General features: G+C 44.5%; 402 protein-coding genes, 7 tRNA genes and 4 pseudogenes (2 of these 413 running past the window's edge). 185 read left to right on the top strand and 228 right to left on the bottom strand.

What is annotated here, in order from left to right:
* On the top strand, positions 1–844 hold the 3' end of the coding sequence (locus tag RXX31_RS02330) for an FAD-dependent oxidoreductase (RefSeq protein WP_317587478.1). 860 nt of this gene lie to the left of the window's left edge; the window shows 844 of its 1,704 coding nt (coding positions 861–1,704); the start codon falls outside the window, past its left edge; it ends in the stop codon at positions 842–844.
* A gap of 112 nt (positions 845–956) precedes the next feature.
* Here RXX31_RS02330 and RXX31_RS02325 read toward each other — a convergent pair whose 3' ends face one another.
* Positions 957–3,281 (bottom strand): FdhF/YdeP family oxidoreductase, encoded by a 2,325-nt coding sequence (locus RXX31_RS02325; RefSeq protein WP_317587477.1) that lies wholly within the window; start codon positions 3,279–3,281, stop codon positions 957–959.
* A 630-nt stretch (positions 3,282–3,911) separates the two neighbouring features.
* Here RXX31_RS02325 and RXX31_RS02320 point away from each other — a divergent pair.
* The 5 genes from RXX31_RS02320 (at position 3,912) to RXX31_RS02300 (ending at position 10,237) form a co-directional block, all read left to right on the top strand.
* Positions 3,912–4,796 carry a LysR family transcriptional regulator gene (locus RXX31_RS02320; RefSeq protein ID WP_317587476.1) on the top strand — a complete coding sequence of 295 codons (885 nt, stop codon included), beginning with the start codon at positions 3,912–3,914 and terminating at the stop codon, positions 4,794–4,796.
* Between the two features lie 44 nt (positions 4,797–4,840).
* The gene (gene fdhD, locus RXX31_RS02315) at positions 4,841–5,671 is read left to right on the top strand and encodes a formate dehydrogenase accessory sulfurtransferase FdhD (RefSeq protein ID WP_317587475.1); all 831 of its coding nucleotides are present in this window, start codon (positions 4,841–4,843) and stop codon (positions 5,669–5,671) included.
* 166 nt (positions 5,672–5,837) lie between these two features.
* Entirely contained in the window at positions 5,838–7,100 is a 1,263-nt protein-coding gene (locus RXX31_RS02310) for a hydroxymethylglutaryl-CoA reductase (protein ID WP_317587474.1), read from the top strand.
* Positions 7,101–7,342: 242 nt separating this feature from the next.
* On the top strand, positions 7,343–8,902 hold the full coding sequence (locus RXX31_RS02305) for a DUF1800 domain-containing protein (protein WP_317587473.1): 1,560 nt from the start codon (positions 7,343–7,345) through the stop codon (positions 8,900–8,902).
* 9 nt (positions 8,903–8,911) lie between these two features.
* Positions 8,912–10,237 (top strand): DUF1501 domain-containing protein, encoded by a 1,326-nt coding sequence (locus RXX31_RS02300; RefSeq protein WP_317587472.1) that lies wholly within the window; start codon positions 8,912–8,914, stop codon positions 10,235–10,237.
* An 85-nt stretch (positions 10,238–10,322) separates the two neighbouring features.
* Here RXX31_RS02300 and RXX31_RS02295 read toward each other — a convergent pair whose 3' ends face one another.
* The gene (locus tag RXX31_RS02295) at positions 10,323–11,417 is read right to left on the bottom strand and encodes a ketoacyl-ACP synthase III (RefSeq protein WP_317587471.1); all 1,095 of its coding nucleotides are present in this window, start codon (positions 11,415–11,417) and stop codon (positions 10,323–10,325) included.
* A gap of 167 nt (positions 11,418–11,584) precedes the next feature.
* On the opposite strand from RXX31_RS02295, the gene trxC reads away from it, so the two are divergent.
* Together trxC and RXX31_RS02285 are read left to right on the top strand one after the other, a co-directional pair.
* A complete protein-coding gene (gene trxC / locus RXX31_RS02290; protein WP_317587470.1) occupies positions 11,585–12,019 on the top strand; it encodes a thioredoxin TrxC in 435 nt (144 codons plus the stop codon).
* A gap of 175 nt (positions 12,020–12,194) precedes the next feature.
* A complete protein-coding gene (locus RXX31_RS02285; RefSeq protein ID WP_317587469.1) occupies positions 12,195–13,355 on the top strand; it encodes an MFS transporter in 1,161 nt (386 codons plus the stop codon).
* Positions 13,356–13,407: 52 nt separating this feature from the next.
* Here the strand turns inward: RXX31_RS02285 and RXX31_RS02280 are convergent, their stop codons facing one another.
* Positions 13,408–13,779 (bottom strand): nitrous oxide-stimulated promoter family protein, encoded by a 372-nt coding sequence (locus RXX31_RS02280; protein WP_317587467.1) that lies wholly within the window; start codon positions 13,777–13,779, stop codon positions 13,408–13,410.
* A gap of 146 nt (positions 13,780–13,925) precedes the next feature.
* On the opposite strand from RXX31_RS02280, the gene RXX31_RS02275 reads away from it, so the two are divergent.
* Positions 13,926–14,117: a DUF2986 domain-containing protein gene (locus RXX31_RS02275; RefSeq protein ID WP_317587466.1), complete on the top strand. Its 192-nt coding sequence runs from the start codon at positions 13,926–13,928 to the stop codon at positions 14,115–14,117.
* Between the two features lie 56 nt (positions 14,118–14,173).
* Here the strand turns inward: RXX31_RS02275 and RXX31_RS02270 are convergent, their stop codons facing one another.
* Positions 14,174–14,923: a siderophore ferric iron reductase gene (locus tag RXX31_RS02270; protein WP_317587465.1), complete on the bottom strand. Its 750-nt coding sequence runs from the start codon at positions 14,921–14,923 to the stop codon at positions 14,174–14,176.
* Between the two features lie 397 nt (positions 14,924–15,320).
* Here RXX31_RS02270 and RXX31_RS02265 point away from each other — a divergent pair, with 397 nt between their 5' ends.
* Positions 15,321–16,652: an anaerobic C4-dicarboxylate transporter gene (locus tag RXX31_RS02265; RefSeq protein WP_317587464.1), complete on the top strand. Its 1,332-nt coding sequence runs from the start codon at positions 15,321–15,323 to the stop codon at positions 16,650–16,652.
* A gap of 116 nt (positions 16,653–16,768) precedes the next feature.
* Here RXX31_RS02265 and RXX31_RS02260 read toward each other — a convergent pair whose 3' ends face one another.
* Positions 16,769–17,257: an NYN domain-containing protein gene (locus RXX31_RS02260; protein ID WP_317587462.1), complete on the bottom strand. Its 489-nt coding sequence runs from the start codon at positions 17,255–17,257 to the stop codon at positions 16,769–16,771.
* Between the two features lie 120 nt (positions 17,258–17,377).
* Between RXX31_RS02260 and RXX31_RS02255 the strand changes: the two genes are divergently transcribed.
* Positions 17,378–17,818, top strand: coding sequence for a DUF4174 domain-containing protein (locus RXX31_RS02255; protein ID WP_317587461.1), 441 nt, complete (start codon positions 17,378–17,380; stop codon positions 17,816–17,818).
* Here RXX31_RS02255 and cobA (RXX31_RS02250) read toward each other — a convergent pair.
* The 4 genes from cobA (RXX31_RS02250) to nirB (RXX31_RS02235) form a co-directional block, all read right to left on the bottom strand.
* Positions 17,815–18,585, bottom strand: a complete 771-nt coding sequence (gene cobA / locus RXX31_RS02250) for a uroporphyrinogen-III C-methyltransferase (protein ID WP_317587460.1) — start codon at positions 18,583–18,585, stop codon at positions 17,815–17,817. The two genes, RXX31_RS02255 and cobA (RXX31_RS02250), sit on opposite strands and share 4 nt — an antisense overlap.
* 174 nt (positions 18,586–18,759) lie before the next feature.
* The gene (locus RXX31_RS02245; RefSeq protein WP_317587459.1) at positions 18,760–19,608 is read right to left on the bottom strand and encodes a formate/nitrite transporter family protein; all 849 of its coding nucleotides are present in this window, start codon (positions 19,606–19,608) and stop codon (positions 18,760–18,762) included.
* 187 nt (positions 19,609–19,795) lie between these two features.
* Entirely contained in the window at positions 19,796–20,119 is a 324-nt protein-coding gene (nirD, locus tag RXX31_RS02240; protein WP_243978143.1) for a nitrite reductase small subunit NirD, read from the bottom strand.
* A 13-nt stretch (positions 20,120–20,132) separates the two neighbouring features.
* Positions 20,133–22,697, bottom strand: coding sequence for a nitrite reductase large subunit NirB (gene nirB, locus RXX31_RS02235; protein ID WP_317587458.1), 2,565 nt, complete (start codon positions 22,695–22,697; stop codon positions 20,133–20,135).
* Positions 22,698–23,109: 412 nt separating this feature from the next.
* On the opposite strand from nirB (RXX31_RS02235), the gene rnk reads away from it, so the two are divergent.
* On the top strand, positions 23,110–23,517 hold the full coding sequence (rnk, locus tag RXX31_RS02230; RefSeq protein WP_317587457.1) for a nucleoside diphosphate kinase regulator: 408 nt from the start codon (positions 23,110–23,112) through the stop codon (positions 23,515–23,517).
* A gap of 185 nt (positions 23,518–23,702) precedes the next feature.
* Positions 23,703–24,674 carry a diguanylate cyclase domain-containing protein gene (locus RXX31_RS02225; protein WP_317587456.1) on the top strand — a complete coding sequence of 324 codons (972 nt, stop codon included), beginning with the start codon at positions 23,703–23,705 and terminating at the stop codon, positions 24,672–24,674.
* 60 nt (positions 24,675–24,734) lie between these two features.
* Here RXX31_RS02225 and RXX31_RS02220 read toward each other — a convergent pair.
* The 3 genes from RXX31_RS02220 to RXX31_RS02210 form a co-directional block, all read right to left on the bottom strand.
* Positions 24,735–24,808, bottom strand: a tRNA-Cys gene (locus RXX31_RS02220).
* A 28-nt stretch (positions 24,809–24,836) separates the two neighbouring features.
* Positions 24,837–24,912, bottom strand: a tRNA-Gly gene (locus RXX31_RS02215).
* Between the two features lie 11 nt (positions 24,913–24,923).
* Positions 24,924–25,010, bottom strand: a tRNA-Leu gene (locus RXX31_RS02210).
* Positions 25,011–25,985: 975 nt separating this feature from the next.
* Between RXX31_RS02210 and RXX31_RS02205 the strand changes: the two genes are divergently transcribed.
* Positions 25,986–27,806 carry a hypothetical protein gene (locus tag RXX31_RS02205; RefSeq protein WP_317587455.1) on the top strand — a complete coding sequence of 607 codons (1,821 nt, stop codon included), beginning with the start codon at positions 25,986–25,988 and terminating at the stop codon, positions 27,804–27,806.
* A gap of 539 nt (positions 27,807–28,345) precedes the next feature.
* Here RXX31_RS02205 and RXX31_RS02200 read toward each other — a convergent pair.
* Positions 28,346–29,134, bottom strand: coding sequence for a DsbA family protein (locus RXX31_RS02200; protein ID WP_317587454.1), 789 nt, complete (start codon positions 29,132–29,134; stop codon positions 28,346–28,348).
* Between the two features lie 951 nt (positions 29,135–30,085).
* Between RXX31_RS02200 and RXX31_RS02195 the strand changes: the two genes are divergently transcribed.
* The 3 genes from RXX31_RS02195 (at position 30,086) to RXX31_RS02185 (ending at position 33,436) form a co-directional block, all read left to right on the top strand.
* Positions 30,086–31,495, top strand: coding sequence for a diguanylate cyclase (locus tag RXX31_RS02195; protein WP_317587453.1), 1,410 nt, complete (start codon positions 30,086–30,088; stop codon positions 31,493–31,495).
* A gap of 121 nt (positions 31,496–31,616) precedes the next feature.
* Positions 31,617–32,546 carry a CHAD domain-containing protein gene (locus RXX31_RS02190; protein WP_317587452.1) on the top strand — a complete coding sequence of 310 codons (930 nt, stop codon included), beginning with the start codon at positions 31,617–31,619 and terminating at the stop codon, positions 32,544–32,546.
* 101 nt (positions 32,547–32,647) lie between these two features.
* Positions 32,648–33,436: a lipase family protein gene (locus RXX31_RS02185; RefSeq protein ID WP_317587451.1), complete on the top strand. Its 789-nt coding sequence runs from the start codon at positions 32,648–32,650 to the stop codon at positions 33,434–33,436.
* A 47-nt stretch (positions 33,437–33,483) separates the two neighbouring features.
* Here the strand turns inward: RXX31_RS02185 and RXX31_RS02180 are convergent, their stop codons facing one another.
* The 3 genes from RXX31_RS02180 to RXX31_RS02170 form a co-directional block, all read right to left on the bottom strand.
* The gene (locus tag RXX31_RS02180) at positions 33,484–33,738 is read right to left on the bottom strand and encodes a nitrite reductase (protein ID WP_317587450.1); all 255 of its coding nucleotides are present in this window, start codon (positions 33,736–33,738) and stop codon (positions 33,484–33,486) included.
* A gap of 270 nt (positions 33,739–34,008) precedes the next feature.
* Positions 34,009–34,082, bottom strand: a tRNA-Cys gene (locus RXX31_RS02175).
* A gap of 122 nt (positions 34,083–34,204) precedes the next feature.
* Positions 34,205–34,291 (bottom strand) — tRNA-Leu (locus RXX31_RS02170).
* 390 nt (positions 34,292–34,681) lie between these two features.
* On the opposite strand from RXX31_RS02170, the gene RXX31_RS02165 reads away from it, so the two are divergent.
* The gene (locus tag RXX31_RS02165) at positions 34,682–35,410 is read left to right on the top strand and encodes an AzlC family ABC transporter permease (RefSeq protein ID WP_317587449.1); all 729 of its coding nucleotides are present in this window, start codon (positions 34,682–34,684) and stop codon (positions 35,408–35,410) included.
* Complete coding sequence (locus RXX31_RS02160) at positions 35,407–35,715, top strand: AzlD domain-containing protein (protein WP_317587448.1); 309 nt, start codon at positions 35,407–35,409, stop codon at positions 35,713–35,715. Before RXX31_RS02165 ends, RXX31_RS02160 begins: the two co-directional genes overlap by 4 nt.
* Before the next feature lie 104 nt (positions 35,716–35,819).
* Here the strand turns inward: RXX31_RS02160 and dld are convergent, their stop codons facing one another.
* The 5 genes from dld to RXX31_RS02135 form a co-directional block, all read right to left on the bottom strand.
* Entirely contained in the window at positions 35,820–37,526 is a 1,707-nt protein-coding gene (gene dld / locus RXX31_RS02155) for a D-lactate dehydrogenase (RefSeq protein WP_317587447.1), read from the bottom strand.
* Positions 37,527–37,915: 389 nt separating this feature from the next.
* On the bottom strand, positions 37,916–38,818 hold the full coding sequence (locus tag RXX31_RS02150; protein ID WP_317587446.1) for a LysR family transcriptional regulator: 903 nt from the start codon (positions 38,816–38,818) through the stop codon (positions 37,916–37,918).
* 195 nt (positions 38,819–39,013) lie between these two features.
* A tRNA-Cys gene (locus RXX31_RS02145) sits at positions 39,014–39,087 on the bottom strand.
* Between the two features lie 140 nt (positions 39,088–39,227).
* Positions 39,228–40,682 (bottom strand): ATPase RavA stimulator ViaA, encoded by a 1,455-nt coding sequence (gene viaA / locus RXX31_RS02140; protein ID WP_317587445.1) that lies wholly within the window; start codon positions 40,680–40,682, stop codon positions 39,228–39,230.
* A gap of 9 nt (positions 40,683–40,691) precedes the next feature.
* Positions 40,692–42,353, bottom strand: coding sequence for an ATPase RavA domain-containing protein (locus RXX31_RS02135; protein ID WP_317587444.1), 1,662 nt, complete (start codon positions 42,351–42,353; stop codon positions 40,692–40,694).
* A 361-nt stretch (positions 42,354–42,714) separates the two neighbouring features.
* Here RXX31_RS02135 and RXX31_RS02130 point away from each other — a divergent pair, with 361 nt between their 5' ends.
* The 4 genes from RXX31_RS02130 (at position 42,715) to RXX31_RS02115 (ending at position 45,803) form a co-directional block, all read left to right on the top strand.
* Positions 42,715–43,230: an NUDIX hydrolase gene (locus RXX31_RS02130; RefSeq protein WP_317587443.1), complete on the top strand. Its 516-nt coding sequence runs from the start codon at positions 42,715–42,717 to the stop codon at positions 43,228–43,230.
* Between the two features lie 15 nt (positions 43,231–43,245).
* Positions 43,246–44,250: a low-specificity L-threonine aldolase gene (gene ltaE, locus RXX31_RS02125; RefSeq protein WP_317587442.1), complete on the top strand. Its 1,005-nt coding sequence runs from the start codon at positions 43,246–43,248 to the stop codon at positions 44,248–44,250.
* 78 nt (positions 44,251–44,328) lie between these two features.
* Positions 44,329–44,649 (top strand): cytochrome c, encoded by a 321-nt coding sequence (locus tag RXX31_RS02120; RefSeq protein ID WP_317587440.1) that lies wholly within the window; start codon positions 44,329–44,331, stop codon positions 44,647–44,649.
* Between the two features lie 149 nt (positions 44,650–44,798).
* Positions 44,799–45,803 (top strand): succinylglutamate desuccinylase/aspartoacylase family protein, encoded by a 1,005-nt coding sequence (locus tag RXX31_RS02115; protein WP_317587439.1) that lies wholly within the window; start codon positions 44,799–44,801, stop codon positions 45,801–45,803.
* 45 nt (positions 45,804–45,848) lie between these two features.
* Here the strand turns inward: RXX31_RS02115 and RXX31_RS02110 are convergent, their stop codons facing one another.
* Positions 45,849–46,370: a lipocalin family protein gene (locus RXX31_RS02110; protein ID WP_317587438.1), complete on the bottom strand. Its 522-nt coding sequence runs from the start codon at positions 46,368–46,370 to the stop codon at positions 45,849–45,851.
* 268 nt (positions 46,371–46,638) lie between these two features.
* Here RXX31_RS02110 and RXX31_RS02105 point away from each other — a divergent pair, with 268 nt between their 5' ends.
* A complete protein-coding gene (locus RXX31_RS02105) occupies positions 46,639–47,019 on the top strand; it encodes a cystatin domain-containing protein (RefSeq protein WP_317587437.1) in 381 nt (126 codons plus the stop codon).
* 65 nt (positions 47,020–47,084) lie between these two features.
* On the opposite strand, the gene RXX31_RS02100 is transcribed toward RXX31_RS02105, so the two are convergent.
* Positions 47,085–47,936, bottom strand: a complete 852-nt coding sequence (locus tag RXX31_RS02100) for an SDR family oxidoreductase (RefSeq protein WP_317587436.1) — start codon at positions 47,934–47,936, stop codon at positions 47,085–47,087.
* Positions 47,937–48,067: 131 nt separating this feature from the next.
* Here RXX31_RS02100 and RXX31_RS02095 point away from each other — a divergent pair, with 131 nt between their 5' ends.
* Positions 48,068–48,472, top strand: coding sequence for a helix-turn-helix domain-containing protein (locus tag RXX31_RS02095; protein WP_317587435.1), 405 nt, complete (start codon positions 48,068–48,070; stop codon positions 48,470–48,472).
* Positions 48,473–48,669: 197 nt separating this feature from the next.
* Here RXX31_RS02095 and RXX31_RS02090 read toward each other — a convergent pair whose 3' ends face one another.
* From RXX31_RS02090 to RXX31_RS02080, 3 genes are all read right to left on the bottom strand, one after another.
* Positions 48,670–51,726 (bottom strand): SMC family ATPase, encoded by a 3,057-nt coding sequence (locus RXX31_RS02090; protein WP_317587433.1) that lies wholly within the window; start codon positions 51,724–51,726, stop codon positions 48,670–48,672.
* A gap of 9 nt (positions 51,727–51,735) precedes the next feature.
* On the bottom strand, positions 51,736–52,869 hold the full coding sequence (locus tag RXX31_RS02085) for an exonuclease SbcCD subunit D (protein ID WP_317587432.1): 1,134 nt from the start codon (positions 52,867–52,869) through the stop codon (positions 51,736–51,738).
* 239 nt (positions 52,870–53,108) lie between these two features.
* Positions 53,109–54,104: an NADP-dependent oxidoreductase gene (locus RXX31_RS02080; RefSeq protein WP_317587431.1), complete on the bottom strand. Its 996-nt coding sequence runs from the start codon at positions 54,102–54,104 to the stop codon at positions 53,109–53,111.
* 241 nt (positions 54,105–54,345) lie between these two features.
* Between RXX31_RS02080 and RXX31_RS02075 the strand changes: the two genes are divergently transcribed.
* The gene (locus tag RXX31_RS02075) at positions 54,346–54,780 is read left to right on the top strand and encodes a MarR family transcriptional regulator (RefSeq protein ID WP_317587430.1); all 435 of its coding nucleotides are present in this window, start codon (positions 54,346–54,348) and stop codon (positions 54,778–54,780) included.
* A gap of 65 nt (positions 54,781–54,845) precedes the next feature.
* Here RXX31_RS02075 and RXX31_RS02070 read toward each other — a convergent pair whose 3' ends face one another.
* From RXX31_RS02070 to RXX31_RS02060, 3 genes are all read right to left on the bottom strand, one after another.
* On the bottom strand, positions 54,846–55,406 hold the full coding sequence (locus RXX31_RS02070; protein ID WP_317587429.1) for a DUF1439 domain-containing protein: 561 nt from the start codon (positions 55,404–55,406) through the stop codon (positions 54,846–54,848).
* A 232-nt stretch (positions 55,407–55,638) separates the two neighbouring features.
* Positions 55,639–56,094: a hypothetical protein gene (locus RXX31_RS02065; protein ID WP_317587428.1), complete on the bottom strand. Its 456-nt coding sequence runs from the start codon at positions 56,092–56,094 to the stop codon at positions 55,639–55,641.
* A gap of 89 nt (positions 56,095–56,183) precedes the next feature.
* The gene (locus RXX31_RS02060) at positions 56,184–56,774 is read right to left on the bottom strand and encodes a hypothetical protein (protein ID WP_317587427.1); all 591 of its coding nucleotides are present in this window, start codon (positions 56,772–56,774) and stop codon (positions 56,184–56,186) included.
* A gap of 474 nt (positions 56,775–57,248) precedes the next feature.
* Here RXX31_RS02060 and RXX31_RS02055 point away from each other — a divergent pair, with 474 nt between their 5' ends.
* Positions 57,249–58,103 carry a transcriptional regulator gene (locus tag RXX31_RS02055; protein ID WP_317587426.1) on the top strand — a complete coding sequence of 285 codons (855 nt, stop codon included), beginning with the start codon at positions 57,249–57,251 and terminating at the stop codon, positions 58,101–58,103.
* Entirely contained in the window at positions 58,100–58,588 is a 489-nt protein-coding gene (locus RXX31_RS02050; protein WP_317587425.1) for a hypothetical protein, read from the top strand. The genes RXX31_RS02055 and RXX31_RS02050 overlap by 4 nt, the downstream gene beginning before the upstream one ends.
* A gap of 79 nt (positions 58,589–58,667) precedes the next feature.
* On the opposite strand, the gene RXX31_RS02045 is transcribed toward RXX31_RS02050, so the two are convergent.
* From RXX31_RS02045 to RXX31_RS02030, 4 genes are read right to left on the bottom strand one after another with little or no spacing between them, the layout of a single operon-like run.
* Positions 58,668–60,053, bottom strand: a complete 1,386-nt coding sequence (locus RXX31_RS02045) for an ABC transporter ATP-binding protein (protein WP_317587424.1) — start codon at positions 60,051–60,053, stop codon at positions 58,668–58,670.
* Positions 60,028–60,837, bottom strand: a complete 810-nt coding sequence (locus RXX31_RS02040; protein ID WP_317587423.1) for an ABC transporter permease — start codon at positions 60,835–60,837, stop codon at positions 60,028–60,030. The genes RXX31_RS02045 and RXX31_RS02040 overlap by 26 nt, the downstream gene beginning before the upstream one ends.
* Positions 60,834–61,772 (bottom strand): ABC transporter permease, encoded by a 939-nt coding sequence (locus tag RXX31_RS02035; protein ID WP_317587422.1) that lies wholly within the window; start codon positions 61,770–61,772, stop codon positions 60,834–60,836. Before RXX31_RS02035 ends, RXX31_RS02040 begins: the two co-directional genes overlap by 4 nt.
* The gene (locus tag RXX31_RS02030) at positions 61,772–63,367 is read right to left on the bottom strand and encodes an ABC transporter substrate-binding protein (protein WP_317587421.1); all 1,596 of its coding nucleotides are present in this window, start codon (positions 63,365–63,367) and stop codon (positions 61,772–61,774) included. The genes RXX31_RS02035 and RXX31_RS02030 overlap by 1 nt, the downstream gene beginning before the upstream one ends.
* Before the next feature lie 898 nt (positions 63,368–64,265).
* On the opposite strand from RXX31_RS02030, the gene RXX31_RS02025 reads away from it, so the two are divergent.
* From RXX31_RS02025 to RXX31_RS02010, 4 genes are all read left to right on the top strand, one after another.
* Positions 64,266–64,637 (top strand): hypothetical protein, encoded by a 372-nt coding sequence (locus tag RXX31_RS02025; RefSeq protein ID WP_317587419.1) that lies wholly within the window; start codon positions 64,266–64,268, stop codon positions 64,635–64,637.
* Positions 64,638–65,675: 1,038 nt separating this feature from the next.
* Positions 65,676–67,805, top strand: a complete 2,130-nt coding sequence (locus tag RXX31_RS02020) for a hypothetical protein (protein ID WP_317587418.1) — start codon at positions 65,676–65,678, stop codon at positions 67,803–67,805.
* A gap of 208 nt (positions 67,806–68,013) precedes the next feature.
* A complete protein-coding gene (locus RXX31_RS02015; RefSeq protein WP_317587417.1) occupies positions 68,014–68,223 on the top strand; it encodes a hypothetical protein in 210 nt (69 codons plus the stop codon).
* A gap of 43 nt (positions 68,224–68,266) precedes the next feature.
* Positions 68,267–68,701 carry a hypothetical protein gene (locus RXX31_RS02010; protein ID WP_317587416.1) on the top strand — a complete coding sequence of 145 codons (435 nt, stop codon included), beginning with the start codon at positions 68,267–68,269 and terminating at the stop codon, positions 68,699–68,701.
* A gap of 32 nt (positions 68,702–68,733) precedes the next feature.
* Here RXX31_RS02010 and RXX31_RS02005 read toward each other — a convergent pair whose 3' ends face one another.
* From RXX31_RS02005 to RXX31_RS01970, 8 genes are all read right to left on the bottom strand, one after another.
* Positions 68,734–68,838: a hypothetical protein gene (locus tag RXX31_RS02005; RefSeq protein ID WP_317587414.1), complete on the bottom strand. Its 105-nt coding sequence runs from the start codon at positions 68,836–68,838 to the stop codon at positions 68,734–68,736.
* 190 nt (positions 68,839–69,028) lie between these two features.
* A complete protein-coding gene (locus tag RXX31_RS02000) occupies positions 69,029–70,453 on the bottom strand; it encodes an MATE family efflux transporter (RefSeq protein ID WP_317587413.1) in 1,425 nt (474 codons plus the stop codon).
* 303 nt (positions 70,454–70,756) lie between these two features.
* Complete coding sequence (locus tag RXX31_RS01995) at positions 70,757–70,894, bottom strand: hypothetical protein (RefSeq protein WP_317587412.1); 138 nt, start codon at positions 70,892–70,894, stop codon at positions 70,757–70,759.
* Between the two features lie 4 nt (positions 70,895–70,898).
* Positions 70,899–71,633, bottom strand: coding sequence for a beta-ketoacyl-ACP reductase (locus tag RXX31_RS01990; RefSeq protein ID WP_317587411.1), 735 nt, complete (start codon positions 71,631–71,633; stop codon positions 70,899–70,901).
* A gap of 40 nt (positions 71,634–71,673) precedes the next feature.
* Positions 71,674–73,239 (bottom strand): acyl CoA:acetate/3-ketoacid CoA transferase, encoded by a 1,566-nt coding sequence (locus RXX31_RS01985; RefSeq protein ID WP_317587410.1) that lies wholly within the window; start codon positions 73,237–73,239, stop codon positions 71,674–71,676.
* 95 nt (positions 73,240–73,334) lie between these two features.
* Positions 73,335–74,273: a LysR family transcriptional regulator gene (locus RXX31_RS01980; RefSeq protein ID WP_317587409.1), complete on the bottom strand. Its 939-nt coding sequence runs from the start codon at positions 74,271–74,273 to the stop codon at positions 73,335–73,337.
* Positions 74,273–74,902, bottom strand: coding sequence for a response regulator transcription factor (locus RXX31_RS01975; RefSeq protein WP_317587408.1), 630 nt, complete (start codon positions 74,900–74,902; stop codon positions 74,273–74,275). The genes RXX31_RS01980 and RXX31_RS01975 overlap by 1 nt, the downstream gene beginning before the upstream one ends.
* The gene (locus RXX31_RS01970; protein ID WP_317587407.1) at positions 74,899–76,284 is read right to left on the bottom strand and encodes a cache domain-containing protein; all 1,386 of its coding nucleotides are present in this window, start codon (positions 76,282–76,284) and stop codon (positions 74,899–74,901) included. Before RXX31_RS01970 ends, RXX31_RS01975 begins: the two co-directional genes overlap by 4 nt.
* Positions 76,285–76,494: 210 nt before the next feature.
* On the opposite strand from RXX31_RS01970, the gene RXX31_RS01965 reads away from it, so the two are divergent.
* From RXX31_RS01965 to RXX31_RS01955, 3 genes are read left to right on the top strand one after another with little or no spacing between them, the layout of a single operon-like run.
* On the top strand, positions 76,495–77,568 hold the full coding sequence (locus tag RXX31_RS01965; RefSeq protein ID WP_317587406.1) for a TRAP transporter substrate-binding protein: 1,074 nt from the start codon (positions 76,495–76,497) through the stop codon (positions 77,566–77,568).
* Between the two features lie 50 nt (positions 77,569–77,618).
* On the top strand, positions 77,619–78,161 hold the full coding sequence (locus tag RXX31_RS01960) for a TRAP transporter small permease subunit (protein ID WP_317587405.1): 543 nt from the start codon (positions 77,619–77,621) through the stop codon (positions 78,159–78,161).
* Entirely contained in the window at positions 78,148–79,533 is a 1,386-nt protein-coding gene (locus RXX31_RS01955; protein WP_317587404.1) for a TRAP transporter large permease subunit, read from the top strand. Before RXX31_RS01960 ends, RXX31_RS01955 begins: the two co-directional genes overlap by 14 nt.
* Positions 79,534–79,631: 98 nt before the next feature.
* On the opposite strand, the gene RXX31_RS01950 is transcribed toward RXX31_RS01955, so the two are convergent.
* The 6 genes from RXX31_RS01950 to RXX31_RS01925 all read right to left on the bottom strand — a co-directional run bounded on the left by RXX31_RS01950 (position 79,632) and on the right by RXX31_RS01925 (position 85,347).
* Positions 79,632–79,883 carry a DUF2999 family protein gene (locus tag RXX31_RS01950; protein WP_014234113.1) on the bottom strand — a complete coding sequence of 84 codons (252 nt, stop codon included), beginning with the start codon at positions 79,881–79,883 and terminating at the stop codon, positions 79,632–79,634.
* A gap of 112 nt (positions 79,884–79,995) precedes the next feature.
* Entirely contained in the window at positions 79,996–80,385 is a 390-nt protein-coding gene (locus RXX31_RS01945) for a MazG nucleotide pyrophosphohydrolase domain-containing protein (protein ID WP_243978080.1), read from the bottom strand.
* A gap of 43 nt (positions 80,386–80,428) precedes the next feature.
* A complete protein-coding gene (locus RXX31_RS01940; RefSeq protein WP_317587403.1) occupies positions 80,429–80,854 on the bottom strand; it encodes a PaaI family thioesterase in 426 nt (141 codons plus the stop codon).
* Between the two features lie 113 nt (positions 80,855–80,967).
* Positions 80,968–81,243: a nitrogenase-stabilizing/protective protein NifW gene (locus RXX31_RS01935; RefSeq protein WP_317587402.1), complete on the bottom strand. Its 276-nt coding sequence runs from the start codon at positions 81,241–81,243 to the stop codon at positions 80,968–80,970.
* 198 nt (positions 81,244–81,441) lie between these two features.
* Entirely contained in the window at positions 81,442–83,613 is a 2,172-nt protein-coding gene (gene katG, locus RXX31_RS01930; protein ID WP_317587401.1) for a catalase/peroxidase HPI, read from the bottom strand.
* A 186-nt stretch (positions 83,614–83,799) separates the two neighbouring features.
* Positions 83,800–85,347 (bottom strand): glutamate synthase-related protein, encoded by a 1,548-nt coding sequence (locus RXX31_RS01925; RefSeq protein ID WP_317587400.1) that lies wholly within the window; start codon positions 85,345–85,347, stop codon positions 83,800–83,802.
* Positions 85,348–85,499: 152 nt separating this feature from the next.
* On the opposite strand from RXX31_RS01925, the gene RXX31_RS01920 reads away from it, so the two are divergent.
* Positions 85,500–85,979 carry a YbaK/EbsC family protein gene (locus tag RXX31_RS01920; RefSeq protein WP_317587399.1) on the top strand — a complete coding sequence of 160 codons (480 nt, stop codon included), beginning with the start codon at positions 85,500–85,502 and terminating at the stop codon, positions 85,977–85,979.
* Between the two features lie 142 nt (positions 85,980–86,121).
* On the opposite strand, the gene RXX31_RS01915 is transcribed toward RXX31_RS01920, so the two are convergent.
* Together RXX31_RS01915 and RXX31_RS01910 are read right to left on the bottom strand one after the other, a co-directional pair.
* Entirely contained in the window at positions 86,122–86,670 is a 549-nt protein-coding gene (locus tag RXX31_RS01915) for a GNAT family N-acetyltransferase (RefSeq protein WP_317587398.1), read from the bottom strand.
* Between the two features lie 9 nt (positions 86,671–86,679).
* Positions 86,680–87,135 carry an NUDIX hydrolase gene (locus RXX31_RS01910; protein ID WP_317587397.1) on the bottom strand — a complete coding sequence of 152 codons (456 nt, stop codon included), beginning with the start codon at positions 87,133–87,135 and terminating at the stop codon, positions 86,680–86,682.
* Between the two features lie 194 nt (positions 87,136–87,329).
* On the opposite strand from RXX31_RS01910, the gene RXX31_RS01905 reads away from it, so the two are divergent.
* Positions 87,330–88,235: a DMT family transporter gene (locus RXX31_RS01905; RefSeq protein WP_317587396.1), complete on the top strand. Its 906-nt coding sequence runs from the start codon at positions 87,330–87,332 to the stop codon at positions 88,233–88,235.
* Between the two features lie 360 nt (positions 88,236–88,595).
* Here RXX31_RS01905 and RXX31_RS01900 read toward each other — a convergent pair whose 3' ends face one another.
* Positions 88,596–88,982, bottom strand: a complete 387-nt coding sequence (locus RXX31_RS01900) for an MAPEG family protein (protein ID WP_317587395.1) — start codon at positions 88,980–88,982, stop codon at positions 88,596–88,598.
* Positions 88,983–89,060: 78 nt separating this feature from the next.
* Positions 89,061–89,783 (bottom strand): sulfite exporter TauE/SafE family protein, encoded by a 723-nt coding sequence (locus RXX31_RS01895; protein ID WP_317587394.1) that lies wholly within the window; start codon positions 89,781–89,783, stop codon positions 89,061–89,063.
* A 469-nt stretch (positions 89,784–90,252) separates the two neighbouring features.
* Between RXX31_RS01895 and RXX31_RS01890 the strand changes: the two genes are divergently transcribed.
* From RXX31_RS01890 to RXX31_RS01880, 3 genes are all read left to right on the top strand, one after another.
* Complete coding sequence (locus RXX31_RS01890; RefSeq protein ID WP_317587393.1) at positions 90,253–90,567, top strand: Hpt domain-containing protein; 315 nt, start codon at positions 90,253–90,255, stop codon at positions 90,565–90,567.
* A gap of 64 nt (positions 90,568–90,631) precedes the next feature.
* Entirely contained in the window at positions 90,632–92,251 is a 1,620-nt protein-coding gene (locus tag RXX31_RS01885) for a response regulator (RefSeq protein WP_317587392.1), read from the top strand.
* A gap of 300 nt (positions 92,252–92,551) precedes the next feature.
* Positions 92,552–93,160, top strand: coding sequence for a response regulator transcription factor (locus RXX31_RS01880; protein ID WP_317587391.1), 609 nt, complete (start codon positions 92,552–92,554; stop codon positions 93,158–93,160).
* On the opposite strand, the gene RXX31_RS01875 is transcribed toward RXX31_RS01880, so the two are convergent.
* From RXX31_RS01875 to RXX31_RS01855, 5 genes are all read right to left on the bottom strand, one after another.
* Positions 93,157–94,044 carry a LysR family transcriptional regulator gene (locus RXX31_RS01875; RefSeq protein ID WP_317587390.1) on the bottom strand — a complete coding sequence of 296 codons (888 nt, stop codon included), beginning with the start codon at positions 94,042–94,044 and terminating at the stop codon, positions 93,157–93,159. The genes RXX31_RS01880 and RXX31_RS01875 overlap by 4 nt on opposite strands.
* Positions 94,045–94,212: 168 nt before the next feature.
* Positions 94,213–95,580: a GGDEF domain-containing protein gene (locus tag RXX31_RS01870; protein WP_411197961.1), complete on the bottom strand. Its 1,368-nt coding sequence runs from the start codon at positions 95,578–95,580 to the stop codon at positions 94,213–94,215.
* Positions 95,577–96,188 carry a response regulator transcription factor gene (locus RXX31_RS01865; protein WP_317587389.1) on the bottom strand — a complete coding sequence of 204 codons (612 nt, stop codon included), beginning with the start codon at positions 96,186–96,188 and terminating at the stop codon, positions 95,577–95,579. Before RXX31_RS01865 ends, RXX31_RS01870 begins: the two co-directional genes overlap by 4 nt.
* 4 nt (positions 96,189–96,192) lie before the next feature.
* On the bottom strand, positions 96,193–97,347 hold the full coding sequence (locus RXX31_RS01860; protein ID WP_317587388.1) for an EAL domain-containing response regulator: 1,155 nt from the start codon (positions 97,345–97,347) through the stop codon (positions 96,193–96,195).
* Positions 97,331–101,011 (bottom strand): ATP-binding protein, encoded by a 3,681-nt coding sequence (locus RXX31_RS01855; protein ID WP_317587387.1) that lies wholly within the window; start codon positions 101,009–101,011, stop codon positions 97,331–97,333. The genes RXX31_RS01860 and RXX31_RS01855 overlap by 17 nt, the downstream gene beginning before the upstream one ends.
* Positions 101,012–101,482: 471 nt before the next feature.
* On the opposite strand from RXX31_RS01855, the gene ylqF reads away from it, so the two are divergent.
* Entirely contained in the window at positions 101,483–102,427 is a 945-nt protein-coding gene (ylqF, locus tag RXX31_RS01850; RefSeq protein ID WP_317587386.1) for a ribosome biogenesis GTPase YlqF, read from the top strand.
* A gap of 305 nt (positions 102,428–102,732) precedes the next feature.
* Here ylqF and RXX31_RS01845 read toward each other — a convergent pair whose 3' ends face one another.
* Together RXX31_RS01845 and RXX31_RS01840 are read right to left on the bottom strand one after the other, a co-directional pair.
* Complete coding sequence (locus tag RXX31_RS01845; RefSeq protein ID WP_317587385.1) at positions 102,733–104,823, bottom strand: hybrid sensor histidine kinase/response regulator; 2,091 nt, start codon at positions 104,821–104,823, stop codon at positions 102,733–102,735.
* A 174-nt stretch (positions 104,824–104,997) separates the two neighbouring features.
* Complete coding sequence (locus RXX31_RS01840) at positions 104,998–105,546, bottom strand: GNAT family N-acetyltransferase (protein WP_317587384.1); 549 nt, start codon at positions 105,544–105,546, stop codon at positions 104,998–105,000.
* 271 nt (positions 105,547–105,817) lie between these two features.
* On the opposite strand from RXX31_RS01840, the gene RXX31_RS01835 reads away from it, so the two are divergent.
* Together RXX31_RS01835 and dcuC are read left to right on the top strand one after the other, a co-directional pair.
* On the top strand, positions 105,818–106,942 hold the full coding sequence (locus RXX31_RS01835) for an acyl-CoA desaturase (protein WP_317587383.1): 1,125 nt from the start codon (positions 105,818–105,820) through the stop codon (positions 106,940–106,942).
* A 357-nt stretch (positions 106,943–107,299) separates the two neighbouring features.
* Positions 107,300–108,667: an anaerobic C4-dicarboxylate transporter DcuC gene (dcuC, locus tag RXX31_RS01830; protein WP_317587382.1), complete on the top strand. Its 1,368-nt coding sequence runs from the start codon at positions 107,300–107,302 to the stop codon at positions 108,665–108,667.
* A 75-nt stretch (positions 108,668–108,742) separates the two neighbouring features.
* Here dcuC and RXX31_RS01825 read toward each other — a convergent pair whose 3' ends face one another.
* A complete protein-coding gene (locus tag RXX31_RS01825) occupies positions 108,743–109,102 on the bottom strand; it encodes an NADH:ubiquinone oxidoreductase (RefSeq protein WP_317587381.1) in 360 nt (119 codons plus the stop codon).
* A gap of 627 nt (positions 109,103–109,729) precedes the next feature.
* Between RXX31_RS01825 and RXX31_RS01820 the strand changes: the two genes are divergently transcribed.
* Together RXX31_RS01820 and RXX31_RS01815 are read left to right on the top strand one after the other, a co-directional pair.
* Positions 109,730–110,962, top strand: a complete 1,233-nt coding sequence (locus RXX31_RS01820) for an OFA family MFS transporter (protein WP_317587380.1) — start codon at positions 109,730–109,732, stop codon at positions 110,960–110,962.
* A gap of 67 nt (positions 110,963–111,029) precedes the next feature.
* The gene (locus RXX31_RS01815; RefSeq protein ID WP_317587379.1) at positions 111,030–112,652 is read left to right on the top strand and encodes a VRR-NUC domain-containing protein; all 1,623 of its coding nucleotides are present in this window, start codon (positions 111,030–111,032) and stop codon (positions 112,650–112,652) included.
* Between the two features lie 27 nt (positions 112,653–112,679).
* Here RXX31_RS01815 and yegS read toward each other — a convergent pair whose 3' ends face one another.
* The 10 genes from yegS to RXX31_RS01765 form a co-directional block, all read right to left on the bottom strand.
* A complete protein-coding gene (yegS, locus tag RXX31_RS01810; RefSeq protein ID WP_317587378.1) occupies positions 112,680–113,585 on the bottom strand; it encodes a lipid kinase YegS in 906 nt (301 codons plus the stop codon).
* A 111-nt stretch (positions 113,586–113,696) separates the two neighbouring features.
* On the bottom strand, positions 113,697–114,122 hold the full coding sequence (locus RXX31_RS01805) for a bifunctional diaminohydroxyphosphoribosylaminopyrimidine deaminase/5-amino-6-(5-phosphoribosylamino)uracil reductase RibD (RefSeq protein ID WP_317587377.1): 426 nt from the start codon (positions 114,120–114,122) through the stop codon (positions 113,697–113,699).
* Between the two features lie 48 nt (positions 114,123–114,170).
* A complete protein-coding gene (locus RXX31_RS01800) occupies positions 114,171–115,475 on the bottom strand; it encodes a BatD family protein (RefSeq protein ID WP_317587376.1) in 1,305 nt (434 codons plus the stop codon).
* Positions 115,472–117,202 carry a vWA domain-containing protein gene (locus RXX31_RS01795; RefSeq protein ID WP_317587375.1) on the bottom strand — a complete coding sequence of 577 codons (1,731 nt, stop codon included), beginning with the start codon at positions 117,200–117,202 and terminating at the stop codon, positions 115,472–115,474. The genes RXX31_RS01800 and RXX31_RS01795 overlap by 4 nt, the downstream gene beginning before the upstream one ends.
* The gene (locus RXX31_RS01790; RefSeq protein WP_317587374.1) at positions 117,195–118,277 is read right to left on the bottom strand and encodes a VWA domain-containing protein; all 1,083 of its coding nucleotides are present in this window, start codon (positions 118,275–118,277) and stop codon (positions 117,195–117,197) included. The genes RXX31_RS01795 and RXX31_RS01790 overlap by 8 nt, the downstream gene beginning before the upstream one ends.
* The gene (locus RXX31_RS01785; RefSeq protein WP_317587373.1) at positions 118,270–118,812 is read right to left on the bottom strand and encodes a DUF4381 domain-containing protein; all 543 of its coding nucleotides are present in this window, start codon (positions 118,810–118,812) and stop codon (positions 118,270–118,272) included. The genes RXX31_RS01790 and RXX31_RS01785 overlap by 8 nt, the downstream gene beginning before the upstream one ends.
* On the bottom strand, positions 118,813–119,775 hold the full coding sequence (locus RXX31_RS01780) for a DUF58 domain-containing protein (RefSeq protein WP_317587372.1): 963 nt from the start codon (positions 119,773–119,775) through the stop codon (positions 118,813–118,815).
* A gap of 11 nt (positions 119,776–119,786) precedes the next feature.
* A complete protein-coding gene (locus RXX31_RS01775) occupies positions 119,787–120,770 on the bottom strand; it encodes a MoxR family ATPase (protein ID WP_317587371.1) in 984 nt (327 codons plus the stop codon).
* Between the two features lie 9 nt (positions 120,771–120,779).
* Entirely contained in the window at positions 120,780–122,072 is a 1,293-nt protein-coding gene (locus RXX31_RS01770) for an anaerobic sulfatase maturase (RefSeq protein WP_317587370.1), read from the bottom strand.
* A 102-nt stretch (positions 122,073–122,174) separates the two neighbouring features.
* Positions 122,175–123,692, bottom strand: a complete 1,518-nt coding sequence (locus RXX31_RS01765; RefSeq protein ID WP_317587369.1) for an arylsulfatase — start codon at positions 123,690–123,692, stop codon at positions 122,175–122,177.
* 140 nt (positions 123,693–123,832) lie between these two features.
* Here RXX31_RS01765 and RXX31_RS01760 point away from each other — a divergent pair, with 140 nt between their 5' ends.
* The 3 genes from RXX31_RS01760 to RXX31_RS01750 all read left to right on the top strand — a co-directional run bounded on the left by RXX31_RS01760 (position 123,833) and on the right by RXX31_RS01750 (position 127,570).
* A complete protein-coding gene (locus tag RXX31_RS01760) occupies positions 123,833–124,690 on the top strand; it encodes a LysR family transcriptional regulator (protein ID WP_317587368.1) in 858 nt (285 codons plus the stop codon).
* Between the two features lie 309 nt (positions 124,691–124,999).
* Entirely contained in the window at positions 125,000–127,360 is a 2,361-nt protein-coding gene (locus tag RXX31_RS01755; protein WP_317587367.1) for a fatty acid cis/trans isomerase, read from the top strand.
* An 18-nt stretch (positions 127,361–127,378) separates the two neighbouring features.
* Entirely contained in the window at positions 127,379–127,570 is a 192-nt protein-coding gene (locus tag RXX31_RS01750) for a hypothetical protein (RefSeq protein ID WP_237318218.1), read from the top strand.
* A gap of 47 nt (positions 127,571–127,617) precedes the next feature.
* Here the strand turns inward: RXX31_RS01750 and torS are convergent, their stop codons facing one another.
* Positions 127,618–130,575 (bottom strand): TMAO reductase system sensor histidine kinase/response regulator TorS, encoded by a 2,958-nt coding sequence (gene torS / locus RXX31_RS01745; protein ID WP_317587366.1) that lies wholly within the window; start codon positions 130,573–130,575, stop codon positions 127,618–127,620.
* Positions 130,576–130,736: 161 nt separating this feature from the next.
* On the opposite strand from torS, the gene torT reads away from it, so the two are divergent.
* Positions 130,737–131,741 (top strand): TMAO reductase system periplasmic protein TorT, encoded by a 1,005-nt coding sequence (gene torT / locus RXX31_RS01740; RefSeq protein ID WP_317587365.1) that lies wholly within the window; start codon positions 130,737–130,739, stop codon positions 131,739–131,741.
* Between the two features lie 71 nt (positions 131,742–131,812).
* The gene (locus RXX31_RS01735; RefSeq protein ID WP_317587364.1) at positions 131,813–132,268 is read left to right on the top strand and encodes a methylglyoxal synthase; all 456 of its coding nucleotides are present in this window, start codon (positions 131,813–131,815) and stop codon (positions 132,266–132,268) included.
* Positions 132,269–132,345: 77 nt separating this feature from the next.
* Here the strand turns inward: RXX31_RS01735 and helD are convergent, their stop codons facing one another.
* Complete coding sequence (helD, locus tag RXX31_RS01730; protein WP_317587363.1) at positions 132,346–134,415, bottom strand: DNA helicase IV; 2,070 nt, start codon at positions 134,413–134,415, stop codon at positions 132,346–132,348.
* Between the two features lie 367 nt (positions 134,416–134,782).
* On the opposite strand from helD, the gene yccS reads away from it, so the two are divergent.
* The 4 genes from yccS (at position 134,783) to cueR (ending at position 139,188) form a co-directional block, all read left to right on the top strand.
* Entirely contained in the window at positions 134,783–136,936 is a 2,154-nt protein-coding gene (gene yccS, locus RXX31_RS01725) for a YccS family putative transporter (protein ID WP_317587362.1), read from the top strand.
* A 344-nt stretch (positions 136,937–137,280) separates the two neighbouring features.
* Complete coding sequence (locus tag RXX31_RS01720; RefSeq protein ID WP_317587361.1) at positions 137,281–137,442, top strand: hypothetical protein; 162 nt, start codon at positions 137,281–137,283, stop codon at positions 137,440–137,442.
* Between the two features lie 795 nt (positions 137,443–138,237).
* Entirely contained in the window at positions 138,238–138,486 is a 249-nt protein-coding gene (locus tag RXX31_RS01715; protein WP_317587360.1) for a YgjV family protein, read from the top strand.
* 315 nt (positions 138,487–138,801) lie between these two features.
* Positions 138,802–139,188 carry a Cu(I)-responsive transcriptional regulator gene (gene cueR / locus RXX31_RS01710; protein ID WP_317587359.1) on the top strand — a complete coding sequence of 129 codons (387 nt, stop codon included), beginning with the start codon at positions 138,802–138,804 and terminating at the stop codon, positions 139,186–139,188.
* A gap of 511 nt (positions 139,189–139,699) precedes the next feature.
* Here cueR and RXX31_RS01705 read toward each other — a convergent pair.
* The 6 genes from RXX31_RS01705 to rbsD form a co-directional block, all read right to left on the bottom strand.
* On the bottom strand, positions 139,700–140,707 hold the full coding sequence (locus RXX31_RS01705) for a substrate-binding domain-containing protein (protein WP_317587358.1): 1,008 nt from the start codon (positions 140,705–140,707) through the stop codon (positions 139,700–139,702).
* Between the two features lie 16 nt (positions 140,708–140,723).
* Complete coding sequence (rbsK, locus tag RXX31_RS01700; protein WP_317587357.1) at positions 140,724–141,644, bottom strand: ribokinase; 921 nt, start codon at positions 141,642–141,644, stop codon at positions 140,724–140,726.
* A gap of 189 nt (positions 141,645–141,833) precedes the next feature.
* Positions 141,834–142,712 carry a ribose ABC transporter substrate-binding protein RbsB gene (gene rbsB / locus RXX31_RS01695; RefSeq protein WP_317587356.1) on the bottom strand — a complete coding sequence of 293 codons (879 nt, stop codon included), beginning with the start codon at positions 142,710–142,712 and terminating at the stop codon, positions 141,834–141,836.
* Between the two features lie 80 nt (positions 142,713–142,792).
* The gene (gene rbsC / locus RXX31_RS01690) at positions 142,793–143,776 is read right to left on the bottom strand and encodes a ribose ABC transporter permease (protein ID WP_237318239.1); all 984 of its coding nucleotides are present in this window, start codon (positions 143,774–143,776) and stop codon (positions 142,793–142,795) included.
* Entirely contained in the window at positions 143,773–145,278 is a 1,506-nt protein-coding gene (rbsA, locus tag RXX31_RS01685) for a ribose ABC transporter ATP-binding protein RbsA (protein WP_317587355.1), read from the bottom strand. Before rbsA ends, rbsC begins: the two co-directional genes overlap by 4 nt.
* A gap of 23 nt (positions 145,279–145,301) precedes the next feature.
* Positions 145,302–145,721: a D-ribose pyranase gene (rbsD, locus tag RXX31_RS01680; protein WP_317587354.1), complete on the bottom strand. Its 420-nt coding sequence runs from the start codon at positions 145,719–145,721 to the stop codon at positions 145,302–145,304.
* A gap of 472 nt (positions 145,722–146,193) precedes the next feature.
* Between rbsD and RXX31_RS01675 the strand changes: the two genes are divergently transcribed.
* Positions 146,194–148,566 carry an EAL domain-containing protein gene (locus tag RXX31_RS01675; protein ID WP_317587353.1) on the top strand — a complete coding sequence of 791 codons (2,373 nt, stop codon included), beginning with the start codon at positions 146,194–146,196 and terminating at the stop codon, positions 148,564–148,566.
* Between the two features lie 449 nt (positions 148,567–149,015).
* Here RXX31_RS01675 and RXX31_RS01670 read toward each other — a convergent pair whose 3' ends face one another.
* Positions 149,016–149,417: an NUDIX hydrolase gene (locus RXX31_RS01670; protein WP_317587352.1), complete on the bottom strand. Its 402-nt coding sequence runs from the start codon at positions 149,415–149,417 to the stop codon at positions 149,016–149,018.
* 462 nt (positions 149,418–149,879) lie between these two features.
* Here RXX31_RS01670 and RXX31_RS01665 point away from each other — a divergent pair, with 462 nt between their 5' ends.
* The 3 genes from RXX31_RS01665 (at position 149,880) to RXX31_RS01655 (ending at position 151,715) form a co-directional block, all read left to right on the top strand.
* On the top strand, positions 149,880–150,527 hold the full coding sequence (locus RXX31_RS01665) for a murein L,D-transpeptidase catalytic domain family protein (protein ID WP_317587876.1): 648 nt from the start codon (positions 149,880–149,882) through the stop codon (positions 150,525–150,527).
* 301 nt (positions 150,528–150,828) lie between these two features.
* A complete protein-coding gene (locus RXX31_RS01660) occupies positions 150,829–151,371 on the top strand; it encodes a hypothetical protein (protein ID WP_317587351.1) in 543 nt (180 codons plus the stop codon).
* Positions 151,372–151,391: 20 nt separating this feature from the next.
* Positions 151,392–151,715 carry a hypothetical protein gene (locus tag RXX31_RS01655; RefSeq protein WP_317587350.1) on the top strand — a complete coding sequence of 108 codons (324 nt, stop codon included), beginning with the start codon at positions 151,392–151,394 and terminating at the stop codon, positions 151,713–151,715.
* Positions 151,716–151,780: 65 nt separating this feature from the next.
* On the opposite strand, the gene RXX31_RS01650 is transcribed toward RXX31_RS01655, so the two are convergent.
* Positions 151,781–152,299, bottom strand: coding sequence for a DUF4136 domain-containing protein (locus RXX31_RS01650; RefSeq protein ID WP_317587349.1), 519 nt, complete (start codon positions 152,297–152,299; stop codon positions 151,781–151,783).
* Between the two features lie 402 nt (positions 152,300–152,701).
* Here RXX31_RS01650 and RXX31_RS01645 point away from each other — a divergent pair.
* A tRNA-Gly gene (locus RXX31_RS01645) sits at positions 152,702–152,776 on the top strand.
* Between the two features lie 261 nt (positions 152,777–153,037).
* Here RXX31_RS01645 and RXX31_RS01640 read toward each other — a convergent pair.
* Both RXX31_RS01640 and RXX31_RS01635 read right to left on the bottom strand, forming a co-directional pair.
* Positions 153,038–154,051, bottom strand: a complete 1,014-nt coding sequence (locus RXX31_RS01640; protein ID WP_317587348.1) for an NAD(P)-dependent alcohol dehydrogenase — start codon at positions 154,049–154,051, stop codon at positions 153,038–153,040.
* Between the two features lie 333 nt (positions 154,052–154,384).
* Positions 154,385–155,287, bottom strand: coding sequence for a LysR substrate-binding domain-containing protein (locus tag RXX31_RS01635; RefSeq protein ID WP_317587347.1), 903 nt, complete (start codon positions 155,285–155,287; stop codon positions 154,385–154,387).
* A 95-nt stretch (positions 155,288–155,382) separates the two neighbouring features.
* Here RXX31_RS01635 and betC point away from each other — a divergent pair, with 95 nt between their 5' ends.
* Positions 155,383–156,900 (top strand): choline-sulfatase, encoded by a 1,518-nt coding sequence (betC, locus tag RXX31_RS01630; RefSeq protein WP_317587346.1) that lies wholly within the window; start codon positions 155,383–155,385, stop codon positions 156,898–156,900.
* A gap of 35 nt (positions 156,901–156,935) precedes the next feature.
* Entirely contained in the window at positions 156,936–158,765 is a 1,830-nt protein-coding gene (locus RXX31_RS01625; RefSeq protein WP_317587345.1) for a SulP family inorganic anion transporter, read from the top strand.
* Between the two features lie 87 nt (positions 158,766–158,852).
* Here RXX31_RS01625 and RXX31_RS01620 read toward each other — a convergent pair whose 3' ends face one another.
* From RXX31_RS01620 to rsxA, 8 genes are all read right to left on the bottom strand, one after another.
* On the bottom strand, positions 158,853–159,389 hold the full coding sequence (locus tag RXX31_RS01620) for a flavodoxin (RefSeq protein WP_317587344.1): 537 nt from the start codon (positions 159,387–159,389) through the stop codon (positions 158,853–158,855).
* A 136-nt stretch (positions 159,390–159,525) separates the two neighbouring features.
* Positions 159,526–159,789: an RnfH family protein gene (locus RXX31_RS01615; protein ID WP_317587343.1), complete on the bottom strand. Its 264-nt coding sequence runs from the start codon at positions 159,787–159,789 to the stop codon at positions 159,526–159,528.
* Entirely contained in the window at positions 159,786–160,472 is a 687-nt protein-coding gene (locus tag RXX31_RS01610; protein ID WP_317587342.1) for an electron transport complex subunit E, read from the bottom strand. The genes RXX31_RS01615 and RXX31_RS01610 overlap by 4 nt, the downstream gene beginning before the upstream one ends.
* Positions 160,465–161,073: an RnfABCDGE type electron transport complex subunit G gene (locus RXX31_RS01605; RefSeq protein WP_317587341.1), complete on the bottom strand. Its 609-nt coding sequence runs from the start codon at positions 161,071–161,073 to the stop codon at positions 160,465–160,467. The genes RXX31_RS01610 and RXX31_RS01605 overlap by 8 nt, the downstream gene beginning before the upstream one ends.
* A gap of 2 nt (positions 161,074–161,075) precedes the next feature.
* The gene (locus RXX31_RS01600) at positions 161,076–162,071 is read right to left on the bottom strand and encodes an RnfABCDGE type electron transport complex subunit D (protein WP_317587340.1); all 996 of its coding nucleotides are present in this window, start codon (positions 162,069–162,071) and stop codon (positions 161,076–161,078) included.
* Entirely contained in the window at positions 162,068–163,675 is a 1,608-nt protein-coding gene (rsxC, locus tag RXX31_RS01595) for an electron transport complex subunit RsxC (RefSeq protein WP_317587339.1), read from the bottom strand. The genes RXX31_RS01600 and rsxC overlap by 4 nt, the downstream gene beginning before the upstream one ends.
* Before the next feature lie 9 nt (positions 163,676–163,684).
* Positions 163,685–164,212: an RnfABCDGE type electron transport complex subunit B gene (locus tag RXX31_RS01590; protein WP_317587338.1), complete on the bottom strand. Its 528-nt coding sequence runs from the start codon at positions 164,210–164,212 to the stop codon at positions 163,685–163,687.
* 13 nt (positions 164,213–164,225) lie between these two features.
* Positions 164,226–164,801, bottom strand: coding sequence for an electron transport complex subunit RsxA (gene rsxA / locus RXX31_RS01585; RefSeq protein WP_317587337.1), 576 nt, complete (start codon positions 164,799–164,801; stop codon positions 164,226–164,228).
* Between the two features lie 294 nt (positions 164,802–165,095).
* Here rsxA and nifL point away from each other — a divergent pair, with 294 nt between their 5' ends.
* The 7 genes from nifL (at position 165,096) to RXX31_RS01550 (ending at position 171,719) form a co-directional block, all read left to right on the top strand.
* Complete coding sequence (nifL, locus tag RXX31_RS01580) at positions 165,096–166,631, top strand: nitrogen fixation negative regulator NifL (protein ID WP_317587336.1); 1,536 nt, start codon at positions 165,096–165,098, stop codon at positions 166,629–166,631.
* Between the two features lie 2 nt (positions 166,632–166,633).
* Positions 166,634–168,232 (top strand): nif-specific transcriptional activator NifA, encoded by a 1,599-nt coding sequence (gene nifA / locus RXX31_RS01575; protein WP_317587335.1) that lies wholly within the window; start codon positions 166,634–166,636, stop codon positions 168,230–168,232.
* 142 nt (positions 168,233–168,374) lie between these two features.
* Positions 168,375–169,700, top strand: coding sequence for a nitrogenase cofactor biosynthesis protein NifB (gene nifB, locus RXX31_RS01570; RefSeq protein ID WP_317587334.1), 1,326 nt, complete (start codon positions 168,375–168,377; stop codon positions 169,698–169,700).
* Positions 169,678–169,938 (top strand): 4Fe-4S dicluster domain-containing protein, encoded by a 261-nt coding sequence (locus RXX31_RS01565; protein ID WP_317587333.1) that lies wholly within the window; start codon positions 169,678–169,680, stop codon positions 169,936–169,938. Before nifB ends, RXX31_RS01565 begins: the two co-directional genes overlap by 23 nt.
* Positions 169,938–170,462 (top strand): nitrogen fixation protein NifQ, encoded by a 525-nt coding sequence (locus RXX31_RS01560; protein ID WP_317587332.1) that lies wholly within the window; start codon positions 169,938–169,940, stop codon positions 170,460–170,462. The genes RXX31_RS01565 and RXX31_RS01560 overlap by 1 nt, the downstream gene beginning before the upstream one ends.
* A 316-nt stretch (positions 170,463–170,778) precedes the next feature.
* Complete coding sequence (locus tag RXX31_RS01555; protein ID WP_317587331.1) at positions 170,779–170,991, top strand: cold-shock protein; 213 nt, start codon at positions 170,779–170,781, stop codon at positions 170,989–170,991.
* Between the two features lie 320 nt (positions 170,992–171,311).
* Positions 171,312–171,719, top strand: coding sequence for a VF530 family DNA-binding protein (locus tag RXX31_RS01550; RefSeq protein WP_317587330.1), 408 nt, complete (start codon positions 171,312–171,314; stop codon positions 171,717–171,719).
* Positions 171,720–171,856: 137 nt separating this feature from the next.
* Here the strand turns inward: RXX31_RS01550 and RXX31_RS01545 are convergent, their stop codons facing one another.
* Together RXX31_RS01545 and leuE are read right to left on the bottom strand one after the other, a co-directional pair.
* Positions 171,857–173,122 carry a hypothetical protein gene (locus RXX31_RS01545; RefSeq protein ID WP_317587329.1) on the bottom strand — a complete coding sequence of 422 codons (1,266 nt, stop codon included), beginning with the start codon at positions 173,120–173,122 and terminating at the stop codon, positions 171,857–171,859.
* 279 nt (positions 173,123–173,401) lie between these two features.
* A complete protein-coding gene (gene leuE, locus RXX31_RS01540) occupies positions 173,402–174,043 on the bottom strand; it encodes a leucine efflux protein LeuE (protein WP_317587328.1) in 642 nt (213 codons plus the stop codon).
* 278 nt (positions 174,044–174,321) lie between these two features.
* Here leuE and RXX31_RS01535 point away from each other — a divergent pair, with 278 nt between their 5' ends.
* From RXX31_RS01535 to RXX31_RS01520, 4 genes are all read left to right on the top strand, one after another.
* Positions 174,322–175,338, top strand: a complete 1,017-nt coding sequence (locus RXX31_RS01535) for a TRAP transporter substrate-binding protein (protein WP_317587327.1) — start codon at positions 174,322–174,324, stop codon at positions 175,336–175,338.
* A gap of 53 nt (positions 175,339–175,391) precedes the next feature.
* Complete coding sequence (locus RXX31_RS01530) at positions 175,392–175,940, top strand: TRAP transporter small permease subunit (RefSeq protein WP_317587326.1); 549 nt, start codon at positions 175,392–175,394, stop codon at positions 175,938–175,940.
* Between the two features lie 151 nt (positions 175,941–176,091).
* A complete protein-coding gene (locus tag RXX31_RS01525; protein ID WP_317587875.1) occupies positions 176,092–177,369 on the top strand; it encodes a TRAP transporter large permease subunit in 1,278 nt (425 codons plus the stop codon).
* A gap of 34 nt (positions 177,370–177,403) precedes the next feature.
* Positions 177,404–177,886, top strand: a complete 483-nt coding sequence (locus RXX31_RS01520) for a gluconokinase (RefSeq protein ID WP_317587325.1) — start codon at positions 177,404–177,406, stop codon at positions 177,884–177,886.
* A 91-nt stretch (positions 177,887–177,977) separates the two neighbouring features.
* Here RXX31_RS01520 and RXX31_RS01515 read toward each other — a convergent pair whose 3' ends face one another.
* The gene (locus RXX31_RS01515; RefSeq protein ID WP_317587324.1) at positions 177,978–178,898 is read right to left on the bottom strand and encodes a DMT family transporter; all 921 of its coding nucleotides are present in this window, start codon (positions 178,896–178,898) and stop codon (positions 177,978–177,980) included.
* A gap of 95 nt (positions 178,899–178,993) precedes the next feature.
* On the opposite strand from RXX31_RS01515, the gene RXX31_RS01510 reads away from it, so the two are divergent.
* Positions 178,994–179,908, top strand: coding sequence for a LysR substrate-binding domain-containing protein (locus tag RXX31_RS01510; RefSeq protein ID WP_317587323.1), 915 nt, complete (start codon positions 178,994–178,996; stop codon positions 179,906–179,908).
* A 232-nt stretch (positions 179,909–180,140) separates the two neighbouring features.
* Here RXX31_RS01510 and RXX31_RS01505 read toward each other — a convergent pair whose 3' ends face one another.
* Positions 180,141–182,711 carry an ExeM/NucH family extracellular endonuclease gene (locus RXX31_RS01505; RefSeq protein ID WP_317587322.1) on the bottom strand — a complete coding sequence of 857 codons (2,571 nt, stop codon included), beginning with the start codon at positions 182,709–182,711 and terminating at the stop codon, positions 180,141–180,143.
* A gap of 451 nt (positions 182,712–183,162) precedes the next feature.
* Positions 183,163–183,897, bottom strand: a complete 735-nt coding sequence (locus RXX31_RS01500; RefSeq protein WP_317587321.1) for a DUF2238 domain-containing protein — start codon at positions 183,895–183,897, stop codon at positions 183,163–183,165.
* 438 nt (positions 183,898–184,335) lie between these two features.
* Here RXX31_RS01500 and rarD point away from each other — a divergent pair, with 438 nt between their 5' ends.
* Complete coding sequence (rarD, locus tag RXX31_RS01495) at positions 184,336–185,235, top strand: EamA family transporter RarD (RefSeq protein ID WP_317587320.1); 900 nt, start codon at positions 184,336–184,338, stop codon at positions 185,233–185,235.
* 351 nt (positions 185,236–185,586) lie between these two features.
* Here rarD and RXX31_RS01490 read toward each other — a convergent pair whose 3' ends face one another.
* Entirely contained in the window at positions 185,587–185,763 is a 177-nt protein-coding gene (locus RXX31_RS01490) for a hypothetical protein (protein ID WP_317587319.1), read from the bottom strand.
* 283 nt (positions 185,764–186,046) lie between these two features.
* On the opposite strand from RXX31_RS01490, the gene RXX31_RS01485 reads away from it, so the two are divergent.
* Positions 186,047–186,655, top strand: a complete 609-nt coding sequence (locus RXX31_RS01485) for an outer membrane beta-barrel protein (protein WP_317587318.1) — start codon at positions 186,047–186,049, stop codon at positions 186,653–186,655.
* A 106-nt stretch (positions 186,656–186,761) separates the two neighbouring features.
* Positions 186,762–187,457, top strand: coding sequence for a hypothetical protein (locus RXX31_RS01480; protein WP_317587317.1), 696 nt, complete (start codon positions 186,762–186,764; stop codon positions 187,455–187,457).
* 65 nt (positions 187,458–187,522) lie between these two features.
* Here RXX31_RS01480 and modC read toward each other — a convergent pair whose 3' ends face one another.
* From modC to RXX31_RS01380, 20 genes are all read right to left on the bottom strand, one after another.
* Positions 187,523–188,656, bottom strand: coding sequence for a molybdenum ABC transporter ATP-binding protein (gene modC / locus RXX31_RS01475; protein ID WP_317587316.1), 1,134 nt, complete (start codon positions 188,654–188,656; stop codon positions 187,523–187,525).
* A gap of 11 nt (positions 188,657–188,667) precedes the next feature.
* Entirely contained in the window at positions 188,668–189,336 is a 669-nt protein-coding gene (gene modB, locus RXX31_RS01470) for a molybdate ABC transporter permease subunit (RefSeq protein WP_317587315.1), read from the bottom strand.
* A gap of 22 nt (positions 189,337–189,358) precedes the next feature.
* Positions 189,359–190,105 carry a molybdate ABC transporter substrate-binding protein gene (gene modA, locus RXX31_RS01465; protein WP_317587314.1) on the bottom strand — a complete coding sequence of 249 codons (747 nt, stop codon included), beginning with the start codon at positions 190,103–190,105 and terminating at the stop codon, positions 189,359–189,361.
* 4 nt (positions 190,106–190,109) lie between these two features.
* Positions 190,110–190,946 carry a peptidylprolyl isomerase gene (locus tag RXX31_RS01460; RefSeq protein ID WP_317587313.1) on the bottom strand — a complete coding sequence of 279 codons (837 nt, stop codon included), beginning with the start codon at positions 190,944–190,946 and terminating at the stop codon, positions 190,110–190,112.
* A gap of 10 nt (positions 190,947–190,956) precedes the next feature.
* Positions 190,957–191,409, bottom strand: a complete 453-nt coding sequence (locus RXX31_RS01455; protein WP_317587312.1) for a nitrogen fixation protein NifZ — start codon at positions 191,407–191,409, stop codon at positions 190,957–190,959.
* Between the two features lie 4 nt (positions 191,410–191,413).
* Positions 191,414–191,707 carry a nitrogenase-stabilizing/protective protein NifW gene (locus RXX31_RS01450; protein WP_317587311.1) on the bottom strand — a complete coding sequence of 98 codons (294 nt, stop codon included), beginning with the start codon at positions 191,705–191,707 and terminating at the stop codon, positions 191,414–191,416.
* Positions 191,708–191,732: 25 nt separating this feature from the next.
* The gene (gene nifV, locus RXX31_RS01445; protein ID WP_317587310.1) at positions 191,733–192,875 is read right to left on the bottom strand and encodes a homocitrate synthase; all 1,143 of its coding nucleotides are present in this window, start codon (positions 192,873–192,875) and stop codon (positions 191,733–191,735) included.
* Between the two features lie 10 nt (positions 192,876–192,885).
* On the bottom strand, positions 192,886–194,118 hold the full coding sequence (nifS, locus tag RXX31_RS01440; RefSeq protein ID WP_317587309.1) for a cysteine desulfurase NifS: 1,233 nt from the start codon (positions 194,116–194,118) through the stop codon (positions 192,886–192,888).
* On the bottom strand, positions 194,108–194,998 hold the full coding sequence (gene nifU, locus RXX31_RS01435; protein WP_317587308.1) for a Fe-S cluster assembly protein NifU: 891 nt from the start codon (positions 194,996–194,998) through the stop codon (positions 194,108–194,110). The genes nifS and nifU overlap by 11 nt, the downstream gene beginning before the upstream one ends.
* 253 nt (positions 194,999–195,251) lie before the next feature.
* Positions 195,252–195,539 (bottom strand): ferredoxin III, nif-specific, encoded by a 288-nt coding sequence (fdxB, locus tag RXX31_RS01430; protein ID WP_317587307.1) that lies wholly within the window; start codon positions 195,537–195,539, stop codon positions 195,252–195,254.
* Positions 195,540–195,562: 23 nt separating this feature from the next.
* A complete protein-coding gene (locus RXX31_RS01425; protein WP_317587306.1) occupies positions 195,563–196,042 on the bottom strand; it encodes a NifB/NifX family molybdenum-iron cluster-binding protein in 480 nt (159 codons plus the stop codon).
* Positions 196,039–197,409, bottom strand: coding sequence for a nitrogenase iron-molybdenum cofactor biosynthesis protein NifN (gene nifN, locus RXX31_RS01420; protein WP_317587305.1), 1,371 nt, complete (start codon positions 197,407–197,409; stop codon positions 196,039–196,041). Before nifN ends, RXX31_RS01425 begins: the two co-directional genes overlap by 4 nt.
* A 1-nt stretch (position 197,410) precedes the next feature.
* The gene (gene nifE / locus RXX31_RS01415; RefSeq protein ID WP_317587304.1) at positions 197,411–198,829 is read right to left on the bottom strand and encodes a nitrogenase iron-molybdenum cofactor biosynthesis protein NifE; all 1,419 of its coding nucleotides are present in this window, start codon (positions 198,827–198,829) and stop codon (positions 197,411–197,413) included.
* Positions 198,830–198,978: 149 nt separating this feature from the next.
* Positions 198,979–199,230, bottom strand: coding sequence for a hypothetical protein (locus RXX31_RS01410; protein WP_317587303.1), 252 nt, complete (start codon positions 199,228–199,230; stop codon positions 198,979–198,981).
* 55 nt (positions 199,231–199,285) lie between these two features.
* A complete protein-coding gene (locus tag RXX31_RS01405; RefSeq protein WP_317587302.1) occupies positions 199,286–199,981 on the bottom strand; it encodes a NifB/NifX family molybdenum-iron cluster-binding protein in 696 nt (231 codons plus the stop codon).
* A 16-nt stretch (positions 199,982–199,997) separates the two neighbouring features.
* Positions 199,998–200,219, bottom strand: coding sequence for a putative nitrogen fixation protein NifT (nifT, locus tag RXX31_RS01400; RefSeq protein WP_176292819.1), 222 nt, complete (start codon positions 200,217–200,219; stop codon positions 199,998–200,000).
* Positions 200,220–200,279: 60 nt separating this feature from the next.
* Positions 200,280–201,845, bottom strand: coding sequence for a nitrogenase molybdenum-iron protein subunit beta (nifK, locus tag RXX31_RS01395; protein ID WP_317587301.1), 1,566 nt, complete (start codon positions 201,843–201,845; stop codon positions 200,280–200,282).
* A 77-nt stretch (positions 201,846–201,922) separates the two neighbouring features.
* The gene (gene nifD, locus RXX31_RS01390) at positions 201,923–203,392 is read right to left on the bottom strand and encodes a nitrogenase molybdenum-iron protein alpha chain (protein WP_317587300.1); all 1,470 of its coding nucleotides are present in this window, start codon (positions 203,390–203,392) and stop codon (positions 201,923–201,925) included.
* A 65-nt stretch (positions 203,393–203,457) separates the two neighbouring features.
* Positions 203,458–204,333, bottom strand: coding sequence for a nitrogenase iron protein (nifH, locus tag RXX31_RS01385; RefSeq protein ID WP_176292821.1), 876 nt, complete (start codon positions 204,331–204,333; stop codon positions 203,458–203,460).
* A 255-nt stretch (positions 204,334–204,588) separates the two neighbouring features.
* Complete coding sequence (locus RXX31_RS01380) at positions 204,589–207,081, bottom strand: nitrate reductase (RefSeq protein ID WP_317587299.1); 2,493 nt, start codon at positions 207,079–207,081, stop codon at positions 204,589–204,591.
* 388 nt (positions 207,082–207,469) lie between these two features.
* On the opposite strand from RXX31_RS01380, the gene cobA (RXX31_RS01375) reads away from it, so the two are divergent.
* The 6 genes from cobA (RXX31_RS01375) to narL all read left to right on the top strand — a co-directional run bounded on the left by cobA (RXX31_RS01375) (position 207,470) and on the right by narL (position 215,476).
* Complete coding sequence (gene cobA, locus RXX31_RS01375; protein ID WP_317587298.1) at positions 207,470–208,279, top strand: uroporphyrinogen-III C-methyltransferase; 810 nt, start codon at positions 207,470–207,472, stop codon at positions 208,277–208,279.
* Between the two features lie 51 nt (positions 208,280–208,330).
* Complete coding sequence (nirB, locus tag RXX31_RS01370; protein WP_317587297.1) at positions 208,331–210,871, top strand: nitrite reductase large subunit NirB; 2,541 nt, start codon at positions 208,331–208,333, stop codon at positions 210,869–210,871.
* A 36-nt stretch (positions 210,872–210,907) separates the two neighbouring features.
* Positions 210,908–211,234: a nitrite reductase small subunit NirD gene (gene nirD / locus RXX31_RS01365; RefSeq protein ID WP_317587296.1), complete on the top strand. Its 327-nt coding sequence runs from the start codon at positions 210,908–210,910 to the stop codon at positions 211,232–211,234.
* Between the two features lie 81 nt (positions 211,235–211,315).
* Entirely contained in the window at positions 211,316–212,785 is a 1,470-nt protein-coding gene (locus RXX31_RS01360; RefSeq protein ID WP_317587295.1) for a NarK family nitrate/nitrite MFS transporter, read from the top strand.
* A gap of 189 nt (positions 212,786–212,974) precedes the next feature.
* Entirely contained in the window at positions 212,975–214,729 is a 1,755-nt protein-coding gene (locus RXX31_RS01355; RefSeq protein WP_317587294.1) for a bifunctional protein-serine/threonine kinase/phosphatase, read from the top strand.
* 102 nt (positions 214,730–214,831) lie between these two features.
* The gene (narL, locus tag RXX31_RS01350) at positions 214,832–215,476 is read left to right on the top strand and encodes a two-component system response regulator NarL (protein WP_317587293.1); all 645 of its coding nucleotides are present in this window, start codon (positions 214,832–214,834) and stop codon (positions 215,474–215,476) included.
* A 30-nt stretch (positions 215,477–215,506) separates the two neighbouring features.
* On the opposite strand, the gene RXX31_RS01345 is transcribed toward narL, so the two are convergent.
* The 4 genes from RXX31_RS01345 to RXX31_RS01330 all read right to left on the bottom strand — a co-directional run bounded on the left by RXX31_RS01345 (position 215,507) and on the right by RXX31_RS01330 (position 220,215).
* Entirely contained in the window at positions 215,507–216,514 is a 1,008-nt protein-coding gene (locus tag RXX31_RS01345; RefSeq protein ID WP_317587292.1) for an AraC family transcriptional regulator, read from the bottom strand.
* 245 nt (positions 216,515–216,759) lie between these two features.
* Positions 216,760–219,318, bottom strand: coding sequence for a glycoside hydrolase family 3 C-terminal domain-containing protein (locus RXX31_RS01340; protein WP_317587291.1), 2,559 nt, complete (start codon positions 219,316–219,318; stop codon positions 216,760–216,762).
* Positions 219,319–219,574: 256 nt separating this feature from the next.
* On the bottom strand, positions 219,575–220,054 hold the full coding sequence (locus tag RXX31_RS01335; RefSeq protein WP_317587290.1) for an OsmC family protein: 480 nt from the start codon (positions 220,052–220,054) through the stop codon (positions 219,575–219,577).
* Between the two features lie 38 nt (positions 220,055–220,092).
* Positions 220,093–220,215 (bottom strand): hypothetical protein, encoded by a 123-nt coding sequence (locus RXX31_RS01330; RefSeq protein ID WP_267135883.1) that lies wholly within the window; start codon positions 220,213–220,215, stop codon positions 220,093–220,095.
* 360 nt (positions 220,216–220,575) lie between these two features.
* Between RXX31_RS01330 and RXX31_RS01325 the strand changes: the two genes are divergently transcribed.
* The 3 genes from RXX31_RS01325 to RXX31_RS01315 all read left to right on the top strand — a co-directional run bounded on the left by RXX31_RS01325 (position 220,576) and on the right by RXX31_RS01315 (position 225,578).
* A complete protein-coding gene (locus RXX31_RS01325) occupies positions 220,576–223,227 on the top strand; it encodes an EAL domain-containing protein (RefSeq protein WP_317587289.1) in 2,652 nt (883 codons plus the stop codon).
* 179 nt (positions 223,228–223,406) lie between these two features.
* The gene (locus RXX31_RS01320; RefSeq protein ID WP_317587288.1) at positions 223,407–224,786 is read left to right on the top strand and encodes a nodulation protein NfeD; all 1,380 of its coding nucleotides are present in this window, start codon (positions 223,407–223,409) and stop codon (positions 224,784–224,786) included.
* A gap of 9 nt (positions 224,787–224,795) precedes the next feature.
* On the top strand, positions 224,796–225,578 hold the full coding sequence (locus tag RXX31_RS01315; RefSeq protein WP_264906446.1) for a slipin family protein: 783 nt from the start codon (positions 224,796–224,798) through the stop codon (positions 225,576–225,578).
* Between the two features lie 278 nt (positions 225,579–225,856).
* Here RXX31_RS01315 and choV read toward each other — a convergent pair whose 3' ends face one another.
* The 13 genes from choV to RXX31_RS01250 form a co-directional block, all read right to left on the bottom strand.
* On the bottom strand, positions 225,857–227,041 hold the full coding sequence (gene choV, locus RXX31_RS01310; RefSeq protein ID WP_317587287.1) for a choline ABC transporter ATP-binding protein: 1,185 nt from the start codon (positions 227,039–227,041) through the stop codon (positions 225,857–225,859).
* 2 nt (positions 227,042–227,043) lie between these two features.
* Entirely contained in the window at positions 227,044–227,886 is an 843-nt protein-coding gene (gene choW, locus RXX31_RS01305; protein WP_118120313.1) for a choline ABC transporter permease subunit, read from the bottom strand.
* A gap of 92 nt (positions 227,887–227,978) precedes the next feature.
* Entirely contained in the window at positions 227,979–228,917 is a 939-nt protein-coding gene (locus tag RXX31_RS01300; RefSeq protein WP_317587286.1) for a choline ABC transporter substrate-binding protein, read from the bottom strand.
* A 55-nt stretch (positions 228,918–228,972) separates the two neighbouring features.
* Entirely contained in the window at positions 228,973–230,676 is a 1,704-nt protein-coding gene (betA, locus tag RXX31_RS01295; RefSeq protein ID WP_317587285.1) for a choline dehydrogenase, read from the bottom strand.
* A gap of 19 nt (positions 230,677–230,695) precedes the next feature.
* The gene (gene betB / locus RXX31_RS01290; protein ID WP_317587284.1) at positions 230,696–232,156 is read right to left on the bottom strand and encodes a betaine-aldehyde dehydrogenase; all 1,461 of its coding nucleotides are present in this window, start codon (positions 232,154–232,156) and stop codon (positions 230,696–230,698) included.
* An 18-nt stretch (positions 232,157–232,174) separates the two neighbouring features.
* Positions 232,175–232,774, bottom strand: coding sequence for a transcriptional regulator BetI (betI, locus tag RXX31_RS01285; RefSeq protein WP_317587283.1), 600 nt, complete (start codon positions 232,772–232,774; stop codon positions 232,175–232,177).
* 616 nt (positions 232,775–233,390) lie between these two features.
* Positions 233,391–234,149: an SDR family oxidoreductase gene (locus RXX31_RS01280; protein WP_317587282.1), complete on the bottom strand. Its 759-nt coding sequence runs from the start codon at positions 234,147–234,149 to the stop codon at positions 233,391–233,393.
* Between the two features lie 9 nt (positions 234,150–234,158).
* Positions 234,159–235,055, bottom strand: coding sequence for a 3-hydroxyisobutyrate dehydrogenase (gene mmsB, locus RXX31_RS01275; protein WP_317587281.1), 897 nt, complete (start codon positions 235,053–235,055; stop codon positions 234,159–234,161).
* A 72-nt stretch (positions 235,056–235,127) separates the two neighbouring features.
* Complete coding sequence (locus RXX31_RS01270; protein ID WP_317587874.1) at positions 235,128–236,258, bottom strand: enoyl-CoA hydratase/isomerase family protein; 1,131 nt, start codon at positions 236,256–236,258, stop codon at positions 235,128–235,130.
* A 27-nt stretch (positions 236,259–236,285) separates the two neighbouring features.
* Positions 236,286–237,062, bottom strand: coding sequence for an enoyl-CoA hydratase (locus tag RXX31_RS01265; RefSeq protein ID WP_317587280.1), 777 nt, complete (start codon positions 237,060–237,062; stop codon positions 236,286–236,288).
* A gap of 50 nt (positions 237,063–237,112) precedes the next feature.
* Positions 237,113–238,267: an acyl-CoA dehydrogenase family protein gene (locus tag RXX31_RS01260; protein WP_317587279.1), complete on the bottom strand. Its 1,155-nt coding sequence runs from the start codon at positions 238,265–238,267 to the stop codon at positions 237,113–237,115.
* Positions 238,268–238,351: 84 nt separating this feature from the next.
* Positions 238,352–239,845: a CoA-acylating methylmalonate-semialdehyde dehydrogenase gene (locus RXX31_RS01255; protein ID WP_317587278.1), complete on the bottom strand. Its 1,494-nt coding sequence runs from the start codon at positions 239,843–239,845 to the stop codon at positions 238,352–238,354.
* Between the two features lie 70 nt (positions 239,846–239,915).
* A complete protein-coding gene (locus RXX31_RS01250; RefSeq protein WP_317587277.1) occupies positions 239,916–241,094 on the bottom strand; it encodes a thiolase family protein in 1,179 nt (392 codons plus the stop codon).
* A gap of 209 nt (positions 241,095–241,303) precedes the next feature.
* Here RXX31_RS01250 and RXX31_RS01245 point away from each other — a divergent pair, with 209 nt between their 5' ends.
* From RXX31_RS01245 to RXX31_RS01220, 6 genes are all read left to right on the top strand, one after another.
* Positions 241,304–241,690: a MerR family transcriptional regulator gene (locus RXX31_RS01245; protein ID WP_005373242.1), complete on the top strand. Its 387-nt coding sequence runs from the start codon at positions 241,304–241,306 to the stop codon at positions 241,688–241,690.
* A 45-nt stretch (positions 241,691–241,735) separates the two neighbouring features.
* Positions 241,736–242,905, top strand: a complete 1,170-nt coding sequence (locus RXX31_RS01240) for an isovaleryl-CoA dehydrogenase (protein WP_065298804.1) — start codon at positions 241,736–241,738, stop codon at positions 242,903–242,905.
* A gap of 104 nt (positions 242,906–243,009) precedes the next feature.
* Complete coding sequence (locus RXX31_RS01235) at positions 243,010–244,617, top strand: carboxyl transferase domain-containing protein (protein ID WP_065298805.1); 1,608 nt, start codon at positions 243,010–243,012, stop codon at positions 244,615–244,617.
* A gap of 107 nt (positions 244,618–244,724) precedes the next feature.
* Entirely contained in the window at positions 244,725–245,507 is a 783-nt protein-coding gene (locus tag RXX31_RS01230; protein WP_065301021.1) for an enoyl-CoA hydratase-related protein, read from the top strand.
* The gene (locus RXX31_RS01225) at positions 245,500–247,560 is read left to right on the top strand and encodes an acetyl/propionyl/methylcrotonyl-CoA carboxylase subunit alpha (protein ID WP_317587276.1); all 2,061 of its coding nucleotides are present in this window, start codon (positions 245,500–245,502) and stop codon (positions 247,558–247,560) included. The genes RXX31_RS01230 and RXX31_RS01225 overlap by 8 nt, the downstream gene beginning before the upstream one ends.
* Positions 247,541–248,443, top strand: coding sequence for a hydroxymethylglutaryl-CoA lyase (locus RXX31_RS01220; protein ID WP_317587275.1), 903 nt, complete (start codon positions 247,541–247,543; stop codon positions 248,441–248,443). Before RXX31_RS01225 ends, RXX31_RS01220 begins: the two co-directional genes overlap by 20 nt.
* A 106-nt stretch (positions 248,444–248,549) precedes the next feature.
* Here RXX31_RS01220 and RXX31_RS01215 read toward each other — a convergent pair whose 3' ends face one another.
* Both RXX31_RS01215 and RXX31_RS01210 read right to left on the bottom strand, forming a co-directional pair.
* A complete protein-coding gene (locus tag RXX31_RS01215; RefSeq protein WP_317587274.1) occupies positions 248,550–250,451 on the bottom strand; it encodes an FUSC family protein in 1,902 nt (633 codons plus the stop codon).
* Positions 250,452–250,466: 15 nt separating this feature from the next.
* The gene (locus RXX31_RS01210; RefSeq protein ID WP_317587273.1) at positions 250,467–250,889 is read right to left on the bottom strand and encodes a MarR family winged helix-turn-helix transcriptional regulator; all 423 of its coding nucleotides are present in this window, start codon (positions 250,887–250,889) and stop codon (positions 250,467–250,469) included.
* A gap of 396 nt (positions 250,890–251,285) precedes the next feature.
* On the opposite strand from RXX31_RS01210, the gene RXX31_RS01205 reads away from it, so the two are divergent.
* Together RXX31_RS01205 and RXX31_RS01200 are read left to right on the top strand one after the other, a co-directional pair.
* Positions 251,286–252,263, top strand: a complete 978-nt coding sequence (locus RXX31_RS01205) for a DUF1852 domain-containing protein (RefSeq protein WP_317587272.1) — start codon at positions 251,286–251,288, stop codon at positions 252,261–252,263.
* A gap of 28 nt (positions 252,264–252,291) precedes the next feature.
* Complete coding sequence (locus RXX31_RS01200) at positions 252,292–253,320, top strand: methionine synthase (RefSeq protein ID WP_317587271.1); 1,029 nt, start codon at positions 252,292–252,294, stop codon at positions 253,318–253,320.
* Positions 253,321–253,469: 149 nt separating this feature from the next.
* On the opposite strand, the gene RXX31_RS01195 is transcribed toward RXX31_RS01200, so the two are convergent.
* The 6 genes from RXX31_RS01195 to RXX31_RS01170 all read right to left on the bottom strand — a co-directional run bounded on the left by RXX31_RS01195 (position 253,470) and on the right by RXX31_RS01170 (position 259,043).
* A complete protein-coding gene (locus RXX31_RS01195) occupies positions 253,470–254,147 on the bottom strand; it encodes a hypothetical protein (protein WP_317587270.1) in 678 nt (225 codons plus the stop codon).
* A gap of 528 nt (positions 254,148–254,675) precedes the next feature.
* On the bottom strand, positions 254,676–255,662 hold the full coding sequence (gene dgcA, locus RXX31_RS01190) for an N-acetyl-D-Glu racemase DgcA (RefSeq protein WP_317587269.1): 987 nt from the start codon (positions 255,660–255,662) through the stop codon (positions 254,676–254,678).
* On the bottom strand, positions 255,655–256,677 hold the full coding sequence (dgcN, locus tag RXX31_RS01185) for an N-acetyltransferase DgcN (protein ID WP_317587268.1): 1,023 nt from the start codon (positions 256,675–256,677) through the stop codon (positions 255,655–255,657). Before dgcN (RXX31_RS01185) ends, dgcA (RXX31_RS01190) begins: the two co-directional genes overlap by 8 nt.
* Before the next feature lie 80 nt (positions 256,678–256,757).
* Positions 256,758–257,477, bottom strand: coding sequence for an ABC transporter permease (locus RXX31_RS01180; RefSeq protein ID WP_317587267.1), 720 nt, complete (start codon positions 257,475–257,477; stop codon positions 256,758–256,760).
* Between the two features lie 10 nt (positions 257,478–257,487).
* Entirely contained in the window at positions 257,488–258,204 is a 717-nt protein-coding gene (locus RXX31_RS01175) for an ABC transporter permease subunit (protein ID WP_317587266.1), read from the bottom strand.
* A 59-nt stretch (positions 258,205–258,263) separates the two neighbouring features.
* Complete coding sequence (locus tag RXX31_RS01170) at positions 258,264–259,043, bottom strand: ABC transporter substrate-binding protein (RefSeq protein ID WP_020333773.1); 780 nt, start codon at positions 259,041–259,043, stop codon at positions 258,264–258,266.
* A 145-nt stretch (positions 259,044–259,188) separates the two neighbouring features.
* Here RXX31_RS01170 and RXX31_RS01165 point away from each other — a divergent pair, with 145 nt between their 5' ends.
* From RXX31_RS01165 to RXX31_RS01155, 3 genes are all read left to right on the top strand, one after another.
* Positions 259,189–260,235: a LysR family transcriptional regulator gene (locus tag RXX31_RS01165; RefSeq protein WP_317587265.1), complete on the top strand. Its 1,047-nt coding sequence runs from the start codon at positions 259,189–259,191 to the stop codon at positions 260,233–260,235.
* 274 nt (positions 260,236–260,509) lie between these two features.
* On the top strand, positions 260,510–261,823 hold the full coding sequence (locus tag RXX31_RS01160) for a molybdopterin-dependent oxidoreductase (RefSeq protein ID WP_317587264.1): 1,314 nt from the start codon (positions 260,510–260,512) through the stop codon (positions 261,821–261,823).
* 5 nt (positions 261,824–261,828) lie between these two features.
* Positions 261,829–262,488, top strand: a complete 660-nt coding sequence (locus RXX31_RS01155) for a c-type cytochrome (protein WP_317587263.1) — start codon at positions 261,829–261,831, stop codon at positions 262,486–262,488.
* Between the two features lie 32 nt (positions 262,489–262,520).
* On the opposite strand, the gene RXX31_RS01150 is transcribed toward RXX31_RS01155, so the two are convergent.
* The 9 genes from RXX31_RS01150 to RXX31_RS01110 form a co-directional block, all read right to left on the bottom strand.
* Entirely contained in the window at positions 262,521–263,123 is a 603-nt protein-coding gene (locus RXX31_RS01150; protein WP_317587262.1) for a methyltransferase domain-containing protein, read from the bottom strand.
* A 100-nt stretch (positions 263,124–263,223) separates the two neighbouring features.
* Positions 263,224–264,426 carry a phenylacetate--CoA ligase family protein gene (locus RXX31_RS01145; protein ID WP_317587261.1) on the bottom strand — a complete coding sequence of 401 codons (1,203 nt, stop codon included), beginning with the start codon at positions 264,424–264,426 and terminating at the stop codon, positions 263,224–263,226.
* Positions 264,427–264,435: 9 nt separating this feature from the next.
* A complete protein-coding gene (locus RXX31_RS01140; protein ID WP_317587260.1) occupies positions 264,436–265,257 on the bottom strand; it encodes an ABC transporter ATP-binding protein in 822 nt (273 codons plus the stop codon).
* 79 nt (positions 265,258–265,336) lie between these two features.
* Complete coding sequence (locus RXX31_RS01135) at positions 265,337–266,581, bottom strand: ABC transporter substrate-binding protein (protein WP_317587259.1); 1,245 nt, start codon at positions 266,579–266,581, stop codon at positions 265,337–265,339.
* A 45-nt stretch (positions 266,582–266,626) separates the two neighbouring features.
* Complete coding sequence (locus RXX31_RS01130; protein ID WP_014233946.1) at positions 266,627–267,694, bottom strand: branched-chain amino acid ABC transporter permease; 1,068 nt, start codon at positions 267,692–267,694, stop codon at positions 266,627–266,629.
* An 11-nt stretch (positions 267,695–267,705) separates the two neighbouring features.
* Complete coding sequence (locus RXX31_RS01125; protein ID WP_317587258.1) at positions 267,706–268,599, bottom strand: branched-chain amino acid ABC transporter permease; 894 nt, start codon at positions 268,597–268,599, stop codon at positions 267,706–267,708.
* The gene (locus RXX31_RS01120; protein ID WP_317587257.1) at positions 268,599–270,551 is read right to left on the bottom strand and encodes a long-chain fatty acid--CoA ligase; all 1,953 of its coding nucleotides are present in this window, start codon (positions 270,549–270,551) and stop codon (positions 268,599–268,601) included. Before RXX31_RS01120 ends, RXX31_RS01125 begins: the two co-directional genes overlap by 1 nt.
* Positions 270,551–271,351 (bottom strand): ABC transporter ATP-binding protein, encoded by an 801-nt coding sequence (locus RXX31_RS01115; protein ID WP_317587256.1) that lies wholly within the window; start codon positions 271,349–271,351, stop codon positions 270,551–270,553. The genes RXX31_RS01120 and RXX31_RS01115 overlap by 1 nt, the downstream gene beginning before the upstream one ends.
* A 241-nt stretch (positions 271,352–271,592) precedes the next feature.
* Positions 271,593–273,230, bottom strand: a complete 1,638-nt coding sequence (locus tag RXX31_RS01110) for an electron transfer flavoprotein-ubiquinone oxidoreductase (RefSeq protein ID WP_317587873.1) — start codon at positions 273,228–273,230, stop codon at positions 271,593–271,595.
* A 139-nt stretch (positions 273,231–273,369) separates the two neighbouring features.
* On the opposite strand from RXX31_RS01110, the gene RXX31_RS01105 reads away from it, so the two are divergent.
* Together RXX31_RS01105 and RXX31_RS01100 are read left to right on the top strand one after the other, a co-directional pair.
* Positions 273,370–274,122: an electron transfer flavoprotein subunit beta/FixA family protein gene (locus RXX31_RS01105; protein WP_317587255.1), complete on the top strand. Its 753-nt coding sequence runs from the start codon at positions 273,370–273,372 to the stop codon at positions 274,120–274,122.
* Entirely contained in the window at positions 274,119–275,045 is a 927-nt protein-coding gene (locus tag RXX31_RS01100) for an electron transfer flavoprotein subunit alpha/FixB family protein (RefSeq protein WP_317587254.1), read from the top strand. Before RXX31_RS01105 ends, RXX31_RS01100 begins: the two co-directional genes overlap by 4 nt.
* 245 nt (positions 275,046–275,290) lie before the next feature.
* On the opposite strand, the gene RXX31_RS01095 is transcribed toward RXX31_RS01100, so the two are convergent.
* The 3 genes from RXX31_RS01095 to RXX31_RS01085 form a co-directional block, all read right to left on the bottom strand.
* On the bottom strand, positions 275,291–278,473 hold the full coding sequence (locus RXX31_RS01095) for an HD domain-containing phosphohydrolase (RefSeq protein WP_317587253.1): 3,183 nt from the start codon (positions 278,471–278,473) through the stop codon (positions 275,291–275,293).
* A gap of 208 nt (positions 278,474–278,681) precedes the next feature.
* A complete protein-coding gene (locus RXX31_RS01090; RefSeq protein ID WP_317587252.1) occupies positions 278,682–279,053 on the bottom strand; it encodes a DOPA 4,5-dioxygenase family protein in 372 nt (123 codons plus the stop codon).
* A 122-nt stretch (positions 279,054–279,175) separates the two neighbouring features.
* Positions 279,176–279,901, bottom strand: coding sequence for a substrate binding domain-containing protein (locus RXX31_RS01085; protein WP_317587251.1), 726 nt, complete (start codon positions 279,899–279,901; stop codon positions 279,176–279,178).
* A gap of 41 nt (positions 279,902–279,942) precedes the next feature.
* Between RXX31_RS01085 and RXX31_RS01080 the strand changes: the two genes are divergently transcribed.
* The 3 genes from RXX31_RS01080 to RXX31_RS01070 all read left to right on the top strand — a co-directional run bounded on the left by RXX31_RS01080 (position 279,943) and on the right by RXX31_RS01070 (position 283,173).
* Positions 279,943–280,110, top strand: a complete 168-nt coding sequence (locus tag RXX31_RS01080) for a hypothetical protein (protein WP_317587250.1) — start codon at positions 279,943–279,945, stop codon at positions 280,108–280,110.
* Positions 280,111–280,336: 226 nt separating this feature from the next.
* The gene (locus tag RXX31_RS01075) at positions 280,337–280,912 is read left to right on the top strand and encodes a DapH/DapD/GlmU-related protein (protein WP_317587249.1); all 576 of its coding nucleotides are present in this window, start codon (positions 280,337–280,339) and stop codon (positions 280,910–280,912) included.
* A gap of 383 nt (positions 280,913–281,295) precedes the next feature.
* A complete protein-coding gene (locus RXX31_RS01070) occupies positions 281,296–283,173 on the top strand; it encodes a methyl-accepting chemotaxis protein (protein ID WP_317587248.1) in 1,878 nt (625 codons plus the stop codon).
* 166 nt (positions 283,174–283,339) lie between these two features.
* Here the strand turns inward: RXX31_RS01070 and RXX31_RS01065 are convergent, their stop codons facing one another.
* Positions 283,340–284,251 (bottom strand): EamA family transporter, encoded by a 912-nt coding sequence (locus tag RXX31_RS01065; RefSeq protein WP_317587247.1) that lies wholly within the window; start codon positions 284,249–284,251, stop codon positions 283,340–283,342.
* Positions 284,252–284,476: 225 nt separating this feature from the next.
* On the bottom strand, positions 284,477–285,679 hold the full coding sequence (locus RXX31_RS01060) for an MFS transporter (RefSeq protein ID WP_317587246.1): 1,203 nt from the start codon (positions 285,677–285,679) through the stop codon (positions 284,477–284,479).
* Positions 285,680–285,844: 165 nt separating this feature from the next.
* On the opposite strand from RXX31_RS01060, the gene RXX31_RS01055 reads away from it, so the two are divergent.
* The 3 genes from RXX31_RS01055 (at position 285,845) to RXX31_RS01045 (ending at position 288,354) form a co-directional block, all read left to right on the top strand.
* Positions 285,845–286,723, top strand: coding sequence for a LysR family transcriptional regulator (locus RXX31_RS01055; RefSeq protein ID WP_317587245.1), 879 nt, complete (start codon positions 285,845–285,847; stop codon positions 286,721–286,723).
* A gap of 97 nt (positions 286,724–286,820) precedes the next feature.
* The gene (locus tag RXX31_RS01050) at positions 286,821–287,579 is read left to right on the top strand and encodes a metallophosphoesterase (protein WP_317587244.1); all 759 of its coding nucleotides are present in this window, start codon (positions 286,821–286,823) and stop codon (positions 287,577–287,579) included.
* 166 nt (positions 287,580–287,745) lie between these two features.
* Positions 287,746–288,354 (top strand): AAA family ATPase, encoded by a 609-nt coding sequence (locus RXX31_RS01045; RefSeq protein ID WP_317587243.1) that lies wholly within the window; start codon positions 287,746–287,748, stop codon positions 288,352–288,354.
* Positions 288,355–288,369: 15 nt separating this feature from the next.
* Here the strand turns inward: RXX31_RS01045 and amrA are convergent, their stop codons facing one another.
* Both amrA and amrB read right to left on the bottom strand, forming a co-directional pair.
* The gene (amrA, locus tag RXX31_RS01040) at positions 288,370–288,948 is read right to left on the bottom strand and encodes an AmmeMemoRadiSam system protein A (RefSeq protein WP_317587242.1); all 579 of its coding nucleotides are present in this window, start codon (positions 288,946–288,948) and stop codon (positions 288,370–288,372) included.
* Complete coding sequence (gene amrB / locus RXX31_RS01035) at positions 288,926–289,729, bottom strand: AmmeMemoRadiSam system protein B (RefSeq protein ID WP_317587241.1); 804 nt, start codon at positions 289,727–289,729, stop codon at positions 288,926–288,928. Before amrB ends, amrA begins: the two co-directional genes overlap by 23 nt.
* Before the next feature lie 64 nt (positions 289,730–289,793).
* On the opposite strand from amrB, the gene amrS reads away from it, so the two are divergent.
* A complete protein-coding gene (gene amrS / locus RXX31_RS01030; RefSeq protein WP_317587240.1) occupies positions 289,794–290,882 on the top strand; it encodes an AmmeMemoRadiSam system radical SAM enzyme in 1,089 nt (362 codons plus the stop codon).
* Positions 290,883–291,037: 155 nt separating this feature from the next.
* On the opposite strand, the gene betA (RXX31_RS01025) is transcribed toward amrS, so the two are convergent.
* Complete coding sequence (gene betA / locus RXX31_RS01025; RefSeq protein WP_317587239.1) at positions 291,038–292,702, bottom strand: choline dehydrogenase; 1,665 nt, start codon at positions 292,700–292,702, stop codon at positions 291,038–291,040.
* 63 nt (positions 292,703–292,765) lie between these two features.
* Entirely contained in the window at positions 292,766–293,503 is a 738-nt protein-coding gene (locus RXX31_RS01020; protein ID WP_317587238.1) for a FadR/GntR family transcriptional regulator, read from the bottom strand.
* Positions 293,504–294,056: 553 nt separating this feature from the next.
* On the opposite strand from RXX31_RS01020, the gene choW (RXX31_RS01015) reads away from it, so the two are divergent.
* Positions 294,057–294,896, top strand: coding sequence for a choline ABC transporter permease subunit (gene choW / locus RXX31_RS01015; protein WP_317587237.1), 840 nt, complete (start codon positions 294,057–294,059; stop codon positions 294,894–294,896).
* Between the two features lie 290 nt (positions 294,897–295,186).
* Complete coding sequence (locus tag RXX31_RS01010) at positions 295,187–295,369, top strand: hypothetical protein (protein WP_317587236.1); 183 nt, start codon at positions 295,187–295,189, stop codon at positions 295,367–295,369.
* An 89-nt stretch (positions 295,370–295,458) separates the two neighbouring features.
* Here RXX31_RS01010 and nadE read toward each other — a convergent pair whose 3' ends face one another.
* Positions 295,459–297,549, bottom strand: a complete 2,091-nt coding sequence (gene nadE / locus RXX31_RS01005) for an NAD(+) synthase (protein ID WP_317587235.1) — start codon at positions 297,547–297,549, stop codon at positions 295,459–295,461.
* Positions 297,550–297,632: 83 nt separating this feature from the next.
* A complete protein-coding gene (locus RXX31_RS01000) occupies positions 297,633–298,472 on the bottom strand; it encodes an aldo/keto reductase (RefSeq protein ID WP_317587234.1) in 840 nt (279 codons plus the stop codon).
* A gap of 464 nt (positions 298,473–298,936) precedes the next feature.
* Here RXX31_RS01000 and guaD point away from each other — a divergent pair, with 464 nt between their 5' ends.
* Entirely contained in the window at positions 298,937–300,262 is a 1,326-nt protein-coding gene (guaD, locus tag RXX31_RS00995) for a guanine deaminase (protein ID WP_317587872.1), read from the top strand.
* Between the two features lie 35 nt (positions 300,263–300,297).
* Here the strand turns inward: guaD and RXX31_RS00990 are convergent, their stop codons facing one another.
* Positions 300,298–301,242, bottom strand: coding sequence for a carbon-nitrogen hydrolase family protein (locus RXX31_RS00990; protein WP_317587233.1), 945 nt, complete (start codon positions 301,240–301,242; stop codon positions 300,298–300,300).
* Positions 301,243–301,390: 148 nt separating this feature from the next.
* Here RXX31_RS00990 and RXX31_RS00985 point away from each other — a divergent pair, with 148 nt between their 5' ends.
* Positions 301,391–302,266: a LysR family transcriptional regulator gene (locus tag RXX31_RS00985; RefSeq protein WP_317587232.1), complete on the top strand. Its 876-nt coding sequence runs from the start codon at positions 301,391–301,393 to the stop codon at positions 302,264–302,266.
* Between the two features lie 2 nt (positions 302,267–302,268).
* On the opposite strand, the gene RXX31_RS00980 is transcribed toward RXX31_RS00985, so the two are convergent.
* The 10 genes from RXX31_RS00980 to RXX31_RS00935 form a co-directional block, all read right to left on the bottom strand.
* The gene (locus RXX31_RS00980) at positions 302,269–302,547 is read right to left on the bottom strand and encodes a putative quinol monooxygenase (protein WP_317587231.1); all 279 of its coding nucleotides are present in this window, start codon (positions 302,545–302,547) and stop codon (positions 302,269–302,271) included.
* Positions 302,548–302,559: 12 nt separating this feature from the next.
* Positions 302,560–303,066 carry a GNAT family N-acetyltransferase gene (locus RXX31_RS00975; RefSeq protein ID WP_317587230.1) on the bottom strand — a complete coding sequence of 169 codons (507 nt, stop codon included), beginning with the start codon at positions 303,064–303,066 and terminating at the stop codon, positions 302,560–302,562.
* A gap of 63 nt (positions 303,067–303,129) precedes the next feature.
* The gene (locus tag RXX31_RS00970; RefSeq protein WP_081280835.1) at positions 303,130–303,360 is read right to left on the bottom strand and encodes a cysteine-rich CWC family protein; all 231 of its coding nucleotides are present in this window, start codon (positions 303,358–303,360) and stop codon (positions 303,130–303,132) included.
* A gap of 84 nt (positions 303,361–303,444) precedes the next feature.
* Positions 303,445–304,197 (bottom strand): SDR family oxidoreductase, encoded by a 753-nt coding sequence (locus RXX31_RS00965; RefSeq protein ID WP_317587229.1) that lies wholly within the window; start codon positions 304,195–304,197, stop codon positions 303,445–303,447.
* A gap of 52 nt (positions 304,198–304,249) precedes the next feature.
* Positions 304,250–304,735 carry a PaaI family thioesterase gene (locus tag RXX31_RS00960; protein WP_317587228.1) on the bottom strand — a complete coding sequence of 162 codons (486 nt, stop codon included), beginning with the start codon at positions 304,733–304,735 and terminating at the stop codon, positions 304,250–304,252.
* Between the two features lie 259 nt (positions 304,736–304,994).
* Positions 304,995–305,510, bottom strand: coding sequence for a cytochrome b/b6 domain-containing protein (locus RXX31_RS00955; RefSeq protein ID WP_317587227.1), 516 nt, complete (start codon positions 305,508–305,510; stop codon positions 304,995–304,997).
* Complete coding sequence (locus RXX31_RS00950; RefSeq protein WP_014233905.1) at positions 305,503–305,787, bottom strand: PepSY domain-containing protein; 285 nt, start codon at positions 305,785–305,787, stop codon at positions 305,503–305,505. Before RXX31_RS00950 ends, RXX31_RS00955 begins: the two co-directional genes overlap by 8 nt.
* Positions 305,788–306,089: 302 nt before the next feature.
* Positions 306,090–306,854 carry a malonate transporter subunit MadM gene (gene madM / locus RXX31_RS00945; RefSeq protein ID WP_317587226.1) on the bottom strand — a complete coding sequence of 255 codons (765 nt, stop codon included), beginning with the start codon at positions 306,852–306,854 and terminating at the stop codon, positions 306,090–306,092.
* An 11-nt stretch (positions 306,855–306,865) separates the two neighbouring features.
* Positions 306,866–307,306, bottom strand: coding sequence for a malonate transporter subunit MadL (gene madL / locus RXX31_RS00940; RefSeq protein ID WP_317587225.1), 441 nt, complete (start codon positions 307,304–307,306; stop codon positions 306,866–306,868).
* 334 nt (positions 307,307–307,640) lie between these two features.
* Positions 307,641–308,210 (bottom strand): SOS response-associated peptidase, encoded by a 570-nt coding sequence (locus RXX31_RS00935; RefSeq protein ID WP_317587224.1) that lies wholly within the window; start codon positions 308,208–308,210, stop codon positions 307,641–307,643.
* Between the two features lie 397 nt (positions 308,211–308,607).
* On the opposite strand from RXX31_RS00935, the gene RXX31_RS00930 reads away from it, so the two are divergent.
* From RXX31_RS00930 to RXX31_RS00915, 4 genes are all read left to right on the top strand, one after another.
* Positions 308,608–309,630: a TRAP transporter substrate-binding protein gene (locus RXX31_RS00930; RefSeq protein ID WP_317587223.1), complete on the top strand. Its 1,023-nt coding sequence runs from the start codon at positions 308,608–308,610 to the stop codon at positions 309,628–309,630.
* Positions 309,631–309,653: 23 nt separating this feature from the next.
* Positions 309,654–310,244: a TRAP transporter small permease gene (locus tag RXX31_RS00925; protein ID WP_317587222.1), complete on the top strand. Its 591-nt coding sequence runs from the start codon at positions 309,654–309,656 to the stop codon at positions 310,242–310,244.
* Entirely contained in the window at positions 310,244–311,530 is a 1,287-nt protein-coding gene (locus RXX31_RS00920) for a TRAP transporter large permease (protein ID WP_317587221.1), read from the top strand. Before RXX31_RS00925 ends, RXX31_RS00920 begins: the two co-directional genes overlap by 1 nt.
* Positions 311,531–311,601: 71 nt before the next feature.
* Positions 311,602–312,519 carry an MBL fold metallo-hydrolase gene (locus RXX31_RS00915; RefSeq protein WP_317587220.1) on the top strand — a complete coding sequence of 306 codons (918 nt, stop codon included), beginning with the start codon at positions 311,602–311,604 and terminating at the stop codon, positions 312,517–312,519.
* Between the two features lie 12 nt (positions 312,520–312,531).
* On the opposite strand, the gene RXX31_RS00910 is transcribed toward RXX31_RS00915, so the two are convergent.
* Entirely contained in the window at positions 312,532–313,431 is a 900-nt protein-coding gene (locus RXX31_RS00910; RefSeq protein WP_317587219.1) for a helix-turn-helix domain-containing protein, read from the bottom strand.
* Between the two features lie 136 nt (positions 313,432–313,567).
* Here RXX31_RS00910 and pobA point away from each other — a divergent pair, with 136 nt between their 5' ends.
* Positions 313,568–314,788: a 4-hydroxybenzoate 3-monooxygenase gene (gene pobA, locus RXX31_RS00905; RefSeq protein WP_317587218.1), complete on the top strand. Its 1,221-nt coding sequence runs from the start codon at positions 313,568–313,570 to the stop codon at positions 314,786–314,788.
* A 343-nt stretch (positions 314,789–315,131) separates the two neighbouring features.
* Here pobA and RXX31_RS00900 read toward each other — a convergent pair whose 3' ends face one another.
* From RXX31_RS00900 to RXX31_RS00870, 7 genes are all read right to left on the bottom strand, one after another.
* On the bottom strand, positions 315,132–315,977 hold the full coding sequence (locus RXX31_RS00900) for a hypothetical protein (RefSeq protein ID WP_317587217.1): 846 nt from the start codon (positions 315,975–315,977) through the stop codon (positions 315,132–315,134).
* A 371-nt stretch (positions 315,978–316,348) separates the two neighbouring features.
* Complete coding sequence (locus RXX31_RS00895; protein WP_065297715.1) at positions 316,349–317,188, bottom strand: class III extradiol dioxygenase family protein; 840 nt, start codon at positions 317,186–317,188, stop codon at positions 316,349–316,351.
* A gap of 2 nt (positions 317,189–317,190) precedes the next feature.
* On the bottom strand, positions 317,191–317,544 hold the full coding sequence (locus RXX31_RS00890; RefSeq protein WP_014233887.1) for a protocatechuate 4,5-dioxygenase subunit alpha: 354 nt from the start codon (positions 317,542–317,544) through the stop codon (positions 317,191–317,193).
* Positions 317,545–318,423, bottom strand: a complete 879-nt coding sequence (locus RXX31_RS00885; protein ID WP_317587216.1) for an amidohydrolase family protein — start codon at positions 318,421–318,423, stop codon at positions 317,545–317,547.
* A 16-nt stretch (positions 318,424–318,439) separates the two neighbouring features.
* On the bottom strand, positions 318,440–319,498 hold the full coding sequence (locus RXX31_RS00880; RefSeq protein ID WP_065300964.1) for a 4-oxalomesaconate tautomerase: 1,059 nt from the start codon (positions 319,496–319,498) through the stop codon (positions 318,440–318,442).
* Entirely contained in the window at positions 319,491–320,168 is a 678-nt protein-coding gene (locus RXX31_RS00875; protein WP_411197960.1) for a 4-carboxy-4-hydroxy-2-oxoadipate aldolase/oxaloacetate decarboxylase, read from the bottom strand. The genes RXX31_RS00880 and RXX31_RS00875 overlap by 8 nt, the downstream gene beginning before the upstream one ends.
* Before the next feature lie 11 nt (positions 320,169–320,179).
* The gene (locus RXX31_RS00870) at positions 320,180–321,190 is read right to left on the bottom strand and encodes an amidohydrolase family protein (RefSeq protein WP_317587215.1); all 1,011 of its coding nucleotides are present in this window, start codon (positions 321,188–321,190) and stop codon (positions 320,180–320,182) included.
* Positions 321,191–321,512: 322 nt separating this feature from the next.
* Here RXX31_RS00870 and RXX31_RS00865 point away from each other — a divergent pair, with 322 nt between their 5' ends.
* Both RXX31_RS00865 and aroQ read left to right on the top strand, forming a co-directional pair.
* Positions 321,513–322,376, top strand: a complete 864-nt coding sequence (locus RXX31_RS00865) for a shikimate dehydrogenase (RefSeq protein WP_317587214.1) — start codon at positions 321,513–321,515, stop codon at positions 322,374–322,376.
* Positions 322,377–322,391: 15 nt separating this feature from the next.
* On the top strand, positions 322,392–322,835 hold the full coding sequence (aroQ, locus tag RXX31_RS00860; protein WP_317587213.1) for a type II 3-dehydroquinate dehydratase: 444 nt from the start codon (positions 322,392–322,394) through the stop codon (positions 322,833–322,835).
* A gap of 90 nt (positions 322,836–322,925) precedes the next feature.
* Here aroQ and RXX31_RS00855 read toward each other — a convergent pair whose 3' ends face one another.
* From RXX31_RS00855 to RXX31_RS00835, 5 genes are all read right to left on the bottom strand, one after another.
* Complete coding sequence (locus tag RXX31_RS00855; RefSeq protein WP_317587212.1) at positions 322,926–324,749, bottom strand: bifunctional sugar phosphate isomerase/epimerase/4-hydroxyphenylpyruvate dioxygenase family protein; 1,824 nt, start codon at positions 324,747–324,749, stop codon at positions 322,926–322,928.
* 86 nt (positions 324,750–324,835) lie between these two features.
* Positions 324,836–325,762, bottom strand: a complete 927-nt coding sequence (locus RXX31_RS00850; RefSeq protein WP_317587211.1) for an AEC family transporter — start codon at positions 325,760–325,762, stop codon at positions 324,836–324,838.
* Positions 325,763–325,774: 12 nt separating this feature from the next.
* Positions 325,775–327,040 (bottom strand): TRAP transporter large permease, encoded by a 1,266-nt coding sequence (locus tag RXX31_RS00845; RefSeq protein WP_317587210.1) that lies wholly within the window; start codon positions 327,038–327,040, stop codon positions 325,775–325,777.
* Between the two features lie 9 nt (positions 327,041–327,049).
* Positions 327,050–327,541 carry a TRAP transporter small permease gene (locus tag RXX31_RS00840; RefSeq protein WP_065303400.1) on the bottom strand — a complete coding sequence of 164 codons (492 nt, stop codon included), beginning with the start codon at positions 327,539–327,541 and terminating at the stop codon, positions 327,050–327,052.
* Positions 327,542–327,598: 57 nt separating this feature from the next.
* Complete coding sequence (locus RXX31_RS00835) at positions 327,599–328,600, bottom strand: DctP family TRAP transporter solute-binding subunit (RefSeq protein ID WP_317587209.1); 1,002 nt, start codon at positions 328,598–328,600, stop codon at positions 327,599–327,601.
* 408 nt (positions 328,601–329,008) lie between these two features.
* On the opposite strand from RXX31_RS00835, the gene RXX31_RS00830 reads away from it, so the two are divergent.
* From RXX31_RS00830 to lhgO, 9 genes are all read left to right on the top strand, one after another.
* Positions 329,009–330,226 carry a LysR family transcriptional regulator gene (locus tag RXX31_RS00830; protein ID WP_317587208.1) on the top strand — a complete coding sequence of 406 codons (1,218 nt, stop codon included), beginning with the start codon at positions 329,009–329,011 and terminating at the stop codon, positions 330,224–330,226.
* A gap of 112 nt (positions 330,227–330,338) precedes the next feature.
* On the top strand, positions 330,339–331,256 hold the full coding sequence (locus tag RXX31_RS00825) for a DUF1932 domain-containing protein (RefSeq protein WP_317587207.1): 918 nt from the start codon (positions 330,339–330,341) through the stop codon (positions 331,254–331,256).
* Between the two features lie 23 nt (positions 331,257–331,279).
* Positions 331,280–332,227, top strand: coding sequence for a Gfo/Idh/MocA family oxidoreductase (locus tag RXX31_RS00820; protein WP_317587206.1), 948 nt, complete (start codon positions 331,280–331,282; stop codon positions 332,225–332,227).
* Positions 332,228–332,259: 32 nt separating this feature from the next.
* Positions 332,260–333,291 carry an aldo/keto reductase gene (locus RXX31_RS00815; protein WP_317587205.1) on the top strand — a complete coding sequence of 344 codons (1,032 nt, stop codon included), beginning with the start codon at positions 332,260–332,262 and terminating at the stop codon, positions 333,289–333,291.
* Positions 333,292–333,527: 236 nt separating this feature from the next.
* Entirely contained in the window at positions 333,528–335,819 is a 2,292-nt protein-coding gene (gene mrcB, locus RXX31_RS00810) for a penicillin-binding protein 1B (RefSeq protein ID WP_317587204.1), read from the top strand.
* Between the two features lie 268 nt (positions 335,820–336,087).
* Positions 336,088–336,408: a DUF1840 domain-containing protein gene (locus RXX31_RS00805; RefSeq protein ID WP_317587203.1), complete on the top strand. Its 321-nt coding sequence runs from the start codon at positions 336,088–336,090 to the stop codon at positions 336,406–336,408.
* A gap of 175 nt (positions 336,409–336,583) precedes the next feature.
* Entirely contained in the window at positions 336,584–337,471 is an 888-nt protein-coding gene (locus tag RXX31_RS00800) for a LysR family transcriptional regulator (RefSeq protein ID WP_317587202.1), read from the top strand.
* Positions 337,472–337,902: 431 nt separating this feature from the next.
* Positions 337,903–338,859: a glutarate dioxygenase GlaH gene (gene glaH / locus RXX31_RS00795; protein ID WP_014233866.1), complete on the top strand. Its 957-nt coding sequence runs from the start codon at positions 337,903–337,905 to the stop codon at positions 338,857–338,859.
* Between the two features lie 97 nt (positions 338,860–338,956).
* On the top strand, positions 338,957–340,192 hold the full coding sequence (gene lhgO, locus RXX31_RS00790; RefSeq protein WP_317587201.1) for an L-2-hydroxyglutarate oxidase: 1,236 nt from the start codon (positions 338,957–338,959) through the stop codon (positions 340,190–340,192).
* A 38-nt stretch (positions 340,193–340,230) separates the two neighbouring features.
* Here lhgO and RXX31_RS00785 read toward each other — a convergent pair whose 3' ends face one another.
* The 6 genes from RXX31_RS00785 to RXX31_RS00760 all read right to left on the bottom strand — a co-directional run bounded on the left by RXX31_RS00785 (position 340,231) and on the right by RXX31_RS00760 (position 348,207).
* Positions 340,231–342,153, bottom strand: coding sequence for an iron ABC transporter permease (locus tag RXX31_RS00785; RefSeq protein WP_317587200.1), 1,923 nt, complete (start codon positions 342,151–342,153; stop codon positions 340,231–340,233).
* Complete coding sequence (locus RXX31_RS00780; RefSeq protein WP_317587199.1) at positions 342,146–343,093, bottom strand: iron-siderophore ABC transporter substrate-binding protein; 948 nt, start codon at positions 343,091–343,093, stop codon at positions 342,146–342,148. Before RXX31_RS00780 ends, RXX31_RS00785 begins: the two co-directional genes overlap by 8 nt.
* Entirely contained in the window at positions 343,090–343,860 is a 771-nt protein-coding gene (locus RXX31_RS00775) for an ABC transporter ATP-binding protein (protein ID WP_317587198.1), read from the bottom strand. Before RXX31_RS00775 ends, RXX31_RS00780 begins: the two co-directional genes overlap by 4 nt.
* Before the next feature lie 10 nt (positions 343,861–343,870).
* Positions 343,871–346,069 (bottom strand): TonB-dependent receptor, encoded by a 2,199-nt coding sequence (locus RXX31_RS00770; RefSeq protein WP_317587197.1) that lies wholly within the window; start codon positions 346,067–346,069, stop codon positions 343,871–343,873.
* Positions 346,070–346,594: 525 nt separating this feature from the next.
* Positions 346,595–347,260 (bottom strand): gamma-glutamyl-gamma-aminobutyrate hydrolase family protein, encoded by a 666-nt coding sequence (locus RXX31_RS00765; RefSeq protein ID WP_317587196.1) that lies wholly within the window; start codon positions 347,258–347,260, stop codon positions 346,595–346,597.
* Positions 347,233–348,207 carry an amidoligase family protein gene (locus tag RXX31_RS00760; protein ID WP_317587195.1) on the bottom strand — a complete coding sequence of 325 codons (975 nt, stop codon included), beginning with the start codon at positions 348,205–348,207 and terminating at the stop codon, positions 347,233–347,235. The genes RXX31_RS00765 and RXX31_RS00760 overlap by 28 nt, the downstream gene beginning before the upstream one ends.
* Positions 348,208–348,723: 516 nt before the next feature.
* Here RXX31_RS00760 and RXX31_RS00755 point away from each other — a divergent pair.
* Positions 348,724–349,491 carry a glucose 1-dehydrogenase gene (locus tag RXX31_RS00755; RefSeq protein ID WP_317587194.1) on the top strand — a complete coding sequence of 256 codons (768 nt, stop codon included), beginning with the start codon at positions 348,724–348,726 and terminating at the stop codon, positions 349,489–349,491.
* Between the two features lie 149 nt (positions 349,492–349,640).
* On the opposite strand, the gene RXX31_RS00750 is transcribed toward RXX31_RS00755, so the two are convergent.
* The 4 genes from RXX31_RS00750 to RXX31_RS24790 form a co-directional block, all read right to left on the bottom strand.
* Positions 349,641–350,501, bottom strand: coding sequence for an aldo/keto reductase (locus RXX31_RS00750; protein ID WP_317587193.1), 861 nt, complete (start codon positions 350,499–350,501; stop codon positions 349,641–349,643).
* 210 nt (positions 350,502–350,711) lie between these two features.
* On the bottom strand, positions 350,712–351,584 hold the full coding sequence (locus RXX31_RS00745) for an MFS transporter (RefSeq protein ID WP_317587192.1): 873 nt from the start codon (positions 351,582–351,584) through the stop codon (positions 350,712–350,714).
* Positions 351,585–352,328: 744 nt separating this feature from the next.
* Positions 352,329–353,744, bottom strand: coding sequence for a Na+/H+ antiporter NhaC (gene nhaC, locus RXX31_RS00740; protein ID WP_317587870.1), 1,416 nt, complete (start codon positions 353,742–353,744; stop codon positions 352,329–352,331).
* Between the two features lie 370 nt (positions 353,745–354,114).
* Positions 354,115–354,360, bottom strand: a complete 246-nt coding sequence (locus tag RXX31_RS24790) for a hypothetical protein (RefSeq protein WP_411197959.1) — start codon at positions 354,358–354,360, stop codon at positions 354,115–354,117.
* A 151-nt stretch (positions 354,361–354,511) separates the two neighbouring features.
* Here RXX31_RS24790 and RXX31_RS00730 point away from each other — a divergent pair, with 151 nt between their 5' ends.
* Positions 354,512–354,964, top strand: a complete 453-nt coding sequence (locus tag RXX31_RS00730; RefSeq protein ID WP_317587191.1) for an Lrp/AsnC family transcriptional regulator — start codon at positions 354,512–354,514, stop codon at positions 354,962–354,964.
* 302 nt (positions 354,965–355,266) lie between these two features.
* On the opposite strand, the gene RXX31_RS00725 is transcribed toward RXX31_RS00730, so the two are convergent.
* Positions 355,267–356,619: an alpha-glucosidase/alpha-galactosidase gene (locus tag RXX31_RS00725; RefSeq protein WP_317587190.1), complete on the bottom strand. Its 1,353-nt coding sequence runs from the start codon at positions 356,617–356,619 to the stop codon at positions 355,267–355,269.
* Positions 356,620–356,907: 288 nt separating this feature from the next.
* Between RXX31_RS00725 and melR the strand changes: the two genes are divergently transcribed.
* Positions 356,908–357,825, top strand: coding sequence for a transcriptional regulator MelR (gene melR, locus RXX31_RS00720; RefSeq protein WP_317587189.1), 918 nt, complete (start codon positions 356,908–356,910; stop codon positions 357,823–357,825).
* A gap of 191 nt (positions 357,826–358,016) precedes the next feature.
* On the opposite strand, the gene RXX31_RS00715 is transcribed toward melR, so the two are convergent.
* A complete protein-coding gene (locus tag RXX31_RS00715; protein ID WP_317587188.1) occupies positions 358,017–358,319 on the bottom strand; it encodes a Fis family transcriptional regulator in 303 nt (100 codons plus the stop codon).
* Between the two features lie 202 nt (positions 358,320–358,521).
* A complete protein-coding gene (locus RXX31_RS00710; RefSeq protein WP_317587187.1) occupies positions 358,522–358,767 on the bottom strand; it encodes a hypothetical protein in 246 nt (81 codons plus the stop codon).
* Between the two features lie 550 nt (positions 358,768–359,317).
* On the opposite strand from RXX31_RS00710, the gene RXX31_RS00705 reads away from it, so the two are divergent.
* From RXX31_RS00705 to RXX31_RS00690, 4 genes are all read left to right on the top strand, one after another.
* Positions 359,318–360,322: a TRAP transporter substrate-binding protein gene (locus RXX31_RS00705; RefSeq protein WP_317587186.1), complete on the top strand. Its 1,005-nt coding sequence runs from the start codon at positions 359,318–359,320 to the stop codon at positions 360,320–360,322.
* A 71-nt stretch (positions 360,323–360,393) separates the two neighbouring features.
* Positions 360,394–360,900, top strand: a complete 507-nt coding sequence (locus tag RXX31_RS00700) for a TRAP transporter small permease (RefSeq protein WP_317587185.1) — start codon at positions 360,394–360,396, stop codon at positions 360,898–360,900.
* A 2-nt stretch (positions 360,901–360,902) separates the two neighbouring features.
* Positions 360,903–362,192 (top strand): TRAP transporter large permease subunit, encoded by a 1,290-nt coding sequence (locus RXX31_RS00695; protein WP_317587184.1) that lies wholly within the window; start codon positions 360,903–360,905, stop codon positions 362,190–362,192.
* A gap of 29 nt (positions 362,193–362,221) precedes the next feature.
* Positions 362,222–362,899 (top strand): GntR family transcriptional regulator, encoded by a 678-nt coding sequence (locus RXX31_RS00690; RefSeq protein ID WP_317587183.1) that lies wholly within the window; start codon positions 362,222–362,224, stop codon positions 362,897–362,899.
* A 380-nt stretch (positions 362,900–363,279) separates the two neighbouring features.
* Here the strand turns inward: RXX31_RS00690 and RXX31_RS00685 are convergent, their stop codons facing one another.
* Complete coding sequence (locus tag RXX31_RS00685) at positions 363,280–364,179, bottom strand: LysR family transcriptional regulator (protein WP_317587182.1); 900 nt, start codon at positions 364,177–364,179, stop codon at positions 363,280–363,282.
* A 104-nt stretch (positions 364,180–364,283) separates the two neighbouring features.
* Here RXX31_RS00685 and RXX31_RS00680 point away from each other — a divergent pair, with 104 nt between their 5' ends.
* From RXX31_RS00680 to RXX31_RS00670, 3 genes are all read left to right on the top strand, one after another.
* Positions 364,284–366,179 carry an alkyl sulfatase dimerization domain-containing protein gene (locus RXX31_RS00680; RefSeq protein WP_317587181.1) on the top strand — a complete coding sequence of 632 codons (1,896 nt, stop codon included), beginning with the start codon at positions 364,284–364,286 and terminating at the stop codon, positions 366,177–366,179.
* 90 nt (positions 366,180–366,269) lie between these two features.
* Positions 366,270–368,051 (top strand): alkyl sulfatase dimerization domain-containing protein, encoded by a 1,782-nt coding sequence (locus RXX31_RS00675; protein WP_317587180.1) that lies wholly within the window; start codon positions 366,270–366,272, stop codon positions 368,049–368,051.
* Between the two features lie 68 nt (positions 368,052–368,119).
* On the top strand, positions 368,120–368,977 hold the full coding sequence (locus RXX31_RS00670) for an alpha/beta hydrolase (RefSeq protein WP_317587179.1): 858 nt from the start codon (positions 368,120–368,122) through the stop codon (positions 368,975–368,977).
* 417 nt (positions 368,978–369,394) lie between these two features.
* On the opposite strand, the gene RXX31_RS00665 is transcribed toward RXX31_RS00670, so the two are convergent.
* The gene (locus tag RXX31_RS00665) at positions 369,395–370,552 is read right to left on the bottom strand and encodes an HlyD family efflux transporter periplasmic adaptor subunit (RefSeq protein WP_317587178.1); all 1,158 of its coding nucleotides are present in this window, start codon (positions 370,550–370,552) and stop codon (positions 369,395–369,397) included.
* Positions 370,531–371,748, bottom strand: coding sequence for an ATP-binding cassette domain-containing protein (locus tag RXX31_RS00660; RefSeq protein ID WP_317587177.1), 1,218 nt, complete (start codon positions 371,746–371,748; stop codon positions 370,531–370,533). Before RXX31_RS00660 ends, RXX31_RS00665 begins: the two co-directional genes overlap by 22 nt.
* 911 nt (positions 371,749–372,659) lie before the next feature.
* Between RXX31_RS00660 and RXX31_RS00655 the strand changes: the two genes are divergently transcribed.
* The 8 genes and pseudogenes from RXX31_RS00655 to RXX31_RS00620 form a co-directional block, all read left to right on the top strand.
* A complete protein-coding gene (locus tag RXX31_RS00655) occupies positions 372,660–374,630 on the top strand; it encodes a DUF3604 domain-containing protein (protein ID WP_317587176.1) in 1,971 nt (656 codons plus the stop codon).
* A gap of 61 nt (positions 374,631–374,691) precedes the next feature.
* On the top strand, positions 374,692–375,552 hold the full coding sequence (locus RXX31_RS00650) for a peptidylprolyl isomerase (protein WP_317587175.1): 861 nt from the start codon (positions 374,692–374,694) through the stop codon (positions 375,550–375,552).
* Entirely contained in the window at positions 375,549–376,568 is a 1,020-nt protein-coding gene (locus RXX31_RS00645) for a HupE/UreJ family protein (protein ID WP_317587174.1), read from the top strand. The genes RXX31_RS00650 and RXX31_RS00645 overlap by 4 nt, the downstream gene beginning before the upstream one ends.
* 2 nt (positions 376,569–376,570) lie before the next feature.
* Positions 376,571–377,173 carry a HupE/UreJ family protein gene (locus RXX31_RS00640; RefSeq protein ID WP_317587173.1) on the top strand — a complete coding sequence of 201 codons (603 nt, stop codon included), beginning with the start codon at positions 376,571–376,573 and terminating at the stop codon, positions 377,171–377,173.
* Positions 377,155–377,790: a HupE/UreJ family protein gene (locus RXX31_RS00635; protein WP_317587172.1), complete on the top strand. Its 636-nt coding sequence runs from the start codon at positions 377,155–377,157 to the stop codon at positions 377,788–377,790. The genes RXX31_RS00640 and RXX31_RS00635 overlap by 19 nt, the downstream gene beginning before the upstream one ends.
* 347 nt (positions 377,791–378,137) lie before the next feature.
* Positions 378,138–378,476, top strand: coding sequence for a cytosolic protein (locus tag RXX31_RS00630; RefSeq protein ID WP_317587171.1), 339 nt, complete (start codon positions 378,138–378,140; stop codon positions 378,474–378,476).
* Positions 378,477–378,563: 87 nt separating this feature from the next.
* Positions 378,564–378,899, top strand: a pseudogene (locus tag RXX31_RS00625) (transposase); the annotation flags it as partial.
* Between the two features lie 98 nt (positions 378,900–378,997).
* Positions 378,998–379,465, top strand: a pseudogene (locus RXX31_RS00620) (IS5 family transposase); the annotation flags it as partial.
* A gap of 88 nt (positions 379,466–379,553) precedes the next feature.
* Here the strand turns inward: RXX31_RS00620 and RXX31_RS00615 are convergent.
* Positions 379,554–380,186 (bottom strand): LysE family translocator, encoded by a 633-nt coding sequence (locus tag RXX31_RS00615; RefSeq protein WP_317587170.1) that lies wholly within the window; start codon positions 380,184–380,186, stop codon positions 379,554–379,556.
* Positions 380,187–380,432: 246 nt separating this feature from the next.
* Here RXX31_RS00615 and RXX31_RS00610 point away from each other — a divergent pair, with 246 nt between their 5' ends.
* Both RXX31_RS00610 and RXX31_RS00605 read left to right on the top strand, forming a co-directional pair.
* A complete protein-coding gene (locus tag RXX31_RS00610) occupies positions 380,433–381,143 on the top strand; it encodes an AzlC family ABC transporter permease (RefSeq protein WP_317587169.1) in 711 nt (236 codons plus the stop codon).
* Complete coding sequence (locus RXX31_RS00605) at positions 381,140–381,451, top strand: AzlD domain-containing protein (protein ID WP_317587168.1); 312 nt, start codon at positions 381,140–381,142, stop codon at positions 381,449–381,451. The genes RXX31_RS00610 and RXX31_RS00605 overlap by 4 nt, the downstream gene beginning before the upstream one ends.
* Here the strand turns inward: RXX31_RS00605 and RXX31_RS00600 are convergent.
* Complete coding sequence (locus RXX31_RS00600; RefSeq protein ID WP_317587167.1) at positions 381,448–382,062, bottom strand: fumarylacetoacetate hydrolase family protein; 615 nt, start codon at positions 382,060–382,062, stop codon at positions 381,448–381,450. The genes RXX31_RS00605 and RXX31_RS00600 overlap by 4 nt on opposite strands.
* Positions 382,063–382,386: 324 nt before the next feature.
* Here RXX31_RS00600 and RXX31_RS00595 point away from each other — a divergent pair, with 324 nt between their 5' ends.
* Positions 382,387–383,355 carry a porin gene (locus tag RXX31_RS00595; protein WP_317587166.1) on the top strand — a complete coding sequence of 323 codons (969 nt, stop codon included), beginning with the start codon at positions 382,387–382,389 and terminating at the stop codon, positions 383,353–383,355.
* Positions 383,356–383,931: 576 nt separating this feature from the next.
* Positions 383,932–384,546 carry a glutaredoxin gene (locus tag RXX31_RS00590; protein WP_317587165.1) on the top strand — a complete coding sequence of 205 codons (615 nt, stop codon included), beginning with the start codon at positions 383,932–383,934 and terminating at the stop codon, positions 384,544–384,546.
* Positions 384,547–384,613: 67 nt separating this feature from the next.
* Here the strand turns inward: RXX31_RS00590 and RXX31_RS00585 are convergent, their stop codons facing one another.
* Together RXX31_RS00585 and RXX31_RS00580 are read right to left on the bottom strand one after the other, a co-directional pair.
* Complete coding sequence (locus tag RXX31_RS00585) at positions 384,614–384,748, bottom strand: hypothetical protein (protein ID WP_014234655.1); 135 nt, start codon at positions 384,746–384,748, stop codon at positions 384,614–384,616.
* Between the two features lie 131 nt (positions 384,749–384,879).
* On the bottom strand, positions 384,880–385,227 hold the full coding sequence (locus RXX31_RS00580) for a hypothetical protein (RefSeq protein WP_317587164.1): 348 nt from the start codon (positions 385,225–385,227) through the stop codon (positions 384,880–384,882).
* Positions 385,228–385,491: 264 nt separating this feature from the next.
* Between RXX31_RS00580 and RXX31_RS00575 the strand changes: the two genes are divergently transcribed.
* A complete protein-coding gene (locus tag RXX31_RS00575; protein ID WP_317587163.1) occupies positions 385,492–386,379 on the top strand; it encodes a LysR family transcriptional regulator in 888 nt (295 codons plus the stop codon).
* 242 nt (positions 386,380–386,621) lie between these two features.
* Positions 386,622–388,442: a putative bifunctional diguanylate cyclase/phosphodiesterase gene (locus RXX31_RS00570; RefSeq protein ID WP_317587162.1), complete on the top strand. Its 1,821-nt coding sequence runs from the start codon at positions 386,622–386,624 to the stop codon at positions 388,440–388,442.
* Between the two features lie 80 nt (positions 388,443–388,522).
* Here the strand turns inward: RXX31_RS00570 and RXX31_RS00565 are convergent, their stop codons facing one another.
* Both RXX31_RS00565 and RXX31_RS00560 read right to left on the bottom strand, forming a co-directional pair.
* Positions 388,523–389,806, bottom strand: a complete 1,284-nt coding sequence (locus tag RXX31_RS00565) for a peptidoglycan DD-metalloendopeptidase family protein (protein ID WP_317587161.1) — start codon at positions 389,804–389,806, stop codon at positions 388,523–388,525.
* Between the two features lie 120 nt (positions 389,807–389,926).
* Positions 389,927–390,559, bottom strand: a complete 633-nt coding sequence (locus tag RXX31_RS00560; protein ID WP_317587160.1) for a hypothetical protein — start codon at positions 390,557–390,559, stop codon at positions 389,927–389,929.
* 315 nt (positions 390,560–390,874) lie between these two features.
* On the opposite strand from RXX31_RS00560, the gene RXX31_RS00555 reads away from it, so the two are divergent.
* From RXX31_RS00555 to RXX31_RS00540, 4 genes are all read left to right on the top strand, one after another.
* Entirely contained in the window at positions 390,875–391,282 is a 408-nt protein-coding gene (locus RXX31_RS00555; RefSeq protein WP_317587159.1) for a GFA family protein, read from the top strand.
* A gap of 220 nt (positions 391,283–391,502) precedes the next feature.
* On the top strand, positions 391,503–392,174 hold the full coding sequence (locus tag RXX31_RS00550) for a YoaK family protein (RefSeq protein WP_317587158.1): 672 nt from the start codon (positions 391,503–391,505) through the stop codon (positions 392,172–392,174).
* A gap of 549 nt (positions 392,175–392,723) precedes the next feature.
* On the top strand, positions 392,724–394,088 hold the full coding sequence (locus tag RXX31_RS00545; RefSeq protein ID WP_317587157.1) for a YjiH family protein: 1,365 nt from the start codon (positions 392,724–392,726) through the stop codon (positions 394,086–394,088).
* 427 nt (positions 394,089–394,515) lie between these two features.
* Positions 394,516–396,387 carry a methyl-accepting chemotaxis protein gene (locus tag RXX31_RS00540; protein ID WP_317587156.1) on the top strand — a complete coding sequence of 624 codons (1,872 nt, stop codon included), beginning with the start codon at positions 394,516–394,518 and terminating at the stop codon, positions 396,385–396,387.
* Between the two features lie 70 nt (positions 396,388–396,457).
* Here the strand turns inward: RXX31_RS00540 and RXX31_RS00535 are convergent, their stop codons facing one another.
* From RXX31_RS00535 to RXX31_RS00525, 3 genes are all read right to left on the bottom strand, one after another.
* Positions 396,458–396,826: a hypothetical protein gene (locus RXX31_RS00535; protein ID WP_317587155.1), complete on the bottom strand. Its 369-nt coding sequence runs from the start codon at positions 396,824–396,826 to the stop codon at positions 396,458–396,460.
* Positions 396,827–397,066: 240 nt separating this feature from the next.
* Positions 397,067–398,224 carry an amino acid permease gene (locus tag RXX31_RS00530; protein ID WP_317587154.1) on the bottom strand — a complete coding sequence of 386 codons (1,158 nt, stop codon included), beginning with the start codon at positions 398,222–398,224 and terminating at the stop codon, positions 397,067–397,069.
* 691 nt (positions 398,225–398,915) lie between these two features.
* Positions 398,916–399,227, bottom strand: a complete 312-nt coding sequence (locus tag RXX31_RS00525) for a hypothetical protein (protein ID WP_317587153.1) — start codon at positions 399,225–399,227, stop codon at positions 398,916–398,918.
* Positions 399,228–399,365: 138 nt separating this feature from the next.
* Between RXX31_RS00525 and RXX31_RS00520 the strand changes: the two genes are divergently transcribed.
* The 8 genes from RXX31_RS00520 to RXX31_RS00485 all read left to right on the top strand — a co-directional run bounded on the left by RXX31_RS00520 (position 399,366) and on the right by RXX31_RS00485 (position 406,341).
* A complete protein-coding gene (locus RXX31_RS00520) occupies positions 399,366–399,695 on the top strand; it encodes a helix-turn-helix domain-containing protein (protein WP_317587152.1) in 330 nt (109 codons plus the stop codon).
* A gap of 65 nt (positions 399,696–399,760) precedes the next feature.
* Complete coding sequence (locus tag RXX31_RS00515; protein ID WP_317587151.1) at positions 399,761–400,504, top strand: hypothetical protein; 744 nt, start codon at positions 399,761–399,763, stop codon at positions 400,502–400,504.
* A gap of 156 nt (positions 400,505–400,660) precedes the next feature.
* Positions 400,661–401,002 (top strand): winged helix-turn-helix domain-containing protein, encoded by a 342-nt coding sequence (locus RXX31_RS00510; protein ID WP_317587150.1) that lies wholly within the window; start codon positions 400,661–400,663, stop codon positions 401,000–401,002.
* A gap of 75 nt (positions 401,003–401,077) precedes the next feature.
* Positions 401,078–402,133: an ACR3 family arsenite efflux transporter gene (gene arsB / locus RXX31_RS00505; RefSeq protein WP_317587149.1), complete on the top strand. Its 1,056-nt coding sequence runs from the start codon at positions 401,078–401,080 to the stop codon at positions 402,131–402,133.
* A gap of 104 nt (positions 402,134–402,237) precedes the next feature.
* Positions 402,238–403,029, top strand: coding sequence for a PhzF family phenazine biosynthesis protein (locus tag RXX31_RS00500; protein ID WP_317587148.1), 792 nt, complete (start codon positions 402,238–402,240; stop codon positions 403,027–403,029).
* A gap of 336 nt (positions 403,030–403,365) precedes the next feature.
* Complete coding sequence (locus RXX31_RS00495; RefSeq protein WP_317587147.1) at positions 403,366–404,313, top strand: HlyD family secretion protein; 948 nt, start codon at positions 403,366–403,368, stop codon at positions 404,311–404,313.
* A 4-nt stretch (positions 404,314–404,317) separates the two neighbouring features.
* Positions 404,318–405,244 carry an ABC transporter ATP-binding protein gene (locus tag RXX31_RS00490; protein ID WP_317587146.1) on the top strand — a complete coding sequence of 309 codons (927 nt, stop codon included), beginning with the start codon at positions 404,318–404,320 and terminating at the stop codon, positions 405,242–405,244.
* On the top strand, positions 405,241–406,341 hold the full coding sequence (locus RXX31_RS00485) for an ABC transporter permease (RefSeq protein WP_317587145.1): 1,101 nt from the start codon (positions 405,241–405,243) through the stop codon (positions 406,339–406,341). Before RXX31_RS00490 ends, RXX31_RS00485 begins: the two co-directional genes overlap by 4 nt.
* Before the next feature lie 17 nt (positions 406,342–406,358).
* Here RXX31_RS00485 and RXX31_RS00480 read toward each other — a convergent pair whose 3' ends face one another.
* Positions 406,359–406,730 carry a hypothetical protein gene (locus tag RXX31_RS00480; protein WP_317587144.1) on the bottom strand — a complete coding sequence of 124 codons (372 nt, stop codon included), beginning with the start codon at positions 406,728–406,730 and terminating at the stop codon, positions 406,359–406,361.
* Between the two features lie 222 nt (positions 406,731–406,952).
* Positions 406,953–411,221 (bottom strand): formate dehydrogenase subunit alpha, encoded by a 4,269-nt coding sequence (fdhF, locus tag RXX31_RS00475; RefSeq protein WP_317587143.1) that lies wholly within the window; start codon positions 411,219–411,221, stop codon positions 406,953–406,955.
* A 365-nt stretch (positions 411,222–411,586) separates the two neighbouring features.
* Between fdhF and RXX31_RS24785 the strand changes: the two genes are divergently transcribed.
* From RXX31_RS24785 to copI, 5 genes and pseudogenes are all read left to right on the top strand, one after another.
* Positions 411,587–411,808, top strand: coding sequence for a hypothetical protein (locus RXX31_RS24785; protein WP_411197957.1), 222 nt, complete (start codon positions 411,587–411,589; stop codon positions 411,806–411,808).
* A gap of 335 nt (positions 411,809–412,143) precedes the next feature.
* A pseudogene (locus RXX31_RS00465) lies at positions 412,144–413,418 on the top strand (TolC family protein); the annotation flags it as partial.
* 2 nt (positions 413,419–413,420) lie between these two features.
* Entirely contained in the window at positions 413,421–415,136 is a 1,716-nt protein-coding gene (locus RXX31_RS00460) for an efflux RND transporter periplasmic adaptor subunit (protein ID WP_317587140.1), read from the top strand.
* A gap of 2 nt (positions 415,137–415,138) precedes the next feature.
* Positions 415,139–418,279: an efflux RND transporter permease subunit gene (locus tag RXX31_RS00455; protein WP_020335332.1), complete on the top strand. Its 3,141-nt coding sequence runs from the start codon at positions 415,139–415,141 to the stop codon at positions 418,277–418,279.
* A gap of 64 nt (positions 418,280–418,343) precedes the next feature.
* Entirely contained in the window at positions 418,344–418,910 is a 567-nt protein-coding gene (copI, locus tag RXX31_RS00450; protein WP_317587139.1) for a copper-resistant cuproprotein CopI, read from the top strand.
* A gap of 60 nt (positions 418,911–418,970) precedes the next feature.
* On the opposite strand, the gene RXX31_RS00445 is transcribed toward copI, so the two are convergent.
* On the bottom strand, positions 418,971–420,305 hold the full coding sequence (locus RXX31_RS00445) for a ferric reductase-like transmembrane domain-containing protein (RefSeq protein WP_317587138.1): 1,335 nt from the start codon (positions 420,303–420,305) through the stop codon (positions 418,971–418,973).
* A 211-nt stretch (positions 420,306–420,516) separates the two neighbouring features.
* On the opposite strand from RXX31_RS00445, the gene blaCARB reads away from it, so the two are divergent.
* Together blaCARB and RXX31_RS00435 are read left to right on the top strand one after the other, a co-directional pair.
* Positions 420,517–421,368 carry a CARB/PSE/RTG family carbenicillin-hydrolyzing class A beta-lactamase gene (gene blaCARB / locus RXX31_RS00440; RefSeq protein ID WP_317587137.1) on the top strand — a complete coding sequence of 284 codons (852 nt, stop codon included), beginning with the start codon at positions 420,517–420,519 and terminating at the stop codon, positions 421,366–421,368.
* Positions 421,369–421,665: 297 nt separating this feature from the next.
* Complete coding sequence (locus tag RXX31_RS00435) at positions 421,666–422,724, top strand: sensor domain-containing diguanylate cyclase (protein ID WP_317587136.1); 1,059 nt, start codon at positions 421,666–421,668, stop codon at positions 422,722–422,724.
* A 78-nt stretch (positions 422,725–422,802) separates the two neighbouring features.
* On the opposite strand, the gene RXX31_RS00430 is transcribed toward RXX31_RS00435, so the two are convergent.
* Positions 422,803–422,955 (bottom strand): hypothetical protein, encoded by a 153-nt coding sequence (locus tag RXX31_RS00430; protein ID WP_317587135.1) that lies wholly within the window; start codon positions 422,953–422,955, stop codon positions 422,803–422,805.
* 255 nt (positions 422,956–423,210) lie between these two features.
* On the opposite strand from RXX31_RS00430, the gene speG reads away from it, so the two are divergent.
* Positions 423,211–423,750: a spermidine N1-acetyltransferase gene (gene speG, locus RXX31_RS00425; RefSeq protein ID WP_317587134.1), complete on the top strand. Its 540-nt coding sequence runs from the start codon at positions 423,211–423,213 to the stop codon at positions 423,748–423,750.
* Positions 423,751–423,875: 125 nt separating this feature from the next.
* Here speG and RXX31_RS00420 read toward each other — a convergent pair whose 3' ends face one another.
* The 3 genes from RXX31_RS00420 to RXX31_RS00410 all read right to left on the bottom strand — a co-directional run bounded on the left by RXX31_RS00420 (position 423,876) and on the right by RXX31_RS00410 (position 426,908).
* On the bottom strand, positions 423,876–424,676 hold the full coding sequence (locus tag RXX31_RS00420) for a hypothetical protein (protein ID WP_317587133.1): 801 nt from the start codon (positions 424,674–424,676) through the stop codon (positions 423,876–423,878).
* A gap of 47 nt (positions 424,677–424,723) precedes the next feature.
* Complete coding sequence (locus RXX31_RS00415; protein ID WP_317587132.1) at positions 424,724–425,848, bottom strand: OmpP1/FadL family transporter; 1,125 nt, start codon at positions 425,846–425,848, stop codon at positions 424,724–424,726.
* Positions 425,849–426,110: 262 nt separating this feature from the next.
* Complete coding sequence (locus RXX31_RS00410) at positions 426,111–426,908, bottom strand: hypothetical protein (RefSeq protein ID WP_317587131.1); 798 nt, start codon at positions 426,906–426,908, stop codon at positions 426,111–426,113.
* Between the two features lie 809 nt (positions 426,909–427,717).
* On the opposite strand from RXX31_RS00410, the gene RXX31_RS00405 reads away from it, so the two are divergent.
* Entirely contained in the window at positions 427,718–428,143 is a 426-nt protein-coding gene (locus RXX31_RS00405; RefSeq protein ID WP_317587130.1) for a universal stress protein, read from the top strand.
* Between the two features lie 97 nt (positions 428,144–428,240).
* Here the strand turns inward: RXX31_RS00405 and RXX31_RS00400 are convergent, their stop codons facing one another.
* Positions 428,241–430,367: a bifunctional 2',3'-cyclic-nucleotide 2'-phosphodiesterase/3'-nucleotidase gene (locus RXX31_RS00400; RefSeq protein WP_317587129.1), complete on the bottom strand. Its 2,127-nt coding sequence runs from the start codon at positions 430,365–430,367 to the stop codon at positions 428,241–428,243.
* A 381-nt stretch (positions 430,368–430,748) separates the two neighbouring features.
* Between RXX31_RS00400 and RXX31_RS00395 the strand changes: the two are divergent.
* A pseudogene (locus RXX31_RS00395) lies at positions 430,749–431,012 on the top strand (potassium transporter); the annotation flags it as partial.
* Positions 431,013–431,098: 86 nt separating this feature from the next.
* Here RXX31_RS00395 and RXX31_RS00390 read toward each other — a convergent pair.
* Positions 431,099–431,392: a hypothetical protein gene (locus tag RXX31_RS00390; RefSeq protein WP_317587128.1), complete on the bottom strand. Its 294-nt coding sequence runs from the start codon at positions 431,390–431,392 to the stop codon at positions 431,099–431,101.
* Positions 431,393–431,822: 430 nt separating this feature from the next.
* On the opposite strand from RXX31_RS00390, the gene RXX31_RS00385 reads away from it, so the two are divergent.
* Together RXX31_RS00385 and RXX31_RS00380 are read left to right on the top strand one after the other, a co-directional pair.
* Entirely contained in the window at positions 431,823–434,288 is a 2,466-nt protein-coding gene (locus RXX31_RS00385) for a glycoside hydrolase family 3 C-terminal domain-containing protein (protein WP_317587127.1), read from the top strand.
* Positions 434,289–434,542: 254 nt separating this feature from the next.
* Entirely contained in the window at positions 434,543–435,547 is a 1,005-nt protein-coding gene (locus RXX31_RS00380; RefSeq protein WP_317587126.1) for a helix-turn-helix transcriptional regulator, read from the top strand.
* Between the two features lie 109 nt (positions 435,548–435,656).
* Here RXX31_RS00380 and RXX31_RS00375 read toward each other — a convergent pair whose 3' ends face one another.
* Positions 435,657–437,009: an alpha-amylase family protein gene (locus tag RXX31_RS00375; protein ID WP_317587125.1), complete on the bottom strand. Its 1,353-nt coding sequence runs from the start codon at positions 437,007–437,009 to the stop codon at positions 435,657–435,659.
* A 632-nt stretch (positions 437,010–437,641) separates the two neighbouring features.
* Positions 437,642–438,799 carry an iron-containing alcohol dehydrogenase gene (locus RXX31_RS00370; protein ID WP_317587124.1) on the bottom strand — a complete coding sequence of 386 codons (1,158 nt, stop codon included), beginning with the start codon at positions 438,797–438,799 and terminating at the stop codon, positions 437,642–437,644.
* Between the two features lie 169 nt (positions 438,800–438,968).
* On the opposite strand from RXX31_RS00370, the gene solA reads away from it, so the two are divergent.
* Together solA and RXX31_RS00360 are read left to right on the top strand one after the other, a co-directional pair.
* Positions 438,969–440,093: an N-methyl-L-tryptophan oxidase gene (solA, locus tag RXX31_RS00365; protein ID WP_317587123.1), complete on the top strand. Its 1,125-nt coding sequence runs from the start codon at positions 438,969–438,971 to the stop codon at positions 440,091–440,093.
* 268 nt (positions 440,094–440,361) lie between these two features.
* The gene (locus tag RXX31_RS00360) at positions 440,362–441,492 is read left to right on the top strand and encodes a 5-methyltetrahydropteroyltriglutamate--homocysteine S-methyltransferase (RefSeq protein ID WP_317587122.1); all 1,131 of its coding nucleotides are present in this window, start codon (positions 440,362–440,364) and stop codon (positions 441,490–441,492) included.
* 72 nt (positions 441,493–441,564) lie between these two features.
* On the opposite strand, the gene RXX31_RS00355 is transcribed toward RXX31_RS00360, so the two are convergent.
* Both RXX31_RS00355 and RXX31_RS00350 read right to left on the bottom strand, forming a co-directional pair.
* On the bottom strand, positions 441,565–441,801 hold the full coding sequence (locus RXX31_RS00355) for a thioredoxin family protein (RefSeq protein WP_317587121.1): 237 nt from the start codon (positions 441,799–441,801) through the stop codon (positions 441,565–441,567).
* Positions 441,802–441,810: 9 nt separating this feature from the next.
* Positions 441,811–442,812 carry a permease gene (locus RXX31_RS00350; protein ID WP_317587120.1) on the bottom strand — a complete coding sequence of 334 codons (1,002 nt, stop codon included), beginning with the start codon at positions 442,810–442,812 and terminating at the stop codon, positions 441,811–441,813.
* 298 nt (positions 442,813–443,110) lie between these two features.
* Between RXX31_RS00350 and RXX31_RS00345 the strand changes: the two genes are divergently transcribed.
* Together RXX31_RS00345 and RXX31_RS00340 are read left to right on the top strand one after the other, a co-directional pair.
* On the top strand, positions 443,111–443,290 hold the full coding sequence (locus RXX31_RS00345; protein WP_317587119.1) for a hypothetical protein: 180 nt from the start codon (positions 443,111–443,113) through the stop codon (positions 443,288–443,290).
* 145 nt (positions 443,291–443,435) lie between these two features.
* Positions 443,436–445,526: a sodium:proton antiporter gene (locus RXX31_RS00340; protein ID WP_317587118.1), complete on the top strand. Its 2,091-nt coding sequence runs from the start codon at positions 443,436–443,438 to the stop codon at positions 445,524–445,526.
* Positions 445,527–445,586: 60 nt separating this feature from the next.
* Here the strand turns inward: RXX31_RS00340 and alr are convergent, their stop codons facing one another.
* The gene (gene alr / locus RXX31_RS00335) at positions 445,587–446,666 is read right to left on the bottom strand and encodes an alanine racemase (protein WP_317587117.1); all 1,080 of its coding nucleotides are present in this window, start codon (positions 446,664–446,666) and stop codon (positions 445,587–445,589) included.
* A gap of 1,080 nt (positions 446,667–447,746) precedes the next feature.
* Here alr and dgcN (RXX31_RS00330) point away from each other — a divergent pair.
* Genes dgcN (RXX31_RS00330) through RXX31_RS00320 form a run of 3 tightly spaced genes read left to right on the top strand, consistent with a single transcriptional unit; the run spans position 447,747 to position 450,593 of the window.
* Complete coding sequence (dgcN, locus tag RXX31_RS00330) at positions 447,747–448,751, top strand: N-acetyltransferase DgcN (protein ID WP_317587116.1); 1,005 nt, start codon at positions 447,747–447,749, stop codon at positions 448,749–448,751.
* A complete protein-coding gene (gene dgcA, locus RXX31_RS00325; protein ID WP_317587115.1) occupies positions 448,751–449,725 on the top strand; it encodes an N-acetyl-D-Glu racemase DgcA in 975 nt (324 codons plus the stop codon). The genes dgcN (RXX31_RS00330) and dgcA (RXX31_RS00325) overlap by 1 nt, the downstream gene beginning before the upstream one ends.
* A gap of 10 nt (positions 449,726–449,735) precedes the next feature.
* The gene (locus tag RXX31_RS00320) at positions 449,736–450,593 is read left to right on the top strand and encodes a D-amino-acid transaminase (RefSeq protein WP_317587114.1); all 858 of its coding nucleotides are present in this window, start codon (positions 449,736–449,738) and stop codon (positions 450,591–450,593) included.
* Between the two features lie 155 nt (positions 450,594–450,748).
* On the opposite strand, the gene RXX31_RS00315 is transcribed toward RXX31_RS00320, so the two are convergent.
* On the bottom strand, positions 450,749–451,489 hold the full coding sequence (locus RXX31_RS00315; RefSeq protein WP_317587113.1) for a dienelactone hydrolase family protein: 741 nt from the start codon (positions 451,487–451,489) through the stop codon (positions 450,749–450,751).
* A gap of 255 nt (positions 451,490–451,744) precedes the next feature.
* Here RXX31_RS00315 and RXX31_RS00310 point away from each other — a divergent pair, with 255 nt between their 5' ends.
* The 3 genes from RXX31_RS00310 (at position 451,745) to RXX31_RS00300 (ending at position 455,608) form a co-directional block, all read left to right on the top strand.
* Positions 451,745–452,524 (top strand): TIGR01458 family HAD-type hydrolase, encoded by a 780-nt coding sequence (locus RXX31_RS00310; RefSeq protein WP_317587112.1) that lies wholly within the window; start codon positions 451,745–451,747, stop codon positions 452,522–452,524.
* A gap of 538 nt (positions 452,525–453,062) precedes the next feature.
* Entirely contained in the window at positions 453,063–454,265 is a 1,203-nt protein-coding gene (gene fdhA, locus RXX31_RS00305; RefSeq protein WP_317587111.1) for a formaldehyde dehydrogenase, glutathione-independent, read from the top strand.
* Between the two features lie 416 nt (positions 454,266–454,681).
* Positions 454,682–455,608 (top strand): LysR family transcriptional regulator, encoded by a 927-nt coding sequence (locus RXX31_RS00300; RefSeq protein ID WP_317587110.1) that lies wholly within the window; start codon positions 454,682–454,684, stop codon positions 455,606–455,608.
* Positions 455,609–455,751: 143 nt separating this feature from the next.
* On the opposite strand, the gene RXX31_RS00295 is transcribed toward RXX31_RS00300, so the two are convergent.
* From RXX31_RS00295 to RXX31_RS00280, 4 genes are all read right to left on the bottom strand, one after another.
* A complete protein-coding gene (locus RXX31_RS00295) occupies positions 455,752–456,093 on the bottom strand; it encodes a DUF3316 domain-containing protein (protein WP_317587109.1) in 342 nt (113 codons plus the stop codon).
* A 534-nt stretch (positions 456,094–456,627) separates the two neighbouring features.
* A complete protein-coding gene (locus RXX31_RS00290; RefSeq protein ID WP_317587108.1) occupies positions 456,628–457,143 on the bottom strand; it encodes a GNAT family N-acetyltransferase in 516 nt (171 codons plus the stop codon).
* A gap of 40 nt (positions 457,144–457,183) precedes the next feature.
* A complete protein-coding gene (locus RXX31_RS00285; protein ID WP_317587107.1) occupies positions 457,184–457,408 on the bottom strand; it encodes a hypothetical protein in 225 nt (74 codons plus the stop codon).
* 74 nt (positions 457,409–457,482) lie between these two features.
* Positions 457,483–458,379 (bottom strand): LysR family transcriptional regulator, encoded by an 897-nt coding sequence (locus tag RXX31_RS00280; RefSeq protein WP_317587106.1) that lies wholly within the window; start codon positions 458,377–458,379, stop codon positions 457,483–457,485.
* A gap of 161 nt (positions 458,380–458,540) precedes the next feature.
* On the opposite strand from RXX31_RS00280, the gene RXX31_RS00275 reads away from it, so the two are divergent.
* Together RXX31_RS00275 and RXX31_RS00270 are read left to right on the top strand one after the other, a co-directional pair.
* Entirely contained in the window at positions 458,541–460,634 is a 2,094-nt protein-coding gene (locus RXX31_RS00275) for a TonB-dependent receptor domain-containing protein (protein WP_317587105.1), read from the top strand.
* Between the two features lie 103 nt (positions 460,635–460,737).
* On the top strand, positions 460,738–461,373 hold the 5' portion of the coding sequence (locus RXX31_RS00270) for a siderophore ABC transporter substrate-binding protein (RefSeq protein ID WP_317587104.1). The gene runs 321 nt beyond the window's last position; the window shows 636 of its 957 coding nt (coding positions 1–636); it begins with the start codon at positions 460,738–460,740; its stop codon lies beyond the right edge, outside the window.

Here is a 461,373-nt window from a genome sequence, read left to right as displayed (position 1 = left end):
CAATGAATACATGCAAACCAGCGATCCTTCGATTTATGCTGTGGGTGATGCAGTTGAAGAAAAAGACTTTGTCACTGGCGAACCAACATTAGTACCATTAGCAGGTCCGGCAAACCGTCAAGGCCGCATGGCTGCAGATAACATGCTAGGACGTAGCGAAACGTATCAAGGTACACAAGGTACGGCGATTTGTAAGATTTTCGATTTAGCGGTTGCTTCAACTGGTAAAAATGAGAAACAACTAAAACGTGCGGGCATGGACTACGAAAAAGTGTACGTTCATACCGCGAGTCATGCGAGCTACTACCCTGGCGCAGAAGTGGTGTCATTCAAAATGTTGTTTGATCCTAAATCAGGCAAGATTTTAGGCGCTCAAGCCGTAGGTAAAGATGGTATCGATAAGCGTATTGATGTCATGGCAGTGGCACAGCGTGCAGGTATGACGGTAGAACAGTTACAGCATCTGGAACTGACTTACGCGCCACCTTACGGCAGTGCGAAAGATGTGATTAACCAAGCAGCCTTTGTTGCGAATAACATCATCAAAGGCGACGCAAAAGCAATTCATTACGATGAAATGGATTCTCTGACTGATGACCAAGTGTTACTTGATGTACGTAACCCTGGCGAGCTTGAGAGTGTCGGCTTTATTAAAGATGCAATCAACATTCCTGTCGATCAATTACGTCATCGTATGGACGAACTGCCAAAAGACAAAGAGATAGTGATTTACTGTCAAGTGGGTCTGCGTGGCAACGTCGCGTACCGTCAGCTCGCCAACAATGGCTTTAAAGCACGTAACCTGATTGGTGGTTACCGCACTTACAAGTTTGCTAAAGCATGATCGCAAGTGCTGTAAACTAGCCGACAAACGCTAGTACGATACATAAACAAACGGCTGATAAAATTATCAGCCGTTTTTCTTATCCCGAATGTTGTAGTGCTATGTTTGTCAGCTATTCTGTTTCAATAAGCGCAATCTCATCTGATGTGGATTTTTCCAACTTAATCGCAATGAACTTCGAAGTTGGCGTAAAGGTTCTGTCCCCATAGCTATCCAGTGGTACCAATGGGTTTGTTTCTGGATAGTAAGCGGCAGCCTGACCGGCAGGAACATCATACGCAACCAACGTAAATCCGCTCACTCGGCGCTCCACACCATCTTCCCATAGCGAAACCATGTCCACTTTATCGCCGGATTCAAAGCCAAGCTTTTTGATGTCCGCTTCATTGATAAACAAAACTTCTCGCATACCAAATACACCACGATAGCGGTCATTTAAACCATAAAGTGTTGTGTTATATTGGTCATGTGAACGCATGGTTTGCAAGATAAGATCAGGCTTCTGCCCTTTTTCTAATAGTGCATCACTGATCAACTGTTTAGGCAGTTCACTGTTGCTAAATTGTGCCTTTCCGCTTTGCGTGTTCCATCTACGTTCAGCAGCCGGGTTCACCAAATGGAAACCACCCGGATTTTTAAGCTTGTTATTAAAGTCAGTGAAGCCCGGGATCGTGTCCGCGATCAGATCTCTAATTCGACCATAATCTTCTATCGCCCAATTCCAATCTATAGGGTTTGTACCTAGCGTCGCATTTGCGATACCTGCGATAATTGCAGGCTCTGAACGTAGAGCTTTAGAGCGAGGCTTCAGCTGACCATAAGAAATGTGCACCATGCTAAACGTATCTTCGACCGTTACACCTTGTGGCCCACTTTCTTGAGTATCAATTTCAGTGCGGCCCAAGCAAGGCAGAATCAATGCATCTTTACCCGTCACCAAATGCGAACGATTGAGTTTCGTCGAAATGTGAACGGTTAGATTACAGTTTCGCATTGCATCATGAGTACGCTCGGTATCCGGAGTCGCTTGGGCAAAGTTTCCGCCTAAGCCGATAAATACTTTCGCTTGCCCTTCTTCCATCGCTTTAATAGCTTGAACTGTATTGTGACCAACACCACGAGGCACTTCGAAGTTAAATCGACGCTCAATGCTATCAAGCAATTGGTCAGATGGTTTTTCATCAATACCCATCGTGCGGTCACCCTGAACATTACTATGCCCACGTACGGGTGACAGACCCGCTCCGGCCTTACCGACGTTACCTCGTAACATTTGCACGTTAGCCACTTCTTTAATCGTTGGCACAGAGTGTCGATGCTGGGTCAAACCCATCGCCCAACACATGATCACACGTTCAGCGCGTAAGTACATGCGAGCGACCGTTTCGATTTCACTCAGATCTAAGCCAGATTGCTCAGCAATGTGCTCCCATGATGTAGCATCGACTTCTGCTAAGTAGTCATTGATACCAATGGTGTGCTCTTTAATGAAGTCACGATCGAACACGGCTTTACCACTGGTTTCTAATGCTTCACGCTCCCATTGTAATAGGAACTTGGCAATACCACGGAACACCGCCATGTCCCCACCAAGAGCAGGACGCAAATACGCCGTATTCGTTGGCTCTGATCCGTTGCTGAGCATTTCGATTGGCATCTGTGGGTTTTGGAAACGCTCCAACCCACGCTCTTTTAATGGGTTAAAACAGATAACTTGCGCACCACGTTTCACCGCTTCGCGCAGTGGCTCCAGCATACGTGGGTGGTTGGTCCCCGGGTTTTGACCAATAACGAAAATAGCGTCCGCTTCTTCGAAGTCATCAAAAATAACCGTACCTTTGCCTACGCCAATCGTGTCTTTCATTCCTAACGCACTGGCTTCGTGACACATGTTTGAGCAGTCAGGAAAGTTATTGGTGCCGAATGCGCGTACAAATAGTTGGTACAAAAACGCCGCTTCATTACTGGCACGGCCTGATGTGTAAAATTCGGCTTGGTGTGGCGACTCCAGATCATTAAGGTGTTTTGCCACCAACTCAAATGCCTCGTCCCAAGAAACCGGGACATAGTGGTCAGACTCGGCATCGTATTTCATTGGGTGCGTGATACGCCCTTGATATTCGAGCCAGTAATCAGTTTGAGTAGAAAGAGAAGAAACACTGTGGTTAGCAAAAAATTCCGGATCAACGAGGCGATTGGTGGCTTCCCAGTTAACGGCCTTTGCGCCATTTTCGCAAAAGTTCACTTTGCCGCTTTCAGGAGATTCACCCCAAGCACAGCCAGGACAATCAAAACCGCCATTTTGGTTGGTTTTCATCATGGTGCGGATGTTTTTTACCGCGTTTTCGCTTCCCCACCAGCTTCTGGTTACCGCTTTAAGCGCCCCCCAGCCACCAGCTGGACCTTTGTATTGTTTTATTTTTTCTTTTTGGCTCACGACTTTACTCCTCGTATACAGGAACAACAGCAAACAGGCTGCCCTAGAAAACAAGCGCGTTATGTCGCGGGAGTGATGAAGGGACGTTTTTCAATCTGGACAAGTAAAAGCTCGTATCGATGAAGCCTTTACTTGTCCAGATTGTATGATTTCTGATACCCGTCTACTGTCTCAGAATGTTCAGACACAATCTTTAATGCTGTGTTTTGATCTGAATCAAAGGTTAAGTCGTTATTTAATATGCGTCCAATTGATATCCCTGACCGAGTGATAAACAAAATCTATCAGGACATCAAGATAAGACATTCATCACATTTTCAATCAATTCAATTTATCAGGGGAAGCGTTTTTTAACGTATTTAAAATGAGATCTAGCGCTCGACTTAGTCATTTCATGGTAATTCTTAATAGACACCATCTATTACTCTATAGATACTTTAAATTTGACCCTAGTCCGTTTCGGGAATAGCCTTGATTTAGATCAATTTTGAATATGCTTTTTCTATTGACTTTACCCTATTGAGAGCAGCCAGTAAAAAGCAAGATGTTTTCGAAAGACCGTCTAGACAGCCCTATTCAAAACGTGTTGCCCGTTACCGTGACTCATAAAGCAAGGTTAGATTAGCCAGTATGGATATCAAACAGCTTAAATACCTGATTGCTCTTGAACAAACCAAGCACTTTGGTCAGGCAGCGGCATTGTGTCACATCACTCAGCCAACACTCTCGATGCGATTGAGAAGCTTAGAAGAAGAGCTGGATTTAGAACTAATCCAAAGAAGTCAACGCTTTGAAGGCTTTACGGAGGCTGGAGAGCGTATTTTAGCCTGGGCAAAAACGGTATTGGCCGCACATGATGGTTTACAGGCAGAAGCAGCTAATTGCAGAGGACAACTGGTCGGCTCGCTTAGGCTGGGGATGGTTCCTTTAGCCAGTCAGAACCCAATGCAGCTGATCAAACCGCTTGCGGAAGCGTTCCCTGAATTGCAATTTCAGATCCTCTCCATGACGACAGAGCAGATCATAGACCAGCTCAATCGCAACCAACTTGACTTAGGCATGTGCTACGTCGATCAGGTGAACACGGCCTATTTTGACGTTATTGAATTGGACTCAACAAAATTAGGTGTGCTATTTGACGAGCGTTATTTCGATTTTGCTGAATCTGAAGTGATGTGGGAGTCACTGAACACTATCCCGCTTGGTTTGCTATCGAAAGGGATGCACTACCGTCACTCGATTGATATCAGCTTTATTAGCAAAGGGCTGGTACCTCAAACGGTCATTGAAAGTAATTCGACGTTTCACCTTGTCCAAGCGGTAACGAGTGGCCTTTGTTGCGCCATCATGCCCAGAAATTGTGGCCTTGAAGAGTTAAACGATACGCTCAAAATCGTTCCGATTGAAGAAGCGGCCGTTCACGCACCTTTAGGCTTGTTAAAACGCAAACAAGAGCCTTTTTCTGCATTGACAGATCAGTGCTTTTCCATCGCAAAAACCATATTTAATCAATAGATAGCACGCACGAATTAAACGAGCGTGGTGTATGAGGTGATTTCATGAGATGTACCACTCAATCTTACTTTGAACTGTCGGATTTTAATCAGGCACCGCCTCAGCCAAACGCGTTTAACTATCGTGAAATGAAAGATGGTCGTCCTTTGCAGCAAACTTCGCTTGCCAGTGAATCGGCCCTAGCGATTAGTTATAACGGCATTAGCCAAGCCGTAATGATGGTGACACCGGGGCATTTAGAAGATTTTGTTAAAGGGTTCAGCCTTAGCGCAGGAATCATCAACGACTTTAAAGAGATTAAAGATATTGAAATAGGCGGTGACCATGAATCGCATTACGCGGAAGTAGAAATCAGCAACCGAGCGTTCTGGTCCTTAAAAACTCAGCGAAGAAACCTTGCAGGAACAACCGGGTGCGGAATATGTGGCGTTGAAGCGCTAGAGCAAGCTTTGCCTGATTTAGAGCCACTGACTCCTTCACTTCCCCCTCGTCCCGATGCCTTCGAAGGGTTACGCGAGAAAGTTGCTTTACACCAAGATGCCGCGCGTGAATCCGGTGCGCTACATGCTGCACTGTTTGCAGACTTACAGGGAAATATCTTGGCCTGCCGAGAGGATATTGGTCGTCACAACGCGTTAGATAAACTTATCGGCGCACTGGCTAATAATCACATCGAACCACAAAGTGGCTTCGCGATCATGACTAGCCGTTGTAGTTTAGAGTTGATCCATAAAGCGGTACGTGCTCGAATCCCTACATTAGTTTGTTTGTCAGCGCCAACCGCATTAACCGTGGAATGGGCACGTAGAAATCACCTCAACCTGATTCACTTACCAAAACAGGGAGCACCAAGACTTTATAGCCCAGCACCATAATCATGGCTTGGTATGTTGGAGACGGTTATTCTATACAGCAACATAGCAAACCTATCGCTTATTAACACGGATTATCCGTGGTATTTGTTGCAAAACGTATAATCAACGTTGTAATCAAGGCAGCAATCACTACAATCTCTGGTTCGATTTTTCAGTGAACGTTTGTATGCCGAAGTTAAACCTAGATAGTACCGCCCAAAACTCCGCTCTTTCTGATATTGAGACCAGTAGTAAAATCCAATCCGCTCTCGAACCAAAATTTCACCGGTCAGAAAAACGTCTTTGCTTAAGCCCTAGGTTGTCACAACAGCACTTGTCACGTCGCTGGGCTGCACTGGAGAACATCACTGACAAAGATCTTCTTCTCGATGGTTTTACTCAAGAACACTGCGAATCGTATTCAAGTAATATCGAGCACTTTATCGGAACGGTAAATGTGCCTGTTGGTATAGCCGGCCCCCTGCGGGTAAATGGATTATATGCCAATGATGATTACTTAGTACCACTCGCGACAACCGAAGCGGCTCTGGTGGCCTCTTACAACCGTGGTGCCAACTTAATTACGGCTGCTGGCGGTGCCAGTGCATTGTTACTTAGTGAGGCCGTGAGCCGTACGCCAGTGTTTGGCTTTAATAATTTGGCTGAAGCGGGACAGTTTGTGGGCTGGGTGACGACTCAGTTCGATACCTTTTGTCAGATTGCAGAGTCGACAACGTCGCACGGAAAGCTCAAAGACATTAACGTTAATATCGAAGGCAATCATGTCTATTTAGTTTTTGAGTATGTCACTGGTGATGCCTCTGGTCAGAATATGGTGACCATAGCGACTAACCAAGTGTTCCATCATATTTTAGCGGTCAGCCCGGTTAAGCCAGTTCAAGCTTTTCTCGATGGTAACCTCTCGGGTGACAAAAAGCCAAACGCGCATACTCTGCGGTCTGTACGTGGTAAAAAAGTCTCTGCAGAAGTCACGATTTCTGCAGAATTAGTCAAGAAGTACCTGCATACAACGCCAGAATCAATGGCTAAGTTTACCCACATGAGCACCGTGGGTGGTTTATTGAGTGGCACGATAGGCGTCAATGCTCACTACGCGAACGCACTCGCAGCCTTATATATTGCATGTGGTCAGGATGCCGCTTGCGTCGCTGAATCTGCAGTTGGGATTACTCGAATGGAAGTCGATGCAAAAGGCAATCTATACGCTAGTGTTACTCTGCCGAATATTATGGTAGGCACCGTTGGTGGCGGCACAGGGCTGCCAACACAAAAAGCCTGCCTGGATATTCTCGGTTTGCATGGAAACGGAAAAGCCAAAGCCCTTGCCGAAGTCACTGCTGCGTTATGCCTCGCAGGTGAACTCTCTATTATTGGCGCATTTTGTGCGGATCATTTTTCCCGAGCTCATCATAAGCTGGCAAGAAAATAACACCATGTAGCCAGAGAAACTTCTCTGATACGTACTCTCCCACAGCAGAAAATCATCCCGCCCTATTTTACTCGGTACTCGTTGGTCTTTCTCAAGCAACGAGTACCTGGAACTGACTCATCCTCAATTACCTAAAATAGTACTAATTTCATCCAGAACGCTTTTTACAGGTGAATTGCGCCCTCTATACTCGCTCACTAAGTTAATTGATTTACACTCTTTCTTAGGTAAGCGAGTCATTGATGGTACATCAGAAAAAGAATCGAATTTCTTATTGGTTATTAGGGGTGTTCATATCACTCATTGTTTCGATACAACCTGTTTATTCAGGCAGTGAAACATCCGACGATATTGCCCGTATTCTCTATCAAACCACTTTTGGCCCAACCCCGGCACTCATTGAGACAGTCGAAAAACAGGGTATCGAAAGCTGGGTCAAACAACAGATGCTTCTCCCTCCAACTTATCACCAGTCCCTTTATAACACGCCGTTTTCTAAAGGCGATCAAGCTAATCGTGAAAACGCCTGGTACCAGATCGTCATCACTTCTGATGACCAGCTCAGGCAAAGAATGGCCTTTGCACTCAGTCAGATATTGGTGGTTTCTCGTTATGGTGGCGTTCTTTCAGGCAAACCCGCCGGTTTAGTCAACTATTACGATGTGCTGATAAAGCATGCATTTGGTAATTATCGGGATCTGCTATACGAAATCGCGACGCACCCTGTGATGGGTAACTACTTATCAATGATGGGAAGTGCTAAAGAGAACCCGTCTACAGGCGCATTACCAGATGAAAACTTTGCCAGAGAGCTCATGCAACTATTCACGCTCGGTCTTTATCAACTTAACCCCGATGGCAGCGCGGTTGTGAACAAGATTACAGGTAAACCTGTCCCGACTTACACACAAGACGACGTTCAGGAACTGGCTCGTGCGTTAACTGGGTGGAAGAACAGCGATACTGAGTTTGTGAAAACCATGCAAGTCGTCAGTAGCCTGCATGACTCCGGCGAAAAATCGATCCTGGGTACAACCATTCCAGCGGGGCTTACTGGTCAGGAGGAACTGTCCCGAGTCATCGATATTTTAATGTCTCACCCGAATATCGCCCCATTTATATCGAAACGGCTGATACAACGCTTCGTCACTTCCAATCCAAGCCCTGAGTACGTAACCCGTGTTTCTGCGGTGTTTAATGATAATGGCAAAGGGGTTAAAGGCGATCTGAGTGCGGTGATTAACGCGATATTATTTGATAAAGAAGCGAGGCTGAAGCCTGAACGTCAACCCGAAAAAGTGAAAGAACCTATTTTGGTTTTAGCCAATTTTCATCGGGCAGCGGGCTTTACCTTGAAAGGCGCAAGATATGATGACGCGACGACGGTTATGAATATCGCAAACCAAGGACCACTGCGCGCGCCTTCTGTATTTAACTTCTACTCTCCTGGTTATCAACCATCGAGTGAATTTATGCAGTCTTCAATGGTGTCACCAGAATACCAGTTGCTCAACTGGTCAGCCTATACCGACATCGCGAACTTTATGCTCAACGATATCCGTAACGGAGGGGATACTACTTACTCCCTTAACCTTGATGAGCTCTATTCCCTGCTTGACGACCATGCAGCACTCGTTGAACGAATCAATGAGCGTTTCTTTGCAGGCACTGCATCTGCCGAATTGAAAGCACTCATGCTTAACGTGCTCGACGATTATCAATCTGAGTATGTCCCAAAAGCCAAACTCTCAATCGTTATCTTCACCGCCCTTTCAGGTGAAGAATTTTATCTTCAGTACTAGGAGTGAACGATGGACCATTCACGACGTGATTTTATAAAAGGGTCAGTCTCACTAGGCGCTTTTGCATCAATGGGATTGCCAGCCTATTCACTCGCTTCGCCAGGCAACGACTTCCGCGCCCTTATTTGTGTTTATCTAATGGGTGGAAACGACGCTATTAATACGATCCTGCCACTGTCAGACTTTCACTATAAACAATATGCTGATGTGAGAGGTGCTCTTTCCGTCGCCAAGGAAACAATCGTCCCAACCGGACTGAATGTATTGGACGCAAACCGGAGAAAGGTGCCGCTAGGTTTACACCCACAGCTTGGCACGCTTTCATCAGTTTTTGAACGTGGCGACGCCAATATTGCCGTCAATAGCGGCATTCTCGATCAGCCGCTCACCAAACAATCCATTGACTCTGGGGAGTTACCTCTGCCCGATCAGTTGTTCTCTCACAACTCTCAAACCGATTCTTGGCTACTCGGTGGAATGGAAGCATCACGTAATTTGGGCTGGGCCGGGCGTATCCTGGATGTATTAAATTCAAATGCTCAAGTTTCCCCTCTCTACAGTGTGTATGGAGAATCGCTTTGGTTGAGAGCGATGGAGCATCGACAGACGGTATTGAAAAAGGACCGTGCCGTAAAACTGTCCGCGTTAGACAATCTTGTCTATAAAGGGATTTATGAACGCTTATTGTCTGACAGTGCGAATAACCCCTTTAGTGAGCATTTTCATTTAATGATTAATGAATCAATGACGATGAGCCAGATCCTCGCGGATCAATTGAACCAAATAGAAGACTCGCCACTGTTCACCTCTTCAGATCTTGGCAAACAGATGCAAACCGTATTTAAGCTTATTGCCAGTCAGAATGATTTGAACCAAAAACGTCAAATATTTTTTGTCAAACACAACGGTTATGATCTTCACGACTCACAACTCGCAAGACATCCCGTATTGTTGGAGGATTTGGCCACCAATTTGCTCGCCATGTACCAGTCAGTCGATAAGCTAGGGCTGAGCAAAAGTGTCACCTCTTTTACGATGTCGGATTTTGGGCGTCGAATGACAAGCAATGGCAACGGCACCGACCATGGTTGGGGTGGACATCAATTGGTGTTAGGTGGTGCGGTCAACAGCAACCAGCCTATCGGTACGTGGCCCGAGTTAGTTCTGGGTGGTCAAGACGACTACTCGAGAGGCAGGCTCATTCCAACAATAGCCGCCGATCAAGTCAGCGCAACTCTAGCGCAATGGATGGGGGTCAGCGATAATTCGGCGTTGGAATATGTCTTCCCAAATATCCGCAACTTTGCCGACGCTAATCTTGGTTTTATGTCCTAAGTAAGGGACATAAAAAATGGACAACAAAAAGGGAGCGGATTTGCTCCCTTGTTCAATCATTCCCTTGGTATTTGATAACAATCGGTTACGCTTCGTTACGGCGACGCTCGTTGCAAAGTCGGATTGCACGTTCTAGTAGTTCCAGTGCTGACTTATCGCACTCAGGTAATGCTGCGTCACTTTCAGCAATTGGCGTTACGCGGTCACCCCATTTAAGAACAGCAGCACCCCATGTTAGACCAGCACCGAAAGCAGCCAGAAGTAAGTTATCACCTGGCTTGACTCGGCCTTGCTCTAACGCCTCACACAATGCAATTGGCACTGTCGCCGCTGAGGTGTTGCCATAGTTATGAATATTTACAAACGCTTTATCTTGTGGAATTCCCGAAAGGTCACACAAGGTCTGGATAATTCGAATATTAGCTTGATGCGGAATCACAACATCGATTTGTTCGGTAGTGAGGTTAGACTCTTTAAGCACGTTTTTCGCTGCTAAACCCATGCCCTTCACTGCGCGTTTAAAGATCTCCTGTCCAACAAAATTGAAATCCCAGAAACCGTTATCTTCGGCAAAGCGATCCATACAAGAGCCAAATTTAGGCACAGCAAGTATGTCACGCCCTTTTGCATCACAGCCAATTTTAGATTGCAGCAGACCAGTTTCTTTCTCAGTTCGAGATAATACAACCGCACCTGCGCCGTCACCAAACAAGACTGCGGTATCACGCATTGCCCAGTCGATGAAAAAAGACAGCCTTTCAGCACCAATAATAATGGCGTGACGGTAATTTCCGGACTGAATCAAACGGGTGCCCGTTTCCAGACCATAAACAAAGCCGGTACAGGCCGCATTTAGATCAAAAGCAGCCGCAGCACGAATGTCCAGGTTTTGCTGAATCTTAGATGCGATATTAGGGATTAGGGAATCAGGCGAACATGTCGCGACAATAATCAGATCAACTTCGCTTGCATCGACACCAGCACGAGCTAACGCGTGCTTTGCAGCTACGGTAGCCATGTCAGAGGTGTTTACGTGACTAATGCGGCGGTTTTCGATGCCAGTGCGCGAGCGAATCCACTCATCAGAGGTATCAAGGAAAGTACTAAGATCATCGTTAGAAAGTACAGTTGGTGGTACACATTTTCCCCAACCTGTAATTTCAGCGTAGTAATTTGACATCACAGACCTATTTATTGTTGTAATTTAATTAAGTTTCTTAGAACCTAGATAGGTTCAAATAAAAACTTGCCAGTTAGCAGCAAGTCCAAAGTAAAGAAAAAATTATACGCTTTATGGAGCTGACTGATAAGTCAAGTTTTCACAAAGTTGTCATAAAGGAAGAAGTCATGTCATCGTTTAAAACTCGCTGCCCATCTTGTGGCGGTTTAAATCGTGTACCTAACGAACGTGTTGCAGACAATGCAACCTGTGGTAAATGTAAAAGCCCCCTATTAGATGGTGCACCTATAGAAGGCACCGTGGAAAACTTTTCCGCACTATTACAAAGCCCTACGCCAGTCGTCGTGGATTTTTGGGCACCGTGGTGTAATCCATGTGTCGGTTTTGCACCTGTTTTCTCTGATGTTGCAGAGGAAAAAGCAGGAACGGCTCGTTTTGTAAAAATTGACACAGAAGCCCAACAACAACTTGCGGCGCAATTTGGCATTCGCAGTATTCCAACCATCATGGTTTTCAAAAATGGACAGCGTGTTGACATGATCAATGGAGCGCTGCCTAAATCACAGTTCGAACAGTGGTTAAATCAAGCGGTTACTAAGTGACCTATCAAGCCAGCTGCCTCTTTTAGCTGGCTTTTTATTCCGCAAAATCCCACCTATTTTTGATAAAGAACATTTGTCGATACGACTCAAATTTATCGTTTTACTTGTAAAATAATTAGCTTCATATTCGCGCCCATAAACTACCTGAAAAATATAAACTAATAGGCGCAAAGCAGTGGAAAACCAAGCTTTACTTCCAACATCACCACGTATCACTGTTCCTGTCATCGCATTATCTCTATATGCGGTGGCTTCTGGCTATTTAATGAGCTTGATACCTTTAATGCTTGCTGAGTACAACATTTCTGCCGACTACGCGAGTTGGCTGGCAAGCGTGTTTTATGTTGGTCTATTAATTGGGGCACTGTTTTTTGAGCGCATCGTACGCACAACAGGTCACCGTAAAGCGTTTATCGGTTGTTTGGTGGTATTCTCGTTCACGATCGTCGCCCTACCTGCATTTGCAAACGGTTTAGTATGGTTATTGGCGCGTTTTATTGCGGGCATGACCGTAGCGGGTGTTTTTGTGATCGTGGAATCATGGCTAATGTCTGGCGATGAAACGTCAAGAGCAAAACGCCTGAGCTTGTACATGCTCTCTCTGTACGGTGGATCAGCGTTAGGCCAATTCGGTATTGGTATACTTGGCGTGAGCGGCGGTGTTCCGTTTATCGCGATCACGACGTTAATTTTAATGGCGATACTGGTACTTAAATTCATTGATTGCGAGCAACCAAATAGCCACGAATCAACAGCGTTATCATTCAAGCAGATTACAAAACTCAACCATGCAGCTATCATCGGATGCATTGTTTCTGGGTTAACGCTTGGTGCGATATACGGCCTGATGCCTCTTGAGCTTGTTAATCGCGATATCAGCCATCAGCAAGTAGGCACATTGATGGCATTAGTGATTTTAGGCGGTATGGCAATACAACCACTAGTAACGATGTTGAACAAGTACATGAGCCGCATCATATTAATGGCGCTTTTCTGTCTGGTTGGGATGTTTTCGATTGGTCTGACATTTATTTCTTCATCAACCGAAGTGTTAGCAGCAGCGCTTTTCTTGCTAGGAGCGGCAACGTTCGCCCTCTACCCAATTGCAATTAACCTTGGTTGTGAAGGACTCGAAGACCGTTTTATTGTTTCCGCAACTCAAGTGATGCTGTTTAGCTACAGTGTTGGTTCAGTTGCCGGCCCAGTTGTAGCGGACAGCTTCATGGGTCAGCTACATGGATTGTTAGGTTACCTATTTGCCGCTTTGGTCGCGACATGCCTATACATGTTACTGGCTGCGAGTAAAACAAAACGCCAAATGGCAACAGGGCTCTAATCGATACTAGCCAAAACCAAAATGTAAAAACGAGAGCAACATGCTCTCGTTTTTATTTACTCCGGCGCTTATAGCGATTCGATACGTTCGTCGTTGGTTTTTCTGGCACCTCTCGCTTTTCATGCAGCAAATGCCTAATCGCTAATATGGGATGTTTCAACAGCATTCTTGGCCCAGAATAACGCATGACCAAACGCATTTGCTCTTTTGGCTCAGGCTTATAACAGTGGATTGGGCATTTGTTACAGGTTGGTTTATCCTCACCGTAAGGACAGCGATCAAGACGCATCTCAGCGTATTCAAGCAAATCACGGCATTCAGAACAAAGCTCATTGCTACCATGATGAGCCCGACAATACACCTCTACCATCGCTTTGACGGTTTTAAATTCAGTGGCAAGTTTACCGAGTAAAATATCGCTCATTGTATCAGCCAAATTAAAAGTTTGTTTACACTCAATAGATACGTAGACAGCCGCATAGTGGTCAGGGCTTTAACAAGGAATCCATTAAAGTTGTAACTTGGTGGAAAAATCACTATCCTGCCTCGCTAAATTAAAGGACCAGCACCATGAACCGCAAGAAAAAAATCAATCAGATCTTAAAATCAAAACAGAAGAAACAAAACGCTAAGCTGCATAAGAGTAACAAGCCACGTTACATCTCAAAAGCAGAGCGTGCCAAAATGGAAGCTGAAGAACAAGACCAATTGGCTGAGTCGCCTGTACAAAGTGCAAAAACGGAACCTAGTGACGAAGCATAAAAGAAGCCGCATAACAGCGGCTTTTATGTAGCAAGAGAAAATATAATAATTATCAATTAGCTAAGTTGATCCTTATCACTTTTTACCGCTATTAGCTGTTTATTTTCCGCCAATCTAGGGCAGTTATCGCAAAGTTTTCTACCTTCACATTTGTAGACCAAACAACAACTTTTTCTCACCAGTTTCAATGGTTGGGAGGCAGATTGCTCATAGAGTGAATGAACGTTATCGGTATCTAAACCAAGCGCTTCAAGCCATAGAATCGCATGCTCTCTGATCATGTCGTTGGTCAATTGTGGAAATTGCTGCTGCAGTCTAATTAAACCAGCCAAAATACCGTCTGAAATTAATTGATGCGTAAATCCGGGACGAATCCGGGTCCATTCACTCATTTGAACTTGGTAGTAGTCAAAGAGTTCTTTAATCTGGGTTCCTGCCGAACTTATCAGTGTTTTGTAATCCCCTTGGACAAGGGATTCATCTTCAAATCGATATCCAGTGACAAAACACGGCTTCACAGATTGAGCCATTGCATAAAGGTTCGGTAGCGAGTGAAGGTGATAAATGGATATCAACGCCACATACACCGGCTGCCAACATAATAAATCCCAGGTTCTCGTCAACCAATAAGCTCTGCCCGCTTCTGGAGACGCTTCAGAAAGCTGCTGGTATAAATCCTGGATAATGGGGTTAATGTCATTGTCAGTATGAATCTCGCCTTGGTTTATGCTGCCTAATTCACCATGCAGATATGGAGTTATAGCATTTGTAGTTTGGAAAAGTTGCGGAAAGAATGACTCGGACATGGCTATTCAGTTTGTTTGTATACAGGCAAACTCTTTATACTCAAACATTAATATAAATGCAAACCATTATCCTTTACATCAAGATGTAAGCTCATGAGAGTTCAGTCAGAGTTCGTTTCTACATTCCTCATTGGGACATACTTAGTTACGAAAAATCAGGTGAAATCACAACAATTATTTAAAGCGCGTCGCATTTTTACGCACTCGACAACCAAATTGTAAACACAATGAACACACATCGATAAACGCCCATTAACAGATGAAGCTTGTAGCGTGAGTTAATACTCGTTCTTAAACATTGCTGAGTGTCATATGCAGTAATGTGAACAACATAAAGTACTTTTTCCGCAAATATAGAAACAATGGAAGCAATTGTTTTTCATAAGGAAATCCACTCATGTTGTATCTAGAGTTTCTATTTTTGCTCGTGATGCTATATATCGGCTCACGCTACGGCGGTATCGGACTCGGGGTCGTTTCTGGCATCGGTCTGGTGATCGAAGTATTCATCTTTAATATGCCGCCAACCTCTCCTCCCGTCACGGTGATGTTAATCATTTTAGCGGTGGTAACCTGTGCATCGATCCTTGAAGCTGCAGGCGGTTTGAAGTACATGCTGCAAGTCGCCGAGCGCTTGCTGCGTAAAAATCCAAAACGCGTGACCTTGATTGCGCCATTTGTGACTTACTCTATGACCTTTTTGCTAGGTACTGGTCATGCGGTATACTCCATCATGCCGATCATTGGTGACGTCGCTCTGAAAAATGGTATTCGCCCTGAGAGACCAATGGCAGCCGCCTCTGTTGCTTCTCAAATCGCGATTACAGCCTCTCCTATTTCAGCCGCAGTGGTTTACTATCTGGCGCAACTGTCTGACATTCAACACGAGATCACCTTGCTTTCTATTCTGCTTGTGACTGTACCAGCGACACTGTTCGGTACGCTCCTAATGTCACTTTACAGCTTGAAACGTGGTAAAGAGTTGGAAGACGATGAAGAATACCAAAATCGCCTGACAGATCCGGTGTGGCGCGAAAAGATCTTAACCACAACCGCAACCTCTTTAGATGAAGTGCTTCCAACCAGCGCGCGTAATTCCGTACTCATGTTCATTTCAGCAATCTTGGTTATTGTTGTTATCGCGATGTGGCCTGAAGTTCGTACGATTGTCGATGGCGAAAAACCAATTAGCATGGCTGTCGTCATCCAAATGATGATGCTCTGCTTTGGCGGTATTATTCTTCTGGCAACAAAAACCGATCCGCGTAAAGTACCTGATGGTGTTGTTTTCAAATCGGGTATGGTGGCTGCCATTGCAATCTTTGGTATCGCCTGGATGTCTGATACCTATTTCCAATACGCGATGCCTCAGTTCAAATCGGGTATTGTTGAAATGGTAACTGATTATCCTTGGACGTTCGCACTCGCGCTATTCATCGTGTCCGTAGTGGTGAACTCTCAAGCCGCAACGGCACGTATGATGCTACCAGTTGGCTTGGGGTTGGGTCTGGACCCGGCTTTACTAATCGGTTTGATGCCTGCGGTTTACGGTTATTTCTTTATCCCTAACTACCCTTCGGATATCGCAACTGTAAACTTCGATACGTCTGGTACGACGAAGATTGGTAAATGGTATTTCAACCACTCATTTATGGCGGTAGGTTTGATTGGTGTGATTGGTGCTTGTTGTTTGGGCTACCTACTAGGTCAAATCATCATTCCATCATAGTATCCGCGTTTGAATAAAAGGCGAGTCATTGTACGCAAACGTACGCCTGAAATGATTCGCCTTTTTCATTGCTGGAACTTAATAGCCGACCCTGCCAACATCCTCTCTGTTGCTATTTAAAGCAGAAAATCGTCGTCGATTTCAACAAAAGTGTCTGCACAGTCAATAAGTGTTTGCGATGTCAGTCTTGGTACGCCATAAACTGTCACTTTCTTGTTGTAACGTTGCTGGATACGCTCCACCAGCAAACTAAAGTCACCATCGCCGGAAACAAGAATAACTTCATCAACATCAGGGGCGACCTCTATTGCATCTAACGTAATACCAACATCCCAATCCCCTTTAGCACTGCCGTCGCGTCTCTGGATATAAGGTTTTAACATGACCTCAAAACCGACGCCTCGAAGGATGTGGTGAAACTGTCGTTGCTTAGGATCATTACTTGCAATCGCATAAGCCTTGGCGCTGACAACCTCTTTGCCTTGTGTGGCGACATACCAAAACTGGTTGTAATCGAAATTACTGCGGTAGGCTTCACGACAGGTGTAATAGACGTTCTGTACATCAACCAGAATCGCGATCTTTTGTTTACTTTCCAAAGTCATTTCTTTCTATACCATAGTTAGTTTGCTGCCTACCCTAAGCCAGTTTGTATAAAAGCACAATGAGCCATTTCCACTAAACTTAACGTATAAACGAGAGTGTTAGTATGTAAAGGATCAGTCATGAGTAAAACAATCATCTTGATATTACTTTTAGGGCTAGTATCACCGACCACCTTTAGCTACCCTTCTTACGCTCAGTACTGGCCACATCGCAGCGTACTCTTCTTTGCTCCTGAGAACGATGCACGCGTTAAACAATTCCTGTTAGAAACACTCATGAACGAGTGTGAACTGGAGGAACGTGACGTCGTCACTTTAGTCATTGCCGAAGATGGTTTTACGTTTCCGGAAGGAATAAAAGAGGAACTGGATTTATCTGGATTGTCGAAGAAATACAATGCAAAAAAAGGCGAATACACCGCAATTTTACTCGGTAAAGATGGTCTCGAAAAGTATCGCTGGGGCGCAGAGACCGATTGGCAAGTCATCAACGAATTAATTGATGAAATGCCAATGCGTAAACAAGAAATGCAAACACAGCATAGCCCATGTAAAATTTAAGCGTTTATCGCTTCACGGAACCACGCTAACTTGCGATGAAGCTGCGTTACACTACCAACGACAATTAAAGCCGGACTTTCAGCCTGCTCGGCCATACTGGATAGCTCTTTCAATTTACCGAGAAGCACACGTTGCTCTGGGCGGGTACCGTTTTCTATAATTGCACACGACATTTCTGGATTGATACCATGTGTAATCAGTTTATCCATGATATACCCACTCTGTTTTAACCCCATGTAGAACACCAGAGTGTTGTTGGACTGCGCTAATGAATGCCATTCAATCTCACGGCCATCTTTCTGGACGTGACCGGTAATAAACTGAACACTTTGAGCGTGATCTCGATGCGTCAGTGGGATACCAGCGTAGGCGGTTGCTCCTGCCGCCGCGGTAATGCCAGGAACCACTTGGTATTTTATTCCGTGTTCGGCAAGCTCTTCTAGCTCTTCACCGCCACGGCCAAAGATGAATGAGTCACCGCCCTTTAAGCGGACAACACGCTTACCTTCTTGCGCTTTCTGTACCAACAACTGGTTGATTTGCTCTTGCGGTACACAGTGAAAATCTAACTTCTTGCCTACGTAGATCATTTCTGCACCTGGATCCGCTAACGCCAATATGTCTTTAGAGACCAGTCGGTCATAAACCACCACCTCAGCAGATTGAATCGCTTTCCAACCCTTTACGGTGAGTAAATCCGGGTCACCCGGCCCTGCACCAACAAGTGATACAAAACCGCTGTTTAACGAGGTGTTAGTGGTCGTCATAAAATGGCCTATTGAAAAATTTAGATATAAAGAGTAACACTCGAACGTCTCAGTTGGGGCTAAAACCACTCTAAGGAGTTATTACTTTTTATCGCTAAACCTATAAAATATATTGCGAAAGTTAAGAGTAAAGCATGGTCCCACCCATTTATAATCGGGACCATAACAAGCGAATTATTTTACCATTACAGGTTGTGCTTTTACTTCTTCTTCCGCAGTAAGAGAAGGCGCAGTTTTTGCGTGAGTTACGTACAGTGGAAGACAAGTCATTACCAGACCACCAACGATGTTACCCAGAATGGTTGGAATTAGGTTAAAGTTCAACCAAGTCGCGATACCAAAGTCAGCACCCAGAATCATACCTAGCGGGAACAGGAACATGTTTACCACGGTATGCTCGAATACCAGTGCGAAGAAGATGAAAATTGGCAGCCACATCATCGCAACACGTCCAGACACAGAACGCGCAGTCATGTTTCCGATTACCCCCAGACATACCATCAGGTTACAGAAGATACCGCGCACGAAACAGGTGATCCATCCATCCATGCCCATGTTTTCAAAACCAAGGCTACGTGCTGTCGATGCCGCCACAAACTTCTGCGCGACAGCGTTCAGTTCTAAAGAAAAGTTACCAGTAAGAGAAATCGCAACCAGGTAAGCCACAATTAAAGAACCAATCAGGTTACCTAAACCAACAAGACCCCAACAACGGAAAACTCGACCCCAAGTAATACCCGGGCGGTTAGCAAACTTAGCTAACGGAGCGAGGCCAAATACACCAGTGACCAGGTCGTACCCCATTACGCTTAAGATGACAAAGCCGACCGGGAAGACCAAAGCACCGACGACTCCGATACCAGTTTGTACAATGGCCGTAATGGCAACGACAACCGCTAAAGAAAGTATGATGCCCGCCATCGTACCACGTAACAGTAGATCTCGTGTGCTGGTATTGGTTTTCGCTTCACCAACGTTGATCATGGTTTGCACGAATTCAGCCGGTTTAAAGTCTGTAGACATGAACGTGTCCTTATTCAAAAATGAAAGTTAAAAGTTAGAGATTGAATAGAGAAAGGCTTCCCAATTACGACTCGCGGTTGTCGTGGTCATTTGTCGGTGTCCTCCCAGAAACGACCTCAGGGAAGCCCTTACCTATTAAATCTAAGTATTCAATCAATGCCCTCCTCGTTTGAGGAGGGCATATTCGCTAAGCTTGTATCTCGACGTCACCATTGGTAACACGTGTTTTGTACGCTTTCACACTAAAACCTTCGTCTTCCATGCAAACACCGGTGGTTAGGTTAAAACGTTGCTTCTTAAGCGGGCTCGCTACCCAAAGCTCGCCTTGGTGCTGACAAATCAAACCACGCGATAACACGTTTGATTGGAAAAACGGATCGGTATTACTAATTGCCAACACGTCTTCCGCTTCAGTCGGGCGAAATACCGCAACTTGCTGACCATTAATCAGTGCACAAACACCAGTACCCGGTACGATATCGTTAATGTGACAGATTTTTTCAAATGACATAATCCACCTTCCCTTAAGCTTCAGTCATGGCTACGTGTAGGATGTCGCCTTTCGCTTCAGGGTGTTTCTCCGTGAAGGTCGCCGGGCGGTGCTGTTCGCGCTCAGGTACAAACACAACGTTTTCATCGCGTTTATCTGAGTTAATAAAGTGTGCAAAGCGAGTCAGTTGTGATTCGTCGTTGATGGTTGCTGTCCATTCACACTCGTACTCGTCAACAAGTTTCGCAACGTCTGCTTCTAATTGATCATTAATGCCAAGTTTGTCGTTTACGATCACTTCGCGTAGGTAGTCGACACCACCTTCCATGTTTTCCATCCAAACTGAGGTACGCTGTAGTGGCGCAGCCGTACGGATGTAGAACATCATGAAACGGTCGATGTACTTAATTAACGTTTCTTTATCCAGATCGCTTGCTAACAGATCTGCGTGACGAGGCTTCATACCGCCGTTACCACACACGTACATGTTCCAACCAGCATCTGTTGCGATGATGCCAAGATCTTTACCTTGGGCTTCGGCACATTCACGAGTACAACCAGACACACCGAACTTCATCTTGTGTGGAGTACGGATACCTTTGTAGCGGTTTTCGATGAATGAGCCCAGACCAACCGAATCTTGAATACCATAACGACACCAGGTAGAACCCACACACGTCTTAGCCATACGAAGGGCTTTAGCGTACGCTTGACCGGTTTCAAAACCAGCGTCGATTAGCTTGCGCCAGATCTCCGGAAGATCGTCTTTTTGAGCACCAAAGAGACCGATACGTTGGGCGCCTGTCACTTTGGTGTATAAGTTGTACTCTTCTGCGACTGCTGCTAGCGAGCCTAAGGCTTGAGGGGTTACTTCACCGCCAGCCATACGCGGAATCACAGAGTAAGTACCGTCTTTTTGAATGTTACCCAGGAAGTTGTCGTTGGTGTCGTGTAACTTAACCAGTTGTGGCTTAAGAATGTGCTCACCCCAGCAAGACGCTAAAATCGAACCAGCTAGCGGCTTACATACTTCACAGCCGTAGCCTTTACCGTACTTCTCTAGTAGCTCGTCGAACGTTTTAATGTCTTCAATGCGAATAAGATGGAACAGCTCCTGGCGAGAGTAAGCAAAGTGTTCACATACGTCGTTCTTCACTTCAATACCAGACTTCGCAAGCTCTGCGTTGAGTACTGAAGTCACAAGAGGAATACAACCACCACAACCAGTACCTGCACCAGTGACGGCTTTAATGTCGCCTAATGTATGGTGACCATCCGCTACCGCCTGTGCTATTTTGCCTTTTGTCACATCAAAACATGAACAGATCACTGCACTTTCAGGTAGGGCGTCAGCACCTAGTGCTGGTTTCTCAGCACCTGCGTGTGCAGGCAAGATAAGCGCATCCGGGTGTTCTGGTAGGTCGATTTGGTTTAGCATGAGCTGCAGGAGATCGCCGTAGTCAGACGTATCACCAACTAGCACCGCACCAAGTAGCTTTTTGTTATCTGCAGAGACAATCAGGCGTTTGTAAACTTCTTGCTCTTCGTTTTGGTAAACAAAGCTTTTGCAGCCTTCGGTACGACCGTTCGCGTCACCAATAGAGCCGACTTTTACGCCAAGCAATTTCAGTTTCGCCGACATATCAGCGCCTTCGAATTTGCTTTCTGTGTTACCCAGTAAGTGATCAACAGCAACCGTCGCCATCTTATAACCAGGAGCGACAAGACCGTAAAACATTTCGTTCCAAGACGCACACTCACCGATGGCGTAAATGTTCTCATCAGAAGTCTGACAGTGGTCGTTAATTGCCACACCTCCACGAGGTGCTACTTCTAGCTCCATTTGACGAGCAAGTTTGTCTTGAGGACGGATACCCGCAGAGAAAACAATGAAGTCAGTCTCTAACTCTGTGCCGTCAGCAAAACGCATCACATTGCGTGCGTTTTCCCCTTCAGGAGCAATCTCAAGCGTGTTCTTGCTAGTGTGAACGTTCACGCCCATACGCTCGATCTTTTGACGCAGTTGATTACCACCCGCAAGGTCAAGTTGTTCTGCCATCAGTTTTGGGGCGAACTCAACAACATGCGTTTGCACACCTAATGCTTTTAGTGCGCCCGCCGCTTCAAGACCAAGCAGACCGCCACCAATGACCACACCTGATTTGCTGTTCTTAGCACACGCTTCGATCGCTTTTAGATCTTCGATAGTTCGGTAAACAAAGCAGTCTTTACTTTCATGCCCTTTAATAGGCGGAACAAAAGGAAATGAGCCAGTCGCTAGAATCAATTTGTCGTATTGAACTTCACGCCCTGTACTTGAATAAACGATGCGATTTTCACGGTTAACGTTGATGGCACGTTCGCCGATCAACATGTTGATACCATGTTTCTGGTAAAAACCTTCTTTTACCAGCGAAAGTTCATCGGCTGTATGATGTGAAAAGTAAGAGGAAAGGTGCACACGATCGTAGGCAACTCGCGGTTCTTCGCAGAAAACGGTGATATCCAGCTCGGTGACATCCGCTTTCTCGACCAAGTCTTCAATGTAACGATGCCCTACCATACCGTTACCGATGACTACTAGCTTCAACTTGCTCATTATAATTCCTAAGGGTTAGGTTTTTATCACTGAGCTCATTTTCATTTGTGTAAGAAAATTAATACATGATGTAAATCAATTACAATTTTAAACTACCCTAAAGGGGTAGAACCGATTACTTACGTGTAATTTCAATAATATATGGTAAGTTAGCAACACATAATTGACCACTAACAAACAACAATACGTTCAGTTCTTATCATTAACCTTCACACCCACTCACACTTATAAAGCCTTTGATTTATAAATAAAAATCAATCCTATCAATAAAAATCTTTTACTGGCTAATGGGGTATATAAGGACTAGAATCACAACCTATTCATGTGGTTAATTCACGTGAAATACACCCTATTAGACATATTAAAGCCGTCCCATATTTATGAGGCGGCCTTTTGTTTTTGGAGTTAGAAAATGTCAGAAATCAACCCTATCTATATTTCAAACATCGATATCAATAGAATCACAGCGATGCTGGATAAGATGCCAAGTGTCGCTGCAGAGTTAATCAAGCTGGAAGAAGAACTTGATAGAGCTATCGTTCTGGAGCCAGAAGCAATGCCAGACAACGTCGTTCGTATGAACTCTACTGTGGAATTTAAGTTCTCTGGCGACGACAAAGTACTTACCAGAACACTTGTCTACCCACAAGATCTGAAAAACAGTGGCGATATCTCAATTTTTGCTCCGGTAGGCAGTGCGTTAATCGGCCTTTCAATTGGGCAAAAACTCGACTGGCCAATGCCAAATAATCAAACGAAAACCATTGAGATCGTCAATGTCACCTTCGAATCTGAGCAAAGTGGCGCCCTAACCCGCTAGCCTCAGTAGTCCCGGTGCAAAGGAACATTAATCACTTTGCACCAGGAGCGGCTTTCTCGTCTGCTCCAATATTCTGCGTATTCAAAACCATCCTCTGATATTTTCTACTGACTCCATCAAAGTTAATAGAAAGCTATCGATATGTTTCGTATATTAAATGCATCGATAACCGTCATAGCTGGAACATGGAAGCGTATTTAAAGCGAATAGAGCAACTAGAAAAAGAGAATGAACAACTCAAACGTGATAATGCTCGCCTGCAAGAAAAACTGAATGCGGCACTCGACAGCAATGGGCTTTGTCTATGGGAACAACATATCCCATCAGGTACATTGACGATTTTCAATATGCAGTGGGGAAAGATGTTGGGTTATCAGCCTAACGAACTAACCGCAACGGTCGAAACCTGGAAAAACAACCTCCATCCAGAAGATTATGATCTCGCTGTCGGTGCATTTGAGGATCATCTGGCAGGAAAGACCGACCTTTACCAAGTTGTACACCGCATGGTTCATAAAGATGGCAGCGACAGCTGGGTTTCGGACAGAGGTCGGATTGTAGAGTACGCAGATGATGGCTCTCCGCTCCGTATGATGGGAACGCACATCGACATTACTCAAGAAAAACGCTATGAGCAGCAACTGGCTAAACTCGCCAATAGTGACCCGCTAACCGGTTTGCTTAACCGCTCTGCCATGGAAAAATGTTTTAGTGCCAATCCAGACCTTCAGCAATCAGACAAGCAAGCACTGATTTTCTTCGACGTGGATAATTTTAAAACCGTCAACGATGAACTGGGGCACCACGCTGGTGATAACTTATTAATTAGCATTGCCAACCGTCTCAAAGAACTGGCCCCTTCTGATGCCCAAATTGCACGGATAGGTGGTGACGAGTTCGTTATCTTATGTAAAGAGTCCACGAGAGATGAGCTGACTAAAATCTGTGATCGGCTTTTAACCTGTGTACCTGCCGTTATGCAGACTGTCATGAATGTACGCAGTGAATCGCTAATGAAAGTGGGATTAAGTATTGGCGTATGTATTTTTCAGACCAATAGCGGAAGCTTCGAAGCGATCTATCAAAAAGCAGATGCCGCCATGTATGAGATAAAGAAGAATGGCAAGAATGGCGTCGCGTTTATCGAACTCACTTAACTTCAGTTAGTCACCATCAGATACGAAAAAACCAGTCATAAAGACTGGTTCTAAGAATTTTGGAGGCGCCTCCCGGAGTCGAACCGAGGTCCACGGATTTGCAATCCGCTGCATAGCCACTCTGCCAAGGCGCCTTTCTGAATTGTTTCCACCTAATTAAAGTGGAGCGACACACGAGGTTCGAACTCGTGACCTCAACCTTGGCAAGGTTGCGCTCTACCGACTGAGCTAGTGTCGCAAAATGTAAGATGGTGCCCCGGGCCGGACTTGAACCGGCACAGCGCGAACGCCGAGGGATTTTAAATCCCTTGTGTCTACCAATTCCACCACCAGGGCAACGCAATCATGCGATGGTAACACCATCTTCTCAACGACCTTCGCCGTGAGAACGAGGCGTACTTTAACCTATTGAGATTAACCGTCAACAAAAAAGTTATCTTTTTGATTTAGGTGATTAAAATGCGATCTTTGCGGTTTAATAGTCAAACAATCAGAACAACAATTAAACACCTGGAATACAAACATCTCTATGCATGTTGTGAATTAAAGTTTCAGGGTTGATCTGCCAAGGTATCTAAGCTTGACAAAACAACTCCGATCTCTTGTTTTAAAAGTGCGTACGCAAAACTGTAAACCAAGTGTACACCTGTTAACCCAGTACACCTACTTTCAGTAATGTTTTAACTCTACCCTAACTGGTTGAAGTTAAAATATATATTCTAAACACTGCCATATATCGCACAACACAAGGTTAACAAACTGTTCACCAGATCGACACAAAACACCCTCCATTAAAAATAATTCTACTATTTATCAATCAGATAGATTTTGGTTTGTTTATTGCTTTCTCTCTGAGCGTTCGACTTAACAACAGCATATTTTTAGATTTCTGCCGTTTAATAATCGATTGCTGTTGATTCGTACAGTGAAAACCATTACGTAATTAAAGTCGCTCACAATTTTCTAAGGAAATAGTTATGACGAATATCATCGTTGGGGTTGTTTAATCTACCAATTACTAATCTAGTCTTAGCCACCGCCAAAGGGGGAAGAACATAAATGAGTCATAAACGTTCAGTACAAAGCTATCAACGTTTTTAGGCCATTAAGTAAAGTTGGGAGTTCATACAACAGATAGAAAACGGAAGTATTTGTCGAACTTAGTAATATTGCAATCTACTTAGAGTTATCTTTCAAAAATTGTTGTTATCGCAGATAGATGGTTCGCGGTTAACAAAATGAAAGCTTTTTAATCACCAAAAATATCTTTCTTTTGGAAATTTAACTCGTAAGTATTAAAGGAGAAGAAAGATGAACATAATACAGGTACGGAAACTAATTCTGTCCGGTTTTGTTGCTTTGTTCACTGCGATGTGTAGCTATACTGTTTTAGCTTCTCATGGACTAGAAAACGACAAACTAGAGTTAGATGCAGATGTACTAAACGCTAACACTGCTGGATTGCCTGATTGGGAAGCAGTCAACGATCCTAATTCGTTAATTGGCATAGCTGAGTTTTTTGCGAAAGATAAAAATGGTTCAGATACCATTTTTTCTGGCGGACAATCTAAAGATGAAAAAGATGTATCAGAATGGAAATTCCGTTCTGGCTCACCTCAACCGAAAGACGATATTACCAATGCATATGCTATGGCAGCATATAATGATTTAGGTGAATTACTTTTATACTTCGGAGGTGATCGCTATGCGAACAACGGGGATACCCATGTCGGTGTATGGTTCTTGCAAGATAGTGTGGGTATACCAGAAGGGCAAACTCGGGGCAGCTTTGAAGGGGTTCATAAAGACGGAGATATACTTGTACTAATATCATTCCCTCAATCAGCTAACGGACGTCCTTATGTCCAAATATTGGAATGGACAACGAACCCTGATGCTACAACTGTGGCAGACAACTTAGTCGAGCGTTACGTCACATTTGGAGATCCTAAAGATGACTCATTCGTAGGTGCTAAATGTGGAGAGGAATACGAAGGAAATGATTTAATATGTGCGATAACTAATGCCACATCGACACCTTTACCTAACGTATTGGGTTGGACGTATGAAGCAAAAACGGGTGAAACTGACGAATTTCCTCACGAGTCATTTGTAGAAGGTCGTTTAAATTTGACAAAACTGTTTGAAGGTAGGGATATTCCGTGTATTTCCACTTTCCTAGTAGAAACTCGTGCGTCTCGCTCAATTGACGCTGCGTTAGCAGACTTTGTTGTTGGCAGTTTTGAACTTTGTAAGATCGAAGTTGCGAAAACGTGTGCAGCAACCAGCTTTAACAACAATGGCACTTTCAATATCGATTATACCATTCAAATCAAAAATGCAGGTCCAGGTACCTTGCCTGTTGATGAACTCGTGACCATCGATGATACACCAAGTAATGGCACTGCATTTAGTGATAGCGGTTATCCTGAAGATTTGGGTGCAGGTAATGATGTTTGGGCTGTAAATGAAGTCATTGAATTCACTGGTTCGTACATTTCATCAGTGAATGGTGGTACAAATACTGTAACTGCTACGGCAAGCACTGGACCAACCTCAACAATAAGTGATGATCTCGATAAGCCTGAACCGTGTACCCCTCTTCCTTTAACGCCACTTATCTCCATAGATAAGTCTTGTGATACTTACCTTGATGCTACAGGTAGTGTTCTCGCAGTAGCGAAACAGTACACTGTTGATATATGTAATACAGGTAATGTACCTTTGGAAATTACTAGCTTGACAGACAATATGGATACTTCATTGAGTGCACCTTTCGATAAACTAGATTATGCACTTAGCTGTAATGGTACAGATGATACTGTGAGTTGTGGTGCTGGTAATACTTGTGCAGTGTTTAATTCTGAAAGTGATTTGTATGCATGTAAGGATGGTGACAATGCATGGATTCCAGCTAGTGGAGGTAATATTTGTGAGAGCGTTACCCGGACCTACTACCCTACTATGCTTACAGAGCTAGAGGGGCAATACGGTACTTTATCTAACCAAGCAACCGTTACAGCAACTTCACCAGTAGCGGATACTAAAGACCTAGAGTACCCAGGGCAAACGTCTAATACAGCAACCTGTGACTTATGTCCGAATCCTCAAGATCAGCCAGCAAGTGATTAAACCATAAATCTTTATGAAAGGGGCGGTAACGCCCCTTTATTTATTTTTCAAACTATTCCTTTTCCCTTTTCCACCAACTTTGTTGGGAGAAGTATTATTATTCGAGTCACTCAATTGCAGTTCAATATAAACTGTCGCAGTTGATGTTGATTTGGCATTATTGATTCTGTAGTAAGTCAAATTATCGCTATTTTAAATAATTTGTAAGGCACGCATAACCGACAATATCATCTCCATTTATATACACGACGGCTTTCCCTTTTTTCGTAACAAAATTCGCAAGGTGTATGTCACCTTCGGTGATCATAGTTATTGCTCAGGACGTTAATATTCACTGCTTATCCAAAAAGTCGGTTGTGCTGAAAAATGCAAAACGAAGACGATGTACACTAAAGTACACCAACTCAAACCTTCATATAAGCCTCATGATTAATCTACAATAGTCCACTCTTAAAATAACAATAATGACTTGTTTTTTAAATAATCTTTACCCATAGAGTAAAAAGGCAGCTAATTTAGCTGCCTTTTTAATAACTGTTTTATTTTTCAGACTCTTTCTTTTCTTTCCCTAACTTATTAAGTAGTGATTCAAAAACTGGATACCTCTGCGCACCTACTAAGATTTGGGGAGCGATAAGTTCACCATTTTCGACACGTCCAACTAAAAAGCTCGGTGTACCTCTCACACCGAGGGATTTGCCTAAGGCTAAATCTTCTTCAACTTTAGATGCTACCGATTGATCTTTCAGACAATCAGCAAACGCTTGCATGTCTAATGACAAATCTGTGGCAGCTTTTTGATAAAACTCGTCTCCTAGTTGTTTAATATTAGTGAATAACATATCTCGCATCGGCCAATAGGAGTCTTGTTTGAAACTGCATGTCGCAGCGATGGCGGCTGGCATTGCTTGAGGATGAAAATTAAGTGGGAAATCTCGCGCGACATATTGCACTTTACCAGTATCAATGAAGTTTTCTTTTATCTGTTTGAAAGTATTGTCGGTAAAGCGTTTACAGTAAGGACATTGGAAATCTGAAAACTCAATGATCGCGACTTTCGCATCTTTACTTCCCAGTACAGGGAGGTTGCCATCTTCAGTGAAGTTAGGTTGATTTGGTATTACTCGTGGTTGTTTTTTTTGTGGTTTGAATGCCAACTCTTTCATCTCTTTTACTTCAGTTTGCATCTCTCCCATGTCCTTCGAAAGTTGGCTTACCTCCTGTCTTAATGATTCGATTTCTGATTTCAACTCAGCTGTATCCTCACAGCCAAAGATAAATGGTAGTAGACCCAACGGAACTACAAACCTTGCGACGTGCTTTATCATGTTATGCCCCCACTATGAAACAGTGTCGGTACGATTAGCTCGCACCTTGCCTTGCAATAATGAAAGGTGGGCCGTTTCAAGCTTTGAAGATAAATTGCATACATCATCATTACTGTCACATTTATCATTAATAAACCGTAGATATGACATTTCATAGGTATCTCCTGTCGGTGATACCCCTAAAAACATATGAAAACAATTTTCAACTTATTATTAAACCGCCACTTCTTTCAATTTGTAAAAAGTATCGTCAAGGTGTGTACATAAGTCAATTTGATAAAAGCGGAGAAAATACCTTGGTGACTCGTGTATACATATATAAATCAACACTCTACTATACGAGTACCATAAATAAGACATCCTTATATTTATTTATCAATAACGTGCAACTTTTTACTCGCACTAAAGTTATCTTTATTGAATTAAGTAGCATTTATATTGAATTTATCTAAAGAAGATTAAATCACTAACTAATGGACTTAATTTTTTACTTGCTAGTTAATTGATTTAACTCAATATTACTATCAATAATCAAAACAAAATATGGTCTTAATATAGTATTAACTATATAGATTGATGTTGTTATAGCTGGAGGAATTTCTCACTTCTGTCTCTGCCAGTTACTTATCGTTAATTAATCTTTTTATGCTATATGGGGAGGACCCGTTATGACATTACGTAATAAAGAACTTACCCTCTTAATCATCGCGTGCTTGGTGTTTATCGCTTGTATCACACTTGGACGCTAAAGATGATGCATAACAACATTGAGGGCACTTCATTGTTCACACCTTCCTAAGTACCCCAAATAGGCCTGTCGTCCCTGAGGAGATACTTTATCGAAGGTGATACCAGCACTCTTGCCAATGGTATCTATCATAGTAAGTGATGAGCAATACACTTACGATTACTATGGCAAATAAACAACATGCTGTGCTAATGTAGCGACTTATGATTGATCGACTCCAACCTACGACAACTTCAATAGACATGACGAAACTGCAAACACGGACATTTTTACCAGCTAAGTCATTAACCCGCACGATAACTTGGCTTTTGTGTGTCATGGTGGTTTCTGTGTTCGGTTGTCTTGTATACTTTTTAAATTCACTAGATAACCTTGCAGCCGATGAATTAGCGCATCGAGTTCACTTAGCGATAAAGCTTGAAAAACGCATCGCAAGGGACTCCCTGGAAGAATATTCTTTCTGGGATGTGGCGTACCAAAAATTAGAAGTCGAAAGGGATTTAGATTGGGCTAAGACCAACTCTGGTGACTACCTCATGGACAAGCATGACTTTGATTTCAGCGTCGCAGTCACTCAGCAAGATCAAGAAATTTACCTAATAAAAAGTGACGATGCTCAAGCGATCAGCTTTAACGACTTAAAACAACCACTCCTTGAGTCGATGAGCGTATCCAAAAAACTGACTACCGAAAATAAGCTTACCAATAGCTTTTACCGTATCGGGCAAAATGTATATCACATTGTCGGTGGTCCTTTTGTCAGTGAACAAACGCGACAACCACACAAAGGGACTTACCTAGCGTTGGGGAAGCGGATCGATGCTGACTACCTCCGCGTCCTTGAAAACGATTATCAACTCTTCGGCCTCAATTTGACTAATAGCTCTGAAGGGCTGACAAGTTTTACGACGCTTTACTCCCCTTCCGGTCAGGTCGTTGCATACCTATCTTGGAAACCTCACGTTCCTAGTAAGGCGATCATCCCTGCAATCACTCTCATCACGATCTTGTTTGCCTTCATTATTACTGCAGTGACTATGTATATTTTGAAAAAAGAGCAAGTCAGCCGTGAAGAATATGAGGGGCAATTGTTTGAGGAAGCGACGACAGACCCTTTAACAAAAGTAAAGAACCGCCGTTATTTTATGATGGTGGGCGTCAACGAATTTAATACCTGCCGTCTATTAGCAGAAAAACAACTGTCCGTTTTGGTTTTAGATATCGACTATTTTAAAAACATTAATGACCAGTTCGGACATAGTGTTGGTGATAAGGCATTAACGCATTTCACCCAAGTATGTGCGACAGGATTGAGAAAGACCGATATCTTTGGTCGCATAGGCGGCGAAGAATTTGCCGTTATTATGCCGTTGACCAATGAAAAAAAAGCGGAAGAAATCGCGAATAAGATTCGAGTATTAATCGAAAAAAGCCCCTGCCTTACTGATGATAAGTTGATTAATTTGACCGTTAGTATTGGTGTGGCCGTCTTCAATCAGCAAGACAACTTTGAAGCATTACTGGAAGAAGCGGACAAAGCATTGTATGACGCCAAGCACCAAGGCAGAAACCAAGTCATCATTTATCATGACTATTTACAAAAGGTCGGTTAAGGCACCATAGCGTTTTTACACACTTCTATTACGTCTAATAGCTATCCCAAACTCGAAGAATTACGTATTTAGGTATACCATTTATCTATCTAAAACGTCTGCGTTTGGGAGTTTGCTGACTATGTCTAAAAGGCCTCCGTCTCATTTGCCGTTGTATTTTGATTCGGATCTTCACTTTATACTTCCTGATTTTCTGATCAATGAATTTGGCTATGCAAAGTCCCTAGAGGAAGGCGTAATCCTTGGTCAAGATCCCGAATGCAATCACCAATACCGTGTCACGTTCAGACGTATTCGCTCACTGTGCCTTTTGTTAAAAGAACTCCTACCTTCATTTGAACGAAAGCTCCTCAAACCAAACTTGAAATTGGTGATGAAGAAAACCAATTTATTACGCGATCTGGATGTATTCGTCATGGATAAAGCACGTTATTTATCTATGCTCCCTGACCATAAGTCATCGTTAGAGCGCATTTTTTCTTCTATAGAAGCCCACCAACTCAAAGAGCATCAACAAGTCGCTGATTGGTTGAGAAGCAGTACATACCGCAGCACTTCAATTCTGATTGAAAATAGCCTGTACCGCGCACAGCAATACGAGCATCATTCTGAGGCAGTAAAACCGCTAAGTTTTGCAAACAGTAAGATTCTGACTCAATTTAACCAAGTGAGTAAATCGATCAGCATGATCAATGCTACGAGTAAGGACGACGTTATCCATTCATTGCGGATAAAGTGCAAATCACTGCGCTATCTTCTCGAGTCTTTTTCTGCACTCTATCCGAAGGATCAACACAAAGATAACGTTAAACACCTCAAGTCGTTACAAGATAAGCTCGGTGACTTCAACGATAGCTCCACACAAACCCTATTTTTCTCTCAGCTGAGAAAGACTTCGGTCAAAGACAAAGCCGATCGAAAAGCATTGAAAGCGCTGATTAAAGAGATCACAAGCCAACATAATCAGTCTCGAAAGGCTATCGTGAATCATATACAGCAATTCAATCGATTCTTAAAGCAATCATCCGCGTTAGATCTTTATCGTGATTAATTAATGTGTCGTGCCATTAAGAGAATATAGGGGTGGCGTTTCACTCATTCTTCATAATCTCACTCTAAAGTGTTGTGTTGGGCAAGACTAAGTAAGATAACGTGAAACCATTAAAACGATACCAGTACGAACGTTACGCCGTGTTATGTAACTTGGCGTATCCTCGCGTCTTTAAACAAACTCGTTACGGATTCGATCCCAACGGACAGAGAGTGATTAAAAACGAACACGGAAAAATTATGATCCGTGTCCTCTGGAGTAAAGAGCGAGAGGAAGTTGTTGTCGTCGTTAAAGGTTCTCACAGCCTTTCTGATTGGTTATTAAACTTTGCAATGTGGACCAAAAGCTGTCGTCGATTAGGCCTTAAATATCGTATTCACGCTGGATTTTACCACTTACTATTCCAGGAAAGTATGCCAAGCAGAAATGAGGACAAGTTGGGTTTAAGTGTCATCGAACGCCTTGAAGACACCATCGTCCCTCTTATCTTACAAGGTAAACGCATTACCATTACCGGGCACTCCTCTGGTGGTGCCATAGGTAGCGTTTTTGCCGATTATATCGAAAGCAAGTATCCGAAAAGCATTAAACGTGTTGTGACATTTGGTCAACCGGCTATTGGCGATTGGACGTTTAAGAAACGCTATAGTTTGGGGCATAAAACCTATCGAATCTGTTGTGATATCGATATTGTTACTTTCATGCCTCCGGTCCCCTTCCTGTATTGGCACGTTGGCAAAATGCTGTGGTTATATAACGGCAGGATTTACGAGAATACACCGACAATGATTCGACTGGGGCGATCACTGTTCAGTTGGCTACTACGCCCTTTCTCTTATCATTTGATGAGTAAGTATATTCGCAACAAAGACTTTTTTGATGAAAGATAACAAACATTTAAAAGCCGAGCTCAATCGGCTTTTTCACAATATCTCGATTATAAAGACGCGATTTCTTTATCCAACTGGTATTTACTGTCGGTGACAATCTTTTCTAATACTTCTACGCGTCGCTTTAATTCACTAACTTGCTTTTTGAGGCTGTCTTGGTCTTCCTGACTCATGGCGTTGCGTTCAGACACCTCCAAGGCTCTTAATTCCTTTTTATGGTTCAGGATGAGCTTCACTATCCCACCACCAAACAAAGAACCGAACACAATAGCAACCACCAGCACATCAGCAACAGATTCCATTCTTATATTCCTCTAAATGTTGTCCAGATAAAGATTACTCACTAACCTAATAAATATCAAACAACACATTGATTAACCCTATGCTTTTATTAAAATTTGCGTGCTTTGTGTGGAAAATAAGTGACGATTGCATTCCTGTGACAATACATGAAACCAGTCGATACAAGATTGGAATGAAAGAACTCTGCAGAGCGAAGTGATAGTCAAACGGTTGGGATTAGCTGGCCACAGAACGAAAAAACCAGTCACAAGGACTGGTTTTCGAAATAATGGAGGCGCCTCCCGGAATCGAACCGAGGTCCACGGATTTGCAATCCGCTGCATAGCCACTCTGCCAAGGCGCCTTTAATATTTTTCGTTTTCTCTGTAAAAAGAGATTAGATGGTGATCCGGCCGTGCTTGATGGTCCGACACTCGGCCGGTCAGCTCGACGGCGGAATTTTAAATCCACTCATCTTTTGTTTGATGGTGCCCCGGGCCGGACTTGAACCGGCACAGCGCGAACGCCGAGGGATTTTAAATCCCTTGTGTCTACCAATTCCACCACCAGGGCAACGCAATCATGCGATGGGTTAGACACCATCTCTCTCAACGACCCTTGCCGTGAGAACGAGGCGTACTTTAACGGAATAATTTATCTGGTCAACAATAAATTTTATGTTTTTGATTTAAGTGCTTAAAAAGCGATCCAGCCAGTATAAACAGCGCACAAACTGAACAGAATTCATTCATCAGACTTCCTTCAATTCACTCACAACTTATTTTCAATCAGCCACATTGTATCATCGAGTCAATGTGATGCTGGCACTTCAAATAGTGGATCTTCGTATAAACACCGTTTGCGTTTGAAAACCGTCACAATTGATGATAGAGATACTGTTCACAAAAAAATAACAACAACCTTGTTTGGAATAATTCTTATTCCGGCTGGCTAGGTATCTTTATGACAGAAAATCAACAACTCTATCCTTCTTCTAAAGGACTGCACGAGTTTACCCGCTCAGACGTATGGGGCGGGTTTACACAGTTATTACCGCTTTCCATGTTCGTGGTTATATTCGGTCTCGCGTTTGGTGTCGCTGCGGTACAAACTGGTTTAGACGCTTTTCCGACATTACTAATGAGTGGGCTAGTATTTGCGGGCGCTTCTCAATTTGCGGCGTTGGAAATGTGGGGAACTGAAGTCCCTTTGATTCCGGTATTGATCACCGTGTTCGCCATCAACGCACGTCACCTGCTTATGGGAGCAACACTTTACCCTTGGTTACGCCAACTGCCACCTGCTAAACGTTACGGTGTCATGTTGGTAGCATCCGACGCTAACTGGGCAATGGCAATGAACGCATTTGCTAAGAAAGAACCCGGACTAGGCTTGCTTGTTGGCGGTGGTTTAGCGTTATGGGGCTTCTGGATGGTCGGCACTTGGCTGGGCATCTACTTCGGTAGCGCGATAAAAGATCCCGTCAGCCTTGGTCTGGATATGGTCATGGGCTGCTTCTTACTGTCAATGGTTGTCGTTGGGCCTAAAAACTTGCGTATATTTGCTATTTGGGGCGTAGCCGCTGGATCTTCATTACTGGCTTACTGGTACTTACCAGAGAACAGCCACGTGGTAGTTGGAGCGTTCGCAGGTGGACTACTTGGAGCCTGCTGGAAGGAGAAAAAAGAATGAATATCGAAACCAGTTTTGGTGGCACGCTTCTTATTATCTTCGCGATGGGAATTGTGACCCTGATGGCTCGTTGGGGCGGCGTATTTGTAATGTCATTTATTCCGATCAGTGAACGAGTGCAACGATTTATCACGGCTATGTCGGGTTCGGTTTTAGTGGCGCTATTAGCCCCTCTTGCCGTTGAAGGTGATAATGGTGCCCGAATGGCGCTCTTGTCTACAGCTGTGGTGATGTTTATCGTTAAAAAACCACTACCTGCTATCGCGGCTGGCATAATCGCTGCGGCAGCAGTGCGAGCACTATAGCCAATATCGGCCATCATTTGTCAAACGTCTGAATAAAAAAGCCCTTCCTCGATAACAAGTGGAAGGGCTTAACATTTATAGGCTCGCTTAAAACGTGTAATGGATTAGGCGCAGCAGTTACAGTTGCGCTTATATTTATCCATCTTACCAATACCTGGGTTGAACGTGTTGGTAGGATCTAACTGATGATAAAACGTTTGCAAAGAATTCTCCGCTTCATACAAATGCCCAACATTGTGCTCGGCTGGGTATTTCGCGCCACGACTATTTAAATGCTCCAGCATCAGCTTCTTCATCAATTTGGTGTCTGTACCCTTTTTAAATACGTAATCCTGATGGAAGACGTAACACATAAAGTGGCCATAATAGAGCGACTGAACTAAGTTCTTACTGACCTCTTCCGGCAAGGTTTCCAGCCATTCTTCGTCATTACGACGCAGGGCAATGTCTAACGCAACAATATCTTCCACATCTTTACGATGAATGGTCTCATAACGAATCGCAGCTCCAGCCGCAGCAAAACGATGTAAGAACGCTTTTTTGCCTTCGTCTGGGGTACATTCGAAGAAATCACAATCGCTTTCCACAGCCCATACTTCTTGCAGATATTTTTGAGCCTCTGCAATACCGCCATCGCTCATTTTAAGTATCAAATGATGTTCGTACTTGTCACGGTAATCCAGCATGCGTTCAGGTAGGTGTTGCGGAAACAGCTTACTCGCGTAATACAAAATGGAATCTGGCAGATACTTACTAACGAAAGGCACACGCTCTAAAAAGTTTTCTACTTTCGCTTTCAGCGCGAACATTTTAGGTAATCTGTCCGTACCCAATTTGTCGATGGAAAGAAATACATCTTTGCCGTATTTTTCTGCCATATTGAAAATATCTCGATGCAGATATTCCCCCATCTCTGGCAGGTTTTCAAAATTGGATAAGAAGTCTTTACGTAACTTAGTCAACTTGGCCGGATCATTGGTGCCAAGATAGAAAACCAGCTCTTTGTCTGGCACTGGATAACTGTCGACACGAACGGCAAACACGCCGAGTTTACCTGCACATCCACTAGCTTCGAACAACCGGCGTTCGTCGGCATTAAAACGAGATGGGATATCAGAAGTAACATCACGAACACGCTCATCATATTCTTGATCTGAAGCCATACGATCATCGTGAATGATTTTGGCTGGATCGAAGTTACCTTCCTGCAAGTTTGTCAGGATCTGTTCCGGAGTGTCACCCAAGCCTTCAATACCAAGGTGGTTAACAAGGTGCAGTTTGCCCTCTTTATCTACCTGAGCATAAATCGCGAGTTCTGTGTATGCCGGACCACGCTTAACCAGCGCACCACCAGAGTTATTGGCAATACCGCCCACCACGGTCGCTCCTAACGAAGAGGAACCAATAATGGAATGTGGCGCGCGGTTAACGGCTTTAAGCGATTTTTCTAGTGAGTGTAAGCTAGCACCCGGTAAACAAACCGCCTGCTTGCCACCATCGAGCAAATGAATTTTCTTAATTTTTGTAATATTGATAACGACAACATCACGGTCGTAATCATTACCACTTGGAGCAGACCCTTCAGTCAGACCTGTCTTCGCCGCTTGCATGATGATGATGCAGTTCGCCTCGACACACTGTTTGATGATGTTCCACTGTTCTAATAATGTGTTAGGAAACACGACTGCAAGCGCTGTACCGCTACCAGAGCGAAAACCTGAACGGTAATACTTAGTTTTAACTTGATCGGTCAGGACGTTTTCTTCACCAACGATCGTTTTAAATTCTTCTATCAGCTGCTTTTGTTTCATATCCGTATCTCTAGTTATTTTGCTTCACTCACTCAAACTGGGTTGATTGAGTTTGGCTCACTATAAGCAGTCCATTTTCCTGCGTCTATCGATGTCATTCGAGCAATCTGAATCCAACGACAAACAATCGCAATAATGTTTTTAATTATCATAATGTTAGGCATGGTTTATATAAAATTTAACGAAAGAAACAGATTGTTTCCCAAAAGAAACAATAACAAAACCAATCATTAACATGTGTGCGCAGTATCAAGATATATGGTTTGTGAATATTTTGGCTTAGCCACGTAACGTGCTAAATAGGAAGGAGATTTAAATGGTGTGAACGAAGCACAAACACACCATTCAACACATTGGTAATGTTACGCTTATGTTCCAAAATAGAGAAATTAAAAGCGGTGGCTCTGGCTTTGAAAGCAGGCATATAAGTGGTCAATAAAGATTTTAACCTTTTCTGGCTGTTGCCTTGTATAAGGATACACAGCATAAATACCGAGACACTTTGCCGTTTCCTCTTTGAACAGCTGGATTAATCGGCCTTGTTTCAAATCTTCATAAACCAAAACTCGGGGAACATAGATTAAGCCTTGCCCTAAAAGAGCAACATTTCTTAGAACCGACGAGTTATTAATACATAGATTGCCATCTACCGTCACTTGATACACGTCTTCGCCATCTTTGAAAGCCCATTCGCGCGCGCCCGTTTCCTGGTAAGAATAAACGAGACAGTTGTGTTTTTCTAACTTAGTAGGCTGCTTTGGAATGCCATGTCTGGCAAGGTATTGAGGTGAGGCACACACTATCCAGTTTGCGTCGACAAGCTTTCTTGCAATCAGACTGGAGTCTGGCAATACGCCCGTTCTTATCGCCAAATCAAAGCGCTCATTCACGATGTCGACGAAACGATTATCAAGTTCCATATCGATCTTGATCTCGGGATATTTGTTATTAAATTCTGAGATAACTTGAGGAAGGATCAACTCACCTGAAATTGTAGGAACGGTAATTTTGATGTTACCGGATAAATCCTTACCTAGCCCAACAATCGATTCTTCCGCAGTAGCAACCGCCTGATAGACGGATTTTGCGTGCTCAAAGAAATACTGACCCGCTTCACTCAGAGTTATGGTACGTGTCGTACGATAGAGCAATTGAACACCGAGATCCTGCTCGAGCTTCGCAATACGTTTACTGACCACAGACTTGGTTAGCTCCATTTGCTTAGCCGCACCACTAAACGAGCCTTGTTCGACCAAATGATAAAAGATGATGTAATCGTCGGTGTTTCTCATGCTGCTTCATTAAATCCTTTAGAAGAGCGTATTGTAGGCGGATTATGTAACAGGTGCTGAAAGTAGAGTCACACTTATACTAATCACACAACCTAAATGGCAGATACAAAAAAACCAGCTTTCGCTGGCTTAATGTTGATGCTTTGAGCATCGAGATATCGCTAAAAGTATGAAGCCATATCTGAAAATTTGTTATGGAGGCGCCTCCCGGAGTCGAACCGAGGTCCACGGATTTGCAATCCGCTGCATAGCCACTCTGCCAAGGCGCCATCACATTAACGCGTTAAGAGGTCTCCCCCGTTGCGTTGGTTGCTACTTTACGGATTCGGAAAAGATAGTCAAACATAAATCTATCATTTACTGTTTGTTTGCTTTCTTTTAAGTCAGTTAGGTGAAGATTCGATCAAAACTAACCGTTACTGACTCTTTTGAATAGGCGACCGACAACATTAGGATGATAAGACCAGACATGATCAAACATCGACATTAACGCCGGATTACCGTATTTCGACAAACTGATCGCATGAAAACGGTTTTTCTTCGCTTTAAGTGCATTTACTTTTTCGAGTAGCTCATCCTGCTGCTTTGGTGCAATAAAATCGGAAATCACCACCATATCGGCGTTTTTGTATTTGTCGCCACTCATCAGATCGATGGATTTGACTAAGGTTGGTTCTAAATCGGTACCACCATGGAAACTATAGGTCAGGAAATCGGCCGCTTCGCGCAAGCCATCTTGTTTAGTCAGCTCGTAAGTAATGTGCTCGGTAGAAAATATGATGACGTAGCAGTCACGTTGCTCTGCTAACGCAATTTGCATCAGTGCGTACGCCATTGCCTTAGCACATTGTTCTGGAAAACCGCTCATTGAGCCTGACGCGTCTACACAGACAATAAATGGACCTTTTTCGATATCCACCGCTTTGTTATCAGGGCGATGCGCTTTCACTTTTCGTAGCGTACGGGATTTGCCCTGAGTACGATAGTTCATTAAGCGCTTGTCGACCAGGTGCTTATAGAAGACCACTTCAAGCTCTGGATACGCCAAAAACATGGTTTCGTTTGGTAGCAATTTGTTTAAATCGTCACTTTCGTGAATACCCACAATGTCGTCGGTCGCTTCGTCACTCTTTTCCTCAACCATTTGCAACTCTTCAGCAGGCGCTCGGTTAAGATCGGGATCATTCACCTGCCCCGCCATACGACCAAGTTGCTCAGCAATATCCTGCAATCCTTGGTGCTTTTTCAAGAATTCAGCATGACGCTTCATCACCGTAAGATCTGTCTTACTTAGCTTGGCAGACGCCATATCCCATAAACGGCCAACACTTTCCGCGTCCCCAGATTCGGTCACTTTATCCATATTACGCATGGTTTCCATACGCTGATAAAGGTCATTAAGCGCTTTCTCTTTGTTGGCTTCCAGTTCATTCAACTGAGCTTGTTTGATGGCATCGGCAAGACTTTGGTACCACTGGTCGCAAAAGTAATGCGGGAACATCGGGTTGTTGACCCCTTTGTTTTTCTCCACCATACGGCGAGCTTGCATATAAAATGCGGAGTGCCATTCTAGTTTTTTGATGACGTCTTCAATACAATCAAAAAATTCATCTTCGCTCCAGTGAATGACTTCCTGGTATAATGCGAGTTCTTGCTGAAATCGTTCCGTTTCACACACCTTAGTAATGCGCTTCTTAACGTTGCCACGCCATTTCAATAGATGGCTTTTTACTGAAGATTTTACGCCTCGGTTTTCTGCCATCATCATGACCTGAGAGCGCGCCATCAGATCGTTTACTGCACTGTCGATGATCCCTGAGTCTGCAATCATCAATGCCAAGTTGAATCCATCTGCACCTAACATGAAGCCTCCTTACGAGAAAAACTGTTGTAAGTTCTTAAAGCGCTGAATGGTCTTCTCACTTTCAGCTTGGATAGATTCAAGTCTTTGGCTCACCTGTTGCAAACTGGATTCCATTGAGCGAGGTAATTCCGGATTTACAAAGCTGTGTGGTAGCGCATCATGGAAGTTCGCTTTTACTTTGCGAATGTGGTGTTCGGCTTCACTTAGCTGGCTTACTGCTTTATCGCTTTGCTCAAGCCAAGTTTGGTAGCGTTCCATATCCAGGCCTTCTTGGGTGACTAAACCAACAAGAATGCCTCGGTTAGCAATGTCACGAATCACTAAGTTACTTTCTGCATCGACATCAAAGCGCAAGCGGCACATATTAGTGTTTTGGTTTACATAGCCGTATACATCACCGTGACCATCTTTAATCACGCGGTCTAATTCGTCTTTCGGAACATACACCCAGCGACTATCGCCTTTCTCAGATTCAGACACTGACATGTTGCTCTGCAAAATCACGAGTTTCACTAAGTTCACTGCAGCGCCGACTTTGTAGCTTTTCGCTTTGGAAGTATCGAAGCGCATAGTTTCTTTACGCAAAATACCCGTTGCCGCTTCTGACGTGAGTGTCATGCGGTAAGTATCTTCGAGCTCATGCTGCACATCGACGAGTGACTCTCGGCAATATTCGATTTCTTGTTCTGCATCTTGCTGATCGAAAGCGTGTTTCAATGCAAATTCCTGGACGACATTTCGAACGACATCACGAGATTCAGGGCTGTTCCACAAACAGTCTTGCAGAAGCAAAAGATCGAGCGGGTTTATCTCATCTCGGCCATTAAAGAACGCGCTCGCTTTAAGTAGCTTCACCGCTTTTTTCCAGCGTCGGTCAGAAACATACATATCCGTATTCGCGATATCACCGAATTCAGCTTCGACCTTACTTTCTAACATCGTCTTGAGCTGGAACAGCTTTTCGAAAGCATTATCTGTCAGCGACAATTTATCGAACTGTTGTTGCCATTGATGATACTCGTCGTCGGTAATCGCCAGGCCTTCCGGTATTTTGGCTTCCTGAGACGTCCCTACCGTCAGCATTGACTTAAAATTCTGTTTGTTCTGAATGCGGTTAACAAATACACGCACCAGCATGCGGTCATACAATGCGTCTAAGCCGCTGTCTTCGTCTGGTAGTTCATTCGATGCCGACACCAACAAACGCATTGGCACGCGCTCGATGTCACTGCCGTTTTTAAATGTTTTTTCGTTCACTACTGTCAGCAAAGTATTCAGGATTGCTGGACCAGCTTTCCAAATTTCATCTAAGAAAACGACTTGTGCTGTCGGTAGGTAGCCTTTAGTCAAACGGACATATCGGCCGTTGTCTTTCAGTTCTTGGATGCTTAGTGGGCCAAAGACCTCTTCAGGTGTCGAAAACCGGGTCATCAAATATTCAAAATAGCTGCTGTTATCAAACGCCTGAATCAAGCGCTTCGCTATCAAGCTTTTCGCAATACCCGGGGGACCGAGAAGAAAAACGCTTTCACCAGCAAGGGCAGCTAACAGACAAAGTTTAATCGTGTGTTCACGTTCATAAACACCATCGGTCAACGCTTTCGCCAATTTATTGATACGTTCGGAAAGGAGTGCTTTATCGGCATTTGATGCAAAAGAGGGTTGTATCATGAGTGCTCCGGCTGTTGAACTGATGCTGTATATATATTTTTATACATTTGTTATCACTTTGTTACAAGTGTAATTTGTTCTAATTCCCCCTTATAGCAGATGATTTTCCTACACATCACTTAGCAACCAAAGTTTTCATTTATGAGATAAATATCATTGTAAATATGTACTCTTTTGTAGAGTTAGAATGGCTTTTAGATACAAAACGCAATGATTTCTCGCTGACACAAGCTCAAGGAAATCACACAATAGAGTTGTTTACTCTTTCCAAGTTATTGGGTTGTAAACAGACTTTTTCTTTTGTTTGATGACAAATGTCGTTAATGTTCATACAAGCCTCAATAGTTTGGATTATCACTTCATGACTAAAACCATTCATAAATGGAAGCAAATCGCACTGGTAGAAGAAGACGTTCAACTACCTACTGGTCAGGTCATTACGCACACCACGATTCATCATCCCGGCGCGGCAGTTATCTTGCCAATAACCCAGAACAATAAAATCGTACTGGTGAATCAATTTCGCCCTTCTCTCAACAAATGGTTGCTTGAACTTCCGGCAGGAACCCGAGAAGGTTTTGAAGACCCCTTAACCTGTGCACAAAGGGAGCTGGAAGAAGAAACAGGTTTTAGCGCAGAGAAATTTATTTCGCTTGGCCAAGTCACACCATTAGCGGGCTTCTGTGATGAAATCCAATACTTATTCATCGCACAGGAATTAAACGAGACTCGCCGCTACCAATGCGATGAAGATGAAGTAATTGAAGTAGTGACACTGTCACTCAAGCAACTAGAAGAAAAAATTATCGATGGCACAATTACTGATGCCAAGACTATCGCTTGCTTAAGCAAAGCTCGCCTGTGCGGGTATATTTAGACCAAGGAGATCTTCATGGACTTTCGATCAGACACAGTCACTCAACCTACTCAAGCCATGCGCGAAGCCATGTTTACTGCGCCGGTTGGGGACGATGTGTACGGTGATGATCCAACCGTTAATGAGTTGGAGCAATACGCTGCAGAATTAGCAGGCTTTGAGGCGGCGCTTTTTACCACATCTGGCACTCAAGCAAACTTATTAGGTTTGATGGCGCACTGTGATCGCGGGGACGAATACCTTTGCGGCCAACAAGCGCACAACTACAAATACGAAGCGGGTGGCGCGGCGGTTCTGGGCTCTATTCAACCGCAACCTGTCGAGAATAATCCCGATGGTACTTTACCTTTTGATAAGCTTGCAGCAGCTATCAAACCAGACGATATGCACTTCGCACGTACGCGCCTTTTGAGTCTCGAAAACACCATTAATGGTAAAGTTCTACCGCTTTCTTACCTTGCAGAAGCTCGTGATTTTGTTAATAAGCACAATCTCAAGTTACACCTCGATGGTGCACGCGTGTTTAATGCAGCAGTTGCGTTGGATGTGCCAGTTAAAGAAATTGGTCAGTATTTTGATTCAATGACCATTTGCCTTTCTAAAGGACTCTGCGCACCTGTTGGTTCTCTCCTTCTCGGCAGTAAAGAGTACATTGCAAAAGCACGACGCCTAAGAAAGATGGTTGGCGGCGGGATGCGCCAAGCCGGTATCTTAGCGGCAGCTGGTAAACTCGCGATTACCGAGCAAGTCCTCCAGTTAAAGCAAGATCATATTAATGCCAAAACGCTAGCTCAAGGTTTAGCAGAACTTCCTGGATTCTCTGTCAATCCTGACTTAGTTCAAACCAATATCGTATTTGCTAAGTTAGAGCCTCAAGTTGATATCGCGAGCATCGCTGAGAAACTAAAACAGCAAGACATCATTATTACGCCGGGGAATCCTATCCGATTTGTGACCCATAAAGACATTTCAGAACAAGATGTTGCCACGTTCTTATCTGCGCTAACATCTCTTCTCTGACTTGATTTTGATCATTGAGCTTCCCCTTAGGGGAAGCTTTAATCTATCGCGAGTATTCGCGCCATAGAGAGCTCGCTAATGTTAAAATACCTGTTATCCATTTTTGTTATTTTTTCTTCCGCCACCACCATGGCAAACCCTTCTGGTGACGCAGCCAAAGGTAAGATTAAGTCACCCAGCTGTGTCTATTGTCACGGAGCGACAGGCATCAGTTTAAATGAAGCATACCCAAACCTCGCAGGTCAGGACGCTCAATATCTATTTAACGCAATGAAGTCATATCAAAACGGAGACCGCCAAGGTCCCTTAGCAGAAATGATGGCAAGCCAATTAAAAATGCTCAATGATGAAGACCTACGTGATGTTGCTGCATTTTATTCTGAACAGATAACTCATTGATATTGACTCACTCTAAAAATAGCGCGACATAACGTTAGCTTGCACAATTCTACTGGCACTTTCTCCTGGTACTCTTTACCCTATCGGTTATTAGAATCCAATTCAGTAAGCAAGCATCAATACAAATGCTTTTTGGAGTGATCACCTTAATGGCAACACAATTTTCAGATGACGTAATTCAAGGACACAAAGTAGTCGACGTTCTAGATGTGGAAGACCTCCCATCCGGTGAACATAAGTTCTGGTTCCGTATAGCAACCAACGCGCTTTCTCAATGGCAACACCTACCTGTATTGGTGTTTAAAGGTAAGCAGCCTGGTAAGAAAATAATGATTACCGCAGGCGTTCACGGTGATGAATACAGTGGTGTATTGGCGGCACAAAAAACGGCAAGAGAATTGGTCGGGAATGCGCTTGCTGGCACAGTAACCATCGTACCTGGAATCAATCTGAGCGGTATGCTGAATAAAAGTCGCGACTTTTGTTCACCTGATCCAGACGCCGCTCGTGCGAACCTAAACCGTTACTTTCCGGGCAATGAGTTGGGTAACGAAGCCAACCGCTACCTGTACACGCTATGGAACCATTTACTAAAGCCAAACGCAGACTTAGCAATTGATTTGCACACCCAAACCAGCGGTGCAGCCTACCCACTTTATATCTTCGCAGATTTCCGCATTGAAGACGCTTTAAAAATGGCGCGTCAGATCAATCCGGATGTCATTCTGGATGATCCAGGGGAAAGTGGCGTATTAGAAACGGCATGGAACAACGTCGGTGTTCCGTCGATTACCGTGGAGGTTGGCGCGGGTCGCTATACTGATCAACCTCTGATCAATAGAACAGTTAACGGCATCATAAACATTCTTAAATATTATGACGTGCTGTCCGGCGATCCTGAAGCGATTGAGTCCTGTATAGAAGGAAAAGAAATCGTCAACGTACGAGCAGAACTAGGCGGTTTTGTTCTGCCACAAGTCAGTGTCTTAGATGTTGTGGAGGAAGGCCAACTAGTTGCAATCCAATACGACGGGTTTGGTGGCGAATTACAGCGCTACACCGCTCCGGCTTCAGGCACCGTCATTAGCCACAATGTTGAGTCTATCCGGGCCGCCGGTTCACTACTCGTGCGTATGATCAGAGGATCCAATTAAAAAATATCCCCTATTTACAGGGGATATTTTCTCTGTATTAACTGTTTATCGTGTCTGCTCGACCAGAATTAACTCACCAACATCAAAGCCTTTTTCCTGGGCCACCTGTTTGAATCTGTCAAGGGTTGCTGAGTCTACTTCTGGCTTGCGTGATAGCAACCATAGATAGTCGCGGTTGTAGCCAGAAATAAAGGCATAGTTATAGTCTTCATCAAGCTCAAAGATGATGTAAGACGAATAAAATGGCCCAAAGAAAGAGACTTTTAAATGGCCACTAGACGAGTCATCAACAAAATACGCTTTACCTTCCGCCTGACTCCAATTTTGCTCTTGTTTTGAATAGCCGCGATTTATTACTGTTACCCCGCCATCTTCGCGTAATTCATATTCTGCTGTTACGTTGGACAATCCTCGTTCGAACGAGTGATCCAATCTGGCAATTTCATACCATTTACCCAGATATGGTTTTAGTTCAAAGTTCTGAACCGGCTCTATCCCATCCGGCTTCGAGGTACACCCAAATAAGACAACAACTGACAGTAAGAGCAGTGACTTTAATGATTTCATTATACGTTCCACATTTATATTAGTGACTGATTTTACTCTATAAGATCCCAGGCCGATCACAAGTACTTATTCATTTGTTAAGTCCGTCGTTTATCCCTCAAGTAGTGCTACTATTTACTACAACAAATACCGTTCCTACAAACATTCCTACAAAATCAGTTATTTATTTCGAAAATTAACGTTCAACCTATCGAAAGTTTGCACAACATAGACATTTCTGTTCATTGGTTTTTTATAATACGCGCCGATATAAATTGAGGTTATTGTTATGAAGTTTAAGACAATGTCAGCTTGTGCACTTTTGGTATTGCTTGTTGGTTGCCAGCAAAACAGTCCCGAAGACACGACCGAAATAACAGCCTCGGCAGAAGTATGCAATACTCAGGGAAATATGCCAGGTGGGTGGAAAAAGTTCGAGTCAACACCCGACGTTCAAAAGGCAATGGCTTTTGTTCTGACAGAGGTGGATACCCTTTCTTCATTTAAGCAAATTCTTAATGTCCATGCACAAATCGTCAGCGGTGTGAACTATGCAATTGAATTTGAAATGAATGATGGTGTGGTCTGGAACACGATTGTTTATCGCAACCTTGATGGTGACTACGCCGTATCACAGTCACCAAAAGAAGGGAAATTCTGCGAACAGTGATTTAAAATCATGAAAAAGCCCCTATCCTGGGGCTTTTGAGGTTTCGTGGTTATTCTATTTATTGTTTATAGATAACCATCAATCAGTTGTTCTAATGACTTGGTTGGATGACCAATCAACGAGCTGAGGGTATGACTATCATCATACAACGCACCGTTAGCGGCTCCCGAATCAGAGTTCGCAAGAATAGCGGCAAATGGACCTGGTAGTCCTGCACCTTCTAACGCTTTTGCAAAGTCTGCTTCTTCCATATTAATGTAAGGGATCGCCTTACCCGACTTCTCGCTGATTAACTCACTTAGTTCACTCAGTGTATACGCATCGTCACCTGATAGTTCATATACTTTACCACTTTGCGACTCTTCACTCGTCAACACGGCTGCCGCTGCTTCGGCGTAATCTTCACGGGCAGCAGAACTAATTTTTCCATCTTTAGCACAACCAATAAAGCCGCCATTGGCCACTGCTGGAGCAACGCTGGCCAAGTAGTTCTCTGTGTACCAGCCATTACGCAAAAGCACATGAGGAACATCGGCTTGTTTAAGATACGCTTCAGTTACAACGTGATCTTCAGCCAAAGCCAGTGGCGAAGTGTCAGCATGAAGAAGACTGGTGTATCCAAGTAGCTCTACGCCCGCTTGCTTAGCAGCATTAATAACATTTTGATGTTGGATGGCACGCTGACCAACTTCGCTCGATGAGATCAGAAGTAGTTTAGCCACACCGTCTAATGCAGATTCTAAAGTCTCAGGTTTTGAGTAATCAGCCTGACGAACCTGAACACCTAAAGATGTGAGCGGTGCTGCTTTGTCCAAGCTTCGAACCAAAGCGACTATTTGCTCAGGTTCAATTTTGTTCAGTAAATGTTTGATAACCAATTGGCCTAATTGGCCGGTAGCGCCTGTAACTGCGATCATTGTACTTTTCCTCGTCTATTAATGAAGAGCTCTTTTAGGTACAATCTGCCATACTAACTTTCTTTTTGTAAGTACGTACTTTTTGGTAAGTATCGATTATCGTGTCATTTCCAGTAAAGGAGATTGAAAATATGAGCGAAAACATGGGTAGCTTGTTTTCAGAAAAGTTTAGCCGAGGAAATGTCTTGGCGAAGGAGTGCCCTTCTCGCAGTATATTGCAAGATGTAACCAGTCGCTGGGGTGTCCTTGTACTGTTCGCTTTACTCGGAGGGACACACCGATTCAGTGAACTACGAAAGAAGATCACTGGTGTCAGTGAGAAAATGCTTTCGCAAACCTTACAAGCACTAGAGGCTGATGGGTTTGTTTTACGCATTGCCCACCCTGTCGTCCCACCGCACGTTGAATATCGTCTAACAGAAAACGGAACGGAAGTCGCTCACAAGGTTGAAGAGTTGGTGGACTGGATTGAGTCAAACTTAGGCGATATTTTGAACGCGAAGCAACAATATGATGAGGCCAAAGCAAGTAAATAATGGGTTTACAATAGAAATCCCCAGCGTAAAAACTCTGTTTATTAACATAAGTGGTTAAATATAAGCACAAAAGATAAACCGTCCCACATTAAACCAGTACATGTTGTTTGAAGAGAATAAATGCTTGAAAAGAAGTGCTTTGCTGCTGACTAACTATTGCAGCAGCAAAGTACTCGTTCATAAGGTTAAGGTAGTGATTAGTCAGCTAACGCCATTTGAGACTTAACGAAAACGGTAGAACCAACACGAGACGGCTCCACATCAATGCGTTGCGCCATCTGTTCTTTAAGTTCCGAGACGTGAGAAATTACACCGATCATGCGGCCTGTTTGCTGGAGGTCGACTAAGGTCTGAATCGCAAGATCCAAAGATTCAGGATCCAGGCTACCGAAACCTTCGTCAATGAACAGTGTATCCAAGCGAATACCACCGCTGTAGGACTGCACCACGTCAGACAAACCAAGTGCTAAAGCCAGTGCCGCCATGAAAGACTCACCACCCGAAAGCGTCGCAACATCGCGCATTTTACCGGTGTAGCCATCTTCAACCACGAGATCAAGTCCTCGGCCTGCAGCGCCTTTAAATCCTTCCGTCTTACGCGCCAGAATGTAACGGCCTTTACTCATCAAGCTCAAACGCTGAGAAGACTGGATAAGAACATCATCTAAAAGAACGCCGAGTACAAAACGATGCAAACTAATACGACTACCGGTTTTACCACTCGCCACATCATAAAGCGTCCCAAAGACTTTGTACTCTGCTTCTAGCTTGGTGTTCTTATCATGTAAAGCGGCAATATCGTTGCGCACCTTTTCAATACGCTCAAAAGTAGAACGCACGGAATCCAACTTGTTGCGAGAATCAACGTAGTGTTGCTGTTGAGCGTTTAACCTAGCGTTAATCTCTTCAAGATCTGGTTTTGCTTGATCTTTTAATGCTTGATTAAGATCATGCAACGTTTGCTCTAACTTTATTTGAGCCTGATTAAACTCGTCTATTTCTTTCTGCCAGGCTTTTAGCTCTTGCTCCGTCAACTTGCTCTGAAGGTAACTGGATTCATCCTCAAAACGGCTTTCATTCAGCGCTTTTTGCCAGTTGGTTTGTGCTTCGTTGAGCTTCTGCTCAGATTCTGCTAACCATTGCTTGTTGGTGGTTAGCTGGCTTTCAATATCCGATTTAGCTAACGTGGCTTGCTGAAGTTGCGTTTGTGCCCCCTCCAAACTCTCATTAAGGTGCTTAATCTGCGCCTTGGTTTGAGTTATGTCCTCAGCGAGCACTTCTACTGAGCTGTATTTCGGATCAAGATTTTCCTGTAATTTACTGAGCTGACCTTGATTCGCCTTAATCGTAGATTCATTGCCAGCCATCTGATTTTTCAGCTCGTTGATCTTGGTTTCACCAACAATGCAGCGCTGATTAAGCTGTTCAACGTTTTTCTCTAACTCTGCAATATCAATAGCCGTCAGTTTCTGCAATTTTTCATTTGCTTGTTGAAGCTCAGCCTGAATCGTGACCAACTCGGTTTTAGCATGTTCACCAAGCTCTTGTGAAAGCTCATCCACTTGTTTTTGATACTGTCGAGCGACAACAAGGTGCTGTTCCAGTTGGTTACTAAGCTGATTATATGAGGCTTGTGCCTCCCGTTCCTGAGTGCGAGCCGTTTGAACTTGCTCTTTGGTTACTTCTTCTTCGCTAAACTGTGCGGGATGAGGGTGTTCACAGCTGCCACAAACCGGACATGCCTCCCCTGTTTTCAACCTTTGAGCTAAAACCGCTGCTTGCGCGTTGTGCCATTTTAGCTCCAGGCGATCAGCTGATTGTTGTGCCGAGACATAGGCCTGTTTAGCTTGCTCAAGATTTTGTTGCTTGCTGGTGGTCAAAGCATCATGCTTAGCAAGCTCTTGCTTCAAACCAGACAGTTTTTGAATATCTTGTAAAAGGCGTTGCTTTTGCTTAATTTCAGCGTCGACACTGGCCACTAACGCAACATCAACACGGGCTTGATCCAAATTCTTCTGCCCTTGCTGCGCATCCAAGGTCAATTTGTCTTTTAAAGTGATGTATTGCTGCAGTTTTGTTTCGAGTTGCTGTTTCTCTTGTAAGCCGTTGGCGATTTTTGCTTCCAAGTCGGACTTTTCGATCAGTTTCTCTTTCATTGCTTCGAGATTAAACTGCAACTGCGTCAATCGAGGAACTTGTTCGGCATTCTGCTTGGCGGTTTTCAGCTCTGCTTCTTTTCCCGTCACCACGTTTGCGGATTCGGTTAAGTTTTGGCTGAGCGAGGTAATCTTCTGAGTTAACTGCTGTGATTGCGCCTTGGCATTTTGTAAAGAGACATACTGCAACTCAATTTTACTGGCGCTCTTCGCTCTGTCTAATTGCCCTTGGCGAACAGCGATCGCTTCGGTGTTCTCTAAATGTAATTTTAGCTCCACCTCAGCTTGATCTCGGCGAGTAAACTCTGCAGACAATGCCTGCGCTTTTTGTAACTCGGACTTAATGTTGTTCAGCTTTTCCAGGCAAGCTTGTTCACTCTTTTTCTCTTGTTCCAGTTGTACTGAAACTGACTCTTTCTGTTGAATCAATTCCTCTTCTGAACTTACTCCCGCAACTTGCAAGGCACCGCGAATCTGGTTATCAAACTCATTCTTCGCTTTACTGATCGCGCTCGCTTTATCTTTGAGCGCATACTCAATTTTTTTGTAAATGTCAGTCTGGAACAGCTGACCAAAAATTTCTTCGCGCTCTTTAGAGCTCGCCAGCAATAACTCGCGAAATTTTCCCTGAGGGAGTACCATCACTTGTCGGAACTGTGTTTCTGTTAAGCCAATGATGTTGGTGATCTCGGTTTTAACCTGCGTGGTTTTACTAGTAATCAGCTTCTCGCTATCACCTAATTCATAAAGTGATGCCGTGTGCTTTTTCACGGTCATACCATCGCCACGAGCCTTCGGTGCTTCTTGTTCAGGGGAACGGACGACGCGGTATATCTTGCCGTGCAACGAAAATTCCAACGTAACTTCGGTAGGTAAATCTATAGCCGCCAAATCACATCGCATCTGAATACCCAGACGCTCGTTGCCAGTCGTTTCGCCGTAAAGCGCAAAACAAATCGCGTCGAGGATCGACGTTTTACCCGACCCGGTTGGGCCATTAATCAAAAATAAAGGATTACTACCCAGCTTTTCGAAATCGATGGTTTCCGTTTTTGCAAAGGGACCAAAAGCTTGCATGGTGAGTTTAATAGGCTTCATGTTTGGTCCTTACTGCTGTGATAATTGTTTGATAATATCGTTAACGGCTTGCTCTTGTTCTTCAGATAACTGGCTGTCTTGCGCTTCAGTGAAGAAGTCACGGAACATATCAATTTCACTGCGAGCAAGTTTCGCTTGCGCCATTTCCTGTTCAACGCCAATCAACATGCCCGGCTTCTCTAGGTGTAAAATATTTGGGTAGACCGCACGCAGTTTTTCCATAGGATTCAAAATGGCGTGTTTATCCATCAGACGAACGAGCAGGTAGTCCTCGCTTTTCGGGTCCGTTTTTCCTTTCTCGATGACCTGCTCTAAATCACCTTCAATAATTCGCATCTCATGCGGGGCGATAAGCTCAATATGCTCAGCAGACGCAAAACCACTCTCGTCGATTTCCACCAGTGTGAACCCTTTCTTTTGATTCTGTTCACCGAAGCTGTATTTCATCAGAGAGCCTGAGTAACGAATGTACTCTTCACCCTTCTTCTGCGGCTGGTGTAAATGACCAAGTGCGACATAGTCGAAATCCAGAAAGAGCTCGTGGCTTACACGATCAGACCCACCAATAGAAAGTGGTCGCTCCGAGTCAGACTCAATCGCCCCATCAACGAAACAGTGGCTGATAAGTACGTTTTTTTGCTGCGGTTGAAACTGCTCTGTAATTTTTTCAACCAGCAGTTTGTGCGCTTCATCATGGGTCGAAACCGATTCTTTATAGGCAAATCTCACCTGCTCAGGATCGTTATAAGGCATGCCGTAAAGTGCCACCTCACCAGCCACTTTGGTCGTAATAACAACTGGCGAAAGCATATCTTCAAAGTTACTGATGATATGCAAACCCGAGTTTTTCATCTGTTCAGAGCCAAACCCCAAACGCTCCGCACCATCATGATTACCAGAAATCAAAATCATCGGTGTTTTCAGCTCAGTACAAATTCGCTTTACCACACGATTCAATAATTCGATGGCAACCGTAGGCGGAACAGAGCGGTCATACACATCCCCTGCCACGACGACTGCATCGACTGGGTTGTTTTCAATGTATGAGATCAGTTGATCGAGAACCGCTTGCTGATCATCGAGTAATGAAACGTTGTGGAACTGTCGGCCTAGGTGCCAATCTGAGGTATGGATAAACTTCATTCGAATTCACTTTTTGCCATAACTTTCTAGTATGCCTTTGGGGCTGTCGGAACCTGAGCACAGGCTGCTTTATTCTCCTGCTAGGATATCGTGACTTCGTAAGCTTTTCATGTAGTTTGTGCTAGTAACGCGACAAGTGGCTAACCATTGCTCCAAGCTAAAAAAACAGCGGATGTAAAAAAGCCAGTCAGATTTGCTGACTGGCTTTTGCGAATGAACAATGGTTGTAATTCAGCTAGTTAAATTTTAACCAGCATCTTACCTTTGTTTTTGCCTTCGAATAGGCCGATGAACGCATCAGCAGCGTTTTCTAGCCCTTCGTATACCGTCTCTTCAGACTTCACTTTACCTTCTTTGATCCACTGACCCATTTGCTCAACAAACTCACCAGTGTGATCCCAGTAATCCATGACGATGAAGCCTTGCATCGTCAATTTCTTAGTATTGATTTGCAGCAGGTTACTTGGGCCTGGTTGAGGCTTATCTGCATTGTAGTCTGCAATCATGCCACATACCGGAATTCGGCCGTATGGGTTAATAACTTCAAGCGCCGCTTCTAGGTGTGCGCCACCCACGTTTTCAAAGTACACATCAATACCTTCTGGTGCAGCTTCGCGTAGCGCTTCCGTCAGATTATCTACTTTCTTGTAGTTAATAACTGCGTCTGCTCCCATTGCTTTCACCATTTCCGCTTTCTCATCTGAGCCTACGGAACCAATGACTTTACAGCCATGCAGTTTGGCAATCTGACAAACCACGCTACCTACTGCGCCAGATGCTGCAGAGACAAAAACCGTATCTGTTGGCTTAAGCTGAGCAACTTTAAACAGGCCTACCCAACCGGTTAAACCAGGCATACCAATAACACCTAAGAAGTGTTGATCTGGCAGGCCAACTGCTGGTAGTAAGGTCAAATCAGTACCATCACTGATAAAAGTTGTACGCCAACCGCTAATGTTGCTCACCTTTGAGCCTACTGGAAAGTTATCATTTTTTGACTCGATGACTTCACCAACAGCGCCGCCTTCCAATACTTGGTCAATTTCAAATGGTGGAATGTACGACTCTCTATCGTACATTCGGCCGCGCATGTACGGGTCTACAGACATCCAAGTATTTTTAATTAACACTTCGCCCTCTTGAATTGCTGGTAGCTCAACTTCAACAAATTTGAAGTTTTCTTTTGTTGGCATACCAACTGGGCGTGATGCTAAATGGATTTGTTGGCTGATCATAGTGCTCTCTCTTACTTTTGCTTCAATGTGCGCTTAGCTGTCAGGAATAAACCGCTTTCGCCTCTTAGTGACTTTTCATTGGTTGGCTAACAAATAGTTTGCGCACAAACAATTTACAAATAAGTTAACTTGGGAGTGGAAAGAATGCAACAACTTTGCTCAAAAATATTTTGTGCACAATGGATTTTAAATGACGCAGAATTTGTTAATATTGTCGTCTTGCTCAAAATTGGACTCATCTATGGCCGAGAAATTATCAGATAACGTTTGTTTTGCTTTGTACACGGCGACCAACTCGTTAGTACGTGCGTTCCGTCCTTTGCTCGACGAATACGATCTTACCTACCCTCAGTACATTGTGATGCACTCACTTTGGTGTAAAAACAACGTTAGCCTGAAAGAACTTTCACAGGATACTCATTTGGATTCAGGGACGTTGACACCGATTGTTAAACGATTGGAATCAAAGAGTTTATTAACCCGAAAAGTTTCTGAGTTAGATGAGCGTAAAAAAGTCATTTCACTGACACCCAAAGGAAGTCAGCTACAGGAAGATGCACAAGAGTTGACCGCAAAGCTTGAATCGAGATCGAGCATGTCGGCAGAAAGTATTGAAGCATTGAGAGTGCTGTGTCTCGAATTAGACACGAATTTGCGCAAGAGCGACGACAAATAAAGGTTGATCACTGCCGTCACTGTCTATTTTAGAGCGGTCACGGCAGAACTTGATAGTTTGCGAGATTAATCAAACAACTCTATCACTAGTTGGTTGTTTTTAATGACTAAATTAGGGCTTGCCGACTGCAGAAGAATGGACTGCACTTTATCACTTTCTAGCTTATAAACTGGTTGATTTGACAGTGCGTAGCCGATCATCGAAACGGCAGGTTTAATCAGATTACTGATTTCCGGCGTCAGTAAATTGCTTTTGTCTTCAAACTTCTCCAGACGAAGTGACTGCAGAAACACTTCACCTGTTTCTTGGTCGTATTTAGGAATCGCGCTAAATTCAAGGTCGAGATCTAAGCCTACCGTTCGTTGAGTTAAAAACTGTATGTCCGCCGTTGTGTTAGCAAACACCGAAATACGCTCATTGTCTACTCGGCCAATTTTCACTTCGAGATCATCGACTGACACTTGTGCATACATGACGTTTTCAACCCCTACGGATTGATTGATTGTCGCTTTGTCTTGGAGATATTGATTCATATCTCGCTCAGTGATGCTGTAACTGGCACACCCGTTAAGCATCAATGCCGCAGCAGATAAGGCAAAGATTTTGGCTTTTATTTTTGTCTTCAATGGTTAGCTCTTATTTACTCTGTTTAAACCATTAAATTCTATACCCAAGGTCCAGATAGAAATAGTCTAAACCAAGTAAAACAATAGGATTTCACCAAATGCTGACCTTAAGTAAACATCATAAACTTTAACTTCATGATTTCATCTTATTTTTAAACGATTGCCAAGCAACTTAACCAGACAATGTGAGGAAATTAAGGAGTAAAAAAGATAAGTAAGTAGAGTGATAACGTCATTGAATCACAGCATTGATGTACTCGATGTAGCTTCGCTTGTACTTATCACTTCGGACCCACTGATCGTGGCAGTTGTATAATGCAACCTGATATTCCGATAGCGTAACTTGCTCAGAGACCGACCCGTTAAGCACATCAGGGCGTTCAATAGAGATTACCTCAATTTCAGAATCTAACATATTTTTTGTACCATTCTTCAGGTAATAATTTACCGCGACGTCTAACGAAAAATCATGGAAGCTTTTTAAACCCTCATGTTTGGCAATGTTACTCGCTATATAAAATTCATCCATTGTCTCGTTTGTACTTTGCTGCACATTGTTATAACGAGTCGAACCATCGTATTGAGGTAACCATTCGCTACCGTCGAAGGTTGTCGCATTAACAATACTTACAAGTGCTGAAAGACTGGTTAGGCAGATAACAATAATAATATTTAGGATGCATTTCATTAGTAATATTTCTAGCTGAGGTACCATAAATAAAATGTAATATGGAGAGAGTAATACGTTCTCCCTCCGGAACATCATTATTATGAATGTTATCTACAGGTATTAGATATACATTCAAACTCATCTTCAGAGACTCTGACTACTCCAGTTAGTAATCCTATATCTCCATTTTGAACATATTCTAGTGACTCGCCTGATGAGCCAAAGTTTTTATCATCGATGATATTATGTGCATCAAAGTCAACAATAATATGGTTAACATCAGTCACATCAATGACAAGCTTATGCTTTAAACTGCTTGAACTTGAGTAGGATATTTTTAGAAAATTATCATATTCAAAGTACTTACCAGAGTTATCTGAAGTAAGCGTTATGAGGTGTTTATCCGAGTCATACACGACCTTTAAATTTAGAGCGTCATCCCTATCGGTAAATACATCCATTAATTCTTCGTCTGGGTTATATTCATTACCATTGATAGCACAATTAGTAGGATCAGTTTGAAGCTCACACTTTTCAACAATATCTGCCACGAGCCATCCTGTAGCAGCTAAGATATCATCCGCCGCTTCTCTGGCCTCTGTTGACGAGAGTTCTGTAGAGAATGCATCCTCTACATCATCCGCACTACAACCGGCCAGTACACCTGCAACTGCCGCCGCGAGAATAAATTTTTTCATAGCAATTTTTCCTTAGTCATTTCAAATTCGGTCAACTATCGGTAGTGCGGTAGAGAAAACTTCGCTACTTCCACCGCTACTACACTTACGTTTTTTATTTGTAGCCAATACGTTGTTATTTGATTGACTGGAAGTCTATTCCTAGGGCTATAAAAAGTAGATTAATTAAATTTAATAATATTAATTTCATTTATTTTCAATAGTTTAAGTATAACTTTCGATACATAAAGTAGATGGGCGACAACCCTTTGAATGTGATAGCTATTGTGTATTTTAAAAGTAGCTATCTAAAAATCGTTCTACAAATCAGTAGATTGCCACCATACAAGCAACATATTCACGCCAATGCTTTTGAGACTATAAAATTGCACGAACAAAAATTCGCCTAGTTAGAGGATAACTAGCGGTTTTTATAGTATATTTTTGTAAAACGTAACGGTAAGTTTGTGCTAGCAAGTAAGAGAAATCTTTAAAATGAATAATAACAACATAGAGGTGAGCGTTAGTGATGAAGGCGGCAGTTATTTCATTATTGTTGATCAAGTAAAGTATAAGTGTTCCTACGCCGAGTCTGTAATCCTAACTAGTTTGTTGAAAAATAAAGAAACATTCTTTACTAAGGAAGAGTTGGCTGAGATTGGGTGGCCAAACAAATTAGTTTCAAAAAATTCAGTACCAGTGGCCATCGCTAACATCAGGAAGATTCTTAAGCAACATACCAACCTGGATGTTATCACTAATGAAAAAAACAAAGGCTATAGCGTTCTAATAAGCAAAGTTGAGCTTTCAAATAGTGACGTGGCCAACGATATTGCAACTGATGAGCAAGAACACTCCGAGAGGAAAGATGGAACAAACAACGACGAGCCATTAGAAGAAGTAAAAGTCGCGCCACCTACTACCGAAACTAGATTCGGGATTCACTCTATTAAAATATGGCTTTCGAAGGGTATAGGTTTCCCTCTCCTTATCATTAATATCGTAATTATCATGCTTTTTATTTTTAATGATAATAATACTCCAGAGCTACCAAAATTTAACGTTATTAATGGAAAGGGTTATATTGCAATCTATCCAGAAGAAAATAGAGAAAAATTCACGACGCTATTCAAAGATAGAATTAACTCTAATGAAGAAAGCATGAATCTATCTAGTCTTGAGGATAAACTCTCTGTCGCAGTCAAAAGTAAAAAAAGCGTATTATTCATGAATAAAATAGGTGATAGAGTTGTAATAGACTGCTTACTAAATGATGAATTACTCTCCTATTCTGGCAATGATATAAACACGATTATTGATGAATTGGAGGTTCGAGGGTGCAAAATATGAAATTTTTTAAATCTTTTAATGTACTCGTATTTGTTTGCCTCTGTGCCTTCTTAGCCACGAGTAATATAACAGATACAGTACTTGTCGATGGTTACTATAAAAGAAAAGAGATCATCATCTCTAAAGGTGAGGACAAAATAGAACTGACGACTAACATTGACGTTTTTGCCAATGAGAAAAAGTACACCTCTATCATTAATATTATCGATGTCGATACAGATAACCAATACAGTTCATTCTCAATAGATGGCGAAATGTATAGAAAAAGAGGTATACTCATTGCCAAGACGAACAAAGTCGAAGAAGTAGATTCCATAAACAAACCAGTGATGTTCGTAGCATCCGCATCTCCCATAGTCAGTCAAATTCAAAAGTCATTGCTAGGTGTGGATATCTACGATGAAAGGCAATACAAACATATTAAGGTCGATAATTACTTTTGCTATTACGATTTAAATAAAAAGATCGCTCGTTGTATGAAGTAACATTTATTATTCGAAAAACGGGCTACGTAAAAACGCCTTTGACTAAGTAGCCAAAGACGTTTTTGCTGTATACCGATGTTTAATTCAAACTAATGACGGTATCGCAGCACTTTTCAATCAGGTTCGGATCATGGCTGACGAGCAGCAAGGCACATCCCTGCTCTTTTGCCAGGTCAACCAACAGGTCAGTCACCTCCTGAGCAATGATAGGATCGAGCCTTGAGGTTGGCTCATCTGCGAACAGAAATACCGGATCCAGCAGCAGCGCTCTAAGGATGGCAAAACGCTGTAACTCACCGCCAGAAACGCCGGTACTGTTTCTTTCTAGCAGTTCAGGAGCGAGTTTCAGTTTCTCCATCAATGGTGGAATGCGTTTTCTGTCTATCTTGTGTAGTTTGACCAAATCATCTAGTAGCACACCAAGCGTCACACTAGAAGTAAATGCAGCGGGTGGGTCCTGAAACAACTTAAGCCATTGATAAGGCCTAGTGTTGGGTGCCAGCTTCATTACCGTACCGTCTAACGCAGGTAATAAGCCAAGCAAGGTGTCCCCAAGTGTACTTTTTCCGCAACCACTATCACCGACAACGCCAATCACTTCCCCTTCGTGAATGGTAAAGTTAATCCCTTGAGAAAGCACAGTATTACCGCGCCCAACAGACAGGTTGTCTACCTTCAGCACTGGCACATCAGAGAGTAAGCTTTTCTCTCGCTCATTCCAATGCTTTGGATCCGCACCAATTAATGCTTGTGTGTACTCATGCTGAGGGTGATTCAGCACTTGCTCTGCCGTTCCCTGCTCAACAACGACACCTTCTTTCATCACAATGATGTCACCACCTATTTGGCGTGCAACATCAATATCGTGAGTGATGGTGAGTAAACCTCCCCCCTTAGCACTTTGGATTAACAGACGCACTATGTCATCTCGGCGGCTGACATCCAGACCTTTAGTAGGTTCGTCAGCCAATATCAGCTTAGCCCCACCCGATGTTGCAGCAGTGACCGCTAAGCGCTGAGCCATACCGCCCGACAACTGGCCCGGTCGTTTATGCGCACTGTTTTTAAGCCCAATGTTGTCCAAGTCTTCGATTGCGCGATGAAAAGACGTTTCTTCATCAAGACCCTGAACGCATTCATAAACCTCAGCCACTTGTCTGTATGCAGGCATTAATGGGTCAAGTGCGCGCCAGGGCTCCTGAGGGAGCATAGTGACCTCACTTCCCCACAGTTTTACCAAAGATCGTTGATCCTGTTTTTTCCCAAAGACCTCAACGGTTCCGTATTGTGACAGTGAGCTTGGTAATAAACCGATCACGGCCTGCGCTAACAAACTTTTGCCTGAGCCAGTCTGACCAAGAATAGTGACTGGCTTGTCTTGATAAAGCTTCAATGACAACGGTTCGAGAAGCTCGACGTCTTTTGCTTTGATCGATAAATCAGTCAGTTGAATTAAGAGATTCACGGCTCGCTCCTGCTAATAAATGAAAGCCCAATACCAACAACGCAACAACCAGTAACGGCTGAGCTAATACCCAAGGCGCATCAACGTAGAACGGGAAGAGTTCGACACTCATCAGCCCCAGTTCAGCAAGCGGAGGCTGAATACCTACTGCGACAAAGCCTAACGAAGCCATCATTAGAATGGCATTCGCACCGCCAAAAGCCGCCATCGTAAAGATCGAAGAAGAAATCGCTGGCCAAATATGTCGTTTGAACTGGTACCATTTACCGAACCCCATCATCACGGAGACCTGTCTCTCTGGGCTGTTGATGACAGTACGTGTGATAGCGCGTGTCACTCGGTAGTATTCAACCCACTGAACCAATGAAATCGCCAGATACATCACCAAGAACGACCCCGGAGCAATAGCTGATAATAGAAGAACCAAGACTAACCCCGGTAGCGCTAATAAGACATTGACGACAATATCCAGCCCCTGCTCAACGCGGCCCCCTGCCCATGCTGAACAAACACCAAAGGCAACGCCCAACGTCGAAGAACTGATGACACACAACACACTCAGCGTAAAAGATAAGCCAATCGCGCTCGCAAGGCGCGTCATCATATCTCGGCCAAAATGATCGGTACCAAACCAGTGTTCACCGCTTGGTGGCAATAATCGAATAGAAAGGTTTTGCTCGTCAATGGAGTAAGGCGACAGCCATCCGACAAAAAGTGAAAAGCTAAACAGCCCGAGTAACAGTGCTAATCCGAGCTTTTGATTTAATGTAAATTGTTTCATCATTTTTCTTGCTGACCTCTTGGATCAATCCAGTAGCACAGCACATCAATAATACTATTGAGGATCACAAATAGAATGCCCATTGTCAGCGCACAACCTTGAATAACGGGAATGTCACGCGCAAAAATCGCGTGGGCGAGACCATGACCAACGCCCGGCCAAGAGAACAAAGACTCAATCATAACGATGCCTTCGATCACGCTGACTAGCTGAACTCCGACAAACGCCACAATGGGTACGGCCATGTTTCGTACCCCATGACGGAAGAAAGTTTGTCTTTCGCTTAATCCCTTAACTCGCGAGAATGTGTAAAACGGCGATCGCAAAACGTTTCTAACGCTGCTATGCACAACTCGATTAGAAACGGCGGCCAAGCTGACAGCTAAGGTAACGCTTGGTAAAACCAAGTGCTGCCAGGTACCAAACCCCGCGACAGGGAACCATTTCCAATTAATTGCGAAAATAAGAATTAGCACCAATCCAAGTACAAATACCGGCATCGCTCGGGTAAACGTCGAAAACCAAACCATAAGAGAATTGACAAGCCCGCCCTTGTTCGCTGTCCAGGTTCCAAGAGGAAGCGCAACTAAAATGGATAATGCGATACCAAATCCAGCAAGAAGTAAAGAGTGGCCAAGCTGGTGTTGGACAACTTCACTCACAGGTAAACCACTGACGAGAGAATTACCTAAGTTGAATTGCAACAAATCACCCAGCCAGCTTACATAACTACTGAACCACCCTTGATTTAAATTCAGTTCCTGACGCACAAGGTCAGCAGCGGCAGAGTCCACGTTATCCTGACCATAACGACTTGCCGCAATTCGATACGCCATGTCTCCAGGCAGGCTACGCATAAGCACAAACGTGAGTGTACCGACGCCCCAAGCCACCAGAATGAGTTGGTAAAGACGCTTTTTTAAAATCCCCAATAACATCAGTTAATTTCCATCTGGTTGATGAAGTAATTACGCTCAAACGGGTCAAATTTGAAGTTTTTAACGCGTTTGTTGACCGAGGTATGCTGGCTATAACTTGAGACCGCGATAACCGGAGAATCTTGATAGATCGCTTTCGCGACTTTTTGGCTAAGTTCAAAGGCGCGTGTGGCATCACGATTATCAAGTAAACGCGCTATCGCTCTGTCCACTTCTGCGTTTTCCCAGTTCATCGTGCCCCAGTCACCACCTCCGTTTGCGAAATCAGTGCTGATGATTGGCAGCGGATCCGCGCTAAAACCAAAGTTACGAGCGATCAATGCCATTTCTAGTGAGCCGTCTTGGTGGCCAGCAGGGATCATACTTGAGTTTGTGACATCCACTTTTAGCTCAACACCTAGCTTTGCCCACTGTGCTTGAATTGCGGTCGCGACAGTTGTTAATTCAGGACGGTCTGCATAGGTGATCATCGTAAGTTTAAATGGCACACCATCACGTTCGAGGATACCGTTGTCTCCACGTTCCCAGCCTAATTCAGCCAAGATTGAACGCGCCTGCTGTAAATTGAAATCATCATTTCTAACGTCTTTAATAAACCACTGAGACATAGAACTTGGCATAAGCTGAGTGGTTTCAGCGCCAGGTACACCAAGTACATTTTTGGTGATCGACGCTCGATCAATGGCCATACTCAATGCCTTTCTGGCTCTCGCTTCATTCAGGAAAGGATGACCAGCATTCACTTTTACAAACATGGTGCGCGGGATTAAGTCGCTGTGAACGTTAACCTCATGACCTGTTTTGAGTTGCCCTAACATCGCTGGCTCTAGGTTGAAGACGATATCCGCTTCACCAGATTTCGCTTGCAGTAAGCGACTTTCTGCACGATGCCCCGCTAAATAGGTAGCGAAGTTGATTTTTGCTTGTTCACCCCAGTAACCGTCGAACTTCTTAACCGTAAATTTGTGAGGGGGTGAGAAGCTTTCCATTTGGTATGGACCGGTGCCATAAAGCGTTTTTACCGCACCGTTAGCTTCATAAGATGCCGGTGACAAAATAGCATTCGCGTAGTTAGTTAACAGAGAAGCAAATGCGGCGTAAGGTCTGCTCAGTTCGATTTTTATCTCATTATCACTCACCGCAGAGATGCTGCGAACGTCTGCTTTGTTAAGCGTGCCATGTTTACGCTGGGCAAAATCAAGACTGCGAACGACCGCTGCAGCATCCAGCTTGGACCCATCATGAAACGTTACGTTGTCTCGCAGAGTAAAGTGCCACGATAATCCATCTCCACTGCTTTGCCACTTGCTCGCCAACCCTGAGGTTATAATCCCTTTACCATCGACATTAAGCAGGGTTTCGATAACCTGCATGCGAGTCAACATATAACCCTGTTTGGAAGGGTCTAAGCTGGAAACCTCCCAAGGGCCACTAATCGATAATGTATTGCTCTTATTTGGCGTAAGCTGCTCAGATGATGCTTGTTGGTTATTTAATGCGATAGCAGCGCCTGCTGCAACGACTGCGGTAGCCAAAACCAGGCCACGAATAAGCTTCTTCTTTTTCGCGATAGAAGCATAAGAAATTTCGGTCATAACGATCCCTAACGTATTTTTTAGACGTTACTTTCCCCAAATGACGAGTGCTCGTAGCCGTTGTCTCGGTGTGAATCTTTGACGAGCACAAGCCTAACCAACGTCGAAATACCAAGCCATGACGAGGTTATGGGATATAAAAATGAAAAGTGTTGGGTTCTCCTAAACGGAGAAAATGTTAGACCAAATGAGGTGGTGAACGCGTTCGAGGAAGCTCTGAGGAAACGTGAGTCGTGAACTGGATATCGAAGCTCTGATAGCATTGCGCCTTATCAGACTGCACAACCACCGTAGATTTCGAGCTTAAAGCGTGACAAATGGCTTCATAAACTTCACAGCTATGATGTTCGTGAACGTTTTGGTCTGTCTCCATCGAGTGTGCAAGCGAGAGCGTACTCAACCCCAAAGGGATTAAGATCATCGCGAGGAGCAACAATTTCTTTAGCTTAAGATGATGGAAATAATGCACGACAAGAACAGTGAAATAAACGTAACGTTATACTATTACACTTTGATGCAAATCAAAGTACTTTGTTTGTGATCACTGTTCATTTGTTTATTTATTGAACGGCTAGTTTATTTTTAAGATAGTAACGCTAGACATTTTCTGAGTTAGTAGCTTTGCTAAATTAGCTTTTGATGTATAAACGTCTGGTACACCTGTCTGGTCATATTTTCACCTGCAACGTTATCAGGTGCACCTTAACGCCTCTAATCAGGTGGACAATATCACTAGCTACTGCAATCCCTCTCCCCCTGGATTCACTGCACTACACAACAAACTCAGGCTGTACAAAGTGATAATTCCTTATTCTGACTCGATTATTAATTTTAATTAGAGGATTTAAAGGTTGGATAAACGGAAAATACTTTTCTACCAACCTAGAGGAATAGCACCATGAAACTATCAATCACAGCACTACTACTACCACTAATGATCTTAATGACTGTATTCGTAACCAAAGCACAAGCAACAGAATACTCACAGGAACTACGTGAATCAGGAACTGGAGCAGTTATGTGTTCCGCTTACTTTGCCTATGGCATAGAGTTAGACCTATCACCAGCAATGCATCAGGAGCTCACAGACTCATTTAATACAGTTGTTAATTTTTACAACAGAGAGTATCCAACTGACCTGCTATCACGAACTGAGATAGACAACACATTCGACGAAGTCATTAAGTTCATAGATACCACAAGCAGTTCAATCAAGCCATTAACAAAAGCTTGTCAGAACCTCGTAGCCACAATCAGATACAACCAATAATAAATAAGGAATAACCATGCAATTACTAGTCACTGCTGTACTACTTACATCAACACTCACTGGCTGTGCTGCTACATATGCAGAAGGACGCAAAACAATTCTAACCAAATGTCCAACTTGGAGTAACTAACTATGACTCTATGTGCACTCATTGCAATCCTAATCTCACTTGTAGTAATCCCAACACTTCAATTTAGACGTGATTAAAATTTTGGTTTTCATGGGTCACGATCTATTTGCTTGGCTGGCTGTCACTCCTTTGCAAGCTCAAGAGTATGATTAATACATTCGTCGACAAACAACGGATACTGTCCACCATATCACTTATCCCAATTACTGTTATTACAGTGAAGAAAGCTTACTTTGCACAACGACGAATTTGAAATAACTCACTCAGTCTCCTATCGAAGCCTCAATGACGACTATAGAAAGAAGATTAAAGAAAATTAGCCAATTTATTCTATAATTCATACTGTTATAATCATTTCGCACCTCTTCTATAAAGCCAGTGAGCACGCAAATAATAAACGGAATTCCAAGATTAAAAATGAAAAAGGTGAAGCGTATAAGTTAGCAAAATCATCCTGTGTTCGTTTAAAGCTTTTAACAGACACTACGAGTTAGAGAAGAAAAAAGTGGTAAATGCAAATGAAGTAATTAAACATTTAAACCTTCCTAACACATGTCTTTCACATGAGTAGAAAATGGAAAAACAAAGGGGACGCAATCCAATACGAGTGTTTGTCACTGGTAACCTTTTTCTTCCAATAAGCAATTATGAGCACAACAATTAAATTAAATCATAAACGTTTAGAAACAGCCTCCTCTTTTTAACCTAAATGCCTTGCAATCCACATTTTGACCAAAATTAAAATTCATAATCGATTATTAAATTTAATTAATCATTTAATTTTAAACACTTAGGTACTTTTCATTCAGAGATTACGAATTGACCCAAAAGACCAGGTAAGTAAGCTTCGTTAGCTATTTCTTGCATGGTGGTTTTACAAAGGTATGACTGATATGAAAAAAAGAAATGTGTTAGTAGCAGCTGCGATTGCAGCAATCCTATCTGGTTGTGGTGGAGGAGATGAAGGTGGTAGTGATAATCAAGTTATTCCACCTACAGAGGATACAATTGCTGTATCAACTGAAACACCACAGGATACTATACTTCCTACGTCTGAGAAGAAAGATGTACAACGTACTGCTAAGGTAACACGTGAGCGTTCTGGTGTTGTGATGTCTGTTACTAATACCTCAGAAGGTACTAAGGCAATTGCTACTACTAATGGCAACCCAAAGGCTACTTCTTCACGTTCACGTCCTCAATTAATGATACCTGAGACTCCGGTTGAAATAGCACAGGGCACACCAACACCTACTATTACTAAGAAATCTATTAAAAGTGAAACCTACGTCGCACCTGTACAGATTGCGCAAGGTACACCAGATCCTGCTGTTGCTAAGAAGTCTGCAAAAGGTCGTGCTTATGTTGTTCCTGAGCGAATTGATCAAGGTAAGCCTAATACAATCCCAGTGGCTAATCCTGAAGTAACAGCTCAAACACCTAAGCCGTTCGATACACCTGCTGCTACTCCTGCTTTGAAACCGCAAGGTCAGCCAACTGCCATTCCTACAGCGAATCCACAGGTGGTTGCACAAACTCCTGAGCAAGTAGTTACTCCAAGTGCTACTCCGGCACTTAAAGCTCAGGGTGAACCTACCCCAGCAATTGCTAAGAAGTCTGCAAAAGGTCGTGCTTATGTTGTTCCTGAACGAATTGATCAAGGTCAGCCTAATACAATCCCAGTGGCTAATCCTGAAGTAACAGCTCAAACACCTAAGCCGTTCGATACACCTACTGCTACCCCTGCTTTGAAACCGCAAGGTCAGCCAACTGCCATTCCTACAGCGAATCCACAGGTGGTTGCACAAACTCCTGAGCAAGTAGTTACTCCAAGTGCTACTCCGGCACTTAAAGCTCAGGGTGAACCTACCCCAGCAATTGCTAAGAAGTCTGCAAAAGGTGAAGCCTACGCAGTCCCTAAACAGACTACTCAACTTGATATTGAGCAAGTACAAAATAACCAGGCTCGTAGTTACGCTGATATCCAAGGTGAAATTGTTGAGTACGGTTTATCTAAAGGTCTTGAAGGTCAAGAGATTAGTCAGATTGGGTTTATTGCCCATGACATGATTAACTCAGGAGGATCAGCACAAGGCGCTCTACTTAACGCTAAGTTGAATATTGACCGTGTGTACAATGCACGTCAAGAAACACCGGCTGAAATAGCTCAAGGCACACCAACTCCTATTGTAGTTAAGAAGGCTTTTAAAGGTGAAGCTTACGTAACACCAGTACAGATTGCCCAAGGTGAACCAAACATTCCTAGTACATCGAATAACTACGGCACTCAAACTGAACGAGAAGATGCTCAACGAGCTGACAATCAATATTCAAAATTAGCTTTAGAAGAGTCCATCATCCGAAACGCGTACGCCGAATCTAAACAAGAAGAGCAGGCCGCATTATGGGATAGCTATGCTGAACATGATCAAGTTCTAGAAGCAAAAGCTGAAGCAACATATACACCAGATGATACGGGGTTAATAGATGATTCTTTTCCTAATGAAGAAGTCACTGTGGCGACTATACCAGCAGCTTTAACTCCGGAAGTGGTTAAACAGCAGTCCGCATTACTTGAGTCTGTATGTTTGACCAATACACAGCAGTTTGTTGAAACGACAGGTTACTCTACCAGTGGCGGAATAATTATAAATGATGTTCAACTGTACGTTACTTCTGATGAAGATAGGCTGAGTTACAGCATGGAAATGTTCGCTATGCTACAGCAACTTTTGGCAAATAACCCTGATTTTCAACAAGCGGAAGCCGGTGAACTTACGGGGAACGGTCGTGGTAACGGTAACCGTAATATCAAAACCAACGATAAAAAATGGACTCTAACAATGGACACTGGTGCCAGCTATACATTATCGACAACTTCATCTCTAAGCTATCAACCGACTATCGAAATCGTTGTAGATAGTAACGGTGCAATCATTTTTAGGGATAGTAATGGAATAGAAACGGCCCGTATTGTATCTAATAACCAAAATGGCGACTGTACTAATGCATCATATGATGTAGTGCTCGCTAATTAATATCTAAAACCAATGCCCGCTATTAATGTGGGCATTTAGTATCTTGGAGAGTTTGCAGGGACTAAGACTTCCCCCAAAAAGCAGAACAATTAAATTTAATAATTGGATGTAAAACCTAATAAAGGGAAGTATGAGCGACAAGGGCTTCACGACAATCAACGTCACTGAAGAAAGCAAGTCAGCCATACAACCAACAGAGGTACGACTAATGAGACAGTTCATTTTACTACTCGCAATAACAGTGCTATTCGCTGCTCCAGCGTTTACTCAAATATCTTCAGCATACGCGATGATGTATACGCTAAAAAGAAGTTACGTAGATGGCATGGATAGAGTTTGTATTTACACATTAGGTTCAAGCCAGCGTCAACTTTATGTTGGTGCAGTACAGCTTTGCCCTATTTCACACGAATTTTAATTAGACAGCTAATAAACAAGATAAATTTCAAAGAGTCTTTATCATGACCGGAAAAGCACTAATAATTGGCTTTTTTATCGAAAATATACTTTACGTTGCTTATAAACTGAGAGCAGATGTTAAAAAGCAAAATTTTGATAAAAACATTCGGAGAGAATGGGAAACTCAAGCTCGCGTCGCCAATGTAGAATATATAAAACAACAGAAAATCCACGCCGAACTTGCATACCGTGATTTCACGAATAGCGTAGATAAGGGGGCATCTAATGAGGTGCTAGCGACCAAAGCTATAAATGCTATTCAGCAACTTGACTTGTTACGGGAATTGGAAGACAACGTCGATGCACTTTGTCTATTCATTTATGTTGATCTCGCTGAGCGTGACGTGCCACTGCTAAAAAAAGTAATTTCAGAATTAGGTAAAGAAGAGCTACCTATTATTACCGATGTAATGCAATACAGCCTTAATTTATCCTAGAAGCACGTAAGATACATCACCAAGCTCTGAGCTTACCCTGTTTTTATGTGTTTCATGGCAGTAAAAATCAAGCTAATCAACGCGAATAGTTCAAGTAACCAAAATAGTGGAATCAAACCAAACGGTTCAATTAACACTCCATTTTCATCTTATACGTGCACCGATGTAGATGTAGGCAATCAAACACAACCAACCAAGAAGGCTGAAAATGATACTTATCTTATATTTATTCACTATTTTCATATGAAATGCCCCACAACTTAATATGTGACTTATTCAGCAGATAGTTTATGTCCTGTTGAGTCAATAGTAAAAACTAAAATCCAACTAAGCCCTACGCTCGCCCACTTCGATAAACGCTTCTTCTGAGGTTGTAAGTGTTTCGATATCTTCTTGTTCAATAATACGAGTTTTCTTCCAGCTGCCGCGTGCATACCAGGCAACCGCAACAAGAGCAACCAATACGTTCGTAACTGTGAACGACCACCAGATGCCTTTTTCAGCAAGAAAAGTGTGTTGAGATAAGATGTACGCCAGCGGGAACTGAAATACCCACTGCGTCAACAGCGACAGCACCATACTGTTGGTCATGTTCCCTGAAGCTCGAAATGCAGACATGATAGAAAGCTGAACACCGATAAATCCCCACGACAAACACATCACTTTCAAAAACTCAGCACCTTGCTCAATCACTTGTGGATTATCCGGTATGAAGAACCTCACCACACTCGGCGCCATCAAATAAGCAAAGACACCGATAAAAGTGAGCATGACGAAGCTCCACACGGAGCCAATAACCGTAATTTTTGCAGCACGATCCACTCTATTTGCTCCGAGGTTTTGTCCAACCAGCGTCGATACCGCCATCGATAACCCCATTGCGGGTATCGTGATTAACTGAAGAATGTTGGAGCCAACACCATAAGAAGCAATGGTCACCGTGCCAAAACTAGCAACCAAAAATGACATGGTTATCAGCCCTAACGCTCTTGCTGATAACTCTACCGAACCTGGCGCGCCCAAGAAAAATGCGCGCTTAATATAAGTCCAGTCTGGTGACAAATCTCTCCATTTAAGGTGAATGCCATGGCGTCCTTTAGAGAGAATATAGAAACCTGTTAAGGCGGCAAGCGCCTGAGTAACAAGTGTTGCTAATGCAGCACCGGAGACACCAAGGCCATTAAAAGAACCTAAACCAAAGATAAACAGCGGGTCTAAAACAAAGTTCAACAGTACCGTTGCTAATACGATGTAAAGCGGTATTTTTACCTGACCAATGCCTCTCATTAACGCTTGGAACATATTGTAAACAAATACAAAGATCACACTGATAAACGAGATATGCATGAACTTGAGCGCGTTATTGTAAACCGCTTCTTCAACGCCAAGCAGAGTCAAAAAGTATGGTGAGAGCAGATAGCCCAAGCAGCCGAGCACTACTGAAGTAATAAAAACCATCAACATGGTTTGCCCGGCAACATGGTTCACTTTATCCATTTGTCGTGCGCCCATGTACTGAGCGGTGAGCGTTGCGCCCGCCATTGCAAGACCAGCACCTAATGCGATGACCAAAAACGTAACAGGCATACTCACCGAAACGGCGGCGACTTCGTTAGCACCTAGACGCCCGACCCAAAAGGCATCGGTTAGCTGATAGGCAGACTGCAGCAACTGACCAAACACGATTGGAATAGCAAGAGACAACAGCGCTTTATTAATCGGCCCTTCAGTTAAATGCTGTGTTTTTGTCATCCCAACCACCTTTATATCATTGCTTATCGTTATCAATTCATCATAGTTCGATATTGCAGCGAGTTATACACATAAGTGTGAAAATCAGACTGTTAGATTATGAAATTCAGTGTCAGCGGTTGCGATCGGTTTGCAAAAGAGAGGGACCCATCAAATACGATATTTGGTGGGTTAGATGGTTAAGAAACCATTACTACTTCACTGCAGATAAACCAAAAAACGCCATAAAAAGCTGCATCAGAAGTGGCGTTCCCTGAAAAAGCTCCACATACAGTTGAATGCCTTTTCCAAGATGAATGTTCTTCATACTTCTGAGTAAGGTGAGGCCAGCCCTACCAAACCACCGCCTATGAAGGCAATAATGGATAGCAGTACGGTCCAACGTGCTGCGAGAAATAACTTTAGCTTGATATCGAATAGCTCTCCAACGGTTATCTTCATGACGTTACAAAACTAAGCCGCCATCGACCTTCAACACCTGCCCTGTAATAAAGCCAGACTTGTCACTGGCCAAAAATTCGACGCTATTGGTAATATCTTCTGCCGTGCCCATTCTCCCAAGCGGCGTCTTCTGTTTCATGAGTTCGAGGACTTTTGTAGGTAAGTCGGCTGTCATCGGGGTCTCAATAAAACCAGGGGCAACACAGTTGGCGCGAACTTGGGCACCTTTACGAGCAAACTCTTTAGCCCAGCCTTTCGTCATCGCTATCACGCCACCTTTGGTTGCTGCGTAGTTAGACTGTCCAATATTACCGTCGGTCCCCACTACCGAAGACATGGTGACAATAGAGCCATAATTGTTTGCCATCATCATTGGTGCAACTGCTTGAGTGAGATTAAAGACGCCTTTGAGGTTAACGTCGATCACAAAGTCCCAGTCTTGTTCCGTCATTTTTTCCAGTAGTGCGTCGCGGGTAACTCCAGCGTTATTCACCAAAACATCGATACGACCATAGGTTTCTCTGATGCTTTCAACCAAATATTGAATCGCCTCTCTATCACAAATATTGATGACGACTGGTTTAACATTTTCGTGGTCACTAAACGCACTTTGCAAAGTTTGAGCGTTGACATCCAAGGCGTAAACACACTGTGCGCCATTGTTGGCAAATCGTTCCACAATCGCTCGGCCGATACCTTGCGCCGCGCCAGTGACTAAGCAGACTTTGTTTTCAAACATATCCTAATCCTTTGGTAGAAATTAAATAGTTATCCAGCATTTATAGAGTAAGTTCGAATGATGGCTGGAAGATGGCATTTGGCATTACTTTCAGTGACGGACTGATAACAGGTGTGAACTCCATCTGCTGAAGGATGTCTTTTTCTAAGTCCACCCCTGGGGCGATTTCAATCAGCTCTAATCCAGACGGAGAAAGCTGGAACACGGCACGCTCGGTAATGTACATTACAGGTTTATTATTGCTTACCGCTTGGTCTGCGCTGAAAGTGATCTGCTCAACCTGCTTAATGAACTTCTTTTGCTTTCCTTCTTGGACGATATTAACCGCCTGATTGCCGACTTCCACGGCTAATCCTTGCGCGGTAAAAGTGCCACAAAAGTAAACCTTCTTGGCGTTCTGAGTAATGTTGATAAAGCCGCCACAGCCAGCGATTTTACTGCCAAAGCGTGAGACGTTTATATTCCCTGTAACGTCACTTTGCGCCAATCCCAGAAAGGCCTGGTCAACACCACCACCATCATAGAAGTCAAACATCTGATCTTGGCCGATAATCGCCTGAGGCATACGAGACGCCCCAAAATCGAGACCGCTTTGCGGCATACCACCTACCGCTCCGGGCTCTACGGTTAAGGTAAATTGGTCGAGTATGCCGGCTTGCTTAGCGACTTCAGCGATGTATTCCGGAGCGCCAATGCCCAGATTAAGAATAGAATTAGGTTCCAATTCCATTGCCGCACGACGGGCTATGATCGTTTTTGCATTCAGCTTGGGTTGGGTCGAAAGAGATAAATTTGGTTTGACGTTGTCACTAGAATCTTCAATACCAACAAACTCGGGGTTCATCATGGTTGCGAAAGTTTGCATGTGCTCCGTCGGATCTTCACACACAACAACCGCATCAACGAAGATTCCGGGAATCTTGACCGCATGGGGATCAAGCTTTCCTGCTGGCACTATTTGTTTGACCTGAACAATAACCTTACCGCCGTTGTTACGTGCCGCTTGTGCCGCCGCGAGACTTTCGACGATCAAGCATTCATCTTCCATGGTAATGTTGCCACTCTCATCTGCAGTCGTTCCGCGAAGAATAGACACCGTCACAGGTAGCTTGTGATAAAAAAGATGCTCCTCACCGCCGAGCTCAATCAGCTCTACCCAATCATCGGACGTCGCCTGATTGATTTTTCCACCTTCTAAACGAGGGTCAACAAACGTACCCAAGCCAACTTTGCTCACCGTGCCTAACTTGCCCGCTGCGGTGTCTCGGAGTAAATGTGAGATGATACCCTGCGGTAAGTTGTATCCTTGAATGAGGTTATCTACCGCTAATTGCTGAAGTTTAGGAACCAGCCCCCAGTGACCGCCAATGGCGCATTTCACTAACCCTTGTTCCGCTAAGTGGTTGATTGCCCGGCCTTGACCGTCACCTTGACCTGCAGCAAATAGCAGCGTTAAATCTCGCGGTGACTGAGTGTCTCTAAAACGTTCGCCTATTGCTCTTTCAATCGCTTCCGGTACTACGCTACCAATAAAACCACCCAGTAAGACCGCGTCGCCATCTTCAATCCACTCTGCCGCTTGTTCTGCTGTCAATTTCGTAACCACATTAACCTTCCTTAGTTACTGTACTTTATTGGTTTTCAGCTTAGTGCGATGTTACCCAGATGTTAATTGCAGAATTAGAGATTGAGAATTTCATATTAGAAACGATCGCATAGATCTCCGACTCGTCGATAAAGGTATTCTTTAAAGCCACTGCAACGCTCTGGCATTGGTGAGCGTGGACGGTAAAACATATTGATATCGAAACTGGCACATTGGTGATCTTGCAGGATATGAAAAAGCTCCCCTCGCTCTATCGAGTCAGAAACCAAAGAGTGCGGAAGGTAGGCAATCCCGGCATGTTCCAGCGCCAGATCCAGAAGCATTTCACTGTTGTCACATTCCAGGGTGTCACAAATGGTCACGATTTCTACATCACCCTGATACTCGAAGCACCAACGATTCCCGCCCACCAGCGTTCGAGCATACAAACAACGATGTTGGTTGAGGTCTTGAGGGTTTTCAGGCGTTCCATGCTGCTCCAGATAGTATTTGGAAGCACACAAATACAAGGGCTCTCGTAACAAGCGGCGCTTAACTAGCAAAGAGTCTTGCTCTGGCTCACCTTGATAACTCGCGCTGGCACGAAAGGCAAAATCAACATTGAGAGGATCAAACTCTCCCGCTTCGATGAATATTTTGAAATTCACCTGTGGGTGTAGCGTCATATACTCTGCAACAATCTTAGTTAAATATTGCCGGGCGAATAAGGGCGTCGAAGAAAGTTTAATTTCACCCTGTTGTTCCTCTGCCAGATTTTGCACCTCTTCACATAAACTGGCGATATCTGGCAGTAAAGGGGCAAATTTATCATAAAGAAGCTGGCCAGCTTGTGTGGTCACCAGTTGGCGAGTGCTTCGCTTTATCAGCTCAATCGACAGCGACTCTTCGAGTTCTTTAACCCAGCGACTTCCTGCGGCAGGCGAGATCCCTTGCTGCAATGCGGCTTCTCGAAACGAGCCTAACCGGACAACCGCGCAGAAAAACACAATTTTATCTAAGATCGGCTGACGGCTCGACAGTAAGTTGGCGACCATCAGCTCACCAGCCCTTTCTGTATCGCCAGCTTTACCAGTGCAGCGGTAGACGTTGCGCCGAGTTTCTTTTTGATCCGCAGTCGATGCGTTTCTACTGTGCGAACGCTGATGTGGAGTGAATCCGCAATTTCCTTGTTACAGGCACCATTAGTGATAGCTTTGAGCACATCCGATTCACGTTTTGATAAGGTATTATCTTTCGGTTCTGGTTTCTGGTTGATCTGTTCCAGCAAGCGGTCTGACGCTTGAGGACAAAGGTAAGATCGCCCTTGTGCCACTTGGTTTATTGCCATAACTAACTCTTCCGAGCCAACATCCTTTAATACGTAGCCCTTTGCCCCCGCTTTAACCGAGCGCATGACATAATCTCGACTGTCATGCATAGAGAGCATGATAACGGCAGTTTTGCTGGCACTTTTTGTCAGCTTTTCCAGCACTTCAATTCCGTTCATTTTTGGCATATTGATATCCAGAAGAAGCACATCCGGTTTCAAAGTTAATGTACTGTTCAATGCATCCTTACCATTTCCGACGCAATCCAGGATCTCCACGTTATCTTCTCGTTCTAACCGTGATTTGAGCCCGTCTTGCATTAACCTATGATCATCGGCCAATACCAACTTAATCATATAAACTCCATGTTTAAACTGACACGAATTTCCGTGCCTTGTCCTGGTTCACTATTAACCTCAAACACGCCGCCAATAGCTTGAATCCGTTCTTTCATATTTTGCAGTCCCATATGCTCTAACGTTGATTGTTTGTTCTTATACGCTTTGAGATGGTTCGCAGGGATCCCGATGCCATCATCGCTGACTGTCAGAATCAACATGCGTCCTTCACGCTGCATGATGATATCGACACCTTGCGCATTGGCGTGTTTTTCTACGTTATGCAATGCTTCCTGTACCACTCGATACAAGGTAGTTTCCACTTGAGAAACAAACTGTTCGCCTTCAATATCGTGTTCAAACACCAGCTCCAATTGCGTACGTTCACGTAACTCGTTCAGATATGCCGCTATACCAGAAACTAAGCCTAAGTCATCCAGTTGTGGCGGGCGTAAGTCTTTTGAGATTCGGCGAACTTCTACAATCGCCTGTTCCATGGCATTTTTGCTTGCGTCTAATTCAAACTCTTTTTTCTTGTCATCTCGCTCTTTCGTTACGTTATCTAAACGATATTTGGCCGCGACCAGCAGTTGATTGACTCCGTCATGGAGTTCTCGTGAAACTCGGTGACGTTCGTTTTCCTGTGAATCAATAATCTGTTGGTTCAAGACACTGAGCTGCTCGTTCGCTAAACGACGCATGTTTAGATTCAGTGAGGCCCCCAACCCCGCGATAACCGTAATCGCGACAAACATCAGTACAAAAAGCGCACTGCTGGTTTTGCCAACATTCTGGTCGAAGCCATTTTCTATCTGCGTTACTTGTTTCTCGATATCGTCGATATAAACACCGGTTCCAACCATCCATTGCCACTTATCGAGAGAGATCGCATAGCTCAGCTTCGGCAGTGGTTCTTTTGTCGATGGTTTATGCCAGAGATAGTTAACAAACCCGCCACCCGCTCTCCCTGCGTGAATCAACTCCTGGAGCAGCTTTTTGCCTGTAAGGTCTTCTACTCCCCACCAATTTCGACCAACCCGCTCAGGTTGGTAGGGTAAAACCAAAGCGTCACCTTGCCAGCTGTAGACAAAAAAGTACCCATCTTCCCCATATGTGAGTTGGCTCAATTTTTCCGCCACTAATTGCTTAGCAACTTGGGGAGATAATGACTCATCTTCGTAGTATGGCTTGAGACTTTTCACTGCCATTTCTACGTACTGCTTCAGTTCTTGCTTTTTGACCGACAAAACATTGACTCGTGTTAATGCAACTTGATCATTAACTAGCTGTTTTGCCTGACTAAATAATATACTCGCAACGATGACCACCACGACAATCAAGGGCACAATTGAGAGTAATATGATGTTTATTGTAAGCCTGCGGTTGCTCACCAATCCCATTTTTCGAATCCGTTCTTATACGTAGTTTTACTGAATTTTCGTATCAAAAATTGCACTTAATACCGACTCAATTTGCGCAATTTTGCTAATGGAGAGCATCCAATCTCCTTCCTAAACCAAACCCCAATGTAACATTGCATTAACATATCTTAATACGCTCTGTTCACATTTAGCAATATAAACAAGGAATACCCAAACAAGGAGATCTCTATGAATCTTAAGAAAGTTGCCATTGCTACTGCGTTGATGCTTTCCGCTTCTGGTCTTTCTGTCAGTGCTCAGGCCGCAGATAAGAAGGTACTACTAAAAACCCCTATTGCCTTTGGTAGCCACCTTCCAGCCTTAGGCACCCCTATCCAATGGTTTGCGGATAGAATTGAACAAACGTCCGGCGGCACGATCAGAATGAAAATTTACGAACCGGGCAAATTAGTCAACCCACCAGAGATTCTCGATGCTGTATCCACGGGTAAAGTAAATGCTGGTTACGCCATCTCGGGTTACTGGCAAGGTAAACTGCCTGCGTCAGCAATTTTTTCTTCGATTCCTTTTGGTCCGGAAGCTCCCGAGTTTATGGCATGGCTGTTCTTTGGTAACGGCTTAAAACTCTATCAAGAAATGTATGACCAAGGAGGCTTTAACGTCAAAGTAATGCCTTGTGCGATGAACTCTCCTGAAACATCAGGCTGGTTCCGCAAACCTATTGAAAAGCCAGAGGATCTAAAAGGTCTCAATATGCGCTTCTACGGACTAGGGGCGTCTGTGATGGAAAAACTTGGTGTGGGTACAGTTCAGATCCCAGGCGGCGAGATCTTTGGTGCACTTGAGAAAGGGGCGATTGACGCATCTGAGTTTTCACAACCTGCTGTTGATGATCGCCTCGGCTTCCATAAAGTTGCCAAGTACAACTACTTCCCAGGCTGGCACCAACAATCAACCGTGTTTGAGCTGCTGATAAACAAAGATACGTGGAATGGCATGAGTGCTACTCAGCAATCGGCAGTCGAAACCACTTGTATGGCAGCAATGACCTACTCAATCGCAGAAGGTGAAGCGATGCAATACGCCGCTATGGAAAAAGCGAAGCAAAACGGTGTCGAGATTCGCTACTGGAACCAGGAGATGCTGGATCTATTCAAGAACACTTGGATGGAAGTTGTGGAAGAGAAGAAAACAGAAGACCCATTCTTCGACAAAGTTTGGACCGACCTGAACAATTTCCGTAAGGGTTACGCATTGTGGTCTGCGAACGGCTTCTTGCCGCGTGAGACACAAAACCAATAGTCGATGTTAGTAAAAGGCCAGCGTCTCTCGCTGGCCTTTAGGAGTAGTCAATGAGCAAAGTGCTATATTCTTCCCCAACGATTCCTCTCTATTTTCAAATCGAGAGGCTGGTTATTTCCGCGAGTAAAGCGTTGGCCTGGACAAACCTCGCCCTAATCGCGGTAATCATCATTCAGGTCGTGATGCGTAAAGTCTTTTCCAATGGTCAAATTGCGCTTGAAGAGTTGCAATGGCATCTCTATGCCACCGCTGTCATGTTCGGAACCGCCTATGCACAAGTGACCAACCTGCATGTTCGTGTCGACCTGTTTTACCACAAGTTTTCCGCACGTAAGAAGGCCTTAGTCGACATACTCGGTATCCTTTTTCTCGCGGCACCATTTGTCGTTATCGTCATTCTCCACTCATACGACTTCGCTTATGAAGCATGGCGCGTCAACGAGAGTTCAGCCGCACCTTCCGGCTTACCTTATCGCTGGATGATAAAAGCCGTGATCCCTTTAAGCTTTAGCTTGCTGTTGCTCTCAATGGTGGCGAAATTATTACGCGATCTGGATACGTTAATCAAAGGAGACGACCATGGAAGCGAATGAATGGATTGTTATCGCCATGTTTGGCTCGTTTATCCTGTTGTTATTCACTGGGATTCCTGTAGCGTACGTGCTCGGTGGGATTGGCATCGTCTTCGCGGCAATCGGTTATTTTGCTGACATTTATCTAGACACGTTTACCGGGCTCGATTACACCACCCTCGGTCTCGTTGTTAACCGTATTTATAAGGTGATGGATAACTGGATATTAGTTGCCCTGCCGATGTTCATCTTTATGGGCAACATGCTCGACAAATCCGGCATTGCCGAAAAACTGATGACCTCGATGCAGGCTCTATTCGGCAAAGTACACGGTGGTTTAGCCATTACGGTAATGGCGATTGGTATCATACTCGCCGCCTCTACAGGCATCATTGGCGCGTCTGTTGTACTGTTAACGGTGATGTCTCTGCCGAGTATGATGCGTCAGGGTTACCATCTTCCTCTTGCTCTTGGAACGGTCGCCTCAGCAGGTACATTAGGAATACTGCTTCCACCTTCCATCATGTTAGTGATTATGGCCGACCAACTCGGATTGTCGGTTGGCGACCTGTTTATGGGCGCGATCATGCCGGGTCTGTTACTGGGCAGTTTATACATTATGTATATCCTTACCGTTGGTAAAATGACCCCTAACAAAGCACCAATTCCAGAAAATGTAGAACCTGTTGACTGGAGCCTTATCTTACAAGTATTCAAAGATATCACACCGACAGTTATCCTGATTTTCTGTGTGTTAGGTTCGATTTTCGCAGGTATAGCAACACCAACAGAAGCTTCCGGCATAGGCGCTTTAGGTGCGACGCTACTTGCGGCTTATAATAAAAAGCTCAACCTAAAGGTACTTAAAGAAGTTTTACTTTCTTCTTACGGAACGACTGCCTACATATTTATGATCTTCTTAGGCGCATCCTGCTTTGCTTTGGTACTAAGAGAGTTAGGCGGAGACGAACTGATTGAATCATTCCTAAGTGGTCTACCTTTCGGTCAATACGGTATTATCGCGTTTATTCTGTTAATCGTATTCCTACTTGGATTCTTCCTCGACTGGATAGAAATCACTCTTATCGCACTGCCGCTGCTAGCACCTGTGGTGGCAAGCTTAGGCATTGAGCTTGATGGTCATGGCGTGGTGGATAACCCTAGTCTGGTATGGTTTGTTATGCTAGTAGCAATGGCGCTGCAAACCAGTTTCCTTACCCCCCCGGTTGGCTTCGCTTTGTTCTACTTAAAAGGCGTTTGCCCTGAAGGTGTTTCATTGAAGGATATCTATCGCGGTGTGATTCCGTTTATCGCTATCCAGTTAATTGCATTAATCTGTCTCGTAGTATGGCCACAATTGGTGTTGTGGTTCCCTAGTGTTGCTTATGGATAACCTCATTCGCTGACAAGCAAATAAGAAATCGCGTAAAAATAAAGCCGCTAAAACGTAATATTTTAGCGGCTTTTTACATTTTGTTTGAGAATACTCTGTTACTGCTGAAGTTTTTCTTTTGCTTCAACCACTTTTGAAAAGTCCAAACCTAACTCTTCAACCGCTTCTTTAATTAACACAGGATTTTGCATCACTTGCGCCATCAACGCTTGAAGCTGCTCCTGAGGTAGACCCAACTGGCTGATAGTTGCCATTGCTGCAAGAGGGTTTTGCGTCAACGCCTGAAATAGCTCATTAATTTGAGCATCACTGATATTATTTTCTTTCAGCATTGCAAGAATCGGGTTCATCAAATTACCTTTAATCACTAAGTAAAACAGACGTGTAGTTTACCATCTGGTTTTGTCTGTTTATAGTAAGACTTATGCCAAATGCAGTCCGAACCTGTACGCGCCTGTCTCGTCAGATGACGCCCTGCTTGTTTTCTGACTGCTCTGCCAACTCGATACTTAACGCTTCTTTTTGTTTCAATTTGACGTCTTCCCAACTGCTGCCTGATTCGATAGCAGACACGCGTTGTTCGTATTTCTTACAAGCCCTATCGAGAACTTTCTTAGGGTCAATGCCTTTCTCTCTTTCCAGCGCTTTCAGCACATTCAAATAATTCCACAGCACATCGCCAAGTTCATCTTCCAGATAACAAAGACGATCTTCAGCTATCTCTTCACGTACTTCTTCGACTTCTTTACCAATTGCAACCAGATAGGTTTCGACACCTTTAAACCAGGTATTGGTCAGATCAAACTCTGACTTCCTCGTCGCGATTGAGAGTAGTTCATCAAATTCTTTCATATTCCCTCCATGGAATAGTCATTAGCTACGAGTATACGGTTAGCTAACTTTTAGAGCGAATAAATTTTCCCATTGCACTGACTCTGACTTCTTCATTGACACTTAACTGAGCGACTAACTGATAAACACCCCGCCTTTCCCTTTCGCAACGAGCGGTAATTTCAATATGTTCCTTTAAAGCGATAGGCGCGTGATAGCGGACATCGAGCTGAGCCGTCAGTGCTTCAACACCCATCAACAACAAGCAATTGGTCATCGCGCCATCGAGCAGTGAACTGGCGATACCACCATGCAACAATCCTGTGTAACCTTGATGACGGTTAAGCACATCGAATTCGCCAAAAATGGAATGATCTGATAGCTGTTGGTAATGGACGGATAAAGAGTGGGGATTTTTTTCAATTGGTGCGCACACTGCGCAATGGTCATGGGACTGATGAGGTTTATGATGTTCAGTATCTGTTAGCATAGTGGCACTTTACACGGTCTAAAATGTGTAATTAGCATATGCCAAATACTCTGGCGGAAGTCGCGAGTAATCTATGTTTGCAGTATGTAGACATGCAACAGCGTATAACAGACTTAGCGTCTTTGACACGACGTGCAGCCTCGACAAGCTGATCGGGTTGTTTTGTCCAACAAGCTGCGTTGTACTTTGCAGTAAGCGTTTTTGAGTGCGCGACGTGCTGAGAACCAATCATCGGGTTTGGTCAAAATTAAATAGCCGTTAAATCGCTTTACTAATTCGGTGCGATGACGCTCGATAAACCGGCTGTCGAACTCGATCTCGAAATAATTCAGCGCCTCTTCTATGCGAGAGAAGCTGGCGATTTTTTCTTGAATAGCGTTTTGAGTCATGACTATGGCATTTTGGTTGGTCGTTCGACGCAGTTTAATCGCAATTGGTTCCGCTTTCTTTGACTTCCAGAGGGTTAATGTTCAGAACTGGTTTGATAATCCGATGGGATACCTACAGTACCAATAAAAAAACAGGCGAACATTAAGTCCGCCTGTATTTATCGTATGACAGTTAATTAAGAGAACTCGTATATTTTCCTATAGATCAAAGCGATCGGCATTCATCACTTTTACCCACGCTTTGATGAAATCATGAACGAATTTTTCCTGATTATCATCTTGTGCATACACTTCTGAGTAGGAGCGTAAAATAGAGTTAGAACCGAACACAAGATCGACTCTGGTTGCCGTCCATTTCACTGCACCGGACTTGCGATCGACGATTTCGTATTGGTTTTCACCTTTCGGAACCCACTGGTATGCCATATCGGTTAAGTTAACGAAGAAGTCATTAGTCAAGCTGCCGACGCGGTCAGTAAATACGCCATCTGCACTACCACCATAGTTCGTGCCCATCACACGCATACCTCCTACGAGCACGGTCATTTCTGGTGCAGTCAGACCCATTAACTGAGTACGATCCAACATCAATTCTTCTGGTTTGACGACATAATCTTTCATCAACCAATTTCGGTATCCGTCTGCCAAAGGTTCGAGAACCTCAAATGACTCGACGTCAGTCATATCTTGACTCGCATCACCGCGACCAGGCGAGAATGGAACCGTGACATTGTAACCTGCTGCACGTGCCGCAAGCTCAACACCAACGTTACCAGCAAGAACGATAGCATCTGCTACGCTACATCCTGATTCCGCAGCGATTTTTTCAAGAACCGGTAACACTTTACTCAAACGTTGTGGCTCGTTACCTTGCCAGTCTTTTTGTGGCGCGAGACGAATTCGAGCACCGTTAGCACCACCACGACGATCCGAGCCACGGAATGTACGTGCGCTATCCCAAGCCGTGCTGACCAGTTCACCAATGCTTAAACCACTCGCTTCAATCTTGGTTTTGACTGAATCAACATCGTATCCTGTAATGCCCGCAGGCGTTGGATCTTGCCAAATCAGATCTTCAGCCGGAACATCTGGCCCTAGGTAGCAAGATTTTGGCCCCAGATCACGGTGGGTGAGTTTGAACCAAGCACGAGCAAACGCATCTTCGAAGGCCGCTTGATCGTTTTTGAAACGCTCTGCAATTTTGCGATAGTCAGGATCCATTTTCAGAGCCATATCGGCATCAGTCATGATTGGGTTATAGCGTTTCGAGCTGTCTTCAACATCAACAGGTTTATCTTGTTCGTCAATATTGACAGGCTCCCATTGATGAGCGCCAGCCGGGCTCATTTTCTGTTCCCAGTCATATTTAAACAGCAAGTGGAAATAACCGTTATCCCACTGGGTTGGGTGCGTGGTCCATGCACCTTCCAAACCACTAGTTACAGCGTCACGACCAATTCCACGCGTCGTGTGATTCATCCAACCAAGGCCTTGCTCTTCAAGGTCCGCAGCCTCTGGATCGGGGCCAACATTTGCGGCATCACCATTACCGTGACATTTACCGACAGTATGGCCACCAGCGGTAAGCGCAACCGTTTCTTCATCATTCATCGCCATACGCGCAAAGGTCACACGCATATCAGCAGCTGTTTTTAATGGGTCTGGATTGCCATCAACCCCTTCAGGGTTTACGTATATAAGCCCCATCATTACTGCTGCAAGTGGGTTTTCTAGGTCACGCTCGCCTGAGTAACGTGTCCCTTCGCCACCACTCGGTGCCAACCACTCTTTTTCGGACCCCCAGTATGTATCTTTTTCAGGGTGCCAGATATCTTCACGGCCAAATCCGAAACCGAAGGTTTTGAAGCCCATCGATTCATAAGCCATGTTCCCGGCAAGAAGGATCAAATCCGCCCAGCTTAATTTGTTACCGTATTTTCTTTTAATCGGCCAAAGGAGTCGTCTTGCTTTATCCAGGTTAGCGTTATCAGGCCATGAGTTTAGAGGAGCAAAGCGTTGGTTACCCGTTGAACCGCCACCACGACCGTCTGCAATACGGTAGCTACCTGCAGCATGCCAAGCCATTCGAATCATAAGACCGCCATAGTGACCCCAGTCGGCAGGCCACCACTCTTGACTGTCTGTCATCAAATCTTTCAAATCTTTTTTAAGCGCATCGACGTCTAATGTTTTCAATTCTTCTTTGTAATCGAAGTCGTTACCATAGGGATTTGTTTTGGAGTCATGCTGATGCAAGATGTCTAAATTTAACGCATTTGGCCACCAATCCATCACTGACTTGTCTGTAGATGTCTGCCCACCATGCACGACCGGACATTTACCTACTGAACCGCCGCTTGTGTCGCTCATAAATACTCCTTTGTTAGGGGCACAGAAGCCGCTAAAAAATGTTCACTCGATAAAATGAATAGAAAATATTCATTTATAACAGCGTAGTCTATACGCCAGACTACTGATGACTTTTTAGCCAATATTTTGTTGGTTCCAAAATAGGTAGAACTAGCCAAACCTATAACCATTTCGAGTGAACATGAATCAACGGTAAATATCAGTAACACCTGAGTACTTAATCCCAGATAACTGGGCCATATTCCTGTCCCATGTGGCCAAATCATTTATGTTGAATTGACCTAGTGCGTCATGCCCACATGCTCTAGCCATCACCTGCATCAACTCTACCGAAGCATCAAAAAAGTTGTTCAATTGTTTGGATGATTTGTCGATATCAAGACGCTGTCTTAAATCTGCTTTTTGGGTGGCTATACCTGCTGGACAGTTATTGGTATTACAAATTCGTGCTGCAACGCAGCCTATTGATTGCATCGCACTGTTGGCAATGGCGATACCATCCGCCCCTAAAGCCATGGCTTTAACAAAGTCCATTGGCACTCTCAATCCGCCAGTGACAATTAACGTGACATTGTCACTAACACCTTGTTGATTCAAATATTTACGAGCACGCGCTAAAGCAGGGATGGTAGGCACACTGATGTGGTCACGAAACATGGATGGTGCCGACCCCGTACCACCGCCACGTCCATCAAGAATGATGTAATCCGCACTCGCATCTAAGGCAAACTGAATGTCTTGTTCGATATGATTGGCACTGAGCTTAAAGCCGATAGGTATTCCTCCGGTAATGTCTCGCACTCTATCGGCAAACTTTCTGAAATCTCGGGCGGAATGAAGGTCTGTAAATGTCGGAGGTGAAATCGCAGGTTCTCCTTCAGGAATGCCACGTATTTCCGCAATTTTCCCAACGTTTTTACTGCCCGGCAAGTGCCCTCCTGTCCCTGTTTTAGCACCTTGTCCCCCTTTAAAATGGAAAGCTTGTACGTTTGCCAGTTTTGACTCGTGATAGCCAAATTGAGCGCTCGCTAGTTCATAAAAATAGCGAGAGTTCGCGGCTTTCTCTTCAGGCAACATGCCGCCTTCACCAGAGCAAATCCCTGTTCCTGCTAATTCTGCCCCTTTAGAGAGCGCTATTTTTGCCTCTTCAGATAACGCACCAAAACTCATGTCTGACACGAGTAAAGGAATCGCCAGTTTGAGAGGCTTACGAGCCTTTGGACCAACCACCAACTCGGTTGCTACCGGCACATCTTCCATGAGTGGTTGCGTCGCCATCTGTGCGACCATGATTTGTATCGCGTCCCAATGCGGTAAAAGATTCCTTGGTACTCCCATCGCAGCCATCGGCCCGTGATGGCCAAGCTTAGAGAGCCCTTCTCTGGCCAGTTGATGAATAAACTCCAACGTAGGTTCTTCTTGTGTCGAGGCCGCCGCTGGTTTACCGCTTTTCTCTTTTTTCACTTCAGGCGCTTCGTGTCCCACTTGATCTGCGGTGAATTGTTTATGAGTACCATCGCAAAAAGGGGCGTTGGCGGTCTGTTTACAGCGGCATAAGTAAGCTTCTTCATCATTTTCGGCAACAAAGCTCATCGGCTTCAGACCGGTCCCTGAATGTGAACCATCACAATAGGGTTGGCTTTCAGAGCGGCCACAACGACAGAAGTAATATTCTTTCCCTTCCTCCAGGTTGACTTTGATCGGCTTGTTATCGGCGATAATTGGTTTACTCATGTTGCCTCCAGTTCTGTTTTTGCCTGTCGTTCTATCAGGCTTTAACGTAAGCGTAGGACAGGTGCTTATTAGCGTCATTGAACCAAGAGAAAATAAGCGATGGCTTCACTTATCTCCTATACTCTTAAGGGTGTAATACACGTGGAGGTTTTATGACGATTGCAACCCGATTAGATCAATATCTGACTGATCATAATATTCACTTTCAAACAGTGAATCACAGCCACAGTCATAGCTCACTTCAAAGTGGTGTATCTGCAGGTATACCTTTGATGAACTTGGCAAAAGCCGTGATCCTTGAAGATCACGAGGGTCATCATATGATGGCGGTATTACCGGCCAACAATAAAATCAGCTTGTCGAGACTCAACGACGAGTTCAACGCTTCTTTCCACTTGGTTAAAGAAAGCATGGTTTATCGTCTTTTTACCGACTGCGAACACGGGGCGGTACCGCCAATTGGTAGCCCATATCACATGGCAACGGTGTGCGATGAAAGATTAGCAAATCTGGATCATGTCTATCTAGAAGCGGGTGACCATGAAACATTGATCAAACTAGACAAAGCGTCGTTCAAAGAATTGATGGGCGACTGTAAATACTTAAGATTCAGTAGTGAGGTTCTACATTGATGCTCCCCCAAACCTCGTAAAAGGCTCTTTTCGTTCTGCGTTAAGAGCCTTTATTTTTATCGTGTTAACTTAACTTTCTGATATGTGCTTGTTGCGATAAACCCGTGTCGGGCGCCGCTTTACTTTGTCTAGTTCACTCAATTTATGTTAAAGGCAACTCGTAGACTCCCAACCTCTGAGAGCGATCCAACATATCGAAATCATGGTCCAGATAATGTTTCAGTTTCGCCCCGCTACGCTCCGCAATTCTTATACTCGGAATATTCTCTTCTAAGCAGTGAAACTGGATCGATTGAGCATTTCCTTTCTTTTTAAGATACAGGATCAGAATAGAGAGCGCCTGATCGATCAGTTGATTACCTCTGCCATGATCCGCAAGCCAATAAGCGATCTCGGTCGTGCGTGTCTCTGGATCGACCCCTTTGGAGCCAATCACTCCGGCAAAACAATCTTCGAAGTAAATCGCAAACCAATATGCATCTACCGCGTGGCTATTTACTCTCTGGGATATATAGTAACCCGCTTCTCTTCTGTTGGTCACAAAATCAGTCCAAGGCAAATAATTGGCTAATCTTTTACGATTCGCATTGACGGTTTCGAGTAGCTCAACAGAATGTTTCGACGCTAACGGCTCTATCGATATTGTTTCAGATATCCTAAAGCGCGCTTCTATATCATCGCCTGGAAGCATTATTTACCTTCAGTATTGGTCTATGAGTGTAAAAGGTGTCAGTTTAGACTTATCAGCATAATGCATCCACACATGCTCATAAAGTTGGTGTTGGTTTGCAAAAGGGGCCAATTGTTTCGCCTCCTCTAATGTGCACCAGCAATATTCAGTATGTTCGTGGTTGAGCGTGACATCTTGGTTGGGTGGGCAAAAAAGAACAAAACACGGAATCACCATGACACGGTTCTTTCTGGCTTCATAAAACTGCTCGAGAAAATCTGCCGTGTGCAGTTCAACATCGTCGATTTGTGTTTCTTCTTTGAGCTCTCTTAAAATCGTTTGCCATCCAAGCTCCCCCTCTTCTACTCCGCCAGCGACATGACACCAGTAACCGCCTTTCACGCGTTTTAAAAGCAACATTTTCAACATGCCGTCTATCTCTGAAAGGACGACGCCGGACACGTGAGTAGCTTGAATTGGGATCATATGGTTTCCTTCTTTATTAGGCAGATTTATGTCAAACACATTAAGTCATGTATCGATACATCCCTATTGATTGACTCTGCACATAAATGTCAGGGCGTAATGCCATTTTATCGGTAAATTTCATTTTATCTAGTGGCATATTTTGACTACTGAGTATGTTAAAGTGAGATCTCACGCAACAAACGAGCATTCTCATGTCTAATTCTTTAAGCACCATGGTTCCCATTGGTGTTCGCTTTATGGTTCTCTCGGCTTTTGGTTTCGCACTGATGTCTGCGACGGTTAAACACGTCAGTTTGTACGGTATACCAGTCTTTGAGATCGTAGCGGCAAGGGCCCTTGTTTCTCTGGTTATCAGCTACTTAGATGTGAAACGTAAGCGTATCTCTATCTGGGGAAATAACAAACCCTTACTACTTGTTCGTGGTGCAGTAGGTACCGTTGCGCTGGTCTGCGTATACTACTCGGTTACCACGCTACCTTTGGCAGAAGCGACCATATTCCAATATATTCACCCGGCATTTACCGCCTTGCTCGCGGTATTTTTCCTAAAAGAGCGGATTCAACCTTCAACACTGATTTGCATCGCGCTATGTTTACTAGGCATCTATGTCATGGTTCGACCAGAGGCAGGTGCATCAGCCGAACATGCACTACCTCCATTTAGCGTCATGATGGCACTATTAGGCGCGTTCGGTAGCTCTATTGCGTATGTCATTGTCAGAAAATTAAGCCAGACAGAAGACAGCTCAGTCATCATCTTCTATTTCCCGCTAGTCGCCCTTCCGGCGTCGATAGTATTGATGGGTGACAATTTTGTTGTGCCGGATCTCTATCTGACCCTAATGTTGATTTTGGTCGGTGTATTCACCCAAATTGGTCAACTTGGTATGACAAAAGCCATGCAGACCCAAGAAGCAGGCAAAGCCTCAGCCTACTCTTATATTCAAATTGTCTTTTCTGGGCTAATAGGGATTGTCATCTTTGGTGAGTTACCGTCAATCTGGACTTATATTGGTGGTGCGTTAATTGTAACGGGCGCGATGATAAACGCTTTTGGTCGACACGTTCGGTTGCCATTTGCACGAAGAAGCGCGTAATAAATTGGCCAGTCGGACCCTCGTCCTTTAACTTGAATACAAAAAAAAGCCAACCACAATGTCTGCGATTGGCGGTATGTATATGTGAACAAATTGGTTCACTAACAACGTCAGTTGGCTAGGTGACCCTCGGCTTAGAAAGGGTCACTCTGGTTAAAGCACAACGCATGCCAGCTTTCAAATGCACTACAACCGCTTGATATTCAACTAGCATCACTAAAATATCATCGATAGGGACCATTTGCTTACGCATTTTATTGCAAAGTGCAAAGCCGATTTAGCATTTCGCAAACTAAATACCCCTATTGTTATAATTGTTAGCAATGGCTATTCGGGTCTCTGACGACGCTTTATCACCTATTACCAAAGTTTCCCGTAAGGCAGATAAATCATATTCAAAACCACTAGCGCCACCATGATTAGAAAGGTTAACTTCATCCCTTTCACTCTTCCTTTCAGGCTTTCTTGCAGAATCGCTCGCGCGTGAATAATACGACCAATCACGAAGATGATACCGGTAAGATGAATCCAAACCGGTTGGGCTCCATTGAACTCTAACAGAGCCATCAATATCAATGTAATGGGTATATATTCACTCGCGTTGCTTTGAGCACTTCTTGCGATTTGAAGTGATTCGACCCCACCATCAGCGTGAGCAACCTTATTTATTCGTCTCTGTTTGATGACCTGGATTGCCAGCCAAATGAGTAGTACAGCTAAAATACAAGCATAGAGAGCGGTGATCATATCCATTCCTTCTGATTTATCGTTCTAGGCACTGTCTATCACTATAGTTAATTCATGACACAGAGTCAGACAACCGATTTACAAGCTCATTCCCTGAACAATGGCGGTAAATCCACTCACGAAGCAGAGTATGAGCGCACCGATACGGATCTTTTCTTTCGGTAGGGATTGTGTCGTCTTTATCGCTAACCAGTAACCAAAGGCCGCGGCAGGTAACAAAGGAATAGTGATTAGCAAATGATTCAATGTAAAGAAACCGGCGGGTATCTGGACTATCAATGAAATAATAGAACTGAATACAAAGAATGCCGATAAGTTACCACGTAACTGATTAGCTTCTTGATGTTGCAGTAAAAGCGCCATTGGTGGGCCACCTATCGCTGAGCTGGTACCAAACAAGCCAGAAAAGAAACCCGCAAACGTCATCCGCCCTGGTGTCGGTTCGATTCGAAATGGCAGAACACTGACTATTACGGCAAATAGCACCAAGATACCAATCCATAATGTGAGTGCTTCTGTCGATACGAAAAATAGCATCACGCCACCGGCAATAGAGCCCGGAATACGCCCTATCAACGCCATTTTCAAGCCACCAATCTCAACGCTGCTTCGGTGCTTCATTGCATTCATCAATGAAATAAATAAGGCGACCAAACAGATGGGCGCGGGAACATATTCTGGAGACCAGATTATAAGTAAAGGTGCAGCAACAATCGCTAAGCCAAAACCAATTGCCGTTTGAACGTAAGAGCCCAGAAAGATTAGCCCTAACGCTACCAAGTTTATCGAATCGAATTCCATCGAGACCATTCTTATTTTTAATGAGACAACGAAAGCGTCAACCAGTACCTTCTGCGCAATACGTGGAATGTATTGGGACGCTTAACCCCGTGTAGCATTCATTAAAGTAAATGAAAATACAACGTATTTATCCCAACAGCGTAGAGAAATCTAGCCCAGCGAAGACGACTGGTTATTGCTACGAGTCTGGCTGCTGCCATATCGGTCCTACAGGAATCCCTCTACATTAAGTAAGCCGCTCGTCAATATTATCCCAATCTGAAGTAGGAATGCCCTTACAAGAGAAATAATCGAAATATATCAGATAGTTATATTTCGACATCAAAACGAATAACCTTGACCTATCTAGTGGATTTGTACACGATCAAACTCGTTTTATTGCTACTGGTAATCACCGATTAATATGAATTCTCGCTCTACGTTATACACACACTGGTTACTCAATTTCCCTAAAGATATGAGAGCTCATATGGCGGACGTCTACATCGATACCATGGAGCAGGACGCTACTCTACTGAAAACGTTGTTATTCACGGATTCACCAGATCTCCCAGCCACATTGTCCGTCGTCCACAAGATAAAAGGGAGTGCGACACAAATAGGGTTGAGAACGATCGGCCAGTCGGCTACCTATGCAGAAAAAGTAGGAAAAATGGAGTCAGCAGACTATCCATGTGCCCTTTCATCGTTAGTGAGAGAAATTCAGCAAAGTATTATCGATGTGAAACATTGGAAGTCTCATAACACTAAAAAAGGCAAATCAGCCAAGGTTTACTGTTATTAGTACCACGAGTAGTTCCACAATGTTCATCTTATTCACTAAGTTCGATTCGTGAGGATATAGCGCTATGACCCCTAACCTTGATACGCGCAAGATTCTAATCGCTGATGACTCTCAACTGGTCGCCAGCAGTATCACTTCTATTCTCAACCAATCCGGACTGGGTAACATTTACTATGCTCATCAACCGGCAGAGGTCATCGATTTGTGTGGGAAGACACAATTTGATTTGATCCTCTGTGATTATAATTTTCAAGCCTCACTTAACGGATGCCAACTTTTGGAAGAACTGCAATATGCTTGCATTCTCCCACCGCATACGACATTCATTTTCCTTACCGGAGAGGATAACCCAAATGTTATAAGATCCATTGAGGACAGTGACGCTGACGACTACTTCGTCAAGCCTTTAAACTTTAAGATCTTTCGTGATCGACTATTGTTGGCAATGGAAAGACGGACGGCGCTTCTGCCTCTTTTCAAAAACCTTCAATCAATGGATTTTAATAATGCGGTGGAAGCCAGTAGCGCGTTACTACCTCTTTATCCAGAGTATTCTATTTCCATCAAACGATATCGTGCACTTGCAATGGTTAAGAGCAAGCAGTTCGCTGACGCGCGTAAAGAGTATGAATCCCTCCTCAACGAATACGATTTTGACTGGATTAAGATTGCACTGGCCAACACGTTACTCAAAACCAATGAGCTCGGAAAAGCTCAGCAGATTTTAAACACAATTAGTGAGAAATCGGAAAACCCTTATTATCACGACGAGATGTCTAAAATCGCGGTTGAAAACGACGATTTCACTGCGGCAATAAAGCACCTGAAACAATCGATCGCATTACTAGATTCTGGTGCAGAACGTGAACTAGTGATCACCAACCTCTCCTTAGCCAACGAGTCATACGATGATGCTGTGAATTATATTCGCCGATACGACGAAAAGAATACGCACACATTCAGAGATGAAATATACACCAAACTTAATTTCACACGGTGCTACCTATATCGTGCGCTCAATAACCCTTTAAGCAACTGTTTCGAAAGCTTGTTGTCTGGGTTAAATCCGATAATCAGCGATATACAAAGTCATCCTCAATTTAAGACCCATGCTCTTTTGCTCTCTGCACACATTGCACTGATACGTGGAGACATGAAAGCCGCCGCAGGAGGAGTCAAACAAGCGCTTAACAGTAACGATTTAACGCACTTTTACGACCTTTATCACCTTTGTGTATTACTTGAGCGTTGTTCCTTATTGGAAGAAATGGCGTCTGTTTTACCTCTTGCTCACGCTGCAATTTCAGATCTACAGCACCCAAGCATTCGCCGTAGTCAGCTACACATGTTAGAAAAATTGAAACTACGCCTGGTACAGGCTCAGCGAAGAGTCGATTCAATAAGAAGGCAGTTGTCAGAGAAGAAATCCACGTCAACACCGGGAATGACCTCACACTTTGACCACTATTTTAAGTTACATGATCTTTTTCCTCACTCGGAGAAAATTTGCTTAGCCATCGTAAAACTGGCGTCACTTCGTCCCTTTGATTATCACGGCGAGTACCTGATTTTTAATAAGCTTGATGAGTGTGATCAGGTGGTCACGACGACCTATAGCCGCGAAGAGCTAAGTAATATGAGTTACGACACTATGTATCAGACTGCAAAAGATAACATTAGATAGTTAGGCTTATAGATGGGCAAAAGCAAACACAAAACTATACACAAACCCTACAAGTGCCGCGCGTTTTAGCTTGCTCTTATCGTGTAATATAATTACATAATCAACCTATAAATACTCTCTAATTACCCAAAACTCCAATGCCCTCTGGTATTACGTTCAGCCAATCAATCTCTTGTGAATTTCGTTTTTTGAAAATGTCATTTTCCTTCAATTATTCGGGAATTTTCCTACAATCCTAATCAATCCGATAAGGTTGTACCCGGACAAGAAATTAACTTTAATAATTAAATGAGGTCCACTGTGAAAAACGTTCTTATTATTGATGCACAACCGCTTTACAGTGAAGCACTTGCGACTCTTGTAAACAATGTAATGAATACTGCAGATGTAAAACAGTCAACTAGCAGCGCAGAAGTCATGGACTTAGTTCGAAATCAACGGATTGATTTAATTATCTTAGATGTCGTCATTGGCGATCGGGATGGTATGCGTTTAGCTAAAAATATTTTAGCGACCGGATACCAAGGTAAAATTCTATTTATTTCTTCAAAAGACTATTCGAGCCTATCAAAAGCCGCTTATGAGCTTGGAGCGAATGGCTTTTTGCATAAAAACGAGAGTAAGCAAACCATTATGGATGCGATTGTCAGCGTTTCTCGTGGTTACTCTATTTTTAAACTGAAGCACACACAGTCTTCAAGCGGTGTTGCCCTTTCGAAAAGAGAAGCAATGGTGTTCCACTACTTGGCGCAGGGCTATTCTAATAAACGAATTTCTGAACAACTGTCACTGAGCGCAAAAACCATCAGTACTTACAAAACAAGAATTTTGAAAAAGTACCATGCGACCTCGCTAATAGAATTGCTACATACACTGCCACAGTCAGAGAGTCCTCAGGTTTTCGGTTAAATCGCCATATATTTAGCAATGGCACCAGTTAAAAGCTGGTGCATTGCATCAGAGCGATGGCTTTGCTTCATCTGCAACACGACTTTTGGCCAGCCATTCATATAATAAGATTCCGGCACCCGTATAAATCTATAGCCATCTATTGGGGAAAGAAACTCGTGTAATACCGTTGCCGCCCCCATCTCCTTCACGAGTTTAAGTACTGCACTGACGTTATCAAAGGTTGCAACCCTATCGATAGTCAATCCTTTCTCTTCCATCACTCGTTTCGCAATTTGTTCCCGCTCTTTCCACCCTACTAGTCCAAGCATGACGAAAGGTAATTCAGCCGCTTCTTCTAAAGTGGTGATGCCGGACTCTTCTGATACAACAACAACCGCCGGCGCATAGCCGACAAAGTGTTGGTAAATGGATTTTGGCAATTCATCGTTAAAGTAATGCAGCTGAACGTCTACTTTACCAAGCAGTATGTCTTCAACTGTATGTTCGTTATTGGTCGTTATCGTGATGTGAGCTTTAGGAAATATCGACATTAACTCCATTGCAAGCAGGTGACCAAACGAGTATTGCGCGACTTGAGGTAAAGCGATGGTAATGTCTTTTTCGTAGTTTTCTGGCTGAAATTCTGAACGAAGTAAACACGTTTCTAATTGATCGAGTGCTGCAGCGATTTGCGGTAATTGGCGTACTAAGTAGTCTGTTGGTTCAAAACGGTGAGGATGGCGAATAAATAACTCGTCATCAAGCTGCTCCCGTAAACGGGCAAGATATTTGCTGATCGATGCTTCGCTTTTCCCTAATGCTTTAGCTACAGGTTTAAGCTGACGATGCTTTTCTAACAAAACCAGTATTTTTAACAGATTGAGATCGAGATCTTTATTCAAAACGAGACACCACTGACGTCGTAATTCTTGAGTAGAAAAAGTAAGGCAGCCACCTTTTCAACAAGCGGCTGCCCTAATATAAAAGACTAAAGTTCTCGTTTGGTCAACTTTATCAAGCGCTTATGTCACCAAATTGTTTATATTCTTATATACACAATACAACGTGTATTAATCTCGGCGTTTTTTCATCTCATACAGTTCTTCATCAGCACGTATGATTACATCTTCCAGCACTTCATGCTCTTCGCTTGTGGCTAATCCAGTACAGACGCTAATTTCGATATCAAGTGCTTTTAGACGATTGTCTTTTACGACACCCTGTAATTTTTTAGCAAGTACGGACGCCTGGCTTTCGCTACAACTAGGCAATATAGCTAAAAACTCATCGCCCCCGGTCCGTATCAGATAATCACTATTTCTAAACACTTTCTTCATCGACTCAGCAATGATAGCGATCGCATCGTCACCAACATGATGCCCATAACGGTCATTGATTTTCTTAATGCGGTTGCCGTCAATAGCCATCACGGAGTAAGGCGCTTCTGCTAAGCGACTCTTAAACGTGTTATCTTTAAATAATCTGCGGTTATACAAACCCGTTAATTCATCTTTTGTTACATCAGTCAATGCGTTAGCAAGTTGCATCTTGTTCTGATTGGATTCATGAGCCTTGGAAAAATAGGCAAAAGCAACAATAAAAAAGATCACATACAGATAGCTATAATCCACGAGCAATTTACTGAACGGGTACTGGTAAACGATCAGGTTATTATTATCTGCCATATAAGATTGGGTATACGCAAAATTCGCCCATGGGTAGCCAGGAAAGTAAATGATCAGCTGCTTATTCCCATTATTGATGATCGACTCTACCGCCTTTCCTTCTTCGTAAAGCGCAGTCAAATGCATCTGAGTAGAAAACTCCCCAACCAGTTCATCCTGGTGATAAACTGGGCTCATGACGCTCAATGTGTATTCTCCTGTAGAGCGGCTCTTAAACGGCTTAGAGAACAACACACGATCCGTTAATTGACCTTTCCATGCATCTTTCACACAAGAAATATTCTCTTTACACAGCTCTACATTAAATACACTTTTATTACTTTCTAGCCCTTCAATCGGACGCTCAACAATGAGTTTATTTCCCTTATACGAGCGAAAGTACAATATCGAAGCGGTATCTTTATAGACATTCGATAAATATTCTTCCGCCTGATGGAACACTTTACGTGCTACCGCTTCAACGTAATTGAGTTCTTTACTCGAATCTGAAGAATATATGGCATCTCGAAAACTCAAGTCGGTTAGCGACTCTATCTCTTCAACACTACTATTACGGTGCTGCTCAAGCTGAGATTCTGTCAGTAAGCCTAACAGTATCACTTGTTGCTTTACCTTAGATAACCGCTCAACATAAGAGTGGAACTGCTTGTTCTCATAGGAGAATACGACCGCACCAATAGTGACGACCGACGTAACAAACAGTAAAGTAGCGATGAAGAGTGACAACGAGACATTTCTTAGATTCACGTTCATATTGCGTCCTTTAAATCTCCCGCAACTCTCGTTAATTCAACAATATTATCCACATTAAATTTATCGAGTACGCGGCGCTTATACGTGCTGACGGTTTTGTCGCTGATGGATAATACTTGTGCTATATCGCGGTTCGATTTACCTTGTAATAGATACTTCATTACCGCGCTTTCTCTGGTCGAAAGCTGCGGTGCCGCCTTTACTTCGCTAGCGACCTGCTTAAATTTAAAGAATGAGTACCCTTTCGATACCGCTTCTATGGCATCTTTAAGTATTTCATGGTTTTCAGATTTACATACATAACCATCCGCGCCTGAGCGAAATGCCATTTGGCTGTACATCTGGCTCGTTTCAGCAGAGAAGAAGATGACTTTCCCTTCGTAACCGTGTGCCTTGATGCGTTTATAGAAATCAAAGCCGTCACAGTCGGATAAGTTCACATCTAATATTAATAACTCGATATCACATTCTTTCACCGCCGTCAGCGCAGCTCTCGAAGAAGTGGCGGTAAGCACTTCATTCGCAACACCTAGTTCTTCAAGTAAGTATTTAATGGCGACACAAACGAGTGGATGATCGTCAAAGATTAAGCAGTTTAATTTATTCATATCTTTAGTTCAGTATGGTTATTGCTTCTAAGGGCATTGGTTTATTGATGTAAAAGCCTTGGCAAAGGTCGATGCCATATTCACGCATAACTTTCATCGTCGCTTCGTCTTCTACACCTTCTGCGACAACAGGAATATTTAAACTTTTCGCTAACGAACGGATGGCAACAACGATATTTCGTTTTTTGGGATCGCTTTCGATACCGTGTACAAAAGAGCGATCTATTTTGAGTTCGTTGAAAGGCAGTTGCGCGAGTTTTTCAAACGTTGAAGAGCCCGTCCCAAAGTCATCGATAGACACTGTGACGCCGTTCATTCGCAACTTGAGTAAATTTTTATAGATTGAAGCGCTGGCCTGGAACGTATCACGCTCAGTGATTTCAATCGTGAGCTGTGCCGGCTCTATATGGTGCTCATGGCACTGATTAAGAAAACGGCTGGCAAAGTGCGCATCTTCTAAGTTTGCGTGATCAACATTGATCGATACTTTTTGCGTGAAGCCTCGATATTTGATGTCATAGATGAGGTTACTGAATACCGCGTCAAACAACGCTTTAGACAAACCACAACGCTCTACGATCGGCAAGAAGTGAAATGGCGATAAAACACCATATATTGGATGATACCAACGGGCGAGCGCCTCATAGCCCAGCACTTCACCACTTTTCGTACCAACTAGCGGCTGATAGTAGTTTTTTACTCGCCCACCACCTAACGCCAAGACAAACTCATTATCTTCAACTTCGACCGGCTGAGTAAATGTTGCTTTCTTTAGTGTCTCTTGCTGCATTTTGCTAACGATGTCAGCGACTTCAAGCTGGTCATAAGGCTTCTGTAATTTACCAACCACCTCGAAACTAAAATCACTGCACATGGCTTTAACCGCAGAAATAATAGTGAGATCCATAGCGCTCACTATCACCACTTTGCCTTGAAAGTTGATCTGATCGAGTAACTCCATCATGTCGACCCCATCTCTACCCGGCATCATAATATCGCAAAAGATCACGTCAAAATGCGTGGTTTCTGCACACATAATAGCCTCATCTACGCAATTGAACGCGGTGACATAAGCACCATGTTTTCGTAATGCGTGTGTCAGTAAAGTGGTTTGAAGAGGATGATCATCGATCACCATCGCGCTAAGTGTTCTGTTCATGTATTTTTTTCCAGTTCGCTACATTCTCGATCTCCTGCTCGATATGTATGATTAATTCTGCTGCATATTTATCCAATTCAGTAGCATTGACCTTCTCTGCCTCAATACAAAGATCGGTTAACATTGAAATGCCTATGGCTCCTACCGCTCCTTTTATTCCATGAATCACACGTTTTTTGTCTGTATCAGTCACAGCACTCTTCAATTTGGCAACATCCGCGGCCATCGACTGGCTGAAGACTTGTGCGATTTCTTTGGCATCTTGTGAAGTAAACTTATCAATCCAACTCAGCGCTGATGTGTTGTCTGTCTTTGCTAGGAACGGGACCAATATAGATTTCAATTTATTTAGGTCGTAGGGCTTATAAAGCACATCATCCATGCCTATTTCTTTTGCTTTTTCACTCGCCAGGCGCGAATCTTCGGCGGTAACGCCTATGACAGGAAGCGCTTTATACTCCTGTGAAGACCTAACATTCTTAACCAGTTCAAAGCCGTCCATTTCGGGCATATGGAAATCCGTCAAAAGCGCACTGACCCGTTGATTTTGCTGCAGATACGCCCATGCTTCACGGCCGTTATTAACAATAACTGGTTCAATATCCAACTCGCGCATCTGCATCAAAATGATGTTTTGGTTGATCGGGTTATCTTCCGCAATCAAAACCGTTCCCTCAATCCAAGTTATCGATTCCTGATCTAACTCGGTTGAAATCACATTTTGATGGCTTTGGTCAAACACACTTAATAAGGTGTCAGGGTACTGAATCTCACGTAATGAAAGACAAATTGGCGCGATATCATGTTGACTAAACAGAACGCCTTTATAGCGCCCCTCCATATCTCGTTCAGGTAATAGGTTTACCGTGTTAGCTTCACCTTCACTAGATGCTTTCATATTCCAGGTTTCACACCACTGACGAACACTCAATGGTAATGTGTCGCTGTATGTCAGTTCTGGGAAGTATTCATAGTTCAGTTCGCACAAGGTAACCGGAAGCTTCACGACCATCGTCGTGCCAAGACCATATTGGGAATCAATCGCGAGTTCACCGCCCATACATTGGATCAGGCGGTCAACAATACTCAGTCCCAGACCTGTTCCGCCGTATTTGCGAGTAATCGTGTCATCGGCCTGGACAAAAGGGTCTAAAATGCCTTTTAACTGGTTTTCAGTCATCCCGATACCAGTGTCTGCCACTTTTAAAATGAGCTGAGAATCATGAACAATGACGCTAATCGCGATTTCACCTTCAGAGGTAAATTTGACGGCATTGGACAGCAAGTTGGTAATGATCTGGATTAATCTTAATGAGTCTATTTCCACCAGACGATGGCGAAAAGGCTTTACGATAACCTTATAATCCAGACCTTTATCCAGCGCTTTAGGTTCAAAGCTACGTAACACATCACAGAGTGTTGAAAGTAAATCTGTTTTTACAGGGACGACAGTTAATTGCCCTGCCTCCAACTTAGAATAATCCAAAACTTCATCAACAAGCGTATTTAAATGATTAAGCGCAAGCATCGCCTGAGAGATAAGCTCACGGTTTGACGCATCCTCTACCTGACGCTGGAGCAGATCGAGAATGCCGTGTGCTGCAGATAGTGGTGTCCTTAATTCATGGCTCATGGTTGCCAAAAAGTTCTCGCGCGCACGTACCGCTGTTTGTGCCTTCTCTTCTGCGTCTATAAGTGCTTGTTCACGCTCTTTCTGATGGGTGATGTCTTGAATCACGGTGAGTACGAATTTTTTATTCCCACTCTGCGAGGAAATAATTTTTCGCTCCCGGTAAACGTGGTTAATACCTAATTTACAGCCCGATGACGCCACTTCTTCTGAAATTCGCTCCCCTTCAATAACATTGCTCAGCTCTTCTTCGTTATCCACAAGACGTAGACCAGTGGAACCACTTTGAAGACTACAACCTTGGCACTGACCATGTTTATGGCGAGCACAGTTGCTCATTTCCAAGTGATTATTCTCGTCATGGATAAATACCAGGCTATTAATCTCCTGAATGATTTCCATTAGCCACTGTTTTTCTTTTTCTTCGTTATTGGCATTCAGCTCAGCCAATTTCACTTTTAACCTCAAGTGAGCCAAAACAAAGTACGCAACCACGAATAACAAAACAAACGCAACCACGCCTGACACAACGACTCTTGTCATGTGTTCGTCGTCATAGCCATAAACTAAGTTGAAGTTTCGGTGCGAACGAAGCAGTTTTTCTATCTCGTTTGAGTCAATCGTATCGATAACGCTATCGAGCATGTTTTTAAGCTGGGTGTTCTGGTTGGACACCGCGAAAGCGATTGAGAATGTCAGTTCATCATGTTCATTGATGATTAAACCATCGACCTGATCCTGTGCAATCAAAGTTTGGACAATATCATCAGACACATAAGCCATATCCAACTTACCAGACTTCAGATCAGTCAAAATCTTCTTAGGATCATCGTAGCGAGAAAATCGATCATGTTGCCATGAGTCTAAGTAAACTAACCCTTGCTTTTTTAAACTGATCAAAATGCCCAGCTTCGAATTTTCGCTCACATCCACATCGTGTTCTTCCGTTCGAATAGCGACGAACTTTTTGCGCATAAAAGGCTTAGTCACTAACCAGTCTGAAGCAGGAGCTTCATCCACATAAGCGACTGGCACAAGATCAGAGTTGAACGCGGTTATTCCACTACTTAAGCTAGCGTTTGGCTTAACAAACTGAAATGACAGGCCAGTTCTTGATTGAATTAACTCAATGAAATCTAAGAGAAATCCGTCTAACTGCTCGGAATTCTCATTTCTAAATAAAAACGGATAAGCCTCTTCACTGCTACTGTAAGTAATCTTGTGAGCATCTCCCAAGTGCTTGCGGTATTCCACTAACAGCTTGTCGTTTATGTGGTAAGGGTTTTGCGACGCAACAGAGCGAATATTTTTTCCACTCTTTTCCCAATTCAGAATCTTATTGATCTGATTAATCAGGTTTTGATTATCTTGCGAAGTAATAAAGCTTACCTCTTCATGACTTAGCCACTCAGGTATGTCTACTAATCCTGTGACGATATCGTGCTGATCGAGATACTGACTTATCGCCACATAAGTAGAAATGAGTGCGTTAGCTTGCCCAGAGCGAACCTTTTCAAATGCTTCTAGTCGGGTTCTTACGTAACTGATATTGTCGAAGCCCTGAGTTTTCAGGTTGTCACAATATGAGCTACCTTCAACACAGACCCAGTGGATGTCTTGATGATCGCGTTGTTTCAGGCTGGCGTCTTGGTACCAAACCGCAATAGTGCTGGAGAAAAATGGCTGCGAGAACAGGAAACGGCTTTCTCGATCACTTGTCTTACTGAACCCCACTGCACCATCAATAACCCCGCTCTCTACGTCAGCTAACAGAGGAGGAATATGCGTATAAGCACGGAGCTCGAGTGTGAAGTTGAGTGCTTTGGAAATGTTGTTTAAGTAATCAAGGTTGATGCCATAAAAGGGGCCAACACTGTCGAGTTTTGAATCTGTCGAATTACGCTGAGTAATCACACCAACAACGATCGTTTCTTTTTGCTCTTTGTGAGTAGATACCGCAGATGCATTAAAAGAAATCGCGACACTAAAAAGCGTAACGGATAACAACAATAAATTTCTTAGAATGCTGAACATAAAGACTTCCTCTGATTGGGAAGTCAGACTAATCTGAAGGGCTTAAAAGTCAAATGTCAGGCCACTACAGAAATCACTCTATTACACTGATAGTATTACATTATTTTAAAATACGTAAGCGCATTCCTACAGAATCTTCCACCTTTGACTACACTCTATTTGCACTCGACGTCTCAGAAAATCATCTTAATTACATTGCTTCCTACATTTGGAGCAAGATAAACAACACCGGTATAAGCTCAAATATTCGACACTTGATACGGACTAACCGGTTTTTCGCCATCATCTTGGGTGCTCTTTGGTATTACGTGATAAACTGCACCATTAATAGCAGAATGAAGCTCAACTCTGCGGTACATAGGAAAGAAACCTCTAATAACCAGTATGCTGGCCTCATCAAATTGAGCAGCCGATAATTCAGGTTAGTGACCGTACCCGTTATGAGCATAAGAATTTAAGGTAGTAACTCAAATGGTTAACAACTCAATCCAGTGGTTTCCGGGCCACATGCACAAAGCTCGTAAAGAGATCGAAGAAGCCATCCCACAGGTGGATGTGATCATCGAAGTACTGGATGCCCGTATTCCTTTTAGTAGCGAAAACCCTTTGATTTCTCAGATTCGTGGTGAAAAACCGGTCATTAAGGTATTGAACAAACGCGATTTGGCTGACCCAGAACTGACTCAACTCTGGATAGAGCATCTTGAGCAGGAACAGAATGTGAAAGCCATGGCAATCACGACTTCTGAACCTCAGGAAGTTCATAAAATCATGGAAATGTGCCGTAAACTTGCTCCTCACCGCGAAGAGATCGGCAAAAACATTCGCACGATGATCATGGGTATCCCAAATGTGGGCAAATCAACCATCATCAATACACTTGCAGGTCGTACGATCGCGGTAACCGGAAACCAACCAGCAGTAACACGCCGTCAACAACGCATCAATCTGCAAAATGGCATTGTTCTATCTGATACCCCTGGGATTTTATGGCCTAAAGTAGAGAACCCGCACAGTGGATTTCGTCTTGCGGCAACAGGGGCAGTGAAAGACACGGCGATGGAATATGATGAAGTGGCCTTTTACACTATCGAATACTTAGCGGCGCATTACCCTGAAAAATTGAAACAGCGTTATCAAATCGATGAGCTTCCAGAATCTGATATTGAAATTATTGAAGAGATAGGTCGTCGCCGTGGTGCATTACGAGCTGGTGGCCGTGTTGACCTCCATAAAGTCTCTGAGATTCTGCTTCATGAGTTGCGTCAGGGGACACTAGGACAGATCACCTTAGAGCGTCCCGAAATGATTACTCAAGAGCTTATTGAAGTGGAAATCGAAGCCGCACGTAAAGAAGAAGAGAAAGCGAAGCGTAAAGAAGAGCGACGTAAACGCTACTTACGTAACAAACGTTAACTCGTAGCTTTTAATTCGTAAATCCAAAAGCTCAGCATCATGCTTAACGCCAATCGCTTAACGTCCAAAATCGGGTCATTCCAGCGAGCCATAGCGAGACTAGGAATCTATTATCAGCGCGCTAAAAAATATAGGCATAATTTTTGCCACAAAGTGCTCGGATAGAAGATTCTGAATCACGCTCCTTCGTCGCTGTCCAGAATGACTGGTGGTAGTGTTCTACCGTTCTCTGCCAAACGAACGATATTAAGCATCATGCCGAGCTTTTTTATTATTTCATTAATAGGAAGTTACTGGCGTTGGTATTAGACCCAGTTTGCAATTTTATCGAGTAAACGGTTTTTATCGGCAGGTTTCACGATGAAATCAGACATGCCTGATGAGCCGATTTTGTCCAAAGTAAAGGCTGTGCTGTCCCCTGTGTAGGCAATAATAGGCACTGAGGCATACTGCTTATTAGAACTTCGGATGACTCTTGACGCCTCGATCCCATCCATCACCGGCATTTCAATGTCCATAAGAATCACATCGATATTTTCTGTTTCTAAGGTTTCGACCGCTTGCTGACCATCTGATTTCTGAATTACATCAAACCCCTGCTTTTCCAACAGTATTGCGGTGAATTTACGCAACGATTCATTGTCATCCACCACCATGATGGTGCGTTGGCATGAAGGCGCTATAGCTACTGTATCACTGTTGTTTGATGAACCAGTCGTATCATATGAATCAAAAAGAGCTTGGTCGAAAGTATTAGCTGTATTGAGTAACCAAGCCTGAGTCTCTACCCATATTACTTCTTTAGCTGAGCGGTACGCGCTTGAAGTTGAATGATGTTCGAACAAATAAACAATTGGCACTTCGCTAAAGGCAAGCAGTGATTCGAGTTGTTCGAGCTGATTAGCACTCTCGTCTAAGCTTTGTAGATCAACAAAGATGGCATCGTAGTTAATTTCATGTTGTTTCTTATTCAGGACTTCATTAACCGCTAAACAGTTGAGTGAAAAGCCCATGTGACTGCTCGCTTCCGAGCCTCTGGACACCAAAATTTCCTGATGAGTCACCATGAGAACCTTCTTCAACGTAATCAGGTCTTCTTTGATCTTGGTGACGACTTCTGAATTTAATGATGGAAAAGTCAACGTAAATTGCGTCCACTCCCCCAGAACGGACTTCGCTTCAATACTACCCCCATATGAGCACATCACCTTTTTACAAAACGGCAACCCCAGACCATAGTTTTTTGATTTTCCGGTAGTGTAAAAATCTTCAAAGATATTTCTAATCACGTCTGACGCGATACCCGAACCGTTGTCCGTCACAATGATATTGTTCGAGGCTCCTTCACTTTTCAACTCGACGAGAATATGGAAATCTTCGTAGCTACGATGGTGGAATGAGTTTTTGAAAAGGTTGTACATTACATATTGAAGCAGCGTATCACTCCCCAAAAAGTAGAACTCGTCCCTCACGTCTAGTGAAATAACACGCTTGTCTGTTGAGCGATCATAGCTAAAATTCTCAATTGCCTGCTCTACAACATTTCTCGCGGAATACTTTTTGAAAGTGGAACGCGAAATACGATTCTCATCAATAGAAGTGAGTAATAAATCAATCGTCTCATTCGCTGAGTGAATGATGCTCATAGCATCTTGGCTAACGTTGTGTAACAACACGACATCTTTAGCACTCATCACATACTGATCTTTGTGTCCGAGGGTATTGGCAGGCAAAACAGAACGAATCAGCTCAATTGATGCCGATAGACCACTCAGAGGGTTACGCATTTCGTGTGCAATCCCAGCACCGAAGCACTTCGCCAATGACACTTTTGATTCATGTTCGACTTGGTTTCTAACATAGAACAAATTGCCAAACACGTAGATAAACAAGAATATAGGTACATGAGCCCAATCCATGGTGATATCAATTTGAAAACCTTTTGCTACCCAAGCAAAAAACGTCGCTAACGCAACCCCAACAAACGTCTGGGCGAACATTACTTTGGTCAGGTGTACCAACAATATGTGCAAAAAGATCGCGCACATAAACGACATCACCCATACTTCAGACCAATTATTCATCAACAACATATAGAAGAAGAAAAATGGTAAGCAGAGTGTGACGGTGACCTGGTAATAAATATGAATGTAACGATGTAAAATCGGCGGGAAATGGTTTCTGAAAATAATGCCAAGAAATAACAGCGAGCAGAACAAACGCAGCGACAAATTCTCATAAGCTTGTGGAAACATCATTTCCCAAACGACGTAATAAAGCGGATAACCGATAAAACCTAGCCAACCAACTAGTATCAGGTTTGGCTCTGCATACTGATAGACTTTGCGTATCGAATTCGTATTAGCAAATTTATCTGCTTTACTTTGATCTTCCATGTTTGTCACTGATTATCATTATTATTATCTTTTTTGGGGTGGTGATTATATATAACTCACCAGAGATAAACAGTATGATTTGGTATAAAAAACAGACAACATTGCGCTTTAGCAACATAAAGAGCAGCGTTTTGCTGCTCTTTATGTATACAACTTCATACGCGGTTGTGAAGGCTAAGAATAGACAACGTGATCTTCGATACCGTTGACCAAGGACTGTGCACTAGGCCAGCTGAACACCTTTTCCATCACTTCCGTGCCTCCTGGTGCGCGCCAAATTCGCTCTTGGCACTCTCGACCACCAATATGACGATAAAATTCGATTGCAGAAGTGTTCTGCGAGACAACTTCCAGATATAAACCACAATCTTTGAAGTATTGCTGCTGCCATTCAGCGGCGGCGAGTAATAGTTGTTTACCTATACCACGGCTGCGAAACGATTCATCGACATGCAGTGCATCGATAAAAGTACCACGCTCAAAATCATGGTTACCAAAGATACAGACAAAACCAATTAAAAGACCACCCTCTTCCGCGAGTACGATATGTTGGTTGAAAGGCGGGTTGGTAAGGCGGGTTTGCCAGATTAGCAATTTATCATCCAGAACGTCTTTGTCTAAATAAGTGTTACTTAGAATGCCTTGATAGTGACGCTTCCAACTCTCTGAATGCAGATGTGCAATACGCTCATAGTCCTTATATTCCGCTAGTCGTAAATCCATTACGTGTTCCTATATTCTTATATATGCTGCTCTTCCAATTAACCTTAGCGTTTTATACCAAAACAAACCTAACTTGCCGGTAGATTTCACAAAGCTTAAGCCAAAGTTCATTTTTTAATACTACTCATTATTTAATTAAAAGCAAAATGTGCCGACAGATTTATTAGCTATATACTATAAGAATCATCACAATTGTATAACTTCAGTTTGACTTACACGTGTACGCTGATATTCTGGCGTACAGTTGTTAGCTCAAAGTCAGGAAAACATTGTGACTCAAAACAGACCACCTCTTATCTGGTTGAATATATTAATATTTATTGCCAGTTTCGTACTTACCTTCGTTGTTACTCCTTGGTATGCCTACCACTTTGGATTAGGGTGGGAGCACTTAATATGGGGCGTTGTCGCGTTCAGTTTTACCAATTTATCAATCACAGCGGGCTATCATCGTCTTTGGAGCCATAAAACCTACGAAGCTCATCCAATTTTACGTGGGATATTCGCACTGGGCGGCGCATTTTCTCTACAAAATAGTGTATTACACTGGTCTTCCGATCATCGCGTCCACCACAAACACGTGGATAACAACGATAAAGATCCCTATTCAGCGAAGCTTGGCTTCTGGTACTCACATTTAGGCTGGATGTTGCGTGATTACAACCAATCAAAAGACAACGACTACACTAACTGCCGTGATCTCAAGCGTGACAAGATCGTGATGTGGCAGCATAACTACTATGTTTTGCTGGCGCTTATGACCAATATTGGTTTTCCGGTTGCCTTAGGGCTCATTTATGGTGATGTCTGGGGCATGCTATTAGTGGTGGGTGCAGTTCGTCTATTTATGAGCCACCATACTACCTTCTTTATCAATTCATTGGCTCATATCTGGGGTAAGCAGACGTTTACCGACAAAAATACAGCACGCGATAACGGTATTTTGGCCTTCTTTACCTTTGGTGAGGGTTACCATAATTTTCATCATATCTTCGAGAATGACTATCGCAACGGTGTTTATTGGTGGCATTACGATCCCACCAAGTGGTTGATCAAATCGTGCTCTTGGCTTGGATTAACTTCAAAATTACGTACGACTCCTACTTTCAGAATAGAAAAAGCCCGTGCGACCCAATTGTTGAAGAAGACCAGAGAGAAACTGGAATCGAAACCGAACACACAACCTATTCTCGACCAACTTCAGCACGAATTTGATTCTTTGGTTCATCATATGCAGGAGTACTATGAGGTTCGAAAAGAACTGATTGGTAAAAAGACAGCTGACGTGGTCAAGAAGTATGAATATTCGGTCTGTAAACTGAAGTATCAGCAGATCAAAGCGGAATTTGAAAGACAACAGCAAAGTTGGAATCTCATGGTTCGTCGATACGCGTAACCCTGAATCAACAATCAAACTAAAGCTCCGACGTGTCGGGGCTTTTTTCTTTGGACACTCTTACCTCACAATCAGGCTACAACCTCCCATTTCGCGCACTTTCCACTCTCCTTCCGCTCACTTATTCCGGCTTTAGACTAGTATTATATTTCATTAAAACCGATACAAATTAGCATATATAACCCAATAAAACATAATTAAACAAAATAATACATCGCTTTTACTTATTAAATTATTATTTGTTTTAGATCATGTAAGTTCCAGATTCAACTCGTGCCACAAGCAAGAATTCTGTACATTCCCTGTCATAAATTGAAACAGTTTCATCCTTTTTTTGTCATTACATCTGGAGACCTTATGTTAGAGCTCTTAATTGGCTTAATAGTGACCATTGCCGTGGGCTATTTTATTGTCAAAGGCTATAAAGCGGCTGGCGTGCTTTTAACCGCAGGTATCAGCCTACTTCTCTTAACAGGCGTGTTAGGCCATCAAGTATTACCATCAAGCATTACTTCGACCGGTAATATGGTCACGGACTCATTAGAATACGTAAAATATATGCTTCAGTACCGTGGTGGCGGCCTGGGCATGCAGATTATGTTGCTTTGTGGTTTCGCGTCTTACATGACACACATTGGCGCAAACAACGTCGTAGTAAAACAGTTCTCCAAACCACTTTCAGTAATTAAGTCTCCTTATGTCCTTTTAGTTGCGGCCTATATTGTCGCCTGCTTAATGTCGTTAGCCGTAAGCTCGGCAACTGGGTTGGGCGTGCTGTTAATGGCAACATTGTTCCCAATGATGGTTGCAATGGGCATCTCACGCCCGGCAGCAGTTGCGGTCTGTGCCTCTCCAGCAGCAATCATTCTTTCTCCAACCTCCGGTGATGTTGTGATTGCCGCAGAGAAATCAGGACTTGCTCTTGACGTGTTTGCTGTACAAACCGTTCTACCCGTATCGATTTGTGCCATCATCGTCATGGCTGTGGCTGCTTTCTTCTGGAACAAGTATCTGGATAAGAAAGAAAACACGCCAATGGAAAAGGTTGACGTCTCAGAAATCAAAGCGGATGCTCCGGCGTTTTACGCTGCCCTTCCATTTTTGCCAATCATCGGTGTATTTCTTTTCAACGGCCGTACAATCCCTGGATTAAGTCTGGATATCTACACCATCGTTGTTGCTTCTATTTTCCTTGGAGCGCTCATTCACTACGTCGTGAACAAGTTTGATGGCAAAAAGTCGCTGGAAGATTTGGATTCATGTTACGAGGGTATGGCTGACGCATTCAAAGGCGTGGTAATGCTATTAGTTGCTGCTGGTGTATTTGCTCAGGGACTGATGTCTATCGGCGCAATTGACAACCTCCTTCATCTAGCGGACCAAGCGGGCGCGGGCGGTGTTGCTCTAATGCTTATTTTGACTGCATTAACTGTTGCTGCAGCAATCGCTACGGGCTCTGGTAACGCACCTTTCTATGCATTCGTTGAACTTGCTCCTTCACTGGCAGCAAAAATGGGGCTTAACCCTGCGTTCTTAATCATCCCAATGCTGCAAGCATCAAACCTGGGTCGTACCATTTCTCCAGTTTCTGGCGTGGTAGTCGCAACATCAGGTATGGCGAAAATTAGCCCATTCGAGGTCGTTAAACGTACCTCTGTGCCTGTACTGGCGGGGTTAATAACGGTTATCGTGGGGACAATGGTGTTGGTACCAATGTCGGCGTAACCACTCATCACCAAATAAACGCGAAAAAAGGGCCAGTAAGAAAATCTTACTGGCCCTTTCTAATGTTCTGAGTCTTTATGATGCTGTCTTAAAGCGATCAGGTATTTGAGTAATGCTTTCGCGGTAAGTAAACCATAAGTAAGTCACCACGAGGGAGAAGAAGAAGTAAGACAAAGCAAACACTATCGGCGACGTAATCAGCTCCGCTGACATCCCCCACAGCACACCTGTAACCGTGATGGCTAACTTAGATAGCATGCCACAGATCAGCAAGAACAGCGCAAGTTGCGGGAAACGAGAGCTACGAAACGCCAAAAAGTAGCAACTACCGACAGCCAAAGAAGCGATAGAAAGACCTAACATAAATGAATGGAAATGCTCTGCCGATGCCACACCTGCAGAAACAGAAGCGATAAGCACTAGGAACAGTTTCATAAGTTACCTCACAATAAATCGAAAAAAAGCATCCCTTCATAAATGAAAACTCATTTTTCACTATATTTTGCTCTTCTAACGTGCAATTACAAGCACATTTTTCGTTCATTTAGTAACCAACCCCTCCGAGCAACTCACCATATTACAAAAGGTTAACAAGTTAAGTTTTATAAATCCTTTATATCCAATACTTAGCTAGAAAGGTGCTTATTTAAGGCTCTTTTGTCACAAAGTATTAACACAGAAACAATCTGTAATCTTTACCCTGAAATGTGAACTGAATGCATATTTTCACCATGTTCTTATCATTTCACTGCGATATTTTGTTGGTAATCAGAGAACACCACCTACCAGCAACATCTCATTTACATCTAAAATCTCTAATGTACATATGGTTTTATAGATTCAAATTATTTTTTAAACCTAATACCAAAAAGAGATTCCAATCACATATTTATTGGTTATAATCCGCGCCAATTGCGTCAATTGTTGAAAAACGCAAACTTATTTTGAGAAAAAACACCTTTAAACAAACCACTCTCAAATGTTGGAGCTAGAGGCCTTTCCCAAAACTGTATGACAGTGAATGGTTGTGGGCTCCTGTTAGAGAGTTAACTGAGAGAAAAAATGAGCAAGATTGATAAAGCGATGCGCATTCTGCTAGCAGGTTTCTGCATCAACCTTTGTCTTGGCATCCTGTATGCCTGGAGTGTATTCAACAAGGCATTGGTAACTGAATCCGGCTGGACTGCCGCAGAGGCTTCCGCACCATACGCGACTGCAACCATCACCTTCTCTATCTGTCTTCTTGTTGCAGGTATCCTACAAGACCGTATGGGTCCACGTTTGATCCTTATCCTGGGCACTGTGTTAACAGGACTAGGTATGATCGCATCTGGCTTTGTGAACTCTCCTTTAATGCTGAACATTACGTTTGGTGTTATCACTGGCGCAGGTATCGGTTTTGGTTACGCGTGTCTATCTCCTTCTGCAATGAAGTGGTTCCACGCGTCGAAGAAAGGCATGGTTAACGGCATCATCGCAGCAGGTTTTGGTCTGGCAGCTATCTACCTGGCACCAGTCACATCTTCATTGATTGACAGCATGGGCATTCAAACCAGCTTTTTGGTTCTTGGTGTTGGTATTCTTGCTATCGCGGTTCCTCTTGCGGCCACGATCAACAACCCACCAGCAGACTACAGGCCAGCAGAACCTAAACTAAAACAAGGTCAGGCACCAAAATCGGTGAAGAAGTCAGATGACCTAACCTGGAAAGCAATGCTAAAAACGCCACAGTTCTACTCTCTATGGATCATGTATGCGTTCGCGGCCTCTGTTGGTCTAATGATCATCGGCAACATCACCACCATCGCGAGCGTTCAAGCTAACTTGCCAAACGCAGTTTACCTTGCGTCTATTCTTGCGGTATTCAACTCAGGCGGCCGTGTTGCTGCAGGTATACTTGCAGATAAAATTGGTGGTGTTCGTACGCTTCTACTTGCGTTTGTTCTGCAGGGTGTAAACATGGTGTTGTTCGCAACATTCGATTCTGAGTTTACGCTTATCATCGGTACAGCAATCGCTGCTGTCGGCTACGGTACACTTCTAGCAGTATTCCCTACTCTGACAGCTGAGTTCTATGGTCTCAAAAACTACGGTACAAACTACGGCGTGCTTTACACGGCATGGGGTATCGGTGGTGCAATAGGCGCTGCCGTTGTTGGCTTCTCAATGACGAACGGCGAGGGTTACACGCTCGCTTATACGGTTTCTGCCGCTATGATGGCAGTATGTATCGTACTAGCGTTCATTACAAAACCCATCACTGAAACAAAAGTAGCACAGCTGAAAAACGCATAATTGTGAATTGATTTGATGATGAAAAGGCTTAACCTATGGGTTAAGCCTTTTTTATTATTATTCGTTTATGGAAAACACTGTCGAACTCGCTCCAGACTACTATCTAGATAACTTCTTCAAACTTACCCACCATGCAATAACATGGTACAACGACTTACTGACAGAAGAAGAGCACGAGTGGCTGCATTCGTTTGAGACATTGAGCAAACATGCCCAATGTCTTTTAGTACGTTTATACAGCCGCAAAGGATGTTGGTTTCGCAGTGACAAACTGAGTTATCAAGAAATCCCTTCCATAGATGAAGCGCTTACAGAGTTGAGCCAACAAGAGCTGATTTCTCTGTCCCCTGCACTTTCTCACCAAGAGTTAGCCACTAACTTACTGACGAAACCGGAAACCTTGGCGCTTTATCCAGAACTTCCGAAGTCCCTAAAGAAAGATGCACTCGTTGAATGTTTAAGTAACACCGAGTTTGATCGTTATGACCAGCTTGACTTTACGATCATCAAACTCAATTCCGCACATATGATCGATGTGTTACTCACTCTGTTCTTCGCCAACACTCACCAAGATTTAAGTCAGTTCGTACTTGATGACCTGGGCTTGCACCAGTTCGAGCAATATCAATTAAGTAAAGAGCGGCGATTCTTTGATTCGCGTGAGCAAATTGACCAGTTGATTGAACTCAGTCAACTCGCCGCCCTTTACTGGCAGTTTGACCGGAAAGACAAAACCAACCTTGACCTTCTCATTGAAGCGATGCCTCAACCAGTATCACACGACTATATAGACAGAAAGCGTGAGCATATGCTAAATGACATCGCACGCGATTACGAACGTATTCATGAGCTAGAAACAGCACTGGCGATTTTTGCGCAGACAAGGCTTACCCCAAGTAGAGAACGTCGAGCACGACTCTATGATAAGTTACAACAAGACACTTTGTTTTGTGACATTGTCACGGAAATGATAAATTCACCTATCGATGTCGCTGAATTCGAAGTGGCACAAAAGCTAGAACAACGGTTAAAACGCAAGCTGGGGCAAAAAGTTCCCAGAGCTCAGAAACCCAAATGCAATGAATACCATCTTGAGCTGGATTTATCCCAACATCGCGTAGAGCTTGCTGCCAAAGAACACTTTGAACGGCTGGGATGGCAAGTGTTTTATGCAGAAAATACGTTGCTCAACTCGCTGTTTGGCTTAACCTTTTGGGATGTGCTTTTTGCTCCTATAGAAGGCGCTTTTATTAATGCTTACCAACATCGCCCACTTGATTTGTACCATGCTGACTTTGTATCCAAACGTGAAGACTTAATCACCTCCGCGCTCGAAAATCTAGCTGCCGAAAAAGCAGCTGCATTACTCGAGAAATACGATGCTAAATTCGGCATCAGCAACCCCTTTGTTCACTGGGGCATGGTGAGTAAAGCGTTGATTGAAATCGCACTTAACACTATCCCTATGTCCATGTTGATCGCGCTTTTTAAAATACAGCTCAGCGACCTCAAGCTTTATCGCAACGGGATGCCAGATTTAATTGCGTTCAAAGACGGGCAATTTGAATGGATTGAAGTGAAAGGCCCGGGCGACAAACTACAGGATAACCAATGGCGTTGGATTAAACAGTTTAACCGCCTTAATGTCCCGTTTTCGGTTTGCTATGTGGTCGCCAAAAACCGGGAATGATAATAAACACTCATACGCCAGGAGAGTTTAGCCTGTTGCCCCTACACAGGGGCAGTCTTCCGGTAAAACCAAACGGATACTATTGGGCAGAATATCAAAGCGAACTTTGCGTGACCGGTAAGGCTCCCCATCTAAGTTGAGAGGAAGCGGATTGGGAAAATCTATCTCCAACCAACTGGTGCGTGTATGTTTGACAAAATCACCATTAATGCTCGGATTGTTAATCTCGTCTATCACTGCTGGCAAGTTATGGGGTAAAAATGGACACACCAGCGTTAAATCCATTAATCCATCATCAATCATGGCATTGGGCGCTAATGACTGCCCACCGCCTGCCATACGTCCGTTACAAAATGCACCCAGTAATATTCCACCTTCGTAACGACCATCATCTACCGTCAGAGTGCCATCATAGGGCTTAAACCCCAACGCTTTGACGACACCCGTTAGGGTATAAGCCCCACCGCCCAAAAAGTTCTTCAACTCTACCGGAGTTTCAGTGGTAATTTCTGCACCAAACCCTGCAGTGGCCACATTAATGAAGTAACGGTCGTTCGCTTTTACACAATCGATAGCTGCGGTTTGTCCATTGACCGCCAAAGATAGCGCTTCAGGAATAGTGACGGGGATACGGTTGGCGGTAGCAAAATCATTAGCGGTTCCAAGTGGAATGATCGCTAACTCTGGCCGTTGTTGTTCTTCGATTTGGGCAATAGCCGAGACGGCTTCATTGACCGTCCCATCACCACCAGCAACAGCGAGGCGAGTGATGCCCTCTTTTACCGCCTCATTAACTAAACGGGCCATGTCTTGAGCTTCCCAGGTTACTCTGACTTGTACATCGACACCCTGCTCTCTCATCTCCATGATTGCGCTTCTTAACTCAGGTATGCCTGCTTTTTTGCCGTTTAGAATTGCTCTTATGGTGTTCATCGAAGTCCGTCCCCCTACGGGTTAGTTGTATTTTCACTCCACGGTACTTTCGAGAGTTTAGACAAGAATCCGGCTATTGAAACGGTCATAACGCTATGTTTAACAAATATATTAAGATTTACCCAAATACGGGGTTAAAAACGCACTCACTTCAGCACCGCAAACACCGACCTCTACTTCAACACCAGATTGCTCTAGGATAGCGATACCACGACCACTGTTACGTGGGTCAGGATCGAGCATGGCAACGACAACCTTTTTGATGCCAGAATTGACCAACGTCACCGCACAAGCTGGAGTTCGCCCAACAAACGAACACGGCTCAAGTGTCACATAAGCCGTAATATCCTCTAAGGATCCATTATACCCATTCAAGGCTTCAACTTCGGCGTGGTTTCCACCGATAGCTTGAGTATGGCCTTCAGATACGATTTGATTATCTTTAACCAGAACACAACCTACAGGTGGGTTGGGCTGACACTCAGGAAGAGCATTACGCGAAATTTCCAACGCGCGACGCATAAACTCTTGGTTCATCAAACATCTTTCCTATACACAAACGAAGCAATATAGTAGCGTCCAACCTTACTTAATGCCATCTCTTCGATTCAACTTCTCCAACTCAGGCAATGCCTTAGGTATCTTCAGCTTAAACCGCTTTTGCTTGTTCTGTATCTCTCGCCACATCGCTTTCATTAGGCTCTTATTTCGCTCGCCTTGTTGTAAATGCTGTGATTTTTTCTGCCACGATTCGTTAGCGCTGACTTTGCTCATTTCTAGCTCTGAAGTATTCACCCGCAGTTGTTTATACAATGCAGATCGAGCCTCTCCCCAACGATTTGATTTGAGTAATTGGTGAAACCTCAACCATGGTGGTGTCGGTCTGGTACGGTAATAACGTTTGACGGCTAGAAACAAAACGAGACTCAATGCCACTATCGCAACAATGCTCACTATCCAGGCAAAATAGGCTTTAATGAACGACGCCAAGGTATGTTTTGCCTGGAACGACTTACCTTCAACAACTATGGTTTCTAACTGTTGCGTTTGACTATTCCACCATTGAAATTCATAAACAGGTAGCGTTAGCTCTCCTCCCTGTTGAATTACGTACACACTCTCTTCTGTGCGGGTAGATTGATAATCACCACGCGTTTGAGTATCGCTAAGACGATGAGGCTGTGGGTACGCTTGATAACGGCTAGTCGACTCGCCTTTGAGCAGATCTGGCAACAACACCGACAAACTGTCTTGTGCGGTTATCGTGATTCTGCGGGTAACCGCATCCCCCACTTTTAAAGATTCGCCAGAGCTCTCCCACTCTTGGTTGACATCTACATTCGTCGCAGCAAACCAGGGCGTATTATCACTCAATAGACCCGATGGTAACGACGCTGAGAACTGAATTGGCTGAGTGTAAAGCGTACCCGAAACATTGTTTCCATCCGGCGCTGAGACCTGAACGCCCACCGCGATAGGGGGAATGACAAAGTTTCCCGATGCTTGTGGATAGAGCGTCACTTCCCATCGCTGGCGTGACCAGGTTTGCCCACCTTTACGCTCAGTAAAATTGGTAGCCAATTGATTTCGCTGCTTGGCGATCACATCCGGGATTTCCACAGACCCAATCCGAGTTCCACCTGTAAACCAGCGTGGCGTTGCCACTTCAATGTTCAAAATGACTTGTTCGTTAACACTGAAGTTGGGTGATGTACTCTGTTCTTCATCACTTGGGGCTTGGCCAACCCAAGCTTTTATTTCTACGTCATTACTCCGCTGCAAGTCTTGAATGTCTTGGGCGAAAGCTAAGCCGCTGGTACAGAAGCTTACTAAGATGATGAATACGTGCAGCAGACGAGCACATATAACGCGTTGAAGCTGCTTTATCATTGCGTCACCTCCTCGTTGCCATTATTGGTATCATCGGAACGTTCACTCGTTGAAGGCGAGTTTAGCTGAATTTGAAACTTAGAGCGCAGAAAGTCTTTGGGGTCTGATTCGACACGTTTTAACCATTTATCTGCCATCTCTTGATTTCCTAAAATGTCAGCGGCGCTTAATGTTTCTTTGAGCATCATGTCTGCCGAAGTCTGTTCGTCTGCGCCTTCTGCCGTTTGAGGATTATCGCCAAGCTCGGTCGACGATTCTTGCTCCGTCCCAGCCTGGCTTTCGCTCATCTGATTGATCTCCTCAACAATCCCACTGATAACATTGAGGTTGTGTTCAACATCAGGTCTTAGCTCCTGGCTCAAGGTCGGCTTATTGGCTAAAGACTCAAGAAGATCTCTCGCCGCTAAGTATTCACGTTGGCGTGCTAATGCACTCGCTGCGTTGTACAAACCAAAATCTCGGACCTGTTGCGAAGGATCATTTTGCATGGCTAAAAACGCACTATGGGCAAGTTCAAATTCACTGGCATAGTAATATGCCGTGCCTTTGCGCAAGGGATCAGAAAACTGTTTTGCCGCCGCCAAGTATTCTTGTTTATTGAACAACCTCTGACCTTGCTGGTCAGGCGTTAGCCATAAATCCCACCACCACCGGGCTGCTTTATCGAACGCAGTCACTTTCTGTACAACTTGTTGTTCTTCTGCTTTTATCGATATGTTTTCCGCCCACGCATCATCAGGCACCATCGCACTCCCCGTGATCATTGCGATCAAACACCACTGAACTAACCAGCCCTTTCGGAACCAAATCAGCATAATGAGTGCAATTGGAAATAACAGTGCATACCCCATGTCTTTCCATGGCATCGATGATTCACCGTTGAGCTGCATATTTCGTTCTACATAGCGGTTTAGTTGTTCAATATCACTGTTGTCGACACTCACTTCAACTAAACGTCCATTCGTTTTATTAGCAAGTGTTTGTAGTGAATCGAGATCCATTGGACTGCTGCTATTAACATCAGGGTTACCAGCTGCGAGGATCAGCAGTTGATAAGGGTTACTTGCAAAGTACTCCTCATATTGAGAAATAGTGGTTGGATTCACACCATCCGTGACCAATAGTACCGTTGAGCCAGGTAGCCCCTGTAATTGCTCATCAATCAACGCTAATGCCTGCTCTGCGAGTTTACCTTTTACTGGCATGATCTCTGGGTCAATAGCCGCGAGGAACGGATCGAAAACGGCACTGTCTTGTGTGACCGGCATGGCAACGTGTGCAGTGCCAGAGAACACCACCAAGCCCGTTTTGCCACCTTGTCTTGACGCTAGCAAATCACGAACTTTTTGTTTAGAACGCTCCAAACGACTTGGTGGCAGATCCTTTTGCAACATAGAGTCACTGTTATCCAAGATAACCAGCATGGATGCTTTGTCTTCACCAAAAGGCGATGCCTCCCGTTGCCAGCTTGGTCCAGCACAAATAATGATCGCAATAAACACATTGACCATCAGTAGCTTTAGTGGCAATTGTTTACGCCAACCATGTTCGCCAATCGTTAATACCTCGCGGAGATGATCGGGCAGAATATCTTTCCAACTGGGTTTACTCTCCTCGTGCCAGCGCAGCCAAATCAGAAAAACCATCGGGATCAGCGCCAGTAGCCACAAAGGACGAATGAAATGAAACTGCGTAACAAATTGCGTGAAGCTAAGAGAATCAAACATCGCGCTCTCCTACCGATACGGCCCCTGTTGAAAAGCGCGCTTTGGCTCTTCGTCTGATTGTCGCCACACTGAACGCGAGCAAATGCATCACAACCACCAATACCATCAGGTAGTGGTGCAAACTTTGTTTCGGACGATAGGTCGTGCTTTCATACAATTCTGGCTCTAGCTGACTGATGGCGTCGTAAGCCGCTGATAACTCATCCCGGTTTAGTGCTTCAAATGACTCACCGCCTGATTCAGATGCGATTCTGTTTATCGTATCCATATCTAGTGCGGTTTCTCCAATGGTCTGCGGATCACCCATTGCGATAACATGCACACGAACGCCCTTAGCTCTCGCCACTTTTGCCGCATCTATTGGTTCGACAAAACTGCCAGTGTCATTACCATCCGTTAATACAATGGCAACTTTTTCACGCTCAGTCGCTTGCGTTAACCCGACTCGCGTCTGATCACTCTGCTCAAACACTTTAATCGCTAACCCAATCGCATCGCCTAAGTGGGTACTCTGTCCAGCCATAGCAACATCCGTTTGATTGAGCAGTTCGAGCCACACATTCTGGTCAGCGGTAAATGGTGTCTGAACAAAAGCCGCATCACCAAACAGTACCAAGCCAAGTCGATCACCTTTACGCGACTGAACAAAATCAGCCAGCACTTCTTTGGCAGCATCCAGACGAGATACCTTATCTCCTGTGCGAGATGTAAAATCAGCTTCTGCCATTGATCCAGACAGATCGACCACTACCATCACATCTCTGCCAAGACTTTCGCGCACTTGAGGTTCACCTAAGATGGTAGGTTTAGCGATAGCACAGATAACCAGTATCCAAGAAAGGATCAACGTCGCACGCTGCCACCAGCTTGGTGTTAGCTGGCTGGCCCCTTCTGACGGTGTTTCGCCAATGGCTTCCACCAATTGAGTAAAGAACGGCACTTTTATTGCCATTTGCTTGGTACGGTAAGCCGGAACCAAATAATACACGATCAGTGGTAACGGTAAGATAATCAGCCATAAAGGATAGGTAAACTCGAAGCCAGACAACCCGATAGAAGAGAGAAGATCATTCATCCTGAGCTCCTTGCTTCATCGTTATTCCTGGCGTTGAATGACTTGCCGAGGGCATTTGCGAATGCTCTCTAACCCAGCAGTTTGCTTTGTCGATGAGAAGCTTTCGCTGTGCGTTGGTCAGCTCGATTTTTGGGTTAATAATGCTTTCAAGCCATAACGTTGAGGTTTGATCACTAAAAGCACTTTTTGTCGGATTAAGCTCATCGAGCTTGCTAAGAAAAGCACCATCAAACAGCTTGGCATTGTTGCTATCGATGTGAATGAGCACAATTTTCAAAATGGAGAATAACGCTTTCGGCATCTCATTATCGCCTGCTTCTAGCTGTGAAATCGCATTTAATGCTTCTTTGCGATAGCGATTCACCCACCATTGATGCAGAAGGCGGTAAGCGAGGTAAATTAAAGCGATAACCATCACACCAGCCAGGATTTTCCAGCCAACAGTTTGCGGATACCAACTGACACTGGGTGGAACGGTAACGTCATGCAGTTCACTGAGAATGTAAGAACCAGGAGGCTTGGGCACGTCGCTCATTTAACGTCCTCCCACCAGTTTTTGAAACTCGTTAACGTGCTCGCCTGCGGTGTTGAGTTCAATATAAGGCAAATGCTTTATTGCCATAAGCTGACCAAGAGACTCACGGCGCAAGTCTGATTTCGCTTCAAGCGTCGCACTTGCCGCATCGACTTTCGCTTTGCTATCCAAGTTGAGTTGATACTGGCCATCGCCAACCACCCACTTTGATTTGGCCAGGTCTTGAGGCAGTGTTTGTTCGAGGGGATCGCTAACCATCACGGCAAGAATATCGTTGTGCTGTTGCAACTGTTTGAGGTGGTCTAGGTGATGCTCTTCACAGTCACTCCAGTCGCTAATAAAAATAAGAGTGGATTGTTTGAGCTTCATCCGTTTTATCAGTTCGATCCATTTACTAAAGGTCACTTTCTCGGAGTCAATAGAATCAACACTGAGCGACTGGTTTGCCCTCGTTAAGTGTTTCAGCTGGGCGAGAAAGTCATTTTGCGAACGCTGTGGCTTTGAGTGAAAGAGTGCCTGGTGTGAGGCAATAACGAACCCGACTCTGTCGCCATCTTTTAATACCCGCCAACCACACATCGCTGCAACTTCTGCTGCTACGACAGACTTCATTACCTGTGTCGAAGCGAAAAACATCGCACTGCGTTGATCGACACAGACGATCACATTGCGATCTTTTTCTTCGGTATAACTGCGCACATGCGGTTTGCCAGTGCGCATCGTCACCTTCCAATCGAGGTTACGTATATCATCGCCTAACTGGTAATGACGCAGTTCTTCAAAGTTCAGTCCACGGCCACGAAAGAGAGAGTTGTGTCGGCCAGACAACACACTGCCCGCTTTAAGATGAGGGAGCAAACTGAAGGACTCTGCTTGTGCTTGTAGACGTACCAGCCTTGCGTAATCGCAATATATTCGAGGGTCTATACCTTCTGGTTTAGGTGCATGGGTCGGCTTTGCCATGATGCCTCCACTTACCCGATTTCAACACAGTCTAGCAATTCCTGAACGACTCGCTGATGGTCGACACCATCTGCCAATGCATCGTAAGTTAATGAAAAGCGGTGTCCTAATACTGATGGGACCATAGCACGGACATCATCAGGTGTGACATGGTCACGTCCTTGAAGCCAAGCATAGGCGCGAGCACACTTATCCAACGAAATTGAAGCGCGAGGACTGGAGCCAATTTCAATCCATTTAGATAATTGCGAGTCGGCATAGCGCTCTGGCTTACGTGTCGCCATCACCAATGCGACAATATAGTCTTCAACTAATTCAGAAACCGCGACATCTGGCAATTGGCGACGTGCTTCTATCACCAATTCTGGCTCAATATGTTGTGGCGTCACTAGTTCAGAGCTCATTTCCGAACCAAGTTCTTCGCTGCGTACCAGACGAATAATCTCTCGTTCTGCGGAATCTTCCGGGTAATCCACCGTTACCTTCATGATAAAGCGGTCCATCTGCGCTTCTGGCAGAGGGTAAGTCCCTTCCTGCTCGATCGGGTTTTGTGTCGCCAGCACCATAAACAGCTCAGGCAATACATGCGTTTTATCGCCAACGGTAATTGTTCCTTCGGCCATTGCTTCTAGCAGCGCGGCCTGCACTTTGGCCGGAGCACGGTTGACCTCATCGGCAAGAACAATACTGTTGAAAATGGGACCTGGTTGAAAATGAAGCTGAGGCTTGCCATCTACCTCCTGGTAAACCTCGGTTCCGGTGACGTCCGAAGGTAGAAGATCAGGCGTGAACTGAATGCGACCGAAGCTAGTATTTAGAAGATTGGCTAATGATTTTACCGAACGTGTTTTTGCGGTACCGGGTAAACCTTCCAACAGAATATGTCCATTGGTCAATAAACCAATCACCAAAGCTTGTACCACATGGCTTTGACCGATGACGCTTTTCTCGGTCTGTTCAATCAGTTTATTTATCGCTTGTTGCGCGTTGTTCATTGTTGTCCCTTACTTTGAATTCTGTTGTTGCAATAGTTGAGAAAGGCCCACCAGCATAGGTAAGGTGTCATCGAAGAAACGGCGAATACCAGAGCAAAGATAATTGAGGCCTTCTTCGCCATCCGGCGTCTTAATAAGGCGATTTTTAGGACATTCGCCCCAACAGTATTTAAGGTAAGGACATTTCTTACAATAATCCGGTAATGAATCACGTTTGGCCATACCGAAGCTAAACTGACGAGTAGAAAACGCCATTTCGTTCAACGAGTGCTCATGAATATTGGAAAGCTTGTATTCGGGATAAACGTAATGGTCGCAACTGTACACATCACCGTTGTGCTCTATCGCTAAGCCCTTTCCGCAGAACTCTGAGGTAATGCAGAGTTGCGCTGGTTTACCCATCACCTGAGCTACCGCCGTTTCAAATAGGTTAACCAACACACGGCCTAGATCATTGTTCACCCACTCAACAAACATCTCACTGAGGAACTTGCCCCAATCATCAGGATCCACCGACCAATCCGTGACCACTGACATAGGATGTCCGGGCTTAGCCAGTTCGCTCCCCATCGTTGGAATCATTTGTTCATTCCAAAACTGAGGAGCCGTAGTATGGAAGTCGTTAGCCTCCACTACCGGCGCAAGTTGAATGTAAGTCACACCCAACTCGCGAGTGAGGAATCGATAAATTTCCACAGGGTACTTAACGTTGTGGCGGTTAACCGTCACCAGCGCATTAAACCGCACCCCATGATGCTGAAGTTTCTCAACCGCTTTCATCACCAAATGAAAGGTCGGTTTACCGCTGCGAGTTTTACGGTATTTATCGTGCAGCTCTTCTGGACCATCGATAGATAAGCCGACCAGGAAGTTATTCGCTAATAAAAATTCACACCACTCATCATTGAGCAGAATGCCGTTAGTTTGTAAGTCATTTTCAATGCGAGTACCGCTTGGTTGGTATTTCTTTTGTAGCTCAACCACTTTGCGGAAGTAATCTAGCCCAAGTAAGGTCGGTTCTCCGCCCTGCCATGAAAATACAATTTGGTCGCCATCTTGACTCTCAATATAACTCTTAACAAACGCCTCTAAGGTTTCATCATCCATCTTAGGTTGCTTTGGTTGATGAAGTAGGTTTTCTTTGTGCAGGTAAAAGCAATATTGGCAGTCAATGTTACATTTTGCACCACCAGGTTTAGCCATAACATGAAAGCGCCGTTCATTCCCCTGTTCAGATTTAAATGCCGTTTTCATAGGGACAATTGGCATAGCCGTAGAATGACGTGGTGAAGTTTTGCTCATGCAGCCTCTCTTTTGAATGTTGGCTTTTCTACTTTCTTTTTTAAGTATGGCGCTCCTGAGAGCGCCATTCATTTTTATTCTAGTCTTCGCTTAAGTGCAAGGTTACTTAGGAACAAATGAACCTGCTTCCATACGTGGTGGGAACTCTTTAAAGGTGCTCATCACTTTTTTTACTTCTTCCATCGCTGGTGCCATTAAGTATGAACGCTCATACATCCAAGTGTTGTAGCCCATGCCCGTATCACCACGTTCAAATGGGTCAATACTCAAGTCAAAGATCTTCGGTACACGAAGTTTAGTAAATGGTTTCTGCCAAATTTCTAGTCCCGTTTCATTTTCTTGGATCATAAAGTGGAACTTGAACTTACCTTGACGCAGTGCCAGCAGGTCACCATCATCACTCCAGTAAACAAACTCATTTCGAGCTGACTCCTCTGATTTGCCAGTAATGTATGGTAATTGGTTGTAGCCATCTAAATGAACTTTGTAGTTCATATCGCCAACTTTCTTACCTTTGAGCAATTCATCGGTTACTTTATCGTTACCTGCCGCGGCAACCAATGTCGGGAAGAAGTCTTCCAGTGACATCATACCGTTAAACGTCTTACCGGCTTCGATTTGCCCTGGCCATTTAATCAACATAGGAACGCGGAATGCACCTTCCCAGCCCGTATTTTTCTCAGAACGGAATGGGGTCATACCCGCATCTGGCCACAAGTTAATCATTGGGCCGTTGTCTGTGGTGTACACGATAATGGTATTGTCATCGACGCCTAGCTCTTTAATCTTATTAAGCAGGTGACCGATTTGATCGTCATGCTGTTTCACACCGTCAGCGTAGAATCCAGCGCCTGTTTTGCCCTGATATTCTTCTGGAACGTGAGTGAAGTTGTGCATACGAGTGGTGTTGAACCAAGTAAAGAATGGTTTGTCCGCTTTTACTTGCTTCTCGATGAAACTTTCTGCCGCATCAAGGAATTCACCATCGACGGTTTCCATGCGTTTACGGGTCAGAGGACCGGTATCTTCAATCTTGCCGTCTGCATACGAGTGAATCACGCCACGAGGGCCGAACTTTTTCTTGAACTCTGGATCTTTAGGGTAATCAACATTCTCTGGCTCTTCTTCCGCATTTAAGTGGTAAAGGTTACCGAAGAACTCATCAAAGCCGTGGTTCGTTGGCAAGTGCTCGTCGCGGTCACCCAAATGGTTTTTACCAAACTGACCCGTTGCGTAACCAAGCTCTTTAAGCATGGTTGCAATGGTAGGATCTTCTTTAGAAATACCTTCAGGAGCGCCAGGCAAGCCTACTTTAGACAAGCCTGTACGTTTTGGCATCTGACCTGTGATAAATGCTGAACGGCCTGCGGTAGAACTTTGCTGGGCGTAAAAGTTAGTAAACTTCGCACCTTCTTGAGCAATTGTGTCAATATTCGGTGTATTGTAAGCCATCATCCCCTGGTTGTAGGTACTGAGGTTCCAGTAACCCACATCGTCACCAAAGATAACGAGGATGTTTGGTTTGTCAGCTGCGTATGCGGTTGCAGAAGCAGCACCTAGCGCTAAAGTACATGCGTTAAGTACGAGTTTTTTACTGCTCGTTTTGGTCGCATTTTTCATATTTTCTCCAAAAGTTCGCTGATGCATTAAAATGGCATTCGCATTCCAATACCATTACTGTTATAAGATAAAGCACTAATTTCTGACGATAAATAGCGTTAAAATTAGTTGATCTATAAATCTAATTTATGAGTGGCATTATGGACTTAAACCTTATCCAAACTTTTCTGGTCGTCGCCGAGTTCCAATCCTACACAAAGGCCGCTGAGCAACTTGGTCTGACACAACCTGCAGTAAGCGCAGCGATAAAGCGTCTAGAGCAAGTCGTAGATAAACAGTTATTCGTTAAAAAAGGCCGCGGAATAGCGCTTACTTCCACCGCACATCAATTACTTCCTCAATTTCAGCAAGCGGTAAGTATCATTGACAGTGCAATATCGGATAAAAACCATTTTGAAGTATGCTGCTCAGAAATTTTGCTACATAGTATGCCTCCTATAGAAAACGTGGTGTTTTATGAATCTCCACCGGAAAAATACATTCTGTTTGAGCTTTTAAGACAACAAAAAGTCGACTTAGCTATCGATACGGTCATAACAAAGGACTCCGCGTTTATTATTGAAGATGCATACTCGGAAGAAGCAGTCGTCATTTGCCGAGAAAATCACCCCAGAATCCAGGGTACACTTTCAAAACAACAGTTTTATGAAGAGAGCCATTGTCTGTTTTCTGGAAAATGGGACAACGTGACGGGGTTTGAGCAACTTGCCAAAGAAAAGATACAGGAACGAAAAGTCGATCTAGTGACGTCTTCGCTAGCAGGCATGGCCTTATATGTTGCCGACCGAGATTGCTTGGGCGTCGTTTCTAAATCGTTTGCAACGAAATGGAGTAAGGCGCTAAATCTGCAAGTGCTCCCTTGCCCTATTTCGATTCACTCCATCCCTTACAAGTTTGTCTATCACAAACGTGAAATCGACAATCCTGCTCATCTTGCCCTGCGCCAAAAAATTAAAGAGCTACTTGTTGCCGCACATGGCAAGCCGTCCACACAGTAGAAACCGTCACCGCTCTCTTATATGAGCTTTTATAACGCCTCTAAACATGACATCGGCACCTACAAAAGGCTTATCAACTTATCAATAAATTCAAAGTAAACTAACTTCAATGCAATTAGGTTTATAGTATACAAATTAGGGATTTGCAACAATTTACATATAAAACAACTGCCGGTTTATGTATTTGAAACAATTGCCATTCGTGAGGAGTTTTAGGATCTTTGCACTAAACTCCTTTCTGTAATCTTTGGTATTTCATCTGTTATTTTGCTTTAATGAGTGTAAACGTCATTCACCCCAAGTAACTCCATGAATTTGCGCCTCATTTTTTTACTATCTATCGTTAGTCTGTTTGCCGGCTGTGCGACTTATGCTGGTCTTAACTACGACCTACTTTTTGGTCCGCAATTGGTACGAGAACGTACTGCTAGCGTTGAAACACAGCATGCAAACTTTTTTCAAAAAGAAGTGAAACCCATCGTGGATAACCGTTGCGTGGTTTGTCATGCGTGCTACGACGCTCCGTGTCAATTGAAGCTTTCCTCTGTTGAGGGAATAGACAGAGGTGCGACGAAAAAGCTGGTTTATGAGGGAACCCGCCTCACTGCAGTCGCACCTACACGTCTTTTCGAAGATGCAGAAACGACCCAAGAGTGGCGTGATGCTGGATTTCACCCGGTCTTAAATGAACGTGAGCAAAGCATGGCTGCGAACTTGGATGCAGGCTTAATCGCAAGACTGTTAGTGCAAAAAGAACGTCATCCTCTGCCCGATCAAGTTCAGTTGGAAGGGTTTGATTTTTCGATAGACAGAGAACAAACCTGCCCTACCATCGAAGAATATGAGCAGTACGAAAAAGATAACCCAACTTGGGGGATGCCTTTTGGTATGCCAAACCTGGCAGACTCTGAATATCTTACCTTGATGACCTGGCTGGAAAACGGCGCCGTCATGAACAGCCACACGCCCATAACCAGGAATGAACAAGCAGAGATTACTAAGTACGAGACACTGCTGAATCAGGATGATTTAAAGAACCAACTCATGGCTCGCTATATCTATGAGCACCTGTTTTTATCTCATTTGTATTTCTCTGAGCTAAACGAGAATCCGACACCTCGCTTTTTCTCCTTAGTTCGATCGTCGACCCCTCCGGGTCAGCCTGTAAAACGTATTTCTACTCGTCGTCCCTATGATGACCCGAATACTGAACGCGTTTACTACCGAATCATCCCCGAACAAGGCACTATCGTCGACAAAACTCACATGCCCTATGCGCTCAATAAACAGCGTATCGACAATTGGAAGAAGTGGTTTATTCAACCTGACTATACGGTCAATGAGCTACCTAGCTATGAACCAGAAGTTGCCGCGAACCCAATGACTTCATTTACTGACATTCCAGTGAAGTCGCGTTTTAAGTTCATGCTCGACAATGCGCAAAATACCATTATGGCGTTTATTAAAGGTCCGGTTTGCCGTGGTCAGTTGGCACTCAACGTCATTAACGATCGTTTTTGGGTGTTCTTCCTTGACCCAGATAAAAGCGACATTCCTGAAGTGAACGAATTTTATCGCTCACAGGCTGAAAACTTAAAACTGCCAAGCGAATTAGAAAGTAATACGCTGCCTGTCACCAACTGGGTTAAATACTCGCGCCAGCAAGCTCGCTACCTTGAAGCTAAGTCGGACTTTGCAAACCAATGGTTCAAACATGGCGAACATCTCTCTTCTAACATTATCTGGGATGGCGAAGGTACCAACTCAAACGCTGCTTTGACGGTTTTTCGCCACTTTGACAGTGCGTCAGTTGTACAAGGATTAGTGGGAGACCAACCTAAGACGGTATGGGTAATGGATTATGTTTTACTTGAACGTATCCACTACCTGCTTGTTGCCGGGTTCGATGTCTACGGAAATTTCGGCCATCAATTGATTACACGTATGTTTATGGACTTTCTTAGAATGGAAGGGGAAAGTAACTTTATAACTTTACTACCAGCAGATATGCGCCATCAGTTGCAATCAAGCTGGTATCAGGACCAAAGCCCTCAGTTATCGGATTTCCTATTGAGAAATGTTGAGCCTTTTAATCAGCCGACAAGTATTACTTACCAAACGGATGATCCGAAGTCTGAGCTACTGAATAAGCTGAAAGAAGATTTAACGCCAATTCTTCTTCCTCGCTATGAAATCACGGATACTGCACTTTCAGTTGAGAATGAACAACAGATAAAACGCATTGGCCAGGTACGTGGTGAAGGGTTGAGGTCAGTTCCTCAAATTACGATGTTGATGGTACGCAGTAAAGCAGGAAAAGACGAACTCTTTACCCTACTGCATAATAATGCGCATACGAATATCTCCAGCCTGTTCGATGAAGAAAGTAATCGGAACTTCTCAGAAGATGATATGACCATCGTGCATGGTGTTATCGGAAGTTATCCCGCTGCGTTTTTCTCGATAGAAGAGGCTCAAGTAAAAGATTTTGTCGATCATTTCAGTACGATTCAAAACGAAGAGGATTACGTTAAGTTATTGGATCGTTTTGCGATTCGTCGTAGCTCAGAAAAGTTCTGGCCATTCAGCGATCGACTCCATCATTGGTATCGTACAAATCAACCGATCGAATTTGGATTACTTGACTATAATCGTTTTGAGAATCGATGATGACTTAAGGGGGTTCTCATGGGTATCCGAGATAACATTGCCGCTCTGGAACAACAGATTTATGTCGCTTGTTCAGAGGGAGACTACGATACGGTCAATATGCTTGAGCATCAACTCGAATACTTGCGTGGCAAAGTGGAGCATCCTTTTGACGATGACCCATATGCTCTAGACACTCGGTTCGAGTGGGAAGATGACATGACCGAATAGAAAAAACCTCCGGCAACTACCGGAGGTTTTTGTTTTTGTCACCATTATTAACCCGCCATCATTTCATCAAGCGCATTTATCGAGGCAGTGATTTGCTCAGTAAGTACACTTTGCTTTTGCTTGTAGGCCTCTAGCGGATCGGATGCGCCTTCAATACTCTGCAGCGTACTCATGAGTGCGGTTAAGCCTAAACTGCCACAACTGCCTTTTAGCTTATGTGCTAAGGACTTCACTTGATTTGTGTCTCTTGTCTCTGCCGCTATCTCCAATTGATGAGCAACATCCAGACTACTCTTACGGAATAAACCAATAATGTGCAGCATTTTTTCTCTGCCCAACACCTTCATATCAGACAGCACGACTTCAGGGGCAATGAGGCCAGGTTCAACCTCTTTAGAAGGCATGAGGTTGTTTTCTACAGACTCCGCAACAGCCTCTGTCAAAACAGAGCCTTGTTCCTGAGGCAGGCTGTCTATTTGATCTAACAGCAATGGCTTTCCGTCGAGCTGTTCTTGAATCAACGTTCCAAGCGTGTCTTTGATCAGAGGTTTAGGCAAATAGCCATCAAAACCAGAGGCTAAATACGTTTCAACCTCTTCTTCAAACACATGAGCAGAAACCGCAATCATTGGTGTTGGTGCTAACACTTGGTGTTTACTTTCTTCAATCTGCTTTAAGCGCTTGATCAACTCCACACCATTGCAATCCGGTAAGTTGATATCGACCAAAGCAATATCGAAATCCTGCTCTGCTAAGACCTGTTCTGCATGAAGTCCGTTCTCGGCAATAACCACTTCGTGCCCCATGCTGTTAAGAAAACCTTCCGCCACTACTCGGTTGACTTCATTGTCTTCAACCAGCAACACTTTCGCTTTCACTTTGCAATGCACAAGTAATGCTTTATTTGCTTCCGCTTGATCACTTTCTTGTAGCGGAATAGAGAACCAAAAACGACTGCCCTGGCCTTTTTCGGAATCAAACGCTAACGTTCCTCCCATCGCCTCGACAATACGTTTACTGATCGCGAGACCAAGTCCCGTTCCACCCGTTTGATTAAGCCCACCTTCTGCCTGTGTAAAGGCATCAAACAATGTAATTTGCTCGCTTTCTGCTATTCCAATGCCAGTGTCGGTAATTTCGAACAGTACTTGCGTTTCGTCTTCTGGATTAAGACTCACATAGATATCAATTTCACCCTGTTGGGTGAATTTAATCGCATTACCAACCAGATTACTCAAAACCTGACTGATTCGTGTTACGTCCCCTTTCCAAAACTGACTGACATCGCTTTCAATATGATAAGAGAACAACAAATTCTTCTCTTTTGCTCGACTTTCCATTAGCTGATAAGTGTCTTGCACCATTTGATGCAAGTCGAAGCCTAAATGACGTATTTCAAGATAGCCTGCTTCAATTTTTGAGTAATCCAGTACATCATTAATGATGGCCAATAACGTATTACCACTTCGATTAATGATTTCAGCGTATCGCTTTTGTAAAGGACTTAACCCTGAGTCGATAAGCAAACGTGCGGTGCCCAGTACTCCATTTAATGGTGTACGTATTTCATGACTCATCGTAGAAAGGAAGGCGGATTTAGCCCGATTCGCTTGTTCCGCTTGCTTACGTGCTTTGGCATGATTTAAGACTTCTTCATTCAAGCGATTATTCGCTTTTTTTAACTGAGACGTACGTTGATCGACCAGCTCTTCAAGGTGCTCTTTATGCTCTTCAAGTTCCTTCTTCGCTTTCACCTCTCCTTCAGCGACGATTTTTAGCGCCTGCGCGGTATCCCTTGCGGTGATAATCGCCCGCCCCATATGGGCGAGTTCATCCTTGCCTTTTACTTCGAGCTCGACGGCTAAGTTACCCTGTGACACCGATAACAACGCCGACGAGTACTCCGCGAGTCGTTTGACTACTGACACATAAACAACTCGCCACACAATCAAAATAGCGACGATGAGGCCAGCAATCGAAATAAACATTAACGACCATTGTGCAAATTTTAATGAACTGGCCATTTCATCTATTGCAACCGACGTCGCTTTGTTGGAGTCATCAACCAGTTTATTAACAGTCCCATTGAGCTCAGCAAACAGCTCGAGTGTTTTTTGCATCAGGCGTTGTGACTGCTCATTATTTTCATATTGATGGACTAACATGGTAAACACGATCTGTCGCTCTCCAAGGCCTTTGAGGAGCTGACCCATTCGTGTGGAAAGGGTTGGATCTTCCACCGCTTGTACTCGTCTATTCATGATTCGCAGATTACTGACGAAGTCTGCTTGCACTTGTTGGATACGGTCCAGATTAGTCAGTGTTCGTGCCTCTTCAATCTGATTGAGAACCTGGAACGCAAGCAGATGGAACTCATGTAAGCGTTCCGTCAGATCTAAATCGACTTCAACCAACGTATCTAATGCCTGGTACGCCTGTTCCTTTTGATTTGTTTCCAACAGGCCATAAATATGGGTCACGTTTGCAACGGCAACGGTACTGGTGTTTTGCACTTGAGTGCGGGTGAGTTGCTCCAGTTCTTCACTGAGCAAGCGCATTTCTTCTACGCGAGTATCGATCTCTTTGGCCAGATAGAGCTTTCTCTCAACCGACGTACCTAGATCGCCCAGGTTATTGATGACATTCTGGACATGGCTTTCTAGTGTATCGAGTAACTGGGAATCAAATGCGTCTCTTCCAAGCTCTTTGATATGAGAAAGCAACACTTCTAACTGGTCGAAAAGCTCACGACCAGTGTCTTGTCGCTCCTGCTCATTCTTTGCATTTGACAGCATCTGAACAGAAGAAATGATACGAGCACTTAATTCAGATACCTGTCTGGCCTCGATCATTGCAGGGATTGCAGCATCAACCACATTCCTTTCTGTTTTCGATACCGTCGAAAAGCCAGACAGGCCGATTAATGCAGATAACATCACCAACATTGCCATCGCAATAAAAGAGAGCAAAAGCTTACGACCGATACTTGCGGTGGCTAGCAGCATATATTTATGACCTTTCTATTCATGTGTAGCGAAATATACTCAAGCAAATTTGATATCAAAGCTTCATCGCGACATCGATGAAGTAAATATCTAAAGGTGTTTTGGTTATAATACGTTATATTTTGCAATGTTTACTGAATCTAAGCCAACGAACTTCACCCATGATTATCAATCAACGCTTGTTTCGCTCAATTATCAAACCGTCTTTACTAATGGTGCCTCTGTTAACATCATTACCTTCGTTTGCCGCAGAAAAAATTTGTGCGATTTACCCGCATTTAAAAGACTCGTACTGGCTATCGGTGAACTATGGCATGGTTACCGAAGCAAAAAATCAGGGCGTTAACCTGCGTGTACTCGAAGCTGGTGGATACCCGGTCAAAAACCGCCAGGAACAACAGCTAAAAATTTGTCATCAATGGGGCGCCGAAGCCATTATTTTAGGCACCGTAGACCCACATGCATATGAGCACAACTTAAATACTTTTGTAGATAATACTCCCGTATTTGCTACCGTTAACCAACTCGTTCTAGACAAAGAGCAGAGTCAATCGTTGAAAGGTGTGGTCGGTGTGGATTGGTACTGGATGGGTCATGAAGTCGGTCAGTATTTAGCAAACCGACATCCGAAAGGATCTGGCGTCAGCAATATCGCCTTGCTATTAGGACCACGCACGCGTGGAGGAACAAAACCAGTAGCCGCAGGCTTTTACGACGCGATAAAACAAAGTGACATAAACGTAGTAAGCACCTTATGGGCGGATAATGACAAAGAGTTACAACGTAACTTGGTGCAACGTATTATCGACATGAATGATATTGACTACATCGTCGGGAGCGCAGTGGCGATAGAAGCGGCGATAAGTGAGCTACGCAGTGCTGGTAAAGTCAGTGACATTGGTTTGGTTTCCGTCTATTTAAGTCACGGCGTTTATCGTGGCTTACTACGAAATAAAGTATTATTCGCCGCAACGGACAAAATGGTCGAGCAAGGCCGCCTCTCCGTCCTACAGGCAACACGTTACTTGAGAGGCTTGCCATATGAAAAACAGGCGTCACCGAACATCATACCACTGACACCAACAACACTTGACCAAGATACCATTCAGGAATCGTTATCCCCGTCCGAATATAGGCCAACATTCAGCGTAAATCCTATTGATTGATCGATTAAAAAAGTGTTTCATTAACGGATACACTTAAAATAACTTTATCATCTTGAATCGGAAATAACTTGATGCAAAAAACAACTCGTACCATGCCAGCACACAAGCACGTGGCTTTAGTTGCGCACGATAACTGCAAACCTGAACTGCTTCGCTGGGTACAAGAAAACAAAGAACAACTTCAGCGCCACTTCCTGTATGCGACAGGTACAACAGGACATATGCTAAGCAAAGAAACAGGCTTAGCGATTAAAAATATGATCAGCGGCCCAATGGGTGGTGACCAACAGATTGGTGCTTTGATTTCGGAAGGTAAAATTGACGTTTTGGTATTTTTCTGGGATCCATTAAATGCCGTACCCCATGATCCAGATGTAAAAGCGCTGCTTCGTATTGCGAGCGTTTGGAACATTCCTGTCGCAACCAACCGTGCAACGGCTAAATTTATTTTTAACTCTCCACTTATCGAACAAGAAGTCGATATCGAAGTGCCAGACTATGAGGCCTATCTAAACGAACGCACCTAACCAAAGCAGGCTATTCTGGATAAAACCAAGGCGATACTGAGTATCGCCTTTGTTATATCCAACAGTATCTATTTTATTTAGCGGGAAGCAATGATTGGGTAATCCCCAGTAACCAGCTCCTGAATAAATGCGGATCCAGCGCCTGTATGGGTAAGCCAGACCTTTTCTTTCGCTCTGGTGATCGCAACATAAAATAATCGACGCTCTTCCGCATGTGGAAACTTGTCGTTTGACTGCGTTAAGGCACCGTCAATATGAACTTGTTTTTTCTTCGCAGGGAATTGTCCTTCATCCACAGAAAGAACAATCACAAAGTCCGCTTCCCGCCCCTTACTCGCGTGACATGTCATAAAGCGAATATCAAGATTCGGGAATCGTCGTAACCAGTCGTCGTACAAATCTGGTTTGTGGTAATGGTTACGGCCAAGCAACAACACCGATTTGGTTTGCTTTGCTTGTTGGTTCAATTGATCGAGGATTTTCTCCACTTGGTTGCTTGGCGCCGTATGGACACTTTTTTGCTTACGTTGTTTGTGGCTATTTAGTGTCTTAGGTAACTGCGCCGGGTTTTGCTGCACAAACGCATTCGCCACATTGCCGATCTGGTTGTTGAAGCGATAAGTAGTATCAAGATGATGAACCGTCGAGTAAGCAAATCGGTCTTTGAAACCAGTGATCAGATCAACGTCAGCTCCGGCAAACTGGTAAATGGATTGCCAGTCATCCCCTACTGCGAACAAAGTTGCCCCTGGCTGTTTCTCACTAGAATCACACAGCGCCTCAATTAACGCCAAACGGTCAGGAGAGATATCTTGATACTCGTCGACCATAACGAATCGCCACGGGGAGACGAACTTACCTTTTTTCACATAGTCGGTTGCCCGGCTAATCATGGTTGGGAAATCAACATGATTCGTCTCTTTGAGCATTTTTTGCCAGGCAGTAAAACATGGCCAACACAACGCGAGCTCACTATTGAGTCGGGTGTACTCCTGATGATCAACCAGTTTTTCCTGAACCTGCTTTTTAGTCAACCCAACCGCCGCCAAATGTGACAACTGCGAATCTAACCAGGCAATCAATTTAGGGTTTTCTGAGTGACTGCCCAGCTCATCATCCCCTTTCAAATACGCAATCGGCCATTTATCCAGGTGCTTTTGCCAGCGTTTGAAGTTAGTCGGCGTCATCCAGTGTTTCTTAAGCCAATCGATGCACCACGCGATGCGTTGGTTATCGTCCAATGCAAGCGGACTTATCTCCACGGATTGTGGCTCTACTTGATTGAGAATAAACAAACCCAACTGGTGGAAGGTGTTAACCCTGGCCCCCTCTGCTGCCATGCCTACTTTATCAACTAAGCGTTCTTTCATCTCTGTCGCGGCGTCACGGCCAAAAGCAAGCATCAAGATTTCTTCAGCTTGTGCCTGATGGCTCTGAAGCAAATAAGCCACGCGAGCGGTAAGAACACTGGTTTTACCTGATCCTGCCCCAGCGAGTACCAGATTGTGATCATCGTTAAGCAACACGGCATATTGCTGAGAAAGATTCAGTGGAGAGGACTCAATACGACTGAACAACACCTCCCAATTTGGACGCTCGCTTTCCAGCCATTCGCGATTTCGCTCTTCCAGAGTGGCAGAGGTATCGATAAGCCAAGGTTCAATTTCAGCCATGCGGTTGGGTATGCGCAGCTTTGCTTCTTCCAGCGACGTTTTAATCTCCACTAACTCTTGATTTACCCGCTCAACCCAAGACTGAGTTTGTGAGTGCGAGAGATAAGCGGGGAGATGTTTTAGCTTAAAGAGTTCTTCTTCCCATGCCGGCAGGTATTCAGCTAACTTTTTACACTGATTGTTGTGCCAATCCTGATATTGACGTACGGCATCGAGGGCGAATTTCCGGCATTGCGGCCATGGTAACCCCTGAACCAACCAGCTTTGCTGTTTACCTTCTTGCTCGTGAGAAAAAAACTGCAACGAGCTCCAGAGTAATCCACGCTTGACGCTAACTTTGCCATTCCACACGGTAAACGGAATATGTTCCTCACTGCCGATGGAACTTAATAAAACACTGTTCTCTTTTATTTCGACATGATAATACTCATTTTGAATAAAAAACTGTGCTTTGCTGGTAGCAGTAAGCTGCATGAAACGTGCGCCTTTCAAGTGATAAGTATTCGATTTATATCATTTTACAATATCAAATTGTAGCGATGACGCGCACCGAACCCACCATCTTTAATATATTCTTAAATAAATTTCACAATACTGTTGCTTTTATGAACATTGCTAACACAATTTGACCGCATCATTTTTATATTCACTTGAACACGTTGCCCGTACACAGAAATAGACGAAGCCCTTAACGCCTAACACTATTTTTCGACCATTTCATAACCAGTCGATATTTTTTCTTAAATTAAATCATAAAAACGCTATAGTGGAATTGGTATGATAACCAAATAACCTCGATGGGTATAACTACCCGTTTTTCATCGAAAATCTAAGGCGCATCGTGCAAGCAGCTTCTAAATTTCGCCTCTATTGGGCTAACAAAACCATCAATTACAGCATTCTCATTTTGATAACCCTATTAGGCGTTGTCATTCCTGCATGGTACTTTGGTCAGAATACCCTGATAACGCCGTTAATCTTGGGGATTATCGCGGCAGCTTTGGCCGAAAGTGATGACAGCGTTACCGGACGCATGAAAGCGGTCTTCCTCACCTTCATCTGTTTTGGTGTTGCCGCATTTTCAATCGAGATTTTGTTCGAGACGCCTTGGCTATTTGCCATCGGCCTCTTTGTATCAACATTTGGTTTTATCATGCTTGGCGCTCTCGGGCCTAAATACGCCAGTATTGCATTTGGCTCGTTACTGATCGCGATTTACACCATGCTTGGTGCTCATGAAAGTACAACTATTTGGTTTCAGCCTTTATTGCTTCTCATCGGCGCCGCCTGGTTTTATTTTATGTCGATGATATGGCAGATATTCTGGCCATTGCAGCCGGTACAGCAAAGCTTGGCGAATGTCTTTTTTCAAATGGGCGATTACCTCGACGCCAAAGCAAAATTGTTTCATCCGGTTTTAAACCTAGAACCGCAACCTATGCGTATCGAAGCCGCACGACTCAACGCTGCAACCGTTACCGCATTGAATACTTGTAAGGCAACACTACTTAATCGCTCCAAGAATGGGCATATTGATGGCCCAAGTGACCGTTTTTTAAATATTTACTTTATCGCTCAGGACATCCACGAGCGAGTAAGCTCCAGCCATTATCGTTATCAAGATTTAGCCACTGAGTTCGAACGTTCCGATGTATTATTCCGCTTCAAATATCTACTCGAGTCCCAGGCAAGAGCGTGTCGAGATATTGCTCAAGCCATTAAAATTGGTAATGAATACACGCATACCGATGAGTCGATCTTAGCCCTAGCAGAATTACAGAATTCTCTGGCGTATCTCGAAGAACAAGACAAAGGTCATTGGAAACGATTTTTGGGCCAACTTACCTACCTGTTTAATAACTTAGCGACCGTAGAGAAACAGCTCAACAATATTAATAATCCAGACGTAGAAGGACTTGAAGAAGATACGCTTTCAGATACCAACCCACATACGTTAAAAGCAATGTGGCAGCGTATTTCAGCCAATTTGAACAAAGACTCAATGCTTTTTCGCCATGCACTTCGTATGTCTATTGCCTTGCCGGTTGGGTACGGCATCCTCCAAGCATTAGACTTTGAGCGAGGTTACTGGATTTTGCTGACCACGCTGTTCGTTTGTCAACCTAACTACAGTGCGACTCGTCAGAAACTCACCGCTCGTATCATAGGTACTCTGGCTGGCTTGCTAATTGGCGTTCCACTTTTAACCGTTTTTCCTTCTCAAGAAAGTCAGTTGGTATTTATTGTGGTTTCTGGCGTGATGTTTTTCGCCTTTAGGATGAACAATTACGGCTACGCAACCGGCTTTATTACCCTGCTCGTTCTGTTTTTATTCAATCAGTTGGGTGAAGGCTTCGCCGTTGTACTTCCGAGACTTGCAGATACATTAATTGGCTGTATGTTAGCGGTAGCAGCTGTCACATTTATCCTACCTGATTGGCAGTCCCGACGATTGCATAAGGTAATGTCAGATGCCATCGATGCGAATAAACAATACCTCGGACAAATTATTGGCCAATACCGTGTCGGTAAAAAGGACAGTTTAAGCTACCGCATAGCTCGTCGTCAGGCACACAATAGTGACGCAACCCTGACCTCCGCTATTAGTACCATGCTTGCTGAACCGGGGAAATACAGAACCGCAGTGGATGAGAGCTTCCGTTTTTTAACGCTCAATCACGCGATGCTGAACTATATTTCCGCATTGGGTGCTCACCGTACACGAATAGAGGATAACACCACCCATAAACTGGTTTTAGATGCTCACCGCTGCATCCACCAACATTTGGATATCCTTCACCAACAACTGCACCAGCACTGCGAAACATGTGATTTGTCCTCAATTGAGGATGCCGGACTTGAGCAGCGCTTAAATGAATGGCGCGAAGAAGACGACAGCTCAGCTCGAATGGTGTTGCAACAGTTACACCTTATCTATCGAATGCTACCTGAGTTGCATTCTCTGGCCAGCAAGTTCGCCGTTCGCGCGAACTGATCATCTCAGTCATCCCATATCTGTTAGGGAAGCGAGTCTGCTTCCCTCCTTACTTTTAGATTTAAATAAGCAGGCTTCAGAACGAAGTAACTGGTGGGATACAGACTTTTCACATCCTTTAGGTGCACTTTCCTACATTTTTACGCCAATTCCTACACAGTAAAAATTCAGCCTAACTTTTTCGTCACATTTTGACGCTTCACTTAACACACCCTGACAATATTCGGACATAGCAAATTCGGGCGAGTTCTAATCTATAAAGGTCTGGAAAAGTTTGTTGTGTGGCCATGGAGGCCGATAAATAGGTAATGAAGGATAAACCTGTGTACAACGAGGAGTGTGATATGAATAAGCAGCAATTTAACGAACTAAAACAAAAACTGAGTGATCTAACGGATAGCCAGCTAAAGTCACTTCAGGGTGAAATCAGCAAGACACTAGACAAAAAACGTTCTCCACTACTCTCTTCAGAAGAACGTGAGATGATTGCACAACTGTTTTCTTGAAAATCGCGGTTTATAACCTACTAAGATTTTCATCCCTGCCGAGCGTATGCAGAAAGCAATGTGTTTAATGCTAATCTCAGAGCCCTGCAATCGAACCCCTTCTACCCTAGGCAGATAGCGCTTCTAATAATACCTCACTATTGACGCCCCATCTCAATCGCATCGCTAAATCTGTCTGCGTTTCAGTACCGAAGGTTACATCTTAAATGCTGTTGTCTTAAGTAAAAACAAGACATCCGGACGCAACCAGTGCAGGTAAAAAGCCAAACAGAACACTGTAGTAGCTAGTGCGCTTAGACAGTCTGATCAGCAAAGGGGATGAGAAAAACGTAATCATAAGATAGGGAATGATGTAGATCGGTTGTAGAAATAACGCGCACAGCACATGCGAGATCACATGTATCTCAGCACTCCAAGAACTGGGTTTGGTTCTACGGATCAATGCGAAAGAAAGTATTAGACTGACAGCAAGATTAATCATAACGGCACAAAATGTAAATAATTATCATTTACCATGATAAGTGACCATCGCAACATCTTCAAATACGTTTTAGCTATCGGTTTCATCAGCCTAATCAATGAAACCAATGGATCTCGTTATAAATAATTTTCTTATTAAACGTTTGCGTAATCGCTAACCTTCACTTTCCGCCTTTTTGAGTCTTTTATCACATTATGTGCGTTGCTATAGTACGCCCAACATAAAGACCATTCGAGGCACGGAGCTTCCTCAACAATCTCAAGAAGAGAAGAATTGGTACCGACAAATTCGGCAGATTTAAAGAGGGTCAAAAAATGGAAATGAATATGGTTGAGATTCTAGGCTACGCGGCTTCAATCATGGTGGCTATCTCGCTTACTATGAAAGACATCGTTAAACTTCGTATCCTTAACTTTATCGGTTGTGGTCTATTCACCGCTTACGGTCTGATGATTGATTCTTGGCCGGTCGTACTAACCAACGGCTTTATTGCATGTGTTAACGTGTACTTTCTCGCTAAAATGCATCAGGAAAAGAACAGCCTAGAACCTGAAAAATCATAGTCAGACACTGATGCCATTCAAATACAGTACGTAAAAGGCCCGCTAATTGTGTATTGGCGGGCTTTTTTGCGTTTTGTCACCTCATCCATTGAAGCCCTATTGTCTCTCAACGAGAGAACTTAACGACATGAGAATGCAGATAGCTCATCAAAAACGTAGCGATCCGAAACCGGACCGACAAACATCTTTCGAAAGCTTTAAATAACGTATTAATTTACTGGAACTTACCCCAAAGACCTCACTCTAACTCCTGCATATTAAATCTATTTGGGTATATACTCGCGTTAAACATTATCTTGAATGAAGAGGTGAATTATGAATATTGGTGCTGTAGCCAAGCTGACTGGCCTTTCCTCTAAGTCTATCCGCCTATACGAAGATAAAGGGATTATTTCGCCACCCGCTCGCAGTGATTCTGGATACAGGGAATACTCTGATAACCACATTCAAGAGCTCAACCTAGTGTCACGTGCGAAAAGCGCGGGGTTCTCACTGCAAGAGTGCAAAGAGTTTGTTCAGCTCGCACACAACCCAAACCGAAAAAGCAGTGAAGTTAAAGCTCGCACGATGGAAAAATTAAAAGAAGTGGAAGAGAAAATAGCGCACCTGCTAGAGATGAAGCAACAGCTAGAAAGCTGGGTATCATCCTGCCCTGGTGATGCTAAAAGTCGTTGTCCTATCATTGACGAACTGACCAAATAAGTTCACTTGCCCAAATATAAAAGGAGGACAAAAGCCCTCCTTTTATAATTCAAACTAGTCAAGCACTTAAGCTACGATTTTGAAATCGGGTATCTTTTCTTAAACGCCGATGCGGATGCAAACAATCCTGTAACAGCAAAAGTAACAAAAATACCAAGCAAGTATGACAACTCTTCATGCGCCAGAAGCCCATAACTACTCAATAAAAAGACAAAAAAGACGAGTGCTACACTAATACGATGGCACCATGGCCGTTTTACAGAATGCTGAGCGTATTTCTGAACTAAGGTAAACCCCATCCAATCACCCCATTAATTACAATTTTATTATTTATTAGCCGCAATCATAGGTGCTTTCTTAACGTAAGAAAATGTGTTTCTTATTTTTCTGGTAAAAAATCACATTTATTTAAAAAAATATCGTATAACGTACAAAATTAACGCATATCTAATAAAAGTTGATAGATATCAAAGCGATAGAATATTAGCTATTTAAATAGCCCCAAAGGGCTCTAAAGCAGCTTTTTCACACTCTTGCGCTCGACCAATGTCGGTTCTAACTGGACCACTTCGGCTTCAGCAGATGTATCCTTTAATCTTCGAACCAAGGTCTCAACAGCGGCCTGCCCCAATCTGTATTTAGGCTGGTGAATCGTAGTAAGAGATGGCGACATAAATTTAGCGATGTGTATATCATCGTAGCCAATGATTGAGAGATCATCAGGCAAGTGGATACCAAGCTCGTTCGCCGCATTAATCACACCCATTGCCATCATATCGTTGGAGACAAAAATAGCAGTTGGTAATGCTCCCTTTTCGAACATTTTTTTGAATGCTTGATAACCGCCATCACATTCGAAATCAGACTCAATGATCCAGTTGGGATTAAAGTCCAAGCCCGCTTCAATCATGGCTCGCTTGTAACCTTCATATCGCATTTGAGCTTGATGTTTGATCAAAGGACCAGTGATACAACCAACCTCTTTATGACCACAATCTATCAGATGCTTCACCGCAAGGTAACCGCCACGCAATGAGTTGTCCTGAATCTTATCACTAGTAAAAAGCATCGGGCCCCAGTCCATCACGACAACTGGTATATCGGGGTAACGTTCGAAGACGTCAATGCGTTCTCCTTCCAGCGCATCGCACATCAGAATCAGTCCATCGACACGTTTTTGCAAAAGTGTGCTGATAGATTGACGCATCCGCTCATTATCCCCCTCGGTGTTACACAGGATGAGGCTATAGCCTTTTTGGTAACAACTGCGCTCGACACCTTTTACGACTTCGCCGAAGAATGGGTTGGTCGATGTTGTTACCAACATACCAATAGTTTGGGTTCTATTGACTTTAAGGCTGCGCGCTAGCGCTGATGGAGCATAATAATTGAGTTCTTTTGCGGCGTGATTAACTCGCTCTGAGATCTCTTCACTAACAAAGCGAGTTTTGTTAATAACATGGCTCACCGTAGAAGTGGATACCCCTGCCAGTTTCGCGATGTCTTTCATCGTTGCCATGTTATAAATTCCTTACTTATTGGTTTTCAGCTAAGAATGCGTCCACCTCTTCACGAGTTGGGATAGACGTCTGAGCACCAAAGCGTGTCACTGAAATGGCCGCCGCTGCGTGTGCAAACTTAATTGCTGATTCTAAGAACAATCCTTCCAATAAACCAGTAACTAATGCCCCATTAAAGGTATCGCCTGCCGCTGTGGTATCTGTCGCATCGACGCGGAAACCTGGGATAATTTCGCCGCGACCATTCTGGCTGAGCCAAACCCCTCTTGCCCCCAGAGTAATCATTACGATTTCAATTCCTTTGCTATGCAGTACATTTGCCGCTTCTTGTGCGCTGTCGTCATCCGTCACTGTCACGCCAGTCAGGACTTCTGCTTCGGTTTCGTTTGGAGTGATGACATCGATACACGCTAATAATTCGTCCGATAATTCACGCGCTGGTGCCGGGTTAAGAATCACGTTCGTTTTAGCATCTTTTGCGACACGCGCCGCTTTTTCGATAGCACATATTGGTGTCTCAAGTTGCATCAGCAAGTAATCTGCTCGGCCTATGCGATCCAGATCCGGCTCAATCGACTCAGCCGTTAGCTTGGCATTTGCTTCTGCCGAAATACAAATACTGTTTTCACCGCTGTCCGCCACCTGAATCATGGCAATACCCGTTGGGCAATTAGGTTGCATCTTCACCGCACTGATGTCGATGCCATCCATTTTGAAGTTCTCGCGAATGTTGATACCGAATGAATCATCACCAACACAAGCAATAAAACCAATATCAGCATTCAGGCGCGCTGCGGCCACGGCTTGGTTTGCCCCTTTTCCGCCAGGGATAACTTGGTAGTTGCGACCATGAAGCGTCTCGCCAGGGCGAGGGAAAGAAGGCACTTGAAGAACATGGTCAGCGTTTACACTACCTAACACTACTAACTTATTCATACGGTTATCCTCGGTTCTGAATGAACCCTTTTTGAAAAACTGTGTTTCGGAAATACATTAGATGACTTTAACTTCTCGTTTGAGTCGCCTTAAAAAGTCAAAGGCATCCATTCTTGCTCTCTCCCCCTAACGACAGATAAAAATTGAGGAGAGAGCTAAGAAACTAGGATGATTTATCCAAAGTCGTGATTATTTAGTGACCACTTTTAGAGGGACTGGGATGTAAGCTTCGACCTTGTCACCTTTTAGTACTTTGTCTGCTGTTTCCACACCAAGTGCGCCAATAAGATCGGGTTGCTGTGCAACGGTCGCTGCAAGCTTGCCACGATTTACCGCTGCGATACCGTCTTCTGTGCCATCAAAACCAACGATAACCACATCTTTACCAGACGCTTGAACGGCACGAAGCGCACCCAGTGCCATCTCATCGTTTTGTGCAAACACAGCTTGTACATCAGGGTTTGCTGCTAATAGGTTTTCCATAACGTTCAGACCCTTAGTACGGTCAAAGTCTGCTGGTTGGCTCGCAAGAAGTTCCATGCTGCTGCTCTTAACAGAAGTCATAAAGCCTTCACCACGCTCACGCGCTGCAGACGTACCCGCGATACCTTCGAGTTGGATTACTTTCGCTTTCTCACCCACTTTTTCCATGATGTATTTACCAGCCATTTCGCCGCCTATTACGTTATCTGAGGCGATATGGCTGACGACATCACCACGGCTTGCACCACGGTCTAGCGTCAATACAGGGATATTAGAACGGTTCGCCATACGAATCGCATTGGAAACGGCATCGGAGTCTGTTGGGTTGATCAGAATCGCTTTAACGCCGCGCACAGTCAGATCTTCGATGTTTGACAGTTCTTTACTCGGATCGTTTTGTGAATCGAGGACAATCAAGTCGTAGCCCAGTTCTTTTGCTTTCGCTTCAGCGCCGTCTTTCATCGTTACGAAGAAAGGGTTGTTCAGCGTTGAAACCACAATCGCCATTGTATCTTGAGCTTGTGCAGCTACCGATACCGTAGAAGAAAGAAGTGCAGCAGAAATAAGAGTTGCGAGTTTTTTCATCGTTCTAGTCCTTTGTGTAGGGGGAGCCAGCACACGTATACCAGCTCGGTTTTATTCACATATTGTTGGATTGTTATGAATTACTTGTTTTTGTTATCTACCAATACTGCAGCCAAAATAACCACTGCTTTTGCAATCATTTGGTAGTAAGAGGAAACATCGAGTAGGTTCAGTGCGTTATTCAAGAAACCGATGATAAGCGCACCAATGAGTGTACCCATAATGCGACCTTTACCACCCATTAGGCTCGTACCGCCCAATACTACCGCTGCAATGGCGTCTAGCTCGTATCCCATACCTGCTGTAGGTTGTGCAGAAGACAAACGAGATGTAACGATGATGCCAGCAAGTGCCGCCAACATACCGCAGATTGCATAAACACCCATCTTCACACGGTCAACATTAATGCCAGATAGACGAGTTGCTGATTCGTTGCCACCAAGCGCGTAAACATAGCGACCAAAGCGAGTGTGGTTCAGTAAGTACCACGCGGCAGCAAACACAATCACCATTATCCATACAGGAACGGGAATACCCATCGCATAACCTGTACCAAACCAAGCAAATGCATCAGCAGTATCAGTAAAGCCTGTCGAAATAGGTCGGCCATCGGTATAAACCATGGTTACACCACGTAATAACGTCATGGTAACCAGTGTTGCAATAAAGGCTTGAACCTTACCCTTCGCGATAATAATGCCGCTGATCGCGCCCAGTGCGGCACCTGCAAGAAGAGCAGTGGGCACTGCGACTAGTACTGGTACTTCCATTGCTATCAGGCTTGCAGCGAATGCACCACATAAAGCCAGTACAGAGCCCACACTCAAATCGATACCTGCAGTTAGGATGACAAGCGTCATACCCACAGCGATGATCGCATTAACCGACGTTTGGCGAAGGATGTTCAGAATGTTGTCTACCGTAAAGAAGTTCGGATTCAGGAATGAAACGACAACAATCAGAAATATCAGCGCAATCAGCGATTTTTGTTCAATCAGCCATTCTTTAGTGAACAACTTTTTGCTACTAGTTGCATTCGGTTTGCTCATGGTATTGGTACTCATGCTGCTTCCTCATTGATCTTTTTGCCTACGGCACAGGCGAGTAATGTTTCTTGATCGGCGTCTTTCGCATCGAATTCGCCAGTAATACGACCTTCATGCATAACAAGAATGCGGTCACTCATGCCCAGCACTTCTGGCATCTCAGAAGAGACTAAGATGATGCTCATGCCTTCGGCTTTGAATTTATTGATTAGCTGATAAATCTCTTTTTTGGCGCCAACATCAACACCGCGAGTTGGTTCATCCAAAATTAGAACTTTAGGTTTGGTCATTAACCCTTTAGCAATCGCCACCTTTTGCTGGTTACCACCAGAAAGATTGCCAATGATTTGATCGCGTGTAGGCGTTTTGATGTTGAACAGCTTAATAAAGTCCTCCACCGCAATCACTTCGTCACCGTGCTGAATTTGGACACCTTTCGTCAATTGATCCAAAGAACACAACGACATGTTTTCTTTAACAGATAAGCCAAGAACTAAACCATCGCCTTTCCGGTCTTCAGAAATATAAGCGATGCCGTTGGCTAAACCATCTTGCGGGCTGACCGGGTTAATCGTCTTGTTGTCCAGGTTGATGACACCATGCTCGCTCGGCAACGCGCCATAAATCACCTTCATCAACTCAGTACGACCAGCACCCATCAAGCCCGAAATACCAAGGATTTCACCACGCTGAAGCGTAAAGCTCACATCGTGAACACCTGAGCCCGTTAAGCCGATAACTTCAAGACAAGTCTCGCCGTGTTTCACATCAATACGTGGGTACTGCTCTTCAAGCTTGCGGCCCACCATCATTTCGATAAGGCCATCTTCATCAGTATCAGAAACCTGACATTCGCCAATGAACTTACCATCACGAAGAACCGTAATATCGTCACAAATTTCGAAGATCTCTTTCAAACGGTGTGAGATATAAACAATGCCGCAGCCTTGAGCGCGAAGCTCATTGATCACTTTAAATAACGATTCGGTTTCGGTATCTGTTAACGCATCAGTTGGCTCGTCCATGATGATAACTTTGGATTCAAAAGAGAGCGCTTTAGCGATTTCCACCATCTGTTGCTCACCAAGACTTAAGTCACCAAGTAAGGTTTTTGAACTGTGTTTTACATTCAGACGCTGGAGAAGCTTGTCCGCTTCTTCGTACATTGTGCTCCATTGAATGCGTCCCATAGCACCGGTAAATTCGCGCCCTAGATAGATGTTCTCTGCAATCGTCAACTCAGGGATCAAGTTCAACTCTTGGTGGATAATGCTGATACCTGCTTCTTGAGAATCTCTAGGTCCTTTAAACGCGGCTGGTTGCCCTTGATACTGAATACTTCCCGAGTCCATGTGATAAATGCCGGTTAGCACTTTCATCAAGGTTGATTTACCCGCTCCATTTTCGCCCATAAGCGCCATGACTCGCCCTGGGTAGACATTCAGGCTGGCTTTATCAAGTGCTTTAACACCCGGAAAGGCCTTTTCAATTTCGCTCAGTTGTAGAATGGCTTGAGTCATAATCTGTCCTCACATTCTCTGGCTTAAAAAACCACGCCAGCTTGGAAGATAACATTCGCATACGGTGTGCATTCACCAGTGCGAATCACTGCTCGGCTTTGTTCAGTACGAGCTTTAAACGCCTCGTGCGATACATAACTGATTTCGATCGATTTTCCTGTTCGCTCTTGTTCCTGATTTAACTCTTCAATAAGCGCTTTATGAAGCTCAGGGCTCACGGTGCAAAACTCTTCTGCTAGAACGACACCTTCTATCTGTGATTCAGACAACATCACACGAACGGTATCAATAAAACTTGGTACCCCATGAGTAAGCGCTAAGTCGATTCGTTGCACATGTTCAGGAATTGGTAGACCGGCATCACAAATGGTGATTTCATCGGTATGACCCAATGTCGCCACCAAGTAAGAAATATCTGAGTTTATAAGGGTACTTTTTTTCATCTCATAGACCTTTCGGTTACACGTTCATACATCGATAAGCGTCTGCATTAGGTTGTTTTGGTTATTTACAGAAAACTCATCGAAACGTTTCGATGCAAATAATAGTTCGAAGGATAAATTTGAAAAGAGATTGGTTTAGAAGGTGTGAGAATGATCTGTAATTGGAATGACGACATACATAAAAAAGCAACTTACGTCACAACTTACTCATCGAAACGTTTCGATTAGCAAATATGTCGAGACTTGCATATCTTTATAGGGCTACTTTTTAAGAACAACACGTCTAATTACTGAGAAATAACCAAAATAGACTACGTAAAACCATATACGGCTTCACAGTTCTTAGAGCGCTGCCGGATTTTCAAGATCGTCAGACTTAAAATCTCGTTACACTTTGAGGGTATGCATCATCCGTTACTACCGAGTAGGTATGCAACGTTTGTAAGGACACAAACGGAACGAAAGAAACATAATGAAATTAAGCAGCAGGGTAATTTTGCTTGTAACGCCCGTCATCTTATTAAGTGCGGTTGTCTCGAGTTACATCATCTATAGCATCCAGAAAGTTACACTCATCAAGCGAGAAGATAGCTACATTCAATTACAAATGGAGAAACTCGCGGGGCAATTTAGACAAGCCAATATTTTCCTTCATAGCTACGCTTATACACTGGGAAAAAGTGACGTTCTGCAAGACTACTTAATTAATCACGACAATCCATACCGTGAACGTGTTTTATTCAACCGACTTGAAGAAACAGCCGATGTGTTAAGTCACGGCTATCATGGCGATACCAACATGGCTATTCTCAATGGTAATCAGAAGCTACTCTATTACACAGAAAACCAATTTTTTGAATCTTCAGGCTCTATCGATCCCAAAGTAACAGAGTACATCTCAGAAAGTTTTGCAAAACACGGCGACTATAGTCGGACGGGTTTTATTTATAATGCCAGTGGCCAAAGTATTCTGCTGCAATACAATTTGATCGATAAACGTACCGGTGAGCACCCATTAAGCTTTGATCCGAGTAATGCGTTTTTTGTTATCGTTACCGTGTCTCTGGAAGCATTTAGCGATATTAAACACGAGATTGAATTTGATACCCATAGCGTCATTACGTTTTCTGATAAACCCATATACCTCGATATCCCTCTCGCGCAAACGATAGAATTGCTACCCCATTTTTTTGCCATACTCTCGCCAGCTGAATATCTGATGTGGAATAAAGTCGACAAAGTTTGGCTGGAACTGGCACTTTCATTCGGGATCGCTGCTTTTTGTACCATTACATTGATCGTTCTGGTTCTGTATCGAAATGTTTTGCGCCCCGTTTCTCGACTCGACAAACAACTACAAGAACTAGAGGCGAATAAACGAGATAATATCGAAAAGTTGGATACCAATGATGAGATTGGCCGGCTTTCTTCACGCTTCTTCGATATGTACGAAGAGCTCAACGTCATTTACAGAAAAACCAAGCGACTGGCAGAAACGGATCAATTGACCCAACTCGCTAACCGACATCGGTTCCATGAACTTGTCACTCTAGAGCTCGACTCCCCTTCCGACTATTTATGGGTCATTTATATTGACTTAGATAACTTCAAGTATGTCAATGACAAATATGGGCATGAGTTGGGAGATACGTTATTAAAAGTATTTTCAAGCCACATCAAGAACGTGTGTCAAAAGTTTTCTCATCAACACAATAGTCCTTGCTTTGGTGCTCGTCTTTCCGGTGATGAGTTTGCCATTCTGCTTAGCTCCAACGAACAGGTAAATGATCTTCCAGATTTACTCGCGACTGAACTACTGAAACCGATAAATACTCTAAGTCACTCTTGGCCTAATACCTTCCCCGTAACCGCTAGTGTAGGCGTTGCGCGTTACCCGGAAGACGGGGCAGACATAACTAAACTTTTATCGAATGCTGACGCCGCGATGTATCAAGCCAAACGTGCTGGTAAAAACCAATATGCCTACTATTCTGCCGACTTGAATATAGAGTCACAAAGACGAAGCCAAATTGAACGAGCATTAAGAAAAACCGGTGTAGAAAAAGAGTTCCGATTAGTCTTTCAACCATACCTAAGCCGTTACGAAAATGAAGTTGAGGGCTTAGAAGTCCTGTTGCGTTGGGATGCGGAAGGTATAGGACCAATTCCTCCTGCAGAGTTTATCCCTATCGCAGAGCAAACGGGTCTGTTCGATAAAGTGGACCGTTGGGTGTTCTCTACTGCAGCATCGCAATACCACCAGTTGAGAGAGATTTTTGATAAGGACATTATCCTATCAATCAACCTATCCTCCGCAGAGTTGAACTCTCTGGAGATGGCGGAGTATATCCACACCTACACGACTAAATACGATGTTGACCCAAAGTTTATTGAACTTGAGATTACAGAGACTTTCGCTTCAAACCAACGCGGTACAGCGCTTTTAGATGAACTTTCAAGGCTCGGTTACAGGCTTGCAATTGATGATTTTGGTTCGGGATATACGTCCCTTACCCAGCTTGTCCAATACCCAGTGCAAAAAATTAAGTTTGACCGCGAGTTTCTACTCACACTGATGAGAACCAATAATGGGCATGTGATCAAACCCATTATTGACCTTTGCCACGCCCAGAATAAAACCGTTACTGCGGAGGGTATTGAACACGATGTGATGCGCCAGTGGCTCTCTGAATATCAATGCGATTTTATGCAGGGCTATCTTTTTGGTAAGCCAATGAGTATTGAGCAGCTGGAAGCATGGTGGGAATCATCTAACCAGATGCTCTTCAAACGACAGACAAGTACTCAGCACTTTTCAGGCGGGCTTTCAAAAATAGCCAAATAAGCCTTTAATTAACTTTGTTTTGTATTTAGGACTTTGCTAGCGCGGTTTTTTGATGAAACCGCAGGCATAAAAAATTCACAAGCAAACCTTGTCGCTAATGTTGGCTGCCCCCAGGCACCACATATATCTTTATTGTTTGCCTTCTCTCGAGTAAATTGCCGACACTGCCCACACTTATTAATCATTTTGGTTCCCCCTGCTTACAAAGCCGAATGTATTAATGATCGTTAGTAAACTTTTATCTGTGATCTCCGCATACTCGAAATCTAGGCCAAATAAAACGTTTTAAAACAATCTAGGGGGAAGTTAGCACAAGGAATAAAGCGACAATTTGATATTTCACAACGTTTGCATTCATAGCTTAACTTTGAATACAAACATTTATAATGTCACTTCGTTTTCGTTACTTAATTTCATAAGATTTAAATTAAATCTAATTTATTAAAATTTTAAATTGAACTAAACGTATCTTTCAATCGTCTAAACTCTTTCAATGCGATCCTATCAACCTCTGTTGCTACTGGAGGGTCATTTGGCGTATACCAATCAACAGATTCCGCTTCATAACACTCTAGATTCCCTTCCCACTCAGTCACAATATAATAATGTATAAGTTGTAGCTCCGTCGTAGGGTGATAAAGCGAACAGAGATATACATAGGATTGAGGAATGGCATTCAGCTCTTCTTTGAGTTCTCTGAATAAAGTTTGCTTCTGATCTTCACCAAGATCCATATGCCCACCTGGAATAGCAATAGCACCAGGATCTGTTTCTTTATCTCTTGCCCGTGTTTCCAATAGTATTTGTGCGTCTTTTACTAATATAAAGGAAACGCATTCATGTACTCTCATCCTAACCTCGTCGTCATCAATTCTTTATTCCAATTTATACTGTGCAAGTGTTTTCACTCAAGATTGAAATCACGTTTTGTTACGACTCGGATCACAGAGTTTGGTTTTAATTAGCAATCGTTTATTAAAAACAAACACATTGAAATTACAAGGCTTTTTAAAACAGCACAATAATTATACACTGTTTTTAATCCGGGAAATTTAATAAACACCACTACTCACCATTTTATTAATTAGAAATTTAAGTTATTATTAAATCTAAAGTTTCTCTTATTAAAAGAAAAACTTATTAATATCAAAAAGTTAGCTAAAAAAGCTAAAATAAAAGAACTCCCCAATACGTAAGTGATTAATACGTAACACTTAATGTTGGGTGAAGAATATAATTGATGTGCATGTAGTATTACTGAACGCATGAAGCATTCGGCAAATTTGTAACACTTAGAGTTTTATTTGATCAAAATGAAAAAATCATTTTTATTGTTGATATGGACGTTTTTCTCTGTTTCTCCTTTTGCTTTCGCCAAAAATTCAGACGGCAAAGCTGCAGTTGAGAACCAGATTGCTCAACAACAAGTTAGAAAAACATATAAAGACGCTAAACTAGAAGGCGTCATCGACTTTAAGCTATTTAAGGACGCCTATTTAGCTTACGAAAAGACCAAAAAAAGAAAGAAGCCTGTACTTACTATCATTGACTACAGCAAGCCATCAACAGATAAGCGGTTTTATGTAGTTGATTTAAAAAGAAAGAAGCTGATTTTCAACACCTATGTTTCTCACGGCGTCAACAGTGGAAAGAAAACCGCTACGAAGTTTTCCAATATTGTGAACTCTAGAAAAACGTCTTTAGGGACATTTTTAACCGATACGACCTACTACGGGTCTAATGGATACTCCCTTCGTTTAGATGGACTCACTTCTGGATTAAACGACAAAGCACGTGAACGCTACATCGTCGTGCATGGTGCCAAATATGCCAATCCTTCATTTATCAAAAAGAACGGGTATTTAGGGCGTAGCTGGGGTTGCCCCGCTCTTCCAGAAAACCTGTCTCGAGAAATCATCGATACGATTAAAGGCGGCAGTGTCATCTACGCAAGCGCATAACAAAAGAAAGGGAGCAATGGTCATTGCTCCCTTTCGCTTCCTTAGGTCATTCTGCAGCGTTCTCATACATAGTGTCGCTAACCCCTTCAGAGTTGTCGTAGCTGTGATTGCTCTTTGCAACAGCTCCAGCGTAAAATTCTCATCAGTCTGTAACAAAAGTCTGTTCATCTATCTTTGCTGTCGTTATTATATGCAGTCGTTCAGATATAGATTGAGGTTTGCACCTTAAAACGCGATGCTCGCTGTTAATGAATGGGTTTGCGGAATCTTCAACGAAGAATTGATGTGTTAAGGTTAGTTTTTGCGTTATCTAATTGGTACATTTTGGCTATTTGTTTTATCTCAGCTTCCAGTGTGTATGCTGTCTGCCTATGCGCATGAATATAACCAGTCCATCTCAGCATCAGAGCATTCAAGTAATTGGGTTCAACAATCACTTGTGACAACCGAGATCGCGTTATACTTGTTGTCTTCTGAGCATGATAATTCTCAGGTTTCGCATCAAAACTATCAGCATCATAACCGAGACATGTTCGCGCTCGTGTCATGCCGTCGCACTTCCCTGCACGATGATGCACAACGTTTAAGCTTCGAGCCCGACTACCACTTACTCATCGCTTTTTTGCCTCCTCCGTTGCGTTCTCTCGCTTGGCTAACAACGCCATTACCCAAAGATAATTATGGTAGTTTTAAAAGCCAACGAGCGCTTTATCATCTTCTTGGACGCAAGGAAGCAAACTTAATCTTTGTATTCAAACATGGCCGTGAATATTTGACTGAAGAAAAACAGACAAAACAAGAAAACATGTCAATAAGTGACATGGAAACGCTTATATTTACCTGATTCCATTCGAGGCCCCGATTATGACCAAGTTCGCAATTCCAACGCTCTTTACTTTATTACTCACCGTATTCTCAAACGTCGCCTATGCAGACGTAAATCTTGAAAAAATGAGCAACGAAGCCCTCTTGGAATGTGCAAATGTCTCAAACGTTCAGAGTGCCGTGCCAGAGCATAGAACTTCTTTTCGAAACTATTTAATGTCTGCTCGAAACTATAGCTTTAGTAAGCTTTCTTCTGCAGAGTCGGAATTTAAAGCTGCGAACAGGAATACGAAGGATATTCTAAAAGTATATCAAACGCAGTGTCAGGAAGTTGGTGAGCACCTCTATAGCATCGGATATTAAATCGAGTTTAACTGCTATCATGGTTCAAAAGGCGCATACATTGCGCCTTTTTCGATAAAAGCTCACTATTTAGCGCCATAAGGAAAGTTTTCAAACATTTCAGTGATTTCTTCAGCGATTAAACGCTCTCTTTTTTCACTGTCCATAGAAGCGGTTAATTTACGGCTAGAGAGCCCTTTCCAAACGACTTGATTGGCTTTCTTGTCAACTAATTCAATAATCAAATTACCGTACTTGCGCTCTCTATAACGTTCTGGGCTGGAAGTCACTACACCAAATCGATTCCACCCGTAGCCAAAACTAATATTTGATCCAGAAGAGACAAACTCTGTATTTTCAACAATGTCATGATGGACATAAATATCACCATCAGACGAAACTCGTGCAAGGCCATTTGCCTCTAGCTGAGATCCTATGCTCTGTTCAATACGCCTCGCGTCGATGCTTGCGGGTGCACCACCCTGCTCTCCGAAGTCGAATGTTTTATACGATGAAAAGTCTGCCTGTTTGTCGACATCCGTTGTTACTGTAGTACATGCGGCCATAAACAGAGCCAATGTTCCTACCATGATCCCTTTCCACATAAATATTCTCCTTTCCCTTATCGACAATATCAGCGTTGTCGTCTTTTTACTTATACGGCTGAAAATAAAAATGAATCATTTGCCTACGACGAGATGACAGCTTCAGAGCTTTTTGCAATCCGTCAGTTAGCCCACCATTCGTGAATCACGCATCTCAACAATTCAGTAGGTAGATACTATTGAGTCTTAACTAAGAATGCCAAGTGTTCAATATCGGCAAACTTTTTTCACCAAGCTCTAGCCAATTTAGGTCTTCTCCGATTGTTAGCATTCGCCACCGACGTTAGGAATTGAACGCCTTTACACCATCTTGTGTGATTTTTATGCAATCGACAAACAATTGAAGAGAAAAGACTTTTCTTTTCAAATTAATGTGGCATATTAGATGTGTCCTTTCGATGCGCGGGCATCGTATAATGGCTATTACCTCAGCCTTCCAAGCTGATGATGCGGGTTCGATTCCCGCTGCCCGCTCCAAGCTTTATTTCTTAGTTATCCTCCCGGCTCATCGACATTAAAATGCTTCAATGCAAATTTCAGTTCAGCCTCTTGTGAACACGTATCCTAGATATCCTTAATTGAACACAGCTATGTGAGCGTAAAAGCTATTCAGGGCACTATTAGACCAATACGGTTCTAATCCCATCGAACCGTAGAGCATTCCGTTCGTCACTATACAAAAAACCGGACAATTGAATTTGGCCCGGTTTTCTAACAATCAATAACAAGCGTTTTCTTTTACCACTCTACGCAGATTTTTCCAAAGTGACCGCCAGTTTCCTGATAACCAAAGGCCTCTGCGAGTTGCTCAAATTTGTACACTTTATCGATCACAGGTCTAACATTGTTGGCTTCTAAAGCCGCTATGTATTCTTTCTGCTGTTGGCGATTCCCCACAATCAAACCTTGCAGACGAGCTTGTTTTGCCATTAACAATGCTGTTGGTACCATTCCCTCAAACCCGGTCAGGACTCCGATCAGTGAAATATGTCCACCAACTTTTACCGCTTGAACAGACTGTTCAAGAGTGCCAGGGCCGCCTAACTCAATGATGTGATCCACGCCTTTGCCATTAGTCAGCTCCATCACTTTCTCTGACCAGTTTGGATGGGTTTTATAGTTAATACCATATGTGGCACCCATTGCTTTGGCACGTTGTAACTTTTCATCAGAAGATGATGTGACAATCACCTTAGCGCCCAACATATTAGCAATTTGAATGACCGCGATTGAAACGCCACCGGTACCCAGTGTCAAAATAGTATCACCCGCTTTCGTTTGCCCATCACTTACAAGGGCACGCCATGCAGTAAGCCCTGCGGTTGTTATCGTTGCGGATTCGGTATGCGACCAATCTTGCGGAGAATGCGTAAACGCACTTGTATCACGAATGACAAATTCGCTTGCCATTCCGTCGATCCCATCTCCCGGAGTTTGAGCAAAACTACCAACATCTTCATAAGCGGGTCCTGCAGGCCATTGAGGGAAAAAGCATGAAACGACTTGGTCGCCGACCTGGAATTCAGTAACACCTTCACCAACGGCCTCAACAATACCAGCACCGTCAGACATTAATATTCTGTCATCTGCGGTTGGGGCGGTTCCATTAGCAACCAGAAAGTCGTGAAAGTTAAGTGAAGATGCCTTGATGGCCACCTTTATCTGACCGGGACCGGGTTGATCAGGTGCTTCCGTTTCCTTGACATAGATATTGTCTAAGCCACCTGGCGATTTTAACAAAACAGATTTCATTGCCGTTTTCCTTTTTAATTAATTGAAACATGTCATGACTACTCTAATGATGCTGAAGTGTTTTCTGTCATCAGAACGTTAGTGGTAGAAGTAATTAAATTGATAAAATTGGTGTTGTGATAGATTCGATATCATCCGTTTTCTATGGTGATTGCTACTTGAATAGCCAATATTCGGATAGACACTTCATCTCATACTAGATGCATTATATAAATTAAGCCAAAGAGGACGCCGCCACATCAAACAGCTCGAAAAGGACCTTGATCGATTCCTGCTCCCTGCCGATCTATTGGTGAGCACATGCGAGACTGACTGATGTTAAAGAGCGCCTTTTTAATGAGGATAAAAATCTTCCAGCCAATCCATAAATAGCGAGACTTCTGGCGTAGGCTCTTGATCAGGAATAACGACATAGTAACCATTGTCAGATCGTACTGTCATATCTTTTAACGGGACCAGTATTCCAGACTCGGTCATACTATTGATGAGTGGCTCCCAGCCCAACGCAATCCCCTGCCCCGCAATAGCAGCTTGAATGAGCAGCGTATAGTTATCAAATTCCATGATTGATTTTGAATTAACTAAGCTCCCATCGTATTTTTCGAGTAAGTTTTCCCATGTTATCCACGATGCGTTCGCTTCTGTTTTCAGCTTTAAGAGTGGTAAATGAGCTAATTCTTCAGGCACGGGCTGTTGTGAGCCCTCGCGAAGCAAATGGGGACTCATGACAGGGTAAACCACTTCTGAAAATAACATCTTAGTTTTTTTACCCTGAAGATGACCACTGCCAAAAACGATTGCAATATCAGTACCCTGACTCAGCGAGTCACCAGGAGTTTGAGACGTTTCTACGCGGATATCAATATGAGGATGCTCACGGCGAAACGCAGTTAAGGTTGGCATTAACCAATACGATGCGAAGGCAAAATCGGTATAAAATCGGATTTGGCGATTTTTGTTTGCCTGCTTAATCTTGCTGAGAACGTCGGACAAGGCTTTCAAGCTGGATTGAGTGGTATTGAACAGCACTTGCCCTTCATCCGTTAACTTGACGCCTCGATATACTCGCTCAAAAAGCGGTGTCTCCAGCCACTCTTCCAGCCCTTTCACTTGTTGACTGACTGCTGACTGTGTCGTGCCCAATTCCTTAGCAGCCGCGGTAAAGCTTAATAACCTGGCAGAGGCTTCAAAAACGACCAAAATCTGTAAGCTCGGCATATTGTTGCGATATAACATTAGTCGACCTAATACTACCCATAACTTTTTAACGAGTTTACAGAAATAATTTCGGTGTGCAAACTTCGTGTTACAAATAAAACACGGGGGATAATATGTCAGCACAACCAAATATTTTGTTTATCATGGCCGATCAACTGGCAACGCATGCCTTACCTATCTATGGAAAAGGAAAGGCAAAAGTGCCAAATCTAAGCCGTCTCGCAGAAGAAGGTGTAGTATTCGATTCCGCATACTGTAACAGTCCGTTATGTGCGCCATCTCGTTACACGTTAATGACAGGGCAACTCCCTAGCATTATTGGTGCTTATGATAATGCAGCCGATTTTCCAGCGGATATTCCTACCTTTGCTCATTACCTGCGTGCTCAGAACTATCAAACAGCTCTATCGGGTAAAATGCACTTCTGTGGACCAGACCAACTACACGGTTTTGAACAGCGCTTAACAACAGATATCTATCCGGCAGACTATGGCTGGTTCCCAAACTGGGATAAGCCAGAAGAGCGCCAAACCTGGTATCACAACATGACCTCAGTGACTCAAGCAGGTCCATGTGTTCGTAGTAACCAGCTAGATTTTGACGATGAGGTGGTTTTCCACGCAAACCGTTACCTTTACGATTACGTCCGTGGTAATTCAGATCGTCCATTCTGTCTAACCGTCTCAATGACTCACCCCCACGACCCATACACCATTCCGCAAGAGTATTGGGATCGTTATACCGATGAAGAGATCGATCTACCGCAAGTAAGAATGAGCAAAGAAGAGCAAGACCCACATTCACGACGCCTTCAAGATGTATACGCTTATTATGATCAAGAAATTAGTGATGAAGACATTCGTAAAGGCCGCCGCGCTTATTATGGTGCGATTAGCTATGTAGATGACAAGATCGGCGAACTGCTTAAAACGCTGGAAGAGACTGGATTAAAAGACAACACCATCATCGTTTTCTCTGGCGACCATGGCGATATGCTCGGTGAAAGAGACCTGTGGTTTAAGATGTCGTTTTTTGAAGGGTCAGCCCGCGTACCAATGATCGTCCACTACCCGAAAAAGTTTGCGCCTAACCGCGTGAAACACTCGGTTTCGACGATGGATCTACTGCCAACGTTCATCGACTTTGCAACAAACTCAGCAGAAATCGATTATCCAATGCCAATTCATGGCCGTAGCTTAGTCCCTCACCTAACCGAATCCCCAGAAGCTCATGACGAAGTCATTGGCGAGTATTTTGGCGAAGGCGCTCTGGCACCGGTCTATATGATCCGTCGAGGCAACTATAAGTACATTCATTGTCCACTCGACCCTGACCAACTTTTCGATTTGTCACAAGACCCACAAGAACTTGTAAACCTTATCGATAGCCCAGAGCATGCTGAGGTTCTGAAGGACTTCCAGGAAGAAGCCGACCAGCGTTGGGATGCTGAGCAACATACCCAAGATGTATTAATCAGCCAGCGCCGTCGTCGCTTGATCGTCTCCGCTACTGAAGTTGGTGAGAAAGTGGCATGGGATCATCAACCAATCTTTAAGAGCAGTGAAATGTACATGAGAAACCACATCGATCTGGACGATTTAGAAGCGCGCGCTCGATACCCAAAAGTGTAAACGCATAACGTCAATCATATAGGAACGAAAGATAAATGGTCGAAGCTGCATGGTTTCCATGGATAAAGAACTTATCTAGCCACACGTTACGCTCTGATGTCGTTGCTGCCATAACAGGTGCAACGCTGGCAATCCCTCAGGGGATTGCCTTTGCGGCTATCGCTGGCCTGCCCCCGGAGTACGGGTTTTATTGCGCAATCGTTGCTCCGATCATTGCAATATTACTTGGCTCGTCATGGCATATGGTATGTGGGCCAACGACAGCCATCTCCGCCTTGCTGTATGGTGCACTTCATCAGCAGTTTCCAGTGGGTACCGATGCTTATATCCAGGCGATCATCACTTTGACCTTTATTGCTGGCATCATTCAGTTAGCTCTCGGGTTTAGTGGGTTCGGTATTGTCAGTCAGTTTGTTTCACACTCTGTCATGGCGGGATTTATTACCGGGGCGGCTTTATTGATCATGGTCAGCCAGATAGATACCGCATTACAGATCCAGTTGCCCCGGACAGATAACATATTACTGTATCTATACGACCTCCCCTCACGAATACAACATGCTAACTTTTACGCGTTTATCGTCAGTGGCGTAACGCTGTGCTCAGCGCTAGTCTGTAAATGGTTAATGCCAAGACTACCGCACTACTTAATCGCACTGTTTTTCGGCTCTTGTGTTGCCGCTTATTTTAATAAAACAGAAGAAGTCGTCACAACACTGGGGCAACTTCCAAATATTATCCCACCATTTGGTTTTCCGAACCTGTCTGGTGATCTTGTCAGCCAACTTTTACCAAGTGCATTGGCGATTGCTCTGGTAGGTTTACTTGAGGCAGCGTCCATTGCTAAAGCGATCAGTCTTAAGACCAACCAAAAGATACATATAAATCGTGAATTCATTGGTCAGGGGGCCTCTAATCTCATTGGTAGTCTGTTCTCTTCTTATATGAGTTCGGGCTCGTTTACCCGTAGTGGGGTTAATGTAGAAAGTGGGGCAAAAACACCGGTATCGGTGGTACTAATGTCACTGTTTTTATTGATGCTTTTACCTTCCCTGGCACCCTTGTTTACCCACCTTCCCCACGCCTCAATCGCGAGCGTTATTATACTTGTGGGCTGGCGACTTATCGCTGCGCGTGAAATTAAGCATTACTTTCAGAGAAGTAAAAAAGAGTTGGTCATTCTCTGCGTCACATTATTCGGCACACTCATTTTTAGTATGGAAGTTGGCCTTTATATCGGTGTCGCACTGTCAATTTGCTTGTTTTTAAAAAGCTCTATGTCCCCTGTCGTGAAAACCATCGCGCCCGTTAAAAGTGAGAGTGGCACATTTTTTCATAATGTATACCGCTATCAATTACCCACTTGTCCACAACTCCACTTTTTTAGTATTGAAGGGGCACTTTTCTTTGGTTCTATCGAGCACATTGACCAAAAGTTCAACACCTTAATACAAAGAGAAGGTGAAAAATCCTATTGGATTATTAACGGTAACGACATATCAGACATTGATGAGCACGGCGCTCATTACTTAAAGGAACTCATCGACCAACATCATGCTAAGAGTGGAAAAACCTTCTTTATCATGCGCTCTAAGTGGAAGTTAAGTAAGTGCAAAAAATACAAGTTACTCGATTCAATACCTAAAGAAAATATATACCCGGCAAAACAGGCCGCGCTGGAAAATATCATTCAGACCTTAGATAAAGATATTTGCCACTCCTGCAGTACGAGAATATTCTCTGAGTGCCCAAAGCTTGGTAAAACCATTCATTCTGAGCTGACATCAAACCAACATAGAGATAATAACGCACAGAAAGATATGATTAACAACGCCGTCTTTTACAATGTCGAACCTCAGAAGTAAAAAAATGCCACTCTCAATAGGAGAATGGCATTGTGCCTATGTTTATTAAGTACGGCTAATTAGTGTGGCTTTATGGATAATTGTTATTTACAGTGCCATTTCTGCTTTGATCTGCTCAACCCACCCTGAAATACGCTGTTCTGTCAGGCTTGATTGATTATCTTTGTCGATCACCAATCCGACAAAATCATCACCGTCAACAGCATTAGAAGCGTTAAATTCATAACCTTCTGTCGGCCAGAAACCAACCATCTCTGCCCCACAGTTAGCAACATGGTCGTATAGCTCACCAAGCGCATCAACAAACTCGTTGCTGTAACCGACCTGATCGCCCAAGCCATATAACGCTACCTTTTTACCTGAGAGATCCATGTCTGAAAAGTTAGGTAGGAATTCTTCCCAACTCTCTTCCTGGCAATCCGTAGATAACCCAGGAAGCTGACCTTCACCTAACGTCGGCGTACCCAGAATCAGGTAGTCATAGCTGGTAAATTCATCGGCGTCGACGCGGTTAATATTTTTCGGTTTGTCGGCTACCTCGTCACCCAGTTGTTTCTGGATTAATTTGGCCATTTTACGAGTGCTGCCCATATCAGTACCAAAGAAAATTCCTACTTTGCTCATAATTAGCTCCTTGCTTAAAATTTTGTCATGGCAGGGATATGCTGCAAATTACCTACCACAAACTTATGCCAACATTTTCAATAGGTTATAAAATTTACGTTCGATAATGTCCGACATAATGTCGTAAAGGTGACAATTAGTCGTCGTCATCCTCATCTTCGTCGTCAGGCTGCCAAATTAACGAGCGGTATATTTCTACACGATCTCCTTCTTTTAGCTCACTATCCAGCGGGGTGGCTTTACCGAAAATGCCCACTTTTTGTTTGTCGAGATCGATACCCGGAAACATATCTAAAATATTCGAAGTTTGAATAGCGCTAAGCACAGTTGCGCTCTTGTCAACATCGACCGACAACCATACCTGTTCATCCGGTAATGCATAGACAACACTTACCTTCATAGCTCCCCTCCACAACCCTGTGCTACTGTCGGTTCAGTGTTTGACACCACAGATTCGTATTTCTGTTTCAATGCCAAAACCAATCCCAAAACGAGAAATCCTCCCGGCGGCAAAATAACCAACAACAAACCTTGGTATTCATCAATGATTACCATTTCAAGAAAAGCAAAGCGTTCACCCAAAAGTAGATGCGCGTTGCTAAAGAGCGTTCCACTTCCCAGAATTTCACGTATCGCCCCGAGCATAGTCAGTACCCAAGTGAAGCCTAAGCCCATAAAGAGACCATCTACGATAGAAGGCATGACCGCATTTCTGCTGGCAAACGATTCGACACGACCGAGAATGGCGCAGTTGGTAACAATCAGTGGAATAAATAGACCGAGCACTTTGTGCAGAGAATGTAGGTAGGCATTCAACAATGCATCAGTCAGCGTGACGAGTGTGGCGATAATAATAACATTCACCGGAATACGTACGGTTTTACTGATAACGCCTTTCGCCACCGAGTTAAGCGTGTTTGCCGCCACCATGACGACCATACTGGCCAGGCCAAGCCCAAGGCCGTTCGTCGCACTACTGGTCACCGCGAGCAAAGGACAAAGAGCAAGAGACTGTTTTAGTACAATGTTATTGCCCCATAAACCTTGTGACATAATGTCTTTATACTGATTTGATTCACTCATTGTTCGCTCCTTGATAAGATTCAAGCGCTAACAACGCCTGATGCACGCCTTTGACAACCGCTCTGGGTGTAATCGTTGCGCCACTGAATTGGTCAAAATCCCCACCATCTTTTTTAACCGCCCATAACCCTGTGTTTTCTAGAGTTCGTTTGGCAAAGCTGTGTATCCAGTCGCTTTTTTCCGCTTCGATTTTGTCACCTAGTCCCGGAGTTTCACTGTGACTGATGATTCGCACGCCGATAATCTCTCCGCTGAGATCAACCCCGACAAGGAAACGAATCGTACCGCTGTATCCCTCCTGATCACCTCGAATCACCCAGTCAATCAGTTGCTGATTCTCATTTTCCACTCGGTAAAGTTCGAATGACTTACCTTCAAACTCAATAACCTCACGGTTCGAAAACACATCATTCGCATAAGGTTGTCCCGCCAGCACTTCTCTCAATAGCGCATTTTGGTCTTCTAAAATACGCTGATAAATTATCGGCTTGGTCGCCCAGTCAGTGACAAACAAAAGTAATGCCGCCAGTGCGCATGCGCTGGAAAGTAATACTATCTGATAGGAAATACGCTCTTTAAATTGCTGTAATCTAAGTTCCATGATTATTTCTCCGTCACTCGTGTCGTACCAAACACATTTGGGCGCAGGTAGTAATCAATTAACGGGCTGACCGCATTCATAATCAGCACTGCAAAAGCCACGCCTTCCGGGTAACTACCAAAAGTTCGGATTAACCAAACAAGCAAGCCACATCCCAGCCCATAGATGAGCTGCCCTCGGATGCTGGTTGGAGAAGTGACAAGATCCGTAGCGATATAAAACGCACCCAGCATGGCTGCACCACTGGTAAGGTGAATCCATGGTGACAGATAGATTTCAGCATTGATCAAATGACTGACCAACGCAGGTGCTGCGAGGCCAAACATAAAGGTCACAGGTATCGCCCAGTGAATGATGCGTCGCCAAATCAGATAACCTCCACCACACAGGATGAGGAAAGCACTGGTCTCGCCCAGACTCCCCGAGTGCCGCCCGAAGAACTGCTGAGAAAACTCAACTGGTAAGGCTCTTTCAATACTGAGAGCCGTCGCCGCAGTCACGCCGTCAAAACTCAGCCAACCATCCGGGACCGTTACCAAGTTGTTGCTCAAGTCTATCGGCGTTGGGGCTGCCCACTGGGTCATTTGGACCGGAAAACAGATCAGTAGCATTACACGTGCTAGCATGGCTGGGTTGAATAAATTCTGCCCTAACCCGCCATAGATCTGCTTACCTAAAATAATGGCAAACATACTGCCCAAAACTGCCAGACTGATTGGGAATGTGGGCGGTAAGCTCATGGCAAGTAACAGCCCGGTCAGTATCGCCGAACCATCAAAACATGCACTAGGCTTCTTGTTCATAGCCAACAAACATAAACATTCACTTATGATGGCGGTTAAACAACACACGACTATCAGTGCCAGACTGTTGCGACCAAACTGAAAGCCACCAAATACACAAGCCGGTAATAAAGTTAAGATAACGAGATACATGATCCGTGTAGATGAGCTCCCGTTATGCGAAAATGGGCCAATTATTGAGTCATATTTGATCATAACTGTTGCTCCTTCTCAGCGGATTTGTCTTGACGTGACACTCGCGCCGGGCGTGGTGGACGTGCTGGTCTCTCTGGCCTAGCAGGCCTTTCTGGTCGCTCAGGTTGAGCATTTCTGGTTGGTCTCTCCGGTCGAGCATTTCGACTTGGCCTGTTCGCTTTTTTAGCTTCCTGTGCTGCTTTCTTCTCAGCGGCCTCAAGGGCGAGACGTTGCTTCCTGGATTCATTAAGCACTTTGGCCTGAGCCGATCGTTGTTCCATAAAGGCATTCGATGCAATGACACCCTTAGCGTGCATAAAGTACTGCACCAAAGGAATGGAAGAAGGGCAAACGTACCCGCATGCACCACAAGATAAGCAATGACTCACACCCAGTTCTTCCGCGCGTTTGAAGTCGGAAACCCGGGTATTTGCGGCCATTTGAAATGGCATCAAACCCATTGGACAAGCACGAACACATTGACCACAACGAATACATTCTTGGTGTTTAGTTTCAAGAAACACCTCATCTTCCGTTAATGCCAGGATCCCGCCAACCGTTTTATCAACAGGCACCTGCATTGAGGGAATGACCTGACCCATCATGGGACCGCCCAACAGTAATCTCTCTGTCGAGTCACTGACCCCGCCACAATAGTTGATCACTTCATTCACTGGGGTGCCAATTGGCACCTCTACATTTTTAGGTTCTGCGATTCCCTTACCACTGACTGTAACAATCCGTGATACCAAAGGACGACGGAATCGCACCGCATGGTACACCGCCCTAACCGTAGAAATATTGTGAACCAGAATGCCAACCTGAGTGGCACGCCCCCCAGGAGGGACATCTTTTCCTGTCAGCGTTTTGATTAAGTGCTTCTCAGACCCCATCGGGTAAATACTCGGCACCTTACGCACTTCAATGGTGTCGACTTCACTCGCGGCGAAACGCAGGGCTGCCAACGCATCGGGTTTATTATCTTCCACGCCGATAATTGCCCTTTGCGCACCGCTTGCGATCAACATCATCTGTATCCCCGAGATGACTTCTTCCGGGTAGGTTTGCATGGTTAAATCATCGCTGGTCAGATATGGCTCGCACTCACCGCCATTAATGACGACAGTATCGACGTTAGAACTTCTTGAAAAACGCAACTTCATCGCCGCTGGAAATCCAGCACCACCAAGCCCGACAATGCCCGCTTCCGCAACGCGGTCGATAATGGTGTCAGCGTCTAAGTTATGGATATCTTCACCCGGAGAAGATACGCCCCATTGTTTATCATCATTCGCGCGAATCACTACCGTGTCACATTTCACTTTCGCAGGGTGCGTCGTAATGTGCGGGACAATCGCTGTCACCACACCATTTACAGATGAATGTATAGGTGCAACGAAATCATTAAGACCAACAGCAATCAACTGTCCTCTGTAAACTGACTCGCCCGGACTAACCAAAACCCTTAACTTTGCGCCCGTGCGCGTCTGCAAAGGTAAATAAATGTTCCGAGGCCAGAATTGACGGTCAATACGTTGCTCTGACGTTAACTCTTTATATGCTTTGGGATGAATACCGCCATTAAATGGTTTATTCCACAAACTAAAATTACTTAAACTGGACATGATTCACTCCTAAACCGACAACGAAGGCTTTGGCCAATACCATGTCGACACTGACGGTGTCACTTCAGACATGGTTAAGCACCCTCGGGTACAGGCTTTTTCACACAACTGACACCCGGTACACACGTCTTTTAGTACCGTATGCAACTGTTTCGGCGCACCGACAATCGCATCAAAAGGGCAGGCTTTGTAGCAACGGTTACATCCGTTACACTGCGCTTCGTCAATACGTGCCACCAGCTCAGACTCTTTATCATTGCTATCAATAGACACCCCAAGTAACTCGGCAACATTTTGAGCAAGTAACGCCCCACCAGGCGGGCAGCATGTTGGGCTCAGCTCACCAGACACCATTTTTTCCGCAGCTTGTCGGCAACCGGCCTCGCCGCATTGACCGCATTGACCACCAGGTAGTAATGCTTCGACTTTGTCTATTCGCGCGTCCCCTTCGACGTGGAACACTTTTGCAGCGTAACCAAGAGCAAGCCCAAGCAACGCTCCGAGCGTGACAAAAAATATAAGCGTGGTAAGTAACATGACTTAATCTCCCTTATGCCATTCCCGAAAAGCCCATAAAGGCCATCGACAAAAACCCTGCAGTGATGAATGCTATCGGAGATCCTTTAAAGGCAGCCGGGACCTTACTCAACGTAAGCTGACTGCGTAAACCAGCAAAAATGGTGATCACGAACAGAAAGCCCAATGCAGAGCCAAAACTGAACATCACCGTATTTAAAAATGACAAATTGTCTTGAACAGCCAGCAACGCGACACCAAAAACGGCACAGTTGGTGGTAATGAGAGGGAGAAATACGCCTAAAGACTGGTACAGCTCTGGAAATGATTTTTTAACGTATAACTCGGTAAACTGAACGACCGCAGCGATGACGAGTATGAAGGAGATGATCCTCATAAACTCAAGATGCAACGGCTTCAAAATAGCAAACTCAATGATCCAGCTTGATACCGTCGCCAAGGTAAGCACGAAGATAGTCGCGATCCCCATTCCCACCGCACTGGTGATTTTGCTCGATACCCCCATGAACGGACATAAGCCCAAAAATTTGGCTAAAACGACATTGTTTACAAATGTCGCACTCAGAAAAATGATCAATCCTTCGGACATAACAGCACTCCATTAGCTTCCCTTCACGGTGATGGTGCATAGCGCATGCCACAGGCGATTTTTGCACTGTAATGAAACAAACATCCCCGTAAACACAGTGCTAGCGCGCAGGTTAAGCACTTTTCTTTACCAAAATAGCTGTGTCACAAAGCCAACAAATTTTGCTTGTTCGCATGAATAATTGTTCGAAATCAAACAAACCTTCATTTAAACGAGCCCGCCATGCCTGGCCTGAGTGTTTGGAATAGGAAATGCATCGAGGGGTTATATCGCCAAGCGTATAAGGAAAGACGTATGGAACAACTTGATAGTCTGCTACCGGATAGCAACCCAATGGTGTTTGACATGCGAGCATTTGAACAGATCGTCGCTCATGCTCCTGTCGCCATCAGTATTACTGACAAACATGGCAACATCCTTTTCGTTAACCAGACTTTTAGCCAAATCACTGGCTATACCTCACAGGAACTTATTGGTAAGAACTCGTCATTATTGTCGTACAAGGCAACGCCTCAAAGCGTATATCAAAATATGTGGACGGCCATTACCAACGGCGATCATTGGCAAGGCCAACTGGTGAACAGAAGGAAAAATGGAGAACCGTATATTGCCGAAATTTCGATTTCCCGGCTTAAAGAACATAATGGCGAGACGCATTACTACGCTATTCATCGCGACATTACTGAGCGACACCAACGAATTACCGAACAAAAGAACCAGTTCAAGCTCTTCCAGGCAGTACTGAATGGTTCATCGACAGCGATTGCTCTGGTTGATGCGTCCAACACATTGCTCGTCAGCAACAAAAAGTATCAGCGAATCAAAGACAGTCTTAACCACGCCCCTATCGATTTATTGCTGGAAAGTATCCAGCGAGACTATCAACAGAGCAGCGTGGTGGAGTTCATTGGAGAACATACCAACCGTACACAAAATATCTCAATTCGAAATGAAGACGGGACATGTGAACGCTGGTTTGAATTTACATTGGTAAAAATCCCGGTTTCAACCATCAATATTGAGCACTACTTTCTTCCTGACAGTGACGATGACTACAGCGTTATCTCTATCACCGAACGTACCAAAGAAAAACTGTTAGTTGAGGAACGACGTATTAATGCGACCAAGCTGATGGTGAGAGACAATAAATACGTCCATGCCATGCAAGAGGCATTAATGGGCACGCTGCATCAATTACAGGGGCCATTCAATGTTATTGATTCAGCGGTGAACATTCTAAAGCGAACGAACGCGTCTTGCCCGGGCTTAATCGCGATGGATGACGCAATGGCGAATGCAAACGCCGCGATGCAAGAAATCATGCTCGCCATCCCAGAACGAGAAAGAGAAGCACGACAACCGGTAAACCTCAATGAAGTGATTCGTGACTCATGCAGCGTCAGTTATGACGAATTGATGAGACTGTCGATTAACTTAGAGCTTGAGCTGTCATCTAAGCTCTCCTCAATTAACGGCACTCCTCATCGACTGATTCTTGCCATCAAGCAGCTCATCGATAACGCGTTAGATGCCATCAAGTATGCTAGGCCATCAGAACGAACCCTGTTTATTACCACTTATCAACAAGACGGAGAGATAGTGGTTGATATCGAAGACAATGGCTTCGGAGTTGAAGAGAATCTTCGTCTCACCGTATTTCAGCCATTTTACAGTACCAAACCAAAACACCAGTCTGGCTGTCGTGGTATTGGGCTTTCCATCGTGCAACAGGTGCTCAATGAACATTCAGCCACAGTGACGATTTTAAGCAGCGAGCGACTAAACGGCGCAAAAGTCTGCTTAACCTTTCCAATTAATAGCGGTAAGTAATTATGTTAGATGAGCATACTCTTTTAGATTTAGAGCGTCAGTTATTGGCGGCAATGTATCGGATATCTAGTGTGCTTAACGCTAGTTTAAACTACGTTGAGTCATCTGACAAAGTACTTAAAATTCTGCACGATGAGTGTCGTTTACAGTGTGGCATGCTCACCATTCTCGACCACCAAAAGAACATCATATTGGTCAAGTCTGTGCATAGTCCACTTAACGGCAACACCCTGGAGCAAAAGAACGTTTACTATAAAACCGGCGAAGGGATTGTCGGAGAGGTCCTCAACCAGGGCAGCTCTATGGTTATTCGCAATCTGGGTAGTGATATGCGCTTTGCAGATAAATTAGCACTCTATGACTATGACAAACCCTTTATCTGTGTCCCGATTAAAGACGGTAATAGCAAAGTTCTTGGCGCACTCTCTGCCCAGCCACCTAATGTTGCCGACGAACACCTGACGCTGTTATCAAAGTTCCTCGATATGATTGGTAACTTAATCGCCAAGAATATTCAATTGTCTCAGAACGTTGAACGTACTGAAAAAGAGCTGGTTGATGAACGTGACGGACTGCGCCGTAAAGTTCGTAATAACTATAGTTTCCACAACTTAGTCGGACACACTAAAGCCATGAGACGGATTTTTGATCAGATCCGTCTGGTATCTCGCTGGGACTCTACCGTTTTGGTCCGTGGTGAGTCCGGCACAGGTAAAGAGCTGATAGCGAATGCTATCCACTACAACTCGCCACGAGCGGATCGTCCGTTCGTGAAACTCAACTGTGCTGCACTGCCAGATAACCTGCTCGAATCTGAGCTATTCGGTCACGAAAAAGGCGCATTTACCGGTGCGGTAAAACAACGTAAAGGACGTTTTGAAATGGCCCACAACGGCACCATTTTTCTTGATGAGATTGGTGAGACTAGTGCTGCTTTTCAAGCAAAGTTGTTACGGGTTCTGCAAGAGAAAGAATTTGAGCGTGTCGGTGGCACAACAACCATTACTGTCAACGTGCGTATTATCGCCGCAACGAACCGTCATCTGGAAGAAGAAGTGGCACAAGGGAACTTCCGTGAAGACCTTTATTACCGACTTAATGTTATGCCAATGCACTTACCTCCCCTTCGAGATCGCATTCAAGACATCCCGGAACTTGCCGAATTCATGCGCAAAAAACTCAGTAAGCAACAGGGTCGTAACCTCACCATCAGCGAAGATGCAATACGAGTGATGATGAATCACAACTGGCCGGGTAACGTTCGTGAACTGGAAAACACCTTAGAGCGCGCTTCCGTGTTGTGCGAATCTGGCGTCATTGATGCTAGTTTAATCACAATAAACCAAGCTGAACCCAGTTTTTCAGTGTCCGCTCAACCCGCTTACGCACCAACACATGCCCTCGCAGCACCTCCTCACGTTGCAGAAAATCAGCTAATGCATCGGGAAAAAAGCAAACCAGCAGACGAGAGAGAACTGGTTATTGATGCTCTGGAGCGTTCCGGTTGGGTTAAAGCCAAAGCAGCAAGGTTACTCAATATGACACCGCGCCAAATTGCTTATCGAATTCAGATATTAAATATCGAAATGAAACAAATCTGACAATTTTTGCGAGCTAAACATTGTCGGCTATCTGACAATTGTTACCCATCATTGTTCCTTAACCATTGTAAAACAATCACTTAATTAAGGAACAATGATTGCAGACTAGCTTATTAAAGGCATTTACTCATAAGGGGCAGACATGGAAAGTCCTTCACCACATGCAAAAAGTGACGATTGTACGCAAGATAATCTCCATCACTTTTTCAATAAGCAAACCCAGGATAAAATTGCGAAACACCCTTGCTATTCGAAGCAGGCTCATCAATACGCGCGCATGCACTTGCCTGTAGCGCCGGCATGCAACATACAGTGCAACTACTGTAATCGGAAATATGATTGCAGCAATGAGTCTCGCCCGGGAGTCGTGTCACACGTAATGGATAGTGCAGCCGCGCTCAAACAGTTTTCGACCATTAAAAAGCGCGCGCCTAATCTGACTGTGGTCGGGATCGCAGGTCCCGGTGATGCACTCGCAAACCCTCAAGCCACATTTAAAACGCTTCGCGATATTCATAAGGCCGATCCCACCGTACAGCTATGTATCTCAACTAACGGGCTAGCGCTTGCGGAACATGTGATGACTCTGGCTGTACTGGGTGTTAATCATCTCACCATTACGATTAATTGTATTGATCCTGAGATCGGAGAAAAAATTTATCCTTGGATTTTTTACAACCGGAAAAGGCTTAAAGGCAGAATCGCAGCACAAACACTCATCGAGCGTCAATTGCTCGGATTAGAGTTAGCAGCCAAAGCTGACATGCTCGTCAAAGTGAATACGGTACTGATACCGGGCGTGAACGACCACCATATCGCTCAAGTATCAGAGAAAGTGAAATCTCTTGGTGCGACGCTGCATAACATCATGCCTCTGATATCTGATCCAAGTCATGGTACCCATTTTGGGTTGAGTGGTCAGCGAGGACCAACGGACGATGAATTGGAGCACGTTCGCGACGCATGTGGCGTACATATGCCACAAATGACTCATTGTAAACAGTGTCGTGCAGACGCTGTGGGCATGCTTAGTGATGATAATGCTTCGCCATGTGGCTCGTCTGCCAAATCATCGCTATATAAAGTCGCAGTTGCCAGCCATGGAGAAGCCCATATCGGATTGCATTTTGGTCATGCAGAACGCTTTGAAATCTACCAATACGACCAAAACTCTCAGCAATTCTTGTTCGAGGAATCTCGCAATGTTTCTCAATACTGTCAGGGTCAAAGCGACTGTGGTGAAGAGGCAGAAAAGGAAGCCTTGTTCAACACGATCTCGGATTGCCAGATGGTTCTCAGCGCGAGAATCGGCATTACACCATGGCGGGAGCTGGAGAAACGTGGGGTTACTCCCAATGTTGACTTTGCCTTCCAGCCAGTCAGCAGCAGCTTAGAAGCCATCGCCAAAAAATACTGTCATGATACTCAGCCAACGGAGACGAAACATGAGCTTTTCAATCAACAATAAATGTGTCGGCTGTCATGCCTGTATGACGGTGTGTCCGAATCAAGCGATATATAAAAGCGACAGGGCGGACAGGCCATTCTCCATCCATACCAAACGATGTAATGAGTGTGCTTCCTTCTGGCACGAACCACAGTGTGCCAGTATTTGCCCTATCGAAGAGGCGATTGTGGATCGAGCCAATCGCCCGTTAAATCCTTTAGGTAGCTTGAGTCCGCAACAACAAGGGAGTTCGGTATAGTGCATGATGAAAAATGTAATCAATACTGGCGACCAATCGTCCACTCATATTTGAGTGGGCGCTCTGCTTTGCCACTTTACCTCGGATTGGAGAAAAACCGTTTTAACCAAGTGAGCGGGTTCCTTAATTTTGGGGCTAACTTAACCAATCTAGAGACTAAACAAGCCTCGTTACGTAGCGAATTAATGGCGTTAAGAAAAGACGAGTACGACCAGCTACATCAATTGTTATTTCAAAACCTGGATACCTCACGCCTGTTTGCAGAGGAAATGGCCATCGTCATAGCAAGTGGCTGTATGGGAAGCCAGCACCTCTGGCATGACTTAGGGCTACCCGAACGGACTGTACTAACGCATTTATTTTCTGACTACTTCCCTGCCTTATCCGCAGCGAATGTAAACAACATGCGCTGGAAACGGTTTTTATACCGTCAGTTATGTGAAAGTGGTGGTGATTACGTTTGTCGTTCACCAAGCTGTGAAACCTGCTCAAGCTACAGTGAGTGTTTTGAAACAGTGTCGTAACGTCACTCAATTCGGTTCAAAGTTTAGTCATTATTGTAGAACTTGTCCGTTAATCGTTTTGAGTGTTTAGAGACGTATAATCCCCGAAAAAATAAAAACAAATAATCCTTTACATGTTGCGGCTAAAAGACAATAATGGCGCCGCTCTGTTGTTCAGAGTTATTAAATGAGACATCACGTAGTAAAAGTAAAACCCTTAGAAAACCAAGTTGTTATCCTCAGTGTTTCCCTTAGCTTCAAAGATACATTAAATAATTCAAGCTACTAGCGCATCATATTTTAGTTATTCATATTCAATTTATATAAGGGACATGTCATGTCTAATAAAACAACTGGTTCTGTAAAATGGTTCAACGAAACTAAAGGTTTCGGTTTCCTTACTCAAGACAACGGCGGTGCAGACGTATTCGTTCACTTCCGTGCTATCGTTTCTGACGGTTTCAAAACTCTTCAAGAAGGTCAAAAAGTGACTTTCGAAGTAGAGCAAGGCCAAAAAGGTCTTCAAGCTGCTAACGTTGTAGTAGCATAAGATTTTAGGTTGGGGCTAGCTGTGTTCTACAGCCAGCCCCGCTTATCTTCAGCTTATTCATACCCCTGCATACCTTCCCACACATACCACCTGTCTTTATCTCACTACCTTCTTCTATTGACTTCTCTGTATAGAAAACAGTCTGACTCTCGTTAGTTACAAAATCATATAACTACATCTAATACCTCTAACTCTATATAATTAGAAACAGTATTTACGATGATAGTGGATTTTTGCTCTATACCAATCTGGATAAGTAAATGGTCAGATTATTGCGGGAATTGGTACTATTGAAACACTCGCCCACTTAGGTACAGAACATGACTGATGAAGAAAGAATTGAACTGCAAAAAAACAACCCTCTCCATGGCCTTAAACTAGAAACAATGATTACCGAACTGGTGGATTTTTATGGTTGGGATATTTTAGATGCAGCAATGCGTTTTAATTGTTTCCACACAAAACCCTCAGTTGCGAGTAGCGTGAAGTATTTAAAGAAAACGGATTGGGCGAGAGAGAAGTTAGAAAACTTTTATTTATACCGTTTTAAGCGTATGCCAAGAGCTTCAAGTGAAGAATTCGACTTACCTCCGCGCGCTCGTACATTTCCACACGGGCTTAAACCAAAAGAGCCAATGGAACTGACGGTTGAATCAATCTTAAAGTCACAAGCGAAAGCCGCTTCAGCACACAAAGAGCGTTCATCACGAAACCGCGCCAAACGATAGTATCTGCCCAATTCGTCACCACCAGGAACAGGTCAATACGAAACAAGCCAGATTATCTGAATATTAAAAAAAGTGGGGAAGTCAGATCCTCCCCCACTTTGTACCTATTGAAAGTATAAATACCGACTACTCTCTTCTTACTCCTCTATATCCAATTCAGGCCATTCAAGACCGTCAGGTAGATCAGGAAGTCCCCAGTTATGAATGTAATTAATCACTCTTAACGAATCGTCGGCTGCTTGTGTAAAGCCACGTGCATAATCAGTATTAACTTGGTCTGCTGTAAATGCCTGAGGATTACTAGGTATATCAAGAAGAGGAACGACTTGATATGACAGCGTTGAAACCTCTACTGGATAAATAATACCATATTCATCTGGCTCAGCAGGCACGACCCCTGGAAGTAACAGGCCTACTTGTTTTCCACCGTACGCAACATCACGGTAATAACTATACGCAGTAAAGTTGAAATACCCATTTTCATTGAGATTCAGATTATTGCCATTCACATCATTGATACCCAATATGGTATTGATATTAATAACGAGATCGAGAGTGATATAGCCAAACTTATCTCCAGCCCCCGCCAAAAACGAGGCGGCCATATTCAAGTCTTCCAAACTCAATGTTTCAACACCATTACCGGCCAAATGTCTAAGGCCACCTAACTGTTCATCCGTTAAGTCAAGTTCCGGTAGGTAGCCATTCAGCATCAGTTTTTTATAGAGTGCTAAGTTTTCCAATGGCGAATCGATGGTTTTGAATACACCCGCCTCAACCTCCACCTCAATTCTACCTGCAGGATCGGTTCTGATACTAAGCGCATTGTTAATGTTAGACATCGCTTCGTTATAAGAAGCTTCAATAACATCAGTTGGCGATCTCGCGACACTTAAGCGACCAAAGTCCACTTCTTCCCCGTAGCTTGCAAAATCATAACCTTCGTAGCCCTCTAGGCTCTCGACAATTTCACAATCACTGTTAAGCGGGATTAACATTTGAAACTCTTCAGGTAACGCTGGAAGAGGTTCACCGGTGATCGGATCTAAAGCCTGTTCGTTCGCGATTGGCTGGAAGCAACCATTGTCATCTTGTGCAGGTTTGTATATTGTTGCGTCCAACTCATCCACCCAGTCCCAGGTATATAGAACTGGCTCACCATTGTCATTGCGTACAATGATCAATAAATCCCCGTATAAATCACCTTTGCTGACGCCGGGTTGGTTGTTACCCCTACCAGGCTTCCCATCTTTACCTTGATTGCCAGCCCAAGCAGGACGATCTGAACTATCATCCGCGGATTGAGCGAAAGGAGGCAACAAGAATAATAGTAGCGCGAACGCCATACTCACTAGCCTGAGTATATTCAGGCTCATTTTTTTGATTGGTGTATAGTCTTTCATCATGTGCTCCTTAGCGCATTGTTGCGCTTCAATCGCAATACATTGCTTAAACGAAAAAAGACTGCTGGCTAATTAAGTTTTTAACACCACCAAGTTAACTGTAGAGCAGAAAATATAAGGGATTGCTAATATATTTAAGCCTGTTGATATGGATCAATTGAAAATCAATTAATTTCTTACCGACAAGCGAAAGTGTAGGCACTGCAATTGAAATGACTGGAAAGTACGGGTGTCCCCTATTTGAAGATCATGAACACGGTTCGCAAACCAAAGCAGCTATCAGCTCAGGCTCGCCAGTCGTGCGGCAAAACCCATAAAGAACATACCAAGCAACCCGTTACCTAGCTTTGCTAACACCTTATTGTCTTTAAATAACTGGGTTAATGACGAACCCAAAAAGATCAGCGTACTCAGATAAACGATACTGAAGACTTCGAGGATAAAAGCCAGAATTAGGTACGAAATCCACGTGTGTTCATAGGTATAGTCAATAAATTGGATAAAGAATGAGACGTAAAACAGAATCGCTTTTGGGTTGGTCAAACTCAAAGTCAGCGATTTCGCAAACACATTTTCTCTCTTTTTAGGGCGCGCGACTTCCGCCTCATCGCCATCCGTTTTGCTCATCATCTGATGAATGATTTTCAGCCCCAAATAGAGCAAATACGCAGCTCCGAGGTAACGAATAATCGTAAACAAGACCGGTGATGCCTGAATAAGAGAAGCAACGCCAAGATAGGAAAGTAAGATTAGTATTGCGTCACCAATTAGCACGCCTGAAGCAGCTTTGTAACCCGCCTTAACACCCAGAGATGAGCTCGATTTCAACACATAAAGTGAGTTTGGACCCGGCGCGAGAATGATCATGGTAAGGCCGATCAAATACGTCCATATATTAATTACGCCAAACATCTCCAACATGACGAGCAACCCTTTTTATAGAACATCTAACGGAATGACGATATATAAATGAAACCAGTAGCAAAGTCTATCTCGAACCAGAAAAATTCACGCGACAGATATTACCGCATTCATAACAGACCTCTCATTTATGTTAGAAATTAATTAAAGATGTTATAGAACGTGATCAAACTCCTAGAATTTATCAAATGTTACCGGTAACTTTGCGAATGTTCCCGGTAACATTCGGGCGTAGTAGGAATACAAATAGATCCGGTAATAAATTAAAGGACGAATGAATGAACATCATACAAAAATCCCTAACCTCAGCTATCTCACTAGCGTTGCTATCAACTTCTGCTTTCGCTGCTGACTTTAACTTCAAATTTCAATCCAGTGACCCATCTGGTGACAAGAACTTTCAGGTTCAAAAAGAATGGACAGAACGCGTAGAGCAAATGTCTGGTGGTCGTATTGAAATTGATTTATTGCCCGTCGGTGCGGTGGTTAAACACACTGAAACCTTGGGTGCCATTAAAATGGGCATCATCGACGGTCATATTACGGCAACCGGTTACTTTACTGGTCAGGATCCTGCTTTTGGTCTGATTGGTAATATGGTTGGTGCGTGGTCTGATACACGTCAATTGCTTCAATACATCAACTACGGCGGTGGTTATGAGTTGATGACAGAGCTGTATGCTCCTTATGGCGTGAAATACATTGGTGGTTCGACAACAGGCGTCGAGTCGTTTGTATCTAAGGTTCCACTTAACGGTGTTGATGACCTTAAAGGTCTGAAATTGCGCGCTCCAGAAGGTCTGGTTCAACAAGTGTTTGCAGCAGCTGGTGCAACACCAGTAAACCTGCCAGGTTCAGAAGTCTTTACCGGTTTGAGTAAAGGCGTTATCGATGCCGCTGACTACACCGTTTTTTCTACCAACCATCAAGCAGGCATGAATGATATCGCAACCCATCCTGTTCAACCGGGCTTCCACTCTCTGCCAACCATTGATATCTCAATGAGCCAGAAAAAGTGGGACAAGCTACCTGCGGATCTTCAAGAAATCATGACGGTATCGGTTCGTGACTTCGCCGAAGATATTACAACTCAACTTCGTATTGCCGATCAAAAAGCCGTTAAGGAAGCTGAAGCGAATCCTAACATCACCATTCACGACTGGTCGGAAGAAGAACGTAAGAAGTTCCGTCAAATCGCAATGGGTGAGTGGAAGAAATACGCAGAGCTCTCTCCAAATGCGAAAAAAGTTTACGATTCTATTACGACTTACTTAAAAGACTCAGGCCTACTTTAAGTCGTTAAATATTGGGAGGTTTACGCCTCCCTATTTCATTGGGAACTAGACATATGAAAGAATCAGACACAAATATCGTGGCTGAAATGCCCCACAATATACTCGACAAAGCAATAACCAAAATCAGTGAGCTGTTTAGTTTATTGTTTGTTGCCACCGTCCTCATTTCTTTTTATGAAGTCGCAAGTCGCTATCTGTTTAACTCGCCGACAATATGGGTTCATGAAACCGCTTCTTTTATTGGTGGCGCGCTGTTTGTTATCGGTGGTGCTTACGCACTGGCAACCGACAAACACGTAAGAGTTGTTCTTGTTTACGATGCAGTATCACAAAAGACAAAGCACTACCTGAATGTCTTTCACCACTTAGCTGGACTGCTATTTAGTGGACTGTTGATTTATGCGGCGTGGCAAACCGTTGCTAACTCATGGTTTGCACCATGGGGTGGAATACGACTAGAAACCTCAGGTTCTGCGTGGAACCCACCATTCCCTGCCCTTCTTAAAGGGATCATTCTATTTACCGTTTGCTTGATGTTTATTCAGTTCATTTTGCATTTGATTAGAGAAATTCAACAAATTAGGGAAGAAGGCGATGAATAATTTATCTTCTACAAAACAAGCTGTAGGGAGCTACAAGCCTGTGTTCCTTGTCATAGGCCTTCTGACGTTAGCCGCCGCTTTAGGCTGGCTTGGTGTTCAAACATTCAATTCTAACTTATCATCGATTGGCATCGAATATGGCAGCTTGTTAATGCTGGTTCTGATGATCGGGCTTTTGTTGACTGGTATGCAATTAGCGTTTGTAACAGGGCTCGTCGCACTGGTCTTTACCTTAGGTTGGTTTGGCGTCGATGCGTTGCCACTTATCACCAGTCGTATTTTCAGCTTCGTGAGTGGGTATGTTTTCCTTGCGGTGCCGATGTTTGTACTCATGGCTGCCCTGCTTGATCGCTCAGGCATTGCCAGAGACTTGTTCGATGCAATGAAAAGTGTCGGCCGTAAAGTACGTGGTGGTGTTGCGGTTCAGACCTTACTCGTCGCCGTGATCCTTGCTTCTATGTCAGGTGTTATCGGTGGCGAAACGGTGCTACTCGGTATTCTGGCACTGCCACAAATGCTAAGACTTGGTTATGATCGTAAGCTAGCAATTGGTACAACGTGTGCTGGCGGTGCGTTAGGTACTATGCTTCCACCAAGTATCGTACTGATTATTTATGGTTTATCGGCGTCAGTATCGATTGGCGAGCTATTTAAAGCGTCTTTCTTACCAGCGCTCATTCTGGCTATGTTTTACATGGCTTACGTACTTATTCGCTGTAAGCTTAATCCAGCCCTTGCACCACTGCCGTCAGAAGAAGATCTGGCCAAAGATGCTGAAGCTCATCCGAGCTACTTCAAAGCACTATTCTTCCCTCTGCTATCGGTTGCGACGGTACTCGGTAGTATTTACACCGGTGTCGCATCCGTCACCGAAGCTTCTGCGCTAGGCGTGGTCGGTATTGCTATCAGTGCTGCGATTCGCAAAGAGCTAAACTGGAAAATGGTCAAAGAGTCTTCCATCGCAACGATGCGTACCTGCGGCATGATCATGTGGATCGGTATCGGCGCTTCAGCACTGGTTGGCGTTTATAACCTGATGGGTGGTATCGACTTTGTTGAGGAAACCATTCTTGCACTAAGTGGCGGTAACGCAATGTCTACCCTGCTTATCATGATGGCAATCCTGTTTGTTTTGGGTATGTTCCTCGACTGGGTAGGCGTTGCATTGCTTACTATGCCGATTTTCGTGCCAATTATTACCGGTCTTGGCATGGACCCAATCTGGTTTGGTGTGGTGTTCTGTCTGAATATGCAGGTTGCGTTCCTATCTCCACCGTTTGGTCCGGCGGCGTTTTATCTAAAATCGGTTGCGCCGAAAGACATTAGTCTGGGTGAAATATTTACAGCACTACTTCCGTTTATAGCACTACAAGTTAGTGTTCTTGCTCTGGTTATCATGTTCCCTGAGCTTGCATTATGGTGGCGATAAGTTTGCCCGTTAAGCCTAATTATGAGTTGATACTATGAATAAAAAATATGTCGTTATGGGTGTTTCTGGGTGCGGTAAATCCTCTATCGGTGACTCGCTGGCAAAATCTTTAAACATTCCTTTTTTCGATGGTGATGATTATCACCCAGCGGAGAACGTTGAAAAAATGAGGAATGGTATTCCTCTAACAGATGAAGACAGAAAAGAGTGGCTGTTAACACTCAATGCGCTCATTCAAGAACAAGACAACCTGGTGTTGGCATGTTCTGCACTGAAACCTGAGTACAGAGAGACGTTAAGAGCAGGTTGTAATGATCTCACCTTCTGCTATTTAAAAGGCGATTTTGACACAATATGGTCGCGGCTTAAGGCCAGAGAGGATCACTACTTTCAAGGCTCGGCCATGTTAGAGAGCCAGTTTAACACTCTGATAGAACCTAGCGAACAGGAGGCGATCTACATTGATATCAATCAGCCTCCGGAGAAAGTAGTCGGCGATATTCTATCAAAAGTTTGATCAAACAAGGGCTGGTTTACCAGCCCTCTTTCTTTTTCTACCCACGTGTTTTGCTATGGAGTGAATCAAAGTTATGTGGGTTCATATACATTCAAGCGTGATGAACTGGGGTATGAAAGAGGTGCCTGAATACTTTGGCGGCAAAACTATTCATCAGCGCAGCGAGAATGATCAGCGTAATTCCTGCGACCTGATAGTGAGAAAAACTTTCATCAAAAAACATGACCTGCCATATCGCGGTAAACAGAAGATTGGTAAAGATCAACGGCGCAAGTTGCGAGTTACTTTCTGCCAATCGGTACGCTTTAGAGCGAAATATTTGATTCCCGACGACGAATATCGAGAGCGCCAAAAGAAATACCCACACCGATGCGTTGAGTTGTGGTTCGATCAATATCTGCATATCCATTTCCGACAGACCTGAGATAAACGACAATGGCAGCACACTCAATGCAGCAATTAAAAATGTCCAACTATTGAATACCGCAGGCTTGACCTCTTTCTTACTAGCGCGAAACAAACTCACCTGAGACCCTGCACTGAAAAATCCCGCCCCTAAACCGATCAATAGCTCCGGTCTAAACTGAATACCAGAAACATCCCCGGCCAACATTAAGACGCCAACAAACGTCGCCGCTAAACCAAATTTCGTTTCAGGTTTAATCGTGACTTTAAAAAATAACTTTTCTAAAACAGCGATAAAGAGCGGCCCGGTCGCAAACAGTACTGAGCTTTCCACCAGGGATAACGTATTCAATGACGCAATAAAGCAGAGTTGGCATGCAGCAATACATAACCCACGAATAATAATAGGTTTTAATACTTTACGCGGTGGCAAAGGCAACTTTGCAGCTAGTACGATGGCAAAAAGCAATAAAGCTGGCAGAAGAAAACGTAGAAACGTAAGCAGCTCAATGCCCATCATTTCGGTAAGTTTTTTTAATAAAAGTCCAGTCAACGATAAACTGAACGTGGAAATTAGCATATAAGGTACAGCGTGGTTCTTCGACAAGATATTATCCTCCCTATTGACGCGCCCATACTAGAGCAATGACAACAAAGAAAAAAACGAATATATTTAAACAAACCTGTTAGAAAAACTTACACATGAATAAACGACCACCACTGAAATCTCTCTACGCCTTTGTCGCGGTTGCAGAAACCGGCAGTATGACCGAAGCCGCTGGCGTGCTTAGCGTCAGCCACTCTGCAATCAGCCAAGCGATAAAAAGCCTTGAATCTCTTATCGGGCAGCCATTGTTTCAGCGTGTTGGCAGGCAGGTTCAGCTCAATTCCGTTGGCCAGAAGTACTACAATGACATTGCTCCGGCATTAAAAACGATTGTCGAGGCGACAGATGCCGTCACTCATCAGCCACAATCAAATCGAATTACCCTAAATATGATCAACTCTCTGGCGATACATTGGTGGGTACCACGAGTAAATAATTTCCAGCAATATGCGCCCAATGTGGATATTCGCCTGTCAAACCTAATCGGTCCATTTGATTTAAACCAAGAAGGTGTCGATGTCGCAATCATTCACGGAACATCCGATGAATGGGAGGATTACTACTGTGAAAAACTCGGGGATGATGAACTCTTGCTCGTTTGCAGCCCAGACTTGTTATCCCATTCGCAAGAACCCCCAACCGCTGCTGACTTGTTACAACGTTATCCTGCGATTTATGCCGAAAACCTGCGCAGAAAGCAGGACTGGAGTGTCTGGTGTCAGGGTAACTCACTTCCCGTTCCCAAAAAGCGTAATAATTTGAGTTTTATTGCTTCCATCCATGCCGTTCAGGCAGCCATTCGGAAACTGGGCGTTTTCGTCACCCACCGATTATTCGTCCGTGACGAAATCAAACACGGTTTGTTGGTAGAAGTAGGTAAGCCAGTTAAAAATCCCCATCTGGAATTTTTCTTTGTTTGCAAACCAGAAAAGCTGCGTAACGACAACGTGCTGACCCTGAAGAATTGGTTGAGTAAAGAATTTAACAACGAATTAGATGATGACTATTAAGAACCTTGGATTAGCTCGGGTAGAGAAAGTTAGTATCGTTCTTTGCCCCGGGGGAAACAGAAACAAACCTATGAGGTAAGAAAAAGCCCGGCAGCATGGAAATATTACACTTCATGGCCGGGCTTAGACACTTGCGATTTAAGTACCATCTTTATTGGTATGATCGGCAATCGACCCTATTCATACCGCTAAAATGCGCCTAAATCGATGAACTCCACTAAAGCTCATTTTGTTAGTGATTGCCTTGAAACCAAGGTTTCTTTGGCTTGTTTCTGTTGTCAGATTTATTGTGCTTATTCTTATGTTTATTGTGCTTGTTAGGATGATTAGGATGCTTTCCAGATCCATGTTTATCATCATTGCCAAATGTAAGTACAACTACCGCAGGGTCATGATCGGAAGCTCGATAAATATCGTAGTATTTTGGCAATTCACCTGAGTATTGCGTCGAGTAATCAACATAAGTTGATTCTGGCGAGTTAATATTCCAGTCGATAGCATCAACAACGTTGTTTGCCGCTGTGTCGGCATCTGCCAGAATATAATCGAGCGTACCTAAAGTATCATCGTAAGAATAGCTGTATGAATCCGGGTGTATTTCTCTAATAACATTTCGGTAGCCAAATGATTCTGTCAGACTTTCTGGCTGGGCTCCGTCCATTTCTTGAGTACCGATAAAGGTATCGCGAGCAGGAGTGACCGAGTGCCCTTCTGGTAGATCGGTTAGCAACAAAATCGGATCTTCGCTGGCGTAAGAGTTCAGGTCACCCAGAATCAACTTATGGCCGTCGATTTTAGCCAACTCGGTTCCCAAATGTTGGGCTGCCGATACGCGGAAGTTTTCACATGAGCCCTGTCCATCAGGATCTTGGCCGTTTTGTAGATTAACGTCCTCCCAACAGGTTGAACCCTTTGACTTGAAGTGGTTAACAGACACGGTAATTGCCTCATCACTCCCTTTGATACGGAAAGTTGGCGTGATAGCGTCCCTCTGATAGTTGTCGGTATCCTCACCTTCTGTAGCGTGTTGCTCCGGCATTTTAATCAGTCGGTAAGTATCGAGTGTCACTTTAGAAGGTTTGAATATCACTTGGTTCGTGATTGCATCGGTACCTACGTATTCATAATCTTCACTGGATACATACGCGTACTGGTCTGACTCATCTTGAATCAGAAGGTTAATTTTATTGACTAAATGCGCTACAGCAGACGCTTCACCGAATCCATTGTTTTCAATCTCCATCAAGCCAACGATATCCGCGTCCATCGCGACTATCGCTTTGGCAATTTTATCGCCTTGGCGTTCAAACTCATCGAAAGTTTCCGCGCCACGGTTGTCACCGTAAGGGTTTTCTGCCCCGCCAAATGGTGAGTTAAAGTAGTTGAGTACGTTGAAAGTGGCTACGCGCAGATCACCATCGGCAACGTCAGGGGCAGTGGTACGATCATTGTTATGAATAAACGTATCCTGGTTTGCTTCATTGGTGACATACAGACGGTAATCACTGTATGAATAACCCAACACGCCCTGAAGCCCGTTAATAGTGTCGTCGATACGGATATAATCATCACTGGTCGTCGTACCATCTTCCATTGGAACCGCGCTTTCTGTCAGAAACTCGCTGTACCAAGGTACGACACCGTTGGCTGCTTTTTGGAATGACTCGATATAGATACGACGATTTTTATTCTCATTATCCTGAGCTAATGCTTCGACAGAACCCGGTACATTTTGCTGGTTCATATGTAAGTTGACGCGCTCATACGATGCCATCATATTGTAGCGGTAAGCATCATAATCAAAGCTGAAGGTACGCGTGATATGCATGTCAGCCGCTTCGTCTAGCTCAATCAACATGCCCTCATGGCGCTCCAGCGTGAAGTCGAAACTTTCATCAGTATCCAGAGTGCGTAGAGGGGTTGGAATGATGGTTATTTGGGTCGGTTCGATATTATTGATATGTGTATCAGTCAGCTGAGTCCAACCATAACTTTCGTAGGCTTTACCTTGAACAGTAACGGTATTGCCAACTTCGATCCCATTGATATCGCCATTGACGAAGATAGCGTCAGAGGTATTCTCGTTGCCGTCCCCATACTGATCTTGAATGAAGAAGCCGACAGGGAGATCGTTCCCCAATGCGGAGGTTTGAATCGCGGTAACAATACCTGTCACTTCAAAATGCTCTTGAGATTCGTATCCAGAATCAATCAAAGGAGAACGCCAGGAATCCCCCTGTATTTCCATAATGGTTGTGGCTATGGCGTCAGGAATGGTGTTATCTGTCGTCTCATCAGATAGGCTTCCCAATCCGTCAAAGGTATCTTTAGCGTAACTGCTCCAGTCACTTTCATCGTATACCGCGCTCGCTGTACGACCTATACGACGCAGAGTGATATCCTTACCCCATCCACTGGCTGTTGGTACATCCCCAACAATATCGACCACAATACCGTTATTCAACAGCGCAACCGCATCACCACCATTGTGTACCAGGGCAGAAGAAATGATCGTGGCGACATCAGCAGAAAGTGACAGCTCAGCCAGATTGTTCTGTACAACCAACAGCTCTTGAGCTGCCAATGTACCGTTCAAACTAACCATCTCTGTCGGGATTGCGGAGCCATCTTTATAACGTGCCAGCGTATAGTTGGAGAGTGAAACACTTTCCGAGCCATTGTTATACAGCTCTATCGCTTTATTGTAGCTACCACCTTCAACATATTCCGTAATCAAAACTTCGGCATTGGCAGCGGCAGAAAGTGCCAGCCCCACCGATAATGTAATCAGTGTTTTTTTCATCTAGATCTCATCCATGTTGTGTAAGCTATATGTTTAATTTCGCTATAACTTACTTTTATTGATTAGTCATATTTCTAATATAAATTATCAGGTTAATATGAATTTAAAGTGACTATAAATCAGGCCATCAGCCATTTAAATGAAAGATAAATTAATTTACTTTTAATTAGTTAAATCAAAATCAGAGTGTCACTATTGAGTTAAAACAATATGAAACTTTAATTAATCCATCCACTCTAAAAACAACAGGATCAAATATACTAGAATGTAATCGCATACATTTATCTTTCAAAATATTCAATATTGATTCTTTATGAAAATTTGGCGAACACGGGAAGACTAGATACATTGCAGATAAATTCTCTAAATTGAGAATATGGAAGAAATAACTTAGTAGCGACGAAATAAATTAAAATTTGACACAATAACTTTGCAATTACCTTAAAAGTAACTAACTTTCATGCTTATGATTTGAATCCAGCATCCTTTTTATTTCATCTTCTCCAAGTGGGTGCTTGTTCTTGATTCTCAGACTCTCATTCCATTCTTCACGGAAGTCTTTCTGGATGTAAAAATTAATACCCAAGGTGATGGCCATAGCGATAAAGGCACCGATACTTGCTAGTAGCATATCTTTGTGAGCATCCCATATATCTCCCTGTGTGCCGAGATAATTCATTCCCAAGTCACCACCAAACATCTCAGCCGCACCCCATTCAAATAGTTCAAATACCATAGATGTCGCCATCGTCAAATCCAAAGGAAAGAAATAGCCCCAAAAGCCAGATGTATTGGCAACTCGGCAATATAACTCTCTGATCGGATACGCGAGTAAAAGTCCATAGCAAAAGTGGGTAAACCGATCAAAGTGGTTTCTTTCCCAGCCCATAGACTCATTAAGACTAAAGCCAAGATTATTAAGCAGAAAATCATCATAAGGCACTCGGGCGTAGGTATAGTGAGCACCAATTTCATGTAAACACATGAAAATAAATATTAATGTGTAAGATACTCTCGACATCGGAAAATGACGGTACGAAAAAGCCATGACAATCACAAACACAAAAACTAAGGAATTTTCCAAAGCCCAGTCCGCACGGTCATAGGGGTTGATCGAGAGCGCTATAAAAACGAAGGTGAAGAGTATTGCTAAGGAAACAAAATAGCGATTGTGTGTTTGTATCATTATAAAACTGCCCTTGCTCTCCCATTATTCATAGTATAGAAAGTGGTGGTCTGATGAGCTAATTTCCCCAAACAAAAGACTTACTATTTACGAGGTCAACAGGTTGTTGATTGATGGAACCATACAGAGTTAAGTTAACGATTCAAACGATCTTTTGAGTGGCTATACCAAACTCTACGGGTTCAACACACAAGACGGACTTCTAAAGTATAAAATGCATTTTATGCACTCACGCACACATTTGGTGCGAAGATGTTTCATTTCTGTTAGCTTACGCAAGAGAACGTAACAATAATTTTGCAACATATTGCGCAATGAATGATCATGCTGGTCAAGCAATGGGAATCACTTCGGGATAAGTCTGCTTGTAAATACCCTAGACACGCTCACGTGCTTTGTAAGTACCACCATCAATTTGAACCGCACTCGAAAAGAATTATGCACACTAGAACCAATACTCCTTTTGGCGTGACTCTCAATATCATCGGGTCAGCCCTCTTCGCTACCATGTTCGCTTACACGTCTCTACTTGGTGAACTTAATGGGGAGGAAATATATGGATGGCGTATCTTAATTACTGTCCCACTGTTAACCGTTTTTATTCTCGCCAACGGACACTGGTACCAAGTAGAGGCTATCTTTGCGCGAATGTTAAAGTTTGACCTGGCGTTCATTTTTACTCGTGTTATCGCGTCATTTTTGATTGGCGTTCAGTTATGGCTGTTTTTGTGGGCACCCGTGAACGGCTACGGACTTGCCGTGTCACTTGGTTATTTTATGATGCCCATCACTTTAGTTTTGGTTGGACGTTTGGCATTTAACGATCGCATGTCTCGCTTTCAGAAGCTGGCTTGTTTTTTCGCCGTTCTTGGCATTCTCAACCAAATGGTAATATCTCAGACGTTAGCCTGGCCTACCCTGGTCGTCTGCTTAGGTTACCCAATCTATTTTTGGTTACGACAAAAAACCGACACCAACAATATTGGTGGTGTCTGGTTTGACATGATGTTAAGTCTGCCAATCAGTCTCTACTTTATCTTTGAAAGTGGGCACATTCTTCAAGAGCTAAATGTCAATACTGATCTCCTTTGGTTAATTCTGGGGTTGGGGTTAATCAGTACATTAGCGTTGGCATTTCAATCTCTGTCTGCACCTCACCTAAACTTGAGTCTGTTTGGTCTGCTGGTTTATGTTGAGCCCGTACTTCTGGTCGCAGTCGCTATTTTGCTGGGCGAAAGCATCACTGCGAAGGAGTGGCCAACGTATATTGCCATCTGGCTCGCTGTTTTTGTCTTGATGGTTGAGGGATTTCTGAGTTTGAAGAGAGCGAAATATTAAACGGTAAATAGTGTTCGTTTAATTGCGAACGGCATATGAAGAACCGCATCTTCACACTATGCAGTCATCCTGAACAGCGACGAAGGAGCGTGATTCAGGATCTACTTACCGCGCACGTTATAGCCAAAGCTATTTCTTTAACTACTCAGCGCGCTCCTATTAGATTCCTAGTCTCGCTAATGCTCGCTGGAATGACACAGATAAAAACTGTTAAGTGACGGGTATTCAAGATTAAACGGCGGGTTTAATAAATCACAGAAAGCGCATCCTTTACCATTCCACTTAATTGAAATATGAAACGTGAGATAGCAACAGCATCTGACTATACATACTGAGTTCGTATATCGTCAGTTATTTTGTTTCCATCGTTGACGGAATAATTGAATCTTCCGTCTCATCTGACTTCAAAATAGCTTGCTGTTGTTTCTGCTTTTCATGCAGCGCTTCAATAAGCTGACGATCTAACTTGGCAAAGTACAAATCTTCTTCCGCCTTGCCTCTTAAGCGAAGTTTTTCGGTAAAGTCCATAGCCCCCACCTCTTCATCATGACCATCTATTAAGAGTATAGGTGTAGTCCTCCTGTCTAGCACGGTTCTAAAAACTCTCATCATCAACCAATCGAGCATTATCCAGCTTTAGAAAATACTACCCAGACTTTATAACGCACACAAATAACATTAAATCTATCAATAATAAATAGTTATGGTGACAACCATCACTTTATTGACGTTAAAATAATGCATACACATGCACATACCGCATAATTCATCTCGTTACATATAACAACAACAGATAAGGCAAGGTCGTCATATGAATAAAATCCGTTCAGTTGGAATCTCTTCACTACTTCTTTTAGGAATGCCAACGATAGCAACAGCAAACACTAATGTAGATAACTTCAATGATATTTATTTTGGGATTGGCGCTTCGTTTTTAACCATGGATATAAGTGGCTCTCTATACGATAGCAACAGCACGTTGATTGGTTCCGGAAGTGATGATATTTCAGGTGCATCTATGTTAGGTGCTTTTGCTGGTTACCAGTTTAATCCCTGGATATCAGTTGAAGGGCGTGGCTACTTTGGTCTCACCGATGAGGATTACTTCGGGACTTCGGTAGAAATGAGCCGATTTTTCGCTGTTTATGGAAAACCAACGTTACCTCTTCACGAGTACTTTTCTCTCTATGGGTTATTTGGCTATGGCTTAGCAACGGCCGAAGTCGGTGGCGAAAGTGACACTGAGGGTGACTTTACCTACGGCGTTGGCGCAGAAATTGGCAAAGGTACAAATGTAAAGCTTCAGGTGGAATGGGTTGTCATCCATGACGAAGATTACAGCGCGAGACTGGACAACGAAAGACTGGATTACAGCATTAAAGTGAGTGGTATTAACGCAAACCTAGCTTGGTATTTCTAACACGCTAGCCTGAATACGATTTCTATGCGCTCTCAGGGCGTCGATTTTACAGTACAAATATTTAACCGAGTTAGTTGTACGGTTCATAATTAAGGCAGGATTTAATATGAAAAAATCTCTACTAGCAATGGTACTACTCTCAACATTAGCCGGCTGCAATAGTGATGGAGATGACAGCGCTCCAGATTTTCAGCAATCTTATACCAAAGACGGCATTTACATAAATAGCACGGATCTGGTTGTCATGTTAGTAGACACTGATCTACGCCAACATTCGGTAGTCGTTGGTGATTATTTTGATGATTCTTTGTACTTCAACGATACCCACACTATTAGTGGGAACAGTATGATAAACAAGGGACTAGCCTATGTTTCTTCATACGAATACGCATATGATCCTAGTTTGGAAACCGAAATCTCTTTTTCTGAAGATGGCGCAACAATAAGTGGTGTCGTGGACAATTACAATTTAGTTTACTCATTCACTCGAACGTCAGATAGTGCACCACTCTCTTCTATGACGGGAACACATACCAATCCTAATGATGGCTCAACATGGACAATCAATAGTGATGGCAGTTTCATTGTGAATGGTGTCTGTACCCTCAGTGGCCAGTTATCGAGAGTCAAAGGGTATTTTTCCGCAAACAATGTTATCGCTACAGGGTGCTCTGATGACACGCTAAATGGCTCTGACTATGAGGCTAGAGTAGTTACCGTTGAATATTCAGGAACTACCTATGCCTTAGGCGCACTAGCAAATGAAAATGCGATAATTTGGGGCAGTGTTCCAATACTTTAAGGACAACAACTAACCACCTTCGGGTGGTTAGTTTATTTGTTAGGCTTTAGGTTTAAACCTGTTTACTAACAAATCGCGACGGATTTAATCAGAGCCCAGACGTGCTTATCTCGATGTAAATCGAGTTCATGAAGTGATTTCAGCGTTACCCTCGCGAGTAAACGTTGTTGGTTATCGAGTTCCAATACCACTAACACTTCCCCTGTTTGAATGGATTTTGATTCAATCTCGATAATCTTTGCCGGTAATCGGTTAAGTACGGTGGTGGAAACAGGCTCATCCAATGCTATCCCCACGTCGCAGGCCAGAATACGACAACGCTGGCGCTCTCCAATGTTCGCCGTTTCTCCGGGGATATAAAACGTGACATTGTCACATGTAACTTCCGTCATACCATAGTTTTCGCAATGGTTTTTTACTATGGTGTCAAATACGCTCCCCATCTCTTCACCAAACAGATGACTAAACTTAGCATCAGACATGATCTGTTGGGCCCCGCCGCTGGCGATGATGTTACCTTGATTAAACAACACGATATGATCCGCCAGCCTTGCCAGCTCTTGTACTGAGTGAGTGACATAGATGATAGGCAGATCCCACATCCTCTGGAGACGCTCAAGATAAGGTAAAAACTCTTCTTTTCTGGCATGGTCCAGGGCAGATAGCGGCTCATCCATCAGCAACAATTGGGGCTGTGTCAGCAAAGCACGCGCAATCGCCACTCGCTGTTTCTCTCCGCCGGAAAGTTGTGATGGATAACGATTCAACAAGGAATTTATGCCTAATAACTGCAAAATGCTGGCACGATTAAAAAGGATCGGTTGTTTCTTTACCCTCTTCTCCGCGTAAGCCAGATTTTGATCAACGTTTAAATGAGGGAATAAGCTTGCCTCTTGAAAAACATAACCGATTCGGCGTTCAAAGGTAGGAATAAAAACTTTTCCGTCCCAGCTTTGCCATTTTTCTGTGTTTACTCGTACTTCGCCTTGTTCGACTCTGACTAGTCCCGCAATGGCTCTCAAACAAGTCGTCTTCCCGCAACCAGAATGCCCGAAGAGTACGGTCACACCTCGGCTAGGCAGTTCTAAATCCGCCTTAAGCTGGAAGTCTTCATAGTTGATGTTCAGCTTAGCGCTTATTGCACCTTCATTTTCAGTACTTATTACGCCTTCAATTTCAGTCACTATCGCGTTGATCATTCGATTACCTCCTACTCCATTCTGACTTTATGCAGATTGTTGAGCCAATGAATCAGCAACAACGCCAGAAAAGAGAAACCGACTAATCCAGCCGATAAAATATGCGCATTAAGATAGTCGAGAGCTTCAACATGGTTGTAAATTTCGACCGACATAACCCGTGTTTGTCCTGGTATATTGCCCCCAATCATAAGCACGACGCCGAACTCACTCAAAGTGTGGCAAAACCCCATCACGGCAGAAGATAAGACCCCTGGCCATGCTAGAGGTAATGTGACCGTAATAAACGTATCAAGTGGCGACGCACGCAATGTGGCCGCGACTTCCATTGGTCTTTTACCAATTGCGGCGAACGCGTTCTTAAGCGGCTGGAGAACGAATGGCAGCGAGTGTATGGTGCATGCGACCGCGATTCCGGTGAAGGTAAACGGCAATTGTTGCCAGCTAAGCTTATATAAGATCTGCCCGACACTGCCCTGTGGCCCAAGTAGCACGAGCAGATAAAAGCCGAGAACGGTCGGTGGCAGAACCAAAGGTAACAGCAGAACAGACTCGATCACCGGCTTAAAACGCGATTTGCCGTGGCATAACCACCAAGCTGTGGGTATGCCAATCACCAGCAGAGCGCACGTTACGACGAAAGCCAACTTCAGTGTCGTAGCAATCACTAAACCATCCAATGGTATCCCCTTACTCTTTCTCTCAGTCGGTCAAGTACCCATAACTGCGAATAATGTCTTTAGCACGATCGCTTTTCAGGTAAGTGATAAATTGCGTCGCACTGGCTTTATCTTTGCCTAACTTCAATGTCACCACATCTTGCTTAATTGGCTCGTAATCACTATACGGAACTTGCCATACGCTGCCTGACTGAAACTTTCCTTGCTGATAAACCTGAGATTTCGCCAGTAGCCCGATTTGTGCATTACCGGTAAAAACAAATTGATAGGTGGCGTTCAACCCTTTGCCGATCACCAGTTTATTTTTCACGCTTTGCCATTGTTGATGCTTCTCCAGCACCTGCTGTGCTGCTAACCCATAGGGGGCAAGCTTTGGATCGGCGATCGCCAGGTACTGAAAATCTCCCGAAAACAACTCTGATTTAACGTCAAGGTTTTCAGAAGGCGTCCATGCAACCAACACACCTTGTGCGTACGTAAAGACGTCATCAGCCAGTTGCTGCTCAACCAGTAATTGAGGGCGATGTTGATCCGCAGCAAAGAACAAATCAAATGGTGCCCCGTTGATAATTTGCGCATAAAGCTGGCCCGTTGAGCCTGTGCTAATCTCGACATCATCACCCTGCTGTTGTTTATAATCACTCACCAGCGATTTCATCGGCCCGTAAAAGTTATTCGCAACCGCAACGGTCAATGTCTCGCTAAAAGCAGTATTAGAGAACAGTGAAAGCGCAAAACAACATTGTAAGATAGTTCTATTTTTTGCCATAAAACTACCCTTCTTCTACTAATAGCTGCGATACCCACTGCTTTTGTATGTATGCTTTGGCACGTTGTTGATGTTTTTGCTTGAGGTATGGATAAGCTTGCTCAAACGACACCGGACCACTCTGTTTGACGGAGTGGACGCGAACCAAGTGAAATCCGATCTCAGTCTCTATTACTGAGCTGATCTCCATCAGATCCAGAAGTGGTAGCTGCTGCACAATTTGCGGGAATAGCTTTGGCCCTTCACACCATCCCAGGTAGCCATCATTGACCGCACTCGGACATTCAGAATATTTAAGTGCGACTTGCGAAAAATCTCTCTCCTTTAACTCTTGCTTTGCTTCCTGAATGCGAGCAAAAGCAGGTTCACGGTGATTTTCCTCAATGTCGCTATTTACGGTGACCAGTATCTGACTCAGCTCCCATAGGCTTGGGCGGACAAACTTTTCCTGGTTGGCTTGATAATGTTCAAAAGCTGCTTCTTCGCTGAGTTCAGGAACATCACTACTAATCTGCTCTAACACTTTATTGCAGCGAAGTTCGTCCTTTAACGCTTGCCTCAGATCACTTTCTGACAACTGCTGGCCTCGCAGCGCGAGATAAAATTCTTCTAAGCTCGGGTAGCCATCCATCACTTCATTCATCGCTTGTTCGATCTCATTGTCATGAATATAAGTTTGAATACCCAAACTAGAACTCAGTACTGCAGACTGAATTCGAAATAGCTGTGCAACCTGGGCATCGACATCCTGGCGCTGCTGATCACTTAGCCATTCCGGGTTTAATTTAAATTTTTCTGTCGCCACTTTCGCTGTAAGGTAGTGGCGTTGATACGCTTCCATGCTGACACTCCTATGCCTCTATTGGGGTTAATCGTGTGGCATCTAACCTGATAATGTGGTCACCAAACTTCACTTCATAATCCACCGAGCCATCTTCTAAGTTTCGGTACGCCCGGTATACTTCTATTACATCGCCTTTAGATGCGAGTTGTTTGCCAAACATCACCAAGCTGCAGGTTAGTTTTGCTTTATCTAAAGATCGAAACAGACAAGGAACCCAGGGTAATGCGGCGTCAATAACTTCACTGTCTCTTACCCCCACCACTTTGTTTTCTGCTTCGATAAAAACCTGATAAATGAGCTGTGTCTGTAAAAAATAACCGCAACTTCGAACAATCCCCGTGCTTCCGGCAGTCACCAGCAACTCTCCCTTGTCTCGGTCTCGAAAACTGCCATCATTACGAATATTTCTGACCACTCTTACTTCTTTACCCGGCTCAAAACGGGGCATGTTTATCTGCATAGTGTCACTCCGTTTTATCGCAGTCCGACTGACACGTCGCACAAGCACTTTGATTCACCGTTGGCAGTCGACCACGGGCAATTTGTCCATAAGCTGTCGATAAGGCATCTCGATAATCATCGTAACTGTCTGTCGCCTTTTTCGCTGTTAATAGCTGCCGGCATAGCCTTAACAGGGGAATGTGCTTGCTTTGCACAACCTGACGACTGTATTCAATGGCGAAATAGTCTAAAAAGTCTTCTACACTCTCGAGTTGCTCAAGATCTTCAATGAGTGCGCGTTGTTCGGTGATGTCCATATCATTCACTCCTAAGATGTCGAAACTAAGCCGTGTGTAGGATCATTGATGTAAAACTTCTTAACTGCTGCGGGTTTGGGACGCATTTATAGGTTTCTGACCAATTAACCAACTGCGCTTTTATCAATTCACACTGTGCTTTCGTGAGTCGAATACCCATCCCCCCATAGATTGACTCAATCGCCTGAATACCAGAGTGTTTACCCAACACCATTTGATGGGAACGCCCTACTAAGTCAGGTGCAAACCCCTGATAGTTATTGATGTCTTTAAGTAATCCATCGACATGGATACCCGATTCATGGGTAAAAACACATTCACCAACTATCGCTTTTTGTGGAGCTGGTTGGCGTCCAGATGCGACCTGAACATAGCGACACAAGCCATCCAGTTTTAATAAATCAACACCGGTTTCCGCTTGTTTCAGCACATTGAGGGCAACGGTCACTTCCTCTAGTGCCGCATTACCCGCACGTTCACCAAGGCCATTAACCGTTGTATTTACAGAGTTCGCTCCAGCACGAATCGCCGCCAGAGAGTTCGCTGTCGCCATTCCCAAGTCGTTGTGTGCATGCATTTCAATCTGTAGACCCGTTTTTGCGCGTACTTCGGAGATGAGCTGGTAAGTCGAAAATGGGTCCAGAATACCGAGAGTGTCAGCGAAGCGAACTCGACTCGCGCCAGAAGACTCTGCCACTTCGAGCACCCTGCATAGCACATCATGATCGGCACGAGAGGCATCTTCCATCCCTACACAAACCTTCATTCCGCTTTCAAGAGCCTGTTGAATAACGCGCTCACAAACAAGCAAAACGTCAGCCAAGGTCTTATTCAGCTTATGTTTAATTTGTTGATGTGAAACCGGGATTGAGAGATCGAGCCAATCGAGTCCAAGGTTGCCAGCGCACTGAACATCTTCCGTCAACATGCGACACCACCCCATTGTCTCTGCCTGATGCAAACTACTGGTAATCGCTTTAATGGTTTCCCGCTCTTGCTCTCCCATCGCGGGAATGCCCACTTCAAGCTCTGGAACTCCGGCCGATTCAAGTAACGACGCAATATTTACTTTTTCTTCGGTGGTAAAGCCCACTCCTGGGCTTTGTTCACCATCACGCAAGGTTGTGTCATTAATAATGACGCTTGCTGGCTGTACATCCTTGTCCATCGCCATACTCCTAGCCATATACAGGAATAAATTCCGTGGCACTTCCTTGTTGAGTTTCCGAATTCCAGTACGGTGACATTTCGCGCAATCGCTCCACTATTGGTGGCAAATGCTCTAGCACATGATCAATATCTTCATCGGTGGTAAATCGCGACAATGAAAAACGTAATGTGCCGTGTGCAGCGGTAAATGGAATCTGCATTGCTTTCATTACATGAGAAGGTTCCAATGAGCCAGATGTACAAGCAGAACCCGACGATGCGGCGATTCCGACTTGATTCATCATTAACAACAGCGCTTCACCTTCAATAAATTCCACTGCAATGTTGGTCGTATTCGGAACTCGTCTTTTAGGAAAACCCGTCACGAAGCAATTTGGGATACGAGCCAGTAGTCCCTGCTCAAGACGATCGCGCAGCATTTGAATGCGCTGAGTTTCTGTTTCCAATGCAATGTAAGCCTGTTCAGCCGCTTTCCCCATTGCAATCACAGAAGCTGCATTTTCTGTCCCTGCTCGTCGTCCACGTTCTTGGTGGCCACCTCGCAATAACGGACGAAACTTAGTCCCACGTTTCACATACAGTGCACCGATGCCTTTAGGCGCATGGAACTTGTGACCAGAAATAGACAACATGTCGATAGGACAGCTCTGAACATTTACCGGACATTTTCCGACCATCTGTACCGCATCGACATGCACGACAACACCGTAGCGTTTCGCTAGCTGAGCGACTTGCTCAACGGGGAATATCGTGCCGGTTTCATTATTCGCCCACATGATAGAAATTATCGCCACATTACGACTCAACGCCGCTTTCAACGCTGTCATGTCGAGACGACCTTTTTTATCTACGCCAATCCAGTGAATGGTGTAGCCTTTACGCTCCAATGTCTGGCAAAGTTGCAGTGTCGCCGGATGTTCGACTTGTGTTGTGATGATCTCTTTCTTGTCTGGGTAAGCTTCAACAGCAGACAAAATCGCCGTTGATGTAGCTTCGGTCGCGCACGAGGTAAAGATGACTTCGCTCGCATGCTCTGCACCAATTAACTGCTGAACTTGTTCACGTGCAGTCTCCATCGCATGGCCGACGACAGCGCCCAGGCGGTGAATCGAAGAAGGGTTGCCATAAAAGGTATCTAAGTACGGTAACATCACTTCGAGAGCTTTAGGGTCAATGCGAGTGGTGGCATTATTATCAAGGTAAACCAGCTTATCACTGCTTAATTTAGCGTTAAACGTCATAAGAGCCTTCCTTTTTAATCGTGTTCGATGGAGTTTCTTGTACTGGGAACACCGTATAAGTGTCTCCCAATGCTTGGGTAATTTTTTGTTCCAGATTCGCCAAGGTCAGGCCAGATAAACCACAACCGACACACGCACCGCTCATCTCTACAAAAACAATGTTGTCTTCAATATCTAACAGGCGTACATCACCACCATCGGCTTGTACCGAAGGGCGTACCTGTTCAATGATCGACTCAACAGTCGCGACGATCGCTTCGTCCGGCTCATAACGGCTTTTGGCCACATCTATAATGAGCCCCTTCTCGGCCATTTCTTTGAGGCAATCTTCCAAAACCCACTCAATTTTCTCGTGGCAAGAAGTACAAGCCCCACCCGCTTTGGTGTAGTTGATCACTTGTTCAAGCGTTGTAAGTTTATTGGCTTCCACTACACGTTTTATCATTAAATCATCGATAGCAAAGCACTTACAGATTAGCTCCCCTTCCTCATGATCATCTTCTAAAGTCTCACCACGATAGTTTGCAACTGCCGCATGTAATGCTTCCATGCCCATTACGGAACAGTGCATTTTTTCTGGTGGTAACCCATCAAGATATTCCGCGATGTCGTTATTGGTAATGCTCATCGCCTCATCAAGTGATTTACCAATGATCATCTCTGTAAGTGCTGATGAAGACGCAATTGCACTACCGCAGCCGAACGTTTGAAAACCAGCGTCTAAGATCACTTCACTACCCGGCTCAACTTTAAGCGTTAAACTCAATGCATCTCCGCAACTGATTGAACCGACGTCTCCACGTGCATTAGCATCACTAACTAATTTTGCGTTTTTAGGCTGAAAGAAATGTTCCTTCACCTTGTCTGAGTAATCCCACATAGCCACTCCTTGGTTAAATATCTTTCGATTCTTTCGATATTGTTACCTTTGCAATAAGCCGACCAAGATCACAAAATTTATAAGCCATTGACTTATATAAATAAAAATATGTGCTTTATGTGACATTGAAATAAGTACGACAAAGTTGTCACACTAATTGTAGGGATTATGACAAAACAATTTGTCAGCAAAGAAACATTAGGAATGCAAAACGGAGTGACTAAAAAGGATGAGAACTCATCCTTTTTGTTATTTATGCTGCAGGCGCAAAGGTTTGACAGTTTTTCGGACACACTTTTGAACAAGCTTCACAACCAATACAATCTTCGGCGTTTTTAAGCGTCATGACCATCATGACTTCATCTTCGTCATAGTAATCATCATCTTCATCAATGTCGTCGTTCTCAATCAGATCAAACACATCACGTGAACAAACTTTGAAGCAACGACCACAGCCGATGCAGTTTTGTTTATCAATTGCTTCAATAAATTGAGGCTCCCATGGATCACCACCTCGGGTGTAGCTTATTTTATTACTCACATTAACCGTCCTTGTATTAAACGTTACCAATCTTCATCCATTAGCTGAGTTAGCCTCTTTTGCGTGTCTGCGGCGTCTGGCAGCTTATTTTTCTTAAGGGCTCTGGCGAGCCACCCAGTCTGAGCACTGTCCAATTCTGACATCACTTCGGTCAGTAAGAAGTGAATGTCGCACCCCTCACTGACTTTGACTGGCTGGATATCATATTCAAGCAATTGTCGAATGGCCGAAGCACCACATGCATTGCAGAAGATCGCCGCACACCCTGATAAGTCAGCGATGCGACTGGGCAATTTATCGTGTGCAGGGCCATTAGTACTGTATTCAATGGCTTCCATTAAGTGCCACTCGGTGTTGTAAATACCATATATCAATACACCTTTTGCGGAACCGAAGTGTTGGTTAACCGTTTGTCGATCCGAGGTGGTAAAAGCAATCTTAACGCGTAGGTGCTCCTCGGTCGGTTCCGGTGGAAGGTGCAGCCTTCTCTTTGTCGACTTCATAACACCTCCGTTGTCGGTAGTACGTCATCCGCACTAAAGCGATAGTAACTGACGTGCGGTGTCACCTCATCTTTATGGTTACGAAGTAGTAAGTTAGCGACAGAAAACAGTCGTTGACGAGCACCTTCGTATCCTATTTGTTTCAGCTCCATGTTGCCAAACTGATCAAAGCATGGGAAACCGACTCGCATAACCGGAACAACGGACTCGCACACGTTGGCACAATGGCTGTTACCAATCACTAACGTTAATTCAGGGTTTGACAGGTCGATACACGATAAGTCGCCAACAATCACTTGTTCTGCTTGCATGTCTTGCAAACTAGGGACATCTAACGTCGTGACGACCTGACTAACGGTACCACCAGCCATGGTGATTAAGTCGACGTAACCATTCGCCAAGTCAGGTTCAAGTGCGATGGTGTATTGCTCGCCACTCAGCAGAAAATGGACATCAAGCAATGCATCCTGCAGTCGTTGGCGCTCACGTGTTATCCATCCAGGGACCGGTCGACCACTTATCTCAGATAGCGTCATGATAAATTGGTCGATTGCGTCTAGGTTCATCGCCATCCCAAATTGGCGGTAATCAATACCGAATCGTACATTAAGCCATTTTGCGATATCTTCCATAGATTCACCGAATACCAGCGTTTTCGCACTGTCGGCCATCAGTTCGACTTCAAGCACAGAGGTGCCGCCCGTGCTTGTTGCACTGTAATCCTCACGACCTAAGTGGCCATCTAACGAAAGCGATAAGTCAGGAACAACGACAGAGTCCAAATCAAATGCTTCCACGTAACGTTTAACCGTTTCAATATCAGCAGAAGTCATTCCTATAGAAGAGAGAATGTTAACTTGTGTACGCTGCTTGGCTCGACCTGTCGGTCCTTTAACCAATTGTTTTACGACACTACGAACCGTATGCGCAAAACCAGTTTGCATCGAGCCGATGAAGTCTGGAGTCATTACCGGGACAATTCTCGTATCCGAATATTGCGGATGCTTAAGAGCGAATTCGGTAATCGCATGATACAGGTCAGCCCCCTGCATTTCAGTCAGTCCCGTGCTCATAAGCACGATCAGTTCAGGAGAATGCTTTTCACATAACACCTCTAATGCTTCAGTTACGTTACTCTCTCCACCCATAACAGCAGAAACCTGGTCGATTGCCGTATTCTGTAATGGAACAGGTTCTCTTAAGTGTTGAATAAGGTAAACCTTAGTGAACGCACTGCAACCTTGAGAACCATGCATCAAAGGTATCGAACCAGCAAAACCGAGCGTTGCCAAGGTAGCTCCCGTTGCCGGACTTGTCTTTAACGGCTGAGTAACCAGTGGTGAATTTTGTTTGATTGGAGTAACCATATCAGGCTCCTTTTTCAATGATGGTAGAAGTGAATGTCGCTTCTTCGACGATCCAGGGAGCCTGACTTTGAACGGCCTGCCAGATTGGTGCTTCTATTGTTCTGCACAGTTCTTGCGCTAAGGTGAGCATGCCTTCGTACCCAGCATAGGCATGTTCACGCTCTTGGTTAATATCCAAAAATGGCAACTTAGCTTTTAATGCGGTGTACATGTTTCGCCCACCCGCAATCATGACATCCGCGTGATGTTGATGATAAGTCTCGAGCAACAAATTAGCGCCACCTTCATCCAGCATTAACGCCTCTTTACCCATAATCTCCAGAATTTTATTTTTATCAGATTGGGTAGATTTACGGGTGCCGGTTGCAACACACTCAATACCTAACTCTTGCAAGGCACTCACTACTGACCAGGATTTAACGCCCCCAGTGTAAAGCAGTGCTCGCTTACCAGTCAGCTTTTCGGCGTAAGGTGCCAGAGCAGAGCGAATACGACTTTCTTCTTCTGCAATCAAAGCTTCTACTTCTTCGCTCAGTTTGGGGTCGCCTAGTAAGCGGGCAAATTCTCGCAGTGAATTCGACGTATCTTCGATGCCGTAGAAGCTCCCTTCAAACCAGGGGATACCCCATTTTTCTTCCAGCTTTCGTGCAACATTCACTTGTGCGCGAGCACAAACGACCATGGCAGCGTCTGCACGATGCATAGTTTGTATTTGATGGAACTGAGTATCACCCGCCATACAACACAACACTCTCAACCCCAAACGCTCAAATAATGGCGAGACATGCCAAAATTCTCCGGCGATGTTGTATTCGCCGATAAGAACGATATCGTGTACGCGGCGAGTTGAGTCGTGAAGCATTTTTGGTTTTGCCGGCGGCTCTGCACTACCCACCACGCGTTCAACCATCACATTACCGGCGATTCGGTTACCCAGGTTTTTGTTACCATAAAAGCCCGCCGCATCGACAGGAATCACAGGTATATTCCAACGCTCAGTAGCAAGGGAACAAATCGCTTCAATATCGTTCCCTTCAAGGGCGGGAACGCAGGTCATATAAACAAAAACCGCAGGTGGTTGATGCTGTTTAATAAGTTGTTTTATCGCATGCAACAGACGTTTTTCTGCACGTCCCATGATGACATCCTGCTCATTAAGGTCAGTGGTAAATCCATAACGAAACAGATTGCTGCCCAGAGCACGAGTCCCGCGGTTGTTCCAGCTATTTCCCGCACAGCCAATTGGACCATGTACGATATGTCCCACATCCGCTATTGGCAGCAAGCTTATCTGAGCGCCATCAAAACAACACCCTCCAGCCGTTGCCCCAGGCTTTGGTCGGCTACAACCACTTTTCTCTCCGCTGTTGTGCTCACAGGCGGGTTCATCTTGCAGTAACTTGATCTCCGATCGCTTCATGCGTCTCTCCTTGAGTTGCAACAGTTATAGTTGAGATACTGAACACTTAGTTAGCTGCAAGTGCTATTCCACTCGTAACTCATTGATTAAACTAGACACCGACAAAAACAAAAGCTGACATTGTCGTAAACCCGACAAAAAGCGCCTCACTAGTCGTGAAGCGCAATAACCAGCCCAGAACTCTGAGCTAACTCCTGAGTTAACGAACTGCAGCCAGACGTACTATGCGACACTAAATGAACATCAAAACCACTCGCTTCGACGTATGCATCATGTGAGCCCATCTCCTCCTCAAAACAGAGAGTAAAACGCAAGTTAGGATAACTGACTTGCAGGCGAGACAAGGTGTCCTGACTAATATCGGGTTCATTGTCTAACTGCGAAACGATATCAGACAGCACAATCTCGGTTAAACTCGCCAGTTCAAAACCGGTAGCACGCTCAGCAGTAGCAGAATTACTTATAGCTCTCTTCCTCCAATATTTTCTCGGAAGTCTCAATGCCCAGAATACGTTTAATCCATGGAGGCGGGTTGGTCGCAATAACATTAGACAAATCACTCAGAACTTCTTCCGCTGACATCGGCGTCATTTTTTTAATCGGATGAATATTGGCGCGAGTGACACGTGCAGCAGCAGGGCCACCAATAGACAAGGTGAACAGCATGTGGCAATCACGAATTCTGTCTAACATCGCGATAGCACGTTCTTCGCCTTTTCTCTCCGTTGGCATTTCGCGTACTTCCACCAACTGATGTTCCATTGCACTGACTTCATAAATCAACACACGTAAACAAGAACCATAATGACCATTTACCATTTCCCCCTGATTCGAGGTCAACGCGACTTTTAGTTTTGGTCCTGCAATCGGCTCTTGTGCCGACACTTGTGGTGCTGACACATCGCTCACTTCTGGATTACACAACACATCCAGAGCACTGGTCACCTCTTTGCGTGTTGGTCCAGAGCCCAGAGAACTCACCATCAAACGAAACGCTTTCGGTGATAACCCCACAAGCTTAGGTTCCGTCAGTGGCTCACCCAGATGTTGGATCAATAACCCTAACAAAGAGCGTAAATCGATATTCGGTAGCGATTTAGATGCCAAAGCAACTCGTAGAGCTGCTTGGTCAGAAATAGTCGTGTCCATCATGATATTCCCCCTTAACTTACGCCGCTTGTAATCGTCTAGCTTTCACCGTGATTGGCAATCTGGGCTTACTGGTCATTGGATCAATATGATAAATAGCACCATTTGCCAGGCGCACTTCTCCGCCCCATTTATCTTCAGAATCGAATTCGAAGAACGTGATCACCTCTTCCAAATCCTTCTTAGGTAAATAAAGTGACAACTGGTTATTTTCGTTGTACTGAATCATTACATTAGCCATAACAACTCCCTCGTATCCGGCTGAAAAAAGACCGACGGCTAACACCGCCGGTCATTCCAATTAACGAACTAAGTCAAAACCAAGGTCAGTTTTGCCCAGGTCGCTTGTGTCACGATCCAGCTTAGCCAGTACTTCGTTAACCAAAGTGGTTAGTATGTACATTGCACCTTCATAGCCCAGAGTAGATTGGCGATGTAAGTGGTGGCGGTCGAAGATAGGGAAACCAATGCGCACTAGTGGAATTTCAGCTTCAGGACCTTTAGCTTTAGTGTCACGTTCAATGAATTTACCGTATGAGTTACCGATCAATAGATCAGGCTTATCAGTAAACATTAGTGAACGTAGGTGCCACAAGTCTTGTTTGAAGAACACTTCTGCATCTGCACCGTATGGTGTTTCTGCAAGTTGTGCTTCGATTTCTTTCTTCCACTTCTTAGAACCGTTGTTACAAAGAACGTGTTTAATTTCACAACCAAGCTCGGTTAGGAACTTACACATGCCCAAGAGGTAATCAGGGTCACCATAAAGTGATATCGTTACGCCATGTAACCAGGTGTGAGAGTCCGTCATCATGTCAACCAGACGGCCACGCTCTTTAGTTATCGACGCAGGGATTGGCTTACCAGTCACTTCAGAAACTTTCATCAAGAATTCATCCGTCCACTCTAAGCCCATAGGGATAGTCGTTTTAGGAACTTCGTGTTTCCAAACACCCTCGATGTATTTCTTAGATTTCACAAGTTGATTAGGCTGAAGCAAGAAAGTTGTTTTAGCATTCGGTGCATCTTTCATTTCTTCAATTGTCGTACCACCAGCATACATGCGGTATTCGCCGTCTGCAGGGGTATCCAGTACTTCAGATGGATCACAGAGGAAAGAGTAATCAACGTCCATTTCTTTCAACATGCGGTGAATGACGCGATAGTTACCAAGATAAGTTTCAAACCCAGGAACAATGTTGATTTTGCCGTTGCTAGCAACATTAATACTTCCTGCATCAGTAAAGTATTTCATCATGCCTTCAAACATGCCGTCCCAGCCTGTCACATGACTACCAACAAACGATGGCGTATGTGCAAATGGTGTAGGTAGCTCTTTTGGAATATGACCTTTATCTTTCGCGTTGTTAATAAACGCGTTCAAGTCATCACCGATTACCTCAGCCATACAAGTGGTCGAAACCGCTACAACCTCTGGTTTGTATAGCGCAAACGCGTTTTCCAAACCCTGGAACATGTTTTCCTGACCACCAAATACTGCTGCGTCTTCTGTCATTGAGTCAGAAACACACGCGATTGGCTCTTTGAAGTGACGGTTAAAATAACTACGGAAGTACGCAACACAACCTTGAGAGCCGTGCACATAAGGTAATGTTTTCTCAAATCCCAGAGAACACAGTACCGCACCTAATGGCTGACAAGCTTTTGCCGGGTCAATCGTGATGTGTTTACGAGCAAAGTTAATCTCTTGGTATTCTTTCGTTGTTGTCCATTCAAAGGTTTCACGAACCTTCTCAGCATCAACGCCTTGTTCAAAAGATGCGCGTTTATTCGCCATCATCTCTTGATATTCTGGTTGCTGAAAGAGAGCATAACCAGTTTTTATATCTTCAACTTTTTGAGTCATGAGTATTCTCCTACCGTGCCACTAATCTGTGAACTCCGGCTCGGGTTACATTAATTGGAAATCCTTTCCAACTCACATTAAGCAGTTTTCGCTAGCGCTTCGTCTGATGCTTCTTCCAACCAAGGTGCTTTCATCTTGTTCCAGCAAGGGTTGTTGATAGTCAAATCCATATCGCGGGCGAAAATAGCGAAGCCATCCACACCGTGGTAAGGACCTGAGTAATCCCAGCTGTGCATTTGACGGAATGGGAAGCCCATTTTCTGGAATACGTATTTCTCTTTAACACCAGAACCAACAAGGTCTGGTTTCAGCGCTTTAACGTATTCTTCCAGTTCGTATGCACTTGCATCATCGAATAGAAGCGTTGAATCTTTCACTTCGGGAGTGGTTTTCACGTAGTCATCGTTGTGAGCGAACTCATAACCTGCACCCGTGATTTCCATGCCTAAATCTTCATACGCACCGATGATGTGACGAGGACGCAGACCACCGACATAAAGCATCACTGACTTACCTTCAAGACGAGGACGATACTTGTCGATAACCGCTTGCCATTGTTCACGGTAACGTGCGATCACTTCTTCAGTTTGCTTCTGGATCTTCTCATCAAAGAATCCTGCAATCTTACGCATTGACTCTTCGATCTTCGTTGGACCAAATAGGTTGTATTCGATCCATGGGATACCCTGTTTCTCTTCCATGTAACGAACGATGTAGTTCATAGAGCGGTAACAGTGAACCAGGTTCAAGGCCACTTTGGGGGTGTTTTTCATTTCTGGTAGCGTACCGTCACCAGACCATTGAGCCACAACACGTAGGCCCATATCTTCAAGGATGATGCGAGAAGACCAGGCGTCACCACCGATGTTGTAGTCACCAATGATGGCCACGTCATAAGGGGTTGATTCGATCTTCGCTTCACCTTCAGAAGCATCCAGTACATAGTCACGAATGGTATCGTTAGCGATATGGTGACCCAGAGACTGAGAAACACCACGGAAACCTTCACAACGTACAGGGACGATGGTTTTACCGATTTCTGCGCCTTTTACTTTTGCTACCGCTTCGATGTCATCACCGATAAGACCAACCGGACACTCTGACTGAACAGAGATACCTTTTGATAGCGGGAACAGTTGCTCAAGTTCATCAATCGCAGCTGAAAGTTTTTTGTCACCGCCAAAAACGATGTCACGCTCCTGGAAGTCGGTAGTGATGTTCAAAGTACCAAATGAATCGACACCTGTTGTACCTGAATAGTAGTTACGACGACCAGCGCGCGAGTACTGACCACAACCAACAGGACCATGCGAGATATGAATCATATCTTTTACCGGTCCCCAAACTACCCCTTTTGAACCTGCGTAAGCACAGCCACGCACAGTCATGACACCAGGAACCGTTTTACGGTTAGAAGTGATACAAGTCCCTTCTGATTGAGAGTCAGTAACCGCTACGTGTTTCTTACGGTCTTCACGCGCTTTTTCTGGATAGACTTCCAAAACCTCGTCTATCAGCGCCTGCTTTTGTTCTTTATTCATCGACATAATCTGTCTCCAAATCCATTTAAAGCTCATTTAGGCTTAATAAGCATTCAAGCCAAATCAGTCTCTTAAGCTAGTTCAGCCGCAGTTTTACCAACGATAGACTCGTCTTCAACTTCCATGATGCCGAATTCCATTAGCAGGTCTTCGAGCTCATCCATCGTGCATGGCTCTGGGACAACGAACATTTCGTTCTCGATAACTTTCTTAGCAAGAGCGCGGTATTCGTCTGCCTGGTTACAAGTTGGGTCATACTCGATAACCGTCATACGACGGATTTCTGCACGTTGTACGATGTTGTCACGAGGGACGAAGTGGATCATTTGAGTACCGATCTTAGCGGCAAGCGCCATGATGAGTTCATCTTCACGGTCAGTGTTACGAGAGTTACAGATTAAACCTGCAAGACGAACACTACCTGTTGCAGCGTACTTACAAATACCTTTAGAAATGTTGTTTGCTGCGTACATTGCCATCATTTCACCAGAAACAACGATGTAGATTTCTTGTGCTTTGTTTTCACGAATTGGCATCGCGAAACCACCACACACAACGTCACCAAGAACATCGTAGAATACGAAATCTAGATCTTCATCGTACGCGCCTTCTTCTTCCAGGAAGTTGATCGCTGTGATTACACCACGACCGGCACAACCAACGCCTGGCTCAGGACCGCCTGACTCAACACATTTAACGTCACCGTAACCAGTGAGTAGTACATCTTCTAGTTCGATGTCTTCAACAGTACCGGCTTCCGCTGCCATTTCCATGATGGTGTTTTGCATCTTAGTGTGTAGAATTAGACGGGTTGAATCCGCTTTCGGGTCACAACCGATGATCATTACTTTTTGACCTGCTTCAGCTAGGGCTGCCACCAAGTTTTGAGTTGTAGTGGACTTGCCGATGCCGCCTTTTCCGTAAATTGCACATTGACGAATTGCCATGGTCTATCTCCTTGTTTAATTTTAGACTCATGACAGATATTGCGAAATGCATACCAATTACTAAATCCATTAAATTTCAACAGGTTAATATAATTCGCCTTTGTATTGCTGAAAACAAACAACTGACATTGTTTGTTTTAGTACAAGATTTGTTTGTCGTGATTGGATGGCTTGGTACAGGTTGGCATAAGAATGAGTAAAGGGTAACGAAAAGACGGATGTTACCCTTGGAATGACTGTTGGGGCGGGGTTTGGCTAGTTCCCCATTAAAGCATGCAGAGAACAATCATCGTCGACACTCTGGTTGAACAACTCACTCAATGCCTGTACTTCACCTAAACTTGGCTCACCTTTCGTCAGCTTATATAAAGAGGAGACTTTCTTCTCTATCACAGTGATCACCCCTTTTATTGAATGGTCATCTCTGGATATCTGCTTATCTACCGGTCGGTTATGTGTTAACAGCGACTCTATTTTGCCCTGAAGATCCGTCATCTCCATTGGTGTACGGATTCGATACAGATATCCACCCTCCACTTTTTGTCTGGCGACATACCCGATACTATCGAAAGTAATAGCCTCTCTCACCAGCAAAGTGGCGCTGGTTTGGAAATCATATGTCTTGATATCAACGGGAGTATATTTGAATTCTGGTTGGCCTGATAAATTATCCGTTCGTGCATCAACCAAAACACAAGGCTTACTTAACGGACCTGTAATTTCATTCCAGTGAATTGGCACAAAGAGTTCACCTGGCTTCATCGAGTCGCTAATCATTGCTTTAACCACACACTCACCGTGTGAATTGAATACAGTGACCATCTCACCCTCACAAATGTCATATTGCATCGCCGTTTTGGGATGCATCAATACGTACGGCTCACTGGCATGCTCTGCCAAACGAGTCGATAACCCGGTTCGCGTCATGGTATGCCAATGATCACGACTTCTGCCGGTGTTCAGTACTAACGGGAAAACTTTGCTTGTCGTTGCTTGCGGTGGCAGATGTTTCACCGCAATAAAGTTGGCGCGGTGGTTCTCTGTAAAGTAACGACGATCGGTAAACATTCTCTGATGGACAACCTCCTGTTGTTTCTGCACAACAGGCCACTGCTGGGGAGACAGCGAGTTATATTCAGAATCTGTTATTGCAGTAAGGCCAGCCAAATTCAGGTCTCTTTTTGTTCCCTTTTCAGCTTCGTGGCTTAGGTTACCTACGGTTGTCAGCTGGGCATACTCTCTGAATATTTCTCCTTCATGTAAGTAGTCAAACGCATCTTTAAAGCCTATTCGTTGTGCAACTTGAGAAATAATCCACCAATCCGGCTTAGCCAGGCCCGGACTGGCCAGAAGTCGACGTTGACGAGAGATACGACGTTCAGAGTTGGTCACTGTGCCCGATTTTTCGCTCCAGCCTTGCGCCGGTAATAGAATGTCAGCGTAAGCGGTTGTAGCAGTCTGCTCAATACAGTCGGAAACCACCACTAAAGGACAGTTTTCCAAGGCTTGCTTAATCTTATCGCTGTCAGGCAGACTGACTACCGGATTTGTCGCCATGATCCAAACGGCTTTAATCTCACCACGATGAATGGCATCAAACATATCAATGGCTTTTAATCCTGGCTTCTTCGCTAATCTATCGGTTTGCCAGAAGGCTTCTAGGTTCTCAATATCATCAGGGCGATCAAATTCCATGTGTGCGGTCAGCGTGTTTGCCAGAGCACCGACTTCCCGGCCTCCCATCGCATTCGGCTGTCCTGTAACAGAAAATGGGCCAGCCCCTTCTTTACCAATCTTGCCTGTCGCTAAGTGACAATTAATAATGCTGTTTACTTTGTCGGAACCCTGTGAGGACTGGTTCACTCCTTGGGAATAGATTGTGATGACTTTTTCGGTTTGAGCGAAGTATTCATAAAATTGCTCAAGTGACTCCCTATCAATCCCGGTTGTCTCACTCACATCTGCATCATTTAACGCTGACTGGTAGGCATCACTGAAACCATTTGTCGATGAACCAATAAACGAATGATCCATCATATTATGTTCACCGAGATGCACCAATAAACCATTAAATAGTGAGACATCCGAACCCGGATTAATCGCCAAATGGAGGTCTGCAATTTCACAGGACTCATTTCGACGTGGATCGATAACGATGACTTTAAGATTAGCGTTTTTTTGCTTAGCGGCTCTTAAGCGCTGAAATAGTACCGGATGACACCAGGCCAAATTAGAACCGACCAATATCACTAAGTCCGTTTTCTCAAGATCCTCATAACAGACTGGGACCGTATCCATGCCGAAAGCACGTTTGTGCCCGACGACTGAGGAAGCCATGCATAAGCGCGAGTTGCTGTCTATATTCGCGGTTCCAAGAAAGCCTTTGATCAGTTTGTTCGCCACGTAGTAGTCTTCTGTCAGGAGTTGGCCCGAGACATAAAATGCGACAGAATCCGGGCCATATTTTTCGACCGTTTCCGCGAAACCTTTGGCTACGCGAGACAGCGCCTCATTCCAGTCACTGTCACACAATTTACCAGCTTCCGATCTAAGTTTTGGAGTCAGTAAGCGGCCGTCATGTATCACGGTGTCTCCTAAAGCAATACCTTTAGTACATAACTTACCGAAATTTGAGGGGTGCTCTTTGTCGCCACGAACTTCTAATAGTCCATTCGACATTGGCCTAGCTTCAATTCCACACCCTACGCCACAATAAGCACACGTTGATTTGATCCATCCTTCGCTCATACCCACCAGTCTCCAAATTTATTTTTAAGAACTAAGCAGCAAAATTCATTCCAATCACTATTATTTTGTTGTTTTACATTTTTTATTGTTTAATTTCATTAATTTAATTAACAGCCTACCCCTAAAGAGGTAGATCAAGGTACCCCCGAAAACTACCACCTTTTGTGTATATTTACCTATTTTGATGCAAGGTTAACCATAAAACACCTTCACCTACCACTTTTGGTATCAGTCCCTATTTCTTACACCTTCCACACAACATGAATGTAAATCATTTTAACTTATTGATTTTAAAGAGTTATATTTATTTTTGATAGAAATAAATCATGATGGCACCCATATTGCTTTGTGAGATACAACTAGCAAAATCACATTCGAGGCAATGATGATGAATACAGAACATTCAGTTATTGGAAACGTATCACTGGTAGGGGCTGGTCCTGGCGATCCAGACCTACTTACCGTTAAAGCAATTAAAGCCATTGAGCGTGCCGATGTCATCGTATACGACAACTTAGTCAGTGAAGATGTGCGTGCTTTGTTTCCTGCTCATTGCAAGCTCGTCTATGTCGGCAAAGCAAAAGGTTGCCATAGCTATAAACAAGAAGAGATAAACCAACTGATTGCGAATTTTGCTTTGGATGCAAAGAACGTATGTCGTGTTAAAGGTGGCGACTCATTCGTTTTCGGACGTGGCGGAGAAGAAATGCTCTTCCTTGCTAAGTTAGGTATCAGCGTCAATGTTGTTCCTGGTATTACAGCGGCATCCGGATGCACCACCTACTCCAATATTCCGTTGACTCATCGTGGCTTAGCTCAGGGGTGCACCTTTATCACCGCACATGCTGATAAAAACCTTGAGATCAACTGGAATGCATTGGCCCAGCTCAACCAAACTCTGGTCATTTATATGGGTTTGACCAAAGCGCCACTCATACAAGAACAACTAATCAGTTCAGGTATGTACACAAACAAACCCGTAGCAATTATTGAAAACGGTTGTACGCCACAGCAAAGAACAATAGTTGGTCAGCTATCGGAGCTCTCCGAATTGACATTACGTCACTCAATCAAATCTCCAGCATTAATCGTCATCGGTGACGTTGTTGCTGTGGCTAACCAAATGGACTGGTTACAACAGCTTAAGAACAAAAATACGCAAACACTTTCCGAGTCAGGTTTACTCAAAAGCGCCTGATTACACGGCCATGGAAAGTCAGAATTCAGGATTACTAAGGGAAATTAGATTATGAGCAAGCAAAAAATCATTGTGGTCGGTAACGGCATGGTTGGCCATAAATTTATCGATACACTCATCCAGTCAGAGCAAGACAATGTTGAAGTCGTTACGTTTTCTGAAGAGCCTCGCCTGGCTTACGACCGTGTTCAACTGACTTCTTACTTTACCGGCAACAGCGCCGAAGACCTTGCGTTAACCAGCGAAGGTTACTATCAGTCAAATGGCATAAACTATTTGCTGAATGAAAAAGTAAACAACGTCAACCCGGATACTAAAGAAGTCGTTACTTCTTCAGGTCGTATAGAAAGCTACGACAAATTGGTTCTCGCGACAGGATCATACCCGTTTGTTCCACCAATCCCTGGTAATGAAAAAGAATTCTGCCACGTTTACAGAACCATCGAAGATCTGGACGAGATAGAACAATCAAGTAAAGAAAGCAAAGTTGGCGTGGTGATTGGTGGTGGTCTTTTGGGTCTGGAAGCCGCCAATGCAATCAAAAACCTAGGGCTAGAAACTCATGTTGTCGAGTTTGCACCTCGTCTAATGGCGGTTCAGCTCGACCAGGATGGTGGTGATCTACTTCGCCGTAAGATTGAAGCACTGGGTGTTACCGTTCATACAGAAAAGGCAACTACAGAAATCATCGATGGAAATGAATGTCGCTACCGAATGAACTTCGCTGACGGCACTCATATTGATACTGACATGATCGTCTTTTCAGCAGGTATTCGCCCACAGGATGAGCTGGCGCGTAATAGCGCGATAGAGATTGGAGAGCGTGGCGGCATCGTGATCAACAATCACTGCCAAACCAACTATGAAGATATCTATGCGATTGGTGAATGTGCATTATGGGAACAACGTATCTTCGGATTAGTCGCACCAGGCTACCAAATGGCGAAAGTGGCGGCTCAACATATCCTTGGGTCAGAGCAGGCTGCACAATTCACTGGTGCCGATATGAGCACCAAACTGAAATTAATGGGTGTTGATGTTGCAAGCATTGGCGAAGTACATGGCCAAACGACTGGTGCGTTGTCTTACACCTACAAAGACGAGATTGAACAAGTTTATAAGCGCCTGATTGTCTCTGAAGACAAGAAAAAAATTGTTGGCGCAGTATTAGTGGGTGATGCCGATGCCTATGGCAACCTGCTACAGATTCGCCAAAACGACCTTCCGCTACCTGAGAACCCGTCGGTATTAATCCTGCCTAACGTGGCTGAAGATGAATCAGCTGGGCTCGGTATTGAAGCTTTGCCAGACAGCGCAGTCATCTGCTCGTGCTTCGATGTAACAAAAGGTTCAATTAAACAAGCAGTAGCTTCTGGCTGCACCACGATGGCTGCATTAAAAGAAACCACTAACGCATCAACGGGTTGTGGCGGCTGTAGTGCTCTTGCAAAACAAGTACTCGATAGTGAGTTGGAAAAACTGGGCGTCGAAGTGAACAACGATATTTGTCAGCACTTTGCCTATTCACGTCAGGAACTCAGTGATCTTATCCGTGTAAACAAAATCAGAACTTTCGATGAACTGTTAGAGAAATACGGTCAAGGGCTGGGTTGTGAAGTGTGTAAACCGACGGCTGGTTCTATCTTAGCTTCGTACTGGAATGATTACATCTTGCAGGATGAGCATATCGAGCTTCAGGATACCAACGATATCTATCTGGGTAACATGCAGAAAGATGGAACCTACTCTGTTGTACCACGCGTCGCTGGCGGCGAAATCACACCAGAAAAACTCATCGTTATTGGCGAAGTCGCGCGTGATTTCGATCTGTATACCAAGGTCACCGGAGGACAACGAATTGACCTGTTTGGCGCTCATCTCAATGATCTTCCAGCTATCTGGCAACGCCTGGTTGATGCAGGTTTTGAGACTGGTCATGCCTACGGTAAATCGGTTCGTACCGTTAAGTCATGCGTGGGTAGCACCTGGTGTCGCTACGGCGTTGGCAATAGCGTCGGTTTCGCTATCGACTTAGAAAATCGTTACAAAGGTCTTCGCTCCCCTCACAAGCTGAAGTTTGCGGTATCCGGTTGTACTCGTGAATGTGCAGAAGCTCAGTCAAAAGATATTGGCGTGATAGCAACAGACAAAGGATGGAACCTCTACGTGTGTGGTAACGGCGGTATGCGCCCGCGTCACGCTGACCTTCTCGCGACGGATTTAGATGACGAAACACTGATTAAATATGTCGACCGAGTGCTTATGTTCTACATCCGTACAGCAGACAGACTGCAACGTACTTCCGTCTGGCTCGAGAACCTGGAGGGCGGCCTGGATTACCTCAAAGAAGTGGTTATTGAGGATAAGCTCGGCCTCGCCGATGAACTAGAAAGATCGATGCAAGACAGCCTGGCAAACTACCAGTGTGAGTGGAAGACCACATTGGAATCCCCTGAAAAGCTACGTCGATTCAGCCACTTTATCAACAGCCCTGATCGTGATGAATCACTTCAGTTCGTCAAAGTAAGAGAACAGAGGTTCCCGAAAGACACAGCAGAAGAACTGGCTATCGAAGTGGTCGAAGTTAACTGATACCCATCTGAATATTAAATTTTTAGGAGAATCGATATGAGTAACTGGATATCAATCTGTGAATCATCGGCAATCGCACCTAATACGGGTGTCTGCGCAAAAGTGGATGAGAAACAAATCGCGGTGTTTTTCAGCCAGCGTACCAACTCTTTGCACGCCGTTTCTAACTACGACCCGATTGGTAAGGCCAATATTTTATCGAGAGGCATTGTTGGCTGTATAGATGACACATTGTGTGTGTCATCACCGTTATACAAACAACATTTCTGTCTGGAAACGGGTCAATGCATTGAAAATCCGGAGTACAGCCTGCCGATTTACCAAGTAAGAAATAACAACGGCATCATTGAGATAAGAGAATAACGAGCAGTATCAGTAAAAGCACCACGTCATTGCCTTTATTGGGCAATGGCGCTGAGAAAACTTTTAAAAGGAATAATGAACATGGAAAGCTCTAAATTTACACTCTTTTCCTTCACTGGAAAAATGAAGATCCTCCACTTAAGCTGGATGGCATTTTTTATTACTTTCGTTGTCTGGTTCAACTTTGCACCATTACTACAAATGGTCAAAGAAACACTTGGCCTATCGACTCAGGAAATCAAAACCCTTTTGATTTTAAACGTTGCGCTGACCATACCCGCTCGTGTACTCATCGGGATGTTTACCGACCGCTTTGGACCTCGCATTGTCTATTCAGCATTGCTGGCCGTCTGCTCCATTCCATGTTTTATGTTCGCCTTTGCAGACTCCTTTATTCAGGCAGCGATAGCTCGTTTCCTACTTGGCTTTATTGGTGCAGGCTTTGTTATCGGCATTCGTCTGGTATCTGAATGGTTCCCACACAACCAACTTGGTACCGCAGAAGGCATTTACGGTGGCTGGGGTAACTTCGGTTCTGCCGCAGCAGCATTCACCCTACCAACGCTAGCATTAGTCTTTGGCGGTGACGACGGATGGCGCTATGCTACCGCTCTAACGGGTGTGATGAGCCTTCTTTTCTCGGTAATTTTTTACAAAAACGTATCGGATACACCAAAGGGAGCGACCTACTTCCGACCAAAACACTTGTCAGCAATGGAAGTGACATCGAAAGGTGATTTCTTTTTCCTATTGGCGATGAAAGTTCCTATGTACGCAGTACTTGCACTGCTTGCGTGGAAACTATCACCTAGCAACATCAACATGCTCGACCAATGGATGGTAAACGCTATCTACGCTGGACTCGTGGTGCTTTACATTATCGACGCAAATCAGGTTTGGAAAGTCAACAAAACGATTTTCACAAAGCCAGTGGAGCCTATTCATCAGTATAAATTCAAACAAGTTGCCGTTCTGAACGTACTTTACTTTGCAACATTTGGCTCTGAACTCGCCGTCATTTCAATGTTACCACTGTTCTTTTCAGAAACATTTGAATTGTCACCTGTTGTCGCGGGTATGGTGGCTTCAGCTTATGCCTTCATGAACCTGATGTCTCGTCCTGGCGGTGGTTTAATTTCCGATAAGTTTGGTCGCAAGCTCACTCTACTTATCCTAACGGCGGGTCTTGCTGTGGGTTACTTCCTGATGGGACAAGTAAACGAAAGCTGGCCTGTATGGGTAGCGGTAGCCGCTGCAATGGCGTGTTCATTCTTTGTTCAAGCTGGTGAAGGGGCGGTATTTGCGACTGTTCCTCTTATCAAGCGTCGCATGACTGGACAGATTGCGGGCATGACAGGTGCTTACGGTAACGTTGGTGCGGTGACTTACCTAACCATTTTATCTTTCGTCTCTTACCAAACGTTCTTTTACGTAATCGCCGCTACAGCAGTCGTTGGCTTCGTCGCTCTGATGTTTATGGAAGAACCATCAGGTAAAATTGCAGAAGTTAACGAAGATGGCAGTGTGACACTTATCGACGTATCTAGCTAAAGTTTATATAGAGAAGGTTTATATCAATAAGTTTGAGTTAAATAAGGTTTATCGGGAGATATTGAGCTTTACTAACTTATATGCACTAGGTCGGTACCGTTTCAATATCGTTCAAAAGCTCGACCATAGATGGTTGGGCTTTTGTTCTTACTGCTTTTTTAAAATGGGAAATGCGGCAAGGAAGACTCAATGTCAGTTCAAGAGAAGTCAGCTCAAGAAAAACAACATATCGAATTTTCTGGGTGCTCTTTAACCGGGAAAAGAGCAGAAAACCAAGACGCCTTTATCGTCAAGTACCCCACCACTCGCGATGAATTAGCTTACAAAGGGGTTGTGGCTTGTATCGCTGATGGTGTGAGCTGCAGTAACCAGGCTCAACAAGCAAGCCAGACTGCGACCACCCAATTTGTTACTGACTACTATGCCACCCCGTCAAGTTGGAGCATTAAGCGCTCCGTGAGTGAATTACTCACCAGTTTAAACAGCTGGCTTTATAATCAGGGCAAAGATCATCTTTACCATAACGGGATGGTGACGACTTTCAGCACCATTGTGATTAAATCCAATACCTGTCATATCTTTCACGTTGGTGATAGCCGAGTTTACCTCTATCGAGATAACAACCTCACCCTGCTAACCCGCGATCATCAGCGCACTAATTTTGGCCACCAGAGTTATCTGACTCGAGCTCTTGGCATGGATGAAAGAGTTGACATCGATTTCCAGACATTACCACTTGAAGAAAACGATAAATTAATTTTAACCACGGACGGCGTACATGAGACCTTAACGCATGAAGAAATCAAACGCCGAGTTAGCAGCATTGCGCCTTGTGACGAGCTGGCGCAAGACCTATGCGACACAGCATTATTGAAAGGAAGCACTGACAACACAAGCTGTATCGTATTGAAGGTGGTTGAATTGCCAAGCTTTAACTTGATTGAGCATCAGGCAGCCTTACTCGCCAAAAACATCCCACCAGCGCTAGAGAAAGGTCAGAACCTCGAGCATTTCGAAATACTAAAAACGCTTTACGAAGGGTCACGCAGTCACGTATATCTCGCACTGGATAAACAAAAAGGCGGCAATGTCATCATTAAAGCACCATCACTGAATTACAGTGATGACCCGGAGACGCTCAAACGGTTTGCTAATGAATATTGGATAGCGACCCAATTAGATAGCCCGCGCGTAATGAAAATGTTTCCAAGACCACGGCACTCAAAATTTCTCTATCAGGTCTGCGAATACATAGAAGGCTCAACTCTGCGTCAATGGATGCATGATCACCCTAACCCACCACTTGAGACCGTTCGTGAAATACTGGATGGCATCGTAAAAGCAGTACGGGTTTTCCAGCGCGCAGATATGGTTCACCGTGATCTTAAGCCCGAAAACATTATGATCACGAGAAACCAGGAAGTGAAAATCATCGACTTTGGTGCCGTTGAAGTGAAAGGCCTAAATGAAATGCAAACCGAAGAAACCGCAACTTTCCCCCTTGGTTCCGTTAATTATACGGCACCTGAGTACATTAATACCGGGGAAGCGAGCACACTCTCTGATCTGTTTTCTATCGGGATTATCGGTTACGAAATGCTCACCGGGCACCTGCCGTACAAAGAGCATTCTCAGCAAACGTTGCAGCAAGCCAGGCACGTCAATTGGCAATATCACACAATTAAACAATATCGCGAAGATATCCCTCTTTGGGTTGACCTGGTATTTAAAAAGGCAACATCAGAATTCCCCAATAACCGTTATCAGGCACTCGGAGACTTCGTCGCAGACCTGTTCACTCCGAATACCCAGTTATTAAACGATGTAAGCAACAAACCGCTACTGAAACGCAACCCTGTTTTATTTTGGAAGTCCTTTGCTTTGCTCGCGTGTTCTCTCGCGGTGATTGAAGGGCTTTTGTTACTGAGTTTTATACCTAATTAAGCACCAGAGATAAGGGAGTTTTATCCAGCGCGAAAATAATTGTAGATTTAGTGGCTCGAAATCATGATGATAAAGTAATAAGAAACGTTAAAGGAGTTAACGGTGAGCTCAGAAGAAGCAACAATAATGTTGGTCGACGACCACCCGCTATTTCGCAGTGGGTTACGACAACTGATTACCTTAGAGGAAGGCTTGCAAGTGATTTGCGAGTATAACAACGGTACGGATGCCGTTGAAGGTGCGGTTCAACATGACCCAGACCTAATCATTCTTGATCTAAACATGCAAGGAATAGACGGATTAGAAACCGTCCGTCAAATGAGGGAAAAAGGCGTCACTTCCCGAGTTGTGATGCTAACCGTATCTGACAACGAAGATGATGTGCTCAACGCCATATCAAGTGGTGCTGATGGTTACCTGTTGAAAGATATGGAGCCGGAAGACATCGTATCTAATATAAAACAAGCGGTATTGGGACAGCTCGCCTTGTCTGATCGACTGACCAAAGTGCTTCTTCAATCGAGCAGTAAGCCGAAAAAACACGCGCAAGAAAGCCCACTAAAAACCCTCACCAATCGAGAACTTGAAATATTATCGCTGATATCCAAAGGCATGAGTAATAAACTCATCGCTCATGAGCTTAAAATCACAGACTCGACGGTAAAAGTCCATGTTAAAAATCTTCTAAAGAAATTGGATGTTAGCTCGCGCTTAGAAGCCGCCGTCTGGATGATCGACAATCAATAGTCAAACACGACATTAACGGGTTGCATACTATTAACGTGAATACGCTTTTCTGTATTGAACCGGTGACATGTCGTGGTTCTTACGCATAAATTTTGTAAAGTTAGACTGTGATGAAAAACCGCATAACTCGCTAATTTCACTGACCGATTTATTCGTGCTTCCTAACAACCGGCAAGCCTTCTCCATTTTAATGTCTTTTGTTAATTCACTGAAGGAGGTTTTCTCTGCATTTAATTTTCTGTTTAACGTCCATCGGCTTACGCCTACCTGGTGACAAATCTCTTCCAGAAGTGATACATCGTTAATAAAGTACTTATCTTCTAATAAATTTTTAATCATTCCCTTAACCACAGATGAAAAAGTATGAGTTGCTTGAATCGTCTGACGAAGGCACTCTACATTATTTTTTTGTAATCCGTATAAAAACTCATTGAACGTATTATTTTGTTCGAACAAAGAAGACGATTTTATAATCATTTGATTTTTGTTTTGATCAAACAGGCACTTTGATTCAAATTGATCATTGGTGAAATTTTTACCCAATCTTATTGAACTGTCGAACATAAGCTGGCAATCAAGGACATCGGTGTATTTACTCAGAATGTCACGAATCAACAGAAAGTGCCCCACAGACCCGTTCATTGGTGCAGTAGGATCGGTATTACTGTACTCAACACAGATTGAGTCACCGACAACATCCATATGGCAATGGTCGCTATCACCAATAATAAATCTGTATTTTAAAAAGCTATCGATGGCATTAACTGCATTTGATTCGTTCAGACACAAATTAAACAATTGAGGAAAAACATCATACAACCCAGAAACAGACGAGTACTCTTTATAAATGTATTGGTTATATTCAGAGGTTTTAATAATAAAAGCTTTACTCTGCTGATAAGGAATTCTTCCATTAGGATTGGTTAAATTTAATTTATTAATATTACACTCGGAAGTAATAGAATCCACGTCTACACCAATAGAAGACAACAAGTCCACCTTGCGATTAATTAATAGACTAGAAACAGAATATCCCATAATAGAACCACCCAATTATTTTCACTCTGTAAAATAATTACTTATTATAGGGCCTTTGTATCTATCAAACGTCACAAATTGATAAAAATAATGATAGTGACCGTACTGTTTTAGATAGATTTGTGATCCCGAATCCACGTCTGTAAGCAAACAACACGCCTTTGGCGCATTTTATGTGCCACAGAACAAAAAGAGGTGAACCGAAGTTCACCTCTTGAGTTACTGAATTAATGATTAGTTAACGTTTACTGCTTTTTTAACAATCTCTGCTCTAGCACTGGACCGTATTCTGGTTGCAGTTCAATAGTACCTGGAGTGGTATCACTGACGACAATTTCATTGTCAATCGAGAAAGTAACAGTCTGGCTACCAGCAAGGCTTGAAGAATTACCAACATAAGCGGTATAAGTACCAGGCTCGATAATCCATTGGTCACTCGCTTCGTTAAAGCTTGCTAACGTTTCTGCGGAGATATCGAATGTAAGCGTTTGTTCGCCACCAACAGCAATTTCATCGGTTTTATCAAATGCTTTCAATTCAATTTCAGGCTTAGCCAATTTAACATCTGGAGCCGATACGTAAACCTGAGCGACTTCTTTACCTGCGTAACCACCAGCGTTACGAACTGTCGCGGTAATAGATACGCTGCCTTCAGCGCCCTCAGAGTTAAGCGTATTGGAAACGACTGCTGCGTTAGCAAAATCAAATGTGGTGTACGACAAACCAAAACCAAATGGGTACGCAACGTCTACATCGAAAGTAGAGTGGTAGCGGTAGCCGACATAGATATCATCGCTGTAGTACTGGTTAAAGTCACGCTCATCACAATCAGCATCAGCAAGCACAAAACATGTATCGTAATTCAACTCAGGAGCATCATGAGGCCCGGCGTTAACTTTTTGGCCATCTTCAAACTTACCTGGGAATGAACCACCATCTTCAGAGTAACTTGAAACCGTATCCAGACCCATTGGGAAAGTTTGCGCCAACTTACCACTTGGGTTTACTTCACCCGAGATGATGTTCGCGACTGCCGTACCAGCTGTCTGACCTGGTAAGTAAGTTACTAAGATACCGTCAACTTCATCACGCCATTCTGCCGTATCAATTGAGTTACCTACGTTTAGGATTACGACAACTTTCTTGTCCACAGCGTGGAAGGCCTCAGAAACTCGAGTAATCAGTGAACGTTCAACCGCATTTAGGTAGTAACCTTCATTCATCGGGTGAGTCAGTTCTTCCGTACGTTCTGGGTTATCGGTACCTTCCGCAGTAGTACGAGTAATGGTAATGACTGCAACGTCGCTACTGTCAGCAGCTGCTGTAATTGAGCCAGTGTCAATGTTCAACTCTCGACACACAGCAAAAGTACCTGCTGGGTTTGTTTCACCAGCTTGTGCACCACCTTCACAGTATTTGTCTGCGTTAAAGTCTTCGTCATGTACCTCCATTGAACCTTCTAAAGAGGTAGAGTTGTACACGTTCATGTATAGATCTTCTAGATCAGAGTTGAGCGTATATTTCTCACTTAGACCTTCATTAAAGCTAACAATATGCTCTGAGTTAACCGAACCACTACCGCCACCAACAGGAAGTGTAGCGTACTGACCAATACCAAATGTCGCGATGTTAGAAGTTGTTGCCACTGGTAATGCAGCATTATTTTTCAGCATTACAATGCCTTCTTCAGCCGCCTGCAGAGCCACTTCCGCATGCGCTGCCAAATCTGGCGTTCTGGTAAACGGAGTACCTAGAGCACTTGGTGTTTTCAGTGACTGTTTTAGTATTCTAACGATATTTTTGTCGAGTACTTCGTCAGTCAACTCGCCACGCTCATAAGCATCGACAAGGTAAGGAGACCAATCATCACTACCACCGAAACGCCATACACCGCCCGGCTCGATGACATCAGTACCCGCTTTCAACATCTCAACAGGATCCCAACCAGCCCACCAGTCACTCATCGCTAGACCTTCAAAGCCCCACTCATCTCGAGCAATGGTGTTCATTAGGTCAGCGCGCTCACCAACGTTCTCGCCGTTAACTGAGTTGTACGATGACATAATCGCCCATGGCTGTGCGTGCTGAATGGTATATTTGAAACCACGTAAATAAATTTCGCGCATCGCTCGAGGGGTAATGACAGTGTTTGAAGTACGACGCAACGTCTCAGAGTTATTTGCCACGTAGTGTTTGATTGTGGTACCAATGCCATGCTCTTGTGCGCCATTAACAATCGCAGCACCCATGACACCACTAATTAAAGGATCTTCTGAGAAGTATTCAAAGTTACGACCCGCTAGCGGGTGGCGTTGAATGTTCATACCAGGCGCAAGCCAGATATCAACACCGTATTCTTTACCTTCTTCACCAGCAGCATCACCCACTCTTTGAACTAAGTCAGCGTTCCAGGTTGAAGCAAGTACCGTCGCTGATGGAAAGTTGGTTGCATAATAAGTATTTGGATCACCGTCAACGGTAGCTGAAATACGAATACCTGCCGGACCATCCATTAACTTAATAGCAGGAACATCTAGGCCCGTTTCCTCATTTTTAACACCGTTAATATATCCAACAGTGCCTGCAACTGCTTTTTCTGGGTCTAGGTTTACTGGTTCTGAGAAAAAGCCAGGGCCGATAACCATTTTTAGTTTTTCGTCTGACGTCATCTTAGAGACTATCTCTTGAGCCTGAGCTTCAAGACGCTCGTTATCAGTTATCGTATCTGTATCACTATCATTACAGCCCGCAAGCAGTGCGGTCGCGACCATCACCGACACAACGCTTAATTTGGTCTTTAACATCCCTTTTACTCCTTTGTATTCACGTCATACCCAAGCAACTTCAAGATGCATAATTCGGAGCGTTATCACGTGCACCAATTGGGGGGAAATGATGCAGAGATAGAGACAATTTAGTCAAAGTCGTTCACTCATAACCAAGCATCTTGTCGCTGCGTTGGGTTTACGCAAATACTATTGAGTTTTTGGCCGACATACTTTGACATTCGGTGCGCAGTTTTTGCCTTTCGGAGTAAGTGTAAAAAGTGTGAGCGCGGTTTTATTCTGCTAACTTGGGGAGGATATTGGTAACCACTTCTGTTTTTACTGAATTTGCTATAAAGCAATTTTGGTGCGCCATGTGATGCATTTTTTCTAACTGTGCCAACGTAGGCTGTTTATCACCGGAAAATACGATTTTTGGGTTCAGCATCACGCGGGAAACCCACTCTTTCCCATCGTCCCCTTTTGTGAGCTCACCTTCGGCCGCGTCTATATAAGAGTCAACGACATAACGTCGCTTAGCAGCGATCGACAAAAACACCAACATATGACAGCTCGAGAGTGCCGCAACAAACGCTTCTTCCGGATCCACATTTTCTTCGACTGACAATGGAAGTGGAACCACATGAGGGGAAGGTGAAGCGGGTACTTGTAGGCCCCCATCAAACGACCAAGTGTGCGCGCGGCTGTATTGATTGTCGCTAAAAACTTCACTCGATTGACGCTGCCATTCGATTAAGGCGGTGTGCTTACTCATACTCAGATCCTATTTATTTTGGAATCACATCGTTCTCATTAATTGAAGAAAGACAAAAGTCGATGAAACCAAGTGATCTCACCATAGGCAATCAAATCATAAATGGTAAAGAATATCATACAGATAATGGCTAGCTTGGCTAAGCGGTAAACAATAAACATCACAAGTTCCTTTATTTTTTAGGCAGTTTACTATCACCTTTACATTTTAGATACTCACTTCAATCGCAGTTCTCTTTTGATATGAAAGGTGGCGAGAATCAGTTAACTATCATGATCTGGCGATAGGTACTTTGAATATCTATGTCATGTGAAACGGTATGGATAGTGAGGCAGTACTTCTAAGAAATTTAACTAACTCAATGTTAACAATTTGAACTTTCATAAAAAAAATATAGTATTAGATGCCATACAATTTCACAAAACTTATACCTATAACCATTTTTAATGCAAACGTTTCGCTTATCTAACTTAAACCTTCACTATAAGACGGCTTTATACTTCTCACTTGGTTTGCTTGGAATGGTGCTAAGTTGTCTGATTATAAGTCGCTATTTTTTTCTTTATAGTGTCGACCAATTAGAAAACATGGAAATTGACCACGCCAACCAGCAAGCACTATCCGTGGTGGATTTGATGGTTTCCCAACAAAGTGCTAACTCTTATGACTGGGCATATTGGGATGAAACTTACGACCTTTTTCTCGATAAGCCGGACATAGCGGGCTATACCGAACGCAACCTGTACTTAGAAACGCTCAACTCGTTAAATCTGGATATGATGTCGTTTGTCACGTTTGCAGGGCAACAGTTACTCTCTCTGACTCGAGAGGAGTCAGCAGATAAATCTTCTGCGCTATCAGCGAAAGTTGTGCATCACCCTTACATTCAACAGCATATCGCGGCGATGAATCACAAACCAGATGCCCATCGTACTCAACTCTCAGGGCTTGTAAAAATCGACCAAACCATCTGGGGGCTCAGTTTAACGCCAGTAAAAAACAGTTCGAGTAATCGCGCTTCCAATGGTTGGCTTTTGTGGGGAAGAAATTTATCAGCACGCTTTCCAGGTGATTTTGCATCAGTCCTATCCGCTCCAAGTTCATTAATACCTCTAGTCTCTTTGTTGCCTGAAAACACTCCCAAGCGGGATATAGACAAATCTGCAGTGACTATTACCAAATCCTCCCTGCTGAATGACTTGGGAGGCTCCCCTATAGCCTGGGTAGAAACCGAAATGAAACGCGAGTACTTCTCTAAAGGTAATGCTCTGTTTCTCTATTTATTCGCCACTGTGGGTGTTGTGGCATCGATTATCGCGGCAGTGACATTTTTCATTTTTAAGAACAAAGTGGCTATTCGATTTAATCACTTCGCTGATGACATGCACAAAATCGCGTCAGAATACAAGATTGACGGCACTCAGTCGATTACTTCAGATGAGCTAGAATTGGCCTCTAAATTAGTACAGAAGCTTTCTGACAATACTTCCACAACGCAATTGCAGTTAAAGGATTCAATGCATAACTTTAGCGCGTTATATAATAGTTCTTCGCTAGGAATGCTGTTCGTGATCGAGCGTGAAATTGTAGATGCCAACCCTCGTGCTTTGGAAATGCTCAATCATCAAAAGGCCGACCTGATTAATCGTCCGCTCAATACTCTTTGTTCACATGATGACGGTGAATCTCGACTCGAAGAGATGTTGCTTGAGTTAGCAAACGGCAAAACTTTGTTCGAAGCACAAGTACTTGATAGCCATGGCGATACCATCGATTGTCTGATCGAAGCCGCACTGATTCAACACGACGGACAGAGTGCGCTCATGTTGCTCATTCAGGATATTAGGGAAACCAAACAACAAGCGGAAATGATTCAAAGGTTGACCGACTTTGACCCAGTCTCCGGTTTTTGTAATCGTCCATCGATCATGGAAGCGCTTGATAATCTGGTAAAAACACAGCCTAACCGCTTTTCATTCATATTCCTTAAAAGTAAGCAGCTCAAGCAACTAGCAGAAGTTTACGGGCACCATGTATGCGATGAAGCCGTTCAGCACCTGTCCAAGTTGCTACGTGAAGCATTGGGGCAATACAAAATAGGTCGTATTAGTGAATATGAATTTATTATTATAATCCCTGATGAGACAAACCATCAGGATGTGATTGAATCCACCAATCACTTATTAAAGCAGCTTTCATATAAAGCTGTTTTTTCTGACATCACTGTATCTCTTAATAGTAAAGCCGTGATGATGGATCCTAAAATAACCCACCAACCTGTGGATCATCTTCTGATGGCCGCACGCCACTCAGCACAATCATTACGCGGTCAACAGATTCGTGAAGTATTCCTGACCGGAGAAGCACTATCCGAACAAGCAGAAATCTTAAAGGTCATCAATCGTGACTTGGAAGCAGCAATACAGCAGGGTGAGATCACTCCATACTACCAACCCATTGTTGATGCAAAATCAGAAGAAGTGATCGGTTTTGAAGCTCTTGCGCGCTGGCAGCATCCGGAACTCGGCACCGTATCACCGACTGCTTTTATACCCGTCGCTGAGCAAGGAAAACTGATTATTGAGCTTGGGGAGTCCATCCTTAAACAATCTTGCGCATTTCTCGGTGCACTCAATCAAGAACGTATCGCGAAAGGGTTACCGCAACTCTCGGTTCACATTAACTTGAGTGCCCGCCATTTTTACCACTCAGAATTAATTTCCTACCTCACAACCCTGATTGAAGAATATCAAATCTCAGCAGGAAACCTCGTACTTGAAATTACTGAAAGTATGTTAGTGGGAAGTGAAACGGAATCCATTAATTGTATCAACGAGATTAAGCGCCTGGGCGTTCAACTTGCATTAGATGACTTTGGTACCGGGTATTCCTCTTTCAGCAGCATCTGCAACTTCCCGCTTGATATTGTCAAATTAGATAAGTCCTATATTGATGAGATCGAACGCAATGATCGCGCGAAAACACTTGTACGTAATATTGTGAGTATGTCGCAAGAGTTAGGGTTAACAATCGTTGCGGAAGGGGTAGAAACAGCAAGCCAGGTGCGCAAACTTAAAGTGTGGAACATTAATGACTTACAAGGCTTCTATTTTTATAAGCCAATGAAAAAAGACGAAGCATTGGAGAAATTCTCCGGTAAACAACTTCATTAGATCAAATAAAGCAGGCAATCATAACTTGAACGTTTTGCCTGCTATCACGCCTACAACGCCTTTACAACCCATCCCCCCCCTCTCGCGATCTTACAATCCAAAGTAATCTAACCACGCATAGTGTGATTACTTGCGTATATACTTTAAATAAGTCCCTGTCACGGTACTAGGAGGGCTGTATGAAACGAATATGGATATGGATCTTACCGCTGCTCATGTTTGCCAGTCAGACTTTGGCAAACACAGTATGGATCGTCCCGGTAAACGGTGCCATTGGTCCTGCCATCAGCGACTACCTTTCCAGAGAAATAGAACAGGCGCAACAGGAAAATGTCAGCTTAGTCATTTTGAAAATGGACACTCCGGGCGGTCTTGATAGCGCCATGAGAGACATTATCCATGCTATTACGACTTCATCGATTCCAGTGGCTACTTGGGTCGGTCCATCAGGCTCCAGAGCGGCCAGTGCAGGTACTTATATTCTGCTCGCCAGTCACGTCGCAGCGATGGCGGAAGCAACAAACCTTGGTGCGGCTACTCCTGTCGCATTAGGTGGTGGAGCTCCTGGGGCACCTTCCCCTAGTGAAGAGAAAAACGAAGGTTCCGAGAACAAGCAAAACGACGCTGGTGAAAACTCCGATGAAGTTCCCGCTGAAACAGCAATGGAGAAAAAAGTCATTAATGACGCCAAAGCCTACATCAAAGGGCTAGCTAAATTACATGATCGCAATGCTGAATGGGCGGAGAAAGCGGTGAGTGAAGCGGCCAGTCTGGATGCACAAGAAGCACTAACGCTCAATGTCATTGATTATATCGCTAACTCTCCAGAAGAACTGGTTCAACTGATAAACGGCACAACCGTCAACATAAACAATCAGCCCACGACATTATCATTGGATAATCCGGTTTGGGTGGAAAGAGTGCCCGATTGGCGTGCGGAAATGTTAGCTGTCATCACCAATCCCAATGTCGCTTACATTCTTATCCTTATCGGTATCTATGGCCTACTGTTGGAATTCTATAATCCTGGAATCGGTTTACCCGGCGTGTTAGGCGGTATTTGTCTGTTACTTGCCATGTACGCACTGCAGATGATGCCTGTTAACTACGCAGGTTTAGGTCTGTTATTACTCGGTATCGCTCTCATGGTAGCCGAGGCATTCAGCCCGAGTTTTGGGGTTTTGGGCTTAGGCGGTGTGGCAGCCTTTATTCTGGGGTCAATATTCCTTATGGATAGTGACTTGCCAGGCTTCCAGGTCGCGCTGCCTTTAATTTTTGGTCTTTCAATCTTCTCAGTCGCTCTTATTGTGTTGACCATCGGCATGCTGGTTAGAATTCGCCAACGACATGTGACTACCGGCCTAGAGACGTACCCGGGTAAACATGCAGTAGTAAGTGATGATTTTGTTGACGGCGAAGGTCGTGTGCAAATGGACGGTGCATTCTGGCAAGCCAAAACAGAAGAAAACCAAGGACTCAAACAAGGTGACCAAGTTACCGTTGTTAATGTTAAAGGGCTAACCTTAACCGTGAAGCCCAGTGACCGCCCTAATAAATAGGAGGCGAATATGTTGCTCTACACTGTTTCTGTGATCGTCGTTCTGTTGATCGCACTAGCGACACAGATTTTCAAAGTATTACGTGAGTACGAACGTGGTGTAATTTTCTTCTTGGGTCGATTTCAAGAGGTAAAAGGCCCTGGCCTTATCATCTTGATCCCCTTTATCCAACAAATGGTACGAGTGGACTTACGAACCATCGTTCTGGACGTGCCAACCCAAGACCTGATAACCAAAGATAACGTATCTGTGCGCGTAAACGCCGTGGTCTACTTCCGTGTGGTAGACCCACAAATGGCCATCAATAATATTGAAAGCTACGGCGAAGCAACCAGTCAGTTGGCACAGACCACGCTTCGTTCCGTCTTAGGTCAGCATGAGCTAGATGAGCTTCTTTCCGAACGAGATAGGCTCAACAAGGATTTACAAGCTATTCTTGATCAGCAAACCGATGACTGGGGTATCAAAATAGCCACCGTCGAAGTCAAACATGTTGATCTGAATGAAAGTATGGTCCGCGCTCTTGCCCGTCAAGCCGAAGCCGAGCGTAATCGTCGTGCGAAAATCATTCACGCAACGGGTGAGTTAGAGGCGTCTAACAAGTTAAAAGATGCAGCTAAAATGTTGAATGAAGCCCCAAATGCCCTGCAATTACGCTACATGCAGACACTGACAGAAATCACCACGGACAAAACGTCAACGATAATTTTCCCTATGCCAATTAACTTAGTTGAGGCGGTGCAAGACATTGCGAATGCAGTGAATAAGGGTAAAGAAGACAAAGATCAATAATCCTGCGTTTTCATTACTGAAAGATTCTTCAGGATGACCGTGGTCTATTCTCATTCATCGACGTCATTCCAGCGAGCCTTGGCGAGACTAGGAATCTACTATCCGCACGGTCAGATGTTTTAGGGGTTGTCCTAACAGCAAAGTGCTCTAAAAGTAGATTCTGAATCACACTCATTCATCGCTGTTCAGAATGACGTATATACTCTGAACCACATAGAAAAGAGCCGCAGCGTGACTGCGGCTCTTCTTAGTTGTGGCATTCTACAAGCTGACGTTCATCAAGCCACTTGCTCAGAACGGAAGTTACCCAGCAGTGCATCATACAACTCGTTGTCGCTCAACACGCCTACTAGCTTATCGTCTTCCACCATCAATAATGGCTGGTTACTGCGCTGTTTCAGCTCAATTGCTTCACGCATGCTGATGTCCGGGCTTACCTGAACCAGAGAGTTTTCATTCACATCGTCAAAGTTCGACGAATCACTCACCCAATGGATCAATGACTTATCAGTATCAGCTAAGCTCAATCCTTTGATCTCTTGTGTCACCCAGATATTTTTATCTGGGCAGATAAGAACACGCTCGTCTTCACGAACCAGCGTGTCACTCGATTGCATCAAAGAGCGCCCTTTAAGTACATTTAGCGGGTTAGTATGTGCAACAAAATCTGCGACATAATCGTTCTCTGGCGTCAGGATGATCTGCTCAGGCTTACCATGCTGAATCAGTTTACCCGACTCCATGATTGCGATGTTGTTACCGATTTTAAGTGCTTCATCCAGGTCATGGCTTACGAACAGAATTGTCTTGTTCAACTTCTCTTGCAGAAGAATCAGTTCATCCTGTAACTGAGCACGAATCAGTGGGTCGAGGGCCGAAAACGGTTCATCCATCAGTAAGATGTCGGTATTCATCGCGAATGCACGAGCTAAACCCACACGCTGCTGCATACCACCCGATAACTCATGAGGGAACTTATTTTCCCATTCAGACAAGCCAACCATTTCCAGTTGTTCACGTGCTTTTTCACGACGTTCAGCTTTGCCAATGCCTTGCATCTCCAGTCCAAACGCCACGTTATCTAAGACCGATAACCAAGGCATCAAAGCGAACTTCTGAAACACCATAGAAACACGATGAGTTCGTAAATGGCGAAGTGTCTGTTCATCACAGTTCGCGAGTTCCACCATGTCGTCGCCATCTTTGATTTTCAAAGAACCACGAGAGATATCGTTCAATCCGTTCACAGTACGAAGCAAGCTGGATTTACCTGAACCGGATAAGCCCATGAGCACGCAAATTTCACCTTGTTTCACGCTCAACGATACATTATCCACACCAACGACTTGGCCTGTTTCGTCGATAATCTCTTGTCGTGATTTACCTTGATCAAGCAGAGTCAGTGCTTGTGTTTGCTGTTGACCAAAAACAACATCGAGGTTTTCAATAGTAATTGCGTCCATGATTATGCCTCCTTCTGGTTTGGTGCTTTACACAAGCGATCGAGGATGATTGCGACAAGAACAATCGCTAACCCTGCTTCAAAACCTTGTGAGATATTTACGGTATTGAGTGCACGTACAACAGGCTTACCTAAGCCATCCGCGCCGACCAAGGCGGCAATCACCACCATAGAAAGCGACAGCATAATACACTGAGTTACACCAGCCATGATACTTGGCAATGCCGCAGGTAACTCCACCTTAAACAGCAGTTTCATACGGCTTGCACCAAATGCTTTACCCGCTTCCAATAACTCTTCCGGTACTTTAATAATCCCCAAATACGTTAAGCGAATTGGTGCTGCGATAGCGAAGATAATCGTAGAGATAAGCCCCGGAACAATACCTAAACCAAATAGAACCAGTGTAGGGATCAGGTACACAAACGTCGGCACCGTTTGCATCAAGTCGAGAATCGGTCTGAGTAATGTGTATAACCAAGGACGATGTGCCGCCATAATTCCCAGAGGTACACCAATTAATACGGAAATCGTTGTCGCTGCGAAAACAAGGACAAAGGTTTCCAGCATCTCTTGCCAATAACCAAGGTTAAGAATTGCTAATAAAGCAAGCACGATAAATACAACCAGAGGAATACTACGGTGTAAGAACCAAGCAATTGCCGCCGTCATAATGATTGGAGCCGCAGGTGGCATCCATTTAAAAATGTCCACCACAAACATAATGATGGTTTCAAGTGTAATTGAGATAGTATCAAAGAAACCAGACGCATTGATGGTTAACCAATCAACACCCGTTTCCATCCACTGCCCTAATGGTAGTTTGTTGTCTGTAATAATATTCACAATAAACCCTTTGTGTTAATGAAGTGGGCATCACCGCCCACTACTATCCCCAAATCGTTACTCAAGTTGAGTTTCTTGGGGTATAAATCGAATTAAGCGTTTGTTTTTAAGTACGCTGAGATCGCAGCCTGTGCATCCTGGCCATCGACCGTTTTCACATCTTTCAGCCACGCTTCGATTTGATCTTGATTGGCGTTTAACCATGCTTGAGCCGCTTTCGATGGCTTTTGCTTCTGGTTAAGAATCGCTTCCATTAACTCGTTTTCCATTTCCAAGCTGAATTCGAGGTTCTTCACTAACTGACCGACATTTGGACACTCAGAAAGGTAATTTTTACGAACGTTGGTATAAACGTTAGCGCCACCGTAGTTTGGACCAAAGAAGTCGTCGCCACCCGCTAGATATTCCATCTCAACGTTGTTGTTCATCGGGTGCGGTGCCCAACCCAGGTATACAATCCACTGGTTGCGACGGACTGCGCGAGAGACTTGTGAAACCATACCAGCTTCACTTGACTCAACTAAGCTGAAGTCTTTAAGGCCAAACGCATCGCCGTCGATCATTGATTGGATTAGACGGTTACCATCGTTTCCTGGTTCGATACCGTAGATGCGGTCTTTAAATTTGTCGGCATGCTTTACCAGGTCAGCAAAGTTGGTAACACCTGCATCATAAACATATTTTGGAACGGCTAGCGTGTACTTCGCACCTACAAGGTTAGCTTTAACGGTTTCGACGGTGCCAGCATCACGGTATTTAGCGATATCTCCTTCCATTGTTGGCATCCAGTTACCGAGGAAAATATCGATGTCGCCATTTGCCATTGACGAATAGGTGACTGGTACAGAAAGCAGATCCGTTTTGGTCTTGTACCCTAAACCTTTTAGAAGTTCGGAAGTAACGGCGGTGGTTGCCGTAATATCTGTCCAACCTACATCGGCAAATCGAACAGTTTCACATTGGTTTGCGTAAGCACCAGTAGCTAAGGTACTTAACGCGATAGATGAGAAAATTTTAGTAATCTTAGACATGTTTAGTTCCTTGTAATGATTTCTGACTTACTTGCTAATTTATTTAATTTATTATTCATTTAGAGACCGAAGCTAAATCCCTTTTTGGGGGATGGATTCGTTGCGTTTCTTGCCAGTTCGGAGCGATCCAAACCGGTGTGTTATTTTGTGATTCGAGTTTGTTACCCAAAATCATATCTGCCGCTCGCTCGGCCACCATGATGGTTGGTGCATTCAAGTTGCCATTTGGGATAGTTGGGAAAATTGATGAATCCACAACGCGCAAACCTTGAATACCGCGAACCTGACACTGCTCATCAAGGACGGCTAATGGGTCATTGTCCGCGCCCATTTTGCAACTGCACGATGGATGGTAAGCACTCTCTACGTTTTGCTTTACCCACTCGTCAATCTGCTCGTCGGTATTAACGTCCAAACTTGGCTGGATTTCATCACCGCGAAATTCATCCATTGCTGGCTGGTTCAAGATTTCACGAGTCAGGCGAATACAATCACGCCAGTCTTGCTTATCTTGCTCGGTTGAGATGTAGTTAAACTCGATCTTTGGCTTGTCATTTGGATTCGAAGATACAACTTCAACTGAACCGCGACTTTCTGGTTTGTTTGGACCGACGTGAACCTGGAATCCATGGCCGTCGAATGCAGCTTGACCGTCATAACGCATCGCTGCTGGTAAGAAGTGGTATTGAATGTTTGGCCACTTCAACCCTTCGCGAGAACGAATAAATGCACATGATTCAAAATGGTTGGTTGCGCCAAGACCTTTACGAGTCAGGATCCACTCGGTACCGATCAGCCCTTTACTTACCAAACCTAACTTGCTGTTCAGCGTGATTGGCTGTTTACAGTGATATTGGAAATACACTTCCAGGTGGTCTTGCAGGTTTTTACCTACGCCTTCCAACTGGTGTTTTAACTCGATACCTGCCTTTTCCAGTACGTCTTTAGGACCGATACCAGAAAGTTGCAGTAGCTGTACTGAGCCAATTGAGCCAGCACTAGAAATCACTTCACTGTTTGCAAAACACTGCTTAACTGAACCTGATTGCTCGAATTCAACGCCTACTGCTTTCTTGTCTTCAAGTAAGACGCGATGGACGGTGACTCGCTTCATTAATGTGAAGTTTTTACGCTTTTTAGCACGGCTTAAGTACGCATTAGACGTCGAAGCACGCACGCCTTTATCAACAGTCATATGCATCGGACCAAAGCCCTCTTGCTGGTAACCGTTGTAGTCATCAGTCTCTGGGTAACCTGCGTCTTTACCGGCTTCAATAAAAGCTTCGTATAACGGGTTTAGTTTCATATCATTACCGTTACACGTGCCGACCGGACCACTATCACCACGGTAGTCGTCAGCGCCACCGACCCAAGATTCAGCTTTGCGGAAGTAAGGCAAACACGCCTGGTAGTTCCAGCCTTTAGCACCTTCTTCTTCCCACTGATCGAAATCACAAGCGTGACCACGAACGTAAACCATGCCATTGATCGATGAGCTACCACCAAGAACTTTACCGCGAGGACAGTGTAGCTGACGTCCATCAAGACCATCCTCTTCAACAGTCTCGAATTGCCAAGCGTACTTTTCGGTGTTCATCGGGTAAGAGAGTGCTGTCGGCATCTGGATAAAAATGCTCTTATCCGTACCACCCGCTTCTAGTAATAAAACAGAGTGTTGACCACTTTCACTTAAGCGATCTGCTAAAACACAGCCGGCCGAACCCGCACCGACGATAATATAATCGTAGTGTTGTTGCATTTTGATTCTCCTGGAAGGTTTAAGCGTAAGGGCTTTCGAAGTCGCTCAGCTGAATCAGCACGCTCTTAGTTTGCGTGTAGTGCTTCAGTGTCTCGACACCATTTTCACGGCCAATGCCCGATTGTTTGTATCCGCCGACTGGCATCTCTGCAGGAGAGTCACCCCATGCATTCACCCAGCAGATACCGGCTTGAATTTTATGAATCACGCGGTGAGCGCGAGATAGATTCTGAGTGAACACGCCCGCAGCCAGACCGTACTCAGTGTCGTTAGCACGTTCGATAACTTCAGCTTCATCACTAAACTTCAGCACTGACATAACCGGGCCGAAAATCTCGTGCTGGACAACACTCATGCTATCGTCACAATCAACAAATACGGTTGGTGCAACGAAGTTACCGTTTTCCAGGCCGTTGTCCGTTACTTTGTAACCGCCAGTCAGTAGCGTTGCGCCACTTGCCTTAGCCTCTTCAATCGCAGACAACACTTTGCCTTCGTGCTCTTTTGAAATCAGCGCACCGATTTGGGTGTTTTCATCACGAGGATCACCGACAACCAATAATTCTGTGCGAGTTTTCAGCTGCTCAACGAACTCGTCATAAATGGACTCATGAACAAATACGCGCGTACCGTTGGTACAAACTTCACCCTGAGTATAAAAGTTAGCCACCATAGCCGCTGAAACAGCGTCGTTTAATTTCGCATCGTCAAAGACGATCAGTGGTGACTTTCCGCCTAACTCCATCGTAACTTGCTTAAGCGTTTTCGCGCTGTCACCCATGACAACTTTGCCCGTGCCTACTTCGCCGGTAAAAGAGACTTTCGCAATATCAGGATGCGCGGTTAGCATTTGGCCAACACGGTAATCCCCTTGCACAACATTAAATACACCATCAGGTACGCCTGCTTCTGTGTAAATTTCCGCTAGCTTTAACGCGGTTAGCGGCGTTTCTTCTGATGGTTTAAAAATCATTGCGTTGCCTGCCGCCAATGCTGGAGCAGATTTCCACATCGCAATTTGAATTGGGTAGTTCCAGGCACCGATACCAGCACAGATACCTAAAGGTTCACGACGCGTATAGAAGAACTGGTTTTCGTTAAGCGGCTGTTGATCACCTTGCAAGCTAGGAACAAGACCTGCGTAATATTCAATTACGTCCGCACCAGTCGTAACATCAACCGCTACCGCTTCTTGCATTGGCTTACCAGTATCCGCAACTTCGAGTGCCGCTAATTCATCGTTTCGCTCACGTAAGATTTGCACCGCTTTATGCAGAATACGGCTACGCTCGATCGCCGTCATCGCAGACCATTTCGCGAAGCCTCGTTTTGCAGACTCGATAGCAGCATCCATATCACGCTGGTTTGCTTGTTTAACGTTAGCCAATGGCTCACCATTAGCCGGGTTGTAAGTGGTGAAATGCTCTTCAGAGCTTCCGGTGTACATTGCACCATCTATGTAATGTGTTTTCATTTCCATTTTGAAGACCTGTGACTTTTAAATTTTTTGTGAGTAGTACGTTAGCTGCTTTTCGAGGTAATCATTGATAATGACTCTCGCCTTCTCAGCATCAATGCCTTGAGGGTTGAGCGTACCCCGTAGCCAAATACCATCGATCAGTGACGCAATCCCGTGAGCAACCAATTCTGCTTGCTCCGCACTTAATAGTGCCTTTAATTCTTTTCTTAGATGAGACAAAAGGCGTCGTTCATTCACTCGTTGCAGGCGTTTGAGCTGTTCGTCATGCATTGAGTAAGACCAGAAAGCCAGCCAAGTCTTAGCGACTTTATTTTCAGCCTGAAAGCCGACAAAGTTACCGTCAATAATGGCATTGATACGTTGATGATGAGCATCAGCCGGCAGCTCACGAAGCTTTTTCGTGATCGTGAACGAAAGCTGGCGAAGGATCTCGCGCATCGTTTCTTCTAACAACCCGTGCTTACCACCAAAGTAATGATTGATGATCCCCGTTGATACGCCAGCCTCTTTGCTGATCAACGAGATGCTTGCAGCATGTAAACCGACTCTGTCAATCACAGTCATCGTCGCTTTTACAAGCTGTGGTTTCCTGATTTCAGGCATTCCCACCTTCGGCATTTCGTCCCCTTTCATTTTTAATTGAACGGTTAGTTAAATATAAAATACCTAAAAATTAGTTCGATCTCAAATTATTTTTTACTATTTCACCCAAAGAATGTTGTAAATTTGTTCTCTAAAACACAAAGATGATGCATTAACGATAACAAATTTAGGGGCAAAACCCGGCATCAAACAAGAAAAAATAACTATATATATCAACAATTTAAAATTACATCTCTATAATTGTTATGTTTTCCTATTTTTGGGTAGATTATTTTTTAAAATTTTCCACACAAAAAAAATACATCGTGCACTAATGATTGCACCGTAATGGTATTGCTTGCACAAACATTGACCCCGCCACGCGGCAACATTTTAATAACATTAAAAATTTCATTCGCACCATGCTTGTCCACTTTCATCTATGGAGTTGCCTACGTTTAATCTATGATGAATAAATGTGATCAATGTAAGGTTTCAGAACAAGCGTTCAAAAGGTGTTGAGGAAGGTAGGATGCGAGGTTAAGTTTGAAAAATAGTATTGAAGAAAAAGTACTCGCTGAGTCAATGACAGATATAGACGTGTAGGTGTTGGCTAACAATACAGCACCCATTGTTAGCCTTGTGATTAAGCTTACATTCGCATACCGCCATCAACTTCTAATACTCTTCCGGTTACGAACTCGTTAGTTAATACATATTTCACGGTCGCTGAGATTTCATCAGCAAGACCCAAACGGCCGACAGGAATCATCCTGATTAGCCTATCCATGGCATCCGGTTTAATCTGGTCCGTCATCGCCGTTTTGATAACGCCCGGCGCGATCGCAACAGAGCGAATACCAAATCGTCCTAATTCCTTCGCCCACACCGTCGCCATTGTCGCCACTGCTGCTTTGGAGGCAGAGTAGTTGGTTTGACCAATATTCCCAGCACGAGCCACACTGGATATATTAATAAGCACACCTTTACTGTCGGTGTTGAGCATCACTTTGCTCGCTTCACGACCGCATAAGAAAGTACCCGTGACATTTACGTCCATAACCGACTGGAACTGCTCCAGAGACATTGGCGTAACCTGACCGTCTTTCACTTTAATGAACATACCGTCACGCATGATGCCAGCGTTGTTAATCACGCCATTGAGCTGTTTAAAGTCCGCTTCAATTTGCTCAAATGCCGCGCAAACCTGTTGTTCTTTTGTCACGTTCGCCACATAAACTCGGGCAGCAACGCCCAGAGATTCACACTCGGCCTGTGTCTCCCTCAATTGTTCCAAATTGAGATCGATTAACGCGAGATTCACTCCGCTTTCCGCCAGCGATAACGCCATCTGTTTGCCAAGCCCCTGCCCTGCGCCAGTAATCGCAATAATCTTGTCTGCTAACTCCATAAGCGCTCCTTAGGCTTGGTTTTGCTTTTGGTAGAACTCAAACAAGCTAGAGAAATCTTTTTGTCCGTTGCCCTGACCGTTATGAAAATTAAATAGATTGCGTGCCACGCTACCCATTGGCGTTGAAGTTTGACTGGCAACTGCCGCTTCCATAGCAAGACCGAGATCTTTCGCCATAAGCTGACTCATAAAACCACCTTGATAGCCATTACTCGCCGGCGCATTCTCCATCACGCCAGGACACGGGTTGTAAAGCTCTAACGCCCAGTTTCGACCTGAGCTTTGCAGCATAATGTCAGACAGCACTTTAGGATCGAGACCGTTCTCGATACCGAGGTTAAGTGCCTCACAAGTACCACTCATCAGAATACCCAGCATCATGTTATTGCAGATTTTCGCCACCTGACCAGCACCAGCGTCACCCGCATGGAAGATGTTTTTTCCCATATGGCGAAGCAACGCTTTAGCCTGAACAAAGTTCTCTTGTGAGCCACCAACAATAAATGTCAGAGTCCCTGCTGCTGCGCCAGCCACACCTCCCGAAACCGGTGCATCGACAAAGCTGACGCCTAACTGTTGTGCCTTTTCGCCAACCAGACGCGCAGTCGCGGGATCAATGGTGGATGAATCAATCAGTAATGTCCCAGACTCAACGCTTTCTAAAATGCCATCCTGACCAAGATAGACACTTTTTACATGCTGACTAGCAGGTAACATAGTGACGACAATGCCCGCACCTTGAACGACTTGCTGAACAGAATCTGCACTCGAAGCGCCAAGTGCGGTCAGTTCCGCCACGGCGTTCGGATTCAAATCAAATACGTCAACCTTCAAACCGGCTTTAACCAGGTTCTTAGCCATAGGTGCGCCCATATTGCCAAGACCAATAAATGCTATTTTATCCATGTTCTGTCTCTTCCTTGTCGCTAATCCGTTTAACTATTCCGTTCAACTATTACGCTTAACTATTCCGTTCAACTAAAGTTCAGCTGTCGCCAATTGCGTGTCTTTGAGTGGGTAATCCACTGAATCAATGGGTGCAAAAAAGCGTTGCAGCTCTTGTGGTGTCACATCGACAACACTCTTGTGCATCCACGTTGGCTGATTGGTTTTATCGATGATGAGCGCACGAACCCCTTCTCTAAAGTCACCTTCTAAGCCACAACGCAATGTGAGATTAAACTCCATATCAAAACAAGCATCCAAAGACAGGCCCTGATACTGAGTCAATTGTTGGTAAGTAAGATTGAGTGAAAGAGGACTGCCATAGCTGAGCATTTTCTGCGCACTTGTGAACCATTTATCATCCACCTCAGCATTATTGATTGCGTTGACAATCGTTGGTAAATCGCCATGACAAAGCTGCTCTATCAGCCCAGCATGAGGTAACATCAAGCCCTCACCCGGCTCTTCGACTTCTAGAGTACGAAGTAGTGTCGCAATCTTCTCGTTAATATTGGTCTCACTTTTCCAATTGATATCAGATAGTTGAGAGAAGAAATCCCCTTTGCTATCAGGCTGGGTAATCCATTGGCTCAACCCTAATGCTTTCATATCGGTCGCATTAATCTGACAGGCAGTTAAACCAAGAAACAGCGCGTAGTGTTTTGGTAACTGATTCAAAAAGTAGGTCGCGCCCACATCCGGATAAAGACCAATCTTGATTTCTGGCATCGCAAAGCGAGTGTTGGTCTCCGCCACGCGATGACTTGCGCCCATAAACAGACCGCCCCCACCACCCATCAGGTAGCCATGCCCCCAAGCGATAATCGGCTTTGAATAGGTATGAATCAGGTGATCGCAGCGGTATTCAAGATCGAAGAACGTCTTCATCGCGGAAAGTGCAGAGTTAAAATCTTGCTCTTTGTTTTCTAACGCGCGGTAAATGGCTTGAATATCACCCCCAGCACAGAATGCTTTTTCACCCTTCGCATGCAAACACACCGCAACAATGTTGTCATCGACTTGCCACTCGAGCAGCTGATTGTATAGCTGCTCGATCATTACATGGCTCAGTGCGTTGAGCGCCGCCGGATTATCTAACTCCAGCACACCAATGACAGAACCATCGGCACACTCTAGCTTTGACACGTTTACTTTGCTGGTCATCTCTACGTTGCTCGCCATGGTGACTCCTTAGCTATTGGTCCAGTTTGGCTTACGCTTTTGCAAGAAAGCGTTCACACCCTCTGTCTGATCTTGCGTATTGAAAAGGTGTAAGAACAGTTCACGTTCCAAAACCAGCCCTGCCGCATGTGTCTGGCTGCGTCGATTTTGGATGAGTATTTTGCAAGCAGATACAGACTTAGGCGATTGACCCGCGACACGCTGTGCCAGTTCCATTGCGGTTTCCAACGCTTGTCCTTTTTCAACGACTTCTTCGACCAAACCGATTTTCTCTGCTCGCTCGGCTGTCACACGTTCACCACATAGGATCATGCGCTTCGCCCAACCTTCACCGACTAACGCAGTGAGATTTTGCGTTCCTCCGGCACAAGGCAATAAGCCAACCGACGCTTCTGGTAACGCCATTTGTACTTGCTCTTCAGCGATACGAATGTCGCAAGCCATCGCAACTTCCAAACCACCGCCCATTGCATAGCCATTGATCGCCGCGATAGACACCCCATCAAACGCTGACAAGGCTTCAAACGCTTCACCAAATGCGAATGCCATATCCGCCGCTTGTGATTTGTCACCCGAGGCGAAATTATTAAGGTCTGCACCAGCAGAGAAGAACTTCTCCCCTTCACCCGTTAGTACCAAAGCGTAAATAGAGCGATCGTTGCTGAGCTCAATTGCCAGCTCTTTAAGCTGATTCAAAGACTCAAGCGTCCACGTATTCGCAGGTGGATTGCTGATGGTTAGCTTGGCAATGTGATTTTCGCGCTCTAATTTGATTTGTGCTGTCATAATCTTTCAATCCCTTTTTTATTCTTTAAGGTAAGGCTCTACCGCGCAGGCTAAACCAGCTCAACGCCTTCCGTGAGCAGACGTCTTGAGATGATAAGACGCATGATTTCGTTTGTACCTTCAAGAATTTGGTGAACACGAACGTCTCTGAAGTGACGCTCAACTGGATATTCTTTGATGTAGCCATAACCGCCGTGAATTTGCAGTGCCTCGTCACAAACCTTGAAGCCCACATCCGTTGCAAAGCGTTTCGCCATTGCGCAGTACGCACTTTTTTCTGCGTGTTGAGCATCGAGTTTTGCCGCCGCAAGTCTTACCATTTGACGGGCAGCGACCAGCTCTGTTGCCATGTCCGCCAGCTTGAATTGCAGCGCCTGGAATTGAGCTAGTGAACGTCCAAACTGTTTACGCTCTGTCATGTACTGTTTTGCTTCGTTCAGCGCTTGTTGTGCCGTGCCGACAGAACAGGTAGCGATATTGATTCGGCCACCATCAAGACCGAGCATAGCGAATTTAAAGCCTTCACCCTCTTCACCCAACAAGTAGTCAGCCGGAATTCGGACGTTTTCGAAGGTGATCATGCGCGTTGGTTGGCAGTTCCAGCCCATTTTGGCTTCTTTCTTACCGTAACTGATGCCTTCGCTGTCAGCAGGTACAACAAAAGCAGATACACCGCCAGCACCTTCTCCACAAGAGCGAGCCATAACAACGAGTACGTCCGTATCACCCGCGCCAGAGATAAACACTTTTGCGCCATTCAAAACAAACTCATCGCCATCACGCACTGCACTCGTCGTTAGAGATGCCGCGTCAGAACCTGCATTTGGCTCAGTGAGGCAGTAAGAAGCGAGCTTTTCACCCGTGATCAGTTCACCACTAAATTGTTGAGCAACTTCCGCTTTAGCAAAGCTGGTGATCATCCAGGTTGCCATATTATGGATAGTCATAAACGCTGTAGTTGCCGTACAACCCATCGCCAATTGTTCAAAAATAATCGCAGCATCCAAACGGGAAAGCCCCAGTCCACCGTGCTCAGGTGGCGTATAGATACTCAAAAAACCCAGTTCACCCGCCTGACGAAGTACATCTTTAGGGAAGTGTTGTTTTTCATCCCACTCTGCGGCGTGCGGTGCAAGCATCTGTTCTGCGAACTGTTTAGCTGCGTCTGCGAATGCGATTTGATCTTTGTTTAATTCAAAATCCATCTTGAAGTCCTAAGGTCTAATTCATTGCATTTGAATCTGGGCCAAGCAGGAATAAGCTTGGCCATATACTGTTAACGTGGGTAATTAGCTAAGCTGAATGGTCATGTTCGGACCGCTTGGAATGTCATCTTCAAACCAGCGTGCGGTGACCGTTTTCGTTTCAGTGTAGAAGCGAACCGCTTGTTTACCGTAGGCATGCAAATCGCCATAGAAACTGCCTTTCCAACCCGTAAATGAGAAGAATGGCAATGGCACTGGGATTGGCACGTTAATACCCACATTACCCACTTCGATATTGTGCTGATACTTTCTCGCGGCAGCGCCATTCGCTGTGAAAATAGACGTACCGTTACCAAAACGGTTCGCGTTGATAAGCTCAATCGCCTCGTCCAGATTATCCACTTCCATGGTCAGCAACACTGGGCCAAAAATCTCTTCCTGATAAATCGACATGTCTGTCGTCACGTTGGTAAACAGTGTTGGACCCACCCAGTTGCCGTTAGGGAAACCAGCCACTTGGCAGTTGGTACCGTCCAGAACACAGTTCGCGCCAGATTCTTTGCCTTCATTAATTAAGTTCACCACACGTTGTTTCGCTTGCGGACTAATAAGCGGTCCATAACCCGCCGATTCATCATCCCACGCGCCTGGCTGAACTTGAGCTAACGCCTCTTTAAGCTCTGGAATCCATTCTTTGGTTTCACCAACAAACACCGCCACCGAAATCGCCATACAGCGCTGACCTGCGGCACCAACTGACGCACCAACAAGGTTATTAATCACTTGCTGTTTATTTGCATCAGGCATAATAACCATGTGATTCTTCGCACCAGCAAATGACTGAACGCGCTTTAGGTTGTCAGTACCCGTTTTGTAGATGTACTCTCCAACCGGCACAGAGCCAACAAAAGAGATAGCGCGGACGACTGGATCAGTAAGAATGCGGTCAACTTGCTCTTTGGTACCGTGGACAATTTGCAATACACCTTTTGGTGCACCGGCCTGTTCAAACAGTTCAGCCAGTTTCATCGCGGTAAGCGGCACTTGCTCCGACGGTTTCAGAATAAAGGTGTTGCCGCACGCAATCGCCATAGGGAACATCCACAATGGGATCATTGCAGGGAAGTTAAACGGCGTGATACCTGCACAAACACCAAGTGGTTGAATGTAAGAGTAACCATCAATATTCGTTGCGACATTCTCAACCGTTTCGCCCATCATTGAGCTACAAATGTTTGCCGCTTGTTCGACGACTTCAATACCGCGCCAAACATCACCTTTAGCATCCGCTAGGGTTTTACCAGTCTCTCTTGAAAGCAATATTGCCAACTCGTCGTGCTGCTCTTTTAGTAGATGTTGGTAACGCAGCATCAATCTTGCACGCTCCGGTGCAGCCACTTCTTTCCAACGCTTAAACGTCTCTGTTGCGTTGGCGATCGCCGCATTCATTTCTGATTCCGTGGCACAAGGCACTTGTGCAATCACTTCATTGGTTGCCGGGTTGGTTACATCTAGCCATTGTTTTGAGTCGGAGATAGCGAATTCACCACCGATATACTGCTTTACTTGTTCTGTCATGATGACATCCTTGTATTTTTCAGCTTGTTACTGACTACTGTTATGTAAGTGAAACTTTGTTGAGAATGAATTAGCAGATTTCAATCGCGATCGCGGTTGCCTCACCGCCACCAATACAAAGCGATGCAACGCCACGTTTTCCGCCAGTTTGCTTAAGCGCATGTATCAACGTCACGAGGATGCGGTTGCCGCTCGCACCAATAGGATGACCTAACGCACAAGCACCACCGCGCGGGTTAACTTTGTTCTCATCGAGTTCGAGCACTTTCACTGCGTATTGAGTGACAACAGCAAAGGCCTCATTAATTTCCCAAAGGTCAACGTCCGATTTGTCCCAGCCCGTTTTTTCCAGCAGTTTTTCAATCGCGAAGACAGGTGCGATGGTGAACTCTTCTGGCAGCCTTGCATGTGTGCTGTAACCCACGATTTTGGCTAGAGGTTGAAGGTTTTCCTGACGACCAAACTCGCTATCGACCAATACCATTGCCGACGCGCCATCTGAAATGGAGCTTGAGTTTGCCGCTGTTACGCCACCATCTTTAGCAAACGCAGGGCGCAAAGTTGGAATTTTGGCAACGTCAAGTTTGCTCGGTTGCTCATCGTCGGCAACTAAGATGTCGCCGCGTCGACTTTTCACGTTAACAGGCACGATCTCTTCTTTGAACAAACCTTGCTCAATTGCTTGCTGCGCACGAGTCACCGATTGCTGCGCCCAAGAATCCATGCTTTCACGATTAAACTGGTATTTTTGCGCTGTTTGTTCAGCAAAGACACCCATCAGATCGCCTTGATAAGCATCCTGTAAACCATCATAAAACATGTGGTCGAGCACTTGTTCGTGACCTAAACGGAAACCCTCTCGCGCTTTCTTTAATAGATAAGGAGACGAAGACATGTTTTCCATACCACCCGCAATAACCGCGTGTGCGTTGCCAGATTGAATAAGATCATGAGCAAGCATCACGGTCTTCATGCCCGACCCACACACTTTGTTCAGCGTGGTACAACCGATGGATTGTGGCATGTCAGCTTTTAAACTCGCCTGTCTTGCAGGGGCTTGTCCCACACCTGCTGGCAGAACACAGCCCATCAGTACTTCATCTATTTTGTCTGCATCAAGCTGACTTTCTGCTAAAGCGCCCTGAATGGCTGTCGCCCCGAGTTCAGTGACATCGGTTGAAGCTAATGCCCCTTGAAAAGCACCGATAGGCGTTCGTTTAGCGGCAACAATCCATGTTTCGTTTTTCATTCTGTTAACCTTTTGTTGACGTTTACGTCATAACTATACTAACATTTACGTTAACGTCAAGTTTGAGGTTATTGTTTGTTCGAGTGAATCGTCAGATTCGGGTAAACGTCAGTAATATCAAGGCTCAAGAGTGTTCACTAGTTATTTACTTTAACGTTAACGAATTGTATATTCGGATAAATGTTATACGAAAGTCGTAAGGTTAAAGAATGAATACATTTAAGATCAGTGAGCTCGCGAAAGAGTTCGATATTACAACCCGAAGTATTCGCTTTTACGAAGATTTAGGTCTGCTAACTCCAGAACGTAAAGGCAACACTCGAATCTACAATGGTCGCGATCGAATTCGACTAAAACTGATTTTGCGAGGTAAGCGATTAGGCTTTTCTCTTGCAGATATCAAAGAGTTGTTTGAACTCTACGATACCGATCAAAGTACTGAGCAGTTGAACTATATGATTCGGTTGATCGAAGAGAAGAAGGCAGCATTGCAACAGCAGGCGAATGACATTCAAGCGGTAATGATGGAATTAAATGCTGCGCAGTTGCGATGCCAAAACACACTGAGATCCATGAAAGGCGAAAAAGTCACCTGACACCTCAGCACTGGGATGTAGGTGACGTAAAGGCAAGGACACGCAATGAAATCTACCTACTCTTCCCTAAACTTTGTTTATGACGAAAATACCGATTTGCTTCGCGAGCAAATCAATAGTTTTGCTGCAAGAGAAATTGCGCCTCTCGCGCAATCTATCGACCAATCTAACGACTTTCCAAACCATCTTTGGTCCAAATTAGGTGAAATGGGTCTTTTAGGTGTTACCACCAGCGAAGAGTTTGGTGGCGCAAACATGGGCTACCTCGCCCACGTGATCGCTATGGAAGAAATCAGCCGGGCATCAGCCTCGGTTGCTTTAAGCTACGGTGCGCACTCCAACCTTTGTGTTAACCAAATCCACCGCAACGGGACACAAGCTCAAAAAGAGAAATATCTGCCTAAGCTCATCTCCGGTGAACATATTGGTGCGCTAGCAATGAGCGAGCCTGGCGCAGGTTCCGATGTGGTATCCATGCAGCTTAAAGCCGAACGTAAAGGCGATATTTTCCTGCTAAATGGCAACAAAATGTGGATCACCAACGGTCCGGATGCCCATACCTATGTTGTCTACGCCAAAACCGATCCAAGCCAGCACTCCAAAGGCATCACGGCCTTTATTGTAGAACGTGGATACCCGGGATTCACTCAAGCTCAAAAGCTCGACAAACTAGGCATGCGCGGTTCGAACACTTGTGAATTGGTATTCCAAAACTGCGAAGTCCCTGCTGAAAACATTCTTGGTGAAGAAAACCAAGGCGTGAAAGTGTTGATGAGCGGTTTGGACTACGAACGCGTTGTGCTCGCCGGCGGCCCGCTTGGCATTATGCAGGCATGTATGGATATCGTCGTGCCATATATACACGACCGTAAACAGTTCGGCAAATCCATTGGCGAATTCCAGCTTGTGCAAGCGAAAATCGCAGATATGTACACACAAATGAATGCTGCTAAAGCCTACGTTTACGCTGTGGCAGCCGCTTGTGATCGCGGTGAAACCACACGTAAAGACTCCGCTGGTGCGATTCTCTACAGCGCGGAACTGGCAACCAAAATGGCTTTGGATGCGATCCAGTTACTCGGTGGAAACGGCTATATCAATGAGTTTGATACGGGTCGTCTGCTTCGTGATGCCAAACTGTACGAAATCGGCGCGGGCACTTCGGAAATCCGACGCATGCTTATTGGTCGCGAATTGTTTAACGAAAGCGCCTAGTTATCATTCAACCCCAGGCGGACTGACTCAACACATTTCATTATTCAACCTAAATTGGTGACAGGCAATCTGTGCCTGTCACTCCGAATGGAGATCGGCTATTTATGGCTTGTTTGACGACCAATATTAATACCCACTCAGAGCAGTATCAGGAAAACTACCGCTCTATGGCGTCACTTGTGGATCAACTTTATACCGTGACCGCGCAAATAGAGGACGGTGGCGGCGAAAAAGCGCGAGAACATCAGCAGAAGAAAGGCAAGCTCCCTGCTCGAGAGCGCATTCTGGCCCTACTCGATCCAGGTTCGTCCTTTTTAGAAATCGGTCAGTTTGCTGGCTGGGATGTGTACCCTGATTACGTTCCATGTGCCGGAGTGGTTGCTGGTGTGGGTGTGATAGACGGCACAGAGTGCATGATCGTCGCCAACGACGTGACGGTAAAAGGCGGCAGTTACTATCCACTTACCGTTAAAAAGCACTTAAGAGCACAAGAAATTGCAGAAAAATGCCAACTGCCGTGTGTTTACTTAGTCGATTCTGGCGGCGCTAACCTGCCTCGCCAAGATGAAGTATTTCCAGACAAAGACCACTTCGGTCGTATTTTCTACAACCAAGCCCGTATGTCGGCCAAAGGCATCCCACAAATTGCTGTGGTGATGGGGCTGTGTACCGCTGGCGGTGCTTACGTTCCTGCCATGTGTGATGTTTCCATCATCGTAAAAGAGCAAGGTACGATCTTCTTAGCGGGTCCACCTCTTGTAAAAGCAGCGACTGGTGAAGAAGTGAGTGCTGAAGATCTTGGCGGTGCCGATGTTCACTGCCGTACATCTGGCGTAGCCGACTATTATGCAGAAAACGATCACCATGCGTTAGAGCTCGCAAGACAAGCTGTCTCTCAAATCAACCACTTAAAACCGATCCAACTTAAGCAAAAAGCGCCACAAGAACCACGTTTCTCTGCGCAGGAGCTTTACGGCATCGTCGGTACCGATCTCAAAAAGCCGTTTGATGTAAAAGAGGTGATTGCAAGAATTGTTGATGATTCACAATTTGATGAATTTAAAGCCTTGTTCGGTGAGACCTTAGTCTGTGGCTTTGCTCATATCCACGGAATGCCAATTGGCATCGTCGCTAACAACGGCATTCTGTTTTCAGAGTCGGCACAAAAAGGCGCCCATTTTATTGAGCTGTGTGCACAGCGAAAAATTCCTCTGCTTTTCTTGCAGAACATCACAGGCTTTATGGTCGGTCAAAAGTACGAGGCAGAAGGCATCGCTAAGCATGGCGCAAAAATGGTGACCGCTGTGGCATGTGCGGACGTGCCTAAATTTACCGTTGTTATTGGTGGATCGTATGGCGCAGGTAACTACGGTATGTGCGGCCGAGCTTATGATCCAACCATGATGTGGATGTGGCCAAATGCGCGTATTTCCGTCATGGGTGGCGAGCAAGCTGCGGGCGTAATGGCGCAAGTGACCCGTGATATTAAAACGCGCAAAGGTGAAAGCTGGAGCACAGAGGAAGAGGAAGCGTTCAAGCGCCCAATTGCGGAGCAATATCAAACGCAAAGCCACGCGTACTACGCCAGTGCTCGTCTGTGGGACGACGGCATTATTGATCCCGCGAAAACCCGAGATGTTGTCGGCATAGCTCTGTCTGCTGCGCTTAATGCACCGATACCAGACAGCAAATTTGGCATCTTCCGTATGTAGTCGGATACAAAGCAAACCTTAACTCCTCGCTATCCATCAATGATGAATAAAGTGCTGATTAGCGAGTATTGGAATATCAGACTTAAAAGTCAGACAAAGGAAGTCACATGACCGGACTACTGCTTGAAAAAGACAGCAATGGCGTTGCCTGGTTGAGCCTGAATCGGCCAGAAAAACACAACGCGTTTAATGACGAATTGATTGCCTCACTGATTGAGACACTAGAGCAACTCGAAAAGGAAGATTCTCTCCGTGCACTGGTGTTAACTGCACAGGGAAAACACTTTTCTGCGGGGGCTGATCTTGGCTGGATGCAGTCAATGGCAACCAAAACCAAAAGTGAAAACCTTCAAGATGCACAGCAACTAGCAAAACTTTTGCATACGCTGGATACCTTCAGTAAACCAACGATTGCCATGGTGCATGGCGCAGCATTTGGTGGTGCGCTTGGGCTGATTTGCTGCTGCGATATTGCCATTGGCACACCTGAGAGCCGCTTCTGTTTGAGTGAGGTGAAACTCGGCTTATTGCCCGCGACCATCGGCCCATACGTAATCCGAGCGATTGGACAACGACAAAGCCGACGCTATTTTTTAACCGCGGAACTGATTGATGCCGAGACTGCGCTTTCGATGAACATTCTTCATCTAATCGATCCCCAGCCAAAAGAGGCGGTCAATCGTATGGTTGATCACCTGATTAATAATGGTCCGCAAGCCATGCAGGCAGCAAAAGCACTTTGTTTACGCTGTGATAACCAACCTATCGACCACTCATTAATTGAATACACCAGCCAAGCGATAGCTGCTGCTCGTGTATCCGCAGAAGGACAAGAAGGCCTGACTGCTTTTTTCGAAAAGCGTGCCGCTCATTGGAGGAATCATGTTTAAAAGAATACTGATTGCAAATCGCGGTGAAATCGCATGCCGAATCATTAAAACCGCAAAAAGCATGGCCATCGAAACCGTTGCCGTCTATTCCGAGGCCGATCGCAACAGCCTGCACGTCAAACATGCGGACTTTGCCGAATTTATTGGCCCCGCTCCGGCGAGTGAGTCATATCTGGACATTGATGCCATCATCGGTGCTGCAAAGAAATGGCAAGCCGATGCTATTCACCCTGGCTACGGCTTTCTGTCGGAGAACCCGAAACTGGCGAAAGCGTGCAGTGAAAATGGCATTGTATTTATTGGCCCTTCCACCAGCGCAATCGAGGCAATGGGTTCTAAATCTCAAGCCAAAGCAATCATGTCAGAGGCGAACGTACCATTGGTTCCCGGCTATCACGGCACAGACAACAGCGTAGAGCATTTATTGGCAGAAGCGGAAAAAATCGGTTACCCGGTGATGCTAAAAGCGACTCAAGGTGGTGGCGGTAAAGGCATGCGAGTGGTCAACAGTGCGGCTGAAATGCCGTTAGCCATTGACGGTGCGCAACGCGAAGCACTTTCAAGCTTTGGCGACAAACAGCTTCTGATCGAAAAATGCATATTGCAGCCGCGCCACGTGGAAGTGCAGGTATTCGCCGATCAACATGGCAACTGCGTTTATCTTTCTGATCGCGATTGTTCCATTCAGCGTCGTCACCAAAAAGTCGTCGAAGAAGCGCCTGCTCCCGGTCTGAGTGATGAACTACGTAAGCAAATGGGTGAAGCCGCTGTTCAGGCCGCTCAGGCGATCGACTACGTTGGCGCTGGTACGGTTGAATTCTTACTTGATAGTCGTGGTCAGTTCTACTTTATGGAGATGAATACCCGTCTGCAAGTTGAACACCCAGTCACTGAGTTGATAACAGGTGTTGATCTCGTTGAATGGCAGTTCAACGTTGCGGCTGGCGAGCGTTTGCCTATCTTACAAAACGAAATCACACATAACGGTCATTCAATCGAGCTACGAATTTACGCCGAAGACGCCGAGAATGACTTTATGCCGTCGACTGGCCGCATTGATTACTTGAAAGAACCCGTCTCAGACAGCAATGTTCGCTTGGCGTGTGTGCGTGTCGATAGTGGTGTCACACAAGGCGATGCCATTAGTGAGTACTACGATCCGATGATCAGTAAACTGATCGTCTGGGGTCAAACGCGCGACATTGCACTCAAACAGCTTAAACAGGCTTTAACTCAGTATCACGTGCGTGGCGTCACCACCAACATCGGTTATCTGCACAGCATTATTTCGCAGCCAGCCTTTGCTGATGTTGAGCTTGATACTGGATTCTTGGTCCAACACCAGCAAGGCATTAACGAGCACCAAAACGTGTCTGATTCGATCTGGCTCACATTGGCCGCCATTGCACGCTGGAACGATATCACCTCGACGTCTGGAGATTCATCATTACCGTCACCTACTAGGCAAGGTTTTAGGCTGTCGGTTGAGAACGTGTATCGATTTAACTTCACGGCAGCAACGTCTAACCATCAAGTACGCTTACACCATTCTGCTAAGGAGTCCGGTTTCCAGCATCCTGACCAATTTACGATTCAATGTGGTGATCAAGTACATCAGGTCTGCCTGCTTGAAAAAGAAGGACAGTTCATCGTTGATATTGATGAGGAGCGTTTCATCTTTAATGCAATCAACGACGAGCAGAAAACGACGCTGTTTTATCTTGGTCAGCAACGTACACTTGCGCACCAACCAAGCTTTGAATCACCAAAAGGCAAAGAGGATGAGCTTAGCCCAACCGCACCACTTAACGGCATAATCTCGGCTGTCATGGTGAATAAAGGCGACGAAGTGGCGGCTGGCGATCCATTGTTAGTTCTCGAAGCGATGAAGATGGAGTACACCATCACCGCTCCGGTAGCTGCCACCGTTGATGAAGTTTTTTATCAGCATGGAGACCAAGTACAGCATGGTTCGATACTGCTGCATTTAGCTTTGGCATCAGAGAATGTCTGTGTCGATAAGGAGCGCGAGTATGCTACCAGCGAAGGTTAATATCGTCGAAGTTGGCGCTCGCGACGGCCTGCAAAATGAAACCGCAGTGACGTTGGTGGATAAAGTCCGCTTGATCGATCAATTGAGCCTCAGTGGCTTGAAACACATCGAAGCGGGTTCTTTCGTCTCGCCGAAATGGGTGCCACAAATGGCCGATTCTGATCAGGTATTTGCGGGAATAACTCAACAACCAGACGTGGTTTACAGCGCGCTCACACCAAACTTAGCAGGTTTAGAACGAGCACTAGAAAGTGGCGTAAAGCAAATTGCGGTATTTGGTTCCGCTTCTGAAGCGTTCAGCCAGAAGAACATCAACTGTAGTATTGCGGAAAGCCTCGCGCGGTTTGAACCTGTGATCGCTTTAGCACAGCAGCATAACATTCCTGTGCGTGGGTATTTATCCTGCACCATGGTTTGCCCCTACGAGGGCGAAATCAAACCAGAGCAAACCACCGCGGTAGCGAATACGCTGTTTAATATGGGATGTTATGAAATTTCTCTCGGCGATACTGTCGGTAAAGCAACCCCAAATCGCGTTATTGCCATGCTTGATTCGCTGTTAACGCAACTACCAAAAGATGCGCTCGCAGTACATTTTCACGATACTTACGGGCAGGCATTGGCCAACATTTACCAAGCTTTATTAATGGGAGTTAACACCGTTGATAGCGCCGTTGCAGGTTTGGGAGGCTGCCCTTACGCAAAAGGAGCGAGTGGCAATGTCGCAACAGAAGACGTGCTTTATCTGTGTGAGCAACTTGGTATTGAAACGGGCGTTGATCTTAACGCTGTCAATGAAGCAGGTTGGCAAATTTGCCGCGCATTAGGTAAACCACCAGCGTCAAAAGTGGCACTCGCACTTGGCGATCCTAGAAGCCTTTAACCGAGAAGCCTTAAAGTGACTATACAGTAACTCAGGATAATCTGGCGATATAAGCCAGCCAACCTGAGTTACTGCATAATAGTCAGTCTAATCACAAATCTACAAATTACCCTACCCAACGACTCCAAAGTGGCTGAGTTTGTGCCAACTCTTTCGCCGCACTTGAAGCCTGCGCGCTAAGGTGTGGCGTTCGATGTTTCTCCATCTCTGCGTAGCGATTCAATACCGCCAGTGTATCTTGTGGTGACTGACGTAATGCCTGTTGCAGGTGCTTACACCAAACCTGATGCCGTGACTGATGATACCCTTCTGGCGACTCTACTGCTTCTCGGCGCCAGTTTTCAACACACTGACCAAGCATCAGAAGCCCGAGCCCTGCGCGACCATGCTGCGGCCAGTCCAGACTGGTTTTTCGAGTCATACTCGTTAGCCTGACAACTCTGTGTTTCATACGCGCCTGCCAAAACGGGAAAGACGTGGTATCTGAAGCTAGAGAGGAAAGAGAACGCCACATCGCCTGCATGAGCACTTGTTGTCTGCGAAGCAAATTGGTCGGAAAGATAAGCTTAAATGCGAGTAATGCCAATGTTGGCCCGGCGATGATCGCAACGCCCTTGAGCGCCATAAGACCAGCATCTGGGGTGTAAGGTAAACTCGGCGTTGAGAGCAGTAAAAAGATCATCACGTAGTCCATGGAGCCTGACATCACCTTAGGGTGGGCAAACGGAAGTGTGATAAGCAGAATAAACGGAACCATCATCAGTAACATTTGCCATTCAGTACTCGCCAATGGCCACAACAATAACTGACAAATGGCAGTCGCGCTCACCGCAACGACCTGCCATAAAGCGATGTGCTTCATAATCAAAGCAGGGCTTTCAAAAGTAGAGAACAGCGTCACCATAACAGACGTACCGAGCAAAACATACGCCCCAATTGGTGAGCCAGTGAATGCCCAGCCAGAACCAGCCAAAAGAATAATTGTCCCGGTACGATACATCGCCTGCGAGGCACTTACCCAATCACGATGAAGCACAATGTGGTAAGGCGAGTGTTTTGTTGCAATATGCCCATTCTGATTGAACGCATGTCGACCAGACAACGCTTGTTTAAGCTCTGACAATCCCTGGGCCAGACGAGCTGTATCACAGGCTTGAATCGCGTAAGTAAGGTCAGACAACACTTGCTCAAGTGGTGACTTATGGTCATGTGCTTCAATGATTTTTTGTAAATAGTCCGCCAACTCTTCATTACGATTTACAGGACGCTTTTCAGCCAATATCGTTAACAGAGAAATATGTGCAAAGACCACCGCTCGCATAGATTGAACAGCGCGACGAGAGCGGAGTGAGCCAGCACTATGTGGATCCAACGCTTCTTCAATTTGCGCAGCTTCTAATAAAAGTTGCTCAACAGATTCAGAAAGCGGTTCTTGTCTAACCTGTTGCTGCAATGTGCGTAGCACAGAAACAGTCAAAGCTCGAAGTCGCCATATCAAGGCATCTTCATCACTCTTATGGGCAAATATAAGACCTACTACCAGTGCCACAATGACACCGGTGAGAACAGTGAGGAAGCGGTCGGCACCAAGCGTCCAGATACTTTGGTGGTTAACCTCACTTAACAGCACCACCAGTGAAGCAGAATAACCGGAAAGCAAAGTACAATAACTAAACAAACCATGAATGACATTACCAGCGCCTGTACATAGTCCAACCCATATCGCTAAGCCGATCACCAGCAAGAATAACTGATCACCGCAAAGGTGCATGAGAGCGAGGCCAGCAAGCGTACCGATCAGTGTACCCAGAATACGGAATAGCCCCTTCTCTATCAGCATTCCTCTTCCAGGCTGAGAAGCGGCCCAAACTGACATAGCTGCCCAAGATGGATGATCCAATCCCAGGGACCAGCCAATAAATAACGCAATACAGGATGCCATAGCCGTCCTAAACGCAAAATTAAGACGACTGGAATCAAATCCCCAGTTTACTAATCGCTCCAGCATTCAATCTCTCACTATTTAACTCTTAAAACGGGCTGTTAATGTATTTAGTACTTCCAGCATAGCGCTGATCTGTTCATCAGAGATGTCAGACAGCATATCTTCTTCAATGTCCTGCAAATGACTGCGTAGCAGCGAAACCTGATGACGCCCTTCATCCGTTAAATAAATTCGTTTTGTCCGACGGTCATGTTGGTCAGACTGACGTGTGATGTAGCCTTTCTGTTCTAGGCTATCAAGGAGGCGAACTAGAGATGAGCCTTCTATTCCAACCGAAGAGGCTAGCGCTTTTTGGCTAATACCATCACCAAACTCGTCCAAATGCAGAAGCGGTGACCAGCTGACATCCGTAAAACCTACTTGCGATAGTCGCTGATCGATGTGTCTTCGCCACAAGCGGGAGGTAATCGAAAATTGAATACCAAATTTTAACCTGTCCATTACAATTCCAATTAAAATAATTTGAATTCAAACTATATCCAAATAATAACACCTTTTATTACCAGATCAAACCTTCCGCAATGATCATCGCGAGCAATCGTTACCTGGCTTGATAGGCCGACTTACCGCAAAACCTAACGCAGTTCATCAACTCTTTTGGTATGACTATGCGAAACCATGAATATTTTTCATGTTCCACATTAAGTAAAAGCGTTTTAATTCATATGGTGCAAAGGGTATAAAAAACACTCTATCTATAACTCAAAATAATATTGAATCTCTACTCGATTTTTTGTCACTAACAACAGACATAACGTCAGAAAAATAAATCTAGAAAGTACAGAGATAGCTAGGAATAAGTTCAGGTTTACCTAAGGTATAGGATGTCAGCTCAAAATGAATAAAGATTTTAAATTTACGATTAATAGCATTTGCTTTGATGAAAATTATCAGCCTTCTGATAACACGCGTATCACGACAAACTTTGCTAATTTGGCCAGAGGAGAAAGTCGCCAAAGCAATTTACGTAACACCTTAAAAATGATTAACAATCGATTTAACGCCTTAGCAAGTTGGGATAATCCTGCTGGCGATCGTTATTCGGTAGAATTGGAAATAATTTCGGTTGACCTGGATATTGAAGGCAGTGGTCAATCCTTCCCTTCGATTGAAATATTGAAAACGAATTTTGTTGATCATAAAACCAATGAACGCATCGAAGGTATTGTAGGCAATAACTTTTCTTCTTATGTGCGAGACTATGATTTTAGCGTATTACTTTTAGATCATAACAAGAACCAAACTCAGTTTAGCATTCCAGATAATTTTGGCGATTTACATGGCAAGATATTCAAGAGCTTCGTAGATTCAGATACTTACAAGAAAAACTTCAAAAAAACGCCGGTTATCTGCTTGAGTGTTTCAGACAACAAAGTCTATCAACGTACAGAGAACCACCACCCAGTGTTAGGTTTTGAGTACCAGCCAAACGAATCGTCTTTAACTGAGCAATACTTCAAAAAAATGGGCCTACAGGTTCGCTATTTCATGCCGCCAAACAGTGTCGCGCCTCTGGCCTTTTATTTCTTTGGTGATTTGCTTAACGATTACACCAACCTTGAGCTTATTAGTACGATCAGCACGATGGAAACCTTCCAGAAAATCTATCGCCCTGAAATTTATAATGCAAATTCGACAGCAGGAAAACGCTATCAACCAAATTTAAACAACCTCGATCATTCATTGACTCAAATTGTTTATGACCGAGCAGAGCGCAGTCAATTAGCGATTGAACAGGGCAAGTTTACTGAGGAGCACTTCATCAAGCCATATAAAACGATTCTTGAGAATTGGTCTGCGAATTACGCTTTATAATCAACGAATATAGACAATAGCCTTTATTATGAAAAAATTATTACCTACTTCAACGTCAGGCAGTTTACCTAAACCTTCTTGGCTCGCTCAACCTGAAACCCTTTGGTCACCTTGGAAATTACAAGATGACGAACTCATTGCCGGTAAACAGGATGCGTTACGTATTTCATTGCAAGAACAACAGTGCTCAGATATCGACATTGTTAGCGATGGTGAACAAACGCGACAACATTTTGTGACGACGTTTATCGAGCACCTGAGTGGCGTTGATTTCGAAAATCGTAAAACGGTTAAAATTCGTGATCGCTATGATGCGAGCGTTCCAACCGTCGTGGGTCCAGTTTCTCGCCAAAAACCCGTTTTTGTAGAAGACGCTAAGTTCCTACGTCAGCAAACTGATAAACCGATCAAGTGGGCACTGCCAGGTCCTATGACCATGATCGATACACTTTACGATGATCACTACAAAAGTCGTGAAAAACTGGCCTGGGAATTTGCCAAAATACTCAATCAAGAAGCCAAAGAACTCGAAGCAGCGGGTGTGGACATTATCCAGTTTGATGAACCGGCGTTTAATGTGTTCTTTGACGAGGTCAACGACTGGGGCATAGCAGCATTAGAAAGAGCTATTGAAGGCCTGAAATGCGAAACGGTTGTCCACATATGCTATGGCTACGGCATCAAAGCCAACACCGACTGGAAAAAAACGTTGGGTTCTGAGTGGCGTCAGTACGAAGAAGTTTTTCCAAAGCTGCAAAAATCTAATATCGATATCATCTCATTAGAGTGTCACAACTCTCGAGTTCCTATTGAGTTACTCGGACTGCTTCGCGGTAAAAAAGTGATGGTGGGGGCAATCGATGTCGCAACCGATACGATTGAAACACCAGAAGAAGTCGCCGACACGCTGCGCAAAGCGCTTGAGTTTGTTGATGCCGATAAACTCTATCCTTGTACCAACTGTGGTATGGCGCCGTTGTCTCGACAAGTAGCAAGAGGCAAACTCAATGCCTTAAGTGCTGGAGCAGACATCGTTCGAAGAGAGCTATTGGCCTAATACACTTCAAACTTAAATCAGGGTTACCGTGTTCAACTGGTAACCCTTCATCGAATGTGTTTGCCCATCTTTGCCTTCAGAGTTAGGCTTGGGCGAACAGATAGAAATCTGAGTAACCTAAGGCTTCGGCCTAATCCAACGGGCGATTATCAGCGAAAAATCGTTTGATACTCTCCCGTTTTCTTATTGATAACATGTTGTTCTCGCACTTGTTCAGTACCTTTTTCATTAATGTCATCGACCCAATAGCCATCGTAACTATTAACGCAAGTGATTGAGTCACCACTATTCCACGAATCGTATACTGACACCTTATCAACTCTCATACCGTGCCCTTTAAGGATATCAGCGTATTTTGCCCCAAAATCCAAACAAAACTGAATGCGTTCATCGATGACAGCTTGACGTTTAGCCGCCTCTTCTTGTTCTCTTTTCTCACGTTTTAAGTTTTGGCGTCTTTGCTGTTCTAGTGCGACTTGCTGGGTCAGGCTATCCATCGTTGCAGTTTTGTTGTTGCCACTAAACTTTCGGTGAAGATAAATTTCTGAACTCTCGTCATAGGCAATAGCATAACCAGTATCAGTAGCACCGGCGATGCTACATGTCAGAACACCATCCTTAAAGTCTTCAGCAACAACTGGCAATTGGTTTAAAACAAGCGATGACACTGACATTGATGGTTGGAACTCTTTATCTTGGGTGACAACTAGCCTACCGAGCTCCTGACACTTTTCTACGTGTACATCCGATAAAACAGGATTACTGGTAGTTGTCGTAACACACCCTGCTAGGCTAATTAACACAGCCAAGGAGATAATTTTTTTCATATACAGTCTTTTACTCAGCGCTAATCGCACAAATATTGAAGCTCGAAGGTATTACATCAGTCTTTAGCGAAGATGTATAGCTTGCTTTCCCATTTCACACACTGTGTTTATTCAAGTCAGGCAAAGCAATCGAATCCCTGTGACAAAGAATGGATACACACCCAGATGAATAATCCTATCTTCTTCGCCCGATGCAATTTTACCTTCTTTCATAATTATTCACTCATCTTATCAACATAGTGACAATTTAGGGAGTGTTGAACACCATTTTTTAACTCAAACAACCAGTTAACGCATAAAAAGCCAATACGCTATTCCATGAAACCAATGGCATTTCCGATACTACTACAATAGTCACAAGCCACATGCATCATTTGATACTTAAGTGCTAACAAATGGTTACAAGAAATGACAGCCATAGTAATAGATGGAGCGGAGCTATCTATGTTTAATTCGTTATCGATATAAAAGCAAAGAGCCATGGTTATTCACCATGGCTCTTAGTTCGATAGGATTTAAGCAGAAGTATTACCCCCACACACCTTCTGTGGGCTCGACCAGGCTCTCGTGGTAATTAAGGGCTGGCGTTCTGTCTTCTGATAACAATAGTGGCCCATCAATATCGACCCATCGAGCTTGTTGAGCAAGCAGCAATGCTGGGGCCATGGCAAGAGAGGTACCAATCATGCAACCAACCATCACTTCAAAACCCATTTCCTGTGCTTCTCTAAGCAGAGTCAAAGCTTCCGTCATACCACCGGTTTTATCCAGCTTAATGTTCACCGCTTGATAACGCCCTTTCAAAGCGGCCAGTGAAGTACAGTCAATACATGACTCATCAGCGGTAATCGGTAGTTCCGGTGTAATGGTTTCGAGTAGATGCTCTTCTTCGAACGACAACGGCTGCTCAACCATTTCGACACCGAGTTCAGCGAGAACTGGCAAGTACTCACACAGCTGTGCAAAGCTCCAACCAGTATTGGCATCAATCACCAAACGGGTATTAGGCGCCGCCGCTCGTACAGCACGAACACGTTCTAAGTCACCGTCACGACCAAGTTTTAGCTTCAGAATTGGGCGATGCTTTTGCGCTTCAGCCGCTTTGCCCATTTTTTCAGCACTATCGAGCGATAGAGTGAATACCGTGGTCACTGGCTGAGGTGCTTTAGTAAAGCCCGCCATTTGCCATGCTGGTTGCTGTTTTAGCTTGGCTTCCAATTCAAATAAAGCACAGTCAACGGCATTGCGTGGCGCAGCAGATGGTAACAACTCACCGAGTTCTTCACGGCTGATACCCGATTCTACTGCTTGAACAACAGATTCAACATCCGCCAAGACATCGTAAGGGTAATCGGGCTCGAAGACATTCATCCGTTCGCACTCGCCACGCCCTACGAGTCCATCTTGTTCAATCTCAACCACCACTACTTCACCATGCAGCATTGGATCCATGCGTGAAATGACAAATGGCTCATGCAGTGGCCACCTTTCAACGCGCACACTCATCTTACGCATAGCAAACCTCTTCGATGCCATCGACAATTTTCGCCACGCCTGTACGGACAGGGTCGACCACAGGTACACCAAATTGTTTCTCAATGCGTGCGATTTCAGCAAGTGCCTCTTCTTCACTCAAATTCACCGTGTTCAGCGCGATACCACCCAGACGAATATTCGGGTTGGTCACGCGCCCCATGGTAAGGTTGATATCGATAACCGTTTGTAGATCCGGCACGCTGTAACCTTCCATTTCATCCATTTGGGTACGCCCTGCTTCATGACAAACGACGATCACGTCCGCCTGAGCACCATGCAGCAGACCAAGGCTCACACCTGCATAAGCTGGGTGTAGCAAAGAGCCCTGACCTTCGATAATGTCCCAATGTTCCGGTGCGTTATCTGGAGAGAGTGTTTCAACCATGCCAGAAATGAAGTCGGAAACCACGGCATCCACAGGCACACCGCTCCCTTCAATAAGAATACCGGTTTGGCCTGTCGCGCGGAACGTTGCTGGGATACCGCGTTTCTCCATCTCATGATGAATCGCCAGAGTCGTAAACATTTTGCCCACACAACAGTCGGTACCAACACTTAGCAGACGTTTTCCAGTGCGCGGAAGGCCTGTACCACATACCATTGGTCCTTGTGGTACGCGAACATCTAACAATTGCTGACCCGTTCGCTCAGCAGCGGCAACCAGCTCAGGAACGTCGTTTAGACGCATGTGCAGACCGCTTGCGACGTCCATACCTGATTCCATAGCTTCAATTAAGATATCAACCCAAGACATAGGCAGCGTGCCACCGACTGGCGCGAGGCCAAGAATAAAGGTTTTCGCGCCACACGCGGCAGCCTCACGCGGTGACATTTCCGCGATGCCAAGATCTGCCTGTGCACCCGGAAGTCGATATTGCGCCAGACATTTCTCTGGTCGCCAGTGAGCCACACCTTTGGCTACTTTCGCCATCAGAAGATCATTTGCATCGCCCAGAAACACCAGATATGGCGTTTTCAATTCAATCTTATTCATTGTTTCGATCCTTTTTAAAGTCAAACGAGCCCACAAGAGTCTTTGCTCCTGTTGCCTTTAGGTTGGGGTTGGTATAAGTATCAGGTTGTTGCGACGGTGGCAGGCTTCGCGCCCGGTGTTCGCTGGATCTGATGACGATAGAGATAACGTTCTGCCTGACGCCAGGCCATTACAAATCCAGTTGCAATCACCAAATACATCGCCGCCGCCAGAAAGTACGTCGAGATATCAAAAGTCTGAGAAAATGCGCGTCGGGTTTGTCCCATCAAGTCCATCACGGTAATCACACTCGCGACCGCACCGCCTTTGAGCATTAAAATGCATTCATTCCCAAGGGCAGGAAAAGCAATGCGATACGCAAGGGGCATAACAATACGTCGGTACAACAAGCTATTATTCATTCCCATTGATTTGGCCGCTTCTATCTCACCTGCATCTACAGACTGAATTGCACCGCGTAATATCTCGGTCTGATAAGCCAGTGAGTTGAGGGTGAACACCAACAGTGCACAGTTAACTGGATCGCGGAAGAAACCCCACATTCCCATTTCCATTAGCCCAGGGCGAAACTGACCGGAGCCGTAATAGAGTAAAAACAGCTGAGCAATCAGTGGCGTTCCACGAAAGAAAGAGATAAAGAGCTGTGCCGGCCAGCGATAGATACGCGCCCGCTGAATACGCAATAGTGACATAGGCAATGCCAGCAAAGCCGCGATCGACACCGAAATAAAGGTAATTTTCAGCGTCATCCATGCCCCATCGAGCAACATCGGAGCGACCTTAGCAATAAAATCTGTCATAGCTTTCTCCTTAGCGACTCACTCGAATACCACGTTTTGAGTGTTGCTCCATTGCTGCCAATAATCTTTCGCAGCACAAGCACACCGCCCAATAGGCTAAACAAACCGTCAGATAGAACAAAAATGGCTTTTTGGTGGCACCGACAGCGATGTTCGCTGCACGCATCAAGTCATCCAGTGCAATGACCGACACCAAAGCGGTATCCTTTAATAAGTTGATCCACAAGTTACCTAACCCTGGCAGAGCCAAACGCAGCAGTTGCGGACGCTCGATCAGCCAGAATATTTGAAGTCTGGACAACGCGAGTGCGCACCCAGCCTCACGCTGACCTTTATCCATTGCTTTCCAGGCACCACGTAGTACCTCCGCCGCGTATCCGCTAAAAACCAGACCGAGTGCGATCACACCTGCTCCAAATGGATTGAGTTCGAAAAAGCCGTTACTTGGGTCAAGCCATTTAAGAGTTTTGTTAATCAGAAGGCCGACGCCATGATAAATGATAAACAGCGTCAGCAGCTCCGGGAGCCCACGCAGCACTGTGGTATAAACATTGGCAAACCAGCGATGGCTTTTACTTGAGCTTATCGACAGTGCCGCCACGCCCGTTCCCAAAAATAACCCAACAGGTAAGGCACACAGTGCTAACCCAAGGGTTACCGCTAAACCTTTAAGCAGTTCGTCCCCCCAGCCGGTGTCACCCAGACTCAGATACATCAGATAATCCATCGCGTCGCTCTCTTTATGATTTACTACTCAGTGGCGACATTAGCCGCCACGAAACTGGCTTATTTCAGAGTCAGTAAGTTAATCGAGAAGAACTCGTCGTTGATTTTCTGATAAGTACCATTTTTGATGATGCTCGCTAACGCCTGATCTAAACGTTGGCGAAGTTCCTGATCTTCTTTACGAAATGCGATACCCACGCCATCACCCACATATTGTCGGTCCATGATCAGGTTGCCGACTTTCTCACAACACGCGCCATCTTCAGAACTTAGCCAGTCCGTCATTGGCATGATGTCGCCCGCCTGAGCGTCAATACGGCCACTAACCAAGTCGAGGTTTACTGCATCCTGTGTAGGGTATAAACGCACTTCAGAATCTGGGTATTTCGCTAGCAGGTACTCAGCCTGTGTCGTCGACCCTTGTGCACCGATGATCATGCCTTTCATCGCCTCTGGGGACACATCTTTAATACCTGACTGCTTATCGACAACAAACGTCATCGCAGACGCCTGATACGGAGCGCTGAACGCCACTTGTTGTTTGCGCTCATCGGTAATAAACATGGAAGCCAGAATCATGTCGTATTTACCCGCCAAAAGCGCCGGAATAATACCGTCCCAATCCTGAGCGACAAACTCACATTCGACTTTCATCTCGCTGCAGAGGGCTTTACCGATTTCGATATCAAACCCGGCTAGCTGGCCGTCTGCGGTGTAGTAGTTAAACGGAGGATACGCACCCTCTGTACCAATTTTGATTGTTTCCGCATTAACGCCCGCTGAAGCAGCGACGGCCACGGAGGTTGCAAGCAAAGCACCTAAAAATTTTCCTTTTGACATCATGGATTCCCTTATACTTTTGTTATCGTTTCATTCCAGATTCTCGCTCGCTAAGAAGACATCTCCCTTCTACTTCAGCAAACGGTCACAAAGACAGTATTGAGTATGTGAAAAAAGTACTTAAAAGCCATAATGATGAATTAGTATGATATACATAGCCTATCGCTATGGGGTGTTCATTCAAGTAACCATTCAAGGAAAGAAGCACATGCTCAACCCTAAAGACCGCCTTTTACGTAATCTCGACTGGAACTTACTGTATACGTTCTTAACCATTGTTAACGAAGGTGGTATTAGTGCTGCTGCGCGCAAGTTATCGCTCAGCCAACCCAGCGTAAGTAATGCGTTGAAGCGACTTGAAGAGCACGTAGATAAACGGCTCATCCTGCGTAAAAAAGGCGTGTTCTCTCTGACTCTGCACGGGATGCGAGTTTACGAGTATGCCTCATCAGTGAGTCGTATCATTGGCAACATGGCGGATCAATTTGTTGATCAAGCGGATAATATTCAAGGCGAGTTGACGATTGAGATAGCCAGTCATCTGCAGTGCCCGGCGTTTGATGCCACACTGGCTTACTATCACGCGCTGTACCCTAACGTTATTTTTAACGTTAATACCCATCCAAGCGCTGACATCGTCAGTCACGTCGCTGACGGTTTATTACACATAGGATTGAGTAATAAGAAAATAGCAAAAACAGGCATTCGCTGTGACTTTCTTGGCTACGAACAGATGGGTTTTTATTGCGGACGAACTCACCCGTGCTTTGGACGCGAAGACTTGACCCTCGACGAAATTAAAGGCTTGCCCTACATCTCTTTTGAAAGCGACCAGCCAGGAGAAGGACTGGACGCTATCGCCCACTTTCGTGAACAACAGCAGTTTTGGGGTAAATTAGTTGCCGTTTCGTCCAATGTTGAGGAAGTTCGCCGCATGATCATGGCAGGCATCGGCTTTGGTGCACTGACTGTCGAAAGCGCCAAACCTTACGTTGCACAAGGACTACTGTGGCCACTTCCTCCCTACGAATCACTGCCCGTAACCGAAATGTATTTAGTAACGCCAGAAACGGTCTCGTTGAGCGATATTGAAGTGCAGTTTGTTAAACTGCTCAAGCAACAAACTCAAGAGTTGGTGCGCGGTACAGTCAATGCGATTCAGACCGCTCATCACCAACCTAATGGGGTATAAATGGCATTTTCATTGTCGATTTACCCCAACTCCGCACATATTGAATCTATTCTATCTGCGGATCCATTCCGATGTAGCCGCTTTCCATTAACATTTTGTATAGTTTGCAACCAGCGTACTTATTTCTCACAAATATTGTTAAGGTTATCAATAGTCGACTACTGTTATTGATGAAAAACGCATTTAGAGCGTTATTTGTCGAGAACGGTGATACGACCTACTGGACTAAAGTGATAGTGAAGTTCTTGGGCGTTAGCCGATAAAGGAACGCATCATGAGTGAGAACGAGAAAAACAAGCCGCAAGGGATCTATAAATATTATGAGAAGAATCCTAAAACTGCGGATGAGAAAGTCTTTGGCCGAGTCAGTTATCCTGATAGACGAGGCTTTTTAAAAGGAGCAGGGTTAGCCACTATGGCTGCCGTGCTTGGCGGAGCAATTCCCTTCCATCGAAATATGCCCGCAGGTATCATTCCTGCTGCTTTTGCAGAAGGGTTAGATGATGTGATGATTGAGGGCAAAGACGGTCTGACAGTGCTCAACGACAGGCCAATGAATGCTGAAACGCCACCTCACCTTCTTAATGACGACATTACGCCTACCCGCCGTCATTTCATACGCAACAACGGTATCCCTCCAACCGCAGTCAACGCTGAGGCCTGGAGTTTAACCATCGACGGTTTGGTGGATAAACCCATGACGCTTACGATTGCTGATCTGAAGAAAAACTTCGATGTGATCGAGCAGCAACTCGTTGTGGAATGTGGCGGTAATGGCCGCGCATTCTTTGATCCTAAAGCATCAGGTAATCAATGGACCTACGGCGCTGTTGCCTGTTCCAGCTGGACTGGCGTGAGACTTGCCGATGTTCTCAAAGCTGCAGGCGTCCAAGATGGTGCGGTGTATACGGCACACTACGGTGCAGATAAACACCTTTCTGGTCAGGAAGGCAAATTACCAATATCTCGCGGAGTGCCTATTGCTAAAGCCATGGGTACAGAAAACCTTCTCGCTTTCGAACAAAACGGTGAACCACTTCATCCAATGAATGGTGCGCCCCTACGCTTGGTTGTCCCGGGGTGGCCAGGCTCATGTTCACAAAAATGGCTGACACGAATTCAAATCCGCGATCAGGTACATGATGGTCCGAAAATGACAGGGACATCCTATCGTGTGCCTAACAGACCAGTGGCTCCCGGCGAAGAAGTTGCAAAAGAGGATTTTGAAATCATCGAGCGTATGCCGGTGAAATCCCTCATCACTTCACCACAAACTAACTCACAAGTTGATGGAAACGAGGTTGCGGTACGCGGCCATGCCTGGTCTGGAGACCGTAAAGTGACAAAAGTTCAGCTTTCGATAGATTTTGGCGCAACATGGATGGATGCTGACCTCGCCGATCCAGCAAACGACGGCGCATGGCAAACCTTTAATGCCAAAGTGAAGTTCCCTCAGCCGGGCTATTATGAAGTTTGGGCGAAAGCGACAGATGATCAGAATGTTAGCCAACCTTTTGCCATCGCCTGGAATCCAAAAGGATACCTGAACAACACCTTCCATCGCATTGCTTTGGTCGTTAAGGGGTAAGAACGGTGAAACACAACAAACGTAAAGAGCGGGCCTTCCCGCTCTCTGTTGCGCTGATTGCCCTTTATAGCGGTGTTGTTTTTGCTGACGAAGAATTGATCGCTGCCGGCGAACAACAAGCCATGGTATGCAAAGCCTGCCACCAATTCGAACCAGATAGTGTTGCGTTAGTTGGCCCTCCATTATGGGGCTTGGCAGAGCGTACTATCGCCAGTTTCGAAGGCTTCAATTACAGTGAAGGAATCAAACAGCATCAAGGAAAGTGGGATGCCGAAAAGCTAGATGCATTCATCGCTTCGCCAACAGAATTTGCTCCAGGCACCAATATGGTGTTTCCGGGCGTCAAAGATCCGGGGGCTCGAGCCGCCATCATCGCGTGGCTTGCGACTAAGAATCCCTCACCTCCGGACTGGGTCACTCCTTCGTCCGGCATGGAGGTAAAATCAGCGGGCGATGGAATCTTAACACCGGGAGAAAACATGGAACTGGTTGCGGCAATATGCTCTGCTTGTCATTCTTTACATATGGTTGCTCAGCAAGGTTTAAGCAGAAAACGTTGGGATAAAATGCTCGACTGGATGATTGAGGAGCAAGGTATGGAAGAATTATCGCAAGACGACCGGGAAGCCGTACTAGATTATTTGTCAACGCATTATGGTCAGTAGCGATTTGTCTGATTTGAGACCCCAACAATTCACTACTTCTTCTGCCACACCATCCAATACTCTTTACCTTTAAACACGTCGACGCTGTCAGTCACTGGTGCGGATTCTATGAGAGAAAACGACTTATCTAACCGCCTTTCCAACTCGCCGCTGCGCAAACAAAACGGAGGAAAGCGCGATAGATAGTCGTTATCGATAACAAAATAACCCACCAGAAGACCTTTGCTTGGTAATAACCGCTGAATCATTGCAAAGTAATCGTCCCACTTCTCTTTTGGTAATGCGGTTAAAAATGCTCGTTCATAAATCACGTCAAACGGCTCGGAAAATTCAGCACTAAACACGTCCCCTAACCTGACGTTATCTTTGTGCCTGCCAAGCTTTGATTGAGCCATTTTCACGGCTTCTTCGCTATAATCCATCGCGACAACATCATGTCCATGATCGACGAACTGTGTTACCTCATACGCTGCACCGCAGCCGGGAATAAACACAGATTGAGCATCACCGGAAATTTGGCTTAGGTAACGTTTTAGGTCTTCGGGCGCTTGATTTCGATCCCACGGCATTGTGCCTTTGACAAACAAATCATCCCAGAAATTCACATCGATACTTGGTGAGTCTGTCGTTTTCATTGCACTTCCTTTAAATCGGTATTGTTTAACTTAAAAAGGGATACGCGACTTATCTCGGTATCCCTTTTATCCTAGCCTTACCCTGTTATATCTAACGTTGCTAATTGCGTAAATCGTTAATCAGAGGTTGCTCCGCGCTGGTCGGCACAAACTGGACCTTGCCCTTGAGCTTAGTAACAGACTGCAACGTTGCTTGAATATCATCGGCAGAAACGTGATCTTCCTGGCAACAGAATGTAATCGTATCGCTGAAACCATCGCGCTCAATTTTTAACGAGCCGGTAATTTCATGGCGACGGCACACTTCCTGTATCTGGTGCGGATAAACAAATAAGCCTTTAACTTTGACTGCCGAATCGGCGCGCCCCATCCAGCCCTTTATGCGCATATTAGTACGTGGTGAATCAGAGTCTCTTTCGATGTAAGCAGAGAGATCACCGGTTGCGTAGCGAATAAGCGGAAACTTTTCATCCAGAGAAGTCACCACCACCTCACCGATTTCACCTGATTGAACAGGCATACCATCAGGGTCAACGATTTCGACAATGATATCTTCTGCAATCACTAAGCCTTGTTCACCAGAAACCTGATAAGCAATCAAACCAAGTTCTGCGCTCGCATACGCTTGAGACACTGCAATGCCCATGTCTGAAAACGCTTTTTGCATGTCTGCAGTAACCGCTTCTCCAGAAACCAGAGCCTTATTAATGCTCGGCTTCTCACCATATTGCTCTTGATACTTGGTTAGCAAAGTAATTAGGTAAGATGGTGTCCCGGTGTAGCCCGTCGGCTGAAGCTGTTTGATCGCTTCAATCTGCGCTTCACTATTCCCCACGCCAGCCGGAAACACTGCACAGCCGCAGGCTCTTGCCCCGCCATCCATAATAAATCCGCCCGGAGAGAAATGATAAGAGAGCGTGTTGTGGACTAAATCTCCGCGGCGAAACCCAGCCGCGTGAAACGCACGCCCCATACGCCAGAAGTCAGCTTCATCCGTTTGTGCCTCATACAATGGGCCTGGAGATTGAAACACGCGAGCCATTTGCCCGATACTGACGCTGTTCAAGCCCCCAAACGGCGGCTTGAGTATCTGCTGGCTGGGCACATTAAACTTGCGTGTAATCGGCAACTTCGATAGCCCTTCGCGACAACTTACCGCAGTAGGATCAATATCTGCGAATAGTTTGGCGTAATGCTCGCTGTGCGCTTTTGCATTTTCAATCAGTGTCGGCAGACGTTTAAACAGAGATTCTTCTCTCTCTGTTGACGGCAGAGACTCTTTCGCATCGAATAATTCGTTCATCACTGCTCCTTATAACCAACGCTTACGACGTTTGTAAGATTTTAAGTTCTTAAAGCTCTTACGCTCTTCATCACCGCCACCGAGATAGAACTCTTTCACGTCTTCGTTATTCAGCAACTCATGCCTGCTACCGTCGAGCACGATTTTGCCTGATTCCATGATGTAACCGTAGTCGGCAGCATGAAGTGCAAAGTTGGCGTTCTGCTCCACCAACAACATGGTGATGCCCTGATCTTTGTTAATCTTCTTAATGATGCTGAACACTTCTTTCACTAACAGTGGCGACAGCCCCATAGAAGGTTCATCCAGTAAGATCATTTTCGGGCGAGCCATCAGTGCCCGGCCGATCGCCAACATCTGCTGTTCACCACCTGACAAATAACCCGCAAGACCCGTACGCTCTTTTAGTCGAGGAAAGTAGTCAAACACCATTTCGATGTCTTTCTCAACTTCGTTGTCGTTACGGGTAAAAGCGCCTAAACGGAGGTTCTCAATCACCGTCATGTCTTCAACGATTCGACGCCCTTCCATCACCTGGAAGATACCCGAACGAACAATTTCTTCCGGACTCTTGTTGTCGATACGCTCGCCCATGAAGGTAATTTCACCACGGGTCACTTCACCATCCTCGGTCTTCAACAACCCAGAAATCGCTTTTAGTGTGGTCGATTTACCTGCACCGTTTGCGCCTAATAGCGTCACGATCTGTCCTTTAGGTACTTCAAGGCTCACACCACGCAGTACCAGGATTACTTCGTCGTAGACCACTTCGATATTGTTCACCGAGAGCAGAATTTCTGCTGGTTCAATATTCGTTGCTAATTCACTCATCAAGCCACTCCTTGTGCAGGTGAGAGTTGCCTCCCACCTATCCTATTCTTAGTAATCGTTATGCTTAGTAAGTAGTAGATTAGTAACCTAACCAATCATCACGACGTGACAATGTCACCTGAGACACTTTCTTGATGTCTACCGCGCCACCTTGGTTATTGCCCATGAACACGTTCACGGTTGTGGTACCACGGTGATCTTCTGGTTGCCAGTTGGCAGGAATACACACACCCTCCAGGCCTTTTGGTACCCAGTTTTTGTGTACATACATGCCTTTCTTGATGTTATCACCCGTAATACCACCGTTGTCTTTCGCCCACTCCATCGCTTCCTTCATATAGAACGCAGAGCACACGCCGCGGATGTAGTGGTGAGTTCGGAATTCGCCCGGTTCAGACTCAGAAACCTTGGATATTTCCTCAACCAGTTTCATTCCTTCAGTGTCGTCACCCCAGAATGCCGTCATGCCTGGGAAAACGTAGTCTTTCAGGCCGTCTCCCGCCGCTTCAATAACCGGTTTATCACCGCCCCAAATATTAGCCATGTATTGGAAGTCGGTGCCGACCGTGTTACACGACTTCACCAGAGAAATAACCGAACCGCCTAGGTTAGCGATATAGCCGTAGTTGGTACCAGACTCTTTAAGCGACAGACATTGTGCTTTGAAATCACCCGGTTTAAGTGAGACAACCACTGGGTTTTGCACTTCAAAGCCCAGCTCTGTAGCGTACTCTGCACACGCTTCTTTCGGTGCATTCGGGAATGGGTGGTTGTCACCGATGTGGGTAAATTTAGGTGCAGTGGTATTGCCTTTTGATTCCCAGTCTTCTTTCGCCCATTTCACTAATGCACGACAAGCATCCGAGTAAGACGCGCCGTAGAAGAAATTGTACGGAGCTGGTTTGGCTGTTTTCGGATTTTTACCCGTAGGGTCCGTTAAGTGGCCCGAATAAGACGCCGAAAAGACGGGAACTTTGTCTTTGGTGACAAAAGAGATTAACGCTTCGGTGTCCGCCGTACCCCAACCTTGCAGCGCGACCATGTTTTTACGGGCAACCCAACGTTTGTAATTAGAAATCGCAACTGGCACTTTGTACGCCATATCCACCGTTTCAAACTCTAATTCGGTCCCATTAATACCGCCATTTTGGTTGATCCATTGCAGTGCGTCTCGCACACCAGAGCCGTACGGTTTACTTACATAAGCCGTTGGACCAGAGAAGTCGACAAGATGCCCGACAAACACAGAATCTTTTGCCCAAGATGCGGTAGTAAACAGTGCCGAAGATAGCACCAACGTTGTCGCTAAATGTCCTTTGTTCATAACTCGTTGTCCTTGTTATTGAGGTATATTCCACTTAAGTACACGTTAATAAGAGAACGGATAATGTTTCCAATATGCTCGAATCTGCTGCCAGCGATGTGACAACCCTTGAGGTTCGAAAATCAGAAACAGCATGATGACCAGACCAATTGCCATCTCTTTGAAGTAAGCCAGCCCATCAATAAACGAAGTGTTATCGCTAAACGCAGCCAAACCCGTTACGCCAAACTCTAAAACTTCTGGCAGCAATACGATAAATATCGTGCCCATTAAGGTGCCTTTTACTGAGCCCAGACCACCGATGATGATCATCGCCAGGAACTGGATAGACATCATGATGGTGAAGCCTTCCGCAGAGACAAAGCCTAAGTAATGACCGTAGAGTGCGCCGCCGATACCTGCGTAGAATGCGCAGACTCCAAAAGAGAGCAGACGATACTTGGTCAGGTTGATACCCATGATTTCTGCGGATAAGTAGTGATCTCGTACTGAGACAAACGCACGTCCATCACGCGAACGAATCAGGTTCGATGCCCACATGTACATAAAGATCAGCGCAAACAGTGCAACATAGAAGAAGCTTTCATCGGTCGAAAATTCGAAACCAAACAGATTGATTGGGTTTGCACTTGCACCGTATGAACCACCACTGAACCACTCAGCGCGAGCAAAGAAATCTTCTAAGATGAACTGAGCGGCTAAGGTTGCGATTGCGAGGTACAAGCCTTTGATACGCGCCGCTGGCAGACCAAAGATCATCCCGACAATCATGGTCAGGTAACCCGCGAGCGGAATGGCAAGCACCACAGGAATGTTGTATTGGTTGTTCAGCCATGCCGATGCAAATGCGCCAAAGCCAAAGAACGCACCGTGACCTAACGAAATTTGCCCGGTAAAGCCGACCAGAATATTCAGACCGAGCGCTGCAATACCCAGATATGCAATCTGAATAAATAGGTTAAGGAAGTAGATATCCAGAACCAGCGGCGCTGCCAGCATTGCGATAACACCCGCAATCGCTAGTCTTCTGATGGTTTTGGTTTCAAAAATCGGCGTATCACTTTTGTATGTGGTTCGAAAATCCCCACATGGGCGCATGCTAAGTTGAGCCATGTTATTTCTCCTTAAATACGCTCAATATCTTTGGTACCAAACAGGCCATATGGCTTGAAGGCAAGAATGATTAACAGCACATAGAAAGGTGCGATGTTGTACAGGTTACCCACTTGCAGGTATTGGCTATCAACGAACTCAGCCAGATTCTCTAGTAACCCGATAGTGATACCACCAACAATCGCCCCGACCACCGAGTCCAAGCCACCTAAGATTACCGCTGGGAATACTTTGATGCCGATGATGGATAGCGCGTCAGAAACACCGTTTACAATCCCGATAACAATCCCTGCTGTCGCGGATACCATCGCCGAAATAGCCCAACTGATCGCAAACACTTTCTTAATGGAAATGCCAAGACTCTGGGCTACTTGCTGGTTAAATGCCGTCGCTCGCATCGCCAAACCCATTTTGCTGAATTTGAAGAACCAGTAGAACGCACCCATGATGATCATCGAGAAAATTAAACTAAGGATGTAAGCAAACTCGACGTTTAAACCACCAATATTCACCACGTTTGTTTGGAATACTTGTGGGTACGATACAGCTGATACGCCAAATATCCATTTCATCAGTGCCTGGAAGAACATCGACAGACCGATCGTCACCATAATGACCGAGATGATCGGCTCACCAATTAAAGGTCTGAGCACAATGGTTTGCACAGCGATACCAAACACCATCATAAAGGCGAGTGTCAGTAAGAAGCCGATAAAGAACGGTAATTGAAGGTGAACCAACGCCGCCCAGCACACCCATGCGCCGATCAGTAGAAATTCACCTTGCGCGAAGTTCACCACCTGAGTCGATTTGTAAATCAATACAAAGCACATGGCGACCACGCCATACAACATGCCGACGATTACGCCATTAATGACGAGTTGCAGTAATAAATCCGTATTCACTATGCGATCCTCCGTTGTTCGCTATCCACCAGTGTCAGCTCATGTTGAATAAGCGTTTCAATCACCAGTGACGTTTGAATGCGTGTCTTAGTCCCATCCTGATAAGTAATCACCGTATCGACATCGACATTTGGCGCAGCACTGTAAATGGTCTCGATGATGTCACCGTATTTCTCCGCAACCACACCGCGACGAACCTTACGAGTACGGGTTAACTCACCGTCATCGGCATCCAGCTCTTTATAAAGCAGAATGAATTTGCTGATTTTCTGTGCATCCGGTAGCGACTCGTTCACTTTTAGGACTTCTTCGCGAATCGCTTTGTACACTTCAGGTTGTGCAGAAAGGTTGGTGTAGTTGGTAAACGCAATGCCCTTTTGTTCCGCCCACTTGGCGACAATCGCATAACGAATACAGATGATTGCAGAGAGCCAAGGCCTGTCTTTGCCCACCACAACCGCTTCCGCGATAAATGGTGAGAACTTGAGTTTGTTTTCTATAAACTGCGGAGAGTAACGATCGCCATGGCTGGTTTCCGACATGTCTTTCAGACGGTCAATCACCACTAGGTGGCCAGATTCTTTAAAGTAGCCTGCGTCGCCAGTGTGCATCCAGCCATCTTGCACATCTTCATCGTAAGCGGCTTGGTTGTTGAGGTAGCCGGTAAACATGCCAGTACTTTTGGCAATGATCTCACCCACCCCATTGCTGTCTGGGTTGATGACTTTCACTTCCGCATTGTCAAACGCCACACCGACTGAGTCGTAGTCCACGTCATTCGCTTTATGCACGGTGTACGCGCCACACATTTCAGTCTGACCATAAAGCTGTTTGAGTGGCACACCAATCGCTTGTAGGTAACGGAAAGTGTCCGGACCCATTGCCGCACCGCCTGTTGCAGCAGAGGTCAGATTCGAGAAACCTAAACGGTCACGCAGTGCACGCAGAAGTATCCATTCGGCTAGCTTGGAGCGTTTACCCTGATCCAAGGCTTGATTCGCCAACTTCATGCCGAGTTTATACATTTTCTGCTTAAACGGCGTAGAGTCCATCATTCGAGCAGACACGTCTGCCACAATGTTTTCCCATACACGCGGAGCCAACAGAACGAAGTTTGGGCCAATCTCGCGCAAGTCCGCCATCATGGTTTCCTGCTCTTCAACGAAGTTGACGACTTGACGAGAAATCAACGCCTGACCAACTACGTATACCTGCTCCATAATCCAAGGCAGAGGCAGTACAGAAACGTAATTGTCACCTGGAGTGCGTGGGTCAGCACGCAGATAAGCCGCACAGTGATCCAAAAACGTACCGCTGTGAAGCTGGGCTAATTTTGGTTTAGAAGTCGTACCCGAAGTGGTACAAAGAATCGAAAGATCGCTGCCTTTGGTTGCCGCAACCATATTCAGATATTTGTCAGGGTCAGCTTTGTCGATTAACTGACCTTTTTTATACGCTTTCTCGACATCGATAAGTCTTGGATCATCGTACTTGCGCATTCCGCGTGGATCACAATAAATGATGAACTCAACGCTCGGGATCTCATCGCCCAACTCAAGCAACTTGTCACATTGCTCTTCATCTTCTGCAATCACTACTTTCGCTTTGGCATAGTTGATTAAATACGCCACTTCCTCGTGCATCGAGTCTTGATAGATGCCCAGTGAATAACCTTTGATCGCATGCGCGGCCAGTTCGCCCCACACCCATTCAGGTCGGTTGTCGCCTAAAAGCCCCACAACGTCTTGTTCACCAACACCTAAATCTTGCAGTGCAAGCGCCATCCACTTAACTCGGTCTTCATAGTCCTGCCAAGTAAATTCTCGCCAAATACCAAATTCCTTCTCGCGCATTGCGACCTGATCTGGCCAGTGCTTGGCATTGTGCTGCAACACTTTTGGAAAGGTATCTAAGCTGGTTATATCTGCCCAATCATTATGTTGCTGTGCCATTATGCACTCTCCTCTAATGTCGGAAGGTCTTCACCTAAGTAGGCTTGTTTCACGTGTGGATTCGCCATCACTTCTTCTGGCTCACCCATCGCGATGTGCTTACCAAAGTCCAAAACTAACACTCGGTTAGAGATGTCCATGACGACACCCATATCGTGCTCGATCATGATGATGGTGATGTCCAGTTCTTCGTTGAGATCCATGATGTAACGTGCCATGTCTTCCTTTTCTTCAAGGTTCATACCGGCCATTGGTTCATCAAGCAGAAGGAGTTTTGGCTTCAAAGCAATAGCGCGAGCAAGCTCAACACGCTTACGTAACCCGTAAGAAAGCGTGCCAGCGGTGGCTTTACGGATGTGTTGGATTTCTAAAAAGTCGATGACGTCTTCGACGTACTTGCGGTGTGCCATCTCTTCTTTTTGTGCGTTAGAGAACCAGTAGAGCGGACCTGTCACAAAGTTGTTTTTCAGCAGGTGGTGACGGCCAACCATGATGTTGTCGAGTACGGACATATGCGAAAAAAGCGCTAAGTTCTGGAAGGTTCTTCCAAGACCTAACTCAGCCCGTTGACTCGGTGTACGCTTGGTCACGTCATCTCCGGCAAATACGACGGATCCTTTATTCGGCGTGTATCGACCGGAAATGCAGTTGAGCATGGATGTTTTTCCGGCACCATTGGGACCAATGATTGAAAAGATTTCCTTTTCGTTCACATGGAAGCTCACATCGGTTAAAGCTTTAACCCCACCAAAGGCCAATGAAATATCGTTTACCTGCAAAAGAGGTGTTTCCGATACCATAGTTGATCTCCCTTTCTTTTAGAGTGCGTTCCGTGAAGCACTATTTCCATATCCAGCCTGACGTTGATACTGGCAACTGCTTATACACCTATGCATCAACTCATTTATTCAGTTTACGTAAACGTCAAGTTAAAATCAGAATAGTGCCTAGAAGTTGAAGTTGCAATCCAGTTGATCGATTAAGATTTGAACTAACGCAAACTTTAAGTAAATAAATTGTTAATAGAAATTACATGCAAAATTACATGTTCGGATAGTTAGGGCCACCGCCACCCTCTGGAGGTGTCCAGGTAATGTTCTGGCTTGGGTCCTTGATGTCACACGTTTTACAATGAATACAGTTCGCCGCATTTATTTGTAATTCGGTCTGTTCTTCACCTTGGACGAGTTCATACACACCCGCAGGACAATAGCGTTGAGCAGGTTCCGCATATAGCGCTAGGTTCTGTTCAATTGGAATACGCTGGCTAGCAAGCCGGAGGTGACATGGCTGGTCTTCTTCATGGAAAATATTGGATAAATAGACCGAGGAAAGGCGATCAAAACTCAGTACGCCATCAGGTTTTGGATAGGCAATTTTAAGGCTGTTATCTGCCAAAAGTAATGACTCATGATCAGCGCTATCACAACGTATATTCCACTTAGCTTTGCCTTTTAACAGGTTGTGCTCCAGCATGGCTAAACCTCCGCCTACCCAAGAGCCAAAACGGTGAATACCACTAGAAAAATTACGCGCCTGATACAGTTCTTCGTATAGCCAAGACTGCTGGAAATGTTGCTGGTAATCAGCACTAACCGACTGATTTGAAATCGCTTCAAATACCGCTTCAGCGGCGAGCATACCGGATTTCATTGCGGTGTGTGTGCCTTTAATTTTGGCACCGTTGAGCGTTCCAGCATCGCAACCAATTAGTAACCCACCGGCAAACTCTTGCGTCGGAAGAGAGTGAAATCCGCCTTTAGCGATCGCTCTCGCGCCATAACTGATGCGCTTACCCTTTTTAAGGTATTGCTCAATCATTGGATGATGTTTAAATCGTTGGAATTCATCAAATGGGCTGAGATGAGGGTTGGTATAATTGAGGTCGACGATCAGACCAACCGCGACTTGGTTACCTTCCAGATGATAAAGATAGCTTCCGCCTGTTGCCTCACTCGCAAGTGGCCAGCCTAACCCATGCACAACTAACCCTTGCTGATGCTGCTCGGCTGGAACTTCCCACAGCTCTTTGAAGCCAATCGCATAGTGCTGAGGCGTTTTATCATCAGCCAGGTTAAATTTGTTAATCAACTGCTTACCGATATGGCCGCGGGCACCTTCAGCAAACAGAGTAAATTTAGCGCGAAGCTCAATACCCGGCTCAAAATTGGCTTTCTGTTCACCGTTTTTATCCAAGCCCATATCGCCAGTAATCACGCCACAAACACGGTTTTGCTCATCAAAGATAGCCTGACTGGCACTGAAACCTGGATAAATTTCTACGCCTAAGTTTTCCGCTTCATTCGCCATCCAGCGACATAAGTTACCTAAGCTTATTATGTAGTTACCTTCGTTGTGTAACGTACTTGGCACCGCCCACGTTGGCAGTTCATGACCGTTGAGTTCGTTACTCAGATAGTAGGTTTTATCCTGATTGACTTTGGTATTCAGTGGGGCACCTTTTGCTTCCCAATCAGGAAATAGTTCGTACAAACTGCGCGTTTCAAACACGGCGCCAGAGAGAATGTGTGCACCAACTTCTGAACCTTTCTCTACAACACAAACTGAGATTTCCTGGTCTTTTTCCATTGCCAATTGCTTTATGCGGCAGGCAGCAGACAAGCCTGCGGGGCCCGCTCCAACAATCAGAACATCAAACTCCATGCAGTCTCTTTCCATGGTTGTATTCCCTTCTTCGTTTCTCATGTTGCCAACTTGTTAAACAACAATATATTTAAAGTTGACGCAAACGTAAAGGTAAATTAACATCAATTTAAAGACGTCATCACATAGTCTTCACTGTAAAAAGGAATCTAACGTGAAAATACTAGTGCCAATTAAAAGGGTCATTGACCCTTACATTAAGGTCCGTGTTAAATCGGACAACAGCGATGTTGAAACCAATAACGTCAAGATGACTATTAACCCTTTCTGTGAAATCGCCGTTGAAGAAGCCGTGCGACTGAAAGAACAAGGTATTGCAGAAGAAGTCATCGTTGTGAGTGCTGGTGGCACACAATGTCAGGAACAATTGCGTACTGCCCTGGCGTTAGGCGCAGACCGAGCCATTCATATCGAAACTGAAGACAAGATTGAACCGTTGGTTGTATCGAAACTACTAAAAGCACTGGTCGAGAAAGAGCAAGCTCAGCTGGTGATCACAGGCAAACAGTCCATCGACACTGATAATAACCAAGTCGCACAAATGCTGGCTGCGTTACTGGACTGGCCTCAGGCAACCTTCGCATCTGATGTAAAAATTGAAGATCAAAAAGTTCAGGTAGTAAGAGAAGTTGATGGTGGTTTGATGACGGTAGCAATGAGCTTACCGGCGGTGATCAGCACCGATTTACGCTTAAATGAGCCTCGCTTTGCATCATTGCCAAACATCATGAAAGCCAAACGCAAACCGCTAGATACGATCACACCTGAGAGCCTGGGCGTTGAGATTGTATTTAGCCAGACCATCACCGAAGTCACGCCACCAGCGCAACGAAAAGCAGGCATCAAAGTAGAGTCTGTCTCTGAACTTATTGATAAGCTACGTAACGAAGCGAAGGTGATTTCATGAAGAATCTAATTATTGCAGAACATGACAACCAACAACTGCATGCGGATACATTGAAAGTCGTGAATGCCGCGAGTCAGGTGAGCCAGGACAATACTCTGCTTGTAGTTGGTTATCAGTGTGAAGAGGTGGCGCAACAAGCAAGCCGCGTTGAGGGTATTGCTAAAGTCATTTGCATTGACGACGAAGCGCTGGTGCATCAATTCGCTGAAAATATTGCGCCTGTTGTGGCAGGGCTCGCCGATGGCTTTGACGGCATCTGGGCAAGCTCATCATCAAAAGGGAAAGATCTTGCACCCCGTATCGCAGCGAAATGCGGAGTTGGACAAATCTCTGACATCGTTGAAGTAGTGGATGAGAAGACGTTTATTCGCCCAATTTATGCTGGTAACGCCTTCGCCAAAGTGACTTCAACTGACCCAGTTCGTGTCGTAACAGTACGCGCATCTGCATTTGATCCCGTCGCTTGTCATAACCAAATTGATATTGAGCATCAGCAAACCTCGGTTCAGTCACCAGTCGTAGAGTTGGTCGCTATCGATAAGACCGTTTCTGAACGACCAGAACTCACAGCGGCTGAGATCGTCATTTCAGGCGGTCGTGGTGTCGGAAGCAAAGAGAACTTCGAACTTATCGAGAAAGTCGCCGACAAACTTGGCGCAGCGATCGGTGCTTCTCGCGCTGCGGTCGATGCAGGGTTTGTAGCCAACGATTTGCAAGTTGGTCAAACCGGTAAGATCGTCGCACCTAAGCTTTATATTGCGGTGGGGATCTCCGGTGCAATCCAACACCTTGCCGGCATGAAAGAGTCGAAAGTCATTGTTGCCATCAACAAAGATCCAGACTCGCCTATCTTTGAAGTTGCTGACTACGGCTTAGTGGGTGACCTATTTGAAATATTGCCTCAGCTTGCAGAGCAACTGTAAATAAGTGAACTCAGGGCGAGCATAATGATGCTCGCCCTTTTTTGATCCATTAAAGTTTGCTCGCTACTGTTTGCGTTCCAAGGTTATACCAATCTGCAAAATTAACTGGTCAGGGAACAGGGTTCGATAAACAAACTCTATTTGCTATGGACGGCAAATCGAAGCCCCATGGATGGGTTCATGCGTGTTTGTGTTCGATGCCTGTTTTCTCGTTCTCTATAATTAAGTATTTTCGGTTAATGGTATTAGGCTCCCACCGCCGTATCGTCATTTGGCGTCGCTTCAACATCAATTTGCTCTTCAGGCAGGAACGTTTTCGCATACTCAATGTGAAGGTTATTACGTAACATCAGCTCAAACAAATCCTTGTCTAAGTGCCCATCTTCAACCATGAAATTGAGTATTTTTAGCGCCTCGCTTAATGGTTTGGCTTTTTTATAAGGTCGGTCTGACGCGGTCAGCGCTTCAAATACGTCTGCGATGGCCAAAATGCGTGTTGCGGTCGGCAATTCATCTGCACTCAGTTGTTTCGGGTATCCATCTCCCCTGAGGGTTTCATGGTGACCTCCTGCGTATTCAGGCACACGCTTTAACTCATCCGGTAGTGGCAACGCTTCGAGCATTCGGATCGTAGAAACAATATGTTCGTTAATTCGGTAGCGATCTTCGGCCGTTAAGGTGCCTCTGCCAATACTTAAATTATGCAGCTCCCCTTGATTTGCCTGGTATTCAGGGGCTCGCATTTTAATCTCATCGCCAATTTTGCTATTTGGATCCTGAGGCCATGCAATCAAATGCTCCGGCTTGTCAGACAACAAGTTCTCTTCACAAGGTAAGTTCTGAGGCGGTATGTCTTCCATACGTCGGCTTTCTTCCGGAGATAAACCCAATCGATCATCTAAGTTTCGCACCCATGTCTGCGCCGCAATTTGTTTAAGGCGTTCAAGGTGTTCTTCAGACATAAATTCGCCCCCCACATTACATTGGGCAACAAAAGCAAAGTCATCTTTAATCTGCTCCTGACGCTGAGAAAGCTTGCGTTTCAATTCATCGGCATCTTCACCAGATTCTATGCCTTTCCAATAGTCAATTTCCGCTTCTCTTAACAACACCTCAAACCGCATTCTGACCAAATGGATTCGGTTAAATATCGCTTCAAGCTTGGTGCCTTTATCGACGATATGCTCTGGAGTGGTGACTTTACCGCAATCATGTAACCAGGCAGCGATTTCAAATTCTCGCCATTCCTCTTCCGTTTTTAGCTTAAAGCCTTTAAAGGCTGGCAAGTGACTCTTGTTGGCTGCTTTAGCGAGTTCAATCGCAAGTATAGGTACTCTCTCACAGTGTCCCGCCGTATAAGGGGACTTATCATCAATGGCCTGTGCAATCAGTTTGACCAACGAGTCCATTAACTCTTGCTGATTTTTTTCATACTGTTCGATAGATCGCGACATTGAGAACATCGAGTCCGAAAGTGCCGAAAGCTCGGCTATCCAACTCGGTACTCTCTTTACTTTGTTGAAGTCCCGTTGTTTGATTTTTTCACTTTCACCAAAGAGTGCTCGAACAGGACGGACTATGATATTGGAAAAAAACAGTAGTACAGGCAGGACAAGTAACATCGCGCCAAAAGTTATGATCGTCGACTTATTTACTTTATCCATATACGGTGCTTGAATGATCTCAGTCGGGAGAACAAAGCCGACGTATTCCTTTGAGCCGAAGCTTGCTTCGACGCGTTGCACATACAAGGTATACGATTTTCCGTTGCTTTTAATGGTTTCCAATACCGGACTGTTTGTTTCACTCTGTTTTGCCATGTTGACGAGCTGACTGAATGGCACAATCCCAGCCTTAAGGGAGCGAGCAATGTTGTCATTTTGACTATTTTTATTCCCACTCTCCTCTAACCATTTCTTTTCTAGAGATTGCTTTTCCGTATCAGAAATTGACGCCATGGCTTTATTAAGTAAGCTTACGAGTGGCTTTTGGTCCACATTCACCATCATCGACAACGTATGATTAAAGCCAGTTAATTCGGGATGCACCTTTAACTGATTCAGAGAATAAGCGCCAACCAGGTAGTCTGCGACTCGATTAAACTCTAATGATGCATCCGCAGTCCGGTTTTCCACCGCTTTAAGCGCGCTTAAACTGTCTTTAACTTTGAACACATTAATATTGGGATAATCGCGCTCAATAACATCCGCTAGCCCCGATCCAACAGAGATAACCAGCGACTTACCGTCTAATTGTTCTAAACTACTGATGTCTTTAGTATCTTTTCTTGTCACGATAGCACTGGATAACTCAAGATAAGGCGCTGTCGTCAAGCCTGAACCTTGCTGCGATTGTAATTGGGTTACCGACTGTAAAACGTCGATATTACCAGAGAGATACAGAGCATTCAGATCTTCCCAGCTGTAGCCATTGACGTACTTCACACCCAAACCGAGCTTTTTAGCCATGAGGCTTATCATATCCGTCGCGTAACCCTGAGGTAGACCACTATAGGAGAAATCAAATGGTGGCCAATTTGATTTATTCGCTATGCGGATAGCACCAAGAGCGCCTAAATATTGTTTCTCCTCTACAGTCAGCTCTATTGGCTGGGTTGATAACGAATCCGTATCATCCGCCAACTCGAATGAGTGCGCATGAATGCGTCCATTGGTGTCAAATATCATTGCTTCACCATCAGAGTTATTCTTGGCGAGAAATGCAGATAAGGATGCGAGAGAAATATCGGCAGCGATAACGCTATTAGTATTCTTTATGCGTTTAGCATAAGTCACGCCTGGCGTTTGTAGGTTGTGAAAAAGGTAGGGAGCAGTTTTAACCACTTCATTATTGCTGATAGCTTTTCGATACCAAGGGCGTTTATTCGCATAATAAGTTGCGGGCTCTACCTTACTGTGAGTTAAGTTGAAATTACTGTCGTAATACTCAGACAGCCTCTCCCTTCCCCCTTCGGCTTCATAAATCTTAACCACTAACCAGCTATCTTCTGCTGTCGCGCCGTGTTTTAACTTTAAATTCTCACTATCTCCGAGGTTAATCAGTTCATAAAAGTCTCCATTACCATAACCGATGTAAATCCCATATAAATTATTATTTTTTAGCATCGCTTGGGCGATAACTTCTCGGGCAGAGTGCTGGGAGCTGATTTCGACTTCCTGGTCTATTTGAGGGAAATGTGAGAGAACATTGATGAGGTTGCTTGTTTGGGTGTTGAGTGAGTCGATTTTTTCACTAAAGCCATTTGCAGTCCGGTTGAACGCTGTTGATGCGGCATCTTTGGCAAGTCCCTGGCTAAAGTAATACTGTAATGAAAGGGCTAGAATTACGATTAACGAAGATAAAAACAGAAATACGGTAACCACTGTCACTTTCATACTGAAAGTGCTTTTTTTGACCACTTCGTCCATGTCCCCCAGCCTCCCTGGATAACAAAACCTTTGCCAACGATATAATTATTATTGCTAAAATATTAGGTTAGATCAGATACTTAAATATTCAAGGTTTAGCATAAGCTCAATGATAGCTAGGTCAGTCGTAAATACAGCAACAAAAAGAAAAGAGCCGCATCTGCGACTCTTAACAATAACAAAGTGATAGATTAGACGTTGGACGCGATCAGTCTTCTCTTACTGTGGTTCCGTCGAACACCGACAAATCCAACGCAAGGCTATCGCCTAACCAATACGCATATAGGGTGTGGTCTTCCCATTCGTTGCCCGAAAGCGCGTGAACCAATATAGACAGACCATTACGGTTGTCATCCAACCACGGAATGAGTTCATCGAAATCTTTCGACGTAAACTTGATCTGGCAACTCCATTTAGGATGCGGGCCAACCAGTTTTTCATGGACTCGCCCCACTTTGACTCGAAACTTCTCTCCGGCTTCCCGGCATAGTGCGGTCGCAAACGCCAATGTTTGGTGGTCAAAATAAACATGGGCATGATAAGCCCGATGAGAGTTTACAGGTCGTTTAATTTCGTTCATGTTTTACTTCCATACCCTTATTCACTAAGGATTTATTATCAAGTCCGATGTCTGACAGTGTAGACTATCTCAACTGTCTCCGGAGGTGAAGATGACAATATCATTGAAATACATTGTCGTTTTTAGATATCTACTGTAGGAGACTGCTGACTGCCTAAGCTTCTTTCCCACGGTGGAATATCACCGCTAAACCGCTCAACTAAAAAGTCGACTAATAACCTCAAACTGACGGGTTGGTAATTACGTGATAAGTAAACGGCGTGTATACCTAGCACTTCCGGTTCTTCTTGAGGAAGAATACTCACCAGTTTTCCATCTCTAAGGTCATCACCTACGTAAAACGTCGGTAACATACCGATCCCTGCACCTGAAATTACAGCACGACGTAAGACTTCAGTCTCATTGGTTTGAAAATTACCCGCCACTTGGTACTCCACAATTTCACCATTTCTAATAAAGCGATAATGTCGAAAAACCCCGGCGATGTGAGTAATGCAGTTGTGATTCTGCAAATCCTGAAGAGAGTTCGGATAGCCATTTTGTTTAAGGTAGTCTGGTGAAGCACATAGCACCGAACGACACAGAGCCAGTGGGCGGCTGATTAAGGTTGGATCAAGTGTGTTGGTGATACGAATGGCAAGATCGACTCGCTCTTCAACCAAGTTCGAAAGGTTGTCTGCAACAGAGAGTACTATATTGATTCGGGGATAAATTCTCTGAAAATCAACAATCGCTTGAGTCAATTGCCTATCGGCAAACGAGCCTGTAGCGTTGATTCGCAGCTCCCCCTGAACTTCTCCACTGTGTTCCTGAGCCACATTCCTCGCATCTTCTGCAGCGAGAAGCATTTGTTTGCACGCAGGAAGTGCCGTTTGGCTTTGGCGTTGAAATGGACAAAATCAACGCGCATACCGTCATGTTACCAGCGTGGTACGGAGAAATTGCCCGTAAAGCGACGGATGAGCTTCGTCCTAAATACGGTAAATACTACGGGTATGAGACAGCGGTACCCGCTAATGCACAAATGATTGCCGAGTACTTATATAGCTATCGTTAATCTAAAAGCATCGCTAATTCTACTATTACTTTTCTTACTTTAGTTTTGTGGCTTGTTTCCGGTCTTTAGCGGCAAGCCACTTTTTTTCGTTTATGACTCTCAACTCCAATGTGCTCTTCAGAATAGGAACTCATCGGGTCACATCAACGATGCCTATTTAATGCTTGATCCATAAACTCAACGAGATAATCATAAATAAACAACGACAAAACAACAGGAAGTATACATGACGTTAGATGAATGCTTGGACTATATGCGTCAGGGCGGAGTTATTGAAGGCGGCTCTGATATCCACCTACAATGTTATGAACTCGCGCAACAGGCTCTTAAAATCACCTCAGAGCTCAATAGCAGTTATCACTCCTCAGAAGAAATTAGACAGGTCATGTCTAAGCTGACAGGTAAACCTATTGACGATAGTTTTATGATGTTTCCTCCGTTTAACACTGACTGCGGCAGAAACATCACCATCGGCAAAAATGTGTTTATTAACTCAGGTTGCTGTTTTCAGGATCACGGGGGCATTACCCTGGGTGATGGCGCATTGATCGGACATAACGTGGTTTTAGCCACACTCAATCACGATTTAGATCCTCGTAAACGCGGTACAACCATTCCTGCACCGATTGTTATCGGTAATGACGTATGGATTGGGGCCAACGCAACCATACTGCAAGGTGTCACCATTGGCGATGGTGCTGTTGTTGCAGCAGGTGCAGTGGTAAGTAAAGACGTTCCTCCCAACACCGTAGTAGGCGGAGTGCCAGCCAAAATCATCAAAGAAATCGAGATCGAAGATTAGTAATCTTCCCACAATGTAAAGAGCCTGAATAAGGCTCTTTACAACTCTCATTAATAATCGAATAAAACAAGCGGTCTTCGTTCTTATCTTAGATTCCACCCAGACCTAATTATTTCTACTTGCTCTTAATTTCCCAAAAATTATTAAATTAAAAAACATGTTAGTTACTAGATTAAGAGAGTAAATCTATGAGAATCGTTGTTTAATATTATGTTTAATGAAAAATAAGATTACGTATCCGGAAAATAAAGTGTTAATAATCTTAGTTTTGAATTATTACTCTAATATTATTTTAAATTAATAATGACAAGTTAATCATTTATGAGTTAAAAATATCTCTATATAACCACAATAAAATCCAATGTTAAAAGAGATAATTAAAAGTGAATAAATTTACATTTAAGGTTGCCGGGGCGTTAGGTTCTATCATAGTCCTCATCGTTTCATTGTTAATATTTTTAGATTTTAATGCTTTTCATGATGAGAGCATTGAGCAACATAAAGATATTTTGCGTTCAAGAAATGAATCTATTGAAATTTCCATCACTGAGAAAATTGAAAGCTATCGTAAAGTTCTATCTTCGTTCGACATCGAATCAGTGGATACCCAAGAGACTTTATCTGACTATGCTCTCATTCAAAATCAGACTCTAACCAGAAACTTAAAAGACATCAGTGAAGGTGTATACCTTTTCCGTCGAGATGGGGTTATCTATGATCCTCAAGGTAAGCCATATGACTTTAATGTAAAACAATTAGATCGAAGCTACTGGAAAGCGATCTTTAATCAAAATGAGCAGTTTTATGTATCTCCTCCATTTATTTCAGCTCGAACTGGGAAAGAAGTCATCGCCGTTACATATAAACTTAACAACAATACGGCTTCTCTGGCGACCATCAACGTGGAGTCCGTGTTGAGTAAATTAACTCAACGTGATGACATGTTCCTTTATTCTCACGATGGCACAATCTTAATTGCACCATATAAAGAGCTACTCGGAAAAAATATTTATACAGAAAGACCACTGTACAAAGAGTTTAGCCAAACATCACCAGAACTTTCTTACACAACAGAAATAAACAATCGTGATGTCGAGTTCACTGCGTTCTGGGGAAAAATTGATGCAACACAATGGGAATATACCACGTTTATTAAAAACGAAATCATTGAGGCGTCAGCTCATGAACAATTAAACAAATCGATGTTAATTGGTCTGTTCAGTCTGATCATATCGATCAGTCTTGTACTACTTATTCTAAAAAGATTAGTACTCATCCCGGTTGGTGGCATTCCAAATGAAATCGCAAACTTTATGGAGACAATGGCAGCAGGCAACCTGACTCAGGAACTGCAAACCACGGGGAAAGAAACGGGTATCTATCTGTCTTTGGTCAACTTGTCGAATAAACTTTCGACACTGATTCGAAACTCTCACTCTATTTCTGAAAATGTCGCGTCATCTTCTACTCAGCTAAGTAACATTATGAACACCACGCGCGCTAACTCTCAACTCGAACTGGAGCAAGCCGAACAGATTTCAACCGCAATTAATGAGTTATCTTCGACTTCAAATGAAGTGAGTAATAAAGCGGTGATGGCCGAAGATGCCGCAAGAACAGCGCAAGATAGCGTGCAACGTGGTAAGAAAACTCTAGAGCAAAACATCTCACTTACCGGCGATATTAACGATTCAGTTAACGAGAGCGCGAAAATTATTGAGGAACTGCGTCAATATGCATTGGAAATCGGCTCAGTGATCGAAGTCATTAATGGTATTTCAGAACAAACCAATTTGTTAGCGTTGAATGCGGCAATCGAAGCAGCCCGTGCGGGAGAACAAGGCCGAGGCTTTGCGGTAGTGGCGGATGAAGTCCGAAACCTTGCTTCAAAAACACAGCAATCGACGATCAGTATTCAGGAAATCATTGAAAAACTTCAGCAGCAGTCGGAAAAAGCAACCAACAACATGGCACAAAATGTCGATTTAATCGAAGAGTCTGTCATTCTGGCTGATGGTGTGAAATCAGCGTTTGAGTCTATTTCGACTGCGGTTGAATCCATATCTGAGATTAATACACTCGTGGCTACCGCGTCTCAACAACAGTACTGCGTGACTGAAGAGATCTCACAAAGTACGACTCATACTTACGACTTGGTTAAGAAAAATGTTGCCGCGGTTGAAGAGACACTTCAAGCGGCCCATGCCTTATCAACAATGGCATCCGATCAGAAAAACGAACTTTCTTACTTCACCGTGTAAATATGAAATAAACGCATACTCTCTTTAAAACATGCGATAACTTAACTCATATGGGAGGGAGCTCCTCCTATATGAGTTGATAAATTTTGTTGGCCCCAGTCCTGCTACACAACATCTTAAGAACTCACTCATTATCTGTAAGAGCTATGCCATTCTTGTCATAACACTACTGAGTTGTAGACACTGGCTCTGCTTTCCTTTTAAACCAACGATGACCGAATACGTTGATTATCAGCCCAATAGCAATGACGACGACACCTGTAATTTGGTAAAGGCTCAGGCTCTCGTCCAATAATATCCAAGCACTGAGCAAACCAAAGACCGGGACCAGTAGTGACAAAGGCGCAACCAAAGCGGTTGGATAGCGACTAAGCAGATAGCTCCAGCCTCCGTAGCCAACGATGGTCGCCAAAAATGACAGGTAAACAATCGAAAACACATTGTGCCATTGCATATTGAACAAGGAGCTTTCGATGACCTCCGGACCCTCTATCATCAACGAGGCAACGGCAAAGGCGAGTGTTGGAACTAGCGCACTCCAAACGATCAGTGACATAGTCGGAACGCTGTAGTTTTGCATGATCACTTTATTAGTAATATTGCCAAGCGCCCAACAGGTTGCTGCGCCTAATATTAATATCAACGTAAGCCCAGTAAGCGACGCGGCGCCATCATGTTGCGCCGCGGCAAGCAAGTAAACCCCGCAACCAGCTGTGACAACAGCAATAACATTGTGACGACGCACCGTTTCTTTTAGCAGGAGTATTCCGAACCCTAGCGTTATAAACGCCTGCGCCTGCAGCAGTAATGACGCCAACCCAGCCGCCAATCCAACGTTCAGCGCCCAGAAAAGTAAGGCAAACTGACCAAAGCTGATTGTTAAACCATAAGCAACAAGCCACTTTAACGGCAACTTGGGACGAGGAATAAATAGCAACGCAGGAAACGCGACCAGAGCAAAACGCAGTCCTGCCAGTAACAACGGTGGCATTCCTTGCAAACCAACTTTGATGACCACAAAATTGACACCCCACACCAAGACAATGGTGAGAGCTAATAATCGATCACGTAATGACATTTTGCTTCCTTTCTGGCGTCCACCGTGTCACGTAATAAGGGCTGTTGGTAAAGCGGCTTACTGATTACCTTTCGGGGAATGAGTTGGATAGAGAATCGAGCTTCCAGACTGCCTGAAACAGTGGCTTAACACAAGAGTTGCATATGCTTTGCGCTATCCTAAATGAAAAAGAGCCCGGGATGGGCTCTTCTAACGATAAGCTAAACACAATCATAAATAGCGCATTTATGACATAGCATGAGAGTGATTGTCTTTATAGATTTTGATCCACTGGTAAATAATCACTAGCAGGATACACAGCGCGAGCGCGATACGAGTTGCTCCCAGAACACCCTGCCATCCCCAGGCTTGATAAAACGGCTCGAGGAAAAACACGCCTAAGCTCGCACCAGAGTAGTAAAACAAGCTGTATAACGCTTGAGCACTGCCTTTAGATTTGGTGGCTTTTCGCCCAATCAAAGTACTGGCTTGCGCATGACAGAAAAAGAACCCGACCGATACCATCACCATGCCAATCACCATGGTATAAATATTTGACCAGCTCATTAAAAAGTTAGCCATCAGCATGATAATCGCACCAAACGCTACACCAGCAATCTGGCTGTGCTTTTTGGCAAACTGTCCGGCAAGTGAAGAACTGGTTGTACCGCCCAGCAAAGTTAAAAACATCAGGCTGCGAATGTCACTAGGCAAGTTGTACGGGTAATCACTTAGTACCATCATCAGGTAATTGGAGAGATTAACAAACGTACCAAATGCCAAACCGATTAATAAGTAAAGTACCACCAGCTGAGGATTTTTTAGATGGTAGCCATACGCTTTGAGGCATTTACCCACTTTCAGAGGAGCTGGTTTGAAATGACGTTGTACAGGTAACAAATAATAAATGATGGCATACAGAACCAAACTGATACCGGCAATCATATAGCCAGCATATGCCCAGTTACCCAGAAGTTCTGCGCTGAGTCCACCCATTAAGCGACTGCAGATCCCACCCAGAGTATTGGAAGCCACGTAAAAACCGACTGCACCCGCTAACCAACTTTTTCTCAGCTCTTCCCCCATCAGCGGTACTGCTAAGGCTGGACACACCGCCAAAAACATCCCTTGCAGGAAACGTAAGCTTAAGAAAACATGGTAATTTTCTACCATAGGCAGAGCAAGAGAAACTAAAAGCCCAGCGGCCGTCCCCACCAGCAACACTTTGCACCGTCCGATCGCATCAGACAGACTAGCAAAAACCAGTAAGCCTATCCCCATACCAAATAATGGTGCTGACATGGCTAAGTTTGCTGCCAACGAGCTCACCTGAAACTCTTGCTGAAGAACGGGTAGCAAGGGCTGCAACCAATAGATATTGGCAAAGGTGATGATGGAGAAGAGACAGACACAAATGACGACTCTGCTGTAATGGGCTGATTTTTTCACGGCTTACTACTTTTTCTTGTGAATTAATGAAACTGGTTACAGCGTTAGGGTATCGCCCCATTGACAATAAAAAAAATATTTTGTATTTATCAAATCCATAAATATTATTTATACCCTTAGATAAACGATGGCATCACAGTACTTTCAAGGTAAGGATGAGTTGATATGGAGTTACGTCAGTTAAAGCATTTTGTTGCCGCCGCAGAGCATGGCTCTATATCCGCCGCAGCCAGGTTGATGAATTTAGCGCAACCAGCGATCAGCAGTAGTATCAAGAAGCTGGAACAAGAACTGAAAACACCGCTATTTAATCGCAGAGATCGCGGTATTACTCTGACCGTCGCGGGTAATGAATTTCTCTCTCACGCCAAGCAAATCCTAAAACAGGCTGAAGATGCCAAACTGGCGATGCAGGCAATGGAAGGGTTAGATCAGGGTCTGGTTGATGTTGCCGTACCCAGCATGCTTGGCTCCTATTACATCCCGCCTCTTGTCATGGCGTTCAGGCATCAATACCCGAATATTGACATGAACATCCTCGATACAGGTACGCGTAATATTCGACGAATGTTGCTGGAAGGAGAAGTGGAGCTTGGTGTCGTTGCTAGTAAAGATCTCACGCCTGAATTGGAAAGCGGACCACTTATCCGCGAAGAAATGGTGGTTTGTATGGCCATCGATCACCCTTTAGCTGAGAAAGAAGTGATCGAATATTCTGATTTTCTTGCTCATGATTTGGTGCTGTTTCAAAAAGGCTATTATCACCACACGTTGCTCGACAGAGTTTCTCAACAAGTTAACATTAAACCGAAAGTCGCGTTTAGCAGTAACTTGCTGCCGTTGATCAAAGCGGTTATTCGTCAAGGTTACGCTATATCACCGATGTGGAAAGTGGCGATCAGCGATGACGATGAGATCGTAACCCGTCCATTCGCAGAGACATTCGAAATCGATCTGAGCCTTGCATGGCGTAAGGATAGCTATCTTTCACGCGCCAATCAGGCCTTCCGTGACTTTATCTTATCCGAAGCGAATAAGGGTTAACGAAGCTCTAAAACGACAACTTACCAATACAAACTGCCCTGTCTTAGCCTGTGCTATTCTTGAATAAGATAACGCTGATACAAGTAAGCTAGTGATCATGAGCAGTCCTTCCGACTTACCAGTACATACTCGTTTCTCCCAAAATAGTGAGGGAAGAGATCTGTTTGTTGGTGATATTCATGGTAATTTCGGACTGCTTATTCATGCGTTAAAAGCACTCCACTTCGACAAATATCGAGATCGCGTATTCTCGGTTGGTGATTTAACCGATCGAGGTGAGGAATCTTTGCGATGTTTAAACCTTGCGAGGGAAAAATGGTTCTTTCCCGCCCTCGGAAACCACGACAGCTTTATTTTGGAAAGATTTGATCAAGATCCCTACAGAAAGTCGACGTGGTTGATGAATGGTGGCGAATGGTGGTTGTCTTTGACACAAGCCGAAAAAGAAGCCGCCAGAGAAACCGTTGCTTCGTACTTTAGCCTGACGCTCAGTGTAGAAGTCAACCAATGGCTCATCGGGGTATTGCATGCCGAATATCCGTTTACGCTATGGCCACCCGACGAAAATTCCGTAGATAAAGAATCAATTAAGACCATGCTTTGGGGGCGGGACGATATATTGAGAAGTACCGCTAAGCACATCAACAATGTTGATTTTGTTGTGTCCGGTCATACTCCGTTAAACAGACCAAAAATGAAGAAAAATAAGTTATTTATTGATACTGGCGCAGGTTACAGTGTGAACAACTTCATTCCTGATCCGCGTATTACTCTGTGTGAGTTTCACCCCGGGAGCATCGAATTACACTCGATCAATATGCATAATGAAAAACGCCTTGAGTTCGAGGTTATTTAGACGTTACCGCACGTGATAATACTTCATAGGGTCAACGATATTTGTCATGAGCTATTTTTTTAGTTTTATCGACGCCAGTCATTTATTAAACCTAACATTACCTAACTTTGTTTCTTTTTTGACTAAGCTTTAAATATCAACACACTACTTAACGTCAGAGGTCAGGATGAGAAAGCAGTTACAAGTCGTGGTAACCGGTGGCCCGGGCGGAGGGAAAACCACAGCATTGGATCTATTCCGCAGAGAGCTAAAGGATAAGATTGTTGTCGTTCCTGAAGCGGCCACGTTGCTCTTCTCTGGAGGCGTTACGCGCTCTGAAAATGAACAAAGCCTTAAGATGGTCCAAAAGACTATTTTCCAACTGCAAAAAAATCTCGAAGAGATCTACAAAATACAGTACCCAGACCGTTTATTAGTGTGTGATAGGGGCTCATTGGATGGTCTCGCCTACTGGCCCAATTCAGAAAGTGACTTCTTTAAGCAAATAAACTCGACGTTCGAGCAAGAACTGGAACGATATGATGCCGTTATCTTTTTTGAGTCTGCTGCCGCATCTGGGCAAGACATCAGCAGCAACAATCCAACCAGGAGTGAATCCCTGGAACAAGCCGCAAAATTAGACAAAAAGCTGCAACGAATCTGGTCCAGGCATCCCAATTTTTACTTTGTGGGCAGCTCAGAGTCTTTTGTTAGAAAAATCATGTTTGGAATCATGACATTAGAAAACGTGATAAACCGCTACCCTACTCATGCTCTGCAAAGTAGTAAGAAATAGAGCGAGCGGCTAAAACTATATTTCAGAGATCACGGTTGTTGTGAAATGATGGATAACGATGCCTTCGTCCCAGTATGTCTCGGGCCACCCTCCTTTGCGCTTTAATGCCCGAACAAACTGCTCAGGAGTCGGCAAAACTTCCCACACCGAAGGAAGAAACACCGCCCGGTGCCATTCATCTTCTAATAACAGCCCATCAATGCCGGGACGCAATGTTGCCAGTAAGTTTGCTTCGCCGTGATTCGTTAAAGGCTTAAGGTCTGATAAGACAGATATATCGACATTCAACCCAGCCCGATCACTCAGTGTAAGCGGTAGAAAACGTGAATCCTGAAATCCGCTGGAATACGCATTCTTGCAGACGTTAAGCCATAGCGGCTCATTCGCTTGCAAAGAACCTATACAGCCACGCAGCTTCCCGTGATGCTGTAACGTAACGAAACTCGCAGCTGGTTCGAGTAATGCTTTATCGTCGGGCTCTGGCGGCAGTTGCAATCCATTTCCTCTGAGCGCTTCATCAAGCACCTTCCACACCATTTGTAAAAGGCGCGTTTTCGACTCCTGGCTTAATTCAATACAAGATGAAGCTGGCATAACCGACAACTCCTTCCGAGGGCTCTGGCGCCCGATTTTCATGATCAGCCATCACGTCACCCGAGTTGGTGTAGTTCACACACTTGATTTCCCAATGTTGTTCTTTGGCAAATTCGAGCAATCCATTAATAGCATTGCAGCCACACGCTCGTTCTGGATGAATATTACTGCCAAACGACAAAACACGCTGAATGGTATCGGCATCAATCTGATTAGCTTCGCTGTAAGGATGGTAATGACTAAGATCACTGCTCACCACAATCAGAGTGCCGGGCGTTTTTGTCACGGCTTCCAATATTCGCTTAACGGTTCCATGCAAGTCACGACCTACGACTATCGGCAACAGCATAAAGTCATCAAGACAATATTGCAGGAAAGGAAGCTGCACCTCTAAAGAGTGCTCCCAATGGTGCGCCTGATCTGACGTTGCGACCAAATCCTGCGACAGTAAATCTTCAACACCATCACGATCAATCATCACTTCTCCCGTTGGGGTTAGGAAGACATCACTATCCGGAACGGCACACCCGTCTAGTGCGACATGATGACTTGGCCCGAGCAACACCACTCGAGAGCAATTCTCGGAACTATTGCCCAGCAGACGATACGCTTTGGCAGCAACTTCACCGGAATAGAAGTAGCCTGCATGGGGTACAATCAGTGCCTTTGGAACCTCCGTGAACAGTGCTTGCTCGGCAAAGTAACCGGCGAGCTGGCTTGTGAGTTCATTTGCTGTTGCGGGATAAAACCTTCCCGCCACCGCGGCTTCCCGATATTTCATAGCATTCCTACTCGTACGGCATCAACTATACTTTTAGTGTAGGTCATTAGAGGATGAATTCACTATGCAAACCTCTCCTCCTAAATATTTCCCAACCCACTACTGGCATAAGCTAGAAGACGGTCGCGTGTGCTGTGATGTGTGCCCACGTAAATGCACCCTTCGAGAAGGAAAGCGCGGAGCGTGTTTTGTGCGTATGCATCGGCAGGGAGAAATCGTACTAACCAATTATGGACGTTCGTCTGGATTTTGCATCGACCCCATAGAGAAAAAGCCTCTTAACCACTTCTATCCGGGATCCAGTGTTCTCAGCTTCGGGACTGCTGGTTGTAACCTCAGCTGCCAGTTCTGTCAGAATTGGGATATCAGTAAGTCGCGCGAATTTGACACCTTATGCGATGCTGCAATGCCGGAAGAGTTGGCACAAACAGCCTTAAAATACGGGTGTAAAAGCTTAGCGTTTACCTACAACGACCCAGTCGTATTTATGGAATATGCCATCGATGCTGCCATAGCGGCTCGTGCGCTTGGATTGAAGAGCGTCGCCGTTAGCGCAGGCTATATCTGCGAAGAACCAAGAGAAGAGTTCTACCGCCATATGGATGCGGCGAATATCGATTTGAAAGGGTTCACTGAACATTTCTATCACAAGATATGCCACGGGCACTTACAGCCGGTTCTTGATACCCTGCTCTATCTGAAAAAAGAAACCAACGTGTGGTTCGAAATCACTACTCTGCTTATTCCTGGTGAAAATGACAGTGACGATGAGCTTAACGCAATGTGCCAATGGATATTCGAAAATTTAGGGCCTGATGTACCTCTGCATTTCAGTGCCTTCCACCCCGACTTCAAAATGCTAGAAAAGGGCAGAACACCACTGAGCACCTTATTGCGAGCTCGAAATATCGCCCTCTCACACGGCTTGCACTTTGTCTATTGTGGAAACGTTCATGATCCAAAATCCGACGCGACCTATTGCCCAGCCTGCGGTGAACGGGTTATTGAAAGAGATTGGTATCAACTCGGTGAATATGCGTTAGACAGCACTGGCCACTGCAACCACTGTGGCCACAAAGTGCCTGGGCGATTTGCAGGACCAAGAGAAAACTTTGGTCCTAGGCGTATTCCTGTTGCGATTCATCGACGGTGAACTCACGTATTACGATAAGCATCTGAAATAGTGGGGTTAGTCTTAAAATCAATGTGATGAAGAAAACAGGCACCAACAATCTGGTGCCTGGTTTTATAATACGCATAAGGTAATTTTGGATGCTTATTTCTGCAATAAGTTTGCCTGTCTACACGCTATACCGTGGCAGCTTTCTTCTCGGGTACATGCTGATAAAATTCAACATCCATAGCTGGCTCAATGTGGTTACCCAGAATAATATCCGCCGCTTTTTCAGCGATCATCATTGTTGGCGCATATAAATTACCGTTAGTGATAGCCGGGAAGATAGAAGCATCAACAACACGTAAGTTTTTCACTCCATGAACTTTTAGTTCGGCATCGACCACGGCCATATCATCATAACCCATCTTACAGGTACAACTTGGGTGGTAAGCACTTTCACCATCACGAGAGACAAAGTCCAGAATTTCTTCGTCAGTTTGCACAGACGGCCCCGGAGCCAGTTCCTCGCCACGCAAATCATCAAATGCTGGCTGTTCAATAATGTTACGTGTACAACGAATCGCCTCAACCCATTCTTTACGCTCTTGTTCCGTCGACAAATAGTTGAACAGAATGGCTGGTTTCTGATCAGGATCGTTCGACTTAATTTTCACATGACCACGTACATCGGTGTTCATCGGCCCTACGTGTAACTGGAAGCCATGCGCATCACGCGGAGCACTGCCGTCGTAACGGATTGCCAGCGGTAAGAAATGGTATTGTAGGTTTGGATAAAGAACTTCATCATTACCACGAATAAAACCGCCCGCTTCGAAATGGTTTGTTGCTGCGTTACCCTTACGGCGGAACAACCAGTCGAAGCCAATTTTAGGTTGGTTATACCATTTCAGTGCAGGGTATAGACTGACTGGCTTTTTACATGTGTACTGAACATAAAGCTCAAGGTGATCCTGTAGGTTTTCACCCACACCTGGTAAGTGATGAACAGGATTAATGCCTAACGCTTTGAGTTCTTCTGAATTACCGACACCTGACAGTTGCAGTAGTTTTGGCGAGTTAATCGCGCCACCACAGGAAATAATTTCCTTACCATAAACGGTGCGAGTCTTCTTACGACGCTTGAATTCCACGCCTACTGCTGTTTTGCCATCAAAGAGAATACGGTTTGCAGTCGCACCGGTCAGTACCGTCAAGTTTTTACGGTTTTTGACCGGATGCAAATAAGCACGGGCGGCACTTAGTCGACGACCACGGTAAATGTTTTGATCGAAGGCACTAAAACCTTCTTGTTGATAGCCATTTACATCATCAGTGAGAGGATAACCAGCTTCCTGAGCCGCTTTAAAAAACGCATCAAACAGCGGGTTGTCGCAAGCTGCAGTGGATATTGATAGCGGACCGTTATCACCGTGGTACTTATCCGCACCTTTCAGGCGAGTTTCAAACTTGCGAAAGTATGGCAGGCAGTGCTTGTAGTCCCAGTTTTCTAGGCCTTCATAGCTCCCCCACTTCTCATAATCCATCGCATTACCACGGATATAAATCATACCGTTGATACAGCTGCTTCCGCCCAGCACTTTACCTCTTGGTTGCGCTATTTTACGGTTCTGCATATGCGGTTCAGGCTCTGATTCGTACAACCAATTATAGGTGCCATCGGTAAGCAAATAAGTAAGCGCTGCTGGCATGTGGATGCGAAAGTCTAAGCGATGATCCGGTCGTCCCGCTTCCAATACCAAGACCTTATTTTCAGGATTAGCACTCAGTCGGTTCGCCAATACACAACCTGCTGAACCTCCACCCACGATGATATAATCGTAATTCTGTTCCGCCATTATTTACCTCTGTTACTTAATATCTGTTTGCCAAGCAATAAGTGCCCGACAAGAAATGAATTCTTAGTTCGAACGTCGGTCGAGACATTCCTGCAGCAATAAGTAGTGTCGACTAATCGAAGCCTGCAGCTTGATTGGTTCTTTATTGATGATCTGCTCTGCGGTGTAACGCCAGTTGGCGATTGCCTTACGAAGAAAGTCAGCATCGGTATACAGATTGTTGTCGTAAGAACCAAAACCTTGCTGCATCGCGTGCATTACCCATTCAAAAACAGGGTTTCCTGCCATCTCCGCCAGTAAAACGTTCAATTGTCGATCCGTTTCGATCAACTTAGAAAAATCTAACGAACTTAGCCCGGCAATACTTTCTAAGCGGTCAACCAATAACAGCATCTGGGCTTGTTGCTCTTTCGTTGCACGTGACATTGCCAGCAATGCAATACTCTGATCCATGCTTTCTCGGAACTCAGCAATTTGGTGCGCACCGATACTTTTTTGCTTGAGAAACAAAGCCAGTGACTCACTAATGTTCGAGACATCCACCTGCTTAATGAATGCTCCACCTTTCGGTCCTTTACGAATCTCCACCAGACCTTTCTGCTTTAAAGCTCTGATCGCCTCACGGATGACACCCCGCCCAGTACCAAACTGAGCTTGTAGATCTCTTTCACTTGGAAGACTGTCACCGGGGCGTAGTGTCTCATTAAGGATCGCGGATTCGATCTGAAGAGCGATATCTTCACTCGCACGCCCAATCTGAGCCGGCGAGAACAACCTATCTACTGTCGATTTATCTGTCACCAGTTTACCTATTTGATTTGCCGCACCCACATTGGTACTACCAATAGACTAGCAATCTCACGAATAACTTTGCAAATCCGAACAGTTACGTAGAAAAATCAATCATTGGTACTACCTTTATCTCTACCTCTCAATTAACCACTTGATTTGTAATGATTTTAAAAGACCAAGTTTTAAGCCAAACATATAGTTAGAGAACGAAACATAGTGATGAAAAAAATACCCATATAATTTAAATAAAATAATATATATCAATGACTTAAAATTTTAATAAAAATATTTAATTAGTTTCTAATCAAAACATTTAAATTTGCCATATCCCACAGTATGTGTAAGGGTATTAAATTATTTGTCGAAATTGTTGATTGTTTCACCGTGAAGATTTCTAAGTTCAATGGGGTAAGTGTGCTGCTTAAGATTGCTTCAGGAGGAGGCTCCACTATCCGGGTATCGGTCAACAATCAGAAGTCATTTCCGCTTATCACTACCCGTATAAGTAATACACAGACCTGTAAATTTTTAATGGATATTGAACCAAAACACCTAAGGAGTAATGGTGAGCTTTATAACCGAGTATAAAATTCCCGTTGGTAACTGGATGACGAATATTGTCGACTGGTTGACGGAACATGGGGCCAGTTTCTTTGACAATATTTCATATGGACTAGAGTCTCTTATCATGTCATTGGTCGACTTGATGAAATGGTTTCCACCGATAAGCTTCATCGCGCTAGCCGCCCTCCTTGCCTGGTATCTTCATCGCAGTATCCCTTTAGCCATATTCGTCGCTTCAGCTCTGTTGCTCATCTTAAACTTGGGATATTGGCCGGAGATGTTAGAAACCTTAGTAATGGTTTTGGCCGCCACTTTTATTTCTGTACTCATTGGTGTTCCAGTCGGGATTATGGCTGCGCACCGAAAATGGCTCAATATCATGCTACGCCCCGTCCTGGATCTAATGCAGACCATTCCGACGTTCGTTTATCTGATACCCACGCTTGTTCTATTTGGTCTCGGTGTCGTTCCCGGCTTGATATCTACCATGATCTTTTCGATCGCGGCACCAATCCGACTTACCTGCCTAGGCATCAGTGAAGTACCGGAAGAACTAATAGAAGCTGGCCGCGCATTTGGGGCGAGTAAAATGAAGCTTTTGTTTAAAGTCGAACTTCCTGCCGCGATGCCAAGTATTATGGCAGGCATCACCCAATGTATTATGTTGTCTCTGTCGATGGTGGTTATCGCCGCATTGGTAGGCGCAGACGGTCTGGGCAAACCCGTCATCCGCGCGCTGAATACGGTTAATATCGCTCAGGGCTTTGAAGCTGGGCTCGCCATTGTTCTGATTGCAATTATCTTGGATAGAATGTGTAAAGCACCAGTCAAAAGTTAAAAGATACTGCTCTTAAACCGGTTAGATGATGTGTCGGGCAGTACATCAAATTATCAAATTGGACGCTCTTACTGGATCGGGCTTAACTACTCAATGTAACTTTCACTGGGAGCTTCGGCTCCCTTTTACTTTTATAATTTAATTATTTTTCATGATGTTAGTCACGCGCCATCTAGAGTTAAAATTCGTTCAATTCATTTAGTTAAATTTATGTTTGCATTTTTAGCTAGTGTGCAATCCAAATAAACCGATTAATTTTAGTAGCACGTCAATGACAACGGAAAGAAACTATGAAAGTACTTATTCAATACACTCAAGCAGGTAAATACCGAGATCAAGCATGGGAGACGCCAACGCTAAAGTCTATCGGACAGGTTCAGGCGGTCACCCCTGCATGTGCGGCACAGTTAATTGAACAAAAGAAAGCAAGCTTAGTCACATCTGACGATGATCAAATCATCTTCTACAGCTAATCATTTAAATCATCGATACTTTAAAAACTCACTGCGATATCAGGACAAAGAGAAAGCTAGAGAACAGTTAGAGCGGATCTTGAATCACGCTAGCTGTCTTTCATCCAGCCATTATTCTCGATGAAGGCTAGCTCCTCTTGGTATCCAGAGCTTAGAAGCGGAAAGCGTTTATAGGTTTTTGGATCCAAGCTATTGAGTTCGATATGGAAACCCGGAGCCTGACGGTCTCGTTTCCATTGATTGCGAAACAACAGCTTAAAAAATTTGACGATATATGTCGCCATGGTTTGCTTGTCGATGAGTTCAAATTCTTCCGTCATCACATCAAAAATATCTTTTGGAGACATACCGGCTTCTAACGTTAAAAAGACCATTCGATCAAGTACCTCATAGGGCATCAAATCATCTTCATCACTTTGTTCTTCGGGCCGCAGTTCTGCCGTAGGGCGCTGGTTATTAATGTATGAAAGCGCATCAAGCTTCATGATGTGATTACCAGAGCAATAAAACCCTTTCTGCTCTAGCCATACCAGTAGCTTGAGAATCCGGCTTTTAGTTACTCCAGAGATAGGAGCGAGTACACCGGAAGAGTCGCCATCCATTGTGCAGTAGCCCACCGCCCCTTCTGACATATTGCTTGTGGTAAGCAACAGTTTATTTTCCAGATTCGCAATAAACCAAATACTTGGTGAGCGTACTCGTGCCTGAATATTTTGTAGAGCGATATCGTGATCTTCCCAATTGAGGTCTAGATTGGTTGCTTTTGATATCATCGACTCGTAATTCTTCACCACCTCGGCAACGCTAAGATTTAGAAACTTCGCACCAAATGACTCCGCCACTTTTTGAGCGGCAGTAAGAGTAACGGCACCACTGTTCGCACTAGCCTGATACGCAGTGGTGAGCATGTTCGCCATGATTGCGGACGCAGTATCCATCACGAGTTGATGCTGATCGTCAGTGTTTTTCGCCTGTTTAAATTTATCGCTTTGATCGTCGCCCAAAAATTGATGCAGATACTCTGGCAATAAACACTCGGCACCTTTATCTGTCTTAGCAACCTGCTCCCACAATTCTAGGATAACGGATGTATAAACAGCACTGGCAACTAGTGCGGAATCAGCTCCACCACTGAGTGAGAGCGCATAGCCGCCAGTATGTGTCTTTCTAAGCCAATCGCGCAGGCCTATCGCAATAGCACGCAACGCTTCTTCATGGTCTAGGTGCTCGCTCTCTTCCCATGGCTGATTAAGTGGCTGTGCACATAACTTAGGACGATTGAACGTTTCACTGAGCGTGACTTTAACGATCGCTTCCGTATCGAAGTCATGCTTTTCATAATAACGCTGGCTATTATTTATTTGACCAATCCGACTGCGGGCTAAATCAATATCGGCCGTAATGACTTCCACATCACTCATGTGAAACCGTTCGCCTTTCGCAACCAAACTGCCATCAACCGCAATCATCACACCTGCATCATAAATAGCTCGCCCAGATTCACATCCAGAAAGGTTGGAATACACATAACATGCCGAATAAACACGGCTTGACTCTTCCACCAGCCGCTTACGAGTGAGTGACTTACCTATCGCAAAGTGACTAGCACTTGGGTTCGCAATGACTTCCACACCCTGATTAAAAAAGCGTTCTGAAGTTCGGTCGGCAACCCATGCATCTTCGCAGATTTCAAAACCAACTTTGACACCATTGACGCTGTATACCACGTTACCAACATATACTGGCGATGCCCCCTCATTGAGTATCACCGTCGCGTTTTTATCTCGAGTCCATGGCGTAAACCAACGTTGCTCATAATGAAGACCATTCGCAGCTAAATTCCGCTTTAGAGAGATGCCTTGAATACCTTCATGTGTAAGCAGTGCAACCCCGTTGTAAACACGATTGTTGATCATCACGGGTAAGCCAACCGACACCGCCATGCTAGCCGGAATCGATGGTAGTAGATCGAAGACACTTTTGAGCGCCCGCTCAGAGACATGAGGACTGTGAAAGAAGTCTTCACAACCATAGCCAGAAATGCATAACTCGGGCGTAATAAGAAGCTCCGCACCAGCTTGATGCGCTATATTGATTGCTTGCTGAATGTTATGCAGGTTTCCACTCCAATCCATTGGAGTCTGGTTTAATGAGCATGAGCTAATACGCAGTTTCTTCACAATATATCCTTTAGCTGGAAGCTTATCTTGAATCCATTCTAAGTATCGGTGAACAAAGCAAAAGTCGCAAAACAGTGACGAAGCTATCGGATAGCAATCCTTCCCTCATGTTCGTTAGTGGGTGCAGGAAAGGCTTTGTCTAACTCTCGAATATCCTCATCGGTCAATACGATTTTTTCTGAATCCAGATTCTCTTTCGTCCTTGCTATCGAGCAAGACTTGGGAATCGCAATCACACCTTTTTGTCTAGTGAGCCAGGCTAATGCGATTTGAGCTGCCGTAGCTTGATGACGTTCCGCGATAGTTATCAGTTCCGGATAGTGTACCAAAGCGCCCTGATCGAGTGGGCAATAAGCCATCATCGCCATGTTGTGTTTCTCGCAAAACGGTTTCACCGCCCACTCAGGTTCACGATGCGAAAGGTTATACAGCACTTGATCTGTTGCGCATAGCCCAACCTTGTCAGCCGCGCAAAAATCTTCCAGCTCATCAATATCAAGATTGCTCACCCCATAATCACGAATCTTACCTTGGGTTTTTAACTGATATAGCGCCTCCAGCGTCTCTTCAAACGGAACTGAGCCTGACCAATGGAGCAGGTAGAGATCTAAATAGTCCGTATTCAAACGGGTCAAGCTTCTCTCACAAGCGGCGATAACTCCCTCGCGTGAAGCGTTGTGCGGATAAAACTTACTGACCACATACAATCTGTCGCGATATCCAGCCATTGCTTCACCAGCAATACGTTCCGCTTCCCCTTCGCCATACATCTCGGCACAATCGATCAATTTCGCGCCATATTCAATACCAAACCGCAGAGCGTCGACTTCCTGCTGTCTCGTGCGAGGGTCTTCTCCCATGTACCAACTTCCTAACCCCAGCTGTGGTATTACGTTACCACTGGGTAAAATAAATTCAGCCATCTCACCTTCCCTAAGTTACTTATTTAGTGACGCTTCGACATTAATTAATGCGTTCTGTGAATCACTTGATTTCGGTTACACATAAAGAAATGTAGGCGTGTTCTACCGGCGCGTAAACAAGCAATTTCAATCCGTCACAACTCAATGTACTTTCACTAAAACGATGCACCGCTTAAGGTCAAATTATCAAGTTTTCCTCACCAATCTGGTTCAAATAACGGCGAAATACGAGCGATAAATAAGCAATCTATCTAGAGACCAACCTATTTACCGTGCTGGCATACTTCTGGCTTAGTTACTTTGCTTTTAATGGTTTTCGGTTGTTACATACACTACTCTATTGACAAGGGCTTACGCAGATAAGTCAAAAACCATGGGTATCAAACATATCAATGGAGTGACTTATGAACCACAAATCGAACGTTCTATACTTAAAGAACACAGAACCCTTTTCTTCAGACTCAATGCCGAAAACGATGGTAATACGTGCGAGCTTGCTCCACTTTCTAGAAGACCCAACAAAGGTCACCGACCTCAACCACGCTTTTCAATATTTTGAAGATGGCCTGTTAGTGATTAAAAATGGACGTATCAAGGCCCTAAAAGCATTCAGCGACTCAGACACAACGCAATACAGCAATATTGTGGATTATCGTGGCAAGCTTATCGTGCCCGGCTTTATCGATACCCATATTCACTACCCTCAGACAGAGATGATCGCATCGTATGGCAAACAGCTACTTGAATGGCTAGAGAATTACACCTTCCCAACAGAAAAACAGTTTGAAGACAAAATACACGCGAAAGTGATCTCTCGATTTTTTATCAATGAGCTGCTAAAAAATGGCACCACCAGTGCTTTGGTCTTTGGTACCGTGCATCCAGAATCTATCGACGCTCTGTTTGAAGAGGCGCTTGAGAAGAACATGCGTATTATAGCCGGCAAAGTTATGATGGATCGCAACGCACCGGACTATTTGCTCGACACTCCAGAGTCTAGTTACAGTGATAGTAAGGCACTGATCCAAAAGTGGCATAATCACAAACGGCTCCAATACGCCATTACTCCTAGATTTGCTCCTACGTCTACGCGTGAGCAATTAACGGCCGCGGGTAAACTCAAAGCCGAATTTCCCGATGTATATGTTCAAACCCACCTCTCTGAAAGCAAGAATGAGGTGGAATGGGTCAAATCTCTTTTCCCTGAACACGAAGACTATTTTTCTGTCTACCAACACTACGGTCTGGCTGGTGATCGCTCCGTGTTTGCACATGCGATCCATCTCACTGAACGGGAGTGGAATGCTTTTGAGGAAACGGATTCTGTTATCTCGTTCTGCCCTACCTCGAATCTGTTTCTTGGTAGCGGACTGTTCAACCTTGAGAAAGCAGAAAAGCACAATGTGCGTGTGGGGTTAGGAACCGACGTTGGCGCAGGTACCAGTTTTAGCCAGTTCCAGACGTTAAATGAAGCCTATAAAGTGACACAGTTACAGGGTAACAAGTTATCCGCATTTAAAGGCTTGTATCTTGCGACGCTTGGCGGGGCACGCTCGCTCAGTATCGATGACAAAGTCGGTAACTTTGAAGTAGGCAAAGAAGCTGATTTTGCGGTCTTAGACTGGGCCGCAACAGACTTACAACACCTTCGACAGCAACACGCGAATAGTATAGAGGAAAAACTATTCGCCTTAATGATTTTAGGTGATGACCGAAACGTAGATGCCACCTACGTTGATGGTAAGTTGGTCTACTCCTCCACCGATCACTTGGTGACAACGTTATCCTAAAGCGAAATCCCCCATGCACCGATTGGGGGATTTTCTTACTCGGCTTCCCTGATACGCAGAGATGTTTGCGGCGCTCGATTTACGTTGAGTGTAAATATGTCTGGGCGAGAGTAATGGCCTGCAACGTCGAAAGAGCGTCTGGCGGCAGCAACTTTATCTGTATCAATATCGCAATACAAAATCCCTTCCTCTTCATGCAATGGGGCAACTAACGTCTCCCCGCCGGGGGCGATGACGGTGGAGTCTCCGCCGTTAATCCACTCGTCTTTATCAGGATAGAGGGTTTCTTTTTCTGGGAAGTCATCAGGCAGATCGTTAACTCTCAACAAATTACCACTGCCGACAACGTAGCATCTGCCCTCTCTGGCGATATGGCGCAAGCTTTCAGTCCAGTCCGAGCCGCTGTCATAAGTAGGCGCAATGTAGATTTCGACGCCCTGAGCATAAAGCGCATAACGTGCCAACGGCATGTAATTTTCCCAGCAAACGAGTGCGCCAATCCTGCCGACCGGTGTGTCTACTACCCGTAATCCAGTCGCATCACCAAAGCCCAATACCATTCTCTCTGGGTTAGTCGGCATCAGTTTTCGATGCACATTGATGAGATTGCCCTCATGACAAACCGTGATGTAAGTGTTGTATAGCGTTGTTCGGCTGACGCTGGAGTCGCGTTCATTAATGCCGCATACAACCGTGACGTGATGACGCTTTGCCGCTTCATAAATCGGCTCTAAATCCGATGAGCTTAAATCAACCGCGTTGCTCATTAAGCGTTGATAAAGACTGTCTGTTGTCCCCCAGTCTTTGCCAGGGCGCAGACGCCATAACCAGACAGGATAACCAGGAATAAAGGCTTCCGTAAAAACAACAAGCGCTGCGCCGTTATTGGCAGCAGACTGAATACTTTCAACCGCCAACGCGATGCTCTGCTGCTTATCTAAAAATCCAGACGCACGTTGAACCACAGCTAACTTTTTCATGACTACACCTCCCTCAGGAACTCGATTCTCAATCTATTAATGAGCAAACTTTTTAATGTGCAATATCAGTTTAGGTGTGCAAAAATTAAAACGTTATCCCCAAAATATGCCCATTAACTGTGCAAAAATGCACACAAGGACGGTTTGTATGAACTGGGATGATCTAAAGATATTTTTGGCCGTCGCTCGCCGTGGTTCTGTCAGTGGCGCAGGCGCTGAGCTTGGGGTACAACACTCCACCGTTTCAAGACGCCTTCGAGCAATGGAAGACAAGCTTGGCGTGCGCTTAGTAGAACGTATGCAAGGAGGCTATGGACTGACGCTCGCGGGTGAAAAACTCAGAGCAACTGCCGAGCATGTCGAGCGAGAAGTACTCAACGCTGAGGACATGTTGTCTGGCCAAGATAAACTTCTCAAAGGTACGTTGCGAGTGACGGTCGTTCACCACATCGCATACGCTTTTTTCCTTCCCATATTCGCTCGTTTTCATCAAACCTACCCTGACATCGATCTGGAAATACAATCTTCAAACACATACTTGAGTATGCCGCACCGAGAGACTGACGTTGCACTGCGAGTCAATAATAATCCAGCGGAAGTACTGATTGGGAAGAAGTTAATCACTTTTGCATCAGCGATATACGGCAGCAAATCTTACCTAGAACATTTAAAGAAAACGGGCGACAAGCCAAATTGGATCGGAACTGAGTGCTGCGACTTCCACCGCGCCTGGACGAAAGAGGTTTGCCCGGAAGGAAAGCACGACTTCACCGTTGATGATACGGGATTAGCGCATATGGCGATAAAACAAGGCGTCGGACTCTCTTTCTTACCCTGCTTTATCGGTGATTTTGATGACGATTTGGCTCGATACGATGAACAATTCTCCGCTTTCTATGGTCTGGATTTGTGGATGTTGCTCCACGAAGACCTAAGACATACCGAGCGCGTACGAGCGTTTCGAAACTTTGTCATTGAAGAAGTTGAGAAGCAGCGCGACAAACTAGAAGGTCGTTTGAGATAAATTTAATCCAGCGATATCTCATAATGGCGTTCGACATTCTTGGTCACCTTCCCCCAATGTGACTCCTTCACCCTTACTTGGTGAGCCTCAAATTCAGCCTCGTTGATGAACTCTTCGTACACATCAAATCGCAATGAGTTTTCTGCACTTTGGGTAACGCGAAATGTAATGCAACCAGCTTCTTGTAACGTCAGGCGCTTATGTTTTTCTAGTTCTTGCTTTACCAACTGCAATTCCGATTCTGGCACCAAAATATGGCCTTTCAAGATCACTTTCGACATGGATTAACCTAATTACAATAGCTTGTAGAAGTAGACTGTCGCTTCGAGTTCTCCACTAGAGCTACGCGCGAATTGAGGAATTTGTCCTGCTTCGTTATAGCCAATAGCGCGATATAATGAGGATGCGATATCACCGAGTCGCGTGTCCAATACCAGTAAAGACAAACCGATTTCTGCAGCTGTATTTTCCATCAGTGACATCAGTTTTTTACTTACACCTTGCCCTCTCGCACTGGTTTTTACCATGAGCTTTTCAACTTCACCCCGGTGTGAACCGTTGGCTTTTGAGCACAGAGAAAGCTGGACTGCGCCAATGACGCTTCCGTTATCGTAAGCTAAAAAGATCTTTCTGGAACCAGCCAGAAGATCCGCCTCTACCGACTGCCAGTAAGCAACGACTTCCTGCTCATCAACCGGTGTTAAAAATCCGACTGACGCACCACTTTCTATGCAATCAGTAAGAAGCGCATGCAATTGAGCAACCAAACCAGAGATTGAACTGACTTCTTTTATTTCCACTTAACTCTCCTTGTTTAGACGAGCACGCTCAGTTTAATTAACAAACCAAGCGGTCAACGTGTGCTAACTCTCTTTAATACTGTTCTGATACTTTAACGCGCACGCTTTGCAAATACATGCTTTTCTTCTTTTTTCTTCAGGAACTTGGGAAAGGAGCCCTTCGGGAAATTTTATCGACGGGTCGTTACACCAACACGATTTACTGATGTCTTTATCACCTAAATTGAGACAGGAATTCGGCTGTCCACACAGAGGGCAAACAAGCGGGTCTGGAGTGACGGATTTGATTTTCACAAGATATCCTTTAATTGACGACGCCCAGCTAAACAGCAAGTAACCAATAGCGATCAGAGGTACTAAACAAGGCTTGATTGTCGATTATAACCCACCAGCTAAATCCAAATAATTCTCCGTTGAGAATGACGACTTCTCAGAAGCTAACCAATAAATGGCCTCGGCTACCTCTTCTGGCTTCCCGCCCCTTTGCAGTGGAATGACACTTTTGAGCCTTTCAATTCTCTCAGGTTCTCCTCCATCCGCATGCATATCAGTATGAATTAAGCCAGGCCTCACGCAATTGACGCGGATACCTTCAGCCGCGACTTCTAGGGATAAGCCTTTGGTTAATGTGTCGATCGCGCCTTTTGACGCCGCATAATCGATGTATTCGTTCGGTGATCCAGAACGAGAAGCTCCGGAAGAGACATTCACAATCACGCCACCTACCCCGCCATGGCGCGTAGACATGCGCTTAACGGCCTCGCGACAACATAAAAAGTAACTGGTGACATTATTGACGAGTATTGCGTTAATTCTGTCTGCCGTCATCTCTTCTAAACGCATCTGTGTCTTTAAGATACCGGCATTGTTCACTAGCACAGAAATTTGGCCTAACTCTTGGTCCACGGTAGAAAACAGTCGGGCAACATCCTCTTCTTGAGATACATCGGCCTGAACAGTAATGCATTTGCCGCCGTTACGGGTGATGGCTTCCGCTAACTGGGCTGCCGCTTCTGAATTGGATTTATAGTTGATGCATACCGCATATCCATTATTTGCAAAAAGTTGCGCGGTCGCAGCACCAATACCTCGGCCGCCACCCGTTATGATGGCCACTTTTTGTGTCGTCATGAATCCGTCCTGTTATCAATGATTTTATTGAACGTTTAGAGTGACATTACTATCACTTACATTTATCCCCAGAAAACCAGCTATTAGGTACTTGAACCGCAACAACTTGGGCAGTGCAGCAGAGAACACCATCAGAAAAAAGTTCGCAGTTCACTGTCATCTTATTTCCGTTGATTTCTTCTACGATCGCCACCAACTCAACATCTTTATCAATGGGTACTGGCTTAAGGTAATTAACTTCTAGTTTCCCTGTCGCGTACCATACTGCCTCACCTGAGCCAATTTCTCGTCCCTGTAACTGATAACCTTTGGCAATTGCGGTGCAGATACAATGGCAATCAATCACTGTAGAAATGATCCCACCATTTAGGAACTGTGTAGGACCTGCACAGTGATGAGCAGACGGAATAAATGTACAAGCGGATTTGTTTTCCCCCACCCAATGGCTCTTAATTTGTAAGCCAGACGCATTCTCTGGTCCACAGCCAAAACAGTGGTTATTTGGTATCTGATCTTGAAACGCTTTTCCCTGCCGCATACTTCCTCCTAGAACCGACTCTTATTTATTATCGAAATACTAACTAATCTTTCAGCCAGCATGTCACTTTAACTAAATTTTAACAAGTTTAGCTTCAAAAATTCAAAGGCTTATCAAAAATCAGGCAGGCTCAAATAAAACGGTGGGATCTAACAACAATCTGGTGAGCTGAGAGGAGTAAGGACGTAATCGACTCTAAGAACAAAAGCACAGAAAGCAACTGAGGAGTGTTGCTTTCTGCGCCTCACTTTAAGACTGGCTATTTTTCTCGCTCGCCAGGAAGCATATTTTGTAAGTAGGGATGGCCAGTAATTCGCGTCATCAAAACCACAGCGCCAACATGAACGCAAACGCACACGAAGGTTAAGTTGACTGCGGCCTCGTGAATTTCTTTAACCCAATCTTCTCCCCAGAACCGGTCTGTTTCCATCAGATACCCTGAGATTCCGATAGCTATCAGCCCTATCCACATGCACCAAATCATTATCGCGCCTGCAGGATTGTGACCATAGTGATCATCAACTCGGGTTTGATAAACTTCTTTTAAATGCCCTATCGCCCTAGGAACGGAGGGTAAGAAGGAGGTAAGACGCGCCGGAGGTTTGGCTACACATCCCCATAGTAACCTTAAGACAACGGCTCCAACCGCAATATACCCAACCCACTGGTGTAAAGTGCTACCGTCCTCGGTAATGAAATAGTTTATCAAGAACAAACTAGCCACAAGCCAGTGGGTGAGTTTAACGACTCGATCCCACTGAGTTTTCTTAGTCATCGACTTCCTCTTTTACTATCGTCATATCAACCGGGTTGTAATAGATTTCAACACGCTTACCACTGGTGTCGTAGCCATATAATTCGTAGCATCCTGTATCGGTTTGTTTAAACTTCTTAACTTTATAGCCTTGTGACTCAACCATTTTCTGAGCCGCGTCGAATTGCATCCAGTTATCTGGGCTTTCTTCGGTACATGTTGGGTCTGAAGCATAAGCACCAAAAGAAAGTAGTCCTGCGATCACCATTGTTGAAGCTAAAAATGTTTTACGTTCCATATGATTATTCCTGTTAGTGGTAAGAAAGATTCAAACTCGCCACCAAGATTAATCGCCATAACTTAAGAACCGCTTAAGAATCATTGCATAGAGGAAAAAATTAGCATTCGATTGAAATAGATAACGCTGGCTGGAGAATCAAAGAGGATTAAATGAAGGAAGAAAAAATGGAAGGTAAACAAACGTCATCTATAAGGTAACTGCCCCATACCTTATAGATGAAATCCGTCTTTCACAGATGATGGACAAAACAATGGGTTTATTTTGTTGGTATTAGCGAGCGTTTGAATTGTTGCTAGCTATTACGCAACGATACTAACAACAGCGAAGTACAATAGTGACGGACCAAGTAGACAGCCTAAAGCCGTATAAAATGCCGCTGTGATACAACCGTAAGGCACCAGCTTTTCATCAGTAGCAGCTAACCCTGCGGCGACACCGCTAGACGTACCTATAAGACCGCCAAACACAATCGCAGAACGAGGAGAATTTAGGCCGATATATGGCGCGATAAAAGGCGTTAGAATCATCACAAGAATTGATTTTACCAAGCCTGCGGCAATAGAAAGTGCCATCACTTCTGAACTTGCGCCAAGAGCAGCACCTGTCACTGGCCCTACAATGTAAGTCACGGCTCCAGCACCAATCGTCGTAATACTTACCGCATCGGTATATCCGAACGCCATCGCAATGGCGGCACCAGAAACAAAGGACATCACCACACCCAAAATGAGCGCTGTCACGCCAGACATCCCTGATTTCTTTAGTTCATCCAATTTGACGCCAAAGTCAGTAGCAATAATCGCGAAATCACGAAGCATTGCGCCGCCCAATAAACCAATTCCGGATAAGAGCGGGATATCAACAGCTCCTTTTGTTCCCCCACTTATCGCTCCCGAAACGTAAGCTAACGTTAGGCCTAACATAATCGCTATCGCTGAGCCGTGAATTCTTCCTTTGGTCCATTTTTCCGATACCCAGAAAGAGAACCACATCATTAAACCAATGACCGCAAAGCCTACGATTAGCTCATATTTATTTGATACAGAAATAAGAGATTCAAACATTAGCGCCCCACTTAAGCTTGTTGTTTATCAAGTTGGGACACTGAACTGGTTCCCATTTTTGTAATAACCGGCACTAGCGCAAAGCCTACCGCGACAGCAGCTACGCCTGCGGTAATCGCCATCGGTCCACCGGTAATGGCACCAATCACATTTTGCTTAGCTGCCATCGCAACAACGATTGGGATGTAAATCGCGCTCCAGAACGCAACCCCTTGTTCCGTTTTTACATCGATCTTTTTATGTTTCTGCAGATAATCACTCGCAACAATTAAGATCACCATTGCGATACCAACGCCCCCAACGTTTGAAGGTATGCCAAGTAAAAATCCCAAGACTTGCCCTATCGCCAAGCCCGCGAGTGTACAAAGTGAAAGTAGAGCTACTCCGTAAATGATCATTAAGTCACCTCCAATATGTGATACTTTCGTTTCCAACCCATCAATTGTTATCATATTGTTAACACCAATCAATTAACGTATTGCCAAAACTGTTAACCTCAGGGTAATTAATTGCTTGAGGTTTCTAAGCCAGCAGTAAAGAACCCAAAATAATTAAATTATAATCAAAAAGTTACACAAAATAGCCGACTTTTATTTTATTAAATCGACGTAGGTTAAAAGTGACATTGAAATGCATTTTTGTGATCAGTGGATACCAATGGAAGAAACATTTAGTTTACATGACGTAAGTGGCTTTTCACTCCAGAAAAGGTTCACATCAGCTTTTTAGTGTCTAAGAGAACAGATACCGCCTGCCGATACACCTTAATTAAGAGTAAGCCCCCCTTTAGGAGCCTGAACTCTTTATCGTCAACGTCGCATTAAATTGATTATCTAGCAGCTGATATACGCTTTTGCCCTCTCCACTGATCCAGTCCAAGACCTGTTTATCAGGAATCAATAGCGGCATACGGTGATGAAATTCGCTGCACTGTTTATTTGGCTCTGTGGTTAATGTGACGAGTTCTCGCCCGTTGTCCACCGCGATACCTGCCATATACACAACGTGGTTTTCGCCGAGACTGAATAGATACTTAATCTTTTGGCCATTTTCTTCTATCCATTCATACCAACCCGAGCACGGGACGATGACCCGATTGAATTCAAACGCATTCGCGAACGTTGCCTTAACGGCGACGGTTTCGGCTTTGGCGTTAATAATGAGGCTATCTGCCCAATCAGGTTGTATTCCCCAAGGTAAATCGAGCTGTTGAAGTTCCCCGTGTACAGCGCCAACGGTAGAAACAATCTGTGTCGGTCTTAAGTCTTTATTTGTGTCCGCTTTGAAACTGATGCCGAGCTGCTCAGAAACAATTCCACAAAGCGGTTCATTGATAACATTTAACCTGCCACACATATCACACTCCTAAGAAACAATAGCTGCAACACAAATTATAGTAACTTTTTCACTCCCTTTTTTTCATGCGTTAACATTACTAATAACCAGGAGTTAATACCTAAACCACATGCATGAAACCTGTTATATATAAGTGAGTTACAACCCAAAAATTTGTATTTCTAGCCCAGAAAATCCGCCGAATTAAAGTCACAGAATTTCAAAAATTGAATAGCCTTTTCCTTTTTCTAACTAACGCCATGGCAAATCAAGTGTTAACTTAACCTTAACATCTTACAAAAGGTAAAAAACCGCTGACGGGTATAAGTTGACGATTTTATTCAGCCCCAAGAAAAAGAATAGCCTGACTAAAAGAGCGCTTTACTAAAACACTCTACTAACAATTGGACGTTTAAGTATGAATACGATTATTAAAAAGACTGCTGCCACTGCATTGTCATCACTTCTGCTAACCGCACCTGCGTTCGCCGCAGACGTTACATTGCGATTTGGACACTTTTGGCCTTCTGTGTCTGATATTCATAAAGAGATTTATCAAAAGTGGGCTGACACCGTTGAAGCGGATTCTAATGGCCGCATTAACGTCGAGTTATACCCGTCCTCTACCCTAGCTAAACCACCAGCGCAGTACGATGCCGTTAAACACCGCATTTTAGATATGACGGCAACCGTGCAAGGTTACTCAGCAAACCGCTTTCCTCTGACTCAAATCGTTGAGCTACCAGGGGTGGTACAAAACGCTACTCAAGGCTCTTGTGTGATTCAGAAGCTTTATGATGAAGGTGCGTTTGCAAATGAATACAAGGATTCAAAACCATTGTTCTTGTTTACCCACGGTGCGGGCCTACTACATGTAAAAGGCAAGAATATCGAGCAACCTAGTGACTTGGAAGGCCTTCGTATTCGCCGACCAACCGCGGTTATTGGTGGCTTGTTAGAAGAGCTTGGTGCTCTGCCAGTCGGTATGCCAGCGCCACAATCTTATCAATCTCTTCAACGTGGTGTAATTGATGGTGTCGCTCTGCCTTGGGAAGGCGTGAAAAGCTTCAGAATCAACGAGCTTGCAGAAAACCACACTGAAGTAGGTGGTCTGTACTCCCTTGCTTTCATCGTGACAATGAATAGCGATGTCTACAACTCTCTTGATGATGAGCTTAAAGCAGTTATCGACAAGAACTCTGGCGCGGCATGGTCAAAAATTGCAGCAGAAGTGTTTGATGATTTAGATCGCCAAGGCCTAGAAGAAGCCAAAGAGGCAGGACACACGATCAACCGTATTGAAGAATCAAACAACCAAACGACCTGGCAACCAATCTTCGATAAAGTCATCGAAAACTACTTGTCTGATTTGGAATCGAAAGGCCTAGCTGCACGTGACGTATACAAGCGCGCAATGGAACTTTCTCAAGACTGTATTTAAAGCCAGAACAAGGGAATGAGATTATGAAAACACTCATCAACCTAGTCAATCGCGCGGCACACATTGCCCACTTGGGCGCAGGTTTTATTTTAGTGTCGATGATGTTCATCACGCTTGCTGATGTCATCACTCGAGCGATTTTCAATTTCACAGAGGGCGGTATCGACTGGACTTTTGTTGGTGGTATCGAATTAATTAAGTTTGGTTTGCTATTTGCCATTTTGCTGACTCTGCCTCACTCAGTTGCTAAGTCTCAGGTCATTGTTGATCTGTTTACCGAGAAAATGAATCAGCGCTTGAAGATATATCTTGAAGCCTTCTACAACCTCGGGTTTGCATTGCTGGGCGCAGGTATGTCAGTACGATTCTTTGAAGCCATCGAGTCGGCATCTCTTACCGGAGAAACCACTCAGGATTTACAGATCCCACTGCAGTACATCTATATGGGTGTTGTTGTTGCTACCGCTCTACTAGCTGTCCGAGCGTTAATCATTGCAGGCGAATTGGTTTTCCACTGTCATAAACCAGCACCTAAGAGCGGCGGTGATACACCAGCAAAGCCAAGCAACAAAAAAAGTAACCTGCAACAACGAAACAAAGGGGAGTTAGTCTAATGGATGCTTCAACGATTGGTCTAATTTGTATTGCGTTAATGTTAGTAATGATGGCATTCAGAGCCCCTATTGCGTTATCCATGGCGGTAACCGGGTTTGTTGGGTTCGGTTCTATTGTTGCTTTCCCTTCTGCAATGGCAATTCTGGATAGCGGCCCATTTGAGACCCTATCAAACTATAGCTTTAGCCCGATTCCTATGTTTATCCTCATGGGGGTATTTGCCTCTAAAGCACAAATGTCTCAAGAGCTATTTCATGGTGCGAGAACACTATTTGGTCGCTGGCGCGGCGGTATGGCACTGGCAGCAGTAACCTCTTGTGGTGTTTTCTCGGCTATCTCTGGCTCTTCTCTGGCGACCGCAGCAAGTATGTCTCGCGTTGCTCTGCCAGAAATGGAAAAGAATGGCTACGCGATGTCTTTGGCAACAGGTACGCTGGCTGCCGGTGGTACTTTAGGCATCATGATCCCACCATCTATCGCGCTTTTGCTTTACGCCTTGATCACAGAGCAGTCTGTGGGTGACATGTTTATCGCTGGTCTAATCCCTGGGTTACTCGGTCTGTTCTTATACTGTGCGACCATTGCTATCACTGTGTGGTTAAAACCAGAGCTGGCAACACCAGGTGATAAGACTTCCTTTGCAGAGAAGGTCAAAGGGCTTAAAGGCTTAGTTCCTTTTACGGGCATCTTTGCTTTGATCATTTTCGGTATTTACTTTGGTCTGTTTACACCAACGGAAGCAGCGGCTATTGGTGCGGCTGGTACGTTAGTCATCGCTCTTTTCCGAGGAATGAAATGGAAACAGTTTGTTGAAGCGGTCGAAGAGACGCTGGCGATTTCTTCCATGATCTTCTTTATGATCATCGGCGCTGAAATTTTTGGCTACTTCCTTTCAGTTTCCAGAATTTCCTACACGTTGGTGGAAGTGGTTGATAGCCTACAGCTTTCTCCTTACATGGTGCTGTTTGCCGTACTGTTACTATTTATCCTATTGGGTTGTGTGATGGATAGTATTGCGATGCTACTACTGACCGTGCCTGTAGTTTACCCACTCATTCAGGCAGCAGGATTTGACCCTATCTGGTTTGGTATCGTTGCCGTTATTACCGTTGAACTTGGCCTGATTACACCACCTGTAGGGATGAACGTATTTGTCATCAAGTCATTAGCACCGGATGTATCAATTAAGGATATGTACAAAGGCGTATTCCCATTCGTCATGTCCGATGTCACTCGACTGCTATTGATCATCGGCTTCCCATCACTCGCTTTGGGACTTCTATAATAACCCTATAACCCTCGCCACACGGACTGTGGTGAGGGCTCCATCCCCTACCCAACTTTCCGGAGAATCTAATGAATATCTTTAGATCTGGTATTTGTGTACCTGTAATAACCTGCGCCTTAGGATTGCTGTTATCCGTCGGTGCATCAGCCAAAACCGATGTCATCTTATTAGGAACGGGCACCCCTGTTCCCGATGCAAACCGCTCAGGCCCATCGACCGCCGTTGTGTATAACGATACTGCATTTATCTTTGATGCGGGTGGTGGCATGGTACAAAAAGCCATTGAGGCGGCAGAAAAGAAAGGTATCAAAGCCCTCTACCCAACCAACATCAAACACGTTTTCATCACACACCTTCACAGTGACCATATTCTGGATATCTCAGAATTGGCAGCAACCTATTGGTGGCGACGTGACGACAAGGTATCGCTCTATGGCCCAGTTGGTACAGAAAAATTTGTAACCGGCTACTACGACATGTTGTCTGTTGATATTGGCCTACGCACAAGTGGTAAGCAGCCGTTAAAAGATCCGACCAACTACCAGATGAACGTGACCGAATACACCGAAAGTAACACCGTTTATGACCAAGATGGCGTCACAATCGAAGCGTTTACCGTCCCTCATGGTGATATTCGCCCGGCCTTCGGCTACAAAGTGACAACGCCAGACAAAACCGTGGTCATCAGCGGCGACACCGCTTATTCAGACAAGATGATCGAAATCGCGAAAGGCGCTGATGTACTGGTACATGAAGTGATCAGCGAACAGGGACTATCGAAGCTTTCTGAATTCTGGCAAAAATATCATTCTACAAGCCACACCCGAACCAGTGAGCTGGCGAAGATTGCCTCAGAAGCAAAACCTAAACTACTGGTGCTTAGCCATATACTCCATTACAGCGCGCCTATCGAATCCGTATTGGAAGAAATTCAGGCGAGCTACGACGGAGAAGTCATTCTCGGTAATGATCTGGACATTTTTTAATCCAATCGTTTTTTAATATTCCGTGTCAAAGGGGTTGAGTTGTCTGAAAGAAGTCGGGCTCAACCCAGATTTATTTTTAAAGAAGCGCGAGAAATACGCCGGGTCTTCAAATCCCAGATTGTAGGCAATTTGATCAATATGCAGCTGCGTATACAAAAGGCTTCGCTTCGCTTCAACAAACAGTCTCTCCGCAATAATCGCTTTTGCCGCGACCCCTTTTGATTTTCGACAGACACGATTTAACGTCGATACCGACGTTTGCAGCGCCTGCGCATATTGAGCAACAGTCCAGTGACTTCGGTAATTATTCTCTAGTAATTTTTGGAATTGATAATAGTGACTATTGAGCGAGTGACCAACTTTGGTCCCTTCATCTTGCTGCTTTATCGCCCGGAACAGAGTCAATAAAATCATCTTTGCCAACCACTCAGAAGCTTGCCTCATTCCCACATCATGTGCATTTAGTTCAGATGACAATAAATTACAATAATTATGCAATTGTGTAAGAAGCTTATCTTCTGCCGTAAATGAGATCACTCTAGGCTTATACAAAACGGAATCAAATACACTCTCAGCATAAGATAATGCCGATTGTTGAATCATCGGCTCCGCGATACTGACAACGTACCCTTCCGTATTTGGTGAAAAAATAAAGCCGTGTACAACCCCGGTAGGAATGGCAATCGCACAAGCATCATTAACACATATCTTTTTATTATCTAAAGAGATTTCCGCATGACCACTATCCAGAACTAAGATTTGAAAAAGCTTGCCATGACGATGGGGCTTGATACGCCAACCTCTGGTTTCGCTGCGAACAGCAATAGTCTCGACATGAACAAACTCAGAATTATTACTGTCACTCTCTTCTCCATATAAGAAGAACCTTGGCACATCAGATATCGAACTCATCACTAACCCAACCGATCACAAAAATATCCACATATGACTTAAAAGTACAAGAAATTGCCCGGTATGTGAATGGAGAGAATCACACTTTATTAACAAAATAGAAACACAAGGAATCACTACAAGCGGAGTGCTTAAAATGGAAGTTATCAAAACACAAGTTGCAATTATTGGCTCAGGTCCTTCAGGCCTTTTACTTGGTCAACTGCTTGCAAAACAAGGAATCGACAATGTCATCGTTGAACGTTCGACTGCGGATCATGTTCTTTCCAGAATACGTGCGGGTATCCTTGAGCAAGGTTTTGTTGACCTCATCAAAGAAGCAGGCTGTAACGCTCGTTTGGACAAAGAAGGCCATGTTCATGACGGCTTTCAAATCAGTGTCGACGGTGAAAGTACCAGAATCGACCTGAAAGAACGCACCGGCGGCAAAGTCGTGACATGTTACGGACAAACAGAAATCACACGCGATATGATGGAAGCAAGAACTGCTGCCGGCCTACCAAGCTTTTATGATGCACCAGTGACCGAGATTGTCGCACCTGACTCTCCTTCCCCTGCTGTCAGGTTCGAGCACGAAGGTACTCTTTATGAGTTACAATGTGACTTTATTGCCGGTTGTGATGGGTTCCATGGTGTATCCCGACCGACGATTCCAGATACCATCCGTAAAGAATATGAGCGAGTCTACCCGTTTGGTTGGCTTGGCCTACTAAGCGATACCCCACCTGTTGATGACGAATTAATTTATTGTAGACATTCACGCGGTTTCGCCCTGGCAAGCCAACGTTCATCAACCCGTTCACGTTATTACCTACAGGTTCCCGCAACAGATAAGGTTGAAGACTGGAGCGATGATAAATTTTGGGACGAACTTAAAAAACGCTTACCCGTTGAAGCGAGCAAAAACTTAGTAACCGGACCGAGTATTGAAAAAAGTATTGCGCCACTGCGTTCATTCGTATGTGAACCAATGCAATATGGCCGACTGTTCCTCGTAGGTGATTCTGCGCACATTGTACCGCCAACAGGCGCCAAAGGACTTAACTTGGCAGCCTCTGACGTGGCGACGTTGTACAAGATCATGACTCAAGTTTATAAAAATGACGACATGGAGTGCATCAAACAATATTCAGACATCTGCTTACGCCGAGTCTGGCACGGCGAGCGCTTTTCATGGTGGATGACTAACATGCTGCACGATTTTGACGATCTTAGCGTGAACAACACCGATGGCGCTATTTTTAGTCACCTGATGACATCTGAACTGGATTACTGCCTGCATAGTGAATCAGGTAAGACGATGATTGCCGAGCAGTACGTTGGTTTGCCGTACGAAGATCCAAAGCCGACGAAATAATCTCCTCTGGCATGTAACAACCTCCGCCAAATAAGGATACCTAGGTATCCTTATTTTCAGCTCTCCTCAGGTTAACAAACTTTTGCCCCGAACTAAGTTACGTCTAATTGACCACACTACTTGCAAAAATTGATTTTACGTACTTTTACTAATGTGATTTATGTGCTTGGATGATTGAAGTTCTAGGCGACTTAGTTACTGAATTTAAGAGATATGTTTATGGATGTTGGCGGAGCAGGCTAAGATTAATGCACTGATAGTCCTGGGGTACAAACTAATTGTGACTCTGCAGCAAAGACTGAAAAAGAGGGCAATACGATTAATGGTAATATTCTTAGTCGGTTCATAGCGCGCCCTCCATTAGTGTTTTTGCATCAAACGAACACGACTTGTAGAACTCACTATATTTGGAACCTTTTGATACCACGCCTGCAATTTGCTCATGAAAAAGCGAATATCTTGCGGTTCTTTCCCGCGTACTCATTTGCTGCGATACTATCTCGCCGACAGCACGATCATAGTTCTCATCCATCACATATACCGTGCATTCAAAAGCACGTTCAAAGCGAAGTAAGTTTTCATATGATGCGTCTTTGGACTCTGCTTGAATAAGAATAAGCTGTAATGCTTTGGCCACATCCATGAGTGCCAGGCGGGACGCTTCATAACTTGAATGCGAGAGTGCTATGTGACGCTGTATATCGTCTCGAACCCCATCTTCATCACTGTCTACACCTGCGATCGTCAAGTCATTCTCAGGCCCTGGAGCTGGCGGAAGAGGTAGGTTCGAAGAAGGGGAGATAGTGAGGACAACAGGAAGTGGCGAAGGTAGTACTTGTTTCGGTTTTCCCGCTTTGACTTCTCTTACTTGAATTACTCCATCAACGGTTTTTAAGTCCTCATCGCTTGGGATGTTAATGACTACAAACACTGTATGAGCCTGTTTTGTTGAGGTATTCTCAATGTAACTCGGTGTAATCGATATCCATTGTTGAAGAGCGGAAATTACATGTAGTTTGATTCCTTCTACATCTGGAACATTATTAATGACAAGTTTTACCTCCTTAACTTGGCCTTGCTCAACACTTAACTCTAGTGAGTCTTGACTCCATGTTACTTTATCACTCGATGCGTAACTTGCGGAGCAATAAAGGAAGAAAGCGGAAGCCAACCAAAACGTAATTTTCATAGTGCATCCTTTCATTGTAATAGGCCATATTAATATAGTTAATGTTAATGTTAATGTGGTTGCATATTCTTTCTTATTGATTTTAAGCCAATCACGATTTCATGACTTCTTAAGGAGATTAATTGGAATTCTGTAAAAAGATGCTAGTCAGTGTTGTGGATGAGTTGATTTGGCCAAAGGATAAGAGGATTTGCCATATCTTTGATTATCCGTTAAATGCTAATTTAGCAAAGCCACTGGCAAACTTTTGTCCAATTGTGAGTTTCAGAAAAGAGATAAGCAAAAATCGAACTAAGTTAAGGACCGCCAGTCAAAAAGAGCGGCCCATTTGGACCGCTTAATAAGGAGAGAATGAACAATAACTCTGGCGACTATTTTGACTCGATTAACATCGTACCGGAGCCAGTATTTGAGATTGGTGCGTGGTAGCTGCTCTGTAACACATTTAGCTCACCTTGCAGTGTTCCGCGCATGCCAAGCCACATGTTCAGTTCAGGGCCTTGAGCACCACCCTCTTTGATAAGATCAAGGACAGAAAGTTTAGTCAGACATTCAGGTTCTGAAACCAACTTATCCATACAGTACAGGTCGAACTCTTTATTGATAAACCCTGCACGCTCGCCATCCAACTGGTGTGAAAGACCGCCAGTGCCAAGTACAACCACTTTCAAGTCTTGATCGAAGCTTTCAACTGCCGCAGCAATCTGTTTACCCAGGTCGTAGCAACGCTTCGGCGAAGGCATTGGATGCTGTTCGCAGTTGATACAAACAGGAATAACCTGAACATTATCGTACGAGTAATTTGGCCATAAAAGCTGCATAGGAACCGTCAGACCGTGGTCGACTTTCATTTCCTGACAAATCGTGATGTCAAATTCATTTTCAACCAAGTGGTTAGAAATATGCCACGCTAAGTCTGGAGATCCTTTCACATCTGGAATCGTTTGAATGCCCCAACCTTCGTCGGCGTTTTCATAACGGTCTGCCACGCCAATCGCGAACGTTGGCTTCTTATCGATAAAGAATTCAAGACCATGGTCGTTGTAAAACAGAATCGCAACGTCTGGTTTTTCTTCCCCTAACCATTTAAGAATCGGAGGATACGCATCAAACAACGGCTTCCAGTACGGTTCCTGCTGTTGATTGTTCTCTATCGCTTTGCCGATAGCAGGGATATGTGAAGTACCGATACCACCTATAATTTTTGCCATGATTATTTCCCCGCGTCGACTAACATTTGCTTAAACTCTTCCACCGTTTTGCCGGTTTGAATCGCACCAATATCTTGCATATTCAGACCAAGCATGCCGGCAAACTTAGCCAAATAGTAAATACTTCCGCCAAGCTTTAGTAAGCCAAGCACGTCACGATTTTGAATCGCTACTTTCTGCTCTTCTGTCAGACCAAACTTATCGCAATAAGCCATTTCGTCACGCTGAAACTCTTCGCGAGCCGCAGCCGTGTTGAGAGAAAAGCACATCTTATTCAGACCATAACCTTTACGAGCCATTTCTCCGTCAAACAGAACGGTGCCTTCAATTGAGGACTTGTTATCTAGATAAGACATTTAAACTTCCTCCGGCCAGTACAGTTTCATCGGGTTAGTCACAAGCAGCGCTTGTTGCAACTCTTCCGAAGGGGCGATTTTTGGAATAACATCAACAAGATGACCGTCATCTGGTGTGTGTGATTTCATGTTTGGATGCGGCCAGTCAGTACCCCACAATACACGCTCTGGGAAACGTTCAACGAGCTCGCGAGCGAAAGGAACTACATCTGAGTAGTCTGGTGGAGTAAGTGTCAAACGCTCTGGACAGCTCACTTTCGTCCAGATATTCGGGTTGCTCTCCATCATGTTAATGAACTTCTCGAACTCTTCGCTGTAGACGCCTTTTGAGACATCAGGACGACCCATATGGTCGATGACAACAGTCATATCAAGTTCATTCAGGAATGGCGCTACTTCATCGATATCCTGAGCTTCAAAGTAGACAACAACATGCCAGCCCAGTGGGCGAATTTTTTCTGCAATCTGCTTTAGCGTTTCTTTTGGCACGGTATCAACAAGACGTTTCACAAAGTTAAAACGCACACCACGAACGCCGGCTTTATCCATCAGTTGCAGCTCTTCGTCAGTCACGGTTTCATCGACAAAGGCAATGCCGCGAGCTAAATCGCCAGCGGTGTTAAGCGCATCAACCAAAGCAGCGTTGTCTGTACCATGGCAAGACGCCTGAACAATAACGTTACGGCTGAAGCCGAGATAATCTCTTAGTGCGAATAACTGCTCTTTAGAGGCATCACACGGCGTGTACTTACGTTTTGGAGAGTAAGGGAATTTACTTGCTGGGCCAAATACGTGGCAATGGCTATCCACAGCACCTTCCGGCACCTTAAACTCGGGTTTGCTTGGATTAGGGTGAAAAGGTAGATAATCCTTGTCCATGGTCAGTCCTTATATTCTATCTATTTGTATACACGATTCCGTCAAACAACTTACGGGCGGTACGCAAAATTGCTGCAGCTTGGACTTGGTTCTCTTTTACATCCAACACTACGCTCATTTTGCCTATCGGGTGTTCAACGTCTACCGCTAAAGTTTCACTTTGCTCGATTGATGCCAATTTTTGTGCCGGCGAACCCGCTAAAATGCACGCACTCGCAACACTTACGGCTCCCAGTACACCTATCGAGGCATGGCAGCGATGAGGGATAAAGGTACGAGTAGAAATAGCGCCGCCATACTGGGCTTTGCTAACCAATGACATTTTAGGTACCGATAATTGGGAAACATCACCGAGGTTCATTAACGGTCCAGCTTGTAGCCGTATTGATTCCAGCTTTTGTTTTAGTTCCGCGTTATTGTCGAGTTGATCTCGGCTTTCATCGCCCGAAATACCGAGATCTTCCGCATTGATGACGACAACAGGCATGCCATTATCAATTAACGTTACTTCAACACCGTCAATCACATCAACGACATTGCCGCTCGGCAGCAGTGCGCCACAAGTTGAACCGGCGGTATCTTCGAACGTAACCGCAATCGGCGCTGCACTTCCGGGAACGCCATCGATTTCACAGTCACCTTCGTAGGTCACTTGTCGATTGGGCGTATTCACGGTGACCGTCACGATTTGATCGGTGTTCTCCATGTAGATTCTTACTGTCGTTTGCTTTTCTTGGGCTTCCACGATGCCTCGCTCTATCGCAAATGGCGCAACACCCGCTAAGATATTGCCACAATTTTGCTTAGTGCTGATCAATGGTTGATCCACAAACACTTGTAAGAAAAGATAATCTACATCCACACCATCTCTTTCAGATGGCGCAACGATCGCAACTTTAGAAGTCAGGGGATCGGCGCCGCCAATCCCATCAATTTGACGCTCGTCAGGTGAGCCCATTGCCGCGAGAAGAAAGCTTTCCAGACAAGACTGGTCTGAAGGCAGGTCACTTTTAACAAAGTATGCGCCTTTTGAAGTACCCGCTCTCATCCACATACAAGGGGCTTGGTTAGACATATTTGAGCCCTTTTTCTGCTAAACGCTCACGCATATTATAGATGTCCAGGCCAAGTTCGCCGTTTGCTAAGCGAACACGTTTCGCCTCTTCTCTCTCGACGCGGTCCAGTGCCGCAACCAGCACTTGTTTTGCTTCGTCGCGACGAACAACCACAACACCGTCTTCATCAGCAACAATTACATCACCCGGGTAGACGATTTCTTCTGCACAGGTCATTGGAACGTTTACTGAACCCAATGTTTCTTTGATGGTACCTTCACTGAAGATGGCTTTTGACCAAACCGGGAAGTTCATTTCACGTAAATCTCGTGTATCGCGAACGCCGCCTTCAATGATCAAGCCAACAACACCACGCGCTTGAGCTGAAGTCGCAAGCAAGTCACCAAAGAAACCGTGGTTAGATGGCGAAGTTGGCGCGAAGACCAGGAAATCACCGTCTTGAGCTTGTTCGATCGCCACGTGCATCATCCAGTTGTCACCCGCAGCACCAGAAATGGTAAGTGCCGAGCCAGCGACAGCATCACATTGGAAGATAGGACGCATGTAGTGAGCCAGCAGGCCGCGACGACCTTGAGCTTCATGGATAGTAGCAACGCCACACTTACGCAGACCTTCAATCACGTCTTTGTCTGCACGTTGAATATTCTGAACTACAACATTGTTTTGCATAATATTTATCCTTATGCCTTCAGACGGCTGAATACACGACGAGCGTTGCCTTCAAAAATGAGTGCTTTCTCTTCGTCGTTGACCTTATCGCTTGCGTCGATGTAACGCTTGGTATCATCAAAGTAGTGACCTGTTTCTGGGTCAACACCACGTACTGCACCAATCATCTCAGACGCAAATAGGATGTTTTCCGCAGGAAGAATGTCGAGTAGCAGGTCAATGCCTTTCTGGTGGTATACACAAGTATCGAAGTAAATATTCTTCAGAACTGACTCTTCTAATGGAGGAAGGCCCATGTCTTGTGCAATACCGCGGAAACGTCCCCAGTGGTAAGGAACTGCGCCACCACCATGAGGAATAATGATTTTCAGCTCAGGGAAATCTTTAAATACATCCGACATTAGAAGCTGTTGGAATGCTGTAGTATCCGCACCCAGGTAATGTGAAGAGGTGGTGTGGAAACAAGAGTTACACGCCGCAGATACGTGAATCATCGCCGGAACGTCCAGTTCAACCATTTTTTCGTAAAGTGGGTAGAACGCTCGATCACCCAAAGACGCATCTTTCCAGAAGCCCCCCGTGGTATCCGGGTTTAGGTTACAGCCGATGAAGTCCATTTCTTCGACACAGCGAACCAATTCAGGTACCGATTTAGAAGGGGTCACACCCGGCGACTGAGGAAGTTGAGCAACAGGTGCGAAGTTGTTAGGAAATAGGTCACACACGCGGCGAATCAGGTCATTCTGATGCTCGGTCCAGAAGCGGCTGGTGTGCTCGTTTCCAATGTGGTGTCCCATCCAACTTGCGCGAGGAGAGAAGATAGTCAAATCGGTTCCGCGCTCTTTTTGCAGACGAAGTTGGTTATTTTCAATACTTTCGCGAATTTCATCATCGGAAATATTGATAGTACCTTTGTCTCCAACGTATTTTGGATCTTTTGCTACCGCTGCTTTTTGGCTCTCGCGGTAATCGCCGACTTGCGGTGGTGTAGTGGTATAGTGGCCGTGGCAATCGATTATCATCTCATCAATTCCTTCTGTTGTTTTGTTTTTATACTCAAATAACCTCGAGATGCTTAGTTCTGTGAAAATGTCTTGGCTGATAAATTCAACCACGACTTGAATCCTGCATCTGGAATTCACTTGTGTATAACTACTATAACGACGTAGATAACAACTCGACTATTTCAATTTATTTTTACGGTATAAGTTTTTGAGATAGATGCCTTACTTTTATTGTTAACAAATCAACTTAAAAGCCAGTAAATACAAGCATTCAACAAAAATGAATAGGTGTTAGAAAAATATAATTATCATTGGAAAAATGACGTGTGGTAGCCTTATCATGTCATTAATAGATGGAGTACTTACTATGCAATGCCGTTTATTTGGAAAAAATATAACTCGGTCAAAATCCCCATATTTTCACAACGAGCTTGCCAAGCATTTAAATATTAACTTTAGCTATCAATTAAATAGTATTGATAGCGGGGATATTGAAGAGTTCAAGTCTCAAGCAACGGCGTTGTTCGCTTCTGAAATTCAGTCCGCAAATGTCACTTATCCATTTAAAGAAATCGCCATTGAAATAGCGAGTAAACTCGACAAATCGGCGCAACGTGTTCAGGCAGCGAACACATTAGTGAAAAAAGGCGACGAGATTATCGCTTACAACACCGACTACTCAGGATTCATTCAAGCTTACCGAAATTCACGTGAGCAGACACCAGGTCGAGTTGTGCTAGTTGGATGTGGAGGCGTTGGTAAAGCCGTTGCGATGTCATTGGTTGATCTAGGTGCGTCAGAGCTGATTTTGTTTGATATGGATGAGAAAAAAGCCCAGGCACTTGCTAATCAACTGACTGACGAAGATTTACAGGTAACTACGGCAAATAGTGAATCACTTGAGTCATTCGTTAAGCTGGCCAACGGGCTGGTAAACTGCACTCCGGTAGGTCACTACTCGATGCCGGGCACCCCTATTCCAGAAAGCTGGATTGGCTCTCAAGAGTGGGTTTTCGATGCCGTTTATACTCCCGTCGACACTCAATTCCTTCTAGCGGCGAAAGAGAAAAACGTCTCTATTATCAGTGGCTTTGAACTGTTTTTCCATCAAGCAACTGACGCATTTTCTCTCTTTACTAATACCAAACCAAACCCTGCCGAGTTAGCAGAGTTCCGTGAATCGCATTTCACTCAGCTATGCTAAGCAAAGGTTCTCATTATGCCTAAGTTACTGTTATTAAATGGCCCAAATCTTAACCTGTTGGGCTCTCGTGAACCTGAAAAGTATGGTCATGAAACGCTAGCGGATGTAGAAGTCCGCTGTCAAAAGCTCGCCTCTGAATTTGGCTTTGACATCGAATGCCTGCAAAGCAATATTGAAGGCGAGTTAATTAATGCCATCCACAAAGCTGGGGCTGAATACAAAGCTGGTGAGCTCGCTGGCGTTGTTTTCAACCCAGGCGCTTACACGCATACCTCAATCGCCCTACACGATGCGATCGCAGGTGTTGGCGTTCCTGTTGTTGAAGTACACATTACCAACGTACACGCGCGCGAATCGTTCCGTCATCACTCCTATATTTCTCCGGTGGCTGCTGGCACCATTATTGGTATGGGCACAAAGGGCTACCAATTGGCTATTAACTATTTGCTAGAAAAATAACGTCTCGACGTTATTTCAGTGATTCGACAAATAAAAAATAGGTGCTTCAATGAAGCACCTATTTTTAATTCTGATTTATATTTCTAATGTTTAATCATGGTAAGACTGAGATGCCAAGCGAATAAACGCATTGGTTTCGCCATATTTTTTATAGTTTCCTACTCGCTGTAACACTTCAAAGAACAGTCCATTGACTTCTTTTGTGTAGAAATGCAAGAAGCTACCTGTGTCATCCTCTGTGTATAGGATGTTGTTTTCTTTAAGTTTTGCAATAAACCCGTCACTTAAATCAAACTGAGCTTGAATGTCTAAATAGTAGTTGTTTGGTATCTTCAGCTGATAAATTGGCGACAGATCTTTTACTGCCGCGAAAATATCATGACATTGAATGGCAATCTGGTTAATGCTAGCCCCATTTGACGCATTTAAAAAACGCTGAGCAGAGGTCTGCTTCGCACTCGTACTGTTTAACGCAAACTTAATCTTGCCGTTTGGACTGGTAATCGTACGGCTGGTGATCAGACCGTTGATATCTGGCAAGTCGTAGCTCTCTTCCGGAACAAAACCAAAAATTGATTTGTAGAAGAACAAGTTAGACAACAAGGTTTCAGGTGACACCACCTGCCCCATATGGTCGATACGGATTAGGTTGTCATTATAGGCAGCACCATCCGTCAGCGGTTCAAAATCGACGTCATAGAACTTCTCTGCGTGGTTTTGATCAAGCAGATGGATAAGCAGATTACTTGAGCTTTTCAGCGTCGGGATATCCAGTTCATTCTCTTGGCGCGCCTGATAAATCGTCGGGCTATTGTAACGCTTTGCCAGTTCAACTAAGCGGTTTGCGTCCTTCGCTAATACACCCAACGCACAAACAGATTCACCATGCCCTTCTAAGTAACTGCTTGCGTTACTGTTTTTCTCATAGTTGAATACGAAGTTGATATCACCAAGTTGGTAAAGGTCAACATTTTTGCTTTTATGACAATGGGTTTTCTTAAAGCCAAGTGATTCGATGATGTCGGTAAACGGGTTGTTTTCACGTTCTTTTACCGCAAATTCCACAAAACTTATATCACTCACTTCAGGCGCTTCGAACGTGTCACTGCACTGATCTTCGAGCCATTTCAATGAACGAACACCATCAATCGCTTTTTCGATCGGAGACGAAGAACGGAACTCATCATTAAACACTTCATGAGATAAATAATCGTCAAACCCTTTGTCTTTAAGGGCTTGAACAAACTCAATAACCGGGAAATCGCCCTGCCCTGGGAAGCAGCGATAATGACGGCTGTACTGCAGAATGTCCATTTGCATCTTAGGCGCATCAGCCAACTGAACTAGGCCAATTTTTTCAACTGGAATGTCGTTCTTTAACGTGTCCAGCGTGTTACCACGGGCGAACATATGGAATGTATCAAGTACGATACCCAAGTTTGGGTGATCCACTCGCTTAACGATATCCCAGGCGTCATCGTAGTCTGCGATATGACGCCCCCAGGCAAGCGCTTCATAGCTTAACTTCATGTCTTCACGTTTAGCCAGTTCTGCCAACGCATGCAGATCTTCAGCGCAACGGTTTCTATCTGGAGAAGCCAGCGGGTGAACGCTACTGCACATCATTAAACGATCAGTACCTAGCTGATGCGCGAGGTCGATCTTACGCTCCATCATCTTGTATTTCTTATCGCGTAGCTCAGGCGGCAGGCCTTCCATATCGCGAAACGGTTGCAGCACTAAAATCTCCAACCCCAGACTATCAGCGATACGTTTTACATCGCGAGCGGTGCCTCGGTATTGGGTCAAATCATTCTCGAAAATTTCGATTGCGTGGAAACCCGCCTTAGCCGCTGCATGCATTTTTTGCTCAAGCGTACCGGATAAACAAACGGTGGCAATTGAATACTTCATAAATTAACTCCTAGCCAATCAAAGGCTGATATCTCGTATAGGGAGGCGTCAAGAATGGCGTTAACAGGTGCCAGACACTCACCTCACTATGAATTAAACATTGCAACAACAATCGACAGAGATATTCCGGACGCCAGCGTTGTTGTTACAAGGGTGTTTACACAAAACTTTTGTTGATAATAAATCGAACCCAATATTGGGTAGATGGTTAACATAGGTGCGGCAGCAAATATAATCAGTACCGGTTTAAGTGCTTCACTGACTGGAAATAGGGTCAGCAATCCAATCGCAACCATCGGAAAAATAATGAGTTTATTGACGGCAACTAAAGCTGTTCTTGTTTTCTCTTCAAACTTAAATGACTGGCCTAATGCACCACCGATAGAAAACAGTGCTAATGCGACGGCTGTATTAGAAAACCAACCCGCACTTTTTAGAATAAATTCAGGTAGCGTTATATTGAATAAATTAATACTGAGTGCGATAACTATCGAAATTATTATTGGGTTACTACTAATGCGTTTCGCGATAACTTTTATTTGCTCAAATGTGCTGGTTTTTGCGCTATGACTGATTTCCAGAAATAGCAAGCAAAGTGGTATAAATAAAAGATTCTCTACCAAAACACACATTAAAAAGGCTTCAATAAACTGGCCTTCAAATAACGATAACACGATAGGAAAAGCGACAAATGCACTATTGGGCATTCCACTTCCTAATGCATTAATACATGCATCTTTCCAATCAGATTTTAATACTTGTTTACAGATAATCAGCGCAACGCCCATTGAGGCAATACCCGACATCGCATAAACCAGTACAAAGTTAAGTTCGATCGCATTTTCAATGTCCAGTTGCGACAAGTTAATTAAAATAACCGCAGGCAACGAGATATAAAGGACTAACTTACCTATATCCGCATGAAAACCTTGAGAGAAAAAGCGAATTTTTGTTGTATAAAAGCCTGCCGCCACTATCATCGCGAGCGGCAGGAGTACGTCTATCACAGCCATAATGAGTACTTGTTAGTAGCCAAAAAGTTTTGGTAAAAACAGCACGCTTTGAGGCACGAAGGTAATAAAGAACAGCACCAACACCTCTAACAGGAACAACGGTGCTATTTGCTTCGATATTGCCGCAACACCTACTTTAGAGATGGTATTTGCAACAAACAGACAGATACCAAGTGGTGGCGTAATCAAGCCGATCATCAGGTTAAAGATAACTACAATACCGAAGTGAACTGGGTCGATTCCGAAACTCATCGCAATTGGATGGAAGATTGGAATCAAGATAAGCATTGCCGCAATCCCTTCAAGGAATAGACCAACCACCAGCAGTATCAGGTTAACCATAATCAGGAACATGACTGGGTCACTGATCGTGCTGATAATTTGCGCACTGATGTACTGAGGTACACGCGAGAAAGTAAGTAACCAGTTAGCAACGGAAATCACCGCAATCAAAATCAATACGATAGATGAGTCGCGCATTGAACGAATAAAGACTTCCGGCAAGTCACTAATTTTTAGTGTTTTATAGAAGAACATACCAACCGTCAGTGCGTAGAATGCAGCAAAAGCGGCCGCCTCTGTCGGTGTCACTATGCCCAGTAGAATAGAGCCAAGAATGAATATTGGCATGGTCAATGGAACAAACGCTTTCACTAACGCTTTTCGGCGGCTTTGACGGACAACATTACTGCGAATCTTATGGCGTGTTGCGTAGAAATAAACAAATATCGACAAAGCAATCGCAGATAGAATACCCGGTACAATCCCCGCTAAGAATAGCGCTGGAACCGACACACCACTTGCGATTAACGCGTAGATAATCACCGGGATACTTGGCGGAATCATTGGGCCGATAACAGATGACGCAGCAGTTAATGCGGACGAAAACTCTTTGCTGTATCCCTCTTTTTCCATTTGAGGAATAAACACACGGCCAAGAGCAGAAGTGTCTGCAACCGCGGAGCCAGAGATACCCGCAAACATGACCGATGACCAAACGTTCACCTGAGCAAGCCCGCCTCGGAAATGCCCGACTAACGCGTTAGCAAAATCGATAATACGAGTGGTGATACCACTTTTGTTCATTAGCTCACCTGCAAGAACAAACAGGGGTACAGCAAGAATGGAATAGGAATCCAATCCGCTAAAAATACGTTGAGCAACTAAGCTAATTGAAATTGGCGTACTGGTGACATAAAACGACATCGCCAGAATGATTGTGAATACGAGCGGAACACCGAATATCAGTAAGGTGCCCATCAAAGCTATAGATGGCATAGTAAATCCTTATACATCTCTACGTTTTAGACAGGGTGCACGCCCGGTTAGAGCTGATAGATGAGCGGCTAATCGAAGTGATGCTGCGATAAGTAAGCACACACCACCAACCACTAGTGCTGATTGGAAGTAATACATACTGATCCCAATACCCGGTGATTCAATGGCACCGCGCTTCGCAACAAACAAATAACCTGACCAAATCAATATCAATGCACTCGCAAACACTGCTATGTCAGTAATGACTTCTAATATTTTTTGGAACTTAGCCGACTTCACCGAGCTAAGGACTGAGAATTTAATGTGTAACTCATCGAGGTAACAAATTGCTGTGGCAAACATAACGCCGTAAATCATGGCGTATTTACACAGCTCTTCACCCCATAAAATTGAGGTATTGAAAAAATAACGACTGATGCTGCTAAACAACATCACTACAAAGACTGTTAGCAATGAAGTGCCAGCAAGGATAGCCAGCAGCTTTTTGTATCGCTCTATCATAGCCTTTCTCCACAAAATTCCGTAAAGCCCGTGATAGGCTTTACGGCTTACCTAAAATTATTTAGCAGCGTCTACTGCTTGAAGTGCCTCATCGATCCATTTTGAATCAATCGTCGTTTCTAGCCATTTGATAACAGCAGGCTGAGTTTTCTCGCTGAACTTCTCCTTCTGCTCAGCAGTCAGTGACGTTACTGTCATGCCTTTTTTCGCCAGTAGCTCCAGGCCAGCAGCTGAATTCACTTGTTGAATAGCGCGGCTTACCGTACTTGCTACTTTTGCCGAACGGTCAATCAGTTCTCTATCCTCTGCTTTTAAGCCAGTGTAGAAATCGTCGTTGATTAGCAGAAAGTCTGTGCCGTATACATGGCCATCTAGCGTGATGTATTTTTGCAGCTCGTAGAATTTGTTGTTCGCAATAACACCAACTGGGTTTTCCTGGCCGTCTACTACGCCAGTCGTCAGTGCCGCCGGAACTTCCGGCCAAGCAATTGGCGTTGGTTCTGCGTCTACCGATTTCAACATTTCAATATAAAGAGGGGTGGTCATCACGCGGATTTTTAACCCATTCAGGTCTTCTGGGCTGCTGATGACTTTCTTAGAGTTGGTGAAATGACGGAAACCAGTCTCTCCGTACGCAAGGTTACGAAGCCCAGTCTGCTTGAGACAGTGTTCGCCCAACTTTTTACCGAACTCACCATCCAGAACTTCCCATGCAACCGGAGCTGAAGGGAACAAGTAAGGGATCTCAAGCACACTCGCTTCTTTACACAGCTTGCTGTAAGCCCCAGAAACCATCGTCATTGTTAACATGCCTTCCTGAGCTGACTGTAGTAGCTCAGTCTCACCACCCAATTGGCTAGATGGGTAGACATTGACACTGATACGGCCGCCAGATTCCGCTTCAACAAGGTTTTTGAAAACCTGTGTAGCAGCACCTTTTTTAGATGTCGTCCATTCCTGAGAATCAACGTGACCAATAGTGATTTCAATTTCAGATGATGCGGCAGTTCCCGCGTAAGCAAGTGCGAGAGAAAGTGATAATGTTTTTATTGTTCTCATTCTGTGAACCTCCTGTTTCATGGCATTCACAATCTAGCACTCACCTTCAGACGACCTATAATTCATATAGTGAAAGTGCCATTCAATTTTTAGATAAACAGTTAATTATCAATTGAGAACAACAAACATTTAAAGCTCTTTAAATCAATCATTTAAACTAAAACTCATAGAGTTGAAATATTAAATAAAAAAGAAATACCCTCCATTGTATACAATTTCAAATAGGAGATTGACGTCACAATTTATAAACAAGAAAGTAACCTAAACGTTTAGCATTGTGTTTAAACGTGTCTAAATAAATGGAAATCTGGTGTGGTTGTTGTTCAAGCGTTCTCCGGCAAGGGGTTGGCAACGGATTGAATTTCTATGCCACACCGAGCATTACCTTGCTTAATGACAGGCGGTCCTATGTTTAACATTCCCAATATTCGGCACTTGCGCGCCATTTCTGAAGTCGTCAAAACAGGCAGTATCAGTAAGGCCTCAGAGACCGTGTTTCTTTCACAACCGGCTATTACACAAGCGATTTCAAAATTCGAAAAAAGTATTCACAGTGAACTTTTTGAACGTACCAGTGATGGCATGACCCCGACTCCGCAAGGTAAAGCCTTCGCTTTCCGTATTGATAGGGCGTTAGAGCATATAGAGCATGGAATTACTGAGACACTTAAGATCGCCAAGGGACAACGCAAAAGTAACGTTCATCGATTTCTATACAATATGACCTCAACACACCTTAAGGCGTTAGTTGCCGTGTCGGATGGTCAGGGATTTACCGAGGCCAGCCGTTTGTTGGAAGTGTCTCAGTCTTCTGTCTATCGGGCATCAAAAGATCTCGAAGATATCTTAGATGTCACTTTATTCGAAAAAATCAGTAACGGCATAGTGGTGAGTAAAGCCGGTACCGCGCTCGTCAAAGCTTGTAAGCTCGCATTTGTGGAAATAAAGCAAGGAATCGAAGAGATCGATGCACTTAGCGACCGTCATAACAGTGTGATCACAGTGGGCTGTCTGCCGTTAGCTCGTACCTGTTTGCTACCTATTACTATTAATGAATTCAGCCAAAGCTATCCAGACTGCCGGATTCAGGTTATCGATGGCCCCTACTCCGATTTGCTCAACCACTTAAAGTACGGTGAAATTGATGTACTGATCGGCGCATTGCGATTTCCGCTACCGAGTACGGACATTCGTCAGGAAACCCTGTTCGAATCCGAAAACAAAGTCTTTGCACGCCACGATCATCCGCTATCCAAAAAAGCGAATGTCACTCTGCAGGATTTACATCAAGCCAGTTGGGTAGTCTCCAGTGCTAATACGCCAGGACGCAAGATGTTTGAAGACATCTTCATTAATGGTGGATTAGAGCCCCCTTCACGTTTGGTAGAAGCCAGTTCGCAGATGCTTGTAAAAGAACTGATACTGGGCAGCGATCGCCTGTCTGTCCTTTCTCAACATCAAATTCAACGTGAACTGGACGAAGGCCACTTTACGATTTTACCTTTTGATTGCAGCCAGCAATCTCGACCGATTGGCCTTACCATGCGTAAGAACTGGTACGCGACTACGGTACAGACGCATTTCGTATCGCTTCTGCGTAAGAATGGCTTGAAGATGTCAGGCTAATTCGGGCAGCGCTTTCTCAAAATTGAATACCTAATATCATCTTTTGATTATTCGTGTTTTTACCCAAATGTTACAGTCGTTTTCGGTGAAGCAACATATTCGGGTATCAAAGGTGAAAACAACTCGTGCCGCATTTATTGGCTTCGGTGAAGCCGCTCAAGCACTTATCAGCATTGCCGGTGATAATGCACCGGACGTGATCAGTGCTTTTGATATCAAAACACGCGATGAGGCTACACGCGAAGCAAAACTGATGGATTACATCCAATTTCAGGTCAATGGCGCGTTTAACCCAGAGCAAGCCGTTTGTGGTGCTCAGGTTATTTTTTCTCTCGTTACACCTGATCAGGCAAACCAGGCTTTAGCACCGCTTAGTAGTGCGCTGACAGAAAAGCAGTTTGTCGTAGATTGTAACTCGTGTGCTCCTGAAGTGAAAAAACACAATGCTAAATTGGTAGAGTCGCAAGGTGCAGCCTATATTGACGCTGCAATAATGAGTCCGGTAAAAGCGAATTCAAAGCCAATCCCACTGTACATTTCTGGTAAAAAAGCCACTCTGGTTGCACCACAATTACAGTATTTGGGGTTTGATGTAACCGTGATTTCAGAGCAGGTCGGCGATGCTTCACAAATAAAAATGTTACGTTCAGCAATGGTGAAAGGGCTGGAAGCGTTAACAACAGAATGTATGCTTGCTGCTCATCGTGCCGGGGTCGCGCCCTATGTGATTGAGTCACTGGAAAAGAGCTACCCACAACTTAATTTATCGCGATTGGCAGTTTACCATATGGAAAGAATGCTCACCCATGGCAAGCGCCGCAGCGAAGAACTTAAATCGGTAGTCGAAACGCTTGATTCGCTCGGTATTGATACCAGCATGTCGAGCGGAGCAATCAATTGGCATCAACTGATGTCAGATATAAATGTAACTGTCGATAATCAAACGTTAGAGCAGTTATCTAATCAAATTTTGAATACGATGGAGCACTCAGCGTCACCCATCCAATCAAACGATACCCTTACCTCTTAACCAAGTGTAATAAAGGATTATTTATGAAAGTATGTGTAGTTGGTGCAACTGGTGCCTTTGGCCGTAAGCACCTAGATGCCATTCAAAATATCGACGACGTAACCGTATCGGTTATGGTTTCTCCAGAGCAAGACAAGCTCGATGCTCTGATCAGTGAATACGATTCACAAGCGGTGGGTGTAGCGACTCTTGAAGAAGCGCTTGTCCGTGACGATGTTGAAGCCGTTATCTTAGCAACGCCAACTCAGGTGCACGCCTCTCAGGCTATCCAGTGTATGGAAGCTGGCAAGCACGTTTTGGTCGAAATTCCTATGGCTGATAACATCGAAGACAGCTACAAAGTAGTCGAGACTCAAAAGGCAACCGGTTTAGTTGCAATGGCTGGCCACACTCGCCGTTTCAACCCAAGCCACCAATGGATTCACAATAAGATCCAGGCTGGCGAACTAAACATCCAACAAATGGATGTGCAAACTTACTTCTTCCGCCGTACTAACACCAACGCGAAAGGCGAGCCAAGAAGCTGGACCGATCACCTGCTATGGCACCATGCATGTCACACAGTAGATTTGTTCCAATATCAAACTGGTGAAACCGCATCACAAGTTCAAGGCATGCAAGGCCCAATTCATCCGGATCTTGGCATCGCAATGGACATGAGCATCGGTATGAAAGTGCCATCAGGTGCAATTTGTACGCTTTCTCTGTCATTCAATAACGAAGGTCCATTTGGTACGTTCTTCCGTTACATCTGTGATGAGGGAACTTTCCTTGCTCGTTACGATGATTTGTATGACGGCTATGACAACCAAATTGATTTGACGGGTGTTACTGTGTCAAACAACGGTATTGAATTGATTGACCGTGAATTCTTCGAAGCGATTAAGACAGGTAAAGAGCCGAACTCAAGTGTTGGCCAATGCTTGTCAGCGATGGAAACACTGCATCGTATCGAAGAACAGCTCATTTAAGGACAGCACAGCAACAGCTAAGGAATCTTACTATGCAACAACGCAAAATTGGCCAATTTCTATGTAACCCTGTGGGTCTGGGATGTATGAACCTGTCTCATGCGTACGGAACACCACCGGATGAGAAACAGAGCATTCATTTACTTAATAATGCCCTCGATCTTGGTTACAACCATCTTGATACCGCGACATTATATGGAGGCGGTGCCAATGAAAAACTGGTGGCCAAAGCCGTTGGGCATAGAAGAGATGAATATGTGTTGGCTAGCAAATGCGGCATGTTCATTAACGAAGAAGGTAAGAAAGAGATCAATGGCCGTCCTGAAGCGCTGCGTAAAAACATTGAGAACAGTTTACAACGCCTAAACACAGAAGTAATTGACCTCTATTACCTTCATCGCTGGGACAAAACCGTGCCTATCGAAGAAAGTGTCGGCGAACTAAGCAGACTGGTTGAAGAAGGTAAAATTCGTGAAATCGGTTTGTCGGAAGTGTCCGCAGCGACAATAATAAAAGCCGCTCAAGTCCACCCAATTGCAGCGGTGCAATCTGAGTATTCTCTCTGGACTCGCAACCCTGAAATCAAAGTGCTGGAAACATGTAAAGCACTGGGGACTGCCTTTGTCGCATTTAGTCCTTTGGGACGTGGGATCTTGACGGGTAAAATCGATTCTCCGACGAACTTAACTCCTAAAGATATCCGTCGCAACATGCCTCGATTCGATAGTGAGCATTTTGCGCATAACCAGCACCTTGTGACAAAACTTGCACAATTGATCGGGCAAGAGTCTGACGAAGCGTTGAATAAAGCGAGTCTGGCTAGCATCGTTCTGCGCTGGGTACTGGATCAAGATGAGCACATCCATGTTATTCCGGGCACGACCAATATCGACCATCTCACCGAGAATGTTTCGGCAACGTCGGTGAGTTTGTCTAGCGACCTGTTAGAAAAAATGGGACAACTCATCAACAATGACAACGTCTCCGGCACGCGTTACAACGCTGCTCAACAAGTAGAAATCGATACTGAAGAGTTTTCAGCGAGCCCTGCGGTTACCGCATAACTTTCATAGAATTCAAAAGCCCGCTTCGGTGGGCTTTTTGCTTATAACGCCTACATAACCACTCAATAAACCCTTCCCTCTGCTCTTTGTGTTCCTTAATTAAGACTGTTAACGTTTTAATGACATAAGTGAACAAACAACAGGCTACGCTTCACGGCTACTAATAACGTGTAACATAAACAAAAATGCCTGCTAACACTCCAGCTCCACTATTGAAAACACTCTGGTTTCGTCGTTTGATTCAAGTACTCTTCACCGGCGCTGTATTACTCCTTATAGCGATTATTTACTTCGGAGTGCAGTTCAACAACCTGGTCGCGAGCAAGTTTGAAGGCCAAATGTGGCAACTACCTAATGTTGTTTATGCGCGTCACTTGGTGTTAAGCCCTGCTATGCAGGTTACCCAGAAAGAACTGCTCAGTGAGTTACAGCAGCTAAATTACCGTAAAGTTGTACAGCCAACAAAGAGTGGTGAATATAGTGTTTCTGGCCAGACAGTAAGGCTGATTCGTCGACCGTTCGTTTTTCCTGAAGGTGAGCAACCTGCGCAACAGGCAAGCATTCGATTTAGTGGCAAACGCATTGTTAAGATCACCGATGAAACCTCAGGATATGATCTCGGCGTACTGCAGATCGAGCCACAAATTTTAGGGATGCTCGACGGTGACAACACCGAAAAACGAATTTACGTATCCAAAGATGACATGCCAGAGACATTAGTCGCTGCGTTACTTGCCACCGAAGACCGTGACTTTTATCAGCACGACGGTGTATCCCCTGTAGCTATTGCCCGCGCTTTCGCAGCTAACGTTACTGCGGGGCGTAACGTACAAGGCGGAAGTACCTTAACTCAACAGCTCGCGAAGAACTTGTTTTTAACTCGCGAACGTAGCCTGATTCGTAAGATTAAAGAGGCTTACTTAGCGGTGATCATGGATTATCGCTACAGCAAAGATCAGTTGCTTGATGCTTACCTAAACCAAGTCTATTTGGGTCAAAACGGTCAAAATGCGATTCACGGTTTTGCTTTAGCATCACGACATTATTTTGGTCGACCGTTAGCAGAGCTGAGCCTTGATCAACAAGCGTTACTTGTCGGCTTAGTAAAAGGCCCTTCTTATTACAACCCTTGGCGTTACGCTGAACGAGCAAAAGCTCGCCGTGACTTAGTGCTAAAAATGATGGTCGACACTGGCGATCTCGAAGCGAGTGATTACGAACGCGCAATTCAGAAACCATTGTCGCTAGCTGTCCAGGGTAAAGGAAGTACCACTGAGCCTCCTTACTTTGACTACATAAAGCTATCATTGAAAGAGAATGGTATCGACTACAACAGTGGTCGCGGTTTGCGTCTTTTCACGACCTTCGAGCCTAAAGTACAAGGTCAGGCAGAAGCAGCGGTCTACAACGTTATGCCCAACTTAGAAAAGAAAGCAGGCCAGTCTTTAGAAACTGCGATGATCGTTGCCGATAAACGAAGCGGTGCAATCCGCGCGATGATTGGTAGCCGCCAGCCGAATTTCCATGGATTTAATCGTGCGATAAATGCCGAGCGTCAGATTGGATCGCTGATAAAACCAGCAGTTTATGTCACGGCATTAGCACAGCCAGAACACTACGCGTTAGGTACGAACCTCGCGGATAAACCAATTACCATCCAAACACAAAATAATGAGAAGTGGTCACCACGAAACTACGATCGCCAGTATCGCGGTCAGGTGAGCCTCTACCAAGCCCTAGCCCACTCTTACAATGTGCCAACTGTAAACCTCGGTATGGCCATTGGGTTAGATAAGGTAACCAACACCTTGGTGTCATTAGGCGTCAAAGAGACTCAAGTCCCACAAGTGCCCTCGATGTTACTGGGTGCACTGGCACTTTCCCCTCTCAACGTCACTCAGATGTATCAGGCGTTGGGAAATCAGGGTGAAAAACAAAACTTGTTCGCACTTAGTGCGGTGCTCGATGAACATGGGCAACAACTTTATCGTCATCAAGCTCAGCAAGAAAAAGTATTGGAACCTGAGGCGGCTTGGCTAATTGAATATGCAATGGAACAAGTCGTCGAGCAAGGGACCGCGCGTTACTTAAATCAGATCGTGCCTCGCAGTGCTCACCTCGCGGGTAAAACTGGTACGTCAAACCAAGGGCGTGACAGTTGGTATGTCGGGCTTGATAACCAAGATGTCGTAACTATTTGGGTAGGACGCGACGATAATAATCCAGTTGCTTTGACAGGATCGAGTGGCCCGTTACGAATCTATGGTGATTACCTTAAAAAGGCCGGCTACCAGTCAATCGCTCAAACTAAGCCAGAGAAAATAGGGCTAGCAAACTACAGCACAGATAGTCAGGGTGGATTAAGAGAAAGCTGTTTCGGCGAAGTCAGTTTACCTGTTTGGAGTGAAACAGGAGAAACGAGCCCTAACTGCCTGCAGCCTTTGGAAGATGGCCTCAAAGAAATCGGTCGTGGATTAGCAGAAGCACCGAAACAGATTGGTGGATTCTTTAAAAGCTTGTTTGATTAAACAGGAGAGCACTCTCGCTTTCTGCTTGCCCAAAGAATTAGCTCCACTCTTTAGGTAAACTCCGGTTAAACTGGCAAATACCAATCACAGTGAGTAAGTGGTCAGAAATAGCGTAGGTAAAATGCTTGATAACAAGGCAACATTTTTCGATAAGTAGTTACTCTACAATCAAAAATGTTAACGCTGTTATCGAGTATTTTAACAAGCTATATTGACCAGTTATTTACTACGATTGGTATAATATAATTAGGAAAAACCGGAGTAAACCATGCTGATCACCTTTCGCTGTAAAAGCCATGCCAATATCACAATGTTCGGCGATATTGCCCTCGATATGATAAAGATGATGGGACATAGCGGCACTGTGCCCGGTTCGATCTCGGCTCAGGACCTACCAGAATCGCTCGCCAAATTAACCGCTTCGCTGACCAAAGCCGCGGAAGTAGAAAAAAATACCGCCCCGGAAGAAGACGATGATGACGAACAGTCTGAGCCAACAGTGTCGATAGGACGCAGGGCGATGCCGCTTGTTGAACTGCTCAAATCTGCCATTGAGGAGCAATGTGACGTGAGCTGGGACAGTCAGTAAACAAGCGCTAAATATTGCCATAAATCAGACAGAAGCATTAAGACTGTGATCGTAATCTTCTCTTACTTGCTTTTCTCTTCATAATAACCAAAAGTGATTGTAGCCTATATTTCAATCGCCCGAATGTATATTGCATTCTATTTTGTTCGCATCATAAACCTCATGGAAACGTCACGTGGACATCAAACGTCTTCAGTACTTTGTCGCTTTGGCTAAGAACGGCAACTTCACCAAAACTGCCGACCAACTGGATATTGCCCAGTCGGCACTTAGCGTTAGCATGCAAAAATTAGAGAAAGAAATCGGTCTGAAGTTGATCAATCGAAGCAGCAGACAGATTCAGCTCACCTCTGATGGCATGAGATTCCTGTTCCATGCGCGAAGGATTTTGGAAGATGTTGAACTCGCCCAGATTGAAATGGATGAGCTAAAAGGGCTCGAGCGCGGCAAAATCGATTTTGGTGTTTCTGCGATGCTTGGGTCTTATTTTTTCCCTGAAGCACTGTCAGCCTTTAACCAAGCCTACCCTAATATTCGTATTCATGTTCAGGAACACGGCACAGCGACACTGGAAAAAATGCTTTTAGAAGGCGCTTTAGACTTGGCATTTGTCCGTACAGATAAACCCGTTGATCAACTGAGATACGTCTCGTTGTGCCCCGAAGAAATCGTCGCCTGTGTTAATGAGAGCCACCCATTTGCCCAATTATCGAACGTAACTCTGGAACAATTCTGCGAGCAACCGCTTATTCTGTTTCGGGAAGGATATTTGCTGCGTGAAGCCGTCAGTCGTTACAGCCGAAAGCACAACTTAAAACCAGATATACGCTTTGAGACCAACTTAATCGAACTCGTGAAAGCCTTAGTGAAAAAGGAGGCCGGTGTCAGCACATGCCTGAGACGAATAGTGCAAGAAAATGAGCCACTGGTTTGCGTACCGTTTAATCCCGCGCTTAAAGTCGAATTTGGTATTGGCTGGAAAAGCAGCCACTACCTGTCTAATGCATCGCGTGCGTTTTTGAAGTTTATGGAAGAGTGGTATCAACCCAGAAGAATCAAATAGACTGCTATAAAAATGCTCCAGCCGCCTGGGAACGACTGAGAGTATTGTTGTACAGCTAAACTTAACCTCCAATGGGAAACTAACTCTCTGTTGGCTCAAAGCGTTAACCAGAAGAACACCAGCATATAGTTAATAAATTTCACTTCGGGTTACCGTATCCATTCTCTAGTTTTCTGACTGGAACCCACCACCAACTTTAAGATCGAAATCAACCGCAGCGTTTCAATCTATTTTATAGATGGAAAGTATATTTTCGATATATTGAACATATAGGACTAACACTGTTAACCTTTTTGCAACAGGAAAGAGCCACGGATAAACAGGGGGCTCCCCATTAGGCCGCTCAACACCAAGTGGTAGACAAGCAATATCTATCACAAAGAATCAAAAGCTGAACCGGGACATCTTTTGCTGAAATAAAAGGAATAACCATGACACTAAGCATCAAAGACAGCGTAAATTCAGAACTACAAGGCATCACCGTTAACCCACATCCGGTAAATGGCCGTTTGCAGGTGATTACTCTAGGCAAGGACTTATTAGAGAAGTTTAATGATCTGACTTGTGAGTGGGATCTTCAAGCCATTGAGTACAAGCCATTTCTTCGCTTTGCTGTAGCGGAAGCACTGGATAAAGCATCCGACTATCAACTCGGTAAGCTGCTTGTTCAGATTATGGATGATCGTAATCAAGGCGCATTTCTTCTCGAAGCTTGTGATGAAGTACGAGCAGAATATGAAGACACCGAGATCCAGCGTCGTTACTTCGTCAAACTCTCTACGGCAATTTCGCACATGATTGGTCTGCCAAACTTTGATGCCATGTACGGTAAATATTATGCCCGTTTTACTGTGCGTAATGTTGACGACAGTGACAGCTACCTACGTCAGGCTCACCGCCGTATGGAAATGCACAACGACGGTACCTATGTCGATGAACGCACGGATTTCGTATTGATGATGAAAATGGAAGAGAGCAACATGCAAGGCGGCGATTCGCTGTTACTGCATCTTGATGACTGGCAGGACCTAGACAAATTCTATAATCATCCAATGGCGAAGCAAGACATTACTTGGGGCGCGCCACCAAGCAAAAATACCGGTTATGACATTGAGCACCCTGTATTTTTTGAAGAAGATGCAGAAGGTAAACCACACTTCCTGTTCATTGACCAATTTGCGAAACCTAAAAATCGCCGTGAAGGTTTGTACCTGTATGAAATTGGTGAGTCTCTTGAAAATGATCCGAACTGTTTCAATGTACGTGTCAACGTCGGTTCTATGCTGGTTGTTCACAACCACCGTTGGCTACACGGACGAGATAAATTTGTCCCGCACCCAGATCTAAGTCGTGAACTACTTCGCCAGAGAGGTTCATTTTCACGCTAAATGTTACTGAGCCAGGGAACGGTCTGGCACCACCAAACTAAATAACAATAATTAGCCCGTGTGCAATAACACGGGCACTACTATTTTGGAGATTTCAATGGAAAAGCCGTACGACTATGTGATTCTCGGAGGCGGAATTGTCGGAATATCAACAGCATGGCAACTGAAGCAGCGCTACCCAACCGCACGTGTTTTGGTATTAGAAAAAGAATCAGAAGTATCCATGCATCAGACCGGACATAACAGTGGTGTTATTCACGCTGGTGTTTACTACCAACCTGGCAGCCTGAAGGCCCAGTTCTGTCGAGAAGGGGTTGAAAAGACGATCAGTTTTTGTGAAAAGCATGACATACCTTACGATCAATGCGGCAAATTGTTGGTTTCAACAAACCAGACAGAATATGAGCGAATGCAAGCCCTGTATGAACGCTGTGCGCAAAATGGAATTGAAGCAGAGCTGCTTGATGAAGCTGAACTGCGAAAACGAGAGCCGAATATTACCGGCAACGGCGCTATTTACGTCAAATCGACTGCCATTGTTAACTATCGTCTGGTCACGAAGAAAATGTCGGAAGAGTTTAAAGCCTGTGGGGGCGAACTAAAACTGGGAACGGAAGTTCAGGATATTGAAGAAACCGCCGACAGTATTGTTCTGCATTGTCGTAGTGGTAACACTTCCCACACTTACCACGCCCAATTTCTAATCACTTGCGCTGGACTGATGGCCGATCGCATCACCCGAATGCTTAACATAGATACCGATTTTCAAATCGTCCCTTATCGTGGGGAGTACTATCGCTTGCCTGCAAAATACAACCAGATCGTCAACCACCTCATCTATCCAATTCCAGATCCAGACTTACCTTTCCTTGGTGTGCATCTGACGCGAATGATTGATGGCAGCGTGACTGTTGGTCCTAATGCCGTACAAGGATGGAAAAGAGAAGGATATGGAAAGTTCAATGTATCCCTGCGTGATATCAGAGATATGGTGACCTTTGCTGGTTTCTGGAAAGTGAGCTTTAAGCACTTAAAAACGGGGTTAGCAGAAACCTGGAACTCTTGGTGGAAACCTGGTTACCTGAAAATGGTGCAGAAATATTGTCCGATGCTAGAAGTCAGCGATCTCCAGCCTTATCCCGCAGGTATCCGTGCTCAGGCCGTTCTCAAAGATGGTTCACTAGTACATGACTTCCTATTTGCTGAAAGCCCGCGCTCATTGCATGTCTGTAATGCGCCTTCGCCAGCCGCGACTTCCGCAATTCCAATCGGCAACTACATCTGCGATAAAGTGGCTGAAAAAACGGCCACGACTCTCTCGGACGCGGCTTAAAATAAAAGGAGCCGCTGACTAAATAGCGGCTCTGGATATTAGGAGGTAGTTTTACGGTATCCCACCAATAACAACAGCAGGAAATAAAGGCTCCCCAAAATGGAAACGACGAGACCAGCTGCAATTTCTGATGGCGGCATTAGCGTTCGCCCTAGCCCGTCAGCCCAAATCAACAAGATAGCCCCCGTCATACCGGCTGCGGGGATTAAGTGAGTGTGACGATACAATCCGAGTAACCGCGCGCAATGCGGTGCTAGCAAGCCGATAAAACTGATCGCCCCCACACAGGAAATCGAGATGGCGGTAAGAACGCCTGCGACCGCTAACATCAACAAACGATAAGGTTTCAGTGTGATCCCTACCACTTGTGGGATCACTTCGCCTAGTGGAATAACGTCTAAGCTTCTTAATAGCGGAATAGAAACCAACAACGCTAAAACCAACGTGGTGACTAACGGCATAATTGCGTCAGCAGATGCACCATAAACCGACCCGGAGAGCCACATCAAGGTTACCGATGACGTTGTACTGCCAAACGTCAGTAGGATATGCGTTGCCGTACCCGTAAATGCTGATATGACAATGCCAAACAGGGCAAGTTGGGAAACACTCAGTTGCTGATTTATCCCCCAGAACAATAACCCTGTCACTAATAACGCCCCAGCCAAAGCCGCTACCATTAACCAACCTTGTCCGGCTCCGGGAAATATCACCAGTAAACAAGCGATTAATAAAACGGCACTTGTGCTGACACCCGATATATCTGGACTTGCTAATGGATTATTAAACAGTGTCTGTAAGAGCGTTCCACCGAAAGCCAATGCGAAGCCAGCTAACCCCGCTAGCCATAAGCGATTTAAAACCCACCCCGCCCCTAAAGAGCCTGAAGGCTCAGCCCAAAATAGGATCGTGAATACCAATAAAACCGCTAACAGACACAGCGTCCAGATTGGTTTGAGTTTAACCAGTGGTCGCAAACCGATAACCTGCTGTTCGGTGGCTGCAAGCGCACGACCGCTTCGACCGAATAACAATACGAGGAAAAATGGCGTCCCAAGAAATGCGGCAAACGCACCTGTCGGTAGTCGGTACCCCAAAAAGAGCAAACTGCGTGAGCACCACTCTGCACCCAGCACCAGTAACGCACCAACAATGAGTGACACTCCCCAAAGAAGCGCTACATTTCGCCCCTTGCGATTCGCCACACAGATATAACGCGCCAAGTGCGGTGCCATCAAACCAATAAACCCGACCATACCAACCATGGCAATTGCTAATGATGATTGTGCGACCGCTAATGATAAAATCAACCAGCGCCAACGACCTACCGCTACTCCCAGCGAGTGAGCGTGGGTTTCCCCCAATTGAAACAAAGCCAGTTTTGGTAAGACAAATGAAGCCAGCATTAGCGTGACGACGGCTGGAATCCATACCACTTTGAATGGCTCGGCAGAACTTTGCAATACCTGACCACTACCCCACAGGAACAGCCCGTCGGTTTCATGCTCAAAGTAGAGTAAAAAGACAGACGCAATAGCACCTGTCCCTAGGCCGATCGCCATCCCCACCAGAATAACCGGAAGCTTTCCGCCACCAATTAAGCGACTCACCATAAGAACAATCAAAGCAACGAGCACACTGCCAAGAAATGCCGCCCCCCATACAATCAGTAGTCCGCTTTCGGGAAGAAAGACGCGGGTCAATACTGCACCTAAAAGCGCTCCGGATGCGACGCCTAAAGTCGAAGGCGAAGCGAATTCATTTTCCAGAGATGTTTGTATTAACAACCCGGAACTAGCAAGCAAGGCGCCGGTGATAATGGCCATACCGACAGTGGGTAGCCAGATAGCCTCCATCATCATGTCAGACAATGCCGGATCACTCAATGGTGAAATAGTAAAGAGATACCCTGCAACTATTAAGACCATTGCTAATAACGTAGAACTCCAAACTTTAACCATCAGTCGTCTCCTTCCAATTAAACAGCGACGTTGCAAATGCATTTGCCATTCGAGAAATAGAGACAGGCCCGCCAAAACTCCACAAAGGCTCAACATCTGAATAAAGATGTTGTTTAACAAACGGGAGATATGGCCAGACAGGGGAACTTGTCATCCGTTCACTGTCGGTTTGATTACCCGCCAACAATAGATGCGTATTATTTATGTCTGGTAACTGTTCCAACTGCAAGTGAACAAAATCTTTACCCGGTAAAGTAGAATGCCAACTGTAATTCAACCCAAGCTCGGTAGCGACAGAGCCCGCTAGGCTGTCTTTTGAGAACATGCGTAAGCCGTAACCCATCCCAATAAACTTACCGTATGCGATAGATTTATTTTCCATCCCACGCGCCGATAGCCGTTGTCGTAAATCACTTAGTGTCTGGTGCATCTGATCCACCAGCATATCCCCTTTTGATCGCTTTCCAGTTAACGCCGCCAATTGGCGAAAGACAACAATAGCCTGTTGAAAATAACTAAAGCCGGCTTGTCCTACCTGCGGAAACTGCTGGTAAAGTAAGGTCGGTGCAATACCACTTAATGCCTTAATAAGCCGTTGGTGGCGAAAGTCATACCCAACGATAAGATCAGGCTCTAACTTCGCTATTTCAGTTAAGTTAGGCTCTTGTCTCCGACCAATTTCTACCACACCATCTGGTAATTCAGGGTGGTTAGTCTGCCACTTACGATACCCCTTTAATTCGGTGACACCAACGGGAGTAACACCAAGGGAAAGCAGCATTTCAGCGGCAGTCCAATTCAGCGCAACCACTCTTACTGCGGGTTTATCCAACGTCACGCACGTAGAAGAACAAACATTCAACTTTGCCTCACCTGGAGATGGATTCGCTAATATCGCGGCTGAATATAGAAAAACAATAAACAGTAGCCAAGGCTTCATGGTGTCACCTCGGTCATGAGCACTCGCTGATGATCAATATGGTGTTCATTCACTCTGGTCTGATAGACCTGAGTGATTCGCTCTGCAGTAATGACTTCATTTACATCTCCAGCGGATACCATTTCACCATTGTGGAGCAGCATCGCGCGATCGCTGTAATGAAGCGCTTGGTTTAAATCATGCAGAACCCAGATGATCGTTTTATCAAACTCGCGGTTCAGACGACGTACAATGTTCAGCAATGCTTGTTGATGATGAATATCGAGCCAGGAAGTCGGCTCATCAAGCATCAGAATCGGTGTATCTTGTGCCAGGACCATCGCCAGCCAACATCGTTGTAATTCACCACCAGATAAACCTGTCAGCAAGCGATCTCGATATACTTCAACGCCCGCCTCTGACATCGCCCAATCAATAATCGACTGATCATGGTTGTTGAGACCACGATACCAAGGCCGATGAGGATGTCGTCCAAATGTGACTAAATCTTCCACTGTCAGCGTCGAAGGTACCGGATTACGTTGGGGCATCAATGCCATTTTTTGAGCAATGTTCGCGCGAGACTGTTTTGATAAAAGCTCACCATTCAATGAAACCGTACCTGAATCCGGACGACGTAACTGGCTCAGAATAGACAACAACGTTGATTTCCCTGAACCATTTGGCCCAATCAAAGCCGTTACAGACCCTTCGGGAAAGCTGCCACTCATCGGGGCGAGAATCGTTTTCCCTCCAACCTGGAGGGAAATATCGTTAAATTGCAACACAGATTCCACCTTAGAACGTGGCACTGTAGTTAACAGTGAACGTGCGCCCTAAACCATTATGTGTATAAATCGCTTCTGGAGAACTCGAACCATAAAGCATCTGTGAACGCTGGCTCCAGATAGTTTCATAATCTCGGTCTAGCAAGTTCAGGATACCCAAATTGATGCGCCCTACTGGCAAAGCGTAATACGCATTCAGATTAGTCAGGGTATAGCTTTCAAGCTTTTCACCCGCATCATCTTCATATGAAATGAAGCTATTCACTTTCAGCTCCGCGCCATACTCGTAATTATCGTAACCAATCCAGGCACTTCCTGAGCTTGGGCTCGCTGATGCGGCTTCGAGATCAACCCAGTCTCCATCTTCTTTGGTTTCACTGATAACGTAATGGGCTTGTGCACCGCTGTAGACTTCGTTGGTGAACTGATAAACCACCTGACCTTCTAAGCCATAAATACGTTTATCATCATCCGCAACTTGTACCGCATAAGTGGTGCGATCATAGGTGACTGTTTTATCGGATTGAGAATAATATCCGGCGACCTGGGCGTTCCAGTTATTCTGAGCCATACGCCAACCTAACTCGAATGAATTCGTTTTGACGCCTTGTAGCTCAGTATTTGCAACCGATGTTGACGACAACAGATTTGCCCCTTCGCCATACGGCCCATCATATCTGCCCTGACCAAAGAATCTCGCTGGGTCAGGAACATCAAAGCCTTGAGAGAAGTTGCCCCATACCTGCATGTCTTCGCTTAAGTGATACACACTGCCGACATTAAACAGCCATTCATCGTAATCGGTTTTTCCACCCGCAATGCTATCTGGTTGTGTTGTTCCGTACTGCCCTAATTGATACAAGTGCTGTTGCAACACACTGACATGGTCACCCACTTTATGCTCGATATTCTCGTAGCGGAAGCCGCCACTTACCGTCCAATCATCCGTGACATCCCAATCAACTTGGTTGAATAGCGCCCAATAACGGCTATCGATATCAGGATAACGCTGCAGCTTTTGCGTCGGGTTGAAGATCATACCGCCAGAGGAAACCGAGGCAACGGTATCATAAATGGTTTGATCGGCTTCAAACGACTCTTTAGACGCATCCAATCCATACGTCATGGTTAAGCTATCCCAGCTTTTGATCAACGCTAAGTTTGCGCCAAAAATAGACGTTTTCTGTTCAGATGCGCCATACAGTGGATACACACTTCCCGGAAATGGTGAACCAGTCACGCGAGGTAGTGACGGATAAGGGAAAAATCGCAATGACTCATCTCGATAGTAAGCTTGTGCGAGTATACGTTGCCCAAATACGTTGTCATGGCTGTATTGAGCGTTGACCATGACTCGCTCTGTATTTGGCTGCTTGTCTAGCTGTAAACCTTTTCGGGTTTCAATTTGAGAAGGGTCAGTTAAGCCAGCTAAATTAGTGCCTAAATACGTCGCATATTCAGAATCTTGCTCACTGTTGTAGTACTGAGCTGTCACTGATAATGATTGCTCCTCATCAGGCGTAAACTCTACCGTCCCCATAAGATCAACCGTCTCATTAAACTGCATATCGGTTTGGGTAATGTCTGGACGAATGATGTCGCCATTCGCATCATACGCTGCACCACTTTTCGAATAAGCAACGGATGCACGCCCGCGTATCAATTCATTTCCACCAGATACGGCCAATGCAATTTGTTTAGCCAGATCATCACTCGAGTTAAAGCCGGTTTTTGCTCCGATTTTTGTTTCAACTGAGAGTTCTTCATTGGACGCTTTTTTAGTAATGATATTGATAATGCCACCAGCAGCACCAGCCCCATAAACAGACGTCGCTCCTGAAAGCACCTCAACACGAGCAATATTAAATGGGTCTATGCTATCGAGCTGTCGGCTGATACTGCGAGTCGAGTTTAACGATACCCCATCAATCATCACCAAAGCAGAGCGACCCCGTAAGTTCTGCGAGTAGTTTGTTCGGGCATCGCTGCCAAAATCAAACCCTGGAATTAACTCACCCAACGCATTTTTGAGATCCAGCCCCGAGTTAACTGCCCTTTCAAGGCTTTCTTGATCCACAACCCACATGGTTGAAGCCACATCAGAAATTGCCGTTTCAGTACGACTCCCCGTTACGACCATGGTGTCGGAATAGGCCGCGTGGCTAATATTGGCAAAAATAATTAAAGCGAGAGGACTAAACTTAGCCACACATCTAACATTGTTTTGCATAGTATGAGAGATCCATTCTTGTATTTAGTTTAAATAGACAAATAAGTGCCAGGCACAAGCATTTTTCGAAATTTAATCTCAAGTAACCTATTGCCCTCCCGAGCAATGGCACACTCAAGAAAAGCAGTTCGTGCGAAATAACAGGTACTTTTGAAAGGAAAATAGTTAAACCATTTGGTGTGTCCGGTAGAGACGAAACAGAAACTGATGACGAGCAACATTTGAAATACCACAAACACAAAACAAAATGATAACCATTATTATTACTATTAAATATTAGATAGCAACATGTCAACAATAATGTGCACAAATGTAACCATTACAAATAAATGATAAATATATAAATTAAAGATTTAACTGAGGGGCTAAGTTCTGTAACTCACTGACTAGAAGTTAATGGTATGGGGTATAGATGAGTCTGGGAAGCGTCTGATCTCATCTATACCGGACAAGGAAGAGTATTTCTAACGTCAGTTATCGGTAGTAAAGTGAGGATTCACTTCATTAACAGCATTGCCGTACTAACCAGCGAAACAACTTAAACTGACTAGGCAGATAAAACATATACTCGGGATGCCATTGAACACCTCGGATAGGTTGCGATTGTGTGCTTTCGATCGCTTGAACAAAGCCATCCAGATCTCGTCCGACAACCCGTAAGCCATCCCCTACATCTTTAACCGCTTGATGGTGCAGGCTATTTACCCTCAACTTAGGCTTGCCACACAAAGCAAACAGATCCGACTCTCTATCGACAAACACTTGCTTGGTGGGTAACAAGCCCGGGCGATTATAGGTCCGCTTGCGTAACGTCGAGATATCCGAATACAAGTTACCGCCGTGTACAACATTCACCAGCTGTGACCCGCGACAAATCCCCAGGATAGGGACATTATTTTCTAACGCCCATCGAATCCATTCTATCTCCAGCTTATCGCGTTCGGGATCAAATTCATCCCGCTCACTGGCTTCACCACCATAGTGTTCGGGATCAATATCATCACCACCGCCAATGATCAGGCCATCAAGTGATTTACCCGATCTTTGGTGCTTAACGCTAATCCTCTCAGGTTGTGCTCCTGCAAGTATGAGCGCGAGTTTTGTACACCACCAAGATGGTGACCAACTACGATGGTTCCCCGTTACCCCAATTCTCGGCTTTTTATCCACTGACTGACTTCCTTAACCCAATCATTACGTTTTACCCCGATCAGCGGAAGAGACATCTCTTTAAACCGACCTGATAAAAAGTCCAGCGCCTGAGGATCGGCGGCTAATGCCTCAACCTGATACCATATATTCCAAGACGTCGCGAAGCTCCAATTTGTATTTTCAATCAAACAATCAGGTAGGCGATAATGAAATGTAGGTCTTTGATTTACTTTGCTATCCTTCACCGCTTTATTGACTTTGTCTTCATCAATAAAGGCAAACAATGGTAGCATATCCAGCGCTCGGTTTCGGCTCGGATTATGAGTAAGATAGTCATCGATCAAAGCATTCCTGTCCTGATAAGTTTTACTCAGAAGGAGCTCTACATATTCTTCAGAATACAATTGGATATACGGGCTGATTTTTCGAGCTAAATTAACGTCGTGCGCTTCATTTAGCCACCATTGTAATAGCCCAAACGATTGCAAATAACGATGAATCGTCTCAACATCCAGCGATGGAAGTTCAGGATTAATATGCACACCAAAAGCAGCAACGACGGAGTCATCAGTGCCCTTCGCACCCGCTTTACGCAGCACAGGAATGAGCTCATCCAGTTTTTCTAGCTTATCTAAGGGGATTGGTGGCGATACGATTTCCAACGGCACAACGGAAGAGGCGACTTGATGTAAAAAATTCACCCACTCATGGCCATCATCTTTGACTTTCGCATCCAGCGCTGTGTTTTTAAGAAACTCCCAATCTAATTCAACTTTGAACTTCCCAAACTCAGGTGTATGCAAGACGTATTCAACAGCGGACTTTTGCTCTAGCTCGCCACCAAAAACCTTTTGCAGTATTTGGGTGGTGTCCCCTATGGTTAAACCGGTAAATTCGATCTCAAACCCAACACGGCGAACCTCTTGATCTTCTGTCGTCGTTAAAGGCGGAGTTTTAAATGCCATTATTGCCTCCACTTATGATGATGATTACAGATTCGAAAATCGTTTATTTAACCGTACTATTCGTAACATAAAAATCTATTTCAAAAAACATCAAATATTTTCTAATTGTATCGCCTGATCAAATGTACACATTCAACACCTCTCATTCCCTCGCCCCTTCCACTTCATCAGCGGATGATCAGGCAAGGATTTAGGAGTTTAGCCTCATCTCAATTAAAGCTAAAACCGATAGAATGACCTCATCAGTTTGGAGTGTGACCTATAAAAGCTCAACATTCTTACACTCTAAACTCTGCGTAGCTCGACGAAATAAGTTGGTTAAATATAAGAGTACTGGCTATCAGAATTCGTCATGAAACTAAGCTTCATCCTAGAGTTACGTGTCTATTAAGTCATGTAAATGATGTCACCTTTCAGTGTCTGGATGTGAATATTCATCATCTTCTACGGATCTGGGTAGCATTATTTTCTAACTTCAACTCAAGCAATAATAATCGTCATTACCGAGGAGGTAATATGTCAGTCTCTTATAATTTTTCCGGTAAAGTTGCACTGGTTACGGGTGCAGCATCAGGTATGGGTTTTTCTACCGCGAAAGCGTACGCGGAAGCAGGCGCAGCCGTGATGCTGTCCGACGTCAATCCGCAAGCACTGGATAAAGCAGTAGCAGAAATCACTCAGACAGGCGGTAAAGCGGCAGGCTTTGTGTGTGACGTGACCAAAGAAGAGCAAGTTGAAGCACTTGTTAAACAAACGGTTGAACAATTTGGTGGATTAGACATGGCGTTCAACAACGCTGGAATCCAGGTTCCTGCGATCGATGCCGCTGATGAGCTGGCCGATGACTTTGACCGTGTAAACGCGATCAACCTACGCGGCGTTTGGGCGAGCATGAAGCACGAGCTTAAATACATGCGTGAGCAAGGCCACGGCTCTATCGTGAACTGTTCTTCTATCGGTGGCTTGGTTGGACTGGGCAAATTGGCTTCTTACCATGCGTCGAAACACGGTGTGATTGGCCTGACCAAGAGTGCTGCACTGGAATACGCTACGCGCGGTATCCGTGTAAATGCGGTTTGCCCGGCAGCAATCGATACTCCGATGGTCGCAGACATGAAAGAAAAAGGCGTATTAAGCGATGAGATCATCGCCGGAATCCAGCCAATCAGTCGTCTGGGTAAAGGCGAAGAAGTGGCAGCAGCAGTAATGTGGTTGAGCAGCGACGCTTCATCCTTTGTATTGGGTGTGGCTTTGCCTGTGGATGGCGGCGCAACCGCACGCTAAGTTGATACAAACATTCTAATGTTATTTTCAATGAGCGAGATTGTCATCAACGTCATTGAATCATATCAGTGTATTTAGGTGCTTAACGCCTACTTAATCCCCAATAGGACTAGGACCTATTGGGGATTAATAGTCACTGAAGTTATCGGCTATTTTTGCTGGTAGACCGGGAAGACGCTGGCATCACCATAATCCTGGATTTTCTGCATATTATTTAGAACATTCATGTCTTCATCTGAAATCACAAAATCAATGTCTGCGTTGTTTTCCATGTGGGCACGGTTCGCTGTTTTAGGTAATGGCAACAGACCTAATTGCAAATCATAACGAATACAAAGCTGTGGAATAGATACATTGTATTTGTCCGCCATTTCAGCGATTTCTGCATTTTTAAATAATTCACCATGACCGACTGGCGAGTAGGCTTCAACCAGCATTCCATGGCTTTGTGAATATTCGATGAGCTCTGTAGGCACATTGCTCACATGCGCTAAGACCTGATGGACCATTGGTTTGACGGTACAGCTCGCCAAAATATTATCGAGATCGTATTGAGTAAAGTTCGATAAACCTATCGCTCGAATTTTACCCGCATTATAAAACTCTTCTAATGCTTTCCAAGCTTGTCGGTTACCTTCTTCAAATCGGTCGTCACTGCCGAAGTCAGGCCACGGCTGAGGTCCGTGAATGATCATAAGATCAATATAATCCAACCCCATGGTGTCCAGGGAGCGGTTAATAGCATCTACAGATTCTTCATAAGTCTTATAGCCAGCGGCTAATTTTGTCGTAACAAAAATATCTTCCCTTTTAACACCGCTCGTTTTAATCGCGGCAGAGACCTCTGCTTCATTGCCGTAATCTTGCGCGCTATCGATATGACGGTAGCCAACTTCAATCGCTTCTTTTACTGCTCTTTCCGCATCACTACCGGTTATCAGCCAGGTTCCGAACCCCAGCTTAGGTATTTCAACACCATTTGAAAGTGTGAAGTTTTCATTTATAACCATAATTCATTCTCCCCTATGACTGGATTTCATCTATCAGCTTAGTCACACACAAAAATATTTGCTGAACAAAGCATCATGTTTGGACAAAGAATATAATGCGAGAAATCTTACTAATTTACATTACACAATTGTGTTCAATTCTTGCTTAATAATATTGCAGGGCCAGGCTGAAAATACAGCACCGGTTAAGCGTTACTATCTAATAGCGGCTCACTTTTCGTGGTTGTACGCGATTTCAATACTATTAGGAGTAGTAATGCAACGCCAGCCATCCAGTGACCAGTCGCTTAACTCCCCGCCTAAATAGTTACCCAGCGTAAGACCTAACCCAATGATCACCAAAGCCATGGTGATGTAATTGCTTGTGGCATCTATTTTGTCTTCTAAAAATGGTGCGATGTAGGTGTACAAAGAAAAGAATGCGCCAGCAAACAGCACGGTAACGGTCATTGCTACCAGCATGTCAGTGTTCAGGACTGCTTTTACTTCTGAAGAAAAGTCGACAGTTTGTTGTTTTTCATCACGAGGCAAGTTTTTAAATAGGCCAAAGAACGTAAAAATACCAAGGAGGGTAATGCCCCAGAACGCTATTCTCCACTCAGCCTGCTGACCGATGTAAGCAATAGCGGGAACACCAATAATATTAGCGATGCTTAACCCCATAAACATGGTCGCAATTGCACTACCCTGCTTTTCTTTGGGTACAACACTGGTCGCTACCACCGCGCCAAAACAAAAAAATGCGCCTTGACACAAACTGGTAATGACTCGTCCTACAATGAGAGACAGGAAGTTAGGCGCGATCGCTGAAGCAATGTTCCCAACAATAAAAACGCCCATCAATCCTAATAAGGCCGTTCGCTTGCTTAATCGGCTCAACAGTAGGGTAATAATCGGTGCTCCGATCATGACTCCTATGGCATAGGCAGTCACTATCATCCCGGCATCAGGAATAGAAACAGCTAAGCCTTGTGCAATATTTGGCAGTAATCCCATCGGAGCAAACTCGGTCGTTCCAATAGCGAAAGAGCCTAATCCAAGAGCTAATAATGACTTGTTGACGGAAGTTGAATTGGAAGCCAATTTTAATTTACCTTTATAGTATTCAGACTAGATTCTGAAATTCAAAATAGTCACTTGACCACAGACAAAAAAGACAGCTTTAAGCTGCCGTTTAATAAACTCATTACGTTTGTTATTCTGCGTTCAATAGAGAAAAATTAATGACAAAATGAAGGAAGTGATCTAGTAAATATTTGTTTAATCACGACTCATATTTCGCAATATGGTACCCACGTATATTAAATGAATACCGCGAAGTTGAACTTGCCAAACACTTATAAACCAAACTGAGAACGTGTATAAGCCAGCGCTATAAAACTCTCTACAGCTATATTAGAAGAAACCGTACGAAAACCCTTTGCCTATTTCTGTTTAATCATTGCTCACTAATCCAGCAATTGAGTTTCTTATCAAGGATGGAGGGAAGAAGGCTTAAAGTCACAATGCGGACATCGTAAACCCAGATCTAAAGCGGGTACTGAACATGTCATTTTCGGCTAAAAAATTAACCAGAGAGATCAATCCAAGGGCTCCAACCCAGCCATAAGTAACCGATACTACCTATAAAAATACATGAAGGTTGTTTGTACCTTGCCGTTTGGAGATCGTTTGTCTAGAAGAGTAATTGGCTGGTCGATGAGAAGTCGAATAACTAAAGAATTGGTTTGGATGGATAAAGAATAAGATGAGCAATCCATGCAATGAATTGCTCATCAATTTTGTGACCTAAAGTAAGCCATTATTTATCTGACATAACTATCAATGTCAGATATTAGTTTGCTGTCTTTTCGGATCAACACCATCACGTATTTCACTGTGACTGTGTGTTTCGTCATTGGTATTTTTCAGCTGAACAATGGAAAAACCGGTCAACGCAAAGATGATAGAGATAATGGGAACCACAAAGTTAAGTATTGCATACGGAGCGTACTCAACAGCACCAACCCCAAGAGTCGCCAGGATAAAGACGCCGCAGGTATTCCATGGAATAAACACGGAGGTCAGGGTACCGCCATCTTCCAGAGCCCTAGACAGATTCTTAGAGTGCAGCCCCTTTTCTTGGTAGGTACTAGCAAACATTCTGGCAGGCACAACGACGGAGATATACTGCTCCGAACAGCTTGCGTTGGTCAGAAAGCAGGAAGAAATAGTGGTCGGGATCAGGCTTTTTGCCGAGTTGGTTGAGCTTATTATTTTTTCAACAATAGATTTCAGCATACCCGTGTTTTCTAGTATCCCTCCCAAAGTCATAGCGACAATAGTCATGGAAACCGTATACATCATGGACTCCAAGCCGCCCCGATTGAACAGGCCGTCGACCATGTCATTACCGGTTTCAATAGTGAAGCCGGTTTGCAGTGCTTTCACCGCTTCCGCCACAGAGCCACCCTGAATGAAGATCTGGCTCAAAAAACCTAGCACAATACCCGCGAATAAGGCTGGCAGGGCTGGTACCTTACGAGTGACCAAAAAAATCACGAAGACCGGGATCAGCAATAGCCAGGGCGAAATAACAAAGTTGTCCTGCAATATGGCCATGGTGGTACTGATTTGTTCAAACTCGGCGTTGCTGGCAGATAAGCTCTGGCCCAGATACCAGTATACGGTGAGGGCGATCAACAGCCCGGGTACGGTGGTGTAGAGCATATGTTTAATATGCTCAAAAAGATTGGTGCCGGTTAGTCCTGCGGCCAGGTTGGTGGTATCGGACAAAGGAGACATCTTATCCCCAAAATAAGCACCGGATATTACGGCACCAGCGACCATAGGAGCGGGAATCCCCATACTGATACCAATGCCCATACCAGCAACACCAATGGTGCCCATGGTAGACCACGAACTACCGATGGCAATAGACACTATGGCACAGATAAGAGTAATGGAAACCAGAAACAGAGATGGAGACAATATTTGCAACCCGTAGTAAATCATGCTCGCGACAACGCCACCACCAATCCAAGCACCTATGGCAATACCAACCAGCAGGATGATTACGACGGCGGGTAGAGCCAGTTTGATGCCACTGTAGATGCTATCTTCTATATGCTGCCACTTATAACCATGCATCCAGGCGACCAACGCTGCGCTCACGGTGCCAAATACAAGAGGCATATGTGGACTACCTTCAAATATGACAATAGTTACCAGCATGGCACCAACCATCAGGATGATCGGCAACATTGCCATGGTGAAGGGTATTTTTGGAGTATCGTTGTTCATAGTCCCTCTTACTCTTGATTATTGAGTATAAATTTCACAAATAATTAAATTGTGAAAATAGTTAAATCCATATAAAATCATTTAATAGCTATCTTGTTGGCCGCTAAAAAATAGCATCGATATTATTTTTTCTTGAAGTGTGACTGGTTTTAAACTTTATTAATTAGACTAAACCTGCCTGGTAAGAGCGTTAATTAATAATTAATGTTAAATGGACCAAAGATATAACCTTCAGGGGCCCATTTGTGTTTAATATCCATTCAAATCGAAGCTAAGTTGTTTTTTAGCGACAGGCTAAAGATGTCTTAATATTTTCATTAAATAGCCTGCATTAATTCAATATTCTCATCAGATGTTTTTCCGGGGCAATCCTCCCCCCCACAACGTTGATATGCACACCGGGCGCCACCATGTCCGGGGTCAAAATAGTCGCCAGACGTTTGTCTGCGGTAACAGTAGTGATGATATCGACATTCTTGACCGCTTCTTTCGCCGAATCACAGATTTCCATCAATTTATCGGCACCTACAGCACCTACATGCCAGCTAAGGCAATCAACATCAATAAATCGGGTCATCTTTCCCTCGCAACACGTTTTTTATCGCGACATTATCGTTGGTATCAACGCCAAATAACAGATACAAAATACACATAAATTGATAACTTAGTTATCAATATGCTAACATTTGCTACCGATTTGATATATTCAGGCAAAAATAAGGACATACATGGACTCTATCGACCACATAGACCGCCAACTGATAAGCCACCTGAGAATGAATGCTCGCTTGCCCGTGGCCTGGCTGGCAAAGACCGTTGGCGTTTCCCGTGCCACGATTCAAAACCGTATGACTCGGCTGGAAAAACGGGGAATCATCAATGGCTATACCGCGCTGGTTTCAAATGGTGCCAATGAACAACTTGCGATGGTCAGAGCGTTGATGAACATTGTTCTAGAAAGGGATACGACCAGAAAGGTACGAACAGAGCTGATGAGTGAGCCCTGCGTGTGCGCCATTCACTCAACGAACGGGCGTTGGGATATGGTATTGGAGTTGCAAGCACGCTCGCTGGAAGAATTTGACGATGTGCTGTGCCGGATCAGAGAGATTGACGGTATTTCTACCTCAGAAACCAGCATATTGCTGTCATCTCACCGTATCGGCAATAAGCACATATGATATGTGGCGCAATTGGTCTCTCGGTCAACCTGCAGAGATAAAGTGCGCCATCACTGTTCTACCGACGGTATCCATTCCAACACCGGCTGTGCAATGACCTTTTCAGTAACCTGTTTGACGGCTTCAACTTTGGATTCTGCTAAGTATGGAGAGTGAATCCCCATCTCAGTTTACCTGACGCCAAAATGAAAAAAGCCCAGTCTGATGACGAGGCTTTCGAATGTGGCAGAGATAAAGGGATTTGAACCCTAGATAAATCATATCGACATATGTAACCAACTAGTTGTTAGTGTCTTTGTTAATTACCGGTGTAACCAGTCGGGTAACCAGCTACCATGTGACTCAATCAGATCATCCACCAACGCGTAAATTTCTTCGATGCCAAGAACCGCTGCGGTATGAGGATCAAGCATTGCGGCGTGATAAACTCGCTCTCTGTTTTCAGTCAGTATGGCTTCTGTTAGCAGAGTCTGAACATTGATGTTGGTTTGCATTAGTGCTGCCAGATGGGAAGGCAGGACTCCTACCTTTGTTGGGCGAATGCCGTTGGCATCAACCAGACAAGCCACTTCAACACAGCATCCCTGTGGCAAGTTATCAATCAGAGCATCATTCCGTACGTTGCCATAAATAACACTAGGCTCCCCCGTCCATAGAGAATTAATGATTGTGCTGGCGTATTCCTTGGATTGCTTGATATCAATACTATCTGCCAATTTGTATTCTTCCAACTCTTGGTTCCAGTTCGCCAATTGTTCAACACAGCGTTTAGGGTACTCATCAAGTGGAACCTTATAACGCTCAATCAGATCTGGTCGATTTGGCTTGATAAAGTAAGGCGTGTACTCTGCAAAATGTTCCGAAGACTCGGTGACAAAATAGCCCAGCTTCTTAAACATTTCATAACGGACAATGTTTTCACATCGAGGATTATTGTGAATACTTGGCTTTGGCACGGTCCCTTTTTCATACGCATTAAGAAGTTCAGGATATAAACTGACATAGCCTCCGTTCTCATCTTTACGTTCCAGCTCCAGGTAAAAGGCCATGTGGTTAATACCAGCACAGCGGTAACGTAGATCCTGATAATCAATGTCAAGGTCTCTAGCCAGCTCTTCAGCGGTACCTTGTACAGAATGGCATAATCCGATCTGCTTAATATGCGGATACTTGGCGTACATCGCCCAAGTATTCATTGCCATCGGGTTAACATAGTTGAGCATGGTCGCGTCTGGACAAAGCTCACTCATGTCTTCGCAGATTTGCCACAAATGAGGAATGGTACGTAGTGATCGCATAATGCCACCCGGACCAAGGGTATCAGCAATGGTTTGTTCAAGACCGTGACGCTTACAAACTTCAAAGTCAGTAACAGTACATGGTTCATAGCCACCGATTTGAAAGGCCACCACGACAAAATCAGAATCTTTGAGAGCCTCTCGCTGATCGGTGTAACAGCTGATCGTGCCACTTGCTCCTGCGGATTTCATCAACTTCTGAACCACAAGCTGAGACTGTTCTAGACGGTTTTCATCAATGTCCATCAGTGCGATCTGCGAGTGTTTTAAAGCTGGCCGGTGGAAAACATCACCCAGAATGTTCTTAACAAAAACGGTTGAACCAGCACCAATGAAGGTGATCTTAGGGTTGTTCATTAGGTTGTCCTTTGACGTTTGCTCGTTGATTGGTTGCTCACTAATGTGTCACAGCCGAGCCAGAGAAATCGTCCATCTAAACAAGCCAATATTCCCAATTTCTCAGATCCATTATCCAAAATCGGCTAATCTTAGGAAATGGGATAAATTTAACTAAAAACAGCCTTAATAGCGGAGTCTCACTGAATATTTGGGATTTTTAATCACTAAAAATGCCACAAAAATCGAGGTTTACTCCCAGAAACATATGATAGAAATAAGCACAGAATACAAAATGAATATTAAACAATGAATAGACAAAACGTTTCAGTGGCCACCATCAATAATGGCGCTGCATCCACCGAAGAACACGCGTTGTTGGTGAGCCCGCTAGCGCTCTACTCTGAATATCAGCGCCTGGACATCGAGTTAAGAGCGCCTTCAGAAATGCCAATGAGTCACTGGCATGGACAGGTCGAAGTCAATGTGCCATTTGATGATGATGTTGAGTACATCATTAACGGTGAGGTCATACATATAAAACAGGGACACATCACCATATTCTGGGGGTGTGTTCCACACAGACTGAGCGATCCAGGCCACTGTAAAAGCATGGCGATCTTCAACTTACCTATGCACCTGTTCCTTTCCTGGCCAATCAACCGTGAGCTAATCAATCATGTAACGCATGGAATGGTCGTACAATCCAATTTTTCTCAGCAAATCAGTGAGTTTGAAATCAGGCGTTGGCAACAAGAATTGCAGCATCAAAATGAACAGGTAAGACAGCTGACAATAGATGAAATAAGTTTGATGATTAAACGCTTTTGCCTGTCGGGCTGGACACCTCTACTGACCAACCACACATCAAAGACCCATCCCAATGGTGTATCCAAACACGCGCAATTTTATGTCAGTCAAATGCTGGAATATATTGCTGCAAACCACGACAGCACATTAACCATTCAACAGGTCGCGGATCATGTACAACTAAATCAAAATTACGCGATGGGCATTTTCCAGAAAGTCATGCAACTCACCATGAAGCAATACATTACGGCGATGAGGATCAACCATACACGAGCACTACTGAGTGATAGCGACAAGACAATACTGGATATAGCGTTAACCGCTGGGTTCAATTCCAGCAGCCGATTTTATGACACCTTTAAGAAATATGTCGGAGTGACTCCTCTTAAATACCGCAAACTCTGCCAAGAGAAGTAGCTTTTTGTAACGAGGAAAATGAATTGGTCGCGATGTAAGACAACCCGACAACCGACTACTTACAGAATTAGAAAAAATAGGTCAAATAGTACTTCTCTGCAATCAGAGAAAATAAGCTTCAATACAGAATGGTGCAAAAGTGAGTTCATCACGCAAGTTGCGTCACGCAGCCTGCGTGATTGATCGCTGCACTAACGCTTTTGCTGTGTATCGTAACTGATTTGCTTATCTACGTTCTTTAGTTGCACCCCTACCTTATTAAACGCCTTTTGGATAGTTGTTGAGACATGCTGGTGGCCTTCTCCCGCTAAAAAGTTTGCTCTATCTTGATTCGTTTCGAATACGCAGACTATTTCTAAGCTTTGTGGAAAAGAAGAGAATTTGACCTTATGAGTCACCCAAAGAAAACCATCGTAGCCTTTTAACGTATCTTCACAAACTTCGGTCAACACGTCTCTAATTAGATTCTCGACCTTCTTATCTGATTTGCGCATGAAGAAAACTTCCTATTTAACACCTTTAAAAAGGTTCCAGTCTACATTGTCTTAAACGATATTGGGCAATGGAATTTAGTCGACAGCCTGCTGACAAAATTATTCTTATGAAGGTTTACTGTTTTCTACGCACATTTAAAGGCTTAAGCTTCTCAGTACGTAAGACACGGTCCGAACTTTATAACCTCCTCGACCCATTCGCTTATCCCTTGGGCAGGTGACCAGTTTTCTTCGCAAGCTTTTGCATAGCCTCGGCAAACGTTGTGGTCCCGCCTTTAGCTTGAACCTGTAACACCTTATACCCCATCTTTTCCAGCGCTTTGCGCTCTGCCAAAACAGCTTCGTCGTCTTGTTGACTGCCCTGTACAGGCTGGTGAATGTAATACCCCTCTAGCTGACCATCTTCGACTAGTTGGTGGTGTTTCAGTGCATTGATATCTAACTTCATAGTAAGTCTTTTCTTTTAAAATGGTGAACCTCTGTGGCAAGGCCCCAAGTATTTATAATTTCATCGTTTGTACCATAAGGCATTTTAACCATGCAACTACAGTAATCCAATGGCAGCTAATCAGGTACCGTTTACCTATGAAAGGGGCAAAAGTGAATCAGTGCAGACCTGGCTTCACTGATTTGAAAAGGCAGCGGACCGCTAAGTTACCTTGTTCATAATGATTGCTTATTCCATCAGATAACGTTTTTAAACATCGCAATATTAATCCCGAACTGCTTTCGTTTTGTCGTCCATCGCTGAAACTGAACTCCATCCCCCCTAACCTCTTCTTCTACGTTAATCGGAGACACAGCATTAAATCCACCAGCCAATTACGAACGTATTTTTTGCCCCAACATAAGTATACAAAAGACAGAGATTGCACACCTTTAGTGCGCACACAATACACATGTAGCGATAAGGTATTGAATATTAATAATAATTTATAATGGCATTCAAATTGCCTTTGTATACAAGACACTAACCACGGATAGGTATGAGGAATCTCATGAAAAACACATTCAAATTTATGTTCAGCACACTGGCTCTTTCGTTATCTGCAATGAGCATGAATGCTTACTCATCAACGCTGATCAAAGTACACAGCGATATGACGGAAGACAGCGCTCAACAAGAAGGAATTGAGCGCTTTAAGGAGTTGGTTGAAACACGCTCCAATGGCGATTATGAAGTAAAAATCTACGCTAACAATGCGCTTGGCAATGACGTTGAAGTAGCACAGCAAATGCAGTTTGGTGCGGTACAGGCTGCGCCTATCCCAACCGCGAAGCTGAGTGGTTTTGATAAAGACCTACAGCTGATCGACATGCCTTTCCTATTCCCAAACCGTGAGGTTGCGTACGAGTTTCTTGATGGTGAGATTGGTAAAGAAGTACTGTCCGGTCTGCGTTCTTCCGGTTTCGAACCCGCAATGTTTTGGGAAAGCGGTTTTAAGCAGATGACTTGTAATGATCCAGTGACCACTCCAGAGGACATGAAAGACCGAAAAGTGCGTGTTATGGAGAGCCCACTTCTGATTTCTCAGTACAAAGCACTAGGCTCAAACCCAGTGCCAATCGCATTCAGCGAAACCTACACCGCACTGCAGCAAGGCGTTGTCGAATGTCAGGAAAACCCTCTGGTATCTATCTCACAAATGAAGTTTTATGAAGTGCAGAAAGATCTGATGCTGACCAATCATGGCTACCTCGGCACTGCCTTCGTATTCAGTAAAATTTGGTTCGACAGCCAGTCTGCCGACAACCAGAAATTACTAATCACTGCCGCTCAAGAAGCAGGTCAATACCAGCGTGAACGTTCAATTGCTCGTGAAGAAATCTACCTTAACGGTATTAAGCAGGCTGGCAGCACTCAGGTCACCTCACTAACGCCAGAACAATTAGGTGAGTTCCGCGACGCTATGACACCTGTGTATAAAGAGTTTGGCGCGAAGCTGAGCAAGGGACTTTTGGAACGTGCTCAGAACGAACTCTCTGAATTGTCGGAACTGTAAGTTATCAATCGATAAACCTGCAATTAACTATCCGTCTTTCAACCGACAACAAGGATCTCGGAAGAACGCTTATGTGGAATAGACTCAGTCGCTTACTGGCATTATTCGAAAACACCACAGTAGGTGTACTCATCATTTACTCTTCAGTGATGTTGTTCACCCAAATCATGGCCCGTGCTGTCTTTAATACATCATTCAGCTGGGCCGAGGAAAGCGTGCGGTACGCCATTATTTGGATGGTCTTTATGGCTAGCAGTATCGCCTTTCGAAACAATGCTCACATCAGTATTGATGTTATTAAGCAGATCATTCCAAAAGCACTACAAAAGCCCTTTCAGGTTTTTATCTGTTTGATCTGCCTGACGACAACCTTTCTACTCGCCTGGTTCGGCTGGCAACTGACTTCGCGCATGATGATGTTTGGTCAACTCTCGTCAGCGATGGAGCTTCCAATGTACTGGTTTTATCTCTCCATTCCAGTGAGTTCTGCCTGTATGTTTATCCGCATCAGTGAATCCTTACTCACACTGTTTATCAAACCAAAAACAGAGACCGACAACGTCTACGTAGGAGCATAATCATGGGCTACAGTTTTTTTGCATTAACCTCCGGCCTACTGGTTTTAGGTTTACCTATCTTTGTCGCTCTGATCCTTGCGGTCTTTGTCGGCCTTCACCTGAGCGGCAGTACACCATTAATGCTGATTATCCAACGGATGTTCTCCGGCCTGGACAGCTTTCCGCTAATGGCGATTCCGCTATTTATCCTGGCCGGTAACCTGATGAGCACCAGTGGCCTTTCTGCCAGAATACTGAAAGTTGCTCAACTGCTGGTCGGCCCGTTCCGTGGCGGGTTGGCAATGACCACGGTTACCGGCTCGATGTTTTTTGGCGCGATTTCCGGCTCTAGCCCGGCGACGGTGGTTTCGGTCGGCCGCTTAATCCTGCCATCAATGATCAAAGAAGGTTACGATCGTCAGTTCAGTGTAGGTCTGCTGATGGCGACTGGTGCCCTTGGCATCATCATTCCTCCGAGCATTTTCATGATCGTGTATGGGGCAATGGCAGGCGTTTCGATTGGTGCATTATTCATGGCGGGAATCGGGGCTGGTGCAGTTTACGGGATAGTTTTCCTTGTTTACTGCTACTATCGAGCACGTCGTGCAGGTATGCAACCACAGCCATTTCCAAAACGCTCAGAACTATTGGCGGCCCTGAGAGAGGCAATCTGGGGGCTGGCAATACCAGTTATCATTTTGGGTGGCATTTACAGTGGTCTGTTTACCCCAACAGAAGCTGCTGCGGTTGCAGTGATCTATTCAGCCGCCGTTGGCTTGTTTGTCTATCGTGATCTCACCCCAAAAGATATTTGGAAAGTCTGTATTGATAGTGGCGTCGTCACCACTCAGGTCATGATCATTGTCTCTGCTGCCGCGGCATTTTCCTGGTATTTGACGACGTCAAGCCTGACCGACTCACTGTCAGCCTCACTATCTCAGTTGAGCGATAATCCACTAATGCTACTTCTGATCATTAACTGCATTGTGCTCGTTGCAGGTATGTTCCTTGACCCGAACTCTATCGTGATCATTCTGGTGCCTTTAATCATTTCGGTCGCTCAATCAGCAGGTATCGACCTGGTGCATCTCGGGGTTATTCTGTGTGTGAACTGTGCGATCGGTATGTTCACCCCACCATTTGGTATGAACCTGTTTGTCGCCAGCAGCCTCGATAACGTCAGTTACGGTGAAGCTGTACGTGGCTCACTGCCATTAGTCTGGCTTGCCCTGATTGTTCTCGTTCTCATCAATGCTTTTCCAGCTATCAGTTTATGGCTGCCAAGTGTTGTGATGCCTGGTATCTCGGGCTAACTACCAGCAGGAGTCAAAAGAGCAAAGCTATGTCAGAACACCCAACCACTGAATCATTGCTGACCGAAAATGAGCAGCCGCTGGCGGACAGCATTCGAGTAACCTTATCCGATGACATCCTAGCCGGGGTTATCGCTGCAGGCACTCGTTTGGATGAGACCATGCTCGCCAGCCGCTTTCAGGTCTCGCGAACACCGATTCGTGAAGCCCTAAAACAACTCACCGCTAGCGGACTGGCGGAGCACCATCACAGACGCGGGGTATTTGTCAGCGAAGTCCCCGTTTCCAGATTGGCGGAAATGTTCGAATATGTGGCAGAAATGGAAGCATTGTGCGTTCGGCTTGCGACGATCAATATGACTCAGCAAGAACGTGAAAGCCTACTCGCTATTCATCTTGACAGCCACAAACATGTGACCTCAGGGGACATCGACGCTTACGACAAGGCGAACATCAAGCTGCATGAGTGTTTGTTTCACGGCTGCCATAATCAATATGTGGAAGAAGCGGTGCTAAGCGCGAGAGCTAAAGTCGCCCCTTACCGTCGGGCGCAATTTAAGCTCCCTGACAGGGCGAGGTCTTCTTATTTCGAACATGGTGAGATCGTTAAAGCAGTGATAAAAGGGATGACTCACGAAGCCTCAGATTTAATGCTCGCACACATTAACCAATCGTTTCTTGCGTCATCACGCTATGTCAGTCAGTAGGAAACGCACACAACGGTTAAGTAAACCTTGAACAAAATTTCCTTTTTGCGCGTAAAAAGGGGCACTTTCGTGGCAGTCCACTCTCATGGTCGGGGCCATGATATAAATTAGAGAGTGCACTCTAAAAAATATCAAGCTGATTATGACAGAACCAAATGCAGTTATTCCTCTCAGCACTTCCGCTACTTCACTTCCGTTTTATCTAGTCCCATATTTACTATACGAATAAGTCCTTTCAGCAAACTGACGCATAGATGACATTTCTGTAATCTAGCCTCATGATGGATTTAAACTACGAAGTTTCTATAAAAATCGGGGACGGATTGTCTTTTAGATCTTAGGATTAGTTTTGTATCCCAACTTTTTAATCCACCCAAACATCAGGACTCTTTGGGTGAAATAACCGATTGAATTAAATTATGCAGATGCTGAGTAAATGGTTCCCGCTTGTGGCTTTGCTTGAAAAACGACGAAAGTGAGTAACTCATTTCTTCATCTAATTTTATGGCGTTTACTTTTGAACTGTCGTAGATAAAGTCAGGTAAAAATGAGACCGATGGCACCGTTTGCACAACTTCGTAAGCCGTAGACAATGAATCAACATAAGCAACTTTTTTGGGTTCAAGTTTTAGCTTCTCTAACAGACGATAACGATGTTCATTCCAAGAAGGTAACCTGGAAATAATCAGCAAATTATCAAGCACATCATCTAACTTAGTAATTTGAACATCGGGGTGACAAGCTAAATAAACGTGATATTTGGAGATATACCTTAGAGCAATACCTTTATTGGTTTCAAAGTCACTAAAGTGAACACCAATATCTATATCTCCCGCGGTAATAGCATCAAGGGTATTCTTTCCCCAGCGCTGAATATGAAATGTCGCTTGGGGAAAATGTTGCAGCAATGTGGTCGTCAATTTTGCTGCTGCATACTGATAAATATAAGAGTTAAGAGCAATAACAATAGGCTGTGTATATTGCGAAAAATCAGTACGAGAAGTTGTTGTTTGCTTCAATATATTCGCGATTTGATTGTAGTGCTGCTCGATTTGTGGGGCAAGCTGTTGTACTAAAGGAGTCAGTTCCATTCCTTGAGCACTACGAATAAAAATCGGGTCATCCAATCTTTCACGTAGCTTGGCAATATCACGGCTAACTGCACTTTCAGACTTCTTTAGAATATCTCCGACCTTCTTAAGGTTAGGATTGTGATAGAGCAAAACCATCGTTTTCATTAGCTCTAACGGCAAATCTAAATAGCGGTTCTGTAAATCCATACGCACATACCTTCTTGCAATATTCGCAAGATAATCTTAACTATTATTACCATTTACACAAGAGCAAAATCGTATTTATTTGATTCAAGCAGAAGACTATAGATATGAAAATGAAAGCTCTGAACATAGCGTTAATCTCTGTAATGACCTTAACAGCAACCCCTACATTTGCAGCAAATAATGCTGATTTTAGCTCTCCCTACATGAATGCTAAAGACACACCACTAACGCATCTTCCTGAAAACGGCAATAAAGCAAAAGTAAACCAAGAAACCGCAACATTCTGGAATTTAGGCAAATACAGCGAAAAACGTGTTTCATACGATGATCCAACGACAGTGAAAATTGCCGATGGTATCTGGACATTTGGCTCACGTTCCATTGTGAATATGAGCGCAATTGAAGCACCTAAAGGTCTTATTATTTACGATACAGGCGATAACATGCATGACGCAGAAGAGTTCTATACCATGCTGCGTAAAGAAACTGATAAGCCGATTGCCGCCATCGTGTATTCTCATGAGCACTACACCTTAGGTGCACGTTATATCGTTGAACAAGAAGCGGCTCGTGGTAATAACAACATTACTGTTATTGGTCACCCTAATACCAATGCATCAATCGCAAAAAATGGCGGTGTAACGTCAACGCACCCAGAAACCAGCGGTGTAACCATGGCTCGCAGTATTGAGCAATTTAACGCTTATCTACCTAATGAAGGAGATAATGCTGCATTCAAAAATACCGTAATGCCAGACCAAAGTGGATTCATCCCAGTGAATTTGTCGCCAACTCATGATGGCCAAACCATTAATGTGGCTGGCTTGGATATGGTTTTCTATATGGACGGCATTGCGACTGATACCCCAAACCAGTTGATGGTTTATGTTCCAAGTAAAAAAACCGTCTTAAACAATGTTGTCTGGGGCTGGTTCCCGAATATCTACAGTGCTCGTGGTGGTAAATATCGTAACCCAAATGAATGGATGGGAGCATTAAATAAAATTAAAGATTTGAATCCTGAAATCTTACTTTCAACCCACTCCACTTCATTAGTCGGTAACGACAAAATCAATGCTCGCCTGAAAAGTTACCATGATGGTTTAGCGTTTGTGCTTGATCAGACATTGAAAAACATTGCGTTAGGTCAAGGACCTGATGAACTGCGTTATAGCGTGAAATTGCCAAAATATCTGAAAGAATCGCCGATTCTGGTGCAAAACTATGGCGAAATTTCGATTATGCCACCACGTATTTATACCGCGTTATTTGGTCAATACGATCGCAATGCTGCGCACTTAAACAAGCTGCATCCAAAAGATGAAGCGACGCGTATGGTGACCGCTATGGGTGGTGAAGATAAGACCTATATCGTAGCGAAACAAGCATTTGATAACGGCGATTACCTATGGTCAGCACAAGTATCGGATTACTTAGTACAAAGTAATCCGAGCAAGAAAAACAAAGAACTAAAAGCCGATGCATTGGAACAAATGGGCTATCGCGCTACATCAACCAACTCGCGTTCATTCTACTTAGCGCAAGCGGCTGAGCTTCGCGGACAAGTGAATATCATCAAGAATATTCCGGCAGCACCAGCAGCAATCGTACAAAACATCAACGATTACGTGAACTATTACCGTATTCGTATTAACCCTGAACGTTCAGGTAATACTGAAGCAACAATTAAGTTCGATTTCGGTGGAGAACACGTTTATGGGCTGGAGATCAGCCGAGCAGTGGTGAACTACTTAGATAATTCTGAAATTAATAAGACTGCATCAGATGTAACGGTAAAAATGAACCCCGAAGTTTGGGCTGAAATCTACAACAACACTGCTTCATTCGATGCTTTAGTACAAGCAGGGAAAGTTGAAGTAACTCAAGGTGATAACACTAAAGCATCACAATTAATGGGACTGTTTGATCCAATCTACGACTGGCAAAATGATAAAGGGTTACAAGACCTATTAAAAATGCTTAGCCCATCTGGGAAATAATTGATTGTCGTTTCCCAAGAAAGAGAAATTTTGTATCAAATTAATTGCATATAATTAGTAGAACCCTAATACCTAGATAGTGAGTATCCCATGAAAAAATCCCTATTTTCACTTTCACTCGTAGCATTAGCTTTATCGTCAGTAGCAGCTTCCGCCCAAGAATATCCATCTCGCTATATGGACGACTCTGCAAAACTTGTTACTGCACCCAACGGAGCTGTAATTAATGCCGAAGTGTTACAAGTGATGCCTCAAAATGTCTATACAGAAAAAACCATAGAAAAAGTGACTGACGGTGTATGGGTAGTCGGCGGACTTTCCATTGCTAATGCCACCGTTATTGAAGCGCCCGATGGTTTAATCGTCTACGACACGGGCGATTATGCTGAAGAAGGCAAACACATACGTGAAATTATTGAAAAAGAAATCAGTAAGAAACCAATTAAAGCGATCATTTATAGTCACTCTCACTACGCTCTTGGTGGTGGTGCCATGGTTGATGACCCTAGTAAAGTCACAATCATTGGGCATGAAAAGCTAAATGATACTGTCAAAGAAAATCTTCAAAGTGGCGGGTTAAAAGCAACGATTCCAGAACTTGGCCCTGTCATGTCTGCACGAGCTGCGATTCAGTTCAGCACTTTCTTACCAGCAGAGGGTAAAGATGCAGGCTTAGCTGGGAAACTGGAATTTAAAGAACCTGCCTTTTTACCTGTTAACCGTACAGTTAAAAATGGAGAAACTGTAAACGTCGCAGGTCTTGATATTCAGTTTTTCACCGATTACAAATCGGATGATTATAGCGTCACAGCATGGATCCCTAGCAAGAAAGTGGTCATGAACAATTTCTTCTGGCCTGGTACTGTAAACCTCTATTCACTACGTGGCGCTAGTTATCGCGATCCACAGGAGTGGCGTGATGCTCTTACATTAATGCGTGATCTTAAGCCTGAATACCTAGTAAGTACGCATACTCGTGCAGTAAAAGGTGCAAAGAAAGTTAGTGACACTCTAATTAATTACAGTGACATGATTACACTAACCTATGACCAAGCGTTACGCGGTATTCTTAAAGGTTTAGGGCCTGATGAATTACGCTACTTTGTATACAAACCAAAACACCTTGCTGATGCTGCATACAATAAAGAATCATACGGTGAATCATATTGGTATACCCCAGCAACTTTCTACGAAGGTCTGGGATGGTATGACCGTGATGCAACGAAATTGTATCAATTACCTAAGAAAGAAGAATCGACACGCCTAGTGAAATTGATGGGTGGCGAAGACAAAGTTATTGCGGCGGCGAAAGATGCGTATGATAACAACGAGTATGCATGGTCTGCTCAATTGGTTAATCATGTATACCTAATCAACCCTAACAATCAAGAAGCTCGCCAACTGAAAGCTGATTCTTTACGTAAACTCGGACAAATCTCGGTCAGCTCCATCGGTCGCTCGTTTACTATCAGTGAAGCTCGTGCACTAGAAGGATTGGAGACCATTCCAAAAGTACTTCCTCCTAAAGCAGAAGTGGTTGCTGCGGATCCAGACACTTACCTGAACTATCACCGTGTACGTATTGATCCGAAGAAATCTGAAAATGTAGACAAGATGTTGGCGTTCAATTTCGGTGAAAAAACGGTAGGTTTACACGTTCGTCGTGGCGTTGCTGAGTATGTTGAAAACATTTCAAGGCACTATCAAAAACCTGATATCGAACTGTCAATGGATGGCTCTACTTGGGCCCGTATCTACCTTAATCAATCAGATTTAGCTACCGAATTAACCAACGGCAAAGCAAAAGTGACCAAAGGTTCTGATAAAGAAGCGATTCAGATCCTTAATCTTTTCGATAAATTTGAACAGTAATCAAATATCTCACAACAATTCTCAGGTAGCCCAAATAGGCTACCTGAGACAATTAAGAGTAAATAATAATGAATGCTAATCCATCACTGCTAGGTAGAAGTTTCCAAGTTACAAATGGTGATATCACTATTCAGGCTTATGAAAAAGGTCAGGGCGAACCGATTGTTTTCGTTCATGGTTTCCCTGATTCTGCAAATGCCTGGCGTAATCAAATCGCCCCGTTTGTTAACGCTGGCTACCGTGTTATTTCTTTAGATATGCGTGGCTACGGCAACACATCTAAACCGATTGAAAAAGAGCACTACCATATCACTATGCTTGCGTCTGATGTCAAAGCCGTTCTCGATCATCTAGGTATTGAGAAAGCTCATATCGTCGGACACGACTGGGGAGCAGGCGTATCCTGGGCGTTTGCAGGTATTTACCCACAAGCAACAAAATCGCTAACAGCAATATCTGTTGGTCATCCATTTGGTTTACTTAGCATGCCTGATATCCAACAGCGTGAAATGTCATGGTATTTCTTCTTCTTCCAACTGCCAATGGCACAAGACCTTCTTGCTGCTGAAGATTGGAAACTATTTAAAGAATGGACGCGTAATCACCCGGAATGGGAACACTGGAAAGAAGTGTTTAAAGAAGGCAAAGACATTGTTCCAGGGCTTAACTGGTATCGTAATGCTTTGAACTTAGAAAGCCCGATGAAACCAGAAGATCTTGGTTTAGTTCAAGCACCTTGCCTAGGTATCTGGTCTGAACATGACCACTATTTGGGTGAAAAACAAATGAAAGACTCAGTACATTTCATCGGTGAAAATGCCAGCTTTGAATTCGCTCGTGTGAATGATGCAACTCACTGGGTACAACTCGATAAACCTGATGAAATCAACGAGCTTATACTTCAATTCACAACTAAGCACTGTTAAAACACGGAATATAGTGATGGGTTATAAAGCCAGCAACTTGATGTCGCTGGCTTTTCTGTATATGTGCAACCGAGTCATTAGAATTATTACAGAAAAACCATGAAAGCATTACTAATGGCAACACACTGTAAACAAAGAAAAGGGCAAATCCTTATCAGTGCCTTTTCTAAATTAGTAATCAATGAATTACCTTGGATATCACAAGAACTTTAGTTTCCAAATTTACCATACCACTAAACTTGGCAATTTCTGGCTAAATCAAAACGGGCGGAAAGCTCTAATTTTGGGTGCGACTAAAAGCGGGATGTTTACAGTTACACAGAATTATTTACAGTCTGTCCAGATCACGGTCATTTTGAATAAAGAGGCTGCTAACAATTAGCGGCCTCTTATGTCTTCTAAAGGTAAACTTTCGATTTAATTTAATTTCGCCTTTAATAACGGGTTGAGTAAATAATTTAACACTGTTTTCTTCCCGCCTAAAACATCAACTTGAGCAATCATTCCAGGACGTATCGGGTACTGTTTGCCCTCTTTTTGCAGGAAGTTGGTCTCCGTTTTAACCAGTATTTGATAAAAGTAAGCTTTTCCTTGAGCCGTTTCTTCTTCGATCGTATCTGGGCTGATTTGAACGACCTCTCCTTCTAAATCTCCATAAATAGAAAAGTCGTAAGCGGTAATTTTTACTTTTGCAGTCATACCTGGCGCGAGAAAGGCAATATCCTCTGGCGGAATTTTGGCTTCAACCAGCAATTGCTCATCTATGGGCAGTACATACATGATTGGTTCGCCAGGCTGCACCACGCCACCTTTGGTCGTGACAACGATATCATTAACCATACCTTTTACTGGTGAAATGATCTCCGTCCTTAACAATTGATCTTGGCGCTGTACTAAGGCTTCATTCAGGACATTGAGCTCCGCTTTTTTCTGTGTCAGTTCCGTGTAGGCATCTTGCATGTAGCTGTTGTTCACTTCGATGACCTGACCTTTGAGGTCTTCTAACTCTTTCTCCAGGCGCAACACTTCCATTTTGCTGACGGATGCCGATTTCACCATGGGTCTTAAGATAGCCAACTGGTCTTCAACGAGAGCGGCTCGTCGTTTCAACCCAGCAATTTTCTCTTTCTTGCTGTTTCTTCGTGTTTCAAACAGCGCTTGTTCAAAAGCCAAATCCTTGCCATCAATTTGAGCGGATTCAGGGAAGGTCAATGTCGGCTGGTTTTTTACTTCCGCTTCTAATCGGGTAATCGACGCCAGCAATGAAGAGACCTGACTCTCCCCTTCCCGATAGGCAGCCTGAAAACGGGTTTTGTCCATGTGTATAAGAATATCGCCTTCGTCAACCAGTTGGCCTTCTCGTACTAGAAGCTTTTGTACAATGCCCCCCTCCAGACTTTGAATTTTCTGTAGACGACTGGATGGAATAATCTTCCCTTCGCCACGCGTGACTTCGTCAATCTCTGCGAAAGCGGCCCAGAGGATAAAAGCGGCTACGATGAACGAACATAACCATAATGCTGGTCGAGCAGTAAGAAAACGCTCATTCCCTGTTAATTCGCTTGCCGTACCCATGTTTTCACCTTTGGTTGTTGATAGCCTAATATCTTGTCAAAGTCGCCTTCCATTGCGACGCTTCCGCTTTTAAGCACGATACCCCGGTTGCCGAGGCTAAACATGCTCCGCTTGTGTGTCGACATCACCAGTGTTTTCCCTTTTAACCACGTACTCATGAACCTAATCACTTTTTCTTCATTACTCTGATCAAACGCCGAAGTAGGTTCGTCCAATAACACAATTCGCGGATTTTGCAGTATGAGACGGGCTAGTGCGACGGCTTGACGCTGACCTCCCGACAAGCTTCGATTACCCAAAATAGGCATATCTAATCCCAAAGGGTGTGCCCGAACCGCAGGTCCCAGACCAATGTTATCGAGTACATCAAAGATGGCCTTATCAGAATGCATATCACCACTAATCAACAGGTTCTCGCGCAAGGTACCGTAAAAAAGCGCAGAGTCCTGTGGTAGATATCCAATATCTCGCTGACGATCGCTGGGATCAAGCTGGGTCATGGATATGTCATCCAGTAACAGTTGGCCACTATCAATATCTTCTAATCCGGCAAGCACTCGCAACAGACTGGACTTTCCGGCTCCATTGCCACCCAGTAAAATGTTGTGACTTCCGGCTTTGATACTGAGCTTTTCAATAGAGAGTGCTTTTTGCCCTTCCTCTCCATACGTAAGAAAGACATTTTCTAACTGATAATCCCCATTCAACTGTGATTTTTCAGCGAATTGACGCCCGGCAGGACGTTCTACCGGAGCCTGCATGATTTGATCGAGCCCTTCGAGAGCCACTTTTACATGTTGCCAGCGTACCAACACCCCCGTAATTTGGTTAACAGGTGCAATGGCCCGAGACGTGAGCATAGTGCAAGCTATCAAAGCTCCTATGGTCATTTCACTCGCGCTGATCTGATAAACACCGACAACGACGACAAAAATGAAACCCAATTGCTGGACCATTGATGCGCCATAACTGAGCTTGTTAGACAAACTTTTTAGCTCAATGCTGTCGGCCGCTTGCTTTTTCGTCAGGAGTTCCCACAGAAAAAGATTACGAGAAGTAGCGTTAGTCGCTTTGACCGTTTCAAGGTTTTCGATCACCTCTATCATCAGTCCATGCTTAATAGAGCCTTCTTTCAGACCTTCTCTGGATAACTGCGCTAACTTGCCCTGCATGAGCAAACTAGGTAATAGCATCATAAAATGCGAACCAGAAAAGCTGAGACTACTCAGCTTTTCTGGTTTAATAGTTAGTATCCAGCTAGTTAGATAGAGTCTAATATTTTAAAATCGCGATATACGTACTAAATGAGAGTTTTTTTCAAGTCAGTCTACCTACAGTAATTAGTACACTAAGGCTGCTGCTACCTCATTTAAGATATAATTTGATTATAACCGTAGTCAGTCCTACTTCGAAAAAGCAGCGTAAGGCAGTGAAGACACAACAGAATCGCTCGGTGATCACACAAGCGAAAGTGTCTCCGTAACTTGTTTTTGTCGGATAGGCGACATCTGTTACCAAATGCCGCCCTCCTGAGAACCGTACGTGCAACTTTCACTACACACAGCTCAAGCCTCCACTAAGGCGTTATTGTTACCCAGCAACGCACAAAGCAGTGGCGACAGGGTCAAACCATGAGTTACGACCTGTGTTTTTCACCTTACGTTCATCATACTGATTCCCTAGTACTCACCCAATTCGTGGTCATCAGGAGGAGCACCCCCTCACGGTTCTGCTCCCGTTTGGCACAGTGCCAAACTTCGTTACATTGTCAGCCTCGCTGCTTTATTCAGAGCCTTAGGGTCGTCTGGTGATACAAACGGTTCACTCTTATCACGGTGAACAGCGCTTCATGCGACCTCACTAAATTAGCAATTAATGAATAACTAAAAGTATTGAAAGTGGCCTAATAAAGTGTCCAGTCATGCTGGAGCAGATCAGGGTTAACTAAAGACAAATATTACCCCCTTCATTATCCATCTAAATGGCATTTCTGCATATGGCGTATACACTTATTACTTAGCAATGCTCTTTATCCGTACTAAAAAGCTAACCAACTGAATGGAATAAAGGTTTAACCTTCCAATCGGCAATTTCCGGGAGTCTCGCCATGACACGTTATCACTCCAAAGCACACCCAATTCCCTTACCAAAACTCACTCTGTTAAGTACAATTGTCGCCACCTGTTTTACCGTTACGGCGGTGCCGTCTTACGCTGAGAGTGTGACCACTGATGCAGGTACGATCAATTCGGAGCATGTTGCGCGTTTCTTCAAACAAAAAGGTTATTCACCTTACGCTGGCCGGACTTTTCCTACCCGCCCTCTCTGGGGGGAATTGCATCTACATACCTCTTGGTCAGCTGACGCAATAGCCGGAGGGACGCGAGTCGGACCAGATGAAGCTCTGAGCTACGCCGAGGGTAAAGAAATCACCTCCAGTACCGGGCAAGCGGTAAGGCTATCCAGACCTTATGACTGGATGATGGTCGCAGACCACTCCGATGCGATGGGTGTAATGAATGCCGTACTAGAAGGCAAAAGTTCGTTAATGACCGACCCTGTACTCAAGCGATGGCACACAGGCATGCAAGCCGGCGGCGAAGAAGCGAGTAAAGTAGTGATAGAAATGATCACACTGCAAGGGCAAGGCAAAATTCCAGAAGCGTTGACAGATAAAAAAGTACAAATGGATATCTGGAAAGAAATGACCAAAATTGTAGAAAGTCATAACAAACCAGGTATTTTCACTGCTTTAATCGGTTACGAATGGAGCTCTAATTATGGCGGCGGTAACAACTTACACCGTAATATCGTCTACCGAGACGGAAAAGCGTTAGCGGATCAGGTTCGTCCTCTTACTACGTTTGATACTGAAATCCCAAATCAAGTTTGGGACTGGATGCAAGCCTATGAAGACAAAACCGGCGGTCAAGTCTTAGCTGTGCCGCATAATGGTAACTTATCAAACGGTCTCATGTTCTCTACCGAAACTCCCGATGGCAAACCCATTGACGCAAAGTGGGCTGAAGCACGTGCACGTTGGGAGCCGTTATATGAAATCACACAAAGTAAAGGGACGTCAGAGCAGCACCCTTCTCTCGCACCAGCAGACGAGTTTGCCGATTTCGAAATCTGGGACAAAGGTAATTTGAATGTCGTGCCAAAAGAACCCGGCATGATAGAGAGAGAATATGCACGCGAAGCGCTAAAGAATGGTCTGAAACTTGAGGAACAATTTGGCACCAACCCTTTCAAATTTGGTTTAGTCGGTTCAACCGATGATCACACAGGTATTTCATCAGCAGAAGAAAATAACTTCTTTGGTAAGTTCCCGACCAGTGAGCCAGGGCCTGAACGTTCAACAGGTAACGCGTTCGATTTTGATGGCCGTACAGTAAAAGACTGGAAGCTTGGAGCATCAGGACTAACAGCAGTATGGGCAGAAGAAAATACCCGCGCTTCAATTTGGGATGCAATGAAACGAAAAGAAGTCTACGCAACAACTGGTACGCGTATGTTCGTTCGTTTCTTTGGCGGTTGGGACTTCAAACCAGAAGATACTCTCAGCCGTAACCCCGGTACTATCGGTTACGCTAAAGGCGTACCAATGGGCGGCGACCTTACAACCCCAGACAACGGCTCGAAAGCACCGAGCTTCCTTGTAGCGGCACTCAAGGACTCTTTCTCTGGCAACTTAGATCGTATTCAAATTATCAAAGGCTGGCTGGATAAATCAGGTAAACCACAAGAACAAATCTACAACGTTGTTTGGTCTGGTGACCGTAAGCTGGATAAAAACGGCAAACTACCTTCAATCGGTAATACTGTTGATGTAGATAATGCAACATGGACAAACACCATAGGCGCGCCTGAGCTGATCACCGTTTGGCAAGACCCAGACTTTGACCCTAACTTGAAAGCGTTCTACTACGCTCGTGTAATAGAAATACCGACACCACGCTGGACAGCTTATGACAAAGCCTATTTTGCGGATTCGAAGTTTGCAGACGACGTGCCTATGACATTATCAGAGCGCGCGTATACCTCACCTATCTGGTATACCCCTTCGAAAAAATAACCATCGTCCCCTTCACTTTTATTCGAAGTGAAGGGGTATTTCATCTAATTTTTGGCGGTTTATGGAAAAACTAATTAGGGAGCCTCTGCTTCATTTTTTACTGATTGGCGCCTTGTTGTTTGTCGTTTTTGATTTTCTTAACAACGAACCCGAGCAATCACAGCTGAAAATAATCAATGTCACCAAAGCTGACATTGAAAATCTCACTAATAACTTCCTTAACACTTGGCAGCGACCGCCCAGTGACCAAGAGCTCAACCAGCTAATTGAAGAAAAAGTAAGAGATGACATTATTTATCAGGAAGCCTTATCTTTAGGACTACAAAACGACGACATCTACATTAAACGTCGGTTACGCATGAAGCTGGAGTCACTCTATATCGATCTCTCAGCCAGAAATAAGCCAACCCAAAGGGAACTGGAGAGTTACCTCAAGCGTCATGCGCAAGAATTTACTATAGACAGTCAACTTGCCTTCTCGCAGATCTATTTTTCACCATCCAATCACTCTCGGGAGCAGATCGTAACTCAGATTGAGACTCTTAAAGAACAACTTAATCAAGACGGCACACAAGTGGATATCGAAGAGTTAGGCGACTCAACGTTGCTCGCCAGTCATTATCCGATGATGTCGGTAAAAACGGTACACAATCAATTCGGCAAAGCATTTGCAGACACCACTGATTCTCTGGAACCAGGACAGTGGGCAGGCCCGATCCGCTCACAATATGGCTATCACCTGGTAAAAGTTGAACAGCGTATTCCAGGCTACGTTCCCGATTTAAGTGAGGTAAGACTCACTGTTGAGCGTGGTGTCATTTCAGAGCGCCGCCAACAACTTCTGAACAGTCATTATCAGCGTTTGCTCCAGCAATACACCGTAAACATTGATAAAAGCAACAACCAAGAGGCGACCCCATGAAGACGCCTTATCAAAGTGCATTCCACTGGCTTGGCGTACTCTTGCTGTTAGTCACATTCAGTAAAATCGCCGGAGCCCATGAAAGTCAGCCCGGCGTCGTAGATATCACGCAACTGGACGCGCATCGTTACCAGGTAGTCTGGCAAGCGCCTGTTTATTACGGTAAGCCTCACCCAGCTGAATTAGTATTGCCTGAGTCATGGCAGGTCGTGGCTCCTGTCACAAGCTTCTCGACTAAAGATGCAAACATCACAACAAAAATCGTCGCGGTCGAGAAAACTCAGTTCAACGGTTCGGTATTACGCTTTCCCAGATTAGAGAAAACCATCACCGATGTACTAGTCCGTACCGTGTTAGCCGACGGCAGCGAGTTCACTTACATTGCCAGTCCTACTCGCCCTTCAGTAACCTTAATTGGTGAACGAAGTTGGTATCAGGCGGGCGCGGAATATTTGGCTCTGGGGCTTCATCACATACTGCTTGGGATCGATCACCTATTGTTTGTGCTTGGCTTAATGCTAATCGTAAAAAACAAACTGGAGTTACTCAAAACCATAACCTCATTTACCCTCGCTCATTCAATTACACTTGGGCTGGCCACACTTGGATTCGCCTCGATTCCCCTTCCGCCTCTGAACGCGACCATTGCACTGTCGATACTGTTTTTAGGCCCGGAGATCGTAAAAGCGCGCCGAGGGCAGACCAGCTGGACGATTCAATATCCCTGGATTGTGGCATTCGGATTTGGCCTCCTGCACGGATTTGGTTTCGCCAGCGGACTGACTACTACAGGCATGCCGAAAACCGAGCTGCCACTGGCTCTGTTGTCATTCAATATCGGCGTCGAACTCGGGCAAATTGGCTTTGTTTGCCTGGCACTTGCCATGCTGTGGGCATTTAAAACCCTCAGAGTAAGCTGGCCGAAATGGGTTTCATGGCTACCCGGTTATCTGGTCGGAAGCCTCGGGGCCTACTGGACAATTCAAAGAACAATCATGTTAGGAGGAGGATTCTGAGCATGAGGCAAAATTATCACCGTCAATTACTGTTAGCGCTCACTGCGTTTTGCGCACTGGTATCACCCGTTGCACAAGCGCACGTTCAGGGAGACCCAGCAGCCGGATTCATGACTGGTTTAGGCCACCCTTGGTCTGGGCTTGATCATATTTTAGTTATGATTGCAGTGGGCGTCTGGGGCGCTCAATTAGGTCGTCCGGCAGTTTGGCTATTACCGGTCGCGTTTCCGATGATGATGGCCGTTGGCGGTTTTATCGGTCTGCTCGGGTTACCTTTTCCTAGCGTCGAGGTGGGAATTTCCCTCTCTGCCATTGTGCTCGGTTTTATGGTGTTGACAGAGGCTAAAGCAAGCATGAAGCTCATCGTCTCCTTGGTTGGGTTTTTCGCACTTTTTCATGGTTATGCCCATGGTACAGAGCTGCCAGAAGGACAAAATGGCTTGCTCTACTCGATAGGTTTTGTTGTCGGCACCGGACTACTTCACTGTGTCGGGATCGGTCTGGGTCTGTTACACCGTTTTAAGTCAGGACAGCTGATTTTAAGAGGAGCCGGCTCTGTCGTCATGATGATGGGAGGCGTCTTTTTGTGGCAAGCATTGGCTTAACATTCCTGAGCTTTATTCGCATGTCAAACGTAAGTAGTTGTGTTGTCATTATGTTTGCTCTTCTGCCTTGTACGGCTCAAGCTCACCTTGTTAACACAGGTTTGGGTCCTGTATACGATGGCATTACGCACTTATTCATTACGCCAGAAGACTTACTTACGGCAGTCACGTTAGCACTCTACTGCGGGCTTTTAGGAGCGGCTGCCAGTCGTTTAGGTATGTTTGTATTCCCTGTAGTTTGGTGTATTGGTGGGTTAATTGGCCTAGATTCAAGCTTCAATTCGTCGTTACCTGTGTCGGCCTTTTCTTTTTTATTACTAGGCGTACTTGTTGCTGCGGATATTGCGTTACCCAGACGCTATTTAGTCGTTATCATTGTTTTGGTAGGACTTGTTCATGGTGTTTTTAACGGTCAGTCGCTTCAGACAGGTCCAGCGGAACGGGGCTTAATCGGTACCATCGGCGCTTTGTTTGTACTGATGACTTTAGTCAGCGCTTGTGTCGTTGTATTGAAACCAACATGGACACGGATTGCTGTGCGAGTATTAGGCAGCTGGGTGTCAGCCAGTGGAATACTGCTCTTTGGCTGGCATCTTAGGGAGATGCATTTAGGTTGAGAAGCATCTAAAAGCCAAAGTTTCAACACTACTCTACTTGAGATAACTTTTTAAGGGTGACACTTAATAAGGGATATCTCCTGTGATTTTACAATAAATGATTTCCAAGCATTAAGAAGCTATTCTTCAGAGAATTTGATACCAACCATTAGTTAGTAAGTCGACTGACCATCGCATAAGGTGACAATGGCGTCAGCCCCAACACCGAATGGGGCAAATTCGTGTTTCAAGTTGGCCTAGTGAATGTTCGGAAATAGCACAGAATTACCGCCTTTATCAACTAAATCTCTACTACGTTCTTCCCTGATAGTGATAGAATCTCCGCATCAGAATTACCGGGAAACTCTATGTTTATCCACCATGTTAACGGCATCGACTGGCTTGTGATCACAGCTTTTGAAGAACTGAAAACTATATTTATCGAAGAAGCTGGTGCGATCCCCTTTTGCTTCTCTACCTCCAGCGAACTGAACCTGATTGATCAAGCCAAACGCACTTATGGATATTTGCCGACACTCAGCGGTGTAATCACCGATACCGGCACTTTTCAAAGCCAGGATAACGAAGAAGACTTGAACCCACAGCTTGCCTGCCTAGTTGAAGGGCGAGGTCGGGTTTTTATCTATCACGGCGGTTTTGTGGCTTTTGTGGATGACAAACAAACCTTTATTACCCGAATAGACTGAAAATTATTCGGCTTTGTTTCCTAAATCAGGGAACTAAATCATCAGCCTATGATCTGATCAGCTAAGTTCATTCAAATACTTAGACCAATGGCCAAACCTCGCTACAAAACAACCGACTGGAAACACTATAACCAAGCTTTAATCAATCGCGGTTCACTGACGTTTTGGATTGATGAAGAAGCTATTCGGTTGTGGAAACAAATGAAGCAAGGCAAACGGGGAAGACCTCGTTTGTTTAGTGATTTAGCGATTACAACAGCTCTCATGGTTAAACGGGTATTTTCAATGCCGTTGAGAGGCTTGCAAGGATTCATCAACTCAATTTTTAAGCTCGCTCAACTGCCGTTGTCATGCCCTTATTACTCATGCATTAGTAAGCGAGCTAAAACGGTTAACGTCGATTCAAAACAAAGAGTAAAGGAACAAGCCCTGGGCGGTGGAGCGGGCAAACTAGAGACTGGAGCTTTATTGACGAGGTGTTCTTAAATCCAGAGAACAAAGCCGCCTAACATGTTGTAAATATGACGACAGCTTGCTTGAAAAACAGCGGAAACGAGCGATCGCAATCACCGAAATACGCAATCTGGCGAAAGCTACATTTAGCGGTCGATACAGATACGCATCAAATTATTGCCGCAGAGTTAAGTTTATCGAACGTGAGCGACGGTGAAGCGCTTCCAAATTTGCTTAAACAGACTCGCCGAAGAATTACGGAGATATCTGGCGATGGCGCTTACGACACAAGGTTGTGTTACGAGGCTATTCGCATCAAGCAAGCGGTTCCGCTCATTCCGCCAAGGGAAGGAGCAGCCTTCTGGGAACGAGGTCATCCCCGCAACTTAGCCGTTGGTTGTCAGAAGCTCTATGGTTCAAATAAGCATTGGAAAAAGAAGTACGGTTACCACATGCGTTCACTATCAGAAACGGCGATGTTCCGTGTGAAGAAACTGCTCGGCGGTACATTAAGCTTAAGAGGTTACAACGCTCAAGGAAGACGGGAGACTGGGACATTCTACTCACTGCTGAGTGAGTAGCATTAAACAATAATTGCTGGCGTTTTCGTTGAATTTGTTGATGTTAAAACACGAAACTGCTCAACATCCACAACGCCAGTATCACAAACACCAATCCCATCAATTTATGTTGGACCATGCGGAATTTATCATTTTCTATCAATCCTTTACCAACACTGCCAGCTAACGCGACAAGTAACAGATTAAACAGAAGGCCCATAACATTAAGTAACAAGCCAAGCGCTAGCATTTGCTCACCCGATGATGCCGTAATGTTGCTGGAAACAAACTGCGGCAAGAACATAACAAAAAACACTAACGCTTTTGGGTTGAGTAAGTTACTCATCAAAGCACGCTGATAATAGGTCGTCGCCATTTTGCTCATCTGATCAAGTTCAGGCGCCGACGAAGCTTGCGCTCTCATACAGTCCCACCCCATTTTTAGCAGGTAAGCACCGCCCAGCAAATGCAGCACCTTCAGCGCAACCGGACTCATCGCGACCAGTGTGGAGACGCCCATCGCAGCCAACAGGGTTAAAATGACGCCTGAGGTCGCATTACCAAGGCTGGCAAACAATCCAACTTTTTTGCCATAGCTCATACTTGAACTGGCAATCAGCAACATATCAGGACCAGGCAACATCAATAACGCCAGAACGGCTGTCAGATAAACAGGGAGTACAACTAAATCAATCATGGAAGAAAAGGAGCGCATTAAAAAAGGAGGCGGATTATATATCAACAATACAACAAAATACAATATATATGCCCACCAAAAGCCCAATGAAGCCACATAATGATTCACCACTTTCATAACATACAAACTATTAACTCAGAAGTGCTATCCTCAAATATTTAAAACACATAGCAATTTTGTTCAAGGCGCATTAACGTACTCGCGCTAACTTGTAATAAAACTGCTCTCTGGATAAATAAGAAGAAAATGGAAAATACTTTGCCTTTAGAACAATCAAAAGCCTCACTGTTTTGGCAGGGAACAATCGCCATGATGCCACTGAGCATCGCAGTACTCCCTTGGGGGTTACTGGCTGGTTCATTTGCTATTGATACAGGCCTCACTCCACTTGAAGGACAAGCGCTGTCAGCAATCCTATTTGCCGGTTCTGCACAGCTGGTTGCGGTCGGTATGATAAAAGCGGGAGCAGGATTAACAACCATGTTGTTAACGACTTTTTTTATTACCTCCAGGCACTTTTTGTATAGCGTTTCTATGCGCAGTAAAATTTCGCCTCTCCCCTTAAAATGGCGTCTCCCTCTCGGATTTTTACTCACTGATGAACTGTTTGCCATTGTCGGTCATCACTCAGATAAACAGTTCAACCGTTGGTACGCACTTGGGGCGGGCTTGAGTTTTTACCTTGTTTGGAATGCGGCCACGTTAACAGGCATCGTGGCGGGGAGTATGATTCCCGAGCTGAATGAAATGGGGCTTGAGTTTGCTGTCGCTGCAACGTTTATTGCGATCGTCGTACCAACCATAAAAAATGCAGCAGTATTGGTCAGTGTCGTAATTGCGCTGGTCAGTTCGGTCGCCCTTACCTATTACCAAATCGAAGGTAGCCTAATGATTTCAAGCATTTTGGCAATGCTAGCCGGTTATTTTGTGGAACAGTTTACGGAGAAACACGCATGATTATGTTATCGATCTTGCTGATGACAGCGCTCGTATTCACCAGCCGATACTTGTTTCTTGAACCAAAGCTGCCTATTCGACTGGGCGTACGCACGCAAAAGGTTTTGAGTTACGCCAGCCCAGCAGTGCTGACAGCAATTTGGGCCCCGATTGTGTTTATTCCCGAGGGTGAACTCGGGCTGAACTTGCAAAATCCATTCTTGCTCGCCGCCACTATCGCCGCTTTAATCGCTTATCTGACCAAAAACGTGTTAATGACGACGATTGTCAGCATGGCAGCGTTTCTCCTTCTTAGGTTAATGCTTTAATCCGCAACCCACTCTGTTTCAAACAAGGTGACGTCGCCACATTTTAGGCGCCCAAGAAAGACGTCACCTTTATGAACTTCCCCAACACCTTTTGGCGTGCCGGTCATGATCACATCGCCACTTTCCAAACGGGTGTAGCTGCTCAATTCATCCAGAATAGTGAAAGGAGGATAAAGCATCTGCTTAACGTGCCCTTTTTGTACATGAACACAATTAATCAGCAGCTCAAGGTTCAGATCGTTGATATCTATCCCCTCGAGAGAAACAAAGCGGCTAAACACGACGGAGCCATCAAAGGCCTTTGCCCGTTCCCAAGGTAACCCCTGCTTTTTCAGCGTGGATTGTAGACCTCGCTTAGTCAGATCTAACCCCAGACCGACCGCTGCGTATTGCCCATCTTGAATCAAAAAACAAATTTCTGCTTCGTAATGCAATGGCTCTTGATGAAATGAATGCAAAGTCTCAGATATTGATGATGAAGGTTTATTAAACACAACCATCTGTTCTGGTATCGCATTATCAAGCTCATGTATGTGCTCGACGTAGTTGCGGCCTACACACAGCACTTTGCCCACTTTAACTTTCTTTTCTTCGACTTGAATTTCACCCATTGCTCGTCCCTGCAAAACATAAACTAACTCTTAGAGTTAACGACACTTGATCGCATACCCTCCTTTTAAAATCAAGCAATTCAGTTCATTTTGAGTTTTGTGTCACCAATCTGGACCAGCTCATTTTTCGAGCAAATCATTTGGGTTTGAATAGCGATGTTCTGATATTGAGTAAAATGTAGAAAAGTCAGCCATTTACTCGCAATAAAACTGAAATCGAATCATCACACAACAGAAATCTATCTTTCATTTACGCGGTTTACCTTAGCGTCATCAACACATCAGGCAAGAAAGCCCATTTATAACAAATAAGGTATTAAGATAATGAAAAAAGCAGCACTCACTACTGCAATTCTATCGGCATTGGTAACAGCTCCATCTTTCGCAGCAACTGTGTACCAAAATGACGGCACTGAGCTAAAAGTTGGTGGTCGAGTTGAATTCCGTGGCGACTTCATTGGTTCAGGCGGCGAAGAAGTAGAAGGTTCAATGGAAGATAAAAGCCGTGCTCGTGTTAACCTAAAAGGTAAAACAGACATCGGTAACGGTCTTTCAGCATTTGGTGTCTACGAGGCTGAGCAAGATACAGGCACAAGCGAATTTGAAAACCGTTACATGTACGCTGGTGTAGATTCAGATGCAGGTGCTTTCTCAGTCGGTCGCCAAGACATGGCTGCTGTCATCATCTCTGATATGACAGATATCACTGAGTTTTCTGGTGTTCAACAAGTTATCGATTCATCTTCTGACAAGCAAGACAGCGTATTCGCATACCGTGGTGAGTTCGACGCGCTACAACTGCAAGCGACTTACCAAGCGAACTCTGGTGATGACCAAGACAAATACGGCATCTCTGGTATGTACTCGCTGCCAATGGGTCTGGACCTAGGTCTTGCATACTCAGGCGGTGACGTTGACGCAGACAACTCTGAAGACCAAATCCTTGGTGGTATCGCGTACTCTCTGGATAACCTATACCTAGCAGGTACTTACTCACAAGGTGAACTATCTGACACTGAAGACTTCACTGCTTACGAATTAGTTGCAAGCTACAAAGTGGCGAGCAAAGTGACCATCGCGGGTATGTACACTTTCCAAGAAAACGATCCAGATGGCGCGAGCAAATACGATGAAGTCGATGGCTTCGAACTGGTTGGTTACTACAAGCTAAACAGCAACTTCCGTACTTACCTTGCTTACTACTTCAACCAGCTAGATGAAGAGAAAAATGCAGAAGGTCTAGTTACAGAAGGTGAAGACACACTACGTCTTGGCGTACGTTACGATTTCTAATTCTCTCTTGTCCTAGAGCGAGTCCTTGGCCGGCATCTTTGTCGGCCATTTTTTGTTGGCAAAATGCGTTTCCCGAATATTTCTTTTTCTATTTTCATTAACTTGCACGATTCTTCGCCTAACCCACACCTTATTCCTGCCCTGTTTTAATGCAATTTTTCACTGACTTAGTGCATACCCATTAAGAGGTACATCGCCAAAAAATAAATATCCCTATATATCAACAAGATAAAAGTTGGCACGCGAACTGCAATATAGATATTGCAAATGCATGGCAGCGTTTGTGCTTCTCGTTCTTTGTACCTGTTTTAACAGGCACGTCCTTTGAATTGGTAATGTGGCCTCCCTATGGGAGGCATTTTTTTATCAGCCCTTTTTGTTGGCGTAAAGGCCAATAGCACGTATGCTCCACCATTTAACCAGCAGAAAAACCCATTATAATCCAGTGGCTTCACAAAAAATCGCCACACATTTGGCCTAAACCACAGGTTCAAAAAGTAAAAATACCCATTGAATTGAAAGAAAAACCCCGCTTTTGAGTTCTATATTTTCAGAGAAGGAAATGAGGAGCGTCGTATGACACAACCAATCAAAATTACACTCTATCGTTGGGCGGGCAGCTGGGGGCCGTTCAAGGTCAATATCCCGTGTGGGGAATGCACGCTAACCCGCGATATTTTAACCGATACTTTCGAAAATGAGCTGTCCGACGTTCCTGTAGAACTGGAAGTAAAAGATTGGTTATCTTGCTGGTGGGAACCATTAAAAGCAGGAGCATGGCACGCACCAATCCTCATGGTGGAAGGCAAAGTAGTCAGCCAGGGTGAAGCATTAAATAGAGGTTTATTAATACAATCGGTTATTTCTGAATGGGTTAAACGGGATAAACTTAAAGGGAATATTGTGTACGGGAAGGCAACGTGCCCACATTGTAAAAAGGCTAAGCAATTGCTTGATGATGCTGGTATCTCATACCAGTACCACGATGTCGTGAAGGACAGCGCCGCACTTTATAGAATGATCCCAGAAGTGAAAGCCATCATTGGTGAAAAAACACCCGTAACGGTCCCGCAAATATGGCTTGATAGTAAGTATGTGGGAGGTGCTGATAAGCTGGAAAAGTGGTTAGCAGCAAAGGGGCTAGATAAAGTCCCCAACAATGTTATTGAGATTCCAAGCCAATCCGCATAGTGCTATTTGTAAAGATCTGACGCTATAGAAACAAAAAGCCCTGATTATTTAATCAGGGCTTTTTGTATTAATTCGCTAGCTTTTTCACTAAACGAGAAAGAGCAGAAGCTTTTTTCTTCTTCGCTTTGCCGTGAAGTGCTTTGTGCATTGCATCTTTAGCAATCATTTGGCCAATGTAAGCGCCACCAAGTTCGTTTGTCATGACCTTCTCCTTGAAGTTATCCTTCTTGTTTATGTAGTAATCTTACACCATAAAAAGATAATAACAAGATCCAGGTCACATATTTTTGTAATTAATTTTCAAAAAAAGGATTGGCCAGGTCTAAAGGAACGTTAGCGCTTTGGTTGCTGATAGGTCTTCCCTGCTGCAACGTAAGTATCTTTCTGTTTGATTTCAAAGAAAGTTTCAAAGAACCAGGCAGCAAACTTGATTAAGTTGTCTCCCTCATTCATGACATGCTCAACATATTCTTGCTCTTCACCAGACTCATCTTGTTGCGTTGTCATATGGTAGATACGCTTTTCACCATCCACTTCTGCAAGACCAAACTGACCCGTTAGAGACTCCGCTGCTTGTGCGACTTCCTCTTCTTCACATGCTTTTAGTAACTCTAGTGCCTTCGGCATACTCTCTTGCTGGATAATTTCTTTCACCAACGTTTCAAATTCGTTTTGTTGCATTCTTTCACCTAACGATTAAAGACGATTTGCTGAGCATTTTAGAAAGGTGGTGTCCCCCTTGCAAGAAGATTCAAACGGATGCGTTAGAATGGAGCGTATGATAGATAAACGCACGTCCCGTTGCTGAGGACAAACCTTCCCTACAAGAAAGTGCTCAAGACATTCTCGTCTACGATGACAACCTTAAGACGAACAGTGTATATTTCGACACACACAGTTGATAATAAATACAGTCGGGAAAGCATTAGTTCTTGGGAGGAAGCAGTGGATTGGATTCAAAGTGTACAGAGCTATATTCGCGTCGTTGAAGAGGGAAGCTTTAATGGTGCAGCGCGAAAGCTCAATACCACCAGCTCGGCCATCAGTAAGCGTATTCAATGGCTCGAAGACAAAGTGGGAGTTCAACTGCTTAAACGCACTACTCGTTCCATCAGCCAAACCGAAGCCGGTGCCCTATTCTACGAACGCGCCAAAAGCCAGCTTGACTCCTGGCAGTCGGTTTTAGACGAGACGCGTTCGGTAAACCAATCCCCGGCAGGGCTGCTAAAAATTGGTGCGACACTTGCGGTGGGTTCTAAGTTTCTCGTCCATTATCTGGATGACTTTCTTGAAAAATATCCAGATATAACGTTACAGCTGACGACAACATTACCCGGTCAACTACCCGAACTGAGTCTGGATCTTTTTATTAGTCGAGAATTGGAACAACTTAACTCGCTTAGTTTTAAAGCCAGCCCGCTGTTTAAGCATAAAGCTCAGTTTTATGCTGCTCCGAGTTACTTAGAAAAGAATGGCATACCAGAGCATGTTGAAGATTTGACCAAACACAACGTGCTTATCTGGGGTGAAAAACCAGTAAGGGAAATTAAAACCAATAACAACCAGCGGATTAGCCTGTCCGGTAATTTTGCCACCACAAACCCAGAAGCTCTGTTTCATGGTGCTAAACGAGGAATGGGGATACTCATGACCAACAATGTCATGATCAAAGATGATCTGAAATCCGGAGCATTAGTGCCAATTCTGCCGGACGTCACCGCTGATGAAGCGATAGTCTATGCTTATTATCCCAAATTAGACTACCAACATACGAGAACTCAATTATTTCTCGATTATTTAAAAACTCGCTTAGAGGAAGAGAAACGAGAATAATTTCAAATAACTAACGTTGTGTCGCTAACATTGTGTCCACTAGTGTAAAGTAACAAAACACTGACCTAACGAATTAAAAATCCTGTTGCTGCTTACACTTACACGTAAACCATACTGTAACTTAGTTGTTAACAAAGTTTGAAAAATACTCCCAAGTAAACGATAGTTTGTCTGATACGTATTGAAGTAGTCGAAATGTAAGCCACACGATATAAAACAAACAACGCTAGGTGACGTGTCCAATGGATCATGTACAAATCAGTTTTCAAAAGCTTGATGAAATTTTGAAACTGAGTGGTAACGCTTTGCTTAACAGAGTAATTTTAGATATCCATCAACAGGTTAAAACAAAGTGTACCTGCATTGTTGAGGTGGCTCATCTCCAGCACGCCGCCCATACAATATCGGTTGCTAGCAACGGCAGAGTTGAAGAAGACGTCAACGACTCTCTTTCTGGTACACCGTGCGAACCTGTGGTCTCCGATATCGGTGCAGATATCTTCTTTCAAGATCATGTATATAGCGATGTGTCTCAAGATAGAATGTTTTTTAACCTTGGTATAAAGACGTATTTGGGATTACCACTGAAAACACAAAATGGCGATGTACTCGGTATGTTGATATCGACATTTACTCGCTCATTTTCCACCATAGAAGCACAGGCGTTACTCGATCTGCATCGATTCTATGCCAATGTCATCATCCACAGCTTACGAGAAAAATGGGTAAGTGATCGCTCAGATAAACTGCTAAATCAGCTGAGTTATGAAGTGTCACACGACAATCTTACCGGACTGCTTAATCGCAGCTGCTTAGCAGATACACTGGAAACCTTAACACAGCAATCATCACGCCCCTTTCACCTTGCTTACCTGGATATCGATAACTTTAAGTCGATTAACGATATCAACGGTAATTATATTGGTGATCAAATCATAAAGTTTACTGCCAATGCGATCCAACAAAGCCTGTCATCCGATCAGGAAGCTTTCCGAGTTGCCGGTGATGAGTTTGCATTTATCACCTTTGATGACGACCCTGTCGTTGTGTGTGAGCAGATTCTCGATATCATAGAAGCGGGTTACATTGATAAGTCGAACCACATATCTTTCACCGTGAGTATTGGTATATCACGGGCTTCTAAAGACAGACCAAAAGCGGATGAGCTTATCCTGAACGCCAGTCTGGCACTGAAAGATTGCAAAAGGCACCGAGAAACACGTATTCAACACTACGACACGCAGCTTAGCGCGCTTTATCATCGACAAACGCAACTTATCGAGGCTATACGTACACAACTAAAAACGAGCATCACAGACAATCATGAACTGTATGTCGTCGTTCAACCAATAGTAAACACCAACGACAACCAGTGGGACTACTTTGAAATACTTTCCCGGTGGGACAATGACCTATTAGGCAGTATCCCCCCTTCTGAATTTATAGAAGCTGCGGAACAATCAGGCTTAATCGTCGAGCTCGGAGAGCGCATTATTGAGCTTGCTTGTATTGCCAAACAAGAGTTGGAATCTCAACTCGGATACACCGTAAAGCTATCGATAAATTGTTCAGCTTATGAACTGGTTGATTCTAAACGCTATATCAACCATTTAACATCCATGATTGAGAAGTACCATCACTCAACCAGTGATTTTGTTATCGAACTGACCGAAACCGTTTTACTCTCCCTGAGCGGTAAAGAGCAAATGGTCCTACAGTCGTTGCGTTATCTTGGGTTTCAAGTCGCCTTAGATGACTTTGGGACTGGCTATTCGAGCCTGAACTATATTCACAATTACCCGATAGACATCATTAAGATCGATGCGACGTTTGTGAGAAATATGCTTTCCAACAAAACCTCTGAACAAGTGGTATTGCTGATCGTTCAACTTGCGCAACTGCTCAAGGTGAACTTAATTGCCGAAGGTGTGGAAGATAAAATTGCGTCGGATAAACTTATCGAGATGGGATGCCATTATATACAAGGCTACTTCTACGCCAAGCCCAACCGTGTTAGTGAGATGCTCTCTCTGATAAACAAACGCCAAGTTAAAAGCGCATAAAATGAAAGTGAATAAGCAAAAGGCCAAGCAATGCCTGGCCTTTTTAAACTAAAATCAATCCAAAAGTATCAGCTGATTTACTATAAAACAGCTTTCTCTTCGCTCTTCAGAAGCTTATCCATCGCATCACGATTAGCAATGAACGTTGCCATCTCTTTCTTAGGTACCGAGCTCGCCATTGGAATGTTTGCTCTCATGGCATTTACTGGTCGACCGTACTGAATCAACTCATAGTGAAGGTGAGGTCCGGTAACACGACCTGTTTTACCAGATAGGCCGATTCGTTGGCCACGTGACACTTTTTGGCCCTTCTTCACCAAAATCTTACTCAGATGTAAGTAACGAGTTTTGTACTTGCTGCCATGCTCAACCACAACGTAATTACCCGCATATGGGTGTTTACGTGTCATGATAACCGTTCCGTCACCCGTCGATACCACAGGTGTACCGATTGGTGTAGCAAAGTCAGTACCATTATGCGGCGCGATACGACCCGTTACCGGGTGATGACGGTTCGGATTAAAGCCAGAACTAATACGCCAACCACGACTAACAGGGTAACGCTGGAAGGCACGTTGTAAGCTTTCACCTTTCGCATTATAAAACTGACCATCAGTATGCAGGTAAGCCGTAATTTCACGCCCACGATTATAAATCTTAATCGCTTCAATTTCGTTCTTACCTGTTAAGACGCCATTGATGCTCTGTGCACGTCGAACCACTTCAAATCGGTCACCAGCTCGGAGATCCTTACCAAAGTTCAATTGCTCCTTTAGCAAGTTAACAACCTGACTGATTTCAGCAGACGTTAAGCCAAGGCGGCTCGCTGATGAAGAGAAACTGCCATGGATGACACCAACCAGTGGTTCTTGACTCCAAACACCAGGAATTGAAATGTCAGTAAAGTCATAACTACCGTCGCTGTTTAGCTCGTAAACTACTTTATCTGCAATGGAAAATTGCAGTTCCATTTTAAGTAGTTCACCTTCAATATCATCACGCCAAAAACGCAGCGTATTGCCAGGTTTAAGCGTATCAAGGGCAAGGTAGTTTAAGTCAGTTTCCATGACTTTCATCAGAGAACTGTAGCCGAAACCGAGCTGACTAAAAATTGTACTTAGATTATCGCCCGCTTGGATTTGATATTCGAAGTTTGGGGGAGTGACAACTTCTGCAGTTGTCGCATCTAGGATTCTTTCAACGACCTGCGACTCAGGCAGGTTTAAAGCGATGGTCTTAGTTAATGGTGACTCTTTGAGAGAGTGGGAAACACCAATCGCGACCAAAACAGGCAAGGAGTACAACAGCAGCGCTCTACGACCTGTCAGATTCGGCAACCGTCTTGTAATTTCATTTGTAGCCACGGGAATTACTATCTCCTTATAAACAGGCCTAATAGCTTATGCATTCCAGCATAAGAAATCACTAGGAAATTTCGAGATCTCGCTCAGAAAACACTTATTTTTTACACAAGTAAAATAAATTCATCTTTGTTGCATATGTAGGAGATTACCTACACGCGTCAGAGATACAGAATTTAATTGCGTAGGAGCCTCAGACATCGCTTGATTTACATCGTGTGTGAGATAAGAGGCCTCGATAATGGTGTCGTCTTTCCACTCCAATTGTTCAAATTTAATACGATCACCAATGAACAGACTATCAAGTAATATAACTCGGCTTGGTACTGCATCAAATTTAAACAGACCGATATAATAAAATGATCCCGTTCCTTGCGTGGTCACAATCATAGGAGCAACGATCCACGGTTCCTGCTCAATCTGACGTTGAACAATAAATTCAGTCGGTAACAGAACCTTGCCTTTCGTCGCGCCCGCATCATATTGACCTATTAAATAGCCCAGTTCCTTATCCCACTCATCAATAAAACTCATTGCATTTTGTTCAGGGACCTGAATAGTCCACGGGTTTGAAGCCCTGATATTAAGCACGTCCATAATAATCGAATTAGATTGAACTTGGCTTTGTGGAAACTTGGCTAATATTTCATCATCGGAAAGGCTAAACCGGTATACACCCGCAACGATCACGACAATTAATAATACAATGGGGATAAGCAGGATAAGTGGAATAGGTAGAATTCTATTGCGAGCCATAGAGACTTCCTTGTTTTTATATTTTATCAATCGCGCCCGGAGTATATACCAAATAAAGAACCATCACCCTAAAACAACCTCCCTAGCGAAACATCAAATGTTTCAAAATAAAAATGACCTTATCATTCTAAGTTTTGCCCCAGTCAAATTTATCAGTAAAGGCAGTGTCAACATGAGGTGTTTGGGTATAAATGTCCTAAACTGTTTTCTTAGAACTAGAGAAGATATTGATCCGCGTGGCGCTAAGCATCCGATTTGTCTATGCTAGCGATTACTGGGGACATGAGTAAAGTTTGAGGTTATTTAATTAAAACGATGCCAAAACCAAACAGAACCCACTCATGCGAATGTGCGTGTGGCTTGATTCAGCTGCGCTGTTTAGGAGAACCCATACGTACATCGATTTGCCACTGCTTTGAGTGTCAAAAACGAACAGGTAGCGTTTTCGGTGTACAGGCACGCTTCGCCAAAACGCATGTCATTTTAGACGGCGACGTTATCAGCTATACCCGAATCAGCGATGACGGAAGCGAAGTGAGATACGAATTTTGCCCCGCCTGTGGCACCACAATGCGCTTATTACTGTCAGCAGCACCAGACATCATTGTTGTACCGGTAGGACTGTTTAGTGACAAAGAGTTTCAGGAACCAACCGTTTCTATCTATGAGGAAAGAAAGCATGGCTGGGTCAGTTTCGAGTGTACCATGGAGCACATGGAGTAATCGCATCCTCTCTGACCACCGACTTTCCACTATTCAAGTTTAGACATGGTTCATCGTCTTGCTTATGTATTAACGCCACAAGATCAAATGGATACAGAAAAAGAATAACCCCTGCTTTTTGAGTCTTTTTTGAGAATGATCAACCGAGTTGTACAGTAAAGGGTTTCGTATCTCAGTGTGAGCGCTATAATCGTGTCCTAACATTTGGTGGGGTTTTATTGTGATTTCCAAACTTCCTCGTTGGGTGGAATATGGCGCGTTTCTACTTGCTCTTCTCGCAGGCTGCGTCAATGCCGTCGGTCTTCTCGGCTTTCAACATCAAGCGATAACACACATTTCCGGAACCGTAACTCAGCTAGGGAACAGCGTCTTAACAGGTGTGGACAGCTCCATTCACCTGCTATTTATCGTATTCAGCTTTTTAATTGGCGCTGCATTCAGTGGCTTTTTTATCGAAAGCAGTGCATTAAAACTTGGGCGTCGATACGGGGTTGCACTTTGTATCGAAGGAAGTTTGCTGCTTCTTAGTTTAGGCTTCTTAGTTCAGGGCAACGTTTATGGCCAATACTTAGCTTCTGCGGCCTGTGGTTTACAAAATGCAATGATTACGACATTTAGCGGCGCTGTAGTAAGAACCACTCACATGACAGGTATTATTACTGATCTGGGCATTATGATTGGAGAGAGCTTGCGCGGGCGTCAATTTGACCGACGAAAAGCTCTATTGTTCTTATTTATCTTTTCAGGATTTTTGCTCGGTGGCATAGCCGGAGCCGCCTTATTTACTGTGTATGGTCTGCATACACTGATCTTTCCAGCGTTATTGGCATTTGCTACTGCAATTATCTATTGGATTTACTTGTACAGGCTAAACCACAGCACAACAGATTGATATTATAGGAAAACCACCTCGCTACACCGACAAAACAGCCTACATGTAAAAGGTTTCATAACATTTAGGCTGCACAAAGGTGCCCGACTGAATATCATCACAGACTAGAGAGCAAATTCTGTTCTCAATCCTAAATACTACACCAAACTCTTCCTTTCCTTTTCTAAAACCCAAATTTGGCATGTGTCACTGGAAAGTCGTTATGTTAGGAAAGTGTAACGGTGAAAAATTCGACAAATGCCACGTGATTTAAATCACACTTACCCACGTTTTTACTATTCCAATCACACTGCTTTCCAGAATTACCTTCACAGAAGTCAATTGATGATACAATTTTCTAACACGGGCAACATATTCATATACAGAATTGCATTATTCAATCAATTTTCCGACAAATCGACTGAATAAGTAAATGTATTTAATGAATAGTATTGCAATGGATGCAGTTTGCGGGTACCCTCCGCGTCCTGCGATTAAATACGGATGTTTAGTGAATATTTATGTCATGCAGTATGGCAAGTATTGACTAGTAGTAACACGAGACAATGTATGCACAATAATACTAATGCTACTGAAGCACCTAAAGGCAACTTTTGGATGTTCCTGATCCCATCCTTAATCGGTCTTTTACTTTTTATGGCGCCAATCTCCTATGATGGTGACCTTACTATCCCAGTTGCAGTCATGGCTAAAGTCATTCCGGCTGTGCTTGGCGACACATTGATTGCCATTATTACCACTATCATCGCTTTTATGGCTGTCGCTTCTGTTCTTTGCAAAATTTTCCAGCCAGCTGCGATTCTTCGAAATGGTTTCCTTAACGGTTTGTTTAATCCATCGCCACTCTGGTTGCTGGTTCGCTTAATTGGCGGTGCTGCCGTGTTGATGACCTTCTTTGAAATCGGCCCTAAAGCGGTCTGGGAAGAAAACACAGGTGGATTGGTTCTAACAGGACTGTTACCAACACTGTTTGCGGTATTCATCTTTGCAGGTCTATTGCTACCTCTATTGCTTAATTTTGGTTTGCTGGAACTGTTTGGTGCATTGCTAAGTAAAATAATGCGCCCAGTGTTTAACCTACCAGGCCGCAGTGCTATCGACTGTATGGCGTCTTGGTTAGGTGATGGCAGTGTTGGTATCTTGCTGACAAGCAAACAATACGAAAACAAGTTTTATACGCAACGTGAAGCTGCGGTTGTTGGTACCACATTCTCAGCGGTTTCTATTACCTTTAGCTTGGTCGTCATTGCTCAGGTTCAACTAGAGCACCTGTTCCTGCCGTTTTATGGGACTATCTGTCTTGCCGGTATTGTTGCCGCAGTGATTATTCCTCGCTTACCACCACTAAGCCTGAAGAAAGATCGCTATATTGATGACAGCAAGCCAGCAAAAGATGCAGATGCCGTTCCTGAAGGACACACAACGTTTTCTTGGGGTATGGATCTGGCTCTAAAACGCGCATCAGAAGTGACGTCGTTCCAGTCAGTGTTTAAAGAAGGCGTTCACAACGCTATAGACATGGTGTTTGGCGTACTGCCAGTTGTAATGGGCCTGGGTACCGTTGCTTTGGTTGTTGCAGAGTACACGCCTGTTTTTGAAATTTTGGGTCAGCCATTCATCCCATACCTTGAATTGCTGCAGATCCCTGAAGCGGTAGCCGCATCGCAAACCATCGTCGTTGGCTTTGCTGATATGTTTATCCCTGCGATTCTGGCGGCATCAATTGATAACGAAATGACACGTTTTGTGATTGCTGCAATGTCAGTTACTCAGCTTATCTACATGTCTGAAGTAGGTGCTTTGCTGCTAGGCAGTAAGATTCCAGTCAATATCGTAGAATTGTTCGTTATCTTTATTCTGCGTACCCTAATCACACTACCAGTGATTGCTGGTATGGCGCATCTAATCTTCTAAGATTCAATCGCTCTTACAAAGGCTCCGCAGTGTCGGAGCCTTTTTGTTTCTTCGCACTGTGTACTCCCCTTCCTATCGCTTAATTCCAGCCGTAGTGCACAATACAAGCCTTAAAAATTGGCTAGTTACTCTTGTGTTTTCAGTTAGCGCACTTCTCATCAGACCAGCCTGTAAACAATCATCTTAACAAGCTACACTCTCTAACTTATTAATATCAAAGAAATAAATGGCCACTTCATTTTCCCTTTGATCATCAGGTTTAAAATTGCGTTATTTTTCATCTCAAAAGGTCACGTTTGGTTTCAAGTTATTCAGCATATTGTCGATAACAAAGAATCAAACACAGGTTTCCTTTGCATTCGAAATCACCCAATAAATTAGAGGTGAAAGCAAGGATAAACTATTAGGGATAATCACAGGAAAGCTAATGAAATTCAGACACAAGGTGGTCACCGCCTCTTCAATTTTGCTACTCATTACCGTGTCGCTGCTGTCGATAGAGCAAGTTATAACCATTCGCGCGCAAACCAGTGAACAGATTGATTCCAGCGTGGAGGAAATTTTAACCAGCGTAAGCAACACCGTAAAATCAGAGATGGCGGCCAAAAAGGATCTTGCTCGCTCTATTACCGAGATCATTGAGCTCGAGCCAAACTCACCTGACTACGTTAAAAATATTATTGAGAAACCAACGCTAAAATCTAGCTTTATCGCGATTGGTTTAGGGTACGACAGTAACGGATTTGTTGTCGAAAATGACGATGGCTGGGAGCCACATGCCACTTACGATCCTCGTAAACGTCCGTGGTACACAGACGCAAAAAACAAAGGCGACCTAGCAGTCACTGCTCCGTATGTTGATGTCTCAACGAAAAATGTCATTATCTCAGTCGGAACCCCGGTCCAAAATAATGGCCACTTTACTGGTGCGATGTTTTATGATTTAGCACTCACAACGCTTTCCGATTTAGTCAACCAAGTCAACTTATTTGACGCAGGCTATCTGTTTCTTGTCTCTTCAGACGGCACAACCATTGCGCACCCTGACAGCAAGCTTCATGGCGAGAAAATAAGCAGCTACTTACCACAGGTCAAGCTGGAAAGTACGACGCAGAAGATTGAAATTGAAGGCAACCCTTACATGGTCAGTCTGACGCATATTCCGAGCGAAGACTGGTATCTAGGCGCCATACTCGACGAAAAAGTCGCATATGCGGACGTAGATCAATTGCGTAATAGTGCAATAATCTATTCCATCATTGCGATTATCGCGTCAATTATTGCTTTGACTCTGTTGATTCGCACCTTAATGCGCCCGCTCGATACGTTGAACAAGGCGATCAAAGATGTCGCATCAGGCAAAGGCGATCTCACTCAGCGTCTGGAAACCAATACCGATCCTGAATTTTCTGAACTAGCGAAAAACTTCAACACGTTTATAGAGAACTTACAGCATCAAATCGTCGAATCGAAAAGCATTTCTGACCAAATCCTTAATGGTACACAGGTCACAGCCAAAGGTGCTGAAGATTCTGCGAGCGCAATTCAAACTCAGTTACAAGAGTTAGAGCAGTTGGCAACAGCAATGCACGAAATGTCCGTCACGGCAGGCGAAGTGGCGAACAATGCTCAAGGGGCAGCAAGTGCGGCGAAAGAAGCGGATCAAGCGACGGTTGAAGGTTCTTCCATCGTAAGCGAGTCGACACAAACCATTAATTTGCTCTCAGACAGTATCGATCTGGCCGTCGAGGAGGTTCATGTCCTTGAATCGGCAACGGCGAACATTGAAACGATCCTTAAAGTAATTAACGACATCGCCGATCAAACCAACCTGCTCGCCCTTAACGCGGCAATTGAAGCGGCACGAGCGGGTGAGTCTGGTAGAGGCTTTGCCGTGGTGGCTGATGAGGTTCGTACCCTGGCTCAACGTACACAAGAATCCACAACAGAGATTCGCAGTATGATTGAACAGCTTCAGTCTGGCGCGTCATCGGTTGCCAGTGCGATGAACCAGAGTAAAGGTAGTGCTGTAGAAGCGGTGGAAAAAGCCGAGTTAGCCAATAACTCACTGCAACGTATTCGTGATGCCATTCAGCAGATTTCTGACATGAATTTACAGATAGCCTCTGCCGCAGAAGAGCAAAGCCTGGTAGCTGAGGAAATTAACAACAATACGGTGAATATTAAAGACCTATCGACACAGGTCGCTGAATCAGCTAACCGAACCAACGAAGCGATGCGAACTCAGCAAGACGATGTTCATAAGCAAGACGAAATCCTCAACCGGTTTACCGTATAAATTGGTCCTGACGAACAAAAACAGCGAGCCGAGCTCGCTGTTTTTCTATCTTTCAACCGTATCAGCCTGACTACAGTCTCAAGTCGACATGGACATAACGATCGTTCGAACGACGATAATAATGATCGTCAACTTTTAAATAGGTCAAATTACCAATTTGAATAAAGACGCTATTACTTGGAACACGATCTCGGTAGTAATACCTTTGTCTTGGCGGCCTATGCTCAACCACAATCACATCTCGATGCTTATATTTATGCTTATGTTTGTGTTTATGCTTACGCTTATGGTGGTGACGATCATGGTCATAATCATCGTGGTAGTGATGATGCTCTCGTTCATAGCGATGCTTATGTTTCGGATCCGCCATCGCGTCGGCACTAAACATGCCTAAAGTCAGCATAACGCCAGCCATGGCAAAAGATAATTGTTTTGACACAACAGTTCCTCTCATCGAAATTACCACTGTAATCCTAGGTCACGGCCTTCTGCATCATGTCAGACCTCCGCTAAGGTTTTTCACCAAACCGTCAGAGTTTTTTCCCTATATCAGGTTTACGTCAGAACACTTATTCTTCTTACTGCCCTTACCACCAGGCTCATCTTCATTGCATAGCCAATAAAAAAGCCGCGCTATTTCATCAGCACGGCTTTGCCAGAATTGTCTTTTTCAAGGTAATTACACTGCTTGAGCAACCAGCAAGAAGCAACCGAACAGGAATATCATGCTCATTCCCATTGCACCGCCTCCTGCTTCATAAATACTGTTGTCCTCTAATGGTACGCGACGTACTTTCATAGTCATCGACAAAGGAACAAATACCGCCAGGAATACCAAAATAATACCTGCATAGCTGAGGATGGCTAAGAAATGCTCTGGTGCAAATACCGCTCCCAACAGAGGTAACACAAACGTGGTTACAAACACCACTGGCTTATTCGCTTGTAGTAAATCTGCGTTTTGGTCGTAGAGGGCCATCGCCACTCCTAAGAAAGAGGTTAATAGAGCAAGACCAGTAAACATAGACAGAATAAACTCCAGCCCTGAGTACTGCTGCCCAAGTACAGCAATCAATTCAGTCACATTTGAGTACTGTGCCAGTTCATGAGGTGGCAAGTTACCTACAACAGCAAGAAGCCAAAGCAGATAACAAACAAGAGGAATGGTCGAGCCGACAATGATCATGTTACGCAGTTGCGTTTTACTCGCTTCTCTGTTGTAGCTTACAAGAGAAGGAATCACCACCATAAAGCCAAAGCTAGTAAATAGAACGGAGCTGGTTTTAATCAAAGCCACTTTGTCTTCGCTAACAACCTCATCCAACCCTTCAAACGTAACGCTCGGCATAAGCGCAAAAAGAGTGAGCACAAGTGCTACGATCATGCCAATAAACAAGGCACGGTTAAGCTTATCAACCACAGCGGTTCCGGCAGAAACGATGATACCAACCAAAAGCGTGAAACCAACTTGGCTTGAGATTGTTGAGATCGGGAGCCCCATTGAAGTAGTGACTTTTTGTACCAGATCACCAGCACCAATAATGTAAGCCATTAAAAGACAAACAAGCAGCGCATAAAGCAGGCCGTTAGTGACCAATTGACCGCTTTTACCAAGCGTTTCTCGAGCTATCGCGTTCATGCTCACGCCGCCACCAACTTTGCAACTCGCTTCAAGAAGCAATAATGCCGCGTAAGTTGTTCCGGCCCATATGAACAGCATAAGAAGTGTGCCCCAAAGGAGGCCAAATTGAGCTAGCACCATCGGTATCGCAAGCATACCGGCGCCAAGAGCAGTACCTGCAACGATCAGGGAGCTGCCGACAAGTTTTAGATTCACGGTTAATACCTCTAAATTCAATCCGTTTTTTTGTTTCGCCTGCGGTACTTAATCCAAAGTTCCTACAACAAAAAACCCTCTACTTGCCAGAAATTGGGCGCAATACACCGCAATATAGCAATAACTCGCCGTGACAAAGGAGCGCGAACTCTGATCGTCACAACGATTTAAAAGAGGTTTCCAGGCGATATGTTCGATTGACGGGACGCCCACATTTTGGGTTCGAAGCAAAATGAGTCATCAGATTCATCAATCTCTCATTCCAAATAGAATGAGATTGGTTCGGCGAGATTGTAAGGCATAACCAGGAGTATTGAAAAGTAAAAGGTCAGATTTGCAGCCATATATTTTAGGCGCTGCATACAAACACCTAAGATGTGTGGTTAAAACAATCAGCAAGGAGATGAATCTATCGCATTCCCAGAACTCCCCATCAGATGTACATTTTTATTTACAGTCTGGGAGAAGGCGTTAAATTCCAATGGCGTAGCCTAGATCAAACAATATCGCTATTATTCGCTGCGTACCGATACCACTCGGTTCAGATACCTCTAAACACTGTGTTACGGTTCGAAAATTTGGTAACTCAGTGGCGAAATGCTGGGCTCGGTTCCCCCAGCATTTTTCATTTTCCCAGGCTATAAACCCAAGCTTTAAGGAAAAGAAGCGTTTTAGCTTATTCTGCCGTACATCACCAACTTTCATCCAAAGCTTGTATCATATACGTCAGAGTCTGAACGCCCTCGTCAGCAATCACTTTTTCAATTTCGCTCATATTTTTATAAAGCGCTTTCAATTCGTCGTCGCCAATCGACTCTCGATGTAAATAGAGTTCCTTGTAGTTCATTAACCTCAGCTGAGATTCACGCGTCAATGCCACAACGCTCTCTACCGATGTATGCTGCTTAGCGGCTATTTCACTACGTAACTTATCTATAATGCGTTGCATTTTGCGAGTCGACACGTCGATCACAGTTGAATTATATGCTTGTTCATTTTCCATTTTTTTTAGCCAACTGAAATATATGTATTTTTTAGGTCGCTATTCATATACCTAATGATTAACAAGATAAAGAGTTCCTGGTTAAACGGGTCCACTTCTTGCTTTATTCAGGTCAAAACTGTCCACTCAGGAAGAGCTATGCATATCGACCCTATTATCGAAGCACTGATCAAAAGACGTAAAGAGCTTGGCTTTTCCCGCGAACAAATCGCCAAAATGGCGGGGATGAGCGTTAAAACCTATCAAAGAATTGAACGAGGTGAATCCGATCTCAAACTTTCTCAATACCGTTCAATTTTAAGATCGCTGCAACTCACTGACCTTGATATCGCTCTCGATGTCAGGGGCGTGGAACATGTTACAGAACATGACCTCGCCTCAATCGCACGTTTACTATCGCCTGAAGCTCAATCCTTATTGGTACGTCTTTTATCTCTCGTACTCGAGCAACGTAAGAATACTTCCTAAGCCTGATGCTCTGTTATAATTAGGTATGAGTACGCCTGCTCTCCAATATGTTGCGGAGACATTTTATGAAAAACGGCTTAATTATCAGATGGGTTGTTTCAGCCTTAACGCTGTTCCTTATCGGCAGCAATTCGGTGTCGGCTAAGCCGAACAACGAACCTTCAGTACGCCCTATAACTCAACCAGGTAACAAGCATCAGACCCGACCGGTTCAACGCCCGGTTAAACCAACTCACCCACCGTCTCAGCATAGACCACCAAACTACCATCGTCCTCCAAATGTGAGCAGACCACCAAATTATCATCGGCCTCCAAGCTATCACCGTCCACCGAGCTATCATAGACCTCCAGTGGTGATCAGGCCGCCTAAACATCACTCAACTTATATCTATGTGCGTAGCGGTTATCGCTATCCACCTTATCGTGGCCATTATTATTACTATCACCGAGACTTAGTCGATATCGCGACCTTCGCAATTTTTGCTGGTATTACTTACGCTATTATTCAGGATGCCTATTATCGGAAAAGTGGCGATCGCTATGTGTATGTTGAGAGTCCACCAGCGGGAAATTATACCGTTATAGATAGTAATGATGTCGTGCTTTCTTCAGCGTCTAGTGGAACGACAAACACACAAAATTCAGCGAATTCATCCAGCCCATACAAGACAGGAGAGATCGTCGATTCTCTACCCAGCACGAAGAAGACCGTCGTGGTGAACGGACAAACTTACTTTCAGTATCAGAACACTTGGTTTCTCCCTCTACGGGATCAACGTAAATACGTGGTTGTTGAGTCACCGTTGTAGCGTCTGATAAGCGAGGCACAGGCTAACGCTAATCACATCTGTTTAGGCACTGTGTTCTGTTTCTGCATGCTTTCTATTCATGAGAACGGCTTGCATAACCCACTTGTACCACGTAAACTTAATCGTAATTCGACGATTAACTATAAAGACTGACCAATGAGTAACAAATGCGCAAACGCGTGTCAGGTTTCTTTCGAACCGACTGAGCAACAACTTAACAAAGAAAAAACCTTGGCAGCGCAGGCAAAAGCTTTGGCTCACCCTGCTCGTTTACGCATCCTGCATATTCTTCATAAGCTCGATACTATGGATGACTGTTTGAATAGTGATCTGGTCTCTGAACTGGGACTTGCTCAATCAACCGTTTCAGAACACTTGCGAATTCTTAAGCAAGCAGGCTTTATTACTGCAGAGCCGAATCCACCAAAAGTTTGCTATCGTATTCAGCGCAAAGCTCTGGATAGTTTCAACTCTGCGTTTTCTAACCTGTTTAACTAATTACCCGCCCTTACACGCTAGTTGAGTAAGAGCAAACCCAACAATCGTCTTTCGACGATAAACGAGGAAGTCACGATGACCACCGAAGTTTTACCCAGTGCTAGTAATAAAATGAGCTTTCTTGATCGATACTTAACGATTTGGATCTTTGTCGCAATGGCAATTGGTGTAGGTATCGGTGCCGTTTTCCCGCAAGTCGCCCAATGGAACGAAGCCATGTCGGTCGGCAGCACAAACGTACCTCTGGCTATTGGCTTGATCCTAATGATGTACCCACCACTGGCTAAAGTGGACTATGGCTTGTTAGGCACGGTGACCAGAGATAAAAAAGCCATCACACTTTCGTTGATAATGAACTGGGTGGTTGGTCCGATTCTCATGTTCATCCTGGCTTTGACATTCCTTGGTGATCACCCTGGTTACATGGTGGGTATCATCCTCATCGGCCTTGCTCGTTGCATCGCTATGGTACTGGTATGGAATGATATCGGTGGTGGTAATAAAGAATATGGCGCTGCTTTGGTTGCTTTAAACAGTGCGTTTCAAATTCTGACTTACAGTGTGATGGCGTGGCTATTTATCACCGTGCTGCCACCTTATTTTGGCTATGAAGGTTTCGTCGTTGATATCTCTATGGGCGATATCGCAGAAAGCGTATTAATTTATCTTGGAATCCCTTTCCTTGCTGGCTTTCTGAGCCGTAAGTGGCTAGTCGCAGCCAAGGGAGAACAATGGTACAAAGATGAGTTCATCCCACGAATCTCACCCATCACCTTAATCGCGCTACTTGCGACTATCGTGCTGATGTTCAGCTTGAAAGGTGAAATGATTTTAGATCTGCCGATGGATGTATTCCGAGTGGCAATTCCACTGGCTATTTACTTCGTATTGATGTTTTTTGTCAGCTTCTTTATTGGTAAGAAGATCGGCCTACCTTACGACAAAAATGCCTCTATCGCTTTCACCGCAACTGGCAATAACTTCGAGCTCGCTATCGCCGTTTCTATCGCGGTGTTTGGCTTAAATTCAGACCAAGCATTTGCTGGTGTGATAGGTCCGCTGATTGAGGTTCCGGTGTTAATCGCTTTGGTTAACGTCGCGCTCAGAATGAAAGCTAAATACACAGCCTGATTGCAAAAGTTAATTTAATATCGTTCAAAGCGCCTTCCCTAACCGGAAGGCGTTTGCGTATAGTGGCTATGTCACTTCGATTGAGCTCAGAAAAGGGAAAGTAAATGGAACTAGATATATACGTGGTAGACGCATTCACAGATGCACAATTCAAAGGTAACTCGGCTGCCGTCGTTCCTGTCACTGAATGGTTAGCACCAGAGCTCATGCAAAACATCGCCGCAGAGAACAATCTCTCTGAAACAGCATTCATCAAACCCATCGGCGACAACCAGTACGAAATTCGTTGGTTTTCTCCTATTACAGAAATTGACTTCTGTGGTCATGCGACACTCGCGTCGTCCAAGGTTCTTTTTGACCAGCTCAATGTTGAAGGCACTATCGAGTTTCACACATTAGAAGTCGGTAAGCTAAGTGTCGTTAAAAATGCTCAAGGCAAGATTGAGATGACCTTCCCAGTACGACCACCTCAACCAGTCAGTGTAGTTCCAAAAGAACTGATAGAGGGATTGAGTTGCAAAGTCGAGCGAGTGTTACTCAGCCCCCAAGCTTACTTTGTCATCGTAGAAGACCAGCAGGAAGTGTTAGACGTTCAATACCAATCTGATCAACTCAAACAACTTGCGCCTTATGACGTCGTCGTCACGGCAAGTGGCTCTGACTATGATTTTGTCTCGCGCTACTTTTGGCCAGCAAATGGCGGTGATGAGGATCCGGTAACGGGTTCAATTCACGCCGGACTCGCGCCATTTTGGGCTGAGGAGCTTGGTAAATCTTCGCTTGTCGCCTATCAAGCCTCTTCGCGTGGCGGCGTATTACATTGTCAAGTATGCGACGACCGCGTCAACGTGTCTGGTGATGGGGTAATGTACCTGAAAGGGAAAGTTTTCGTTTAAGTTCACTTCACTAATTATCCCAAACAAGCCCAATTGCAGTTGGGCTTTGTTGTTTAAACCTACCCACTCGAAAATCTCTCTATCACACTTTCTACAGTTACGTATACATCTTATAGAAGTACTAAACCCGATCTTGCTCTCGATTCTTCCAATCAATAACTCAGCAAGAAAGTTTAGAGTCTAAGTCTCTCTATTTAAAAAGATTAGTTTCTAAATTACATGCTAAGCTGTAGTAAAGCTTGGTCATTGGTGGAATGATAAGGTTGATATGTACCGCCAGTGACTCCAGCGTATCAAAGTTACTTGTCAAAACGTCTTTCAGGGAAGCAACGCATTATGAAGCGAATCATCTTTGGTGCCATACTTATTGCTCTACTGACGGCATGCTCAAAAGACAACACGCATCAAGCGCTCGGCACACTAGAGCGTGACCGCGTAACCTTCACTGCGACTTCAAACGAGATCATCCGTGCTCTCCCTGTTAGAGAAGGTAGCCAAGTCAATGAAGGTGAGGTTCTGGTACAGTTGGATACCAAAAACCAGCAAGCGGTCCTCGCCCATACGCGAGCAGAGCAAGCCAAAGCCGAAGCTTACCTGTTGAAGCTCACTAACGGCGAGCGACCAGAAGACATCGCAGCAGCCTCAGCAAAAGTAGCACGAGCAGAAGCACAGCTCACCGAAGCACAAAAAAACTACCAACGTAAAGCCGAACTGGTGCGCAAAAAACTCATCAGCCAATCCGAAAAAGACTCAGCACTGGCAGCTCGGGATTCCGCTCGCGCTGAACTCAACTCCGTTAAAGAAGAATTCAGTAAGCTCACTGCCGGGTCTCGGCCTGAAGACATCGAACAAGCTAAAGCAGCATTAATGGCCGCTAAAGCAGACGTGGCACTTCAGGAACAAAAACTGGCGGAGCTAACCATTACCGCCACTCGTGACGGTACATTGGATAACCTACCCTACAACCTGGGTGAACGAGTACCGTTGAATGGTATTGTTGCCGTCATACAAGCAAGTAGAGTTCCCTATGCCCGAGTGTACGTGCCAGCCAAATTCCGCCTTAGTTTTGTTCCGGGCAAAACCGTCACAGTTAACGTCGACGGGCTAGATAGTCCTTTGCAGGGAACCGTACGTTGGGTGGCCACTGAACCATCATTTACACCTTATTTCGCACTAACAGAGGAAGAACGTTCCCGTTTGATGTACCTGGCTGAAGTCGATTTGCCTGACTCGGCAAAATCACTGCCTTCCGGTATCCCTGCTCAAGTTGATCTGGTGGAGTGATACCATGACGGAATACGCCATTCAGGCCGAGAATGTGGTCAAAAAATTCGGTAGTTTTACCGCCATAGACCAGATCACATTAAAGGTTCCCAAAGGCTCTATCTATGGCTTTTTAGGCCCAAATGGCTGTGGCAAATCGACCACTATTCGAGTACTGACCGGATTGCTTAGTCCCACAGAAGGCAGTGTCGACGTTCTCGGACTGGAAATTCCCAAACAGTCTGAAATGCTGCGGCTTAAGATCGGCTACATGACACAAAAATTTTCACTCTATGACGATCTTTCGGTACAAGAAAATCTGGAGTTTATTGGCCAGATATTTGGCTTAAGTAGCAAAGCCCTCAAAACTAGGATTGAAGAGCAGTTAAAAACGTACGGTTTGGATCAACTGCGTAAACATCGTGTCAGCGGTATGAGCGGTGGTCAAAAACAACGCCTGTCACTTGCTGCTGCAACCATGCATAACCCCGAGCTTCTGTTTCTTGATGAACCAACCTCAGCCGTCGATCCGGAAAACCGACGTGAGTTTTGGGAGCAACTATTTGACCTAAGTGACAAAGGTACAACCATTTTGGTGACCACACATTACATGGACGAAGCAGAACGTTGTCATCGCCTCGCCATCATGGAGTCTGGTGAAATTCGTGCCGACGGCGAACCTGAAACGCTGATGGCAAACATGGGGGTAAACATTATTGAAGTAAAAGCCGACAAACTGCGTGAGTTGAAAGAGAAGCTAATTCAGCGTGAAGAGGTTCGTTCTGCAGCCCAGTTGGGTATTCGTTTACGTATCCTCATCCACCAGCACATAGCGCACCCGATTGATTGGCTGAAACAGACATTTCCAGAACTGAAAAATGCCGAAATGAACCACGCACGACCAAGTCTGGAAGATGTCTTCGTCACTGTAACAGGGAAAGGTCGCCAATGATCAAGCCAATAGCCCGAATGAAAGCCGTGATGATCAAGGAAATTCGCCAACTTTCCCGAGATAGGATAACCTTTGGCATGGTGGTGATGATCCCGCTGATTCAGTTGTTGCTGTTCGGGTTCGCGATCAATACTGACATACGCAACATTCCGGTTGGCGTCGTCGATCAAAGTGGCAGTACGGCCGGGCGTATCATTACTCAATCCGTCGAAATCACCCAGGTTGTCGATATCAAAGAAACCTATGCAACCGCACAAGAAGCAGAACAAGCCATTCAAGATGGCCTGGTGCGTGCGGTGTTAATTTTGCCCAGCGATCTTCCGCAACGCATGATGCAAGGACGCGAACTGGGCCAATGGATAGTCGATGGTTCCGACACCATGATCAGCTCTGCAATCTTGTCACTGCAAACCATGCCTCTGACTGATTTTGACTTCGAAATCCGATCCAGACCAAGTAAAACCTTTGAAGTTGCCCTCTACTACAACCCAAGTCGACGTTCCGCTGTCAATATTGTTCCGGGTTTACTCGGTGTGATCCTCACCATGACGATGATCTTATTTACCAGTGCCGCGATTGTTCGGGAGCGAGAGCGCGGGAATTTAGAACTTCTCATCACCACACCGATCCATTCAATTGAGTTGATGATTGCGAAAATAATTCCGTATATCTTCGTTGGCTTAATTCAAGTATTTATTATTTTAGGTTTAGGCCACTGGATATTTGGCGTTCCGATTAACGGCGCCATCAGTCAAATGCTGTTTGGGACATTGCTCTTTATTGCGGCTAGCTTAACGCTCGGGCTGATGATATCTACTATTGCCCAAACACAACTTCAGGCAATGCAGATGACGGTGTTTATTCTGCTGCCATCCATTCTGCTGTCTGGTTTTATGTTCCCCTATGAAGGAATGCCAGTGGCGGCACAATGGATATCGGAAGTGCTTCCCGCCACCCATTTCATGCGAATGATTCGAGGAATTGTGCTACGAGGTGCGGACTTATTCGATTTATGGCGAGATACGTTATGGCTAGTTGGATTTACGATCTTAGGCCTATTGGTCTCTTCGCTCAGGTTTAAGAAGTCGCTCGATTAACTCTGGATCTAGCGTTATCAATAGTACTCACCCATAGAGCAGTCACGTAATTTGGAAATGGTGTAGTTATTGAAAGAGTCAATCTTAAAAGTAAACACCACCTCTTTGCAAACCATGCCTTGACGATCACTATACGTGATAAACCCTTCACTGTAGGCTCGACTCCCATCGGAAGATTTAATCTGCGCGGCAAGCTCTAAGTAACCTTTGTGTGCATCGACTTTGTTCATCACCTCGAACGAATCCAGCCATTCTTCTCTATTTGCCATCTTGAGCAACATTGATTCTGCCTGAGATTCCAACTGCTTTGGGTAGACGTAAAGTCGGTTATAGCCAAAATACGCGCACATCAATAAAAAAACCACAGCCAATGAGGTTGTTCTTGTCATGCAAGTGCCTCTTGTTGTTATAAAAACTCACGTTGTAAACTGAGTATAGGAGCTCAGCAAATTTTAGGTTATAGAACTTGCCCGAATAACAGAGAAGCGTCAGAAACAGTCAATTCTCTGACAATCTCGCGACCAGCAACATAACAAAAGGGCAGGAATCCAATTAAGATTCTCTGCCCTTAGTTCTCGTTAGGCTTTATACCAAGCTCGTTACTGATGTCGTTATTCCGTTTGAAGGTATTCAGGCACCAATCTGGACGCATTAACGGGTTCTACAATCTCAACTTTGACTGCGGCAACCTTAAATTCAGGGATCTTCGCGTGAGGATCCGTTGCCGTGGTGGTTAACCGGTTGACTGGCGACTCAACAAAATGGAAAGGAATAAATACCACCCCTTTTTGCATTCTTTTCGTTACAAAGGCATCGATCTCAATATGGCCGCGACGCGTCGATACTTTTAAGCGCTGGCCATTGCTGATCCCTAAAGCTTCAGCATCTTCAACGCTGATCATGGCTCTCGGTCCTGCCAGATTATCAAGTCCTTTCGTTTTCCGTGTCATGGTTCCCGTGTGGAATTGCTCTAAGACACGACCAGTCGTCAGTACTAACGGATATTCGGTATCCGGTAACTCAGCAGCGTAACGGAACGGGATGCCTACCATTTGACCTTTACCGCGCGTGAACTGAGTTTGGTGCATGATGCGCGTACCATTCGGATTATTCTTGTTGCTCGGCCATTGAACGCCATTGGGTATAATCGCATCCCAACGCAGGCCCGCATACTGTGGCGTGACACGAGCAATTTCGCTGGTGATCTCTGACACGCTACGATAATGCCAGTCACTGCCCATAGCGTTGGCCAACTCTTGAATGATCCACCAGTCCTCTTTCGCTTCACCCGGTGCTGTAACGACCGCATTCACCCGCTGCACACGGCGCTCAGTATTGGTGAAATGGCCCGATTTTTCTGCGAAGGAGCAAGAAGGTAAAACCACATCGGCGTACTGCGCCGTTTCCGTCAAGAAGATATCCTGCACAACCAAAAAGTCTAAAGACTCTAAGCCTTCAATCACGTGCGCTTGGTTTGGGTCACTCAACACAGGATTTTCTCCCATGATGTACATGCCCCGAACATCACGTTTGCAGGCGGCATCGATGATTTCAGTCAGCGTTAATCCTTGTTCAGCCGACAAGTCCGGCGCATTCCACTCTATCGAGAACTTCTGTCGAACCATTGGGTTATACACTTTTTGATAGCCCGGATAGCAGTTCGGCAACGCCCCCATGTCACACGCCCCTTGCACGTTTGATTGGCCGCGTAGAGGATTGATACCACCACCTTCGATACCAATGTTTCCGCACAGCAGCTGCAGGTTTGCTATAGAGCGAACGTTGTCATTCCCGGTTGTGTGTTGGGTAATCCCCATCGAATAATAGACTGCGGTGCGTTTAGCGGTACCGATCATACGCGCCATGGCAAAAATATCGTCGGCTTTCACGCCCGTTACCAGCTCAACTTTATCCAAGTTATAAGCCGGTGACATCACTTCTTGCAGTAAAGTATCAAAGCCATCAACGCGCTCTTCAATGTACTCTTGATCATACCAGCCGTTCTTAATGATTTGCTGCATCACACCATTAAGCAACATCACATCCGTCCCAGGACGATGGGCCAAATAAAGCTCAGCGTGATCAACAATATCGACACGTTTTGGATCCGCGACAACCAGGCGGGCTCCATGATGACGGATGGCCTGTTTGATATGAGAAGCGATTATTGGGTGCGCAGAAGTGGTGTCTGAACCGATAATAAAGATCACATCCGAGTGTTTGATACTTGGGATATCGTTAGTCATTGCGCCACTGCCCAATGAGGCTTCGAGCCCAGTCACACTCGACGCATGACACAGACGGGCACAGTGATCCACGTTATTAGTACCGAGCTCACGACGAATGAACTTCTGAAACGCGTAGTTATCTTCGTTAGTGGTTTTCGCCGAAGAGAAACCCGCCAGCGCATTGCTGCCAAAATCCTGCTTAATAGCAGAAAGCTTAGATGCCACGACTTGAATAGCCTCTTCCCAACTTGCTGGTTGCAGCCAGCCATCTTTGCGGATAAGTGGTGTGGTTAATCGCTCTTCGCTAGCTATAAAATCAAAACCAAAACGACCTTTTACACACAACATGCCTTGGTTCACTGGTGAATCGGCACCTTTCACATAGCGAATTTTGTTCTCTACTTCGTCAACAAACATGGTTAACTTGCATCCGACACCACAATAGGTACAGATAGTATCAACGGCTTTCAAAATGTCAGTTCGGCCTTGTGATTTGTCACGGTGATCGACCATTGCGCCCGTTGGGCATGCTTGCACACAAGCACCACACTGCACACATTTAGAGTTACCCATCAGGGTTGAATTGCCGTTCTTACCTTCTTTGTTGTCTGAACGGAATCGAGGCCGATCATCTGGTCTCAGTGCTGGACGACCATGAGCATCAGTCACAAAACTTAGCACCCCATGCACAGCTTGCTCTCGACACGCCTGAATACACTGACCACAACTGATACAGCGGTTGGCATCGAATTCAATAAACTCCGAACTTCGGTCAACTTCGTATTTATGGCGAAGATCTTTTGCCCGCAGGTCGAGCCACCGCTGATGGTCTACCAAATTCGTTGCCTTGGTTTTTGGCTCATCCTCAAATTTTTGCTCAGCGTGATATTCGGTAGAGTAATCACGCAAAGCACAGTCGGTATTAGCCTGGCAGCCACATTCAAGGCAGCGAGCCGCCTCTTTCATTGCCTCTTCATTATCAAATCCGAGCTCAACTTCGGCAAAACTCTGCTCACGCTGCTCAGGGGTTAATTCCGGCATGATCGTACGAGCGAATTTTTGGATGTTTTCAAAGTGAAGCGGATCAACTTGCGACAATTTTTGCTCTTTACGAGAGTTAAAAGCCGGTGTTGGCATATCAGCCATGTCTCCGTTTAGGAACAGGTCGATCGCTTTCGCCGCTACTCGCCCATCTCCAACCGCTTCTACGGCCGTTGCCGGACCACGACGGAAGTCACCAATGCTGAAAATATTCCCCGTCCCGGTATGCATAGTTTGTGCATCAGATTCTGAGGTGTTCCAACGGGTAAGCGGTATTTCTAACGAATCATTGTCTAAGAAGCTCAAATCAGGCTTCTGTGATACCGCAGCAATCACCGTATCGAATGCTTCTGTAAAGAACTCCCCTGTCGGTTTCGGACTGCGGCGTCCTGATGAATCCGGAGCACCAAGTGCCATCCGCTCTAAACGAACAGCATTAACACGACCGTTTTCATCAGCTAAGTTTTCTGCAGGGTTAGTCAGAAAGTGGAACTTAACACCTTCATGCTCAGCTTCAACAATTTCATAGTCTTCTGCTGGCATTTCATCTCGAGTTCGACGGTAAATCAACGTCGTATCAGCACCAGCACGTCTTGCGGTTCGGGCACAATCGATCGCGGTGTTACCACCACCAATAACGGCTACTTTTTTGCCAGTGACATAGTTTTTTTCGGTTACGTAGTCTTTCAAATAATCGACGCCCAGATAACAGCCTTTTAAATCGCTCCCCGGGTAAGCCATCTCGACCGCTTTAGAAGCTCCGACAGCCAGACAAACTGCGTCGTAATCTTTACTTAATTGAGAAAGCGTGAAATCCACGCCAAGCTTTTTATTGGTGTTAATCTTCATGCCATTGCGACACATCAATTCGATTTCTTTATCCAGAATGTCTTTTGGCAGGCGATATTCCGGAATGCCATAGCGTAGCCACCCACCCGCTTTCGGCATCGACTCAAATACCGTAACGTCATAACCTTCGTTAGAAAGATAATAGCCGGTGGTCAATCCCCCCGGGCCACTGCCTACCACCGCGATTCTGAGGTTCTTGGTCGGCTTTTTCTCCGGTACGTAAGCGTCATAAGAAGCCAAATCGGTATCGGCTGCGTGACGCTTAAGTTGGCGAATGGCAATAGGCTCATCGACTAAAGAACGACGGCATTCACTTTCACAAAATGCCGGGCAAACACGCCCGATCGATAACGGCATTGGCAGCGTTTTTTTGATCACTTCGATCGCTTTTTGGTGATCGTTTTGCGAAACATGGTAAAGGTAAGACTGAATATCCACACCGGCAGGGCACGCTGTTTTACACGGTGCTTCGCAGTCGGCGTAGTGATCGGTCATGATTCGGTTAAGTGCTTTTCTGCGGTGCTCACTGAGTTGATCTGACTGTGTCACCACCTTCAGCCCCCGATAGACTTCCAGCTCGCAAGCCCGCTTTGTCCCGCCACTCTCGATCTCAACGACACACAAGTCACAGGGTATTTTTTCATTACTCTTATTCATTCCGCAAAGTGACGGTATTTCCACTCCGCACACTTTTGCTGCTTCAAGAAGAGTAAGCCCCTCTTCTACGATTCGATACTTCCCGTCAATGACAATTTCAATCATAAGCTACCCTGTGCAAGCATTTAACCCTTACATATATTAAGGATAAATCTTACTGCGGGAAGTTCATGTGACAAAATGCTCACTAACTACATATTTATTGTCAAATATTAACTATTGACTTTGCCCCTAGGGTAACCTTTACTATCGATGGGTAATTAATTATTGATATTCATTTTTCAGGAACGGGTATGCACCTAAAATCATTGCATACAATTTGGCTGAGCATACTGACAACGCTAATACTTTTAGTATCTAGCGTGGTAAACAGTGCTCCGTTGATGAGCCTAAAAATGATGTCAGATCAGACAATAACTAATCAAGAGGAGCACTGCAGTTCCCACAATATGATGGACATGAACAGCAGTATGTCGACAAGTTCTGCCTCTTCTGAACTACCGATAAACTGCGCTGATACCTCAGGTATGGTCCACAACTGCTGCACAACCTCTTGTTCTTTTATTTTTGTTTCTTTACCCGTTCCAGAAAATCAACTTTCTCCGTTGGCTTACCGTGCCACATTCAAACTTGAAAGTACCGATCCTGTCGTACAAGTCAGCCACGATCTATTCCGGCCTCCTATCGTTTAATTCATTCAAAACATTCGACCCTGCTTAACCTGGCAGGTTGTTTAATGGCGTCCGGCGATTGGTCGACTTCATGACTCCTTACGATCTTACTTGACCTGCATCGTAAAAGAGCTCACGTAATAACCTCTTCCAAACGTCCGGCAATTACCGGTTGTGGCATCGATTCACATGCATTTGTGCATTGATGAGCGAACCTGGTATTAATTTGGATGAAAACGATGGAATTCACCCCAAAACACTTAGTGGCCGCAATTGGCTCACTAGTTCTGATCGCCTCACCAGCATTCAATGTTATGGCACAAACGTCATCTCATGAAAAAGTGGGCGAAGTTTCTCAGGCACAGTCCACTCAAGAGCTGGCTAGACTCATTCGTATAGCACTTGAAAACGATGGAAATCGTAAGCAGTTCTTCGCTCAATCAGAAGCCATGCGAGAAACAGGTGTTGCAAACGCGACGCTGATGGACCCGAAATTGAAAGTCGGTGTCGGCGGCTTACCTGTCGACAGTTTCGAGTTCGACGAAGACCCGATGACCAATATTTCCGTCGGCCTAATGCAGCAATTTGAACGCGGTTCTACCCTCGATCTGCGGCAAAAGAAAGCAAATCAGCAAGCGGATGGCCTGTCTCTGCAAGTGCATGCAAGAGAACTGGATATAGCGAATAACATGACTCAACTCTGGCTTGAACTTGGCTATCAACAACAAGCTGAACAGATCATGTTAGAAAACCGCCGCTTAATGAAGGAAATGGAGAACTTCATTCAGACCAATTATTCCATTGGCAAAAGCGAGGCTCAGGATTTGCTCAACGCGCAGCTGCAAGTAAGCAAGCTGGATGAAAAGTTACAGGCTAATGCTCAAATGCAGCGACGTTTGGTTGCCCAGCTTTCTGAATGGCTAGGCTCTGACTGGCTGACCAGTAATTCGCAACAAGGTAGCCCAATGCTTCAAGTCAGTAATCAACTGAGATGGGATAAGCTGGATCAGACTCTATCCTCTGGGCGTGATGCGACAAAACACTACCAACTCTTGAGCCAGCACCCAATGGTGAAAATGGCCGATGTCAGCATTTCAACCAATGAAACTCAGGTAGAGATTGCCGAACAAGCGTATAGCCCACAGTTTGGCGTCGAAGTCGCGTATGCCTATCGTCAAGCGAACAACATGAGAGGTGAACCAGCGTCTGATTTAGTGAGTGCCTATTTAACCATGGATATTCCACTATTTACTGGCAATCGTCAGGACAAAAACCTCGCAGCTGCACAATATCAGGTTGGGGCCGCTCGCTCACAGAAAGATACATTGCTAACGCAAATGAACGCCAAAGTGAACACGCTTTTGGTTGATCGCAGCAACTTGAGTCAACGTTTAGAGCGTTATGAAACGACTTTACTTCCTCAAGTCAAGGCCCGAATTCGGGCAGTCGAGCGTGGCTATCAAAATAACACCGCGCAGTTTAACGATGTGCTCCTGGCGAGCACTGACGAACTAGCACTTCAACTAGAACAGCAGCGCTTGATCACCGATCTAAATATCGTCAATAGCAATTTAGCGACATTACTTGGTGGTTTTGACTACCAGGTATCAGCCCCGGAATTAAGGAAGTAACAATGAGTTCGAATTCTATTAAAATCGCGACCATCGCCCTGCTAGTCGGTGGTGCCTTAGGGTTTGGCATCAGCCAGTTAAACCCGGGGGCCACTCATGAACTCATGGCAGCTGAGGATAGCGCTTCAAGTAGCTCCAACGAGCCGCTCTACTGGGTTGCGCCTATGGATCCAAACTATAAACGAGATAAGCCAGGAAAATCGCCAATGGGAATGGACCTGATTCCTGTCTATGCAGAAGATCTCGCTGGTGAGAAAGACAAGCCAGGTACCGTAACCATTGACCCTTCAGTAGAAAACAACCTGGGGGTAAAAACCGCCGAGGTTTCGCTGGAGAAATTATCCCCACGTATTGAAACCGTTGGTTATATTGCGTTTGACGAGAGTACGCTGTGGCAAACCAACGTTCGTGTTGCTGGTTGGGTTGAAAAACTCTACATCAACGCGGTTGGAGAAAAGGTCCAAAAAGGAGATGTTCTATTTACGCTCTATTCTCCTGAACTGGTTAAAGCACAAGAAGAGTTGCTAAACGCGTACCGTACTGGCCGCAGTGGCTTAGTCAAAGGCGCAACTGAGCGTCTGGTGGCACTCGGTGTCGATCGCTCGCAAATCCAAGCCATTACAAAGCGCGGTAAAGCCTCCCAAACCATAGCAGTCAAAGCTCCAGAAGATGGCATCATCGCCAGCTTAAATGTGCGTGAAGGTGGTTACTTATCGCCAGCTCAAGCCGTTATCAGCGCTGGCCCATTGGATAATGTTTGGGTTGATGCAGAAGTTTTTGAGCGTCAGGCTCATTGGATGAAAGCGGGTAGCAACGCAACCATGACGTTAGACGCGATTCCGGGTAAAAACTGGCAAGGTACGGTTGATTACGTCTACCCAATTCTTGATCCAAAAACCCGAACCCTGCGTGTGCGTCTCAAGTTTCCGAATCCTAATGGTGAACTGAAGCCGAACATGTTTGCCAACATTGCGCTACAACCTGTCAGTGACGATGCCGTACTGACTATTCCTAAGTCTTCCGTTATTCGCTCTGGCGGTATGACCCGAGTTGTCCTCGCTGAAGGCAACGGAAAGTACCGTTCTACCCGAATCAAAGTCGGTCGCGAAGCCGATGACAGGGCAGAGGTATTAGAAGGCCTAAGCCAAGAAGATCGTATTGTTACCTCCGCGCACTTTATGCTGGACTCAGAATCAAGCCAAACGGCCGATCTTTCTCGTATTTCAGCTCCGCAAGAGTCTGCTGCAGAAACGGCTTGGGCGAAAGGAGAAATTACCGATGTAATGAAAGACCATCGCATGCTCACCATCAATCATCAACCAGTACCGGAATGGGATTGGCCGGGCATGGTGATGAACTTTACCTTTGCCGACGGCGTGGAAATGGGCGATCTGCAAAAAGGTCAAAACATTGAATTTGAAATGCAGAAAACCGATTCAGGCCAATACGAAATTATTGATTACAAAGCTGATGGCAGTGTCGTCGCTACCGATGTATGGCTAACGGGTGACATCAGTATGCTCATGGCTGACTTTGGCATGATCACGCTAAATCACATGCCTGTTGCAGAATGGAACTGGGACGCTGGTGAAATGAACTTCACAGTAGGTGACGAAGTCAGCTTATCTGGTTTCAAGGAAGGCCAAAAAGTTCGGTTTCTAATCGAGAAGCAAGGCACTGACTACGTATTAAAACAACTCGAAGTGATTGAGGGCTAACTATGATTGGAGCAATAATCCGTTGGTCTATCAACAATCGCTTTATGGTGTTAATCGCCACCTTAGTGGTTGTGCTATCAGGGCTTTACAGCGTAAAGAATACACCTGTTGATGCTATTCCCGATCTTTCTGATGTTCAGGTGATCATAAAAACCAGCTACCCAGGCCAAGCACCGCAAGTCGTTGAAGATCAGGTCACTTACCCGCTTACCACAGCGATGTTGGCCGTTCCGGGCGCAGAAACAGTGCGCGGCTATTCTTTCTTCGGGGATTCGTATGTTTACATCATTTTCAATGATGATACCGACATGTACTGGGCGAGATCCCGTGTTTTAGAATACCTAAGCCAGGTAGCACCGAAATTGCCGCCAAGTGCAAAACCGACGCTAGGTCCGGACGCGACAGGTGTGGGCTGGGTTTACAGCTATGTACTGCAAGACAAAACAGGGCAACACGACCTTGCTGAGCTTCGTAGTTTTCAGGACTGGTTCTTAAAATACGAACTTCAAACGGTTGATGGGGTTTCTGAGGTCGCCACTGTTGGCGGGATGGTCAAACAATACCAAGTCCAGATCGACCCGGCCAAACTGCGCGCCTACAACCTCACTCTGCAGCAAGTCAACATGGCTATCCAGAACGGCAACCAGGAAACGGGGGCGTCCGTTGTGGAAGTGGCAGAAGCGGAACACATGGTTCGCACAACTGGATACTTAACCAGCATCGAAGACATTGAATCTCTGCCAATCAAAGTGACCGACAAAGGTACGCCGCTCCTACTTGGAGACATCGCAGACATCAATCTCGGCCCGCAAATGCGTCGCGGTATCTCTGAGCTAAATGGTGAAGGGGAAGCCGTCGGTGGCGTGATTGTGATGCGCTACGGTGAAAATGCCAGCGAAGTCATCAGTAAGGTCAAAGAGAAGCTGGATGATTTGCAGCGAAGCCTGCCTGATGGCGTAGAAATCGTATCAACTTACGATCGCTCAACGTTGATCAACGCAGCAGTAGACAACCTATGGAAAAAACTCGCCGAAGAGTTCATCGTGGTAGCGATTGTTTGTGCCTTGTTCTTGTTCCATATCCGCTCTTCTTTAGTTATTGCTCTTAGCTTGCCAGTGGGTATTTTGGCTGCCTTTATTGTGATGCACTATCAAGGCATTAATGCCAATATCATGTCACTCGGTGGCATAGCTATTGCCATCGGGGCGATGGTGGACGGCGCGATAGTGATGATAGAAAACGTCCATAAACACATCGAACGGACGCCACTTACAGACAAAAACCGTTGGCAGGTAATTGGTAAAGCAGCCGAAGAAGTGGGTGCTCCCCTATTCTTCTCGCTCCTCATCATTACATTGAGCTTTGTTCCGGTGTTCGCGCTGGAAGGGCAAGAAGGCAAAATGTTCTCGCCTCTCGCCTTTACTAAAACGTACGCGATGGCCTCGGCGGCGGCTTTGGCTATCACGCTAGTGCCAGTATTAATGGGTTACTTTATTCGCGGTAAGGTGCTTCCTGAACACAAAAACCCGGTTAACCGCAGCTTGGTGGCACTTTATCGTCCACTGCTGAACCTGAGTTTGAAATATCCAAAAGCGATGATCGTGCTGGCTCTTGGGCTAATGGCATCGGCTTATTACCCGACCAGTAAACTGGGCAGTGAATTCATTCCGCCTCTGGATGAAGGCGATTTGATGTACATGCCGACCACCTATCCGGGTATATCTATCGGTAAAGCACGTGAATTGCTCCAACAAACCAATAAGTTGATCAAGACCGTACCGGAAGTGAAAACGGTTTGGGGGAAAATTGGTCGCGCGGATACGGCAACCGACCCTGCCCCGCTGACGATGATCGAAACGGTTATTCAATTTAAACCGCGTGAAGAATGGCGTGAAGGCGTGACAACAGAGTCTTTGCGTAAAGAGTTTGACCAGCTGGTGCAATTCCCTGGATTAACCAACGCCTGGGTTATGCCGATTAAGACTCGTATCGACATGCTGGCAACTGGCATCAAAACCCCAATCGGGATAAAAATCGCCGGCCCTGACCTGAAAGAGATCGAGAAAATTGGTGCGCAAATAGAGCCAATTCTTAACAACGTTTCTGGCACCTCATCGGTTTACGCTGAGCGTGTTGCTGGCGGTCGCTACGTCACCATCGATATCAAACGCCGTGTTGCTGCGCGTTACGGTCTGAATATCAAAGATGTTCAACAGGTGATTTCCACCGCAGTGGGAGGCATGAATGTCGGTGAAACTATCGAAGGTCTGGAACGCTACCCGATCAACGTTCGTTACCCGCAAGACTACCGTGATTCGGTGGTGAAACTGCAGAACCTACCGCTGGTAACACCAAACGGTGCACGTATCGCACTCGCTGATGTGGCCGATATCCGCTACGAAGATGGTCCACCGATGATCAAAACAGAAAACGCGCGTCCAAATGGCTGGGTGTTTGTTGATATCGACGGACGAGATCTTGGTTCGTACGTGATTGAAGCACAGCAAGCCGTCGCGGATCAGCTGGTTTTACCTACTGGCTATTCTATCGCTTGGTCGGGTCAATATGAGTACATGGAACGCGCGAAAGACCGACTCAGTGTGGTCGTGCCGATCACTTTAGTGATCATCATGATGTTGCTCTACTTCAGTTTCCGTCGCATCGGAGAAGTCTTGATCATCATGGCGACGCTGCCATTGGCGATGGTAGGTGGTTTGTGGTTAATGTACAGCCTCAGTTACAACTTCTCGATTGCGGTAGGGGTTGGCTTTATTGCCCTTGCGGGTGTCGCTGTTGAGATTGGGGTCATTATGCTGGTTTACCTCAACCAAGCATGGCACCACAAAAAACTGGATGCAGAAGAAAAACGCCAGCCACTGCGCTTAGATGATTTGACTAATGCGATACGCGAAGGAGCAGGTCTACGTGTGCGTCCAGTGATGATGACCGTACTCACCGTCATTATTGGTCTGATTCCAATCATGTATGGCGACGGGACAGGCTCGCAGGTAATGCAACGTATTGCTGCCCCGATGATCGGTGGTATGGCATCTGCCTTACTGCTAACTCTACTGGTACTGCCAGCGATTTTTATGCTCTGGAAACAGCGCGAAGTAAAACCTAACAAAAACACAGAGAAATAAACATAAAGCGCTATGGTTCCAATGACCATAGCGCACTACCTCATTGACGATAAAGGAAACCGATATGAAAAAGACACTGATCACTCTTGCTCTGACCTTAGCCTCTGGCAGTGTATTTGCTCAGATGGATAATTCAACCATGAACCATGACAACATGGATCACGGCTCTATGCCTATGGAACATGCGCAAAACGACAGCATGCCAATGGACCACTCCAACATGGATCACTCTAATATGGGCGGCATGGTCGCAACATCAGCAGTCGGTATGCCCGCAAATGGCGCAAAACCCGACAAAGTCGTACACGTTATTTTGAGCGACGACATGAAAATCACCTTTAAAAAAGAGGTGAAGATCGAACCCAATGATGTGGTTCAATTTGTAGTGATGAATACAGGTAAAATAAATCATGAGTTCACGATAGGCTCTGCCGAAGAGCAGTTGGAGCACCGTGAAATGATGAAGAACATGACGGGCAGTCACATGCATGACTCAGATAACGCAATCACGGTAGAACCAGGCAAAGCTAAGCAATTGCTTTGGCATTTCCACGGTGACAACGATGTTGAGTTTGCGTGTAACATTCCGGGTCATGCAGAAGCAGGCATGGTAAAGAAAATAAAACTATAAGCTTGTATCCAATGTAACTGGAGCCGATGCTCGCTCCAGTTACATTTTCGGCTAAGGTATTCACCTCATCACAAACAACTCTTCATGATAGTGATGTTCAGTGTCGAATCGATACTCAGCCAATTGCTCCTTCAACGCGTTAGAAAACGCCTCTGGCCCGCAGAAATAAAGCTCATATTCAGCCAAGTTCCCACACTGCTTAACGATGCGTTGTGCGTTAAGTCTTGGCGATACTTGGGTGTCAATAACACTTAACTCAACCTCAGCACAATGAGCATAGTGCCACAGTTCATCCACTAAATGACTATCCAATCCACGCGCACAATAGAATAGATGCACTGGCTGATGCGATTTGCGCTCTTTTAATGAAGCAAGTATCGCAAAGAAAACCGCAATACCAACACCACCAGCAATCCATATTTGAGGTTTGGTGACGTCAAATTCTAAACGACCATAAGGTCCTTCCAAAGTGACCTCATCACCGGCTTTTATTCGTTCGGCTAAGCCCGTTGTAAAATCTCCAAGCTCTTTGATCAAAAATCGTAGTTCAGGTTCACCGTTCGCCGAGGCAATCGTAAACGGGTGTGGGTCTTCGTCACCAAAACGAACATAAGCAAACTGCCCTGCCTTATGTCCTTTCCATGAATGATTCGGTGTGACAACCAATTCCATAACTCGAGCCTGTGGGAAAAAGCGCGTCGATTTCACTTTCATGCAGTGGCGGTTGATCCGTCCAACCAAGCCACATAAGCTGTAGATAGCTGCTGCGGATCCAAATAATGCAAATATGATAGAAACATAATATATCGGATCACCCCAATAGGCTCGCTTGATAAGTAAAACTGAATGTATGGCAATCATCAAATAGACAGCTGCCATCATTCGATGTGAGATTTTAAAAGGTTTATATTTCACGACAGTCCAGAGGGAAAGGACCACTAACACTAGTAATAAATAGAAACCCCATTCGCCAAGACTCAGGCCAACATCACGTAGATCCACTATCCAAGCTTCCCAGGCTGTTAAATTGTTCCCTGATGGCCCAGCGCCTGTATGTTTAAGGGGCTTTTCTAAGACTCCCGACTCGACTAACCATTTTGGCACTTGATACAAGAGCCAATGCACTATGCCTAAACTCGCACCCGATATACCCAACCACTTATGAACTCGATAGGCTTTATCCATACCATTCACCCAGCCCTCTACAGCGGGCAGGCGTAGCGCTAACACCATAGCAATGGACATTAAAACGAGTGATATCACACCAGAGTATTGAATCAACGCTGAGCGCCAATAGAAAAATTGAGTCGATGACAGCAGTTGTGGCTCACTTAAAAACCATAGGATAGAGACGACTGCAATCACAACACATATAGAATTCCGTACTGTTTTCATTTCTACTACTCCACCACTGACGACAATTCTAGTTTAGTGCAACTTACGTAAAGCAACGTCAATGACCGTAAAGCATCGTAAAACGCTCTATTTGAGCAGAATTCTACAGAAAACCAACAGGGATTTAACAGTCCATAGCGCACTCCATCGCTATAGTCTGTATTGATTTCACCTCAATGCGAGCCAGAAAAATAAATTAAGATAATCACCCATGAAAAAGTTACTTTTTTTGATTGCACTAATGGTCGGCTCCCCGTTAAGTCACGCCTCTAAATTACACGAAGATATTTCTCTTCTAGAACAACAGATCACTGGTCGCATAGGGATCTCCGTTTGGGATACTCAGACAGACAAACATTGGGCCTATCGTGGTGACGAGCGATTTCCTATGGTCGGAACCTTTAAGACCCTGGCTTGTGCGACCATGTTAAAAGAGATGGACACAGGTATTCTCAAAAAAAATGCGACGGCGACAGTAGAAGAACGCAACATGGTGGTGTGGTCTCCAATTATGGACAAACTGGCTGGCCAGAATGTTCGTATTGAGCACGCCTGTGAAGCCGCGATGTTGATGAACGATAACACGGCAACGAATCTGGTTTTAGATGAAATAGGTGGTCCTAAATCGGTCACGCTTTTCCTGCGAACTATTGGCGATAAAGCCACGAGACTTGACAGAAATGAGCCTGGCGTCAACGAAGCCGTACCTAGTGACAAGCATGATACGACAACACCTAACGCTATCGTAAAAACTCTTGAGACACTCATCGATGGTGATGCGCTCGCTTATGAATCTCGCATTCAATTAAAGATATGGATGCAAGACAGTAAAGTGTCTGACGCACTCATGCGTTCGGTTTTACCTGCAGGCTGGTCTATCGCGGATCGCTCAGGTTCCGGTGGAAACGGTTCTCTCGGTTTCAATGCCATCATCTGGAAAGAGAACCACAAGCCCGTTTATATTAGCATCTATGTTGCAGAGACCGAGCTGTCTCTGCAGGCAAGAGAGCAACTCATCGCGCAAATTAGCCAGCTTATTTTGTATAAATACCGAAACATTTAGCAATGACGTCACCGTGCCCTTCCTATCTAATAAGGGCACTTTTACACTAAACTACCCAAGCCATCGTCTCCTTCTACCTTCTTAGTAGTATTTACAGTCACTCAACTCCTACTGTATACATCTTTAGGGTTATTAATTTCTATCACCGGACTAAGTGATGTAGTTCTCACTTTGCCTAATCATTAGTATAGAATCGGCTACAAATTAATCGCACTGTTTTCTGCATGGATATTTTTGTTGAAAATATCCATGCGTTACTTATTGTTTAAACAAAGGGAATGCCTGAGGAGACGGCAATTGAGACTTGAAAGAACCTTTGCCCCAAGTGACCTATCGACGCAAAACATGGAAAGGCCAATATGTTTGCCGATCGGCTTTGTTCACTTTTTGGCTCAGTCACAAACCTTACAACAGGTACTTGATACCGTCGCAGAGTGGATAAACCGCATCTTCGAATCTGATCGTGCAAGTATTACTTTGTATGAAAATAGTGACTTCTTGAAGGTCTACTCTTTTTCAGGAAATAAAGCGATCCCCACTGATTTTCTCGTGCCGATAGATCAAGCTTTCGTCGGGCGAGTATTCAAAACTCAACAACTGATGATTTGTGACGATGTCAGCCAGTCAGATGAACTTGATTGCGTCATGCTGTCCTCTAACGGGATGGGAACATGTATGGATGCGCCTTTGATGCATGGTAAGGCTTGCTTAGGCACACTTAATGTCGCTCATAGCCAAGCTCACTTTTACACCAAAGAACAAGCCTCACAACTTCAATGTATCGCAAACTGGATTGCCTTAAACATCGCTCTGCATATTCAGGTGATGAAAATGGAGCACCTTGCGAAAACGGATGACCTAACGGGCATACCAAATCGCAGAGAGTTCATGCGTGAGATCGAATACCGCCTTTCAGAGTATCGTTCTAAGGGGATAAAGTTCCACGTCGCCATTCTGGATTTAGATCACTTTAAAAAATTGAATGACAACTATGGACACGACGCTGGCGATAAATCACTGGTTCATGTTGTGAATATCATAAAAGATCTTCTATTCGACTACGATCTGCTCGCACGAGTTGGAGGCGAAGAGTTTGCGATTGTGCTTAGACGGCGCTCATCGCAAGAAGCGCTAGAGACATTAGAAACCATTCGCAACGCCCTAGAGAGTACGGTTATGAAACACTCGGGTTTTGAGATGTCGATTACTGCCAGTATTGGTGTTACTCAAGTGTCCGGTATGGATAATTCGTTTGAGCCACTGATTAAAAGAGCGGATTTAGCGTTATACAAAGCGAAAGAAACGGGCAGAAACCGCGTTGAAATCAACCAGGAAATCCAAAATAAAAAAAGGTAGCGACCTAAAACGCTACCTTTATCCCTACTCCCACCGTTACCTGAAACTTACAGACACCGGCAGAATAAGTAGATTTAATTATGCTTTCTGAAGGTCTTTAGTTGGGTAAGTCAAAGCCGCACCTTCCACTTTTACGTGAGTGTAGGCACCACCGCCGCTCACGCCTGTAACGACCATTTTTCCTAGGTCAACACCTTTAGTTGCTACTACTTCGTCACCGATTGAAAACATATTCAACACCTTTTATGCAGATTTAGACAATGAGTCATTGCGAGGTATTTAAAATGAAATGACCTTATTTACCTAATCAGGTTTTTTGTCGTAAAGATTAATTTTTTTGTTTTATCTCACCGGCTTACCTCACTTTTTTCAAGCGGATAAACGTCACCTGATCATGAAAAAAACAAGTAAGTAAATTCTGCGTAATACGTTACTATCTTCAGACATAAGGACAGAAACAACACTTGCTCTCACCGGAGAAACATCATGACGAAAGGCCTTAAAATGCGTGCATTGGAACGATCTGACCTTCGTTTTATTCACGAACTAAATAACAACCGCAATATCATGGCCTACTGGTTTGAAGAGCCTTACGAATCTTATGATGAACTCGAAGAACTCTACCGTAAGCACATTCATGATGATGCAGAAAGACGTTTCGTCGTAGAGGATACTGACGGTATTGTTATCGGTTTAGTTGAACTTATCGAGATCAACTACATCCACAGAAGTGCAGAATTTCAGATAATCATAGCTCCTGAGCACCAAGGCCTTGGTTATGCGATGGAGATGATAAACCGTGCCTTAGATTATTCTTTTTCAATCCTTAATCTACGCAAAATTTATCTGCTGGTCGCGGTAGAAAATAAAATCGCTATTCATTTATACAAAAAGTGTGGCTTTATCGAAGAAGGCCATCTAGTGGAAGAGTACTTTATTAATGGTGGTTATCGAGACGTTAAACGAATGTATATCTTAAAACATCAATATCAAAAATCGATGGAAGAAAAGAAAGAGAGCAATTAATTCGTCGCAGCTTCAGCCTATCCAACCAGATAACTAAAAACGCAGCTCAGTGGCTGCGTTTTTAGTTATCTGAGTACGGGCAATACAATAATACTGATTAACTTTGATTACCCTTATCAGGTTGTTTATTCAAATTGATACTGATAAGAGACCAAAACCCGCTTGTCAGCTTCGTCTAGGTAAGTATTGTTGTTCATGATAAACGTCATTGCATTAAACGAATGACGTTTATTGACCAAGTAACCCAAGCCGAGGCCACCAAAGGCACCTTTATAGTTTTCCCCTTCACTATTTTTTGAACCGTATGTACCCGCAGCGAAACTCATCAATGTCAGCTCTTTAGTCAACGATTTCAGTGCAAAAGCCCCTACATAGCCACTGCTTCCTGACGAAGTCATCATATTAAATCCATTCTCCGCACTAGGCGTCCCAACAAAGTCCGGGTCAGAACATTTACTATCGACTTGACCGTCACACACTGGAGCGTCACCTTCGTTATAGGTATAGCCCGCCATAGGGAAGATCTGGAAGCCTAAAGGTTCAAGACCAAAATAACTCAACGGCATGAACGTACCGACACTGTAGTTAGTTTGATTCGCACCATTCGTATACTCGTTCTTACCGAAGTTGAAATTAACGATACCGATAGGAAACAGCCATGAACCACCGATACGCCATTCACTGGCGTCTTCATTAAGACGTGCATTCAGCTTACGAGCTTGATCAAATGCGATCGAAGCGGAAAACGAGACATTTGAGTCATCAAAATCGTAGTTATTCGCGAAAGAGACGCCCACCTTAGAAATGACTTTGGTTGGATCGTCGGCCAACTTGTTTTTGTTTTCTTTTACGCGACTGGTTTCGGCTGCATGAGGCATACTCGTCACTAATAATGCTGCACACACCACTGCAATTTTATATTTCATCTTATTATCCTAATTAAGTGCTATCGATACGCCAAGTTCCGCAACTTCTATCGACTCTTCCAGCTGTAGCCGATGCTTAGGAAATACAACGCAGGATCTTTATATCCAGCCAGTTTAGTACCATTGGCCAACGTCGATTCCGACGAGTCAATGATCACTGTTTCAAACGCTACACTTACTGTGTTTTTCTCGTCCCACTTGTAATCAACGCCAGTACCTAGTCGGAATGAATCACCGGTTGGAACCGTAATGTCCCCTTTAGACTGGTCTTCATACATGCTGCTATCGTACGCCACGCCAGCATTCCACATCACTTTGTTGTTTACCTGATACTGAGTACCAAAAGCGACCTGATAAGTATCCTGAGTATCGACGTTCAATGTGGTTTTGTACTCGCTCCAGTCTTGCCAGTTCACGTTACCCATCCAGGCGAAGTTATCATTTACCTTCTGATAGATACTGAATACCACCTGCTGCGGTGCCACAGAGTTGGTGCCGTCAAATTCAAACTCCGTTTCACTTGAGTAAGATAAGCCAAAGCGTGTGCCTGGAACTAGCTCGTATAACACACCGATGCGGCCATTCACCTGCACATCGGTATCATCATCTTCAAATGAGAAATTATTATTTGCCGAGCTAGCGTTCGCTTCCACTTGATATTTACCATACTGAACGCCAAGTCCCGCACCCACCGACCATTGGTCATTAATTCGGTAAGATGCGGTAGGTTGAATAGTCACCGCTTGAGTAATCGCAGTGGGGATATCTAATTTTGCGACGGTATTATCCACTAGCCCTTCGTATCCCAGTCCAAGTCCGTAGTTACCGTATAAACCAATACCTAGGGTCCACTTATCGTTTAACTGCTGACTATAAAATGCAGAGCCCATTGGCACAAAACCAACAACATTACCTGCATCGCCCGAGATAGTATCCAACTCTGCATCCCCATAAAGGCTGATTAAATGCCCAGAGAAGGACTGACCTGATACGTTCGCCAGGCCCGCTGGGTTTGCTGCCATAACAGACGCATCATGCGCCCTAGCCGCCATCCCTGCGGAGGCAAGACCAATGTCAGTAGTGTTCGTTTCGTATAAGTACAAACCTGCTGCTTGAGCCGTAGCGCATGTTAATAACGAGCCGGCCACGACGATTTTTAAAAGATTTTTCATAACAAAACCTATTATTTTTAGATAGAACCTATGCCACAGTGAACCGATATAGGTGATTGAAAACCACTGCCGTTGCTACAAAGCATAGGTCTCAATGAAGTAGAGCGCGAAGAAAGTATTGAATCGGCAGCCCTGATTTACTTTTACACTCCAGAGCCTTACCTGATTGGTAAAAAGGACATGCGTTGGTACTGCATGCCCTTCAAAATTGCCAGTGTAAAAAATAGTCCGATGCTGACCGTTTAAAATCAGCCATTTAAGATTAGAATTGGTAGTTAAATTCGATGCGATGATCACCATCGCCAAAATTAACGTGTTCATTCCAGTTTGCAAAGTAGCGAATATTAGTACGTGGGTTGAGCTGATAAGACAAGGCAAACTCATGCGCTAAGATATTGTCATCGCCAGCATAGTACTCTGATTTGTAATCGCTCGAGCCAGACAACGTGTGCATATACATTGGGTTATAGTTAATCCAGATTTTATCTGTTAGTTCAACTTTTGCGTACATACCAAGAACAGTGAATGTCCCCGGGATTTCATACCCTTGGTCATCGCCACTGTAATCATTTGCTATCGTAACGCCTGCCCCCGCTAGAGGGAAAACTTGTAATGGTCCCAATTTGGGTAACGCTTTTATGAAACTATAAGAGACATCCAACTTGTCATTATCAACGTCGTAGTTCATATCAAGTTGACGGCCAAGACCTTTTGCAACTTCTACCTGGAAGTTACGTAAGCGGAAAGAGTCGATGCTATCGTCAACATTGCGATACATAGGATCATCATTATCACGGATACCCAATAACTCACCACCGACACCTTTCATTTCAAAGATATTCATTGCCATCGTACCAGGCTGACTAGACTGGTAAGTTTGGCCAACTTTGATGTTGAGACCTTTATCGGTAATACCAAAACCAGCTTGTGTATAGACAGCAAGCGGGTCCGACATGTCTTGTAACTCTTCACCACTGTTTTGATCTGCCCGTGCATAAGCTGAAGACATAAACTGAAGCGCAACTGCTATGATTGCAACGGTAGGTTTAACTAGATTCATCAGACTGTAACCATTTTAGTGAGTATTAAATTGTTCACGTCTTTCAAGCCATTATAAATAGAACGCAACCGAGCTATAAAAAGATAAATAGCTTCAGACAATTCAAAATGACGAAACAGCAGACGTATAAACCAAAGTAAAGCATATCGTTATACTAGTTCAATCATCTTGACTTATATATTGTATAAACGGAACTTTGGCATAGCTCACAATAGCTATAAATATAACAATGACTCAACAGAACGATGGGTGATAAGTCAAATTAAAAATAGAAAATCCAGCTTGGAAAAATTTTCAGTCCATCTTATTTTTCTGACATTTCAATCATTAATCTGAATTGTAAAAAATGCAATTAAATTCAATAAATTAAAAACTTAACTCTATTATCATTGCGATTTTATAAAAACATCAATTGACCTGCATGCATCGCTTTATTTCGTCAAATCAGAACTTGTTGAATGTTTACACAATAACTGGCACATGACCAAACCAGGTCTCAAGCGTTAATTATTGGTGAATAAAACACAATCACAAATATCCTCTTCCGTCTCAGTCTTAATACAGTTTAAAGTGTTTTCGCCATAACTCCCGTCAATATGTCAGAATCATCGAGATTCTCATTTACCCCCTCATAAAGTCACGACCCTTTAAATTAATGAGTGACCAATCAACACAGCCAGAGCACGCCAACTTATTACTTTTATTGAGGTTTATTTACATCTTTAGCTGGTTTCGCGATCTTGTCGACACAATTTTTTGTCAAGCCATACTATGCTTAGAGTGAATATAATCCACTTAAGGGCGTGGTTATGAAATACAAACATATCCTTGTCGCACTGGAGCTTGCTGATGAAAGCACAGTGCTGATTGATAGAGCAGTAGAAATGGCAAACTACCTCGACTCCGATATCTCTTTTATCCATGTAGATGGTACACATGGTGAAATCTATCGAGAGCTCGTGGATATCAAAGAAAATCCAGATCAAAGGCCGTTGAATGAGCACTCTATGGAGTGTTTGAAAACGTTCAGTGAATACATGGACTATCCACTGAAGCACTTCTTTGTGGGTACCGGTGACTTGGCAGACAAGCTAGAGACAACCATCAAAGAACAAGAAGTCGATCTGTTGATTTGTGGCCACCATCAAGACCTGTGGAGCAAACTTATCTCCTACTCAAGACACTTAATTAATAAGTCTCCGGTCGATATTTTGGTTGTGCCAATTCACGATTAAGCTTCTGTCAATCAGATACGACATCCCATATAAAGCAAAAGCCGATAGTGAATGACTATCGGCTTTTTAGTATCGACGTTAAAATAAAGACTCAGCCTTAATTAAAGGTGAAGGTGTACACTCTGAAGCCGGTATTATCACCAACATCACCGACTTCATCAGTGAAGGTGATAGCTTGCAAGTCTTGGGCAAAACCTTCACCTTCTGGTGATGATAAGAACTTCACTTTAATTCCTGCTGCTAAACCAATTAGAGAGAAGTTTTGTGCATTTTCAAATCGGTGTAACGGCACTTCTTCCGGATAAGACTCAGCTAACTCGTTCAAATATTGATCAACCAATTCACGATTAGAGTAAGCACCATCCTCATAGACCAATTCTGCGTTATCCACACCTGGAATCCAATTGTTTGACGCTCGATAGTTATTGGTAACGACGTATACCACTTGACTATCGGCCAGTACTTCACCGCCATATGAGATATCGCTAATGCGGCGGAAATCTCCCTCTGGATTTAATTGTGGCAGGTTATCTGGACCATTAATTAACTCACCGTTGTTATCAACCAGATAACGAGGCGGCTGGCTAACGTCGATAGTGTAATTCAGAGCAACCGAATTACCTTCTGCGTCCCAGCCACCATAGAACACGTCGAAATTGTAACTGCGGAACATTTGGTGTAATAGGTAATCACCATCGTTGGCAACCGTTTGATATTGCTGCGAAGCGATGGTTTCTAGCCATTCTTTCACATCAGCAACGGTCAGTTTTAGAACCGCTGGCGTGTTGTTATCAAAAACATATAAATCTGCCACGCTAGCGTTAGTCAACTCAGTGCCATCAATGTTCGTGTAATCAAGCGCACCACCACGACCTCCTTTAAAAGGAGCAGATACCGACAGTAGAATCCCTCCGGTTTCCATCTCCAATGTGCCGTCTGTGGTAATTTTTTTACCCCAGTTAAACTGTGCTTCATTCACAATCTGAACAGATAAATCTGGCTCTATCGCCGAGAAAAAGCTGTTAACTTTTTGTTCAATTTGAAGAATTGGTGTCTGCATGAATTCAACCGTACCATCGTGATCGTCCTGAACTGCCTGCACAACATCACTTGCTACAATACTTTTATCTTCAAACAAAGAACGTAATTCTGTGCGGCTTGATTCGTGGTTCACCGACCAAGACTGGCCTTCATCCTTCGTTTCCAGAACCAAATCAATCACACCCACGTGATTGCCCCAATAACCCGGCATCACCGCAGGCTTGCCAAATATTTTGCCCGCGGGTGCATCTACGCCTTCCATGCCATCGTAGCTGTTACTTGTGGTTGGGAAATTGTTGTGGTCGTGGCCGAACATAACTGCATCGATACCATCAATATTGGCAATTTGCCACGTCGCATTGTCCATAAATGGAACATCTGTATCGCCGCCAGTAAGACCTGTATGTGATATCGCGACGATGACATCTGCTCCATCTTGTTTCATTTTCTCAACGTAGTAGGCCGCCGTCGTCTTAATATCTGAGACTAAAACTTCACACTCCAGATGTTTTTTATCCCAGCTTATGATATTGGGTGGAGTAAAACCAATCACACCAACTTTCACCGAATAAGTCTTACCGTCATCCGCAATAAAATCTCGGTCAAGTATTCGATATGGTTCAAATGCAGGTTCAGCCTGTTGTAAAAATTCTGCATCAATTCTTGGTTCACAAGATTGAGAATCAAAACTATCGGGAGTTACTAACGTTTCATCGTATTTGAATACGTTTGCAACAACATAAGGAAAGTTAGCTCCCTGAATGGCGGCGTTTAAATATTCTAAGCCGTAGTTAAACTCATGATTACCAATGTTTGCAGCATCATAATCCAGCAAATTCATAGCTTTATACACAGCATGACGGTTCTGAGCTATGTAGTCGACACCCAAGTTCGCCATGTAATCTGCCATTGGACTTCCTTGAATTAGGTCGCCATTATCAAACAACATGCTATTGGTAACTTCTTCACGAACTTGACGAATGACAGGCGCTGTACGAGCAAAACCATAATCCTGTTGTCCCGTATTGCTGAAGTAGTTATAAGGCATCATGTTGCCGTGTAAATCCGTTGTTTCCATCAATCGTAAGTCAATCTTCACCATTTCCGTGTGGTCATCGCTTGAACCTCCACATCCAACCAACGCAACGGCAATAGCAGTTGTAAGGGCTAATTTTGTCGACATCTTCATTGTTTCCTCAAGAATTAGATTAAAAGCTCGAGTATAGTGGCGTTAACGTATGACGTTTTAATTGGAGATTTATTACTGATTTATGTAAGTGAAATCTTTGGATAAGCTAATGAATTGACACTTAAGCTTGTATCTAATTAGGTTCTGTTTTTTACCGAAGAATACAGCCGCTTTTGGGGTGAGATTAGGGTTTATTTGGACCGATTTTGAAACTAGCTAGGTTTCATTTTTTGCGTTAGATTTTGTAACTATGCACAACGTAATTGATTCCTATATCAGACAGGTAGCTGTGCCTCACATAACTGAGTTACCAGCAAGGATTCCTATGATAAATAAAAAAGTACTGATTCTCTTTGCTCACCCTTCTCAACATTGACGTACAAACGCGTCGAGGAACGTAAATCAGAACTACTTTACAAAGCCTGGGAAGACGACTCGGAAGGAAAACGTTTTGATAACAACTATCGCCTGCTGTTTATTCAGTTAGAAGAGAAAATGGCGGAGGAAATGGCGAGAGACCGCCACGATAACCTTTCCCGTTCAGAACGCGGTTGGACACCACCACCAAAAGAGTACGCGGAGAGCTTTGATGGCGAGAACGTTCACGAGCTACATTTACCAAAAGAAGAACCCAAATAAATTAAAAGGTTAATGAAAAAAACCTCCCTACTACAGGGAGGTTTTAAATATTTAGAATACCACTACACGCTTACTAATAGAGCAAATTACATAAGATCATTCATTAAAGTCTCATATTCTTCACTCGCTTCCTCAACTAAATGAGAAAGCTCTCTAGCGTCGGAAACCGCAAGCTTAAACTGCCAAGGAGCCGCGTTGTCTTTACCGCAGATTCGCGTCTCGTTGCCACGGCTTTCAAAAGACAAATCGTCAAACGCGGTCGAGTGACACTCATGAAGTTCGACGATTTCGACTTTTAATTTACCGACTGGGTTTACTTCTATATGCGCGTGTAAATCCGGGCGTCTGGATAAACAATAGTCTCGATGAACTGCAATCATAGCCGTCTCCTTGTGCCTGCCGATTCAACAATAAGTGTAGGTGAACAGATATGACTGTGGGGTGAAATAATGGTTAAGATTGATCTGTCTCATCAGATCAATCAAGTTTTCTCACAATTACAGAACTCGGCATGAAACTCTCCGACACCTCGGTCAATAAAGGCTAAACGCTGTCATTTCTCCCCTCCCCTTGCCGCTGCCAACTTATCGCTGTGGAAAACACACTTAACGTAAGACACAGTTGCTAACAATCTAAATTGGCATAAACATCACATTCCTCAACACTTCTCCAAAATGCAAAATATTTCTCCGAAATGCAAAGTGTCAACGCGCTTAAATCTTTAAAGTCATTTGTCAGAACCATCTTACAACGCAGTTCTTAGGTTCATTAGGTAAGAAACCTCAAATAACAATAAGGAAACCCTAGTCTATGTCTGACTTTAAAACTCTACCGAAATTAATCACCGTTGCTGTCGCGCTGGGCTTAGCGGGCACGGCAACGGCTGCAAACGATAAAGACAACCTACAAATTCAGGACAGTGGCATCAAGTACACGAAGAAAGCTGAGTCGATGCTGAAAAAACTGAGTCTGAGTGAAAAACTGGATATCCTATCCGGTCCGGGTATGGATTTAACTACTTATCAAGGTCAGGACGCGATCAATCTGGATCCTGAAAAAGATGTCACAGGTGTAGCAGGCTACATCAACGGTGTTAAAAACAAGAAATTGGATATTCCGGCAGTGAAACTTGCTGACGGCCCAGCAGGCTTGCGAATCCAACCAGAACGTGAAGGTGACAGCAACACCTATTACGCAACCGCGTGGCCAATTGGCTCTTTGCTCGCTTCGACATGGGATACCGAACTGGTTCAAGAAGTTGGTCAAGCGGAAGGTAATGAAGTAAAAGAATATGGTGTCGACTTTTTGTTAGCGCCAGGGATGAACATCCAACGTAACCCATTACTGGGACGTAACTTTGAGTACTATTCTGAAGACCCGATTTTATCGGGTAAAATTGCGGCGGCAATGGTAAATGGTCTTCAATCCAATAATATTGGTGCGACAATCAAACACTATGTAGCGAACAATGCGGAAACAAACCGATTTTTCAATAACACCGTTGCCGACCCACGAACCCTGCGTGAAATTTATCTGAGAGGCTTCCAGATCGCAGTAGAAGATGCGCAGCCGTGGGCGCTCATGAGCTCATACAACTTAGTTAATGGCACATACGCGAACCAACGTAAAGATCTGATGACTGATATCCTTAGAGGAGAGTGGGGCTTTAAAGGCTTGGCAATGTCAGACTGGTTTGCAGGTAACGTGGCTGGGCTAGCCACTGATTTCAGCAGCCAAGTTGAGGGCGGACGAGATGTAGAATCAGCCGCGAAGCAAGTTAAAGCTGGCAACGATTTGATTGAACCAGGCGGTGTAAAAACGGATCTTCTTAACTCGTATAACAACGGTACGCTAACACTAGAACAAATCGATAACAGCGTTGTGGCTATTCTCGCTCAAGTTCAGAAAACCCCTTCTTACAATAATTACAACTACTCCGATGCACCGGATCTAGACGCTCACGCTGAATTGGCAAGACAAGCGGCTGCAGAGGGTATGATTCTGCTTAAAAATACCGATTCAGCCCTTCCACTTGCATCAGGAAGTAAAGTGGCGTCATTTGGTACGACACAAATAAATACCTTTAAAGGTGGAACAGGTAGTGGTGATGTTAATGCCGCCTACATTCAGAACATTGCTAGCGGATTGGCTGAACAATTTGACATCAATGATGGTTTAGTATCGTTCTTTAGCGATTATTGGGATACCAACAAGGTACCTAATCCCGCTTTATTCGCGTCTGGTTTTGTCATTGAAGAACCTTCGGTTTCGGCAACACCGGCACTACAAGATTTAATTGCCGCAGCAGCAGAGAGTGATGATGCGGCTGTCATAACCATTGGCCGCCAGGCTGGTGAAGGCGGTGACCGAACTCCAACTCGAGGTGATTACCTCCTTGCAGATGAAGAACTGGAAATGATTGATGCCGTCTCGGCTGCGTTCCACGCTCAAGAAAAACCTGTCACTGTCGTACTTAACGTGAATGGCGTTGTTGATACCACAGAATGGGCAGAAAAAGTGGACTCTATCGTTCTTGCCTACATGGGTGGACAGGAAACGGGTAATGCCGTCGCTGATATACTGTCAGGTGCCGTTAACCCAAGTGGTAAACTTGCGCAAACTATGCCAGTAAACTACGCAGATGTTCCATCAGAAGTTCCATCAGAAGGAAACTTCCCGGGTGCTGATACCGATGATGACGGTTTAGCAGATACATCGGAATATAACGAAGGTATCTACGTCGGCTACCGCTATTACTCTTCGTTTGATAAGGCTCCGGCATACCCATTTGGTCACGGCCTGTCCTACACTAACTTCGAGTACAGCAACCCAACTATTGTCACCAATACGTTGGCGAAAGGCGGAGCTGAAGGCTCTATTACCATCAGCGCCACAATTACCAATACCGGTAGTGTTGCAGGTAAAGAAGCGGCTCAAGTTTATGTGACAGCACCTGAAGTCAAGCTGAAAAAACCAACCATTGAGCTAAAAGCATTTGATAAAACAGGCCTATTGGATGCTGGTGAATCAGAAACGCTGACATTTGATATTCCGGCTAAAATACTTGCTAGTTTTGATGCAGAAAATGACCAATGGATTGTTGAACAAGGCGCTTACACCGTATATGTCGCACCGTCTTCAGATGTGACTGGTACCGAAGCACCATCAGTACAATTTACTGTGGGCAGTGAAATCGTTGTAAGTAAAACAACGCCGGGCGCACTCGCACTGGAGGACGGTATTGCTAAAGAAGATTTTATAACCATTACGGAATAAATCACACCTACTGAAGAAAAGCCCGAATTCATTTCGGGCTTTTCTTGTTCAATTGACATCAACACTGTTGAGTTAAATATCACTATACGAATAAAAATATGATCTCGATTCCTATTTTTTCACGGAGTAAAATATATTTTCAGCCGGAGATCACTAATTCATTTTTTCATTAAGGAAAAATCACAGAAGGGATATAACATGTTTAGTTAATGGTTAGGTTTTGTTCATTTATAATATAAATAAAAGGACGAATAATGAATGGCAGTGTATCTAATGTATTAACATCTGCAATGCTTCAACAGCTATCTGTATTAGGCCATGATAAAGATAAAGTCATACAGAGTTGTGGTATTAACAGATATGAACTTAATAAAAAAAATGGCAGGATCTCTTCATCTGCTCATTACGCTCTACTTGAAGCATTTATGCCATACCAAAGCCGATTCTTTAAAGACTCTGGATTAGAGGGGATGTACTCACTATTTCCAGAGCTGTTTAGTCTATGTATCAACGAGTTTTCTGCAAAATCTGCCATTAATAGCTTTATTCAGTACCGCTCGGTCGTCGGAAGCTGTGATCAGTGTGAAGTAGAAGTAGACAAAGATACCATGAAGATAAAGTATACGGATACTGGACCGAATAAAATGATATCCAGCGCGTTATCAAACTTTGTCTTTATTCGCGATATTATTAGCCAGTATATTTCTGATGGAAAATACGAGATAGGTTTAACTCATACGAGTCTGATTCCGCATCATACCGTAAATGAAAAGCTCGTTACGAAATGTTTGTTTGGTCAAAACGAAAATTACTTTATTGTAAAGTCCCCTAAAATTCATCAAAAAAATAAATTTTTTAACGAAAACCTTTATAATCTGCAAAAGAAAAATTTAAATAAGATAAACAATGATATTAATCAAAGTAAATTTTCATTTATTGTTGAAGACATTGTGAGCACTTTAGTCTCTGAACAACAGCTGTTTTGTGACCAAAAAATTTTGGACTATGTTTGCGACACATTAAAGATGAGCCGTTGGACACTCAATAAAAAGTTAACCGTAGAAAACACCTGTTTTACCGATATTTTTAATAAGGTTCGCTTAGATAAAGCCGTCAAGCTTCTCACGGAAACCAATAAAAGTATGAACGAGATCAGTGAACTGACCCGCTTCTCTTCTCAGTCGGTTTTTTCCAGATTCTTCCGAGCGCATACGAATATGTCGCCCAATCAATACCGGAAACAAGTACAACCTATTTAGACAAAAATAGTTAACTCACTCAGTAAACATATTCTTCTACCGGGTGATTACACAGCGTAATAAGCTTGTTTAACGCCTTGATAATTCGACGTTAAACAAGCGAAAGTGACTACAACTGAGCCAAAAGTAGCATGGAGGATTTAGCGGGTACTTTGATCTCCTCGTTGGATGGGATAGATATCCCGGTCATCATATCTAACCAGTTTCCCTCTGTTGCAAGCGACAAAGATTGTGGACGAGACGATTTATTAAGGATCACTATCCCCTTGTCCCCACGTTCTAACACCAACATGTCGTCATTGCCTTCCAGGACCGTCATAGGTTGACCATGAACCGCATTATGGAACTTAATCATGGTTGCCATCCTAGGATCACACCATGCCCCTTTCCATCTTGGTTTACCATTTGTGCCTTTAATACCACTCGTGTCTAAGTCTGTGTAAATCAAAGGAACGCCGCCATCTCGGCCCAATATATACGCGTACGCCAGCCATTCGTCTTCTTCGTCCATAACCAAGTCGAGGAATACATCATTATTTGGAATGTCGTGCGTCACAACAAACGTGATGGCTCTTCCCGGAGACAGTGCCTGACCAAAACAATACGGGTCGATCAACGACTTAAAGCTGCCTGTTTTAGAAAACGCTTTAAATATGGTGGTAAACAACGGGAAGTCATAGGCCCCTAAACGTGTTTCTTGTAAATATGGTTCCAGAAAAATCTGATACTCTTCAACTGTCGCCCCACCGTCGGTGATGATCTCGCCGAAAATGTGCACATCTCGGGTAATGTCATCGGTCCAAACGAGCTTAAGATGCTCAAGAGTCATATGTTTGGCCGCATCAATGCGAAACCCTTTTACACCAATCTTTTTCAGTGCTTTTAAATAGGCTCGCTGCTGCTCAACAACATGATCACACACTTTTAGCGTCGGCAAACCAGGATCGGCCGGCCCACCAGTAATTCGGCCATTTTGTACTTGCCATTTATCTTTCCAGTTTTTGATACCAAACGCTTTAGCAAAGTCCTGTTCGGTAAAAAGCGGCTCAGATAAATTCCCAAACAGCTTGAGATTCTTGTACTTCTCTGGGTTCTGCTGGTATTCCTCTAAAATCTTTTGACTTGGATACTGTAGATCTTGGCGCATATGCGCTTCATTCGCCATATGGTTGAATACAACGTCTGCATATACGAACACGCCAAACTTTTCCAGCGCCTGAACCATATGGATAAAGTCTTGAGTGTTACCGAGAGCATTATCGATAACACGGTAATCTTGCGGCTGATAACGCTGCCACCAGCGTTCATCGTTAGCACTTTTCATTGGTGGAGAGACCAGAACAGAACCATAGCCTAGCTCATGGATCTCTTTCGCACGTCGGGCAATATCAGCATACTTCCAATCAAAAGCATGCAGAATGACATTTGCACCAGCTGATTGTATTTCCTGTAAGCCACTCATGTTTTTTCTCCTACTCGCTCCACTTACCTGTTGCTGATTGTTTAGTTTTCGATTCATCGTAAGCGGATTCAATAGTAAAAATTATAAGTGCTATCTCGAGGAGCCCCTCACCCTTTGAAGCTTTACTCAAGGATGAAAATAAAGGCGTACTGCCTACTCCTTTCCGGAACATCAAGGCTTACTTCACCCTTTACCGTGTGACAGCCCTTATAAAAAACCTCCCCAAAAACCAATAATCCATTGTTTTATCTATAAATTATAATTTTATAAATAAAAAGCTTATATACGCCCTGATTTTGTTACTCTCGGTACAACAAGCATTTTCTATCCTCTAGACAACAAAATTTCAACAAAAAGAATCTGGACGCTGGATCACATTCGGGGAGAAAGAAAACAGCTAATAAATAGAGTAAATTAAGCATAATTCAGGCCAAACAAGCAGAGAAACAGAGTTTTTTACTTTAGCATTTTAGAGTAACGCTCAAGGATGATCGGTGAGTGATTTTGAAAGTTCAAATCAAATCCTGGGAGGAAAGTGTCTGGAGTGAGAGTACCTCCTTAGAAAGTCTAAGGAAGTACTGAGTGACCTGAACTTAGGTTAAGTTGTTATACCTAGCACATTAAATAAGCAATTACAGAGCGAGCTTTAATATCTCCACAGCGTCCTCTGGAGTGATATCTTTGTGCTCACCCATCGTCAGCATGCCGTGTTGAGTCAGCTTTTCTTTCACAGCAGGTATGTCTTTCTCACCCAAACCATAAGCGGAAAGCGTGGTTGGATTGCCCATTAAAGTAAAGAATTCTTCTGTTTTTTGAATTGCTGCATCAATTTGCTCGTCTTCTGTGCCTGAGGTGATGTTGAAGACACGTTGGGCGTATTGCAGCAATTTGCCACGTTTTTGTTCTTTTTTGTATTTCCACATTGCAGGAAGAACGATCGCTAATGTCTGCGCATGATCCAATCCATAAAGCGCGGTCAGCTCATGACCAATGCCATGCGTTGCCCAGTCAGTTGGAACGCCACACTTCAATGTGCCATTAAGTGCTATCGTCGCAGTCCACATCAGGTTTGCGCGTACTTCGTAATCATTGGGGGTTTCAAGCGCCAACGGGCCATCTTCCAATACATTAAGTAACAGGCTTTCGGCAAAGCGATCTGACACTTTGGCATTCACCGGGTAAGTCAGATATTGCTCCAAAATATGCACAAAGCTATCGACAGCACCATTTGCAATTTGTCGTGCTGGTAGAGAATAGGTGGTTTCTGGATCAAGGATAGAGAAGGCTGGACGAACATGCTCAGAGCCAAACGACAGCTTATCCTGAGTTTCTGCTCGGGTAATCACGCCGTTTCGGTTCATTTCAGAGCCTGTCGCAGGCAACGTCAGCACACAGCCTAACGTTAAGGCGCTTTCGACACAGCTTCCCCCCGTCGCGATAACGTCCCAGTAATCCCCTTCATAACAGGCAGCAGCACTAATAAACTTACTACCATCAATAACGGAACCGCCACCAACAGCAAGAATGACATCAATATTTTGCTCCTTAGCGATTTCGACTGCTTTAACTAAGGTCTCGTAATGTGGGTTGGGTTCGATTCCACCAAACTCAAATACCGTGTATCCATCGAGAGCAGCCATAACTTGCTCATATACGCCGTTACTTTTGATGCTGCCGCCACCATAAGTAACCAGAATTTTGCTACCAGGTGGCAACTCTTCAGTAATCGTTGAGATTTGACCTTTGCCAAAGTGGATTTTAGTTGGGTTGAAGTAGGTGAAGTTGTTCATATTGCTTCCTGGGAATCGATGTATTGTTTTGGCTATTGATAAATCGTCAACGATTCAGGCACCAGAAGTCAAGGGCTATCGACGTTGACATTCATGTTAATACTGTCTTTTCAATCAATGGAAATATGATAGAGTCCCAACAGCTTTACATAACGTTAACGGAGTAATGATGCAGTACGATGTGATTGTTGTCGGTGCAGGATCGATGGGTATGTCCACAGGCTACTTTCTAGCTAAACAAGGGAAAAAAGTACTACTTCTTGATGCTTTTGATCCACCCCATTCTCACGCCAGTCACCATGGTGAAACTCGCATTATCCGCCATGCTTACGGAGAAGGTGAAGAATACGTACCATTGGCGCTCCGAGCACAACAACTGTGGGGAGAGTTAGAACAGCTAACAGGCAAATCTTTATTCCTCAAAACGGGTGTGCTTAACATTGGTGACGAACGCTCACCTTTTATCTCTATGCTTATCGCCAGTGCAGAAAAATATCAGCTCCCGCTCGAAATTTTACCTGCTGATGAGGCTAACCAACGCTTCGAAGGCCTTAACCTGCCACCTGAGTATATCGGTTGTTTTGAGTCGACATCGGGTGTGCTTAGAGTGGAAGATTGCATTCAGGCATACCGTGATCTCGCCCTTGCTCACGGCGCAACACTGCTTACACACCATAAGGTATCTGGCATTGAACGCCTTGATGAGGGAGTCAGCGTTACAGCAAACGGCAATACATTTCAGGGTAAGAAATTGGTCGTCTCCGTTGGTGCATGGTCAAACGACCTGCTGGATATGCTAGACATAAAGCTCCCTATCAGCCCTATACGCAAAACCTTTGCCTGGTATAACGCACCAGAGGGACTTTACGGTGAAGGGACTTTCCCTGCCTTTTCCTTTGTGACGCCAGAGGGCATCTACTACGGGTTCCCAAGTATTGATGGTGCAGGATTAAAAATAGGCCGCCATGATTTAGGCGAAGACCAAGATCCTAATGCAGACATCACGCCTTTTGATAGCAAAACCGATGCTGCAGACCTGCAACAACTGCTTGATAAACACATGCCTAACGTCGAATCACTGAAATTCGGTAAAACCTGCATGTATACCCGAACGCCCGATGAAAACTTCATTATCGATAAGCATCCACGTAATGACAATATCGTGCTCGTTTCTGGATTTTCTGGGCATGGATTTAAATTCGCCAGCGTGATCGGAGAAGTTGTTGCGGATATGGCCGTTGATAACCCTGCTAAGTTCAACTTATCTCTTTTCTCTGTTGACCGTTTTAACTAGTCCTACCGCAACAGAAACAACTATCGACGAACGTATATATGGTTGTCTCTGGCAACCATATTCCACTATAAGCCAGTTAGTATAAACCTCAAAAGTTATCACTCTTCAATAAGATGGTATCTCACTACCCTCTCAGCACAATACACCAGCAACTTGAAATAATTTCATATACAACATGATGAAACTGCAATTGAGCTCAAGGGATGTTAGAGCGAATATTCGAACATCTAGACATGCTCATGTCTTGTGTGAATCTTGAGGTAACCAGATGTCAGTTCAAAGCTATATTAACCCGATCACTACGCCATTTTATGCCGATCAAGTCGGCAGCTTACTACGCAGTGAACCACTGAAAAAAGCTCGCTTACAAAAACAGAATAACGAAATCACCGCAGAGCAGCTCATTGAAGTACAAAGAGAAGAAACCCGTAAACACGTAGAGAGCCAGAAGCAAGCGGGTCTTAAAGCGATCACCGATGGTGAATACTCTCGCGCTTGGTGGCATTTTGACTTTTTAGAAGGATTGAATGGCGTTGAAGGTTATACGCCGGAAACACCACTAAATTTTAAAGGCACCAAACCTAAAACTCACAGTATCAGGGTTATCGATAAGGTAAGCTTTTCTGACGATCACCCATTCCTTGCAGATTTTGAATTTCTCAACTCGCTGCTGGATCCGAAAGAGCACATTGCCAAGCAAACCATCCCAAGTCCGAACATGCTGTTCCTGCGCGCTAAAAATGTAGCGGGCTACTATAACGAGACAAACAGCGAACTCTTTATCAAAGACTTAATCAACGCATATCAAGATGCGATCCAAGCCTTTTACGATAAAGGGTGTCGCTACCTTCAACTCGACGATACCGCATGGGCATCTTTCTTCTCAGAAGACGGAGTTGAAGGGATCAAAGCACTGGGGTATGAAACCGAAGAACTGCTTGATATTTTTGCAAATCTTTTAAATGAGTCCATCAAGAACAAGCCTGAAGATATGCTGATTACCATGCACATCTGTCGCGGCAACTTTCAGTCTACCTACTTTGGTTCTGGTGGTTATGACGCTGCCGCGGAAACGATTTTCGGCAAGCTAAATGTCGACGGCCTGTTTCTGGAGTTTGATGACGAACGTTCTGGTGGGTTTGAACCACTTAAACACGTTACAAGGAAAGATTTGTTTATCGTATTAGGGTTGGTGACTTCCAAATCGCCTGAGCTGGAGCCAAGTGAGTACATTCAGTCACGCATAAAAGCAGCAACTCAATTTATTCCACTCGAACAACTGCGTTTAAGTCCACAATGTGGTTTCGCTTCTACAGAGGAAGGCAATATCCTTACGGAAGAAGACCAATGGAACAAACTAAAACACGTTGTAGAAATCGCCGAACAAGTGTGGAACTAACTATCGTCAGTCTGGCTAGGTCTGTAGCGATAAACCCAAAGTGCCGATGATTTCATCGGCACTTTTTTACCCTCAGGAAGTGACCCAGGACTGAACTTTATCTGCTTGAGGAATGCTACCAGAATGCACCACCTCTTCATCCATCACCACGGCCGGTGTAGACATCACGCCGTAGTTCATGATGGCTTCCATATCTGTGACTTTCTCCACTTCAACATCAACGCCTTGCTCCGCCGCGACTTTTTCAATCAAGTTCGCTGTATTAACGCATTTCGCGCAGCCGGAACCCAGGACTTTAAATACTTTCATGTTCGTCTCCTAAAATTGCCACACTGGTAAATTAAATATCCATCCCATCAACGTAAACGCTAGTAATAACATGCCGAAAAGCATACCAAGAAGCCGCCACTGCATGACTTGCTTTAGCATCACAAATTCTGGGACACTGGCCGCGACGGTACTCATACAAAACGCCAATGTTGTACCAATTGGCAGCCCGTTTTGAATTAAGCTTTCCATCACAGGGATCACACCAGTCGCATTCGAATAGAGAGGTATGCCAATAACTACCGATGCTGGAACCGACCACCACTGACCCGACCCTAAATGTGTTTCTATCCAACCATCAGGAACAAAGCCGTGCAAGCCCGCTCCAATACCAACTCCAATAAACACCCACTTCCAAACACGGCCTACGATCTCGAGCATCTCTTGTTTGGCAAAGGTGTGTCGCTCTGACAGCGTTATCCCTGTGCTCTGATTGTTATTTTGCGCGCCATGACTCTGTTGAAGATTTTTAGCGTTGCGCATCGCCTTTGATGCCAGTGGCTGCAACCAACGCTGTGCGCCGATCACATCGAGGAGCCAACCGCTCACTATCCCTATCAGCATCCCTATCACAACGTACATAACGGTGAACTTCCAGCCAAGTAAACTGAATAGCAACAACACCGCGATTTCGTTAATCAAGGGAGAGGTAATCAAGAAGGCCATAGTGATACCAATTGGGATGCCAGCAGAGGTAAACCCCAAAAATATCGGAATGCTTGAACAGGAGCAAAACGGAGTGATCGCGCCAAAAAAACTCCCCGCCAGATAGCCAAACAGTCTTTTTTTTCCTGCTAGATAATGCCGTACTTTTTCAACATTTAATGATGCTCTAAAAAGAGCGATCACATAAATCATAACGACCAGCAGCACTAAGATTTTACTGACATCTTCAATAAAGAAGTGTATCGCATCCGCGAATTTAGTCTCTGGTTGTAAAGAAAAAAGCTGGTAAGTCATCCAGTCAGCGAGATGGGTAAAAACCTCAAACATATCGGATCCTTATACTTACTACGATGACCAGTCTAAGCCTCGATTCTGTAAGTAAGCCAACAGCTCTAGACAAGGTACTCTCATACCTTGGAAGATAAGTTCTTTTACTCTAATTCTAGCCTATATCTCTAAGTTAACTTCAATTAGAAGGCGTATTTCATGGTTCTTTTTCACTCTTTGGTAACAGGGGTTTATTTGTCTTGTTGGATGGAAAACTCTAAGTTGAAAGCTTAAATATCGCTATCACTCAATCCTTAGCTATAGTTAGTCACAGATACAGCCTTGAAGGAGTTGTAAAATGAACAATCAAGCAAACCCAAAAGATAAAAGTAACTGGGCGATTGGTGGCGGAACACTACTTGGCTTGGGGGTCGGAATGGTCTTTATTCAGCATTCAGCGCTCGCGTTTGTTGGCTGTCTGATTGCCGGAATAGGGATGGGGTTAATTATTGCGGCCGTCATTAGTTGTAAAAAGTAAATAACTGCAGAAAGTAAATCCCCTCTCTGAAATGATAAACCGATTAGGAACATTGGGTACTTTTCAAATTAATCAGGAATCTTAGCCAAAGATGAACCATTATTAATTCATAGGCTTAGCGCAACCAATAAGACGTCCAGTAAGTATGAATGTTCCTGACATTTTCATATCATCGATCTTAGGTATCGTACTGTTAATTACAGTATCTGTGGCGTCGTCCCTTTTGGCAAAGGCGTTGCGCGTCCCCTTCCCCATTGTTCTGGTCATTTCTGGCGTTTGCCTGACCCTACTTCCAGAATTGCCAGCTGGCATCAGTATCTTTTACGAACCCGATATTGCAGAGAAGACCATCTTATTTGTCTTCTTACCCTTATTGGTGTTTGAGGCCGCCTATAAATTTGATTTCGCTAAATTCACCGCCAACTGGGCCGCGATTATGATAATGGCCATTCCCGGCGTCATGTTCTCAACGTTAGTCATAACGGCGACGCTTGTTTTCATTGGTATTTTATCACCTCAGACAGCTCTAATACTTGGGATTATTCTAAGTGCCACCGACCCTAGCGCTACGATTGCCATTTTCAAGGAATCCGGCGCGCCGAAAGATCTCATCACGATTGTAGAGGGAGAAAGTTTGTTTAATGATGCGACCGTGATTGCCGCATATAAAATAGCGGTGCTGATTTTCGCCATGAACTTAACCCCGTCAGCAATGGTACTAACTGGGCTATGGCAATTTGCTTGGGTCTTTCTAGTCGGTGCACTTTGCGGCTACATTACCGGACATTTACTTCTGTGGTTGATGAAAGCACTGCCCGACGATCCTTATATCGAAATAAGCATTAGTCTTATCACGGCAATTGGATGCTTTGTCGGTGTTGAACAATTTATCCATGCCAGCAGTATTGTCGCTTTGACTATTTGCGGTTTGGTCTTGGCAAAAAATACACCATTGCCGATAAGTAATGAGTCCAATCAGTATCTAAATAGCTTCTGGACCTACTTATCCGATCTCGCTAAAGCCATGATTTTTATACTGGTGGGGTTGTGGCTAAACTTGGAACTGATCGCGTCGCACTGGTTAAACACTCTGCTGGTGATCATCAGCATGCTTGCATCGAGAGCAGGCTTTGTGTATTGGATATTGCCATTTTTCGGTCGACTTCGCCGCCTGTCCTACTCTCTTCCTCGCTCATACCAACACATATGCTTATGGGGAGGATTAAGAGGCGCAGTAACGCTGGCACTTTCAATATTGCTAATTACAGACACCTCATTATTTGCTATCGAAGAACGAGAAACCATGTTGGCCGTTGCAATGGGTGCGGTGTTCTTTACCATTTTGATTCAAGGGCTGACCTTGTCACCTCTTGCAAGTCGGTTAAAACTGGATGAAACCAGCATTGAAGAGAAGATTACAAAGAAAGAGCTTATGTTATCGGCGATGAAAGCCAGTGAGAAAGTGTTAGCACATCTGGCTAAAACACCGTTAGCCGACAGCGGTGCTCCTGATGAAATCATGCAATCACTTAAATCACATGTGGATGAAGAAAAACGCAACTTGCGTCATCTCTATACCACTGAAGTGGACACAGAAAGTTTGTATAAGAAACTCATTATGGAAGGGTTGAGTATCGAGAGTGAATACCTCTACTTACTTTATGATCAGGGCTTGATCTCAATGGAAAGTTATCAAAAGCACAGAGAGTTTTTTGAGCAACAAATGGATGCGGCTCGACATAAATATCAACATCCAGCCACTCAAACTACTCATCAGCGATGGCTGAGACGCGCGCTTGATAAATGGTCACATAAGCCAACATCCGATGTATCCACTCAATACGAGCTCGCATGGTCTCGATTGCTGACATCCGATTTAACGCTTATCGAGCTTAAATCGCTGCTAAACGACTACCCCGTGGAACCCGCGTTGAAGCAACAAGTTCTGCAGGTTTGGGAGTCTTGGCGTAAGCAAAGCGCAGACAGTGCAAATAAGCTGGATAAAGCTTACCCGGTGATTACGGCCACAGCCCATAGGAAATGGCTACATCACATGCTGAATACGGTTCAAAAAGCACACCTCGAGAAGTTTGTTAGACAACGTCTGATCAGTGAGTCGGACAAAGAGCAGATCGTGAAACAGCTGATGTATAGCACCTCATCCTTTTATCAGGACTCCGTCGATAACATTCGAGCTGACCATCGTTCAACCCACTCTAATGACGATGCGAAGTAATAATCTCAAACTAAGCCCTGTACATAGCCATAGGCTCGTACCAAACAGCGCTGTTCACTATTAAACTTCGACGTACGTTTTACGAACTCGTTTGGTTAATTTGATAACGAGCTCATATGGAATGGTACCGATATGTTTCGCAACGTTTTCAATCGGTAAATTGTCACCCCAAAACTCGACATTATCTCCGACAGCATCACTCGCATCAGGCCCGAGATCCACAGTAAGCATATCCATAGAGACACGACCAGCGATAGGAACCATTCGTCCGTTGATGTATACAGGCGTACCTTCAGGAGCATTTCGCGGATAGCCATCCCCGTACCCCATCGCAACAACACCAATATAGGTATCGCGGTCTGAGGTCCAGCTTTCCCCATAGCCAACAGGTTGGTTTGCGCTATGTTTACGAATCGCAATGAGCTTTGAGTTCAGCGTCATCGCACAGCGCAATCCATGATCCCGCCCCGTTTCATTTTCATTTGGACAGATACCATAGAGCGCAATACCTGCTCTCATGTAATCTAAGTGAGAGTCGGACCAGTACAGTATTCCTGCCGAGTTTGCCAAAGTTTTAGGCCCAGGGTAATTGGAGGTTTGCGACCGAAACAGCTCGATCTGCTTTTGTGTCGCAGGAGAAGATAAGTCGTCAGCACAGCTAAAGTGGCTCATAAACCCAACTGGACCGGCAAGTTTATTCGTCGCTTCAATTTGTCGAACATAGTCGCTGAGTTCGCAAGGATGGACGCCCAAACGGTGCATCCCAGTATCCAGTTTAAGCCAGACGGTAAGAGGTTTAGTGATATCAGCCTGTTTAAGATCTTCCAACTGCTCTTTACAATGAATCGCAGTGTGAAAACCTTCGCGAGAAGCGGTTTCTAGATCCGCTTTACAAAAACAGCCTTCAAGAAGAAGTATTGGCTGTTGAATGCCTTCACTTCTGAGCTCTAACGCTTCTTCGATACGAGATACAGCAAACATGTCGGCTTGCGTGAGCGTTTTTGCGGTTTTTACTGCATTATGCCCGTATGCGTCACCTTTGATAACAGCGACAACAGATTTATCAGCGCATTTCTTTTTAAGTACATCGTAGTTATCACTAAGTGCTTTTAGATTGATAACAGCTTCAGCAGTGATCATTAACTCTTTCCTAGTCATATACCAACCGGAACAAGCCTTTAATCATTCTTGTTAGTTAAAATCGTTGTTGGTCAGGCAATAGATTAAGTAATAAGAATAACGAGTTACTTCAATCTCTACCTTGCTCTAAGCGATTTCCCAACGCAATGATCTGACTATTTCCTCATCCAGATTGGTAGTACATTTCTTCCATGGCAACTCAGCAGACTTCGTTGTTAGTCGGGACGAAATCTGCTGCGCTGGTTAATAACAGTTCTAGTTCTTCTTACTCGATATTTGTTCAGTCTCTTTGCATAAGTTTTCCAAGTCATTCAATAGACTTAAGACAAATATGCGTAAAGAAAACACAGCAATATACAGGCCATCTTAGATTCACTGTTCTTTTTAGCACATAAAATCAACCAGTAAGATTTTTACAGCTAGATAATCTAGATAAAAACCTCTTGGTATCAGCTCCGAACGAGAATAATAGGGCCTATATATTATTTCGATATGATTCAAAATATCAGATTAATATATAAAAGCAAGCACCACATAAACCATAAAATAAACAAGGATATACAGGAGTGTAATTTAGATAAAAATCTAATAATTCGCACCAATATCGAACAATATGTATTACTTTGGTGCAACAAAGTTAATTTTTAAAAATATTATGAAATTTGCCATGGAAAATTGCACGGCAAATATTGAGATAGATCACACAATAGAATTATCCACAAATAAAATAAATCTTGGTATAAATGACCACGGGAAAGGCAAAGCTATATTTTATAGATAAGACGTGGATTTCACTTAGTAATAAAACAATCTGTTACCGACATAGACTTAAGCCTCACTTAAACCCATTAATAAGGCTATAATTAGAATATTATAAAAAACATGAACAATGCATAAATATGCAAAAATATAGAAGCCAATGAATAATTAGTGCGTATTTTTGAGTTTCATTGCTTATAATTTAAATATAATCAGCTAACAATTGATGTTGCTGTCACGAATTTTGCACTGTATTTTGTATTAAGGAGCGATATTTAAAGCTAGTGCAACACCCAATTTACGACATGGAGTTAATGCAAGATGGAACTTAAACAACCTTATCTATTATTTTTAGGCGATGCCGCAGATGCTTTAGCAGCGAAAGTGGCTCAAGGAATCAAAACGTGGCGTCCAGAATACTGTGTCGGTCAATTACGTCTGGAAGGCTGCAATGCGGATGTTGGCCTTGAAGATTTAAATGTAGCTCAAGCTGTTGAAGCGGGGGCTAAAACTTTAGTCATTGGCGTCGCGAACCGAGGCGGTGTGATCTCTAAAGAGTGGATTTCAGTCCTGACCGAAGCACTCGAAGCCGGTATGGACATTGCGGCAGGTTTGCACAATAGATTAAACGACATCCCAGAGCTGGTTGAGAGTGCAAAGAAAAATGGCTGTCGCCTTTTTGATGTTCGCTATCCAACACAAACCTACCCCGTTGCAAACGGTAAGAAACGTTCGGGTAAACGCTTACTAACCGTGGGGACAGACTGCTCTGTAGGTAAAATGTATACCTCTTTAGCAATTGAAAAAGAGATGAAACAGAGAGGCATCGATGCCGATTTTCGCGCGACGGGTCAAACGGGTATTCTGATTACAGGTGATGGCGTGAGTGCAGACTGTGTTGTAGCCGATTTTATTGCCGGCGCTATCGAAACCATCGCTCCGGAAAATGCTCCACAACACTGGGATGTCATTGAAGGTCAGGGATCGTTATTCCATGCTTCATTTGCTGGCGTCACCACTGGTCTAATTCATGGCTCGCAAGCAGACGCTTTAGTTTTATGTCATGAGCCAACTCGTACTCATATGCGTGGCCTGCCTGATTATCCACTACCCGATATCAAAACCTGTATGGAAGCCAATATTGCTACGGCTAAACTCACTAACCCGAATGTCCAGTTCGTTGGTGTATCCATCAACACATCGGGAATGACTGAGAGCGAAGCGCTGGAATATATGGATAACGTCGAGTCCGAAGTGGGCTTGCCCGTTGTCGACCCATTCCGTCAAGGCGTCGCACGTATTGTAGATAAATTAGCGGAGCTGTAATGAAGGTTAGTCTTTACACTAAAAGTTGGCCTATTCTGGGGAGTTTTACTATCTCTCGGGGGAGTAAAACTCATGCAGAAACCATCATTGTTGAAATTGAGCATCAAGGTATGACAGGACGTGGAGAATGCGTCCCTTATGGCCGTTACGGAGAGTCAATTCAAAATGTGCTAGCGGAGATAGAAAGCGTTATTCCTAAAATTGAATCAGGGATTAGCCGCGAAGATTTACAACCGCTTCTTCCATCAGGCGCAGCGCGTAATGCCGTCGACTGTGCTTTGTGGGATTTGGAGTGCAAGCAATCTGAACAATCCATCTGGGATAAAGTCGATGTGGTCGCAGACAAACTGACCACAGCGTACACCCTCTCCTTAGATACGCCGGAAAATATGGAAAAGAAGGCAATAGAGCATTCTCATCGTCCACTGCTTAAGTTGAAGTTAGGTGGTCCGGATGATCTAGAGCGCGTTCAAGCCGTTCGTCGCGGCGCACCAAACTCTGCAATCATTCTTGATGCCAACGAGGCATGGACAGTAGAAGCTTACAAGCAGCTCATACCTGAACTCATAAAGCTGAATGTCTCGATGATTGAGCAGCCATTTCATGCAGATGAAGACCATGTGCTGGATGATCTTGAGCGTCCTATCGCCATTTGTGCCGACGAATCTTGTCATGATCGAATGAGTCTGAAAAAAGTCATTGGTCGCTATGACATGATCAATATAAAACTCGATAAAACGGGCGGCTTGACCGAAGCGTTAGCACTCAAAGAAGAAGCTGAATCGGCGGGGTTACGTATTATGGTTGGCTGCATGGTGGCCTCTTCATTAAGCATGGCACCAGCATTTGTCGTCGCGCAGGGTGCAGAAGTTGTCGATTTAGATGGCCCGCTATTGCTCAGTGAAGATATCGAAAACGGCTTTGAATTTAAAAATAATTCGATGCTGCCTTTCCACAGCAAATTGTGGGGATAAGGGGAAAAGAATGGAACGAATTGTATACCTCAATGGAAAATATCTTGCTGAAAGTGAAGCAAAGGTTTCAGTATTTGATAGAGGATTCCTTTTTGCAGATGCGGTGTATGAAGTGACCGCAGTATTAGATGGCAAGTTGATTGATCACGAAGGTCACCTTGCACGCTTAGAGCGCTCATCTAAAGAACTGGGGATAAAAATGCCAGTCACTGGCGAACAGTTGATGGATATTCAACGCCAGCTGATCGAAAAAAATGGCTTAGTCGAAGGGGGGCTCTACCTCCAACTGACGCGTGGTAACGAAGGCGATCGTGATTTTTCTTACAGCGAAGATATTGAGCCGACACTGGTGCTGTTTACTCAGTCACGCAACCTCATCGATAGCCCGAAAGCTCAAACGGGCATCAAAGTTATTTCGTTTGATGATATTCGCTGGCGTCGTCGTGATATTAAAACGACCAGCTTGCTACCAGCATGTTTGGCGAAACAGGTCGCTCACGATGCCGGGGCAGAAGATGTTTGGCTGATTGAAGATGGCCATGTCACTGAAGGTGGCTCAAGTAACGCATATATCGTCACCCAGGATCATGTGCTGGTCACTCGCCCGCTGAGCAATGATATTCTCCACGGTATCACACGTGCATCATTAATGACGCTCGCTAAAGAACTGAACTTAACCATTGAAGAGCGGTTCTTCACCATCGAAGAAGCTTATGTGGCGAAAGAAGCGTTTATCAGCTCGGCAACGACATTTGTCTGGCCTGTTGTGGCAATCGATGACAAACCGATTGGAAGTGGGAAACCTGGAGAAATCGCATCAAGGCTGCGCGATATTTACATTAAGACATCCAAAGAATTAGCGGTTTAATTTCATTGTACAGATCAACCATTGTGGCCAAGTAATATTGGCCACGGTTGAACGGTAGCGTCATGAAATACCCGGAAACAGTACAAGAAACACCGCTAACCGGGCAGCCCTTTGAAACGTTGAGTTAGTCACTGACTATTTAAGCGAAACTCAAGCTACTTTGTGTTCGCAGCTAAGAACCCTGAAAATGCTTGCCAGGACTTTTCATCAGCATCTTTTCTATAGCGATCGGAATCCCACACGGTAAAGGCATGGGGTGCACCACCATAGGCCACCATTTCATGCGGAACCTTGTTCTGTTCGAGCTCGTCCGCCAATTGAGCAAATTCGCTCATGGGGATGGCAGTGTCAGCCGTGCCATGAAGAATGAGCAATGGAGACTTAGTATTCGCGTAACTTTGGCCTTCTGGAGTTTTGAGCCCGCCATGGAAAGTAACGAAGCCTTTCGCATTCATACCAGCTCTTGCCGACTCCAGTACTGCCGCACCACCAAAGCAATACCCCATTACAACGGTGTTGTCTAAGTTACCACCCAGTTTCCCTGCCTCTGCTAAGCTGGCGCTCATTAGCTTGCGCAATTTATCTCTGTCTTTATACAGCTCCCCTGTGTGCTGCCTTTTATCTTCCACCTTGGTTGGTCGGACACCTTGACCAAAGAGGTCGGCAGCAAATACGTTGTACCCCATGTCATTAAGCATTTGCGCTCTTTTTTCTTCATACTCGGTCAGCCCGTCCCAGTCGTGGACCAACAACACAAGCGGTGCATTATCGTCGACTTTAGCCCAATACCCTTCATAAGAAACATCGCCAACTTGGTAAACCACGTTCTCACCAGCGGAAACAGAGCAGCTGCCAGCTGCAGCAAGAAGTGCTAACCCAATGAGCTTGATTTTCATACTAATTCCCTTTTGTATTATGTGAATAGTTGTCTAAGTAGCTTAGTACATCCTCAAAAGGAGCAAAGGATTAAGGATGAAACTTTACAATTACTTCAATGAACTTATACCAATCAGGATGACGACATGATCAAGTTAAGTATCCACAATGAATAGAAATTGCACAAAATAAAAAAGGCAACAAAACTTTAGTCCGCTTTCCTTCGGTAAACTACAGTTAAATTATTAGTGGGTATAGGTTTTCGGAGAATTTTTATGAAGGAACGACAAAATAAAATATCCGGGTTACTTTTAGATCTGGAAGGCGTTTTATTTGTTGAGAAACGAGTAATTGAAGGTGCAATTGAAGCCGTTGAATATCTACAAAAACAGCAAATACCATTTCGATTTATGACTAATACAACAACAAAATCAAGAAATAGTATTGCAGAAAAAATGCTACAAATGGGGTTTAATGTTCAGTCTGAAGATATCTTAACTGCACCGTATGCAGCGAAACATTATCTCGAGCAAAAAGAAAATGTTTCCTGCTATTTATTGGTCGCAGATGAAGTTAAAAATGAGTTTGCCGGATTTCAACAGACTGACCAACATCCGGATGTGATTGTCGTCGGTGATATTGGACCTACTTGGGATTACGCGCTAATAAATAAAGTGTTTCAAATGGTAATGTCTGGCTCAGAATTAATTGCATTGCATAAAGGTAAATACTGGCAAACCACGCTAGGTCTACAGGTAGATATAGGTGCTTTTGTTGCAGGGATTGAATATGTAACCAATAAGCAGGCTGTTGTTATTGGTAAACCGTCACCTGCTTTTTTTGATGCTGGTGTTGATGCATTGGGGTGTGAAAAAAAACATATTGTGATGATTGGAGATGATATTGACTCGGATGTTGGTGGTGCTCAACAGGCTGGGATCATGGGCGCACTGGTAAAGACAGGTAAATATAGAAAAGAAACGTGTTTATCTTCAACCGTCAATCCTGACTTCATACTGGATTCGATTGCCGATTTTAAACAGTTATTCGTCTAATTGGTATAAACCTGAATAAGAGGAGTTTGGGCCTGAATGTAAACTTAAAAACCTCTATAGGTTGAGGTGTCCCGTACCATTTAAATAAAGATTTAGATAATCCTATAGACACCACTGTACACGGACACTCGCCTTCTGTATTGCTTCCTTTCATGGGTAGCGCTCTAGTACCACTTTTCTGAAACGACAAATAACGTGCCTATATTTGGGTATGGTTCACCGACCTCGCCAGCTTTATTACACACTTGTGAGCTTGATCTCAGCATCAATTTTCTTATCGCGATGACGTCGTAAACGCACCAAAATGCGGCGCAATGCGACATATATGTGCACTAGGTGAGCGCTATTCTCCGACACGAAAGTTAAAGAAAAGCACCAATAAATCTTAGCTAACATGAGCCGAAATGCTGTTGTCACCAAGGACTCTAAGCGCCCTAATGGTTTGATAAATTTGAGTTTTAAAGCTGTTGTCATCGTTAACGGATTTGACTGGTAAAGGAACCACCACAACTATAATAAGCCTCAACAAGGAGACCTTATGTCCTACGAAAAATCAAACCGCGCCGTTGTTTACAAAGGCCCGGGCAAAGTTGCTGTCGAGTCAATCCCATACCCAGAACTCGCGTTGGGCAATCGTAAGTGTGAGCACGGCGTAATCCTTAAAGTGCTGACAACCAATATCTGTGGCAGTGACCAACATATGGTACGTGGACGTACAACTGCTGAAGAAGGCTTGGTACTTGGCCACGAAATCACTGGAATCATTTTAGAAAAAGGCCGCGATGTCGAATTTGTTGATGTAGGCGATATCGTTTCAGTACCGTTTAATATTGCTTGTGGCCGATGCCGAAACTGTAAATCGGGTATGACTGGCATCTGTCTGAATGTAAACCCTGCTCGCCCTGGTGCGGCATACGGTTATGTTGATATGGGAGGTTGGGTTGGCGGCCAATCTGAATACGTGATGATCCCATATGCAGACTTTAACTTGCTTAAGTTCCCAGATCCGGATCAGGCAAGAGAGAAAATTCAAGATCTAACCCTACTGTCTGATATCTTCCCAACAGGTTTCCACGGCTGTGTAACTGCTGGCGTTGGTCCGGGTTCTACTGTTTATATTGCCGGTGCAGGTCCTGTAGGTCTGGCAGCCGCGGTATCGGCTCAGCTACTTGGCGCAGCTTGTGTCATCGTTGGAGACATGATTCCTGATCGTCTAGAGCAAGCACGTAGTTTTGGTTGCGAGACCATTGACCTACGTGAAGACGGCAGCATGGAAGATAAAATTGAAGCCATTCTGAATGAGCGTGAAGTTGATTGTTTTGTTGATTGTGTTGGTTTCGAAGCGCATGGATGTGGCTGTGGTGGCCATACTCAAGAAGCACCAGCGACAGTACTGAACTCAGCGATGCAAGTAACGCGTGCCGGTGGTTCGATTGGTATTCCTGGTCTTTACGTTACAGACGATCCGGGTGCGAAAGACGAAGCAGCGAAAGAAGGTGCACTGAGCATGCGCTTTGGTCTTGGCTGGGCGAAATCGCATTCATTCCATACAGGCCAATGCCCGGTAATGAAATACCACCGTGGTCTAATGCAATCCATTTTATTCGACAAAGTGAAAATTGCTGATGCGGTAAATGTACAAATGATTTCTCTGGACCAAGCACCGCAAGGCTACGCTGATTTTGATGGTGGTGCAGCTAAGAAATTTGTCATTGATCCACACGGCGAGTTTAGCTCTTAATAAAGATTTGCAGACGATCTGCTTAATTTTAGGGGATCGGTTATTAAATTAACCGAAATTAAACGATAATAACTGCGATCGTTAATGTGGGCTTGACTCCCCTAGCGCGGGCTGAATTTCAGCCCGCCTTTTTATACCTTCGATTTATCAAACTAACCTTTATACTCTATTACCTTTAATGAGTTTAGATGTTTAAAAAATCAATCATCTTCTGCCAAGAAGAGATAACATGAACATCACCGCCACTTTATTCCATTTCTATATCTGTATGTCATCACTCTCAAAATTAAGCGATTAGTGGTTCATTAAGCTAACTAACTATCCCGTTTTTGGAGAACATAATTGATTGTCACGCCAAATCAAATATTGATATTATCAGTCCCACTAAAATAAAAATTCATCACTTAGGTACTCTCATGGATCTGGCAAGTAGACTGGAACTGCTACTCGAGGTTTCTAAACAGGGCTCATTCGCACATGCTGCGGACGCGCGTGGTATCGACCGATCAGTATTATCCAAACAGATAAGAAAGCTAGAAGAGTCACTTGGTCTCAGGCTGCTTAACCGATCAACACGTTCATTGTCTCTTACTCCCGCTGGCGAAGAGATAGTAAAGCAAGCCCAGCAAGTGAGCGACGCATTAGATAAGACTCGTCAACTTGCCGATACGTTCAGTGATACGCCGAAGGGCCACCTTAGAATATCCTGTACGTCACTCTTTGGCCGCAAATACGTCAAGGAAAGTGCGGTAATTTTCCTCAAAAAATACCCACAAGTGAGTGTCGACATCGTCCTCAATGACAGAAAAGTCGATCTTATCGGGGAACGTTATGATGTGGTGTTTAGAGTCGGCTCTCCCGTAGACTCAAACCTAGTGGCTAAAAAACTCGCCAATCATCAGCTGCTACTGCTCGCATCAAAAGACTTTATCGCGGAATACGGCTATCCTGAAACGCCTGAAGAACTAGCAGCCCTACCCGCCGTCATTTATTCCAACGGCTCATACCAAATGAATAAAGTGCAATTAACATCCATGAAGGACGAAGAAGCGCATCCCGAGATGGTGACGGCTAAAGGCCGCTATCATGTCAATGAGGTGGAGTTACTAATGGATGGAGTGCAGTCGGGGCTAGGTTATGCGATCGTGGGTCAATTGATGCTCACGCAGAGTATCGAAGAGATGCAACTGGTTAGGTTATTACCTGATTATGAAATCTCTTATACGGGCGGCTTATACGCCTTGTATCCACACCGAAATCAGCCTCCGCTCGTAAAGCTTTTTATTGAAACAGTACAAAATACAATTGGCAACCCACCTATATGGGAAGGTTATACGACGTAAAATAACTAAAGCTTCGAACCTGGTTCTATAATTAATTTACGTCTATTCCTAAACTTAATTGGTTATAAAATTGGGGGTAAAATATATCCCCCCATTTTATAAAGATAATATTTAAAGTCCTTTTTGAAGATAAACGCCATGATTTAGTCATGTAGTCTCATTGCATTGAAGTGGTAATCCACATTTAGAACTGCACGGTATTGAATGTCATCACGAGCGTAAGCGACTTCTTTAATAATGACTTTGCTATCATCAATATTGATATTATTTACATTCGTGTAGCTAAATAAACCGAATTCACGTCTTAATTGTGATTTAGACATTGAATTTAGTGAATCTGACAAGTCAAAACCAGCATTCAGTGCTTGTTCTCTGCTTTGATAAGTACCTGCATCTATATTTTTATGTTCTGTAATTGTAATATTTGAAGCAAATACTGATGAAGCCATAAGAAGACCAGAAGTTAGTACGAATAACTTTTTCATAATAAAACCCTTTAATGTATTAATTAATATTGATAGGAACCTATCGCGTTTTGTTGGGTTTATTATTCATATTTGAACTAGGAAGATAAAGAGAGGTTTGAGAATTTCACTATGGGCAAAATGGCACTAATAGCCTTGATGGCTAGCGCTGCTGAAGCTCTAGATTACACCCGAGAACTGACCTGGCATTATGATTTGGATCAACAGAATTGAGAGTTGCGCTTCACATGAGTGTAGATGTCGAACCCTGGCAATGTTTTTAAAGCCAAGCATTTGATTACAAAAAAGTTAGCAACACGTCAAACGGCAAGAAGCGCTCAACCAGTTTGGTTGAGCGCTTCTTGCAAAGGAGATGAATACTAGCACGCTAACTTATAGATTAGAGCTTTTTGCAGAATCTGACGCTTTATCCTTGATTGGCTCTCCAAGCTTCTGCTTAAAGAAATCAACGACTTTATTGATGATAGCGGGTTGGTACGTAAGCAATAAAACAGAGGCAAAAATCCATTTTTTATCGATTATAATCCATTCTAATTAAAGCTCTGAAGTATAAACGCAAACTTCTCGCTCTTTGCCTTGCATACGACTGGTGCGATTTTCCATGTAGGTAACACCGAGTTTTCTGATGACGGATTTGGAACGTTCGTTGCCGACCAAGTGCATGACTCGTAATGTGGTCACCCCGAGGTTCTGTTTGCTAAAGAGTATCAGGGCTCGCGACGCTTCCGTGGCGTAACCATTCCCCCAATAAGGCACGCCCAACCAGTAGCCTAACGTGCCTGCACCGTTCTCAATTTTTGGCAAACTCACTGCGCCAATCAATTCACCATTATCTTTTAATGTAATGGCATAGACGATACCTTTGCCACCAGCAAAGATCTGCTCATGAGTCTCAATCCAGGACTCCGCATCGGTAAGCGAATAAGGGTAAGGGATGTTCGCCGTCATGTCCGATATAAGCTTTTCACCAGCCAGTATTGCGACACGCTCGGCATCAGATAAAACAAAGGGTCGTAGTACAAGCCTGTCCGTTACTATGTTTTGCTGCATAAGTTCCTGAATACTCCTACCTGAGTCACGTAAAAGTAAATCAGGTTCTTTCTGCATAATCACTTTTGAGGGTTAAAAAAGCCAAATAAATCAACCCTAGCGGTGGGATCAGTGCTAAAAGAACACCGACTAACGCCGAGATCATTGGGGTACTGGTTTTACGTCGACCTAAGTAGTAACTCAACAGTAAACTGATCACTAGATAAACAGAAGTTGCTTGGAGCAGTAGTGTCGCGTCAATATTCATTGCAATCTCCTTTTGCATATAACGCCTCTTGAAAAATAATGGTTCCTTTTGTACCAATATGCAACAAAGTAATCTTGAATTTACTCAAGTTTTCACTTCCACTCTGCTGGCCGAGTTTCACGTAAGACATCAATAAACAATTTTAACCGTAATGGGTGCCGACCTATTGGATAAAAACAATTCACCGTGGCGGGAGCGGATAGCCAACCTTCCATACAAGGCACTAAGCTGCCAGGATGTGATCTCTCAAATCCATTAGCCAGCCAAGTCGGCAACAAGCCAATCCCTCTCCCCTTTGCGATCGCGTCAGCTTGCATCGTTAAGTTGTCGCTCTGCAAGCGGCTTTCCCGTGCGGGCAGCTCATATTCACCATAGTCAGGATGATTCAATGTCAGTGCATCTTGTCGAGCAGCGATAAAGTCAATCCATGCATGGTTGCTCAATTCTTTTGGGTGACTTAACACGCTGTGCTGAGATAAATACTCTGGCGAGGCATAAGCTGCATAGTGCCAAAGTCCGAGCTGTTCCCTACGGTAGCCCATTGGAGTAATATCACCAATCCATACAATAAGATCGGCATCTATCGTGTGTTCGCCATGGTGGAACTGACTATGAATTCGGATTTTAATTTCCGGATGATTTTCCATAAAGATATCAAGCACGCGACTCATCCAGCTACGTGTTAGGTTCGGGTGCACGATCAGAGTAATTTCGCCGGTAACTTGATTATTCAGCTCATGAAGAGCTTCTTTTCCCCTACCCGCAAGCTCTAATAACTGTTCAGAGTAAACTGAAAACACCTCACCGGCTTTAGTCAGTGCGAGTCGGTTCCCTTGTTTTACAATCAGTGCTTGGCCAAGATCTTCTTCAAGTTGTGTGAGCCTCCGACTGAGTGTGGATTTAGGTTGCCCCAAAGCCTTCGCCGCAGCGGTTAAACTTTTGTGCTGGCACAGCGCAGAAAACGCACGCACAGCCCTAAGATCTTGCATATACAACTCCTTACGTATCTCACCACCAATTAAATGGTAATGAGAACTGTTCCACTTATGGGCCAAAGTGTCCTACATATTGATCTATTTCAAAAATAAATTATGTGAATAATGCCAATACAGGATTGATATTGATAATCATTAACATTAAGGAGTTATAAATGTTCAGTTGGACCCCCTCTCAAGTCGCGTTAGCCGTTTCACTCGGGCTAATCAGCCAAAGTAGTGCTTGGGCGGAACAAACACAAAATCAGGCCGATGAAACCGTCGTTGTCACGGCCTCAGGTTTCGAACAAACGTTGCAACGTGCCCCTGCAACCATGTCGGTGATTACGGCTGAAGACATTGAGAAAAGAGCGTACACCGATATCACCGATGTATTAAAAAATATGTCAGGTGTTCAAATTATGGGGGGCGGTGTTGAACAATCTATTATGATTCGTGGCATGGCTTCTAGCTACACTCTATTCCTGATTGATGGCCGACCAGTCCAAGGTAATGACGCATTTGGTCTGAATGGTAATCAAGCCGGTACGCCAATCAACTTTTTGCCACCCGTCTCTGAGATAGAGCGCATCGAAGTGATTCGCGGTCCAGCGTCAGCACTTTATGGTTCGGATGCTATGGGTGGCGTTATTAACGTTATCACCAAAAAAGTACGTAATGAGTGGAGCGGAAGTGTTTCTACAGAGTACACCAAAGCAGACAGCGCAAACAAAGTTAATGAAGATGCGATGCAAACCAACTTTGTCCTTAATGCGCCTTTGCTGGATGACAAGCTTTCTCTGCAACTAAGCGGCTCTTTCCTCAACCAAGACGAAAGTCACTTTATTGGTGGTGATGATAGCAACGCCTCTGATCCGGAATATAAACGCAAAAACTTTTCATCCAAACTTAACTGGGTGATTGATGATCAAAACAATATTGCTGCGGGTTATAGCCGATATGTGCAAGAGCGAACGCATACTCCGGGGATCAGTATTGCCGAAACAGTAACGAACCGAGATGGCAGCATCAGTGATGCGGAATTAAGTTATAATAAATCGGTTCGTGATACTTATTTCATTGAACATGAAGGCCATTATGGTGATAAGCGCTGGAAATCGTATATCAACTATGATGACTCTGATAACTCAACACGCACCAATGACGTTACGGGTAATGGCATTCAATTTGACGTGCTGACTGTTAACTCGCAAATGAACTGGTTCTGGGATACCAACACGCTGACCGTCGGCGCAACATATAAGAATGAGCGTTTAGAAGATGGGGCGACCAATGGTTTGCAACCACCTGTTATTCCTGTAGCCAATGCCGTGAATAAAATGGAGCGTTACCAGTACTCGCTATTTGCAGAAAACGAGTGGGCCCCGATTGATGACCTTTCTATTGTGCTTAGTGGTCGTTTTGATGACAACCAGGATTTTGGTAGCCACTTTAGCCCGAAAGTGTACACCGTATATGGCGTCACCGATGAAGTCGTCATCAAAGGTGGGGTAACATCTGGCTACAAAGCACCTAGCTTGCGTCAAAGTGCCAATGATTTCGGCGCGACGTCTCGTGGCGGTGTGATCATAGGTAACCCAGAGTTAAAGCCTGAAACAAGCTTGAACTATGAGATTGGTATTGGTTATGACGACCTTTATGGCTCTGGCTTATCAACCACTCTGACGGCCTACATCTCTGAATTTAAAGACAAGATTAATCGTACTGGCCGCGTCTGTGAAGCGGACGTAGAGTGTTACTACAACGGCACATACTACCCTGCACATCAGTACGGCTACACCGCGTATGAAAACATCGCAGAAGCAGAAATGTCTGGGATTGAGTTCACCCTTGATTACCAATTTACTCAAGACCTGATGTACCGACATTCCTACACGTACACAAAAACTGAGCAGAAAACCGGCGAGTATGCGGGTGAGCCGCTTAACGACGTCGCCAAACACATGTTCAACGCCTCATTAGAGTGGCAGGCAACTGAGCAACTGTTGCTGTGGACGCAAGGTAATTATCGAGGAGAAACCTCAGGGCGCTGGCAAACCGGTACTAGCGGTCGCAGGACGAATGGTCTCACCATTCCTGATTACACCTTCTACGATTTAGGTCTTGTTTACAAACCAAAACGTGAGCTTAGCCTAAAGGCCGGGGTATACAACGTCTTTAACGAAGAAGTGAACCCAGAGGAAGATGCGGACTTCCGTTACATCCTGGACGGACGTAAGTACCACGTGTCTGTGGCTTACAACTTCTAATTTTGAGTGTCTGTTCGTGGGGGCGCATATGTCCCCGCGATGTCTTCCCTATTAATACTTCCCCATTAAATAACAGTGCTGAAACGTCAGCCAGAGACAGATTATGAAAAAAATTAAAATAACGCTTATGGCACTCATCGCCAGTATTTCTCAAGCAACATTGGCATGGGCGTACCCGCTTAATATTGAGCACGGGCAAGGTGTCACGACAATAGAAAAACACCCCTCACGTGTCGTTGTCTTTGACCTCGCGTCTCTCGATACCATGGATGCATTAGGCGTATCTGCGGTTGGCGTTCCTGATGTGTTATTACCAACTTATCTTAATCGCTATGCTGATGAGAAAACTGCCAAGGTCGGAACGCTTTTTAAACCAGACGTCGCAGCAATCAAAGCCCTCAACCCTGACCTTATCATTGTTGCGGGACGCTCGAGTTCTGCCTACCCGGAACTCACTGAGTTAGCACCCACGATTGATTTAAGTATCGACCCATCGAGTTTTGAGACAGGAATGTTGCAAAACCTGACAACGTTAGGCGCTATCTTCAACAAAGAGCAGCAAACGAATAAATTGTCGACGGAGTTAACTCAAGCGCTTAAGTCACTTCAATCACAGGGCTCTAAGCAAGGCAGTGGTTTAGTGCTCTTTACCATAAAAGGTAACGTTATGCTTCACGCGCCTGGCGATCGATTCGGGATGTTGTATGACTTGACTGGCCTATCTTCCGTTGTTGAACCG

The organism is Vibrio sp. EA2 (assembly GCF_033042495.1).
GTDB lineage: Bacteria > Pseudomonadota > Gammaproteobacteria > Enterobacterales > Vibrionaceae > Vibrio.
This window is presented reverse-complemented; position numbering and strand designations above follow the sequence as displayed.

Coding starts and splice junctions, on each gene's coding strand:
- RXX31_RS01165 (WP_317587265.1), top strand. CDS start 259,189: ATGATATACATAGCCTATCGCTATGGGGTGTTCATTCAAGTAACCATT.
- rbsK (WP_317587357.1), bottom strand. CDS start 141,644: ATGAATAAGTTAGTAGTGTTAGGTAGTGTAAACGCTGACCATGTTCTT.
- RXX31_RS00480 (WP_317587144.1), bottom strand. CDS start 406,730: ATGACAAGAACAACCTCATTGGCTGTGGTTTTTTTATTGATGTGCGCG.
- RXX31_RS00290 (WP_317587108.1), bottom strand. CDS start 457,143: ATGCAGCAAAACATAGTAACGGACAGGCTTGTACTACGACCCTTTGTT.
- RXX31_RS01650 (WP_317587349.1), bottom strand. CDS start 152,299: ATGTGGAAAGGGATCATGGTAGGAACATTGGCTCTGTTTATGGCCGCA.
- RXX31_RS01460 (WP_317587313.1), bottom strand. CDS start 190,946: ATGGAAGCGTATCAACGCCACTACCTTACAGCGAAAGTGGCGACAGAA.
- RXX31_RS01870 (WP_411197961.1), bottom strand. CDS start 95,580: ATGAACGTGAATCTAAGAAATGTCTCGTTGTCACTCTTCATCGCTACT.
- RXX31_RS01195 (WP_317587270.1), bottom strand. CDS start 254,147: ATGAAAAAAATTATCTCCTTGGCTGTGTTAATTAGCCTAGCAGGGTGT.
- RXX31_RS01975 (WP_317587408.1), bottom strand. CDS start 74,902: ATGATTAAGTTGGTATTGGCCGATGATCATAGGTTAATGCAAGACGGG.
- RXX31_RS01955 (WP_317587404.1), top strand. CDS start 78,148: ATGGAAGCGAATGAATGGATTGTTATCGCCATGTTTGGCTCGTTTATC.
- RXX31_RS00815 (WP_317587205.1), top strand. CDS start 332,260: ATGCAACAACGCAAAATTGGCCAATTTCTATGTAACCCTGTGGGTCTG.
- RXX31_RS00515 (WP_317587151.1), top strand. CDS start 399,761: ATGAAAAACGGCTTAATTATCAGATGGGTTGTTTCAGCCTTAACGCTG.
- rbsB (WP_317587356.1), bottom strand. CDS start 142,712: ATGAAAAAACTCGCAACTCTTATTTCTGCTGCACTTCTTTCTTCTACG.
- RXX31_RS01915 (WP_317587398.1), bottom strand. CDS start 86,670: ATGCTTCCAGGCGATGATATAGAAGCGCGCTTTAGGATATCTGAAACA.
- RXX31_RS01800 (WP_317587376.1), bottom strand. CDS start 115,475: ATGATAAAGCAGCTTCAACGCGTTATATGTGCTCGTCTGCTGCACGTA.
- RXX31_RS01600 (WP_317587340.1), bottom strand. CDS start 162,071: ATGATCAAATATGACTCAATAATTGGCCCATTTTCGCATAACGGGAGC.
- RXX31_RS01615 (WP_317587343.1), bottom strand. CDS start 159,789: ATGAAGGTAAGTGTTGTCTATGCATTACCGGATGAACAGGTATGGTTG.
- RXX31_RS01845 (WP_317587385.1), bottom strand. CDS start 104,823: ATGGAAGATCAAAGTAAAGCAGATAAATTTGCTAATACGAATTCGATA.
- RXX31_RS00405 (WP_317587130.1), top strand. CDS start 427,718: ATGAAATACAAACATATCCTTGTCGCACTGGAGCTTGCTGATGAAAGC.
- nifT (WP_176292819.1), bottom strand. CDS start 200,219: ATGGCTAATGTAATGATTCAGTACAACGAAAATAACCAGTTGTCACTT.
- rbsA (WP_317587355.1), bottom strand. CDS start 145,278: ATGACTCAAGCCATTCTACAACTGAGCGAAATTGAAAAGGCCTTTCCG.
- RXX31_RS02080 (WP_317587431.1), bottom strand. CDS start 54,104: ATGATCAGCCAACAAATCCATTTAGCATCACGCCCAGTTGGTATGCCA.
- RXX31_RS01980 (WP_317587409.1), bottom strand. CDS start 74,273: ATGGTCGCCAACTTACTGTCGAGCCGTCAGCCGATCTTAGATAAAATT.
- RXX31_RS00350 (WP_317587120.1), bottom strand. CDS start 442,812: ATGTTTGAGGTTTTTACCCATCTCGCTGACTGGATGACTTACCAGCTT.
- RXX31_RS00280 (WP_317587106.1), bottom strand. CDS start 458,379: ATGCAAGATCTTAGGGCTGTGCGTGCGTTTTCTGCGCTGTGCCAGCAC.
- RXX31_RS24785 (WP_411197957.1), top strand. CDS start 411,587: ATGTCGACAAGTTCTGCCTCTTCTGAACTACCGATAAACTGCGCTGAT.
- RXX31_RS01090 (WP_317587252.1), bottom strand. CDS start 279,053: ATGAACGAAATTAAACGACCTGTAAACTCTCATCGGGCTTATCATGCC.
- arsB (WP_317587149.1), top strand. CDS start 401,078: ATGACCACCGAAGTTTTACCCAGTGCTAGTAATAAAATGAGCTTTCTT.
- aroQ (WP_317587213.1), top strand. CDS start 322,392: ATGCCTAAGTTACTGTTATTAAATGGCCCAAATCTTAACCTGTTGGGC.
- RXX31_RS00640 (WP_317587173.1), top strand. CDS start 376,571: ATGAGGCAAAATTATCACCGTCAATTACTGTTAGCGCTCACTGCGTTT.
- alr (WP_317587117.1), bottom strand. CDS start 446,666: ATGATCACTGCTGAAGCTGTTATCAATCTAAAAGCACTTAGTGATAAC.
- RXX31_RS00415 (WP_317587132.1), bottom strand. CDS start 425,848: ATGAAAAATCTTTTAAAAATCGTCGTGGCCGGCTCGTTATTAACATGC.
- RXX31_RS00320 (WP_317587114.1), top strand. CDS start 449,736: ATGGAACGAATTGTATACCTCAATGGAAAATATCTTGCTGAAAGTGAA.
- RXX31_RS01960 (WP_317587405.1), top strand. CDS start 77,619: ATGAGCAAAGTGCTATATTCTTCCCCAACGATTCCTCTCTATTTTCAA.
- glaH (WP_014233866.1), top strand. CDS start 337,903: ATGACACTAAGCATCAAAGACAGCGTAAATTCAGAACTACAAGGCATC.
- RXX31_RS02105 (WP_317587437.1), top strand. CDS start 46,639: ATGAAGTTTAAGACAATGTCAGCTTGTGCACTTTTGGTATTGCTTGTT.
- nirB (WP_317587297.1), top strand. CDS start 208,331: ATGAGCAAGCAAAAAATCATTGTGGTCGGTAACGGCATGGTTGGCCAT.
- speG (WP_317587134.1), top strand. CDS start 423,211: ATGACGAAAGGCCTTAAAATGCGTGCATTGGAACGATCTGACCTTCGT.
- RXX31_RS01100 (WP_317587254.1), top strand. CDS start 274,119: ATGAAGAATCTAATTATTGCAGAACATGACAACCAACAACTGCATGCG.
- nifK (WP_317587301.1), bottom strand. CDS start 201,845: ATGACTCAAAAAGTTGAAGATATAAAAACTGGTTATGCTCTCTTTCAG.
- RXX31_RS01260 (WP_317587279.1), bottom strand. CDS start 238,267: ATGGATTTTGAATTAAACAAAGATCAAATCGCATTCGCAGACGCAGCT.
- RXX31_RS01085 (WP_317587251.1), bottom strand. CDS start 279,901: ATGCTTCTCGCTGCAGAAGATGCGAGGAATGTGGCTCAGGAACACAGT.
- RXX31_RS02110 (WP_317587438.1), bottom strand. CDS start 46,370: ATGAAATCATTAAAGTCACTGCTCTTACTGTCAGTTGTTGTCTTATTT.
- cobA (WP_317587298.1), top strand. CDS start 207,470: ATGAATACAGAACATTCAGTTATTGGAAACGTATCACTGGTAGGGGCT.
- RXX31_RS01775 (WP_317587371.1), bottom strand. CDS start 120,770: ATGAACAACGCGCAACAAGCGATAAATAAACTGATTGAACAGACCGAG.
- RXX31_RS00605 (WP_317587168.1), top strand. CDS start 381,140: ATGATTATGTTATCGATCTTGCTGATGACAGCGCTCGTATTCACCAGC.
- RXX31_RS01635 (WP_317587347.1), bottom strand. CDS start 155,287: ATGTTATATCGCAACAATATGCCGAGCTTACAGATTTTGGTCGTTTTT.
- RXX31_RS00710 (WP_317587187.1), bottom strand. CDS start 358,767: ATGAAGTTAGATATCAATGCACTGAAACACCACCAACTAGTCGAAGAT.
- RXX31_RS00300 (WP_317587110.1), top strand. CDS start 454,682: ATGGATCTGGCAAGTAGACTGGAACTGCTACTCGAGGTTTCTAAACAG.
- RXX31_RS01170 (WP_020333773.1), bottom strand. CDS start 259,043: ATGTCAAAAGGAAAATTTTTAGGTGCTTTGCTTGCAACCTCCGTGGCC.
- nhaC (WP_317587870.1), bottom strand. CDS start 353,744: ATGTTGCCGATCATCCTGATGGTTGGTGCCATGCTGGTAACTATTGTC.
- RXX31_RS01795 (WP_317587375.1), bottom strand. CDS start 117,202: ATGTTTGATTCTCTTAGCTTCACGCAATTTGTTACGCAGTTTCATTTC.
- RXX31_RS01990 (WP_317587411.1), bottom strand. CDS start 71,633: ATGTTTGAAAACAAAGTCTGCTTAGTCACTGGCGCGGCGCAAGGTATC.
- RXX31_RS00560 (WP_317587160.1), bottom strand. CDS start 390,559: ATGGCTCGCAATAGAATTCTACCTATTCCACTTATCCTGCTTATCCCC.
- mmsB (WP_317587281.1), bottom strand. CDS start 235,055: ATGGATAAAATAGCATTTATTGGTCTTGGCAATATGGGCGCACCTATG.
- RXX31_RS01240 (WP_065298804.1), top strand. CDS start 241,736: ATGAAATCTACCTACTCTTCCCTAAACTTTGTTTATGACGAAAATACC.
- RXX31_RS00835 (WP_317587209.1), bottom strand. CDS start 328,600: ATGAGAACAATAAAAACATTATCACTTTCTCTCGCACTTGCTTACGCG.
- RXX31_RS01720 (WP_317587361.1), top strand. CDS start 137,281: ATGAATAAGCAGCAATTTAACGAACTAAAACAAAAACTGAGTGATCTA.
- RXX31_RS01820 (WP_317587380.1), top strand. CDS start 109,730: ATGAGCAAGATTGATAAAGCGATGCGCATTCTGCTAGCAGGTTTCTGC.
- RXX31_RS00610 (WP_317587169.1), top strand. CDS start 380,433: ATGGAAAATACTTTGCCTTTAGAACAATCAAAAGCCTCACTGTTTTGG.
- RXX31_RS01550 (WP_317587330.1), top strand. CDS start 171,312: ATGACTGATGAAGAAAGAATTGAACTGCAAAAAAACAACCCTCTCCAT.
- nirD (WP_243978143.1), bottom strand. CDS start 20,119: ATGTCATTTGAAAAAATCTGTCACATTAACGATATCGTACCGGGTACT.
- copI (WP_317587139.1), top strand. CDS start 418,344: ATGAAAAAGACACTGATCACTCTTGCTCTGACCTTAGCCTCTGGCAGT.
- RXX31_RS01535 (WP_317587327.1), top strand. CDS start 174,322: ATGAACATCATACAAAAATCCCTAACCTCAGCTATCTCACTAGCGTTG.
- RXX31_RS00705 (WP_317587186.1), top strand. CDS start 359,318: ATGAAAAACACATTCAAATTTATGTTCAGCACACTGGCTCTTTCGTTA.
- RXX31_RS01970 (WP_317587407.1), bottom strand. CDS start 76,284: ATGGGATTGGTGAGCAACCGCAGGCTTACAATAAACATCATATTACTC.
- RXX31_RS00420 (WP_317587133.1), bottom strand. CDS start 424,676: ATGAAATATAAAATTGCAGTGGTGTGTGCAGCATTATTAGTGACGAGT.
- RXX31_RS00600 (WP_317587167.1), bottom strand. CDS start 382,062: ATGGGTGAAATTCAAGTCGAAGAAAAGAAAGTTAAAGTGGGCAAAGTG.
- RXX31_RS01000 (WP_317587234.1), bottom strand. CDS start 298,472: ATGGCTGAATTTATTTTACCCAGTGGTAACGTAATACCACAGCTGGGG.
- RXX31_RS00875 (WP_411197960.1), bottom strand. CDS start 320,168: ATGCAAAACAATGTTGTAGTTCAGAATATTCAACGTGCAGACAAAGAC.
- RXX31_RS00840 (WP_065303400.1), bottom strand. CDS start 327,541: ATGATAGAGCGATACAAAAAGCTGCTGGCTATCCTTGCTGGCACTTCA.
- RXX31_RS02130 (WP_317587443.1), top strand. CDS start 42,715: ATGACTAAAACCATTCATAAATGGAAGCAAATCGCACTGGTAGAAGAA.
- RXX31_RS00990 (WP_317587233.1), bottom strand. CDS start 301,242: ATGAAAAAGTTAGCTGTGGTTCAACGTGCGTCTGGATTTTTAGATAAG.
- amrS (WP_317587240.1), top strand. CDS start 289,794: ATGCAAACCTCTCCTCCTAAATATTTCCCAACCCACTACTGGCATAAG.
- RXX31_RS00925 (WP_317587222.1), top strand. CDS start 309,654: ATGAAAACACTCATCAACCTAGTCAATCGCGCGGCACACATTGCCCAC.
- RXX31_RS01345 (WP_317587292.1), bottom strand. CDS start 216,514: ATGGGATATTCTGTTTCTAGTCTATTAATTAATCGCAAGGTGGACTTG.
- RXX31_RS00455 (WP_020335332.1), top strand. CDS start 415,139: ATGATTGGAGCAATAATCCGTTGGTCTATCAACAATCGCTTTATGGTG.
- RXX31_RS00900 (WP_317587217.1), bottom strand. CDS start 315,977: ATGAAAATTACGTTTTGGTTGGCTTCCGCTTTCTTCCTTTATTGCTCC.
- nifN (WP_317587305.1), bottom strand. CDS start 197,409: ATGGTTACTCCAATCAAACAAAATTCACCACTGGTTACTCAGCCGTTA.
- RXX31_RS02150 (WP_317587446.1), bottom strand. CDS start 38,818: ATGAGAAACACCGACGATTACATCATCTTTTATCATTTGGTCGAACAA.
- betB (WP_317587284.1), bottom strand. CDS start 232,156: ATGGAAATGAAAACACATTACATAGATGGTGCAATGTACACCGGAAGC.
- RXX31_RS02015 (WP_317587417.1), top strand. CDS start 68,014: ATGAGACAGTTCATTTTACTACTCGCAATAACAGTGCTATTCGCTGCT.
- RXX31_RS00725 (WP_317587190.1), bottom strand. CDS start 356,619: ATGAACAACCCTAAGATCACCTTCATTGGTGCTGGTTCAACCGTTTTT.
- cobA (WP_317587460.1), bottom strand. CDS start 18,585: ATGACGACCACTAACACCTCGTTAAACAGCGGTTTTGTATCACTTGTT.
- RXX31_RS00375 (WP_317587125.1), bottom strand. CDS start 437,009: ATGAGTGGCTTACAGGAAATACAATCAGCTGGTGCAAATGTCATTCTG.
- RXX31_RS00570 (WP_317587162.1), top strand. CDS start 386,622: ATGGATCATGTACAAATCAGTTTTCAAAAGCTTGATGAAATTTTGAAA.
- RXX31_RS01610 (WP_317587342.1), bottom strand. CDS start 160,472: ATGAGTGAATCAAATCAGTATAAAGACATTATGTCACAAGGTTTATGG.
- RXX31_RS01355 (WP_317587294.1), top strand. CDS start 212,975: ATGTCAGTTCAAGAGAAGTCAGCTCAAGAAAAACAACATATCGAATTT.
- katG (WP_317587401.1), bottom strand. CDS start 83,613: ATGAGCGACACAAGCGGCGGTTCAGTAGGTAAATGTCCGGTCGTGCAT.
- RXX31_RS01300 (WP_317587286.1), bottom strand. CDS start 228,917: ATGTCTAAGATTACTAAAATTTTCTCATCTATCGCGTTAAGTACCTTA.
- fdhA (WP_317587111.1), top strand. CDS start 453,063: ATGTCCTACGAAAAATCAAACCGCGCCGTTGTTTACAAAGGCCCGGGC.
- RXX31_RS02310 (WP_317587474.1), top strand. CDS start 5,838: ATGCCGAAGTTAAACCTAGATAGTACCGCCCAAAACTCCGCTCTTTCT.
- RXX31_RS01450 (WP_317587311.1), bottom strand. CDS start 191,707: ATGGACATCACCGAACAACGCGCACTCATTGAAGATCTTGAGCAACTC.
- RXX31_RS01950 (WP_014234113.1), bottom strand. CDS start 79,883: ATGAACCCGATTCTTGCAATGCTGAAAGAAAATAATATCAGTGATGCT.
- choW (WP_317587237.1), top strand. CDS start 294,057: ATGGTGAGCTTTATAACCGAGTATAAAATTCCCGTTGGTAACTGGATG.
- RXX31_RS01750 (WP_237318218.1), top strand. CDS start 127,379: ATGGGTATCCGAGATAACATTGCCGCTCTGGAACAACAGATTTATGTC.
- blaCARB (WP_317587137.1), top strand. CDS start 420,517: ATGAAAAAGTTACTTTTTTTGATTGCACTAATGGTCGGCTCCCCGTTA.
- RXX31_RS01120 (WP_317587257.1), bottom strand. CDS start 270,551: ATGGCACAGCAACATAATGATTGGGCAGATATAACCAGCTTAGATACC.
- rsxC (WP_317587339.1), bottom strand. CDS start 163,675: ATGTCCAGTTTAAGTAATTTTAGTTTGTGGAATAAACCATTTAATGGC.
- RXX31_RS01940 (WP_317587403.1), bottom strand. CDS start 80,854: ATGCTAACAGATACTGAACATCATAAACCTCATCAGTCCCATGACCAT.
- ylqF (WP_317587386.1), top strand. CDS start 101,483: ATGGTTAACAACTCAATCCAGTGGTTTCCGGGCCACATGCACAAAGCT.
- rbsD (WP_317587354.1), bottom strand. CDS start 145,721: ATGAAAAAAAGTACCCTTATAAACTCAGATATTTCTTACTTGGTGGCG.
- solA (WP_317587123.1), top strand. CDS start 438,969: ATGCAGTACGATGTGATTGTTGTCGGTGCAGGATCGATGGGTATGTCC.
- betA (WP_317587239.1), bottom strand. CDS start 292,702: ATGGCGGAACAGAATTACGATTATATCATCGTGGGTGGAGGTTCAGCA.
- RXX31_RS00510 (WP_317587150.1), top strand. CDS start 400,661: ATGAGTAACAAATGCGCAAACGCGTGTCAGGTTTCTTTCGAACCGACT.
- RXX31_RS00965 (WP_317587229.1), bottom strand. CDS start 304,197: ATGACGACACAAAAAGTGGCCATCATAACGGGTGGCGGCCGAGGTATT.
- RXX31_RS01150 (WP_317587262.1), bottom strand. CDS start 263,123: ATGAAAACGACAGACTCACCAAGTATCGATGTGAATTTCTGGGATGAT.
- betI (WP_317587283.1), bottom strand. CDS start 232,774: ATGCCGAAGGTGGGAATGCCTGAAATCAGGAAACCACAGCTTGTAAAA.
- RXX31_RS00525 (WP_317587153.1), bottom strand. CDS start 399,227: ATGGAAAATGAACAAGCATATAATTCAACTGTGATCGACGTGTCGACT.
- RXX31_RS00655 (WP_317587176.1), top strand. CDS start 372,660: ATGACACGTTATCACTCCAAAGCACACCCAATTCCCTTACCAAAACTC.
- RXX31_RS00370 (WP_317587124.1), bottom strand. CDS start 438,799: ATGAACAACTTCACCTACTTCAACCCAACTAAAATCCACTTTGGCAAA.
- modA (WP_317587314.1), bottom strand. CDS start 190,105: ATGGCAAAAAATAGAACTATCTTACAATGTTGTTTTGCGCTTTCACTG.
- RXX31_RS00895 (WP_065297715.1), bottom strand. CDS start 317,188: ATGGCAAAAATTATAGGTGGTATCGGTACTTCACATATCCCTGCTATC.
- RXX31_RS01225 (WP_317587276.1), top strand. CDS start 245,500: ATGTTTAAAAGAATACTGATTGCAAATCGCGGTGAAATCGCATGCCGA.
- RXX31_RS02040 (WP_317587423.1), bottom strand. CDS start 60,837: ATGATGAAACAATTTACATTAAATCAAAAGCTCGGATTAGCACTGTTA.
- nifL (WP_317587336.1), top strand. CDS start 165,096: ATGGAACAACTTGATAGTCTGCTACCGGATAGCAACCCAATGGTGTTT.
- RXX31_RS01945 (WP_243978080.1), bottom strand. CDS start 80,385: ATGAAAGAATTTGATGAACTACTCTCAATCGCGACGAGGAAGTCAGAG.
- RXX31_RS02190 (WP_317587452.1), top strand. CDS start 31,617: ATGTCTAAAAGGCCTCCGTCTCATTTGCCGTTGTATTTTGATTCGGAT.
- RXX31_RS01555 (WP_317587331.1), top strand. CDS start 170,779: ATGTCTAATAAAACAACTGGTTCTGTAAAATGGTTCAACGAAACTAAA.
- RXX31_RS00390 (WP_317587128.1), bottom strand. CDS start 431,392: ATGATTGCAGTTCATCGAGACTATTGTTTATCCAGACGCCCGGATTTA.
- trxC (WP_317587470.1), top strand. CDS start 11,585: ATGTCATCGTTTAAAACTCGCTGCCCATCTTGTGGCGGTTTAAATCGT.
- RXX31_RS01110 (WP_317587873.1), bottom strand. CDS start 273,230: ATGGAAAGAGACTGCATGGAGTTTGATGTTCTGATTGTTGGAGCGGGC.
- RXX31_RS02010 (WP_317587416.1), top strand. CDS start 68,267: ATGACCGGAAAAGCACTAATAATTGGCTTTTTTATCGAAAATATACTT.
- nirB (WP_317587458.1), bottom strand. CDS start 22,697: ATGAGCAAGTTGAAGCTAGTAGTCATCGGTAACGGTATGGTAGGGCAT.
- RXX31_RS00485 (WP_317587145.1), top strand. CDS start 405,241: ATGATCAAGCCAATAGCCCGAATGAAAGCCGTGATGATCAAGGAAATT.
- RXX31_RS00385 (WP_317587127.1), top strand. CDS start 431,823: ATGTCTGACTTTAAAACTCTACCGAAATTAATCACCGTTGCTGTCGCG.
- RXX31_RS01425 (WP_317587306.1), bottom strand. CDS start 196,042: ATGAAGTCGACAAAGAGAAGGCTGCACCTTCCACCGGAACCGACCGAG.
- RXX31_RS02295 (WP_317587471.1), bottom strand. CDS start 11,417: ATGTCAAATTACTACGCTGAAATTACAGGTTGGGGAAAATGTGTACCA.
- madL (WP_317587225.1), bottom strand. CDS start 307,306: ATGATAACAATTGATGGGTTGGAAACGAAAGTATCACATATTGGAGGT.
- RXX31_RS01230 (WP_065301021.1), top strand. CDS start 244,725: ATGACCGGACTACTGCTTGAAAAAGACAGCAATGGCGTTGCCTGGTTG.
- RXX31_RS00780 (WP_317587199.1), bottom strand. CDS start 343,093: ATGAAGCCTTGGCTACTGTTTATTGTTTTTCTATATTCAGCCGCGATA.
- RXX31_RS00445 (WP_317587138.1), bottom strand. CDS start 420,305: ATGAAAACAGTACGGAATTCTATATGTGTTGTGATTGCAGTCGTCTCT.
- RXX31_RS01140 (WP_317587260.1), bottom strand. CDS start 265,257: ATGAGTGAATTAGCAACGAATATTGAACCAGCAGAAATTCTGCTCTCG.
- RXX31_RS02025 (WP_317587419.1), top strand. CDS start 64,266: ATGAAACTATCAATCACAGCACTACTACTACCACTAATGATCTTAATG.
- pobA (WP_317587218.1), top strand. CDS start 313,568: ATGGAAGTTATCAAAACACAAGTTGCAATTATTGGCTCAGGTCCTTCA.
- yegS (WP_317587378.1), bottom strand. CDS start 113,585: ATGAACACCATAAGAGCAATTCTAAACGGCAAAAAAGCAGGCATACCT.
- fdhD (WP_317587475.1), top strand. CDS start 4,841: ATGAGATGTACCACTCAATCTTACTTTGAACTGTCGGATTTTAATCAG.
- RXX31_RS00500 (WP_317587148.1), top strand. CDS start 402,238: ATGGAACTAGATATATACGTGGTAGACGCATTCACAGATGCACAATTC.
- leuE (WP_317587328.1), bottom strand. CDS start 174,043: ATGTTGGAGATGTTTGGCGTAATTAATATATGGACGTATTTGATCGGC.
- RXX31_RS01760 (WP_317587368.1), top strand. CDS start 123,833: ATGGACTTAAACCTTATCCAAACTTTTCTGGTCGTCGCCGAGTTCCAA.
- RXX31_RS02165 (WP_317587449.1), top strand. CDS start 34,682: ATGACAGAAAATCAACAACTCTATCCTTCTTCTAAAGGACTGCACGAG.
- RXX31_RS00400 (WP_317587129.1), bottom strand. CDS start 430,367: ATGTCGACAAAATTAGCCCTTACAACTGCTATTGCCGTTGCGTTGGTT.
- RXX31_RS00355 (WP_317587121.1), bottom strand. CDS start 441,801: ATGAAAGTATTTAAAGTCCTGGGTTCCGGCTGCGCGAAATGCGTTAAT.
- RXX31_RS01780 (WP_317587372.1), bottom strand. CDS start 119,775: ATGGCAAAGCCGACCCATGCACCTAAACCAGAAGGTATAGACCCTCGA.
- RXX31_RS01605 (WP_317587341.1), bottom strand. CDS start 161,073: ATGGAACTTAGATTACAGCAATTTAAAGAGCGTATTTCCTATCAGATA.
- RXX31_RS02255 (WP_317587461.1), top strand. CDS start 17,378: ATGAGTAAAACAATCATCTTGATATTACTTTTAGGGCTAGTATCACCG.
- RXX31_RS00880 (WP_065300964.1), bottom strand. CDS start 319,498: ATGTCTAACCAAGCCCCTTGTATGTGGATGAGAGCGGGTACTTCAAAA.
- RXX31_RS01920 (WP_317587399.1), top strand. CDS start 85,500: ATGACGATTGCAACCCGATTAGATCAATATCTGACTGATCATAATATT.
- RXX31_RS02180 (WP_317587450.1), bottom strand. CDS start 33,738: ATGGAATCTGTTGCTGATGTGCTGGTGGTTGCTATTGTGTTCGGTTCT.
- RXX31_RS02275 (WP_317587466.1), top strand. CDS start 13,926: ATGAACCGCAAGAAAAAAATCAATCAGATCTTAAAATCAAAACAGAAG.
- nifE (WP_317587304.1), bottom strand. CDS start 198,829: ATGAAGCGATCGGAGATCAAGTTACTGCAAGATGAACCCGCCTGTGAG.
- RXX31_RS02195 (WP_317587453.1), top strand. CDS start 30,086: ATGATTGATCGACTCCAACCTACGACAACTTCAATAGACATGACGAAA.
- RXX31_RS01080 (WP_317587250.1), top strand. CDS start 279,943: ATGGACAAAATCAACGCGCATACCGTCATGTTACCAGCGTGGTACGGA.
- RXX31_RS01735 (WP_317587364.1), top strand. CDS start 131,813: ATGCAAAAAACAACTCGTACCATGCCAGCACACAAGCACGTGGCTTTA.
- RXX31_RS01785 (WP_317587373.1), bottom strand. CDS start 118,812: ATGAGCGACGTGCCCAAGCCTCCTGGTTCTTACATTCTCAGTGAACTG.
- RXX31_RS02030 (WP_317587421.1), bottom strand. CDS start 63,367: ATGACCGAAATTTCTTATGCTTCTATCGCGAAAAAGAAGAAGCTTATT.
- dgcN (WP_317587268.1), bottom strand. CDS start 256,677: ATGAATAAGATTGAATTGAAAACGCCATATCTGGTGTTTCTGGGCGAT.
- rarD (WP_317587320.1), top strand. CDS start 184,336: ATGCACACTAGAACCAATACTCCTTTTGGCGTGACTCTCAATATCATC.
- RXX31_RS02245 (WP_317587459.1), bottom strand. CDS start 19,608: ATGTCTACAGACTTTAAACCGGCTGAATTCGTGCAAACCATGATCAAC.
- RXX31_RS01640 (WP_317587348.1), bottom strand. CDS start 154,051: ATGAAATCTGTTTTGTTAAAATCGCCAGGTGGCTTAGACAATATCTAT.
- RXX31_RS01490 (WP_317587319.1), bottom strand. CDS start 185,763: ATGGACTTTACCGAAAAACTTCGCTTAAGAGGCAAGGCGGAAGAAGAT.
- RXX31_RS02115 (WP_317587439.1), top strand. CDS start 44,799: ATGGCAACACAATTTTCAGATGACGTAATTCAAGGACACAAAGTAGTC.
- RXX31_RS00960 (WP_317587228.1), bottom strand. CDS start 304,735: ATGCGGCAGGGAAAAGCGTTTCAAGATCAGATACCAAATAACCACTGT.
- madM (WP_317587226.1), bottom strand. CDS start 306,854: ATGTTTGAATCTCTTATTTCTGTATCAAATAAATATGAGCTAATCGTA.
- guaD (WP_317587872.1), top strand. CDS start 298,937: ATGCCGAAAACGATGGTAATACGTGCGAGCTTGCTCCACTTTCTAGAA.
- RXX31_RS02085 (WP_317587432.1), bottom strand. CDS start 52,869: ATGAAGTTTATCCATACCTCAGATTGGCACCTAGGCCGACAGTTCCAC.
- RXX31_RS01335 (WP_317587290.1), bottom strand. CDS start 220,054: ATGAGTAAGCACACCGCCTTAATCGAATGGCAGCGTCAATCGAGTGAA.
- RXX31_RS00590 (WP_317587165.1), top strand. CDS start 383,932: ATGACACAACCAATCAAAATTACACTCTATCGTTGGGCGGGCAGCTGG.
- RXX31_RS00680 (WP_317587181.1), top strand. CDS start 364,284: ATGAAAATGAAAGCTCTGAACATAGCGTTAATCTCTGTAATGACCTTA.
- RXX31_RS01360 (WP_317587295.1), top strand. CDS start 211,316: ATGGAAAGCTCTAAATTTACACTCTTTTCCTTCACTGGAAAAATGAAG.
- RXX31_RS02270 (WP_317587465.1), bottom strand. CDS start 14,923: ATGTCCGAGTCATTCTTTCCGCAACTTTTCCAAACTACAAATGCTATA.
- RXX31_RS01045 (WP_317587243.1), top strand. CDS start 287,746: ATGAGAAAGCAGTTACAAGTCGTGGTAACCGGTGGCCCGGGCGGAGGG.
- RXX31_RS01770 (WP_317587370.1), bottom strand. CDS start 122,072: ATGAGCAAAACTTCACCACGTCATTCTACGGCTATGCCAATTGTCCCT.
- RXX31_RS00555 (WP_317587159.1), top strand. CDS start 390,875: ATGCCAAAACCAAACAGAACCCACTCATGCGAATGTGCGTGTGGCTTG.
- RXX31_RS01625 (WP_317587345.1), top strand. CDS start 156,936: ATGGTCGAAGCTGCATGGTTTCCATGGATAAAGAACTTATCTAGCCAC.
- RXX31_RS01520 (WP_317587325.1), top strand. CDS start 177,404: ATGAATAAAAAATATGTCGTTATGGGTGTTTCTGGGTGCGGTAAATCC.
- RXX31_RS02260 (WP_317587462.1), bottom strand. CDS start 17,257: ATGACTTTGGAAAGTAAACAAAAGATCGCGATTCTGGTTGATGTACAG.
- RXX31_RS02200 (WP_317587454.1), bottom strand. CDS start 29,134: ATGATAAAGCACGTCGCAAGGTTTGTAGTTCCGTTGGGTCTACTACCA.
- RXX31_RS00460 (WP_317587140.1), top strand. CDS start 413,421: ATGAGTTCGAATTCTATTAAAATCGCGACCATCGCCCTGCTAGTCGGT.
- RXX31_RS02050 (WP_317587425.1), top strand. CDS start 58,100: ATGAAATTTTTTAAATCTTTTAATGTACTCGTATTTGTTTGCCTCTGT.
- RXX31_RS01655 (WP_317587350.1), top strand. CDS start 151,392: ATGACCAAGTTCGCAATTCCAACGCTCTTTACTTTATTACTCACCGTA.
- RXX31_RS01855 (WP_317587387.1), bottom strand. CDS start 101,011: ATGTTCAGCATTCTAAGAAATTTATTGTTGTTATCCGTTACGCTTTTT.
- rsxA (WP_317587337.1), bottom strand. CDS start 164,801: ATGTCCGAAGGATTGATCATTTTTCTGAGTGCGACATTTGTAAACAAT.
- RXX31_RS01675 (WP_317587353.1), top strand. CDS start 146,194: ATGAAATTAAGCAGCAGGGTAATTTTGCTTGTAACGCCCGTCATCTTA.
- RXX31_RS00695 (WP_317587184.1), top strand. CDS start 360,903: ATGGGCTACAGTTTTTTTGCATTAACCTCCGGCCTACTGGTTTTAGGT.
- RXX31_RS00490 (WP_317587146.1), top strand. CDS start 404,318: ATGACGGAATACGCCATTCAGGCCGAGAATGTGGTCAAAAAATTCGGT.
- RXX31_RS00580 (WP_317587164.1), bottom strand. CDS start 385,227: ATGCAACAAAACGAATTTGAAACGTTGGTGAAAGAAATTATCCAGCAA.
- RXX31_RS00495 (WP_317587147.1), top strand. CDS start 403,366: ATGAAGCGAATCATCTTTGGTGCCATACTTATTGCTCTACTGACGGCA.
- RXX31_RS01270 (WP_317587874.1), bottom strand. CDS start 236,258: ATGACCAGCAAAGTAAACGTGTCAAAGCTAGAGTGTGCCGATGGTTCT.
- modC (WP_317587316.1), bottom strand. CDS start 188,656: ATGATCAACGCGATAGTGACTGAAATTGAAGGCGTAATAAGTACTGAA.
- RXX31_RS01530 (WP_317587326.1), top strand. CDS start 175,392: ATGAAAGAATCAGACACAAATATCGTGGCTGAAATGCCCCACAATATA.
- RXX31_RS01055 (WP_317587245.1), top strand. CDS start 285,845: ATGGAGTTACGTCAGTTAAAGCATTTTGTTGCCGCCGCAGAGCATGGC.
- RXX31_RS01885 (WP_317587392.1), top strand. CDS start 90,632: ATGACCCCTAACCTTGATACGCGCAAGATTCTAATCGCTGATGACTCT.
- RXX31_RS00630 (WP_317587171.1), top strand. CDS start 378,138: ATGTTTATCCACCATGTTAACGGCATCGACTGGCTTGTGATCACAGCT.
- RXX31_RS02120 (WP_317587440.1), top strand. CDS start 44,329: ATGTTAAAATACCTGTTATCCATTTTTGTTATTTTTTCTTCCGCCACC.
- RXX31_RS01995 (WP_317587412.1), bottom strand. CDS start 70,894: ATGAAGATAACCGTTGGAGAGCTATTCGATATCAAGCTAAAGTTATTT.
- RXX31_RS01135 (WP_317587259.1), bottom strand. CDS start 266,581: ATGAACAAAGGACATTTAGCGACAACGTTGGTGCTATCTTCGGCACTG.
- dgcN (WP_317587116.1), top strand. CDS start 447,747: ATGGAACTTAAACAACCTTATCTATTATTTTTAGGCGATGCCGCAGAT.
- RXX31_RS01200 (WP_317587271.1), top strand. CDS start 252,292: ATGAAAAAATTATTACCTACTTCAACGTCAGGCAGTTTACCTAAACCT.
- RXX31_RS00890 (WP_014233887.1), bottom strand. CDS start 317,544: ATGTCTTATCTAGATAACAAGTCCTCAATTGAAGGCACCGTTCTGTTT.
- RXX31_RS02060 (WP_317587427.1), bottom strand. CDS start 56,774: ATGAAAAAATTTATTCTCGCGGCGGCAGTTGCAGGTGTACTGGCCGGT.
- RXX31_RS01050 (WP_317587244.1), top strand. CDS start 286,821: ATGAGCAGTCCTTCCGACTTACCAGTACATACTCGTTTCTCCCAAAAT.
- RXX31_RS01590 (WP_317587338.1), bottom strand. CDS start 164,212: ATGTTACTTACCACGCTTATATTTTTTGTCACGCTCGGAGCGTTGCTT.
- RXX31_RS00665 (WP_317587178.1), bottom strand. CDS start 370,552: ATGGGTACGGCAAGCGAATTAACAGGGAATGAGCGTTTTCTTACTGCT.
- RXX31_RS01665 (WP_317587876.1), top strand. CDS start 149,880: ATGAAAAAATCATTTTTATTGTTGATATGGACGTTTTTCTCTGTTTCT.
- RXX31_RS01815 (WP_317587379.1), top strand. CDS start 111,030: ATGGAAAACACTGTCGAACTCGCTCCAGACTACTATCTAGATAACTTC.
- dcuC (WP_317587382.1), top strand. CDS start 107,300: ATGTTAGAGCTCTTAATTGGCTTAATAGTGACCATTGCCGTGGGCTAT.
- melR (WP_317587189.1), top strand. CDS start 356,908: ATGAATAGACAAAACGTTTCAGTGGCCACCATCAATAATGGCGCTGCA.
- RXX31_RS00595 (WP_317587166.1), top strand. CDS start 382,387: ATGAAAAAAGCAGCACTCACTACTGCAATTCTATCGGCATTGGTAACA.
- RXX31_RS01500 (WP_317587321.1), bottom strand. CDS start 183,897: ATGATACAAACACACAATCGCTATTTTGTTTCCTTAGCAATACTCTTC.
- RXX31_RS01805 (WP_317587377.1), bottom strand. CDS start 114,122: ATGAACCAAGAGTTTATGCGTCGCGCGTTGGAAATTTCGCGTAATGCT.
- RXX31_RS01905 (WP_317587396.1), top strand. CDS start 87,330: ATGTCTAATTCTTTAAGCACCATGGTTCCCATTGGTGTTCGCTTTATG.
- RXX31_RS00855 (WP_317587212.1), bottom strand. CDS start 324,749: ATGAAGTATTCAATTGCCACCGTTTGTTTATCCGGTACGCTTGAGCAA.
- RXX31_RS00845 (WP_317587210.1), bottom strand. CDS start 327,040: ATGCCATCTATAGCTTTGATGGGCACCTTACTGATATTCGGTGTTCCG.
- RXX31_RS01325 (WP_317587289.1), top strand. CDS start 220,576: ATGGTGCTAAGTTGTCTGATTATAAGTCGCTATTTTTTTCTTTATAGT.
- nifH (WP_176292821.1), bottom strand. CDS start 204,333: ATGGCAATTCGTCAATGTGCAATTTACGGAAAAGGCGGCATCGGCAAG.
- RXX31_RS00920 (WP_317587221.1), top strand. CDS start 310,244: ATGGATGCTTCAACGATTGGTCTAATTTGTATTGCGTTAATGTTAGTA.
- dgcA (WP_317587115.1), top strand. CDS start 448,751: ATGAAGGTTAGTCTTTACACTAAAAGTTGGCCTATTCTGGGGAGTTTT.
- RXX31_RS02055 (WP_317587426.1), top strand. CDS start 57,249: ATGAATAATAACAACATAGAGGTGAGCGTTAGTGATGAAGGCGGCAGT.
- RXX31_RS01485 (WP_317587318.1), top strand. CDS start 186,047: ATGAATAAAATCCGTTCAGTTGGAATCTCTTCACTACTTCTTTTAGGA.
- ltaE (WP_317587442.1), top strand. CDS start 43,246: ATGGACTTTCGATCAGACACAGTCACTCAACCTACTCAAGCCATGCGC.
- RXX31_RS00910 (WP_317587219.1), bottom strand. CDS start 313,431: ATGAGTTCGATATCTGATGTGCCAAGGTTCTTCTTATATGGAGAAGAG.
- torT (WP_317587365.1), top strand. CDS start 130,737: ATGATTATCAATCAACGCTTGTTTCGCTCAATTATCAAACCGTCTTTA.
- RXX31_RS00615 (WP_317587170.1), bottom strand. CDS start 380,186: ATGATTGATTTAGTTGTACTCCCTGTTTATCTGACAGCCGTTCTGGCG.
- RXX31_RS01235 (WP_065298805.1), top strand. CDS start 243,010: ATGGCTTGTTTGACGACCAATATTAATACCCACTCAGAGCAGTATCAG.
- RXX31_RS01890 (WP_317587393.1), top strand. CDS start 90,253: ATGGCGGACGTCTACATCGATACCATGGAGCAGGACGCTACTCTACTG.
- RXX31_RS01330 (WP_267135883.1), bottom strand. CDS start 220,215: ATGTTTATTGTTTACCGCTTAGCCAAGCTAGCCATTATCTGTATGATA.
- RXX31_RS00650 (WP_317587175.1), top strand. CDS start 374,692: ATGGAAAAACTAATTAGGGAGCCTCTGCTTCATTTTTTACTGATTGGC.
- nifS (WP_317587309.1), bottom strand. CDS start 194,118: ATGACGTTTAACGCTAAATTAAGCAGTGATAAGCTGGTTTACCTTGAT.
- RXX31_RS02135 (WP_317587444.1), bottom strand. CDS start 42,353: ATGATACAACCCTCTTTTGCATCAAATGCCGATAAAGCACTCCTTTCC.
- nirD (WP_317587296.1), top strand. CDS start 210,908: ATGAGTAACTGGATATCAATCTGTGAATCATCGGCAATCGCACCTAAT.
- RXX31_RS02300 (WP_317587472.1), top strand. CDS start 8,912: ATGGACCATTCACGACGTGATTTTATAAAAGGGTCAGTCTCACTAGGC.
- RXX31_RS00750 (WP_317587193.1), bottom strand. CDS start 350,501: ATGGTTATAAATGAAAACTTCACACTTTCAAATGGTGTTGAAATACCT.
- RXX31_RS00870 (WP_317587215.1), bottom strand. CDS start 321,190: ATGATAATCGATTGCCACGGCCACTATACCACTACACCACCGCAAGTC.
- RXX31_RS02090 (WP_317587433.1), bottom strand. CDS start 51,726: ATGAAGCCTATTAAACTCACCATGCAAGCTTTTGGTCCCTTTGCAAAA.
- RXX31_RS01825 (WP_317587381.1), bottom strand. CDS start 109,102: ATGAAACTGTTCCTAGTGCTTATCGCTTCTGTTTCTGCAGGTGTGGCA.
- RXX31_RS01065 (WP_317587247.1), bottom strand. CDS start 284,251: ATGTCATTACGTGATCGATTATTAGCTCTCACCATTGTCTTGGTGTGG.
- RXX31_RS01705 (WP_317587358.1), bottom strand. CDS start 140,707: ATGGCAACGATGAAAGACATCGCGAAACTGGCAGGGGTATCCACTTCT.
- RXX31_RS01250 (WP_317587277.1), bottom strand. CDS start 241,094: ATGAAAAACGAAACATGGATTGTTGCCGCTAAACGAACGCCTATCGGT.
- RXX31_RS01935 (WP_317587402.1), bottom strand. CDS start 81,243: ATGACTCAAAACGCTATTCAAGAAAAAATCGCCAGCTTCTCTCGCATA.
- RXX31_RS02320 (WP_317587476.1), top strand. CDS start 3,912: ATGGATATCAAACAGCTTAAATACCTGATTGCTCTTGAACAAACCAAG.
- RXX31_RS02160 (WP_317587448.1), top strand. CDS start 35,407: ATGAATATCGAAACCAGTTTTGGTGGCACGCTTCTTATTATCTTCGCG.
- RXX31_RS00430 (WP_317587135.1), bottom strand. CDS start 422,955: ATGTTTTCAATCGGTGACGAAGTAGTAGCAACTAAAGGTGTTGACCTA.
- RXX31_RS02225 (WP_317587456.1), top strand. CDS start 23,703: ATGGAAGCGTATTTAAAGCGAATAGAGCAACTAGAAAAAGAGAATGAA.
- RXX31_RS00690 (WP_317587183.1), top strand. CDS start 362,222: ATGTCAGAACACCCAACCACTGAATCATTGCTGACCGAAAATGAGCAG.
- RXX31_RS01380 (WP_317587299.1), bottom strand. CDS start 207,081: ATGAGCGAAGGATGGATCAAATCAACGTGTGCTTATTGTGGCGTAGGG.
- nifD (WP_317587300.1), bottom strand. CDS start 203,392: ATGTCGATGAATAAAGAACAAAAGCAGGCGCTGATAGACGAGGTTTTG.
- RXX31_RS00830 (WP_317587208.1), top strand. CDS start 329,009: ATGTTTAACATTCCCAATATTCGGCACTTGCGCGCCATTTCTGAAGTC.
- RXX31_RS01545 (WP_317587329.1), bottom strand. CDS start 173,122: ATGAAAGACTATACACCAATCAAAAAAATGAGCCTGAATATACTCAGG.
- RXX31_RS01340 (WP_317587291.1), bottom strand. CDS start 219,318: ATGTTAAAGACCAAATTAAGCGTTGTGTCGGTGATGGTCGCGACCGCA.
- RXX31_RS01925 (WP_317587400.1), bottom strand. CDS start 85,347: ATGAGTAAACCAATTATCGCCGATAACAAGCCGATCAAAGTCAACCTG.
- RXX31_RS00545 (WP_317587157.1), top strand. CDS start 392,724: ATGCACAATAATACTAATGCTACTGAAGCACCTAAAGGCAACTTTTGG.
- RXX31_RS01205 (WP_317587272.1), top strand. CDS start 251,286: ATGAATAAAGATTTTAAATTTACGATTAATAGCATTTGCTTTGATGAA.
- RXX31_RS02100 (WP_317587436.1), bottom strand. CDS start 47,936: ATGATCGCAGTTACAGGCGCTACCGGCCAATTAGGCCAATTGGTTATC.
- RXX31_RS00980 (WP_317587231.1), bottom strand. CDS start 302,547: ATGTCGAAAGTGATCTTGAAAGGCCATATTTTGGTGCCAGAATCGGAA.
- RXX31_RS01010 (WP_317587236.1), top strand. CDS start 295,187: ATGAAAGTACTTATTCAATACACTCAAGCAGGTAAATACCGAGATCAA.
- RXX31_RS00805 (WP_317587203.1), top strand. CDS start 336,088: ATGCTGATCACCTTTCGCTGTAAAAGCCATGCCAATATCACAATGTTC.
- RXX31_RS01765 (WP_317587369.1), bottom strand. CDS start 123,692: ATGAAAAATGCGACCAAAACGAGCAGTAAAAAACTCGTACTTAACGCA.
- RXX31_RS00865 (WP_317587214.1), top strand. CDS start 321,513: ATGTCATTAATAGATGGAGTACTTACTATGCAATGCCGTTTATTTGGA.
- RXX31_RS01075 (WP_317587249.1), top strand. CDS start 280,337: ATGACGTTAGATGAATGCTTGGACTATATGCGTCAGGGCGGAGTTATT.
- RXX31_RS00675 (WP_317587180.1), top strand. CDS start 366,270: ATGAAAAAATCCCTATTTTCACTTTCACTCGTAGCATTAGCTTTATCG.
- dgcA (WP_317587269.1), bottom strand. CDS start 255,662: ATGCGTAAGATGAGTGTGCGCGTTGAAAGGTGGCCACTGCATGAGCCA.
- RXX31_RS01565 (WP_317587333.1), top strand. CDS start 169,678: ATGAGCTTTTCAATCAACAATAAATGTGTCGGCTGTCATGCCTGTATG.
- RXX31_RS00950 (WP_014233905.1), bottom strand. CDS start 305,787: ATGGAACGTAAAACATTTTTAGCTTCAACAATGGTGATCGCAGGACTA.
- RXX31_RS00850 (WP_317587211.1), bottom strand. CDS start 325,762: ATGGCTGTGATAGACGTACTCCTGCCGCTCGCGATGATAGTGGCGGCA.
- RXX31_RS00820 (WP_317587206.1), top strand. CDS start 331,280: ATGAAAGTATGTGTAGTTGGTGCAACTGGTGCCTTTGGCCGTAAGCAC.
- RXX31_RS01910 (WP_317587397.1), bottom strand. CDS start 87,135: ATGATCCCAATTCAAGCTACTCACGTGTCCGGCGTCGTCCTTTCAGAG.
- RXX31_RS01115 (WP_317587256.1), bottom strand. CDS start 271,351: ATGGTATCGGAAACACCTCTTTTGCAGGTAAACGATATTTCATTGGCC.
- nifU (WP_317587308.1), bottom strand. CDS start 194,998: ATGTGGGATTACTCAGACAAGGTGAAGGAACATTTCTTTCAGCCTAAA.
- RXX31_RS01670 (WP_317587352.1), bottom strand. CDS start 149,417: ATGAGAGTACATGAATGCGTTTCCTTTATATTAGTAAAAGACGCACAA.
- RXX31_RS00520 (WP_317587152.1), top strand. CDS start 399,366: ATGCATATCGACCCTATTATCGAAGCACTGATCAAAAGACGTAAAGAG.
- RXX31_RS01220 (WP_317587275.1), top strand. CDS start 247,541: ATGCTACCAGCGAAGGTTAATATCGTCGAAGTTGGCGCTCGCGACGGC.
- RXX31_RS01245 (WP_005373242.1), top strand. CDS start 241,304: ATGAATACATTTAAGATCAGTGAGCTCGCGAAAGAGTTCGATATTACA.
- RXX31_RS01840 (WP_317587384.1), bottom strand. CDS start 105,546: ATGGATTTACGACTAGCGGAATATAAGGACTATGAGCGTATTGCACAT.
- RXX31_RS01210 (WP_317587273.1), bottom strand. CDS start 250,889: ATGGACAGGTTAAAATTTGGTATTCAATTTTCGATTACCTCCCGCTTG.
- RXX31_RS01175 (WP_317587266.1), bottom strand. CDS start 258,204: ATGGATTATCTGATGTATCTGAGTCTGGGTGACACCGGCTGGGGGGAC.
- RXX31_RS00930 (WP_317587223.1), top strand. CDS start 308,608: ATGAATACGATTATTAAAAAGACTGCTGCCACTGCATTGTCATCACTT.
- RXX31_RS01455 (WP_317587312.1), bottom strand. CDS start 191,409: ATGCAGATAAACATGCCCCGTTTTGAGCCGGGTAAAGAAGTAAGAGTG.
- RXX31_RS01405 (WP_317587302.1), bottom strand. CDS start 199,981: ATGATGGACACGACTATTTCTGACCAAGCAGCTCTACGAGTTGCTTTG.
- helD (WP_317587363.1), bottom strand. CDS start 134,415: ATGCAGCTTACTGCTACCAGCAAAGCACAGTTTTTTATTCAAAATGAG.
- RXX31_RS00760 (WP_317587195.1), bottom strand. CDS start 348,207: ATGGCATTTAAAACTCCGCCTTTAACGACGACAGAAGATCAAGAGGTT.
- RXX31_RS02280 (WP_317587467.1), bottom strand. CDS start 13,779: ATGAGCGATATTTTACTCGGTAAACTTGCCACTGAATTTAAAACCGTC.
- RXX31_RS00785 (WP_317587200.1), bottom strand. CDS start 342,153: ATGGTTAAAGTTTGGAGTTCTACGTTATTAGCAATGGTCTTAATAGTT.
- cueR (WP_317587359.1), top strand. CDS start 138,802: ATGAATATTGGTGCTGTAGCCAAGCTGACTGGCCTTTCCTCTAAGTCT.
- RXX31_RS00730 (WP_317587191.1), top strand. CDS start 354,512: ATGGACTCTATCGACCACATAGACCGCCAACTGATAAGCCACCTGAGA.
- RXX31_RS00755 (WP_317587194.1), top strand. CDS start 348,724: ATGTCAGTCTCTTATAATTTTTCCGGTAAAGTTGCACTGGTTACGGGT.
- rnk (WP_317587457.1), top strand. CDS start 23,110: ATGTCAGAAATCAACCCTATCTATATTTCAAACATCGATATCAATAGA.
- RXX31_RS00540 (WP_317587156.1), top strand. CDS start 394,516: ATGAAATTCAGACACAAGGTGGTCACCGCCTCTTCAATTTTGCTACTC.
- RXX31_RS00955 (WP_317587227.1), bottom strand. CDS start 305,510: ATGACTAAGAAAACTCAGTGGGATCGAGTCGTTAAACTCACCCACTGG.
- RXX31_RS00700 (WP_317587185.1), top strand. CDS start 360,394: ATGTGGAATAGACTCAGTCGCTTACTGGCATTATTCGAAAACACCACA.
- RXX31_RS00380 (WP_317587126.1), top strand. CDS start 434,543: ATGAATGGCAGTGTATCTAATGTATTAACATCTGCAATGCTTCAACAG.
- rbsC (WP_237318239.1), bottom strand. CDS start 143,776: ATGAGTACCAATACCATGAGCAAACCGAATGCAACTAGTAGCAAAAAG.
- RXX31_RS01505 (WP_317587322.1), bottom strand. CDS start 182,711: ATGAAAAAAACACTGATTACATTATCGGTGGGGCTGGCACTTTCTGCC.
- RXX31_RS01790 (WP_317587374.1), bottom strand. CDS start 118,277: ATGAATGATCTTCTCTCTTCTATCGGGTTGTCTGGCTTCGAGTTTACC.
- RXX31_RS01315 (WP_264906446.1), top strand. CDS start 224,796: ATGTTGCTCTACACTGTTTCTGTGATCGTCGTTCTGTTGATCGCACTA.
- RXX31_RS00645 (WP_317587174.1), top strand. CDS start 375,549: ATGAAGACGCCTTATCAAAGTGCATTCCACTGGCTTGGCGTACTCTTG.
- RXX31_RS02035 (WP_317587422.1), bottom strand. CDS start 61,772: ATGTTATTGGGGATTTTAAAAAAGCGTCTTTACCAACTCATTCTGGTG.
- lhgO (WP_317587201.1), top strand. CDS start 338,957: ATGGAAAAGCCGTACGACTATGTGATTCTCGGAGGCGGAATTGTCGGA.
- RXX31_RS02065 (WP_317587428.1), bottom strand. CDS start 56,094: ATGAAATGCATCCTAAATATTATTATTGTTATCTGCCTAACCAGTCTT.
- RXX31_RS00315 (WP_317587113.1), bottom strand. CDS start 451,489: ATGAAAATCAAGCTCATTGGGTTAGCACTTCTTGCTGCAGCTGGCAGC.
- RXX31_RS01320 (WP_317587288.1), top strand. CDS start 223,407: ATGAAACGAATATGGATATGGATCTTACCGCTGCTCATGTTTGCCAGT.
- RXX31_RS01280 (WP_317587282.1), bottom strand. CDS start 234,149: ATGGAGTTAGCAGACAAGATTATTGCGATTACTGGCGCAGGGCAGGGG.
- RXX31_RS01525 (WP_317587875.1), top strand. CDS start 176,092: ATGCTGGTTCTGATGATCGGGCTTTTGTTGACTGGTATGCAATTAGCG.
- nifV (WP_317587310.1), bottom strand. CDS start 192,875: ATGGACAAGGATGTACAGCCAGCAAGCGTCATTATTAATGACACAACC.
- RXX31_RS02265 (WP_317587464.1), top strand. CDS start 15,321: ATGTTGTATCTAGAGTTTCTATTTTTGCTCGTGATGCTATATATCGGC.
- nifB (WP_317587334.1), top strand. CDS start 168,375: ATGGAAAGTCCTTCACCACATGCAAAAAGTGACGATTGTACGCAAGAT.
- RXX31_RS00915 (WP_317587220.1), top strand. CDS start 311,602: ATGAATATCTTTAGATCTGGTATTTGTGTACCTGTAATAACCTGCGCC.
- RXX31_RS01755 (WP_317587367.1), top strand. CDS start 125,000: ATGAATTTGCGCCTCATTTTTTTACTATCTATCGTTAGTCTGTTTGCC.
- RXX31_RS01480 (WP_317587317.1), top strand. CDS start 186,762: ATGAAAAAATCTCTACTAGCAATGGTACTACTCTCAACATTAGCCGGC.
- RXX31_RS02305 (WP_317587473.1), top strand. CDS start 7,343: ATGGTACATCAGAAAAAGAATCGAATTTCTTATTGGTTATTAGGGGTG.
- RXX31_RS00285 (WP_317587107.1), bottom strand. CDS start 457,408: ATGCAAAAGGAGATTGCAATGAATATTGACGCGACACTACTGCTCCAA.
- RXX31_RS01715 (WP_317587360.1), top strand. CDS start 138,238: ATGGAAATGAATATGGTTGAGATTCTAGGCTACGCGGCTTCAATCATG.
- RXX31_RS01860 (WP_317587388.1), bottom strand. CDS start 97,347: ATGAACAGAACACTTAGCGCGATGGTGATCGATGATCATCCTCTTCAA.
- RXX31_RS00670 (WP_317587179.1), top strand. CDS start 368,120: ATGAATGCTAATCCATCACTGCTAGGTAGAAGTTTCCAAGTTACAAAT.
- RXX31_RS00295 (WP_317587109.1), bottom strand. CDS start 456,093: ATGAAAAAGTTATTCGTACTAACTTCTGGTCTTCTTATGGCTTCATCA.
- RXX31_RS01965 (WP_317587406.1), top strand. CDS start 76,495: ATGAATCTTAAGAAAGTTGCCATTGCTACTGCGTTGATGCTTTCCGCT.
- RXX31_RS00660 (WP_317587177.1), bottom strand. CDS start 371,748: ATGATGCTATTACCTAGTTTGCTCATGCAGGGCAAGTTAGCGCAGTTA.
- RXX31_RS01215 (WP_317587274.1), bottom strand. CDS start 250,451: ATGCTGGAGCGATTAGTAAACTGGGGATTTGATTCCAGTCGTCTTAAT.
- viaA (WP_317587445.1), bottom strand. CDS start 40,682: ATGTTAGGTGCAGATGGATTCAACTTGGCATTGATGATTGCAGACTCA.
- fdhF (WP_317587143.1), bottom strand. CDS start 411,221: ATGATTGAAATTGTCATTGACGGGAAGTATCGAATCGTAGAAGAGGGG.
- RXX31_RS00360 (WP_317587122.1), top strand. CDS start 440,362: ATGTCAGTTCAAAGCTATATTAACCCGATCACTACGCCATTTTATGCC.
- RXX31_RS02205 (WP_317587455.1), top strand. CDS start 25,986: ATGAACATAATACAGGTACGGAAACTAATTCTGTCCGGTTTTGTTGCT.
- RXX31_RS01895 (WP_317587394.1), bottom strand. CDS start 89,783: ATGGAATTCGATTCGATAAACTTGGTAGCGTTAGGGCTAATCTTTCTG.
- RXX31_RS00310 (WP_317587112.1), top strand. CDS start 451,745: ATGAAGGAACGACAAAATAAAATATCCGGGTTACTTTTAGATCTGGAA.
- amrA (WP_317587242.1), bottom strand. CDS start 288,948: ATGCCAGCTTCATCTTGTATTGAATTAAGCCAGGAGTCGAAAACGCGC.
- RXX31_RS01255 (WP_317587278.1), bottom strand. CDS start 239,845: ATGACAGAACAAGTAAAGCAGTATATCGGTGGTGAATTCGCTATCTCC.
- RXX31_RS01900 (WP_317587395.1), bottom strand. CDS start 88,982: ATGATCACCGCTCTCTATGCTTGTATTTTAGCTGTACTACTCATTTGG.
- RXX31_RS01160 (WP_317587264.1), top strand. CDS start 260,510: ATGAGTGAGAACGAGAAAAACAAGCCGCAAGGGATCTATAAATATTAT.
- RXX31_RS01510 (WP_317587323.1), top strand. CDS start 178,994: ATGAATAAACGACCACCACTGAAATCTCTCTACGCCTTTGTCGCGGTT.
- RXX31_RS00935 (WP_317587224.1), bottom strand. CDS start 308,210: ATGTGTGGCAGGTTAAATGTTATCAATGAACCGCTTTGTGGAATTGTT.
- RXX31_RS00345 (WP_317587119.1), top strand. CDS start 443,111: ATGAACAATCAAGCAAACCCAAAAGATAAAAGTAACTGGGCGATTGGT.
- RXX31_RS00340 (WP_317587118.1), top strand. CDS start 443,436: ATGAATGTTCCTGACATTTTCATATCATCGATCTTAGGTATCGTACTG.
- RXX31_RS00985 (WP_317587232.1), top strand. CDS start 301,391: ATGAACTGGGATGATCTAAAGATATTTTTGGCCGTCGCTCGCCGTGGT.
- RXX31_RS00885 (WP_317587216.1), bottom strand. CDS start 318,423: ATGGACAAGGATTATCTACCTTTTCACCCTAATCCAAGCAAACCCGAG.
- RXX31_RS02095 (WP_317587435.1), top strand. CDS start 48,068: ATGAGCGAAAACATGGGTAGCTTGTTTTCAGAAAAGTTTAGCCGAGGA.
- RXX31_RS01265 (WP_317587280.1), bottom strand. CDS start 237,062: ATGACAGCACAAATCAAATTAGAGCGCGAAAATCACATTGCCAAGCTA.
- dld (WP_317587447.1), bottom strand. CDS start 37,526: ATGAAACAAAAGCAGCTGATAGAAGAATTTAAAACGATCGTTGGTGAA.
- RXX31_RS00585 (WP_014234655.1), bottom strand. CDS start 384,748: ATGACAAACGAACTTGGTGGCGCTTACATTGGCCAAATGATTGCTAAA.
- RXX31_RS02000 (WP_317587413.1), bottom strand. CDS start 70,453: ATGACAAAAACACAGCATTTAACTGAAGGGCCGATTAATAAAGCGCTG.
- betC (WP_317587346.1), top strand. CDS start 155,383: ATGTCAGCACAACCAAATATTTTGTTTATCATGGCCGATCAACTGGCA.
- nifA (WP_317587335.1), top strand. CDS start 166,634: ATGTTAGATGAGCATACTCTTTTAGATTTAGAGCGTCAGTTATTGGCG.
- RXX31_RS01095 (WP_317587253.1), bottom strand. CDS start 278,473: ATGGACGAAGTGGTCAAAAAAAGCACTTTCAGTATGAAAGTGACAGTG.
- amrB (WP_317587241.1), bottom strand. CDS start 289,729: ATGAAATATCGGGAAGCCGCGGTGGCGGGAAGGTTTTATCCCGCAACA.
- RXX31_RS02075 (WP_317587430.1), top strand. CDS start 54,346: ATGGCCGAGAAATTATCAGATAACGTTTGTTTTGCTTTGTACACGGCG.
- choV (WP_317587287.1), bottom strand. CDS start 227,041: ATGGACGCAATTACTATTGAAAACCTCGATGTTGTTTTTGGTCAACAG.
- RXX31_RS00410 (WP_317587131.1), bottom strand. CDS start 426,908: ATGAATCTAGTTAAACCTACCGTTGCAATCATAGCAGTTGCGCTTCAG.
- RXX31_RS01145 (WP_317587261.1), bottom strand. CDS start 264,426: ATGAACGAATTATTCGATGCGAAAGAGTCTCTGCCGTCAACAGAGAGA.
- RXX31_RS01130 (WP_014233946.1), bottom strand. CDS start 267,694: ATGGCTCAACTTAGCATGCGCCCATGTGGGGATTTTCGAACCACATAC.
- torS (WP_317587366.1), bottom strand. CDS start 130,575: ATGCTGCTAGCCACCGCAAGTATCGGTCGTAAGCTTTTGCTCTCTTTT.
- RXX31_RS00685 (WP_317587182.1), bottom strand. CDS start 364,179: ATGGATTTACAGAACCGCTATTTAGATTTGCCGTTAGAGCTAATGAAA.
- RXX31_RS01180 (WP_317587267.1), bottom strand. CDS start 257,477: ATGACAGATTTTATTGCTAAGGTCGCTCCGATGTTGCTCGATGGGGCA.
- betA (WP_317587285.1), bottom strand. CDS start 230,676: ATGCAACAACACTACGATTATATTATCGTCGGTGCGGGTTCGGCCGGC.
- RXX31_RS00275 (WP_317587105.1), top strand. CDS start 458,541: ATGTTCAGTTGGACCCCCTCTCAAGTCGCGTTAGCCGTTTCACTCGGG.
- RXX31_RS24790 (WP_411197959.1), bottom strand. CDS start 354,360: ATGACCCGATTTATTGATGTTGATTGCCTTAGCTGGCATGTAGGTGCT.
- RXX31_RS00715 (WP_317587188.1), bottom strand. CDS start 358,319: ATGCGCAAATCAGATAAGAAGGTCGAGAATCTAATTAGAGACGTGTTG.
- RXX31_RS01865 (WP_317587389.1), bottom strand. CDS start 96,188: ATGAATAAATTAAACTGCTTAATCTTTGACGATCATCCACTCGTTTGT.
- RXX31_RS01620 (WP_317587344.1), bottom strand. CDS start 159,389: ATGAGCAAAGTAGGAATTTTCTTTGGTACTGATATGGGCAGCACTCGT.